Here is a 461373-nt window from a genome sequence, read left to right as displayed (position 1 = left end):
AGAAGAAAGGCCTTAAGCTTGCACCTAAGGCCAAAATATAAACCGACGATTATTTTAAATTCTGCAAAGCAGCTATACGCTGCTCCATAGGAGGATGGGTAGAAAACAGCGCGCCCCAGCCCGGCTTATCATTGATACCGGCAGCAGCCATAGACTTAGGTAATTCGCCCGGCGCCATACCACCCAAACGCGCTAGGGCATGTATCATAGGGAGCTGGTTACCGAGCAATTTAGCCGAACCTGCATCAGCACGAAACTCACGCTGACGCGAGAACCAAGCCACGATCATAGAAGCGGCGATGCCGAAAATCATCTCACAAACAAACACGGTAACCATGTAGCCAATCCCTGGCCTGTCGTTATCGCCATTGCGGAACACGGCTTTATCGATCGCATAGCCAACCACGCGCGCTAAAAACACCACGAAGGTATTCACTACACCCTGTATCAAGGCCATGGTCACCATATCACCATTGGCGATATGCGCAATTTCATGGCCTAACACGGCTTCGATTTCTTCCTTATTCATGCTTTCAAGCAGGCCAGTAGAAACTGCCACCAGAGCAGAATTTTTAAATGCGCCAGTCGCAAAGGCGTTCGCCTCACCCTGATACACAGCCACCTCAGGCGTCGCTATTCCAGCGCGTTCAGCCAAGGTTTTGACAGTGCTCACCAACCACAATTCGGTACTCGAGGACGGCGCATCGATGACCCGGGCACCAGTCGACCACTTCGCCATAGGCTTACTGATCAACAAAGAGAAAAACGCGCCCACGAAACCAACCACCAGCGAAAAACCCATCAGACTAGTCAGATTGAGTCCATTGGCGGTGAGATAGCGATTCACGCCAAACAAAGACAAGACCAGCGACATCACCAACATGACGGCCAGATTGGTTGCTAAAAATAAGAAAATACGTTTCATGCGTACACCCTTCAAAAAAAATTATTCAGCACAAACTCATATGAGCAATGTTTATACAGCGAATCTTAGTGCAAACAAGACTGCTAGATGAGGCTTAAGCTAGAAAAATCAAGCTTGCAGGCTTACACCCAATCATTCCAGACTGGAGTGAGCTCTTTAGCCAGCGGCGGCAAACACCCTAAATCCGGCAACATCTCATCAGGCGCATGAAAATCAGAGCCACGCGAGGCCATAAAGCCGTAACGTTTGGCCACCTTGGTATATTCGTGATACTGAGCCACGCTATGACTACCTGTCACGACTTCAATCGCCGCACCGCCGTAGACCTTAAACTCGCGAAAAAAGGCGTCGAAAGCGATAGAACTTAAATCATAGCGACCTGGATGCGCAACCACGGCCACCCCGCCAGCACGACGTATCCAGCCCACCGCTTCCGCTAAAGTTGCCCAGCGATGCGGAACAAAACCGGGCTTACCTTCGGTTAAATATTTCTTAAATACTGCTGAGACGTTTTCACAGACACCAATCTCGACCAGATAACGGGCAAAATGCGAACGTGAAATTAAATCTGGATTGCCGACATACTTCAAGGCACCTTGATACACATTCGGGATACCCACGCGCGCCAAATCTGCTGCCATGTCTTCAGCGCGTCGTTGCCGCCCAGAGCGTGTCATGACCAAACCAGCCAATAGATCTTCATTGGTTTCGTCAATATTCAAACCGACGATATGGATGGTGCGCCCCGCCCAGGTTACTGAAATTTCTAGCCCTGTGATAAAGCGCATACCAAGATCAGAAGCCGCCGCACGAGCCTTAGGAATGCCGCGTACTTCATCGTGATCGGTTAAAGCCCACACATCAACACCGTTTGCCGCCGCTCTTGCTGCGACTAAGTCAGGCGCGAATACCCCATCCGAAATAGTGGAGTGGCAATGAAGATCAACATTGAGCAGTGGCGACAGCATGATTTGGCCAACAAAAATACAGGTACCCCATTGTACTCCGCCCGGCGCGAACGCGCTGCATCGCAGCATGAGGCGCCATGCAAAAAGCCCTGGGAAAGCGCGCTGGCACTTATATTTTCATTTCTAGCTTGAGTGTCCAGGTGGTATAAGTCTTGGATGTGCTGCTGCCCTCATGATAAACGCCGCCGGTGGTGACGACACTACCGCTCCGATAATCATCCGCCTGAAAATTATTTGCCGACAAACGTAACTGCAGGTTAGGACTGAACTTCCACAGACCGTACACATCGATCTGACGCTTTATGCCTGCGCTGCTAAGTTGCGTATCACTGTTCTGAGTCTCATAGGCGGGCGTCCAATTCAGGCTCCCACCCAGCGTTAAAGGCAGGCCTGCTGCGCGATAATCCAAACCCAGGTTCGCTGTTTGCACTGGCTGCTGGTCTAAGCGATTATTCGGACCTGCGATATCGTCGACCCTGGACCAAAAATGGCTATAGTTGCTGCGAAAATCAATTGCCGGCGCACTAGGGAAAAATTCCTGAAATTGAAACTTCGCCTCTAGCTCTATGCCGCTGGCAAGTGCATGCCCGACATTTACTGGAGCAGATACCCAGCGTGGACCAGTGAGCGTATTGACCAACTCAGTACGTCGCCGTATCAAATCGTCGATACTACGCACAAACAGATTGGCACTCATGATACCGGCGCGTGTCAAATATTGTTCATAAGCGAGATCGACACCCGTCGACAACTCCGGCTTGAGATTAGGATTACCGCTACGATCCGGTTTAGTCGGACTATTTACCGAAGAAATACTAGGGATAGCAATCAAATCACTCAAACTAGGCGCACGATAACTACGCGTTAAGCTCATGCGTATCTGATTTTTGCTGGCACCAGAAAGCCGCCACACTGAATGCAGAACCGGACTCCAAACACTACTGGTGTTTTCTACCGCAGCAGCGGATAGAGCCACAGCGCTACTACTAGTGCGGATACCCTCCCAGCGCAAGCCCGCATAGGCAGACCATTGCGGACTCAGATCGAATTCATCTTGCGCAAATAAGGCAACCCGGCGCGTGCTGGCATCGAGATCATCACCGGAATCAGCAAACTGCGGCAGCCCATTCTGCAGAGAAATACGGGTTTGACTGCGTTTGCCCGCCTCCAGATCCAAACCCATGGCCAGGCTATGACTTTCGCCCAAAGCACGGTTGTATTTAGCACCAAGATTAAGGCTACTATCGTGCGTATTATTCACATCCGAAATCGTATTCAATAACAGTCCGCCTGCATCGTACTCCTTACGCAAAGAATTGCTCTCCTGACGCCCGGCACCACCACCCAGTTTCACCATCAACTTGGAATTATCGGAAAATTTGTGCTGCCAGTTACTAAAACCGCGGCCAAAACTATGCTCTGACTGTCCGCTGGATAGCGCGCTCGCATATTGCGCGGTGCTTTGCGGCGTCTGGATCAACTCACTCAGACTCTCGGTTTGACTACGCGAATTCATAATGAAGGGCTGCAACATCAGGCTGTCACCATTCTCGAAACGGTAACTCAGGCGCGGTGCGAACTGCAGGCCTTGCGAATGGCGAGTGCTCTGATCAAGGATATCTTGTGTCAAAGTGACTTGCCCTTGCCCATCCTTTTCCAGGTTATGAGTTTGCGCTTCGTCCAACTGCTGATTCCGAAAGATAGAGCCGTTCAAGGCATACGATAAGCTGCCGACTTGCCCCGGATACGTGAGGGAAATATTCGGAGCATGCCTATCTTGCTCAAGGCTGTCAGAAATTTTAAGCTCTATATCTTTTTGCTTATATTCTTCACGTAAAACTATATTGATGGTTCCGGCGATCGCCTGGGTACTGTATTCCGCCACTGGCCCGCGAATCACCTCGATGCGCTCGACCTGATCAGGCGACAAACTATCCATGGAAAAGCCGCGTGGTGCGGCTTCACCATTGAGCAAAATCTGCGTATAGCCGCTGCCCATACCGCGCATGCGAATATCGCCGCCCCGCCCCGGCTTGCCGCCTATCGTCACTCCTGGCAGGCGTTTTAGAATCTCGCCTATGCTGGCATCGCCATTTCTGTCCAACTCTTCACGACCAAAAATCAATTTAGCAGCGGTAGAACTACGGCGCACCTCTAAATCCGTTTGACGTGCGGCATTCACATTCACACTTTGTATGACCTCGACTGGCTCGACATTCTTCGCCTTAGGTTTATTTTTATTTTGCGCTGAGGACTCCGTCTGATCGGTTTTCTCCAGCCTATTTGAAGTGAGATCAAGCTCATCACCCTTGGGCGCAGGCGTGGGCGTAGCGGTTACTGGCAGTGATTGAGCATTACTGAAGACAGGGAAAGAAAAGGCTGCACTGAAAGCCAGTGCAGTGGCGCGTATACGGAAATTCGGAGGCATAAAATAGTTTTCATCTCTACATTGGGACTGGCGAGCCCGAATAAATATATTCACGCATGGCTGGTCCAACAAGACACATTGTATTTTTAAAAGCCTAGTCTACGCGAGCGTTTGAGCATGAAATTTTGTATAGAATTGAAACAAACACATGGCGACTGTTACTTTAGGATACGCGCCAGCAAAATATTTACGCAACCACCCTGCCCGACACGCATATCCCATGCGCCTTCCCAGCCTACCTGCCCGCAAAGGCGCATGGAATATGGGCGCTGGCAGTGTCACTAAAAAAACACCCAAATAAAAAAGCCTGTCGCCAAACAGGCGACAGGCTTTTATTCAAGGCACACTTCACAAGAAGTGCGCAGCAAACAGAAAATTAATCCGTACCAGCCAGATTCAAATTCAATTGCGAGCGCAAAATATCTTCTGTATCAGGACGCGGACTATTTCTTGCTGCTTCCAATCTATCGAGGTAGGCAGAAGTGACGTCGCCGGTAATGTAGTGACCATCAAAGCAGGACGCCTCTATGCTACGCAAAGCCGGATTCACATCCGAGATCGAGCGCTTCATGGCATCGACATCTTGATACACCAAGGCATCGGCAGTGATCTCACGGCACACTTCATCAATACTACGGCCGTAAGCGATCAACTCGCTACGGGTAGGCATATCGATACCGTAGACATTCGGAAACTGCACCGGAGGCGCCGCCGACGCGAAGATCACACGACGCGCGCCAGATTCGCGTGCCATCTGCACGATCTCACGACTAGTGGTGCCACGCACGATGGAATCATCGACCAGCAAGACACTTTTTCCTTTGAATTCTGAACCAATCGCATTGAGCTTTTGACGTACCGATTTTTTACGTATGGCTTGACCAGGCATCATGAAAGTGCGACCGATATAGCGGTTTTTGATAAACCCTTCGCGGTAATTCAAGTTTAATTTCAGTGCCAATTCCATCGCCGATGGACGCGATGAATCAGGAATAGGCATGACGACATCGATCTCACCATCACTGATCTGGCTGCGTACTTTTTCAGCCAGGTACTCACCCATTTTCAAGCGTGTCAAATACACCGATGCGCCATCGATAATTGAATCAGGGCGCGCCAGATACACGTACTCAAACGCGCATGGATTGAGGGTCGGGTTCTCGGCACACTGTTCGTTAAACATCTGACCGTCGACATCGATAAAGATAGCCTCACCTGGTTCGACATCACGTACAAATTTAAAGCCCAGACCTTCCAGCGCTACCGACTCGCTGGCCAACATGTACTCTGTGCCTTTTTCGCTGCGCGAAATACCCAGACACAAAGGACGGATACCGTAAGGATCGCGAAATGCCAGCAAACCGTAGCCGGCAATATGCGCCACTACCGCGTAAGAGCCGCGTACGCGTCTATGCAGCATAGCCACAGCGCGGAACAAGGCAGCTGGATCGAGCGAATAACCGCTAGTAACTTCCTGTATCTGATGCGCCAGAATATTGAGCAAGACTTCAGAGTCAGAATCAGTGTTCAGATGACGCATGTCATTCTTAAACAACTCTATCTTGAGTTCTGCGGCATTGGTTAAATTGCCGTTATGTGCCAGCACGATACCGAAAGGTGCGTTGACATAAAACGGTTGCGCTTCTTCTTCGCTGGTAGAACCGGCGGTTGGATAACGCACCTGACCGATACCAACATTACCTGGCAGAGAACGCATATTCCGGGTACGAAACACGTCTTTGACCAGACCATTAGCCTTATGCATGGCAAATTTATTACCATGACTAGTGGCGATACCAGCTGCATCCTGACCACGATGCTGCAACAGCAGCAAGGCATCATAAAGCAATTGATTAACGGGATTATTTGAAACTACGCCAACGATGCCACACATGCTGGACTCCTAAAAAACAAATTAAAAACGAATTGGAAAACGAATACGGTAGCAATGATCAGAATTTCACATGATCCGTCACAGAGCCAGGCAAAAATGGCATCGCGGTTTGCACCGCAGTCTCTGCCATAGGGCTAAACAAGGCATTCTTCCAGAAGGCTTGCTGCGGGATCGCGGTCATACCGCAAATCAAAACCACTGCCATGACGATCACGCAGCCACGCGCCAAACCAAACAAGCCACCCAGACCACGGTCCGCCAGTGTCAAACCACTCGCCTTGATCAGCGCATCAACAGCCAACATTAACAAATACATTAGCAAACGCACGCCAATAAACAAGATTAAAAAAGAAACAATTAATCGCAACATTTGCCCTGGCACTACGGACGGTAGCAGTTCAGCTAGTGTCGCCCCATAGGCATTGGCCAATACCAGTGAGACTATCCAGCTGATTAAGGAAAGAATTTCTTTAATCAAGCCGCGCATGGTGCTGATGATGACGGAACAGACCAAAATAAACAGTAGGAGGTAATCAAATAAGGTCATTGCGGCCTAGCCTAAGTCTTACATCAATTGGGTATCAGAGTACCGCCCAAACCGAGCTTACTCAATTTCGTGCGTGCTTTTTCGGCTTCTTCTTTCGAAGCAAACGGCCCCACCCTTACCCGTATTTTTTCACCAGAAGTGGTCGCCACTTTTTGCGTATACGATTTAATCCCACCGGCATTTAACTTAGCCTGTAACTCTGCCACTTTTTCAGTGGTCGCCAAAGCGGCTACCTGCACCACATAATGTGCGTCTGCCTTGTCGGTAGCCTCGGTTTTGACAGCAGACTTATTCGCCGGCTTAGCCTCAAGTATCGCCAGTGCGCGCGCAGCTTCATCAACGCTATTAGTTTTTACTTCCGCTTTATTCGTGCTGACAGCAACTTCAGAATAATTTGGCTTAGACGCTGTTTTTGCTGGACTTGCAGTGGTTTGCGCTGCATTTTGCTTTGCTGCTGCCGAGTTATCCGACTTAGTTTCGACCTTAGTTTCCGCTTTAGTATCGGCTTTAGTTTCAGGACGTACAGCGACGGTTTTTGCTTCAGAACCGCTGCTACCGCCCTGCTCTTTTTTGGTGGCTGCCAGCGCTGCAACTGCACTCGTATTTTTTACTGCAGTAGTGCTAGTTAGCTCGCTGCTCTTAGGCTTATTTTTACTCTCACTGCTACTAGGAGTAGGACTAGGCGCGGGGATGATTTCTTCACCACCGTCGGTACTATCGAGCGCGCTCACTGAGCGCGGCTTGGCACGTTCACTAGGTGCGGGCAAAGGCTGGGATTTATCCTTCGACGGGATCTGAATATTTATATCGTCAGCCAAAGGCTTGGGCTCAGAATCGAGCAGCATAGGCAAACCTATGATGGCAGCCAGCACTAAGGCCAAGGCACCAATCAGACGCCGTCTGGCACGCTTTTTTTCAGGCAGGGCCGGATCTGCTGGTTTTTCCCTGCGTGCAGCTTTACTAGGTCGCGCACTACTTTTTTTATCACCGCGCGCAGAACTACTTTCTTCCTCGGAGCGCGAGCGAAACTCGCCGCTATCCCTATCCTCAGATGTTTCTTGCTTTTGCTTGAAGCGCGAGAGTAAACCCATGGGCAGATATAAGATTAGTTAAGGAATTTCAAAACCTGGCGATGTCGCTTTAGCATGAAATTCTCAGTGAGTTTGGGATTTTCTGGCTCTCATGACACCAGCAACGGTGAGAAAAGATCCAAAGACCGCTATTCTATCATTTTCACCGGCTTTGCTGAGTGCAAAGGCGTAGGCTTGCTCGGGCGAGCTAAATTCCTGGATACTATGTTCTACATCTTGCAGCACATTAGCCTGCAAAAGTTGCTCGCGCAGCTGGGCCGCAGTGGCAGCGCGTGGCAAGGGCAAATCACAAACACACCAATGGTCGATCTTGCCCTTCATTTGCGCGATCACCCCAGCAATATCTTTATCGAGCATGCTGCCGAACACCGCATAGGTGTAGGCATGAAAACCCATGTTGTCAAAGTTTTGCGCCAAGGTTGCGGCTGCATGCGGATTATGCGCAACATCGAGCACCACCGTAGGACGCCCCGGCATAACTTGAAAACGCCCCGGCAAATCAACCATAGCCAGACCATTTCTGACTTCCTGCGCACCAATTGGCAAGCGGTCACGCAAGGCTTCCAGCGCCGCCAACACTGCCGCTGCATTCAATAATTGATTGGCACCGCGCAAACTTGGATATCCCAGAGAGTTGCGACGCTGTTCACGCCCGGCAAAATTCCACTGTTGCTTATCGCCGTTGTAATTAAAATCGCGGCCAAACAACCACAAATCAGCACCGATCTCTAATGCATGATCGATCAGACTTTGCGGCGGCAAAGGATCGCTGCAAATCGCCGTCCTTCCGGTGCGGAAAATGCCGGCTTTCTCAAAGCCGATTTTTTCGCGGGTATCACCGAGGTAATCGACATGATCAATATCCACGCTGGTGACGATAGAAACGTCGGCATTGATCACATTGACCGCATCGAGCCGCCCACCAAGACCAACCTCCAGTATCACCACATCGAGTTTGGCCTCGGCCAGTAATTTGCAAATCGCCAGCGTGGTAAATTCAAAATACGTCATAGAGACGTCGCCACGCGCCGCCTCTACCTGATCAAAAGTATCGATAAAGACTTGATCACTGACCATTTCACCATTAATGCGGGCGCGCTCATTGAAATCTAAAAAATGCGGCTTACTATACAACCCGACCCGATAACCAGCCTGCAACAGTATGGCTTCCAGCATGGCGCAAGTGGAGCCCTTGCCATTGGTACCGGCCACCATAATCACCGGACAAGCGTACTCTATGCCGAGCTTTTCTTTGACTGCGCGCACGCGATCGAGACCCATGTCTATCTCTTTGAAATGACGCGTTTCGAGTAGCGACAACCAGGCGTTTAAGGTGTTTGGAGTAGTTTGCATAGGATGAAAAAAGCCCGAAAAACCTTATTCCATGTCTAAATCATCGGTGCACTTTGTCGGTTTCGCTTGCCGTACGTTTGTACTGTCTGCGCTTCACCTTCGGGTTCACGAATGATTTAGAAATGGAATTGACAGGCAATTCGGGCTAATTGGAAAAAGAGAAAATTTAAGCGACAGCGTCGGCTGGTTGGTTTTGCAGCAACGCCAGCAGACGGGCGATTTCTTCACGCAGATTGCGTCTATCGACGATCATGTCTACCGCACCTTTTTGCACCAAAAACTCGGCGCGCTGAAAGCCTTCCGGCAATTTTTCACGCACAGTGTTTTCGATCACGCGTGGGCCGGCAAAGCCGATCAGCGCCTTAGGTTCTGCGATGACCACGTCACCCATGAAGGCAAACGAGGCGGAAACACCACCCATGGTTGGATCGGTCAAGACTGAAATAAATGGCAGTTTTTTCTCTGACAATTTAGTCAGCATAGAAGTGGTCTTGGCCATCTGCATCAAAGACAATAAGCCTTCTTGCATACGGGCACCACCAGTGGCGGTAAAGCACACAAACGGTACTTTTTGCTCCAGCGCTGCCTGCACGCCGCGCACAAAACGCTCACCGACTACCGAGCCCATGGAGCCGCCCATGAAACCAAATTCAAAGCAAGCCATCACCAAAGGCACGCTCATCACCGAGCCACCCATGACCACCATGGCATCGGTTTCACCAGTCGTTTCCAGCGCGTCTTTCAGACGATCTGGATATTTTTTACTATCTTTAAATTTCAGTGTATCGACCGGCAAGACTTCCTGACCGATTTCATAGCGACCACCGGCATCGAGCAAAGCATCGAGGCGCTCACGTGCGCTGATCCGCAAGTGATGGCTGCATTTAGGGCAAACATGAACATTGGCCTCCAGATCAGAACGATAAAGCACTGCCTCGCAGGACGGGCATTTAACCCACAGTCCTTCTGGCATGGACTTACGGTTTGAAGATACCGAGCGTTGTATGCGCGGTGGAAGTAGTTTTTCTAGCCAACTCATAAATTTCTCCTAAATTCGACTTACGGGCAGATCTTACCCGCAAATAGCATTTTTTTCTTTATTACCGTGCTGCCTTAGTCTTACGAAGGCAGACAATAAACCGGTTCGGCGCGTATTTTACTCGTCCAAAGCCTGTCTGACACCAGAAATAAATGATTTCACTGCAGCAACTGCATTTTCAGGCGGAGTATTTTCTAGTTCTTGTATGATGCGCGAGCCTATCACCACCGCATCGCAGACCGTAGAAATCGCCCTGGCGGTGGCCCCGTCACGGATACCAAAACCCACGCCCACCGGCACTTTCACGTGTTTTTTGATGCGCGGCATCATCGCCGCCACCGACTCCAGATCCAAGCTTCCCGACCCCGTCACGCCTTTGAGTGAGACATAATACACGTAACCACTGGCAACTTTACCCACTTGCGCGATACGTTCATCGGTCGAGGTTGGTGCCAGCAAAAAGATGGTATCCATCTCATTTTGCTGCATTTTCGCGGTAAATTCTTCGCATTCTTCGGGCGGATAATCCACCACCAGCACGCCGTCCACGCCCACTTGCGCCGCTTGCGCGATGAAGCGATCTTGCCCCATACGCTCGATAGGATTGGCGTAGCCCATCAAGACCACCGGTGTCAATTGATTGGTTTCGCGAAATTCACGCACAAATTCCAAAACATTACGCAAACCCACGCCGCGCAACAAGGCGCGCTCGGAGGCGCGCTGTATCACCGGGCCATCGGCCATAGGATCAGAAAACGGCACGCCTAATTCTATGATGTCCGCACCGCCCTCGACCATGGCATGCATTAGAGGCACGGTCAACTCGGGCGCTGGATCGCCGGCAGTGATGAAGGGTATCAGCGCTTTTTTATTTTTGGCTGCCAATGCAGCCAGACATGCTTGTATTCTTGACATAGCGATCTATCCAAAAGTGCAACTGCAAATGCAACCAGCAGATGCAAAAAAAACAATATGAATATACTCCCACTAGTATTTTTTAAGCGCGCAATGAATACGTGCGCAAATGGCCTAGTTTATTGTAAAAATAAGGGGAGTATATGATTCAGCGAGACTGGGAGCGCAACTCTCACACTCCCAGGCCCAGCCATCTCAATAAAAATTCAAGCCCGCTTTTTCTGCCACGGTATGCATATCCTTATCGCCGCGCCCAGAAAGATTAGCCAGAATAATCTTATCCTTGGGCCAGGTCGCCGCCAACTTCGCCGCATAGGCCAAGGCATGACTCGATTCCAGCGCCGGGATAATGCCTTCGATACGACAGCAATCGTGGAAAGCCTTGAGCGCCTCTTCATCGGTAATCGTGACGTATTGAGCACGACCCAGATCTTTTAACCAGGCATGCTCGGGCCCGACGCCCGGATAATCCAAGCCAGCCGAGACTGAATGAGTCTCTATCACCTGACCATTTTCATCCTGCAGCAAATAAGTGCGATTGCCGTGCAAGACACCAGGTGAACCGGCCGTCAGCGAAGCGGAATGCTTGCCGGACTCCATGCCCTCACCGGCCGCCTCTACACCGATCAGTTGCACATCTTTTTGATCGATATACGGATAAAAAATCCCCATCGCATTCGAGCCGCCACCAACACAAGCGACCACCGCATCGGGTTGACGTCCGCTCACTTCCGGCATCTGCCACAGGCATTCCTCACCGATCACAGATTGAAAATCGCGCACCATCATAGGATAAGGATGCGGACCGGCCACGGTACCGATGATGTAAAAAGTATTGTCTACGTTGGCAACCCAGTCGCGCATGGCTTCGTTCAAGGCGTCCTTGAGCGTCTTGGAGCCCGACTCTACCGGCACCACCGTTGCGCCCAAGAGCTTCATGCGATACACGTTTTGGGCCTGACGCTTAATGTCTTCTGAACCCATGTAAATCACGCATTCCAAACCAAAGCGGGCGCAGATGGTGGCGGTGGCGACGCCATGCTGACCAGCGCCAGTCTCAGCAATCACGCGTGGCTTGCCCATGCGTTTGGCCAGCAAAGCCTGACCGATGACATTATTGATCTTGTGCGCGCCGGTGTGATTAAGATCTTCACGCTTGAAATAAATCTGCGCGCCGCCCATGATTTCGGACCAACGCTTGGCGTGATACACGGGAGACGGACGACCGACGTAATGTTTTAGCTCATGGCGAAACTCGGCTAAAAATTCGGGATCATGTTGATATTTGGCGTAAGCGTCTTTCAACTCACTTAAAGCATGCGTCAAAGTTTCGGAAACAAAGCTGCCGCCATAGGTGCCGAAATGGCCGCGCGCATCGGGAAAATTATAAGTTGCCGCATGATAGATCGCTTGCGGCTGCAGTGCCTGACGCTCGAATTGAGTGTCAAGAGGAGATAATTCTTTCATACTAGTCCTTGCGATTTTTTTTGGGGAGGGTGCGCTTACGCGGCACTATCCTGATTGTCAGCCAATCTGACAGCGGCTACAAAAGCGCGCATTTTGGCTGCATCCTTGATACCTTTCGCTGCCTCGACACCACTACTGATGTCGACCGCAAAAGGTCGAACACGGCTGACCGCGTCAGTCGCGTTTAGTACGCTCAAGCCACCACTTAAAACGACCCGAGGCGCGAGTTCTTTTGGGATTAGAGACCAATCAAAAACCTTTCCACTACCACCGAAGCTATCGACAAAGGTATCGAGCAATAAACCACTAAATAAAGGGCTCGTTGCACGACACTGAGCTTCATATTCTAACAAATCCGCGCCACTTGTGTCGGCTTTCACTCGGAATACCCGCATAAAGGGACGATTCACGGCGCTGGCGAGCTGATGACACTGCTCCGCCGTTTCATCTCCATGAAATTGCAGCATCTGCAGCGGCGCTTGCGCTACCGCGGCCAGCACGTCTTCTACACTAGGATTCACAAACAAACCCACAGCCATCACAAAGGGCGGCAAAGCTACCAACAAATGTCCGGCCAGGGCTGGACTGACATAGCGTGGACTTGGCGGATAAAACACAAAACCCAAAGCATCCACCCCAGCGGCAACCGCAATCTGGATATCTTCGGCACGCGTAAAACCGCAAATTTTAATTCTCGTTCTAGGATTCATATTCACTTTTATCAAAGCCAATAGCGGCACAGCGCTTGTCACAGCAAAAAATTCTTCGTTTCTTCATCTATATAGGATTTACACAAAATTGGTCCAGCTAGGCGTGCAGCCGAAGACAGTACTTCAGTACGGCAAGGCGGACACAACAACGCTGGGGCGGTTTTGCGTAAGTCCGACTATATTAACTCATTGCCAGCCATCAGCAGCCACGCTCCAACTCAAAAGCGACTAGCCGAAAAAAAAACACGCCATCGAGATCGCGTGGTTTAGCTACTAGCCCAAGTCGCAATTTAATCAGGCCACTTTCTGCTCATCAAAAAATTGCGCATCTTCGGTAGAGCCATGCAAAGCGGTGGTCGACGACTGACCTTGCTGTATCGCCTGAGTCACCGCATCGAAGTAAGCAGTGCCGACTTCACGTTGATGCTTGACCGCGGTAAAGCCTCGCTCCGCCGCTGCGAATTCAGCCTCTTGCAACTCCACAAAGGCTGACATCTGGCGTCTGGCGTAAGCATGCGCCAAATTAAACATACTGTAGTTCAGGGCATGAAAACCTGCCAGGGTAATAAATTGGAATTTATACCCCATCTTACCCAATTCTTTTTGGAATTTGGCGATGGTCGAATCATCCAGATTTTTCTTCCAGTTAAACGAAGGCGAGCAGTTATACGCCAATAATTTACCCGGAAATTGAGCATGTATCGCCTTGGCGAAGGCCTTGGCAAATTCCAGATCCGGCTTAGCCGTTTCACACCAGATCATGTCAGCATACGGTGCATACGCCAGACCACGGGCGATCGCCTGCTGCAAGCCTGGTGTGGTTTTATAAAAACCTTCCACAGTGCGCTCACCGGTCAAAAATAGCTGGTCATTCGCATCAATGTCGGAGGTAAGCAAATCTGCGGCCTCCGCATCGGTGCGCGCCAGCAAAACGGTGGGCGTACCCATGACGTCAGCGGCCAGACGCGCAGCATTGAGCTTCTCTATCGCTTCGCGGGTCGGCACTAGCACTTTGCCACCCATGTGACCGCACTTTTTCACCGAGGCCAATTGATCTTCAAAATGCACTCCGGATGCGCCTGCTTCTATCATAGACTTCATGAGCTCGAAGGCATTTAAGACGCCACCAAACCCAGCTTCGGCATCGGCGATGATAGGCGCAAAAAAATCGGTATCCCCTTGCCCCTCCGACCATTGAATTTGGTCAGCGCGCGCCAAACAGTTATTGATACTCTTGACTACCGAGGGTACTGAATTAACCGGATACAGCGATTGATCCGGGTACATTTCTCCAGCAAGATTAGCATCGCCCGCCACCTGCCAACCAGACAGGTAAATCGCCTTCAAGCCCGCCTTTACTTGTTGCAAGGCTTGATTGCCAGTCATGGCACCGAGCGCATTCAAATAAGATGTGTTGTTGAGCAAACTCCATAATTTGATCGCGCCATTTTTCGCTAGAGTATGTTCAACCTGCAATGACCCACGCAAATTAACCACATCGGCGGCGGTGTAATTACGTTGGATACCGACCCAACGGGGGTTCGTATCCCAATCCTCCTGAACAGCCGCAATTTGTTGTTCACGTGTTGCCATGATTTATCTCTCTATAGAAAAATGCAATTACCTAAGCTCAAGAGAAATAATAGAATATTTACCGCACAGCAGCAATGTCTTATATAAGACATATAAATATTATTTATCACTTATAAATCAATAAGATAAATACAAAATCCCATGTTATGAAATTGATTTTCTTCAAATGATAAATATAATTTGTGCATTCCCAACGTCAATCCCACATTATGAAATTCATGTTTCACATTACAAAAGTTGGTACATGCGGCGCATTAAAAAATATAATTCTGTTTTTAAGGCATGAGGTCTGATAAAAATCGATGCGCAAGCCGCTGCTCGCGGCTTAAATACTATGAAGCTTGATACGCATGCTTTAGACAATTTTTGATTCCGCTCTATCCGGCATAAAAAAATGCATGCCATTTTCTAGCCTACGGTTAGAAGGCTAAAACCTGACATGCATCTTGATACTCTTGTGAGTCAACCCTGCGGCTAAATTCTGCTGCTATTACTCATAGGCAAACTACCCAAGCGTAAGTCTGCGACTACCTACGCCTACAAATGACACTATTTAGTACCTTGGAAATCGATAGGTTTTTGTGATTTAACCACCTGCATGGCACCAGCGATCAGGCCACTGATATCACTCAGATTGGCGGGGACGATAATAGAATTATTGGTTTTGGCGAGGTTACTAAAGGCCGCCACATATTGTTCCGCGACTTTTAAATTTACTGCATCGGCACCGCCGGGTTCACGGATCGCGCTCGCCGTTTTACGCAAGGCTTCCGCGCTGGCTTCGGCAATCGCCAAGATTGCTGCAGCCTGTCCTTGGGCGCGATTGATAGACGCCTGCATCTCACCTTCGGATTTAGCAATTGAGGCCTCACGCTCACCAGTCGCGATATTAATTTGCTCTTGCTTACGGCCTTCAGAGGCGGCAATCAAGGCGCGTTTTTCACGCTCGGCGGTAATCTGTGCCTGCATCGCATGCAAAATTTCTTTCGGTGGAGTCAGATCCTTAATCTCATAACGCAGCACCTTGACGCCCCAGTTGGCAGCGGACTCATCAATCGCATTGACGATACTGGTGTTGATATGATCGCGCTCCTCAAAGGTTTTATCCAATTCCATCTTACCGATCACCGAGCGCAAAGTGGTTTGCGCCAATTGCGTAATTGCGGCGATGTAATTGGATGAGCCATAAGAGGCGCGCATAGGATCAGTGATCTGAAAATACAAAATCCCATCTACTTGTAATTGCGTATTGTCGCGGGTAATACAAACTTGCGGCGGCACATCGAGCGGAATTTCTTTGAGTATATGTTTGTAGGCAATCCTGTCGATAAACGGCACCACGATATTTAAACCAGGGCCCAGAGTGGCATGATATTTACCCAAACGCTCGACCACCCAGGCGTGCTGTTGTGGCACCACATTAACAGTCTTAACCACGAAAACGATGGCTAAAATAAATAAAATAAAGGCGACGCCTCCAAAACTTTCCATAATATTTCCCTTTAATTTCTTACGACAATAAAAGCTACACTACAAAATTTTTACGCCTGATTACGACGGTCTTACCATTAAACGACTTCCAACAATTTCTACTATCACAAACACGCCGGCAGCCGGTGCCGAATGCTGTAACTCCACATCCCACATCGCACCGCGATACATGGCACGCGCAGTGAATTTACCGCCGCCCTGATCCTGCCATTGCTGCACCGTGATACTTTGACCTATGTCCATATTCACATCTGGATTGCGGCTAGCATCCTGACGTTCACGCCAGCCATATTTACTCTTATGTAGTAACACAGTCGCCAAGGCACCGACCAAGGCTGCACTCAAGGTTTGCATCTCTGTGCCGGCACCCAGTAGCGCGATCACGGCACCAGCCACCAGACCGATGGAAATCATCAGCAAATAAAAGGTACCGGTAAATAGCTCCAGTATCACGACCACAGCGGCTAGCGCCAACCAACTCATCCATGCATTCATAGTTTAGATTTCTCCTTGGCTATTAAGTTAACTCAACGCAATTTAACTTGGTTTAACTTCTACAGTTTCTATCATTAAAAATAATTAGTCATCGGTAATCTGCTCACAAAAAAACCCTCGCCATCTGAGAAGATGAACGAGGGTTTTTCTGTGAATTATTTTCGAAGTTTTTAATCTTTTTCTTATCACTATTGCTATGCGTTTAGTCTAGCGCATTTATATAAAAAAGCAAAGTTAGAAACTAAAAAACGCCTTCATGCAGTACATGAAGGCGTTTTTATTCAAGCATAACGCTAGAATTTTGACTTATTTATTTGCCAAAGCAGCCAATTGCTTCCAGGTGTCGATCACAGAATCAGGATTCAGAGAAATGGTTTCTATGCCCTCTTTCATCAACCATGCCGCAAAATCCGGATGATCCGATGGCCCCTGGCCGCAAATACCAACGTACTTACCGAGCTTACGGCAAGCGGCAATCGCTTGCGACAACAAGGCTAATACTGCAGGATCACGCTCGTCAAAGTCTGCTGCCAACAAAGGCATGCCAGAATCCCTGTCCAAGCCCAAAGTGAGTTGAGTTAGATCGTTAGAGCCGATAGAGAAGCCATCGAAATGCTCTAAGAATTGCTCAGCCAAAATAGCATTAGAAGGAACTTCGCACATCATGATCAGACGCAAGCCATTTTCACCGCGTTTCAATCCGTTCTGCCCCAGCAAATCGACCACTTTTTGCGCCTGGCCCAAGGTACGCACAAACGGCACCATGATCTCAACGTTAGTCAAACCCATGTCGTTGCGCACGCGCTTCATGGCCAGACATTCCATCTCAAAAGACTCGGCGAAATCGGATGCCAGATAACGCGCTGCGCCACGGAAACCGAGCATAGGATTCTCTTCATCCGGCTCGTAACGCGATCCGCCTATGAGTTTTTTATACTCATTGGATTTAAAGTCTGACAAACGCACGATGACTTTTTTCGGCCAGAATGCAGCAGCGATGGTTGCCACGCCTTCTGCCAATTTATCGACGTAAAACGCTTTTGGCGAGGCATGGCCACGCGCTACCGATTCAACCGCCTTTTTCAGGGCTGGATCGATATTCGGATATTCCAAAATCGCTTTTGGATGGACACCGATATTGTTGTTGATGATAAATTCTAAGCGGGCCAAACCAACGCCTTCATTAGGCACAGACTGGAAATCAAACGCCAGTTGTGGATTGCCAACGTTGAGCATGATCTTCAAAGGCAATTTCGGCAATTCACCGCGAATTTCCTCAGTCACTTCGGTCTCGATCAAACCGTCGTAAATTTTACCTTCGTCGCCCTCTGCACAAGATACGGTGACCAGCATGCCGTCTTTCAGCGTATCAGTCGCATCACCGCAACCAACCACCGCAGGCACACCCAGTTCACGCGCGATAATCGCAGCATGGCAAGTACGGCCACCACGATTCGTCACGATCGCGGCAGCGCGCTTCATGACTGGCTCCCAGTTAGGATCAGTCATATCCGCCACCAACACGTCGCCCGGTTGTACGCGCTCCATCTCAGACGGATCGTGAATCACACGCACACGACCAGCACCGATTTTTTGACCAATGGCACGACCCGAAGCGAGCACGATGCCGGTACCTTTGAGACGGAAACGCTGCTGGGCATCGGTCGATTTTTGTTGCGACTTTACGGTTTCAGGACGCGCTTGCAAAATATACAGCTTGCCGTCGCGACCATCTTTACCCCATTCGATATCCATAGGGCGACCATAATGCTTCTCGATGATCACGGCGTATTTTGCCAGTTCAACCACTTCAGCATCATCGAGAGAATAGCGGTTACGCATTTCTACCGGCACGTCGACCGTCTTTACCGAGCGACCAGCCTTGGCTTCACCAGTGAACTCCATCTTAATCAGTTTAGAACCGATATTGCGACGGATCACAGGCAACTTACCTAATTCCAGCATAGGCTTGTGGACATAGAATTCGTCCGGATTGACCGCACCCTGCACCACCGTTTCGCCCAGACCATAGCTAGATGTGATGAAAACCACATCCTTAAAGCCGGATTCGGTGTCTATCGTAAACATCACACCAGCCGCGCCCAAATCGGAACGCACCATACGCTGCACACCGGCCGACAAAGCGACCTCAGCATGGGTAAAACCTTTGTGTACGCGGTAGGAAATCGCTCTATCGTTGTACAGCGAGGCAAACACATGTTTCATTGCCTCCAGCACATTGTCGATACCGACGACGTTCAAGAAAGTCTCTTGTTGACCAGCGAAAGACGCGTCTGGCAAATCTTCGGCGGTGGCCGAAGAGCGCACTGCGAACGACATCTCGGCGCTCGAATCGGCCACCAGTTTGTTGTAGAACTCTTCGATTTCTTTCTGTAGACGTGGCTGAAACGGTGTTTCTATGATCCATTGACGGATCTCGGCACCGGCTTTGGCCAATTCGCGTACATCTTCGATGTCTAGCGTAACGAGACGGTCGGCAATGCGTTGCGCCAGTGGCGCGCCACCGTCTTGGCTATGCGATAAAAAGTCACGGAAGGCTTGCGCCGTAGTGGCAAAGCCACCCGGAACCCGCACTCCTGCGTTAGCCAATTGGCTAATCATTTCGCCTAATGAGGCATTTTTACCGCCGACGGATTCAACATCCGTCATGCGTAAATGCTCAAATAAAGCGACGTACGTAGTATCAATACTAGCCTCGGTATTTATTGCGTTGGACATAACAACCTCTTTTTGATGGTAAGAAATCTGTGAGCTGCAATTTTCTTGCTTCGCCTGTCCGGCTTTTTTTGTTATTCTAGATGCCAGAGTCCGCTGCTGTTGCGCCATTTTACATTGTGTAAAGCAAATTTATCGAGACTAGAAAAGGATTTACCCTCTTTTTCTTCGGTTTTGCGATAAATTCTTTTCATCTCACTTTCATCTCTCTCACTACACCTACACGACATTTCTCATGCCAGACATCAAACAAGCTCCACTTCCTTCTGCCAATCGCACCGTGTTTTTCGTCTCCGATGGTACCGGCATTACCGCTGAAACTTTCGGCCACTCGGTGCTGACCCAGTTTGATTTGAAATTTAAGCAAATTCGTCTGCCCTTCATCGACACCCTGGACAAGGCGCATGAAGCGGCACGCAAGATCAATGACGCCTTTAACGCCGAAGGCAGTCGCCCCATCGTTTTTTCCACCCTGGTGCAAGTCGAGTTGGCCGATGTGGTTTTTAAGTCAAAAGGCATGCACATGGATCTGATACAGACCTTCGTGGCGCCGCTGGAACAAGAGTTGGGCGTGAAATCGACGCACACGGTAGGACGTAGCCACAATATTACCGATAGTGAAGAGTATAAAAATCGCATCGAGGCGATTAACTTTTCTCTGGCACATGACGACGGACAATCGAATAAGAATCTGTCGACTGCCGATGTGATCCTGGTCGGCGTTTCGCGCTCGGGCAAGACACCGACCAGTCTGTATTTGGCGATGCAATACGGCATCAAGGCCGCCAATTATCCTTTAATCCCCGACGATTTCGAGCGCGGCCGCCTGCCTTCAGCACTGCCAGAATTTAGAGCGAAAATGTTTGGACTAAGCATCGCACCAGAGCGCCTGTCCGAAATCCGTAATGAACGTCGCCCCGGCAGTAAATATGCGGCGCTAGAGAATTGCCGCTACGAGGTCAACGAAGCCGAAGCAATGATGAAGCGTGAAGGAATACGTTGGTTATCGTCTACCACCAAGTCGATAGAAGAGATCGCCACCACCATCTTGCAAGAGATTAAATCGGATATAAAAATTTACTAAAGAGCTGGAGCTACACCCCTCTTTGCATGTCACACAAGAGATACTCCCCCAGTGTATTTCCTTACACCTAGCCGCTTGCGCATGATCTATGTGCGCAAGCAATTTAGGGAAACTTTTTTTTAGGGGAGTATGTCGCTTTAGTCCTATTTTTACTGCGTGTTTTACTGTTTTCTCTAAGCCGCTTATTGGCTTTGCCGCACTTGCTCAAAGAAGCAAATCGCCGCGCTGGCTGCCACGTTGAGCGACTCTATCTCGGGACGTTGCGGTATCGTCACCGTGTGTGTGGCCATCGCCATCAAATCGTCCGCCACACCTTGGCCTTCATGCCCAAACAACCAGACTACCGGTTGATTCAAATCGACCTGATAAATCGTTTGCGATGTATGCGAACTGGTTGCCAGCACCGGGATCGTGGCGGATGCGAGCAAGCTATGCAAGTTCACGTTTTCAAAAATATTCAACAGAAAATGCGCGCCCATGCCGGCCCGCATCACTTTCGGTGACCAGGCAAACGCGGTACCTATGCTGCAAAAGACATTCTTGATGCCAGCCGCTGCGGCGCTGCGCAAGATAGAACCGAGATTGCCCGGATCTTGCAAATTATCCAGCACCACCGAGCAATGCGAGAGTTGCGCCGGGAACTCAGGGCTAGGCGTAGCGACAATAAACATCAAACCTACCCCATGCTCGACCTGGCTCAAGGCGTGATACAGCGCATCGGGCATGCAAATCGTTTGCGTACCCGCCGCCAGGCAGCGTGCCACCATAGGTGCCACTTCATGATGCTGGGCGCTACTTTCGGAGACGATACACAATTGCGGCTCGCCTAAGTGCTGGCGATAGGCCTGACATAAATGCACCCCATCGAGTAAGGTGCGACCCGATTTGCGGCGTGCCTGCGAGCTAGTGGCAAGATGCTTGAGTTCTTTATACAGCGGGTTATCGCGTGAGCTAATTGTTTTCATCACTTCAGCAAGGCCTTTACCGGCGCATAAGATTTTCTGTGGATAGGAGAGACACCATGCTCGCGCAAACGCGCCAGATGCAAGGCGGTCGGATAGCCTTTATGCTGATCCAAAGCGTACTGCGGATAAACCAAGTGCAGCTCCGCCAATCTATGATCACGCGCCGTTTTGGCCAATATGGACGCGGCTGAAATTGCCGCCACCTTATCGTCGCCTTTGACGATCGCTTCTGCACGCAGCAGCATGACGGGGCAACGATTGCCATCGATTAAGGCCAAAGTCGGCGTCACCGCCAAGGCCTCGATGGCACGCCGCATGGCCAGCAGACTCGCTTGCAAGATATTAATCTCATCGATTTCTTGCTCTGAACATTCGGCCACGGCCCACGCCAAAGCATATTTTTTGATTTCTATCGCAAGCAGATCACGCTTGGCTTCGGACAATTTTTTAGAGTCGCGCAAACCAGCGATAGGATGCGCAGGATCGAGGATCACCGCTGCCGCCATCACCGGCCCCGCCAAGGGGCCACGTCCGGCTTCATCCACGCCGCAGATCAACTCGCCGGCGTAAGCATCCATAGAAAAAACTAATTCAGTCTTAGTCATCGTGCTTACTCACCAAAATTCGCATTCAAATTACTCATCAAAAAAAGCTTTCAGTTTTACTGCATCTAAAAAATAGTGGCAGATTTGTTGCGGCTCGGCACCCTCTTTTTGGCCCAGCAAGACCGGCACCAATTCATCGTAGATCGCCAACAATTCTGGGCTCGCCTCGGTATCGAGATCGATGACTTTAATCTCAAAGGCATACTGCGCCTGGTAAGGCAGCAATTGCTGCAGCATGTCATCGCACAGATGGCAATAACTGCGCGAATAAAGTGTGAACTGGTTCATCCTAAAAATACCTCGCCCCAAAAAAACATAAATGGGGATACTCCCCTAAAAATAAAATAAAACCATGACTTTGCGCATATAGATCGTGCGCATTGCAAATATACCCTACCGCAGTATGCCTAAAACACGGATTTACAGGCGCGCCAGTAAGGCGACATTATAAATCCTGCCTAGACTTTCCCAGAATAAAAAAAGCTGCCCGCATTTTTGGCGGGCAGCTTTTTCTCTACGAGGCAAATCTTTACTGTGCCTGTGGACGTATCGGCACAAATTGCGTTGCATCACCGCGCCGTACTAACAACACTGCCGCCTTCTTAGGGTCGAGCTTGGCCAGCATAGCGGCAAACTGCTTGGCATCTTTAACGTCGGCATTATTCATCGTCAAGATGATGTCACCCGCACGCAACCCCACCTGTGCCGCGGCACCATCAACCGTGTCTATCACCACGCCTTGCCCGCCTGGCACTTCTTTTCTTTGCGCATCGCTCAAGTCTGAAACATAAATACCCAGAACATTGGAGGCTTGCTCTTTCTTGGATTTTTTATCTGCTTTCTGCGCCGATTTATCTGCTTCGACTTCGGCGATAGTGACCGTCACTTCGCGCGCCGCGCCCTTACGCCAGACCGAAACGACGGCCTTACTACCGGGCTTAGTCACACCGACCATTCTCGGTAAATCACTCGATTTTTCGACTGCGACGCCATTAAATTTCAAGATCACGTCGCCGTCTTGCAAGCCAGCTTTTTCGGCAGGACCACCGGACTCTACCCGTGATACCAAGGCACCTTGTGCCTTAGGCAGACCGATAGACTCAGCGACGTCTTTAGAAACCTCGCCGATTTGCACGCCGATACGCCCACGCGTCACCTTGCCAGAAGACTTCAGTTGCTCGACCACGCGCATCGCTTCATCGATAGGAATCGCAAACGAAATCCCCATATAACCACCAGAGCGACTATAAATTTGCGAGTTAATCCCTATCACTTCACCGCGCATATTAATCAAAGGACCGCCGGAATTACCTGGATTGACCGCCACGTCTGTTTGTATCAGCGGCAAATAATCACCAGTGTCACGTGCCTTAGCAGAAACGATACCGGCAGTGACAGTATTATCTAAATCAAATGGTGAACCGATGGCAATGACCCACTCGCCAGCCTTAATTTTTTCAGAATCACCGATATTTAGACGCGGCAATTTACCGCCTTCTATCTTTAATACGGCAACGTCGGTACGCTTATCGGCACCGATGACCTTGGCCTTAAATTCGCGTTTATCGGTCAATTTAACGTAGACCTCAGAGGCGCCATCCACCACATGGGTGTTGGTCAACACATAGCCATCTTGCGAAATAATGAAACCAGAACCAACTCCCCGTGGCACTTCCTCTTCTTGCTGTTGCGGTGCTTTGCGGTTTTTTGGTGCCGGTGCCTGTTTAGGCATAGGCGCGCCAAAGAATCGCCGGAAAAACTCCTGCATCTGCTCGTCTTCCATGCCCGGCATGGCTTGCCCTTGCATGACTTTTTCGGTGGTGCGAATATTCACTACGGCCGGGCCTGTTTTTTCGACCAGCTCAGTAAAATCAGGTAAGCCGGCAACGCTGGCGGCCATTGCGGACGGCGTCAAACCTAGTACGCCAGGGGCAAGCACGACCATAGATGCGCTCAAGACTGCCGTCGTTAAGAGCGTAGAAAACAAAGTTGAAACACTTTTCGCATTCACAAAAAACTGAGATTTTTTCATCGTCTGACTCTTTCTCACTTAGATTTAAATTCTATCGAGTTAATCACTTGTTTAATCGCTGCCAAGGGTACTTCGCCTACCACCGTCAGCCAATGATCGGCCTGACGTTTACCCATGATCGTCATCGCGCCCTGCTGTAAATTGCCCTCGGTACGACTGCCCGTATCTGGCTCAATAAATACAGAGATGCTCGATATACCATCAGAAAAAATCATCTGCACCACCTGATGCGATTTGGTCGCGTCGGCTTTTGTCGAACCCGCGTTGGCGGCAATCGCGGCAGCCGAGAGCGGAATCAAGCGGCGCATTTCACGGGTTTTTTTAAAGCCTGCTGGCAGCGACTTCACCGTCCATCCAGAATTAATATTGGCCTGCACCGTGAGATTTTCAAGCTGCCATTGCGCAGTATTTGGAAAACTTGGTTTCAGATGGGTTTTGTCGACCTCACCGATCGCCACTTGCGTGAAGGCGATTTGTTCTATCACCTCTTGCTTGGCATTCACGGTCTGCGCTCTGAGCAGTAGGCCCGACGCTGCTTCTATGCAGAGTCGATAGCCATAGCGCAGCGCATCTTTAGGCTCTAAGCTGAGGGTCTGGCAAGCCAAACCGGCGACCCGACTGACTTCACTTTTTTTGATGTTATAAAAATCGGGCAGGCTGCTTAAATTATTCGTCAGCAAAGCAGGAAAAACCTCTTGCGTGACGTTCTTCTCTACTTGCACGGTTTTACTCTCAGGCAAATAGCAGCTTACTTCATCATTGCGGCGCAGATATTCGCGCGGCTTGCCATCGAGTATTTCCAGCTTTTCTAGCTCGCCATGCGCATCGACAATATGAAAAATACGCGAGGTGCGAATTTGATTGGCTTGCTGATAGATGAAGGTGCCGGAATAATTAAGTTTTTGCGCAGCAGTCTGCGCCTTACGCAAAGTCGCCTGGATTTCTTGAGTGTCCGCTGCTTGCGCCTGCAAAGCGGGCATGGCGCTCAGCATGGCGATTAAGGCGAGCAGACACCAACGCGATTTGAATGACGGTAAAGCCATAGTCACTTATTTCTCGCTGGCGGGCGCAGCCGCTGCAACTACATTGGCACGGCTCACATATTGCGGGCCATTAGCCATAGAAGGCGAAAATTTCTGATGCGCCAGTAAATAACTATCTAAGCGCGGATCACGCAGCATCTCGATTTGATTTTCACTCTGGGCGACAGGTTCAGAACTGAGCTGATTCGAAGCCAGCTGCACGCCAGAATTTTGCGTCCCGGCAGGCACATTCGTCGGCACGTTGAGCCTGGCCATTTGCATGCCCGTGGTCGAGGGAGCGCTGAATAAAGGAATAATTTGCGGCGCCATCAAAAACGCCACAGCGGCAGCCGCCGCCATACTCGTCATCGCCATATAACGGGCGATACTTTGCTTGATCGCTGAACTCGCAGCAACAGGCTTAATGCTGACATCGGCGCGTAATTGCGGTGCCAGCAAGACTGGCTCGGCATCGAGCAAAGCAGAAAATTTTGCGGAAAAATCTGGGCTCAATGGCATCGCCAGATCGTCCGAACGCAGCACATCGCCAATTTGTTGATACACATCCCATGCCTGGCGCGCATCGCGCTGGCGCGGATCGGCCAAGCTCGCCAAGGCCGCATCCAATTGCGCATCGCTGAGTTCGCCATCAAGCAAACTGGAAATGCTTTGATAATGGGTGTTTTCTGTTTTCATGATCTGGTCCAAATAAGGTCTTGCCATCACTTCAAATACTGCAAATAGTGCTAATTTTGTCAATGCCGCGCGGCTTTTTGTCTCGGCTTACCAACGCTGATCCAAGTTCGTCCCCAGCAAGGGGCGCAATTTTTGCGCAATTGCTTCGCGCGCTCTAAAAATGCGACTGCGTACCGTCCCTATCGGGCATAGCATGACTTCGGAAATTTCTTCATAACTCATTCCTTCTATCTCACGCAGCGATATGGCATTGCGCAACTCTTCCGGCAGCGACATCATCGCCGCATTGACCGTTTCTGCGATCTGCTTACTTGCCAGCAGAGACTCTGGCGTGTTCATATCTCTTAGTCCATCGGCGTCGACAAAAGTTTCCGCCTCTTCGATATCGGCATCGGTCGAAGTCGGCGCGCGCCGCCCTTGCGAGACCAAATGGTTCTTCGCCGTATTGATGCCGATGCGATACAACCAAGTATAAAACGCCGCATCACCGCGAAAATTGGCCAAAGCGCGATACGCCTTGATAAACGATTCTTGCACCACGTCTTCGGCCTCAGCCTGATCGTGGACGAGCCTAGACACGAGCCGCATTAATTTCCTTTGATACTTGGAAACTAGAAGCTCAAATGCCTTTTTATCGCCACGCTGGACCCGCTCGACTAGGAGTTGATCAATTTCGCGTTCTGTCGTCACTCACACTTTCCCATGTTGTTCATTCGCCGAAACGACAATCCAGCACATCGCAAATACGCTAAGTATTCAGTAGACACGGATGCCCGTTCAAAAGTTCCCAGTCGCATCCTCAAGAATGCGACTTTGTTCATCATTGGCATGTGCCGCCATCCAGCGCAGCACAATAGACAATTTTCTAAAGTCGTCCGCACTGAGGCTATCACGCAGCACCGGAATGACCATGATTGCAGCGCTTGTCAGGCGTAAATGCAAGATCAACACATACTCAGAGTAGCTACTCTGCACATCCGAACTCGCTGTCACTGAAGATCCCGGTTCACTCTGCGCATTGAGTTGGCGCACTATGATGCCGCCCGAGTCGGATATTTCCAGATACACACTGCGCCGCCCCCGAATAAATTTGAGCAAGGCCAGAGTACTAAGCCCCAACGCCAGAATCAGCAACAGGGTTTTCCACCACCAAAGCAAATTCAGATGATAGAGTGTAAAACCACACGCTGCATTAGCAAGCACGAACATCAGCAACACCAACCACAGCAAGACGCGTGATGGATGCAACGTCATCGCAAGGGCCATGGAAGTCGACTTAGAGCTCATCATAGTCCCTCACTTGAGTGCGCAGAATAAAAAACGGCACTTCGATTTACTTAAAAATGAAGTGCCGGATTGCGACCAAAACCCCGGTCAGCTTATTTGATTCTCAAACTAGTTCAAACTATGCCACTTTACCAAAAATCAAGGTGCCGTTAGTACCGCCGAAACCAAAATTGTTTTTCATCGCATAGGTAATCGGCATATCTCTTGCGGTGTTAGCGCAATAATCAAGATCACATTCAGGATCTTGATTAAAGATATTGATGGTAGGAGGAGAAACCTGATGATGCAGTGCCAGCACTGTCAAAATAGATTCCAAACCACCAGCACCACCCAATAAGTGTCCTGTCATCGACTTGGTCGAATTAACCGTCAACTTATATGCGTGATCAGCGAAAGCCGCTTTAATCGCGTCCGTTTCATTTTTATCACCCAAGGACGTGGACGTGCCATGTGCATTCAGGTAATTAATCTGATCAGGATTGAGACCTGCATTTTTCAATGCATTGAGCATACTGCGACGTGGGCCATCGATGGTAGGGGTGGTGATGTGATAAGCATCTCCACTCATACCAAAACCTAAAACTTCGGCATAAATTTTTGCGCCACGGGCTTTGGCGTGCTCATACTCTTCCAGCACCATCACACCAGCACCCTCACCCATCACAAAACCATCTCTATCTTTATCCCATGGTCGGGATGCAGTAGTCGGATCGTCATTGCGAGTAGATAAGGCGCGGGCAGAAGCGAAGCCACCCAAACCCAACGGTGAAATAGTAGATTCAGAGCCGCCAGCCAGCATCACATCAGCGTCGCCGTACTCAATCATACGAGCGGCCGAACCTATGCAATGCAAACCAGTTGAGCAAGCAGTAACAATCGCCAGATTAGGACCTTTCAGTCCAAATTTGATCGATAAATTACCGGAAACCATATTAATAATTGAAGCAGGAACAAAGAAAGGACTAATCCGGCGTGGACCACGCGCGGTCAGACTATCTTTATTATCTTCAATCAAAGGCAAGCCACCCATACCAGAGCCGACCACAACGCCAATACGCTCGGCATTTTCGTCGTTGACTACCAGTCCACTATCTTGAAAGGCCTGAATCCCAGCTGCAATGCCGAAATGGATAAAAGTATCCATGTTTCGAGCTTCTTTAGCGGGAATGTATTCTTCAATATTGAAGCCCTTGACTTCGCCAGCAATATGCGTGGTGAAGGGAGTGGCATCAAATTTGGTAATCGCTGCAATTCCGGACTTGCCTGCGGTGATTGCTCCCCATGTGTCGGCAATATTATTGCCGACTGGGGTCACGCAACCAAGACCAGTAACTACTACGCGACGTTTAAGCGTAAGGCTCAAGCGTTTCTCCTGGATTTAAACGATGCGTCTGAATTAGGCTTTGACGTGTGCTGTAGCGTAGTCGATCGCTTGTTTCACCGTAGTGATTTTTTCAGCTTGTTCGTCAGGGATTTCCATTTCGAATTCATCTTCGAGTGCCATCACGAGCTCTACTGTGTCGAGTGAGTCTGCACCAAGATCATCTACGAAAGATGATTCAATCTTGATGTCAGCATCAGCGACGCCCAGTTGCTCAGCGACGATTTTCCTAACGCGTTGTTCGATATCGGACATATGTGTCTCCAGTGGTGGTTACAGAAAGTGCGCGCATTTTAGCAGATCTGCGCGCGAAAAAAGCAAATTTGCATTTTCCAAGAATATCTTCGGCTAATTCCTTTGATTTTCTCAGAAAACGCGCTCAAAAAAACATTAACACAAATACATGCCGCCATTCACATGTAAGGTAATTCCCGTAATATACCCCGCTTCTGCCGAAGCAAGAAAAACAGTTGCAGCGGCAATATCCTCGGGCTTACCCAGTTTCGCCATAGGGATTTGTTGCAAAATAGCTGATTTTTGATCATCCGTCAGCGCTTGCGTCATATCCGTATCGATAAAACCAGGGGCTATGCAATTGACCGTGATATTGCGACTGCCGATCTCACGCGCCAAAGCGCGACTCATACCCGCCACACCAGCCTTGGCCGCTGCATAGTTCATCTGACCAGGGTTGCCGGAAGAACCGACTACCGACGTGATATTAATGATGCGACCATGCCTAGCTTTCATCATGCCGCGCAGCACAGCGCGCGACAGACGCCCGACCGAACTCAGATTGGTCGCTATCACGCTATCCCATTCCTCATCCTTCATGCGCATCGCCAATTGATCCTGAGTGATGCCAGCGTTATTAACCAGGATAGACAAGCTACCGTATTCTTTTTGAATTTCATCGATGAGGGAAGTGCAACGCGGCACGTCATTGACGTCGAAGGCGACCCCCTTACCCGCTTCAGGATTGATTTCCTTCAGATAGGCTGAAATTGCTTCTGCACCCGCCACCGAGGTGGCAGTACCAACCACAGTAGCGCCAGCCCGCGCCAGCGCCACCGCAATCGCTTTACCTATGCCGCGCGAGGCGCCTGTGACCAGTGCGACCTGATTACTCAGTTGATTTGTCATTACTTGTGTGATTGCTTGTGTCATTTAAGAAGTTCCATTACTTTATCCAGTGAAGCCTGATCAAACATAGCCTCCCCAACCAACTCTGCATTAATTCTTTTGGTCAAGCCAGCCAAAACCTTACCAGGACCACACTCGATGACGTGAGTCACACCGCTGGCACCAATTTTCTGCACCGTCTCAACCCAGCGTACGGGACTTGCCGCCTGACGCACCAAGGCATCCTTGATGGCCGCAGCATCACTGACCACCGCCACATCGACATTATTGATCAGAGTGATAGCAGGCGATGAAAATGTCAGCCCTTGCATATACTCACGCAATTTATCCGAGGCCGGCTTTAACAATGAGGAATGAAATGGTGCCGATACCGGTAAGATCAAGGCTCTTTTTGCCCCTTTTGACTTGGCGATCTCGCAAGCGCGCTCTACTGCAAGCTTACTACCGGCAATCACCACCTGGGCTGGCGCATTAAAATTAACCGCCTCAACCACACCTGCAGACTGATCAAGCATCGCCTCGGCACAAGCGGCAATCACATCTTCGTCGCTCAAACCTAAAATGGCAGCCATACCACCCTGCCCGACTGGCACAGCTTCTTGCATCGCTTGCGCACGAAAACGCACTAAGGGGAGCGCATCTTTAAAAGCGATGACGCCAGCGGCAACCAAGGCAGAATACTCACCCAAGCTATGCCCAGCGACAATAGCCGGAGGCATACCACCGGCACCCAACCAGGCGCGATAGCATGCAACTGCAGCAGTCAACATCACGGGCTGAGTGTTAGTTGTTAAATCCAGTGCTTCTTTAGGACCTTCAGCAATCATCTTGGCTATATCAAAGCCCAAAACATCCGAGGCCTCAAGCATAGTCTGGCGCACAATCACATTGTCGGCAAAGCCATTTAACATACCTATGGCCTGCGAGCCCTGACCAGGAAAAACAAAAGCAAATTGAGTCATATTAAGAGTTAACTAATGAGTTTAATGAATTTTAATGAAATTTAACTAAAGGAAACTGATAAATAGTTTAGCTTGCAGATTAATACTAAAATCAACACTGCGATCAATCTCTTCGCATCACAGCACAGTATTCAATAAGGATCAATCAGCAATATGAAGAATTAGTATTCTAAAATTAATTTGCGAGCAAAAAAAAAATTTACATTTTGACGATAGCAGCACCCCAGGTAAAGCCACCACCGACACCTTCTAACATCACGGTTTGCCCTTTTTGTATGCGGCCATCTCTAATTGCCACGTCCAATGCCAGCGGTATCGATGCCGCCGAGGTATTACCATGCTGATCAACAGTAACGACGACCTTATCCATAGGCATATCGAGTTTTTTTGCGGTGCTTTGCATGATGCGGATATTGGCCTGATGCGGCACCAGCCAATCGATTTGACTCGCATCCAAAACAGCAATTTCCAATACCTCGTTCGCCACTTTTTCCAGCGCACTAACCGCCAACTTAAACACCGCCTTGCCGTCCATATACAAAAATGCACTACCGCTGAGTACGCCCGCGTTGACATTGCCTGACACACATAAAACATGCGACTGACTACCGTCTGCGTGCAATTTTGTCGCCAATACACCGGGTTCGGCAGACTGCGACATGACGATTGCACCAGCGCCATCACCGAACAAGACGCAGGTCGTTCTATCTTCAAAATTAAGTATGCGCGAAAACACTTCAGCACCAACCACCAGTACATTCTTGTGCGCGCCGGTTTTAATCATGCTATCGGCCATCGCCATCGCATAGATAAAGCCGCTGCACACAGCCTGCACATCGACCGCAGCCGCACCATTATTGATACCCAACTTATGTTGGAGCACACAAGCCGTACTGGGAAAACCACCTAAAAAATCCGGAGTGGAAGTAGCCAGAATAATCAAGTCGATATCATTGGCCTGCAAATTAGCAGCCTCCAGCGCACGCTGTGCCGCCGCCAGCGCCAAGTCACTCGAGGTAACTGAAGGCTCGGCATAATGACGCGCAGAAATACCACTGCGAGAAAAAATCCATTCGTCCGAGGTCTCAATCCCATTGGCCGCTAATTGCACAGTCAAATCTTGATTTGTCACTCGCTTTGGTGGCAGATAACTGCCAGTCCCGATAATTTTACTAAAGAAAGTCATGCTGTCTTCTGTGAAATAGTTTCGTTGATTGAGGCGACATCATCCGCGACTGGAGATGCAGGCTCAGGAGCCGGCATTAACAAGGCCATAGAGGCGGAAATGCGCGATAACACATCATTTTTTGCAGCATCAAAGGCGCGCTGTATCGCCCACTCATAACTATATTTATCGGCACCGCCGTGACTCTTAAACACCAAGCCTCGCAGCCCCAACAAACTACCGCCGTTATAATTTGACGGATTCATGGTTGCAGAAATCGACTTCATGGCACCGCGCGCAATCAAAGCGCCCAGCATATTCAGAGGACTACTGCGAAAGGCATCAGTCAGTGTGCTTTTTACAAAACGCCCCATACCCTCGATCGCCTTAAGCGTGACATTGCCGACAAAACCATCACAAACCACAATATCCGTAGTCCCTTTAAAAATGTCATTGCCTTCGACATTTCCATAGAAATTCAATAAGCCGCGCGCATGATCGGCGCGCAATAACTCTGCCGTTTTTTTCACGACATCATTACCCTTGATATCTTCCACGCCAACATTGAGCAAACCTATACTAGGCTTAGGCTTATTCTCCAAAGCAGCGACCAGCGCAGAACCCATGATGGCAAACTGATGCAAATGCAAAGGCTCGCAATCAACGTTTGCACCCAAGTCAAGCATATAGGTAGGCTGATTTTTTTGATTCGGTAAGATACTGCAGATGGCAGGCCTATCAACGCCAGGCATGGTTTTGAGCACATAGCGCGACACCGCCATCAAAGCACCGGTATTTCCAGCAGAGACGCAGGCTTGCGCGCGCCCATCTTTAACCAGAGTGACCGCGACCCGCATCGAGGAATCTTTCTTCCTGCGCAGAGCCACTTCTATAGGATCGTCCATAGTCACCACCTCAGTGGCATTCACAATAGAGATCCTGGGATGATTGAGGCAGCGATTCTTTTTTAGCTCAGCCTGAATAATTGCTTCAGCACCTACCAGCAAAAATTCAGCATCTGGCTCGCGATTCACGAACGAGACTGCTGCTGCTACTGTAACTGAAGGGCCATGATCACCACCCATGCAGTCGATTGAGATTTTTATTGTCATGTAGTAATACTAAACTTCATCGAGAAGCCGCCATCTTAACAAGTTACGCAAGATAAAGGCCACTCGCTTTGCGCTTTTTCACTCTCAGACCAAAAAACCATAGACGCAAATGATTATTCAGATCAAGTTAACACCAACAGCGGGCACGCAAATTTTAAGATAAAAAAAAGCGGCGTCAAGTACGAGACTCGCTACGCCGCTTCATCACCAAGAACGATATTACTCGTCGTTCTTAGTCTTCAATACTTTACGACCACGGTAAAAGCCAGTTGGGCTGATATGGTGACGCATATGTGTTTCGCCAGTTGTAGGCTCGATACTCAGTTGCGGTGCAACCAAGAAATCGTGTGAACGGTGCATGCCACGCTTGGAAGGTGTCTTTTTGTTTTGCTGAACAGCCATGATAACTCCTAATACTTAAAAAATGTTTCTAAAATTTAACACATTTGAATGAACAATGAGCACATTGTTCATCAAAAATCCCTAACAATACTTCGACCTCAGTGTCTTTTCAGAATAATGCCACTAGGTACGCCCATTTATCTTCTTCAGCACAGCGAAAGGAGATGGCTTCTTACTCGCTCCTGCTTCAATCGCTGCCACTGGTGAGCTTGATGATACTGACGAATCAACTACGACATCAGGGCATACTGTATGCTTGGGCGATTGGGGTATTGCCAGCAGCGCCTCATCCTCAATCAAATCCATGATATTGAATGTTTTACTGCCTACTACTACATCAATCTCTTCATCTTCGATCAGCGCCTCAATTTCATCGGCATGCTCATCGTTTTTGGCGAGAATTAATTCTGAGACTGAGTCCACTTCAAACGCGTAGCTAGTGAGGCAACGTTGACACATCAACTGCACTTCACCGGTAACCGTCAAACGCAACAACGGATGCCCCATCTTTGCCATGCCGCCCTCAAGCGACCATGACAGCGCACCATCAGTAGCAGCACACTCGGCCGATAAGCGCGGCAAATCTGAGATTAAGATACTGCCATCGCGCCGCTCTTTGAGTTGGCTAAACGAGAAAGCGTCAATCACAAATGCTTGCATAGGATATTTGGACCCAGAAAACCTGCGATAATAACAGGGTTGCGGCTTATTAGTCAAAGACTTGCCGCAATAATCGACTCAACTTGCGCTTATTTGTAAAAAAATCACACAAAATGCAATCTACAACCAATAACACGCTACCGAACAAAGCTTTGAGTCAGCCGCTCATTTTAGCATCCAGCTCAACTTATCGAGCCGAATTACTGGCGCGCCTGCGCCTGCCTTTCGAGAGTATCGCGCCAGAAATCGACGAAACGGCCTGCCCGCATGAGGCGCCAGAGCAAACCGCACTGCGCCTGGCGCAAGAAAAAGCCGCCGCAATTGCGAAAATCCGTCCGGGAAGCATCATTATAGGCTCAGACCAGGTTGCAACACTAGAGGGCGAGCAAATTGGCAAGCCTGGCAATCATCAATTCGCCCTGCAACAATTGCAAAAAATGCGCGGCAAGCAAGTGGTCTTTCATACTGCACTGTGCGTATTCGACGGCAGATCCGAGCGCGACGCCAGTGCGCCTCAAGTACAAATACAGAATATACAAACCCTGGTGCATTTTCGCGACCTGAGCGATGCCGAACTCGATGCTTATTTGCACATAGAGCAGCCCTATGATTGCGCCGGCAGCGCCAAGAACGAAGCGCTGGGGATTGCCATCCTAGAAAAAATTGTCAGCGAGGATCCGACTGCGCTCACCGGTTTGCCGCTCATCGCGCTCACCGGCATGCTCAGAAAGCTAGCCGTAGCCTTCTTCAAATGAGGGAGTATCCGATAGCTAAGGCTGTTTGCGCGCATAGATAAAGCGCGAACGCTGCGCTCATCCCGATACCCCTACCCAGTATAATAACTCAGAACAATTTAAAAAATTAAAGAACACATTATGGCCGGCACACTTTACCTCATCCCTAACACCCTAGGACAAACTGAAGCCCAGCAAGCGCACTTACTGGCTCAAATCATTCCGAGCACCGTACAAAAGATGACGGCAGAACTGACGCACTTTGTCGCTGAAAATGCCAAAACCACGCGCGCCTATCTGAAATTGCTCAGTCAGAGTCATCCATTGGCCAAGCCCATGCAAGAACTCAGTATCACCGAACTCAATGTCAACACCCCGGCGGCAGCACTGGAAACCTTACTCAGTCCGCTCTTGCAAGGACATGACGTCGGCCTGATCTCTGAAGCCGGCGTTCCGGCAGTGGCAGACCCTGGCGCCAATCTGGTCAGGCTAGCGCATCAGCGGCACATTTGCGTGCGCCCCCTGGTTGGCCCCTCCTCCCTGTTACTTGCACTGATGGCCAGCGGTTTGAACGGCCAGAGTTTTGCTTTTCACGGCTACTTACCGACCGACACCGGCTTACGTGCCAAGCGTATCAAGGAACTGGAAGAGCGCTCCAAAAAAGAACTGCAAACCCAGCTTTTGATAGAAACCCCGTATCGCAATGCAGCCATGCTAGAAGCGCTGGCCAGCACTTGCCACGCCAGCAGTTTGATTTGCGTCGCCACCGATCTCACGCTGGAATCGGAAAGCATACAAACACTGAGTGCGGCCGACTGGAAGAAACGACTCAACGCCAATCAAGCACCAGATTTCCACAAAAAACCAACTGTCTTCTTGTTTTTGGCGTATCAATAACACTGCCAGCAAACGCAGCGGCACGCCCTGAGTATTCAACGAGAACCAACATCATCAGGCCAAAATACAGGCCACCCATACCGAAAGAATTATTATGCTCATCCTCACCATCAAACAAGGCAAGGAAAAAAGTTTGCTGGAACGCCATCCCTGGATTTATTTATCTGCAATCGACAAAGTCGATGGCAAATACGATGAAAAAATGAAGTCGGGCGCCACCGCACTGGTGCGTTCTTCTTCTGGCGAATTTTTGGCGCGTGCCGGCTGGAGCCCTAAATCGCAAATCCGCGCCAGAGTCTGGAGCTTTGACGAGAACGAAGCAATCGATCACGCCCTGTTTAAACGGCGCGTCAAAGCTGCACTGGCCAAACGAAAAAAACTTATTGCCAGCAACGCTAGGCCGCAACGCCTGATCAACGGGGAAGAAGACGATCTACCTGGTTTGATCGTCGATTACCACGCCGTCAAGCCGGGCTTTTTAAGTTGCAAGTTCGAGGCGGCTGGCGTAGACGCCTGGAAAGTGACGATCATTAAAGCCCTGATAGCTGAAACTGGCTGCCCCAATGTGTATGAGCACACCGACTACCTGGTTAGAAAAGGCGAAGGTCTGGCACTCAATAACGGCGTGTTGGCGGGTGAAGAACCACCGGGTGATCTCTCGTCTTTGTAATGGCATAGTCATTTTTGAACACTATAATTTGAATACGATTTTTAAGCACTTCCTGTTCCGCATCAAGACCGGGCCGCATCAAGGCAATCACAAGAAAAGCATCGTAGGGTAGAATTGCGCCTGCAATAGATTTACCCTCTGGCGAGAGGCATAAAAGTAGCAGAATTCGCCACAATGAGACACTCAATTTAACAAAGTAGCAGCACATAACACTAGCCAACACCAGCGCCCATTTTCGAATGGTAAAAATGCGACAGCATAGGCTTTAAAATACGATGTGCTTCAAGGATGACAATGAAACGTGTAGATGATTTTCGCCTGAAATTTGGCAAGCAAGAACTGGTTCCCATCATTATCGGCGGCATGGGCGTGGATATTTCCACTGCCGAGTTGGCGCTGGAAGCGGCACGTCTTGGCGGCATCGGCCACCTGTCCGATGCCATGATGGAAGACGTCTCGGATCGCCGTTTCGACACCAGTTTCGTCAAAGAGAAAACCAAGCAATACAAGTACAACATCAATAATTCGGACAAAACCGATATTAAATTTGATCTGGGTCGCCTGGCAGAAGCGACCAAGAATCACGTCGGCAAAACCATGGAAGCGAAACGCGGTGACGGTATGATTTTCGTCAACTGCATGGAAAAGCTGACCATGAATGGCCCGCGCGAAACCCTCAAGGTGCGCCTGGCCTCTTCACTCGACGCCGGTATCGATGGCATCACCCTGAGCGCTGGTTTGCACTTCGGCTCATTCGGCTTAATGGAAGATCACCCGCGCTTTCGCGATGCCAAGCTCGGCATCATTGTCTCTTCGGTGCGTGCGCTACAGATTTTCTTGCGCAAGAATGCCAAGCTCAATCGCCTGCCCGATTACATCGTGGTCGAAGGCCCCTTAGCTGGCGGCCACCTAGGTTTTGGTCTGGACTGGGCAAAATACGATCTGCAAACCATCATCGCCGAGATCGCACTGTATTTAAAAACCGAAAATCTGGACATCCCGCTCATTGCCGCCGGTGGTATTTTTACCGGTAGCGATGCCGTGTCTTTCCTGGAAAACGGTGCTGCCGCAGTTCAGGTCGCGACCCGCTTCACGGTCACCAATGAATGTGGTTTGCCAGAAGACGTTAAGCAAGAATATTTCAAGGCAACCGAGAGCAACATCGAAGTCAATACGATATCGCCGACTGGCTACCCTATGCGCATGCTGACCAACACACCGGCAATCGGCTCAGGCATACGCCCAGGTTGCGAATCGTATGGCTATCTGCTGGACGGCAATGGCGGTTGCGCCTACATCACTTCCTACAACCGTGAAGTGGCGGCACATCCCGATGAAAAAAATATCGTGGTGATGGATAAAACCTGCCTGTGTACCCACATGCGCAATTTTAAATGCTGGACTTGCGGTCACTACACCTACCGTTTAAAAGACACTACGCGCCAATTGCCTGACGGTAGCTATCAATTGCTGACGGCAGAACATGTGTTCCGCGATTATCAGTTTAGCGTCGATCACCAAATCGCCCTGCCTGCATAAGCTTGCTTGGTTCATCCTCACGATGGACTAAGCATAAAAAAAGCCCGCGCATCAATGACGATGCGCGGGCTTTTTATTTCAGGTGTTTACACACTCATTTAAACGCCCATTTTTTCCAACATACCGCCCAATTCGCGCAAGACCGGTTCTAGCTTAGGATGCTGCGCCGCGAAGCGTGCCGACAGCGCTTGCGAGCGCTCGCTCAAGGCCGAATAAATCGGATCATCCGGCACATCGTTGTTAAGCACCTCATGGATATCATTATTTAAATTGAGCAGTAAAGATTTCACATCATCATCGACGTGCTCGGTATTAAGTAAACCCTCATGCAATTGCTTGAGCAGGCTTTTCAGTTTTTCTTTTTCCATTTTCAACTCCTAAAACAACAATTAAGCCAATACAGCGAAACAAATCAGCTGCGCCTACGGAGCGCGAATCACAGCATCCAGTCTAGTCCGATTAGGCGCGAAACACCAGTACCACCGCTTCGGCAGCGATCCCTTCTTCGCGCCCCAAATAGCCGAGCTTTTCATTGGTCTTGGCTTTGATGTTGACGCACTCTTTAGCAACCTGCAGATCAGCGGCAATATTCGCGACCATGGCAGCGATATGCGGTGCCATCTTCGGTTGCTGGGCGATGATAGTAGCGTCCAGGTTACCCACCACAAAACCCGCCGCATGCAAGCGCACCACCGCCTCACGTAGCAGCACGCGCGAATCAGTCCCGGCAAACTGGGTATCGGTATCAGGAAAATGCCTGCCGATATCGCCCAAACCGGCAGCACCGAACAGCGCATCGGTAATTGCGTGTAATAAAACATCGGCATCAGAATGCCCGAGCAAGCCGGTTTTATGTGGAATATCGACCCCGCCTATGATCAGCTTGCGGCCCGTTACCAGCGCATGGCAATCGTAACCTTGGCCAATTCGAAAAGGCGGAAAAGTAGCAGAAGTTTGATTCATTTGAGGCTCGCTATGCAATTAAATATAATAGATTTTAGGGGAGTATAGGGAAGTAAGTGCGATTTGCGCAATCAACATGCGGGCAAACCACTGCATGAGAGTGATACTAGATAGGAGTATCCACTCTTCAACAAACACAACAATAAGCCCATCGTTTAGCCCATAGACCCACTCAGATAACGCTGCGCCAGCGCCAGATCGGCTGGCAAGGTCACTTTCAAATTACAGGCATGGCCCTCGACCAATAGCGGTATCAAGCCGGCCGCCTCGATCGCGCTGGCCTCATCGGTCACTTCACTGGCAGCAGCTAAGGCATCCGACAAAATTAGATAGCGAAACATTTGCGGCGTCTGCGCCAGCCACAGGCCATCGCGCGCGATGGTCTCAACCCGTCCCGCCACCACCCGTTTAACGGTATCAACTACTGGCAAGGCCAACAAACCACCGACCGCATGCTCGCCCACTTGTTGTATCAAGTGCGTGATCAGCGCTGGCGTTAAACCGGGCCGTGCCGCATCGTGCACCAAGACCCAATCATCCACCGACAATTGCGCTGCCAGCGCTGCCAGGCCATTGCTGACCGTGTCACGTCGGGTGGCACCGCCGAAACGCAAGATACTGACATTCTCCATGCCGCTCAGGGCGGCATCGACATAGCCATCCTCGGCACTCACAACCACATAAGTATGGGCGATCTGTTTTGCCAGTAAAAATGCCTGCACCGTATGGCGCAAGATGGGCTGATCATCAATCTGCAGATATTGCTTGGGGGTGCCGCCGCCCATACGGGCACCGACGCCTGCAGCGGGGATTAAGGCCACATAACGCACTGCGGGAAGAGAAGTAGGATTACTGGAAAGAGTCTGATTCACGCGGATTTAATTTTAATTAAGGTGATTAAGGTGATTAAGGTGATTTAATTCGGTTTATCGGCTGACAGCAGGGACAGAAACTTCAAAATACTTCAAAAAACTTCACGATCAAGCCTGAATCGGCCAACTCACTAGCCAGAAGCGGCCACTCTAAAAAACAGCGCCACTCGCTTCGTTTATAATTGAGCCTCATTTTAAAGCCAAATCCTTGTCAGGTGCGCGTTCCCAGCAATTGCGCCGACTTAGATCTCAGTGTTTCGCTTCCAACCCAAGTTTTGCAGTCTATGTCATTTGATCTCGTCAAAGCTCTTCCCAAGCCCGGCAATCGTTTTGCTCTCCCTAATTTACACGGATCGGCCGACGCCTATGCGCTAGCAGTGAGCGCGCTCGCACTCAAAGCGCAAAAACGCATGCTGACTGTGTTTGTGGCCAATCCGGCCGATGCGCAACGCCTGCTCGCTGAAATCCCCTGGTTTGATCAGAATCTGCGCTGCCATCTGCTGCCAGACTGGGAAACCCTGCCCTACGATGCCTTTTCACCGCATCAGGATTTGGTCTCTGAGCGTCTGGCCACTTTGCATGAAATCAGTGCCGGCAATTGCGATGTGCTGCTGGTGCCCGCCACCACCGCCTTGGTGCGGATGGCACCGCCTTCGTTTCTCGCTGCCTACACTTTTTTCTTCAAGCAAGGCGAAGTGCTGAATGAAGCGCGTTTAAAGTCACAATTGACGCTAGCTGGTTACGCGCATGTTTCACAAGTGATGTCACCCGGCGAATACTCGGTGCGCGGCGGCCTGATCGATATTTTCCCTATGGGTTCGGTACTGCCATATCGCCTCGATCTATTTGGCGACAGCATAGAAACCATACGCACCTTTGATGCCGACACTCAGCGCTCACTTTACCCGGTACGCGAAGTGCGCTTATTGCCGGGGCGCGAGTTTCCTATGGACGAGGCGGCACGCACTGGTTTCCGCAGCCGCTGGCGCGAGCAGTTTGAGGGCGATCCTTCACGCTCCATGATCTACAAAGACATCAGCGGCGGCATCCCCTCGGCCGGCATAGAATATTACCTGCCGCTGTTTTTTGACAGCACCGCGACTCTGTTCGACTACCTACCCGAGCACAGCCATTTTGCCTTGCTCGGCGACATTGATGAAGCGATACAGCGCTTTTGGGTCGATACCCGTTCGCGCTATCAATTTTTAAAATCGGACCGGCAGCGTCCGGTGCTGGCACCAGAAACGCTGTTCTTGCGCGATGAAGATTTTTTCGGCGCACTCAAATCGCAGGCGCGCTGGGTCTTAAATAGTGGCGGCGCAGCTTCTGAGATCTCCAGTTTCTTGCCAGATCTGGCAGTGAACCGACGCGCCGATGATCCACTCAGCAATTTGCGCGCGTTTTTACTGCAGAGCAAACAGCGCGTCTTAATCTGCGCCGAATCGCTAGGCCGGCGCGAAACCCTGCAACAGTATTTCAACGAATACGCGATCCCGCTCACATTGTGTGAAGGCTATACCGACTTTATCACCTCGGACGCCAAACTGATGCTCGGTGTAGCACCACTGCATAGCGGCTTCGTGCTCGACGAAATTGCATTCGTGACCGAGACTGAGTTGTATGCTGGTTCCGGTAAACGTATAGGTCGCAAAAAACAAGAAGGCGTGACCCAGGTCGAGCACATGGTGCGCGATCTCTCCGAGCTAAAAATCGGTGACCCGGTGGTGCACAGCAATCATGGCATAGGCCGCTACATGGGCTTGATCAGCATGGATCTGGGCGAAGGCGAAACCGAGTTCCTGCATCTGGAATACGCTAAAGAAACCAAGCTCTACGTGCCGGTCGCACAGTTACACGTGATCTCACGCTATTCCGGCGCATCTCCTGATGACGCGCCCTTGCATGCGCTAGGTTCAGGGCACTGGGAAAAAGCCAAACGCAAGGCAGCGCAGCAGATCCGTGACACCGCTGCCGAATTACTTAATCTGTATGCGCGCCGCGCCTTACGCCAGGGCCATGCCTTTGAATTTTCACACAAAGACTACGAGGCCTTTGCCGACAGTTTTGGCTTTGAAGAAACCGCCGATCAGGCCGCCGCAATTACAGCAGTAATTGAAGACATGACCTCCGGCAAACCTATGGACAGGCTGATCTGCGGCGATGTCGGCTTTGGCAAGACCGAGGTCGCCTTACGCGCCGCTTTTGTCGCCGTGATGGGTGGCAAACAGGTGGCAATCCTCGCGCCCACGACCTTGCTGGCCGAGCAGCACGCCCAGACCTTTGCCGACCGTTTTGCCAATTGGCCGGTGCGGATCGCCGAGCTGTCACGTTTTCGCAGCGGCAAAGAAATCACGCAAGCTCTCAAAGGCATGCAAGACGGCACTTTGGACATCATCATCGGCACGCATAAATTACTGTCTGACGATATTAAATTTTCGCGCCTAGGTTTGGTCATCATCGATGAAGAGCACCGCTTCGGGGTGCGCCAGAAAGAAGCCTTAAAATCTTTGCGCGCCGAGGTCGATGTCTTGACCCTGACCGCAACGCCGATACCGCGCACCCTGGGCATGGCACTGGAAGGTCTGCGCGATTTCTCCATCATCGCCACCGCCCCGCAAAAACGTCTGGCGATCAAAACCTTTGTGCGCAGCGAAGATAATTCGGTGATCCGCGAAGCCTGCCTGCGCGAGCTAAAACGCGGCGGTCAGGTGTACTTCCTGCACAACGAGGTCGAGACCATAGAAAACCGCAAGGCCATGCTGGAAGCCTTGATCCCCGAAGCGCGCATTGCGGTCGGCCACGGCCAATTACACGAACGCGATCTGGAAAAAGTCATGCGCGATTTTGTCGCGCAACGCTACAATATTTTGCTGTGTACCACGATTATCGAAACCGGTATCGACGTCCCTACCGCTAACACCATCATCATGCACAGGGCTGATAAATTTGGCCTGGCGCAATTACACCAACTGCGCGGCCGCGTCGGCCGCTCGCATCATCAAGCCTATGCGTATTTGCTGGTGGCCGATGTGCAAAGTTTGACTAAGCAAGCGAGTCGCCGTCTCGATGCGATTCAGCAAATGGAAGAACTCGGTAGCGGCTTTTACCTGGCAATGCACGATCTGGAAATACGCGGTGCCGGTGAAGTGCTAGGCGACAATCAATCGGGCGAAATGCACGAGATCGGTTTCCAGATGTATTCAGACATGCTCAGTGAAGCGGTGCGCTCGCTGAAAAACGGTAAAGAACCCGATCTGGCGGCACCACTGTCAACCATGACTGAGATTAATCTGCACATCCCTGCCCTATTGCCGAATGATTTCTGCGGCGATGTGCATGAACGTCTGTCCATCTATAAGCGCTTGGCCAATTGCAGCAAGGCGGACGCCATCGACGACATACAGGAAGAGATGATAGACCGCTTCGGCAAACTGCCCGATCCAGTCAAATCGCTCCTAGAGACGCATAGATTGCGGGTCGCCGCCAAACCTCTGGGCATCATCAAGATCGATGCCCACAGCGAAGCGGTCAGTCTGCAGTTCGAGCCGCAACCGCCTATCGACGCGATGCGCATCATAGAACTGGTGCAAAAAAATAAGCACATCAAACTCAATGGCCAGGACAAATTGCGCATCACCGCCAACATGCCCGATCTGGCGGCCCGCGTGGCGCAAATCAAGAGCACCATGAAGGCCCTGCAATAGCCGCTGCCGCTGCCCACAGACGCTATCATTCCTAACAATTAAACGACCACAGAGCATGAACCTGATCAACATTACCCTGCAAGCCTTGCGCACCTTCGACCAGAATGACATGGCATTGATACAGCGCATCGCTGACCAGAGCCAGGCTAGCGACATTCTGAAAATTTCACCACAGGCGGTGCGCTTACAGCAAGCCACCTGCACAGCAGAATTGCAGCAGCAAATCAGCGCCGAATGTTTTGCCACGCAGATAGACAGCAACTTCGCCACTAGCGCAAGAAAACTCAGCGACTTTAAACTGGTGGCGATGGATATGGACTCCACCCTGATCACCATAGAATGCATAGACGAAATCGCTGACATGCAAGGTTTAAAAGCGCAGGTCTCAGAAATCACCGAAGCGGCGATGCGCGGCGAGCTCGAGTTTCAAGAAAGCCTGACGCGCCGTGTCGCCCTGCTGAAAGGCCTGGATGCGTCGGCCCTGCAAAAAGTTTACGACGAACGTCTGCAATTGTCACTGGGCGCAGACAAAATGCTTAAGGCAATCCAGCAAGCCGGATTAAAAACCCTGTTGGTATCAGGCGGTTTCACCTTCTTCACCGACCGCATGAAAACCCGTCTAAAGCTTGACTACACGCATGCCAATGTACTGGAAATCGCCGACGGCAAGCTCACCGGCAAAGTGGTCGGCGGCATCGTCGATGCCGACGAAAAACAGCGCACGGTAGAACGCGTCTGCGCCGAAATGGGGATAGCCACTAGCCAGGCCATCGTCATGGGCGACGGTGCTAACGATTTGAAAATGATGAAAATCGCTGGTATGTCGGTGGCCTTCCGCGCCAAACCGGTAGTGCGCGCGCAAGCCGATGTGGCACTCAATTTTGTCGGTCTGGATGGGGTATTGAATTTACTCAACTAGGCCATGCTCTAGCGATACTCCCCTTTATTTTTCAAAAAATACCCTAGTTGCGCATACAGTTAGGCCGCGCTAAAAACATACTAGGCGGGAGTATGATATAAATACCAAATCTACAACGCCCATAAAAGGCCAGCATGACACAAGAACTTGTTTTAGACGAAAAGCTGCAAACTCTTAAAAATCTGGCCTGGATGCTGTATCTATTTCATGCCGCCAGTCTGGTGTTTTCCATGGGTACCCTCTCCTGGATCCCGCTCGTCATTAGTTACGTCAAACGTGGCGACGCTGCCGGCACCTTCGTCTACAGCCATCACACCTGGCAGATACGCTCATTCTTTTGGTATTTATTCTGGCTGATCTTAGGCGTTGTACTATTCTTCAGCATCATAGGCATCCCTTTGGCATGGCTAATCTTCGTAGGCGCGTGGATATGGAAAGCCTACCGTCTGATTAAGGGTTTTTCCGATCTCAATGCAAATAAGCCGATGGATGTGTAAGCCTGCTTGATTGTTTCTATTTTATTCGCGACATCGCTGGCCGCTCATGGAATCACCCAAAGTATCAAACCCGACGTCTATCCCGCAGTCATTGCACGGCTCAAGAATTTTGCTGCGGCCTCTACGCATGTCAGACGCCGCCGCCTTGCTGCTGGCCGCTGGCGATGGCGAACTCTGGGATTTGCCGTTTACCGTGATACCGTCCGCCACCACCGTGCACGCGTATATCCAAACAGCATTGGATGGGCAGCAGGCTGGCAGCGTCAGCCCCTATGTGATCGTGCTATTAAGCACAGGGCAAATCATAGGCTCTACCCGTTTTTGGAAAATCGACAGGCAACATCGCAAACTGGAAATTGGCAGCACCTGGATCGCCGCTTCGTGGCAAAAAACCTTCGTCAATACTGAGGCCAAGTTTCTGATGTTAAGTCATGCCTTCGAACAGATGGCATACGTAAGGGTGCAACTGAGCACCGATGAAATCAACCAAAAATCACGCAAGGCCATACTACGCCTGGGTGCAAAGCAAGAAGGTATAGTCAGAAATGAACGCATCATGCCAGACGGCCGCAAACGCAACTCGGTACGCTTTAGCATTATCGACGATGAGTGGCCAGAAGTACGCCGGCAGCTACAGCAAAAACTCTTGAATGATCCGGCCTGAAATCGCCCTCGACATGGCCAACAGCAAACTTTGAACTCACACTATTGTGTCGAAAAAATTTACATCGATCCTGCAATCGAGTTCGCCAACAATCCGAATACCTTGATTATATTGAATAAAAATTTCCGGCACATATTTTGCTTAGGGAAATGTTAGCTATAAATTTCCGCCGGCATTAACAAAACGACGGCAAAAAATCTTTGTAGCTGATCGTTCAATAATAAACAGGAGAAGCACCATGAAAAAATTATGTAAGTTGCTCGCAGGGTTTGCGCTGGCATTGTCAGCCGCTACGTCAAATGCCAACGTAGTCCTCAACAATTTATCGGCAACGTCTTCAAATATATCATTTGATATCGTGGGTACCATAACGACCCTAGGATCAGGCTTCCAACATCAATTCGGCTTCGGACACGTATCCAACCCGGCTTTGGATTGGATTACCTCATTTAACGGTGGGGCCTCTTCCGTTAGTGTCAGCGCCCCTACCAAACAGGCAATTAACACGGTTTATGATTTAACAGGAAGTTACGGCGAGAGCGTCTGGACGTCATCAAGTGCCAATTGGCTGATCGGCGACCAAATCGACTTGCATTACAACTTGGTCGGTGCCTTTAATTTGCTGAATTTCGATCCTAATGGTTTAGGATTTCAAGTCGGGTACAGCGTTGGTCCTGCCATCGAAAAAAGTAACAATATTTTGACGCAACAAACAAGCGCAGTCCCAGAACCATTCACGCTTGCGCTTTTTGGCCTTGGCCTGGCTGGCTTGGCAATTTCCCGTCGCAAAAAAGCCTGATATCAAGCCAAACTCAAATGGCCCGCCAAGTGCGGGTTATTTTTTGCCTATTAGGTTTTCAATACTCTTACTCGCTAAATTATGGCGGCAGACTTGCGCGCTTAAAAAAGCGCATGGAATATGCGCGTGGACCTGCCTAAATTTTAATTATTACCGCAACGACGAGCTCGCACGACTCAGACCGCTAGTAAGTTGAAAGGAAAAGCAGCGTTTTCAAATACAAGTTTTAATGCCCTAAGCCCCATCTTCACGCTATGATGACGACGCTAGGAACTGCTTTTATGTGGCATACCTTGTAGAGGCTAAACTTGCCATCGCATCCTAGATTCCGACACGCTAAAACGCACTTCCCTATTTCAATAAAAGGATACATCATGCAAAATTTTGAAGGTAATAAAGTACCGCAAGTCGATTTCAAACTCCATGAAAACAACCAATGGGTAGCGACCAATAGCGCCGAATTGTTTGACAATAAAACTGTTGTGGTGTTCTCCTTACCCGGCGCCTTCACACCCACCTGTTCATCCACTCATTTACCGCGTTACGAAGAACTTGCCCCGGTATTTAAAGCCAATGGCGTAGACAGTATTTTGTGCGTATCAGTTAATGATGGTTTTGTGATGGAATCATGGGGCAAAGACCAAGGCTTAAAAGCGGTGCGCCCTATCGCTGACGGCAATGGCACGTTCACCGATGGCATGGGCATGTTGGTAGATAAATCAGCGATAGGTTTTGGCAAACGCTCATGGCGTTATTCCATGCTGGTCAAAAACGGCGTGGTCAGCAAAATGTTCATAGAGCCAGATGTCGAAGGCGACCCGTTTCTGGTCTCCGACGCAGACAGCATGCTCAAGCACATTGCACCGAACGCTGCCAAACCTGAGCAAGTCGCGCTATTCACCAAAGAGGGTTGCCCATTTTGCGAGACTGCCAAAGAGCAACTCAAAGCCGCAGGTGTCAGCTATTTTGAAATGCCTTTGGCCGACAATGTACGCCAACGTTTATTGTCAGCCGTCGCGGGCAAAGCCACTTCGCCGCAAATGTTTGTCAACGGCAGCTTGATCGGTGACGGTGCGGCGATCAATGCATGGATTAAGGCGCGCGCTTAATCATTTTCTCGCCAGGTTCGCTTTTTCCCTCTTTGGAAATGACGAGCCTGGTTCAATTTCCAGCTTTAATTCAAGCAAACATCTGGCATAGATTAGCGCAGTGCATTGCGCTAATCAAATCATTCGCCGTTTAGCCCTTAGCCCTGAACCATGATCTTACGCAAGGCTTCCTCAAACACCTCGGCAGGCTGGCCACCTGAGATCAAGTGGCGCTCATTGATGATGATAGCTGGCACTGAACTAATGCCTTGCTGCTGATAAAAACGCTCGCGCTCGCGCACCTCGGCCGCATAGGCGTCGGACTCCAGAATACGCGCTGCCTCGACCGTATCTAAACCAACTTCGCCCGCCACCCTCAGCAGTACCTCATGTGCGGCTGGGCTTTCACCTTGACTAAAATAGACTTCAAACAAGGCTAGCTTCAAAGCATGCTGGCGCCCTTGCAGTTCGGCCCAATGCAGCAAACGGTGCGCATCGAAAGTATTGTAGATGCGGCTGCGCGTGGCCATATCGAACTTGAACCCGACTTCGGCACCGCGCGCTCTGATCATCTCACGAGTCTGGGCGATCTGGGCCGGCGTGGTGCCGTATTTCTCGGTCAGATGTTCGGCGATATCCTGCCCCTCCGGCCGCATTGCCGGGTTAATTTCAAAAGGTTGAAAATGTATTTGCACGCTAGCGGCATCGCCGATATTTTGTATTGCTGCTTCTAATGACTTCAGACCTATGATGCACCACGGGCACGACACGTCCGATACGAAATCGATCTTGATCTCTTGCTTCATTTTGTATTGCCCTTCCGCTGCCAGCGCTTACGCTGCAGCTATCAAATGTACGGTGCAATGGGCACCGAACTGCTAAAGCATATGCGTACATTCAGCGCCAATTCAAGAGCAAGGGGTGGCACTTAGCAAAGCCTGGCAATGCCTTGAGATGTGAAAAATTTACAGGATACGACATTGCACTTATTGTTACGATGTTAGGAATAAAATCAATCTCCATGAGCAGCACTGGCAAGCGCTCATGCTAATTAAAACCTAGAAAACCCCTAGAATAAAATAGTACGATCGTACTGTTTTATAAGTTAGAATAGACTAACAAGAAAATCGTAGCAGCTTGCCAGCTTTAGTCCCTTAGCCCTAACCTGATTGCCGGAGACCACATGTTTGAAGAATTTATGGGCACCATGCCCGTTAGCGAACGTCAACAATTTAATGTAGGCGCATTGGCCGAATATATGCGCCAGCATGTGGCGGGCTTTAATGCCAGTGCAATGGACCAGCTGACGGTGCAGCAATTTAAAGGTGGCCAATCTAATCCCACTTTTAAACTTAGTGCTGGTGATCAGCATTATGTGATGCGAGCAAAACCTGGGCCAGCGGCTAAACTCTTGCCTTCGGCACATGCGATAGAACGTGAATTTAAAGTGATGGATGCCTTGAACAAAGCGGGCTTTCCGGCCGCCAAACAATACGCCTTGTGCAGCGATGAAGAGGTCATTGGTCGCGCCTTTTTTATTATGGAATTTGTCGATGGCCGCGTCTTATGGGATCAATCCCTGCCCGGCATGACGCCTGCGCAAAGAGCCGAAATCTACGATGAAATGAACCGCGTGATTGCGCAACTCCATACCATCGATTACGCCGCCATTGGACTGGCCGATTACGGCAAACCTGGCAATTATTTCGCGCGTCAGATCGATCGCTGGACCAAACAATACCGCGCCTCCGAAACCGAAAAAATCGAGGCCATGGATCAGTTAATTGCCTGGCTGCCCGATCATATCCCGGCCGGTGAAGACACCAGCATCGTGCATGGCGACTATCGCATGGACAATATGATGTTCCACCCTACCGAGCCACGCGTACTGGCCTTGCTCGATTGGGAACTCTCTACCCTGGGCCATCCGCTGGCCGATTTTTCTTATCATTGCATGAGCTGGCATGTGCAGCCAGGGCAATTCCGCGGCATTGCGGGCCTCGATCACCAGGCATTAGGCATTCCTAGCGAGCAAGAATACATAGCCAAATATTGCCAGCGCACTGGTAAAACCATACGTCCGGAAGATTTCAATTTCTATCTGGCCTACAACCTGTTTCGCATGGCCGGCATCTTGCAAGGCATCATGAAGCGTTATGTGGACGGTACCGCATCGAGTACGCAGGCGAAAAAATCTGGTGAGGCGGCACGCCCTATGGCGGAGTTGGGCTGGAGTTATGCCAACAAATAGTTAAGACTGACGCAAAACCGCCCCAGCGTCGTTGCGCTCGCCTAGCTGGAACAATTTTGCGTACATCCTAATAGTGCCAACAAGCATTAATGGGTATCAAGCGCAAGAGCACTTACGGTCCCGCTAGGCCTACTTAAAATTCAAGCAAAAAATCGCTAGCGTCTGCATAATGACGTTAGCGATTTTTTTTATGACTTTTCAAGGAAGAATTCTATGATAGATGCTTACTCCTGGCCTACGCCTAACGGGCACAAAATTCATATCATGCTGGAAGAATGCGGCCTGCCGTATCGCGCCATAGGCGTCGACATTGGCGCTGGCGATCAGTTTAAGCCCGAGTTTCTGGCGATCTCACCGAATAATAAAATCCCCGCCATCGTCGATGCCGACGGCCCCGATGGCAAACCGATCTCACTGTTTGAGTCGGGCGCGATTCTAGTGTATCTGGCCGGCAAGACCGGTAAATTCCTGGGTGAAACTGATCGCGAGAAATATAATGCCTTGCAGTGGCTGATGTTCCAGGTCGGCGGCTTTGGACCTATGCTGGGTCAGGCGCATCATTTCCGTATCTATGCACCGAAAAAAATAGACTATGCCTTTGACCGCTACACCAATGAGGCCAAACGTCTGTATGGCGTGATTGAAAAACAGCTCTCGCAAACGCCGTATCTGGCCGGGAATAGTTACAGCATCGCCGATATCGCAGTCTATCCTTGGGCGCGTTCGGCCGATAATCAGGGCATAGACTGGGCTGATTATCCGCATGCCAAACGCTGGTTCGATGCCATCAGCAAACGTCCGGCAGTGCAACGCGGCGTCAAAGTTTTGAGCGATTTACGCAAGCCCCTGAACGACGCTAAAGCCAAAGATGTCTTGTTTGGCAAAACTCAATATTCAAAAAAGTAAACATGCGACGATCACCAGAAAAAAAATCAAATAAATTAGTTGCAGATGGTATGCGACTGGCCAATCTGTCGCTAGCAGTAGCGCAATCGGCCAGTCGTATCGAAGATATCGCCTGGCAAGCGCAACTCGATACCCTGGTTGCCAAAAATCTCCAGCAAAAACATCAAAGCGTGCTCGATGCTGCCGCCGAACATTTATTCAAAAACCATCCGAATGCCTATGAGGTATTACTCGAAACCATGGAGTCTATCTGCACCTCCAGCCGCATCGAGTACAAAAATGAGCAATACGACGTATTACTGATGGTGGCACCGGTATTGGCCTGGAGCCGTTTCGAGATCGCCTCTGGCGCTATCCCTGCCGCCAAGACCGAAGCCATCACTAGCTTGTGGCAACAACTGCTACTCTCGGAGCAAGCTCGTTTGCGGATATTGCCGCACCTGTTCGCCATCGATCAGTTGCCGCCTACTCACTGCGACGCTTATGCTTTGATGGAGAAAACTGTTTTTAATCTCTTGAAGCAAGAAGCCCCATTGGCACCGCAAGAGTTACCGCAAACCGTGCCATTTTTGGCCGATAGCCGCTATTTACTAGGCGTGGTGGTAGTGCCCGCGGGCCAGCCCCTATTTCGCTGGCAAAGTATCGCCTCACCATTTGATTGCGCCCTGGCCAAGAGCGAAATTCTCGCCAGGTGGCAAGAGCAGGCGGCACCTATCGTGATGCGCCTATTGCCCGGCTGCAGCGTAGAGTTATTGCTGCCCGAGGCGTATTACACCGCTTGCCGCGAGGCCGATATCCGGATACGCCCTATCTCCATCCGTTCTGCGGTGTTTTACCTGACCCAAACCCTAGAGGTGGAAGCGAGTGAACTCAATGCCATTGTGGCTGGTTTTGGAACACAAGAGGTGCCTGGGCAAATCGATGAGTATCGCGTCAGTTTTACCCTGAGCAATGCGCCAGAAGTCATTTATGGTGTGGTGTGGCCGCTGTATCAGCAAGATGATGAGATCAACGCCATGGGCAATGCCGATGACGACAATTTACCGGGTGAAATCCCTGCCATCTTGCTTGAATGCGGCGTGAATAACTTACTACGCATCCCGGACATTTTTGCCATGGAATTTTGCGACGATTGCAGCGCGCCCTTGTTCTCGGATAAAGAAGGCGATTTGGTCCATACCGAAATGCCAGAGAGCACACCACCGCAAGGTTCTGAACATTTTCACTAGCCTAAGTACTGGGCATTGCCCCACCTTAGAAAACAAAGAGCTGGCGATACTGTTGTATCCCAGCTCTTTTTTTCATCCCTCTATTCAAGAATCTAGATTTGTACTGGCGTTGCGCTAAATATCTTGTACAATCGAATGCGAACGGTCGTGCTTTTATTTATTGTTATTATACCTATTCAACGACCGCAATCCTAGTGGAGACGAAATGGATTTAAATTACAACACCGAGGATCTGAGTTTTCGCGATCAGGTGCGCAGCTACCTAGAAACCAACCTACCGGCCGACCTCAAACACAAAGTACTCCAGCATAAACGCCTGCACAAAGAAGATTATGTGCGCTGGCACAAGATCCTTGCCAAGCAAGGCTGGGTGGCCACTGGCTGGCCAACAGAGTTCGGCGGCACAGGCTGGAGCGCCACGCGCCGCCACATCTTTGAAGAAGAATGCGCACGCGCCGGCACCCCGCCCATCCTGCCCTTCGGCGTAGCGATGGTGGCGCCGGTGATCATGGCCTTCGGCAATCAAGCGCAAAAAGATTATTTTTTACCGCGCATATTAAATTGCGATGACTGGTGGTGTCAGGGTTACTCAGAACCCGGCTCCGGCTCGGATCTGGCCTCAATCAAAACCCGCGCCGAGCGCGTCAACAGTCTTGAAGGCGATCACTATGTGGTGAACGGACAAAAGACCTGGACCACGCTAGCGCAACACGCCGACATGATCTTTTGCCTGGTGCGCACGGACACCGGCGTGCGCAAACAAGAAGGTATTTCCTTCCTGCTGATAGACATGAAAACCCCGGGCATCACGGTGCGCCCCATCATCATGCTGGACGAAGACCACGAAGTGAATGAAGTGTTCTTCGACAACGTCAAAGTACCAGTACAAAACCTGATCGGCGACGAGAACAAGGGCTGGACTTACGCTAAATATTTGCTAGGCCATGAGCGCACCAATATCGCAGCGGTCGGTCGCGCCAAACGCGAGTTGCAATTTCTGAAGCGCTACGCCAGCGAACAGCAAAAAAATGCTGCGAGCTTACTGAGCGATCCGATTTACGCCAGCAAAGTGGCAGTCCTGGAAATCGAATTGATGGCCTTAGAAATCACCGTCTTGCGCGTGATTTCACAAGACAGCGGCCGCCCCGGGCCAGAGGCGTCTTTACTCAAAATCAAAGGCACCGAGATTCAGCAAAGACTGACCGAGCTGATGATGGAAGCAGCCGGGCCGTATAGCCTGCCGTTTGATGCGGCCTTTTTAGACGGCGAGAGCGAACACAGCATTGTTGGCGATGATGATGCCGCGCCGCTGGCGTCTTACTATTTCAACTACCGTAAGACCTCGATCTACGGCGGCTCGAATGAAATACAAAAAAATATCATCACCCAAATGATTTTGGGCTTATGACCGGCCTGCGCACTGCAAGCGTCATGAGCACAATAAGCCACATCAGGAGATAAAAATGGATTTCAATCTAACACAAGAACAAAGCCAATTTGCCGATGCATTGCGGCGCTGGGTAGAGAAAGACTACAACTTCGAACAGCGCAAGCACATCATCGCTTCCGATGCGGGCGTGTCGCCATCAGCCTGGACCGCACTGGCCGAACTAGGCGCACTGGCCTTGCCTATACCGGAAGCACAAGGCGGCTTTAGCGGCACGGCCATCGACATGCTGGTGATCATGCAAGAGTTGGGGCGCGGCCTGGTGATAGAGCCCTATTTCGCTACCGTATTGGCTGCCGAGTTCTTAAAACTCGCGGGCCAGCACGATCATTTACTTGAGCAAGTCGCTAGCGGGGAACTACAAATGGCAGCGGCGCTTAACGAGAAACAAGCGCGCCACGAGCTGTTTAATATCGCCACCAGCGCCAGCCAGAATGCCGATGGTTTTGTGATTAATGGCGTCAAAACCGTGGTGCTACACGGTGCACAAGCTGGGCAATTAATCGTCTCGGCACGCAGCAGCGGCGCACAGCGCGACAGCGACGGCATTAGCCTATTCGTGCTCGATGCAAACGCCGCCGGCATTAGCCGGCGCGAGTATCGCAGCATCGATGGCTATCGCGCTGCCGACATTACGTTTAACCAAGTTCAGCTGCCTTCATCGGCCTTACTGGTTACCCAAGGTGCAGGCTGGCCGCTGTTAGAGGCTGGCTGTGATTATGGCGTTACCCTGCTGTGCGCCGAAGCGATAGGCGTGATGGAAGCGATTTTTGCCGCCACGCTGGATTACTTAAAAACCCGCCAGCAATTTGGCGTGCCTATCGGTAAATTTCAGGTGCTGCAGCATCGTATGGCAGAAATGTTTATGGAGCTGGAACAGGCGCGCTCGATGGCGACCTTAGCTGCCGTCAAGCTCAGCTCAGAAGACGCCGAAGAGCGCCGTCGCACGGTATCGGCCGCCAAGGCACGCATAGGGCAAGCCGCGCGCTATATCGGCCAGCAAGCGGTACAACTGCATGGCGGCATGGGCGTCACTAACGAACTGCCGGCAGCACACATGTTTAAACGCCTGACCATGATAGAGTTGTCTTTGGGCGACACCGATCATCATCTGGCACGTTTTATCGCTCAGCCGGGCTTTAAGGCGGCCGCCTAATTTTGCTACGCTTGTGTCTGGCGTGCTCTATTGCAGAGCCTGCGCCAGACTATTTTTAGTTTCGCTTTTTGTTTCAGGAGTAAGGCATGGCTACCCATCCAGCAGTTTCAGAAAATCTCGCAAAACCGGTAAAACCAGCAAAACCAGCAAAACCCGCAAAAATCTATAAGTGGTACTTTGAAGACTTCATCCCCGGCCATGTCATAGAACTAGGTCAGCGCCAAGTGAGCGAAGCTGAGATCATCACTTTCGCCACCGCGTTTGATCCGCAGCCCTTCCACATCGATACAGAAGCCGCCTCTGACTCCATCTTTGGCGGCGTCATCGCCAGCGGCTGGCACACCTGCAGCATGATCATGCGCATGGTGGTCGATGGCTTCTTAAACGAATCAACTAGCATGGGTTCACCCGGCGTCGACGAGGTACGCTGGATCTTACCGGTGCGCCCGGGCGACACTTTAAGCATCAGCGCCGAGACGCTAGACAGCCGCCCCTCCAGCTCCAAGCTCGATAGAGGCGTGGTGTTTACCATGTGGCGCGCAGTCAATCAGGATGGCAAGCTGGTCTGCACCATCAAAGGCATGGGCATGTTTGGCCGTCGTCCAGCATAAATCCAACATTGAGGAGTGCAGCATGCGTGAAATACATAGCCTGGCAGAACTCACATCCTTGGTAGGGCAAGAGGTGGCGGTATCGGACTGGATAGAAATATCCCAGCAACGTATCAACACCTTCGCCGAGGCCACTGGTGACATGCAATGGATACACATAGACGTGGAGCGCGCCAAGCGTGAATCGCCTTTTGGCACACCGATCGCGCACGGTTTTTTGACTTTATCACTGCTGCCTATGCTGATGCAAAATGCCATCCACATCAGCTACATCAAGATGGGCGTCAATTACGGGCTCAACAAAGTACGCTTCCCAGCCCCGGTACCGGTGGGTAGCAAGTTGCGCGGACACTTGAAATTACTCTCGGTGGAGGAAATCACTGATGGTGCGCAAATGAGCTGGGAAATCAGCGTCGAGCGCGAAGGCGGCGACAAACCGGTCTGCGTGGCAGTATCGATCGCTAGAATTTATGAGTGATTTTTTTGAGCAGGCACGCCAGCGCGCATATCCCATGCGGGCTGCAGGCCAGGCAGGCCGGAGAGCCGCATGGAATATGCGCTACCGGCCTATCGATATTTGAATAGTGCTGCGCCGCTTACGCTTTATCCCAGCGACAGTAAGGATGCTTGAACAAATTGGCATTGGCGTAGCGTCTATCGTGGCTTACTTCTGCCCCAACCCAGTCTGGCTTAGTGAACTCTTGCGACTCCGAGGCAAGCTCAATCTCCGCCACGACCAGCCCCGCATTCTCACCAAAAAACTCATCAACTTCCCAGACAAAACCGCCAAAGTCTATCCGTCTGCGCGTCTTTTCTATCAAAGGTTTTTCGCACATAGTCTCTAGCAATTGCTGCGCGTCCGGCACAGGGATGGGATACTCCCATTCGCTGCGCGAGATACCCTCGGTTTCACCTTTGATGGTGAGCATGGCGCGCTCGCCCTCGATGCGCACACGGACGACGCGACCCGCATCAGAACAAATATAGCCCTGGCGCATACGCACGCCCTGCCCTTGTTCTTTCCACTCATCGCCCAAGACCAAAAACTTACGCTCTATTTCTACGCCCATGCTCACCCTTACTTAATAACTCAATTTCGGTAACTATTGAGCCTCTTATAGACCCGCCACAAATACCCCGCATCGTCATGCCGGACTTGATCCGGCATCCGGAATTAAGCACCATGCATCTCAATTCTAGATTCCCGCCTTCACGGGAATGACGATTTTCAGCTTTGGCTGTGCGCTAAAAAACTTTGCTTACAGGGGGCTGAACATTTACCAATTCCCTACTTATTCAAAGCAGTCAAAATTGGCTGCAACATTGCCTCGCCCAATTTCATACTACGCGCACCGTCCCAACCGACTTCCAGATCTGGCAAGTTAGCATTATCCTTGAATGGCAACTCCAGTGTCAGCGATACACACTTGTAATGATGACCTACGTATTTCGATGCCAGGGTCAGCACATCGTCATTGTACTTGCTGGCCTCATAGCCAAATTTAGTCTGAAAATCTGGGCTAGCGGCGACAAAACTATCGACAAACGCTTGCTGCTCTTGCATCTGCGTGTCGCTAAAGCCTTTCAACATCTCGCTACCGGCCACAAACACATACGGCAAAGCCTCATCGCCATGAATATCTAAAAACAGATCGCAACCGGTTTCTTCGATTTTTTTCTTCACGTAATACACTTCAGGGCTAGTCGCAATTGAAGGGGTCATCCATTCGCGATTGAGGTTGGCACCAGCCGCGTTGGTGCGCAAATTACCGCGCACAGAACCATCGGGATTCATATTCGGCACGATGTACAGCACCGCTTTATCCAGAATACTGCGGGCAAGCGGATTGGCCGGATCGAGCAAGGCGTTCAACGTGCCCTCAACCAACCATTCAGCCATGGTCTCACCGGGATGCTGACGGGCGATAATCCAGACTTTTTTCTCAGCTTCAGGATTACCGACCACCACCACATTGAGATCACGACCGTCGACGGTGCTACCCAAATCCAACACACGCGCCAAGCCGGTTTGCTCTACGCTACCGAGCAAAGACAGATGGCGTTCCCAGCTATACGGCTCAAAATAGGCGTAATACACGCTATCAAATTCAGGCTCGTGATGGATAGTCATCACCTTACCGTCAAACTCGGTATCGACTCTAAACCAGGTCTCGCGGTCATAACTGGCAACCGCGCTATAGCCTTCCCAGCCTTTGGCATAAGTCGCCTCACCGGCATTTAAGATACTGATCACCGTGGCCTGGTCACGCGCGCCTTGCAAGCGAAAATAAAACCATTGCGCGATATCGGCGTGACTATCTTTACGCAAATTTAAACTGATCTCCGCCGCATGCTCAGCACGCACGACCTCGATCGCACCAGCGTCGAAGTTCTGACTAATTTTGATACTCATATCTTGCCCCTAAATAGCCAACCTATAGAAAAATGCCGACAACCCAGATGCCAGCATAGCCCGCACATTGTCACAGTAATCGGCAAAATATGAAAATATTTTATTCAAAATACGCACAATAAAAGCGCAAATGTTTTCATATTTATTTTGAGCAAGTCCCAAAACGCAATTTTTATGGATAAATTACAACTTATAGTCTATAATTTTTGGCTCAGAGTCGGGGCGTAGCGCAGCCTGGTAGCGTACGTGCATGGGGTGCACGGGGTCGAAGGTTCGAATCCTTCCGTCCCGACCAATTAAATCAAGGACTTACAGTTTTTACGCTGTGAGTCCTTTTTTATTTTCGGACTCCGTGCCCGGCATGTGCCCGGATTTTCCTAAACTCGCATCAATTACGTCCACAGAAGTTACTATTCAGCCCTCTCCCGCCAGTGGGCGAGGGCGTTTTCATTGCTGACAGAACAGTTACGAAACATCCTCAATTTTAACAGCACGCACTGCACACTAGCGATGCGCTGGCGCGTGCTGCAATAAGGCGGCATCGGCATTGAGCGACAAGCTCAAGTGCCTTTCATACTGTTTTAAAATATCCGCCAGCATTTCGTTTTCAGTGAGATATTGCACGTCATATCCTCTACGGCCATCGGTGAAATAGGTGGTCGGTTCAAAGGTTTTGGCTTGCTCTGAGCTTGGCAATACCGAATTCGCCAAAGCAAAATCAGGCACGGCTTTCTGTTGGCAGGCGACACCATACACAAAACCACGCAGTTGATTTTGTAGCACTTCGAGCTGGATTTTATCCTCACTAAGCCTGACTACTTTTGCGGCAACACCGCGGTTCAACAGCTCCTGGCTAATTTTTTCCATCGCAGGCTGCACCGTGTCGGCAATAAAAGCATGCACGTCGAGTTGGCTGGGCTGGCAAAGAATTTGCGCTAAGCGCCGCTGCCACAGTTGGCCGGTCCAGAAATTACTGGCGTGCGACAGCTTTTGTCGCGCATGCAGCTCATCGGCGCGCAAGCCTTTCAGTAACCCCACACAGAGCAGCAACATCACCACCGCAAACGGCAATGCTGCCACGATCGTCATCGCCTGCAAGGCTTTGAGGCCACCCGCGGTCAGCAAGCACCCAGCCACCACTCCCAGCACTAGCGCCCAAAATAGACGTTGCCACACCGGTGAATTGGGCTTGCCACGGCTGGCGATATTATCAATCACCATCGCCCCCGAATCGGCCGAAGTGACGAAGAAAATCGTAATCAAGCTCAGCGCCAGGGCCGAACTTAAACCCGCAAACGGTAGATAATCTAAGAAAGTAAACAGCAAGGCATCGACATTGCCAGCAGCTGCGCTGAGCGCCCCCATTGCCACATGGGTGTCGATCCAAATTGCGGCATTACCAAACACTGTCATCCATAAAAAATTAAACGTCGCTGGTATCAAGAGCACGCCAATAATAAATTCACGGATGCTACGTCCGCGCGAAATACGCGCAATAAACATCCCGACAAACGGTGCCCAAGAAATCCACCAAGCCCAGTACAGTATCGTCCACGCCTGGTACCACCCCGCAGAATTAGCCGGCTCGTAAGTAAAATTACGAAAACTCAATTGGACAATATGGGCGAGATAATTACCGATATTTTCATTGAACGCGCCAAGCAAATACAAAGTGGGGCCGGCAATCAAGACAAACGCCATCAGCAGTATCGCTAGCAGTAAATTTACTTCGCTCAGTATCCGTACGCCCTTGCCCACCCCGGATGCCGCCGATACGCCGGCCAGTATCACCACGCCGGCAATCAGACCCAAATGCGTCTGTATGCCAGAAAAATCCCAGCCACTGACATGGCTTAAACCGGCCGACAATTGCATCACGCCATACCCCAAGGTGGTGGCTATTCCGAATATGGTGCCGCATAGCGCAAACACATCCACCGCATGCCCCCACGGGCCATTGATTTTATTTTTTAAAATCGGATACAAACCTGAACGTATCGTCAGCGGCAAGTTATAGCGAAAACCAAAATACGCCAGCGCCAAGCCGACTACGCCATAAATCGCCCAAGCATGTATGCCCCAATGAAAGAAGGTCACTAGCATCGCCTCGCGCGCAGCGGCTGGCGTATTCACAGCCGCGGTGGGTGGCGCAATCAAGTGCTGTATCGGCTCACCAACCGCGAAATACATCAGCCCTACCCCCATACCTGCCGCAAACAACATAGCGATCCAGGAAGAAAACTTAAACTCTGGCTCAGCATCATCAGGGCCGAGCCGAATTGCCCCATAACGACTGAGTGCAATGCCCAGCAAAAAAATCACGAACACGGCGACCACCAAGCTATAAAACCAGGAAAAATACTGCGTGATCCAGGCTTTACTGATGCTAAAAAACTGCTCGGTGTCGTTAGGAAAAAAAATTGAAAATAGTAGTAAGGCCAGCACCAGCGCCATACTCGGCAAGACAACTGGCCAACAAAAAGTAGTTTGCCTGGATAGAGTGGACAGCGTCATCCGCAGCTCCTTTTGAAATCAGAAGCAACACCTTAACACCTGGACCTAGCTTGACCAAGCCCAAATTGGCATTGATGTCAGCAACTGATAGCGACTTGCCTAAGCTGGCTCTCGCGCTGCACTGCCAACTCCGGCGAGCTAGAACTCCACTCTCACCCTTCAGCATACTCCCCTCCAGTGTTTTTTAACGCCCATATGCTATATGCGCGGATGCCGTGTTTTATTTAAAAAATGGGGGAGTATATGATTTTTGCCGTGTTTTGATAGGCTTACGTCGAATATACGCTGGGCTAAATTTTGGCGCCTATCGATTACTCACTGAGGCCTGATTTAGAAACCAGATCCGCGTACCGGACACGTTAAAAAATTGCGCATTCGGCTGGGAACTAGCGCACAAATCGCTTAGGCACTGATTGCCTTCATCCGGCGATTAGACAGCATCGAGCGCGCAGCATACTGAAGCAAGCAAAAGCGCGTGCCGCTAGTTCCATGCACCGCTCCAGCCTGCCTGCCCGCAGAGCCGCGTAGCATATGCCTGTGCAGCCTGCCTGGCCTGCAGCCCGCATGGAATATGCGCACTGGCGGCATTGCCCTGTACAATGCCTGCGCTTCTGGCTTACACACTTTTTCGTGGGCTATCACCATTTACTATTTTTATGAATACACTTGCGCAACTTCGCAGCGGTCAGTTACATGGCCTACAGCGGCTAGATTTAGCTTGCGACCTGACTGAGTTTCCGCTCGAAATTTACCAGCTGGCCGACACGCTGGAAGTTTTAAACCTGTCTGGTAATGCCTTGACTAACTTGCCGCCGGATTTCTCCAGACTGCATCAGCTGCGCGTGCTGTTTTGCTCAGAGAATCGATTTACTCATGTGCCGGAAGTGCTGGGCGAGTGTCCACGTTTGAGCATGATAGGGTTTAAGGCCAATCAAATTATCGAGCTGCCGCCTGCGGCATTGACGCCTGCGCTGCGCTGGTTAATCTTGACTGACAACGCCTTGCGTAGCCTACCGGCCGAGTTAGGCGATTGCAGACAAATGCAAAAACTCATGCTATCCGGTAATCAGCTGCAGCAGCTGCCGGAGCAGTTGGCAAACTGCAGCGCACTCGAATTACTGCGCATCGCCTCAAATCGTTTTAGCACTTTGCCCGATTGGTTACTGCGCCTGCCAAAACTAGCATGGCTGGCGTATGCCGATAATCCGGTCTGCGATGTGGCTGAGGCGATAGTCTTGCAACGTGAGGCGGGGCAATTCAAGCAGATAGACTGGGATAGTCTGAGTCTGCATCAAGAACTGGGGCAAGGTGCTTCAGGCGTGATCCATCAGGCGACCTGGCGTCAGCAAAATAGTCAAACGAATTCAGACCCCGCGCTGGAGCAGCAAGTGGCGGTCAAATTATTCAAGAGCGCGGTGACCAGTGATGGCTTGCCAGAGTGCGAGATGGCAGCCTGCATGAGCGCCGGTAGCCATCCGAATCTGATCGCTGTCGCCGGTCAGGTAGCTGGACATCCGGAGCGCAGCGCTGGCTTGGTGATGCAGTTGATAGATCCTAGTTACCAAAATCTGGCCGGGCCGCCTAGCCTGGCCTCGTGTACGCGCGACGTCTATGCCAGCGACACCCAATTCACACTAGAGACTGCCTTGCGCATTGCAACCGGCATTGCTGCGGCGGTTAGCCATCTGCATGCCCGCGGGATACTGCATGGGGATTTGTACGGTCACAATATTTTGCGTAATCCGCAAGGCGACTCTCTGTTGGGGGATTTTGGCGCGGCCTCGTTCTTCGCACTGGACGAAGTCGTCAATGCGCAGGCATTGCAGCGCCTGGAAGTGCGCGCCTTCGCCTGCTTGCTGGAGGAATTAATAGATCGCTGCGTGCATGGACCGACACAACAAGACTGCCTGCTCAGCTTGCGTACACTGCAGGCGCGCTGCGCGCTTGAAGATTGCGGGCAGCGTCCCTTGTTCGCAGAGATAGCGCTAACCTTATCGGACTTACGCGCTTAAACGTGTATTTGGTTTGCATTTGGTTTGCATTTGGCTTGCACGGACCTCAGCCCATAAAAAAGCCCGAAGCTAGCTTCGGGCTTTTTTTAAAGTAAAAATAGACTCAAATTCAGACTCAAACTCAAATTTATTCCACTTCAACTACTTCTTGTGAAGCTTCGGGCGGAACTGCATCCCCTTCCGAGAACTCTAGCTTCACCTGATCTTTTTCATCCAGATCGACCACGACCCGACCGCCACTGACTAATTTACCGAACAAGAGTTCGTCCGCCAAGGCCTTGCGTATCATGTCCTGGATCAGGCGTGCCATCGGTCTGGCACCCATCAATGGATCAAAGCCTTTTTTACCGAGGAACTTACGCAGATTATCGGTAAAGGTTGCTTCGACTTTTTTCTCATGCAGCTGCTCTTCTAGCTGCATCAGGAACTTGTCGACTACCCGCAGAATAATCTCTTCATCCAAGGCACGGAAACTGATAATGGCATCGAGACGATTGCGGAATTCAGGCGTAAACATGCGCTTGATATCGATCATCTCATCGCCAGCTTCTTTATTGCTATTGAAACCGATAGAACGTTTTTGCAGACTTTCAGCACCGGCGTTGGTGGTCATAATGATGATGACGTTGCGGAAATCCGCCTTGCGACCATTATTATCGGTCAGAGTGCCGTGATCCATCACTTGCAACAAGATATTGAAGACATCTGGATGCGCTTTTTCTATCTCATCGAGTAACAGAACCGCATGCGGTTTCTTGTTAATTGCCTCGGTCAATAAACCACCCTGATCAAAGCCAACATAGCCTGGTGGCGCACCGATCAGCCGACTGACCGCATGACGTTCCATGTATTCCGACATATCGAAGCGTATCAGCTCTATTCCTAAGGTAAAGGCCAATTGCTTGGCGACCTCGGTTTTGCCGACGCCGGTAGGACCGGAGAACAAGAAGGAACCGATTGGCTTATCGGTTTTACCCAAACCGGCACGCGCCATCTTGATCGAGGAAGCCAGCGCTTCAATCGCAGGCTCTTGTCCAAATACGACGTTCTTGAGATCTCTATCGATGGTCTGCAACTTGCTGCGATCATCCTGATTCACCGTTTGTGGCGGGATACGGGCGATCTTAGCGATGATGTCTTCAATATCTGCTTTACCGATCGTTTTCTTTTGCTTGGACTTAGGCAAAATCCGCTGAGCAGCACCAGCCTCATCGATCACATCAATCGCTTTATCTGGCAAATGCCGGTCATTAATAAAGCGCGCCGACAATTCAGCAGCGGTAGTCAAAGCCGAAGCCGTGTATTTGACGTTGTGATGCTCTTCGAACTTAGACTTCAAGCCACGCAAAATCTGCACGGTTTGCTCTATGGTCGGCTCATTGACATCAATTTTTTGGAAACGACGTGCCAAAGCGTGATCTTTTTCAAACACACCGCGGTATTCGGTGTAAGTCGTCGCTCCTATGCATTTGAGCTGACCATTCGACAGTGCCGGCTTCAAGAGATTGGAGGCATCCAGGGTGCCGCCAGAAGCCGAACCCGCGCCAATGATGGTATGGATCTCATCGATAAACAAAATGCCGTTAGGCGTGTCTTTAAGCTGCTTCAAGACACCTTTTAAGCGCAACTCAAAATCACCGCGATATTTGGTGCCAGCTAACAAGGCACCCATGTCGAGAGAATACACGATCGATTCTTGCAAAATATCGGGCACTGCATTTTGCGTAATTCTCCACGCCAAGCCTTCGGCAATGGCAGTCTTACCAACGCCAGCCTCGCCGACCAGCAAAGGATTATTTTTACGGCGCCGGCACAGTATCTGTATCACGCGCTCAACTTCGCTGTCGCGACCAATTAATGGATCGATACGCCCTTCGGCCGCCGCTTTATTTAAGTTTTGCGTAAATTGATCGAGCGGGCTTTCTTTGGCCTGCGTTTCAGCTTGCGCGTCATCGACACCATCGACCGATTTTTGCGGCTCGTTCAAATTATCTTTGCGCACGCCGTGCGAGATGAAGTTCACCACATCCAGGCGCGTCACGCCTTGCTGATGCAAGTAATACACCGCATGCGAGTCTTTTTCGCCAAAGATGGCGACCAGCACGTTGGCGCCTGTCACTTCTTTTTTACCGTTTGAGGCCGACTGCACGTGCATGATGGCGCGCTGAATGACACGCTGGAAGCCCAAGGTTGGCTGGGTATCAACCTCGCCAGTACCTTGCACCGTCGGCGTGTTATCGCTAATAAAATTACCCAGCAATTTGCGCAGATCTTCAATATTCACCGCGCAAGCGCGCATGACTTCAGCGGCAGAAGGATTATCCAGTAGAGCCAGTAATAAATGCTCAACCGTGATAAATTCATACCGTGCCTGCCTGGCCTCAACAAAGGCCATATGCAGACTCACTTCTAATTCTTGCGCAATCATACTTCCTCCATCACACATTGCAGGGGGTGCCCTGCTTTACGGGCGTGCGTTAAAACCAACTCGACTTTAGTCAAGGCAATATCTTTGGAATAGGTCCCACAGACGCCCTTGCCATCTCTATGTACTTTGAGCATGATTTGCATCGCGGTTTCTCTATCTTTGTTAAAGTACTCCTGAATGATGGCCACCACAAACTCCATAGGTGTGTAGTCATCATTGAGCAGTGCCACCAGAAACATGGAAGGCGGCTTAAGCTTCTGTGCCTGCCGTTCCAGTATCGTACTGTTTTCGTGCTTGTTTCCCATACGTCTATTCTAGTACGTTGATTCAATCGAGAGGCAAATATTAAACGAATAAAAGAAGCATAATTTGATCTCTTTTCAAATGTTACGCGTTTTCTTCATTTTCCGCAGATGGAGCCTAAAACCCAGAGATCAAGTCTTATCATTAAGTAAAAATACAACAGTAATAGATGTCCCAGCAAATACCCGCAAACTAAACTTGACTTTAGTTTTCATTCCGCCAAGAATGATATTTATTGACAAGTTTCCGTAATTTATTGTCAATATGAAGTGAGCAATGAAGGGAGAGGTAGCAATTTGCTAGGTTTCTTGCTTTTACGGCTCGTGTGATTAGTTTATATTCGAAAGATGCATTATGGCAACAGGTACCGTAAAGTGGTTCAATGACTCCAAAGGCTTCGGCTTTATTACTCCGGATGACGGCGGCGAAGATTTATTCGCACATTTTTCCGCAATCCAGATGAACGGCTTTAAGACGCTCAAAGAAGGTCAAAAAGTTCAGTTCGAAGTAACGCAAGGCCCTAAAGGCAAGCAAGCTTCTAACATCCAAAATCCTTAATCTCATCGATCAGGTTTTGTTATAAAAAGCCCCGCTATCGCGGGGCTTTTTTTCGTTAAATTTAAGCAAAATTTCGCTTTGCAGATATCTTAAGTGTACTTACAATTCGGCTAAGCTTTTTTTGCAGCACACCAAAATTAATGAAATTACGCTCTAAAATTATCCTGTTTGCGATTACGCCCCTGCTACTGTCTTTCACAGGCATTGCAATCGCGGTATTTTATCAAGCAACACTTCTGGCGCAGCAGCAGCGCGACACGATAGAGCAGGCTTATCTAGCAAGTAAAGAAGCCGAATTAATGCATTATGTTTCCATGGGTAGCGCCTCTATCGCCCATTTATACAATGCAAAGCAACAAAATGCAGCACTACAAGTGGAGGCAAAAAAAATCCTCGCTACCCTCGCCTTTGGTGATGATGGCTACTTTTACGTCTATGATTTGCAGGGAAAAAACCTGATGCACCCGCGTCGACCCGATCTGGTTGAAAAAAACCTATGGGACATGGTCGACCCTAACGGCAACTTCACGATACAGGAATTAATCGGCAGGGCCCACGCTGGCGGCGGTGCGATCCGCTATTTATGGGAAAAACCATCGACAAAGAAAGTCGTCCCCAAATTAGGCTACGTGATTAAACTAGAACGCTGGGGTTGGGTGCTGGGTACCGGTATTTATTTAGACGATGTAGATACAGCGTTAAATCTAATAGACGTGCAAGTTGCCAGCAACATCCACCGCACTATGTTCTGGATAGCCGGCATCACCATCGCCAGCGCGATCTTGATTGCACTGTCCGGCCTAGCCTTGAACATCAGCGAATCTAGACTAGCGGAAGCCAAGCTAAAAGTGCTGGCACAGAGTGTAGTGCGCTCGCAAGAAGATGAACGAGCCCGTTTATCGAGAGACTTACACGATGGATTGAGCCAGTTACTGGTCTCGATAAAACTACAGATAGAGTCTGGCTTAGCCAAATTAGGAGCAAAAATATCGACTCCCGATCCGGCGCACCTGGCATTTACTCGTGCCACGCTGCAAATTAACGATGCGCTCGGCGAAGTACGCAGAATCTCGCACGACTTGCGCCCTGCCTTATTAGACGATCTTGGCTTGGTGGCTGCGTTTAAGCATCTCGCCCAAGAATTTGAAAGCATCAGCAAAATTGCCATGCAATTTGAATCGCTTGGTGATTTCACTTTTTTGAGTGAAGCGAGCAATACGGCACTGTATAGGGTGGCACAAGAAGCACTGACGAATATTCACAAGCACGCCAAAAATGCCAGTCTGGTAAGGATCAGCTTAAGCTGCGATCAACGCCAAGCGACGCTCAGCATCACCGACAACGGCGGCGGCTTCGATCTTGCCAGTATCATCAAACATCCTAAGCGCGGCATAGGTTTAAGCAATATGCGCGAGCGTTTAGCCGCAATCAACGGCCAACTCGTAGTACAGTCTAGCGCTGACGGCACTCAGGTCAACGCAAACATTTATTTCAAAGAAGTCTTATGAAGCTCCCTAGCAAAATCAAACTATTACTGGTAGACGACCACCCACTAGTGCGCGATGGACTCAAGGCCAGACTAGAAAGCATAGAGCACTTCGAGGTTGTAGGCGAAGCCGGTAACCAAGAGGATGCCTTGCAACTGGCATTATCAATGCCTATAGATTTGATATTAATGGATATTAATTTAGGTCGTTCCAGCGGGATTCAATTAACCGCCGAACTACTTAAGCAGCATCCGCAGATATCCGTGGTAATTTTATCCATGCACGACAGAGCCGAATATGTAACTCAGGCCATCGAAGCTGGCGCCAAGGGCTATGTCTTAAAAGACGCACCGGCCGAGGAGATCATTAAGGCCATCAATAGCGTGGCGGCCGGCGTCAGCTACTTTAGTTCAGGATTAAAACCCGAAGAAAGCTCATTCAAGTCTAGCTCCCCCCTCACAATGAGAGAGCAATGTATCTTAGAAAGTATTGCCACCGGAAAGTCGAACAAGCACATCGCCAGAGAGTTGGACCTAAGCGTGAGGACAGTAGAAACACACAGGCTCAATATCAAGCGAAAACTAAATATTGACGGCCAGGCAGACCTGATACGCTATGCGCTCAGTCAAGTGCGACTGTAAACCCGAAAAATTAAGACGAGATAAAAAAAGCCGATTCCATTTGACTGAAATCGGCTTTTTTAATTCCAAAGGAAGCCAAGCTTCCCATAAAATTAATTACATGTTTTCTATCATGACATCGCCGAAACCCGAGCAAGAAACCTGAGTAGCGCCTTCCATCAAGCGTGCGAAATCGTAAGTCACTTTTTTAACTGTGATGGCTTTTTCTGTCGATGAAATCAACAAGTCAGCCGCTTCCAACCAGCCCATGTGACGCAACATCATTTCAGCAGACAAGATCAATGAACCTGGGTTCACGTAATCCTTACCAGCGTATTTAGGTGCAGTACCATGCGTTGCTTCGAACATCGCGATAGAATCAGACAAATTCGCACCAGGCGCAATACCGATACCACCAACTTGCGCTGCCAAAGCATCAGAGATGTAATCGCCATTCAAATTCAGAGTCGCGATGACGCTGTATTCATTTGGACGCAACAAGATTTGCTGCAAGAACGCATCAGCAATAGAATCCTTAACGATAATATCTTTACCAGTCTTAGGATTCTTAAATTTGCACCATGGGCCGCCATCAATCAATTCAGCACCAAATTCTTTTTGTGCCAAAGCGTAGGCCCAATCACGGAAGCCACCTTCGGTGTACTTCATGATGTTACCTTTGTGAACGATAGTCACCGAAGGCTTATCATTGTCGATCGCGTATTGAATCGCCTTGCGTACCAGACGCTCGGTACCTTCGATAGAAACTGGCTTGATACCGATACCCGAAGTTTCAGGGAAGCGTATCTTAGTAACGCCCATTTCTGTCTTCAGGAAAGCGATCAGTTTTTTAACTTGCTCTGACCCTTGAGCAAATTCGATACCTGCATAGATATCTTCTGAGTTTTCACGGAAGATCACCATGTCTGTTTTATGCGGCTCACGTACTGGCGATGGAACGCCTTTAAAGTAACGGACTGGGCGCAAGCAAACATACAAATCGAGTTCTTGACGCAATGCAACGTTCAAGGAACGTATGCCGCCGCCAACTGGCGTCGTCAATGGGCCCTTGATAGAAACAACGTAGTCTTTCAAGACACGCAGAGTTTCTTCTGGCAACCATACATCTGGGCCATAAACCTTAGTCGATTTTTCACCAGCGTAGATTTCCATCCAGCTAATTTTACGTTTACCGGCATAAGCTTTGGCAACCGCAGCATCAACCACCTTCATCATAACTGGGCTAATATCAACACCAGTACCATCACCTTCGATAAAAGGGATGATAGGATTATCTGGAACATTCAGGGAATAATCAGCATTGACGGTAATTTTTTTACCTTCAGCGGGAACTTTAATATGTTGGTACATCGTTTTCTCCGTAGATTCGGGTGATCAAGCGGGTCGCGCTTTTCTCAAAATATATCTAGTCTGGACTTTTTAGAGTAAACTCTTTAAAAATAAACTCTTATATAAGACAGAAGACTACCATTTCGCATTATGCACTAGTATTTTACTAGATGCCATAATTTTGCGACACTAGCGTTTTATGCAAGTCTCATACAATACACCAATGAAATTGATCTTACTCAATAAACCATACAATGTGATGTGCCAATTTTCGGACCATCCCAGTCGCCCAACACTCGCCGACTACGTCAAGATCCCCGGAGTCTATCCCGCCGGTCGACTCGATGCAGATAGTGAAGGCCTAGTATTACTGACCGATGACGGCCAACTACAGCATAGCATCAGCCATCCAGATCACAAGCAGGCAAAAACCTATTTAGTACAAGTTGAGGGCAAACCTACAGCGCAGCAACTCAAGCTATTATCCCAACCCATAGATTTGGGCGATTTCGTCACAAAAACCTGCATCGTTAAACATATCAATGCGCCAGAGTGGCTATGGTTACGCGATCCCCCAATACGACAAAGAGCCGACATACCTACTAGCTGGCTTTGTATTATTCTATCGGAAGGAAAAAACCGTCAGGTAAGACGCATGACGGCCGCCGCGGGCCTGCCTACACTTAGATTGATACGCAGTGCCATAGGGAATTTTTCTTTAGAAAGCCACCCCCTACTCCCAGGCGAATGGATGGAAGTACAGATGCAGCAGAAGTAACACAATTGCTGCGTTAGCTTAAAGCCCATGCATTTAATGGCGCGTAGTACACTAGCGAGCGAACGCCCTCTTTAAACTATTAATTACATCAATAATGATCATGCACAGTATTTTCACCCGACTCATTGCGCTAAGCGCAATCGCCCTGAGCAGCACATCAGTTTCTTATGCCCAAACCAAATCGGCGAGCGTGCAATTATCTGCCGGCATTTATGTGATTCATGCAGAAGTTGCGGCAACTGATGCCGAGCGCCAACAAGGTCTCATGATGCGTACCAAGCTAGCTAGCAATGAGGGTATGGTGTTTGATTTTGGCGCACCTGCTGGCGTCTGCATGTGGATGAAAAATACTCTGATACCTTTATCTGTAGCTTTTATCGACACCGAGGGGAAAATTGTCAACATCGAAGATATGCAACCTGAAACCACCGACTCACATTGCGCAAAAAAAGTGGTTCGCTATGCTTTGGAGATGAATCAGGGTTGGTTCAAGCAGAAAAATATTAAATCTGGCAGCAAAATCGAAGGATTACCGCTACGCCCATAATCGCAAGCTGCGGGCAATGCAATCAGCGCCCGCACTTTCACATTACATGTCTTAGCAAACAAAAAAAAAGCCGCGAAAAATCGCGGCTTTTTTACATCTTAAAGATTAAACTCAAGCGTTTAACAGGCGCAGTGCCTATCTAATTCGCTTAAAAATCTATTAAGCTGCCAATGCTTTAATCGCAGCAGACAAACGGCTCTTATGACGAGCAGCTTTGTTCTTGTGGATGATTTTTTTATCAGCAATACGATCTACAGTAGAGATCGAATTTTGATAGATAACAGCTGCAGCAGCTTTGTCACCGGCTTCGATTGCCTTACGAACAGCTTTAATTGCTGTACGCAGAGTCGAACGCTGGCTAGAGTTGTGCGCGTTTTGTTTTACTGCTTGACGAGCACGCTTGCGTGCTTGTGCGGTATTTGCCATGAGATTTCCTAAACGTGGTCAAAGCGACGGGTTCAAAGTGACCTCACAAGATTGCCACGCCGCATAATTTCTTTACAGCTTTGCAGTATAACTTCTTTTATTTACATTAGCAAGCGACTGAGAACTTTTGTAAAAATGCACGCTCTTAGCACCGCTAAACTGTTGTATAAGACACAGATACAATCATCAAGTTTATGCCATAACACTATAAATAAGGCCGCTAACTTAATTACTTAATCCTTACGCTTTCTTTTTGGAGATTTAAATGTCACCTTCTTCAGTCACGTTATCAGGGGCGCACGTGCGGCTGGAACCATTGGTAAATGATCACTTAAGCGCCATTCAAGCTGCCGCAAATGACGGGCAACTGTGGAAACTATTCTTTACTACGGTTCCCTCGTTTGAGAAAACCCAGCAATGGCTGGACACCGCGCTCGAAATGCAAAAACAAGAAAAGGCGATTCCATTTGCGGTACGTAGCCTGCTTAGCGGAGAAATTATAGGCTCCACACGCTACTGTAATATCGACCAGAATAATAAGCGCTTGGAAATTGGCTACACTTGGTATGCAAAACGGGCGCAAAGAAGCGCGGTCAATACCGAGTGCAAGCTGCTCTTATTAAGTCACGCCTTTGAGGTGCTATCCTGTAACGCGGTAGAATTTCGCACCGACTGGTTTAATCGCGCCTCCCAGGCTGCGATCGAGCGACTAGGTGCAAAACGCGACGGAGTGCTACGCAATCACACCATTTTGCCAGACGGGCGGGTGCGCGACACGGTGGTGTATAGCATCCTGCAAAATGAATGGCCGGGCGTTAAGAAAAATTTGCAATTTATGCTCAACCAATATCCTTAATTCGAAGGACCTTAAGTGCTAATCGATTTCTTCTTCACCCTGAAAGATGCAAAAATTCCTGTTTCCATCAAGGAGTTTCTGACCTTGCTAGAGGCCATGGAAAAAGGCCTGATCAGCATGTCTATGGACAATTTCTATTTCCTCTCCAGAACCATCATGATCAAGGATGAAGCGCATTACGATAAGTTTGATCGCGCTTTCGGATTGTATTTCAAAGGCATAGAAACTATCTTTGAAAAAAACCCCGAAATACCGCTCGAATGGCTTAGCCAACGCATGCTGCGTGAACTCAGTGACGAGCAGCGCGCCGCCTTGGAAAAATTCGGTTACGACAAATTAATGGGCAGGTTGCAAGAACTACTCAAGGAGCAAAAAGAGCGACATGAAGGCGGTAGCAAGTGGATAGGCACGGGCGGCACCTCCCCTTTTGGCAACGGCGGCACCAATCCCGAGGGAGTGCGCATAGGCGGCAAGGGCGGCAATCGCACCGCGGTCAAAGTGTGGGAAGCGAGGGCATATAAAGATTACGATGCCGAGCGCGAACTGGGTACACGCAACATCAAGGTAGCACTGCGGCGTTTGCGCAAATTTGCGCGCCTTGGCGCACAAGAAGAGTTAGCCCTCGACGCCACGATCAAGGCGACCGCAAATAATGCCGGCTACCTGGATATCAAAATGCAGGCCGAGCGCAAAAACAATATCAAGGTCCTCATGCTGCTTGATGTCGGCGGCACCATGGACGACCATATTGCGCGTACCGAAGAGTTGTTTTCGGCCGCGAAAACAGAATTTAAGAATATGGAATTTTTCTACTTCCATAATTGTGTTTACGATTATTTGTGGAAGAACAACCAGCGCCGCCATGCGGAAAAATCTCCGACCTGGGATGTCTTGCGCAAATACCCGCCCGACACCAAGGTGATCTTTGTCGGCGACGCCACCATGAGTCCCTATGAAATTTTGCAACCAGGCGGCTCGGTTGAGTACAATAATGAAGAAGCTGGCGCCACCTGGCTGCAACGCTTCACCTCTAGCTTTCCCAAATTCATCTGGCTCAATCCTGAGCCAGAAGGCTTATGGCAATACCGGCAATCGGTTTCGGTGATACGACAAATTATGAATAACCGTATGTTTCCAGTGACAATCGAGGGTTTGGAACGCGGCATGCGTCTATTAAGCAAATAAAGCGCTCGCTCAAATGCGCATACACTGTATATAAAATCAGCTAAAGCCAACTAAAGCTAACAATTACGGCTACAATAGGCAAATTTTACCGACTGCGCTATGCCGGACTGAACATACTGAGTAAATATTTTTTGGATTTTTCAGTTTGCATTTGTTAGCAGTCGCTAAGCCCTATAATTTAAAAAAATATTTTTGCCAATTCTTTTAGACTCATCGCATGGCCACTAAAAAAACTTCTCTCCCATCCGACTATAGCGAATCATCCATCCGTGTCCTCAAGGGACTGGAACCGGTCAAACAAAGACCTGGCATGTACACCCGCACCGAAAATCCCCTGCACATTATTCAAGAGGTGATCGACAATGCCTCGGATGAGGCTCTGGGTGGGCATTGCAAGAATATGCACATCACCGTCAATGCCGATGGCAGTATTACTGTCGAAGATGACGGCCGCGGTATTCCGGTTGGTCTGCATCCGGAGGAACAAGTTCCAACCGTAGAGATAGTCTTCACACGCTTACATGCGGGCGGAAAATTCGACAAGGGTTCAGGCGGCGCCTATGCGTTTTCGGGCGGCTTGCATGGCGTCGGCGTATCGGTCACCAATGCCCTCTCCAAGCGCTTAGAAATCACAGTATGGCGCGAAGCCGGCATCCATAAGCTTACTTTCGCCGACGGTGATGTGATCGAGCCTTTAACTAGCGTGCCGCAGACCCGTGGCGACAAAAAGAATGGCACCCGCGTTAGCATCTGGCCTGACCCCAAGTATTTTGATTCGCCGAATATTTCACAACTAGAGCTGCAGCGTTTATTGCGCTCCAAGGCGGTCTTACTACCGGGCGTCAAAGTCACGCTGACTATAGAAAAAACCGGCGAGAGCCAGACCTGGCAATACGATCAGGGTCTGCGAGGCTATCTGACCGAGTCGCTGGCGCAATCTTCGCACGGTGAACCCCTGATACCTTTGTTTGAAGGCGAGCAATTCTCAAATGGCGACACCGATGGTTTTGCCGAAGGCGAAGGCGCCAGCTGGGTCGTGGCATGGACAGAAGAAGGCGCGGTAGTGCGCGAATCCTTCGTCAACCTGATTCCCACCACAGCCGGCGGCACGCACGAGTCCGGTTTGCGCGAAGGTCTGTATGGCGCGGTCAAAGGCTTCGTCGAGATGCATTCACTGCTACCAAAAGGCGTTAAGCTATTACCCGAAGACGTGTTTGCACGGGTTTCTTTTGTGCTCTCTGCTAAGGTATTGGATCCGCAATTTCAGGGCCAGATCAAAGAGCGCCTGAACTCGCGCGACGCCGTCAAATTGGTATCGAGCTTCACTAAACCACCGCTAGAACTGTGGCTCAACTCGCATGTTGATTACGGCAAAAAACTTGCTGAGCTAGTCATCAAACAAGCGCAATCCCGCCTTCGCTCACTACAAAAAGTCGAGAAGAAAAAATCTTCCGGAGTTGCCGTATTGCCGGGCAAACTGACCGATTGCGAATCTAGCGATATCACCCGCAACGAATTATTTCTGGTCGAAGGTGACTCAGCCGGCGGATCGGCCAAGATGGGGCGTGATAAGGAATTTCAGGCGATACTGCCGCTGCGCGGAAAAGTGTTAAATTCCTGGGAATCTGAGCGCGATCGCCTGTTCGCCAACAACGAAATCCATGACATCGCAGTCGCGATCGGCGTCGATCCGCACAACATGAAAGACAATCCGGACATCTCCAATCTGCGCTACGGGAAAATCTGCATACTGTCGGATGCGGACGTCGATGGCTCGCACATTCAAGTGTTGTTGCTGACGCTGTTTTTCAAACATTTTCCGCAGTTGATAGCGCGCGGTCATATCTGTGTGGCGCGCCCTCCCCTGTTCCGTGTCGATGCGCCAGCGCGCGGCAAAAAGCCGGCGCAAAAAATCTACGCGCTAGACCAGGGTGAACTGACCGCGATAGAAGACAAATTGCGTAAAGATGGCGTCAAAGAAGGCGCTTGGGCGATCTCGCGCTTTAAAGGTCTGGGTGAAATGAATGCGGTGCAATTGTGGGACACCACCATGAATCCGGATACCCGTCGTCTCCTGCCAGTGGCGCTGGGCGAGTTTGATCAAGAGTTTTCTGAAGCACGCTTCAATATGTTGATGGGCAAAGGCGAAGCGGCAGCCCGCCGTGCCTGGCTGGAAGAACACGGCAACGAAGTGGAAGCCGACATCTAATTCCATATCTAAATCATCCGTGCACTTTGTCGGCTTCGCTGGCCGTACGTTTGTACTGTCTGCGCCCTTCGCGTTCACGAATGATTTAGAAATGGAATAGAATTTCAAAAGCACTTGCGCAATATCCATGCGCTTTCCAGAGCAAAAGTGCCTGGAAACCCGCATGAATACTGCGCAATTGAAATTAGAAACTATAATTTTCTTATTCTAAAGAACAAGCATTATGAGCGAACAAGCAAATTTATTTGAAGAAGCCGCAGGCGGCGGTGGCGAAGGCGGCGAAACTCTGACGCTGGCCAGCTTTGCCGAGCGTGCCTATCTCGACTATGCGATCTCGGTAGTCAAAGGACGTGCGCTACCGGATGTCTGCGACGGCCAAAAACCGGTGCAGAGACGCATCCTGTATTCAATGAACGAACTCGGTTTAAACTCCGCTGCCAAGCCACGTAAATCAGCCACAGTAGTCGGTGACGTTTTGGGTAAGCTCCATCCGCATGGCGACCAGTCTGTGTACGACGCGATGGTGCGCATGGCGCAAAATTTCTCACTGCGCTATCCGTTGATTGATGGTCAGGGTAACTTCGGTTCGCGCGATGGCGATGGTGCGGCGGCGATGCGATACACCGAAGCACGCCTGACCCCGATCTCTAAATTACTGCTCGATGAAATCGATCTTGGCACAGTCGATTTTCAGCCTAACTATGATGGCTCGTACGAAGAGCCGACGCTGCTACCAAGCCGCCTACCCTTCGTTTTACTCAATGGCGCGTCCGGTATTGCGGTGGGTATGGCGACCGAAATCCCCTCCCATAATTTAACTGAAGTGGCGAAAGCGGCGGTTGCCTTAATTCGCAACCCAGCCATGCAGCACAGCGAATTGATGAGCTTCATCCCCGGCCCTGATTTTCCGGGCGGTGGACAAATCATCACGCCAAGTGCAGCGATTGCCGACATTTACGCCAATGGCCGTGGCAGCATGAAGGTCAGAGCGTGCTGGAAGATAGAAGAGTTAGCGCGTGGCCAATGGCAGGCGGTGATTACCGAACTGCCGCCAGGTACTTCTTCACAAAAAGTACTGGAAGAGATAGAAGAGATCACCAATCCAAAAATTCGGATGGGGAAAAAATCTCTGTCGCCGGAGCAGATCAGTCTCAAGCAAGTCGTGTTATCGGTACTCGATAGAGTGCGCGACGAATCGGGTAAAGATTTCCCGGTTCGTCTGGTGTTAGAGCCCAAGTCGAAGAATCAGGACCAGGGCGAATTTATGCAGATGTTGCTGGCGCATACCTCGCTGGAAACCTCTGCCTCCATGAATCTGGTGATGATAGGTGGCGACGGTCGCCCGCGTCAAAAAGGTTTGCTCGAAATACTCAGCGAGTGGATCGCGTTCCGCTTCACCACGGTAACCCGCCGCACCATTTACAAACTAAAAAAAGTCGATGACCGCATCCATATTTTAGAAGGACGTGAAGCGGTTTTACTCAATATCGATAAGGTGATTAAGATTATCCGTGAAGCGGATGAACCTAAGCCCGCCTTGATGCAAGCCTTCAAACTCTCCGACCGCCAGGCCGAAGACATCCTTGAGATTCGCCTGCGCCAATTGGCCAGACTAGAGGCGATCAAGATACAGCAAGAGTTAGCTGAGTTACGCGCAGAAAAAACCGGGTTACAGGCTTTACTCGATGACCCAGGTGCAATGAAAAAATGCATCATCAAAGAAATCGAAGCTGACGCCAAGCAATATGGCGACGCACGCCGCACCTTGATCGAAGAAGCGCAACGCGCATCGACCGAGCAAAAAGTAATCGATGAAGCGGTCACGGTAGTGATTTCAGAAAAAGGCTGGGTACGCGCCCGCACCGGGCACGAGCACGATGCCGCGCAATTTACGTTTAAGGCTGGCGATGCTTTGTATGGCACATTTGAATGCCGCACCGTTGACACCATGCTGGTATTCGGATCGAATGGTCGGGTCTACTCAGTGGCCGTGTCGGCACTACCCGGAGCACGCGGTGACGGCATACCGATTACCACTTTAATCGACCTGGCTAGCGGCACCCGCATCTTACATTACTTCGCGGGCAATACCGAATCCAACCTACTGCTGGCATCGAGTGCAGGCTACGGCTTTACCGCCAAAGTTGCCGACATGATGGGTCGCATGAAAGCGGGCAAAGCCTTTATGACGCTGGATGCGGAAGACTTGCCACTGCCACCGGCCTTGATACAGGCAGACGCCAGCGCGGTTGCCTGCCTCTCAGAAAAAGGCCGACTGCTGGTGTTTGGCTTGAATGAAATCAAACAACTTTCTAGCGGCGGTCGCGGCGTGATCTTGATGGAGTTAGAAGCCGGCGAGAAACTCTTAGGCGTCAAGGCGATTAGCCAAAAAGGCGTCAAAATATCAGGCATAGGACGCGCCAGCAAGCCGCAGGAACTACTCTTAAGCGCCAGCAGTTTGGCGCTACATATAGGTAAGCGCGCACGCAAAGGCAAATTGCTCGAATCTAAAATAAAAGCTTTAGAGATACAAGGCGTTTAGTTTTAGTTTTAGTTTTATTCTGGGGTGCTGGCTAAGCCTGGCACCCCAGAAACGCAATACCTAACTTAGCTAGCTTGGCTTAGCCAAACCAAGCACCACACGATTTTTCCCCGTTTTCTTTGCCTCGTACAGTGCCGCATCGGCACACGCAATCAAGGCATCGACATCCTGAGCAAGGCTCAAATCCGATACTCCAGCCGAAAACGTCACGGAAAACTCACCTTGCTCGGAATGCTGCTGCAGCGCCATAAAGGCCAGCCTGACCTCATCCAAAACGATCTGTGCACTCAGCGCTGAAGTCGCAGGAAAGATCACTAGAAACTCTTCACCACCGTAACGACCAAGTACATCACTTCTGCGCAAACGCTGCCTCAGCAGTCGTGACAGAGTACGCAAGACCTGGTCGCCAATAGGATGCCCATAAGTGTCATTGACATGCTTGAAATTATCCAGATCCAGCATCGCCACCGCCAATGCGGCCTGATTACGATTGCTGATTGCCACCTCAGAAATTAACTCTTCCTTGATCGCGGTATGGTTATACAAACCAGTTAATCCATCGCGCAAGATCAGGGTACGCAGCGAGCGATAACGCTCAGCGCGCGTAGAGATGGCAGAGACTAAAAATTCGGCGGGAATAGGCTTACTTAAAAAATCATCGGCGCCAGCTTTAACCGCATCCAATTGCTTGGCGAAGTCACGCTCAGTCGACAAAAACACGATAGGGATATCGAGAAAAGTATCATCTTGCCTGACCATTTTCGCCAGTTCGACGCCGTCACACTTAGGCATATACACGTCTAACAAAATCAATTCAGGACGAAACTCCGACATCACTTCAAATAATTGTAGAGGGTTATTTAAAACCTGCACGCTCATGTGCGCGCTCTCTAAAATACTAGCGTGATATTTCGAGGTAGCGACATCATCATCAATGATCAGGATGCGATAACCCTTGTTGTAAGCATTTTTCATCAAGCCGTCTACGCGCTCGATTAATAAAGACATGTCGACCGGTTTAGTGACGTAAGCAGATCCGCCCGAGCGTACTGCCCGCAAGCGATTTTGAAAACTGTTGGTGTCGGCAAAAAACAATACCTGCGCTGAGGAAATTCCTGAGGCTCGGATCCGTTCAATTTCGCTGGCCCCCGCATAGGCGTCATCGCCCGCCCCTAGATTCATCAAGATCAATTCAGGATCAATGGCGGCCAGCTTGCCAGCCAATGCCTTGAGATCTGGAATGATCTCGAAGCTATACCCAAAGTGCTGCAATTGCACGCCTATCGAAGTGCACATTGCTGCGTCTTGGTCGAGGATATAAATCAGCCTGCTCGACGCATCGTCTTGTGTCTTATTGGCCAACATCACGGGTGCGAGGGCAAGCGCTGCATCCTTAGTCGGCAACAGTGCGCCAGCTAAATAATCGCGGACATCGGCGTTAAATTGAGCACGCTCAAGATCGATCCAGACTGCTCCCGTCAGCAAAGCCTTAATGCGCACCTCCAGCTGACGTGAGCGTCGCCCCAAGTCATCAAAGCCAAAAGTACCAGCCGACCCCGACATCGTGTGTAATAGTCGGTGTAATAAAGTTAAAGCATCAACATCTTGCGGATGCTCCATGAACTGTGCCAAAGCCGCTTCGATTTCCGCCAGCTTAGAGGGCAGTTTTTCAGCAAACAGTAGATTTAGAGCCGCCAAGGCATCTTGCAAACTATCTTCTTTTGCATCCATTTAAGCAGCCTTATTCCATAAAGCACGCACCTGGGAAGATAGCTCCATGGGGTCGAAAGGTTTGGCAATAACCCCTATCGCACCTAAAGAAGTATAAAAATCCAGTTCTGCCGACTGCACCTTGGCCGTCATAAAAATAACTGGGGTGTTTGCCGTAGCGGGTAACTTTCGCAATTCTGCCAAAGTAGTTGGACCATCCATATTCGGCATCATCACATCTAACAACAAGAGATCGGGGACGAATCCAGCATTAGCGGTAGCCAGGGCTTCCGCGCCTGAGCTGCAGGTTTTTAGACTAAGTCCACCAACGATCTCTAAAGCGATTTGCGCCACAGCTTGAATATCGAGATCATCTTCCACATACAAGATGTGCGTTAGTGTTTCTTCTGACATGATTATCCTTTAAGTAAAACGAAACTATGTTCAAAAAAAACTTCAGGGAAATATTACCCTACTGAATGTCCAGAAACAAAAGCAAGAATGCCAATTAGTTAAAGAAACTATAGCAATAAATATGCAGACTTGCATCAAAATTAATGCTTTAAATTACTCTTATAGGAATAGCATAAGATTGTTCTGTCCATATTTTTTACTTCAGCGAAAAGTCTACCCGACTCACTGCCGCTTTATCCGTGATGCCTTCGCTATTGAGGCGCGGAGCGATCAAAAACAAGCGCTCTTTACTCACGCCGGCTCTCTGCTCTAGATACTCAAATACCAGATCGGCACGTTTTTGCGCCAGCGCTCTGAGGGCATCGGCAGCGATCGGGGTATTTGCTAAGACGGCGGCGATCGCTTCCTCTGGCGGCAGGGTCTTAGCTATTCCTATCATATTTCTTGGCTTAGAGAATTTTTCTGCGCTATACACGTCCTCAATGTATTTTTTACGATCAGCTTCATCGACTTGAACTTGCTTGGTATCAATAGAAGAATCATTTTTTTGTAATTCACGCCCTTTAATAGCGAGTATCTTATTGTCCAAACTCTGCATTTTCAATCCAGCCTTATCGGTTTCCGGGTCCACCCGACCTGCAATATCCAGACGCAGTTTGCTTCTTTCTTTGAGTGCCTTGGCCAAACCATCCAGCTTTGTGATTGCTGTCGTACTCAGTGCCGCGCTACCTGGTGCAAATTCAACATAGGCCAGTTCATCACCGCCACCAAAAGCCGCCCCTAACAAGGCAAAGGGCGAAGTAATTGCTTTGGTAAGAATATTTCCCAATACCTTAAAAATAATTCCGCCTATAGAAAACTGCGGGTCAGACAAAGATCCGGAAACTGGCAAATTAATCGCGATGACACCATCGTTATCGCGCAACAAAGCCAATGCTAAATTGACAGGTAATTTAGTCGCATCCGGACTATCACTCTTTTCACCAAACGTGAGTTGATCGAGGCGCACTTCATTCTCGGCCTGGAGTTGATTATTTTCAATTCTATACGCGACCTTTACAGACAAACTTCCCTTGGAAATCGAGTAACCGGCATATTTAGCGGCATATTGACTCAAACGTGTCAGTTGTATGCCATTTGCACTGGCTTTAATATCCAGAAAAATCGGCGAACTCAAAGGATTGAGCGTGCCGGAAATAAGGAGAGCGGCATCATTATCAATTTTCCCAGATAAGGCAACAGTGGCAGGCTCGGCATTATCCGATGAAATACTTCCTACACTGCCAGCGAGTCCCGTTAAATTGGCGGTGTAATTAGGTTTGATAAAATTATCTGTAAAATTAACATTCCCGCCGCGCAACACTGTTTGTGCGATCGTTATTTTTACCGGATTAGTCGCCACTTTGGGCGGCTGCGGTTTTTCAAGCGCGACGACAGGCTTACTCGCTGCTGAACTGCTTGCACCAGCAACATCCACGTTCGGAGTGGCGACTTCCTTAGTATCATGAACCACAATATTACGTAAATTCAGTTTTCCTTTGGACGATAAAACGAGTTTGGTAAAAAAATCATTGAGTCCTAATTTACGCACGCTGACAAATTGTTTACTGCCACCTATGCTTGCATTAATTCCTTCAAGATTAACGCTCTTCCATTCGAGAAAATCGTCGGTTTCACCGTTCTCAAAAATTTGAAAATCATTGAGACTCACGCCCCCCTCAAATTTACTCACTAAGCTCTGTCCAGGCTCGTTAAGCAAGCTAATCTTAGCCTTACTCGTGAGAGTCCCACGCGATAACTGTACATTTAAGAGATTAGAAACATAGGGAAATACCGAAGATAAGGGAAGCGCTTGGGCATCTAAGTTCAATGCTATTTGTTTCAATTTTGGACTTAGCGTGCCACTGACGCTCAGCTTCGCTTTACGATTGATGTTGGAAGCGAATTTCAGATTAATGCTCTGGCCTAAATCACTACTCACATTATCGGCATTAAATGTCAGCCCATCGAGTTTAAGATTGACATTCGGGCTTACCGTTTGATCAAGAAAGGCCAGACTACTGGCATCGAGAGAAAATTTCTCCATCTCAATTTTCCAGTCTGGCGACTTGGCATTGGTCTCACCCGTCTTGGCGACAGCGGCACTGGCTTTGACTGGCACTAGCCATTTTTGCAGGTTTATTTTTCCATTCGCATCGCGTCGAATATCTGCATCCAAGCCATCTATGCGCAAACCGCCAAGTTTAATCGCGCGCGTCTCTGTGCTCAGTGCGAGTTTATCGAGTTGCACAGTTTTGATTGCGATCTGGCCTTCGTTTTTTGTTTGGGGGATTAGTTTTAGATCAGCCAGGCTAAGGCCCAGTTCGGATACGCTTACCTGCCCTTGCTGCATATCAATTTGCGATTTTAAGGATACGCGACCGCTCAGATTTGCCGCTAGAAAACGATTCAGATAGGCTTGATAGCTCTCTAAACGTAGTTCATCCAAACTTGCACTACCGTGTAACACCGCAGTCATAGGGTGAAACTCTCCGTCAAACTGAAGTTTTTGATCAAGCCCTAAGTTTGCGCTCAAAGAGAGTGGCGCCAATTTCGCATCGGCCACGCTAGAGAGCTGCTTGACGCTGAGTTTAATACCAGAAATTTCCATGCTCTGCGCTGGCGTCGCATTCAGCGCGTCGCTGAAATGAAGCATGCCCTTATCGAGCAAAAATTCGTTCAGCACCAGCACAGGTTTGTGAGCATCCTTAGACGGGCTAACATCAGCTTTTGCGGCGACGCCTGAGCTGGCTGGCTGTTTGTTTGCCACCACTGGTGTATTTTTTTGCGCCAATTGATTCCAGTTCAAACCACCTTTTTCATCCAAAGCAGCCCAGACTTCAGGCGTATCAATGAGGAGTTTATCGAGGGTCAGCGTACTAGTCGACAAGTTGGCGCTCTTGATCTGGGTCTTGACGCTCGCTAGCTTCAACAAAGGCGCATTTTGTGTATCTTGCAGCGCGACTTTATCGAGCTCTAGCACGCCCGCCAGTAAAATTTCTGATTGAAGATTCTTACGAGAGAAAATCAGATCCAGTTTGGTCGTCAATTGCGCACTCTGAATTTTCACAGGCAAGGCAACTGGTGAGTAAGCCAAAAAATTTGCCAGTTCCAAATGATCAAGGTCGATTGCCAGCGAAGTCTCTAGGCTGGTGTCAAAAGGTTTGCTACGTCCAGTGAGCGCAAAAGCCGTGCCGTTAATCTTTGCCGACAGCATAGGCTGAACGAAGGTCTGAATAGATTTAGGAAAATTCGACATGAAAGGCAGGCCGAGATTAAGTGCGGTCACTGCGATCTTCTGGTCCAGCACTTTGTCATCAAACTGCAAGGACGAATTTTTGACTTGCACATTGGCCAGCGAGAAGCGAAATGGGCTTTCGCTTTTAGGCATGGCGGCAATCTTGTCCAAAATATCGGAAAAATTATAGCGTCCATGGTCATCGGCCGAAGTTCTGATTAGATGTAGCGCGAGCTGATCCAGCAGAATTTCGTCCATCACCAAAGCACGATGGTAAATCGACGCGCCAGATAGGCTAAACACCGCTGTTTTCAGCGTTACTGCAGGGGTCTTATTATCCGGTTCAAACAGGCTGATGCCGTTGGCAGTGAGCGTCAAGCTCAGTGGTGAAAAACTGAGGTCGCTAATTTCTAGTTTGCGGCCAATTTGCTGCTGCACTTGCTGTGTCGCTACTTGCTTGACGTAGGATGGTAAAGCTAGCCAACTCACGAACATCAGCAACACGATGACAGCAAAAACCCCGAGAAGAATAGTTTTTATTCTTCCTTGCCAGATTCTCTTAAAAAACTGCTTAGCAAGTAAAGTCACGGGATTTCCTTCTTGTGGCTAAAACGACAGTTTAACCAAGCGCAGGCCAGCTTGCCATTAGTTTCTATGCATTAATTCAATATTTTGCCTTAAGACACAAAAATTTTAGATCTTTGGCCGCAAACGCCCGGCAAAGACACTTGCGACGCAGGGATTTGCGCCTATCGCATAGGCCAGATCAGCGGGGCGCTGTATCGCCCACAATGCGAAATCGGCACATTTGCCAATTTCCAAAGTCCCAACTTGATCCTGCAAACCCAAAGCCTGTGCCGCATGCCGCGTCACCCCTTGCAGCGCCTCTAAAGGCGTCAAGCGAAACAAGGTGCAAGCCATATTCATTGCCAGCAATAAAGAAGTCATAGGCGAGGTACCGGGATTACTATCGGTCGCCACCGCCATAGGCACCCCGGCCTCACGTAAAGCGGCGATCGGTGGCAACTTGGTCTCGCGTAAAAAATAGTAAGCGCCCGGTAGCAAGACCGCCACCGTAGCGCTCGCTTGCATGGCATGCACGCCATCTTGCGACAGATATTCCAGATGATCTGCCGACCAACCCTGGTAACGCGCCGTCAACGCTGCCCCGCCTTGGTCGGATAATTGCTCAGCATGCAGTTTGACTGGCAAGCCATGCCTGTGCGCCGCCTGAAACACACGCTCGGTTTGTGCCGCCGAGAAGCCAATTTTTTCGCAAAAGGCGTCGACCGCATCGACTAAACCTTCCGCCACCAGGGCTGGCAGCATATGTTCGATGAGATTCGTCAGATAGTCATCGGCACGCCCTGCGTACTCGGGCGGCAGGGCATGCGCACCTAGAAAAGTAGTACTTACCCGCAAGGGAAAATCACGTGCGATCTGGCGCGCCACCCTTAACATCTTGGCTTCATTTTCCAGATCTAAGCCGTAACCAGATTTAATCTCTAAGGTAGTGACGCCTTCGCGCAGCAGATACTGTAAGCGCGTCACACTGGCTTGCATTAACTCCGCCTGGCTCGCTGCTCGGGTCGCACGCACGGTCGATAAGATGCCGCCACCCTGGCGCGCGATCTCTTCATAGCTCACACCATTGAGGCGGGCTTCAAACTCATCGCTGCGATTGCCGGCATACACGATGTGGCTATGGCAATCAATTAAACCCGGCGTCATCCAAGCGCCATCGCCATCGTGTTGCTGATCCGCCTGGTAATTGAGCGGTAAGGCATCGCGTGCGCCTAGCCAGGCAATCTTGCCATCTTTAACGGCAATCGCGGCATCGCGTATTTCGCCGTAGCCCTCTTGCATGGTGGCCAGGTGTAAATTGGTCCACAGACTATCCCAATGTTGCATGTGCGCCCTCAGCTTGATTTAAAAAACTAATCCGCATCAAATACAAGACTGCCCCCTCTTGCGCGCTGATAGACAGGCGTATCCCGGCATGCTCATGCTGCTCATCGATCAAAATCAAGTCGCCAGGCAAAACAGCCGCTTGCTCAGTTTCAGTTTCAGTTTCAGTTTCAGTTTCAGTTTCAGTTTCAGCCGCCCCCTCAGCAAGCACGGTAGCAGCACCAGCGGCGCAGTACAGCAATAACTGCTGTGCATCAGGTGCCATCACATAATGTTCGCCCTCGCCCAGCCTTTGCATGAAATGCTGGCAGACATCGCGACGCGTCATCAGATTGAGATCAAGTACCGCGCCGCCCAGCAAGTCGGCAAAGATTGGCAGCTCGCCGGCGAACTGGTAAGGCAGGCTGGTTTGCGTCAAGCTCACGCTGTCTGCTGTGCGTTGTTCGCTATCACTTTGCAGCGACAAACCTTGGCCGGACAAAATTGCCAGGCTACGGTCTATCTGCGCAAAATGCGAAAATGCGCCAGCCTGATTTACCTCGGCCCGACTCAAGCGCCAGACGAAATCGTCCAAGCTTGCCCCGGGCGGAAAAACCGCCAGCTCTGTCGTGCTGCCAGCGCCATTTTTCCAAGGCATGCTGTGATAGTCTTGATTGCTCCACTTGCGCATAGGCTGAACTCTTATTTCAAATACAGATGTTGATATAGTGATTGACATTGTGCACTCAAACTACCCTGCAATACCATTTCTTTAGCGGCGGCGATATCCGGTGCCAAGAAGCGATCCTTGTCATAAAAAGCGACTTGTGTGCGCAAAGCCTGATGCACGCTTGTCAGTTTGGACGAAGTCTGCAAGGGTTGATGGAAATCGATACCCTGACCAGCTGCCAGCAATTCTATGCCAACGATGGTGGCGGTATTGTGCGCCATCTCGTGCAAGCGGCGTCCGGCAAAAGTAGCCATACTGACGTGATCTTCTTGATTCGCCGAAGTTGGGATCGTATCGACACTGGCTGGGTGCGCATGCGATTTATTTTCCGACGCCAGCGCGGCAGCAGTCACATGGGCGATCATAAAACCAGAATTCAAGCCCGATGAAGGCACTAAAAATGGCGGCAGGCCAGAGATAGAAGCGTCGATCAGCAAGGCAATACGGCGCTCGGAAATAGAACCGATTTCGGCAATCGCCAGCGCCAGCGTATCAGCGGCAAACGCCACTGGCTCGGCATGAAAATTACCGCCGGACAGCACTTCACCGGTATCGACAAACACCAGCGGATTATCGGTCACGGCATTGGCCTCGATCAACAAAGTGCGTGCTGCGTTATTGATGATATCCAGACAGGCCCCCATCACTTGCGGCTGGCAGCGCAGGCAATACGGATCTTGTACGCGCTCATCGTTGATCAGATGCGATTTGCGGATTTCACTACCCTGCAATAAATCGCGATAAATGCTGGCGGTAGCGATCTGCCCAGGCTGACCGCGCACGTCATGGATGCGCGCATCAAACGGCGCATCGCTACCCTTGGCGGCATCCACCGACATGGCACCGGTGATGGTCGCCGCTTCCAGCAAGCGCTCGGCCAAAAACAAGCCATTTAAGGCCAGTGCGGTTGATACCTGGGTACCATTGATCAATGCCAGACCTTCTTTGGCTGCCAGCACTACCGGCGCAATACCGGCTGCCTTTAAAGCCGCTTTGGCGTCGACCAGCTTGCCATTGACACGCACTTCGCCCTCGCCCATCAGCGCCAGCGTCATGTGCGACAAAGGTGCCAGATCGCCGGAAGCGCCGACTGAACCTTTGACCGGTATCGCTGGCATGATGCCCGCATTGTAAAGTGCGATCATGCTGTCGATCACCGAGGCGCGGATACCGGAAAAACCACGCGCCAGACTGGCGATCTTCATGAGTAAAATCAGGCGTACGATTTCATCCGAGATCAATTCACCGGAGCCAACCGAGTGTGACAAAATCAGATTGCGCTGTAATAGTTCTAATTGCTCATCCGGAATGCGGGTCTTGGCCAACTTACCGAAGCCTGTATTGATGCCGTAAGCGGCATCGCCCTTGGCCACGATTTTATCGATCGTGGCAGAGGCCTCATTGATGGCGGCATACGCGCTGGCAGCCAACTTCAGGGGACGTGCGGCGCGCCAGATAGAGCGTAAATCGGACAAACTAAATTGGCCGGGCTGGATTTCGAATAATGCTGTCATGGTGATTTCCTGTCATATTTAAAACCGATTGCGCAACATCCATGCGGGTTTCCGGGCATTTTGCCTCTGGAAGGCGCATGGATACTGCGCATTAGGTATTGAAATTTTGCGTAATATACTTAATTGAAGCTAAGCGGCTCACTTGATCATAGGTAGATTTAAGCCATTCTTCTTGGCGCACGCCACCGCAGTTTCATAGCCTGCATCGGCATGCCGCATTACGCCAGATCCACTGTCATTGACCAGCACGCGTGCCAAACGTCTGGCCGCCGCCTCCGTTCCATCGGCGACGATTACCATGCCGGAATGCTGCGAATAACCCATGCCGACACCACCGCCGTGATGCAAAGAGACCCAACTAGCACCGCCTGCAGTATTTAACAAAGCATTGAGCAAAGGCCAATCCGACACCGCATCGGTGCCGTCCAGCATACCTTCGGTCTCGCGATTCGGGCTGGCCACCGAGCCGGTATCAAGATGATCGCGACCGATCACGATAGGCGCTTTGAGTTCGCCATTCTTAACCATTTCATTGAACGCCAGACCTGCCAGATGACGCTCGCCCAAACCTAGCCAGCAAATCCGCGCTGGCAAGCCCTGGAAGGCGATGCGTTCTTTCGCCATATCCAGCCAATTATGCACAGCCGTATGATGCGGGAATAATTCTTTAATTTTGGCATCCGTTTTATAGATGTCTTCGGGGTCGCCCGACAAGGCCACCCAACGAAACGGCCCTTTGCCATCACAAAACAAAGGACGGATATAGGCCGGCACAAAACCAGGGAAGTCAAAAGCATTTTTGACGCCAGTATCAAACGCGACTTGGCGGATGTTATTGCCATAGTCAACCGTGGCGATTCCCATCGCATGAAAATCAAGCATAGCTTGCACATGCACGGCGCAGGACTGAGCCGCATCGGCAGTTAATTTGGCATGCTGACTGACGTCATGCTGGGCAGTCTTCCATTGCTCCACGCTCCAACCTAGCGGCAGATAGCCATTGATCAGATCATGTGCCGAAGTCTGGTCGGTCACCAAATCCGGCACGATGCCGCCAGCTTTGGCGCGCCTGACCAGTTCCGGCAAGATCTCAGCGGCATTCCCCAGCAAGGCAATAGAGACCGCCTCTTTACGCTCGCAGTGATATTTAATCAGCGCCAAGGCATCATCTATGTCTTTGGCTTGTTTGTCGACGTAACGGGTACGCAGGCGGAAATCGATACTGCTTTGCTGACATTCTATATTCAGCGATACCGCACCAGCCAGCGTGGCTGCCAGCGGCTGCGCACCGCCCATACCGCCCAGACCGGCCGTCAAGATCCAGCGCCCGCCCCACTCGCCGCCGAAATGCTGCTTGCCGGCCTCGACAAAGGTTTCGTAAGTACCCTGGACTATTCCCTGGCTACCAATGTAAATCCAGCTACCGGCCGTCATCTGGCCATACATGAACAGGCCCTTGCGGTCTAGTTCATTGAAATGTTCCCAGTTGGCCCATTTCGGCACCAGATTCGAATTGGCGATCAGCACGCGTGGCGCATCTTCATGAGTCTTAAACACACCTACCGGTTTGCCAGATTGAATCAACAGGGTTTCATCTTCGCCCAAGGCTTTCAAAGAGGCAAGAATCTGGTCGTAGCACTCCCAATTGCGGGCGGCGCGGCCTATGCCACCGTACACCACTAAATGCTTAGGATTTTCTGCTACTTCAGGATCGAGATTATTCTGGATCATGCGGTAAGCGGCTTCCGCCACCCAGGTCTTACAGACTTTTTCGGCACCGCGTGGCGCCCGGATTTCGCGACTTGCGTCCCAACGTGGATCGTTTTTCATGATGCATTACCCCTAAAATTGACGGAATCATTGAAATCGAGCTGACCAAAGACGCTCCGGGCTCGAATTAAAACTAGTGTAAGTTGTATATACAACTTTTGCAAGAGGATTTTTTTGTGCGACAATGCAATAAATTCATTCATAGGACTTACGCAAAATTGTTCCAGCTAGGCATGCCGCCGAAGACAGTACGCTAGTACTCCTTGTACGATTGGGCGGATACAACGACGCTGGGGCGGTTTTGCGTAAGTCCTAACTTCAGCAGGAATCACGTGCCACCTAAAACCTCTGCCAGTCCCGCCTTCCAGATCATCAAGGACTATTTACTCAAAGAAATTCAATCCGGCACCTGGAAGGAAGGCGATGCCATCCCTTCGGAAGCCATGCTTGCCGAACAGTTTAGCGTCTCGCGCATGACAGTCAACCGCGCCGTAAGAGAACTTACTACCGAGCAAATTTTGACGCGCATCCAAGGCTCAGGCACCTATGTAGCACAACAAAAATACCAAGCCACTCTGGTAGAAATTAAAAGCATAGCTGAAGAAATACGCTCACGTGGTCACGCCCACCGCAGCGAGTTGCATACGCTAGTGGCCGCCAAGGCGACGCCGCAATTGGCACTGGAGTTTCAGGTAAAGCCAGGTCATCCGCTGTTTCACTCGCTGATCGTGCATTTTGAAAATAATACGCCGATACAGTTGGAGGATAGATGGGTGAATGCTGCATTGGCGCCGCTGTATTTGCAGCAAAATTTCGCCTTGATTACGCCTAACGAATATTTGGTTGCAGTCGCTCCGCTAGAGGGTGTTGATTACCGCATAGAAGCGGTATTAGCGCCCAAGTTGATCGCCGAGATGCTACACATCGCAGCTAAAGAAGCTTGCCTGGTGCTGCATAGAAAAACCCGATCACAGGCACAAATTGCCACCATAGTCACCATGTGGCACCCCGGCAATTGCTATCAATTTACCGGTAGTTTTTAATCTGCGTCAAAAGTCTATGCAGCCATAGGCGGGAATATTAGCTAGGCATATTGAACTTTTTGACAAAAAAACACACTACTCAATTCTAAATTAATTATCTTTAAAGCTTAGTCTCCATGTCGCCCTTTCATGCATTAACCCTCATTTTTGCTTTCAGCACCACGCTGTTGCCACTTGCTAGCTCAGCCCAGCAACTCGACAGCGAGTTGGGAGTCACACCAGAACAAAAAAAACGTCCCAAAATTGCCTTGGTTCTTTCTGGTGGCGGTGCGCGAGGCTTCGCCCACATCGGCGTGCTAAAAGTACTCAAAGACTTGCGTATTCCCGTCGACATGGTAGTCGGCACCAGTATGGGTGCCGTGGTGGGCGGCGCCTATGCAGCCGGTCGTAGCGTAGAAGAACTGGAAGAAATCGTCAAAAACACCTCGTGGGAAAGCGTACTCGCCGATAGACCGGCGCGTGATCAACTCGATTTCCGGCGGCGTGAAGAGGATGTCATATTACCGTCAAGAATAGAATTTTCCATTACCAAATCAGGGGTTTCCTTGCCCCCTGCGGCAGCAGGTAACGCAGCACTGGAACAAGCGCTGACACGCTTACTACCTAGCGGCACCCGTGATGATGCGATCGATCAATTGCCGATACCATTTCGTTCGGTGGTCTCCGATTTAGTCAGCGGCGAGTTGATGGAGCTCAGCACCACGCCGCTATTTCAGACTTTACGCGCCTCCTTAGCTGTACCTGGCGTATTTGCACCGGTACACATCAATCAAAGACTGGTGGTGGATGGTGGACTGGTACGCAATCTGCCTATCGATATGGCGCACAAGATGGGGGCGGACATCGTCATTGCAGTCAATGTCGGCACCCCGCTGGCGCAGGAACGTGAACTTGGCAGCGCCATCAGCGTAGCGCAACAAATGCTGCAAATTTTGACTGAACAAAACGTACAACGTTCATTGAAAGAATTAAGACCGCAAGATATTTTGATCGCACCCGACTTGAACGGCATCAGTTTTCTGGATTTCAGCCAGTCACATAAATCGATACAAGCCGGCGACAATGCTGCAAAGCTATTAAGAGAAAAACTGAGCCAATTTGCCGTTACTGAAGAAGAATATGCGGTCTTGGAAAGAAATCGCTTCGCTGCGTTCACCGCTCCCGACGTGCCACTGCCGCTCGCCACGATTGAAGTCAAAGGCACGCGCTATATCAACCCAGCCGCCCTGATAGTACAAACCGGCTTGACGCCAGGCGAGGCTGTCAGCGAAGAGCAGGTCAGACAGGCCGCGGCTAAATTATATGGACGCGGTGACCTTGATCACGTAGAAACGCAAGTCCACGACAGCATTGATCAACGTAGCGTCAGTATCACCGCCAGCGAAGCGAGTTGGAGTAGAAACCGTCTGCGGGTAGGAATAGAATTGACCAGTGACTTCAGCGACAAAAACAGTTTTTCGCTGGGCGCTATGCATATTGCCTCCTCACTCAATCCTTGGGGTGGAGAATTACGTACAGTGGCGAGAATCGGCTCAATTCGCGCCTTAGGCTCGCAATTATTTCAGCCCTTAGGCGCAGGCTCGCAATGGTATCTAGCACCGTCGGTGCAGTACGGCGCATCTTCCTTTGATTTGTATGAAGAGGGAAAGAAAAACTACAGGGTGGGCTATCAACAAACCAGTGCCACCCTGGTGCTAGGCAAGCAACTAGGCAACTGGGGCGACCTGCAGTTCGGACTGACTCGCCAACTTAGCCAGGCACACGTAGAACTGCCCGAGGACTCAGAGCAGGCACCGAGTAAAGTTTTTGGAACCGCACCATTTTTCCAATTTCGGCTAGACACACTGGACTCCTTAGCCTTCCCTACCCGCGGGCAATTGTTAACCGCGCTATGGCAACGTCCGCAAATTAACGACGATGAAAACGATGGAAAAAAATCACTGGCGCAATCCTCCATCATCGCCATGTCAGCCTTTCAGACCGGTGAATGGGCTGGCCACCTGTATGGAGAATGGGCCAAGTCACAAAGAGGCGCGAGCGCGCCGGCCTCATTGGGTGGTTTTCTGAGGCTATCAGGCACACCGACCGATTCACTGTCAAATAATACGGTGGCTTTAGGACGACTAGTCTTAGCCCATCGCATAGGCAGAATGCCGACCACCCTGGGTGGTGCGATACGGGCCGGTTTTTCTCTGGAGCTAGGGGGCGGTTTTGGCGCCGATGATGTCGTGAAGTTCAGCAATTTAAAGCAAAGTGCCAGCGCCTTTATTTCCCTAGACACGCGCTTTGGCCCACTGTATTTCGGTAGTGGCACCACGCGCGGTGCTGGCTCTACGCTTTATCTCTTTTTAGGTCCGATCTGGTGAAGCACACTGCTCTTTGCGCCTGCCATCGTCACAGGTCGGCGCAAGGCAGTAAAGGCAGCGTATTCCCAAGAGCGGAAACCCAGTAACAAAGTAAATCCATCGCGCTCGCTGGCCGGCAAGCGTCTATCCTCTTGCTGCAGACGGGCCAGTTCAGCCGCCAATTGTCGAATTTTCTGCAACAGTTCTTGCGCACTATTGAGCGATAAGCGCGCCGGCACACACATCAAGGTTTCGCCTACACCATCGAAGCGTCCATTAAAATAATCGGCGACCACAAACTCGCGGAAATAGGTTTGTACCGGGCCATCGGCGCGCCAATGGAAGGCCGTTGAGACCCGCAGCCGATATCGATTTAAAGGCTTTAACTCGATGAACTCCAGCTTATCGAGCGCCACCAGGCCAAGTATGCACTCGGCATCACTTAGCTCATAGGTCTCTACCATTTGTTCCATGGTCCAGTGACCAAGACAGCAAATCGCTAACAGCAGCAATTTAGGATTGGCCATCAAAGACTGCTCTTGCGCCAGGCTCAAGGTATCCGCATGCGGAGTCACATCAGCGGCCTGCCGCAGCACATCCTCCATCGCTACACCGGCCGCCTTACAAATTTGAGCCAGACGCGACAAGGACATATCCTTTTGCCCGAACATGCGCTTGACACTGGACTCACTCATTTGTATGCGTTCGGCCAGGGCTTTATAGGTAACTCCGGCGCGTCTTAATTCTGTACGCAGCACTTGCAACACCAATTCAGGTGAACTCATTTCTGTCCCTTAAAATTGACACGTAGCTCCTCGTCTGAGTGTAGCTGCGCGCTTTCATCATGATTTTAGAGGGGGAGTGTAAACCAAATAGCGAGAGATGACGAAAAAATACTGATGCGCGTCTAGTCCGTGTCGGACTAACTATTTTCGAGCTAAGTCTGGATTTAGTGAATGTTCGCGCGAAACCGTCCCAGCGCCTGTGCATCCGCTTTGTCGTACTCAAGCTAAGTCTTAGTCTTAATCTAAGTCTTAATCTTAATCTTAATCTTAATCTTAGGCAGTAAACCTAGCCTGAGCATTTTTTGCGCATGCCTTCTTAGTTATTCAGCAGCCACAGTCCATCTTGACGCAAGGATTTTTTTTCAAGCACAGTATCGGGCAACGAGACATGCAGTGCAGCCACCCTTTCTGGGTCTATCAAGACGATAGGTTTTTGTTGCTTCAGGATAGATAAGACATCTGGTTTTTTATGCGCCTTGAGAATTTTGATTGCTTGCACGCCCGATAGATTTCCGACCACACCGAAATCGGCGCCTATATACAAGACAGCGCCTGGAACACGCACCATGGCGAAGCTGACGATAGGCAGATTATATTCTGCACCGAAATCGCTTAAATCCAGGGTAGGCTCATATTTTCGCAGACCATAATACGTATCTAAAGGCACCGCATACATTTGCGCGCCCTTTCCATGGTCGAGTAACTCTTTGACAGAAGGGATAATACTGTCCGCTTTATCGACTAGCTTAGACGATACTTGTATTCCTAGGTTTTGCGCATTGGCTCTGGCGTTTTCTACATGGGCCACACCGTTCACGTCATCGCTATGCACCATGCCGATTTTTTTCACGTCAGGAAATAGTTGATGCACCACCCGCATCGACTCTGCCATATCCATATACAAGGTAGCGCCAGTCACTCCGACTCCAGCATCCTGCAAAGAAGGACAACCGGCGTCCATAGGGTTCGCCACCGCAGTAAAAACCACCGGAATATGAGCATCACTTAGGATAGAACGCGTATATTTTGTGGCGGTCGAGCCTATGGTCAACACCAAATCTGGTTTTGCCATAGTAATGCGTTCGGCTTCTTGCCGAAGCCTGAGCAAGACCCCAAATTTATCCCAAAAACCACCGTTTTCTATATTGAAATCTAACTTCACGCGGTTAATCTGCAAATTCTCCCCAACTACCAGACCATTATCTTTGAGCGTCGTTAAGAAGCCATCCAAGGACTGTTGATACGGTTCGATATCGGTCACTTGCAAGATCTCGATCTTATAAGTCTGTACGACGTCCATACTGGCAGACGGCAACAACTCCATCGCTTGAGCTGGCAAACAAGCGGTCAATCCAAGATACGCCAACGCTGTCACAATTTTCTTCATTTCATTTTCCCTAGAATAAAAAATTTTCACATTTCGTCAATATCATCGACCTTAGCCGAGCTACTACACTCCCTGCAAAAACCTAGACTAGCGATATGCTTGCTGTCATTCGACTCACAGGAACAAAACTTAGGCGTGACAAAGCCGGCGCGTACTTCAAGTCGCGCTCGGATTGTCCTAACAAAAAATACAGGGTTAAGGGGCGATAGCGGCGCGCATGCTCAGACCTATGCGCTGCTTTAGATTTTGAATTTTTGGATCAATCGCAGGCCCAGTGTCAGTCGCAATTTTCTTTCCTAATGCACTTTGCATTTCAGGTATCAGCGATTCAAATTTTTTCTTCACTGGTGATTCCAACAAGGCCACGATTTGTTTTAATTCTTCTTCGCTAAATTTTTCTGCCATGATAGGTACGACTGTAGAGGGGATCAATTTTTGGGCGCTAGTGCGCACTAAGGGCGTGGTTTCCGCATAAAATTCTTTAGCAAACTCAGCAATCTCCTTCATAGTTGCCTCTTGTTTCTCTGCCGAAGTACGCCCTTGCAATAAGGAACGCGACTGTCGCAGAGACTCGTTCACAGGATCTTGCAACATGGTGATGCCGATATTTTCCACATGCCAGGACAGCAAAATACGATTAATAAGCTGCTCTTTTGCCGGCGAAATTGTGGCTTGTGCATTTGCGCTGGCCGCCAGGCTCATGACAAACATGGCTATGACTGATCTAAACATGAGAACGACTCCATAAATAAAAATTAAAATCTTTGTCTTCAGCGGAAACACAAAGAGCGATACAGACGACTACTTACTAAAATGGATGGGTATAGCTCATCCCAAAATAACGCACAATCAGATCCCCTTTCACATCCATGCCTGCATAAGGGTTATAGATCAGATTAAAAAAGTCATCACAATTGAGATTGCAATTGGTTCTGGCAGGCACGTTATAAGTTCCCTTCAGATAGCTAGCGGCGACGTTCATCACAGCGCCACTATCGAATTTATATTGAAACCCGACGCTCTTTAGTTTGGTGTCCGGCATAGGTGAAAACAAAGAAAGTTTATTGGCAGGAATCGAGCTTTTGCGCGGTTCATATCCTAGACGCAGCGCCAGCTTATCGGTCGCCTGTATCTGCATGCCGAAGCCATAACTGATCACATTTTGCATACCCATGTTTAAGGTCAACTCGCGCGGATTGGCAACGCCAAACAAACGACCCATTTGCAGTAAAGCGATGTCCTTGTCGAATTTCAAGGTCACAGTTTTCCACTTAGACCAATCGGCATAACCGATGTCCATATTAAGCTGCACAAAATCGAGCGGTTTAACTTTAATTCCCATCTGCACACGCGCTGGATGGTTGATCGAGGAAATCACATTGCCGGCCTGAATCTCGGGAATTTCCTGCGGAAATCCAACGATGGCCCCGACGATAGGACCTAACAAACTTGAGTTCATGCCTTTGACAAACTGCCGCAACATGGGATCTGTATGAAACTCGTACTCACCTTTGTAAGTCGTGCTACTCCCACCTTGATACACGATTCCCATACCAAACCACTTCTTCGGCTCCCACAACACACCAAGATTAATGGTGGGTTCAAATGGTGCCGTCATATCGACCTTAAAGCTCGCTGCTTTTTTAAATGGATCGAGCATGCCTTCTTTACCACCCGCACATAGTCCGAAAAAGAAACTATCGATGACATTCGAATTACCTTCAGGGCAAACACCTTTCTGTAATTGCCCGGTAATCCCCAAAAGCTTATTGGGGAAACGCATATCAGTGTCAATTGCGAAGTTGGCATAGGCTATAGGTACCGACACCCCCACTCTCAAAGTATCCGAAACCTTGTATCCCACCGAGGGCGACAAATACACCAGGCGCTGAATATCCATCAGCTTGCCCTGATAACGACCGGGATCATCTTTATCCTGAGTACGGTCTATGGTAAATGCCATAGACAGATAAGTGAGCGTACCAAAAGTAAACGGAGAACCCGCTTCGTTCCAGGTGTAGCCCATACCAGGCACCACCACCGCAGGCAAACGCCAGTGCGGCACACCGACCACAGGAATATACATAGCCTGACGCACCGGTCCGGTGTGCGTGCCATTTAAAGGATCGTCTTTAAAACCACCAATATCGAAATCGGGAGCCGATTTGAAAGATGCCTTAGTACGTATTGATGCGATAAACACGCTATCGGTTTTGGTATTGCCTTCCATACGCGCCAATCCGGCCGGATTCATATGAATAGACTCGACACCTGGAGGGTCGGCAGTAACCGCATTCCCCAAGGACATCGCGGTAGGACTGGCAACCAAGTTATCCGTTAAATCGGCGCGCGCCAAGGGCAACACACCGAGGCCCAACAAATAAGTGGCGACCAAGCGTTGCCTTAGCAAGCCCGATACTCGTAAAGTAGTCATGACATTCGCGCCTTTTTAGAACGACAAAGGCAAGGTCATATCCAAAGTAAAATTAGGCGAATTGGCAGTCAAGCCTATGCCTACCGAGGTATTGAGCGTGGTTTTTGGCGATAGACGATAACCCAATCCCAAACTCAAGACACCAGAAGTCTGCGGTGTAGTGCGCACCTGAACGGTATTAATACCATCCGTGAAGCGCAGCTTAGAACCGGCCGCAATAGACTCTTGAAATGACACTGAAGTAGTGATCGCATACGAAAGCGCATAAGCGAAACCGGCACCAAAACCAAAAGTGAGACCAGGTCTGACTTCGGTGAGAATTTTGGACCCCATTACCTGGCTCAATTTTTTTGCTGGCAAACTGTAGGTCAGATTTAAGGAGCCAAAAATCGCCACCGGATCAACAATTTTATTCACGTTGACACCGCCGCTAAAAGCCGTCACACCAGAGCCAGTCGCAATACCACTCCCCGCCACGACTTTAAATGGGCTAGTGCCAGTAGGCAGGCGCAGACCAGCATTTGCGGTGATCGAGGCGGAGTCGCGTTTCGCTTCAAACGGCTGAAAACGCGCACCAAAACTCATATCACCAAATGAGTTCGAGGTGCCATCCAGCACTTGCGATTGCGTGTATTTACTCACGATAGGCAAAGTAAAGTTACCCGTCAAATTATTTAACAAACCGTAATCGAGAGAAAATGTATTCGTCAAAGTATGCGAATTAACATTCTCAATATTAAACAAGGTGACACTACCTGAAGCCAAATCTGTATTGATTTTATCTTGACCTATGTAAGCGTAATTGAGATCGTAAATCAGTTGAAACGCGCCCTTTTTAATCAAGGTGTAATCCTTGTCAACCGAGGTCAATGTTTGCTTCAGTAGACTCGCCTGATCGCCATCACCTTCTTTTTTTGCCAGAGCTTCGCGTGCCGCCGCATCCCCGGCTTTGGCAACGTCGGTAGTAGGACTCTTGACTGCGGATGTCTCTTGAGACTGAACTGGCATGGCAACCGCAACAGCAAGCAAACCCAACATAGTATGAAACTTCATGAAAACTCCTGGTGACCGAATAAATAAATTTGTTTGCTTAAGGATAGAATTTGTGTGCTTGCATCAACGATGAATAATTGAGATGCCGCCGTAGCCGTTAATCACCCGCTCCATCGGCAGCACTGTGCTCATCATTTGTAGTTGGCCCTTATCCTTGACTCTATCCATGTCAGTGACACCGAGCTCCATGTCGGACAGGGCGAGCTGCCCCAAGATAGGGCGATTTTTAGGGGGGTAAACGATGAAGAGAGTATTGCGATCCCAAAGAGTGGCGAACTCTTTGAGCGAGAAGACGATATTACCGGCGGAGGGATCTGCGATATACACGATGCCATCGCGCACTCCACGCAAGACCACAAAATGTTTGGCACCGGCGTAATCGATAGGAACAATAGCCGGATGTTCCAGGCTCAATAAGTCTTTTACTTCACCACGAAAGCCTGCGCTCTCGATATTTAAGCCTGCCACATAACGCTTCATATCCAATAAAGAAAACCCTCTGCGCGCAATGATTTTTTCTTTCTCGCCGCGCTCCAGCATGCCCTCCATCGCCTCCTGCTCAGTCACACTTAAACCCAGATGAAAATTGAGGATAGTGACCAGGGCCGCAGAGCCGCAACTGTAGTCAAAAGCCTGACGCGCAATATGTTTATACTTAAGCTCAGAGAACGGCTCCATCACAACCGATTGCGTAATCGGGCCACCACCGACGCCAGTCTGCTGCAGTTCAAATTGATTTTTAGGGCGATCTAAAGGTTCATGCTTGGACCAAATCGCAGATCCGCCGACTAAGACGGCGACCAAACTAGCCAACAGCATCAGCATAGCGTCACACCAACCACTAGCGCGTTCGCTACCGAAAAATTCAACGAGAACAAGCTGTGCGCGTGCTCCTTGGATATTTGTATCCTAACGATGCTCTTCATACTGTCTCTTTAATCTTATATTTGTTCAACATCACCAACTGAACTCATTCAATGGCATCAATTATTGCATTTGCGTAGCGCCTGATTTCTCCGGTCAAGTCGCAGCAAAAAAATATCCTCGGCTACTTCATTTACTAAAATGACACTCAACACTAACGTGCCAATCAAACAATTCGCAAGCTAGATTTTAGAGGTGAGCCTCAGAGATGCACACTTTTAAAATCTGCTAGCATTCACGGATTAAACTAGAATAAATCTGGACAAATTTCCGCTGATTTCACGCTCATTTAAACTTCACATTCAGGTATTGGATCTGCATAGACCCTATGCTGCTAGCGCCGAGATCGACCTTACCCGTGGGCGTCGTGAAGCTAATATTATCGACATGCAGGCTACCGGCCGATGCATCTTTCTGCACATCTGGCCAGGCGATTCCAAATTGAAAATTGGAATTTCCATTGGCATCATTAATGACCCTAAACGAACCTGGTTGATTGACCACGTCGGCAATTACCCATGGTGTAGCTGTGCCGTCAGCATTCGCAACTTTCAAACCATTCACATTCATCTGGCCATTCGCAATGCCACGACCATTGGGTTGAAAAAATATATTTTCCGTTGACATTTTTAAACCCAGGCCAAATGTCAGACCGCCAGAACCTGAAGTCGTCCATTGCATATGACTGCCCACATAGGACATGTTTTGATGAGCGACACTGGTACCTAAACTACGCCCGTTGGCGGCAATTTCCAGGTCATAGGCATATTGCAAGGGATAGTTGCTCGTGATATCTGGCAAAGATAAATTGATGATATCCGGCATGCCAGGAACATTTTGAAAAATATTTAACTGAACTCCTAGGGTCCCAGTCAAGGCCAATTTCTTGTAGATGATAGAGGCGGCATTATTATCTGTGTCATAGGTGCCAACATGAACGGAACCTATATTGGCGTTCAAACCAAGTAAAAACGAAACGCCATCACGCCCCTGCACACCAGACAAGGCCTCATCGTTCAATGCCTGCAGATCCGCAGCCAAAGCCGCGCTACTCAGTGCCAGCAATGGGCACAACAAGCGGAGCCTGAGGGCGCGCAAGAAGTTCATGGATACAGGCTTCAGCGACCGAGCGCCAGATTCGGTGGCAGCGCACCGACAATTGCAGTAAGACGATCACGGAAATTCATCCAGGCGCCGCTTTGTGCCAAAGCTGGCTGAGCCATGCCAGCTGCGCCTTGAAACTGCACCGGCGCACTTAACATAGAAATCCAAAAATCCCGACTAGGCCCTGCTGCATTGCCAGCAGTGACGCCACCAAGTTGCGACATTGCCAGACAACCAGAACCACCGGTCGGGCAACTACCATCCCAGCGTTTACCACTCCCCGCATTTGAATCAAGTATGCCTGCAGCACCACCATCAACCAACATAGAACCGCTCAGCGAAGCCAGGCGCATGCCGATGTCGCCAGAAATACCATCGAAGCCGACTCTTAATCCAAGCATCTTATTATTTCCAGCACCAGCGGTATTGTCGTAGACAAATTCTAAATAAGGATTAGAAATTTGCACCAATCTTTGCGCGGCAGTGCCATCGCTACGACCAAACTGTAGTGCAGGCATATTGATATCAGCACCCAGGCCATTATTCGGCGCATAGTTGTACTGACCCAAAACTATATTCTTAAAATTTACGTTTAAAGTCAGGTCGGCATTGAGCGTAATGCGCGAAAAATCTAGACCGTTATAACTACTGTTACTTAAAATCGTCAGACCCTGACCACTCACATCAGCCAATTCTTGCTCAGACAATTCTAATGACTCGGCTCTGGCCGCCGCGCAAAGCGTCAGTGCAGCACTGAGACAAGCCAGGATCAAAGTTCTGATTTTTGGTAAACGTTTGATTTTCACGGAGCCAACCCATCGAGCAAAATGGAACATCACAAAGTCAAAAACACTAGGAGTAAAAAAAATCCCCTAGAAAAAGAGACGGATTTCGATTCACATCGATCCTCGTCTCTTGTCTTTAGCTAACTCTAAAAAGAGCTTAACTAGCTAGCTTAGTGAGCCCAGATATAAACGGTAGTGCCTTGCAATTTGATGTCATTCATAGCGAATGAACCATAAGATGCTGTGCTGTTACCCATTTTGATAGCCGCAACAGACATGTTCAACTCATGACCAGGCGCCACTGTGATTTGTGGAATAGCGATTTTGACGACATCGCCAACTGGCATGAAAGCAGCTAAGCCAGTACCACCAGTAACGCCCAAGACAGATGCAGGGCCGCTTGCAGCGCTGGCGTCAGCTTTAAAAGAAGCATTGTCGATGATGTCGATAGTGGCAGCGAATGAACCTGTGATCGCGATGTTATTAAAGCTTACCGAACCACCTGCAGCATCAGTATCTTTGTAGACAAAAGAACCGACATTGATGTTCAGGTTAGCAGCGATAGATACACCGTCTTGACCGCTGACTTGGCTCAGATCGGAATCTTCGATAGCCGTCATGGCAGATGCTGCCATTGCGAAAGAAGACAAAGCTGCTGCGAGTGCGAGTTTTTTGATCAGTTTCATGGTAAATCTCCAGTTATTTTTAAATTGTTTTAATAAATTTTTTTAAGTATCTCTAAATTTTTATCTCAACGAACACACTGCTCAATGCGACTTTTGGAAACATTTTGCGATGTCTGACCATGTGCTCCACAGTCATTGATGCTCGGTTACGCAACGGGTTTTGAATTAACTCAACAGCGCTGCATCACCTAATAAAGACTAATGGAATTGTTTTTGCGATCACAGATTTTATTTAGAGTCTTTACTCAAAAACATCTTAATCACGATAAATCAGTCCCCACATCAGAAAAAAACAGAGTTGCCGCTAAGCGCTCAATTTCATCGATTTTCATCTATGAAATTCTCAAGTAAAAATGAAGATTATTAAACCGCGATGACACCAAAAAAGAGGCTAAGCAAAAAAACAACATGCAGAAAAAGAGCGTGTGCGAAAGTTTCCGGACGGAATATTTACGAGAAAAATCACTGCTCAGTGAGTTAAAAATAAAAGTGAAAATCTGTTTTAAAAGCAGGCGCAGAGCACTAGCGCGAAAACGGAAAATTTTTTGTGTTTTCCTATGAATCTACATGCCGCAGTGTTCAATGGACTTTACTTTTTTCATAGCAGCTTCAACGCTGACAAAAAATTGATCTCTTCGTGAATGCAACCTAGCTTGGCACTCGCAAAAGCTGCGCATTTCTAGTCACGATCCATCAAGATCACGAACCCATACTGCACATGAATGTGCATCTCAATAGCATTTTCGCGACGAATACATTTCTGCAGGCGGGGTTCGCCTGGTGCAAAATTTGACGCATTTTTTTTAGACTTTTTCTGTTGTTGTTTTTTTCTCGCAAAACGAACGCTGCGTGCTTTTTTCTATTTTTTACACATTCTAAAAACAGCAAAATTTCAGTGTCGTCATAGGAAAAAAACAGCGGGCTATTGGAGTCAATATTTTCTGAATTTGTTATGAAAATAAAACGCTAGCATTGCCAAGTGGAAATTCTGAATAAATATTCTAAATAAGCTCTGTGAGCGTAAAAGCAATTCACTTAATCTTAATTACGTGAGGCAGCGACATGGCGTGAAAACAAAATTCCCTGCAGCACCTAGCAACACTGACGCTAATAGCCAGCGCCTTGTGTAGCGAGATGTCTTTCGAAGCGACATAGAACATCATGTTTGCTTGAGTAAAAAAACCTAGAAAACTAAATTAAATAACTGGAGATTTACTATGAAACTGATCAAAAAACTCGCACTCGCAGCAGCTTTGTCTTCTTTCGCAATGGCCGCATCTGCCATGACGACAATAGAAGATTCCGATCTGAGCCAAGTCAGCGGTCAAGACGGTGTATCTATCGCCGCTAACCTGAACATCAATGTCGGCTCTTTTGTCTACACAGATACTGATACTGCCGGTGGTTCGGTAAGCTTCAACAACATCGCGATCACAGGTTCATTTGCGGCCACTATCGACATCATCGACAATGCATCTTTTAAAGCTGACGCTAGCGCCGCAAGCGGCCCTAACTCAGTATTGGGCGTTACTGGTGGTGCTGGTTTAGCTGCTTTCATGCCAGTTGGCGATGTCGTCAAAATCGCTATTCCACAAATCACAGTGGCGCCTGGTCATGAGTTGAACATGTCTGTTGCGGCTATCAAAATGGGTAACAGCACAGCATCTTATGGTTCATTCGCTATGAATGACATCAAATTGCAAGGCACTACAGTGTATATCTGGGCTCACTAATCTTTAGTTTCGACTAAAGCGTAGCCAGAAGGTGGCGGACATCGAGCTAGCTTGATGTCCGCCATTTTCTGTTGCTAGCAGCCAGCGCTGGCTGCTAGCAACAGAATAAAAATCACGCAGATCATGACGGGTGGATAGCATGGAATGGCTTAAACAAAATCAAAAAAAATCACTGCTTGGTCAATTATTGGTCAGTAAAAAACTGATCTCTGAACAGCAACTGACCGAGGCGATCAAGTTACAAAAAGAAACCGGGCAACGCTTAGGTGATATTTTCGCCGAGTGGAATCTGATTACCCAGCGCCAGATCCAGGGCATCTTGCGCAAGCAGCGCACCCTGCGCTTAACCGCCACCATCGCCAGCTCTTTACTTGCACCGATTCAGGCCTATGCCGCCGTGGTGCCTGCGCCGGTGACGCAATTAACGCAAACCTCTAACAGCCAGGGTCAAAATAATTGGCGCACGCTGACCGAACAAGAGCTCTCAGAAATATCCGGACAAGGTATTCTCGATGACACGCTTAATGACGCCCTCAATTTGAATCTGCAAAACAATAATAACAATCTGCACAACAGGCAAAACCAACAAGTCGATCTGCAACAGCGTAAAGACCCAGGTCTACAAGTCTTGGGCAGTGTCGCCAAATTAATGAATCCCTTGTTGATGATGCTGGACGCCAAAACCACGATCAAGGATGTGGTCTACGACTCAGCCAATGCGGCGGCGGTGATCAATAAGGACGGCTCTATCACGCTTAATCTGCCAAGTTCTATCGGTGAAATGAAGTTTGAAAACATACGCATCAAAGGCAGTACCGGGCCCAGCTTTGGCAGTATAGACATCAAGGGTATCGATCTACGCGGCACCACACTGACCATCAAAGCACATTAATTTTTTCGCTTATAGATATGTAGACACAGAGACGCAGAGAAAATAATCAACATTATCTGCGTCTATTCCTAGCCTAGCATTACCCCCCTTAGCTTACTTCTGCCGCATTCCTGCAGCCAAACAAAGCCCTGAACCTGGCAAACAACGAGCGCCAGTCCAGGCGTTATCCTGATAATTAAATTGAACTATTCCCCTGCCCTCCCGCCTAACAGGCAAATGCCGTAAAATTCGGGCTTGGATAGAAACAAGTTAAACCAGTTGATTTAGATTTTTGCAGGAAATTTTGTATGTTTTCACTTTTAGCACATGGCAGCCGTGGCATGGCGATGGCCGCCATCAGCGTTGCCCTACTCTCAGGCTGCGCGGGGAATAAGCAAGTCACCCAACAACAAGAAGAATTTGGCGCCAGCAATGTCTTCTCTAACACCTTTGCCGGATCAGAAACCGAGGCCTGCGAAGCGGCCAGGCGTGCGCTCTTGAGCCAGGGCTATGTAATTTACGATGGCAAGTCTTCCTACATCAAAGGACGCAGAAAATTTCAACGCGACAGCGATGTCCATGTAGAAATCGAATTTACTGTGGTCTGCGCTAAAGATGGCAAAGGCAGTAATAGCAGCAGCGTGTTTGCCAATGCGGTGCTGGATCGCTACACCCTCAAGAAAAGTAGTAATGCCAGTTTAGGTGTCGGTGGTTTTGGCTCGGTCTCTTTGCCTTTCGGCGCTAGCGATGATGCCTTGGTCAAGGTATCGAGCGAAACAGTCGCTACTGGCAAGTTTTACCAGAGGTTTTTTGAGCTACTAGAGCGTTACATGGATGACTCTTCGGTCGATAGCGATGAAAGCGAAGCGATGAAAAAAGACTTAGCTACCAGCGCCAGCCCAACTGAGAAAAAGTCCGAGCCTAAAGGGAAGACAAATTAAGCTGAGCGCCAACAGCCAGCCAAAATAGCAAACCCAAATAAAAAAGCTAGCCTAGGCTAGCTTTTTGCATCAGCAGGCGCGCTAAATTAGCGCTTACCTGCCGCCGTTGCCGGTAAATAGTTCAGAGGATCATTCATGCCCGCCACATACGCAGTTTGCACCGAGCGTGGGCGTAAGCAAGTGGCACTCAGCACTTTGACGTCAGCTGAGATTTCATTCACGCACACTTGCAAGTCTTCTACCTTGTTTTGCGGGATACCGGCTGCCGCAGCGATAGACACCACCGTACGCAAGTTGGCACCGTGCGCGATCAGAGTATCAACTGTGTACTGCAAATCATTGCTAGAAGTGAGGGCAGTAAAAATGCCATCCATAGAAATATCCACCGCAGCCTTAGGCGCTTGCGCCTGAGCCAGCGACAAAGTTACCAGCAAAGCCGCACCAACTACCGAATTTTTTATCATTTTCTTCATCGCATATCTCCTCGTTAAGACAAACCACTTTGTCTGACCAAGCTGATTCTAAATAAGATCAGGCTAAAATCAAAGTAAAAATTGCTCACTATCAAAAAAACCATCAGCAGAGCAAAATCAATAGTGAAATTATGCCAATAAAGACCTGAAAACCTGGCCGTTTTAGCGCTTTGTACGCCGATTTCAAAAGCCACCTGCCCGCTCGCGCATAGCCCATGCGGCTTGCAGGCCAGGCAGGCTGGAAACCCGCATGGGCTATGCGCGAGCGGCCTATGCTATTTTCAAAACTAAGCAGCGTCGGCTAATGGCGCTATCGTCGTGGCCTTGAGTAAATCGACGATCTCCTGGTCGATCTGCAAGGTGTAGGCTGGTGGGATCACCAGTGTGGTGATTTGCTGCAAGCGCGCCTGCGGCAAATCTTTCAGCATCAGCCTGTCGATACGGGTCGCCTCTAGTGGATGGGTGGCTGCCTCGTACAAGATCACCTCATGCTCTAGCGGATAATCGCGTGCCAGCTTATCGACCAAAATCTGCAAACGGGCCTGATTGGTGTCGAAGCGTTTTAAGCTCAGCTCGCCCGCCAGACCCGGCTGCCACAAGATCAGCAAAGAGCTAGGGTCGAGCTTGCGCTGATAAATCATGTACTGGGTGGTTTCCATAGACTGCATGCCAAACTTACCCGGATCGATACCGATATCGGCCACCAGACAATCTTCGGCCGAAATCCCCGGCTCCATCACGGCGCTAAAGCCTTCGGCGCGTGCATCGGCAATCGCCATATGCGAGATACAGGCAAAAATACCGGGGTGACCATAAAAGGCAGCGCACACCGTTTTACCGGCACGCAGATGCTCAAGTATGGTGTCGGCCATGCGCCTATAGGTATCGCGACGATTTTTACCTTCTACTTCGCAATCACTGTAATAGCCGAGCAGGCAGATGTACTCTTTCGCCACGCCTTGCAGCCATTTGCGCGCAAATGGATTAGGCACAGCGGCGATCACCACATCGGCTGTTTCTATATGGCTCAGAGCGATAGGCGTCATCTGCCCCGCCATGCGCATGCCTGTGCCTACGCAAATTAATTTGCCGATTTTTTGTGTGTTCATGAGATTAAATTGTGATGAATGGATGACTAAAAAATGCTCGATGGCAGCTCTAGGCTGCCAACTATTATTGATACAGCGAGACCCGGTTGCGGCCTTCTGTTTTGGAGAAATACAGGGCTTTATCGGCGGCGGCCAGGGTGTCTTCAAATTCTTTTAGCTCGCGCATGCCGCGGCTGGCGACCCCAAAACTGGCGGTAATCGGGAAGGCAAAACCGCTGGGCAAACTGTCGATGGCGGCAATCGCGGCGCGGCAGCTTTCGGCCAGCGCCAGCGCCTGATGCGTATCGAACTTAGGCAGGCAGATGGCAAATTCTTCTCCGCCTAGCCGCCCCAGCATCTCGGCCTTGGGCAGCAAGGCTGTAACACGGGCACTGACCGCTTTGAGTACCCAATCGCCACTGGCGTGACCGAAGCCATCGTTGATGTTTTTAAAGTGATCCATATCAAACAAGATCACACTGATATCGCCCTGCGTTTTCTCAAACTGCTGCATGCCACAGGCAACGAAATGACCGCGATTACTCAGCTGCGTCAAAGCATCTAATTGCGAAGAAAGGCGAAATAGATTTTTCTGACGGATGATTTTTAAAGTCCAGGCCAACAGCACCACCATCAGAATGGCACCGAGCGCAATCAACATCAGTAGATTTTGGTTATTCTTTTGTTCCAGCTGTTTCTCGGTACTTAGAATTTTGTTTTTTTGTTCCAGCAAACTCAGTTGATTGGCCTTGTCCTGAGTATCGAATTTAACCCTTTGATAGGCCAGATTCTTATGCAGTTGATCGTCCAAGACCTTCTTTTTCAGCGCCAGATTGATGTCGTAATAATCCAGAGCACTTGCCATATCACCTTGGGCACGTTTGATCTTGGCCATGGTTTCGCTGGACTTCTCCATCATCTGCAGAACTTTGGAGTTTTGCGCGTGTTGGTAGGCTTGTAGACCATAACGCTCAGCTAGTTGCAGATCAGCGTTTTTTAAATATGCGCGCGCGATGGCCTCTTCCAATTGAGTTACATAATCTGAGGTTTGGTTTGTTTTTGAGAATTCAAGCAATATAGACAAACCTTCCTTTATGCCCGCCTCATTCAATCCTATATCAATCATATCAACTACGGCTAAGCTTCTGGCAATCTGACCTATTACTTGCCGATTACTGGCATCACAAATTTGAGATGTTTCAGCAACCAAGGATCGCGCTTTTTTGCGATCCCCACGTAAGAAGCCCGTCTCAATACGATTAGCTAAGCCATAACATTTTGAGAGATTATTTATTGAATTATTTTCTAACTCATACATACGATCCGCATAAACCATAGCCTCATCATATGCATGCAATGAATTTAGCAAAGTCACCGCGGCCTGTAATGCCATGATTTGATTTTCTGGCGAAGAGGTCTTTGACAATAATATAATGCTCTGATTTATCGTCTTTAATGCGTTCTCATAGTCGCCGAGATTGGCATATCCATCAGACAATTGATATAAAAACTTAATCCTTAATTCAGGCTCTTTAACTCTTTCAATAAATGACTGAACCCATTCCACTCGTTCTTTATGTTTACCTCTAAAGCCCAGTGAAATCGCAGAAATAAAATAATATCTTTCTGTTTGTTTTTTATTAAAGGTTAACTTGAAAGCACTTAATTTGTCTAATGTTTCAATTGATTTTTCCGGTGCTGTATTTAGATATTGTGAAGATAAATCAAGTAGTGCATCGACGGATAGCGATTCGTCAGCAATTGCAGATAAGGGAAGTATTACGACAAAAAGACGTAGGATAAGTAAGAGAAATTTCTGAAGATTCCTAATCATCACCATTATCGCTACGTTTAATTAAGCTTAAAAGGAGGATATATTTACTTGTATAGAGGATAGTGCAGCCTCATCCACACCCGCCAAATCCGCAATCTTTTTCTTATCACCCGACATCACCGCCGCTTTTTCTTCTGGCGTTAATCCGAATTTTTTCATCGCGGCTTTTGGGTCTTTGGCGTGCGCTTCACGTGCTGCGGCGTCTTTGTCCAGGGTATTGAGGTAATCGAGTAATTTTGACATTGTTAAGCTTAATGTTTATGTGTGGAAATAATTTGTAATAAATTGCAACAGAGAATTCTAGTGCATTTTTGTAGTCATGAGAGAAATATTATTCGAAGATCACTTGACTTGTCTCTAAAGCAGCGCTGTTTGCCACTGCGGCGCTGGCAAAAGCGCAGAAAACCCAGAAAACCCTTAGAACCTATGCCCATTCTGACAGGCGCGGCGTAATGCAGTCGCGAGTTCAGACGGGCCTATCGTCTGAACTCGCGACTGGCAAGCCCAGATCTATGCCGTCCAGATCACGCAGTTCGCATAGATTGCTGGTGCGCCCGACAAAGGGGCTGCGCTCGCTCCAGCCATCGTCGCGCGCAGGCACTAGCCAATAACCGTCTTCGTCACGGGCTATCCAAAATCGCGGTTGCTGCATGTATTCGTAGAGCGTGATCACGGTCTTGTGCTCCACTTAAATGTCAAACAGTGCGTACACCGGATAGCGCAGCCATTCTGGTTCGTGATGGCGCTGGCCGTTGGCAAAGATAAAACCCAGCACCGCATCTTGGTCACTGAGCAGCTCTGGGTTCTGGATTTTCCAGAGTTCAAACTTGGCTTTTAAGGCCGGTTCTTGCGCCAGCATTTCTAGTGCACTGTCTTCAAACACGTAATCTGAATAAGCCTCTTTTTTCTCTAACACGCTATTAAAAAAGCCCCATCTAAAAAAGCTGTCGTGCGCTTGCGGCTCTAGGGTCTCGACTGCGTAGCGGGCATTGGGCTGATCTAGATACAGCATTACATCGCCGGCACGCGCCAGAATAGTGTCAGTCTGGTTTGTGATTTCTAGCTCGTCATGAAACATGTGGCCCTCATAAGGCGTGCTGCGCGAGCCTATATGTTTAAAATGCGTGCCTTGCACTTGCATGCTCTGGTCGGCAGTGAGGGTTTGCAGCTGGACGCCGTTCCAGCGCAGGCGCTCCAGTACTTCGCGCCAGGCTTGCGGTATCAAATAAGCCTTGGGGGTAGCGACGACAGTGGCGGCGACAAAATGATCGTAGTAGGCGATGTCTTTTTCCCAGGGCTGGCTACGGTCGTACGAAAGCCGCGTGTAATTGCCCAGTTTGCTGGGGCTATACACAGCTTGATAGCCCTTGAAGCGAAAACTCGATGGCTGGCTGTGATCGGCCTTCCATTGCACAGGCCATTGCCTTCTTTGGCTGGCAGCTAGCTTGGCGGCGGCGCGCAAAGTCTGGATCTGCGCGGCGTTAGTCACGGTAAATTCCAACACCACCTCGACCAGCGTGCGCATGGAGGCATAGCGATCGGCATAGGGTTTGAGCATGTGGGTCTCAGGCATGAAACCTATGGTGTGATGCAGAGCGGCGTAACCGGTAGAAAAGCGCGGCACTTCTAAAAAATCTTCTATGCCGTCATCCGGCGTGACTTTAACCGGATTGACGTAGGGGCAAGTGGGCCAGCCGCGGGCCTGCATGTCTTGATAAATTTTCGGCAGCATCGTGCTGCGCAAAAACGGGCCGAGACCATCGCCCAGTTTATCGGCCTGAGTCTGGATTAAGGTCATGGTGTAGCTGTAATCGGCACCGTTGGAGGTATGGGTATCGACCATCACATCTGGGTCCCAGCTAGTGAAAAACTGATTAAATACCTGCGCTGCCAGGCTGTCGCATTTAATAAAATCGCGATTCAAATCGAGATTGCGGCCGTTGGCGCGAAAGCCAAATAATTCGGGGCCATCTTGATTGACGCGTGAGGTATTTTGCCGGTTTAAGCAGCCATCGACGTTGTAAATCGGGATGAATAAAAACACGGTAGAGCCTAGCGCCGCCAGACGTTCTGGCTGGGTGCAAAAATCTCTGACTAAGGCCATGCAGGCGTCGATACCTTCAGGCTCCCCCGGATGTATGCCGTTATTATTAAAAAACACGGGTCGCGCTGCGGCCTTGATCTGCTCGCGCGCGAATACGCCGTCGCTGCTGATCACGCCGGCATGCATGGGGATACCATTGTCGGAGACACCGATCTGGCCAAACTGCAAAATTTGCGGGAAAGCGGCAGCCAGTTGTTGGTAAAACGGGATACATTGCTCCCAACTGCTGGTTTGATTCTGATTGCCTAGCTCATACGGGGTCGGATAGACGCTGGCAGAGTTGGCTGATTTGGCGGAGTGATTGAAGATGGCGGACATAGCGGCACTTTCTTTTTGCGGTAGTATCGGGTAGAGAGCGGGTAAATATCGGGTAGAAAATCGTGGCGCAGATTGTAGCATTTGGTAGAGAAATGCTAGGCTTTTCTGTGACGCAAGCAGCATAAATCGGGTACATTGGTGCTCCTGCCCTAAGCACTGTTGGAATTACCATGCAAGCCGAAGATCTCTTACTACTCGTCAGCCGTGAAATGCCTTACGGTAAATATCAGGGGCGTTTGATTGCCGATTTGCCCGGGCATTATCTGGGCTGGTTCGCGCGCGAGGGTTTCCCTAAGGGCGAGATCGGCAGATTATTGGCCTTGATGTATGAGATCGATCACAATAATCTGGGTGCATTGCTGCTGCCCTTGCGCGGCAAAACAGCGCCACGCAGCAAATAAGACCATCAGCTTAACTAAGTATTAAGTAAGCTCTGTACCCGCTTGCGGACAAAGTTGATATGACTGCGCAGGCCGTACAACTCTTCGGCATACGAGAGCGGTATCGAGATGCGATTGACCTTCTCTTCTATCTCATCAAGATTTTTCAATTGCTGTTGCGCTACTTGCTGACGCCGCTCTGGCGCCACCTCGTCCAAGGCCTGCTCGACCAGTCGTAATTTGCCATACCACTGATACACGCGTGAACGTATCCGCCACACGTACAGCGGCGGGATGATTTTAGACAGCGGCAGAAACAGCGCACCGGCCGCTAAAAACACCACCCACATGCGCTCGACAAAATTGGCCAGCCAAAAGCTCAGGTAACGCTGAAAAAATGGCGGGCCATTCTTATAAAATTTCTCAGCCTGCGCCGCTACCGGGATTTCGGTGTAACGGTCAGACGGAAACTCGCCCTGCTTACTGAACCAACCAGCGCCGCCATGTATTTTTTGCGCAGCCTGTAGCAATTGCCCTATCAGCGCCGGATGCAGACTCTCATGCGCCACCAGGGTGGCGGTGGGCGAAATCAAATGAACATCACGCGCGGGGATGTTTTTGCCAAAATCGACGATGCCACGCGGCAGCACTACATGCGATAAAAATGGGAAACGACGGCTATACGCCTCGGCCTGAGTAAAATCAAACAGCTGTATGCCGGGGGTCTGCAACAGCATTTGCAGTATCAGAGAATCGGGTGCCGAACTCATGATGAGGGCGTCGATTTTGCCCTCTAGCAGCGCCACCGTGGCTGGGGTGGTGGCGAGTCGCGAGAGCCGCACATCTACTTCTTGCATGCCATTGACATCAAGAATTTGTTTAAACAGCCTGGCTCCACCCATGCCCTCTGTGCCTACATTGATACGCTTGTTTTTAAATTGCGTGATGCTAGTGAGTTCTTTTTTATCGCGGTAAAAAATCCAGATCGGTTCATAAAACAAACTCCCCAGCGAGACTAAGCCCTTGCTGCGCGCCTCAGCCTCATCGGTAGAGCCGCTCTGCACGAAACCGATTTCTATCACCGAATCGGGGTCGCTGATTTTCTCTAGATTTTCTTGTGATCCTTGCGAGGCCTGCAAGTTGAGGCTGATCTGGTTCTTCGCCAATTCGGCCGCGTAGCGCTTGGCGTAAGCTTCATAGGCACTATTGTCTTGCCCGGTAATAAAATCGATATCGCTAGGCGGTGCCGGATCGACCAATTTATACGCCAAACCACCTACCACCAAGATCATCAACAACATAGGACCGAACGCGACCAGTAGATCGCGCAGGGAGAATAGTGTGAATTTAATTTTCGACATGGGGCTAAGCTAATGGCTAATGGTGAGGAACAGCTTATCAGGCGGGCCGATACTCGGCATGAAAACCATCCAAGCCCGCCAGCATGTCGGCAAACGCGGCCGCCACCTGAGTCGGCTCGCCTTTGACGCCCAACTCTATGTGGCGACGGGTATTGGCGTCGCCAACGCTGGGTAGGCTAAATACTTTAATCTGCGGGTACTTGGCTTCTAGCGCTTCCATCATCGGCGTCAGGGTTGCCTCCATCGCTTCAAACACCAGCACGGCTTGTTCTGCAAATGGGGTTTGATGAAACAGATGGCTGTAATGAGTATCGAGCACCCACTCCAGCATAGGCCAGGCCATCACCGGAAAACCTGGCACGAAATAATGATTATTAATCGCGAAACCAGGGATTTTATTATACGGATTAGGGATCAATGCGGCGCCCTGCGGGAACTCGCCCATCTTCAGTCTATGCAAATTATCGGGGCTGTCCAGATCGACCGCCTGGCCGGTATCCGGCGCGGTTTCGACTATCCTTTGCTGTATCAATTTCTTCGCTTCGGGATGCAATGCCAAAGACAATTGCAGCGCTAAGGCGGCGCATTGACGGGTGTGATCATCCGGAGTGGCACCTATGCCACCGGTACAAAACACGATATCGTCACTGGCAAAACTACGTTGCAAGGTGGCGATAATGCGCGCCCTATCGTCACCGATATACTCGGCCCAATCGAGCTGCAGGCCACGCGCCGCCAGCATCTGTATGACTTGCGGCAAATGCTTGTCGCTACGCTTGCCGGATAAAATTTCGTCACCGATGATGATGAGACCAATTGCCATTTTCACTCCCTTGATGCATCACAAAAAAAACCGGCACAGGCGGCTAGTCTATCAATTCAAAAGCAGGCAAGCCCAGGGCCCATATTCCATGCGCCCTACAAGCCAGATGCCGCCAACAAGCGCATGGAATATGCGCCTCCAGCCTAGGGAACTTCTAAAAACCCCATACTCGGGCGCATCGCGGCGTTGATTGTTCAATGCGATCCTCGCAATACCGACGTATTGCTCCGGTTTGCGCCTTGCGCTGCATCCCGATTAACGGGTTTTTAGAAGTTCCCCCTGCCCCTGTTTCATTCTATAGCGGGGCTGCTTTTAGTTTGCTCGATTTACTTCGCTTCGGTGTTGCTGTAAGGCGGCCATGCAATAGTATTGAAACCATAGGCCGGTAAAGATAAACACCAGCACGTACAACCAGATCGCCAGTCCCGCCAGAAACGGGAAGAACACGAAGGACATTACGCCGCCCACCCACAACAACATCGGGGCGCCACCGATGATGCCAGAGATGGTGCCCATGATCAGAAACGGCGTGCGGTGCTGGCGCGTCAAACTAAGTCGCTCGGCAGCATCGGCATGCTCAGCCAAAGCGTCGTAAGCCATCACGCGATAGGTGAGCCAGCCCAATAACAAGCCTTGCACCACAAAATGCAAGGGTGGCAGCAGTAACAAGGGCAGCGTCACTAGCCAGAGCAGCAGAAAAATAAAAAACGAGCTCGCCGAATGCCATACACTGCCGATTAAAGAGCCGCCCTGACGCTGCTCCAGATCAGGATAAGTAGCACGACTGACGTGCCGGCTAATCACCGGCATCGCCATCAAGGCGGTCGCCAGTAAGGAGGTGAGCACCATAAAGGGTAGCAACAACCACATCGCAATGAAAGGCACGATCACGGTTTTAAATGCCAACATGCCGGTCCATTCCAGGATCGCGCCGCTGGTTTTAAATCCTTCGTGTTTCACGAAAAACGCCTGAATAAAATCGACCAGATCCTGCATGCCCCACCACAAAGCCAGCCCCCACAAGGCCAGCGACAAGAAAAACGGCAGCAGGCTCAAGAACAAAATACGCCAATGAAATTGCGCCAGCAGCGCCCTGCCCCATGCGTGGGCGATCGCAGTTAAATTCATGGCGTTTCCTTGCTCGCGACGACCTGCTGCTCCGGTCCATCGCGTCCAAATAAGCGCTTGATGCCCAGCCATTGTTGCGAGAAAAAGCCGCGCCCATAATCGCGTGAGCGGCCCTCTGGCGCGACTAATTGATCGCGAATGCCGGTCATGGAATATTCCTGAATAAATAGAGCGCTGCCAAACAGCACATCCCAGATCGGGAACAAGACCGCAAAATTATGCCCGCCTATACTGCCCTTGCCATGGGTTTCGTGACCGACCCCGATCGCGTGGTGAGTACGATGGTAGCGCGGTGAGACCAGCAAATACTCGCCGATGCGGCCAAAATGGATGCGTACATTGGCGTGTTGCAGACTCTGCAGCATGCGCGACAACACCACCAGTGTCAGATATTGGCCCGGCTGTACACCGATCGCAATCGCGATCAAACCCATGTAGATGTCGCGCAAAATATCGTCGAATAAGTGATTGCGATTATCGCTCCACAGATTCATATTGCGCTGGCTGTGGTGCAGACTATGCAGCGCCCACCACCAGTTAAATTGATGTTCGGCTCTGTGATACCAGTAGTCAAAAAAATCCAGCACCAGCAAATAAATACAGAACACCAGCACCGGATATTCCAACATTGTTGGCCAGAGGTTTTCCAGATTAAACGGGTTCATGCCCTGCAGATGCAACTCGGCCGTCAGGCTGTCGAGCAAGGGGTCGAGCAACAAAAAAATCGCCACTGAAAAAATACCCAAGCGATGCAAGGCGGTATAGATAAAATCATTCCAGCGCGCACTGCGATCGGTGATTTTATGCACGGGTATCAGCGCTTCCAAGGGACGCAGTAGCATGTACAGCACTAGCAATTCGCAAACCCCCATCAAAAACCATTCGACCCCGTGAAAAGCATCTTCAACGAACTCACCTAGGCCGATTTGAAACACAAGTGGCTGCACGATGGTTTCAAAAATCCAAGCCTGCGCATTAGCAAAAAGATCTAAAAAATTCATGGATGTTTTTTTACAGAATAAAGAGGATGTTCACGCAAGGTGGCAAAGCAAAAACCTTTTTGCTCCAGTCCTTGGATTAAGGGTTCCAGGTTTTCGGGTGCCCAGGCGGTCTTGCGCGACCAGATGCCCAGATGCGCCATGAAGATGTCGCCGTCTTTTAGGCCATCCAGCGCGCGCTTGAGTAAAGCCGGATTACTCCAGCTCTCACTAGGCAATTCATCGCCAGAAAAACCGGCCGGCGACCAGCCGACGTGACGATAGCCACAACTGAGCACGGCTTTCTCAAGCTGAGGGCTGAGTTTGCCACCGGGGGCGCGCCACAAGGGATCAAGCTGAACGCCAGTTAATTGCTTAAAACGCTGATCGACGCGCGCCAACTCGGCGCAATATTGCTGCGTGCTCCAAACCAGTTTTTTACCGGCTTGCGCACCGAACTGCGGTTTGACCTCGACCCGTCCTTCGGGCAAATCACGCAAAAAATACACGTGATCAAAAGTATGACTACCAAAGGCATGGCCGTCTTGCTGCAATTGTTTCCAGTAAGTTGCCCAGGCTGGGTCTAGTGAATAATCGCCGTTGAAGGTTTTTTCATTCGCCAGAAAAAACGTCGCCTTAATACGGTGACGAGCTAAAGTCTGGGCGATGAGTTCGGCTTGCGATTGGCTGCCGGTATCGAAACTGAGGTAGATAGTGCCTTGGCAGGCGCGACCTGTGGCCGTCGTACTTACGGTCATGGCCGCGTCGGCAGTAGCGACAACGCCCAGCGCTGCTGCGCACAGCAGTGCAAGCTTAAGCGCAGGACGGGCAGGTTTCTTCATTACATATTCGGCGCACGGTCATAGAAGTACACGCCATGCGGTGAACGACCGACAGGAATGAGCTTGATGACTTTTTTGCTGGCGACATCGATTACTGCAACTTTTTTAATCCAGCGCAGCGTGGCCCACAGGGTTTTACCGTCGGCGCTCAACTCCATACAATCAGGGCCGCCCGGCACTGGTATGGTGCCTACGTTTTCCAGCGTCACTTGATCGATGATATTGATGGTATTGGAAGTACGGTTAGATACGAACACGTGGCGCTTATCGCCCATGGATCGGAAATTATGCGTGCCTTCGCCTGCGGTAATGCGCTTGACGGTTTTTTGAGTACGCCAGTCTATGACCTCGACATAATTCTTACCCATGATACCGACTAGCAAATGCTTATCGTCCGGCGTCATGACGATACCGGCTGGCAGTTTGCCGACGGGGATAGTCCATTTTACTTTTTGCGTTGCCAGATCGATCGCCGAGACTTGATCACTGCCCTGCTGGGTGATGAAGACCGTGGTGCTGGCGGCATCAAAGGCCATATGACTAGGCAGTTTAGCTAAAGGGGTGCGATTGACTAGCGTAAAATCCTTGCCGTCGTATTTATAAAAATCAACGCGGTCGAGTCTGAGCGAATTAGAGATAAACCATTTTTGATTCGGCGAAAAACCGATCTGATACGGATCGGCCACATCTTTGATGCGTCTTTGTATCTGCCCGGTCTTAGGATCGAGAAACACCAACTCATCACCAACTGCGTTGGCCACGATCAGGGATTTATTATCCGGTGTGGCCATTAAATGATGTGGCTCTTTACCGATAGGAAAGCTGCTTAGCTCTTTCTGAGTTTCCTGATCGAGTAAAGTCACGGTGGCATCGCGAGAATTAAGTACCACCACCACATCAGCCTTAGCGTCTTGAAACAGTGCGGACAACAGCGAAGATAACACCAAAGATAAAGCTATAAAACGAAGCTGCATGTAGTTTACCGCTTTAAAAAAATGAACAAAATTGATAAGGCGTATTTTACCGCGCCTAGGCAGGGCAAGCTCAGCTATCCATAAAAAGCCTGCTTCTTTTTACACTATTTTGCGAAAAATCAAGCACGCTTACTCAATTTTACGCATTTTTTACGAAAGCAAGCCGCGCCGCGCGCTGAGCCTGACGCGATTTTGGTCTACAATTGCGCCAGTTTTTTCATCAAACAAAGGGCTTAGGCAAAATTATTCCAGCCAGGCGTAGCGCCGAACATAGTACGCTAGCACCACGCTGGGGCGGTTTTGTTTAAGCCCTAAAACACATCTAAGGACATCATCATGACTAGCATCACTACCGTATCCGGTTTGCAATACGAAGATAAAGTTGTCGGCACCGGTGCCGAAGCGCAAGCGGGCAATAACGTAGACGTACATTACACTGGCTGGTTGCAAAATGCCGATGGCAGCGCCGGTAAAAAATTCGATTCCAGCAAAGACCGTGGCACTCCATTTTCTTTCGCGCTGGGCGCAGGCCAAGTCATCAAGGGTTGGGATGAAGGCGTGCAAGGCATGAAAATCGGCGGCACCCGTGTCTTGACTATCCCTTCGGCACTCGGTTACGGCCCTCGCGGCGCGGGCGGCGTAATCCCAGCGAACGCGACTTTGATTTTTGAAGTTGAATTGCTGGGCGTTTAATACGAATTCCGGTTTTTAGGGGAGTATGCTTATCTGCACCGCGTTCGCGCATATAGTATATGCGCGAGCCAGTCACTTAGGTAGATACCCCTGGCTAGTATATGAATCCTCCGGAACCCCGGAGGATTTTTTTAGCCGTCAAAATGCAGGACTCAGGGCGCGCCACTGGCGTTGTAAAATTTGACTCAAAATCGGGGCAAAATGTTAAACTGCCACGCCGCTGATGGTCAAAAGCCGAGCTTTCAGCATGCGCTAATGCAGCACTAATGCCGCACAATTATGCGTCCCTAACACCTAAAAGTCTGCCTTGTTTTTATGCCTCACACTAGCGCCACTGCCATACCGACTCAATCCGAAAGCAAGTCCGGAATCCTTAAGCATCCAGATATTTTGTACGGTGCGACCCAGCCTGAACTGATACGCAAGGAGATCTTGGCCGATCTACTCGAAGCCAGTGCCACGCAATTCGCCGAGCAACCAGCCCTGATCTTGGGCGAGCAGACGCTAAGTTATGCGCAACTCAATGAGCAAGCCGACCGCGCTGCATCGCAGCTGATCGCGGCTGGCGTCAGGCCGGGGCAGATTATTGGTCTGTGGCTGCCACGCGGTATCGATTTATTAGTCATGCAGGCCGCCATCGCCAAGAGCGGTGCGGCCTGGTTGCCGTTTGATGCAGATACACCAGTTGAGCGTATCGCAGTCTGCCTGGAAGATGCGCAAGCCTTTGGCATTCTTAGTTGCCAGGCGCTAGCGCCACAACTGAGCAGCCTGCCCTGCCAAGTCTGGTGCGCCGAAGATCTGTTGCAGGCATCAGATTCGCCTTTATTGCGCCGTCAAGGCAGCTCGCCCAGCGACCCTGCGTATGTAATTTACACCTCAGGATCGACCGGCAAACCCAAGGGTATAGTGATTACTCAGGGTAGTATCTGCCATTTTTTGCGCAGCGAAAACAGCGTGCTGGGGGTGCGCAGCACAGACCGTGTGTATCAGGGTTTTTCGGTTGCCTTTGATATGTCGTTTGAAGAAATCTGGATCAGTTATCTGGTCGGCGCCTGTCTGTGGATAGCCCCGCGCGAGGTAGCCTTAGATCCCGATGCGCTGCCACAAGCACTGAACCAAAACCAAGTCACGGTACTGCATGCAGTACCGACCTTACTGGCCTTGTTTAGCCGCGACGTGCCTAGTTTGCGCATTATTAATCTGGGCGGCGAGATGTGCCCAGAGACACTGGTGACACGCTGGGTCAAACCGGGACGGCAATTATTTAACACCTATGGCCCGACCGAGGCGACGGTCTCGGCCAGCCTGGCCGAACTGCAGTTAAACCAGCCTGTGACTATCGGCAAGCCTTTGCCCAATTATGGTTTGCTGGTAATCGATACCGCCCTGGAAAATGGCCTGGTTTTATTGCCACGCGGCGCCACGGGTGAGTTGTGCATCACCGGCCCCGGTGTCGCTCAAGGCTACCTAGGTCGCCCTGATTTAACAGTAGAAAAATTTATCACCAACCCTTGGGCCAGCGGCGACTATGATCAGCGCCTGTACCGCACTGGCGATCTGGCGCGTATCGATGAGGATGGTAGTGTGCAATGTCTGGGACGCTCCGATGATCAGGTAAAAATCCGCGGTTTTCGGGTAGAACTGGGTGAAATTGAAGCAGTATTGGCCAAGCAAGCTGGGGTAGGCACGGTGGCGGTGATCTTGCGCCAGGAAGAAGGCATAGATCACTTGATCGCCTTCATCGTAGCGGAAGCCGATCAGACACTTTCTAGCGCCCTACTCCGGGCAAACCTGGCAGCGGTGTTGCCACCGTATATGGTGCCGGGACGGTTTGAGAGTCTATTGGAAATGCCACGTCTCACCTCGGGCAAGATAGATCGCAAAGAACTCAAAAATCGCCCGCTGACCGTACTGAGTAGTTCGGCAGAATCGGACCGCGCCAGCAATGCAGCTGAGGAAGTTTTATTTAGCGCCTTGCACAAATTATTTCCTGGTCAGCCAGTGCGCAGAGAACTCGATTTTTTCGCCGATCTGGGTGGTCACTCTTTACTGGCCGCGCGTCTGGTGTCGGCCTTGCGCGCCGATGCACGCTTTGCCTATTTCAAGATCAGCGATATTTATCAGCATAGACACCTAGGCCAGATCGCCATGGTCTTGGCGCAATCGCAAATAGAAATTGGGGCCGAGACCGAAGCGGATCGCTGGACTCCGCCGTCTGACTTTAAGCGCTGGGTGTGCGGCGCGGCGCAGGCAATCGCTATCCCCTGCCTGGTGGCGATGCGCATGATGCAATGGTTGGCACCTTTTTTTGCCTATCATTTTCTAACTGGCGATGCCGACGACTCGATACCGAGAGCGATCGCTTTGTCGGTAGGAGTATTTTTATTGCTGACGATAATGGAGTTTGCGCTTGCCATCCTCGGTAAATGGCTGATCGTCGGCCGATTAAAGGCGGGTTCATATCCACTGTGGGGTTGGACCTATTATCGCTGGTGGCTGGCGGATCGCTTGATCGAGGCCGCCCCAGTGTATATGTTAAGCGGCTCATCGCTATACGTTTGGTGGTTGCGCGCACTGGGCGCAAAAATCGGCAAAGACGTGAATATTGGCTCTATGACTTTACGCGCCCCGGATCTGCTAGAGATTGGCGACCTGGCCAGCATAGGCAATGCGAGTAATTTTGAAAATGCCCGCATCGAACGTGGTCAATTGCGACTCGGGCATATCAAGATAGGCCAAAATGCCTGCGTAGGCTCGTACGCGATACTCGAAGGTGGTGTCACAATAGGCGAATATGGCCATCTGGAAGGGCAATCGGCACTCAGCGAAGGGCAAAGCATTCCTGCCAGACGGATCTGGCGTGGCTCGCCAGCGCATGATATCGGAGCCTTTGAGCCTAGCTCGCTTCCAGCGCGCCCACCAGTATCAAACTTACGCCTGGCGGCCGAAGCGATCTTCTTCATCTTTGGCAGTGCCTTGATTGCCGCCCTATTTTTTCTGCCGGTCTTCCCTAGTTTTGTCGCGATCGACATGCTCGATAACGTCGAGACTTTTCCTTGGTTACAAGGAAATTCGATTGCTTTTCAATTGACTAAATATTTTATTCTGGCCTTCCCTGCCACCGCGATCTTAATACTCTGCACCGCCCTGCTATCGGCCGGAATACGCTGGAGCGTTTTACCAAAGCTCAAACCTGGCAGTTACTCTGTGCATGGCAATACTTATTGCGCCAAATGGCTGGTGAATCAAATTCAGGAAGCTAGTCTGAATGTCTTGCATGGGGTATATGCCACCGTGTATGCGCCGTTTTGGTATCGTTTACTGGGTGCAAAAGTAGGCAAAGGTGCGGAGATCTCGACCGCACTAGGCGTGGTCCCAGACATGCTGACGCTGGGCGATGAAACCTTTATCGCCGATGCAGTTTTACTCGGTGACGAACAGATCGATGGCGGCTGGATGAGCATGCAGCCCACCGTGATTTCACGCCGCAGCTTTGTCGGTAACGGCGCGTATATTCCGGATGGCACCATCCTGCCTGAGAATGTATTAATCGGCGTGCACAGTAGCGCCCCGGCCAATGAAACCATGCGCAACGGTGACACTTGGCTAGGCTCACCGGCCATCCATTTACCGGCGCGCGAAGAAGTCAAAGGCTTCCCTGAAGAGCTGACCTTTCATCCCTCAGTATGGCGTCGCATAGGTCGCACTCTGGTAGAGACTTTCCGTATCGTGGCACCGCATGCGATGGTGATTTCGGTCGGCTACACCATCGTGCTCGATCTGATGCCACTGGCAGATGAAGACTTGTGGGGCGAAGTTCTGTATTACCTGCTGTTAGCAGGTTTAGCGTATGGACTAGGCTGCTTCGCCTTTGTTTTGGCTTTAAAATGGATCTTCATGGGACGCTACCAAAAAAGTAGTACGCCTATGTGGACCAAATTTGTCTGGCTCTCGGAAGCCATCACCAATTTATACGAGGGCATTGCAGTACCAAATTTCATGCGTTATCTGCGCGGCACACCTTGGCTGCCGCTGGTGTTCAATTTACTCGGCAGTAAAATCGGCAAAGGCGTGTACCTGGACACCACCGACATTACGGAATTTGATTGCGTCAGCATCGGTGCATATAGCGAAATCAATGCCCTAGCCTGCCCGCAAACCCATTTATTTGAAGACCGCGTCATGAAGATCGACCATGTAAAAATCGGTGAACGCGTCTACATGGGGCCGCGCAGCGCGGTGCTATACAGCGCCGTAGTGGGTGATGACGCCAAATTAGGTGCTCTCACGCTGGTGATGAAGGGCGAGTTTATCCCGGCAAAATCGAGCTGGCGCGGCTGCCCGGCATCGATTGCACAGGCAATTCCACAACTTTAAGAGCAGACCAAAAAACCATGTCGGTGCTGACCGTGTATAGCTGGCCAGAGCAAAGCGCAGCCGCACTGACTGCCTTGGCCGAGCATGCCTTAGTGGTAGTCAGTATCGCAAGCCCAGCTGCTGCCAGTCGCGAGTGGGCTAGGCAGCAGCTGCGTCTGGCCGTACGCGACTTGCTCAGTTGCGCCTATGCCTGCACTAGCGAACAGCTCGTATTGGAGCGCCAGCCCGGCCAAGTACCGGGACTTAAATTATCTATCCCCGGGCATCAGATCGCCCTCTCCATTAGCCATGAAAGCGGTTTATCGATTGCAGCGATACGGACTCGTCAGCGCAATGAAGCACTTGAGCATGGAGAGCATAGTGAGCAGCAGCCAAATGAGGCTGAAGTTGGCGCTGAAAATAACGCTGAAGATAGCTCGAAAAATGAGTATGCGAATGGCACAGACTTAGACTGGAAAATAGGCGTAGATTTGCTCAAACTAGCCCATCTACCCGACTGGCAAGCGGTTGCGACGCTGTATTTAGGGCCGGAGGTGAGCGCCGCCATCGCCGCCACAGACCCAGCACAACAAATGGCCTGCTTCGCCCTACACTGGGCACAACTGGAAGCCAGATGTAAATGCCAGGGGCTAGGCTTAAGTGAATGGTCAGTATCAAGCAACGCGGATACGGCCGCCTATCGCTATCAGCAACTAGACCTACCAACAGGCTATGTCGGCGCTCTCGCTATAAAAATCTAGAGTTTTGCCGGGCCAGTTTCAGACTAAATCAAATATGGCAGCAATGCTCAATTAACTGACAAGCCAACTGCAATTGAGGCTTGATTCGGCCAAGATTCAGTGCAAATTCAGTACAAACTAAGCGCGCCATTCTACGCCCCCACAGTCTGGCTCAATGCGCTCGCAATGCCGCCACTGAACTACTTCAGGTCTGCCAAGATCACCAATTGGCTTTAGACAAAATCACTAGCCACTTACGCAAGACTAAAATTTCCAGATGCCCGGCTTGTACTCCGGTGGAGCAATCCATGATGGGATTAACCCGATATGGACGTCGTCTGAAATCGAGACACACAAAAATCTCTCGACTACCCACGCGCATTAAAAATGAGCTAGGTGCAAATTGCAGGCTAAAACGCGCATCAAAAGTTTGTTCGAGGTTAGTCATTTGAGGTGATCTCCATTTCGTAAATTAGGTGAACTAGGTGAATTAAGGAATTCTATGAACTCTATAAAACCTGTAAGTGCATAAATTTCTATCGGATTGCATGTTGATCACTTTAGCACAAAGTACTGTATATGCAATCAGTATTTATATTTTCCGTGGTTTTTCTGCTTTTTTCGCGCGCCTTTTACAACAAGCGACAACAAGTTTGAATTTATCTGAATAAGCGATTATACTGATTTTATATACAGTAGTTTTTTTATTTGGCATACCATGAAATCGAGCCCCCATCCCGCGCCAGAAAGCATCCATCCTTCGCTATGGCGCGCCTCACAACTGGCGCGTGCTCATGGTGATTATGTGGCTTGCGGCTACTCAGACTTAGCCGCCGAGCTACCCGGTGCAGGCTGGCCCATGGGCGCTTTGAGTGAAATCCTGATACAGCATCCTGGCACGGCAGAGCTAGCGCTATTGCAACCAGCCCTGGCGGGTTTGCAGCGCGGCCACATCATTTTGCTAGAGCCGCCGTATCAACCGCAGGCGCTGGGTTTAGCGGAACTTGGTCTGGATATCTCACGCATTCTTTGGCTGCGCTGCAAGACCCATAGCGATGCGCTGTGGAGCGCCGAACAAATTTTACGTAGTGCTAGTTGTGCCGCGCTGCTGTTTTGGCCTAGCCAAATCAGAAGCGAGAATCTGCGTCGCCTGCATCTGGCGGCACAAAGCGGCAACACGCTGTTTACCGTGATCCGTGCGCAGCAGCAAGCGCTTAATCCTTCACCCGCGCCCTTACGCCTGAAGCTGCAGCGCGTCGCACTTGGCCTCCAGGTAGAGATTATCAAGCGACGCGGTACGCAAGCGCATGCACCTTTGATTATTCCTCAGGCACGCCTGGCCGCTATGTATCGCGCCCGCCCTGACACCACTATTTATGAGCATGAGCATGTTGAGCACCCACTCATTAGCGAAAGCAACAGCAACATCGCCAACCGTGCCCAAGCCACCCGTACTGTGGCTGGCCGTGCATTTACCACTGCTCAGCATAGAAACTTTCCAGCCGAACTGGCTGGCTGATCATGGCACGGTGGTGCTGGATAAAAATCGCGTGGTAGCGCTATCAAACTATGCGCGCGCGGCCGGTGTGCAACTGGGCATGCGCAGTGGCAGTGTGGCGATGCTGCTACCCGAGGCGAAACTGAGGCAATATGATGCTGCGCAAGAGCAAGCGACACTGCAACGTGTCGCGCTCGCGCTACTTATCTACTCGCCACAGGTGGCCAGCGCCGAGCAGGCTAGCTTACTGATGAATATCGGTGCCAGCTTGCGCCTGTTTGGCGGGGTGCGGCAATTGCGGCAGCGCGTGCTGGCCAGCATGGCGCTACTGGGCGTCAGCGTCACGCTGGGCTATGCCCCTAGCGCAGGCGCAGCCTGGCTCATGGCGCATGCAGCCAGCGCAACAGGCCGACGCGGGCGCTACTGCCTGACAGCGCGCCGCCTCAGTGCGCGGCTAGATCCTCTTCCGGTGCGCTTATTAGCTGCCGCCGCGCCCTGGCGCGACTGGCTGCAGGGCATAGACTGTCATGATTTAAAAAGTCTGCGCCAACTACCACGCGCCGGGATACAGCGACGCTGTGGCAAGGCCTTACTCGCCAGCCTGGACTACGCTTACGGCCAAGCCGCAGAACTACATCAGTGGCTGCAAGTGCCGGCAGAATTTATCGCCTACGTCGAACTACCTGAGCGCATAGAACAGGCCGAGGCCTTGCTCAATTATGCGCAAGTCTTACTGCAACAACTGAGTGGCTGGCTCAGAGCCAAACAGTTGGCGCTGAGCCAATTACAACTAGAGTTGGAGCACGAGCGCGGACGCCTGGCAGTCGCGCCTAGCCAGGTCATGATCAGCTTAGCCGAACCCACCTGGCAAGCCGAGCATCTGGCGCGCTTATTAAAAGAAAGACTGGCGCAACTAAGCCTTGCCACGCCGGTGATAGGCTTGCGTCTGCACGCCGCACAGCTGGTCGCCATGCAAGCCCCCAGCGCCAGCCTGTTTCCCGACCCAAGCGGCAGCCCGCAACAGCAGCACCGCTTATTAGAGCTACTAGTGGCACGCTTGGGCAGCGAGAATATCCTGCAAACGCAGCCGCTCGCCGACTACAGACCGGAAGTAGCGAATCACTGGATAGCCGCGCTGCAGTCGCAGTCCAAGGCGCATAGCACAACGCACAACGCGGCGCAATTAGCGCCCGCACCGGCAGCCATGATGAACCGCCCGAGCTGGTTGCTGGCCACACCCATCGCTCTGGAACTAAGACAACATAGGCCGTATTATCGCGGCGCACTGAGCATACTCTCGCCGCCCGAACGCATCGAAGCCGGTTGGTGGAATGGGCAATTAATCACCCGCGATTACTTCATCGCCGAAACCAGCGAACATCTGCGCTGCTGGATCTACCACGAGAGAATCAGCGCGGCACAACAGGCCGAGCAGGCGAATGAAGCTGCAGTCTGGTATCTGCATGGCTGGTTCGGATAAGGTCGCAAACATGCAAAAGCTTTTTCAAACAGTGGTAAGCCCAGCGCGCATATCCCATGCGCCTTGCAGGCCGACATGACTGGAAACCCGCATGGAATATGCGCGTCCGGCCAGGCCACTTTTAAATTTCAAACACGTCCGAGCGCCACAGCTAGCGCTCATCTGCTCGCCAACACTGAGCTTGAATCAGCATGGATCAGCATAAATAAGCATGAATAAGCCTAAACCCGGGCCCGGCCAGATGCCGCTGCCTAGCGCCACCTCCCTTCCAGATTACGCAGAATTATTTTGTCTGTCTAACTTCACGTTTCTGCAAGGCGCATCCCATGCAGAAGAATTGGTGGCACGCGCCGTCAAGCTCGGCTATCGCGCGCTGGCGATCACCGACGAATGCTCTCTGGCAGGCGTAGTGCGGGCCCATGAAGAGGCGAAAAAACATAGCCTACCGCTACTGATAGGTGCGCATTTCAAACTCAGCGCCAGCGATGAGCAAGATGGCTGCACCCTGATCGCGCTGGCGCAAAATCGTGAAGGCTATGGCAATCTGTCTGAACTGATCACACTGGCACGCACCCGCGCCACCAAAGGGACCTACTTCATTACCGCACAAGATTTTAGCGCGCCACCCACCGAGTATGCCCATCTGCGCGGCTTACCCGATTGCCTGCTGATCCTGGTGCCTGACTATCCGGCCAGTATCGAAGCGCTCTCCAGACAAGCGGCATGGATCAAGAACAATTTCCCGCAACGCGCCTGGCTGGGGCTTAATTTACTCACCCGTGGCATGGATGAATTGCATCAAGGCCGGGTCACGGCGATTGCCCAACACCAGCGCCTGCCGCTGGTGGCGATAGGCCAGGTCTGCATGCATGTGCGTTCGCGCAAACCCTTGCAAGATACGCTCACGGCGATACGCCTGAGTAAAAGCATCGCCGATTGCGGTTACCAACTGGCACCGAATGCCGAGCAACATCTGCGCTCGCGCTTGCGCCTGGCCTCGCTGTATCCGGCAGCAGCGCTGGCAGAAAGCATCAAGATTGCCAGCCTGTGTGATTTTTCACTGGATGAATTGCGCTATGAGTACCCGGATGAACTGGTGCCGGCAGGACAAACGCCCGCCAGTTATTTAAAACAGGAGGTGTATAGAGGCGCACAGCTACGCTACCCGCTCGGCATCAGCGCCAACGTCATACAAAAAATAGAGTACGAGCTGCACCTGATCAACGATCTCGCTTACGAGCCCTACTTCTTAACCGTGTACGACATCGTCAGATTCGCCCGCTCACAAGGCATCTTGTGCCAGGGGCGTGGTTCAGCGGCTAATTCGGTGGTCTGCTATTGCCTGCACATCACTGAAGTCAGTCCAGATAGCGACACTCTGCTATTCGAGCGTTTCTTATCCAAAGAGCGCGGCGAACCACCCGATATCGATGTCGATTTTGAGCACCAGCGGCGCGAAGAGGTGATCCAGTATCTGTATAAAAAATACGGCAGAAATCGTACCGCGCTGGCGGCAGCAGTCCACACTTACCGCCCCAAAGGCGCTTTGCGCGAAGCCGGCAAGGCGCTCGGCGTCGATCTGGCACTGGTCGATGCTGTCGCCAAAGCACATCACTGGTTTGATAGTAAGCACGATTTACTCCAGCGCTTTAGCGAAAGCGGACTAGACCCGGATTCTGCGCTGGCGCAGCAATGGGCTAGCCTGGCGAGCCAGTTACTCGGCTTTCCTCGCCATTTATCGCAACACAGCGGCGGTTTCGTAATCGCCAAAGGCAAACTATCGCGCCTGGTGCCGATAGAAAATGCGGCGATGAAACAGCGCAGCGTGATTGAGTGGGATAAAGATGATCTTGAGTCGCTAGGCCTACTCAAGGTCGATGTGTTGGCACTGGGCATGCTCTCGGCACTCAAGCGCGCCTTTGATCTGATGGCCACCCTACCCGGCCGGCCGCGCACTATGCAGCAGATACCACGCGAAGATGCCGCCACCTATCAGATGATATGCCGGGCCGATACCATAGGCGTATTTCAAATTGAATCGCGCGCCCAAATGAGTATGTTGCCACGCCTGCGTCCGCAAACCTTTTACGATCTGGTGGTACAGGTGGCGATCGTCAGGCCCGGCCCGATACAGGGCGGCATGGTGCATCCGTATTTACGCAGAAGACAGGGTTTGGAAGCCATCAGCTACCCGAAACCCGAGATAGAAAAAATCCTCGCACGTACCCTGGGTGTGCCTATCTTCCAGGAGCAAGTAATGCGCATCGCCATGGTGGCGGCCGATTTTAGCCCGGGCGAAGCCGATGAGTTACGGCGTGCCATGGCGGCCTGGAAACGCAAAGGCGGACTGGCACATTACAAAGAGCGCATCATCAACAGCATGCAAAAAAATGGCTACGACGAGCCATTTGCGACGGCTATTTTCAATCAGATGTTAGGCTTTGGCGAATACGGTTTTCCCGAAAGCCACGCCGCCAGTTTTGCCATTCTGACTTACGCCAGCAGCTGGATCAAATGCCACGAACCTGCCGTTTTTTTATGTGCGCTGCTCAACTCACAACCGCTGGGATTTTATTCGCCATCGCAACTGGTGCAGGATGCTCGCCGTCATGGCGTCGTCGTCAGACCGGTCACGATAGAGGCGAGCAACTGGGAATCCTGTCTGGAGCACGATGATCGAAGCAATGATCGAAGCAATGATCGAAGCAATGATCGAAGCAAAACATCCCCGAGCGCGGTACGCTTAGGAATGTCACTTTTGCGCGGCATGTCTTTTGAGGCGGCACAGCGCATACAGGCGGCACGCACGCAGCGCGCCTTTAGCGACATGACGGATCTGGCGCGGCGCGCACAACTAAACCGCCGCGACATCGAAGCCTTAGCCGCTGGCAATGCGCTGGTCTCACTGGCCGGACATCGCCGCCTCGCCTTGTGGCAGGCCGTGGCGGCAATACCGGATAAAGACTTACTCCATAGCGTCACGCTGGAAGAGCAGACTCCAGTGTTGGCCGCGCCGAGCGAAGCGCAAGAGATCGTCAGTGATTACCACAGTGCCGGCTTGACACTAGGACGGCACCCGCTCGCCTTATTGCGCCAGCGCCTGCTCAAGCTGCGCTTCTTACCGGCAGAGTTATTGAACACTTTCCAGAATCGCCAATTTGCACGCGGCTGCGGCATGGTTACGGTACGCCAGCGCCCCGGCACCGCCAATGGCGTGCTATTCATCACGATAGAAGATGAGACTGGACCGGTGAATGTGATTATCTGGCCTTCGCTGGTAGAGCAACAGCGCAAAGAGGTGCTCAGCGCCAGACTGCTAGGGGTGTACGGCATCTGGCAGCGCGAAGGCGAAGTCTGCCATCTGGTGGCAAAGCGCCTGGTGGATCTGTCGCATTTACTCGGACAATTAGAAAGCACCAGCCGGGATTTTTGTTAACCCTAGCCGGTACCAGCGTTAGCGTCAGCACATTGTATATTCGTGATTATTCAGCCAGCTACGAAAACCATTTAAAAAAAGAACCCTGTCACAGGAGACACAGAGGCACAGAGAAAAAACGAAGAACTTCCCGACTTTTCTCTCTGAGTCTCTGTGCCTCAGTGTTGAGAGGTTTTGACTTCCTTCATAGGCGGCTGAAAAGTTACGTTTATTCGCTCATTTGCGGCTGGGCGATGGTTCTTAATTGAAAACGGCCATCGTCATTAAACAACCAGGTCTCGGTGATCTCTAATTTACCGTTTTTTACCAGCAGCGAACTAGGCTTAGGAAAAGGCGCGGCATTGCTGATACTCGCCAGGGCAATGTTTTCTGTGACTTTATCGTGGTTGCTGCGCAGCACCTCGCTGCGCAGTAATTTACCCTCGCCATTCATGCTGTATTTTAAGACGATCACCGAGCGCAGCAAGGCCTGCGGTCTCTCCGCATACACCTTGCTGGCATTACGCCCACAAAGATGCTGCGCCAATTCACGCTTATAGCCATTGAGCGTCAAAGAGTTCGATGAACCTACTCTCTCATCGGATTTTTTTCCGACTTCATCGCCTTTTTTTCCACCTGGTGTAGGTGTGGAACAAGCGGCTACGGCACAACAGGCAAGCAACACTATGCGTCTTATTTTCATGTCCAACACTTTCAATTCAGCTGCTAGCAGCGTCATTCAAGCCATCGCCATTAACCACTATCAATCGTCATCATCGTCCGGCAAACTCAGGCGTCCGGTATGGTAATCATACTCGTAGACCTCGCCGTAACGCCCCCATTCAATCGCTATTTCAAGCACCCGCTTGGCTTCATCGGCTTTCAAAAACTCTTCCAGCAATTCAATGAAAGGCTGCTCAGGCAAACTGCCGCTGCTCTCTTGCTCAAGATTGCGCCGTATATGCGCGGCCAGTGGCACATGCGTCAGCAATTGCTGACCGAACAATTCTTGTCTTAAAGTCTGATCGGCATCGGCATAATGCTGACCAAGCGGACTAAGAATAATATCGCCCTTCTCTAGTATAGCCAATCCTAATAAACTCAAGGCTTCATAGGTAGGGAATAACTCTTCATCGTTGAGATCAACTTCCTCGGCCAGTTGTGGCAAATCGGCACGCCCATTAAACGGAGCCTGCGCCAACAAATCCAACACACCCTCGATGCGACTGACATCGGTCTCCGGCAAACGATAACCCAAATGGCGGGTATGTGTACCACCACCGGCAGTCTCTTGCGCGGTGCGCATGGTCATCAGGCCGTACACTTCATCAATCAAGGCCCGCACTTCGAGCGCATCCACATCGCGCGGACGCGGCAAATCTATCTTCACTTCCGAACGTATGCAGCCAGGGTTGCTGGACATGATGATGATACGGTCCGCCATCATGACCGCCTCTTCAATATTATGCGAAACGATCAGGATACCCTTGGTCGGAATACGGTTTTCATCCCACAACTCCAACATATCGTTACGCAGCGTCTCGCCCGTCAACACATCGAGCGCGGAAAACGCTTCATCCATCAAGAGCACATCGGGATTGGTCACCAATGCACGTGCTATCCCCACGCGCTGCTTCATGCCGCCCGACAATTCCCGCGGCAAGGCACCACCAAAACCGGCCAGACCGATCAATTCCAAGACGGCATCGGTACGGCTCTTGCGCTCATCGCTGGCGACGCCCTGCGCCTCTAAACCCAGCTCTACATTTTGCTGCACCGTCAGCCACGGAAACAAGGCGAAAGACTGAAACACCATAGCAATCCCGGCTACCGGCCCATAAATAGCCTTACCGCGATAGGATAATTGCCCGGTATCGGCAGGTATCAAGCCGGCCATGATGCGTAATAAGGTGGACTTGCCTGAGCCCGACTTACCCAGCAAAGCGACGATCTCGCCCTCTGCCAATTGGAAATCAAGTTTTTCCAATACGCTACGGTCATGCCCATCGGCCGCTTTAAAAGATTTGGCAACCTGATTGAGTTCGATTAAATTTTGTTTCATGGTTTCTCTCCTGCTGATGCTCGCATATTTTTACTTAGCCGCTTTGTCACAGATCTTAGCTACTACGGTCTTCCGCCAGCGAATACAATCTGCGCCAGAAAAAACGATTGAGTAACATGACGAAGACGCACATCACCGCGATACCGAGTGCGATCCGATGAAAATCCCCTAGCTCGGTCATCTGCTTGATATAACTGCCTAAGCCATCGGCCACCAGAGTGGTTTTACCCCAGGTCACGTATTCGGCCACGATACTGGCATTCCAGGAGCCGCCGCTGGCGGTAATGGCACCCGTCACGTAACTAGGGAACACCGCTGGCAGATACACGCGCTTCCATTTCAACCAGCCTTTCAAACCCAGATTGTCGGCAGCCAGACGCAATTCATTCGGGATGGTTGCGGCACCGGCGACGACGTTAAACAAGATGTACCACTGGGTACCAAACACCATCAAAGGACTAAGCCAGATATTGGCATTAAGTTTTAGCGAGAGCATAAAAAACACCACCACCGGGAACATCAGGTTGACCGGGAAAGCGGCTAAAAACTGCGCCACTGCCTGCACCCGCTGCGAGTATTGCGGCCGCAGCCCCACCCACACAGCAATCGGCACCCACACCAGAGAGGCCAGGCCTATCAGCAGAATCACCCGCAACAGGGTAATCAAACCCAGACCGACTACATGCGCCACCTCAGCCCAGCCGACATCGATATGCACAAAACTGACCAAGCTATACACGCCCCACAAACACGCCAGCGTCAGCGTCACATCCCAAGCGCGCCCCCACAGCGGACTATGGCTAGACGCTAAAGATAGACTAGAAGTGCCATCATGTTTCAGACTAAACCAGCCCAAGGCTCGGCTTAACCAGGCCCACATGCGCTCAGAGCCTGAGCGCAACCAATAACTGCTGCGCATCCAGTCGAGTAACCATGATTGCTGCGCGGTGTCACCTTGCGACTCTTCAAACCGAAACTTATCGGCCCATGCCAGCAAAGGACGGAAAAACAATTGGTCGTACAGCAAAATCCCCGCTAACATGGCGGTAATCGCCCATGCGATCGCAATGCCATTTTCGGCTTCGATCGCCACCGCAATATACGAACCTATACCGGGCAATTTAATATCCTGGCCAGCCACCGAGATCGCCTCAGCCGCCACCAGAAAAAACCAGCCGCCCGACATCGACATCATCATATTCCACAGCAAGCCCGGCATGGCAAAAGGCAATTCCAGTCGCCAGAAGCGCTGCCAACCGGACAGTCGGAAGATACGTGCCGCCTCATTGAGCTCAGGCGGCACCGTGCGCATCGATTGATACAGGCTAAACGCCATATTCCAGGCTTGCGAAGTAAAGATCGCAAACACCGCAGCGCACTCTACGCCGAGCAAATTGCCGGGGAACAAGGCAATAAACGGCGCAATCGCAATTGCCTGAAATCCCAAGATAGGTACCGACTGCAAAATATCCAGCGCCGGTATCATCACTTTTTCGGCGGCGGCATATTTCACCGCAATAGCGGCGAATAGCAGACTGAACAGCAGCGAGAACGCCAAAGCCGTAAACATCCGTAAAATCGTGCGTAGCAAATAATACGGAAGATAAGCGGGATCTAGCGATATCTGCAAAGTCTCGCCAACCGCAAACGGATGACTCATCTGCATGGCGGCAAACGCAAACAAAACGATCAATGCCAACACCAAGGGCAACAAGGCCCAATCCCAACGATTCGGACCGCTAGTAGTGGCGCTATCTGTGCGCTTTTGCATATTGAAAAGCTCAAACATCAGCACGCTCCCAATTGCAGCCACGGCCAAGCATAGCCTGAGTAAAAAATAGTAAGGACAAAATGTTCTCCTCAATCAAACCTGCCCTGTGTATGCATGCACCACAGAACAAGATGAATAAGTTATACGCGCGAACAGAATTCGACACCCGTTGCGGGGTTCAGAGATCGTGTTAAACACGCGCTTAAAATGTGGGGAAGAAGGAAGTAGCAGTTTGAACAAACTGCTAGATGCAACTACCCGCCGGTGACGGCAAGGTAGCGACAGAAATCTGCGTTTACTTTGCCAGGATGTGATCGATCAAAGATCGACAACTATAACTGTCCACAGATCGTGCTCCATTAATTAGAAGCGCGTACTGTAACACAGAGATAGTTTCGCTAGCAACACGCATTACTATACTGAGGGGGGTATATTTTTACTGCGCAATAGATATACGCGCTATCTACCGTGTTTTTGGCCATACTCCCCTATAAATATGAGAGGGAGGATAGCTACGCAGCGCAAAAATTAATCAGATTTAGCGGGCGCGCTGCCTGGCCGACTGGCGTGCGCTTGCTGGCGTGCTCTTAATTCGCTGGCGATTTCTTTTTGCTCCAGCTGTATCGCAAAATCGAGGGCCGACAAGTTCATACTATTGATCAGGCCTATATCCGCGCCCTCGTCGAGTAATAATTGAACCGCAGCCAATTTACCTGAGCGCACTGCCATCATCAGTGGCGTGGTTTTATTGGGGGAGATAGCATCGATGTAAGCGGCATGCTCCAGCAGTAAGGCAATAATTTTGAGGTCGCCATTGATTGCAGCATAGTGCAAAGCGGCCCAGCCAGGCTGATTCACTTCAGCCCCTGCATCGAGTAACTGCGTGACTGCGGCACGATTGCCCAGATAGGAAGCCAGCATCAGGGCCGTATCACCGTTATGCGCGCGCGCTTCCAGCTTAATCTCAGGATGCTTAAGCAAGAGCTCCACCACTTTCATGGATTTTTCGCGCAGTGCGATCATCAGCACCGTCTCACCCCGTTCCGCCTCCAGAGTATTAGCATCCATGCCCTTGGCTAACAAATTTTGCACGGTGCGCACATCGTTAAATTTGACCGCAAATAAAAAGTCGTCGTAGGCGGCGGCATGCGCCGAGCCACTGAGTCCAGCGACTAGCACGCATAAGCCGCAGAGCAGCAGCGCGGGCAGAGAAAAGGGGAACTTAGGCAATTTCATTTAGGAAAAGTCATCGCAGACTTAAGGCGTAATTTTAAACAGATCAAAAAAGTTTTTGCTGGTAACTTCCTGCACCTGCTTGACTGGCAAGCCCTTCAAGTCAGCCAGATATTCACCCACGTGCCGCACAAAACCTGGTTCATTCATCTTGCCGCGATGTGGCATCGGCGCCAGATAAGGCGAATCGGTTTCTATCAAAATACGCTCTAGTGGCAGCGCCTTGGCGACCGCTTGCAAGTCTTTGGCACTCTTAAATGTCAGTATGCCCGAGAAGGAAATATAAAACCCCATCTCTATCGCCGCCAAGGCCACTTCTAAGGATTCGGTAAAGCAATGCATGACACCGGCCGCGCCGCCCTTATCCGTACCTGCGCGCTCTTCGCGCATGATGCGAATGGTGTCTTCCGAGGCCGCACGGGTATGAATAATTAAGGGTTTGCCGCAGATGCGTGAGGCACGGATATGCTGGCGAAAGCGTTCGCGCTGCCACTCCAGATCTCCTTTGAGGCGAAAATAATCCAAGCCGGTTTCACCGATCGCAATAATTTTTGGGTGTTGCGACAGTTTGACTAATTGCTCGGCGCTCGGCTCTTCGGTGTCTTCGTAATCCGGATGCACCCCGACCGAGGCATAGATGTGCGGATATTGCTCGGCCAGCGCCAACACTTGCGGAAAATCAGGCAAATCCACCGACACGCACAGCGCATGCGTAACACCGTTATCCTGCATTTTCTGCAAAATTTCGGGCATCCTCACCGCGAGTTCAGGGAAATTTATATGGCAATGTGAATCTATATACATGGGATAGTGAAGAGCAAAATAAGGATGTCGGAGCAGCGCCTACAGAAACCAAAAAGGCAATGAGCTTAACGTTTACTTGGAACTGGCGATCACATTCAAAACCGCTTGTGCCGAGATGCTGGCGGTGTCACGCAATAAGGCATGATGCATATCGGTAAACCTTTGCTTGAGTCTAGTCTGCAAGGGTAGATCCGTCAATTGCTGCCACAAGGCTTGCGCCATCGCCTCAGGAGTGGCGGCAGATTGTAAAAATTCCGGCACCAGAAATTCTTCGGCAAGAATATTCGGCAGACCTATCCAGGGTTGATAGCCCATATGCTTTAAGATTTGCCACGAGGCTTCCATCATCTTGTAGGCGATCACCATAGGCTTCTTAAACAAAGCCACCTCTAGCGAAGCGGTACCGGAAGCGACCAAGACCACATTGGCAGCTGCAATCACCGTATGCGATTGCCCATTGACCAGCAATACCGGCACCCCATCCAGCTTTGCCGCCACCACCAGATTGATGTAGTAACTACGCTGCTTTTCGCCCACCATAGGCACCACGATCTGCAACTGAGGATCGCGCGCACAAAGGATTTTGGCGGTCGCGATGAAAGCCTCGGTATTATATTTAATTTCAGAAATACGGCTACCCGGCAGCATGGCAACCACGGTCGCATCCTGCGCGATACCAAGCGCATCGCGTGCCGCCGCCATATCAGGTTCCATCTCTATCACTTGCGCCAAGGGATGACCGACGTAGGTGGCAGGAATGCCGGCCTTGCGATAAATTTCTTCTTCAAAAGGAAATACCACCAGCATGTGCGAGACCGCTTGTGCAATTTTTTTGATACGCCCACCGCGCCAGGCCCAAATGGAAGGGCTGATGTAGTGCATAGTCGGAATACCGGCCTGCTTGAGCTGTATCTCCAGATCCAGATTAAAATCCGGCGCATCGACACCGATGAAGACATCCGGCCTTTCAGCGAGCAAACTCTGACTAAGTTGCTTGCGTATCCCGGAAATTTCGCGGTAATGCATCAGCACTTCAAAGATGCCACGCACCGACAACTTTTCCATAGGATAGTCGCTGACGAAGCCATGCTCCATCATATGTGGACCGCCGATGCCATGCATTAGCGCATCAGGTAATTGCGGCCTGAGCCCGGACAATAAGCGCCCAGCCAAAAGATCACCGGAAGTTTCACCGGCGACCATGGCGATACGAGTTTGATTTGTCACGATTTACGCTTACTTTCTAGCTTAGCGAACGATGCCGCGCGTGGAGCCATCCAGAAATTTGCGCATCGCCTTGACGTGTAAGGCTTGTTCAGGCGGCAAATCAGCAACTTGCTGGTCCAAGGCAAGCTTCGCCTCTTCGAGCGTCAAGCCAGACTTGTACAATAATTTATACGATTGGCGTATCGCTGCGATTTGCTCGCGACTAAAACCACGGCGCTTGAGTCCCTCGACATTGATACCATGGGCCGCTGCCGGATTACCATTGAGCATGACGAATGGCGGCACATCCTGGGTTAAGCTGGTACTCATACCGACCATCGCATGCGCACCAATTTTGCAAAACTGATGGGTGTTTGAAAACCCGCCCAAAATCACCCAATCGCCTATGTGGACATGGCCAGCCAGGGCTGCATTATTCGCAAAAATCGTATGATTGCCGACCTGGCAATCATGCGCGATATGCACATAGGCCATGATCCAGTTATCATTGCCCAGACGCGTAACACCCAGGTCCTGCGAAGTACCGAGATTAAAGGTGCAAAATTCGCGTATTACATTGCGGTCACCGATCTCCAAGCGAGTCGGCTCGCCCGCATATTTTTTATCTTGCGGCGCTGCGCCTATCGATGAAAACTGAAACAGGGTATTCTCGCGCCCTATCGTAGTGTGTCCTTCTATCACCACATGCGGTCCGATTTTTGTCCCAGCGTCTATGCGCACATTCGGACCGATAATGGTGTAGGCACCCACCTCGACCGAACTATCGAGGCTGGCTTTAGGATCAATCAAGGCACTAGGATGGATCGCCATTTTTACTCCGCAGCAGCTGCTGTAGTTACCCCCACTGCCGCATCATCGGCAGTACGGAGCGTACACATCAAATCACCTTCCAAAGCCAATTGACCATCGACCGACGCTTTTGCCTTGTATTTCCAGATGCCGCGGCTTACCCGGGTAATCTCGATTTCCATTTTCAATTGATCGCCTGGCTCTACCGGACGCTTGAAACGCACGTTATCAATCCCGACAAAATACACGATGGTGTTTTCATCTGGTTTTTTACCCATAGTCAGAAACGACAAAATGGCGGCAGTCTGCGCCATCGCTTCGACCATTAGCACGCCTGGCATGACTGGCTTATTTGGGAAGTGTCCGTTGAAGAATTCTTCATTCGCCGTCACATTTTTGATGGCGGTAATGCTCTTGCCACTTTCCCATTCCAAAACGCGATCGACCAGCAACATAGGATAACGGTGCGGCAAATATTGTTTGATTTGATTAATGTCTAGAGTCTTCATAATTATTTTTCTGCTTTTTCTGTTAGTAACTTAATTGTTTTTTCAAGCGTGCGAATTTTTTCCCGCATGCTAGTGAGATTACGTACGATAGCCGCCGACTTTTCCCATTCGGCATTTTTCGCCAGGGGATAAAAGCCAGTATATTGGCCCGCTTCGTGTATCGATCTGGACACCATGCTGGCAGAAGAAATGTGCACATGGTCGGCGATGCTCAGATGCCCGAGCACCATAGCCGCACCGCCAAAAGTACAGTGTTTGCCGATCTTGGCACTACCGGCGACCCCAACACAACCCGCCATGGCGGTATGAGCACCGATCTGACAGTTGTGCCCAATCTGAATTTGATTGTCGAGCTTAACGCCCTCTTCTATGATGGTATCGGCCAAAGCACCGCGGTCTATGCTGGTGTTGGCACCAATATCGACATCGTCGCCTATCAATACGCGCCCGGTTTGCGGTATCTTGATCCATTTACCGGCGTCGTTGGCGAAGCCAAAACCGTCCGCACCGATCACCGCACCGGAATGGATATTGCAGCGTTTGCCGATCACGCAATAGTCGTAGATAGTGACATTGGCATGTAACTGGGTATCGGCATCAATACTGACACCACGACCGATCACCGAGCCAGCACCGATCACCACGTTCTCGCCTATCACCGCTTCCGCCTCTATCACCACCTGGGCAGCGATACTCGCGCTAGCAGCGACTAGCGCATGCGGACTAACGCTAGCACTAGGATGGATACCCAAAGGGGGAACTATCGCCGTCAGAGACGCAAAATACTGCGCCGCGCGGGCAAAATACACATAAGGCTGAGCACTGATGATGCGCGCACCAGAAAACGCTGCACCTAGCTGCAGATGATCTGATTCAGTTAGTATCAATACCGCGGCAAGGGTAGATTCGGCCTGCGCGCGCAGTTTAGAATTAGAGAGAAAAGTCGCGTGGCGCTCATCGGCATCGCTCAAAGGGGCAATGCCTATCACCAATCTGTCTGGGTCACCAATTAATTGACCACCGAAGCGATCGACTAACTCACCCAGTCGCGTTCCGGAATGAGTCATGACTTACTTCGCCAGCGCTTTAATCACTTTATCGGTGATATCTATGCGTGGATTGAAATACACAGCATCTTGCAAAACGATGTCATATTTTTCTAGTTCGGCGATTTGCTTGACTACTTTTTGCGCACGCTCGACCAAAGAAGCAATCTCTTCGTTTCTACGCTGATTCAAATCTTCATTGTAAATACGTTGCTTGCGCTTAAAATCCTGATCCATATCGGTCAGATCACGTTGACGCTTGACTCTGTCAGCGTCGGTAATCACCGCCGACTCTTTGTCCAATTTTTCGGCCAAGCCCTTAATTTTTGTCACAGTATCGAATAGCTCTTTACTGCGCTTGGAAAATTCTTGTTCAATTTTTGCTTCAGCCGCCTTGGAAGGGCTAGATTCACGCATCACGCGCTGCGAATCAAAATAGGCGACCTTAGAATCCTGAGCTGACACAGGCGCAACGCTGACACAACAAGCTGCAAAAACCATCAGGCCTTGCAACAACTTGGACGGGGTAGTAAGTTGACTCAAAATAATCTCCATAATACAAACTAAGGCAAACCACACAAACGCAGAAAACACCGATTATATAAGTATTTTATAAGTATTTTTTTAAAATCCAGTACCCATTTGGAACTGGAAGGTTTGCGTCTTATCGCCCACTTTAGCATTCAAGGCTTTACCGAAACTTAATTTCAAAGGTCCGACTGGTGAAATCCAGCTGATACCTATACCTGCTGAAGCGCGTAACTCTTTGATCTGAATTTTTTGACCTTCATCAAATACGTTACCGGCATCCAGAAAGGTGAACCAACGCAGCGATTTATCCGCCCCAGGGAAAGGCACTTGTAACTCTGCATTCGCCAGCAACCTAGTCGCACCACCCAGAGAATCGCCATTCGGATCTTTACTTCCCAAAGAAGAAGAGTCATAGCCGCGTACCGAACCTATACCACCTGCGTAAAAGTTTTTAAACAAAGGATAAGGTTTGCCGCCCAAACCATGTCCGTAATCAAGCTCACCATTGAGAGCCAGAATCACAGAACGATACACAGGAGTGAAATACTGATGATTATAAATTCCGCGATAATATTTAAAATCGCCAAACGCCGACAATTCCAGATTAGCGCGCTGATAGCGACCTATGCTAGGGGTTAAAGGACTATCGCGACTATCTCGCTGCCAGGCAGCAGTCAAAGGGAAAGTCGTATTCACCGCAGTACCAGCGCCGTAGAAAATGGAGGTAGGATCTTTTTCCCCATCGCCAAAATCCGCCACATATTTTCTATAACGGAATGGGCTACCAGTATTGGTCTGCACCTGAGTACGCTCTACACCAAGACCGAAAAACACCGTATCCAACTCAGAGAAAGGCACGCCAAATCGAATATTGCCACCGGTAGAGAGAATTTTATAATAACCGACACTGCCAGCGATAGGCGTTGTGGTTCTGTGGAACAAGTCAAAACTACGGCTAACACCATCATCCGTAAAGTATGGATCGGTATGCGAGACCGCTATCGTCCGGTTTTGTCTGCTGGTATTGATATCCAAACCTACCGTATCACCACTACCAAATACATTCGACTGCTGAATCGAACCGGTTAAGGTCAGTTTTTCTGTTTGCGAATAACCGGCGCCAAACGTGATATTGCCGGTTGGGCGCTCGGTTACCGCCAGATTGACATCTACCTGATCGGTACTGGTGGAGACTTCTGGCGTTTCTATCGTCACTTCTTTAAAGAAACCCAGTCGCTCGACTCTATCTCTGGAAACTTTGATTTTTTCACCGTCGTACCAAGAACCTTCAAACTGCCGGAACTCTCTACGGATGACTTCATCTCTGGTTTTGGTGTTACCCGCCAAATTGATACGGCGCACATAAACCCGTTTACCCGGATCGACAAACACCGTAAACGCGACTTCTTTTTTCTCTTTATCCAGCAAAGGATTGGCGTTCACATTGGCAAAAGCGTAGCCAAAATTGCCCATACGCTCAGAGATGCGCCGGGTACTCTCGGTCAATCGAGCCGCATTGTAGACATCGTTTTTATTCAATAGCAACAAGGAGGAAAGTTCGGCTTCACGTCCGAACATCTCGCCTTCCAGCTTAATATCGGAGACCGTATATTTATCGCCCTCGATAATATTCACGGTGATGTAAATTTCTTTTTTATCTGGTGTAATTGAAATCTGAGTCGATTCAACCTGCATCTCCAGAAAACCGCGATTTTGATAAAAGGATTTGAGATTTTCTATATCGCCAGCGAGTTTTTGCTTGGAATACTGATCCGCTTTGGTGTACCAACTAAACCAGGTCGGCGTACTCAAGGCCATTAATTCAAACAATTCGCTATCGGTAAAATATTTATTTCCGATCACGTTGATACGCGCGATTTTGGCGATCTCACCTTCTTCTACCGCAAAGGTCACATTCACACGATTACGCTCTATCGGCGTAATGGTGGTGGTGATCTGCATACCGTACAAGCCACGCGAAAGATATTGACGTTTCAGTTCTTGCTCGGCCCTATCCACGGTGGCCTTATCAAAAATTTTGGTCTCGCCGACGCCAACATCTTTAAGTGCCTTTACCAAAGCGTCTTTTTCAAATTCTTTGGTGCCGGTAAAATCAACCCCAGCGATGGTAGGACGCTCTTCCAGCAAGACGATCAAAACGCCATCTTGCGCCTCAATTTGTACGTCTTTAAAAAAGCCAGTGGCATACAAAGATTTGATGGCAGAGACACTCTTGGCGTCATCAAAGGTTTCACCGACACGTACCGGCAAATAGCTAAAAACTGTTCCCGCTTCGGTCCTTTGCAAACCTTCGACGCGGATATCCTTAACCTTAAATGGTTCGACTGCCAGGGCTTGCCCTGAGCATAGTGCAAACGCTGCTAGCGCTAAGGCGCGACGACGTAAATTTGGCAAAGTATAGTTCTCGATATGTGATTTCATTAGGTATTATCTAATCTCAATATTTCTACTGGGTATTTCCAAGGGAGCGACGCTGCATCAAGCCGATCAAACGAGCAAGGATTATGACATGAGTCTGACGATGTCATTAAAGAAAGCAACTGCCATTAAACTCATCAACAAAACTACGCCTGCACGTTGCGCGATCTCGCCGAAGCGTTCTGACACTGGTTTTCCTGTTAAAACTTCCAGCGAATAATACAACAAATGTCCACCGTCCAACACAGGGATAGGAAGCAAATTCATAACGCCCAGACTGATACTGATGAGCGCAATAAAGCTGAGGTAACTAATCAAGCCTGTCCTGGAGGTTTGCCCTGCGTAATCGGCGATCGTAATCGGGCCAGTCAAGTTTTTCCAGGACACATCACCCGCCAGCATTTTGCCTAGCATTTTAAAGGTCAACATACTGGCTTCCCAGGTTTTTACCGAGCCCTTGATGAGCGCATTGAGCGGAGAGTTTGCTAACGTCAGCATCTCAGGAGCAAGCATCAACTGCACCTTGATACGCCCGATTTTTTCACCGCGCACCGTAGCTGCCTCGGGTGTGACGTTCAGAGCGACTTCACTCGAACCGCGTTTGACCAGCAGTTGCAGAGTTTTATCGGAAGAGGCATTAATGATCTCCATAAATTCGAGCCCATCCAGTACCGCCCTGCCGTCGATTTCCAGAATTTGATCACCTGATAGCAAACCAGCGCGACTGGCCGGACCGCCCAATTCCACGCCCTGCAATATTGCGGCAGGTCTGGCCACAGAAAATCCCAACTTAGTCAAAAAATCGGTTTCAAGTTCGGCGCTGCTGAGACGACTCAATCCCAGATCTAGTTGTAGCGACTCCGGTTTAGCTGTCTCATTTTGCATATTGCGCTGCACAGCCAAGGTCGCATCAGACTTATTCAATCCCAGTTGCAGCAACTCCCATTGCAAGCCCGTCCAAGTTTGCACAGCATGGCCATTCACAGCGGTCACCAGATCACCATGACGCAAACCGGCTTGGTAGGCCACAGAAGTTTCTGAAGGCACCCGTATTTTTGCCACAGGCTCGGGAATACCATGTAGATACAGGCCAGTGAATAGCAAAATAGCCAGTAGGAAATTGGCGACAGGTCCGGCAGCAACGATCGCGATACGTCTCCAAACCGATTGTCGTGAAAACTCACGTAGTAAATCCTGTTCCGAGATTTCAGAAACATCCTGCTCTCTGGCGTCTAGCATTTTTACGTAACCGCCCAGAGGCAAAATAGAAATTGCCCATTCAGTCTGATCTGGCCCCAACTTACGTGAGTAAACAACTTTTCCCATGCCAACAGAAAAGCGTAAAATTTTCACGCCGCACCAACGTGCCACAAGATAGTGGCCAAGCTCATGTATCGTCACTAAGCTACCTAGCGCGACCACAAAAGCGAGGATGGTTTGCAACAGCATCATGTGCGTATGATCTCTAGGCTCAAAGCACGCGCTTCTTGATCGCACTCAAAAATAGCATCGATATCGCTGAGTTCGCGTATCGACAACTTATCCATAACCCGGGCAATGACTTGATCTATCATTCTGAAACCTATTTTTCCATCCAAAAACGCTTGGACAGCGATCTCATTACTTGCGTTCAATATAGTTGGCGCCGATCGTCCAGTTTTTAGTGCTGCGTACGCCAATTCTAAGCAGGGGAAACGCTTAAAGTCGGGAGCAATAAAATTTAACTGCATGACTTTAGCCAGATCGAGTGGCGCAACTCCTGAATTGATACGTTTGGGGTAGGCCAAACCATAGGCGATCGGCGTGCGCATATCTGGATTTCCCATTTGCGCCAAGACCGAACCATCCAGATAGGAAACCATGGAGTGGATCACACTTTGAGGATGTATCAGCACCTCAATTTGCTCTGCCGGAGCGTTAAACAACCAATGCGCCTCGATCACCTCCAAACCCTTATTCATCATCGTGGCGGAGTCCACCGAAATCTTGCGCCCCATGACCCAGTTAGGGTGTGCCACCGCCTCGTTAGGCGTCACGTTATCCAGCGAATCTAAAGTGCGATTAAGAAAAGGGCCACCGGAAGCGGTCAGGATAATTTTATGCACACCGTGCTGTTGCGGCCGCCTGTCATAGGCTTGCGGCAGACACTGAAAAATCGCATTATGCTCACTGTCAATTGGCAGCAATGTCGCGCCACTGGCCTGTATTGCATCAATAAACAACTGACCGGACATCACTAAGGCTTCTTTGTTTGCGAGCAAAACCTTTTTGCCAGCATGTGCGGCTGCCAATGAAGCGGGCAAACCAGCCGCACCAACAATCGCAGCCATGACTGCATCACACTCAGTAGCGCTAGCAACCTCACATAAAGCCTGAGGACCGTATAAAACTTCTGTCGTTATATTTTTTTCGCGCAACAACAATTGCAGCTCGGTCGCAGCGAGCGCAGTCCCAACTACCGCAAAAGACGGATTAAATTGCGCGCACTGTTCAGCCAATTTCCGCACTTGGGTATGCGCTGTTAAGGCGAAAACGGCATACAACTCCGGATGCCTAGCGATCACATCTAAGGTCGATACACCGATCGATCCGGTCGAACCCAAGACACAAATTTTCTGCATATTCTTATTCACCGAACGGCCCATCATCGCAACCAAAGATCCAACAGTGCAGCCATAGGCAGCACTGGAATCAAGGCATCTATCCTATCTAAAACCCCGCCATGCCCGGGCAACAAAGCACTACTGTCTTTCATGTCAGCGCGGCGCTTCAAGGATGACTCAAATAAATCACCAACGACACTGGCGATCGCCAGCGCAGTAAACACCAGCAGAAAGCCAAACGCACCCAATTTCATAAATATCTTGGTAGGGAAAATATCTGCAGCAGCGCCAAGGTAAACCGCCAACCCTGCAATCAACAATACCCCAAGCCAACCACCTATCGCCCCTTCCCATGATTTCCCTGGTGAAATTGAGGGTGCCAGCTTGCGTTTTCCAAATGCCTTACCTGAGAAATATGCAACTACATCGGCCACCCAAACCACGGCCATAACTGACAGGAAAAACAGTGGGGAATGCGCGAACAAAACACACATAGCGACAAAACACCCAAAGATGCTTAAGCCATAAATCCCATTTAAGGTACTGCTAGAAATGCTGTGCAAGACTGGCAAGCCAAAGGCAAGAGAAGGGATTAACCTTAACAACCAAAACAAGACGCACATGGCGAACAAGAGTGGCGTAGTCGGGCTAGAGAGCAAGAATCCGTTAAAACTGAGATAAAAAAACAGAGCGGACCAAATCAAAGCGATCACGAGAGGCGCAGGTTTTTTAAACAAACGCTGACTTTCCCACATCGCGGCACCAAAGAAAAGCGTAGCGACGAGAGAAAAAATTTGAATTGACCCGAAGTACAGAATGGGAACTAGCAATGCCAACAACAGCAAAGCTGTAATAACACGAGTTTTAAGCATGGTTTACCTTATCTCGAGTGGGATTTTATTCGTCGACCTGCGCAAGGACTTGCGCACTGGTACGTCCAAAGCGGCGCTCTCTTGCCTGATACGATTTAATCGCCTCATCTAAAGCATGCGCATTGAAATCAGGCCAAAACGTATCCGTAAAATACAATTCACTGTATGCCAGTTGCCATAACAAAAAATTGGAAATTCTGGTTTCACCACCGGTACGAATAAACAAATCTGGCTCAGGCGCATACGCCATAGACAGATACGGCGCCAGTTGCTCCTCTGTGACCGTAGCATCGGATTTGAGATCTTGTTTAAGGCGATTGAACGCCTGCACGATATCCCAACGACCACCGTAATTTGCGCAAATGGTGACAGTCAGACCTAGATTGCTTGCTGTGAGCGCTTCGGCTGCCTGTATCGTTTTTTGCAATTGCGCGTCAAACCGAGACAAATCGCCAACCACCTTAAGACGAATGCCGTTCGCGTGCATTTTTACGACTTCTTTTTCTAGCGCTGTGACAAAAAGGCGCATCAGCAAAGAAACTTCCTCTGCTGGTCTGCGCCAATTCTCAGAACTAAATGCAAATAACGTCAAATACTTCACCTCACGCTTGACGCAAGCCTTAACCATGACGCGTACCGCATCCACACCCTTGGCATGTCCAGCAACACGAGGTAAAAACCGCTTGGTCGCCCAACGCCCATTACCATCCATGATGATCGCGATATGTTGTGGAACCTTACCCACAAGCGGCACTTCTTTAGTCGAACTAATGTGAACCATGTATATCCAGAATGAGTGAAAAAAATACTCTCGGCGTCAAGCTATACCGTCAATACTTCCTTTTCCTTATCCGCCAGGGATTTATCCACATCAGCCACAAACTTGTCGGTTAATTTTTGTATCTCATCCGAGGCACGGCGCTCGTCATCCTCGGAACACTCCTTATCTTTTACCAACTTCTTCAAAGACTCATTCGCGTCACGACGAATATTGCGAATAGCGATTTTCGCATCTTCCCCTTCGGTCTTGACCAACTTCACCATTTCTTTACGGCGCTCTTCGGTTAATGCCGGCGTAGGAACACGTATCAGTTCGCCTTGCGTGGATGGGTTTAGACCAAGATCTGCATCACGAATTGCTTTCTCGATGGCCGACATCATCTTCTTTTCCCAAGGCTGAACGCCGATGGTGCGTGCATCGATCAAGGTTACGTTTGCCACTTGAGTGATATTGGTCGGAGCACCGTAGTAATCGACCATCACATGGTCCAAGATCCCCGTATGCGCACGACCAGTACGTACCTTAGAAAGATCAACTTTGAGAGTCTCTAGCGACTTTTGCATCCGCAATTGCGTATTATTTTTTACTTCTATGATGGACATACCATCCTCCTGTACAAATTAATGCAGATAAATACTCACTATTTATCTTATTTATTTCAGTATAAAAAACAAGCGCAGGCCTCGCCCAACGCCCTTACCCATATGCAAAAAAACAAATTATACGTGGACTAGAGTGCCTTCGTCGCCACCCATAATCAGATTTTTCAAGGCACCTGGTTTGACGATAGAAAATACTTTGATCGGCAACTTCTGATCACGACAAAGCGCAAACGCGGTTGCATCCATCACTTGCAAATGACGCGAAATAGCTTCGTCAAAAGAAATGGTGGAATAACGCGTAGCGCTAGCATCCTTCTTAGGATCTGCGGTATACACACCATCAACCTTGGTGGCTTTCAATACAATTTCTGCGCCAATTTCAGATCCGCGCAACGCGGCTGCTGTATCGGTAGTAAAGAAAGGATTTCCTGTACCAGCAGCGAAGATAACAACTTTACCTTCTTCCAGATACTGCAAAGCCTTAGGCCGTACATAAGGCTCGACAACTTGTTCAATCGCAATTGCCGACATCACCCGCGCTACGACGCCAGCCTGACGCATCGCATCACCTAAGGCAAGAGCATTCATGACGGTTGCCAGCATACCCATGTAATCGGCGGTTGCCCTATCCATCCCCTGCGCACCAGGTGCAACCCCGCGAAAGATATTCCCACCACCAATAACGATTGCGAGCTCCACGCCCATTCTTGATATTTCAGCGACATCTGCCACCATACGCTCAATGGTGGCTCGATTAATACCGTAGGCATCGTCGCCCATCAAGGCTTCGCCAGAGAGCTTCAAAAGCACACGCTTATAAGCAGGTTTGATCACGGTCCGGGCTCCTTAAAAATTAAATGAAGATATTATTGTGAACACGCTAAATAACAAACACGATTTACATCTAACGCACTAGCAAAAATAACCTAGTAAAATAACTTAGTAAAAAACGTCTCAAAATCGAAGCTTAAAAAAACGGGCCTTTCGGCCCGTTTTTTTGCCTAATTACGCTTGCTTGGCGGCGGCGACTTGCGCCGCCACTTCTGCAGCGAAATCATCCTGTTTCTTTTCTATGCCTTCACCAACAACATACATAGTGAACGACTTGATTGAAGCATCAACTGACTTCAACATTTGCTCAACAGTCTGCTTGTCATTCTTGACAAAAGTTTGATTCAACAAAGAAACTTCTTTCAAGAACTTCTGAACCGAACCCTCAACCATCTTGGTGACGATGTCGGCTGGCTTACCAGACTCAGCTGCTTTCAAAGATGCGACCGAACGCTCTTTTTCGATCAATTCTGCAGGAACCTGATCAGCAGACAAAGAAACCGGCTTCATTGCAGCGATATGCATAGCAACGTCTTTACCAACTTGCTCATCAGCCGCAGAGAATTCAACCATGACACCGATACGTGTGCCATGCAAATAGGAAGTCAGCTTAGCAGCTGTGTCGAAGCGCTGAAAGCGACGAATCGACATATTTTCGCCGATACGACCAATCAAAGCAGCGCGAACTGTTTCAACGGTAGAACCATCCAAAGGCAGCGCAGCCAAAGCAGCCACATCCGCTGGATTATGCTCTGCAACCAATTTTACGCATGCGTTTGCAAAAGCAATAAAATCGTCATTCTTGGTAACAAAATCAGTTTCGCAATTAACTTCGATCAAAGCACCGACGCCACCGACAACAACAGAAGCAACTACACCTTCTGCGGTTACGCGTGAAGCCGCTTTAGAAGCCTTACCGCCCAACTTAACGCGCAAGATTTCCTCTGCGCGCTCCATATCGCCTTCAGCTTCAACCAATGCTTTTTTGCATTCCATCATAGGCGCATCTGTCTTTGCGCGCAATTCACCTACCATCGCTGCTGTAATCGCCGCCATGTTTTTCTCCTAGTTACGTTGCATCACAAAGATGCCATCAATAAATTCTGTTTAAAAAAAGGGGCTAACGATAGTTTGCCCCTTTTACTTTGATTTTACCGAATCAAAATTCGGCAAAAATCATGAGATATTACGCTTGCTCTACTTCAACGAACTCATCAGCACTTGGCTTAACCGCTTCCAACACTTCATTAACGGCATTCGCACGACCTTCCAAGATTGCATCTGCAACGCCACGAGCGTACAGAGCAATTGCCTTAGATGAATCATCATTACCAGGGATAATGTAAGTCACGCCGTCTGGGGAGTGGTTAGTATCAACGATACCGATTACTGGGATACCCAATTTAGCGGCCTCAGTAATAGTACCTTTGTGGAAACCAACGTCCACAACGAAAATTGCGTCAGGAACACCAGCCATATCCTTGATACCACCGATAGACTTTTGCAACTTAATCATTTCACGCTGAAACATCAAAGCTTCTTTTTTCGACAACTTCTCTACTGAACCATCTTCAACAATCGCTTCCATGTCCTTCAAGCGCTTGATCGAAGTTTTTACAGTTTTGAAGTTAGTCAACATACCACCCAACCAACGCTGATCAACGTAAGGCATACCAGCACGTTGCGCTTCAACAGCGATCAACTCACGCGCTTGACGCTTAGTACCAACCATCAGCACAGTACCGCGATTGGAAGACAATTGACGAATGTACTTGATTGCTTCCTGGTACATGCCCAGAGTTTTTTCAAGATTGATAATATGGATTTTATTGCGGTGACCAAAAATGTACGGAGCCATTTTTGGATTCCAGAAACGGGTTTGATGACCAAAATGGACACCAGCTTCTAACATCTCACGCATTGATACAGACATAATAACTCCAGGGTTAGGTCTTGAATCCGAGTCAGTGATCCCAGATGGGACACCCTTTTTGACCAGATTCGTGTTTAAAAAATTACAGTATTTAATTCATCAACCAGAGAAACACTCTAGCCAACCATCTATTGTACTACGATAAGCAGACTTACTTCAAGCTCGTTGATCGCGATCAGCTTCACTCACTCGCTATTGACTGAACGCTTGGCCTAAGCGAATCGCGCAGTCCTAGACTATAATCACGTATTACTGATTTCTCAATTTACATGGCGAAGCATGACATCTATTTCTATTAAAACCCCGGAAGACATCGCAGGAATGCGCATCGCAGGCCGACTCGGATCTGAAGTTCTCGATTACATCACCCCCTTCGTCAAAGTCGGGGTGACCACGGGTGAAATTGATAGGCTCTGCCACGAATACATGCTGAATGTACAAGGCAGCATACCCGCTCCTCTAAATTACTGCCCTCCTGGCTACACGCCTTACCCGAAAGCCATTTGCACTTCGGTCAACGACGTTATTTGCCATGGCATTCCAGGCGACAAAGTATTGAAAAGCGGCGATGTCGTTAATTTGGATATCACCGTCATCAAAGATGGCTACCACGGCGACAATAGCCGCATGTTTTTGGTCGGCGAACCGTCCATCCTGGCAAAAAGACTCAGCGAAATCACCTACGAATGTATGTGGCTGGGCATCTCCAAAGTAAAGCCAGGCAATCATCTGGGTGACATTGGCCACATTATTCAACAGCATGCAGAAAAAGCAGGCTATAGCGTAGTCCGAGAATTTTGCGGACATGGCATAGGTAAGGTTTTTCATGAAGAGCCCCAAGTTCTGCATTACGGACGCCCAGGCACTTTAGAAAAACTCGCGCCAGGTATGATTTTCACGATAGAGCCTATGATTAATGCCGGTCGCCGCGAAATCAAAGAAATGGGCGACGGCTGGACTATCAAAACCAAGGACCGCAGCCTGTCAGCGCAGTGGGAACACACCATTTTAGTCACAGAAACCGGCTATGAAGTGTTAACCCTGTCAGCCGGATCACCGCCACCACCTGCATTTATTACCACGGCCAAATGACCACGCTAGCTCCCGCGCTGATCTTCAAACAAGAATTGAAGGCAGCGCAACAACTTGCAATCAGCGCATTTAAAGAAAACACCAAAGCCGAAGCACTACTGCAAAACCTATGTCGCTGCGTAGACGGTATTTTAGGAAAAATCTGGAAGAGTTTTGATTTTCCAAAATCGGCGGCGCTGGTAGCCGTCGGCGGCTATGGTCGTGGCGAGTTATTTCCCCACTCTGACGTGGATGTACTGGTCTTACTGGCAGCGTCGCCCGACTCTGCCTTGCGCGAAAAACTAGAAAGTTTAGTGCAAATTTTATGGGATATTGGTCTAGACATAGGGCATAGCATACGCACCGTCGACGAATGCATAATTGAAAGCAATGCCGACATCACCGTCCAAACCAGCCTGCTAGAAGCGCGACTCCTGACTGGCAGTCGAAATCTGTTTCGCAAATTACAAACTCGTTTCGATGAAAACATGCATCCTCAGCAGTTTTTCCAAGGAAAACTCCTGGAATTGCAGCAGCGCCATGTCAAATATGAAGACACCCCGTATAGCCTGGAACCGAACTGCAAAGAAAGTCCGGGCGGATTAAGGGACTTACAAGTCATACTATGGGTCGCCAAAGCGGCCAAGTTAGGCAATTCTTGGAAAGAATTAGCCGAACATGGTTTAATCACCGCCACTGAAGCGCATCAATTAAAACGCAATGAACGCGCCTTCAAAGATATTCGCATACGTCTGCACATACACGCAGGCCGACGCGAGGACAGACTTATTTTTGATGTGCAAACCGCGATTGCCGAGACTTTTGGATTTAAGACCACGGAATCGCGCCGCGCCAGTGAATATTTAATGCAACGCTATTACTGGGCCGCGAAAGCGGTAACCCAGCTTAACAGCATACTGCTGCAAAATATTGAGGCTACCCTCTTTCCGCAGCCCTCAGTGCCACAGGTCGTCAATGAGCGCTTCAATGACGTCAATGGCTTCATTGATATCGCTAACGATGAGGTCTTTAAAACCTCGCCATCGGCAATGCTAGAAGTGTTTTTACTACTTGCTCAACACAACGAGCTCAAAGGAATGACGGCGCGTACACTGCGTGCCTTATGGCATGCGCGCTTCTTAATTGACGCTGGTTTTAGGCACGACATCTTTAATCGCGCCCTGTTTTTACAGATACTGCAGTCACCCCAAGGGATTACTCACGCCTTGCGGCACATGAACCAAATGAGCGTGCTCGGCCGCTATTTGCCAAATTTCCGTCGCATCATAGGGCAGATGCAACACGATCTATTCCACGCTTACACGGTGGATCAGCATATTTTGATGGTGGTGCGCAATCTGCGTCGCTTTACCATGACCGAGCATGCCCACGAGTACCCATTTTGCAGCCAGTTAATGGCCAATTTTACGCAACCTTGGGTGCTTTACATCGCGGCTTTATTTCACGACATCGCCAAAGGGCGCAATGGCGACCATTCTATCTTGGGTATGAGTGACGCCAAGAAATTTTGTCATGAGCACGGTATCTCGAAAGCCAATTCTGAGCTGATCGTGTTCTTGGTGCAGAACCACCTCACCATGTCTCACGTGGCGCAAAAACAAGATTTATCCGATCCCGAGGTCATACAAAATTTTGTCAGCTTAGTCAAAGATGAACGTCATTTAACCGCACTGTACTTGCTAACTGTTTCTGATATTCGCGGCACCAGTCCCAAGGTTTGGAATGCCTGGAAAGGCAAGCTGCTAGAGGACTTGTATCGCATCAGCTTGCGGGTACTGGGCGGCGAAGCACCATCCAAAGATCGCGAGTTAAAAAACCGCCAGCAAGATGCCTTAAAATCTTTACGCCTACATGGACTAGCGATCGAAGCCCATGAAAAACTTTGGCAGCAGCTAGATATCGCCTATTTTTTGCGGCATGATGCAGCCGATATCGCCTGGCAAACACGCGCCTTGCATGACCGCACAGAAAGCCTGACGCCAGTAGTCAAATGCCGCATATCCCCCATAGGCGAGGGATTGCAAGTGGTGGTCTACGTCAAGGATCAGGCAGATTTATTCGCGCGCATTTGCAATTACTTCGACGGCAAAAATTTTAGCATTTTAGATGCCAAAATTCACACCACCAAAAGCGGTTACGCACTCGATACCTTCCTAGTCACCGAGCCTGCGTTTGCCAATAACTATCGCGACATTATCAGCTTGATAGAACACGAGTTAGCAGAAATTCTTAAGCAACAGACGCCCCTTTCGCCGCCTAATCGTGGTCGCTTATCACGCCTATCCAGAACTTTCCCACTCACTCCTATCGTCGACTTGCGCCCAGACGAAAAAGGTCAGTTCTATTTACTTTCGATCTCGGCCAATGATAGAAATGGCTTGCTGTATGCGATTGCCAATGTGCTCACCAAGTACAAAATCAATCTACATACCGCAAAGATCATGACACTAGGCGAACGCGTAGAAGACGTTTTCCTGATAGACGGCGCCGCCTTACAACACGCCAGAACCCAGATACAATTGGAAACCGAACTACTCGATACTTTACGTATTTAAGCAAATAATCTTAGCAATCACGACTTTACCCAAGTCAGCAATCGCATTAAACCATTTACTCAATAAAAACCATGACCGAACTATTACGCCTTTCAAAAAGAATGTCCGAACTAGGACTTTGCTCGCGCCGCGAAGCAGATGAATGGATAGAACGCGGCTGGGTGCGCGTGGACGGCAAGATCGTCTCAGAACTTGGCAGCAAAGTGTTCCCACATCAACGCGTCTCGGTAGAGCGCCAGGCCGCAGCCGAACAATCCAAACGCGTCACCATCCTCATCAACAAACCAGTAGGATTAGTTAGTGGACAAGCCGAAGACGGCCATCAACCCGCAATCTCTTTGGTGAAGGCAGAAAATCGCTGGAGCGAATGCCCGGTGGATAATCAGTTCCACCCGACCCAACTGATGAGCCTGGTTGCCGCCGGCCGCCTCGATATCGACTCGGTAGGTCTGTTAGTACTAACCCAAGATGGTCGCATTGCCAAACACTTGATCGGTCAGGACACCACGGTTGAAAAAGAATATTTAGTCCGGGTTGAATACAGCCGACCTGGTCGACTACCAGAAAAAGATTTACGCCTGCTGAACCACGGCCTCAGTCTAGACGGCAAGAAATTAATCCCTGCGAAAGTACGCTGGCAAAATGATGACCAACTCAATTTCATCCTAAAAGAAGGAAAAAAACGCCAGATTCGCCGCATGTGCGAAATGGTCGGCTTAACGGTCCTAGGCCTCAAACGCGTCAGAATTGGCAAAGTAAAATTAGGCAAGCTACCGGAAGGCCAGTGGCGTTATCTGCAAGAAGATGAACAATTCTAATTTACGCTCATCTCACATACCCCCCTAAAAATAGTCAAAAATCGCCTCATTGCGCACGTAGTACGTGCGCAATCGAAATATACTACCTGGGGTATTATCTTAGCAGCGCTTTAATAACGTTTTAATAGCGCTTTAGCCATCGAATCTCCACCCTATCCTGCCACGCAGTGCATCTGAAACCGCAAGTAACGCGCAGCTTCAAATAAAAAGTGCACATCCCGAGCGCCCCCCCATAAAACTTTCCGCAGAAGCATTTGCGCACTCAGTTAGAATTCGGAAAAAATATGCGTGCTGTAAGTCGGGCCTAGCCAACTGCAAACCACAGCCCCGCCCCCTTCGCACACATACTCCCCCAAATTTTTAAGTAGATCAGCCGCTTGCCCGCGCAGTGTTTGTGGGTTTTAAATATACAGAGGGGAGTATTTTTGAGGTGTGGCAGGTTGGTGAGTGCGTTTCAGGCGAAGCCTTGGGTTTAAAGAACTCTCGGGACATGCCTGAGGCCTAGAAGAAGGTGGTGCATGCGTCGCGTCCTCGCAGGGTGTCGGAACATGCAAGGTCAGTGCAGTGCGCTATGGGAGTTGTCTTCGAACGGATTGCGCAAAGCAAAAACCCCTCAACAGGTAGCTGTTGAGGGGTTTTCTAATAAAAGCCTGACGATGACCTACTTTCACACTGGTTGCAGCACTATCATTGGCGCGGAGTCGTTTCACGGTCCTGTTCGGGATGGGAAGGGGTGGTACCGACTTGCTATGGTCATCAGGCATAACTTGTTGACTGATTGTGGTTCACGTTATTCTGTGAATCGCAAACAATCCAATTGGGAAGAAGTGTCGTAGGGCGGTTTGCACCACCAAGGCAAGCGAACATGGTTCACTTGTCCATCAATAATCTTTGTGCTGAGCGATTGACCATCGCTGCAGCGTGCCTGCATGTTGAGTGCAGGACTTAGGCGGTTGTGATTTGTACCAAACTTCGTCGATTTCTCGACTACATAAGGCAAACACACAAACAATACTTGTCGTAAATCTATAACACTAAAGTTATAGGGACAAGCCTTACGGGCAATTAGTACTGGTTAGCTTAATGCATTACTGCACTTCCACACCCAGCCTATCAACGTCCTGGTCTCGAACGACCCTTTAAAGAGATCTAGTCTCTGGGAAGTCTCATCTTAAGGCTAGTTTCCCGCTTAGATGCTTTCAGCGGTTATCTATTCCGAACATAGCTACTCGGCAATGCCACTGGCGTGACAACCGATACACCAGAGGTTCGTCCACTCCGGTCCTCTCGTACTAGGAGCAGCCCCCTTCAAACTTCCAACGCCCACGGCAGATAGGGACCAAACTGTCTCACGACGTTTTAAACCCAGCTCACGTACCACTTTAAATGGCGAACAGCCATACCCTTGGGACCGGCTACAGCCCCAGGATGTGATGAGCCGACATCGAGGTGCCAAACTCCCCCGTCGATATGAACTCTTGGGAGGAATCAGCCTGTTATCCCCAGAGTACCTTTTATCCGTTGAGCGATGGCCCTTCCATACAGAACCACCGGATCACTATGTCCTACTTTCGTACCTGCTCGACTTGTCAGTCTCGCAGTTAAGCACGCTTATGCCATTGCACTATCGTCACGATGTCCGACCGTAACTAGCGTACCTTCGAACTCCTCCGTTACACTTTGGGAGGAGACCGCCCCAGTCAAACTGCCTACCATGCACTGTCCCCGATCCGGATAACGGACCAAGGTTAGAACCTCAAACAAACCAGGGTGGTATTTCAAGGATGGCTCCACGCAGACTGGCGTCCACGCTTCAAAGCCTCCCACCTATCCTACACAGATTGGTTCAAAGTCCAATGCAAAGCTACAGTAAAGGTTCATGGGGTCTTTCCGTCTAGCCGCGGGTAGATTGCATCATCACAAACATTTCAACTTCGCTGAGTCTCGGGAGGAGACAGTGTGGCCATCATTACTCCATTCGTGCAGGTCGGAACTTACCCGACAAGGAATTTCGCTACCTTAGGACCGTTATAGTTACGGCCGCCGTTTACTGGGACTTCAATCAAGAGCTTGCACCCCATCATTTAATCTTCCAGCACCGGGCAGGAGTCACACCATATACGTCCACTTTCGTGTTTGCATAGTGCTGTGTTTTTATTAAACAGTTGCAGCCACCAGTTTATTGCAACCCTTTCATCCTTCCCCCGCAGGGGGGTCAAACTACAAGGGCGTACCTTATCCCGAAGTTACGGTACCAATTTGCCGAGTTCCTTCTCCCGAGTTCTCTCAAGCGCCTTAGAATACTCATCTCGCCCACCTGTGTCGGTTTGCGGTACGGTCTCGTATGACTGAAGCTTAGAGGCTTTTCTTGGAACCACTTCCGATTGCTTCGTGAACAAGTTCACTCGTCTCAACCCCTTGAATTACGCACCCGGATTTGCCTAAGTGCCTTCTACAAGTCAAGAACAGGCTCATCCAACCGCCTGACAACCTTCCGCGATCCGTCCCCCCATCGCATCATACGACGGTGCAGGAATATTAACCTGCTTCCCATCAGCTACGCATCTCTGCCTCGCCTTAGGGGCCGACTCACCCTGCTCCGATGAACGTTGAACAGGAAACCTTGGGCTTACGGCGTGGAGGCTTTTCACCCCCATTATCGCTACTCATGTCAGCATTCGCACTTCTGATACCTCCAGCATCCTTTACAAGACACCTTCGCAGGCTTACAGAACGCTCTCCTACCATATGTCCTAAAACATATCCGCAGCTTCGGTGTATCGCTTAGCCCCGTTACATCTTCCGCGCAGGACGACTCGATCAGTGAGCTATTACGCTTTCTTTAAAGGGTGGCTGCTTCTAAGCCAACCTCCTGACTGTTTTAGCCTTCCCACTTCGTTTTCCACTTAGCGATACTTTGGGACCTTAGCTGGCGGTCTGGGTTGTTTCCCTCTTGACGCCGGACGTTAGCACCCGACGTCTGTCTCCCAAGCTCGCACTCATCGGTATTCGGAGTTTGCAATGGGTTGGTAAGTCGCGATGACCCCCTAGCCATAACAGTGCTCTACCCCCGATGGTGATACTTGAGGCACTACCTAAATAGTTTTCGGAGAGAACCAGCTATTTCCAAGTTTGTTTAGCCTTTCACCCCTACCCACAGCTCATCCCCTAATTTTTCAACATTAGTGGGTTCGGACCTCCAGTACCTGTTACGGCACCTTCATCCTGGCCATGAGTAGATCACTTGGTTTCGGGTCTACACCCAGCGACTAATTTCGCCCTATTCGGACTCGATTTCTCTACGGCTTCCCTATGCGGTTAACCTTGCCACTGAATGTAAGTCGCTGACCCATTATACAAAAGGTACGCAGTCACGGAACAAGTCCGCTCCTACTGTTTGTATGCACACGGTTTCAGGATCTATTTCACTCCCCTTCCGGGGTTCTTTTCGCCTTTCCCTCACGGTACTGGTTCACTATCGGTCGATTACGAGTATTTAGCCTTGGAGGATGGTCCCCCCATGTTCAGACAGGATTTCACGTGTCCCGCCCTACTTGTCGCAAACTTAGTTCCACACCGATGATTTCATATAAGGGGCTATCACCCTCTATGGCTGGACTTTCCATTCCATTCTATTATCAAAGATGCTAAATCTTGCAGGCTGTTCCCATTTCGCTCGCCACTACTTTGGGAATCTCGGTTGATTTCTTTTCCTGCAGCTACTTAGATGTTTCAGTTCGCCGCGTTCGCCTTGCATACCTATGTATTGAGTATGCAATACCCCTAAGGGTGGGTTTCCCCATTCGGAAATCTGCGGATCAAAGTGTGTTTGCTCACTCCCCGCAGCTTATCGCAAGCTACTACGTCCTTCATCGCCTGTAATCGCCAAGGCATCCACCATGTGCACTTAGTCACTTGTCCCTATAACTTTAGATTCTGGCGTCTGATTGTTCACATCAAAGTAAAAATCTACTTTGATGTGGTGCTAGTTCAAAATCACTGGCAGAGCCAGATGATTTTTCCAGTAACACCTACGCTCAGGTTCATCACCAAAAAATCGCTATAGTTCTTATTACTATGAGTATTACTTTAGCGTTTGCCGTATCTCAAGATATTTGATTTTCTAAAACCCTGTATTGCTACAGTGCTTTTCAAACTCTTTTTAATACATTTTATGTTTGTTTGATACAATCACAACCCTTCCATGAATTATCGTTAATAACTGTCGTTATTAATTTCCTTCACAGAAATAATTTTGATTATTTCTACTTTACTTCTTCTCAATTGTTAAAGAACGGTCTTACTTGATACTTTGCTTTCGTTTCGAAAGAACAAATCTCAATAGCGCGCGCGCTACTCACATTTGTTTTTTCTTCCCACTCCATTTTACTGGTAGGGCTGGTTGGACTCGAACCAACGACCCCCGCGTTATCAACACGGTGCTCTAACCAGCTGAGCTACAGCCCCACTTATTTACGACTTCTTTACTACGTAAATGGTGGAGGTTAACGGGATCGAACCGTTCACCCCCTGCTTGCAAAGCAGGTGCTCTACCAGATGAGCTAAACCCCCAATTCGGGAACTCGGTACCGATGAATCGCTCCATCGCTACGTTCTTTATCATTAACAGTCAATAAGTGTGGACACTTAACTTGTAGCGCACTCTAGAAAGGAGGTGATCCAGCCGCACCTTCCGATACGGCTACCTTGTTACGACTTCACCCCAGTCACGAATCCCGCCGTGGTAAGCGCCCTCCTTACGGTTAAGCTACCTACTTCTGGCGAAACCCGCTCCCATGGTGTGACGGGCGGTGTGTACAAGACCCGGGAACGTATTCACCGCGACATGCTGATCCGCGATTACTAGCGATTCCAACTTCATGTAGTCGAGTTGCAGACTACAATCCGGACTACGATACACTTTCTGGGATTAGCTCCCCCTCGCGGGTTGGCGGCCCTCTGTATGTACCATTGTATGACGTGTGAAGCCCTACCCATAAGGGCCATGAGGACTTGACGTCATCCCCACCTTCCTCCGGTTTGTCACCGGCAGTCTCATTAGAGTGCTCAACTTAATGTAGCAACTAATGACAAGGGTTGCGCTCGTTGCGGGACTTAACCCAACATCTCACGACACGAGCTGACGACAGCCATGCAGCACCTGTGTTACAGTTCTCTTGCGAGCACCGCCAAATCTCTTCGGCATTCTGTACATGTCAAGGGTAGGTAAGGTTTTTCGCGTTGCATCGAATTAATCCACATCATCCACCGCTTGTGCGGGTCCCCGTCAATTCCTTTGAGTTTTAATCTTGCGACCGTACTCCCCAGGCGGTCTACTTCACGCGTTAGCTGCGTTACTAAGTCAATTAAGACCCAACAACTAGTAGACATCGTTTAGGGCGTGGACTACCAGGGTATCTAATCCTGTTTGCTCCCCACGCTTTCGTGCATGAGCGTCAGTGTTATCCCAGGGGGCTGCCTTCGCCATCGGTATTCCTCCACATATCTACGCATTTCACTGCTACACGTGGAATTCTACCCCCCTCTGACACACTCTAGCCATACAGTCTCAAATGCAGTTCCTAGGTTGAGCCCAGGGATTTCACATCTGACTTATATAACCGCCTGCGCACGCTTTACGCCCAGTAATTCCGATTAACGCTTGCACCCTACGTATTACCGCGGCTGCTGGCACGTAGTTAGCCGGTGCTTATTCTTCAGGTACCGTCATGAGCAGTCTGTATTAGAGACTACCTTTTCTTCCCTGACAAAAGAGCTTTACAACCCGAAGGCCTTCTTCACTCACGCGGCATTGCTGGATCAGGGTTGCCCCCATTGTCCAAAATTCCCCACTGCTGCCTCCCGTAGGAGTCTGGACCGTGTCTCAGTTCCAGTGTGGCTGGTCGTTCTCTCAAACCAGCTACTGATCGTCGCCTTGGTAGGCTTTTACCCTACCAACTAGCTAATCAGATATCGGCCACTCCATGAGCATGAGGTCTTGCGATCCCCCACTTTCATCCTCAGATCGTATGCGGTATTAGCGTAACTTTCGCTACGTTATCCCCCACTCTAGGGTATGTTCCGATATATTACTCACCCGTTCGCCACTCGTCGCCAGATTGCTCCGCGTTACCGTTCGACTTGCATGTGTAAGGCATGCCGCCAGCGTTCAATCTGAGCCAGGATCAAACTCTTCAGTTTAATCTCTGTTTTGTGTTCATTTCTGAACTCCGTTCTTGCGAACGGTGTCGCTCACTCAAATAACTGACAGGCTACTTTTGAACTTGCGTTCTCAAGCATCCTATTTATTACTTTTGCGAACATTTGATATTTTTTAAGTTGAACTAACTACCGAAGTAATTAGCCGCGCTCTTTATCAAGTGCCCACATTTATTGACTGTTAATTGTTAAAGATCTGTCTTCTGTTTTTTGGCGCGTCACTATCGATTCTCACCGACTGCAAAGCGTTTCTGCCAGATTGCTACAAAGCGTTTTGTTTGTAAGCAGCAGAGAGATGAGATTATGCGGCATTTACTTGAACTCGTCAACCCCTTGTTTTACGAGCGCTTGAATTTGATTTACATCTTCATTCAAACCTAAGGTTAATTCGTTAGCCTTACTTTCTTCATTTCGCCCCGCTCTTCAGCGGGAGGAGCACTATAGCAAAGCTTGACTAGGATTGGCAAGCTTATTTAAAAATTAGATTGCAATCCCTTATCTTGTTCTATTTCTCACCACAGGAACTCTAGGAGCAACAGCTGGCTTGCCGCGCCCCTTACCTATAGTTTGCGTCTCGCCCGACTCGATATTAAAAGTGGCAGTAACATCCCTGCCGAGCACACTAACTAAATATGGCATGACCTCTCTTAAGGTAGCTTCCAGTGTCCAAGGGGGATTTAAAATAAACATGCCACTACTATGCAAGCCAAAACCATCAGGAGTAGATCCACCAATAGAAAGACTGACATTTAGCCAGCCATTGGCCGGAATGCGCTTAAGTCGCTCTGGTAACTGCTTGGACTCCATCCTTTGGAGAATTGGATACCAAACTGCATACATACCCGTAGGAAACCGCAGCAATGCGTCTTGTACAGTTTCCTTGACGCGGCGATAGTCATCCTTCACTTCATACGGTGGATCAATTAAGACAAGGCCGCGACGCGATGGTGGCGGCAACAAAGCCTTCAATCCTTCGAACCCGTCACCCGCTGCGATAATTACACGCTTACCGCGCGTAGTTGGCCTATGTCCTTGCGCGGCAGCATGCGCATCGAGCTTGCGGAAATTTTCGCTCAGTATTTTGATTTCACTAGGATGTAACTCAAATAAACGCAGCCTATCCTGTTCGCGCATAATTTTATCGGCGCAATAAGGAGAGCCTGGGTAATAGCGCATTTTGCCACTAGGATTCAAGTCTTTTACTAAGGCCACATACTCCGCCAAGGCGGGCGGCAGATCGGTGCGATCCCACAGTGGGGCGATGCCAGTTTCGTACTCTGCATTTTTACTCGCATATCCAGCATCGAGGGAGTAAAGACCGGCGCCCGAATGGGTATCGATATAAGTGTAAGCAGCCTCTTTTTGCCCGAGGTAATTGAGCAACTGTATGGTAATGAAATGCTTAAGGACGTCGGCGTGATTGCCAGCGTGGAAGCCGTGGCGATAACTCAGCATAATGGGAATTCCTATGAAAATGACCGCTATATCCCAAAATATTTGAATATAGCCAAGTGAAGAGATGCGGGATTTTACTCTCTTTGGCTAGTAATTACACTCAGTCTATACGCTTACCGAAGATAATCAGGTCGCGCTCAATGCCATCGAGGGTCGCGACGCGTGGCATATTCGCCCAAATTTGAAAATTAAATGATGCAAACAAATTCATACTAGGCGTGTTGTGACCGAAAATAAAACCCAGTAAAGTATGTACAGCAATTTGAGGTGCGTGCTCTATGGCGGCCTGCAGAAAATAACGACCGATACCGCGGCCTCTGGCGTCTTCATGCAAATAAATCGAGAGCTCTGCGGTGCCAGCGTAAGCAGGCCGACCATAAAAATCAGAAAATGACAGCCAACCGATGATTCCCGCCTCACCATCGACCACCCACAAAGGACGCTTATCGGGTGAGTGTGCATAAAACCAAGGCAAACGAGAATCTACACTGATAGGTTCGGTATCGGCAGTTACCTTTCTTGATGCAATCGTAGAATTATAGATCGCGACGATTTCAGGTAAATCCTCCAGCGCGGCGATTCTGTGTGACAGTTGGGTCGAAGACATATTTATAAAGTGTGCGTGGCGCGTGATGAGCGTATCGCCGCGCCGAGCAATTCCTCAACGCGTAACTTGATACGAGTACCGCTTTCGTCATCTGGAAAATGCACACCTATCCCTTGAGATTTATTGTTACCGGCGCCGGCAGGTGTAATCCAAGACACTTTACCGGCAATCGGATATTTACTCGGATCATCGAGCAAAGTCAAAATCAGATAAATCTCTTCGCCGAGGCGATAAGATTTGTTCGTGGGTACAAAAATGCCCCCATTTTTTAAAAATGGCATGTACGCCGAATATAAGGCTGCCTTTTCCTTGATTGCCAATGACAAAACAGAGGGACGCGCAGGAGCAGACACATTCAAATTAGCAGGTAGTTCAGCCATAAAACGCTCTCAACGGAAAAGTGCAGAATAATCCAACAACATATCTTCTATAAATAATTTAGCAGATAAAGGGTGACTGGCAATCGCCTGTCGTTCTCTCACGGACGCCACTACAGCCAACAAGGCATGAACATCTACGCGCATAGCCAGCGCTGCTAATTCTTTGTGATACCTTGGATAATACCGGATTATGCTACTTTGTTTATAAGAAAAAATATCGTACAGCCAACGTTGCAACCAAGACACCGTGGTCGGGACATCCATTTTTTGCATTTTCTCCGCGATTTTCAAGCTTGCTTCGACGCTAGGCTTACTTAATTGACGCAAAAACTCGTCTAAATCGGTACGCACATCCGACTGCCCCATCGCTAGCGCCGCCAGCGGGGCGCCACCTTGCTGCGCCAACCACATATCCGCATCACTGAGTTTTTGCGTTGCCAACCACGCAAGGGATTGCTCACGTGATGGCATCCCTAGCGGAAATTTGTGGCAGCGAGATAAGATAGTCGGCAATAGCCTATCTAAACTATTTGAAACCAAAACAAACACGGTGTTGGCATTTGGCTCTTCCAGTGATTTAAGTAAGGCATTCGCCGCCGGTACGTTCAAAGCTTCCGCAGGGTACAGCAGCACAACCCGTCGCCCTTGTCTGTGGGTAGAAATATTCATAAAATCAGCCAAGGCACGCACTTGATTGATGACGATTTCCTTGGATGGCGCCTTGCTTGCCTTGGCGGTTTTTTTATCCGATTCGGAAGCATCGGCTTCACTGGCCGCGCCCTCTTCCTCGTCGAGCAGTTCAGGTCGCACGCGTCGATAGTCAGGGTGACTATATTGAGAAAACCAGCCACACGAGGCGCACTCCATGCATGCGCGCCCATCCGGCTTAGGCGTCTCGCACAACAGCGATTGCGCAAATTGTTCGGCGAAAAGTGTTTTTCCCGTACCTTCAGCACCATGCAACAAAATGGCATGCGGCATGCGCTCTCGCAGCGACTGCAATTGCGTCCAGGCCGACTGATGCCAGGAAAAAAGTGAACTACTCATCTTGCTCGCCGACCAACAACTCAGCGATCAATCCATCCAGATCTTTGCGGATTTCAGGAATAGCTCGACTCGAATCGATAATGCGGAAGCGTTGCGGGAATTGCGCCGCCCTGCGCAAATACTCGGCGCGCGTACCCGCAAAAAAATCAGTCTGCTCCTGCTCAAATTTATCCAGAGTGCGGGTAGCATCCAGACGTTCGCGCGCGACCGCTAAGGGCACATCAAACAACAAGGTCAGATCTGGTTGTAGATGTGGATGGACCCATTGTTCCAGGGCTTCAAGTTTTGCCAATGGCAATTTACGTCCGCCGCCCTGATAAGCAAAACTGGCATCGCTGAAGCGATCCGAAATCACCCAATCGCCGCGTTGCAACGCAGGCTCTATCACTTGCGCGATATGCTCTCTGCGCACTGCAAACATCAATAAGGCCTCAGTCTCCAAGTGCATTTTTTCTTGCAAGAGAATTTGCCGCAAAGACTCTCCCAGCGGCGTACCGCCCGGTTCCCGACTGCTAATGACGGTGATGCCACGTTGCTGCAAAGCTTGCGCCACATAGGCGATGTGAGTAGACTTACCAGCACCATCAATGCCCTCGAATGTAATAAATTTACCTGCTTTTTGCATAGGTCTAGCTAGAAACTCTAAAATGAATGATGCGTATTATCCTTGATATCAGACAAACACCGCTACTAAATTACTTAAGCAATCTGCGCGGCTTCATGATTACTCTCAGCAGGATTTTTTAACGCTGATATTTATTCACAGCGCGATTATGCTCGGTTAAATTGTCAGAAAATTGGCTAGTGCCATCGCCTCTCGCGACAAAATACAAGGCCGCACTTTTTTCTGGATTCAGGGCCGCCGACAAGGAGGCTATCCCAGGTAAAGCGATAGGCGTGGGCGGCAAGCCAGCGCGGGTATAGGTGTTGTAAGGCGTATCGGTCAATAAATCGACTTTCCTGATTTTCCCCTTGTAACTCTCTCCCATGCCGTAGATCACAGTGGGGTCGGTTTGCAACAACATACCGATCTTGAGTCGATTAATAAACACAGAGGCAATCAAACTACGCTCGGAAGAACGGCCGGTTTCCTTCTCGATAATGGACGCCATGATCAGTGCTTCATAGGCTGTTTTATACGGCAGATTGGCGGCCTTGGCTTGCCAGGCATCATCGAGATGCTTCAACATAGACTGGTGGGCTTGCTGATAAATGAGTAAGTCACTACTCCCTTTGGCAAACAAATAGGTGTCAGGGAAAAATAGGCCTTCGGGCGATTGATAATCAGGATTGATTTTTTTGATTAACTCTTTACCGCTAAGACTGAGGCTGTCATGTTTAATTCCTGGATGCGCATCGATGGCATTGCGCATTTGCTGAAAACTCCAGCCCTCGATAATCGCAAGACTGGCATGGGAAAATTCACCATTGACAATTTTCACCAGCAAAATCATAGGTGTATCGCTAATTTCGAACTCAAATGTGCCCGCTTTTAATTTATTCGCCTTGCCATTTACGCGCGCTAAAATTTCAAACATGAAAGGCTCTATCGGCACCCCGCTATCGCGCATCTGGCGCGATGCGCTACGCACCGCACTGCCGGCCTTGATGCTGAAGTCGATAGATTTGAACTCGCTGTCGGCCTGCACCAGCGGTTGGAAGGCCCAATAGGCAAATGCAGTAGCGAGCGCGATTAGCGCAATAAACAGCAAAGAAATTATTTTTTTTATGAAACTCATGTAGTGGTGGTCAACGTGTTTTCTAAGAGCCTACTATAATCTACGAAACTTAGCCCTGTTGTAAATGGCTAATTGCAAAATCGCCAGGCCTAGCGATGCAACTAGCAGGCGAGTACCAAGCTAACCTAAAGAGAAGATAAAGAGTAAACCCATGATGACCTTGCCGCAATTTCTTGAAATGACAGCCGCCAGCAGTACGCCCGAGTTGCAAAGTACCGCTGCCCAACAGGGCTTTGTTACTGCGTTGACCGACTTGGGCTTAATACAGGTGAGCGGTGACGATGCGGCCAGCTATTTGCACAATTTACTCAGCAACGACATCGAGCACCTGAGCAACACATCGGCACGCTACGCGGCATTGTGCACTCCCAAAGGACGCATGCTGGCGAGTTTTTTTGTTTGGAAAACCAGTACCGGTATTTTTCTGCAACTATCAACCTCGATACAAGCCGCAGTCCAAAAACGTTTGCAGATGTTTGTGATGCGCGCCAAGGCAAAATTGACCGATGTGAGTACTGAATATACGACACTAGGCTTGGGCGGCGCGGCCGCGACTCTAAGTCTGCAAGAATGGTTCCCGCAATTGCCTGGCGCGGTGAATGACAAAGTGGACACTGAAGCGGGTAGTTTAATACGCGTCAGCGATGCCTATGGACATGCACGCTATTTATGGATCATACAATCAGCGCTACTGGCCGACTACTGGCCGACCCTGCAAAAAAATCTGCTAGCTAGCGATGCAGCGATCTGGCGTCGTGCCGACATCCATGCAGGAATTGCCCGCATCATAGATAAAACCCAAGAGCAGTTCGTACCGCAAATGGTGAATTTCGAGTTGATCGGTGGTGTAAATTTCAAGAAAGGCTGCTACCCGGGCCAAGAAATCGTGGCGCGCAGCCAGTATCTGGGAAAACTCAAGCGCCGCATGGCTATCGCCAGCGTTCCGAGTAGCGCGGTGATGGCGGGTATGGAAGTTTTTTCAGAAGATGACCCAGATCAACCTTGCGGCATGATCGTCAATGCCGAAGCAGAAAGCTCAGACAGCAGCATCTGCCTGGTCGAACTCAAAGTGGCAGATCAACAGGCGGACAAGGTACATCTAGCTAGCGCGGATGGTGCTCGCTTGCGCTTTCTGCCACTGCCTTACTCCATGCTTGATATCACGCAGTAGTTGGATAAGGCTCAGCGACTAAACACATACTCCCGCTCAGTATGAGAAAAAATACCTAAAACCCCGCTCTGCTACTGCGCGAATAAAACAATTTAATGGATACTCCCCATTATTGGCTTAAAAAGTAGAGCGCGAAATAGCAGTATGGAGAAGACACAAGAATCATGGATTGCTACATCTACTACAAAACTGCCGCAGTGCACGAAGCGCAAGTCATCGCTGCAGTGGCACTACTGCAAAATAAGCTTTTCACGACACTAGGGCTAAAGATGCGCTTACAACGTCGCCCGGAAATTACTGACGACTGCTTAACTTGGATGGAAGTCTACCGCGACATCCCTGCCGATTTTCATGGGCAACTGGCGCCCTTGCTGCACGCAAACCCGCTGCAAGCCTTGCTGCAAGGTGAACGCCATGCTGAATATTTTGAAGATGCCCAACTATGTGTCTGATCGTTTTTGCCTGGAAGCTCATCCCCGCCACGCCCCTCATCGCAGCGAGCAATCGTGATGAGTATTACGAGCGACCATCTGCCGCTGCCGCGGTCTGGGAAAATTCCCCACAGATTTTTGCCGGGCGCGATTTGCGATCCGGCGGCACCTGGATGGGGCTGACAAATGGCAACTCCAGCGATACGAGTCAGCGCAAATTTGCCGCGATCACAAATATCCGGGCACCCTCTGAGACCCGTGCCGAGGCGGCTAGCCGTGGTGAACTGGTGGCCAACTATCTTGGCGGCAATTTATCGGCACGTGCCTATGTAGATACAATTCGGCCCCAGGCACATCTCTATAATGGCTTCAATTTGCTGCTGGCGGATCAAGATGACTTAATCTGGTTTTCGAATCGCAATCAGGACGATGTGCGTAACGGTCAGCCGCTGGCAGCCGGAATTTACGGCCTATCCAACGCCTCTTTGGATACACCCTGGTCTAAAGTAGTGAAAACCAAGGCTGAATTTGCCAGCCTGATTTGCCAGCAAGCGCCAGATCAAGCGTATTTTGAGATGCTATCGAATACCACACCCGCCCCCGATTGCCGCCTGCCCGATACCGGCATTAGCTTAGCAATGGAGCGCCTGCTGTCTGCGGCCTGCATAGAGTCGCCCAACTACGGCACCCGCGTTTCTACTCTGGTAAAAATGCATGCAGAGCAGCCAGCCCAGTTGATAGAAAAATTTCTACGCTAAAATTTAACGCAAAAAAAACGAGCGGCTTTTTAAGGCCGCTCGTTTTTTGAATCTATTTTGATTCTATTTTGAATCTAGCTAAATCGCTTAGCTTAATAAGCGATTTAGCTTAGTTCTTCCAATCGCAATTTGGTCACACTACCAAATACCGAAGACAGCGCTTCGATTTGCGCGATCGCTGCGAGTATATTTTTCTCCTGGGTCTGATGCGTCAGCATCACGATATCGGTACGTTGCTCGCCCTCTGCCGGTTCTTTTTGCAGCATGGCATCGATAGAAATCGAGGACTCCGCCAGAATTTTCGTCACATCCGCTAACACCCCCGCCTTATCCGCCACATGCAAACGCAAGTAATAACTCGTGACAATCTCAGACATAGGCAAGATTACCAGGTCACTTAAAGAATTGGGCTGGAATGCCAGATGCGGCACGCGATGCTCAGGATCTGCCGTTGCCAAACGCGTGATGTCAACCAGATCTGCGATCACAGCCGAAGCCGTCGGCTCAGCACCAGCGCCTTTGCCGTAATACAAAGTGGCACCAACCGCGTCACCTTGCACCAAGACTGCATTCATTGCACCCTCGACGTTGGCGATCAGACGCTTCTCGGGTATCAAGGTTGGATGGACGCGCAACTCCACGCCCTTATCGCTACGCTTGGTGATTCCCAACAGCTTGATGCGATAACCCAATTGCTCGGCATAACGAATATCAATCGCCTCAAGCTTGGTGATCCCTTCCACATGCGCCTTATTAAACTGCATAGGAATGCCGAAGGCGATCGAAGCCATAATCGTCGCCTTGTGCGCGGCATCCACCCCTTCGATATCAAAAGTAGGATCAGCCTCGGCATAGCCCAGTGCCTGCGCGTCTTTCAGTGCGGTGGCGAAATCTATGCCCTTGTCGCGCATTTCGGACAAGATGAAATTGGTGGTGCCATTGATGATGCCAGCGATCCATTCGATACGGTTGGCAGTCAAACCCTCACGCAAGGCCTTGATGATAGGAATACCACCAGCAACGGCTGCCTCAAACGCCACCATCACACCTTTGTCTTGCGCGGCCTTAAAAATCTCATTGCCGTGGGTTGCCAGCAGCGCCTTATTTGCGGTGACCACATGCTTACCGTTGGCAATCGCTTTCAAGACCAAATCTTTGGCGATGCCATAACCGCCTATCAATTCAATCACGATATCGATATCCGGATGATTCACGACCAGATTGGCATCATTGACGATTTCACATTCACCATTGGTCAATTCGCGCGCGCGCTCCACATTGAGGTCTGCCACCATGGTAATTTCAATAGCACGGCCGGCTCTGCGCATAATCTCTTCCTGATTACGCTTTAAAACATTGAATGTGCCGGAACCGACAGTGCCTATACCTAACAGACCTACTTTGATGGGTTTCATATTGTTTTCGCTAAGTGCTGATTAAAATAAATACACGGATAGTAATAAACTTAGGCAAAATTTTCCGCTTAGCCGTGCTGCCAAGCGATTTTACCCAAGTCCTGAGTATAACAAATAGATAGAAAAAAACTAATTGGTGCCGTGACGCTTGCGATAGTTCTCGAGAAAAGTCGCAATCCGGCCGAAAGCTTCAGTAAGATCGTCGGTGTTCGGCAAAAACACCACGCGGAAGTGATCCGGTTTGATCCAGTTAAAGCCACTGCCCTGCACCAGCAAGACCTTTTGCTCGGTCAGTAATTCATGAATAAATTCCTGATCGTCCTCAATCGGATACATTTTCGGATCTAACTTTGGAAACATATACAAGGCCGCTTTGGGCTTGACGCAAGTGACGCCGGGAATCGCCGTCAGCAGCTTATGCGCCAGATCACGCTGCTTAAGTAAGCGTCCGCCAGGTCCAACCAGCTCATTAATACTCTGATGACCGCCTAAGGCAGTCTGAATCGCAAATTGGCCAGGCGCGTTTGAACACAGCCGCATCGATGCCAGCATGTTCAAGCCTTCTATGTAATCCTTAGCATGCTTCTTCTCACCCGACACCACCATCCAACCAGCACGGTAGCCGCAGGATCGGTAATTTTTCGATAGGCCGTTGAGTGTCAGAAATAACACATCGTCCGCTAATGAAGCGATAGAAGTGTGTGTGGCTTCGTCATACAAAGTTTTATCGTAAATCTCGTCCGCGAACACGATTAATTGATGTTGGCGTGCCACATCGACGATCTGTTGCAAAATCTCCACCGGATACAAAGCCCCGGTAGGATTATTCGGATTAATAACGACGATGGCCTTGGTATTGGGGGTGATTTTGCGCTTGATATCTTCGATATCGGGCATCCAGTCTGCGCTTTCATCGCAGACATAATGCACAGGCGTACCGCCCGATAGGCTGACTGCGGCCGTCCACAAAGGGTAATCGGGGGCTGGCACCAAGACCTCATCGCCGTTATTGAGTAAAGCGTTCATGCCCATCACGATCAGTTCAGAAGCACCATTGCCGATGTAAATATCGTCTATGGTCACACCACGGATGAACTTCTCCTGGGTGTAATGCATGATGGATTTGCGCGGTGCAAACATGCCCTTAGAGTCGGTATAGCCGGCCGAATTGTGCATGTTTAAAATCATATCTTGCACGATTTCGTCGGGTGGGCCGAAGTTGAAGACTGCCAAATTACCGATATTGAGTTTGATGATTTTATGGCCTTCGTCTTCCATCTGCTTGGCTTTTTCCATGACTGGACCGCGGATGTCGTAGCAGACGTTGGCAAGTTTTTGGGATTTCTGTATAGGTCGCACTGAGCAATCTTTCAACTATTTCAAAAGCAAGGAGGGACTAGCGAGGCGCAAAATGCTGCACTGCCGAATACACTCATTCTGCCCAATGCTCTCCTTTTTATCAATCCGTTTTGTGAAATTGTCTAATAATATTTGCTTTTGAGTCGCTATTTCCGTCAATCACAAGCTTTCCTACGGAACGCACGGCAGATAGCTAGATGGCACAGCCTAATTTACTGAGGCCAAGCGCAAATAAAAAATAGCAAAACTTTAGCGGCATTTTTGTTCGCTTTCGAGGAAAAACGCTACAATGCCGCAATTCGAATACGCTGTCCGCGTCCTGTTTTTTGTGAAAGATCTCAGAATAGCCCTATGAAGCTACACGCCACCAATACCCAGCACTACCAAACCGTCACAGCCTACGATGCCAGCGGCGTAGAACTGAATGCGCAACGCTACGAGCGCAGTTTAATTGTGCTTCCCGAAACTGCACCCATGCCTTGGGAGGTTGCAGATTTCGAGCAATTGACGGCTGCGCACTTCGAACAAATTGCCGCCACCGCGCCCGATGTCGTGATCTTAGGCACAGGAAATAAACAACGCTTCGTTCATCCAAAACTGATTACGGCGCTGACCTCGCAACACAAGGGCGTCGAGTGCATGGATAACCAGGCGGCCTGCCGCACCTATAACATTTTGATGGCCGAAGGCCGCAAAGTAGCGCTCGCCTTAATTATGGAAGCCGCATGAGAACCAAATCTACGCCAAGCTCAGCCCACCCGTCGCCCTACGACTCGCCCATTTTTTTGGCGGCAGTCGCCCTGGTCTTTCTGTTTATCTGGTTCTACATGTTAGGTGCACGTGCATTGGTGCCCACCGATGAAGGCCGTTATGCAGAAATGGCGCGAGAAATGGTGGCTAGCGGTGACTGGATTACCCAGCGCCTGAACGGCATTAAATATTTTGAGAAGCCCCCGCTACAAAACTGGATGAATGCGCTCAGCTTCGAATTATTTGGTCAGGGTGAATGGCAGGCGCGTCTATGGACTGGTCTATGCGGCTTACTCGGCATCGCCGCCAGCGCTTACACCGGCGCCAAAGTATTTAGCCGACGGGTCGGCATCAGCACCGCACTGGTGTTGGGTTCTAGTTTTTACTGGGCAGGCTTGGGGCACATCAATACTCTGGATATGGGTTTATCCGGCATGATGACCTTAGCTCTGTGCGGCTTACTACTCTCGCAAAGAGCTGATGCTACCAGTACAGAGCAACGCAATGGTATGTTGCTATGCTGGGCAGGCATGGCCTTAGCCACCATGTCCAAGGGTTTGATAGGCTTTGTCTTACCCGGTGCTGTGCTCGTTCTCTACACCATGATCACGCGTGACTGGGCACTTTGGACCCGTCTGCATATGGGCAAAGGTCTGATCTTGTTTTTCGCGATCACCACACCTTGGTTTATTTTGGTCTGGCAAAAAAATCCTGAACACCCACATTTTTTCTTTATTCACGAACATTTTCAACGCTTTACCAGTACGGTGCATAAACGCGGTGGTGCCTGGTATTATTTTTTCCCTCTGCTGGTTTTGGGCATCGTGCCTTGGCTGGGTTTATTGCTGCAGTCGCTGTGGCATGCAGCTCGCAATTTCAGCTTTAGTAAGCAAGCCGGTTTCCAGCCGCAAACCATGCTGCTGATCTGGACCGTGTTCATCTTCTTTTTCTTTAGCATTTCTGGCTCTAAGCTACCTTCTTACATTTTGCCGATATTTCCTTCTATCGCCTTGTTGATCGCCTGCCAGCTAGAAAAAACTTCGACACTCTCACTCAGAATATGCGCAGCATTGTTCGCCGCCATGGGTTTGGCGGGAGTCTTAACGGCCAACAAGATAGGTGAGATTAGTGATATCGCTTATGAGATTCCGCTGTATCAGGCCATGGTGCCATGGACCTTTGCTGCGGCCGGCATTACCCTGGTCGGTGGCATCATCGCTGGCCTACTTGCGAAACAGCGCAAAGACATGAGTGTGATCATCCTGGCGATGGCGGGCTTTGTGGCTGGCCAGGCTTTGTTTCTGGGGCATGACACCTGGGGCCGCTACAATGCAGGTTTGCCGCATGTAGCGGCAATTCAGGCGGAACTTAAGCCGGAAACACCGCTCTACGGAGTGGGTCTGTATGAACAATCGCTGCCGTTTTATCTGGCCCGCACCATGATTTTGGTGGAAGCCAGCGACGAACTCGGTTTTGGATTAGAACAACAACCCGAACTATGGATACCCCAGCGTAGCGATTTCGAACAAAAATGGCGAGCCGATCACTTGGCTGGCAAAGCAGCGATCGCCATCGTTCGTCCGAATGTCTATGAAGAATTAGTTCAGTTACAACTACCGATGCGGGTGATCGCGCAAGATCCAAAACGTATCATTGTGTCCAACCTGCTGAACAAGCCAACGCCACAGTAATATACTAGGAACAGCACTAGCCGCACCGCAGCACTTCCAGATATTGGGGGAGTATGATTAAAAACCTAGGTCATTGCGCAATATCTATGCGGGTGTTTAAATATACTCTACCTCAGTATAATAAGTTCGACGCAACCCCACGCTGGCCGCACGCGCGCCAGCAGCCGGTTGCAGCAAGCAGACCAAGAATAGGATAAGCCATGAGCAATGCACTGCCCTTTTTACCTTTCACCAAACCTAGCGTGGACGAAGCCACCATCGCCGCCGTAGCGGACGTCTTGCGCTCAGGCTGGCTCACTAGCGGCCCCAACGTACAGGCGCTGGAAGCCCAATTATCCGAGTATTTTGGCGGCCGTCCGGTGCGCAGCTTTAACTCCGGCACCTGCACCATGGAAATTGCCTTGCGCATTGCCGGCATAGGCGCAGGCGATGAAGTTATTACGACGCCGAATTCTTGGGTAGCCACCGCCAATGTGATTATCGAAGTCGGTGCGACCCCGGTATTTGTCGACATCGATCCGCGCAGCCACAATATCGACCTCGATAAACTTGAAGCTGCCATCACGCCACGCACCAAGGCCATCATCCCGGTGCACATGTGCGGCCTGCCTTGCGATATGGATAAACTGTACGCACTGGCCGAAAAATACCAACTACGCGTGGTCGAAGACGCGGCACAAGCCATAGGCTCGACCTGGAAAGGCAAACGCATCGGCGCTTTCGGCGATTTCGCCTCGTTCAGTTTTCAAGTCAACAAAAACATCATGACCGGCGAAGGCGGTTGCCTGGTCTTGAACAATGCGGCAGAAGCCAAACTAGCTGAGAAGTATCGCTTACAAGGCGTTAGCCGAACCGGTCTCGATGGTATCGATGTCGATGTACTGGGTGGCAAATACAATATGACCGATATCGCCGCGGCCATAGGTCTGGGTCAGATGAAGCATTTGGCTGAATTTAACGCCAAACGCATGGCACTGGCAAAACACTACTTCAGCCTGTTCGGCGGCGATTTTGAAACGCAGACCGGGGCGGAACTGCCGATCGCTGATTTCGAAAATAGTAACTGGCACATGTTTCACATCGTGCTACCAGAACGCATCAATCGCGCCGAGTTCATGCAGCAGATGATGGATCTCGGCATCGGTCTGGGCTACCATTATCGCGCCATCCATCTGTTTAGTTTTTACCGTGCGCGTGGCTTTACTGATGGCATGTTCCCTATCGCAGAACGCATAGGCAAACAGATCGTTACCCTGCCTTTGTTTCCGGCAATGAACGAAAATGATGTAGCCAGAGTCGTCTCTGCTGTAAAATCCTGCCTTTCTTGAATTTGAGCATAGCTTGATGAAACCAGAACTCACCGTCGTCATCCCGGTATATAACGAACAAGCCGGCCTGGCACAACTGTACGCGCGCCTGTATCCGGCCTTGGACGCCCTAGCCTTGCGTGGCGTTAGCTATGAAGTGGTGTTCGTCAACGACGGTAGTCGCGACAATACCGCACTACTGCTGGCCGACCAATATCGCTTACGCCCGGATGTGACGCGCGTGGTTTTATTTAACGGCAATTACGGCCAGCACATGGCCATTTTGGCGGGCTTCGAAGCGAGTCGTGGTGAGATCGTCGTCACGCTGGACGCCGACTTACAAAATCCGCCGGAAGAAATCGGTGCGCTGGTCGACAAAATGCGCGAAGGCTATGATTATGTAGGCTCGATACGCCGCAAACGTCAGGACTCAGCATGGCGCACCTATGCTTCCAAGATGATGAATCGGATACGCGAAAAAATTACCAGCATCAAGATTACCGATCAAGGCAATATGTTGCGCGCCTATGGTCGCAACGTCATTAACCTGATCAATCAATGTCAGGAAGTGAGCACTTATGTGCCTGCTCTGGCTTACACCTTCGCCCGTAATCCGACTGAAATTATGGTCGAGCATGAAGAGCGTGCCGCGGGCGAATCCAAATATTCGTTCTATAGCCTGATACGTCTGAACTTTGATTTAATGACGGGTTTTTCTATCGTGCCGCTGCAGTTGTTCTCCATGATGGGCATGGTCTTGTCGGCGGCATCTGGTGCCCTGGTGGTCTTCCTGTTGATACGCCGATTTATTCTGGGCGCTGAGGCGGAAGGCCTGTTCACCCTGTTTGCAATTGCCTTCTTCTTAATGGCCGTGATCCTGTTTGGCATAGGCTTACTGGGCGAGTATGTAGGCCGGATTTACCAACAAGTGCGCGGGCGTCCGCGTTTTGTGGTGCAAACCATACTTGAGCTCAACACTAACGAAAGCAACGAGGGCAACAAGGGCATTGCGGCTAAAGCGGGCAAGCAAGTTGAAACTACAGCCGGGACCAACTGAAATGACAACACAAAACCCTAGGGCTGTCGTGTTCGCCTACCACAGCGTTGGTGTGCGTTGCATTAAAACCTTGTTGGCGCGTGGCGTACAGATAGATCTGGTGGTTAGTCATGAAGATAACCCGACCGAGACAATTTGGTTTGAATCGGTCGCTGATCTCTGTAGAGAGCATGGCATTAGCCGCATCACGCCAGAAAATCCGGCAAGCCCAGAGCTCTTCGAGCAAATCAAGGCGCTGGCCCCTGATTTTATTTTCAGTTTTTATTATCGCCACATGTTGCCCACGAATATTTTGGCACTGGCCAAGCGCGGCGCTTACAACTTACACGGTTCTTTGTTGCCGAAATACCGTGGCCGGGTCCCGGTAAATTGGGCAGTCTTGCACGGCGAAACCGAAACCGGTGCAACTCTGCACGAAATGGCTGCCAAGCCCGATGCCGGTGGCATCATCGCCCAAACTGCTGTGCCCATCCTGCCTGACGACACCGCCTTTGAAGTATTTGGCAAACTGACGGTCGCAGCCGAGCAAATCTTATGGTTTGCCCTGCCGTCTCTAATCGATGGCAGCGCCAAGCTGCTCGCCAATGATCTGAGCAAGGGTAGCTATTTTGGCGGCCGCAAAGCGGAAGATGGCCGTATCAACTGGAGTCTGCCGGCGCAGCAAGTGTACAACCTGCACCGAGCTGTAGCTCCACCTTATCCAGGGGCGTTTACCGAGGTGGACGGCAACATTTACGTTATCGGAAAAGCACGATTACTAGCATCGACCACATCTAACAACACCGCAAATTTGCCGCAAGGCTTGTCTGTAGTGGATAATGCTATATTCGGTGGGTGTGGCGATGGCCGTGCTCTCCATATAATTGAACTATTAATGAATGGCAAAGTGGTTACAGCCTCAAGCCTACAGCAACAACTGGCCGCCCAATAATTCGCTGATTAGCTCAGCAGCAGCATTTTTAAATAAAGAAATTATCATGAAAAAAGTCCTTATCCTCGGCGTGAACGGTTTTATCGGTCACCATCTGTCCAAGCGCATTCTGGAAACTACAGACTGGCACGTCTACGGCATGGACATGCAAACAGATAGACTCGGCGACTTGCTCAGTCACGAGCGCATGCACTTTTTTGAAGGCGATATCACCATCAATAAAGAATGGGTCGAGTATCACGTCAAGAAATGTGATGTCATCCTGCCTTTGGTCGCCATCGCTACGCCATCAACTTATGTAAAACAGCCTTTGCGCGTATTTGAGCTCGATTTTGAAGCCAATCTGCCTATCGTTCGCTCCGCGGCCAAATACGGCAAGCATCTGGTGTTCCCATCGACCTCAGAAGTGTATGGCATGTGCCATGACGAAGAGTTCGATCCTGAGCAATCTGAACTCATTTGCGGTCCTATCAATAAACCACGCTGGATTTATTCCTGCGCCAAGCAATTGATGGATAGAGTGATCTGGGGCTATGGCATGGAAGGTTTGAACTTCACCCTGTTCCGTCCATTTAACTGGATCGGTGCTGGTTTGGATTCCATCCACACACCAAAAGAAGGTAGCTCACGCGTAGTGACTCAGTTCTTCGGCCACATCGTGCGCGGTGAAAACATTTCCTTAGTCGATGGCGGCGCGCAAAAACGTGCTTTCACTTACATCGACGACGGTATCGATGCCTTGATGCGGATTATCGACAACAAGAATGGCGTCGCCAGCGGCAAGATCTACAACATCGGCAATCCCGTGAATAACCACTCGATTCGCGATCTGGCACACATGATGCTGACCCTGGCTGCAGAATACCCGGAATACGCAGAGACCGCGAAAAAAGTCGAATTGATAGAAACCACTTCCGGTGCTTACTATGGCACTGGCTATCAAGACGTACAAAATCGTGTGCCGAAAATCACCAATACCTGCGAAGAACTCGGTTGGGCACCGACCACCACGATGGCCGACAGCATGCGCAATATTTTCGACGCCTACCGCGGTCAGGTAGCCGAAGCTCGCGCCCTCATGGATTAAGTCAGGACTGCATGCCTACTATTGTTTTAAAGATCGATGTCGACACTTACCGTGGCACTCGCGAAGGCGTACCTAATCTGGTACGCCTGTTAAAGCACCATCACGCTGGTGCCACCTTCTTGTTTTCTCTGGGTAAAGATCATACCGGCTGGGCCTTGCGGCGCGCTTTTCGACCTGGTTTTTTCCAAAAAGTATCGCGCACCTCGGTGGTCGAACACTATGGCGTCAAAACGCTGATGTACGGCGTTTTTTTACCCGCACCCGATATAGGCAAAGACTGCGTAGAAGAAATGCGTGCAGTACGCAGGGCTGGCTTTGAATGTGGCATACACACCTGGGACCATGTGGTCTGGCAAGACAATGTCAGAAAACGCGGCGAAAGCTGGACTCAGCAACAAATGCAACAGGCGTATTCACGCTTTCAAGAAATTTTCGGCACTGTCCCCAAGACCCACGGCGCGGCTGGCTGGCAAATGAATGAACACGCCTTCAGCCAGCTGGCCAGCTTTGGCATGAAATACGCCTCAGATGGTCGCGCCATGCTCAATGATAACGGCTCTCTCGCCAATCCAGCGGCTGGACCGTATCGCCTGCAAATCGATGGCAAGGTGTCGTCCTGTATACAAATGCCGACCACGCTACCAACCTTAGATGAGTTACTAGGGCGCGAGATTGATGGCACTGTCATCAACGAGTCAAATATTGCAGCTAACATCCTTAAGTTGACGGCCGAACCAAGAAATCATGTATTTACCCTGCATGCTGAACTTGAAGGGCAAAAACTTGCCCCCATATTCGATCAGTTGCTCAGGGGATGGCAAGAACAGGGCTACCAGTGCATCTCGATGGCGGATTATTACACCAGTCTGCAAGATCAGGCGCTACCAGAACATCCTTTAAGTTGGGCAGAGTTACCTGGCCGCTCAGGGGAATTGGTTGCACTACACGCCTAAGCTGACGGTCGTGCTGAGCAAAGCTTTATCGCGGCATGACCTGTTAATCCATACAACAGCATTTAAATAAACGCAACAGATCAGGAGATCACTTTGGCCGAAAGCCCATCTGCACTCAATTGCTTGGTTCCAGATTTCTCTGCTGTCATGACTGGCGAGCAGCCATTTCAGTTAAGCCAATATAGCGGTAAGACTGTACTGTTTTATTTCTACCCGAAAGACAATACTCCGGGTTGCACCACAGAGAGCATCGCATTCCGCGATCTTTATCCGCAATTTCAAGCTGCCAATACCTGCATTTTTGGGATTAGCCGCGACAGTCTGCGTTCACATATAGGCTTTAAGGCCAAACTCGACCTGCCTTTTGAACTCATCTCTGACCCCGATGAAACTCTGTGTACGCTATTTAACGTCATGAAACTCAAGAACATGTACGGTAAACAAGCACGCGGCATAGAACGTAGTACATTTATCATTGACGGCAATGGTAAATTAGTGAAAGAATGGCGTGGAGTAAAGGTTGCCGGACACGTCGATGAAGTGTTGGAATTTGTGAGTACACACGCATAATTGAAATCCTTATTTTTACCTGCCGAAGCCGTTGCTGGAGATGATACAAAAATCTTCCACAGCGGCTTTTTCGCTTTTAACAGCACCACCAGACCAAATCTTCGCATCGATTTGCCAAGTTTAAGTTCTCACACTTTTTATAAGAGGTTCTGATGCCCCTGCCAAAAATGCCGACTAAACCAGCGGCTCTGCTGTCCCCAAAAGACTATCCAAAAGCAGAAAACAAAACCCCGATAAAAGCCAGCCAAGCAGCAACAAAACCGGCTGTCACCAAAACACCAACTAGCAGCACCCGAGCGCCTGCGGCTACACAGAAAGCGATCCCTAGCGTCGCACCAGTTTCTCGTCCGGTCGCGCCACCAGCTCCAGCTTCTGCTCCAAGTAAGGCGAAGCTCGAAGCTAGCAAAGCCACACCGAAGGCGCTGAGCCCGGCCACAGCCAAAGCACATGTTAATCCAGTGAAATCCGTGGCTAGTCGTGCCGCAGATAAGTCTGGCATTACCAAATTATTCGTACTCGACACCAATGTCTTGATGCACGACCCATCATCCCTGTTCCGCTTTGAAGAGCACGATGTCTACTTGCCTATGATCACCTTGGAAGAATTAGACGATCATAAAAAAGGCATGACAGAAGTGGCGCGCAACGCCCGTCAAATCTCACGCTCGCTCGACGCCTTGGTGGGAGATATCGACCATCACGACATAGACAAGGGTGCACTACTGTCTAAACTCGGGAATAAAGACGCCAAAGGACGCTTGTTTTTTCAAACCAAGTTGCAAGGCGGTAGTTTGCCAGCAGGCTTGCCTCAGGGTAAGGCCGACAATCAGATACTAGGCGTAGTCCGAGCCCTGGAAACTGAGTTCCCGGGGCGCCCTATCGTATTGGTATCGAAAGATATCAATATGCGTATCAAGGCGCGTGCCTTAGGCTTGCCAGCGGAAGATTACTTCAACGATCATGTACTGGAAGATTCTGATCTGCTCTACACCGGCATCGTGCAATTGCCAGAAGACTTCTGGAATAAGCATGGCAAAGGTATAGAGTCTTGGCAAGAAAGTAAAAATGGTACTAGCACTACCTACTACCGTATCACTGGCCCGGTCATCCCTTCGCTGTTGGTAAATCAATTTGTCTATCTGGAGCCAAAGAACGGTGAAGCTTCGTTCTACGGACAAGTACGCCAGATCATGGGTAAGACAGCGGTATTGCAAACGCTACGCGATTACGGTCATCCTAAACACAGCGTATGGGGTGTCACTTCACGCAATCGTGAGCAAAACTTTGCGCTCAATTTGTTGATGGATCCAGAGTGCGATTTCGTCACTTTACTTGGTCAGGCCGGCACCGGTAAAACCTTGCTGGCGTTGGCTGCAGGCCTGGCACAGGTACTGGAGACAAAAACCTACAATGAAATCATTGTTACCCGCGTGACGGTGCCTGTCGGTGAAGATATCGGCTTCTTACCAGGCACCGAAGAAGAGAAAATGTCACCGTGGATGGGGGCGTTTGATGACAATCTCGAAGTATTGAATAAGTCTGACAATGATGCCGGTGACTGGGGCCGTGCTGCCACCCAAGACCTGATACGTTCCAAGATCAAGATCAAATCGCTCAACTTCATGCGCGGCCGCACTTTCGTGAATAAGTTTTTAATTATTGATGAAGCGCAGAATTTGACCCCGAAACAAGTCAAGACTCTGGTCACCCGCGCCGGCCCTGGTACCAAGATCATCTGCCTGGGAAATATCGCTCAGATTGATACCCCTTACCTGACTGAAGGCTCCAGTGGTTTAACCTATGTAGTGGATCGTTTTAAAGGCTGGGCGCATAGTGGTCACGTCACTCTGGCGCGTGGTGAGCGTTCACGACTGGCAGATCACGCTAGCGAAATTTTGTAAAAGCAACAGACAGATTCAAAATCCAAGATCCCAGTTTCAACAAAAAACGGTGCCCCTCACAAGGCACCGTTTTTTTATTCTAGTGACATCACTATCATCTGGCCAGCGTACGCAAATAAAAAAACAGCTAGCTGAACTTACCAATCGGAAACAATCAATCAAAAAGAAAAAATACTTTCATTTATATTTCACGTTTCAGAGATTTTCAATCAGAATATCACTTGACTCGATGTCACTCGTATTGCCAGCAAGGGATAGTAGAAAACAGCTAGTCCATGTTAAAAAAACAGAAAATATCATTATTCATCGCTAAGCCAAACTTAGACTTAAAAAATGAACTCCCCCTCACCAATTGGAAGAGATGCCATGCATAAATATGTAATTCGCAGTCTATTCACAGTCGCGATGACGCTACCGCTCGCGATCTCGCTAAGCTTGCCGCAAGTAGCGAGCGCCGCAGACACAGAAGAATATCGCTGGAACCTAAAAGATCTGTATGCCAGCGACTTAGAATTTGATAAGGATGTCGCTAAATTGCAAACTCAGATCAAAGAAATTTCTGGCTGCAGCGGTCATTTGGGCGATTCACTGGCGCGCTTCAAGACATGCATGGATTTGAACGCGGATATGCTTAAGCGCTATGCGCGTATCGCCAGCTATGCCTCGCAGACTCATGACCAGGACACCGGCGCAACGGCTGGACTAGATTTAAATCAACGCTCAGATATCCTCGGTAGCCAACTTGAAGAAGCCACCTCCTTCGCGCGCCCAGAAATTTTGAAGATGGGTGAAAAGAAAGTTAAAGCCTATCTCGCCAAAGACAAGACACTGTCTATCTATGCCCACGGCTTAGAGGACATTCTACGTAGCGCCAGCCATACCCTCGACAAAAAGGGCGAGGAGCTGATCGCCACTTTCGGCATGGCCACCAACACTGCCAGCGCAGTGTATAGCACTTTATCCAATTCAGATATGCCTTGGCCCAAGGTCAAACTGTCCGACGGTCAGGAAGTGGTGATTGATCAATCCGCCTACACCAAGTATCGCTCATCGAGCAACCGACAAGATCGCAAATTGATATTCGATGCCTTCTGGGGTAAGTGGAAAGAATTTGAGCGCAGCTACGGTGTGACTTTTTATGAGATGCTTAAAAAAGACGCGGTCTATGCCAAGGTCAGAAATTATCCAGACTCACTGACGCAAGCCCTGGACGGCAATAAGCTGCCACGCGCCGTCTACGATACCTTGATAGAGCAAACCCAAGCCAATCTGCCGACGCTGCACCGTTACTTTAGTTTGCGCGCCAAGATGCTGGGAATCAAGGATATGGGTTACCACGATATGTATCCGGCCTTGGTCAGCAGTAATCTGAAATTCTCGATTGCCGAGGGCAATCAACTAATGCTGGCCTCGGTTAAACCCCTGGGTGAAGACTACGTCAAGGCCATGACCAAAGCCACCACCGAGCGCTGGATTGACGTCTATCCAAGGCCAAAGAAACGCTCCGGTGCGTATATGAATGGCGCCGCTTACGATGTCCATCCTTATCTGTTGATGAACTTTAACGATGACTATGAATCAGTCTCGACCCTTGCGCACGAATGGGGTCATGCCATGCATTCTTATTTATCGAATAAAACCCAAGCGTTTGTGACTGCCGATTATCCGACCTTCACGGCCGAAATCGCCTCCACCACCAACGAGGTTTTCTTGCTCGACCACATGCTCAAGATCGCCAAATCGGACGATGAGCGTTTATTGTATTTGGGTTCGGCATTAGAAAATCTACGCGGTACTTTCTTCCGCCAGGCCATGTTTGCGGACTTTGAACGCACAGTACATGCCAAGGTCGACAAGGGCGAATCGGTAACAGGTGAAGCGCTGACCAAGATCTACGGTGACATCTTAAAACGCTATCACGGCGACAAAGATGGCGTGATGAAAATCGATGACCTGTACGCCACAGAATGGGCCTTCATTCCACATTTCTACAACCGTTTTTACGTATTCCAGTATGCCACCTCAATCGCAGCAGGCTCTATGTTTGCCGACGAAATTCTCAAGGGAAAACCTGGCGCCAAAGACAAATATCTGCACATTTTGAAAGCCGGCGGATCAGCTTACCCGTATGAACTGGTCAAATCAGCTGGGGTCGACATGGCCACTGCAGCGCCCTACCAGGCGGTATTTGTGCGTATGAATAAAATCATGGATGAAATAGAAGCGATACAAAAAAAACGCCAATAAGCCATTCCAATAAAAGACGATTTCAAATCATCTTCTAGGGACAAAGGAGCGTAGCTAAACAAAATAGCTGCGCTCTTTTTTTGTGCCACGCAAAACCAACACGGCTCCTACGAAAGCGAAATCCAGTATCGCCCCCCCATAAAACGAGAAAATGCAAAACAAGCTTGATCCTCATCAAAAGGAAAAATTGAACACCGGAGTAAAGTGGCAAAAAACACTAGAAAGAGACGATCATGCCGGCACGTATCAGCACTCCCATTTCCATTCTTATCATTCAGGAAGAGCACCAGCACCTCGCCAGCATCATGGAGCGCATGCTGAGTTTTGTGCGCAGTCTGCAAGAAGTTAATTCAAATGTGGATCTGAGTGTATTTCGCGCCATGCTTTACTACATAGGCCAATATCCAGAACGGGTTCACCACCCCAAAGAAGATCAGTATTTGTTTGCAAAAATTAAGGATAGAACCCATCAACTCGATGTCGAGCTCGATACCTTGACGGAGCAACATGCCAAAGGCGAATTACTCGCGCACCGCCTGCTGGACGCCTTGCACGCCTATGAATTCGGTGGGATTGATGCCCTGCCGCACTTTCGCACTCTGGTCGAGCAATACGCACATTTTTATTTCGCCCATATGCGCATGGAAGAAGAGCGCATACTGCCAGTGGCGCTGCAGGTACTGAATGACGCGGATTGGAACATCATAGACACGGCCTTTCTTGAGAACCGAAAAATGATGGACGATGAAGGCCAGCGCTATCATTACGACCAATTGTACTCACGCATCATGGGCGCGACACCAGGACCGCAATAAGTGTTGAATAAAAGTGCTCGAATAAAGTGCCGGGATAAATGAGAGACTAGCCGGTACGCGTTTATTTTTTTTGACGCAATACTGAAAGCGTTGCAACCCGCTTGAGTAGCTCTCTATCGTTCCAGGGTTTTTTAAAAATACCAAACAAACCCTGGTAATCATGTACCCGTGCCTGCAACTCATCATGCCCGGTGATGGCGATGATAGGGATGTCTTCGGTGTCCATGCTCCCCTGCACTGCGGCGATTAATTCCAGCCCGTTCATATTCGGCATTTCCAGATCGGTAAGTAACACCGAGAAAAACTCTAGATTGAGCTTTTCCATCGCTTCCAGGCCATCTTTGGCAAGCCCCACGCGATAACCTGCGTTTTCCAAGAGCTTCGCCAATTTGGCTCTGGCCACGGCCGAGTCATCCACCACCAAGATCGCCACGCGTTGATCAAGCGCGGCAAGCCCTGCCGTATCGATGCCCTTAGTTTGAGCAGATTCAGGGGCGAGTAAGTCTAAGGCTTCAGAATTTTTTGAGCGCCCGATAAAAAATATAAACAGCGCCGCGCCCAGCAGTATGCAAAGTGAAATGGCAAACAGATATAGACTCAAAAATTCTTGAATCTGCACGCCTAAATTAGTCAGAAAAGAGAGATTTGTATTCATTCCCGCTGTTTCAAAGTTTCTCTCGCTTAAACACGCAGAGCGTGCTGCTGCAGAGCTACAAAAAATGACGCATCGCCAGTTGAGCAGGCCGAAGTGTCATTGCAGAGTCTAGCTTAAATGCTAAGCGCAGCCATGTCCAACTATCACGTCGTCTCGGTAACACTCTGTTGCAAAATTGTTTAGTGCTAGTGCACTAAGCTCGCCTAGCCATTGTTACACTTGCTAGATAATTCTAACAATGGCATGCCCGCTCGCGCAGTATCCATGCGCCTTTCCAGCCTATCTGCCCTGAAAGGCGCATGGATACTGCGTACTGGCGCTATGCCTTTTTCGTTTTAAGAGTAAATGAGCTGCCCAGTGTAAGAGCAACAAGGGCAAGGAGTATTTTTTTAAGACGTCGCTGATACAGACATATTCAGGTAAACTAGGGATGCTGCTGTGCAATACTTAAGTGAATATTTATATGGCAACTTCATGCAAGCTAGCCATATGCTTATTTACCTGATTGTTACATGCTATTACATGCTATTACATGCTATTACATGCTATTACATGCTATTACATGCAAAAAACACCCGCATTATTTACCCGATTTGGTCTTAGTACTTGAAATTGAGCAGGCATCAGCGATGCAGCTATTTCCCGACCAACCGCCGATCGCATCAGGAGTAAAACGATGATTAAAATTGCCGTCGTTTCGTATAACAACGAAACCCCAACAGCCCCACTAGCAGCCGTGTTTGGCGCAGAAGCAAAAACCCTAGGTCGCAGTGAGGATAATTTTTTAGTCCTGCCCGACGCTACGCACAATGTGTCGCGCGCGCAAGCTAAAGTCTGGAGCGATGCTGGCAAGCACTGCTTAATTAATTTAAGTCAGGCCAATCCTATCTTCATCAACGGCCAGGAGATACAAGCTGAGCGCGAATACTCGATCCAAGTCGATGATCAAATACAGATAGGTCTATACCAGTTGCGCGTAGAAGCAGACATCGCCACCCCTGAGCTGGCTAGCGCCACCGTCAGGCCGACTGCAGCGACTACGACATCGGCAGTTGAACAAAATGTAGTTAGCGAAACGCCAGCTAGCGCCGTTACTGCAGTCAGCAGTGCCACGCCAGAAGTAGAAAAAACAGCCGACGCTAGCGAACTCTTGCAAGCTTTTTTAAAAGGTGCAGGCTTGCCAGGCTTAAACCTGAATGCTGGACTTACCCCAGAACTGATGGAAACGCTGGGGAAACTGGTTGCCACCTCAGTTCAGGGAACCATGGATTTAATTTCCCAAAGAGCACTGGTAAAACGTGAAGTGAATGCTGACGTGACGCTGGTGGTCTTAAGAAAAAATAATCCGCTTAAATTTTTCCCGGATAGCCAGACCGTCTTGACGCAGATGTTACGCAAAAAAATGCCTGGCTTTATGGCACCAGATGAAGCCATGGAAGACTCTTTCCTCGACTTGCGCGCGCATCAATTTGCGGTGGTCGCCGGCATGAAGGCGGCGATGGACGCGTTATTAAAGAAGATACAACCATCTAGCTTCGAGAAGCGTCTGAACCCACCTAGCCTGCTCGATCAGCTCAATCCGGCGCGTCGTAAAGCCGCCATGTGGGAGCATTTTTCTCAATTATTCGACAGCCTGAGTTTGGAAGCCAAGGACGAATTTCAATCTCTGTTCGGCAAAGATTTTCTCATTGCCTATGAAAAAGAAATTGAGCGTGTCAAGCACACGCAATATGTTCAGCAGCGCCAGCCAACACTCTAAAAGTCCACGTTAGCATGTTTTTAGACACGGCACAGCTTAGCGCGATAGGCGATAGAAGCTCCAATCAGGATGCGCTGGCGCAGGCCTGCGAAGATGGGCTCAGCTGTTTCGTGTTGGCCGACGGCACCGGCGGACACGCTGGCGGCGAAGTCGCTGCAGCAGTCGTAACCAGCGCCATCCTGGAGAAATTCTTACTGGAAGCCTCATTTAGCACACGGGCCTTAGGCTCTTATGTCGCATGGGCAAGTGCTGAAGTCGCGCTAAAAAAACACGCGGATGCCAGATACAGCGACATGAGCACCACCGTCGCCTGTGTCTTGATCGACCAAAGCAACCGCTGCGCCTTGTGCGCACATTTAGGCGACACCAGGATTTACATGTTCCGCCTGGCCAAGATCATCAGCATCTCGAAAGATCACAGCATGGCACAGCGTTTAGTCGATGCTGGCTACGCCAACTATGCACAGATCCGACGCCACCCACAACGCAGCCAACTATTCGCAGCGATCGGTGCTGAAGGCGACAGTGCGCCAGAAGTAAGCCCAGCACCTATCGCACTGCTAGATGGCGATGCCTTCCTGCTTTGTAGCGATGGTTTCTGGGAATGGATCAGTGAGGCAGAAATGGAGCAGAGTTTGAGCACTGCCACTAGCAGTGAGGACTGGCTCAATGCCATGCATAGCATCGCTGAGAAAAACAATGCGGCACAAAATGGCCGACGGGATAATTTTTCAGCGTTTACAATTTGCGTGCACGATGACATAGCCAGTAGCTAATTTGGCGAGCATGCGACATCCGAATATCGAAAATCCCCTTTCTAGCTCGAGTACCACTTGAAAACAGAAGAAACACTTAGTTCCAGCTCAGCACCAGTCGCAGAGATCGGGAATGAAAATAGTCTCGCAATCGGTACCAGGCTGTCCGACTTTGAAATCACCGGCGTGCTGGGTGAAGGCGGCTTCGGCATTGTCTATCTGGCTTTTGATCACTCCCTGCAGCGCACCGTTGCCATCAAGGAATATATTCCAGGCACACTGGCTGGACGCGCCCGCGATGCCAGCGTAGCCGTGCGTGCCGAGCGCCACCGAACAACTTTTGACGCGGGGCTGAAAAGCTTCATTAACGAAGCGCGTTTGCTGGCGCAGTTCGACCACCCAGCCCTGGTTAAGGTGTATCGTTTTTGGGAAGAAAATAAGACCGCCTATATGGCGATGCGTTACTACGAGGGGCATACCCTCAAAGAGATCATCAGCAAGCGTCCCGAATTGGTCAATGAAGCCTGGATGAAATTTATTTTCAAACAAATTCTCGATGCCCTAGAGACGCTCTATCTGTCGAAGATTTTGCACAGAGATATTTCGCCTGACAACATCATAGTCCAAAAAAACGGTGACGCAGTATTACTCGACTTTGGCTCCGCCCGCAAAATTATCGGTGACCTGACACAAGGACTCACCGTGATCTTAAAACCAGGTTTCGCCCCGATCGAGCAATACGCTGACGATGGCTCCTTGCAGCAAGGCCCCTGGACTGACATTTACGCGCTAGCAGCGGTGATGTACTTTACCCTACTCAAAGCGCCGCCTCCTATGTCCATCGTGCGCGTCGTCAAGGACTCTTTATTGCCGCTACAGGTAGAAAACCACCCAGGTTTTACTAAAAAATTTCTGATGGCGATAGACATGGGGCTGGCGATACAGCCAGAAGACCGCCCCCAAAGCGTGGACGAATTTCGCCGTTTGCTAGGGATTACCGCCTTCGACTCGGCGCGCAATGCCAGCAACAGCAAAGCCACCCGCAGTATCCGTCACGCTGAAGTCACACTGGATGAAGAAGCGAGCGTGAGCCCTATGCCAGAGGCGCTGCCAGCGGCTAAGACTTGGCCAGCTAACAAAAAGTCTATACCAGTAGCGGCTACCCTTATTCTGTTGCTGATACTTGGCTCCGCCTATTTTTTACGCGGTCAGAATAAAGCGACGCCCCTGTTGAGTGAGGCCGGCACCGAGACATCTGCGGCCGCCAGAGGTGAGATAAAACTCGCCATCAAACCCTGGGGTATGGTTTATGTCGATGGTGAACAAAGTGGAGTTAGTCCGCCACTCAAAAAACTGAGTCTGAGCGATGGTAAACATCAAATACGCATTAGCAATCCCGGCTTTCCTGATTTCAGCACAGAGCTAGAAGTCGGCAAGGATAAGCGGGCTATCATAGAACATGAATTCACTTCGAAATAAATCTATCCTGAGATGAAATACTTTTACTTCAGTCGCCTTGCAAAGACCTGCATTTTTGCCTTAGCCAGTGTATTGCTGCTAGGCTGCGACACAGCTCCAAAATCCACCGCAACAAAAACACCGGCAAAAGCCAAAGAGAGCAAAACCGCTACTAGCTCATCGGAAACGACCGCACCTGTAAGCGCCACAGCTAATCCGACTAGTGCCTCGGCCGCTGCGAGTACCGTCACCGCAAGTAATAGCGCGGCCGATGCTCAAGCACTTAAAGACGGAGTGCTTTTGTACAATAACGGTGATTACAATGGCGCTATAAAATTACTGGGATCACCAGCGATTGTGACTAGCAAGAATAAGGCAATCAAGCTAGATGCCCTGAAGTATTCGGCATTTAGTTATTGTGTCACGGCCAAAGCACAACTATGCCGTCAACAATTTGATAGAGCATTTAAACTAGATCCAAACTTTAAGCTCAGTACTGCAGAAATTGGCCATCCAATCTGGGGCCCAGAGTTTTCACGATCCAAAACCGCGCAAACAAAATAGACTTTCATTGCAAAGCAAAAATTGTGGCCTTTGAAGCACATCCGCTTGCTCCGCTTACAATCTTTGGCGCTCCAAACTTCTTGAACTTAGACGTATTTAATCAAAGCGAGCAAGGCCAATACTGTGATGGCAATGCCGAATAATATAGGCCGAGATAAAGTGCGCCGTTCACGCTTACTCGTTAAGCCGCCTTCTTTCTGGGTAGTTTCTTTCGGGATTAAGGCCAACAAGGGAACCGCATCTAGTTTGAGCAATTTTGCATAGGCCCGAAAAAAACCACGAGTCGTTGCAAGTCCAGGCAAGGCCGCATAATCGTCCGCTTCTATTGCCCTAATTTGGCGCGCCGCCAAATTAAGCTGTGCGGCGATCGCCTCTACAGTCAAACCCATTGCGGTACGTGCCTCCATCAACTGCAACCCAGGAGGCAGGGCTTTTTTTTCAATATCAGCCTGACCTAACTTAGAAGAAATCGGTTCGCCTAAACGCGAACCAATTAAATCAGTGTAGGCCGTGGAAGCAGCTACTTCCGGGACAATTGTGTCGTTCAAACCAGTCTCACCCATCAAAAACCTCTCTTGCAAAATTCAATTCCGCAACTTTAAACTTCAATGCACACCAGGCGCAACATGCGCGACCAAGCAGCAGCGTGTTTACTAGGCCTAGTTTTCCTAATTTACCCATGCTGTCGACGACCCCATGCGCCACCCTTTTTATCCTGTGACAGTCAGAACTAGGCTTTTTACTGTTGCATTCATAGACAACTGATAGACAGATGATAGAAATTTCCAGCAAGGCTAAAGCTTAATGGAGTTCAATTTCAACATATCTGCTTATTTGTAATAATTTTGTAATTTTCGTAAAAGTTTGCAGCCTCCCACGCGCATAGAGAATAAGCCAATTATGATATTAGCTGGAACAGCACAGCGAGTTCAGGTTTATTCATCACATTAAAACTTGCTTGCATCGATCACTGGAACATTGTTTGCAAAGTAATTTGATGATTAAGATAGTCGCAATATCGTATAACAATGCACCTTTACTCCCTGCTCCTAAGGCGATTTTCGACGCTAAGCCTAGGGGCATAGGTCGCAATGAAGAAAATTTTTTGGTGCTAGCAGATCCCAGGCACTATGTGTCGCGCTTTCAGGCATCAGTCAAAAGTGAGGGCGGCCGCCACACTCTGATCAACTTAAGTCTCGCCAATCCAATTCTAATCAACGAGCAAGAAATAACTCCGGAGCGCGAGTACGCGATAGCACCCGGCGACCAAATTCAAATTGGCTTGTATCGATTACGGGTTGATGCGCTTAGCGCCAGCAACTCACTGCCGTCATCAAATCAAATACGAAAATCAGTATTGCCTGCAAAAAAACAAATGACGAAGATGGAGGCCTCGCTCGCAACCGACCTGACAGCGCGGCTCACTCCACCCAATTTTCTGCTACGTAGAGAAAGCGACTTCATGGCGCTCAATGAAATTGGGCGATCAAGCGAGCCAGCACGCACGAGTACCATTTCGAATACAGCATCAAAGTCAGCTGCAAGTTCAGCTGCAAAGACAGCTTCCATTCCGCGAGCAATTACAAAAACCGAGCTAACGATAAAAGCTGAAGATGCTCCCGAACCATCCGATGAATTATTTTTAGCTTTACTCAAGGGGGCGGGACTATCGAAGGAGAACATTGAGTCTGGCCTGACCCCGCAACTCATGCAGACCATAGGAGAACTACTGAAGGGATTAATCGATGGTAGTGTGGATTTGATCTCTCAACGAGCGCTACTGAAACGCGAGGTCTGCAGCGATTTGACGGTAGTCGTATTAGAGAAAAACAATCCTATGAAATTTTTCCCAGACAGTCAGAGTATCTTGACGCAAATGTTGGGAAAAAAAATCCCTGGCTTTATGACGCCAAAAGAAGCCATCGCAGACACGTTCTTAGATTTAAACAGCCATCAACTAGGATTGATGGCTGGCATGAAGGCCGAACTCAACGCGCAGCTTGAGCAATTACAACCGGCCAATTTCTCAGAAAATAGTCAGGCAGCAAACCTGATGGATCGATTTAATCCCAGTCGAAAAAAAGCCAAGATGTGGGATGATTTCTCTGCTTACCATGAACGACTGTCCAAGCAAGCAAAAGCCGACTTCGATAGTCAGAACAAGTATGGGGCAAATTTTCAAAGTGCTTACGAAAAAGAAGTAGCGAAAGCAAATCAATCTCAAGATAGCTAGATAGCTAGACAGCTAGCGGTATAGCGCAAATCTGCGCGAGCTAGCCTTGCATGCGCTCCTACTCCTGGCGCACTTTGAACTTTAGACCGCCCCTGGCATAGGCCGCTTGCGCATATTCCATGCGGGTTTCCAGCCTGCCTGGCTTGAAAGGCGCATGGAATATGCGCGTCCAGCCACCCTGCCGTACAAGCCGCATGGCTATTGCGCACTGGCGATGCACGGTAGGGCAAACTACCTTTGCATACTCTCCCACACTTTTTGCAAACGCTTGGCAGAAACCGGCATCGGGGTTCTAAGCTCTTGCGCGTAGAGCGACACTCGCAACTCTTCCAACAACCAACGAAACTCTTGCAACTTAGGATCAGCATCTGGCCCGGTCTTGCGCGGGGTGCGTTGCCAGGGCTGCGCGACCGAATTCCACTCTAGCATCAGCTTGGCGTCGCGCGCAGGATCGGCACGCAACTTATCCATCCTCACCGTCATGGCTTTCAGGTAACGCGGAAATTGCGCTAGCTGAGTAAAGTCATTGTCGGCAATAAAGCGCTTGCTGACCAGCATCTGCAATTGGCTTTGCATATCGGCTGCGGCTTGCGGATGGGCTTTGAGTGCCTGCAGCTTTTTCGGTAGACCATGATATTCAGCCAAAATCTGGGCGGCGAGTCTGGCGATTTCATTGGCTAACAAATTCAGCCTGCCTTTGCCGGCATCGCGACGTTGATTAAATTCACCAGAGTTACTTGGCAAAGGCTGCTGCAAAAAGGCACTTTCCAGTGCCACTTGCACGATCTGCTCACGCAATTCTTCTTGCGAACCCAAAGCCATAAATTGCATCCCCATTTGTTGTAAGCCAGGGATATTTTTTTCAAGAAATTTGACTTGTTCTTTGATCTGCAAGGCAAACAAACGGCGCAAGCCTATACGATGAATGCGCGCTGCTTCGTCAGGATCATCGAAGACTTCGATATGGCAATGCGTGATTTTATCGACCAGGGCCGGGTAACCGATCAAGGTTTGTTTACCTTGCTGTACTTCGAGTAATTCTGGCAGGCTGTCAAAGGTCCAGCCACTCAGGTTTTCTTGCGTGATGGTGACTGCTGGCTTGGCGCTTGCACCTAACTGGGCTGGCTTGCCGCCGGCGCGGGCAGGATTGCTCTCTGGCATTGCAGAGCTGGTTTTACCAGTATCGAGCAAACTGAGTTTTTCGGCGCTGGCGATGCGTTGAAAACTTTCGCGCGCTTGCCCGCCGAATTCAGCGCGCAAGTTAGCCAGATTACGCCCCATCTCTAATTGACGCGCATGTTCATCAACAATTTTAAAATTCATGGTCAGATGCACAGGCACCGTCTCAAATTTAAAATCGGTGCTCATACAGATCAGGCCAGTCTGTTCGCGTATATCGGCGATCACAGCATCAAGGAAGTTTCCTGAACCGAACTCCTTGCGCTCGCAAAATCCTGCTGCATAATTCGGCAAAGGGACGCAATGACGACGAATCTTTTGTGGCAGTGACTTAATCAGCAGATGCACTTTTTCTTTGAGCATGCCGGGCACCAGCCATTCACAGCGATCGCTGGAAACCTGATTCAGCGAAAACAAAGGGATGCTCAGAGTCACGCCATCGCGTGGGCTACCCGGTTCAAAATGGTAACTCAGCTGCAGCGCAACGCCGGACACTTGCATGGTCTTGGGAAACAGGTCGGTGGTAATACCCGCCGCCTCGTGCCGCATCAACTCATCTTTATTCAAATACAGCAGCTTGGGATTTTCTTTGACTGCCTCTTTATACCATTGCTCCAACAAGACGGCGTTATACACGCCAGACGGTATCAATTTATCGTAGAAAGCGATGATCAGTGCATCGTCGACCAGCACATCGATGCGACGTGACTTGTGCTCCAGATTTTCTATCTCGCGCACCAATTTTTGATTATGCGCAAAAAAAGACAAGCGGGTATCGAGCTCATCGGCGACCAGGGCATCACGAATGAAAATCTCCCGCGCCTCAGCCGGATGCGTCAAACCATACTGTATGCGGCGTTGGCTATACACCACCAGACCGTACAGAGTGGCACGCTCAAAAGCCGATACTTGGCCCGCACGCTTCTCCCAGCGCGGCTCTCCGTATGATTTTTTGAGTAAATGCCCCCCGATTTTCTCCAGCCATTCCGGTTGTATCTGCGCAATACAACGCCCATACAGACGCGTGGTGTCGACCAGCTCTGCTGCCATCACCCATCGCCCGGCTTTTTTTGCCAGACTAGAGCCTGGCCAGATGAAGAACTTGATACCGCGCGCGCCCAGGTAATGCGCCTCTTCGTCGGACTTGTAGCCTATATTGCCGAGTAAGCCAGTCAGCAAAGAGAGATGTAATTGCTCATACGTGGCGGGGCTTTCGTTCAGGCGCCAGCCCTGTTCTTTGACGATAGTCAGTAATTGGCTATGCACCTCACGCCACTCGCGTAAACGCATCTGACTGAGGAAGTTGGCACGGCAATTGTCTTGTAATTGTCGGTTAGTTTTTTTGTGCTCTATGGCTTCTTCAAACCATTTCCAAATTTTCAGATAAGACTGAAACTCGGACTTCTCATCGGCGAATTTTTTATGTGCGGCATCGGCCGCCGCTTGCGCTTCCATAGGGCGGTCACGCGGATCTTGTACCGATAAAGCGGCAGCAATAATCAATACTTCACTCAGCGCTTGATTGTCGCGTGCCGCCAATATCATGCGACCGACCCGCGGATCCAACGGCAATTTTGCGAGTTGCCTACCGACGGCAGTGAGATGATTACCCTCATCCATAGCACCCAACTCTTGCAGCAACTGGTAACCGTCTGCAATCGCCCGGCCCGGTGGTGGCTCTATGAAGGGGAAGCTCTCAACATCGGTCAGGTGCAAGGACTTCATGCGCAAGATAACAGCGGCCAAAGACGAGCGCATGATTTCTGGCTCGGTAAATTTAGGCCGATTATTATAATCTTGCTCTTCGTATAGGCGGATGCAGACACCGGCCGCGACACGGCCGCAACGACCAGCTCTTTGATTGGCGGCAGATTGGGCGACCGCCTCCACCTGCAATTGCTCGACCTTATTCCGATAGCTGTAACGCTTGACACGCGCCAGCCCAGCATCGACCACGTAGCGTATCCCTGGCACCGTCAAAGAAGTCTCTGCGACGTTAGTCGCTAGCACAATACGGCGCGCGTTAGAAACCTTGAAGACACGCTCCTGCTCTTGGGCCGACAAGCGCGCAAACAGCGGCAAAATCTCTACGTGCGCTGGATGATGCTTGCGCAAGGCTTCCGCTGTGTCGCGAATCTCGCGCTCTCCTGGCAGAAACACCAATACATCGCCAGAACCCACGCGACATAACTCATCAACCGCATCGGTGATGGCGGTCATCAGATCGCGTTCTTTATCCTTCTCATCATTTTGCACTGGGCGGTAACGTATCTCTACCGGATACAAGCGCCCCGAGACCTCGATGACTGGCGCTGGTTTATCACTGGCATCGGCAAAATGAGTGGCAAACCGCTGAGCATCGATAGTGGCCGAGGTAATGATGAGTTTGAGATCGCGTCGCTTAGGCAAAATTTGCTTCAGATAGCCAAGCAGAAAATCAATGTTTAAGCTGCGCTCATGCGCCTCATCAATGATGATGGTGTCGTATTGTTTGAGTAGCGGATCGGTTTGCGTTTCGGCCAGCAAGATACCATCGGTCATCAGCTTGACAGATGCGCCCTTGGTCAAGGTGTCATTAAAGCGCACCTTAAAACCTACATGTTCACCTAAAGGAGAATTGAGCTCTTGTGCGATGCGCTTGGCAGTCGACGATGCAGCGATACGACGTGGCTGAGTATGCCCTATCATTCCGGCTTGCCCGCGCCCTAGTTCCAGACAAATTTTTGGTAATTGCGTGGTTTTACCAGAGCCGGTTTCACCACAAACAATGATGACCTGATGTTTTTTCAGGGCTTCGGCTATTTCAGCACGCCGACCTGAAACCGGCAATTCTTCCGGGTAGGTGATAACAGGGGGCGGATTACGAAATGGTAGGACCGGCAGGCCCGGCAGCACCGCTGGTATCGATGTAGTTTTGCTGGTCGCTTTTTCTATGGCGTTTCTGCCAGGAGCTCCAGATGCAGATTCTTTTTTCTCTGCAAGGCTCACATCCTTAGAACGAGTTGGAGCGGCCTGCGGCGATTTCGCTTTTCCCGACAAGCCAGTGCTCTCTTTAAGAGGGGCTCGACTATCTCTAAGTTGATCGCGCAACTGACGTAAGTCAGACATCCCGGTTAGCGCTAAGGATTCAGATTTCGGGACGATTTTTTTAGGTGGAGTATTGGCTGGCATATCGCTGCGCATTATCCCAGATTTTAAGGCGGGACAGTGCATTGAGAGACAATTCTAAGTAGTTTGACAGAGGCATTGCGCACGAGGATACTGGCATAAAGGGTTTAAATGAAGTGCGCAAAATGCGGAGAGTTTAAATGCGCTATCTAATCGTCACGATATTCTCACTTCTCATGCTCGGCTGCGCTAGCCCAAAAGCAGCGCTGGACACGCGTCGCTTACTCAATGACCATCTTTTTACGGCATCACAAACAAAGATAGATGCAGAGAGCATCTTCAGTTTGAGCGATGAAATGCGCCTGTATTTAGAGACGACAGTCCCCAAGCAAGCGCTCAATAAAAATACTCAACAAGCGCTATTTGAGGCGCTGCGCGATCAATCGCGTTTGCGCATTGAATATGATTCAATAATGACAAAAAAGGCGACCCAGACTTTTGAGACTAGATCTGGAAATTGCCTATCGCTGGTCATAATGACTGCTGCGTTTGCTAAACAACTCAATCTGACAGTGCAATATCAAAGTGTCGATACCGAACAAGCATGGAGTAGTAATGGCGATTTTCATTTCGCTTCAGGTCATGTCAATATCGTTCTCGGTAAAAAATCGAATATTTGGCGTGCGGGTTACGATAGTAGCGAATCCTTAACGATAGATTTTCTCCCTCCGGCTGACCTACTCGGTCAGAAGACCAGGCCAATTGAGGAAAAAGCTATTCTAGCCATGTATATGAACAACCGTGCCGCTGAGCTATTGGCTGAAAATTTAGTCGAGGAGGCTTACTGGTTTGCCCGCGACGCGATGTTGAGAGATCCTGATTTTTTAAGTGCTTACAACACCATGGGTGTGATCTATATGCGGCACGACAATCTTTTACAAGCTGAACAAAATTTTTTATCTGTCTTGTCACGCGACTCAAAAAACACGACTGCCATGCATAATTTAGCCAGCGTTTTAGAGCAACAAGGGCGCGTCGCTGAGGCGAATGCATGGCGCATTCAGCTAAAGGAGTTACAACCTTCACCGCCGTTTTATTACTTTAAATTAGGCAAAACAGCCATGAGTCAGGGTGATTACCTCGATGCAAAAAAACATTTTATGAAAGAATTGCAACGAGATCCTTATTATCACGAACTGCATTTCTGGCTGGCATTAGCGCATCTCAATTTAGGCGAATTTAAGCTTGCTACAGAACAGTTAAACTTTGCAAAAGATAACAGCACCAATAGCGACAGTTACAAACTGTATAGCGCCAAGTTAGACAAAATTAGAGTCCGTGGCGGACATTAATCAGTCATTTCGTATGCGTCTCATCGGACCAACTTGAGCAAGTTAGTGGCTTTGATTCCATCCGTTTTAAAATCCCGACAAAAATTCTGTGTTAGCTCCAAGTAAATCGGTATTCGCGCACCGTATTGCCTTTCTCTCTGGCTATCTCAGTTTATAATTCGTCCATGGAAAATTCTGTTCAATTCGTTCATTGGTTGCGCTCAGTCGCGCCCTATATTCATGCATTCCGGGGCAAGACCTTCGTCGTCGCATTTCCTGGTGAACTGGTGATGGCAGGTGCTCTTCCTGTCCTTGCACAAGATTTATCTCTATTGCATGCACTAGGAATACGTATCGTGATCGTACACGGCTCACGACCACAAGTGGCGGAGCAACTGGCGCTGCGTAACGTCGAAGGTCATTTCCATAACGGGATACGAATTACCGATATTGCAGGCCTAGAATGCTCAAAAGAAGCTGCTGGTGAACTACGCCTCGATATCGAAGCCGCATTTAGTCAGGGCTTGCCGAATACACCGATGGCACATTCGGCCATACGCATTATTTCCGGCAATTTCGTCACTGCCAAACCCATAGGCATAGTCAACGGCGTTGATTTTCAATTGACGGGCGTTGCCCGCAAGGTTGCCTACGATACGATTCACACCATTTTGGAGGCTGGCAACCTGGTATTACTTTCGCCATTGGGCTTCTCACCGACTGGTGAAGCATTCAATTTGACCATGGAAGATGTGGCCGTTTCGGCAGCCACTGCTTTGCGCGCTGATAAATTAATTTTCATCTCTGAGACACCGATGATGGTTGATCAGGATGGCGATGAGATACGCGAGCTTTCCTTTATTCAGGCTGAGCAAGAATTAAAACACTCTTATCTACCTGCAGACTCCGCTTTCTATTTAGAGCACGCGATTAAAGCCTCGCGTGGAGGCGTCCCGAGGATACATATAGTCCCTTACCAAACCGATGGATCGGCTTTACTAGAGCTATTCACCCATGACGGCGTCGGAACCATGGTGTCATCAGAAAACCTGGAAAGCCTCAGAGAAGCGACGATAGAAGATGTAGGCGGGATCATTAAACTGATAGAACCATTGGAAGCCGATGGCACCCTGGTGAAACGGGGACGTGAGCTACTGGAGCGCGAAATCAATTATTTCTCGGTCATAGAACATGACGGCGTAATCTTTGGATGTGCCGCGCTATATCCCTTCCCCTTTGAAAAAATGGGAGAAATGGCTTGCCTGACGGTCAATCCAGAAGTACAGAGCCAAGGTGACGGAGAGCGCATTTTAAAACACATGGAAAAACGTGCGCGCCGTGCCGGTTTTCACTCACTTTTCGTGCTCACCACACGCACTGCGCATTGGTTCCTCAAACGTGGGTTTGTGAGCGCAACAGTCGACGATCTACCAAAAGATAGACAACAAATGTATAACTGGCAGCGTAAATCCTTGGTACTGATCAAGCAGCTATAATTTGACTCGTCTACATCAACAAATACCAATAACGGATACACCGTATAATTCTCACCATCGCAAGATTAATTCATAGGAGTTACCATTATGGCCCGCACGGTCCACTGCATTAAATTAGATAAAGACGCTGAAGGCTTAGACTTCCCTACGTATCCAGGCGAACTCGGCAAACGGATCTACGAAAACGTTTCAAAAGAAGCCTGGGCTGGCTGGCTCAAGCATCAGACCATGCTGGTCAATGAAAATCGCCTGAATCTGGCAGACACGCGTGCCCGTAAATACCTGGCAACACAAATGGAAAAGCATTTCTTTGGAGAAGGCGCGGATGCCGCCATGGGTTACATACCACCAGCAGAATAAGCAAGAATTTCTGCAAAAAAAAGCGACCTGCAGTTCTGAACTGGCGGGTCGCTTTTTTATTGCCCGGCGAACCGGGCAAACATTTTTACCAGAAACCTTAATTAGATTTCTTCGTACAGCGGCAAAGTCAGGAATTCGGCGAAATCTTCTGAGGTCGACATTTCTTCAAAAATCTGCGCAGCGCGGTCATAAGTTGCACCGCTACCTACGGATTCTTTTACCTTAAGCAATTCTTCCGAAATCATTGCGCGCACCATATCGGCAGTGATCTTGCGACCATCTTCCAGATTGCCTTTATCGGAACGTATCCACTGCCAAACTTGTGAACGGCTGATCTCTGCGGTCGCAGCATCTTCCATCAGATTGTGGATAGGTACGCAACCGTTACCCGCCAACCAGGCACCTAGGTAATGAATACCGACGTTGATGTTATAACGTAGGCCAGCTTCAGTAATCGGAGTTTCAGGTTGGAAACTCAACAAATCCTTCGCAGTCACTTCAATATCCGGACGCTGTTTGGAGATCTGGTTAGGTGCATCGCCCAAGACTTTCTTGAACTCAGTCATCGCCAATTCAACCAGACCTGGATGTGCTACCCAACCGCCATCGTAACCGTCAGTTGCATCACGCGCTTTATCGTTACGCACACCGCCCATGGCGATTTCATTTTTTTCAGCATCGTTCTTGATAGGAATCAGTGCTGCCATACCACCAATAGCAGGGGCATTACGCTTGTGACAGGTTTTCAGCAACAACAAGGCATACGAGCGCATGAATGGTGCGGTCATAGTTACCTTGGCGCGATCAGCCAGGCAGAAGTCTTTGTCATTCTTGAATTTCTTGATGCAGGAGAAAATATAATCCCAGCGTCCGGCATTCAAACCTGAGCTATGCTCACGCAATTCGTACAGGATCTCATCCATTTCAAAGGCCGCCAGAATAGTCTCGATCAAGACTGTCGCCTTGATAGTGCCTTGTGCCAGACCGATTTCATTTTGCGCCATAACAAAAATATCATTCCACAAACGCGCTTCCTGATGCGATTCCATCTTAGGCAGATAGAAGTAAGGGCCGGCGCCGCGTGCCAATTGTTCTTTAGCGTTATGAAACAGGAATAGGGCAAAATCAAAGATACCGCCGGAGATGCGCTTACCGTCCACCAGCACATGCTTCTCATCCAGATGCCAGCCACGTGGACGCACTACCAGAGTTGCGATCTTGTCGTTCAGTTTGTAGCTCTTGCCATTTTGTTCCATGCTGATGGTACGGCGTACCGCATCACGCATATTGATCTGACCTGTGATCTGGTTGTCCCAGTTCGGCGTATTTGAATCTTCAAAGTCCGTCATGTAACTATCAGCGCCAGAGTTAAAGGCGTTGATAACCATCTTGCGCTCGACTGGACCTGTGATCTCTACACGGCGACATTCCAGTGCTGCAGGAATCGGAGCGATTTTCCAGTCACCGTCACGAATGTGCTTAGTTTCAGGCAGAAAATCTGGCAACTCACCCGCGTCCAAACGCGCAGTGCGCGCCACACGTGCAGCCAGCAATTGCTGACGGCGCGGTTCAAACGCGCGACTCAGTTTGGCGACCAGCGCCAGCGCCTCGGGTGTCAATATTTGTTCAAAGCCAGCTTTAATTTCACCGGTAATTTGCATGCCTGCTGGCAATGTCAATTGAGTCATCGTGCTCTCCATAAGTTTAAAAAAATAAAACGTGAAATAAAAAATATTCTGTAAGCGCGCCTACGCAGGGTTAAGTTTCTCGACGAAGGCGATGACATCAGCCAATGTGCGCCCCTCACCGTGCGGCGCCACCCCCAATTCCTCCAGAGGTGCCGCAGTGCGATTTACCCAAAACGTGGTGTAGCCAAACCAAGTGGCACAACAGGCATCCCAACAATTACTAGAAACAAACAGTATGTTTTTTGCAGGCATGCCAAAAACATCCGGACCCAACTGATACGCTTCCGGCGATGTTTTAAATTTTTTCACAACATCGACCGACAATAAATGATGAAACACGCCCTGCATTAACGAGGCATCAACGGCTGATTGCAACATTTGCAAATTGCCATTCGACAAAATCGCTAGTTTTAACCCTCTCGCTCGCAATTGTTGCAACACAGATAAATTTTCTGGAAAAGCATGTAATCGCGCATATTGCCCCATCAAGGCATTCTGCCCAGCCAAATCCAAACGTAAGCCCAAACGACGACATGAGAATATCAAGGCATCCTGAGTAATTTCCCAAAAAGGTTTATACATACTGCACATGCTGCGCAAATGCGTGTATTCAATCTGTTTATCGCGCCACATTTCCGCCAAACTGGCACCACTACCAGGAAAAATTTTCTCACTCAACTCACTGATGGAGTACACGTCAAACAGTGTGCCGTAAGCATCAAATGTAATTGCTTGAATAGTCATAAAGAAAACCTTGGCATGTGAACAAAGTATTAAAACGGCGGAGAAAACTATCCTTTAAAACCGACAGTGCCAGTATATTCATTTAATTTAGTAAAAACCGCCTAGATTTATCACTTTATCTTTGCGTTTTAGTTAAAGATGAAGCGATTTATTGATTAAACCCTCTATTTTTGTAACAATAGAGTGCTCACTTTCAAATACTATCCACACAAACGCGCTATGGACCAATTCAAACAAATATCAACATTTGCCGAAGTTGCCACACGTGGCAGCCTATCAGCTGCAGCTCGCGCTGAAGGAGTTGCACCAGCCATGATAGGCCGCCGACTAGACGCATTAGAGGAAAGATTAGGAGTTAAATTACTGCAAAGAACGACTAGAAAAATAGCTTTGACGAACGAGGGTGCCGCGTTTCTTGAAGATTGCCAGCGCATCTTGACAGAATTGGAAGAGGCGGAAACCTCGGTCTCGGAACGCAGTGCTCGCGCCAGTGGACAACTAACGATCTCTGCACCAGCAGGCTTTGGCCGCCAACACATCGCGCCACTTGTTCCTTCTTTTTTGAGCGAACACAGAGAAGTTAAACTAACATTAAGTCTCAACGATAGAGTGGTCGACTTAATCGGTGAAGGAGTCGATGTGGCGATACGTATCGCCTCTTTGACAGACTCCAATCTTATCGGGGTCAAATTAGCTGATAACAAACGCGTGGTAGTGGCCTCACCCGGTTATCTTAAACGGCATGGAACACCGCTTAGTTTAGATGAATTAAGCACTCACAATTGCCTGGCTTTTAGCGGTGACGGCAGCCAACGCGGCTGGACTTTCAGGCAAAATGGCAAAAATATGATCATCAAAGTCGATGGCAATATGGTGTGCAATGATGGCGAGGTATTGCATGACTGGGCGCTCTCAGGCAAAGGCTTGGCCTGGCGCTCGATGTGGGAAGTTGGTAGTGAAATCGAGGCGGGAAAACTCGTCACCGTGTTAGATGAATTTAATGCCCCTGGCAACGACATCTACGCCATATTTGCACAGCGCCGCCATCTGCCATTAAGAATTCGTGCGTTTGTCGATTTTTTACGACACGCTTATAGTGACCCACACTACTGGCAGAAAAAAACATAAGACCCATAAAAAAAGCAGGTGCAATATTCACCTGCTTTTTTTATGGGCATTTACTTAGAAAAATTTCACAAGTTAAAATTCTTCCCAGTCATCTTCTTTAGGTTTAGCAGTAGCGCGTTTAACTTGCGGTTCCGCATTATTACTGATGGATTTCAAATTGTTTTTTACGGCAGCAGGTCTCACTGGAGATGCCGGCTTACTAAGCGGCTTCAATGAAGACGATGACTTCGAGTCAGAAGCATCTAGCTTAAAAATACTGACTGCCGTATTCAAGTTATTCGCCTGCTCTTCCATACTACCGGCAGCTGCAGCCGCTTGCTCTACCAAGGCAGCGTTTTGCTGAGTCGCCTCATCCATTTTGGTAATTGCTATATTTACCTGCGAGATGCCATCGCTTTGCTCGGCGCTGGCGGCAGTGATTTCAGCCATGATGTCAGCGACACCTTTGATAGACATCACAATTTCATCCATGGTTTTACCAGCATCATCAACCAGACGAGTACCAACTTCGACCTTATTGACTGAGTCATCAATTAAAGCCTTGATTTCTTTGGCAGCACTAGCAGAACGTTGCGCCAAATTACGCACTTCGCTAGCAACAACCGCAAAACCACGCCCCTGCTCACCCGCACGCGCAGCCTCAACTGCAGCATTCAATGCAAGAATATTGGTTTGAAACGCAATACCATCAATAACACCGATAATATCGACAATTTTTTTCGAGCTATCTTTGATCGATGACATCGTATGAACTACGTCACCAACAACCTGACCACCTTTTCTAGCCACTTCGGATGCAGTCTGAGCCAAAGCATTCCCTTGCCTGGCATTATCTGCATTTTGCTGCACAGTCGAGGTCAACTCCTCCATTGAGGATGCGGTTTCTTCCAGACTAGCCGCTTGTTGCTCAGTTCTTCCGGACAAATCCATATTCCCAGTCGCAATCTCCGCCGACGAGAGCGCAATTGAAGCACTGCCCTGACGCACCACTGTGACAGTTTGCACTAGACTTTGTCGCATATTTTCCAAGCCAGACAGCAACTGCCCCATTTCATCGGTAGAAGTGACGACAACTCGATTGGATAAATCTCCCTTACCTATTTCATCAAACCGCAACAACATTTCTTTTAAAGGATTTGAAATCGCACGCAATAAGAAAAAGGCCGAAACAAACACCGCCACCAAGCCGCCTAGAACCCCGATGACATCGACCCATAAAAATAGCTTGAAGGCATCTTGACTAGTTTTGAATTGTTTTTCTGCATTAAAAATTTGAAATTCACTGAGCTTCGCAGCCTGTTCAGAGTAAGCAGAATACATGGATGGAACCACCTCCATATTCAACCTATCGGCCTCGCCCATATTAACGGCCTTAACTGCGGCAAGCATAGGCAAAAAGGCTTCTTTCAAATATTTTTCTCTTGAGGCAGCCACGGTATCGGAGAGTTTTTTCTCGTCGGCCTCCTGTGGCAAAGCCAAATACTTTTTCCAATGTTCTTCCGACTTAGCTAAAAACCCTTCAACCCGTTTAATAGTATCCGCAGCACCCGGATCTTCTGGATGCGCAATCACCCGATTAATTGCCGTACGTGCGCGCAACTGTAGAATTCCCGAGTCGCCTAAATTTTGCACACCAGGAAGTTGATTGGTGAAAATTTCTCGAATAACAGCATTACTATTGCTAACACCATATACGCCCATCGCCCCACCTATGGTCAGCATAATCCCCATAAAAAACATGGTTGCGATTAGCCGCAATTTAATCGTCACATTGAACATAAAATTTCTCTCGTGTTATAGGTCTTATTTAGATAAAAACAGGATACAAGAAAATCCAATTCAAATATTGATATTCAGCAATAATATAAAAAATACCCTTCCAGTATAGTTAATTTCTATTTATCCGAATACAAATTTTTGCGCAAAAAAAATCCCCGACATGTCGGGGATTTTCAATTTGAGCAACTTTAACAAGTTACATCTTTGGGATCTATTAGATACCTTGGATGTTAGAAGCTTGTTTGCCTTTAGGGCCTGTTGTCACGTCGAAAGAAACGCGTTGGTTTTCTTTCAAAGATTTGAAACCTGCGGATACGATCGCGGAGAAATGAGCGAACAGATCTTCGCCGCCTTCATCTGGAGTAATGAAACCAAAACCTTTAGAATCATTGAACCATTTAACAATACCTGTTGCCATTACAATTTCCTATTATTCAGTTAATGTGGGCATTTGCCCGATAGATCGTTTCAACCAAGTAAGGAATGACAGACTGATACTGCACTACTACCTAGAATCTCAACGATGTTCTGATTATACTCATAAATTCACAATAAAGTAAATTTAAATGAAAACAATCTCATTTTACTTCTTTTTATTACTTTCTTAGCTTTCTAATGCGCTGATTTCGACACAAAACCCGCGCATTAGAAGTCAGATCAGTCAATACACCCGCGACGAACTTGCGTGAAAGCTGCCAGCACTGCAAATCCGGCTAGCAGCAACAACCACTCTGCCGGCTCAGGCACTGCGCTGACACTGAGCATTGCATTATCAAATACCAGCGGTGTCACTTTGCCGAATTGTCCGGCATTAGCAGCAGGCATTAACTCAAATGTTAATAGACTTCCACTTACAGGATCTGGATTACCAAGTAGGCTCTGCTGATCTGCGCCATACAAAGAGAGCCCGAAGCTGGTTCCGAAAGAACCTGGGGTATTCAAAAATGCGCCGCTAAAGCGCAGATCAAAGCTGATGACCTGCCCGAAGTTCAAAGCCTGAAACAAATCGTTATACGCACTTTGATTTGAAAATACTGCCTTATTGCTCAAATCACCAGTGACTAAGCCCGTCAATATAGGGCTATCGCCGAATGGATACTTACTCGATAAATGAGTCAGATCTGCAAAGGCAGAGGTGGCGCCGGCTTGACCTGGGTTAAATTGCAGATCCAACCAACCGCTACCGATCAGCTTAGTCGTATCGAGCACTACATGGTATTGACTATCTGCACTTGCGTTGAGCATCAAACCCATAGTAGCCAGCGCACAAATCAGATGGCGAATTTGTTTTAAGTTGAAAAAAGATTTCATGAATTATCCTTGAATTAGAAGTTGCCAGAAAAAACGCTGGTTTGATATGTGATGCCGACTTTATTTGGATTGCGGAAAACCAAGGGAAGACTAATCGACTGCCCCGGAGCCAAGCTGTTAATCGCCGAGCTCAGGTAGGCTGAGCCATTGTGATTGCCACTTGCATTGAGCAGAGTGACACCGGCGGTCAAACCATTCAATTCGACCTGGAAAGGTCCCTTTAAAATAACGCCGCCGATATTCGTGATCGTCAAAGTGCCGTTGAAGCTCTGTGTGCTGCGATTAAAGCTTAAGCCAGAACTAAGGCTAGTGATCTGCGCACTCACATCGACAAACTGTGGCTGCAAATTTAAGGCGATCACGACAGGATCATGATCAGATGAACGGAAAGGCGTCGCAGTATATAAGTCTTGCACTTTGAACTCAGTGTTGTAATCAATCAGCAAAGGTTCATCGGCATTGATATGCCACTCAGCGACCCCAATCACTTTTTCGCTGAGAGATTTGCTGGTCAAAGCATGGTCGATATAACCGGACTCGCCATCAAAAACATAGGAGTACGGAGCACTATGCGGGCGTATGAAGCGCTCGATCTCACTCACCAGGCCGGCATTTTGCAAACTTAAGATAGGATCTTCAGCACCGTAGGAATTGAGATCACCAATCACCAACACATCATTATCATTCGCCGCTGCCTGTACCTGTGGAATGAAGCTGTTCGCCAACCGTTCGGCCTGCTGCACCCGCAAGGCATTCCAACAGCCCTGCCCGTCCGCTTGATCCTGATTCAAACTACCATCGCTCGGGCAACTCCCTTTCGATTTCATATGATTGACGATCACGGAAAAACGCTTGCCGTTGGCCAGCGCAAAAGTTTGCGCCAGAGGTGGCCGATTATTAATCGCATCAGCATCGGTTAAGGCGGCACCAACCAACTTCAATTTTTCGGTTTTATAAATCATGGCAACCCGAATTGCATCGCTGCCGGTACTCGCCGTGACAGGCACATACGCGTATGCGGCACTGCCAATCTCAGCATTCAAACCATTCACCAGATGGGAAAGCGCGATGTTGCCGTTGTTTTGCACTTCCATCAACCCGAATACATCGGCATCTATCGCCTTCATGGCGGCTACGATTTTTGCGCGTTGGCGATTAAATTCATTCAGATTATCGGCACCGCGACAGTTACTAGCAGCGATACTCGTACCAAGTTTGCAGCCTTGGCCAGTTTCACCATCGACGGTTGCACCATTGGTAAAAGTACTGAAAAAATTCAAGACATTAAAACTCGCCACTTTCAGATTGCCACTCAAAATCTCAGGCGCATCACTACGTGTGTTGTCGCGTGAAAAAACCGGCACACCAAGCGGTTGCAGCTTGTAGCCTGTAGGGCCAGGGTTACCCGAAGTGATCAGGCCGAAATCAACGACACCCACCAAGTCCGATACCGTATCACCAGCACGTATCGTATTGTCAGCGCCCAGATAGGGTGCGGGGTTAGGATTCTGTGCTGATGAAGCATCATCGAGCACGATCAAATTAGCCAGATTGGCTGCGGCAGCGGCTTGCGCCTCAGGCGAGCGCGCCGGGTAACGATTGGTAGGTTTTTCCAGACGAGTGCCAGATAAACTTAATTGTCCATAACGGCCCAAAAAGTAGTTTTGCGACACCACCAGAGGTCGCACGAAGCGCACCAACATCCCCTCATAACGCTCCCATTCGTCAGCACTCGCCAAGGGCAGGCTGATATTGGTCGGAGTAAGGCTATTACCACTACTGAGCGTAATGATGGCACTAGGCGCAGTCAATTGGGTAATCGTGCGCTTGGCGTCACCAGCAACAAACTCTTGCACTTTCGCGCTCACGCGTAATTTATCGCCGACAGCAACTGCTGGCGCGGTACTAGTAAAAACAAAAATACCGTCCGAAGTAGTCGGATCACCATCACCTTGAGGATCTTGCATGTAAAAACCATTCGCCATACGCAGGGTGACTACACCTTCGGTGGTTTGCGTGCTTCCGACATAAGGGCTAGTAGCGGCACTTCCTTGAATTTGCGGAATAGTATGGGTAATGCCGCTTGCCGCTTGAACCACAACGCTCACAGTACAAGTAGCCGTTTGGCCCTGATCATTGGCAAAATTGATCACTACTGGGTAACTACCAAGGCCAAGCGTATTTGCAACGTTTAAATTAACACTCGCAATCGCGCCCACGGTAGTGGCTGGCACCAGACCGGCCAAACTAAATGCCGCTAGACTCCCATTGGCCAAAGTGATCGCTTTGACTTGTCCATCGAGATCACTGGCACTTAGATTAATACTGCCACCGACATTCGCTGCTAGCATCAGACTGGCAGGACAATTGGTAACGATCGCCGTATTTGAAGCCGTGCCACAGGCATGCAAGGGACTGGCGCTATTGCGCGGGGCCGCCACCAGTGCCGAGAAATCCGTCGCATTTTGATTCTCGTCGGTACAGCCATCGTTAGCGCGTAGTAGCGCATTGGTATTCGAGCTTAAGGCTGCCGGGGCACTGCCCTCAAAGGCAGTGGCAGTCGGACCGAAGCCGATTAGGTCGAGTACCGCGGGCGAACTTGCGCTGGTAATCGCAGTGATGCTATTGACTAGCGCGACCTTGCCGGTAGTACCCGACATAGCGATCGTTCCGAGCTTATCGGGCGTCGGCAAGTTGGCACTACCAGCACTACCCGCTGCTTCCTGAACCAGTAAATATTGGCCAGCTTGCAGGGTCAAATTGGGCAGTGTCGTCACCTGCCACGAAGTGCCAGTGGCCGAAGCATATTGCACGCTCCAGCCATTCATGCTGACCGCATTGGCGCCGCGATTAAACAATTCGATAAAATCATTTTTGTACACGGCTCCGGAATTACCACCGCCACCGTAGACCTGGCTAATTACCACATCTGAAGCAGCAGAGGCGGCAGATGCAGCAACTGTCAAACCAGCCAATAAAGCGGCCAGCACTGTGAGGCGATGATCATTACGCTGACGGGGTAATTGCTGTCCGCAATCGATTGCGCGCACTCTCGCAGTTTGATTGAATAATAAATTTTGTGGCATTTGATTTCCTAATTACGCAATTGTTGGAGCTAGGGTGGCTGGAAACGCGTAGGCATGCGTTCCAACCGTCTAAAGAACAAACTGGTGTTAGCGGCAAATGCCACCATGGAATTGAAACTAAAATTGAAACTGAGCTTACGTTGCTGCGAATGGAACGGGCTTACAGGGTGCTTCTACTATTGAATATCGACGACAAAAAACTGATTTTCATTGCATCCTCGCCATGAAAATGTTTTTTGCTCAATTATTATCGAAACAATTTATGACCTCTTGATTACTTTGGCAATTTCGCAACATAGCGGAACTGAGGTTTAATCGGGGAAAGCTAAATTAAGTGCCTAAACTAGGCGCCGTGATGAAGTGGCATGGACGTACCCTATGTGTTTTGTAACCAATCTTGATTAAGCAATCATTGACCAGGATCAATCGGCTCCAGACTAGCTAGCCTAGGATGAGAGTACGCCCTTCACTCTAAGGAGACGCAGGTGATCAAGCTCCACTTCCTCGGTGCCGCTGGCACCGTCACAGGCTCACGCTATCTCATCGAAACCGATGAAATGCGACTCATGGTCGATTGCGGTCTATTTCAAGGCTACAAACAATTACGCCTACGTAATTGGGAAGACCCACCCTTCGCGCCAGCCAGCATCGACGCCATCCTGCTGACCCACGCCCATCTTGATCACTCTGGCTACATCCCCTTAATGGTCAAGCGCGGCTTTCGTGGCAAAATTTACTGCACCCAAGCCACCTATGAATTGTGCAAATTATTGCTGCGCGATTCGGCACGCCTGCAAGAGGAAGAGGCAGGTTATCTGAACCGCCATCATCTCTCCAAACACCCCCAGGCGATGCCACTGTATGAGCTAGACGACGCCAATTTGGCACTCAAGCAGTTTGCTGTGATCAAGCCAAACGAAGCGCTAGATTTGGGCCCGAATATCAGCGCAAAATGGCTGCCGAATGGGCATATTTTAGGATCTTGCAGCATAGACTGCCATGTCGAGGGCCGGCATTTCTTATTTTCCGGTGACATCGGCAGACCGCATGACAGCATCATGCAAACTCCGGGGATTCCAAGCCAGCCCGATTACCTGATCGTCGAATCGACCTATGGCAACCGTGTGCACGAGAAAATCCAGCCAGACCAGCAATTAAAAGAAATCATCAACGCCACCGTACATCGTGGCGGTTCGGTATTGATACCTTCATTTGCCGTAGGACGGGCGCAGACACTCTTATATTTACTGTATCAACTGCGTCAGAGCGGGCAAATTTCCGACTTCCCCATCTACCTCGACAGCCCTATGTCAGACAGCGCCACCAGCATTTACCAACACTTTGCGGGGGGCTTAAAATTGCGGCAAGACGAAGTCGATGGCATGATCGCCATGACAAAATGCATCAAAACGCCAGAAGAGTCGAAGCGCCTCAACAATGAACGCTGGCCTAAGGTGATCATTTCTGCCAGTGGCATGGCGACCGGCGGCAGGGTCTTGCATCACATGAAAAACATGGCGCCCGACGATAAAAATGCGATTCTTTTTTGCGGCCATCAAGCCGGTGGCACGCGCGGTGAAAGCATGGTCAACGGCGCGCAATTCGTGCGCATTCACGGGCAAGACATACGCATCAGAGCCAAGGTGGTGAAGATAGACGGTCTCTCCGCGCATGCCGATAGCGAAGAAATCATCGCCTGGCTAAAACACATCAAAAACCCACCACTGCGCAGTTTCATCACGCACGGCGAACCGGCTGCGGCAGACGCTTTGCGCATCAAAATAGAACGAGAGCTAAACTGGGCTTGCGAGGTACCTGAGCATTTAAGCTGCTACCAAATAGAAAGTAAAAAGATAGTCTCATGCAAGACCGACCGCCCGCCCTTAAAGCGCAGCTAACTGAGCTTACTGGCATGGATTACCATTCGTGTTTTTTTAACAACATCCCCGCCGCGCATATCCCATGCGGGTTTGCCGGCAAGCATGCTGGAAAGGCGCATGGATAATGGGGCTGCGGGATGGCTGGTCGAAAACCCGCATGGAATATGCGCAGCAGGCGGCAGGACTTTTGAAAAACAGCAGTGCTAATAAAAAATGCCCGCAGTGCAAATGCGGGCATCCGAGCTAAGCTAAGCTAACAATCTTGAGTTGATCAACTCAACTCAACTCAATTTAGATCAAATCAAATCAAACACCGCCATCGATTCAACATGAGAGGTATGTGGGAACATGTTCACCACGCCCGCCTTGGTCATGCGATAACCGCCAAGATTCACCAACATGCCAGCATCTCTGGCCAGCGTTCCCGGGCTACACGAAACGTAGACGATACGCTTAGGTTTCAAGTGCGGCGCAAACTTACCCAGATCGATCAAGGCCTGGCACAGTGCCATCGCGCCATCGCGCGGAGGATCGACCAGATAACGATCAAACTTCCCTAGTGCGACCAGATCTTCGGCAGTCACTTCAAATAAATTGCGGGTGCTAAATGAGGTCTTGTCCTGCAAACCATTGGCGATGGCGTTTTCAAGCGCACGTTCAGTCAGACTGGTACTACCCTCTATCCCCACCACCTCTTTGGCAAGGGTGGCGATAGGCAAGGTAAAGTTACCCAGGCCACAAAACAAATCGGCGATACGCTCGTCTTTTTGCACGTCCAATAAACGCAGTGCTCTATCCACCAAGACTCGATTGATGTGATGATTTACCTGGGTAAAGTCGGTAGGCTTAAACGGCATTTTGACGCCAAATTCCGGCAGCAGATAATGCAAATCACTGGTCGCCGGATAAAATGGCTCTGCAGTTTCCGGGCCCTTGGTTTGCAACCACCATTGCACTTTATATTCATCGGCGAAGGCTTTTAGCTTGAGTTCGTCTTCCGCACTTAAGGCCGCCATGATGCGCAGTACCAAGGCGGTGACGCCCTCACCGATCGCCAATTCAATTTGTGGCACTTCTTCCAGGATAGAAAGCGAGGCAATCAAGCCACGCAAAGGCAGCAGCATGGCCGAAACATGCGGCGGCAAAATTTCGCAGCGCTCCATATTCGCCACAAAACGGGATTTCTTCTCATGAAAACCCACCAGCACCGTGCCTTTTTTGACGACATTGCGCACCGACAAACGGGCGCGATAACGGTAACCCCAGGTCGGTCCGTAGATAGGGCGCATCATCATATCTGGCTTGACTTTGCCGATGTGTCCAAGATTATCTTCCAGCACGCGCTGCTTCATGGCGACCTGGGCATTAGCATCCAGATGTTGCATAGAACAACCGCCGCACACCCCAAAATACTCGCATTTAGGCGTCACTCTTTGGGATGACTCTTTGAACAGGGTGCCCATATTGGCGGCTTCCCAGCTGGCTTTTTTCTTGAAAGTGTTAAAACTCACCACTTCCCCAGGCAATGCGCCTTCAACAAAAATCACCTTACCCGGAGTGCCGTCTTCGTTCTCGAGATGACCAACGCCACGCGCATCCATATCAAAGGAGCGGATATTAATTTTATTCATGATGTATGCAGAATGAGCCTAGCTCATGCTCGAAGAGGGATTTAATTCAAAGGCGAGATTATAAGAGAAACGAGGAACTCAATCGCGCTTTTTCTTTCAGCCCTTGAAATAGCGGACTGAAAATACCGGCGCGTTTGGGACAAAGCGCAGATTAGAGCAGTGAGTCGCGGTCGACGCCACGTGAGGCAAAGGTGCGTTTTAATTTGATCAGCGCCTCTTGCTGGATTTGCCTTACCCGCTCGCGGGTTATCCCCATTTCATCGGCCAAAGTTTCCAGCGTAGCCGGATCATCATTATCTAAGCCAAATCGACGCATGATCACGATGCGTTGCTTATCGGGCAATTTTGACAGCCAATCACGGACTAAGATGGTCATCTCATGATGCTCGGCCAATAGGTCGGGCGTATCGTCGCTATTGCCCGGTAGCATATCCATGAGGCTGGACTGAGGATCATTATCGAGTGGGGTATCGAGTGAAGTGGCGTGCTCGGACAGCGCCAAGATATCTTGCACTTCATCGATAGGTCGCCCCACCAGGTGGGCAATGTCTTCGATCGCGGCATCTCTACCGTCGCGTCTTTGCGATTCCAGATGATACTTGGCACGTAAAATTTGATTTAACTCGCGCACCATGTGCACCGGCAAACGTATGGTGCGAGCCTGATTCATGATGGCACGTTCTATACTCTGACGTATCCACCAGGTCGCATAGGTAGAGAAACGAAAACCACGCTCGGGCTCAAATTTTTCTATCGCGTGCATCAAGCCTAGGTTGCCCTCTTCTATCATATCGAGCAAGGCGACGCCGCGATTAATATAGTGTTTGGCGATAGAGACCACCAGGCGCAAATTATGCTCTATCATTTTTTGCCGGGCTTCGAAGTCGCCCTGCTTGGCCAAGGTTGCATAATGCAATTCTTCAGCCATGCCAAATAAAGGGCGAGTTCCTATTTGATTGAGGTAATGTTGAGTCGTATCAGTCGATAACTCGGCCGCCAAGACGGTCTTAATCTCATCAATCGGTGCCACACTTTGCGCGATAGGATTATCGCTCTCATCATCAGTCGCATCCTCTGCCGCATCCTCATCACTATCTTCTGAAAAGTCCGACAATTGCGCATGCTGTTCGATCAGGGAATCTGAACCAGTTTCGGACATAAGCTCAGCAATAACATCCTGGCCATCGTCCGAATCGGCGCTTTGCAACTGACAATTGACTGAAGATTTGGGCATTTTTTAAGCTAAAAAGATAATAGGTTTTATCGGAGCTTACCCAGTGCAATGACGCTCGATTGTACTATCGACCAGGTAAAAATTTTGCTGGGTCAACCGGTTTACCCTGTTGACGTATTTCAAAATGCAACTTAACCGCATCGCTATCAGAATTACCCATTTCTGCAATTTTCTGACCCCGACTAATCACTTGTCCTTCTTTTACCAAATTCGTTTTATTGTGCGCGTAAGCGGATAAAAGCGTACTGGAATGCTTAATAATGACTAGATTACCATAACCACGGATTCCACTCCCCTCATACATCACTTTTCCAGCGGCTGCCGCAAGTACATCCTGCCCTAACTTGCCACCGATATCCAGACCTTTATTCTTTACATCGTCAAAACTGGCGATGACTTTACCCTCAACTGGCCACATCCAATCAACTGCATCTGATTCAGCAGGCGTCGTCGCCACTTTATCAACTGACTTTTCGGCTGACTTTACAGCCGGCACTTCTGATTTGGCGGCTGCCACCGCAACGACAGCAAGGTTGGAAGCCGTATCCGGCTTTTGCAACTCAGCCAAAGCGGCCTCTGAATAGGCTTTTTTATCGCCTCTAGGATAGTTCTTATTGGTAGCTACGTTGGTCGCTGCGTTGGCCGCTCCGCTAGCAGCCGTCAAGCTTCTAATCTCACTGCCACTGCCAGATGAAATACTCGAGGTCTGCACCCCAGCAGTCGAGACTGCATCCGGCGGAGCCACCCGCAATACTTGATCGACTTTAATATCGTTAGGATTTTTTAAACTATTCCAAGCGACGATGTCACTATAACTTTGTCCGTGATCAAGTGCTATGCGAAATAAAGTATCGCCCTTTTTTACAACATAATTGAGCTTGCCATCGAACGGTGCTTTTACCGGCGCAGCAGTCACATTGGCGACAGATTTATTTATCTCGGTATTGCCGCGATCAGCCCTATCAATCACCGGCGCATTATTCGGGGTACTAGTACAAGCGGATATAGCGGATATGCCAATGAGGACGGCACTAGTCAAAACGATCTGTGCAACTACGCTTAATTTCTTCTTATTCATTAACAATTTCCATTTGATCGACTGTTTCATATAGGACTTACGCAAAATTGTTCCAGCTAGACGTACCGCCGAAGACTTACTCCAGTACGGCAAGGCAGATACAACGACGCTGGGGCGCTTTTGCGTAAGTCCTATCATATTACGCCCTGTCGCAGTGGGACAAAATGACACTGCTCCAAGATAGAACTTTTCCATTCCAATGGTGCGACTCTCTCGATTAATTGCAGCACCTGATTACCGGCACCGACCGGAGCGATCAGTCGGCCACCGATAGTCAGTTGCTCCAACAATGCCTGCGGCACTTGCAAACCGGCCGCAGCCAATATGATACCGTCAAACGGTGCCACCTGAGGCAATCCCAGCATGCCATCGCCATAATGCAGGCGAATATTTGGAATGCGCATGGGTCGCAAGTTATTTTTTGCCAGTTCGTGCAAAGCCTTAATACGCTCTATCGAATACACCTCTTTCGCGACCAGAGAAAGCACCGCCGCCTGGTAGCCGCACCCGGTACCAATTTCAAGTACATTTTTTAATTCAGCACCGTTGCGCATAATTTCTATCATGCGCGCCACGATGTAAGGCTTAGAGATGGTTTGATGATGACCGATAGGTAAAGAGGCATCAATATAGGCTTGGCCGGACAGGCCAGACTCTATAAATAAGTGCCGGGGAATTGCTTCAAGCGCGCCCAACACCAGGCTATCAATCACTCCTTGCTGGGCGACTTTAGCCACCATGGCTTTACGAATATTCGCCGAGACCAAGGGCACAGAAGAGTGACTCGAGGTATTTGGACTTGGACTTGGCGTCGTCTTCGTTGCCCGAGTGGTGTTCAGGCCTGGAATGGAGTGCGCGCCAATTTTAGGCGCTGCATGCCTGACCGCATTGCGCATGGCGGTCTGAGGCATCTCGGTTTTAATGGCTGGTTTGCTTCTATCATCACTGCGCTTGCCCTGCCCTACCACAGACGAGAGCAGCAAGGGAAAACGTTTATCTTTTGCCGTCATGCCAAATCCGCCCCGACTTGCTGCATCTGCGTGGCATTGGTCAAATCCACCTGCAGCGGGGTCACCGACACATAATCATGCGCTGTCACATAAAAATCAGTGCCCTCTCCGGCATCTTTAACTGCGCCTGGCGGACCTATCCAATAAATATCCCGCCCTTGCGGATCGAGTGCTTTAATGACCGGCTCCGAAGTATGGCGCTTCCCAAGGCGCGCACTGCGGATGCCCTTGATGTCCTGGTAGGCTAAATTAGGAATATTCACGTTCAACAAATAAGGCAAGGGCAAAGAGGGGAAGCCGCGCATGATCATTTCTCGGGCAATCCGCGCTGCCGCATCCAGATGAGCCCAGCCCTTGTCTAGCTGCGAAAAAGCAATGGCCGGAACGCCAAACAAATAGCCTTCGGTCGCCGCTGCCACCGTACCGGAATACAGCGTGTCATCGCCCATATTCTGACCTTGATTGATGCCAGAGATGATCAGATCTGGTCGTTCCTGCATAATCGAGGTCAAGGCGATATGCACGCAATCGGTAGGTGTGCCATTCACGACATAAAAACCATTGGCGGCGCGATGTAGCGAAAGTGGCCTATCCAGAGTAAGTGCATTTGAGGTGCCAGAGCGATTACCATCAGGCGCCACCACCACAATCTCGGCAATAGCCGCTAAGGCATCGGCCAAAGCAATGATGCCAGGTGCGAGGTAACCATCGTCGTTACTGATCAGAATTTTCATGTCAAGCATTCTACCTGATGCCTGAATATAAATTTCTACACAGATCATTATTTTGCGGCATAATCACAAAATCAAACGGTCGTACTATTTTATTTTGGGGATCTGAATATGAAAGCTGTACTGTGTAAAACCTGGGGTCTGCCCGACACTTTGGTGATAGAAGAACTGCCTGATCTTTTGCCAGGGCCGGGACAGGTCACGATCGACGTCAAAGCTGCCGGAGTCAACTTCCCTGACGTTTTGATCATACAAAATAAATATCAATTTAAACCAGAACTTCCTTTCACACCGGGCAGTGAACTCTCCGGCGTGGTACGCGCTGTTGGTGCAGGCGTCAGCAACACCAAACCCGGAGACCGCGTGATTGCCTTTGTTGGTCATGGCGCTTTTGCACAACAAGTGGTGGTGCCAGCGCAAGCGATTATGCCCATGCCAGCCGAAATGGATTTCGATACCGCTGCCGCCATCACCCTCACCTACGGCACCTCGCATCATGCGGTGCTCGACAGAGCGCAGTTAAAAGCAGGTGAAACCATGCTGGTGTTGGGTGCCGCTGGTGGGGTTGGTCTAGCCGCGATAGAAATCGGCAAGGCGATCGGCGCCCGCGTCATCGCAGCGGCATCGACCGATGAGAAACTCGCCATCTGCAAAGCCCATGGCGCCGATGTTTGCATCAATTACAGCAACGAAGACTTGCGGGAAGCCATCAAACTGGCGACCGATGGCAAAGGTCCCGATGTAATTTACGACCCAGTCGGTGGAATCTATACCGAGCCCGCCTTTCGCTCCATCGGATGGCGTGGCCGCTATCTGGTGGTAGGCTTCGCCAACGGAGAGATTCCTAAACTGCCCTTAAATCTGACGCTATTAAAAGGCGCGTCCTTAATCGGCGTCTTTTGGGGCGAATTTGCGAAACGCGAACCACTGAAAAATCTCGCCGCAATGCGTGAACTACTGGAATGGTTAAGGCAAGGGAAAATAAAACCGCATATTTCAGGCAGATATGCACTAGCGGATACCGCGCAAGCCTTAAATGATTTAGCGGCTAGAAAAGTGACGGGGAAAGTGATCATTCAGCCGGAACTATAAGCCTGCTTTACAAATAAGGCTTACGCAAAATACTACCAGCAAGGAAAGTGCTGATGCGCCTGGCGCACATCAGCACAATTTAAGATGGCTTGGCCGCATCGCCCAGCCAATAGCGATCGATATCTTTTAAATCCCATTTTTTGGCGTCTTCACGCGCGACGATTCTGTCTTGTAAACCGGGGCCGGCCAAATCAAGCAACTCTGGCGTGATGTACGCTAAAGATTTACTAGAAAAAAACACCCGCACTTTCGGCAGCATCAGGGATTTACCTATCTGCTGCTCCACCACTACCCCCAAGCGCCCAGATTGCAGACGCACCAGGGTGCCGACCGGATAGATACCAATACTCATCACAAAAGCCTGGAACACTTTTTCATCAAAGTGCCCCTTGCTCCATTCAGACATTTTGCTCAAAGATTCAGCCGGGCACCATCCCGCTTTATACGGCCGATTCGAAGTGATCGCGTCATATACATCACAGACCGCCCCCATCTTTGCGTACAAGCTAATCTGATCGCCAACCAGTCCCTCGGGGTAACCACTACCATCCATTTTCTCATGATGATGCAGGCACACATCGAGGGAAATAGCGCTCACCCCTTCGGCCTCTAATAACATCTTATGACCTGCCGCCGGATGCTCTTTGACCGAGACAAATTCAGCATCGGTCAACTTACCGGGTTTATTTAAAATAGTCGAATCCACCGCCATCTTGCCGATGTCATGCAATAAGCCGGCCAAACCGGCCTCCCGCGTTTGCTCATCATCCAGACCGAGCTGGCGCGACAAGGCGATCATCAAGGCACATACCGCGACCGAATGCATATAGGTATAGTCATCGGCGGTCTTTAAGCGCGCCAGACCTATCAATGCGCCAGGATTACGCATGACTGAAGAGGCAATGTCCTCCACCAGCGACATCGCTTTTTCCGCATTGATGGCATTTCCCATTCTCGCTTCATTAAACATGGAAAAAACTGCTTTTTTGGAGTTACCCACGATGCTCGCAGCGCGTCCCATTTCATCGTCCATAGACACGGCAACGATATCTTTATAGGGGATAGCGGCTTCAACAACCGGTTCCGGTTCCGGCTCTAGCTCTGCAATGGCAGCTTCGACGATAGGCTCGACTGGTGCTTTGGCAACCACAACCGCTACCAATACATCGACACCCTTGGCGGTATCGATCACCACCTCAGTAATCGAGGTTTTTAATATTTTGTCTAATGCGGCCTGGCTATCGAGCATAAAAGACTTTTGCCAGAAAGGCGAAGCCATCCAAGAACCACATAGTTCCTGAATGAACATACCTAGTCTTAATTGCTTGACCTTGATTTTTTTCAACATAATATTGCGTGCTCACGATTAAAACTCTGGGGATTTTCGGTCTAGATTATCGTTTAAATATCTTTAGCCGACTTGAGCTGCGACATCATTTATTCTACAGCAGAGCTGACAGACTGGGCTAAATTAAGCGGGCAAAAAACTGCCACAATTAACTATTTGCAACAAAAGCAAAAACCACTTTAATCTCGAATTTACCCAAAACTGATACGCTTAGGGCCACCGCCCAAGACAGTTTGAGTAGGGCGAGACGAACGCAAGGATGCGGTGACCTTGTTGCCAAAGTTCTCAATGAAATAATTGAGCAGCAGGCCCCACACCCATATCCCATGCGGGCTGCAGACTAGGCAGGCTGGAAAGGCGCATGGAATATGCGCGCTGGGCTTGGCACTTTAGACAGCACTGTGCGGAGACAGGCTGTTACGTCCCACTGAAGGAAAACGGAAGCAGACTAATAGCGCGCTTAGGTCTAGAGAGTTGCGAGAGCATATAGAGATAAACCAGCTTAACTGAGCTCTTCCACCTCGCAGGCGACCGGTACCTCAGCGCCACTCAAGGTTTGCCCCAGGGCCACCATCTCTTCGATCGATAGCACTCTATCGAGGTTGAGTACGATGATGAAGCGCCCGGCTTGCTTGGCCATGCCGCTGATAAAGTCGGGCCGGATTTTTGCGCCGAAAGACGGTGGTGGTTCGATCTCGGCCGCCGCGATATCCACCACTTCGTTGACCGCATCGACCATCACGCCTATGCTCTGACCTTCGTTTTCTTCGCTTTGCGCCATTTCTATGATGACGATACTGGTGCGGCGTGAGACGCTGGTGACACCGCGCCCAAAGCGGGCCGCCAAGTCAACTACCGGCACTACCCGTCCGCGTAAATTAATCACGCCACGGATGAAGGTGGGCATCATAGGCACTTCGGTTAAATCACCGTATTGAATGATTTCCTTGATGTTTAAAATGCCCAGCGCGTACACCTCACCGCCCAAGACGAAGGTTAGATATTGGCCAGAATTTTGCGCCGCTTCCAGTTGCGCTCTGGCCGCCAGCTCTGACGCTGTTTCGGTTTTCTTTGCTGCCATTGATCCTGAGTTGCTAGCCATGGTCGCTCCTAGAATCGTTCAAATTTGGCGTCGTCGAAACCGGTGTTGGCGACTGTTTTACTGTGTTTAGGCGCGCTTTGACGTTTGCTAGACTTGGCTTCGTGCCCACCCTGGCGGCTAGATTTGCCTTGCTGCCCGAGATTAAAGAAGCCTACCAATTCCATCAATTGTTCGGCCTGACTAGTCATTTCTTCTGCGGTGGCGGCCAGCTCTTCACTCGATGAGGCATTTTGCTGGGTGATTTGATTCATCTGGTTCATGGCGGTATTGATTTGCCCGACCCCGGCCGATTGCTCTTGTGATGCCGCAGCAATCTCTTGCACCAGATCCGAGGTGCGGCCTATGCCTGGCACGATCTCATCGATCAGTTCACCGGCACGTTCCGCTGTTTTGACGCTGCCGCCAGCTAAGTCGCCAATTTCTTTGGCGGCAATCTGGCTACGTTCCGCCAGTTTGCGCACTTCTGCAGCCACCACCGCAAAGCCTTTGCCGTGCTCACCGGCGCGTGCCGCTTCGATTGCCGCATTCAAAGCCAGCATATTGGTCTGGTAGGCGATGTCGTCGATGATGCCAATTTTAGAGGCGATCTCTTTCATGGCCGAGACCGTGCGTTTGACGGCGTCGCCGCCTTCTATCGCTTCTTTGGAGGCCTTGCCGGCGATGCCATCGGTGACTTTGGCATTCTCGGCATTCTGGTTAATCCCCGCTGCCATTTGCTCTATGCTGGCACTGGTTTCTTCTACGCTGGCGGCTTGTTCGCTGGCCGCTTGCGATAAGGCTTGCGAGGTGGCCGAGACTTGCTCGGATGCGTTCGATAAGGCATCGGTGGCGTTGATGACGTCGGTGACGATTTGCGAGAGCTTGTCGACGGTTTCGTTACTGGCTTCTTTTAAGGCGCCGAAGGTGCCCTGGTAATCCTTCTCTATGGTTTCGGTCAGATCACCCTTGGCTAGGGCGCCGAGCACGCGCAAGACTTCATTGAGACCCTGATCACTGGTTTCCATCAGACGGTTGATGTCGCCGCTGAGTTTGGCAAAGAAGCCCGTTTTACCTTGTTCTACCAAACGGGTGGTGAAGTTGCCATTGACCGCTTGTTCGACGATATTCGCGACTTCTTTTTCGACTGCGACTTCGGCCGAGCGATCCAGCCATTCCACCACGCTCCCTAAACGTTCGCCACTGCCATTGATGACAGGATTGGCCGACAAAGCGAAGGTGCGCGCACCCACCACGATTTGCGCTTTGTAATTGCTGGTAAAAGTGGCCAGCAGATTTTTTTGATGCGCAGGGTTTTTGTGGAATTGATCGATATTCGTACCGAGTAAGCGTGAGGCGCTGAAATTCGGCAGTACCTTGCGTAGGTCGGCTTCGGCATTACTCAGCATATTGACCACGGATTTATTCGCGTAGATGATGTTGCGCTCGTTATCGGCAATCATGACATTGGTGGCGCAGCCATCGAGCGCGATCTTGATGCGGGTGTTTTCACTGGCGAGTTGCTCGGCCGCTTGCTCTGCCACTAACTGATCGGTGACATCGGCCCATTCGACCACACTACCGAGGCGGGTGCCGGCAGTGTCGAGCACAGGATTGGCCGAGAGTCTGAAGGTGCGCACCCCAACCACGATTTGTGCTTTATGATTGGTGGTGAAGGTTGCCAGCAAATGCTGTTGATGCGCTGGGTTTTTATGGAATTGATCGATGTTCGATCCCAGCAGTTTATTCACGCTAAAGTTAGGCAGCGCCTTACGCACATCGGATTCGGCCTTGGTCAGCATCTCGACGATGGATTTGTTCATGTAAATGATATTGCGATCGGTGTCGGCGATCATGACATTGGTGGCGACATTGTCGAGGGCGATTTTAACGCGGGTGTTTTCTGAAGCCAATGCAGCCGCTGTTTCCTGGGCGATTAATTGCTCGGTAATATCGCCCCACTCGACCACGCTACCCAGACGCACACCAGCATCGTTCATGACCGGATTGGCAGACAAAGTAAAGGTACGTACGCCCACTTTGATTTGCGCTTTATGATTATTGCTAAAAGAGGCCAGCAAGCTTTTTTGATGGGCCGGATTTTTATGAAATTGATCGATGTTAGCGCCCATCAATTTAGACACTGAAAAATTTGGCAGGGCTTTACGGACATCCGCTTCTGCATTGCTCAACATCTCGACGATGGATTTATTCATGTAGATGATATTGCGATCGGTGTCGGCGATCATGACATTGGTGCCGACATTATCCAAGGCGATTTTGATGCGCAGGGTCTCGGCGGCGGTTTTTTCCGAGGCATCGATGCGGCTACGAATATTATCAACCATAACTTGCAAATTTGCCGCGATACTAGTCGTATCGTTACGCTGCAAGGCAATGCTTGCAGCGTAATTGCCGCCAGCAACTTGGGCGGCAAAATCGACCACATCAGCTGGCTCTTGCCCCACCTGCCGAATTACCGATTTAATCATATACCAGGACAAGAAGGTCACCAGCAGTAACAAAAACAGGCAAATCCCCACCGTGAACATACGGTCAAACTTCTTTTGATGAAAACGCAGCTCGGTGGTCTTGAGCAAGCTATCCGTCAGCATTTTTTCAAATTCATAATAGCCGTCGATGCTGACACTGAGTTTTTGAAAAAAACTTTGCGCGTCATAGTCTAGCTTTTCGTTATCAAGAATTTTTTCCTGAATCAGCTTAACCGCCTCCAAGCCTAGCAAATCTTGCTTTTGCAAGCTCGCCCCAAGTGTTTCTCGATATTCCGGCGCGACTTTCAACAGCCGGGAAAACATCAATTTATTCTTTTCTATCTTGGTACGTATCTTAAATTGCAAAGCAATGATGCTGGCTTGCTCATTGGTTGATAACTGCTTTTTAGTCAGGGCAAGGGCACCGGCTGCACGCGATTGGCCCAAGTCTTCATTCAGGCCCAATACGGTATTGCTCGCCATACTCATCAAGAAAAACGACGCACCATCCGGGCTCAAGGTGAGTCCGCTGACATCCATCAAGTCATCCAAAAACTCTAGCATTTGCTTGATCAGCGCCGTGTGACGCAGATTGCTTTCGACCCCAGTTACGCTATCTTTATCGACGTACAGCGTGCTCCATTGTTGTTTAATCTGAATTAATTTATCTCCCAAATTCAAAGCCGGGAAAGATTTTTCCGAACTAAGCACGCTCTCAAACGCCGCATTCACACTCTGAGCTGCGGTCTCACGCGCGGGCTTAAAACTAGCATTTCCACCCAACACCGCCCCGCTCAAACCCCTATGTTGTTGCAGCGTCTGTATCAGCTTGACCGCATTAGGCAATACAGCCGCCCCCATTTGCTCAGTCTTTGCCGAATCCACATCACTATTGATACTAATAAGATAAAAATAGAAAGGTAGGCTAAACAGAGCCACAACAAACACGCCTATCAGCGAGAATTTTTGCCACATCTTCACGGAGTTGAGTAGCGATTTCATTTATTCTTCCTTAGGTTTGAGAAGCTAAATTACTTTGACTGACAGCAGGCTGAGCACCGCTGCGGTAAATGCGCTGTTTTGAGATGGAAAATTACAATTTGAAGCTTGAAACGCATAAAAGCGCCAGACTATGCGACAGAACAGTGAGAACCGAAATTTAATGATGCAATTATTAATATACTTAATGAATAGTTAATTCAAGTACATATTGATATGTATTTGCGATTTTTGCAAGTGTCGTTTAGAAATTTATCGCTTGCTAAGCAGCCACGATTGAGTAGTGCAGAGATGAAATAAAACCAGCGCATAAAAAAAGGAGAAACACCTGCGTTTCTCCTTTTTTTGAACTGACACTTGCATGCGACCCGCCATGCCAAGCTGTAACGCCGCTTAAATGCTCGTCTTGCGGAAATCCCTGATCCGAAACCCCATCGCAAACAAAGCAAGGAAATAGCTCAGCATGCACGCCAGAATAATCCCGCCTAACAGCCCTGCCCGCATCCACTTCTGACTCTTCAAACCGATCCAATCAACTTGCCCGGATAGCGCCAGCGCCACGCCTGCCATCAAGGTCAAAGCCGCCGCCAGTTTCAGTAAGAATGGCAGCCAACCCGCTTGCGGTGCATAGATACCACGCTGACGCAAACCGCGGTACAACATGCTGGCATTCAGGCACGCCCCCAGACCGACCGACAAGGCCAAACCAGCATGCTGGATAAACGGCACAAACATCAGATTCATGACTTGGGTCGCCAGCAGCACCAGGATGGCAATCTTCACCGGGGTACGGATATCCTGCTTGGCATAAAAGCCCGGCGCCAGAATTTTAACAAAGATCAGGCCGATCAAACCTACCCCATACGAGGTCACCGCCTGCGCCGTCATGGCCACTGCATGCGCATCGAATTTACCGTTATGAAACAGGGTCGCCGTCAAGGCTTCGGGCAAAGTCGCCAAAGCCACCGCGGCCGGCATCGCCAGCAAACACGTTAAGCGTAGACCCCAATCGAGCAAAGAGGAATATTCGGCGGTATCAGCCTCAGCATTGGCTTTCGACAAACTAGGCAAGAGCACCGTACCCAACGCCACGCCCAGCAAGGCGGTAGGAAACTCCATCAACCTATCGGCCGACGCCAGCCACGACATACTGCCGTCCGGCATATGCGAAGCCCAGGTCGAGTTAATTAAGATACTGATCTGTGTCGCCGACACCGCCAGCACCGCCGGCCCCATCTGGCGCAAGACCCGCAGCACACCAGGGTCGCGTAAGGCAAACATGGGATTGAGACTAAGGTGTGGCAACATGCCTATCTTGATCAGCGCCGGCACCTGTATCAGCATCTGCAGCATGCCGCCGACAAACACCGCAATCGCCAGCGCATAAATCGGTTGCGCCATATGCGGTGCCAAAAACAGCGAAGCCGCGATCGACGAGAGATTTAGCAACACCGGCGTAAATGCCGGCACCCTAAACTCGCGCCAGGTATTGAGAATACCGCTGGCCAAGGCCACCAGCGAGATAAAACCTATATACGGAAACATGATGCGCGTCATCACCACGGTGATCTCAAACTTGGCCGGATTCACCGCAAAACCCGAGGCGAACATATACACAAAAATCGGCGCACCGGCCACCCCGATCAGGCAGGTAAACAGCAGCGCCCACACCAGCACGGTAGCGACATGATCGACCAGCTCCCTGGTGGCCTGATCGCCTTTTTTATTCTTGTATTCCGCCAGTATCGGCACGAAGGCTTGCGAAAACGCGCCCTCGGCAAACAGGCGACGGAAAAAATTCGGTATCCGCATCGCCGCAAAATAGGCATCGGTCCAGCCGCTGGCACCGAAGTAACTATTAATTAAGACATCGCGCATCAAACCGGTGATGCGCGAGAGCATGGTCATGCCACTAATGGTAGCGAGTGTTTTCAATAAGTTCATGGAGCGGCATTATAACGGGTGTAGCCAAGCTTGCTTCTCTGGCAGGCCAGCGATCTTGCTGTTTTAGCTAATTTATTTACAAAGCTAGTGTGCAGAGTGAGGCTAACAAGGATGGCAAGAGACCTGGCAAAACCAAAAATTTGTCAGGAAAAACAGATTTTTGCGATGGCAAGCCAACAAGTGGCTTTCAATCAAAGAAATTTCTGCTACAATAGCGAGCTTCGCATGTAGAGAACTAGTTCATTACATGCAAAGCAGTAGGAGAGATGGATGAGTGGTTTAAGTCACACGCCTGGAAAGCGTGCGTAGGTTCATAGCCTACCCGGGGTTCGAATCCCCGTTTCTCCGCCACAGATACTGTCAAGCTTAAGCAGCTTGAAGAAAAAGCCCCTAAGAATTTAAACACTTAGGGGCTTTTTTTATGCGTGTTTTCCTTGAGCATTTTCTTGCTTCTTTTGAGTGCTACTTTTGAGTGCTTCTTTTGAGTACTACTTTTGAGCACTTCTTCGCTTGGCCTTGGCACTCTCTTGTGCATCAAGCTGGGCAAGCACGAAGCCTGCCATCAAAGCAAACAGCAGCAAGCCCAGCGCGCATATTCCATGCGGCTCGCAGGCCTATGTGCTCGAGGAAGCGCATAGAATATACGTGTTGGCGCTGCCTGTTTTGAACTTCCATAAAGACCAATACCCCAGCAAGGATTAATGCCTACTCAAAGCTTACGCCCTGCCAGACTGATGTTTAAATTACTAGCAATACAATTAGCCCATCGCTTACAATCGTAATTAGTGTGCCAAAGTGGCGATTCATTCCAGACCGCTACGCTGCAAGCAGTTCTCAAATTCTATTTTTACGATTTGACGTGCAGGATCAACACGAAGCTTAATTTTCAACACCCTAGTCGATGGGACGACCCGTCTACTCTATTTTACATTCGGGGACGACCCCAATATTTTTGGAGCATCCTATGACACGAGCACTTCGCGTCTGGCCATTACTTACTGGTACTCACCGATATGAAAAGCTAGTCTCAACTCGCAATAGAGGACACGGACAATACATTGACGCCCCAATTCTTGCCTATCTAATCGAAACACCAAATGGGCGTATTCTTTATGACGTAGGCTGCGACTATCAAAAGATAGCCAGTCCAGAATTACGTTCAAAGTTTTTCGATCCTATGCGCCCATTGTTTGAACCACCGAAAATGAGCGAAGAGCAAAGAATACCTAACTACTTGGCCAAATTAGGTCTCACAGCCAAAGACATCGACATCGCTTTTCTCGGCCACCTCCATTTTGATCATTCGGGGGGCTTGTGCGATCTCCCTGGTTGCGAAGTTCACGTACATGCCAATGAAATTACAGCAGCAAAAACTAAGCTTGACGATGGAGTTTTCGATGATGAGGTAGCAGCCTCAGACCAGTGGCATCTACAAAATGGCGAGTATCAGGTGGCAAGCGGCGTACAGGCATTATTTACCCCAGGGCATACCGCAGGTCATATGTCGCTATTCATCGAGCTACCTAAGGGCAGACCCGTGATTATCTGTGGCGATGCTGCCGACCTAAGCGAAAACCTTATCGATGAAGTTGCACCTGGCTACTGCTGGGAGGATAACGAAGCGTTAGCCTTAGACAGCATCCGTCGGCTAAACGCTCTTGCCAAGAGCGAAAATGCCGAATTATGGCCAAACCATGATTTCGATTTTTTTAATCGCTTACCCGCATTTCCCGCATGGCGAGACTAAACTAAATTAAAGACCTTAAGCCCGCCGACTCTCGATAACTGAGCGTATATTCCCTGGACTTCTTCAAGCAATATCGGTCTGCGAGCCGCATGTAATATGCGAATTGGAGCGGCAACTGTAAAAACCTCTGAACGCTGTAACTCGTTAAGGCGTAATCGTAGGGCGCAATGGGCTACATTTATTGCGCCGCATGAAATTTCATAAGCATCCTGCCACTGCCCATATTCCATGCGCTTCTTCAAGCACATAGGCTGGAGACCCGCATGGAATATGCGCGCTGGCGCGGGTGCTGTAAAAATCTCAAAGTGAACTAATTAGGCGTATGCGCTCAGCACCCTTACAAATAATCCGACTTGGCGCACCGCCGCTTAGCGCATCTTACAGATGACTCGATTTTTGAAACCGACCTCAGTTATCATCTTGCCTGCCTAAACAGAAAAGTGAGAACTGATCAGCATGCTTGAGAATACCGACATCGCCGTCAACCCGATTTGCCGCCTGCGCACAACTGCCGGCTATAGTTTATTGACTTTCGTCCGACCGATGACGGCCTTAAGCTGCTGCGTACTTAATGGTGGCCTGCAGTCTGTCCGGCATGTGCTAAACCTCAAGGTGACTGAAGATGACACTATTCTTACCGAGCCGGCCGATACCTTAAGCGCGGCGTGTGCCGAAATGGGTTTGCAAGAACCAGCTCTGGGCATGATGACGGCGGCTTCGATGAATAGCTTGCGTCAGCATACCTGTCGTTTTGGCGATCTGTATTTTTCTGCCATCGTTACCGCAGGGATGGCCAATGCGCGCCGTGCGGGTGATCCGGCCGATGTGATTGAGAACGACGCAGTGCTGCCGGCTGGCACCATCAATCTTGTAGTGTGCACCAACGCCAGCCTGACGCCGGCCGCAATGGCCGAGGCTTTGATGATCGCGACCGAAGCCAAGGTGGCCGCCTTAGGCACGCTGCAAATACGCAGCGCGAAAAGCGGCGAGATCGCCACGGGCACCGGCACCGATGCGATTGCCATCATCTCCGCCCCTGATGGCATCCTGCTGCGCTATGTCGGCAAGCATGTGCCGGCCGGAGAAATGCTGGCGCAAGCCGTTATCCTCGCACTGACGCAGTCGCTGCAGCGGGCTAAGTAAGCGAATCTGAAGTCAACTCGGTAAGGCGCAATCGTAGGGCGCAATGGGCTTCATCTATTGCGCCGCATGAAATTTCATATGCATCCTGCCACTGCGCATATTCCATGCGGTTCTTCAAGCACATAGACCTGCGAGCCGCATGGGATATGCGCGTTGGCGGCATGCTGTTTTTGGTTTGCTGTGGCCTGGTCTTGTTTATATTTTTGTCGTAGCTGTGCGATTGCTGGCCGGTGGTAGACCGGCAGCTACTCCCTTTTCTTGCTTCGCCAAGAAAAGGAAGCAAAAGAAGGCGACGCAAAGTCGCTGCCCTTCGGGTTCCCGCCTGTGCAGGTCAAAAAATGGGAAATGAAGCAAACTCGCCTGCGGCTCAAACAGCTTCATTTCTAATCCATTTTCTGCCATGCACAAGCGGCAGCGCCACATGCGAAAGGCGAAGGTCAACACATCCGTAGTGCGAGGCTCGTCTCTCCACGCACGCTATGCTCAAGCACATCAAGCTACAGCAATCCGCTGTTTTTGACTCGGCTTTTGACCTTGGTTTTGAATCGGCTTTTGACCTGGGTTTTGAATCGGCTTTTGACTTGGATTTTGACCTGGCTTTTGACTCTGCTTTTGACGTGGCTTTTGAATCGAATTCGCATGTGGCGCTGCCAATTGTGCGGGGCGGAAAATGGATTAGAAAGGTTCGTGTCTGAGCGTAGCGAGTTTCGAACTTTTCCCATTTTACGACTTGCACAATTGGGTATCCCGCAGGGACAGCGACTTTGCGTCGCCTTCTTTTGCTTCCGTTTCTTGGCGAAGCAAGAAAAGGAAGTAGCCGCCGGTCTACCACCGGCCAGCAATCGCACAACAACCACAGAAAACAATAAAACGCAGAACAACAGCAAACAAAAACACCAGCAAGCCACCGCGCATATCCCATGCGGCTCACAGACCAGCAAGCATGCTTGGAGACGCGCATGAAATATGCGTAATGGCAGGGGCGTTTTTTAATGTGCTACGGCACAGTGAGGTGCGTGCGATTCCGCTACGCTAATCGCAGCTACCGAGCTACGGCATAGCAAGCAACGCCCGATTGCGCCAAAGCAATCACGCCTAGCTGCCATGCGTTCAATAAAATAGAGGGAGTATTTTTAAAAGCGCTTATCTGCTATGCGCCAATGACCATAAATTCAAGGGTACTGGCAGGAGTATGGGTAATTGGGCCAGGCCAGCACGCGCGCTCAATCGCAACTCATCAAGCGGCATCGCTGAGCGCGCCCACAACAAAAAAGCCGCTTTACTCATAATGAGTAAAGCGGCTTTCTCGGCTACACGGCACTGCCGGCAGCATATTAATGGGAGAGAGGAAGCCGAATAATGCCTCAAAACCCGCATAAACAAAGGCTTTATGATTTTCACAATTGACTCATGGATGCACCCATGGATGCAAAAGAATTTCCTTACCCTTTTTAACAGGTTTGTAACTATAGATTTTTAAAGAGGCGGAATGTAAGAAGGGTTTCAGTGGAGCTTGCACTCTAGGAATTAAATTGTTGATAGAATTACTTTGCCTCACTATTTTCACTATTTGAACATGTAGCTATAAGTATTTTCAGCGCACCGAAAAAATGCTATCAAGTTTTTTCGTTGGTAAATCAAAATGACGGTTTAAACACCTTGAGGAATTCCTTATGCTGCGCATTGAACACGTCACTCAGCGACTTCTTCCCGCACTCGCCTTGACGTTTGGGCTAATTACTGGTTGTTCGCAACATTTCTCCACAGATCCATGGGATACAATCAAGCGTGCGAACATCCAGAAGAATCGTGCTGAGCTATTTACCGCGCTTCAGCAACTGCCTGCAGAGATCTACGCTGTAAAGTTATCTATGGACTGCCAGTCCAATTTTACAAAGTGTGTGGATGCTTTACAGATTCTTGAATTCGCTTACATAGCCACCGAAGGAGAAGATAGTGCTAAAGCGCATGTTATGTGCGACTTGAAAAAGATATTTGCACTTGGCTATCTTAATGATATCCAAACTAACCTTCAATTGAAGCTTTCCGACAATTTATCTGACGCAACTGTTAGGAAACGCATAGTTGAAGTTGAGAAAATTCAAGAACGCTACATCAAACAATGTGAGCGTCATAAATGACACATTACTTTCGCACAACGGTCAAGACGACCTGCGCAAAAAGCAGTGCCAGCATCTCAATTTCAAATTAAAGTCATTGATGCATTAATGCAAGATGATCATCTGCAGTCTATCGCATGAAATTGAAAAATTTTCGATCTACAGGTTCACTTACCCTTCAGTTATCACCAGCGCCAATAACATGTAAGGAAGCATAATCATTCAGGCGAAGTGTAAGGAATTTCAAAAGTGCTCCCGCTAGAATTTTGACGGGGTTAGAATTACCCTTGTCAGGGTAGTCGCTGGAAGTACCTTTATAGGGGGGGCTCCCCTCCCCTTATGTTGGTCGCTGATCACCGACCACCTAAGTGACCACCCCAAAAAAAATCAGTGACGGCGAAAACCACGAGCACGAATTACCCACGTAGGCCAAATGCAAGGGAAGGAACCGCCAGACTAAAGGGAATCAATAGGTGTGCATCAGCACAATCATCACCAGCACAACCTTGTAAGGCATTTAATGGTGGAACGTTCACGATAAAGCGCGCATCAAAAGCACACCAGAAAACCGCTTGCTTAACTGCGTTTAAAAACTCGCCAGCCCTACTTTTCCGGTGTTACAGTGTTACACAGTGCGCGATTTTACACATTATCTTTTAAAATCAATATGTTAGGCGTAACACTTTAAGGTGTTACAAATACAAAATTTGTGTTTCAGGTGTTACCGCCAAATTTTATTCTTGAACTAGCGACCTCGATTTAACTTCATCAAGGTGAAGCCAATAGAAAAACGGCCACTTATCGCACGAATATCCCTTTTTATTGGTATCAATGCAATAAATGACCGTTTTTTGTCGCGCAAAGGAAATTCACCCTCAGCCCCACCCACAGGCCGCGCCGCCGATGCGCAAGCGAATTAATGACCTATTTAACAATTAAGTATTACGTTGCGCATCAACTACCAGATCAACATATTTTTCGTACGATATATGACCTTTTATTTTTTCTGAGTTGGTCAACTCCGCCCCTTTTGTTGCTAGCAAATGTTTGTACGTGCGTATTTTGTTTCTATATCCTTTTGTAAGTCTAATATTTTCACCATGAACTAACAGGCCGTGAACTTTCAATCTTTTAGGGAGTGATACCAACTCTGTCTTCTCTGGCGCCAGTACCCAAGTACTGCCGATAAAAAGGGACTCTAATTCGTCTCTTAAAGTATCCGGACATTGGCCTTTCCCAGAGAAAACAATATCATCAGCATATCGCGAAAGCCTTAAGTTATATTTATCAGCAAGGTAAGAAAGTTGTTGATCTACATGAATAAAACATACATTTGAAAGTAATGGACTAGTTGGAGCGCCCTGTGCGAGATTATCACGCAAGCAACATAATGATGCGATAAGTTCTGCACCCTTCTCTAAGAAACCCAACTCGAGAAGCCTAGTTTTAACGAGCGATTTTGGTGTAGTTTGAAAAAAATCACGTATATCCACTGACAACACCCAAACCGCCTGTGCATGTACAGAAGCAGCATCAATATGAGAGCGTCCAGCAACAAAACCAAAGACATGATCCGGCACTTTATACGCGCCTTGTAGCTGAGTTGCCAACCATTTCTGAATAGCTTTTAGACCGACACAAGGCGCATCAATACGTCTCTGACGGTTCCCTTTAGGAATATTAAATGTTCGGTAGTAGCGATGCGTGCGGCTTTGAAATGACCAAATTAAGCCAGAATTCAACCCGAACATTAATCCCAGTATTTGCCTTGAACTTACAGGTGGTAAATTAAGAGCATCTAAGCGTCTTATTTCCATGACTTCTGCTGAATCAGGATCCCCTGCGGCCTTACAAAGTTCGTTAACTGTACTAAATTGGAAGTAAGGTGAGTCGAGGAGGGGTTGTGGGAGCCTCATTTAGCAAAGTCTAACTTTCATATAGGAGCCGTAAAAATATTCGGGGCTTCGAAGGAGCACCGAATCTTTTTACGGCACCCTTCTAAAGCATAATCTTGGCAAATTGAGCATGATACACACTCTCGCCGAGACCCCCACGTTGCTATCGTATCATCGCCCCCCTCCCAAGCGCAAGTATGCGTTTGATATCGGGACTGCCCCTTCCGCGTTCAGACCCTAGTTTCTCTAAGCTTATCAAGGATAAAACATAAGTGCCGTCTTCTTTTCGAATAATTTTCCCGTCTTTTCGCATTACATCAAGACGGCGGTTCAACCAATCAAGTGATGGAATCGAAAAGCCTCCATTCACAAGCTCGGTAAGTAAAGCGTGATTCATAATTGGTGCCAGTGTCCGAATAGTCCGAAGACAAACTAATATGCTCGGTAGTTTCTCACCCGTAGTCACTGCAACACCAACATTCTCAATATCAAAAGTAAAAAGAAACTGCTCTGCTCTATTCTTGATTTCTGCCAATTTTTCAGGCTCTAGCGCCACTTTGGGGTCAATCCAAACAGATGCAACCCCCTCAGAAATTGACAAAAAAATATTTCGCACAGAATCACCAAAAGTATGCAAAATCGTTGCTCGCAAGCCACCTTCGACATCAAGCCCAAAATCATCATGCAACAGAAAATCAATGGAAATACCTTCTTTCGCAAAAAGTTCTTTTGCGAAATTTAATTTTTTATTAGGTGGTATTTGTTTGTTCTCAGCACTTCTCAATATTGGCACATGTACAAAAAAGTGTTTTTCTCCTAGGTCACCTCGCACAATCGCGCCAGTACATGGTATTTCGAGATCATGTAAGCGAGACTGTATTTCAACGTTATTACTCATCAACTTGCCTCCACGCTTGCGAAATTATATTTACCCACGTTCTGGCTTTAACTGGCCAAGACCTTGCTTCATGGACTCCTACAGTATTGAGTCTAAAATTTGTATCAGGTCTGAATTCCACTTTAATCTCAGGGTTGTAATCTGCCGTCACCCGCGCACTTCGACCGTTATCCATTAATTGTGCAAGTTCTCTAGCTGCAGTAATACCGCCACTGCATAATGAAGCAACTTCATTATCACTATTTCTCTCCGCTGCCCGAAGTCCAGTTTTTAACGTTCTTAAAACTTGTCCTCTTAGTATTTCTGGAATCTTCGCATGTGCCATATCCCCTTTCCACTCAGGCCTCCACCCACTTAAGCCAAATCGAACTTCCAGATACGCAGCGTAATAATATCGGTTAAACGCGGAACGCCCAAAAAGATCCCCCTCATGGGAGGGAGCCTTAGACTCGGCTTGCTCCTGCAAATGCCGAGCCACAATTTCCATACCCATTTCGCCAATTGGATGCATTTGTCTATCGATATTAGTAAAAATCTAGCAAGGATTGCATGTAAGTTAATCAAAATCAATCAAATAATAGGCTCTTGTATTTAAACGAAGAATTTTGATCTATATTTCAAACGTAACAACAACTGAAATGCTTTAACAAAACTACTCGCCTCATTGTTCTATTATTGAAATTTAAATCAAATATGTAACTCACTCAGCTTTTCACTGGATACTTTGTAGTAACGGTTATTGGCTCCAGCATAGCGTGCCTGTACGCTGCTTTTGCCATCTTTGCCGACTTCAAACACGCCCGCCGCTACCAGCTTTGCAGTCACAGCCCTAGCGTCATAACCACGACAAATCTCGGTAGAGAAAACCTTCGGGTCAATGAAGTATTCAATCGTTGCGCCGCTGGCTTCGTCCGGATGCACCTTGTCGCCATACTCCTTGCCGTGGGCGGTGTTACTGTCTATCGCTGTCCCACTCTTACTTACCATGCGCCTAAAGCCCGCTTGGTTGATGATCTTCGGTGCGTGATCATCCAATTCCCTGTGCTTCCAGCCAAAACGGGCATCGCCATTTACTCGAATAAAATCGGGCAATAATGACAGCATGCGGTCATGTTCGATATTGCCCGCGCCGCCACGGCTAGCCAGCCAATCATTAAAACAAGTTGCCGCCGCCTCGGTCGCTTCGCCTTCCGCCCAGCCGGTAATTCCTGCGATGGTTGCCATTTCACCGGCCAGCCCCACTAAAGCAAAGCGGGTCGCCACACGGGACACTTGGCCGTGTGCGTCTTTCGGGCAAATCTCTTGCAGTTTATTGTTGAGTTCTTTCGCCATCAATGAACGTAAGGCGCTAGATTGCGACACTGCCCATTCAATGAAGGCCAAGCCCGCCGTGCCGTAATACTGGTGCGCGGCTTTGGTTAAATGGTCGGACAAGGCCGCGCCACCTTCGAAGTCGTGCACGGTCTCATAGACGCCCAAACCTTTGCCTGCATCGGCGCTGATATGTGCCATGCGTACATCATGGCCGCCTTTAGTCGCCTTACCCACTTCGGCCATGTGGCCAGATAAACTGATCTCACCATCACTGATAAACAATAAGCGCCAAGTGGCAATTCTCTTGGCCGTGGCGTTTTGGGTTGCCCGACCTTTACCGGCTTCATTGCCCAGCATGTACACCACATTGCCCACCGTCTTCGGGTCAGCTTGCGCCAGTTCATCCAAGATCAGCAAGGCATCCGAATATTGCTGTGCCGTTGGTTCCAAGGCGTTATCGGTTGCCCGCCAGCTCTTCTTGTAATCTGCCCCGCCAAACACCGAACCGGCCACGATCACGGCGGTACTTTTTCCGGTTGAGCTATCGCCCCAGATATGAAAGCCGCCGCTGGGTACACCTGCATGATGTAGTAGCGTCGAAGCAAAGGCGGTAGAGATAAAAAACTGCATGCGTGAATTGCCGCGACAATGTGCCGCCACATGGGTTTGCCACTCTTCCAAAGTGCCGCGCTGCTTAAATGCGGAATTTGCCCCGCCCATGGTCTGAAACAAGACTTGTTCCTCTCCCGTTCCTATGGTGCGATCTGGCAGCACGTACACATCATCATGCCAGCCGGTACGGTCAACGCATCGCACCCGATCCGGAACATCGGCGGTTTGAATGTAGGTCGTCAGATAATTTTTAGCCTTTAGGCCAGCCTCGATCATCAAACCCATAGACAGCAAATCAGAGCGGTATTGTGTGCCGTCACCGGCCAGCATTTTGGCGGGCATAGACCAGCGTTTTTGGTGGCCGTCAGGGTCGGTGAATTCCAGAAGGTAGCCCCATTCCCCATTTGCCGCATCACGGGTTTTTGCCACCACATGAAGGGGCGAGCAAATCTTCATGGCGGGCAACGGCTCCCCCTCATGGAAGGCATGGAAGAATACGCCGCCGTCATTGGAAGTAAAAAACGGTTTGGAAGACTGGCCGTCACCGGCGCTTTTGCGGTTGCTCGTTTGGCGTGGTTTAGCCGGTGGCTTTTCAGTCGGCTTTTCAGGCGTTTTTTCTGCGTTGACCTTGTTCGCCTTCAACGGTTCTTCATTTATCGCTTGTGCGCTGTTTTGGTTTACTGGCGAGGCTTTGGCGCTTGTCTGGCTGGGCACTGTTTGCATGGTTACAGCAATTTGCCTTGTCACTTCCTCGTTGCCCATGGCGTGTGCCAGATCATTAAAATCGTTGCCCTCTTTTGGCAAATTCAAGGGCTTGCACCATAAGGCTTGAATGGCTTTGGCCGCTTCGGTGGCCGCTACTATGCCAGGATTTTTTCCGGTCTTTTGTTCGGTCTGGCTGTCATCATCGGCACAAATCAGAATGCGCTTTTCTGGATAACGCGCCCGCATGATGGCCGCTACATGCTTCACATTGGTCTCACTAAAAGCAATTACAACGGCATGGCCAGTGGCTTCAAAAAGAGTCGCGCCGGTGGCGTAACCTTCGGCAATCAATAACCACTCTGAGGCGGTAATTTCCCCGATACAGTGAAAGCAGCCAGACACCCGCCCGCCGGTATAAAACCGTTTATCGCCGCTGGCAAAGATGCGCTGAATATTCCACAGCTTGCCGTGCTCATCCCACACCGGCACTAACAGCACCGCGCCCGCTTTGTGGGCTGCAAAACGTAGACCATGGGCGGCGACACGCTTCTTTTCCAGATAAGCAGATTCGCCGCTGTCTTTCGCAGTACCCCATGTGGTCGCCGCGATACTGGCCGCTGCCGCCTGATTCTGTTCTATCTCGGCCTGATCAGCGGCAAGGCGTTGCTCACGTTCTTGTTTGATTCGTGCCGTTTCTTCGGCGCTTAATGCTGCGGCAGGTGCGTGGTCTTTGGGATTAAAACCCCTTTGCTTGGCTTCAAAGAACAGTGTCCCTATGCCGATCTTGCCACCGGCTTTAAAGCCCTTCCAGACCGATTTACTGGCGGCCATGTCGTAATTTTCTGCGTTCTGGCTCCAGCTATCAAACTGATCAAAACCTGTGTCGCCCAATTCTGCTTTTAAGGCCATACCAACCTTGAGCCATAAGGCGCGATCATTCGGAGGTATGAAAGTAAGTGCAGCTTGTATCGCCTCTATGCTGGGGCGGTCGTTATGAAACTGTGTCATGTGCGCCCCTTTTAATGTACGGCGTTACGATTGAACGAATAGCTAGTTGCTTGCTGCTGGCTTGGTCGCATCAGTCGAAGTTCTTGCTGTATGCGTCCCAGATAACCGGCGACAAAGGCATTACTGCATTCTTTGGCGGTCTCTGAGAAATCAATCCCCAAAGCCTCAGCACCTAAGCGAGACTGGCGCATAAAATAGGCCAAAGAAGCAGGCAAATGCACATGCAGAGTAATGGCCTGATCCTCCTCAAAAAAGACCATAGCCGATTGCGCGCCGCAATTGACCGCGAACTGATAACGGGCATCGATAGAGAGCGCAACAGGTGGCAGGTGCGCACCGGATAAGTTAGGCAAGGTGGCGATCATTTCAGCACCTCCACACGGCGCACGCTGGCAAAAACGGCTTCGGGAATTTGCTCCATCATTTGGTTGGCAAATTTGAAGGCATCTTCTTTTGATTCCATCGGTTCGCCATTGCGTGAAACGCCGATAGTGAAGCCGCCTTCTTCGTTATATCCAACGCATACGCTGACGTAGGGTTGCCAAAGGATAGTAAGATTTATTGCTGGGGGCGTGTTTGGGGCGTGGGTAGTGCTAGCCATGATGTGATGCTCCTTGTACGGTTAAACCGTTCCCTACTCTCAAATAGGGGGGACGGCAAATGGCAGGGTTGAGAGACCGGCGTACAAGGCAACCGGCACGCCTTGCGGCGTCCCTACCACTGCCGTCCATTGAAGGCGCAACAAGGGTATACACGAACAAAATAATAGCCGCAGGGCGGCTTGTTCGCCTTGTACATTTCGAGCTCTCATACTCGATCACTTCTTTTTCAGTGACAAACGAAGAGTAAACCTTGTCCGGTCGAATTGCAAGTGACGCTGTCATTTTGCGTTTCTCCCTTGTGTTTCCATGGCCTTCCGTTTTTCAAACGCCAGCCATTCATCAAGATTATCCCAGTCGCAATCATGAGGAACTTCAATAAACCCGCATGGTAATAAAACGGGCAGATTATCAAGCACCATGCCTTCCAAGGTCACAGGAATAGTGCTGGTACATCCTTGTGATTCTTCGAGCCCCCACGCGATAATGCAGCGTTTATGCACGTGCATTTTTCCGTCTTCTTCTAAGTACGCTTTCAATAGAAAGTAGCCTGTCTGTGCTTCGATGTATTGCTTGATGTTTGGCTCTTGGTAGTGTGTACGGTTCATTGCGCGCCCCCTTCGATCACCAAATAACCCTGTTCATCAATCACCGCCAGCTTGCGATCTCGCACCTTAAAGAAGAATGTTTTCCCTTGGTGCGGAAATGCGATTCCAGAATCAGGGACTTGGCTCACGGCCAATTGCTGATGCAGGTGTGATGCGTGTTGGAGTAAATCTTGATTGCTAATTGCCGCTGAAGGTGCCGTAAGTGCAGACACTGAGCAGCCCGCTTGCCGATCAGTCAGGGCAATCATCTTGTTTGCATTTTCTTTGATGGCATTCATTGGGCTGCACCTGTCGTCAGCTTTTGAATGTATTGGTCGATGTCTGACTCTAGCCATGCCACGGCGCGAATGCCGATAGTGATAGGCTTAGGGAATTCGCCAGCGCGTACACGCCGGTAAATTTCCGTTTTCGAGAATGGGACTCTGTCGAGTACGCTGGGGAGCCGTAAGAGTCTTGCGGGTGATGTTTTTTGATTGTAAGCGTCCAACGCAACCATCTGGAAATCGATAACGATATAAGTGACACTCGACTCTTTCAATGATCTGGAGTTAGCATGAATTTCAATCCTCTCAAAGTGGCGTTTTGGACTAAGCATCAGCAGCACTGGGCTGAGAGCGGCTTATCACTGAGCGCGTATTGTCGACGTGAAGCCATCGGCTATTCAACGTTTTATACCTGGCGCAAACGCCTCGCTTCCATCGTTATTGATCAGAGTGTCACACTTGCCACACCCGCTGTAAAATCGCCAGTAGTTTCTCAAGCTAAGCACACCTCCCTCACGACAATCGCATCGACATCGCCGCGGCCAGCCATGAAGCCTTGCAAGTTGGTGCCGGTGTCGATCAGGGCATCACTTCCCGAGATTGTCTTGTGCAGCCCGGCCGGTTGGCAGGTGACTATTTCTAACCATGTTGACTTACCCGTGTTGGCGCAATTGCTGCGGCAACTACCATGAGCCTGCCACTGACTCCGGCACAGGTGTATCTCGCTGTCGAACCGATCGATATGCGCAGCGGTGTTGACGGACTTTCCCTGCATGTACAAGAAAGTTTGGGTAAGCCACCTTGCGATGGCAGTGCCTATGCATTTCGTAACAAGAATAGCACCCGCATCAAGCTATTGATCTGGGATGGCACCGGTGTTTGGTTATGTATGCGACGCTTGCACAAAGGTCGCTTCGTCTGGCCGCAGAGCCATGATGCGGCGTGTGTCTTGTCGAACGAAGAATGGCAATGGCTCACCACGGGCGTTGACTGGCCCCGACTTAACGCGCCGCCACAATCGAATTGGCGCGTATAAAAAGGGATGCCTCCCCCTGTTAACTTTCGGTCGGGCGAGGTATACTTTCGTGCATGGATATCGCCACCAAACTCGCCCAATTCAACGCTGACCCCGCACTGACTCAATGGGTGATGGCGCAGTTGAATGGGGCCGGACTGGCACAGGCGGAGAAGGCTGCTTTGCAGGATCAATTACGTCGCAAGGAGCACGATCTTCACGTCAAAGAATGCAAAATTCAAGCCTTGACTTTAGAACTGGCGTATCACAAACGTCTCAAATTCAGCGCAAAAGCCGAAGCGTTTACGGTACAACAACGCGACCTGTTTTTAGAGTGCGAACAAAGCGACCTGGCTGCGATGCAGGCCGAGCTTGCCCAATTATCTTCAGCGACAACACCACGTAAGCCAAGCCCTACCGGACGTAGGCCACTGCCAGCGGAACTGCCGCGCATTGAACATCGTCATGAGCCAGAAAGCTGCACCTGCGCTCAATGCGGCAAAGACCTGATCAAGATCGGTGAAGACATCAGTGAACAACTCGACGTCGAACCAGCACGCTTCTTTGTGCATCGGCATATTCGCCCTCAATACGCCTGTCGCGCTTGTGAGACAGTCACCGCAGCAGCCATTCCCCCGGCAGTGATCGATCGTAGTCTGGCGGCACCAGGATTATTGGCATGGGTGGTAATTCAAAAATATCTCGATCACTTACCACTGTATCGGATTGAGCAAATCAGCAGTCGACACGGTGTTGGCATTGCCCGCTCCACACTGGCCGAGTGGGTAGGACGTATTGGCGTCGCCCTGCAACCGCTCAGTGACCGGTTGGCAGAAATACTCAAGCAAGGACGAGTGCTGCATGCCGACGAAACCCCGGTGCCGCTGCTCGACCCCGGCAATGGTAAGACCAAGCGTGCCTATCTATGGGCATATCGCAGCAATGCCTTAGAAGACCAGCCTGCCATCATCGTGTTCGATTTCCAAACCGGACGCAGTGGCAGTCATGCGCGCGCGTTTCTGCGGCATTGGCAAGGCCATCTTATGGTGGATGATTATGCCGGCTACAAAGCCCTGTTCGCGCTGGGCATCACCGAACTGGCCTGCCTGGCGCACGCCCGTCGCAAATTCTTCGACCTGCACGCCGCCAATGGGCATCCGATTGCCAATGAGGCACTTACACGCATTGCAAAGCTGTATCACATTGAGGCCGAGGGTAAAGGCGACAGTATCGAACAACGACAACAACGACGTGCTACACAGGCGCTGCCAGAACTCAAAGCGATGCATGCCTGGCTGATTCACACACGCCAACAGAGCGCCGATGGCAGCAGTCTCGCCAAAGCCATCGACTACAGCCTCAAACGCTGGAGCGCGATTGAACGCTACGCCAATAGCGGTCATCTGCCAATCGACAATAATCCGATTGAAAACGCCATTCGCCCTATTGCCATTGGCAAAAAGAACTGGCTCTTCGCCGGTTCTGAACGAGCAGGCCGACAAGCTGCCGCCATTCAAAGCCTGCTCGCCACCGCGAAAGCCAATGGCATAGAACCTTTGGCATGGCTTAAAGGCACACTCGAAAAATTACCGACGCATCCAAACAGCCGGATTGATGAACTGCTACCGCTGCCTTGTTAATGCGCTTTAGGAATAAATGCTAGACGGATCTGTTGGACGCTTACTTTTGATTCGTCATATTCGCACCTGTTAGGTTGAGAAGAGTGCCGTCCGGTATTGGGCGGGAACAGGTGGAATTATGGGAATTTTAGCGATTTAAAGATAAGCCAAAATGCTTACCTATTTTGAATAAAACAAAATAGCTTATTTTTTTGTTTTTAACTGTGTTAAGGCTTCTTGAATCGCATTTTTATAGGTGGCAGCACTTAAGGCACCACCGGCAGCTTCATAGCATGCGCCAAGTAAGCCTACGGCCAAACCTTGCAGGTATGCGGTCGGTTTTTGATCGAACTGGAGCAGTAGCGTGCAAACCTCCAACGCGGTACCAGACAAAGCGGTTTTTTCCCATGCAAAAGGAAGGTTAGTTTTGATGTGCTCTTGCGCATTTTGCACACCGCGAACGAGGCCACAGAGGTGCTCGTATGCGGCGTCAAAACCAAAACTGTTTAGACCAACGTCGGGCACAACCACACGAAATTCTAATTCAAATGCCTTAGATAACTCGCCACCTGTCGGCAAATCATCATGCGATAGATATTCCATTAATTGTTTGCACTCGATCAACTTAGCGTTTAGTTCTTCGATCTTGTTTAAAACTCTGGGTTTGTTTGTTTTACGGTCACCGTTATCTATCGGTAAACGCTCCTTTGCATGACGAACGATTCTATTCAAACGAGTTACCACAGAAGCTTCGGAGTCATATTTCATTAAATCGGCAGCCAATGTTCTATTTATATCTAAATCACGCTCACGAAGCACCGCCGTGAACTTAGGAAAATTTTTTAAAATTGGGCTGCCATAGTCAATTTTTGCTTCGTGTCTGCGGGCTGTCTCCGCTGAGTTACGCTGCATTACACACCTGCGCACCGAGTACAAGTGTCAGTGTTCGTAACGTACACCTCTAAATATGGAGCGAAAGTTATATTTAAGAGCGCAGCTCTAAGCTGAGATTTCCAGTCAAATTCCATTGTTATTGATTGCTGACAAATAAGGATGAGGAGACATTGAGTTCCATTGCGGTAAGCCGAGATTTTTCTTTTAATTGCAGTCTTAACCTCCTCTATCATTTCTTCCGTGTTCGCCTTCTTTGTAGTCAAAGCTCTGCCACTCATTAAGATTTTCTTTGAAGGAAGGATTCTGAGGGCATCTTGATTTCGGAAAATAGACTCGCCTCGGCTGAGAACCTCTCGCTGAAGTGCTGTCTTCTGGGTTTCACCGGCAGTGGTAATTTGGATGGCAATTTGACTTTGATCGTTCAGTTGAATGATTGCGTCCGGTCCAGGAAAGGATTCTTTAGTCAATCTAGCCCACATAAAACCTTCCAGATTGTTCGCTAGGCTATACAGCGGCGCGTACTCCTCAATGATGTCCTTGAACACTCCGCGACGGAGATGCACGAGTTGGTCTGGAAAAGCTATGTGGTCAGCAGAGAATCTGTCGAGCAAGTTTCGCATCTCGTCAAGCGTATGAGGCTGCTCAAGTTTTTCGCGTTGAAGCACCATAATATTTATGGTGAGAGGCGCGGAGAAGGCGACGTTGTTGTTCGCGGAGCTCCCATCTCAGCAGCAGGACTAGTGCTCGTGCTCGTGCTCGTGCTCGTGCTAGGCCAAACTCGGTCAGCTATCTTTGTTGCACCAACGCCTCCGACGGCGCCAACCATTGCAGAAATAAGTGCAATGACTAAAGAATCCTTGTTTCTGCGAAAAAAATTAAGTCTCGCTTCTCTATACATTGGGTGAATTACTGAAAAACGCCAAAGCTGAATGAATGCAACGTACGAAAGCCATAAAATTATTAGGCTCCCACTCCAGTAAGAAAGGTAGCGATATGATTTCAGTTGTGACAAGTAGAAAATATTCGGAAGAATCAAAGAGCAACCGAATACCCAGCCATATCGATAGAAAAATTTAGGTTTTCTCTCGCAGCGACTCAAAATGGAATCAATCTTGTGGAACAAACCGGATGCTAACAACTCACTTGATGAAACATATAGTTGAGCCCAACGATGGTATAGGTCGATTGTCAGATAGGGCTCGCTTGTTTTTATCTTTACTACCTTTGGATTGCGGCCCTTACTTGCCTTAACGAACTCCTCTACAGATTCGAATTTCACATGATCCGCAACAAATTCTATTTTTGTACAATTATTTAGCACGGAGAAAATCTCTTCAAGATCACAAGCCCACATTACCAGAGGGTCGTAATCTTTCGTTTGAGGCTTATCGAGTTTTTCCATTAGGGTTAAAGTCCTAGATGTGTCCGTCACCATCTCGGCTAATCGGACTCGTTTTTCATAATATTTTGAAAGAAAACAATCAAAACCCTGTTACTGCTTTTGCTTTCACTAATGAACATTAAAATTAATTAGTACTAAAAGCATGAAAAGAATCATTACATTTTATTTTCGTTGTATCAACTAAATTAACAAATTTCGAATTTATTATAACCATGCAACTTCGCATCAACCGACCACTTAAATGACTAGCTGGATACGAGTAATTTATATTGGGGTAATCCGCCGAAGGGTCTGCGCCAGAAAATCCACCCGCGCTTAGTTTTTACAAGTGCCAGTAACTAATCCAAGCGAAAAACTGTCCGAATAGACAAGAACCCGTTAGTCAGTAACACTAACGTAACACCTATGTAACACTAGTTTATATATAAAGTGTTACAGCAAGAACTAGAGCCAGCCTAACTTTCTAGCCTGCTCTTTCTCATGTAACACTGTAACACCTGCATTTTTCGATTTCTAAGTTTTTTCTAACCTAGCAACGTCAAAAAAGCCGCTAGCTGGCGGCTTTTGCTGTGCGTTCTTTGGCACTTAGGCTTGTTTGAAGCCTCCTTGTATGACGTTGCCGCCAGCCTTTATTCCATCGAGGTAGTCTGCCCAATGCTGCATCATCTTTTTACGTTCGTCGATAAACTGGGCGCGGTCGTAGGCGCTGGCGATCTTATCTTTTTGGGCGTGGGCAAGTTGCCTGTCCACGGTCTCGTGCCGGTAGCCTAGTTTTTCTTTGAGTGTCGTCATGGCTAAGGCTCGGAACCCGTGCGTGGTCATCTTGCCTTCGTAACCCATGCGGTTTAGTGCCATACGGATTGCATCGCCACTCATAGGTTTTTCATGGTCGCGCTGGTTCGGGAACAGGTACTTGCTGCCGCCAGTGTACTGGTGCAGCTCACGCAATAACTCTAGCCCTTGGCGCGACAGACAAACGTGGTGATCCGTGGTATCTGGGTTCATGGTCAGCTTGCCACGCTTCATGCGCTGCCATGGAATTACCCACTCGCCTGTTTCTAAGTTGATTTCGCTCCACGGTGTCGTGCGTAGTTCGCTACTACGCACAAAAATTAAGAGCATCAAGCGTAAAGCAATGCGGGTCGGGGCGTATAACCTTGCATTATTTGCCCTTATCGCCTCCAGAAAAGCGGGCAGCTCGTCAGGTGCAATAGCTGCAAAGTGGCCGATCTTGACGGGCTTCAGCACATCTTTTAAATCAGCGGCGGGATTTTTATTTTCTATGTCGTGCTGGTTAGCATAACTAAACACTCGCGCACAGGTGGCCTTGAGCCGGTGCGCGACTTCACCTGCGCCGCGTTCCTCGATTTTGCGTAAGGCTGCAATGACCTGTTGATTGGTAATTGATGCAATCGGCAAATGACCAATCTCAGGAAAAATATCTTTCTCTAGCCGGTTGATCGTCTCTTTGGCGGTCGATGGGCTCCACTTCGAGAGAAGGGTGTTATGCCATTGACGCGCTAGCTTTTCAAAGGTGTTGGCGGCTTCCAGAGCCGCGAGCTGTTTCTTTTCTTCTCTTTGGACAGCGGGGTCTATCCCGTCCAGAAGTAGTTTATTCGCGGCTAAGCATTTGGTGCGCGCTTCAGCCAAGCTAACCAAGGGGTAATCACCAAAGCTTAGGCGGTTATTGGTTTTGGTAATTGGACGGCGGTAGGCCATGCGCCAGCTCTTCTTGCCGGTCTTGGTAATTTCCAGATAAAGGCCATTACCATCGGCTAGGGTTCTGGTCTTGTCGGTAGGCTTGCTATTTCTGACCTGTATGTCAGTTAGCGGAGTAGCGAGTTTCGGCATTTTGCATCCATGACTTCTTGATGGGTTCATCCATGGATGCAAGCATGGATGCAAAAAGTTGGGATGTCAAGAAACTGCTTGGCACTTCCTGAAACAAAAAAGCCGCATTCTCATAGTGAGTAATGCGGCTTTTGGTGTTTCTTGGCACTGCCTGAAACGTAATATTGGAGGAGAGAGAGGGATTCGAACCCTCGGTACGTTCGCACGCACGCCTGATTTCGAGTCAGGTACATTCGACCACTCTGCCACCTCTCCAGGTGCTAACTTTTACAAAAAAACTCTAGCAGGTCGACGCTAGAATTTTCTACAAATTGATGCTTGGCTGTGACGCTGGCATTTTGCGAAAAGCTGGCTTTTAACTTACAACACCTTAAGCTTTTTACAATTTAACGGTAGATGCTTTTTTCAAACAATCTAATTGTTAGCACAGCAGTTGCCCTTAACGACTAGCAACTTAAGCAAGCCCGCAATTATAGCAAGAATTTTTCTTTTCATTGCAGGATTTTTTGCGCGACTCATCTCGCCCTGCAGCGAACTAGTTAAAACGGCTGCGGACATACTGCTGTCATATATCAACATTACCATAGCGAAATATTCACGCTGACCAACAATTGATATATTCACTCCATATCCAGCTCGGCGTCGATAGCCGCACATTAGTACTTAGAATTAAGCTTAAACGCAAAGCGCGAGCGAGCAAAGACGCGCGCTTTTGCTACGTTTCTAAGATTTATAGGACTTACGCAAAATCGTTCCAGATAGGCGTACCGCCGAAGACAGTCAGTACGATGAGGCGGATACAAGGACGCTGGGGCGGTTTTGCGTAACTCCTAAACTTTAATATTTACAAGGCACCTTCAATGGATTGCGCAATGACTGACGACCCCCTTGAATATGCTTTTTATGAAGCAGTTTCAGATTCATTAACTAGCGAACAGCTCAGCCAGCAAAAAAGCAGCGCGGTGCTGACGCAACTGCATCGCATCATCCGCCATCAATTGCTCAGCGCGCGCTTTCAACCTATCATCCACATGCACAGCGGTGAGATTTTGGGTTACGAAGGTTTAATACGCGGGCCTTCGGATAGCCCCTTGCACTCGCCGCTCAATCTGTTTAGTGCGGCCGCAGAACACAATCTCACGGTGACGGTCGAGCATCTGTGTCGCCGTATCGTGCTGGAGCAATTTGCCGCACTCAACTTACCCGGCAAATTATTTCTCAATGTCAGCCCAGAATGCCTGCTGCAGCGCGATGCCAAGCATGGCGAGACGCTAGACTATATTCATGAGCTAGGCATCAACCCTGAGCGCGTCATCATCGAGCTCACCGAATATCAACCTACGCATGACTACAGTCTTTTAAGAGAAGCGGTTCTGCACTACCGGAATATGGGTTTTGAGATTGCGATCGACGATCTTGGCGAGGGATTTTCCAGTCTGCGCCTGTGGTCGGAGCTGAAACCGGAATACGTCAAAATTGATATGCATTTTATTCAGGGTATCGATCTTGATCCCGTGAAAATGCAATTTGTACGCTCGATACAAAGCATCGCCGAGCAATGCGGCACCCACGTCGTGGCCGAAGGCATAGAAACGCAAGCCGAACTAATCGCGATTCGCGATTTAGGCGTCAGCTGTGGCCAGGGCTATCACATTGCCAGGCCAGATGCTAGCCCAGCCAAGGCGATTTCCGCCAACGTCGCCAAGCTCTTGAGCGGACCTCAAAGCAATGGCAAGCTACGCCAAAATGCGCGCTTTGAGCCTGAGTCAACCATAGAAAAAATACTCAAGACACCGATCACAGTGAGCTCTAGCATGCGCAACAATGAGGTCGATGCGCTGTTTTTGCGTGACCCAAAACTGCAAATCATCCCCATCGTTGACGATGGCATCCCTATCGGCCTGATCAACCGTTATCACATGATCGACTGTTTTGCGCGGCCGTTTCAGCGTGAGTTGTATGGCAAAAAGGCCTGCACGGTGTTTATGGATGTCGCACCGATTATTGTAGACAAAAACACCAGCATGCAGGCAGTCAGCCACATCATCGTCGAAGCCAATCCAGACCAATTAATTAACGGCATTATCATTACTGACCAAGGCAAGTATTTAGGTCTAGGCACAGGCCCAGATTTGATGCGTGAAATCACACAAATGCAAATTAAGGCGGCGCGCTATGCCAATCCGCTGACTCAACTGCCGGGCAATGTCCCCATCAATGAGCATATCGATGAATTATTGCAAAAGCACACGCCCTTTGTTGCCTGCTATTGCGACCTCGATCACTTTAAACCGTTTAACGATATGTATGGCTATCGGCGCGGTGACGACATCATACAGATGACCGGTGAACTGCTGCTACAGCATTGCGACGTGCAGCATGATTTTATTGGGCATATCGGCGGTGACGACTTCATTATCCTATTTCAGAGCGAGGATTGGGAGGCGCGTTGCCTGGCGCTATTGGAAAATTTTTCCAATACAATACTCGACTTCTACAGCAATGAAGATAAACAACAAGGCGGCTATCTGAGCGAGGATAGGCAAGGAAAAAAAGTGTTTCATCCCCTCGTGAGTCTCTCGCTAGGCGTGATTAAATCGCGGCCACAACAATATTATTCTCATCACCAAATATCGATCGCCGCTTCGGATGCAAAAAAACAGGCGAAGAAAATCCATGGAAATAGCCTGTTTGTAGATCGGCGCGGTGAGCTAGAGACCAGCAGCCAACTCTAGGGACTTAGGCGTAGATTCAATTACGCAATTTCTCACTGAACTACGGAAAAAATAGTAATAAAAAAAACCGGCATTGCCGGTTTTTTCACACTTGTTTAGCCTTGCTTAGCTTTAGTTAGGGCTTATAGCGCTGCTGGCGATAATTTCTCTATTCCCGCCATGTAAGGCCTTAGCGCCTCAGGAATCACCACACTGCCATCAGCTTGCTGATAATTTTCTAAAACCGCGACCAAAGTACGCCCGACCGCCAAGGCAGAACCATTTAAGGTATGCAGATATTCAGTCTTGCCTGCCGTATTGCGGAAACGCGCTTGCATACGGCGCGCCTGGAAGTCACCCATATTCGAAATCGATGAAATTTCACGGTAAGTATTTTGGGCTGGCAACCAGACTTCCAGATCATAAGTTTTGCAAGAACCTGGGCCTATGTCACCGGTACACAAACTCAACACACGGTAAGGCAAGCCTAATTTCTTCAGTATCAGTTCAGCATGGCCAACCATTTCTTCCAGAGTTTCAAAAGATTTTTCTGGATGCACCACTTGCACCAACTCTACTTTATCAAACTGATGCTGGCGTATCAGGCCACGCGTATCTCTACCGTAACTGCCCGCCTCAGAGCGAAAACATGCGGTATGTGCGGTCATCTTAATAGGCAAAGCATCCAGTGCCACGATTTCATCACGCACGGTATTGGTTAAGGTGACTTCTGCCGTCGGTATCAAATACAGGGTTTCGCCATCGCCTTCTTGTCCGCCTTTTTTAACCGCAAATAAATCTTCTTCGAACTTAGGCAACTGGCCGGTGCCGCGCATAGAATCTGCGTTCACCATATACGGCGTGTAGTATTCGGTATAGCCGTTTTCCAAGGTTTGGGTATCAAGCATGAACTGCGCTAGCGCACGATGCAAACGCGCTACACCACCTTTTAAAACCGAGAAACGTGAACCGGTTAATTTCACGGCCAGCTCAAACTCCAGACCCAATGCTGCGCCCAAATCAACGTGATCTTTTACTTCAAAATCATATACGCCTGGGCTTCCAACTTTACGCACTTCTACGTTACTGGTTTCATCGACGCCAACTGGCACTGAGGCATCCGGCAAATTAGGTATCGCCAGCATGAAGTTATTCATCAACACTTGCACTTCACCCAGACGCAGCTCCGAGGCTTTCAACTCATCACCGATACCACCCACTTCGGCCATCACAGCAGAGGCGTCTTCGCCCTTGCCTTTTAACATGCCGATCTGCTTGGACAAGGTATTGCGTTTGCCCTGCAATTCTTCGGTACGGGTTTGAATTTGCTTGCGTTCGGCTTCTAAAGCATTAAAGCTGGCGACATCGAGCTTAAATTTACGGGTGGCCAAGCGCGCAGCGACGCTGTCTATATCTTTACGGAGTAGTTGAATATCGATCATGATGGACAGAGACTAAATTATTAGTGGGTACGTGAATCGAGTATTGTAACAAGTGCCGCGAAATTTCCGTATAAAATCTACGCAATTCGATTTATTCGAGCGAGGCAGACTTCTAAAATTGACCATTTTCACGCCTAGCGAGAACACTCAAGCCAAAAGCGAGCACAAAAATGAAAGCTGAAATTCCGCGTGAGCAAATTCAAAGATTAGAACAATTGCCGAACATCGCCAAGGCTGGTGCCGCTGATCTGCGACTTATTGGCATAGAGCACCCCCAACAATTGATAGGGCGCGATCCCTATGCCATGTATGAAGAACTCTGTTTAGCCACTGCGCAAAGACACGATCCCTGTGTCTACGACGTGTTTATTGCTGCAGTACGATATATGGAGGGTGGCCCGGCACTGCCCTGGTGGGCGCACACAGAAGAGCGCAAAGCCCACTTGCGGGGCAAAGGCACATAATTTTGCCAGCTCAGGTAAAATGTGCGCGCTAGCAGAGTTGCCGCAAATCATAATCTCTGCCAACGCCCTCCTTCCCGCAGAAATCCCCTATGCCTGACAAAATTACTCAAGTTTGCTATACTTGAGTAAATAGCTCGGGATTAAAGATTAATTTACTCCCTTCGCACTTGGAATTTACTGTAGGAGTTCTACACTCATGCGCCTGACAACCAAAGGCCGTTTTGCTGTAACGGCAATGATAGACCTGGCTCTGCGCCAGGATAAGGGACCTGTGACGCTGGCCGGTATCAGCCAGCGCCAGGATATTTCCCTTTCCTATTTAGAGCAATTATTCGGAAAATTGCGCCGCCACGAGATAGTAGAATCGGTACGTGGACCTGGCGGCGGCTACCATCTGGCCCGCAAGGCACAAAACGTCACGGTGGCAGACATCATCATTGCGGTCGACGAACCGCTCGATGCAACCCAATGCGGCAGCAAAGGCAATTGCCATGGCAGCGATCACGACAATGGCATCCACTGCATGACGCATGACCTGTGGTCCACGCTAAACGCAAAAATGGTTGACTATCTCGATTCAGTGTCATTACAGGATCTGGTCAACCAGCAAAGACAAAAAACCTTGGATAAAAACGTTGTTGTCATGCGCCCTGTGCATGTTGTCCACACCGCAACTTGATAATTTGGAGTATTTAATGAACGCACCCTTAGAAAAAAGCCTGCTCGACACACTCAAGTCACCGCATTTCCCTATTTACATGGATTACTCGGCGACGACGCCTGTTGATCCGCGCGTGGCCGACAAGATGATCCCGTTTTTGCGCGCCCAATTTGGCAATCCAGCCTCCCGTAGCCACATGTATGGCTGGGATGCGGAAGCTGCGGTAGAAGAAGCACGCGGCCAAGTGGCGGCGCTGGTGAATGCCGATCCGCGCGAAATCATCTGGACTTCGGGCGCGACCGAAAGCAACAACCTGGCATTGAAAGGCGCAGCGCAATTTTACAAAGCCAAGGGCAAGCACATCATTACCGTCAAGACTGAGCATAAAGCCGTCTTAGATACAGTGCGTGAATTAGAGCGCCAGGGTTTTGAAGCCACATATTTGCAACCGCAAGATAATGGTCTGATCACCCTAGAACAACTCAAAGCGGCAATCCGTCCAGATACAATTCTCGTATCCGTGATGTGGGTGAATAACGAAATCGGCGTGATTCAGCCTATCGCGGAGATCGGCGAGCTATGCCGCGAAAAAGGCATCGTTTTCCATTCTGACGCAGCGCAAGCAACAGGCAAAGTCGTGATCGACCTGGAAAACACCAAAGTCGATTTAGTCTCTTTCTCAGCGCATAAATCCTACGGACCTAAAGGCATAGGTGCTTTGTATATACGCCGCAAGCCGCGCGTACGTATCGAGGCGCAAATGCATGGTGGCGGTCACGAGCGTGGTTTGCGCTCTGGCACCTTGCCACCGCACCAGATCGCCGGTATGGGCGAAGCCTTCCGCATCGCCAAGGAAGAAATGGACAGCGAATTGGCGCACGTGCGTAGTATGCGTGATCGCCTCGCCAAAGGTTTGCAAGAGATTGAAGAAACCTATGTCAACGGTGACATGGAACATCGCGTACCGCATAATTTAAACGTCAGTTTCAATTATGTAGAAGGCGAATCGCTGATCATGGCGATTAAAGATATCGCCGTCTCTTCAGGCTCGGCCTGCACCTCGGCCAGTCTTGAGCCTTCGTATGTATTGCGCGCCTTGGGTCGCAGCGACGAGCTGGCACATAGCTCTATCCGCTTTACCATAGGACGCTTCACTACCGAAGAAGATATCGACTTCACCATCAACCTACTGAAAACCAAGGTAGCGAAACTGCGCGAGCTGTCACCGCTATGGGACATGTTTAAAGATGGGATAGATATTGCGTCTATCCAATGGGCTGCGCACTAAATTTCGCGCACAGACTAATTTCAACTTATTAGAGGCTACAAAATGGCATATTCAGAAAAAGTATTGGATCACTACGAGAATCCACGTAACGTCGGCGCCTTCGAAAAAGGCGATGAGACAGTAGGCACCGGCATGGTAGGCGCTCCTGCTTGCGGCGACGTCATGAAACTGCAGATCAAGGTCGGCGCAGATGGCATCATTGAAGACGCAAAATTCAAGACCTACGGTTGCGGTTCTGCGATTGCCTCGTCTTCGCTGGTAACGGAATGGGTCAAGGGTAAAACTCTGGATCAGGCTTTGTCTATCAAAAATACCCAGATCGCCGAAGAACTGGCTTTGCCGCCAGTAAAAATTCATTGCTCAATTTTGGCGGAAGATGCGATCAAGGCAGCGGTTTTGGACTATAAGACCAAACACGCAGCTGAACAAAATACCTGATTTCGCTATTTGATTTTAAATATTGCGTTTGAGTCGTGAATTAAAGCGGCTCAAAGCAATACGCATTGGAACGATCATGACTATCACACTGACAGAAAAAGCCGCAAAACACGTCACCCGCTATATGGAAAGACGCGGCAAAGGCATAGGCCTGCGCTTTGGCGTACGCACCACCGGTTGCTCAGGCATGGCGTATAAACTGGAATATGTGGATGAAGTCGGCAGCGATGATCAAGTCTTCGAATCACATGGTGTGAAGGTCTTCGTCGACCCTAAGAGCTTACCGTACATCGATGGGACCGAGCTAGACTTTGCCCGTGAAGGCTTGAATGAAGGCTTTAAATTCTACAACCCCAACGTCAAAGACGAGTGCGGTTGCGGCGAGAGCTTCCGGATTTCATAGGCATTAGCAGATGCAGAATCATTTTGAGCTATTTCAGCTACCGCAGCAATTCGCCCTAGATGCAGCAGGTCTGGATGCGGCCTTTAGAGAAGTACAAAGCAAGGTGCATCCAGATAAATTCGTACAGGCTAGCGATGCTGAAAAACGGGTTGCCATGCAATGGTCTACCCGCGCCAATGAAGCTTATCAGACTCTGAAAAAGCCCTTGAAGCGCGCCACCTATTTGTGTGAATTGCAGGGTGTCGATTTGCAGACTGAATCGAATACCAGCATGCCGGCCGCTTTCCTGATGCAACAAATCGAATGGCGCGAAGCCTTTGATGATGCGCGCATGGCCAAGAATCAAAAAGCCTTATTTGCACTTGAGACTGAGCTGAGAATGGCACTCAAATTGCAATTGGAAAAGGTAGCACTGGCTCTGGATGCAAAAGATTTTCCTTTGGCGGCACAACAGATACGTGCTTGCATGTTCTTAGAGAAATTCATGAACGACATCGCTGCCTTAGACGAATAAAACACGAATACCCGAATAACCCGGCAAAACAATTCCTTCGTTTTGCGCTTGAGCGATGGCTAGCCATCCACCTACATTCATCATGGCCTTACTGCAGATTTCTGAACCCGGCATGTCCACCGCACCGCATCAGCACAGGCTGGCGGTAGGCATAGACTTGGGCACCACCAATTCACTGATAGCAACGGTACGCAATAGCATCCCGGAAGTCCTCAACGATGAAGAGGGCCGCTCTCTATTGCCGTCGGTGGTGCGCTATTTGGCCAACGGTCACGCCCACATAGGCTATAAGGCGCAAGCCGAACAAAGTAACGACCCTAAAAATACGATCATTTCGGTCAAGCGTTTTATGGGGCGCGGCTTAAAAGACATCGCCTATGCCGAGCATCTGCCCTACGATTTCCATGACGAACCTGGTATGGTACAACTCAAGACCATTGCCGGCATCAAGAGCCCGGTAGAAATTTCAGCGCAAATCCTGGCGACGCTGAGGCAGCAAGCCGAAGATGCGCTTGGCGACGATCTGGTAGGCGCGGTCATTACGGTTCCCGCGTATTTCGACGACGCACAGAGACAAGCCACCAAAGACGCAGCCAAACTGGCCGGTCTTAACGTCTTACGCTTACTCAACGAGCCAACCGCCGCCGCGATTGCCTACGGTCTGGATAATGCCTCCGAAGGCACTTATGCGGTGTTTGATCTGGGCGGTGGCACCTTTGATATTTCTATCCTCAAAATGAGCAAGGGCGTGTTTGAGGTGCTCTCCACCGGCGGCGACTCAGCCCTGGGCGGAGATGATTTTGATCATCGATTATTTTGCTGGATACTGCAAGAAGCCAAGTTAGCACCTTTATCTGATGAAGATACCCGTTTACTGATGACCAAGGCGCGTGAGGCCAAGGAAATCCTATCCAGCAAAACATCGACCTACATAGACGCAAAATTGCTCTCTGGTGAAAGCGTACATTTACAAATTCAGGCCAGCAACTTTGTTGAGATGACGCAAAATCTGGTCTTAAAAACCACCACACCTTGCCGCAAAGCGCTGCGTGATGCAGGCCTGTCGATTGATGATATCGATGGTGTCGTCTTGGTTGGTGGCGCCACCCGCATGCCGCACGTACGCAAGGCCGTCAGCGAATTATTTCAAACTACCCCACTGGCGAACATCGATCCAGATAAGGTAGTGGCACTGGGTGCCGCGATCCAAGCCAATCTACTGGCAGGCAACCGCGCCGCTGGTGACGATTGGTTATTGCTCGATGTGATACCACTCTCGCTGGGAATCGAAACCATGGGCGGTCTGGCTGAAAAAGTCATACCGCGCAATTCCACCATTCCTTGCGCACGCGCCCAAGAATTCACCACCTTCAAAGATGGCCAAACCGCGCTGGCGATACATGTGGTGCAAGGCGAGCGTGAATTAGTTAGCGATTGCCGCTCCCTGGCGCGCTTCGAACTGCGCGGCATTCCGCCGATGGCAGCCGGTGCTGCCCGCATACGCATCACTTACCAGGTCGATGCCGATGGCTTACTCTCGGTTTCTGCACGTGAACTGCGCTCCGGTGTCGAGACTTCGATTACCGTCAAACCGTCTTACGGCTTAGCGGATGGCGACGTAGCGCGCATGCTACAAGACTCGTTTACCTCGGCGGAAGGCGACATGAAAATACGTGCGCTAAAAGAAGAACAAGTGGAGGCCGAGCGCATTTTACTGGCAACCCAGTCGGCCCTGGCTAGCGATGCCAGCTTACTCTCTGTACAAGAACAAGCATCGATTGCCGTTTTAATGACGCAAGTCGCTCAACTCGCGCAGCAAGATGATCTTGATGCCCTACACGCCGCGATAGGCGCACTGGCAGACGGCACCGAAGAGTTCGCGGCGCGCCGCATGGACCAAAGTGTACGCAGCGCTTTAGCCGGTAAAAAATTAGATGAAATTTCCTAAATTTAGATAAAGAACAGATAGAGAACGCCATGCCCCAAATTATCGTATTACCTCACGCCGAACTCTGTCCTGAAGGCGCAGTGATCGAAGCCGCCGAAGGTCAATCCTTGTGCGAAGCCCTGGTCGAAAGCGATGTTGCGATCGAACACGCCTGCGAGATGTCTTGCGCCTGCACCACTTGCCATGTGGTGATACGCGAGGGCTTCAAATCCCTCAATGCGTCTAGCGATGACGAAGAAGACTTGCTCGATGCCGCCTGGGGCTTAGAAGCCTGCTCGCGTCTGTCTTGCCAAGTCAAATTAGGCACCCAAGACATCACCATAGAAATTCCAAAATACACCATCAACCACGCGCGTGAAAATCACTAAGGCGATTTTTCACAAGCAAGGCCGCTAGGCACAAGGGGATGCAGATGAAATGGATAGATAGCTGGCAAATCGCGCAGGCACTGTGTGACAAGTTCCCCGATCAAAATCCCCTTAGCATACGATTTACAGATCTGCACAACTGGGTCGTAGACTTAGAGGAATTTGATGACGATCCCAGTCATGGCGGCGAAAAAGTCTTAGAAGCGATACAAATGTGCTGGATAGAGGAAGCAAAGTAAGCAGGCTACTTGCTGAAATGCAAAAAACCTTTTACCATTAAAACAATTTACTATTGGTTCACTGTGGTCGCCGTTTTTGGCGGGCGGTGGTCGTGCGGTGGTCGTGCGTTCAGATCAATTTTAAACACAAAAGCAAATAGCCCTTAGACGACAAGCCAAAAGCCTGCAGCCCATAGCCTATTTTGCCAGCCCGACGACGCAGTCAGCAAAAGGACCTCTGCAATGCAGTTCCGACAATTTCTCTACGCGCTACGTAGTCGTATCACTTTAAGGCTAGCAATCATCCTGGCGGTTGTGTTTGGTCTTTTCGTCCCCGCTGCAATACTAATCCCCTATCATCTACGCACTATCGAAGATGCGGCGCGCGTGAAAGTCGCGGCAGATCATAAGCGCCTGACTGAAATTTTGTCGGTTATCCTGAGCGAACCACTTTGGCAAATCACCCCAGAAATTGCGAATATCTCTAGCGAAGTGGTGTATTCCGACCCCAGAGTGGCCAAGATAGAAGTCATCACCCTGCCCGACCGTAAAAATTTCATTACCAATGATGTCAGGATGCGCAGCCAAACCGGGCCGTTTACCAGTTTGAGTCGTGAAATCAAACATGGCGAACAATCCATAGGCGAGGTAAGACTCACCTTGGCGGAAGACTTGTTGCGAGCCGATCTGGAGGCTGATTTCCGTCGCTATGTCAGTACTGGCGTTTTATCACTACTGTTGGCGGTCGCCTTCATTCTCTTGGTGTTGCAATGGCGCATGGTGCAGCCCATCAAGCGTTTAATGAGTGAATCAGCACGCCTGGCCAATGGCCAACTGAGTGAGCCGATTGCCCTTAATCGTGGCGATGAGCTGGGGCAATTAGCCCTGAGCCTGGAAGCCACCCGACAAGCATTGCAGCGCAGCTTTCAAGAGCTTGAAGTCAAGAATCAACAATTGCTCGAATACTCGGGCGGGCTAGAATCCAAAGTCAAGCGCCGCACTCAGGAATTAGAGGATGCGAATATAAGTTTAGAGACGGCGCTTAACGACGTTAATTCAGTGCAAAACGAACTAGCCAGGGTCGAGCGCATGGCGGCCCTGGGCTCTATGGTGGCCGGCGTCGCGCATGAGCTCAACACCCCTTTAGGAAATTGCCTGCTGGTGTGCAGCACCTTAGAAGACGAAACCCGCTATCTAGTAAAACTGATCAACGAAGGTGGAATGCGCCGCTCTGACCTGGCTAAATATACAGAAGTCGCCACAGAGTCGACGAAATTATTACTGCGTGGGCTGCAACAGTCGGCCCGCTTGGTGGGTGATTTTAAACAGGTCGCGGTCGATCAATCGAGTGCGCAAAGACGCCAATTCAACCTATTGGTGATGTTGCAGGAACTGGTGGCTTTATTGGGTTCTAGCTTACGCAAGACCCCGTTCACACTAGAACTCGACATTCCCGACAACATTAGTCTCGATAGCTATCCTGGTCCCTTAGGTCAGGTATTTACCAATTTAGTCAATAATGCGGTGGCGCACGGTCTCGAAGGTCTGGAGCGCGGCCATATGCGTTGCAGTGCCAAGCTGCAAGACGATCATGTCGCGATCACGTTTGAAGACGATGGGGTCGGCATCCCGCCGGATATTATTAAACGTATTTTCGAGCCCTTCTTCACCACTAAATTTGGTCAGGGCGGCAGTGGCTTGGGCCTGAGCATTACCTTCAACATCATCAGCAATGTCTTGGGTGGTGAGATCAAAGTGAGCAGCGTGCCTGGTCAAGGCTCGCGCTTTGAAATCCGGATTCCCCTGGTCGCACCTGGCAATCCTGAGTTAGCCAACCCGCTACTGAATAATTAATCAACAACAAAGCCTTGCCCGCGCTGCAACTGGCAAAAGTAAAAGTTCCACCAAATTCGAGATACTCCACCCTAGTATAATTTCAACGCCCAATCACTACGTGCGCCAATGGCAGGGTTTAACTGTAAATAGTGGGGAGTATATTTCTTACACTTCTGGGTCTTACCAGAAAAGTGGTTAACAGTTACAATCGCACAAAACTTTTTCTGTCTGCTCCCTCATGCATCAATACCTAGACTTCATGCGCCATGTGCAAGAACATGGCACGATTAAAACCGACCGCACCGGTACCGGCACGCTGTCGGTGTTCGCGCATCAGATGCGTTTTGATTTGAGCCAGGGCTTTCCGCTGGTCACCACAAAAAAATTGCATTTAAAATCCATCGTGCATGAGCTGATCTGGTTTCTGGCCGGCTCCACCAATATCAAATACCTCAAAGACAATGGGGTTTCGATCTGGGATGACTGGGCCGATGAGAATGGTGACCTGGGTCCTGTGTATGGCTCGCAATGGCGTAGCTGGCCTTTGCCTGATGGCGGCCATGTCGACCAGATTAGTCAGCTTGTAGAGCAAATCAAAAACAATCCAGACTCACGCAGACTGATAGTCTCAGCATGGAATGTCGCTGACATTCCGAATATGAAATTACCGCCCTGCCATGCCCTGTTTCAGTTTTACGTGGCCGATGGCAAGCTCTCTTGCCAGCTGTATCAGCGCAGTGCCGACATCTTTTTGGGCGTGCCCTTCAATATCGCCTCGTACGCCCTACTGACCCACATGATGGCGCAGCAAACTGGCTTAGAAGTCGGTGAGTTCATCTGGACTGGTGGCGACTGCCACCTGTATGCCAACCATCTGGAGCAAGTCAAAGAGCAACTCTCACGCAGCACCCTGCCACTACCTAAGCTGATTATCAAACGCAAGCCCGAGTCGATTTTCGACTATCAATTCGAAGATTTTGAGTTCGCCGATTATCAGTTTCACCCGCATATCAAAGCGCCAGTCGCAGTCTAAGGGAGTATTTCATCATGATGTCATCGCTCACCATTATAGTTGCCACTGATAAGAAAAATGGCATAGGAATAAAGAACACGCTGCCATGGCGTCTGCCTGAGGATCTGGCGCATTTCAAGCGCACCACTAGCGGCCACGCCATTATCATGGGTAGAAAAACTTTTGAGTCTATCGGCAGAGTATTGCCGAACCGCCGCAATATCGTCATTACCCGCAACCCGGAGTGGCAGCATGCGGGCGTCGAAAGCGTTAGCTCATTGGCCGCGGCACAAGCTCTGGTGGAGCAAGAGCATGCTTACATTATCGGTGGTGCCGAGATTTATCAGCAGGCTTTGGGTTTGGCCGATCAACTGATCGTTACCGAGATAGAGCAAGAATTCGCCTGTGATGCTTTTTTTCCGGAAATCGCACCGCAAGTCTGGCAAGAAGTGAAGCGGGAACCGCAACACTCAGAGACTAATCAATTCAACTACGCATTTGTCACATATAAAAGAAGATAGGAAATAACATGTCAGCAGAAGGTTTTCACGTACACGGACCACACGATCATGAGCTAGAACACGCGGCCCATGGCAACGATCAATTCGCCAGCAAAATTGCCGTAATGACCGCCATCATGGCAACGGTAGGCGCGCTGTTTGGCTTCCAGGGTGGAGCGACGCAAAATGACGCCGCCATGTTTAAGAATGAGGCCGCAATTAAAAAAACCGAAGCCGCTAACCAATGGAACTTCTACCAATCCAAATCCAGCAAACAAAATCTGGCTGAATTGGCGATGATCTTGCCGGGCGCGGATGTCGAAAAATACAAGGCCAAAGTGGCACGCTACGACTCCGAAAAAGAAGCGATTAAACTGGTCGCAGAAAAATTTGAAGCCGAATCCACCGAGTGGGATAAAAAATCCGAAGCAGCATTGCACCAGCATCACCGTTGGGCGCAAGCAATGACGGCTTTACAAATCGCTATTTCACTGGCAGCGATCACCTTGCTGACCAAGAAAAAATGGCTGCAATTTACCTCGTACGGTGTTGCTGCAGCAGGCGTGGGCATCGCGGCTCTGGCCTGGTTACATATCTAAGAAAAAACCAAGAAGAAAATGAAAAAATATCTAAGCCTTGCCTTACTATTGGCAGCCTCGTTTACCGCCTCGACTGCCCAAGCGCAGGTTCTCGATTTCGCGCAACTCACACCTACACCGTATATCCAAGGGAACGTCAATTTTTCCTTAGGAGCCGTGGTCATCTCTGCACCTAAGTACTCAGGTTCGGATGAGCGCCGCATTGCCGCCTACCCAGCCTTTGATGCGCAATGGAAAAATGGCGTATTTTTCAGTGCGGTCTCCGGTCTTGGCTATAACTTTTCCAAAGACCCCTCCCTGCAATACGGCGTGCGCATGACCGCAGAACCCGGCCGCGACGAAACAAAATCAGCTAAATTAAAAGGCCTGGGTGATATCGATACCACGGTAGAACCTGGCGCTTTTTTCAACTACTACATCAACCCTACTTATGCGGTTCTATCCTCATTGCGCTACGGTTCAGGTTTAGATCACAACGGCGCGCAACTGAGTCTGGGTGGTCGTTATTTCCGCCCTATCAATGCGCAACATCGCTTCTCGGCCTTGTTCAGCGTGAATTGGGCGAATAGCACCTATATGCAATCTTATTACGGCGTCAACGCGCAGCAGGCGGCCGCTAGCGGTTATAGCCAATATAGCGCCGGTGCTGGCTTGACCGACATGAAGATAGGCGCCAACTGGCATTGGAGCATAGACACCAACTGGACTCTGATTACCGGCACCTCGGTAAAGCAAATCCTTGGTGATGCGGCAAATAGCCCTTTCGTAGTTCAAAAAACACCGGTCACAGTGTTTTCATCGGCCAGCTATCGATTTTAAAATATACCTGCTGGACAAAAAAAATCTGGATCACTTCGCAGTGATCCAGATTTTTTTTCATCTAGCGCTCACTTACCGCGCTAATTCTGAGCAATTTACTTCTTCAAATCTTTTTCCATCTTTTCTGTAGCTTCTGCTTTTTTCTCATTCATGGCAGATTTAGAGGCTTTTTTATTTGCGCCCAGCTTTTCATCAGCCGCTTTGATTTTTGCTTTGTAAGTTGCCGAAGAAGCGGCGTCTAACTCACGCTTAACCACCAGTGCATCTTTACCTTCAGCCGCAGCGGCTTTCGCTTTTGCCGCATTTTCTTTCTTCTCTGCAGCTAATTCTGCCTTAGCCTGAGATTTGCTTGCGCTGTATTCTTTGCGAGCCGCTTTAACTTCCGCTTTTTTGGCTTTTTCCGCATCACTCATCGCGACCCGGCCTTGCACGATAGGATCGGTCGATGTGGTCGCCGCTTGCACTGCGTAAGGGCTAGACAGCAAAGCCAAAGTCGCCAGGATGTTAACAATTTTATTCATTTTATTTCCTTTAAGTTTAAGAAGATGCGCTTTTTACCACAGCAAAAAGATAGCATTCAACAAACAATTATTCAAGCACTTGTTCAGGCATTTGCACTTTTTTCAGCGCAGATAAGGCCAACTTAGCCCAAAAAACCGACAAATCGCACTACACTCTTAGCGAGCAAGGCCGCCAGACTAAAAAGCCACACTCTCGCAAGACAAAATAGGCATCGATATTGATGTACAAACAGCATTTTTTTACAAAACGCCTAAGCTCTTTTTATTGCAGCATGACAGCAGTATGAAATCTTTGAAATTTGCCGCTATTTCAGCGTATTTTTTTACATCTAGGCCCACATATCTGAGAGAATTCGATTCTTTAAAATTTTTGGCGCGCAAGCGGTTGAGTTAACTTGCCCAGGCGTCTCCCTTGCAACAAGCTTTTTTGGAGACCTCCATGAAATTCCGCTTCCCCATCGTCATCATTGACGAAGATTTCCGTTCTGAAAATACCTCTGGTCTTGGTATTCGCGCGCTTGCCGATGCCATGGAAAAAGAAGGTATGGAAGTACTGGGCGTCACCAGTTATGGCGATTTATCCCAATTCGCGCAGCAACAATCACGCGCATCGGCCTTTATTCTCTCCATCGATGATGAAGAATTTGGTGCCGGTTCCGACGAGGAAAGCGACCACGCCTTAAAACCGCTGCGCGCCTTCGTCGAAGAAATTCGCTACAAGAACTCTGACATTCCTATTTATCTGTATGGCGAAACGCGCACCTCGCGCCATATCCCTAACGATATTCTGCGCGAACTGCATGGCTTCATTCATATGTTTGAAGATACCCCTGAATTCGTGGCGCGCCACATTATCCGCGAAGCCAAGTCCTATCTCGACAGTCTGGCGCCGCCGTTTTTCCGCGCGCTGGTGCATTACGCCAATGATGGCTCTTACTCTTGGCACTGCCCTGGCCACTCTGGCGGCGTGGCGTTTCTGAAGTCACCTATAGGCCAGATGTTTCACCAGTTTTTTGGTGAAAACATGTTGCGCGCCGACGTCTGCAATGCGGTAGAAGAACTTGGCCAATTATTGGACCACACCGGTCCGGTGGCAGCTTCTGAGCGCAATGCCGCACGTATTTTCAATGCCGACCATTGCTACTTCGTGACCAATGGCACCTCCACCTCGAATAAGATGGTGTGGCATTCTACGGTGGCGCCCGGCGACATCGTGGTGGTGGATCGTAACTGCCATAAATCGATTTTGCACTCCATCATCATGTGCGGCGCTATTCCGGTATTTTTGATGCCGACGCGTAACCATCTGGGCATCATAGGACCGATCCCGCTGGAAGAATTCACGATGGAAAGCATACAGCGCAAGATAGAGGCCAATCCTTTCGCACGTGAAGCCAAAAACAAGAAGCCGCGCATCCTGACCATTACGCAATCAACTTACGATGGCGTGCTCTACAACGTAGAAACTTTGCGAGAAATGCTAGACGGCGAGATCGATACCCTGCATTTTGATGAGGCTTGGTTGCCACACGCGACCTTCCATAATTTCTACCAGGATATGCATGCGATAGGCAAAGACAGACCACGGGCCAAGAAATCCATGATTTTCTCTACGCAGTCCACCCACAAATTGCTAGCCGGTATTTCACAGGCATCGCAGATTCTGGTACGCGAATCACAAACGGTCAAATTGGATAAAGACAGCTTCAATGAAGCCTATCTGATGCACACTTCGACCTCACCGCAATACGCGATTATTGCCTCTTGCGATGTGGCTGCAGCAATGATGGAAGCACCGGGCGGCACCGCACTGGTTGAAGAATCTATCGTTGAAGCGCTCGATTTCCGCCGTGCCATGCGCAAGGTCGATCAGGAATGGGGTAAGGACTGGTGGTTCCAGGTCTGGGGTCCGGAAACTCTGTCAGAAGACGGCATGGGATCGCAAGAAGACTGGATGATACGCGCCGAAGACGACTGGCATGGTTTTGGTAACTTAGCGCCTAACTTCAATATGCTCGATCCTATCAAGGCCACCATTGTTACCCCCGGCCTGTCGCTGGAAGGTAAATTTGGTGAGTCCGGCATCCCCGCCTCCATCGTCACCAAGTATCTGGCTGAGCATGGCGTGATCATAGAAAAATGCGGACTGTATTCATTCTTCATCATGTTCACTATCGGCATCACCAAGGGCCGCTGGAATACTTTGCTGACAGCTTTACAGCAATTTAAAGACGATTACGATAAAAACCAACCGATGTGGCGCATCTTGCCCGAGTTTGCGGCGGCCAATCCACGTTACGAAGGCTCAGGCTTAAAAGATCTGTGCCAGAGCATCCATGAGGTCTACAAATCGCATGATGTGGCGCGCCTGACGACAGAGATGTACCTGTCGGATATGCAACCGGCGATGAAACCGTCGGACGCCTTCTCCAAGATGGCGCACAGGGAACTCGATCGTGTTTCTATCGATGATCTGGAAGGCCGCGTCACGGCCATCTTATTGACGCCTTACCCACCGGGCATCCCTTTGCTGATACCGGGTGAGCGCTTCAATAAGACTATCGTCGATTACTTGAAATTTGTGCGTAGCTTTAACGAGCAATTCCCAGGTTTCGAGACCGATTGCCACGGCTTGGTCAAAGCAGAAGTCGACGGAAAACGCGGTTACTTTGTTGACTGCGTACGACTAGGTGCTGAGCTCGCAAGTTAAGACTGGATACGCTAGCGTTAAACAAAAAGGACCTCAAACTGAGGTCCTTTTTTTTCTACAGCGTTACGAATGCAAAGGTTGAACGTTTGAAGTTTAAAACCTAGGCCTTAGGCAAAGTCACACCGCGTTGTCCTTGATATTTGCCGCCACGGTCTTTGTACGAAGTTTCGCAAATTTCGTCGCTCTCAAAAAACAAGACCTGAGCGCAGCCTTCACCAGCGTAAATCTTGGCTGGCAAGGGGGTGGTGTTGGAAAATTCCAGCGTCACATAACCTTCCCACTCTGGCTCGAACGGGGTTACGTTGACGATGATGCCGCAACGCGCATAGGTTGATTTACCCAGACAGATCGTCAATACGCTACGTGGAATACGGAAATATTCTATGGTGCGTGCTAACGCAAATGAGTTAGGTGGGATGATGCAGACATCGCCCTTAAAATCGACGAAGGATTTTTCGTCAAAATTCTTAGGATCGACGATGGTGCTATTGATGTTGGTAAAAATCTTGAACTCATCGGCACAGCGTATATCGTAACCATACGATGAAGTGCCGTAGCTAACGATTTTCTGACCGTTTTCTTCGCGTACCTGGCCTGGCGAAAACGGCTCTATCATGCCCTGCTGCTCCGCCATGCGGCGTATCCACTTGTCTGACTTAATACTCATGCCTTACTCCTGCCAATTGATGTTGGGTGGAATTTTACGCGAATTCAGTGAGTAAATCTGCGTTTAGCCAGCTAAAAATCGGCAAAGCTTGCTTAAATTCGCGCTTTATCCAAATTGCAGAAGTTTTTACTCAAGATGCCAGCACGCTTTTGGCCTGCGCTATCGACAGTGCCGCCGCTAAAGGCACATGATTCTTGACTGCCGTCAATTGCGCCAAAATAGAAATAGCGATTTCTGCCGGAGTCTTGCTGCCTATGTACATACCGACCGGGCCATGTAGCCTGGCCAATTGATCTTCAGTCAGATCAAACTCTTTGAGTCGCTCACGCCGTTTTGCGTTATTTAACCTGGAACCTATCGCACCGACGTAAAATGCTGGCGACTTCAAAGCTTCCATCAAGGCCAGATCGTCGAGCTTAGGGTCGTGCGTGAGCGCCAGCACTGCGCTGCGGCTATCCAGGCGCATCTCTAGCACCAGATCGTCCGGCATGGCATGCAGCACTTGCACGCCCTCCACTTGCCAGCCATCACGATATTCTTCACGCGGATCGCAAACCGTCACCAGATAATCCATGGCCAGCGCAATACTGGCCAAAAAGCGCGACAATTGCCCGGCACCGATGATCAAGAGTCGCCAACGCGGACCATGGATGCTAGTGAGCGCCTGCTCAGACAAATTCAAATTATCTTCCGGCGCGGCTGGCAGTAAACTGACCAGACCGGAGTCTAAAGCGAGTCGGCGCGCCACTAATTCATGCTTACTCAGGCGTTGCAATAACTCTGGAATCCGGCTTTTTTCAGACAGCGGCTCTATCGCCAATTGTATGGTGCCGCCGCAAGGCAGACCGAAACGATGCGCTTCATCGGCCGTGATGCCATAGGTAAGCAGCTCAGGCCGCCCGAGATTGATACCTTCACGCTTGACTCTATCAATCAGATCATCCTCGATGCAACCACCGGAAACCGAGCCGACCACGCGTCCGTCCTCACAAATAGCCAGCGTTGCCCCTACTGGTCTGGGACTAGAGCCCCAGGTCTTGATCACCGTCACCAGCGCCACCTGCTGTCCGCCAGTAAGCCAGAGATCACAGGTTTTCAAGACTTCCAGATCGATACTATCCATTGCTCTACCTCAAAGCCAAAACGCTATGCGCAGTATCCATGCGCCTTGCAGACCTAAAATGGGCTGGAAGGCGCATGGATACTGGGCAATCGAAAACGGGAACTTCTAAAAACCCGTTAATCGGGATGCAGCGCAAGGCGCAAACCGGAGCAATACGTCGGTATTGCGAGGATTTGTAACGCCGCGATGCGCACGATTATGGGTTTTTAGAAGTTCCCAAATAAGTTACTTACTTGTACGCAGCTCAGCAGCTGCGCTCTTGATGGCAGCACGGATGCGCGGATAGGTGCCGCAGCGGCAGATATTGCCGCTCATGGCATTGTCGATATCGCTATCGCTAGGATTTTTATTCTCCGCCAAAAGCGCGGCAGCACTCATCAGCTGGCCCGATTGGCAGTAGCCACATTGCGGTACATCGTGGGCGATCCAGGCCTTTTGCAAGACATGCGAATTATCGCTCGATAATGATTCTATGCTCGCCACCTCTTTACCGGCCACGCTAGCGAGCGGCGTTTGGCAAGAGCGCACTGGCGCGCCGTCCAGATGCACGGTACAGGCACCACACAGCGCCGCACCGCAGCCAAATTTAGTGCCGGTCAATCCCAATTCATCGCGGATCACCCACAACAGCGGGGTATCGTCGGCAGAATTACAGGTTACAGGCTTACCATTCATCTTGAAACTGATCGTCATTTTTGTCTCCATCTGGTTTCAGTTTGAAACCCTCTTTATCAGCGTGCACATCAGGCTGAGGTTTTGCTTAGACTGGCATTGTGCATTATCGCCACCTCAGCGCGATGCTTATTTTTTATATGCAGCAAAAAACAACTGCTGAGCATCTACTCTAAAAGCATTGATGGCGGCCTGACCTGGTGCGGAAGTGAGCCAGTTTATCAGGCTATTGGCGCCCTCAATATTGATATCCTTGTACTTTGCAGGATTCACCGCGATGATGCCATACGGATTAAACATCTTAGCGTCCCCCTCAACCAGTACAGCCAGCCCAGTCTTAGCACGATAAGCACCGTAAGTAGCTCTATCGGTCAGGGTATAGGCCTGCATTTGCGCGGCCATGGTCAAGACCTCGCCCATGCCCAGGCCCGCCGACACGTAAGCGCCCGCCTGCGGTTTAGCGCCAACCTCTTTCCAGTAAGCTTGTTCCATTTGATCGGTGCCAGAATTATCTCCGCGCGACACAAACTTAACTTTCGCTGCGACGATTTTGCGCATCGCTGCAATCACATCACGACTGCCTTTGATGCCAGCGGCATCCTCAACTGGCCCGACAATGATGAAATCGTTGTACATGACATCGCGTCGATTGACGCCATGGCCTTCAGCCATAAATTTATCTTCGGCAGCGCGGGCATGCACCAGCGTTACATCGACGTCGCCATTCTTGGCCAGCTCCAGTGCCTTGCCAGTACCAACAGAAATCACATGAACCTTGATATGCGTCTGCGCCTCAAACTGCGGCAACAAGACTTTGAGCAAACCAGAATTTTCGGTGCTGGTCGTAGTCGACAAGCGCAGTACCGATTCGGCATGGGCAGTGAGACTGGCACCGTGACAGAATAAAACCAGGCTCAATAGCAGCGCCCGTTTCCGGTTCAGATAAGACATAGACTCTCCAATAGTTAGTCTGCAATTTTCGCATGCTTTTTCACTGAAACGCACAAAATATCCGGATTGCTTGTTTAGAGTGGACCAGACAGGCAGTTCGTTCATTTCCTAGACGAAAGATCCCTACAAAATTTTTAGACTCTTGATTTACAATGCCAGACCACTTAAGACTTATGCAAAATTATCCCAGCTAGGCGTACCCCCGAAGACAGTACTTTTGTACGATGGACGACTAGGGGCGAATACAACAAAGTTGGGGCGGTTTTGCGTAAGTCCTACAAATCAATAAAAATAACCCGGAGACCCGTGTGCTAACCCTCAAACAAAAAATTTCCGCCATCCCCGAAGGTGCTGGCGCTCTATTTTTTATACAAATTTTTGCCACCCTCGGGTTTGCCGTTCTGTACTCGACGCTGGTTCTGTACGCCACAAAGAAGCTCAATTTCAGTGCCAAGGATGCGACCGCCATCATGGGCGTGTTTGGTGCCTTTAACTATGGCCTACATTTATTCGGCGGCTATTTGGGCGGGCGCTTCATGAGTAACCGCAACCTGTTTGTTGGCGGCATGGTGGCGCAAGTCATAGGCTGTGCCTGCATTGCCGGTGGCTCGGTGTCGCAATTATATTGGGGACTGGCGTTTTTCCTGACCGGCAGCGGTCTCAATGTCACCTGCCTTAACCTGATGCTGACGCAAAGATTTAAGCCCGAAGATACGCGCCGCGAAAGTGCCTTCCTGTGGAATTACGCGGGTATGAATCTGGGTTTTTTTGTTGGCTTTACGGTAGCCGGTTACTTCCAATTGCAGGAAGACTACCCTAGCCTGTTCATCTTCGCCACCGTAGGAAATTTTCTCGCGATCGTGTTGGCCGGGTTTAACTGGAAAGTATTGGGCGATTTGAATACCCGTTTATTAGACGCCACCCCTCAGCAATTTAAGTGGCGCTTCCTGGTTGGCCTGGCGATCCTGGTCGGCTTGGTGCCCTTAGTACATGTGATGCTGCAACACGCAGAATTGAGCGGCAATCTGGTGATCAGCATAGGCATACTGATAGCGATCATCTTGACCGTGCTGACGCTCAAACATAAGGACCTCAGAGAACGCAATAATATGTGGGCCTATCTGATGCTGACCCTGGGCTCCTTAGTGTTTTGGACTTCTTACACCATGGCACCAGTCGGTCTGCAATTATTTGCGGTGAATAATGTCAATCGCATGGTGTGGGGTATAGAGATCGCACCGCAGTGGATACAAAACATCAATAGCTTCGCGATTATGGTCGGCGGCCCACTGGTAGCGATCTGGTTTGACAAGTTGCGCGCCAAAGGCTGGAACATTGATATTCCAAGACAGTTCGCCGCCTCCCTACTCTTGATCGGTGCTGGCTTTTTAGTGCTGCCGCTGGGCATTTCGCTGGCCGGTGCCGATGGCTTGAGTGCGTTTAAATGGATAGCCATCAGCTACCTGCTACAGAGTCTGGGAGAACTACTGATTTCACCAGTCGGCTACGCCATGATAGGTAAGCTGGCCCCACGTCAATACCAGGGTCTGATGATGGGGACGTTTATGCTGTGCACAGGTGTAGCATCGGTATTATCGAGCTACTTCTCGGGCTTTATTCCAGAAGCAACTGAAGGCCTGGCACATTCCACCAACCCGACCTATTACAGTATTTTTTCAAACTTGGGTTGGGGTAGCGTCGCCGTTGGTGTTTTGATGGTGATCCTGGTGCCGACCTTGCGCAGGCTGATTAAAGACAATCCGACTAGCGCAGCGCCCTCGCAGTCCTGAGCACCGCGCAGTCTATAACTACAACGGGGTGAAGCGTTGCAGCATCACTCCGTTGACTTCCACCATCTCAAAAAACACCTCTTTAGGCCGGGTCCAAACACTACCATTGTGTGAGCGATACACGATCACCGGCGTCAGATCGGACTCTTGGGTGGCTTCGCACACCAGCTCATAAATGCCGCCTTTATAATGGCGATACAGCTGCGGCTGACTGACTGTCTTTTTCGAGGCTCTAGCGGCTGCAGCTGGTTTGACGATGACAGTTGGAGGTGCGTTCAGTTTATCCAGATAGGCAGGCACCTTGGCAGCTGTCAGCTTATTGATTTGCTGTAGCAGTGACGGTGCCACACTACGCATGCCATAACGTTCGCTCAGATCTGCACCCACCTGCAACAGCAAAGCCGATGCCACTTCGGCATCCGCCTCGGCTCTGTGCGCATTGCCTTTAAAACGTATGCCCAGACTTGCGGCCAGAGCTCCTAGCGAATACGAGCTTAAACCTGGATACACACGGCGCGCCAGCTTCACCGAACAAATCAGACCATCGTGTTGCGAACGCAAGCCCAGTCGTGCACTCTCGGCTTGTAAAAATTTCTCATCAAAACTGGCGTTGTGAGCAGCCAAGGTATCTTTACCTATGAACTCAAGTAATTCAGGGATCACTTCGGTAGATGAAGGTGCGCGGTTCACCATGGACTGGGTAATGCCGGTCAATTGTGTGATGAAGGAAGAAATCCGCACATTGCAGTTAATCAGCGAGACATATCTATCCACCACGGCACCGCCCACAATTCGCAACGCTGCCACTTCGGTCACGCGATCGCCTTGATCCGGACTCATGCCCGAGGTCTCAAAGTCGATCATTACTATCGGTTTTTCAAACATTGTTTACCATCCTGCGGGAACTAAAATTAAAATAGGCACTCAATCTAGAATAATAAAAAACTCTGGTGCACATTTGCAGCATTGTAAACGCTGCTCGAATTAATTTACCCAAGAAAATACCTAGCCCTCGCTTATTTTCTTGAAATCTCATTGCAAGCCCCTCCTTCTGCTCTCTTGCCTCGTCCGGAACTACGTGCATAGAGGTGAGTGCAAAATGCTTAAATTTGCTTACTACTCATAAGGCGGCGAGCAAACAATATAGGTAAAAAATGTTTATCTCTCTCAGACAAAGTATCTCGTCCCGCTTTTCTTTGCCGAAACGCGATCTCTTGCGCGACCTCGTCTATCGGCGTCTCTGGACCTCGATCCTGATCAGCTCCTTCGGTGCGCAAATCACCATGCTGGCCCTGCCTTTGACGGCGGCCGTACTGCTAAAGGCCAGCCCAACCCAGATGGGTATCCTGATTTTTATGGAAACCCTGCCCTTTGTTTTACTTTCGCTGCCGTCCGGCGTCTGGTTAGACCGCGTCAAAAAGCTCCCTGTGTATATTGTCGGCGAGAGCATGATCGCTGTCGGTGTTGCAAGCGTGCCTTTGGCATGGTGGCTGGGTTACCTGGATATGCGCTGGCTGTATGTGGTCGGTTTTCTGATTGGTGCAGTCAATACCACCGCTGGTACCGCCGCGCAGATTGTACTGACGCAAATCGTACCGCGCGAAAGACTGGTAGAAGCCTATGCAAAAAATGCGCTAGCCACTTCCGGTGCCGAAGTAGCGGGGCCAGCTAGCGCTGGTGCTTTGATTAAATTGCTCGGTGCGCCCTTAGCTTTACTGGCCGATGCGCTGTTATTGCTAAGCTCGGCACTGATACTGCGTGGCATCAAAATTCTAGAGATACGCCCGGTACGCGAAGATGCCCACTTCTGGACCGATCTAAAAGCCGGTGTGCGCTTTGTCGCCCACAAACCACTACTAATTACTTTGGCCCTGATGGTCGGCACCTGGCAACTCTGCTACAACGCCGCGCTGGTGGTGCAAATTTTATTCGCCACCCGCATCCTGGGCTTATCTGAGCAGGCGGTAGGTCTCAGTTATATGGGCATGGGGGTGGGCACCATCATTGCCAGTGTCTACGGCAATCGCATCAGTCGCAGCCTGGGTCCTGGGCCCTGTATGGTACTGGGCGTCGCGGTCTGCAGCCTGGGTTGGTGTCTATTGGCGATCGCGCCGGCGAACGCCTGGGGCATCGCCGCATTTGCCGTAATGCTGGCGTGTTTTTCAGTCGGTGGTGTGCTAATTTTCATTAATTTTCTGGCGCTACGCCAGGCGGTCACGCCAGAACCCATGCTGGGTCGCATGACTAGTACCATGCGCTGGCTGATCCTGCTGCCGGCTGGCCCCGGAGCCCTGATCGGTGGCTGGCTGGGCGAACATCTAGGCTTACGCTATGCCCTGGGGTTCGCCGGCATCTTGGCACTATTGCTGACTGTACTGGCATGGAGAAATCCCCTGATTCGCAGTATTAAGGTCTTACCTAGTTTGAGCACGCAAGATAATAAGTAAAAAATGGGTAAAGACGCAGCAAAGCGAATACAACAGAGTCAGCACATTAGCTAATTTGCTAGTCACGGAGATTGCATAGGCAGAGTAAAAAGCGGGATAATGCCCAGACTCAGTATTTTGCTCTGAGTTTTTTAGGACTGACGCAAAATTGCTCCGGCTAGGCGTACCGCCGAAGACAGTACTTTAGTACGGCAAGGCGGATACAACGACGCAGGGGCGGTTTTTCGTAAGTCCTATTTTTGATGCGCCTTGGCGGAGACACTAAGGCACGATCAACGCAGCAGGCTGGCGTACACGATGCATCAGCCTAGATTTGACACCACAATAAGGTAGAAAAATGCCAAAAGAAATCGCCGCTCCCGAATTTAAACCGTATATCCCGGCCTCGGCCGTGCTTCCCGAATTCACCCTGCGCGCGCTCGTGATGGGCGTGGTACTGGGGATGATTTTTGGAGCATCCTCGCTGTATCTGGTACTCAAAGTCGGCCTCACGGTCAGCGCCTCCATTCCGGTCGCGGTGATCGCCATCACGTTTTTTCGACTGATCAATAAGCTAGGCGGAAAAGATTCAACCATCTTAGAAAACAGCATTACCCAGACTGCAGGATCAGCCGGCGAGTCGATCGCCTTTGGTCTGGGTGTCACCATGCCCGCGATTTTGATTTTAGGTTTCGATCTGGAAATCTCACGGGTCGCCTTGGTTGCGGTACTCGGCGGTTTATTGGGTATTTTATTAATGATCCCTATGCGCCGCGCCATGATCGTTGAAAACCACGGTGTACTGAAATACCCGGAAGGCACTGCCTGCGCCGAAGTCCTGAAAGCCGCAGCGACCGATTCATCGCGTGCTGCCGCCGGTGAAAGCAGCAATCCGCACGCACAAGATGAGGCGGGCAAACGCGCCGCCATCATCTTCGGCGGTTTCGCGGTCGGTATTTTGTACAAGGTCATCAACGTCGCTTTTAAAGGCTGGAAAGATACGCCTGAAGTCGCCTTTGGCGCGCCGCTCAAGGGTGGCTCGATGGGGATAGAAGTCTCGCCTGAACTACTCGGCGTCGGCTACATCATCGGCCCTAAGATTGCTTCTGTGATGGCCGCTGGCGGTGTCATGTCGTATCTGCTGTTAATCCCTATGATCAAATTTTTTGGCGACTCGCTCAGTGTGCCTTTGAGCCCGGGCGTCAAACTGATTAGCGAAATGAGTCCGCATGATGTGCGCAGCGCTTACGTGCTTTACATCGGTGCCGGTGCGGTTGCGGCAGGTGGCTTAATCAGTCTGGTACGCGCCATGCCTACTATCTGGCGCAGTTTATCGGCAGGACTATCTGGCTTGAAAAAAACCGATCAAAGCGGTGCACCACGTGCCGCCGAAGTACGTCTTCGTACCGACCAAGACATCCCTATGAAATGGGTATTGATAGGCGCACTGTCTATCATCGCGGTGATTACCTTCGCCACCCCGCTGCACATGAATTTACTGGGCGCTTTATTGATCCTGGTATTTGGCTTCCTGTTCGCCACCGTGTCGTCGCGCCTGACGGGTGAAATCGGCTCTTCGTCCAATCCTATCTCGGGCATGACGGTTGCCACCCTGTTGTTCACCTGTCTGATTTTCCTGATCATGGGCTGGACTGGTGGCCAATATTACGTCACCGCGCTGTCAGTAGGCGCCATCGTCTGTATCGCATCGAGTAACGCTGGCACTACCTCGCAAGATTTAAAAACCGGCTACATACTCGGCGCTACACCGCGCTTGCAGCAGTACGCGATTTTGGCTGGCGCGCTGTCTTCCGCACTGATCTTGGGCCCTATCCTGCTCAAACTCAATGATGCCGGCACGGTCTACGTCCCTGCTGCACAAGTGGCACCAAGCTTGATGACCGACGCGTCCAAACTGAGCGACACGGCCCAACTGCAAGGTCCGCAAGCCGAGCAAGACCAAGGCACGTATAAGGTCTGGCATAAGAGCGATACTGTCGGTGGCCCTGCCGGTAAATACCTGGTCGATAATGCAGGCAAAGCAGTGTATCTGGTCGACCCGGGCATCAACGGCGCATATAACAAACGTCCGGACGGCACCGAAGTGAAAAAGTACGATGCGCCTAAGGCGGTGCTGATGTCTTACATCATCAAAGGGATACTGGATAGACAGTTGCCGTGGACCCTGGTGCTGTTTGGCGTCATGATTGCACTGGTACTAGAGATGGCAGGTATTCCATCGCTGGCCTTCGCGGTCGGTGTGTATCTGCCGCTGTCGTCTTCCGCACCCTTGTTTGTCGGCGGCATAATACGTTATCTGGTTGACCGCAGAAATAACAAGCTGGAGCAAAACAAAAATCTCAGTGAGGAAGAACAACAAGCCGCTGGCGACAGTGGCTCTGGCACTTTGCTGGCATCGGGCTATATCGCAGGTGGCGCGCTAGGCGGCATTGTGATCGCGTTTACCGCCGGCATCCTGACCGATTTCGACAAGAAACTGGGCGACTGGGCAACTGCGAATAATCCTTTCTTTGAAGGTATCAACGCCAACGGTCTGTCTATGCTGCCGTATGCCCTGATCGTGCTTGGTTTGTTTTGGGTCGCGCGCGAGAAAAATAAACCAGCTGCGTAAGCTGACTAGCAAGTCATCCGCCGCCAAGGCTAGCTAAACAAAGAGGGGCTTAAACGCAGTACGGTTTAAGCCCCTGTTTTATTCAAAACAAAAAACCTAGGCGCAATAAACATGCGCCTCGCAGCCCGATTATCTGCCAGCAGCCGCATAGATAGTGCGCCATCGATTTGTGAATGCGCTTAAAATGCAGCAAACTCCACTGAAAGTCATTCCATGTCCGATCCCAAACTGCTAGACAGCAAAAACCAAGTCGTCGCCTTAGGCGATATCGTGCGCGTCGTCACCCTCAGCAAAAAATTCATCAAGAGCTTTCCCGAAGAAGAAAGAATTTTGATCGAATCGATGATAGGCAATTTTTTCAAAGTCATGGCGATAGACGAAGAAGGCCAACCATGCGTGATGCGCGAATGGCACGACGAGCACGGTCTATTGCAAACCCATGTGATTGCTCTTGATCCTGAAGAGATGGAAAAGATTTAAGATTTTGCAGTCAGTCGGGATACGTCTGGCACAGCGCCAGCTAGCTCCCGCGCCAGCGGTGTTGTGCAGAAAAACGTTTTTACCGACAGCAAGACCAAGTCGTCGAAGTCGTGCTATCGTTTTAAACTCTCGCCATCAGGCTGAGATAGTGCTACGCAGCTAGTCGAAAAAAATGAAAAAAGGAACTCCATGAGAAATACTCTGAGAAATTTCTTCAAGCAGTTTTCATCCTCGACTGCGCCTGAGCCCAAAGCCAGCACGCCACTAGCCGCAGCGCCGCCATCTGTATCCACAATACAACCAGCCCTTAATCCCGAAATTAATGCGCCGATAGTCCCGACGGCTATCCCAACGGCTATACCAACAACGGCACCGATGCTTGGCGATGCCAAGCAAGAGCTAACTGTTGCCGGCAGCCCCGAGCCATCCGTTTTTAGCCCGTGGAAGCCGCAATTACCGATAGACAGCCTATTTTTCGACTGGATCATGGCCTACCCAGGCGAAGGCTGCAATCTAGAGATAGAGCAAAAAGTACTGCAAGCGCTATTTGGCTTATTAAGCTCAGACCTGAACGACGCCATCGTAGTGCCACGTGTACCGACCATCATTCCGCAACTGCTGGCTAGCTTGCGCAGTCGCAGCATCTCGAATGGTGAGATTTCACGGCAGATTGTCAAAGACGTGGTGTTGGTGGGTGAAGTCATCAATGCGGTCAACAGCGCGCTTTACAATCCGGCCGACCGCATCAACAACCTTGAAAATGCGGTCATGATGTTAGGCGAAGATGGCCTGCGCCTGCTGATCGCAAAAGTCGCGTTCCGCCCCATCATCAATCTCAATTCTGGTCTGTACACCCGACGTGCTGCCCCGCATATCTGGGCGCAATCCGAAAAATGCGCGATCGCCTGCCGTGAGCTGGCGATTGTGCTTGATCCATTTGAGGCCTTTCTCACAGGCATGATCAAAAATGTAGGACTGATCATTGCCTTTCGCCTGCTCGACCAAGTGTGTGAGCAGCCAAAATTTTCTTATTCGCGCGCTTTCCAGCAAACATTTAGCTCAGTCGCCGCCACGCTCTCTTACCGGATCGCGCAACGCTGGGGCTTCCCGGCTGAAGTCTTAGTCGCCTTGCAGCAGCAAACGCCAGGCAGCAAGCCTATCGTCTGGAGCGAACTAGGCTGCCTGCTACACGACGCCGACTTGCTGGCTAAAATGCGCATTTTAGCCAATCAAAGACAAATCAAAATCATCGATGACACTGTCAAATCTGGGCTAAGCACGGCACAACTGGCCTGCTTCGAAAATTTGAATCAAGTGACACAATACTGAAAAAATCCGCACCTAGGCTAGAGCCATAATCAAATCACATTTTTTGATTCACACTTAAGATTGCCCTTTGAGGCAAGTGCAAAAGCAAACCAATCAAATACTCAAAAATACTAAGCTCGACCATAAAATTTAGCTAAAAAAAATCGCCTCATGTTGACACTTCATTGCACTAAAACTTTAATCACTTCAATAGGCCTGAAATCTCTGCTGCCACCTCCAGAGCTGATCGACGAGAGTTTACTAGGTGGCTGGTACGCCAATCTATTCTCAACCGGGCGCGATGACGCCCTCATCTTTGTCAATGAGAAGACTCATTTCAATTTCATAGTCACCAAAATTCGACGAGCACATATCGACGCGATTGGTCAAATTCTGATTAACGGTATTAAATATGCCTTAGAGCAGGAAAAATTCTCTCAGCCTGAAATCGCAAGCGCATTAACTGGCTACGATGCCATTTTACTGGCGAAGACAGTCAACAAAGGTACATTGGCGAGCATGAGCAGTTTAAGCAATCTATACCAGCGACGAATCGAGCATACTGGAGGAATAGGAAGTGCCGACATTAAAGAAATTGTCATTGACGTCAATAGCAGACCAGATAGCTCCTTAAATGGGGATAGTCCGATCGAGCGCTTAAGGGAATTAGTGAACGAGAAAAAACCAGATCTTTCCTAGCCAAGCTGAAGTCAAAACCAGCATAGACGCTTAGCAGAAGAAGCAGCTTTTCAAAGCAGCTAAGCGCTCGCAATGAGTCGAAAAAATTCCAACTAAAATAATATAAATACCCTCCATCTTTCCTTGCATTCATCTACCAGGGTAGCGCTGCTGCTCGACTGGGTCTATGGGAGCAAGACATGCGCATATCCGGACAGTAAAGCGACGCCACACACCATCGATCCACCGAAAACAAGAATAAGGGCAATCGGTATTCGTCTTGAGACGGCGGCAAATGAGACCTGCCAAAAAAAACTGCATACAGCAAGCCGAATAAAACGGTCATGATTAAACAGATAAACAAACCATGCAAAGCCTACATGGCTGAGCATTCCTTACCCTACAAAAACCGTTAATAAAATCCATAGTCCGTCAATATCACCGACAAAATTTGCGATGCGAGCAATCATAAAGTTCCAATGCTAACGCAATAAAGTTGGAGTCCACCAAGTAAATAGCATTCGAGTACTTCGGGTCCGCTTCGATCAAGCGTAGAGCTATACATTTCTCACTCGCTTGCTCAATTTTTCTTTTCTAAAACGAGTCTGTTCCGAGTTTAGCCATATAAGAAAAGCGAACATAGAAAAAGAAAAAATAAGGCTAAGAAACACGCCACTGCGAACTTCTCGCTCCGGCGTATTGATACCGAGATCACTAGCAAGATAGGTTATAAAAACTTGCTCACCAAGCTGAAACGTTTCACAAGTTTGATTTCCAACTCCTGGCGTCCCTTTCCCTAGGTATTCCTTATTCTCAACTTGAAATTTATAGGAAATTATTTGACTATTCCGGCCTTCACATTTCTTAGCCAGCAGAATGCCAGTCGTATGAATGCCTTTTTTCTCAAGTTGATAGTTCTTATAAATCGACGGCAAAAAAAGTAAATATATACCACCGACCAATACAGCAGCACTTAAATATCGCACCCACTTGAGCATCGGAATAAATATATAAAAAAGCAATAGCGTAGCAATTAAAAGACTGAAAATCATTTTTGATTGAGAAATTAAGAGCATGTGCTGAATAACATTAATCAACAATGCGGAAAAGAAGTAAATAAGATTTACGACCTGCTTGCAACGGATAAAGTTTGTTGGATTAATCCGCCAGTTTGGCGCACAAAGGTGATTGTAAGCGAAGAATCGACAACTTAAATGCTGTTTAATAGCAAATAAAGAATAACCAACCTAATCCGCCGAGAATGACGACATTCTAGTATTACGGAACACGCGGCTGATTCGCCTTGTCATGATCATTAATTAATAGCTGCAGCATATTAAGTTGTACGAAATTTTAGTACCTGCACCTGCCGCGCGCATATTCCATGCGGCTCTCCGGCCGATATACCAGAAGAAGCGCATGGACTATGCGCAGTGGCAGGCTTGCATTTTAGACTTGCTATTTGGCAAGCCCGTGCCTGTCTGCGATTTCGTCAGCGAACTTAACTACCCGGGCTTGGCTGGGCTCAGTTGGACTTAGTTGCGCTTAGTTAGGCCGCTACCCCACTCTTCACAAAGATCATCTTCTTGAGTTCTGGCACGCAAGAGCCGCAGTTGGTGCCGCATTTTAGGCGGGTTTGCAGGCCAGCCAGGATATCGGCAGGTGTGCCGTCGAGCGTATCGAGTGCAGCATTGATCTCGCTGTCAGCCACGTTCAGACAAGCGCAAACTACTTTACCGCGCGCTTTAAAACCTTGTGGAGCGCTAGTGCTAGGCATGAGTAATAAGCGACCTAGTTTGGCCACTGCCTGCTGATCTAGCAGATAGGGCCGCAACCAGCTTTCGGCCGCAATATCACCGGCTAAAGCGACGGCAGCCAGAGTGCCGTCTTTGACCATAATGTGCCTGGAATTGCCGCGTTTATTATCATCGTAGCGCAAGACACTCGCCCCGGCTATGCCGAACATTGCCTCGATTTTTTGCAATAACTCAGGTGTTGCCGGGTAGTCATCGGCGGCACGGAATAAGACCCCGACTTGATCGCGTCCAAACGGCACGCAACTGGCATAGGCAAATTCACGCATCAAGGGACGCAAGGCAAGTTGTAGACTAAATGCCTGCGCCGCATCGACCCAGGCAAAAGCGGCAAAACGCCATGGCAATTCAGCCTTGAGTATTTTTACCGCCGCGTGTTTGAGCTCGGGTTGTTTCGAACTCGGATCTAAGGCCGACGAGGTCAGGGCATTTACCCCAGTGCTGGCAGTACCGGCATGGCCGCGCCCCGAGACGTATTCTTCGCCCCAATGCATGGCGATAAAGCTTTGCCCGGGACGCAGCTCATCGCTCTCACTGACAGCAAAAATTTGCGAGCCGCGCTTATTCGTCACATGCACCAAGTCGCCATTTTTCAGGAAACGCCGCTGCATATCTTGCGCCGCCATATTGATACTCGGTTCAGCTACATGCGAAAACAATTGCGCCACGCTGCCAGTGCGACTCATACCATGCCATTGATCGCGCAGGCGGCCGGTATTCAGAGAAAAAGGATGGCGCGGATCAACCGTTTCAGCTACCGGCAGATACGGGGTATTGACAAATTTGGCGCGGCCATTAGCGGTGGCGAACACGCCATCCTGATACAGGCGTTGCTTGCCGCTGCTTGCGCCAGTCGGATACGGCCATTGCTGCGGCCCCTGCTGTTCTAATAATTGATACGACAGACCGGTGATATCCAGATCGCGCCCACGCGTGCTTTCTCTGTGCTCATTCCAGACTTGTTCGGGGCTTTCGTAAGGGAATATGGTCGATGGCTTATCTAAATATTTTTCTAGCTTGCGGGCAAAGGCAGTGGCGATCTGCCAATCGGCGCGCGCCTCACCCGGTGCCGCGATGGCAGCGTTGACGCGCGAGATACGCCGCTCCGAATTAGTCACAGTGCCGGATTTTTCGGCCCAGGTGCTGGCCGGTAACAAGATGTCGGCATAGGGCACGGTGGCGGTGCTGCTATAGGCTTCCTGCACGATCACCAGCTCGGCCTTATTCAAGGCTTCGCGTATCAGATTTTGCTCGGGCATGGATTGCGCCGGGTTGGTGCAGACTATCCAGAGTAGTTTAATCTGCCCTTGTCTGACCGCTTCAAATAACTCGACCGCGGTCTTACCGGGGAGCGCTGGCACAGCGTCCACACCCCACAGCGCGGCCACTTCAGCGCGATGTTCTGGATTTGCCAAATCCCTATGGCCAGACATCAGATTGGCCATGCCGCCGACTTCGCGCCCGCCCATGGCGTTCGGTTGGCCAGTCAATGAGAACGGCCCGGCGCCAGGTTTGGCTATCTGATGGGTGGCCAGATGCAGATTAATTAAAGCGGCGTTTTTTGCGGTGCCGGACGAGGATTGATTCAGACCCTGACAATACAAAGACAGCGTCGCCTTCGATTGCCCGAACCAGCGCGCCGCCAGTAGCAAGTCAGCTTCCTGGATGCCACAGGTTTGCGCCACGAAAGCCGGTGTATAGCTGCGCACGGTTTGTTTGAGCTCGGCAAAACCTTCGGTGTGCGCGGCGATATAGGCGGTGTCGACCAAGTCTTCCCACAAACACAGGTGCAGCATGCCGTTAAACAAAGCGACATCGGTGCCAGGCAAGATCGCCAAAAATAAATCGGCTTCACGCGCAGTATCGGTGCGGCGTGGGTCGACTACGATGACTTTTAATTCGGGATTATTTTTTCTGGCATCCTCGATGCGCCGGTACAAAATAGGATGGGCATACGCCGTGTTGGAGCCGACGATAAAAATCACCTGCGCCAGATCTATATCTTCGTAACAGGCAGGCGGCGCATCGGCACCCAAAGTTTGCTTGTAACCGGCCACCGCGCTCGACATGCACAGACGCGAATTGCTATCGATGTTATTCGTGCCGATGAGACCCTTGGCGAGTTTATTGAAGACATAATAATCCTCAGTCAGCAATTGGCCCGAGACGTAGAAGCCGACGCTATCGGGGCCGTGCTCGCGGATGGTATCGGCAAAACGGCGTGCCATGCTATCGAGGCAGCTGTCCCAGTCACTACGTTGGCGCGCTTGCCCACGGCTGCTGCGCATTTCGGGATACAGCGCCCGCACTTGCTGCTGTAGCAGCGGCTGCGCGGATAAATGCAGGGTGCTGCCCTTACTGCAGAGTCGACCAAAATTGGCCGGATGATCCGGATCGCCACGCACGCCCAACACTTGCTGGCCATCGCTTTGTATCAATACCCCACAGCCTACGCCGCAGTAACAACAGGTGGCTTTCGTTTCAGTCATTTTCTAGCCTTTTATCTATACTCCCCACGAGTATTTTTTATTCGCCCAATATCTATATGCGCGATTGGCTCAATTTTTTTAAATTTAGGGGGAGTATCTTGTTATTTACTGTGCTTACTCTATTTTAGGACTTACGCAAAATTGTTCCAGCTAGGCGTGCCGCCGAAGACTTACACTTGTACTCATCGTGAAACTGGGCGGATACAAGGACGCTGGGGCAGTTTTGCATAAGTTTTGGGGAAATGCGGCGATCAGCTGGCGTCCAGCGCCAGCGTACGCAACTCCGCCGCATCCAGATACACCAGCTCTAGTTCTACCTTGAGGCTAAATTTCTGGGTGCAACCCTCGTCCGGCGAGACCGCGCAACCGGTCGGCAATTCTATGTTCCAGTTATGCAGCGGGCAGGCCACTTTTTCACCGAACACGATACCTTGCGAGAGCGGCCCGCCTTTATGCGGACACTTATCTAACAAGGCAAAAATTTTGTTTTGACTATTTCTAAAAATCGCCACATCGGGTTTCGCGCTACGCACCACGACACGCGCGCCCAGCACTGGGATATCTTCGACTTTACAGATGGCTTGCCATTCTTGCGACATGGTATTTCCTTCAATTAGTTTGATTTTAATTCCCCTCTCCCGCTCGCGCGAGAGGGGTAGAGGTGAGGGCGACCGAGCAAGCCATGCGCTGGTATTTTCAATAAATTTAAATATCTAAGAAAACACAGATTTCGCTCGATTCAACCGCCCTCACCCTGCCCTCTCCCGCTCGCGGGAGAGGGTTAAAAAACTACACGCTCAGCATCTCAAACTGACGCGTATCGACTTGTGCTTTTTCTGGTTGGTGCCATGGATCGCTTTCACCTTCTAGCGCAAACAGCAAGTTCGCATACAGCTCTTTGCGGCGCTCAGCGTCATCGAGGACGATGCGCTTGACGTGATCCAGCCCTACCCGTTCCAGATAATGCACGGTGCGCTCCAGGTACCAGCCTTCCTGACGATATAGTTCCAGGAAAGCGCCGGTGTATTCCATCACTTCTTCATGGGTTTTGAGCTTGACGAAGAATTGCGCGACTTCGGTTTTGATGCCGCCATTACCGCCCACATACACTTCCCAGCCAGATTCAACACCGATAATCCCTACGTCTTTGATCCCGGATTCAGCGCAGTTTCGTGGGCAACCGGAGACTGCCAATTTGACTTTATGCGGCGCATACATGCGGGCTAATTCGCGCTCTAATTGCTGACCCATCAGGGTAGAGTTTTGAGTACCCATACGACACCACTCGCTCCCCACGCAAGTTTTTACGGTACGCAGGCCCTTGGCGTAGGCCAGTCCGGAAGGCATGCCCAGATCTTGCCAAACTGCGCGCAGATCTTCTTTCTTGACACCGAGTAAATCGATACGCTGACCGCCCGTCACTTTGACGGTAGGAATTTGGTATTTATCCACCACGTCGGCAATCCGGCGTAACTCTGAGGCATTGGTCTCACCACCCCACATACGCGGTATCACCGAGTAAGTGCCGTCTTTCTGGATATTCGCGTGCGAACGCTCATTGATGAAGCGTGATTGCGGATCGTCCTTGGCTTCGCGTGGCCAGGTTGAGATCAGGTAGTAATTGATCGCGGGGCGGCAGCTAGAACAGCCGTCAGGGGTACGCCAGTTCATGCCTTGCTGGGTGCTGGCGACAGTCAGATATTTTTGTGCCTTGATTGCATCACGCACTTCTTGATGGGTGTGATCGGTACAACTACACATGGCTTTAACTTTCGCCACATCGCTATAATCGCTACCGACCGTAAACATCAAGATTTGTTCGACTAAACCTGTGCAAGAACCGCAAGAAGCAGAAGCCTTGGTATGCTTGCGCACCTCGTCTAAAGTGAGCAGACCTTTTTCTTTAATCGTATTGACGATAGTGCCTTTACAAACCCCGTTGCAACCGCAGACTTCGGCGGTATCGGGCATGGCTGCAGCTTTGCTATAGCCTTCATGGCCAGTATCACCGGTACTCGATTCACCAAACATCAGAGTGTCACGGAACTCGGCGATGCTCTTGCCTTCGCGCAGCAATTTGAAATACCAGCTACCGTCCGAGGTATCGCCATACAGGCAGGCACCGACTAATTTATCGTCCTTAATCACCAGCTTTTTATACACGCCACCGATAGGGTCAGACAAGATGATGGCTTCGGTGTCAGCGCCACCCATGAATTCGCCAGCCGAAAACAAATCGATACCGGTGACCTTGAGTTTGGTCGACGTGACCGAACCCTGGTAGCGCGCGATGCCGAAATTGGCCAGATGATTGGCGCAGACTTTCGCCATTTCATACAAAGGCGCAACCAGACCGTAAGCGGTGCCGCGATGATTCACGCACTCACCGACCGAATAGATACGCGGGTCGAAAGTTTGCATGGTGTCATTCACCACGATGCCGCGGTTGCAATGCAGACCGGCCGATTCTGCCAGTGTGGTATTCGGGCGTATCCCGACCGCCATCACAATCAGTTGCGCCGGGATTTCTAAACCATCGGTGAAACGTATGCCTTTGACCTGACCTTGATCGTCACTCAGGATGGCTTCGGTATTTTTTTCCAGTAGGAAGTTCAGGCCGCGATCTTCCAGAGATTTTTGCAGCATCTTGGCGGCGACTGGATCGAGTTGACGCTCCATCAGCCAGCCCGGCAAATGCACCACCGACACTTGCATGCCGCGCATCATCAAGCCGTTAGCCGCTTCCAGACCGAGCAAACCACCACCGATAACCACCGCATGAGTATGCTTCTCGGCTGCCGCGATCATGGTATTGGTATCGTAAATATCGCGATAGGCAATCACGCCTCGCGCATCTTTGCCTGGCACTGGCAAGATAAACGGCGAAGAGCCGGTGGCCATCAGCAAGCGATCGTACTCAGCCTCGGTGCCATCTTCGGCAATGACGATGCGCTTCACTCTATCGATCTTGACGATCTTTTTGCCCAGATGCAGGGTGATATTGTTTTCTGCATACCAGGCTTCATCATTGAGCATGATGTCTTTGAAAGCTTGCTCACCGGAGAGCACTGGGGACAAAAGAATGCGATTGTAATTGGCGTGTGGCTCTGCACCAAAAACCGTAATATCGTACAGATCGGGGGCGATCTTCAACAACTCTTCTAAGGTACGCGCGCCTGCCATACCGTTCCCTACCATCACTAGCTTCAACTTCTTCATGGCCAACTCCTTTGCTTGTCTTAGCCTTGTATAAGCAAAAGCAATGCCAGCTCGCTAGTTTTCCAGACTTAGGCTATGCAGACAACAATACAAAAGTCGAAAAAAATAAAAAGAATCAAGCATTTAGCATAGACAAGTCAGACACTTTCCAAAGTTAATTTGGTGCAAGTGCCCAGGCCGCTGGCACCAAGATCCTACGCTCTGGCTCGCTTCGCACTCAAAAGTGGCATTAACGCTGTCCACTTGGTGCATCGCACAATTTCAGGGCGGCATTAATACTTATCTGCATCTATTTGTCGCTTCGCTGTTCGCAAAATGCGCCCAAACAGGTGGCACGGCAATTGCAATAGCACAGATTAGCATCGCCATTACCGCGTCAATCGACCTCAACTTTTAGCCTATAAGCTGGAGCAAATATGCAAAAAACCTCATTCTGGAAAGCCGGGCACACCCCGACTTTACTCGCCTCCTTCTTTTACTTTGACCTCAGCTTTATGGTCTGGGTCTTACTCGGCCCCCTAGGTATACAGATCGCGAAAGACCTTGGTTTAAGCGCGGCGCAAAAAGGCTTGATGGTGGCCACGCCCTTGCTGGCCGGAGCCTTGCTGCGCATCGTGATGGGTATGCTGGTGGATCACTTAAAACCAAAAAAAGCCGGCTTAATCGGCCAGGTGGTGGTGATCGCGGGTCTGAGCTGGGCCTGGTTGGGTAATTTGCACAGCTATGAGCAATTGCTGTTTCTGGGCATCATCTTGGGCGTGGCTGGTGCTGCTTTTGCAGTGGCATTGCCACTAGCCTCACGCTGGTATCCGCCTGAGCACCAGGGCACCGCCCTGGGTATCGCCGGTGCCGGTAATTCTGGTACTGCCTTCGCGGCCCTGTTTGCGCCTACTTTAGCAATTATGTTCGGCTGGCAGAACGTATTTGGCCTGGCCATCATCCCCTTGCTGGTCGCTCTGGCGGTGTACATGGTGTTTGCCAAGGATGCGCCGGGCGAAGTACCGAGCAAATCATTGGGTGAATATCTGGCGGTATTAAAAGACAAGGACGCCTGGTGGTTTATGTTCTTTTACAGCGTGACCTTTGGTGGCTTCTCGGGATTGGCGTCATCCCTGACGATTTATTTCAATACTCAATATGGATTATCGCCTATCACTGCTGGTTACTTCACCGCCGCCTGCGTGTTCGCCGGCTCTATGGTCAGACCTATGGGCGGGCGTATCGCCGACCGCATCGGTGGCATCAAAACGCTTTCTATCATGTATGTGATTGCGGCGGCCTTCTTGTTCGTCGCTTCTACCGGCTTACAATCAGCGATAGGCGCGGTGATTGTGTTTGTCGGTGCGATGCTGGCACTGGGTACCGGCAACGGTGCAGTGTTTCAATTGGTGCCGCAACGTTTCCGCAAAGAGATGGGCGTGATGACAGGATTAGTGGGTATGGCGGGCGGTATCGGTGGATTCTATTTAGCTTCCAGCCTCGGTTATTCACGCCAGCTCACCGGCAGCTACCAGATCGGTCTGACCATCTTCGCCAGTCTGGCTGTGATCGCCTTATTGGGTTTATCATTGGTCAAAAAACGCTGGCGCACTACCTGGGGCTCGGCTGCCATGACCACTGCTAAGATTTAAATCTAAAACCAAACCATCGCCTGGACGGAAAAACGTTTTCACCGAATGAGATGATCCACCTATGCCCCTGATCGTTAGCACTGGCCACCACTCGCTGGCGGGAGTTCGTCCACGCAATGAAGACTTCGTCGGCATGGTCACGCCGAACGAGCCCGAGCTTTCTAGTAAGGGCTTGATCGCCGCAATTGCCGATGGCGTCTCAGGTAACGAGGGTGGGCGCGAGGCTTCTGAATATGCGGTGCGTGGTTTGCTGACCGATTATTACGCCACTCCCGACACCTGGGAAATCACCACCTCACTAGAGAAAGTGCTGGTCGCCATCAATAGCTGGGTGCAGCAGCAAGGCACGGTAAGGCGCGAATTGGCTGGCATGGCCAGTACCCTGACGGCACTGGTGCTGCGCGGTCGTATGTATTACACCGCGCATGTGGGCGATACCCGCTGCTATTTGCTACGCGATGATGGCTTTGGCAAGCTACAAAAACTGACGCAAGACCATGTCTGGGATAGACCGGAAATGCAGCACGTACTGACCCGCGCAATCGGCATGGACACCCGTCTGGCGGTCGATCATGGCATGGGTGAAGTACGTCAGAACGATGTGTTTTTACTCGCCAGCGATGGGGTCTGGGCGGCCCTCAGCGAATACGATATTTGCGATACCTTAAAACAAGTCAGTCAGCACAGCCTAACACCCGAACTAGCCAGTCAAACTCTGTGCCAGGCAGCGTTAGCGGCGGGCTCGCAAGACAATTGCAGTGCCATCGTGCTGCAAGTGACGAGCCTGCCCGAAGGCGATTTGCGCGATGCCTTATCCGAACTACGCAGCCTGCCAGCGCCACCCAAGCTGAAACCCGGGCAGATGATAGACGGCTACCTGGTCGAAGAAATTTTGCACACCTCGATGACCACCCTGCTCTACCTGGTCAACGACAGCGTGCAGCACCGCAAGCTGGTGTTAAAAACCCTGCATCCTGATCGTGCCAACGACGCCCATGAGCGCTCTGCTTTTGCGCATGAAGCCTGGCTTGCCAAGCGGGTAGTGGCACGCTTCTTCCCGCAAGTGATCACGCCTGAACAAAGAAATTTTCTGTACTACCTGTCGACCTGGCATGCCGGTGATTCGCTGCAGAACCGGCTGCTCGCAGGCCAGCATTTTACCGTGCCCGATGTCATCACCTACGGCAGCAAATTAGTGCGTGCCATCGGTGCCTTGCATAGACGTAGTATTGTGCATAGAGACATTAAACCAGACAATGTGCATCTGGGCGAAGATGGCGAGATCCGCATTCTCGATCTAGGCGTTGCGCAATCTGGTCTGGATGCACAAGACCAGAATTTATCGGCCAGTTTTAACATGGCCGGCACCCCGTCCTTTCTCGCCCCCGAACAATTTCAGGGTGCCAAGGCCACCGCTCAGAGCGACATCTACGCCACCGGCGTCACCCTGTATTACCTGCTGACGCGGCACTATCCTTACGGTGAGATAGAACCGTTTCAAAGACCAAAATTTGGCGATGCTGTGGTGCCTAGCCGCTACCGCCCCGATCTGCCGATCTGGCTAGAAAACGTCTTGCTCAAAGCAGTTGCGCGCGAGCCGCAAGAGCGCTTCGAAACCGCCGAAGAATTTTTACTCGCACTGGAACGCGGTGCCGCCCGTCCACTGCCCGCCCCCAACGCCACCCCGCTGGTCAACAGCGACCCCGCCACCCTATGGCGCGCCATCGCAGTCGGCGCCATCGTGCTCAATCTACTCTTGCTGTATGTGTTGATCGTACGTTAAATTTTACTGTTCAGCCCGCTATGAAGAAAGTCAAAACCACTCAACACAGAGACACAGAGACACAGAGATTCACAGAGTAAAGCGAGGCAGTTCTCCGTTTTTCTCTGTGTCTCTGTGTCTCCTTTGAGAGGTTTTCGTTTTTTTTAATAATTTTAGTAGCAGGCTAAATAGCTACGTTAAATATACTTTGAAATTGCAGCTAGCCCAGCACGCATATTCCATGCGGGCTGCAGGCCAGATAGGCTGTAGACCCGCATGGAATATGCGCGTTGGCAGGGCATGCTGGCAAAATCGCTGATATTGAGTAAAGAGTAAGCGCTAGTCCAGGCAGCTCGCAAATTATTATCAAATTACTAGCAAAATCAGGGTTTCCTGATTTACAATTATGAGTGTGTAAAAGCGCTCGCTCGCCGCCTACAGCGTAGCACTTAGACTCAGTGCATCCTCAATTTCGTCTATGAAAAAAAACGCGCTAGCCGGCTAAAAGCCATGAGCGCCAAATCTACATATAAGGTAAGTACGATGACTCTAGAATTATTTATGGCTAGCTCTGACGAGGAAATCATGGGCTGCTTCCCGGCTTTCAAAGAACTCAGACCGCTGTTAGAACTTGAGAAATTTTTAGCGCAAATCAGACGACAAGAGAGTCAGGGCTATCAGATTCTGGCACTGCAACATGAAGGCCGCATAAAAAGTGTCGCTGGTTTTAGATATATGGAATTTTTAGGCCGAGGTAAAGTCCTTTTCATCGACGATCTAAGCACCCAGCAAAACGCCAGAGGCAATGGTTTTGCTGGCAAAATCTTAGACCGTTTAAATGCGCAGGCCAAAGAGGCTGGCTGCGCCGCCCTACACCTAGACTCAGGCTACGCACGCCACGCGGCACACCGTCTGTATCTGGAAAAAGGCTTTCAGTTTAATAGCCATCATCTGGCACTTGTGCTCGAATAAGAAAATGCAAAACCGCGCCACCGGCACCATGATTATTGATGCTGTACGGCTGCGCTGACCGGCGCGCTGAACCAGCGCCATTGAAACTGGTTTGGCGAATTCTAACTTTGTTGGTGATCGCCAGGAAACAGCTAAAATCAATTACTGGCCTAGCATGCCGTCTAAAAAAACCTGATAAGGGCTTATGATCGGTGTCTAGCGCAATCCAACCCTATCAAACTCTTTCAAACTCTTTCGAATTAAGCCAAGCTAAGCCGTCTATGAATTCCATCACCTTCGATACACTAGCAGCCTTCCCAGCGCAGTTGCAGGCGCACTACGATGCGATACCTGATGATTTTAAACACTGGGCGCCCGCCTCTTGGGACGGTGTTCCTAGTGAGGCATTTACCGCGATACAGCAGATTTGCCATATCCGGGACATAGAGATCGAGGGCTATCAGCTGCGCTTTAGTCGCACCCTGAACGAAGTGAATCCGCTTTTGCTCTCGATAGACAGTGAACCACTCGCCATCAGTCGCGCCTATGCAAAGCAAGATGCGGCTGAGGTATTTGCCTCATTTTGCACGGCGCGGGCGCAAACCATGCGCTTACTGCGCAGCGTCACTGAAGAACAATTTAAGCGCAAGGCGCAGTTTGAAGGCTATGGGCCGCTCAGCATGCGCAGTCTGGTGCATTATTTGTGCAGCCACGATCAACAACATCTGGCCGGCTTGCAATGGTTACTTGGAAAAATAGAAGCCGTGCGTGCTTAAGCCCTTGGCTAAATCCATGGCCAATCCCGTAGCTAAACCCATGACCAACAGCCGCACTAAAAATACCCCGAAAGCCAGCTCAAAACCGGCCGCACGCGGCCAGTCAAAAGGGCAATCGAGTTGGCTTGCGCTTAGCGTGATTCCACTCTTTATCTTGCTGTATTTATTGATCGATCTGCGCTGGCCAATGCCACATTGGTGGGCACTCAGTTATCTGCTGCTCAGTCTGCTCTGCTTGGTGGTCTATGCGATCGACAAAGCCGCGGCTAAAGCTGGACGCTGGCGCACCCCAGAAAACACTTTGCACTTGCTGGCTTTGTCGGGTGGCTGGCCGGGCGCGCTGCTGGCGCAACAGTGGCTGCGGCATAAATCGAGTAAGCTGGCATTTCGCATCGTATTTTGGATCACAGTCGTGCTCAATATCGCGCTGTTTCTACTGTTCACGACGCCCCTGTTGGCGCTGTTCAATTATTGAAGCTGGCAGCAAGCGGCTGGGCTTTGGGCCCCATACCAACCCAAATTTTTTGACAAATAGAGGGAGTATCGGTTTTCATAGCGATTTCGCACATATTGTATATGCGCGAATGCTCTAAAATCACTGATACCCCTGCCCAGTATCCTTTTTTTCAGCAGAAATTCTAGAGGCACAAAAAGTAAACATGATCAGCATAGAGCCCGCCAGCCACACCCACAAAGACGCCCTGATCGCGCTGATACTGCAGATACAGCGGCAAGAATTTGGGCTGGCTAGCAGCTTAGCGGATCTGCCCGATCTGGCAGATATTGCACACTATTACCGCAGCGCCGGTGGCGATTTTTGGGTGGCGCTATGCGGTGATGAAGTGGTCGGCACGCTAGGCTTACGCTGCATAGGCCAACAGCAAGGCGCGCTGCGCAAACTGTATGTCAAGGCCAGCTACCGCGGTGCTCAGCATGGTATCGCGACGCTATTGATGGCGCGTTTATTGACGGCGGCGCATGCCGCGCAGATACACACCCTGTACCTGGCGACCACAGAAAAATTCGCCGCGGCCTGTCGCTACTATGAAAAAACCGGTTTTAGCCAAGTCACGCTGGAGTCATTGCCAGCGGCGTTCCCGCGCATCCCGCAAGAAACGCGTTTCTACACCCGCAAGATCGACTGAAAGTTGTCTCGCAATACAACATCAGTTTGATGGCAATGCCGCTCTGCCATGCTGTACCGAAACGTCTACAAATAGATGTCTAAAATCATAGCGCTAAACATATAAATAGGTTAATTTATTAGCAGCGTTCTTGAACTAGGGGCTGGCAGCAGCTTGGACTCAGAAACTGGAGTGTTACATGAATGTGCACAACAGCGGGCTATGGATACTCAGATTGTTATTGCTAATCTGCAGCAACCTGCCGTCTCAGCTTGGGGCGATAGAGTTGCGCTTGGCAGACCAGACTACACTGCAACAGTCACTCGCTTTGACGCCTTATTTCGAGGTTTTCGAAGATGCCAGTGCGACTTTGAACTTAGAGCAGGTACTTAGCCCAGCAATCGCCAGCCGTTTTATCAGCAGCTCTTCGAGCGCCGAAGCCCTAAGTTTTGGGTATACCCGCTCTGCATTTTGGCTGCGCCTGCAACTACGCAATGACAGCGCGCACACGATACAGCGCATACTGGAACTGAGTGAACCGGGGCTGACCAAGGTAGAATTTCATCAAATAGCCACCGATACCGACAGCGCGACACCGACTCAAAATTACTCAATTCGCACCGGGCGCGAAACCGATTTCTCGGCGCGTCCCTACCCGAATCGCTTTTTTGTCTTCCCGCTAAGCCTGGCACCAAACTCGGTACAAAGTTTTTATCTCAGAGTGCAATCCTTGGGGCCGGTCTCGATTCCTGTCAAATTATGGCAGCCCGCCGCATTCCACGCGCACGAGCGCAGTGACTATGCCAATCAGGCCTGGTATTTCGGAGGGGCGACGGCGATGGCACTGTTTAACCTATTGCTGTTTCTTGCCTTACGAGATGTGATGTATCTGCTGTATGTGAATTTTGTAAGCTGCATGGCGCTGACCATGGCAATTCAAAATGGTTTAGATAAAGAATATTTTTGGCAAGCAGCGCCACTTTGGTCGAATATCGCCACCAATGTAGGCTATTCCTTGACGCTGGCTTGCTTGTTAATTTTTATGCGCAGAATGCTCAGCACAGCAGCGATCGTGCCTGGTTTGGATCGATTGCTACAAGCTTTGCTAGTGATCTTTTTCCTTACGCCGATCGCCTTTGTGATTTCGCTACAAAGCGTAATCAAACCCGCGGCGCTCTTGTATGGGTTTACCGCCGTGCTCATCCTCGTCACTAGCCTGGTGTGTGCCTTAAAGCGCCAGCGTAGTGCCTACTTTTTTTTAAGCGCGTTTAGCGTGTTGTGTTTTGCTGCGATTACCACGGTACTGCGTGCCTTAGGCCTGGTCAGCACCAATCAACTGACTACAAATATTTTGCAATTAGGCTCGATTTTTGAAATGCTGGTACTCGCCTTTGCCTTAGCCGATCGTTTTAATGCGATTCGTCGAGCCCATGAGTTAGCGCAAAATCTGGCACTTGATGCGCAACGTCAACTGGTTGAAACCCTAACTTCCTCAGAACGGATACTCGAAGAAAGGGTGATTCAGCGCACCCTAGAACTGGATAAGAAAAATGAAAAATTAGCCCGTGCCATGCGTTCACTGGAAGATGTAGAACGGATCGCCAGACACGATTTAAAAACTCCCTTAGCGAGCATCATTGCAGCACCTAAAGTCTTACGTGCTGGAAGAATTTTGGAGGATCAGGAAGAAAAAGTGCTGAATATGATAGAGCATGCGGCGCGCCGTGCGCTGAGTATGGTCAATCTGTCTTTGGATCTGTTTCAGATGGAAAGTGGCACTTATGTGCTGCGCCCTGTCAGCGTAAATTTAAGTGCCCTGGTAGCCGACGTGGCGCAAGACCTGTCGGCGCACGCGCAGTCAAAATCGGTCAATATCCTTATTTCCGAGCCAGCCTCGCCGACCTTGGTCGAGGCTGAAGATGCGCTCTGTTATTCGGTGATTGCCAACCTGCTTAAGAATGCGGTCGAAGCGGCACCGCCTGATAGTGATGTTCAGGTATTACTGCAACGCGGTGAAAAGGTCAGACTAAGCATACAAAACCAGGGTGCCATTCCTGAGGCTTTAAGGGAAAACTTCTTCGCTAAATATGCGACCAGCGGAAAAAGTGGCGGTATTGGGCTAGGCACTTACTCCGCACATTTGCTGGCCAAAATTCAGGGTGGCAACCTCAGCATGAGCTCCTCGATACAGGATGGCACCACTCTTTTATTAGAGTTAAAACCGGCTCATTCAGCGCCCATTATTGCGCTGGAAGAGCGGCCAGCCAAGCCGATTATCTCATTGACAAAGAGCACCGACCGGCAGCGTCGTATCTTATTAGTAGATGATGATGAATTCAATCTGATGATAATGAGTGAATTAATTCCACACTCTAGATTTGTGCTGGACACCGCCTTGAATGGCCGCCTGGCGCTTGAGGCGATCAAACAGCAGCGTCCGGATATCATCATTATGGATCTGGATATGCCTGTCATGGACGGCATAGAGGCCTTGGCGGGAATTCGCGCTTGGCAAGCGCAAGCTGGCCATAGCGCCAGCCTGATAGCAGCATACTCAGGCAACGATGATGCGCAGAGTCATGCCGACTATCTGGCGCTGGGCTTTGATCATTGTTTGAGTAAGCCTTGTAGCGAGCAAGAGTTACTCACCTTACTAAGCGCTGAAATCGCTACTCCTGTGACCCTCAATAGCGCTTTTTCTGGCGAGCCACAAAACCACTCGGGCTGCGCCACCCTAGCCTCATCCTGCTAGGCGAACCCGAGTGCCCTGGCAAAGTCTCTTTGTGTGTGGATTTTTCTCTATTCCTGCTTTCGTCTAGCCTCGCATTCGGTACAATGCCGCATGCTCTCAGAATTCGACCTCATCAAGCGCTATTTTGCGCAACATAGCTGCACCGACCCGCGCATCGCGCTGGGCATAGGCGACGATTGCGCCCTGCTCAATCCTAGCCCGGGCATGCAGCTGGCGGTCTCTACCGACATGCTGGTTTCAGGGCGCCATTTTTTTGCTGATGCCGATCCTTACCTGCTCGGACATAAATGCCTGGCGGTGAATCTCTCAGATCTGGCCGCGATGGGCGCCAGCCCGCTGGCGTTTACTTTGGCGCTGTCGCTGCCTGAAGCCAATCCGCTCTGGCTAGAAAAATTTTCGCAAGGCTTACTGGTCTTGGCCGATACCCATCGCTGCAGTCTGATCGGTGGCGACACCACCAAGGGCCCGCTCAACATCTGCATCACAGTGTTTGGAGAACTGCCGCCTGGCAGCGCTTTACGCCGCGATGCAGCGCAGTTAGGCGACGACATCTGGATCTCCGGCACCCTAGGTGACGCCCGTCTGGCCTTGGCCAGCTATCGCAAAGAGTTAAGTTTGGCGCCGCTAGAGCATCAGTTGGCAGCCACGCGCATGCATCAGCCTAGCCCACGGATCGCATTGGGCACGGCCTTGCGTGGCGTCGCGCATGCGGCACTGGATATTTCGGATGGATTGATCGGTGACCTGGGCCACATCCTGCAGCGCTCTGGACTCGGTGCCAGCTTGCACATCGATAGCTTGCCAGCCGGACCGGTACTCGCGCGCCAGCCACTGGCACTACAGCGAGCATTTACTTTGGCGGGTGGCGACGATTACGAATTATGTTTCACCGCGCCAGTAGCGCAACGTGCGGCGGTGCTGGCAGCCGGGGTCAGCAGCGCCACCACTGTGACCCGTGTCGGCAGCATAGAAGCGGCGCCGGGTCTGCGCTTACTCGATGATTTCGGCCAGCCTGTGACTTTGCAATTAACTTCTTTTGATCATTTCTCCAGCCCATGACTAGCTCCGAGCCAAGCGTAAAAAAAGTACGCCCCACCGCGCGTTTTATGTTTTCGCATTCTGCCCACATACTGGCGCAGGGTTTTGGCAGCGGGCTCTCCCCCATCATGCCGGGTACCGCCGGCACTTTGTTTGGGTGGCTCACTTTCAATCTATTTTCGGTGCGTTGGCCTGAGCTGTTTACCCCGCTCAATTGGGGCATTATCATCGTTCTCGGTTTTTTTATCGGCATCTGGGCTTGCGCCGTCACCGGCAAACATATGGGCGTAGCCGACCATGGCAGTATGGTGTGGGATGAGATCATCGCGTTTTGGTTGGTGCTGTTATTGGTGACACCGGCCGACTTTAAAACGCAGTGCTGGGCGTTTATCGCCTTCCGTTTTTTTGACATGGTCAAACCGCCGCCTATAGGCTATTTCGATAGGCGCTACAAAGGTGGCTTCGGCGTCATGTTTGATGACATCGTGGCGGCTTTTTTTACGCTGCTGGCATTTGCCTTGTGGCGCGTGCTGTAAGCGGCCATGACAAAACCCGCCCAACTTGCGCGCTTTATGCGCTCTACCAAGGCCGCAGAGCATACGCCCTGCGCCAATTGCAAAACCGTATTTAGCGGAAATTACTGTCCACAGTGCGGACAAGAGTCTTTGCTGGGCGCGCCTACCGCGCTCGATTTCATCTACGAATTTTTAACCCGCAATGTGCTAGAGCGGGGCAAGATGCCGCGCACACTTTGGCATCTGATCCGCTACCCGGGTGGTCTGACGGTGGATTTCCTGGAAGGTCGGCGACAAAGATTTATCCGCCCCGTGCGTTTGTATATTGGTTTATCTCTGCTGTATTTTTTGATGTTATCGCTGGTAAGCAAATTCGACTCTGAGGCTACTAAGCCGGTCGAGGGTCCAACAACAAGCAGTCAGTCTACGGCGCCAGAGCACGCAAAAAAGTCAAAAAAAATCACCGTGCCACTAGGAATTAGTTCGGGCATTAGCTCGGCTGGAGCGCATCCGGATCTGCCAGAAAATTCAATTCAGATCAATATCCCGGAAGATGAAGAGTTTCATATTTTGACAGGCGACAGCAAGATCGCCATGGATTTTTTAGGCAAAACCTTTGGTCAACGCACTGCCAAGGCAATTTCGGCAAAAATAGAACACTTCGAAAAACTGCCAGCCAAAGAGCGCATTGAGGCCATCGTGCAAGGCATGCTGGCACAGGCCCCGAAAGCCATGTTTTTCTTGATGCCAGTATTTGCCATGCTCTTGAAACTGCTATTTGTGCGGCGGCGCATCCCCTATGGTGCGCATTTACTGTTTGCCTTCCATTTCCATGCGTTTTTGTTTTTGAGTTTGCTGCTGTTATTGCTACCATTCTACGGAACAATCACTTTCTTCATCGTAGTCGGCAGCGCCGTGTATCTGCCCCTGGCACTACGCACCACCTATGCGATAAGCTGGTTTGGCGCGCTGTGGCGCTGCCTGATATTGGGGATGCTGTATCCGATCGCCATCGGTTTGGCCTTAGCCGGGGCACTGGCCGCCACGCTACTACTGTGAGCTAGCCATAAAAAAAGCGATGCCTTGCATCGCTTTTTTTATTTCTGAATCAACACCAAATTACAAAGCGGCGACCAACGACTGCACTGCTTCTTTCAACTTCACTTTAGCCAAGGCACTGCATTGTTCAGGTGTGGCACCGGCTTGGGTCGCCAGAGTAATCGAGGTTTTCTTAGGTTCGTAAATGAAGTTTTTACCGCTGACTGGCACTTGCATAGCACGCGCAACGACCACGCAATTTTTATGGTCATCAAAACCGCCATTGACTTCGCTCAGGTAACCGAGTTTTTTCACTGGATATTTAAGGGCCGTCGCTTCTGGCAAATTTTCTAGCCAAATTGCGCGCGCGCCGGCATCGTCGATCAAGGCCACTGGGGCATTATTTTTAACCGCAAATTTTGGCGCTGCGGCCATGGCGTTAGCGGAAACCAATAGGGCTGCGCCCAAAAATACAGAAGTCAGTGCTCGTTTCATCTTGTTAGTCTCATTCTTAATAGTTGAATTATTGGCGTGCTTACTCTGGGTTTGCTTGCGTGCTTACTTATTCAATTAAGTGATTGAATTAAGCAACTACGACACAGACAAGCTAGGGTTTCGATTATAGCAAGCACGGCCAGCACTTGGCAGCTTGATCAGTAAATTTACGCGAACTGAAAAACAAGCCGCACACAAAGCGAGCGCAAGCGCCAAACCGTGCGCGCAATATCCATGCGCCTTTGCGCGCCTTTTGGGCCTGGAAGGCCCATGGATATTGGGCAATCGGTTCTGGGAACTTCTCGATCTATTTTTTTACTCAGACCGTGTTGCTAATTTTACTTGTTTTTTTCTCTTCTCTCTATAGAAAAACCGCAAAATCCCAGTCACAAAGTGGTAAAGTATTTCTACACCCACCATCCGAGGAGAGCATGCCATGCAGAACGCTATACAACTGGCAGAAAAATTGGGCGAGGCACTAAAATCGCGTAAGTTATTGCTGACGATAGCCGAATCCTGCACGGGTGGCGGGGTCTGCCAAGCCGTCACCGAAGTGGCTGGATGTTCCGAATGGTTTGACTGTGGCTTTGTAACATACTCAAACGCTTCAAAAACCGAACTTCTGAATATCCCAGACGCCCTGATCGCCCAACATGGCGCGGTCAGTGAAGAGATTGCTGCCGCCATGGCCGAAGGCGCATTAGCACTCACCGAGGCGCATGTGGCCGTCTCCACCACCGGCATCGCCGGCCCCACCGGCGCAGTACCGGGCAAGCCAGTCGGCACCATCTGTTTTGGCTGGGTAGTCGGTGGCGTAACGCATACAGAAAGACGGGTATTCGCGGGCGACCGCCATGCGGTACGCGAACAAACCATAGTCTATGCGCTAGAGCGGCTGCAACGTTATCTGGATGAAATTTAAGTGGCACGAAAATAAAAAAGGAGCTTAGCGCTCCTTTTTTATTTCACCACTCACTAGCCTACAAGTTCGCTTACAAGCTCGCCTATAACTTAACGGCAAGCATTAATTGCATCGCGGGTTTCCAGCGCAACGCGGCGTGCCGCCTGAGTATAAGACTCATCCGCCAAAGGTTTTGCATACAAAATAGCGCGTGAAGAGTTGATCATCATGCCGGTGCCATCGGCCGTTTTACCGGCAGCCACGGTAGCGGCCACATCACCGCCTTGCGCGCCTATGCCAGGCACCAGCAAAGGCATATCACCGATGATGCTGCGTACCTGTGCCAATTCATTCGGGAAGGTGGCGCCAACGACCAAAGCACACTGTCCATTGGTATTCCATTTGTCGGCCACCAGTTGTGCCACGTGCTGATACAGCGGCTTACCATCGACATTTAAGAACTGCAGATCAGAACCGCCCGCGTTCGAGGTGCGGCACAGCACAATCGCGCCGCGGTCCGTCCATTCCATATACGGTGCCACCGAATCAAAGCCCATGTAAGGGTTGACCGTCACGGCATCGGCGTCATAACGCTCAAAGGCTTCACGCGCATATTGCTCAGCAGTGGCGCCGATATCGCCACGCTTGGCGTCTAGAATAATCGGAATGGTAGGATAAGTGCGCTTGATGTAGCGGCAGATATCTTCTAACTGGTCTTCAGCGCGCAGCGCCGCGAAATAGGCGATCTGTGGCTTGAACGAGCAAGCCAGATCGGCAGTGGCATCGATCATGGTTTTGCAGAACGCAAAAATAGCATCCGGCTGCTGCGCCAGTTCAGCTGGGAATTTATTCACGTCAGGATCAAGACCGACGCACAGCAGAGAATTATTGCTAGCCCAAGCGGCCGAAAGTTTTTGTATAAAAGTCATGATGTGGCTTTGCAAAGAGGTATGGCAAGGTCTAAAAAGCTGGTCCCGAGAATATTGCTCCGGACTGTAGCGCAAGGCGCACACTGCGGCAATACGGCCGAATAGTTTTTTAGACGATCCCGGATGTGCAACTGCACAAAACGGCATCATTATACCTGCAGCCTGTGGCACGACCAAGCATAGTGCACAGAGTAGCGCCACCCGTCGACTTTTGGTTTCCCCCTCATTCTCCGGACAGTTTTTATGAAAATTCGCATAAACAATCTAATTTATGTAGTTCTCTAGGCCTTGCCCATGTATGGCCGTAAAATAGACGACCTCAAAGGTCACGCAAAGTCTCAGCAATCGCTCCACTACAACATCCGACATATGACACCTGTAAAGACCCCCCCCTCCGCACAAAGGCTGACCAGAGATGCCTGGCTCGATGCAGCTTTCAGGGCTGTGGTGGAAGCGGGCTTTGACAATATCAGGGTGTTAGTGCTGGCAGATAAATTAGGGGTAACGCGGGGAAGTTTTTACTGGCACTTTGCTGATCATGCCGAACTGGTCAGCGCCTTACTGACTCGTTGGCGAGAGCACGAGCAAGAACAAAATCTACGCCTTAGAACCGATCTTCTGGCTGACCCACGGGCAGACCTGGAACATTTGCTGGAGGCTGCCTTATCGCAGGCAGGCGAGGATCTGGAAAATATGCGCTTTGAACTCGCCCTGCGCGGCCTGGGACGACGCGATACAGCCGTGGCCAGCATGCTGACCGAGGTAGATCAGACACGCATGCATTTATTTGAAAGTAAGTTCCAGAGATTGACCAATGACAGCAAGAAAGCAAGCGAACTGGCCTCCTTGTTTTACCTTGCCCTGGTCGGCAGCTTTCAGGCTCTTAGCCGCCCTGCAAATTCGCCGCAACTAAAAAACCACCTAAAAAATATCATCGCCACCTACCTGATCCAACAACAAGCCTTATAAACAAACATTAGCGTGTCGCGCAAATGAGCCGGCTCATTTAGCTGGCTCATTTAGCTGGCTCACTTAGCAGGTTCACTTAGCAGGTTCGACCTGGCCGACTACGGCAAACTGCGTCGCGTTCGCGATTAGCCATTGTTGCGACAAGCTCGATTCATGTTGACTGGGATGAAAATCGGGCGATAGATAATCACGCCATAGACCGATATTGCCCCGTATCAAACCATCTTTGGCAAACAAAAACTTAGCCGCACTGCGCCAGGTCGAAAATGAAAACAGACTGGAATCATGCCAAAGATTGCGCAAAGTCTGGCGTGTCAGGTCCATCATGAAAATCAGAGAAATATAATAAAAGGCTCTGATGCGCCAAGCATGCTCGCCGCCCATCGCCACATAGATATCGAAGGCGGCATTGCGATGCTCGGACTCTTCAGCGCAATGCCACTGCCATAAGGTTTGCAAACGCGGCTCGGTATCAGCCAAAGCTTCAGGATGCCTTAATATCCAATCCGCAAATAGGGCTGTGAAATGTTCAGTGGCGGCTGTGGCAGCGACGTGTGCACGCAAATTATAGGCAGCATTAGCCTTGATGCGTTTAATCGCGCGCGCTTCAATTTCATTCGTGTAGCCTAACTTATCGAGATGTCCGTTAAACAAAGTGTGAAGGCGACGGTGGGTCGCCTCCTGGCCGATAAAGCCCCGCACTTCCGCGTCAAAACGTTCTCGCTCTGGTTCCCGCAGACTTTTTAAACCGTTCCTTACCGAGTCTATAAAATATTGCTCGCCAACCGGAAAACTCATCGACAAGGCGTTGAAAAATGCCGAGCGAAACGCGTCGCCACCATTCCAGCGGCTGGCAATCGGGCTTTTCATATCGATCAAAAGACGTCTCACTATTAAATCGCTCATCAGTGCTCTCCTTGTTTATATTGAATCGCATCAACTTGCATGAAGCTCACGCAAATCACGCCGCAAAATTTTCCCTACATTGCTCTTGGGAAGATCATCGAGAAATACCACCTGGCGAGGCATTTTGTAGCCCGTCAAATTTTCCCGGCAATGCTTAAGCAGGCTTTCTTCAGTCAGCGTCGCATTCTTCTTGACTACGAAAATCTTGACCGCCTCACCACTACCGGCATCAAACTTGCCCACCGCCGCCACCTCCAATACGTCAGCATGCATCATCACCACTTCTTCAATTTCATTGGGGTAGACATTGAAGCCCGACACCAGGATCATGTCCTTGAGCCGGTCAACCAATTTCAAAAACCCTTTTTCATCCATTTGCGCCACGTCGCCGGTACGCAAAAAACCATCGTTAGTCATCACTGCAGCGGTTTCCTTCGGAAGATTCCAGTAACCAGCCATCACTTGTGGCCCTTTCACGCAGAGTTCGCCAGCGGCGCCCAACGGCAACTCCTCTCCTGCCTCATTACGTATCGACACCTCGGTCGATGGCAGCGGTAAGCCTATGCTGCCGTTGTATACACCCAGACACAGAGGGTTCATGCTGACTGCGGGCGAACACTCAGTTAAACCATAAGCCTCGATCAAAGGTGCGCCGGTAACGTTTTGCCAGCGTTCGGCAACTGATCGTTGCACGGCCGCACCACCGCCGAGTGCGAAACGCAGGCGGCTAAAATCGACCTTGGCAAAACCGGCATCATTGAGCAAGCCATTAAATAAGGTATTTACTGCAGGCAGAGAGGCGAACGGATACTTAGCCAGCACGCTGACAAAGCCAGGTATGTTGCGCGGATCTGCCACCAGAACATTACTGCCGCCCATGGCTATAAACCCGAGGCTCGCCGTTAAGGCAAAGATGTGATACAGCGGAATCGCGGTGATGCTGGTCAACTGCTCGTTTTTATCAATGAAGGGATCGCTCCAGACCTGGGTTTGCTTCACATTGGCCAAGATATTTAAATGACTCAACATTGCGCCTTTGGAGACGCCGGTTGTACCGCCGGTGTACTGTAAGAACGCGATATCCTGCCGCTGCATCTTGACCGGACTAAAGCTACTTGCGGCGCCAGCGCCCAGCATATCGAGAAAACTGATGCTACCCGGCAATGTGTAATCCGGTATCATTTTTTTGATTCTGCGGATAATGAAGTTGCCCATTACACGCTTGGGAAAAGGCATCATGTCGGCCAAGCCGGTAACGACGACCTTACTCAGACTGGTGTTGGCGATCACTTTTTCCAGGATATGCGCGAACAATTCAACCACGACCATGGCCTGAGCACCTGAGTCGCGCAACTGATGCTCTAGCTCACGTGCGGTGTACATAGGATTGACATTGACCACCACATAGCCGGCGCGCAACAGACCATACAGACAAATCGGATACTGCAAAATATTGGGCATCATCAGAGCAACCCGCGCACCTTTCGGCAAACCCAATACGCTCTGAAAATATGCCGCAAGATTACGGCTATATTGTTCCAGCTGACGATAAGTGATCGCCACACCGGTAGAGCCACTAATGAACGCCGTACGGTCGGCAAATTGAGCAACGGCATGATCAAAGTAATCACCCAAAGAGTCATACGCGCTCACATCAATCTCCGCCGGAACCCCGGAGGAATAACTGTTAATCCAAATTTTTTCCATAGCCGTGTTGGTATCAATCCAAAAATGTAACGAAAAAAAACAGCCGTCACCACATCAACGACGCTGCTCTATACCCATAAAAAAAACGAGATAAATTATCGATATTGCGTGCATTTATGACTACATACAGTAGTGTATTGAAAACGCAAAGTCAACGCCTATCCGAAGCCACTATGCGCACATACACGGCCAGAAAAAAATTAGATATACATCGTGCATAACGGTGTATTTTTAAGAGGATGGCAACAAGAAGAACGAAAATATCAGCAATTAGAGAAGTGATATGTTCGGAACAAAACCCTCAAGAGTAGCTTGCAACAGCTCAACTAGAAAAACCGAAGTTAAACTCTAATCGAAAACGCTGACATGTTTTGACAACAGTGCCGCATCGTCATCGCAGCCGTCAACCACGCTTGAGTAGTAAATGAAGAACCTCGGAATAAAGAACCCTGGAGTGAAGATTTCCGTGGTCAAGATACAAAGGGCTACGACATATACTGACCGCCATTGATATCAAAGGTGGCCCCGGTGATGTAACCGGCTTGTTCGTCAACCAAGAACGCCACCATGCGCGCGATGTCGGCGGGAGAACCTAGCCGTCCTACCGGTATCCCAGCAATAATTCCCTGCAAGACTTCGGGCGATACCGCTGCCACCATATCTGTCTCGCAATAGCCCGGTGCGATTGCATTAACCGTGATATTTTTACGCGCACTTTCCAGCGCCAGCGCCTTGGTAAATCCCAAGATCCCGGCTTTGGCAGCGGCATAATTACTCTGACCCAGCTGACCTTTTTCACCATTGATGGAACTGATATTGACGATGCGCCCATAGCCGCGCTCGCGCATACCTTCGATCACGTGGCGCGACATATTGAACATCGAGCCCAGATTGGTATTGATGACCTTCCACCATTGCTCGTGGCTCATGCGATGCAATACAGCGTCACTGGTAATGCCGGCGTTATTGACCAGGATATCAACCGCGCCGCCCAATTGCTGTTCGACGGCGGCAATACCGCTGCGACATGCCTCAAAATCGGCGACATCCCACTGAAACACAGGTATCTTGCTCACTTGCGAAAACGCCTGCGCCGCCTCGGTGTTATTGCGATACACGGCTGCGACCTGATGACCAGCCGCCTGCAGCGACAGCGAAATCGCTTTGCCCAGACCGCGGGTTCCACCTGTGACGATTGCGATACGAGACATAATCTTTCCTTTATTGGGCTAGCTGATGGTAAAGACTGCGTATTTACACAAAGGCAAAACCTTTTCCACAAAAAACACCAAAAACACCAAAGACTCAAACAAGCGAATACGCAATTACGCCCGGGAATCAAGCGCCGCGCCTTTGGACTTTTCGCGCGTTTCCTGCACTTCGTGGGCAAGAGTATATTTGTTCTAAATTCTATATCGCTGGATGCGCTTTGCCCTGCCCGCATCAGCAGACAGCTTGCGGAATCTCAAAAACGGGGAAAATTAATTTCAAGCAAGGCACCAGACGTTTGAGCGTGGAAAACCTCGCGGGCAACAAAAAACCCCTCGTTCGATAAAGAATCAAGGGGCTCTGTCAAACGCAACAACGTAGGCAAACCAGCATGTGCGTATTTTTTATGGCAATAAATCGCTGGTCCCTCCGACAAGAATCGAACTTGTATCCCACGCTTAGGAGGCATGTGCACTATCCATTGTGCTACGGAGAGACGCGGGGAAAATAGCGAAACGACACTTTTTTCTGCGAAGCCAGCAATAATACATGAGCTAACACGAACAATCAATTAAGAAGAATCGCTGGCTACGGTACAATACGCCTTTTATTTACCCCGCATCGGCTCTTTTCAGCCCTACAGAAGTATTTATGGCAGTCATTTCACTCAGTAACGCTCAGTTGGCATTTGGCCACGTCGCCCTGCTAGACCACGCAGAATTCTCTATCGAAACCTCAGAACGCGTCGGTTTGATCGGCCGCAATGGTACCGGCAAATCGTCTTTGCTGAAAATTATTGCCGGCACCTCCAAACTCGATGATGGTTTGCTGGTGATGCAACAAGGCATCAAGATTGCCTATGTAGAGCAAGAGCCGCAATTCGATCCTGATCAAACCGTGTTTGATGCAGTAGCCTCTGGTCTGGGTGAAATGCCAGCGCTGTTGCTGGAATATGAAGCGATCACCGGTCAGTTCGGCGGCGACAATGACGACGCCCTGATGGAGCGCATGCACGACATCCAGGTGCAAATCGATGCGGCCGATGCCTGGAACCTGAATAACACGGTAGAGACGACTTTAGACAAGCTGAACCTGTCCAAAGATGCGGTCATGAGCACCCTCTCTGGCGGTATGAAAAAGCGCGTGGCGCTGGCCTGCGCCTTAGTCAGCGCACCCGATGTTTTACTGCTCGATGAGCCGACCAACCATCTGGATTTCTCATCGATCTTGTGGTTAGAAGGTCTGTTGCGCGATTTCAAAGGCAGCGTCCTGTTCATCACCCATGATCGTAGCTTCCTCGATAACGTCACTACCCGCATCATAGAACTCGATCGCGGCAAGATCACTTCTTTCCCGGGCAACTTCAGCACTTACCAGATCCGCAAGGAAGAACAACTGGAAGTGGAAGAAGTCGAAGCGGCCAAGTTTGATAAATTCTTGGCACAAGAAGAAATCTGGATACGCAAAGGCGTGAAAGCGCGTCGCGTGCGTGATGAAGGCCGCGTTAAGCGCCTCGAGCATCTGCGCGTAGAGCGTAGCGCACGTCGCGAGCAACAAGGTCAGGTACGTCTGGATGTCACCACCGGCGAGCGTTCGGGCAAGATCGTGGCTGAGTTGGAAAATGTCTTCAAGAGCTTTGGCGAGAAGAAGATCATCAACGACTTCTCCAGCATCATCATGCGCGGCGACAAGATCGGTCTGATCGGTCACAACGGTGCCGGTAAAACCACCCTGCTCAAACTGATACTCGGTCAAGACCAGCCAGACAGCGGCACCATCAAGCAAGGTACCAAGCTGCAGATCGCTTACTTCGATCAGATGCGTAGTCAACTTAATGATGAAGACAGTTTGGCAGAAACCATTTCTCCGGGTAGTGACTGGGTAGAAGTCAATGGTCAGCGCAAGCACGTGATGTCTTATCTGGGCGACTTCCTGTTCGCACCGGAACGCGCCCGTTCACCAGTTAAATCATTGTCCGGTGGCGAGCGTAACCGCTTGTTGCTGGCGCGTCTTTTTGCCAAGCCAGCCAATGTTCTGGTACTCGATGAACCGACCAATGATCTGGATATCGAAACCCTGGAATTGCTGGAAGAATTACTGGAAAACTATGACGGCACCGTGTTCCTGGTCAGCCATGATAGAACTTTCCTCGACAACGTCGTCACGCAAGTGATCGCCTCGGAAGGCGAAGGCAACTGGAAAGAATACGTCGGTGGTTATTCCGATTGGGAAAAATACCGCACCAGCGCCCCGGCGCCGAGCAAATCAGCGATAGGCAAGACCGAGCAGAAAGCAGCAGCCACAGCGGCGGCGGCCGTGGCCGCTCCTGCCGTCGTTAAAGCGAAAAAACTCAGCTACAAAGAGCAAAGAGAGTTCGACGAATTGCCGGCCCTGATCGCCAGCTATGAAGCCGAGCAAAAAGATATTGCCGACCGTCTGGCAGATCAAGATCTGTACAAGAAAAGCAAAGCCGACGACATCAAGAAGATGAACGAACGCCACGCTGCGCTGGATGATCTGTTGCTGGGCGCGATGGAAAAAATGGAAATTCTGGGCGGCTAAACAGCAGCCGAAGAGTAGTCAAAAAGTAGCAAAAAACGCCTCGCCGCTTAAAACGGTGAGGCGTTTTATTTTCAACACTAGCAATAAGCCTAAGTGTCGCGACCGCCCACCAGCTACCCGCAGGCGCATATTCTATGCGGGCTGCAGGCCAGGCAGGCTGGAGAGCCGCATGGAATATGCGCGCCAGGCTATGCATAGTTTTATTTTGAAGCTAGCTGCGGCAAATAGTCAGCGCTCGATAGGATTTACCAAAACATGGTAAATTGCGGCTCTTGAGCTTGCCGTTCGCAGCGGCATACGCTGCGCACCGAGTAAATTATCTTCCACAACATCAATTGAATTCCCGTCTACCGCCCACCTGCCAGAACTTGGCGCTCCCCGAACAGCAAGAGCCTATCGATATCGTCTATCTGTGGGTGAATGGTGCTGATCCGGTGTGGCGGGATAAGCGCCAGCAGGCACTGCAGCGTTCCGGCGCCGCGCAGCCTAGAGACTTGGCAGTGCACGGTGATGTCGCCGGACGTTATCGCGACAATGATGAATTACGTTTTAATTTACGCGCGCTAGAAAAATTTTACCCTGAGCATGGTCACATCTATCTGGTGACCGATGGCCAGATCCCGGCTTGGCTGGAGACGCATCCGCGTCTGAGCCTGATCGACCATGCCGAATTAATACCGGCGGCAGCTTTACCGGTGTTTGATTCCGGTCATATCGAATCGTATCTGCACCATATCCCGGGGCTGGCTGAACGCTTTATCTACCTCAATGACGATGTCTTTTTCGGTGCCGAGGTCGACCCTGAGCTTTGGTTTGGTTCCGAAGGCTTGGCGGTGTTTACTGAAAAAACCAGGGTGCCCGATTACGATCAATTGCAGGCGCATGAGAGCGCACTGGTCAACGCCTCGGTCCTATCTAAACATTGGTTATCACAGCGCTATCCGCACTATTTGCATGCACAAAGAATTTTTGCGCACTCGCCCCGACCTATGCTGAAGAGCGTATTGCACGAGTTGGAATTGGCCGCGCCTGAGCTGTTTCAACAAGTCCGGCAAACCGTGTTTCGCTCATGGCAGGTGCCGCCCTTAATGCCCGACCTGGTGCCACGCTGGATGCTGCACACTGGACGTGCGGCCGAGCAAAATTTAGAGCCTTTGTATATCAGCAGCGGTGCTTGCGATGCAGAACAACAATTCCAGACTCTGGTCGATGAGTTTGGTCGCATTCCCTTCTTTTGCATTAACGACACCAGTGACGATGCCTTGGATGATGCCCCACAATTGCGGAAAATCTCACATACTTTGGCGAAATTACTACCCACGCCCTCTTCTTTTGAGCGCCACCGCGACTAGGTTTATTCCACAGCCAGTGCAGTATTTGTACGTAAAAAGACTGCAAAATCCTGAAAAATGCTGCGAGCTGCATGCCGCGCTTGAAATAATGTGCCATTTCAATAATATTTTCTTATACATAGATTCCCTATTTAAGTTAGTTTAGATTAGACTATTTAGGTATCTGTTAAGATTAGGATTTACGCAAAACCGCCCCATCGTCGTTGCACTCGCCTTGCCGTACTAAAGTACTGTCTTCGGCGGCACGCCTAGCTGGGACAATTTTGCGTAAGTCCAAATGATGAAATAGGCTGGCGTAAAGCACCGAAGATAAAAATTACTTTGCATCTTCGATAATAAAGCATGTTGCCGTTTGTTTCTATCCTGTCAGACCTCAGGTATTTGGCTTAAGCGAGCAAGTTTATACCTAGATTGAACCCGCCTAAAAGGCAGTGCTGGACGAGCATCTGTAAGATCACCTGGGGATCACAATGACTTTGCCATTCATGTTCTTGCTCAATGACGCCGACCGCGCTGTGTCCAACTATGCCAAACGCCTGCTTTCTCGCATCCTCATTCCCGCTCTGCTGGCTCAGAAATTTGCGCTACTGGCAGCCGCCAGCATACTTGCGCTAAGCCCGCCCACGGCACTCGCCGCCGAAGAGTATTTTGCAAACTACGCCAGCAGTAGTGACTCGACCAGAATCGATCTTGGAATACAACCTCTAGGCTACCCTGCCGGTGTGATCAGTGCACTGATGCGCCGTGATCAAATTCTAAAAAAAGCCTTAGAACAGAGTCAACAGAGTTTGAAGACCTATCCCTTCATGCGCGGTGCCGACATGCTGACGCTGTTTGCGAATAGTCGCCTAGAAGCGGGCATATTGGGTGACATGCCCACCATACTGAGCGCTGCCAGTGGACAGGTCTGGATAGTCGGATTAGTAAAGCAAAGCTTTACCGCTATCGTCGCCAAAGACAGCAGCCAAGTACGTGACCTGGTCGGCAAACGGATCGCCTATGTGGAGGCATCAAGTGCACACCATACCTTGCTGCAGGGACTGGCCTCGGCAGGTATCAGCGAGACTCAAGTGAGTCTGCGTCCCTTAACTGTGGACGCCATGCCAGAAGCCTTAGCGCGCGGCGAGATCGATGCCTTTGCTGCTTGGGAACCAGGCCCCACCCTGGCTTTAAGCCAGAGCGAAAAAAACCATATTGCTTTTCGTGGCATCAGTAGCGATTATTTTGTCATAGGAAAAGAATTTGTAAAACAATCGCCCCAGGCTGCTTTACATTTGGTGGCAGGATTATTACGCGCTATCGAATGGATGCGCCGTTCGCAACAACATCTTGAGATGGCCGCAACATGGGCGATGGCCGATGCGCAGGCTTTTTCTGGCAAATCCACGAGTCTGAGCGTGGCACAAATCAGCGGTATTACCAGACGTGAGATTCTCGACATTCCTTCCGCACCGAGCATACTAAAAAATCCTAGCGCACCGCCTCTCAATGCCGAATTTCTATTCTTAGCCAATTTAGGAAAAATTCCAAAATCGGCAAACCAACAGAATTTAGCGGAGGCCTTCAATTATGATGGTCTCATCACGGTGATGAGTGATCGAAAGAAGTTTCAAGTTAATCGCTACGATTACCGCGAGTAAGCGCGACACGCTGATGAATACTTCTTTTTCAAGCAGAATTGCGGGATATTTTGGTATCTTATTTTTAGCCGCGATCTGGCTATTATTAATGCTCTGGTATTTTGGACTTCCTCAAATCGCCTGGGTAGGCGCACGCAATCAACGCTTAACTGAAGCTATCCACATCCTGGAAGTAAAGGCAGACTTACAAAGAGCCTGGATCTCCAACAGTCTCAGAGAACGCAGAGGAAGTATCTTAGTCGTCTCTGAAAGTCGCTCACTCGCGAGCCAACTCGAAACTCAAGATAGTAATCTGCAAAATAATTTCGAACGTTTGGTTGACCGCATAGAAAGAGCCCACCCTGATCATTATAATCATTTACTTTTAGTCGATCCTGAGAGTGGAACCATACGCGCCAGCGACAAGGCTATCGATATCGGTCGGCAGTTTTACGATCTTTCTTTGATCAAACGCGCCGCGCAAATCGGTGCATCCGAGATGGTGGAACAATTACTCGGACCCGAGAATAAACCAGCGATAGGTATAGTCCGGCAGGTCCGACTGGAAGACAATAATGGTGAGCATAACGGCAAATTGGTAGGACTGCTGATTGCGTTTCTTGATTTACAAAATTTCATAGGTGAAAGTTTTCGGGAAGAAAGCAAGGACTACGCAAATCAAGAGACCAGTTTATTATTTGATCCAGATCGCAAACTGCTGGCGCGCTTTCCCGCCTATACGGGGCCAGAAAAATTCGTCTTTAACCCACAAATAGCTGCAGGTTTTGAAGGTACCTTGACCGGCAAAGATGGCAGCGATAAAGATCTGGTGGAAGTCTATCGCAGCTTGCAATTAAACGGTTCGCAAGTCTGGACCTTAGTCCACTATGCCAGCAAGGAAGCTGCGCTCGGGGCATTAAAAGAGAACCTCAATGCGCTTGCCATCAGCGCACTACTCCTCACTTTACTGTCCTTGCTATTGATACGCTGGGTGGCGCATAGACTAACGCGACCATTGCTACTCTTATCCGACACTGCCAAGCAACTTGGCGTAGGGGATCTAAACGCCAGGGCGATCAGCCAAGCCAGTGATAGCCGTGAATTACTCACTCTATCTGACGCCTTTAATAGCATGGCAGACAGCATACAACGCGACCACAGCACGCTGGCCGATCGCATTGCCGCGGGTACTGCGGAACTACAAAAATCCGAAAAACGTAATCTGATCTTCTTTGACGCCACCGCCGACGCCGTAATCTTATTGGAAAACGGCGCGATCATCGATTGCAACCCCGCGGCCTTAAGGCTATTCGGCGCACACCACCGCAACGAAATTATAGCCAGACACATCTCCGATCTTTCGCCTGCCAAACAGACCGACGGAACAGACTCGATCAGCCTAGCAAATCAAAGAGTGGCGCAGGCGATGTCAGAGGGCATGATCGTGTTTGAATGCTTACATCTGCGCCTGGACAGCAAGAAGAGCTTCATCGCCGAGGTTTTACTCAGTCGCATGGAAGTCAATGGACACCTCATCATACAAGGAACAATTCGTGACATCAGTGAACGCAAACGCATCCAACAGGCACAACAAAGGAGCGAGGCCAAACTACAAGCGACGCTAGACGCAATTCCCGATTTGCTGTTCGAGCTTGGACTTGACGGTCGCTATCAATCCTATCATTCGCCACGCGTCGATTTATTGGCAGCACCGCCACAAGACTTAATCGGACATTTAATCAGCGAAGTACTTCCCGAACCTGCTGCATCAACCGTCATGGCGGCGCTACAGCAAGCGCATGAAATCGGCTTTTCAACTGGAAAGCAAATTGCATTAAATTTACAACACGGTGAAAAATGGTTCGAACTCTCGGTCGCGCGAAAAACCCGCATCGAGAACGAAGAGCCAAGCTTTATTGTGCTGTCACGTGATATTACTGAACGTAAGCGTATAGAGAGTGCTTTGCAAGAGAGCGAAGAGCGCCATCGTGCGCTGGTGGAATGGACACCCGAAGCGATTATCATACATAGTGATAACAAACTAAAATACGCGAATCCGGCGGCAATTCACTTATTCGGTGCTGATAGCGAACAGGCGTTGCTAAGCAGATCTGTGCTCGATCTACTGCACCCCGACTTTCATGAAATGGCTTATGTGCGCGCTCAAAGCATCTCCAAGCATGGCAGCAGCACAGCAATGACGGAGGAAGTATTGTTAAAACTGGACGGTACGCCTTTGATCGCAGAAGTGCAAAGTACCTCCATCACTTACGATGGCAAACTCGCCTTCCACACCTTCATTCATGACATTACCAAGCGAAAACGTACTTTAGCCGCACTGCAAGAGAGTGAGGAACGGCATCGCGTACTGGTTGAATGGTCACCGGAAGGCATTAATGTGCATAGAGATGGGCGCCTGATTTATGTGAATCCAGCTGCCATCAAAATGCTAGGCGCAACCCGCGCCGAAGAGTTGGTCGGCAGGCCTATTTTGGACATCATTCATCCTGACTTCCATCATATCGTGCTTTCTAGAATCAAAAACATCAAGGAAAATCATACAGTAGCGAACATGATGGAAATGAAGTTTTTACAGTTAGATGGCCAAGCGATCGACGTCGAGGCGCAAGGAACGTCTATCATCTTCGATGGTGCTGAGGCGGTCTATGTTGCATGGAATGATATCAGTGAGCGCAAAAAAAATGAGCAGGCTTTGCGCATCGCAGCCACCGCATTTGAATCCCAAGAAGGCATGTTTGTCACGGATGCAGAGCGGACTATCCTGCGCATTAATCGGGCATTTACTGAGATTACCGGCTACCCGGCAGACGAAATCGTTGGGAAAACTCCGCGCTTGCTCAAATCAGGCGTACATGATGACGCTTTTTATGAAGCGATGTCGGACAGCATGCTGCGTACTGGAACCTGGCAAGGGGAAATTTGGAATCGCCGTAAGAGCGGCGAGCTATTTCCTGAATGGCTGACCATCTCAGGTGTCAAAGATAGCGCCGGTATTACCACCCATTATGTGGGAAGTTTTATCGACATCACCACCCGCAAAATCGCAGAGAATGAAATAAAAAATCTGGCGTTTTATGATCCGCTCACTGCCCTACCGAACCGCAGGCTCTTACTCGACAGACTAGAGCAAGCCTTGGCGGCAGGCACACGACATCAACGCAAGGGAGCCTTACTATTTGTTGATCTGGATAATTTCAAGACGCTTAACGACACCATGGGGCATGACAAGGGCGATCTTTTACTCAAACAGGTGGCTAGCCGTTTAGCGGATTGCACACGCGAGGGCGACACCGTGGCACGTTTGGGTGGTGATGAGTTTGTTGTCATGCTGGAGAATTTAAGTGAAAGTGCTTTGGATGCGGCAAGCCAAGCAGAAGCGGTAGGCGAGAAAATTTTGTACGCACTCAATCAGATTTATTATCTCGGTAATTGCGAGCACCGCAGCACCCCGAGTATAGGGATTACTTTATTTGGCGAGCGCGCTGAGAGCATAGACGAGCCGCTCAAGCGGGCCGACCTTGCCATGTATGAAGCCAAAGCATCCGGTCGCAACACCCTACGTTTTTTCGACCCTCAGATGCAGTCTGCGGTCGCCACCCGCGCCTCGCTGGAAACCGACTTGCGTGAAGCTATACTAAAAAATCAATTCCTTCTTTACTATCAAGCTCAGGTCACTAGCGATGGCAGCATTAGCGGAGTGGAAGCCTTAATGCGTTGGCAGCATCCCTTACGCGGCATCGTTGCTCCCGCCGATTTCATCCCCTTGGCCGAACAAACTGGTTTAATTTTGAATTTGGGGACATGGGCGCTAGATATGGCTTGCGAGCAATTAGCACGCTGGAATATGCAAGCAAACATGGCGCAATTGACGATTGCCGTCAATGTGAGTCCAAAGCAATTTCATCAAGCTGATTTCGTCGCTATAGTACAAGGCGCCTTACAGCGTAGTGGTGCAAATCCTGGCTTGCTCAAGCTTGAACTGACTGAGAATTTACTGATAAAAAATGTCGAGGAACTTATCGTAAAAATGCGTCTATTAAAGCAGATTGGCGTAGGCTTTTCTTTAGACGATTTTGGAACCGGTTATTCTTCCCTCGCTTATCTAAAGCAATTACCCTTAGACCAATTAAAAATAGATCAAACTTTCGTCAGAGATATTTTATTTGACTCAAATGACGCTGCAATTGCAAAAATGATTATTGCTCTATCTGAAAGTTTAGGTTTGACGGTGATCGCCGAAGGTGTGGAAACAGAGGAACAAAGAAGTTATCTGGCGAACCAAGGTTGTCACGCCTATCAGGGATATTTATTCAGTCGCCCCTTACCACTGGCTGATTTTGAAAACCTTATGGAAACCCAAACTAGCTTATCGATATAGTCCCCTTTTATTCAGAGCAGAATCAGCAAAATTTGCGATAAGTATGCATAAGGGGAAAGCCAAGCCACTCGTCAGCGTCCTACCTATGTTATATTCCGGTCAAATTCTTCGCTGCGAGCCTTACTTCCAATATTGATTGGACACCGAAAAAACCTCAATACAGATACCTACCATTTTTGAAAGCAGTAATGAACCATAAATTAAGCATAGACGAATACGACGCATTGGAACAAGTCAGCAAACTGCCAAGAAATGCCCGGCCGAGCGCTTGCGTAGCAAGAAACACCAAGCGTTTAACTGGCATCAAACTGCTGACTCATCGTAAAGACGGTGGTTTGGAGTTGACCGATACTGGCAAGCAAATTCTGTTTATCAAACAATGTATAGACGGCCTACGCGCCATCGCCAATGACCCTAGCGTCGTAATATCTGCCACAGTGGCTAGTTTTCTCGGAAAAAAAGGCCATATCACCGTCAATCCAGATTCCGGTTTAAACGAGATCAGTGAACGCGGCCGTGAATGCCTGCTTGATATCGATACAAATACGACCAAACAAAAATAGAATTTTCCGTGCTTGCCACCTTTAGCCGTTGGCAAGCCAATCGACTCTATTGATTTAGTTTTTTCGATCTGATGTAGCGCGATCACGCAATAGAAATGCCAGCAAGATGGAGAATGAAGCGAGACCAAGGATGCTGGTGTTTCCATATGAAATATAGGGTGTAATCCCTCCCATACCCTGCACTTGAGCACTCAAGGTGGTTTTAGACTGCGAGGCGATTTGAGCAACAATCGTCCCCTTTGCATTGATTACCGCAGTAGCCCCCGTATTGGTCGCTTGCAGCATAGGTCGCCCAGTCTCTAAGCTGCGCATCTGAGATATTTGCAAATGCTGCGGTATCGCGATGCTGTCACCATACCAAGCCAGGTTCGACAGGTTCAGCAAGATGCTGGCGACAGGTTTTTTATCGACTAACTGCATGCGTAATTGTTGAGCAATTTCTTCACCGAACAAGCTTTCATAACAGATGTTCGGTAACACATATTGATCTTTAATTTGCATCGCTTGCGGCAACTCAGCTCTGGTAGATAATTCGCCGAAAGGAATTTTCATCATATTGATAAACCAGCGAAATCCAAAAGGAATAAACTCGCCAAAAGGAACCAGATGATGTTTGTCGTAGCGAAATGCCTGTGCCTGATATTCACTACCAAACCCGAGCACGCTATTTGAATATTGATTCGGACCATCATGCGTCACTAAACCTAGTAACAAACCACTATGACTGACTTGTGTAAATGCCTGCAAACTAGGTAGGTAGTCAATAGGTAGTTGTGATGACGGCAGAGGCAATGCCGTTTCTGGCGTCGCGATCAAATCAGCAGGCGCTGCGACGATCATATCGTGATATAGGCGCAACGATTCGTTGACATGCTGCATGTCAAATTTCAGGTTTTGATCAACATTACCTTGCAGTAAACGTACACTGATAGTCTGGCCCTGCGGCTGAGTCCATACATACTGGAGCATGCCAGCACCAGCAAGCAGCAAGAGTAGGATCAGTGCAAACATTTTCTTCCATATTTTGGGCTGCAACGCGACCAAAGCCAATGCGGCAGCCAGCATGGCGCTGATCCAGCCGACTCCATACACGCCTAAAACAGCCGCATAACCCGCCAGCGGGCTTGAGGTATGCGCATAGCCGGAAGCGAGCCAAGGAAAGCCCGACAAGACCCAGCCACGCAGCCACTCGCTGATTGCCCATGTAGCAGGAAAAACCAATATCGCAGCGAGTACAATAGTGAGCTTCCAGCGCCTCTGCAGATAGCTAGCAAGGAACATCCCCAGTGCAGCAAAAATTGCAAGGTAACTAGCCAGTAAAGCCAAACCTATGAGCGACAGCCAAACCGGCAAATCGTTATATCGCGTCATCAGGATAAGCAGCCAACTGATGCCGCAAAACATGGCACCAAAGCCGTAACTCCAACCCAATAAGGCTATCCGCAGCGAAGTATCTTCACTGCGTCGCAAGGCTAAATAGAAAAGCAGGGCCAGGCTCAGGCACTCCAGTGGCCAGAGCTTAAAAGGCGCGAAAGAAAGAACCTTAAGGCATCCGGCCAAGAATGCCATCAGCATAGCGGAACGCCAGCCAATAAAACGCGAGAAATTTGGCCTTAGCTGAACAAGAAAATTCACTAGACGACCGACCTAGACTTCGGACGAATAAGCGAGACTGCGCTTCTCAACCAACAACATTTGCACCTGTCTTGCGTCCGCACGCAAGACTTCAAAATGCAGTTGACCGATATCAAATGCATCGCCTTTATGCGGTACACGTTGCAGAAAATTGCTCACTAAACCACCGATAGTATCGACATCTTCATCGGCTAAATCGGTAGCCAGCACTTGATTGAATTGGTCAATCTCGGTCAGACCCTTGATGCGCCATCGTTTGCCGTTACCATTATTGTCTAGCGCAAGAATATTATCTTCTTCCTCATCGAAGTCGTACTCGTCTTCGATGTCGCCAACGATCTGCTCCAAGACATCTTCTATCGTAATCAAACCAGCGATACCGCCGTACTCATCGACTACCATCGCCATATGATTACGGTTGGCGCGAAAATCGCGTAGCAAAATATTCAAACGCTTAGATTCGGGAATATAGATCACGGTACGCAACATATCGCGTACATCAAAACTGTCTTCAGCATAATAGCGTAGCAAATCTTTCGCCAATAAAATACCGATGACTTTATCTCTATCACCATCGACCGCAGGAAAACGCGAATGCGCAGTGCTCAATACTTCCGGCATCCATTCAGAGATAGGCTTGGAAATATCGATCACATCCATTTGCGAACGCGGGATCATGATGTCACGGGCGGATAAGTCAGACACCTGAAATACGCCCTCTATCATTGCCAAAGCGTCGGCATCGATCAGATTACGTTCTTGCGCGTCATGCAGGACTTCCAGCAATTCAGCGCGGTTCTCAGGTTCGGGAGAAATAAAGGCGGTCAGTCGTTCAAACAATGACCTGTGTGGTTTAAGGTCAGATGTACTGACCTTAGGAGAGTGCTCTTGCATAATAGGCTTAACGCCGTTGTTTCAATGCTATAGGATACAACAAATTAGCTTTTTATATCTGGAATTTACTGCTTTTAAAACGTTTACTAGAACATGCAATCTAGAAAACGATGCAGTTTGCACTGACTTGTTTTGAGTAAATCAGGAAACGCTGGCGGTTAAGGCTTCAATAACGACAAGATAGACATTAGCTCTTCTTTAATCTGAATTAAACTCACATGTTCTTTAACGCTAAGATCCGCCGGCGCGTTGCTATTTGGCATGCTTAATTTATTTCTTGCGCCATTGATGGTAAAACCTTGCGCATACAAAAGTTCGCGGATACGTCGTATCAACAAGACCTCATGATGTTGATAGTAACGTCGGTTACCGCGTCGTTTTACCGGCTTTAGTTGAGTGAATTCCTGCTCCCAGTAACGCAAAACATGCGGCTTAACGCCGCACAAATCGCTTACTTCTCCGATAGTGAAGTAGCGCTTTGCCGGTATCGGTGGCAAGGCCGCAGTGTCTAGATTGAGTTCGCTCATACGGAAAGTCAGGCAGATTGTGAGATAGGACGACTACTAACATCATCAACCATACCTTTTAATTTTTGACTGGCATGGAAGGTCACCACCCGACGTGCCGTAATGGCAATCTCTTCGCCGGTTTTCGGATTGCGGCCCGGACGCTGTGTCTTGTCGCGCAACTGAAAATTTCCGAAGCCGGATAATTTTACGGCCTCACCACGTTCTAGTGCATCGCGTATTTCGCAAAAAAACGTTTCCACCATATCTTTGGCTTCACGTTTATTTAAGCCAACTTGCTCAAAAAGGAGCTCAGCCAACTCTGCCTTAGTCAGCGTTGGCAATTCTTTCTCGGCCTGCGAGCGCACTTTCGCTTCACGCATTGCTCGATTTAAATCTGCATCCAGCACCGACTGAAGTTCAGCGGAAGTCACATCATTCATTGTTTTATTCCTGCTAGCTAAAATAATTAAGGCAATGACCTACAGATGTGGGTGCAGATCATTGCATGCTGACTTTTGATTGATTAACGCAATCTGGCGCCTATTTTATTATTGGCGGCAAGTATCAGCGCGGCCATGGCGGCATCAATTTTATCATCCTGAAGCGTACTCTGAGTATCTTGTAAGCTAAAACGGAAAGCAAGACTTTTTTCATCCGACTCCAAGCCCTTGCCACGATATTCATCAAACAAAACAATAGCTTGCACAATTTTGCACACCTCGTTTTGCAGCAACTCCGCAGCAAATATATCCTGCAATTCCTGCGCGGCGACGGTCTGTTTCACCACCAATGCAAGATCGCGACTAACAGCTTGAAACTTAGACGTTTCCTGATAAACCGGAACTACTACATTCTGCAAAGATGCAACATCAACTTCAAATACCACGGGTGCTAAAGGTAAATCATATTTTTGCTGTAAGCGAGGATGTAACTCACCTATCAGACCAACGATTTGTCCATCGCATTCAATCTGAGCGGAACGACCTGGATGCAAGGCGACGTGCGGAGTCTTCACGAACCTCAGTATTTTCGGCGCAAACAGTGCCTCTAAGTCGGCTTTGACATCGAAGAAATCGACGTTACGACTAGGCTGGCCCCATTGCTCTTCAGCATAAGGACCATACGATAAAGACGCGAGTCGCTTCGGCTGATCGTATCCGGCAACAGTCAAAGGACCGTCTGGGATATTTGCGTTTTTCAAATAAACGGCAGCAATTTCAAAAATTCTTACGCGTCCAATTTTACGATTTAAATTATATCGAGCATTAGCCACCAAACTTCCAATCAAACTCGTGCGCATGACACACATCTGACTGGAAATAGGGTTCTGTAGTTTTATTGGCGCTTCATTTGCACAAAAATCTTTTTCCCAAGACTCTTCCACGAAGCTGTAATTAATCACTTCTTGGTAATCAAGATCAGCAATTTGTCTACGCAGTGTAAATAAAGAACGACGATTTTCCGGCTCAATCAGCATTGCATTCGCGGCGACTGGCGGCAAAGATGGGATATTTTCAAAGCCATACACACGCACTACCTCCTCGATCAAATCTTCTTCAATTTCTATATCGAAGCGATAAGATGGCGGAGTCACCGAGAACAGCCCTGGTTCTTGAGTAAATTGCAGCCCCAACCGAGTAAAGATGTCTGCAATTTGGCTGTCGCTCAGAGCAACCCCGATGACTTTAACCGCGCGTGCCGTTCTCATATTTACAGCAGGGCGTAATGGCAAATTCACGATGTGATCATCGATAGGCCCGACTTTTACATGTGCAGCACCGCCACAGATTTCCACGATAAGGCTAGTGATACGTTCCAAATGCTCTACCGTAGTCGCGAAATCAACCCCGCGTTCGAAGCGATGCGCGGCATCAGTTGAGAAATTCAAACGTCGTGCGCGCCCTTGTATTGCTTGCGGCCACCAGAAAGCGGCTTCCAAATAAATATTCTGAGTATCAAGGCTCACCGCAGTCGAGTCGCCGCCCATGATACCAGCCAGTGATTCGATTTCCTTATCATCCGAAATCACGCCTATCCACTCATCAACGGCAACCGCATTTCCATTGAGCAGCTTCAAAGACTCACCGCTTTTACCCCAGCGCACTTCCAGTCCTCCATGTATTTTGTCCAGATCAAAAACATGGCTAGGACGGCCCATTTCCAACATCACATAATTGGAGATATCGACCAATGCAGAGATTGGACGCTGGCCACTACGCTCCAAGCGCCGTTTCATCCAGTCCGGAGTCGGGGCTTTCGCATTGACTCCGCGAATAATGCGTCCGCTAAAGCGGCCGCACAAGTCAGGTGCAGATATTTTCACAGGCAATTTATCTTGCAAGCTGACGGCAACGATGTGCGCTTCCGGCAACGTCATCGGCGTCCCTGTTAGGGCCGACACTTCACGCGCCACGCCTAGAACAGACAGGCAATCAGCCTTATTCGGAGTAAGTTTAATCGTGAACTTAAGGTCATTTAACTGATAGTAATCTCGGAAATTTTGCCCCACCTGAGCATCTTCGGGAAGATCCATCAGTCCGGCATTTTCTTCCGACAATTTCAGCTCACGCGCCGAGCACAACATACCTTGCGATTCAACACCACGCAGTTTTCCGACCTTAATCTCAAATGGTTTGCCATCTGCACCCGGCGGCAAAATAGCGCCCGCCATGGCACAAGGAACCTTCATGCCGACCCGTACATTCGGAGCTCCGCAAACGATGTTCAACAAAGTGCCGGTGCCGACATCAACCTGGCAAACATTGAGTCGGTCGGCATCGGGGTGTTTCACTATTTCGCGAATTTCTGCGACCACCACATTATTAAAGGGAGGCGCAACTTCTTCGACCTCCTCAACTTCCAATCCAGACATCGTTAAAAGATGTGCCAATTCATCCGAAGTCATCTTCGGATCAACCATGGTGCGTAGCCAGTTTTCAGAGAATTGCATAATTCAGCCGTGAGTAAGTACTTAAGGTACGAGGTAAGCGTTGGAGGGAGAAGCAAAGCATCTCCGCACTATTAAAAATTTTTAGTTAAATTGCTTCAAGAAACGCAAATCACCTTCGTAGAACAGACGTAAATCGCTGATCCCGTAACGCAACATAGCGAGCCGCTCTAAGCCGGATCCAAAAGCAAAGCCTATATATTTTTCAGGGTCTAGCCCCATATTTTTTATCACTGAAGGATGTACTTGCCCAGAGCCTGACACCTCCAACCAGCGGCCTTTTAGCGGACCGCTGCCGAAAGCGATATCGATCTCGGCGGATGGTTCCGTGAAGGGAAAGTAGGACGGACGGAAGCGCACTTGCAAATCATCTGTTTCAAAAAAAGCTTTTACGAAATTAAGGTAAACGCCCTTCAAATCAGCGAAGCTAATATTTTCATCTATCCATAAGCCCTCAACCTGATGAAACATTGGTGAGTGCGTGGCATCGCTATCGACGCGATAAGTGCGTCCGGGTGCGATTACCTTGATTGGAGGTTGATGCATACGCGCATAACGTACCTGCATAGGGCTGGTATGGGTACGCAATAGCAAAGGCTTACCGAAGCTATCATTGCCCTCTATATAAAAAGTATCTTGCATGGAACGAGCGGGATGATTCTCCGGGCTGTTCAAAGCAGTAAAATTGGTCCAGTCATTTTCGATTTCAGGGCCATCCGCCACTGCAAAACCGATAGATCGGAAAATCTCTTCCACCCGCTGCCAAGTACGCATTACCGGATGCACGCCGCCCATGCCACGTCCACGTCCAGGCAAACTAACATCGATCGCTTCGGCATTGAGTCGCGTCTGCATTTGGGCATTTGCCAAAGCATCGCGGCATTCGTTGAGAGCATTTTCAATTTGCTCTTTAACGACATTGATGATCGCTCCCTGTGCTTTACGTTCATCTGGAGCAAGCTTACCCAGGAGCTTCATTTGCTCGGTAATTTGTCCAGTTTTCCCAAGGTAAAGTGCTTTGGCATTTTCCAAAGCGGCGGCGTCTTGGGCAGCAGAAAAGTCTGCTCGCGCTTGAATTACGAGATGATCTAAGGGATTCATGCGATTTTTCCCATTGAAGGGTAAGGGATTACGGGAAGCTAGAAATGACATACCAAAAACAAAACGGGGCACAGGAATCAACCTCTGCCCCGCTCATCTTACGGATTCGCAACTTGCGAATCCGTAACTAACACGTGCTTAAGCAGCCAGTGTAGCTTTGACTTGATTTACAATCGCAGTAAATGCTGGTTTGTCCATCACAGCCATATCAGCCAAGACCTTACGATCGAGTTCGATAGAAGCTTTTTTCAGACCATTCATGAATACGCTGTATGTCAGGCCATGCTGACGTGACGCTGCATTGATACGGGTAATCCACAATGCGCGGAATACACGCTTTTTGTTACGACGGTCACGGTATGCATATTGACCAGCGCGCATAACTGCTTGCTTGGCAATACGGTATACTTTACTGCGACGACCACGATAGCCTTTGGCTAAGTCGAGAACTTTCTTATGACGGGCACGAGCTGTAACCCCACGTTTTACTCTAGGCATAATAACTCCTTAATAGATGAGTATGAGGTTAAGCGTTTGGCATCATGCGCATGACGGATACTGTGTCAGCTGCATTAACGTTCGTGATACCGCGCAATTGGCGTTTATTTTTAGTGGTCTTTTTTGTCAAAATGTGACGCTTGAAAGCGTGACCACATTTGATCGTTCCACCTGGACGTACACGAAAGCGCTTCTTAGCAGAGCTCTTTGTTTTCATTTTTGGCATAGCACATCTGTCTTAACGACAGCTCCAATTTTATATGATGGTAGGTGGCAACAATGACGATGCACTTGGATGCCTACTTCTCACTTAGTGAGGGTGTGAAATCTAGTTCATCACCCATTAAGAAAACTTTATTTTTTACAACGAAGTTTTCTCAAATTCTGAATTTACTTCTGAATTATTTCTTCTTCTTAGGAGAGAGAATCATCACCATCTGACGACCCTCCATCTTAGGAAATTGCTCTACCTGACCGTAAGGCTCAAGATCAGCCTTCAAACGTTCTAGCATACGCATACCGATATCTTGATGGGCCATTTCACGTCCACGGAAACGCAGGGTAATTTTAGTCTTATCGCCGTCATCCAGGAATTTGGTGAGATTACGCAACTTAATGTTGTAATCGCCATCATCAGTGCCGGGACGGAATTTCACTTCCTTCACCAGAATAACTTTTTGCTTCAACTTGGCTTCATGCGCCTTTTTTTGCTCTTGGTATTTAAACTTACCGTAATCCATCAAACGACAGACAGGCGGCTGCGCAGTCGGCGCGATCTCCACCAAATCGACATTCGATTCTTCTGATAGACGAAGAGCTTCACTCAGTTTAACGATGCCCAAAGGCTCGTTCTCAACGCCAGATAAGCGCACTTCTAGCGCTGTAATTTCACCGTTGATGCGATGTGACTTGTCGGTAGCTATTGCAGTTTCCTTCGAAAAATAAATAAATTGGCCGTGCTATTTCGCTGACTTATCTGATTAAACTTTGTTTGCCACGTCGTTATTCAGACGTTCCAACAAGGCTTCGTGGGTCATTACACCCAAATCTAGATTGCCACGCGTACGCACAGCCACTGTGTTTGCATCTCTTTCCTTATCGCCAATAACTAGGATATAAGGGAGTTTTTGTATTGAATGCTCGCGTATTTTATAGGTTATTTTCTCATTACGCAAATCTATGTGCACTCTAAACCCTTGTTTTCTCAGGTTTTCTGCAACAAGTGCTGTGTATTCAGCCTGAGATTCCGAGATATTCAAGACCGCAATTTGCACTGGCGCCAACCATAAAGGCAGGGCTCCCGCATAATTTTCTATCAAAATACCTATGAAACGCTCCATGGAGCCGACGATAGCCCTATGCAACATGACTGGAGTTTTTCTGCTGCTATCTTCGCCGATATAGGTACCATCAAGACGCTCGGCAGTATTCCAGTCTACCTGCATAGTGCCGACCTGCCACTGACGACCCAGACTATCTTTCAGATGATATTCAATCTTCGGACCATAAAACGCACCCTCGCCCGGCAACTCTTCCCAAGCCACGCCGCATAGACGCAAAGACGAACGCAAGGCATCCTCAGACTTATCCCAAACCTCATCAGAGCCAATCCGGTTATCCGGACGCAAGGCAAGCTTAATCGCAATATTTTCAAAACCAAAATCGGCATAAACCTTCATTGCCTGAAGATGAAAGGAAGTTACCTCATCAGCAATTTGCTCATCCGTACAGAATATATGTCCATCATCCTGGGTAAAGCCGCGCACCCGCATGATGCCATGCAAGGCTCCCGAGGTCTCATTGCGGTGGCATTGGCCGAATTCACCGAAGCGCAAAGGCAATTCGCGGTAACTGCGCAAACCGGTATTAAAAATCTGCACGTGACCAGGGCAATTCATCGGCTTCAGCGCGTAGACGCGGGTTTCTGACTCGGTCACAAACATATTTTCGCGGTAATTACCCCAATGCCCGGTCTTTTCCCACAAACTACGATCCAGAATCTGCGGCGTTTTCACTTCCTGATAACCGCCAGCCTGATACACCTTACGCATGTATTGCTCAACCTGCTGCCAGATAGTCCAGCCTTTTGGGTGCCAAAACACCAAACCAGGCGCCTCCTCCTGCATATGAAACAGGTCCAAGGCTTTACCTAATTTACGGTGATCGCGCTTCTCCGCCTCTTCCAGCATATGCAAATAATTTTCTTGCTCTTCTTTTTTCGCAAACGCAGTGCCGTAAATGCGTTGCAGCATTTCATTCTTGGAGTCGCCGCGCCAGTAGGCACCAGCCAACTTCATTAACTTGAAGACTTTTAGTTTGCCAGTCGATGGCACATGCGGACCGCGGCACAAGTCAGTAAATGATCCCTCGGTATATAAAGAGACATCCTGATCCGCAGGTATGGATTCAATAATCTCAGCCTTATACGCTTCACCTATCGATTTAAAATAGGCAACCGCCTCATCGCGCGGCAAGACCTTGCGGGTAACTTGCTCATCTTTTTTCGCCAACTCGGTCATTTTCTTTTCGATGATGACCAAATCTTCAGGGGTAAACGGACGTTTATACGAGAAGTCATAGAAAAACCCATTCTCGATGACTGGCCCTATCGTCACTTGCGCCTCAGGGAACAGCTCTTTCACCGCATGCGCTAACAAATGTGCAGTGGAGTGGCGTATAACCTCCAGGCCATCCGCATCTTTTTCAGTGATAATCGCCAAATCGGCATCCGCCGCGATAAGGTACGAGGTATCAACCAATTTACCATCAACTTTTCCAGCTAAAGCAGCTTTCGCCAAACCAGCACCAATACTAGCGGCAACCTGCGCCACCGTCACAGGCTCATCAAACTGACGTTGAGAACCATCGGGCAATCTTACTGAAATCATCTTAATCTCCATGCCGGCAAGGATTGCCGAATTATGTAATGGTGTATCGGTGAGTGATTAAATCTAAACAAATACAAAAAACGCGGACGAAAAAAAACGCGGGCTAGCCGCGTTTTTCACAATACCAACAAACGAAAAAACACCTCGACTAGCGTCGCTCACAAAGGAATGTGATCGTAGTTCGCGGTGTCATAACCATGATGCCTTTCTCGCTCTTATATAACTAAGGTACTGCCTAAATTCTGGTGGGCGGTGCAGAATTCGAATCTGCGACCCCTTGGATGTCGACCAAGTATTCTAACCAGCTGAACTAACCGCCCGAAGAGCCAACACTATAGCAAACCAAGCCCAGATAGTAAAGTCGTTTCTAATTTTTTTGTTTCCGTCTGATTTTTCAGCATTTAGAATACGTCTTCCTGCGCCCCGCTATTTAGGCCAGAAACGCCCAGAGTATTCCACAAACTTCGCAGCTATCATTTACACTCCCATCCATCGCAATTTGCAAAGCCACCAATTTTAAAGAAACGCCCTCATGCCAACAAAAACACAAGCCGAAAAAAGCACTCACCTGCACGCCCACGGCCAAGGTGATGCCGTGCATCAGCACTATTTTGAGAATCGTAGTCAAAGCATACTCGCTTGGGCACTCATACTGACACTGGGCTTTGCCGTAGTTGAAGTCGTTTTTGGATTTTGGTCAAATTCTCTGGCGCTGATTTCAGATGCCGGCCACATGGTGACCGACGCCGCCGCATTGGGCTTAGCCCTGCTGGCACAGACCATCGCAAAGCGACCACCCACAGCAAAAAACTCTTTTGGCTTCGGTCGCGCGGAAGCTTTGGCCGCTTTCGTCAACGGCATAATTATGCTGGGTGTGATTGCCTGGATCTCTTACGAAGCCGTACAGCGCTTAGCGCACCCACAGGCGGTACAAGGTGGCACCGTCATGCTAGTCGCCAGCATAGGTCTGGCGATCAACATCGTAGTAGCCTGGGTACTTTCACACGATAAAGATAGCCTCAACACCAAAGCCGCCCTAATCCATGTGATGGGCGACCTACTCGGTTCACTTGCCGCGATCATTTCCGGCGCAGTGATTTACTTCAGTGGTTGGATGCAAGTCGACCCCATCCTGTCTATCTTCGTCTCATTATTGATTTTAAAGTCCACCTTTGGGGTGCTGGCAGACTCCTATCATTTCTTGATGGAAGGCGTTCCACAACATATAGACTATGTCAAAATTGGCGAGGATCTCGAGGCCATACCAGGCGTACTGTCGGTACATGATTTACACATATGGGAGATGTCGCCCGGCCATCCTGCCTTGATCGGGCATCTGGAAATCAACGACATCAGCGCATGGCCGCGCATCATGGAAAGCGTGAAATCTATGCTACTCGTGACCCATAATATTGATCACATCACGCTACAGCCAGAAGTTGGCGGCGAAAATTAATTCGACGTAAAAAGAGAACCTCTAAAAACGCATACACAGTATCCATGCGCCTTTCCGGACCATTTCAAGCCAGAAGGCGCATGTATATTACGCGCTTTAATAAATAGGCTTCACCATTAAAGCCTTGCACTCAGTGCCGCCAGATTATCCTTACCATCCGCACCAAACAACTGCTGCTTCAGATGCGCAAGTTGATCCCTGACCATACCCGCCTTTTCAAACTCCAGATTCTTGGCGTGATCCATCATCAGTTTTTCCAACTTCTTAATTTCGCGACTGATTTGCTTCTCACTCATCATTTCGTACTTAGCCTGCTCTTGCGCTACCGCTAATTCTTCGCGCGCCTCTTGCGGATTGTAGACACCATCAATAATGTCCTTGATCTTTTTCTTGATACCGGTAGGCGTGATATTGTTTTCCAGATTAAACGCGATCTGTTTATTCCGCCTTCGCTCGGTTTCGTCGATGGCACGTCGCATGGAATCGGTAATCCGGTCGGCATATAAAATCGCGGTTCCGTTGAGATTACGCGCAGCCCGGCCTATGGTTTGAATCAGGCTGCGCTCGGAGCGTAAAAACCCCTCTTTATCGGCATCAAGGATCGCCACTAACGAGACCTCTGGAATATCCAAACCCTCACGCAACAGATTAATCCCGACCAGCACGTCGAAGGTGCCGAGGCGTAAATCGCGCAAAATTTCTACCCGCTCTACGGTATCGATATCACTATGCAGATAGCGCACTTTAATGCCGTTATCACTTAAAAATTCTGTGAGCTGCTCCGACATGCGCTTGGTCAAGGTAGTCACCAAGACCCGCTCATGCAACTTCACTCTAGCAGTAATTTCCTGCATCAGATCATCCACCTGCGTCAACGCTGGCCGCACCTCGATGCGCGGATCCACCAGGCCGGTCGGCCTGACCACCTGCTCGACTACCTGATCGGCGTGAGTTCGTTCATATTCAGCCGGAGTGGCCGAGACAAACACAGTCTGACGCATCTTGCTCTCGAACTCTTCAAACTTAAGCGGACGATTATCCAGCGCCGACGGCAGGCGAAAGCCGTAATCCACCAAATTGGTTTTGCGCGAGCGGTCGCCGTTGTACATGGCATTCAATTGCCCAGTCAAGACATGCGACTCATCGAGAAACATCAAGGCGTCGGCCGGCAAATAATCGACCAGGGTTGGCGGCGGCTCACCCGGCAAAGCACCACTCAAATGACGCGAATAGTTTTCTATGCCCTTAGTAAAGCCAATCTCCGCCATCATTTCCAGATCGAAACGGGTGCGCTGCTCTATGCGCTGCTCTTCGATTAACTTATTCTCGCGCCTGAAAAACTCCAGTCGTTCACGCAACTCTATTTTGATAGTCTCCACTGCCCGCAATACCGTCTCACGCGGAGTCACATAATGTGAGCTTGGATAAACCGTAAAGCGGGGGATTTTTTGCTTAACCCGCCCGGTGAGCGGATCAAACAGCTGCAAGTTTTCGATCTCATCATCAAACATCTCCACCCGTAGTGCCAGTTCAGCATGTTCGGCCGGGAAAATATCGATGGTATCGCCACGTACACGGAAAGTACCGCGGCTAAAATCAATTTCATTGCGCGTGTATTGCATCTGTATCAAGCGTGCGATCAAATCACGCTGACTGACCTTATCCTTGGCGCGCAAGGTCAGTATCATCTTGTGATACTCCTTGGGATTACCAATACCGTAAATCGCCGATACCGTCGCCACGATGATCACATCACGTCGCTCCATCAGTGATTTTGTACAAGACAGACGCATTTGCTCGATATGCTCATTGATCGCAGAGTCTTTCTCAATGAACAAATCACGCTGCGGCACATACGCTTCCGGCTGGTAGTAATCGTAGTAACTGACGAAATACTCGACTGCGTTGCGCGGAAAAAACTCACGAAATTCACTATATAACTGCGCCGCCAAAGTCTTATTTGGAGCGAAAATGATTGCCGGTCGACCGGTACGGGCGATTACATTGGCCATCGTATAGGTTTTACCAGAGCCCGTCACACCCAGCAAAGTCTGGAAAAATAAGCCGTCATTAATCCCCTCAACCAGTTGCGCAATCGCCGCCGGCTGATCTCCTGCAGGGGGAAATAATTGACATAATTGATAAGGTGAATCCGGGAAAGTAACGAACTTCGGCTCATCTGCCGCACCCGATATCTGTGTTAAATCAGCCATTTACCGCTTACCTTTGTTAAAATAGTAGACTGAAAAAAGCTTTTGACTCTTCTTCCAACCATAAGTTTGTGGCTTGCCTAGCAATTTGCAGACAATTTTTCAGTTTATCACGATGACCACTCCCGCTACCCCCCCCCTGTTTTCCGCCATCACCATGGCACCTCGCGACCCTATTCTTGGCATTACGGAAGGCTTTAATGCCGACCAGAATCCTGCCAAAGTCAACCTGGGCGTTGGCGTTTATTATGACGACAACGGCAAAGTACCTTTACTGGAATGCGTCAAGAAGGCCGAAGCCATCCTGATGGAAAAATTTGCTCCGCGTACCTATCTGCCTATCGAAGGCTTAGCCGCTTACGACAAAGCGGTACAAGAACTGGTATTTGGTGCCGATAGCGCCGTAGTACAAGAGAAGCGTGCAATTACTGCACAAGCCATCGGCGGTACTGGAGCATTAAAACTGGGCGCGGACTTTTTGAAGCGCTTCGCACCAGATGCGCAAGTGTGGATCAGCGACCCTAGCTGGGAAAATCACCGCGCCCTGTTTGAATCGGCCGGTTTCACGGTCAACAACTACCCTTACTATGATGCGTCGACACGTGGTGTGAATTTTAGCGGCATGCTCAATGCCTTGAATACCATGCCAGCCGGCTCCATCGTTTTATTGCACGCCTGCTGCCACAATCCTACAGGTGCCGATCTGACTGACGATCAATGGACGCAAGTCATAGCAGTCGTGACGACGCGTGGTCTGGTGCCTTTCCTCGATATGGCCTACCAGGGTTTTGGCGACGGTATCGAAGCCGATGGTAAAGTAGTCCGTCGCTTTGCCGAAGCGGGAGGCGCGCTATTCGTTTCCAACTCATTCTCAAAATCGTTCTCCCTGTATGGCGAGCGTGTCGGTGCGCTCAGCATTGCAGCCTCCAGCGCAGAAGAAGCAGCCCGCATCATGTCGCAACTCAAACGCGTGATCCGCACTAACTACTCAAATCCACCTATCCACGGTGGCCAGGTAGTGGCTACCGTGCTGTCCACACCAGAACTACGCCAATTATGGGAAGAAGAATTGGCTGGCATGCGCATACGAATACGCGAGATGCGCGCGGCCTTCGTCAGCAAACTCAAAGAAAAAGCGCCTGCGCATAATTTTGATTTCGTAACCCAGCAACGCGGCATGTTCTCTTACTCCGGCCTCACAAAAGAACAAGTTGAAAAGCTGCGCGATAACAACTCTATTTATGCCGTGGACACTGGCCGTATCTGTGTCGCAGCCTTGAACAAGCGCAATATCGATGTCGTGATTGACGCGATTACAGCGGTTCTGTAAGCGGGTAAAACCAAAAAGCTTTTGACAAGACGGGCAAGGACGCATATAATCTTTGTCTCTGTTCCCTGATAGCTCAGTTGGTAGAGCGACGGACTGTTAATCCGCAGGTCCCTGGTTCGAGTCCAGGTCGGGGAGCCACAGAATTTGAAGTAGCCAGTGAACTTGCAACAAAATCACTGGAAAATAGTTTAACGAAGAGGTGTATTTCTTCTATTCCCTGATAGCTCAGTTGGTAGAGCGACGGACTGTTAATCCGCAGGTCCCTGGTTCGAGTCCAGGTCGGGGAGCCAAAATAAAAAGCCTTGCAGAAATGCGAGGCTTTTTTGTTTTCCGCTAATACAGTTTGACGAAAAGCGGCAAAGGATAAGCGCATGGCTCAGCTAGAGCATCAACTCACCCAAGTAATGCCATTGCAGGGCTTCCCTGCCGTCATCAACTTAGCAACGCATACCTTGCTACTGGGCAGTTTCCCGGGCGAGGCTTCATTGCGCGCCCAGCAGTATTACGCATTTAAACAAAATCAGTTCTGGCGCCTGATGTCTGGCGTACTAGCGGAAAATCTAGTCGATCTAACTTACCAGGAGCGCCTGCAAAGCCTGCTGACTCACGGCATAGGTTTATGGGATGTATTTGGTGCCTGCCAGCGCCAAGGCAGCCTAGACTCAGCTATCAGGCAAGGCCAGCCAAATGATTTTCGCGCCCTACAACTGGCCTACCCTCAACTCAGAAAACTCTGCTTTAATGGCAACACGGCGGGCAAAATGCGTACCGAGTTTGAGCAAATGGCCTACACCACGCTACAACTACCCTCCTCGTCTCCCGCCTATGCCCAGATGCGCTTTGAAGACAAACTGCAACACTGGAAACGTATCCTTGAAAACCCCGCCAACTAAGGCAACTAAGTAAATACTGTAATCCTGCTTAATTCTCTTTTAGTCGGGCCTGATGCTGGTTAAAATGACGCTATGCTTATCAAACGAAAATCCATAGAGGCCGAGGGTAATTTCCGGTCTGGCCCCAAAGCGGCGGCAATCACTAAAAATCGCAAAATTAAATTTGCCCCCATCACTCTGTCTGAACTAGATGGCGTGCGCTTCCTGCATTTTGGTACGGAATGGGTACAAGGCGCAATGCGTCTGCGTAAACCTGACTGGCTGGAACTCGAATACGCGCAACAGATGATGGCATGGATGTTGTTTATCACTGAGCCTAAACAGCTCCTGCAATTGGGATTAGGCACCGGCGCCATGACCAAATTTTGCTACCGCCAGTTTGAACAGGCGCATGTCACGGCAGTTGACCTCAATCCGGCGGTGATCATGATCTGCGAAAGCATGTTTAAGTTGCCAGCCAATGATGAACGTCTGAATGTCATAGAAATGGATGCGCAGGCATTTGTCGAAAATCCAGACAATCACGACAAATTCGACTCCATACAAGTTGACCTGTACGACGCCACCGCGCGCGGTCCGGTGCTCGACAGCGCCGAGTTCTATCAGGCTTGCGCCGATTGCCTCAATGACGACGGCATCTTGACTGTCAATCTATTTGGCGATCATCCTAGTTTCGCCAAAAACATCAAGGCCATGCGTTTTGTCTTTGGCAGCGTTTTTTGCCTGCCTAAAGTACACGATGGTAATGTGGTGGCGATCGCCTTCAAAGCCAGAGTCAAGCTGGATTTCCCCAGTTTATTCGAACGCGCAAAAGCCATCAAAGAAAGCACTAAGCTACCGGCAAAATCATGGGTAGATGGATTAAAGAGCGCTAACGAGCCAGGCTAATGCCCAGTCGCAGCAAGCACCAAGTGTAGTCCAACCGGCATCGAGCAAGCATGACAAAATCTCTGCAAAAACAACTGAGCATACAACAGATATTTACCTGGTTGATGAGCGATGGCATCATCAAAAAAGAAAACGCCAAACTTGAATTTACCAATGCCCAGGTGATTTTAAGAAATGGTCCGGCCACCATGCATGTACTGACTGCTGTAGCACAAACCAAGCTGCACTCGGAATTAGCGCCACATCAATTGCTCAGTCTGGACTGGTTGACTGAATGGACTGCCAAAAAATGCGATCTGCCTTTTTACCGCATCGATCCGCTCAAGATTGATTTCGCAAAAGTAGCCGATGTGATGTCATCGACCTATGCCACACGCTTCAATATTCTACCGGTAGAGACCGGCGCCACTAGCGTCACCGTGGCCACCACTGACCCCTACAATAATACCTGGGTAGAAGAAATTGCCCGCCTCAGCCGCAAAGAAATCAAACTGGTGCTGGCCAATCCGCTCGAAATTGCCCAATACATTACCCAGTTTTTTTCACTGGCAAAATCGATCAAAGACGCCAAGCGCGCCGGCAATAAAGATCTGGCACTGCGCAATAACTTCGAGCAATTGGTGGAACTCGGGAAGGCCAATAAGCAACTCGACGCCAACGATCAGCACATCATCAACATCGTCGACTGGCTATGGCAATTCGCCTTCGATCAACGCGCCTCGGACATCCATCTGGAGCCTAAGCGCGATCTTGCCACCATACGCTTCCGTATCGATGGCGTGCTGCATCAGGTGTATCAAGTGCCCGCTACTGTGATGATCGCCATGACGGCCAGGATCAAGCTACTCGGACGCATGGACGTCATCGAAAAACGTCGCCCCCAGGATGGCCGCATCAAAACCGTCACTCAGGACGGGGTAGAAGTCGAATTACGCCTATCGACCTTACCTACCGCCTTCGGCGAAAAAATGGTGATGCGTATCTTTGATCCGGAAGTGGTAGTCAAAACTTTGCCGGAACTAGGTTTCCCGATTGAGGACGCGGTGCGCTGGGATCATCTGACCAGCAAACCGCATGGCATTATCCTGGTCACCGGGCCGACCGGCTCTGGCAAAACCACCACGCTGTACACCACACTGAAGGCATTGGCGACCCCCGAAGTGAATGTCTGCACCGTCGAAGACCCGATAGAAATGGTGGAAGCCTCATTTAACCAAATGCAGGTACAGCACAATATTGGACTGAGCTTTGCCGATGGGGTGCGCGCCCTGATGCGGCAAGATCCCGACATCATCATGGTCGGTGAGATCCGCGACTTGCAAACCGCTGAAATGGCGATACAAGCGGCGCTGACCGGGCATCTGGTACTGTCCACTTTGCACACCAACGATGCGCCGTCCGCCATCATGCGCCTGCTGGAACTAGGCGTCCCGTATTACCTACTGGAAGCGACCATCATAGGCATCCTGGCGCAGCGCCTGGTGCGTACCCTTTGCCCGATGTGTAAATCCGACGATGGCGAAATGCTCGACACCGTGTGGTATAGCCTGACCGAAGAATGGGGCATAGCGAAACCGGCCAAAGTTTATAGACCTGTAGGCTGCCCGGATTGTCGTCAAACTGGCTTTAAAGGCCGGGTTGGTCTGTATGAATTACTCACCGTGACACAACCCTTTAGCAAACTAATTAAACAAGAATCCGACATCAATGCACTCAGAGAGCAAAGCATCAAGGATCAGATGAAGCCCTTAAGGATCGCTGGCGCGTATAAAATTTTGGAGGGTGTCACCACCGCCGATGAAGTTTTAAAAGTGACTTCGGCCTTGGTGTAAAGCGACACACAGAAAAAAACAGGTGCAGGCCGGACGCGCATATTCCATGCGCCTTGCCAGCCGGCCTGCCCTGCAAGCCGCATGGGATATGCGCCTTGGGCCATGCCATCAAAAAATTCTATTCAATGTTCATCCTGAAAGCGTTCACGGATATGCAGCACCTCATCCCAGTGATCGAAAAAGGTGGAAACACAGTCAGGGTCAAAGTGTGAGCCGCTATTGGCTTTGAGATAGTCGGCCGCGGCTTCCAGCGGCCAGGCTTTTTTATACGGACGTTCCGAAGTTAAGGCATCAAACACATCGGCCACCGCGACGATGCGGCTAAAAATTGGTATCTGCTGGCCCTTTAAACCGTACGGATAACCGCTGCCATCATATTTCTCATGATGTCCGCGAGCGATCGCAGCGCCGGCCTGCAGCACTTTCGATGAGCTTTCTTTCAAAATTTCGTAGCCATACAGGGCGTGCTGCTTCATCACCTCAAACTCTTCGCCATCGAGTCTTCTTGGCTTGAGCAAAATATGATCGGCGATTCCCACCTTGCCTATATCATGCATGGGCGCAGCCTCTAACAATAACTCGCGATCTGCCACCGACAAGCCCAAGCCTTTGGCAATAATTTCTGAGTAATGCGCCATGCGCAAAATATGCGCACCGGTCTCACGGTCACGATACTCGGCTGCCTTGGATAAGCGATACACCGTTTCGCGCTCACGCTGGGTGATCTCGCCGGTCGCCTTGCTCACTTCTTCAGCCAGCCATTCGGCATGATCCGCCAACTTCTCTCTGGCCTTACCTAATTCTTGTAACGCAGCATTCGCTTGCAACTGGGCGCTATCGACCATTGCATACGCCGCGGCATTTTCGAGTGCGATCGCCGCGTAGGAGCACAGGGTACGAAAGATCGCGCTTTCGCGCTCGGCATAGGCATGCGTATGTATCGATTGTATCGACATTACCCCCAGCAAACGCTCGCCTGCTAGCAAGGGGGCGAACAATAGGCTGCGGGTATCGAGACTACCTTCTATCCAGCTAGACGTAATCAAATCCTCATCAGGCCGGATATTGATTAAGATCTCTTGTCTTTCGCGCGCACAGCGCGCGGTATAGATGCTCTCATCATGCACAGAAAAATCCGACAAAAGCAGAGCGCGCTCGTGCTCCATGCAAAAACTGCCTTTGAGCGTGACGCCATCCTCATCGAGTAAGGAAATCGAAAATGAAGCGACGTCCAGCAATTGCCTGACATGTCGATAAAAAGTGGCGAACACCGCCTCTTTATTCAGATTGGCGGTCATCTCGCGGCCAATCAGACCTAAGGTTTCCAAGGTGGTATTGGTTTCCTGCAGATAGCTGGCACGACTCGCCTCATTGATAGCGAGCTGCTGGTGATATCTGGCCGAGGCGTAGGCACGCTCGGTTTCCTGGCGCACCTGCATCGCCACCGCACGGATGCCGGCATCGGCCAGGCGTTTATTATCGCGCGCCGCTGCGGCTGACTGAGAATAGCTGTAGGCCAGCCGATAATTGCCGATCAGGGCATAGGCATTGGCGACTTCATCAAGCAATTCACTCGGTAGGATGTAGCCATTAATCGTTGCAGCAACTGCCAAAGCCTGATTTAAAAAATGCAGACTGGGGCTGGCACTGGCCATGCCTTCTGGCGCTGGCAAAGGGTGCAAATGGTAGAGCTCGGCATAAATCCGCAATGCCTTAATTTGTTCGTCGGCACTACCTTCACGACTGGCTAATACGAACGCGGCGGCGACCTTGGCGCTAGCCTCTTGCGGTTGCGCCAAACGGCACAGGGCATTGGCTTGACCGCGCCAACAACGCAGTAAAAAATATGGCTCGCCCAGACTAGTGATGCGCTCTTCGACTTGGCGAAAATACTCTAGCGCGGCCTGCGGCTCGCCGGAATCGAGCGCCAGATCGCCCAGATACTGCAAAGTCATGGTGTAGGATTTAGAACTACTCAACTCACGCATAGAGGACTGCGCCTCCAACAAGATCGCCTTAGCCTCTTCGCGTCGCCCCAATAGCCTTAGCACATTACCAGTTTGCATCAGGGTGTTGCCGACCATAGAGGGCCAGCCGGTGCCGCGTGCCAAGGCCAACGCATGTTCATCCCATTCTAATGCTGCATCCAGATCGCCCAAAGTGGCGAAGGCATCCGCACCATTACTGGCATTGAGTATGGCCTGTCTGAGTTGGCCGCTGTCGCGCGCTGCCAGGTGAGCCTGTGAATACGCCCGGATAGCGGTGACCTGATCGCCGCTTAAACTAGGCACCAGCGCCAGCGCACTGGCCAACCAGGCCATCACTGCAGCTGGTTGTTCCTGCTGCAGATCAAACAATTCAGCAATCCGCGCACTGGTACCAGGCGCATCCAGAAACGCGGCAAAATGCAAAGCCCGCGCATGGGCGATGGCTACCCGCTGAGTATCAACGGCCTGAGCATAATCGTTCGTGGCCAGCTCCAGCCACTTGGCATGATGCTGCACATCGCCGCGATCTAACCACACCGATGCCAGCAGCCACTTAGCATCACCAGCACCGATATGATTGCCTAAGCGCTCGAAAATACTGATAGCTAACATGGCCTGCTGTTCGGCCTGAGCCAGATCGGCAAATAACCAATTGACTTCGCCTTTAATTAACAACAGACGCGCTAAATCGCCTTGGAGCTTGGCATCTTCAATCAGGTAATCATTCAACAGGGCCTCGGCCTGCTCCACTAAACGCAAGGCTGCCTCACAATCGCGTTGACGCAAAGCCCAGGCCAAAGCAATCAGGGTATCGAGTCGCGCACTCCCCTCTATTAGGGCGAGTCTGGACTCCAGAGCGAGGACATCTTGATTAAGTGCGAACAATTCCATGGGTAAGCCTGGGTTTTGTACTGTTATATTTTCCGGCCTTGAGCCGTAATTTTTTCAGATCAGCATGCTGCCGCAGCAATTTAACATGAAGAGTTCTTTTTAGTAACATTTTATTACATTGAATTTTTATATCGAAACCCAGATCGACATAAAAGAGACATTTGCGCAAAGAAACAAAAAACCTCAGTCGATTTTCAAAATCGCTGCTGCGGTTTCGTGGTCTTTCGTGCGCCACGCCAAGACCCAATCTGGGCGTGGCTTAGCGAGCAAGCTAGCCGCACACCCGCATGGAATATGCGTGGTGGCCGGGTGCATTCGGAGGTCTTATGTTGGATTTTTGCTCAGCGCCGCCTGCACGCCTTGCGACACACTAGGGTAAGTAAGTCGGGCACCCAATTCTTGCTTGATGCGACGGTTCAGCATGCGCCGAGATTCAGACATAAACGACAGCAACATAGGAGAAATCTGCTGCGCCAGTTCCGTGCGCGTTAAGCGTGGCGGGCGTGGCAACTGAAAATGATCCGCCACCAAATCAAAATATGCCGCCATCTTCAGATCGCTATCGTCAACTGCGTGGTAAACCCGATTCGGTGCCGCGCGAAACAAGGCCAGCTTGATCAGCATCGCCAAATCATCGGCATGGATATGATTGGTATACACATCCTCGGCAGCTAACAATGCTGGCGTGCCTTTACGCAGACGCTCCAGTGGTAAGCGGTCGGCGGCGTAAATACCTGGCACCCGCAAGATAGACAAGCTCGATAGACTGCGCACCGCCCATGCGCGCAATAAGCACTCGGCAGCCACCCGGCGCTTAGCGCGCGGATTATTTGCCGCGACCGGACGACACTCATCAAATGGCTGCGCACCGCAGTTTCCATACACACCGGTGGTGCTGATATAAACAAGGCGGCTCTTGTCAGGTAAAATGGCGATCAAATTTCGGGTGCGCTGGTCCGAGTCACCAGTTGCTGGCGGTGGTGCCAGATGCACGACATAGTTTGCTAAACCAGCTAGACGCGCCAAACTATGCGGCTGATCCAGATTTGCGGTGATAGGCACAGCGCCAGCGGCGCGTAATTCAGCATGCCGCTCGGGCTGACTAGTCAGGGCAAAGATACGAAACTGCTGTTTCAGTAGGGGTAACAGGCGCATGCCTACGTCGCCACAGCCGATGATCAGCAAACGTGGTTTTCCCAAGCGCTGAGATGGTTTGATGCAAGATAGCTTCATTTTATTTTTATCTGATTTTTTATTTCAGGAATTGTATGACTTTTCAAGTAACTGTGGCGCCTAGCGGCCGACAATTTAGCTGCGATGCAGACGAAACCATCCTCGCTGCCGCCCTGCGCGCCGGGGTCGGCCTGCCTTACGGCTGCAAAAACGGCGCTTGCGGCTCCTGCAAAGGCAAAGTAATAGCCGGTCAGGTAACACATGGCAGCCACCAGCAAAAAGCCTTATCCGATACCGAAGAAGCGCAAGGAGCGGCCTTGTTTTGCTGCGCCGTTCCGCATTCAGACGTCAACATAGAAATACGTGAAATCCAGGGCAGTGAGGAATTCCCACTCAAAAAAATGCCGAGTCGCATCGCCAAGATGGAAAAACTCTCAGAAGACGTGATGCTGATCGCCCTGCAATTACCCGCCAACGAGCGCCTGCAATACCGCGCCGGACAGTACATAGAATTCATGTTGAAAGACGGCAAGCGGCGTAGCTACAGCATGGCCAATGCACCGCATATCGATGGGCAAATTACGCTGCATCTGCGTCACATGCCGGGTGGCGTGTTTACCGATCAGGTATTTTCCAGCATGAAAGAACGCGACATTTTGCGCTTTGAAGGTCCGCAGGGTAGCTTCTTTCTACGTGAAGATACGGAAAAGCCCATCATCCTGCTGGCATCCGGTACCGGATTCGCACCTATCAAAGCGCTCATGGAACATCTGATCGATCTACAATCGACCCGCCCGGTGACACTGTACTGGGGTGGCCGCAGACCGCAGGACTTGTACATGCATGTCTTGTGTCAGGAATGGGCCAGCAGCCTCAGCAATTTTAACTACGTGCCGGTCATTTCCGACGCTTTGCCAGAAGATCTGTGGAGTGGTCGCAGCGGTTTCGTACATCAGGCGGTGATGGCGGATTATGCCGATTTATCGGGCTATCAGGTGTACGCCTGCGGCGCGCCTATCGTAGTCGACTCGGCCAAACGCGACTTTATCGCACAATGCCAATTGCCGGCAGATGAGTTTTACGCTGATTCGTTTACCTCAGAAGCAGATTTACAAGGCGCGTAAATTTTTTTGCAAAATTTTATACTGCAGTGCGCAAAATACCCAAAACTGATTTACACTATGCTTATGAATTCTTTTACCGACATGTTTTCCCCAAATAGTGCCCGACGCCGTAGCTTGCAGATCGAGCCTGGGAAGTCTTACGCGTAAAAAAGCAGTCTTAAGTAAATTAAGCTTAACGCAAATAGAAGCCACAGGACAAAAACCTGTGGCTTTTTTTACATCCAAGTTTGTATTCATTTTTTATTCAACCTCACCCCCCGCTTTTTCAGGAGCCAACAAATGGAATTCAGTCAGTACAACGTGAACGCACTCATGTACATCACACCGCGCCCGGAGCTGGTGTTTACCGAAGGCAGCGGCATGTGGATGAGCGATCACAATGGCAAACGCTATCTCGATTTCCTGCAAGGCTGGGCGGTCAACTGCCTGGGCCATTCGCCGCAATGCATACAAGATGCCCTAATTGCGCAATCGAAAAAATTACTCAATCCCTCCCCTGCTTTTTATAACGCGCCTGCCATAGAATTGGCGAGCATGCTCACTGCCAACTCTTGCTTTGACCGCGTGTTTTTTACCAATAGCGGCGCCGAAGCAAATGAAGGCGCGATTAAACTGGCGCGTAAATGGGGCCAGCTAAATAAAGCCGGTGCTTACGAAATCATCACCTTTGATCATGGCTTCCATGGCCGCACTTTGGCTACTATGTCAGCCTCTGGCAAGCCGGGCTGGGATACTATTTTTGCACCGCAAGTCACAGGCTTCCCGAAAGCCGACCTGAACGACATCGCCTCAGTAGAACAACTGATCACGGATAAAACTGTTGCGGTAATGCTCGAACCGGTACAAGGCGAAGGCGGCGTATTGCCGGCCAGCCGCGAATTCATGCAAGCCCTGCGCGCCCTGACCAAAAAACATAATATCCTCTTGATCGTCGACGAAGTGCAAACCGGCATGGGCCGTACCGGCGAATTGTTTGCCTATCAGTTATCAGACATCGAACCGGACATCATGACGTTGGGTAAAGGCATAGGCGGTGGTGTACCTTTAGCTGCCCTGTTATGCCGCGAAGCGGTCGCTTGTTTTGTGCCTGGCGACCAAGGCGGTACCTACAACGGCAATCCTTTAATTACGGCCGTCGGTATTGCAGTACTAAAAGAATTACTGGCACCCGGTTTCATGGCGTCGGTCAAAGAAAAATCTGACTATCTGAGTAAAGCCTTGCTCAAACTATCGGAAAAACACGGCTTGCAGGGCGAGCGCGGCGAAGGCTTATTGCGCGCCCTCAAATTAGGCTCAGACATAGGCGCTAAGCTGGTCGAGGCCGGACGTGACATGCAGCCATTTGGCGTACTGCTAAACTCGCCACGGCCAGATTTATTGCGTTTCATGCCAGCCTTGAATGTCAGTATAGAAGAACTTGATCTGATGCTGGGCATGTTAGACAGCTTACTGACACAGATCATGACACAGATTAAAAAATAAGCACGGCACTCTTTTAGATGCGAAAAAGCAAGCTTTCAGAATTTATGCAGCTTGCTCTATTAAATCCCTTATAATTCAGCAGTTATAACAGGCGCTGACAGAATTTCCTCTTGTCAGCGATTTTATTTATGGCTATCAGACACTTTTTACAATTCTCCGATTTATCGCTTCCCGAATTCGAGTACGTGATGGAACGCGCGCGCATCATCAAGCGCAAATTTAAAAATTACGAGCCCTACCATCCGCTGCTGGATCGCACGCTGGTGATGATTTTTGAAAAAAATTCTACCCGTACCCGTCTCTCGTTTGAGGCTGGCATGCACCAACTCGGCGGCGCAGCGATCTACCTCAACACCCGCGACAGCCAACTAGGGCGCGGCGAGCCGGTAGAAGATGCGGGCCAAGTCATCTCGCGCATGTGCGACATCATCATGATCCGCACCTTCGAACAAGAAATGATAGAGCGCTTCGCTGCCAATTCGCGTGTGCCTGTTATTAATGGTCTGACCAATCAACATCACCCATGTCAGGTGTTTGCCGATGTCTTCACCTATATCGAGCACCGCGGCTCTATCGCTGGCAAGAAAGTAGCCTGGATCGGTGACGCCAACAATATGCTGTATTCGTGGTTGCAGGCGGCCGTTATCTTTGGCTTCCATCTGCATATTTCTACGCCCAAAGGCTATGACATAGCCATGGAGCTAGTGACTGCCGAGGCCAGCCATTACACGGTCTTTGAAAATCCATCGGATGCTTGTGAAGGCGTAGATGTCGTGAATACCGATGTCTGGACCAGCATGGGCTACGAGGCCGAGAATCAGGCTCGTTTAGCCGCCTTCGACGGCTGGATCGTGGATGAAGCCAAGATGGCGCGTGCCAATCCGGATGCCTTGTTCATGCACTGTCTGCCGGCACATCGCGGCGAAGAAGTTTCGGCCGGCGTCATCGACGGACCGCAATCGGTAGTCTGGGATGAAGCGGAAAACCGTCTGCATATACAAAAAGCCCTGCTGGAATTTTTAGTAGTCGGCAAGATCACCGAATAAAGGCTTGCGTTTGAACGCAACAAAAACGCAATAAAAATACTCAAACAACGTAGAACCAACAGAAAGCGAATTATGAGCGACGTCAAAAAAGTAGTGCTAGCCTATTCCGGCGGCTTAGATACCTCAGTCATTTTGAAATGGCTGCAAGATAATTACAACTGTGAAATCATCACCTTTACCGCCGATCTCGGCCAGGGCGAAGAGCTCGAACCGGCGCGCGCCAAAGCACTGAAATTCGGTATCAAGCCTGAGAATATTTTCATCGATGATGTACGTGAAGAATTCGTACGTGACTTCGTCTTTCCTATGTTCCGCGCTAACACCGTGTATGAAGGCGAATACCTGTTAGGTACATCAATCGCCCGTCCTTTGATCGCCAAGCGCCTGATCGAAATCGCCAAGGCCACCGGTGCCGATACCATCTCGCACGGTGCGACTGGCAAAGGCAATGATCAGGTCCGTTTTGAACTCGGTGCCTATGCCTTGATGCCTAATGTTAAAGTCATCGCGCCATGGCGTGAGTGGGATTTATTGTCACGCGAAAAACTGATGAAATACGCAGAAGACGCCGGCATAGAAATCGACCAGAAGCATAAAAATGGCGGCGCGCCTTACTCGATGGACGCCAATCTGCTGCACATCAGCTTTGAAGGCCGTCACCTAGAAAACCCAAGTAACGAAGCCGAAGAAAGCATGTGGCGCTGGACGGTCAGCCCTGAGCAAGCTCCGGATACACCAGAGTACCTCGATATCGAATACGAAAAAGGCGATATCGTTGCGCTGAACGGCGTGCGTATGTCACCCGCCACGGTGCTCACGGAACTGAATCGACTGGGTGGCAAGCATGGCATCGGCCGTCTGGATCTAGTGGAAAACCGTTACGTCGGCATGAAGTCACGCGGTTGCTACGAAACCCCGGGCGGCACCATCATGCTGCGCGCGCACCGTGCGATAGAATCGATTACCTTAGACCGTGAAGTGGCCCATCTGAAAGACGATCTGATGCCACGTTACGCCAGCCTGATCTATAACGGCTACTGGTGGGCACCAGAGCGCGTCGCTCTGCAAACCCTGATCGACCATACCCAACTGAACGTCAACGGCTGGGTTCGCCTGAAGCTCTACAAAGGCAATGTCATTACCGTCTCGCGCGACTCAAAAACGGATTCGCTGTTCGACATGACGATCGCCACTTTCGACGAAGATGGCGGCGCTTACAACCAGGCCGACGCCGGCGGCTTTATCAAGTTAAATGCCCTGCGCATGCGCATTGCAGCCAACGCCAAAGCTAAACGCGGCTAAGGCTATTTAGCAATTTATTCGTATTCACTTAAAACGGCTCGATCTCGCAAGACATCGGGCTGTTTTTTTGCCTTTTTCCCTCCACCACACTGACTCATCATGACTACACAATTCGACCAGGTTAGCGTCATCAAGCAAGCCAATATCTACTTCGACGGCAAATGCGTTTCGCATACCGTCTTGTTTGCCGATGGCAGCAAAAAGACCATAGGCGTGATCTTCCCGTCTAGCCTGGTATTTAATACCGGCGCCGCAGAAATTATGGAATTAAATGCAGGTAAATGCCGCATCCGCATCAAGGGCGAACAGGCCTGGGCGAACTATGAAGGCGGCCAGCAATTTAATGTGCCAGCCAATTCCAGCTTCGATATCGAGACACTGGAAACCTTGGATTACGTTTGCCATTTTATTTAAAGGGAACTTCTAAAAAACCCATACTCGGGCGCATCGCGGCGTTGCAAATCCTCGCAATACCGACGTATTGCTCCGGTTTGCGCCTTGCGCTGCATTTCGATTAACGGGTTTTTAGAAGTTCCCTAAACTGGCATCCGCAGCATCCATGCGTCTTCTGGCATGAAAATGGCCTGTAAGGCGCATGGATACTGCGCACTCTGCTTTGGAAAATTCTCAAAACAGAGTCGCGGTTTACTCGGCTTACATTCCAAACGCACGCAATAACTGTATCCCGGCACCCTGCCACTTTGGTACGGCGTAACGCAGACGGGGATGCTTCGCTTCGACTACCTTGACCAGCGTCTGTATCACTGTTTCTATTTTGACGCTTTGCAGCCCAAGTACCGTCTTTTCGTTTTTCTTTATAAATGCCTGTTGATCGCGGTAAATCGACTCCGGCCCCATCCAACTATATTTGGTGGCGATCTGCGCTTCGTTAAAGCCGGTAGCAAAAGCACCCGGCTCCACCATCGAAACCGCAATGTTAAAAGGTTTTAACTCGACTGCCAGATCGGCACCGGCCACTTCCAGCGCATACTTGCTCATGCCGTACGGCGCCAGAAAAGGGATAGGCATACGCCCTGCCAGCGAGGTCACAAAAACGATAGTGCCGCCGCCACGCTTAATCAGCTCAGGCACTGCCAGTTGCACCATGCCAAGACTACCGATCACATTGGTTTCAAAGGTGCGGCGGATCCGCTCTAAAGGCACTTCCGCCAGTGGCCCGGACTCACCGACACCGGCGTTATTGACCAGCACGTCAATACCGCTGCCGATCAGTTGACGCCGGTCTTCTTCACGAGTGATATCGAGCTTGATGATGTTGAGCGTAATGCCCGCTTCGCTTGCCTCGATTTGTAAGGCTTCTGCCTGCGCCTGATCGTAGGTAGCGGCGATGACACAGTGGCCGCGTTGTGCCAAGGCGAATGCCGCCAATTTCCCAAAGCCGCTGCCGGCACCAGTGATCAAAATGGTCTTGCCCATGAAATTGCCCTTTGACGGATTGATAGGATAAAACACATGCTACCCGGAAGTGACGCGCTAGGGCAGGATAAAAATCAAACTATCGCTTGCGCACTGACCTTGCTTAATTGCGTATTCGAGAATACACGCGAATCAGATCAGGCAAAAACCGGTTCCACTTCCAGTCGCACACCAAATTTTGCCTTCACATCGGCTTGTATCTGCTGCGCCAACTGACGTACTTCTGCGCCTGTTGCGCCACCGAGATTGACTAGCACCAGCGCCTGCTTGTGATACACGCCGACCTTCCCCAGGGCTTTCCCCTTCCAGCCGGTTTGCTCTATCAGCCAGCCTGCCGCCAGCTTATAGCCACCGTCGGTTTGCGCATAGCTGACCATGGCTGGATACTGCGTCAGTAAGGAGTCGCGCAGCTCGGCGCTAACGATAGGGTTCTTGAAAAAACTCCCGGCATTGCCGATCTCCGCAGGATCCGGCAATTTGCTACGGCGGATAGCGATGATAGCCTCGCTGATGTCTTTTGGAGCTGGGGCAGAAATGCCTTGCGCCACTAGGCTTTGCGCCACATCGCCATAGTTCAAACGCGGCTGCCATATTTTGGGCAAGGCAAAAACCACGTTCAAAATCACCATTCTGTCACGGTAGTCATGCTTGAAAATACTGTCGCGGTAACTGAACTGGCAGGCCTGTTTATCCAGCGTGACGACCTCCCCGGTGAGAAAATCAAACGCCGTCAGGTGATGGAAATAATCCTGCATCTCAACACCATAAGCGCCGATATTTTGTATAGGCGCGGCACCAACTGTTCCTGGTATCAATGAAAGATTTTCCATTCCGCCCAAGCCCTCTTGCAGAGTCCACAAGACAAACTCATGCCACGTCTCGCCCGCTGCCGCAGAAACAAACACAAACTCATTATCCTCAGCCACGATCTGCTTGCCCATCATGGCAATCTGCAGCACCAACGCATCGAGCTTGTCAGAGAGCACCAGATTGCTGCCACCGCCAAGTATTAATCTGGGCATGGCGGCCAGTTGTGCGTCTGCTCTGATCTGTGTCAATTGCTGTTCGTTCTCAATGCGCAAAAATGCCAAAGCTTGCGCCGCGATGCCAAAGCTATTGAGTTTGAGCAGGGAAATATTTTTTTGTAGGGAAAGTGGCGTATTCATAGTGGCAGAATTATAGACGCGAATAGACGCGAAGTTAGTGCTGGCTTTTGTTAAAATACGTCCATAGTCGTCAATTCAATTAATTTAGATTTAATTACCAAGGAATAAACATGCCCTCTTTTGATACCGTCTCTGAAGCGAATATGGACGAAGTTAAAAATGCGATTGTGCAGACCAACAAAGTGGTCACCAATCGCTTTGACTTAAAAGGTACCAGCGCCAAAGTTGAACTGAAGGAAAAAGAACGCGAAGTCACAATTTTTGGCGATTCCGAGTTTCACCTCGAACAGATCATGATAGAAGTAACCCAAACCATGGGCAAGCGCGGCGTTGATGTACGTTTTCTCGACAAAGGCAAGGTAGAGAAAATCGGCGGCGACAAGGTCAAGCAAGTCATCAAGATCAAGAACGGGATAGAAAGTGACGATGCAAAAAAAATCGTCAAGACCATCAAGGACAGTAAGCTCAAGGTACAAGCGAGCATACAAGGCGATGCGGTGCGTGTGACTGGTGCCAAGCGCGATGATTTGCAAGAGGCGATGGCGATGCTGCGCAAAGAAATCAAAGATTTGCCACTGGAATTTAACAACTTCCGCGACTAAGCTAAAGTCTGCCATGAGAATACTTTGCAGCTTGCTGTGCCTGTCCGGACTGGTATTCTCGGCCCATGCCGCTACCATCGATGTGGTGGGATTATTCCCTGGCAAAGCGGTGCTGGTGGTCAATGGCAGTTCACCCAAGACCTACGCGGTCGGCAATGTGATCGCTGACGGCGCTAAATTAATCGCCGCCGACAATACCAATGCCACCATAGAAGTCAATGGTAAGCGTCAGGTCTTGGCGATCGGTCAGTATGTGCACCGTTCTGCGCCTAGTGCGAATACCAGCGTCACTTTGCAAGCCGATACGCGCGGTCACTTTATGGCAAAAGGACTCATCAACGGCGGCAGCGTGAGTATGCTAGTCGATACCGGTGCGAGTGTAATCGCGATGCCAGCATCCGAAGCGCTACGCTTAGGTATCAATTATAAAACTGGGAAAATGGGGCGCGCCAACACTGCCAACGGCCAAGTGGTGGTGTATATCGTCCAACTAGATTCGGTCAAGATCGGCGACGTCGAACTCAATCAAGTCGAAGCCATGGTGCAAGAACAAGGGCTAACAAGTATTTTGTTGGGAATGTCATTTTTAAACCGCATGGAAATGAACCGCAACGGTGAGCAAATGGTACTGACCAAACGTTTTTAACGCGCACTAAACAGCACGCTAGGCAGTACACTCAACAACACATTAAAGAGCCGCTAGGAATTTTCTACTCCTAGGGGCTCTTTAATTTTATTCTACCGCCACTTATCCAGACTATTCTGTCTGTTTAAGTCTGCGCTGTTTAACCGCATCGGCCAAACCTTCCAGCACCGCGATACTCTCATCCCAGGCGATGCAGCCATCCGTCACCGACATGCCGTAGACCAGGTCCTTGCCAGGCACCAGATCTTGACGTCCCGCTACCAGATTCGACTCTATCATCACGCCCACAATGCGGTTGTCGCCGCCCGCAATTTGCGCTGCGATATCGGCACACACTGGAATTTGATTGGCTGGATTTTTAGAGCTATTCGCATGCGATGCATCTATCATCAGGCGCGAAGCAAGGCCATTGGAGGCAATGTCTTTACACGCTGCATCAACACTGACAGCATCATAATTAGGCGTCTTACCGCCACGCAAAATGATGTGGCAATCTTCATTGCCATTGGTAGAAACAATCGCCGAATGCCCGCCCTTGGTCACTGATAAAAAGTGATGCGGTTGCGATGCGGCCTTGATCGCGTCCACTGCGATCTTGACGTTACCATCGGTGCCGTTCTTAAAACCAACCGGGCAGGACAGCCCGGAAGCGAGCTCTCTATGCACTTGCGATTCAGTGGTTCGGGCCCCGATGGCACCCCAGCTAATCAGATCGGCAATGTATTGCGGGCTGATCACGTCTAGGTACTCAGTGCCGGCAGGTAGACCCAACTCATTGATATTGAGTAGCAATTCACGCGCTATCCTTAAGCCGTCATTGATGCGAAAGCTATTGTCCATATACGGATCATTGATCAAGCCCTTCCAACCCACGGTAGTGCGTGGTTTTTCAAAATACACACGCATGACGATTTCCAATTCACCGGAAAAACGTTCACGCTGCTCTACCAGTTTGTGCGCATATTCCATGGCTGCCTTGGTATCGTGTATCGAGCAAGGTCCGATCACCACCATGACCCTGTCGTCTTGTGCATGCAAAATACGGTGTAGCGCGGTTCTGGCACCGGACGCCGTTTCAGATGCCTTTTCAGAACAGGCAAATTCGCGTATCAGATGCGATGGCGGCAGCAGTTCCTTCATTTCCCGTATGCGTAAATCGTCGGTGCGTTGCATGTTTTTCCCGCTTTATGGTTAAAATTCTTGATTAAGGTTGAATAAAAATTTACAAAAATAAATACTGAAATCTAAATTAATAAGGCAAAAAAAAATCCGCCAGTGCTGGCGGATTTTTTAGATTTGATATGTTCGGATCTTGCTTTTACGTGAACTTACCGCTTCTCCACCGCCTTGGGGTTGGAATAGCTAAAATAAAAATAAAAGTAAAATCGTGCGTGTGTCATGGCGAACTTTTCAAATCAGATGCATTGACTATAACAATATTTTACGTGGCTTGGCAAGGCTTTTGTTTTATTTTATTCTGTTTCCTGACGAAAATCATGATCTTGCCAATGTTGCTATGCGGTTCCGCCAACCACCAAACCGTCAATACGCAAGGTAGGTTGGCCCACACCTACCGGCACACTCTGTCCTTCCTTACCGCAGACACCGACACCAGGATCGAGACGCATATCGTTACCTATCATAGAGACACGATTCAAGACGTCCGGACCATTGCCAATCAAGGTCGCGCCTTTGACCGGATACGTCACTTTACCGTCTTCTATCATATACGCTTCGCTGGCTGAGAAAACGAATTTCCCATTCGTGATATCGACCTGACCACCGCCAAAATTAACCGCGTAAAGACCATTTTTTACCGAGGCCAAAATCTCCTGAGGATCTTTATCGCCCGCCAGCATATAGGTATTGGTCATACGCGGCATAGGCAGATGGGCGAAAGATTCACGTCGTGCATTGCCAGTCACCGGCATTTTCATCAGACGGGCATTCATCGTATCCTGAATATAGCCCTTCAAAATACCGTCCTCGATCAAGGTGGTGCATTGAGTAGGATTGCCCTCATCGTCGATATTCAGAGATCCGCGACGATTAGCGAGTGTGCCATCATCCACCACAGTAACGCCTTTGGCGGCAACGCGGTCACCGATGCGTCCGGAAAAAGTACTTGATCCTTTACGATTAAAATCGCCTTCCAGACCATGACCGATCGCTTCATGTAAAAGAATGCCAGGCCAACCGGAACCTAGCACCACCGTCATCGGACCAGCCGGTGCCGGCCTTGCATCGAGATTGACTAAAGCCGACTTCACAGCCTCATCAGCATATTGCGCCAATAAAGCATCGGAAAAATAAGAGTAGTCGTAGCGTCCACCGCCACCGCTAGAACCCATTTCACGACGACCGTCTTGCTCTACAATGACAGTGACGGAAACCCGAACCAGCGGGCGGATATCGGCCGCCATTATGCCGTCGCTACGAGCTACCAGAATAACGTCATACTCACCCGCCAAACCGGCCATGACTTGCACTACACGCGGATCTTTAGCTCTGGCTATTTTTTCCAGCCGCTCTAACAAACTCACTTTTTCGGTCGCATCAAGTGAAGCTAAAGGATCGTTTTTCAGAAACAGCGCCTGACTGGCACGTGCTTGCATTTGCGATGCTACTTTTACCTTGCCAGAGCCTTGACGGGCGATGGTGCGAGTGGCTTTGGCGGCCTCCAGCAAGGCAATTTCAGAAATTTCATCAGAATAGGAAAAAGCAGTTTTATCACCAGAGATAGCGCGCACGCCTACCCCTTGATCTATCGAAAAACTTCCGGTTTTTACTATGCCCTCTTCTAAACTCCAACCCTCATTTTTGGTAAACTGAAAATACAGATCCGCATAATCAATCCTATGCGTAAACATCGAGCCCAAGGCTTTTTGTAATTTAGCCTCGTCCAAGCCAAATGGGGTAAGTAATATATCTCGGGCGATCGCGAGATGCTGCAGATTTGAGTCAAATAGTTTCATATGCTATCTATAGAAATGGGGCGGAACATCGCGCAAGAGGCGCAAAAGCTAAATTATTAGCCTCAATTTATGTCGGTATCTTCGAATTGTAGATCATCTGGCCGCCACGTAGGGATCAAACAAGTTTTCGGTGTTTTAAGGCCGGTAGATTTTCGCGTATCCCCTGCAACAGAGCCATATCAAGCTCACCGCTGACGACGCCCTCACCATCGGACAATACATCGACGATTTTACCCCAGGGGTCGATCAACATACTATGCCCCCATGTGCGTCGACCATTGGTATGCAAGCCACCTTGTGCCGCAGCCAACACGTAACACTGGTTTTCTATGGCTCGGGCGCGCAATAATATTTCCCAGTGCGCCTGTCCCGTGGTGTGAGTAAAAGCCGCAGGTACGACGATCAAAGTACATACACCCATGTGCCGAAACAGTTCCGGGAAGCGCAAATCGTAGCAGATTGACAGGCCAACCTTGCCTAGATCAGTCTCAAAAGTAGCCACCTCATCGCCAGCCACGATGGTTCTGGACTCCTCATACGACTCGCTGCCTTTACTAAATCCAAACAGATGGATTTTGTCATAGTGCGCGACCGCCTCCCCCTGAGGGTTGTAGACCAAGCTGGTATTGAGCACCTTATTTTCTTCTGATGAGATCAAAGGAAGCGTACCGCCTATGATCCAAGCACCCAAACGGCGCGCCGTGCCAGACAAAAAACCCTGAATCACACCGTGACCAAGAGGCTCGGCGATAGTCAGTTTATCGGTCTCTTGCAAGCCCATTTGCGGCCAATATTCAGGCAGTAGTAATAATTGAGCTCCTGTGTCGCGCGCTTTTTGCAATAAGGAAGCGGCCGTCACCATATTCTGAGCCAGGCTTTCTGTTGAAACCATTTGTATCGCTGCTACTCGCATAGTTCACCTGTCTAAAAATTCATCCACTATTTAATTAACTACTTCACGCAATTTAGGGTTTGGTCGCTGGACTTTGATTTTCCCGGCCACCTATCTTACTCACATGGGGATCTTTCCATGGCCCTGTAATCTGATATTCGTAGGTAAAGGCGCGCGCTAAGGGTTCGCGTAAAAATAGCTGGGCGAGAAAAGTCCCAAGACCGATCACAGGATTGACCGCCAAGGCATACACGACCGAAGCAGCGCCTGCGTTAATCTCTGGTATGACTGCAACATGCATGTCCTGGGTCTCTTTCGCGATATCCGCACTGCCATCGAGTAACACTGTCGCGTTAACGCTACGCATCTTGAGGTTATCGGTGCGGGCGACGCCCTGGCCAATTTTTGCCATGCCGGTAATGCCATCAAAAGCGAAGCCCTCGGAAAAAACATCTCTAAAATCCAAACTAAAACGGCGCGATAAAGATTGCATACTCAAGACACCCAACAGTTTAGCAGCGCCAGGATCGACTTTCAAAAACTGTCCACTGGCAAGATCGAGCCGAATCTGACCATTCATGCTGGGTACATCCATGGCGTACGGTAAGCCATTCCAACGGATATCGCCCTCCAATTTACCGCGACCACCGCGCATGACACTAACAAAACCAAACCTATCGAGTAATTTCCCAGCGTCTTCGATCTCCAACACATAGTTCAGGTCGCTAATGCTGTCACCGCTGCGATTCGACCACTTACCTGAAGCTTTCAATTCTGCATCCGCGTTTTTCAAAGCGAGCTTTTTGATGCGCCATTCACGACCGCTTGGTGTCGGCGCATTGCTTGCAACCAATTCTAACTGTCCGAGTTTTCTATTTAATAGCTCAAAATTTTCGGCAAAGATATCCAGTGAGGGTAATGGTGCAGTCGACTTTTTACCCTCGATCAACTCAGTCACCTCAGAAGCTGCAGAAGCCGGAATAGTCAAACGACTCAACCTGGCGCTTAGCGCCCCCCCCGTTGCGGCATTGCTTGCCTCAATAAAGCTAAGAAATCCTGATATTTGACTAGAGTCGATATTCGCCTGCCAGACACCGCCCTGATGCGAAGCGCCAAGCACGACTGTATCGAGAGTTTTCCCCATGATGTGCAGCTCAGCGGTTCTCACCGCCAGCACATTGGGTACGACATAGGGTGAAAAATCTTGCTCGGCAGCGCCACTAAGATTAGTGTTGGCTTGCCCGGCGTTACTCGAGACCACATTCCGCCACTCGTCTACATTCAAAGACTTAAAGTCGACGTTCACACTTAAACCACTCTCCGGCTCTGGCAGCGCGGCATTCACCGCTACCCCGCCGCGTAGCACCTGCCATGTCGCATTTCTCTCGTCTGCTTTTTGTCTTTGATAACGAGCGGCGATTGCCGATCCCAGACTCAGACGCAGTTCATCACGTAAGACTGCCGCATTGCTAGCCTGTAGCGGGCTCATAGAGAAATGCAAAGGCAGCAGCTCGCCCTGGTTTTTTCTTAAGGGCGCAGGGAAATTCAGACTCAGACCTTGCAATGTAGAGTCTATGATCAATTCAGGCTGGTGTTTTTTGACATTTACTTGTGCAGTATACCGGGCTGCCCCACCAACTCGGCTTAACAACCTTTCGGCGAACGGCTCTGGAAAATTTTTACGCAAACCCTCGGCAGTCGCCAGGCCATCTAGCTTAATCCGAATATTTCCATCTTTTTGAGTGCCACCGTTAGCGATGACGTTACCACCAAGGAGACTGCCCTTTAAGCTATTGAGTGTCAGTCCTTTTTCATTAAAATCGAGTCTGCCGTTCACTCCTGAAATGAGCGGTATGCTCGCTTGCAAGAGGGCTTCGTTATTTGAAAATTGCAAAGCACCTTGCACTTTCGACTCAATCAAATGGTTCAGAGGTAATTGCAAACCAAGTTTCAACTGCGCGTTGCCACTGGCCTTACTTTCCTGTAAAAAATGTCCCAACCAGCCATCAACCGGGCTGGCATTCACATACTGCAGCATGGTCTGTAAAGCCGAACTGACATTGCCTTCGATATTCAAAATCGCGTTATGGCTTAACAAATCAGGAATAACGGCCTTTACTTTAAGCAGCTCAGCTGTCAATGTTTTTGCCGTGTCGCCGCGAATTTCCATGCGCGCACGATCGAAAACAAAGCTCCCATCTATCTTCTCGATAATCGGCCACAGCGGCGCTTTTCCGTCGTCAGAAAGATGCGCTGGAGCAAAATTGAGTGTGCCATCGAGCAGCTTACCTTTCACCAAAAATTCTGTCTTTTCTGGCACTTTTCCGGCCATAGCATTAAAAGGAAAAGCCGCGGCATCGCCCTTAATTCTGACACTGACATCATCGGCCCGGCCATCCAAGATCGCCGTCGTTAGCCAATGCCGCAGATCGTCCGGTGTTTGAATAGGGATATAGCGATCTAACTGTTTCAAATCAAAACCACTAAACTTCCCGGAAATATCGATCTCGTGCTTGGCTTCTACCTGTCCTTTTGGCGTGCTCATACTGTGCTTAGCTGAAAATGTGGCCTTCATTCCCGCCTGCTGAAAGTCCATTTTACTCACTTGAAAACGGAACTTGTCCGTGCCTTCGAATTGCCACATCGCCTGCATGGACAATTTATCAAAGATCATGAGTGGATTTACAAACACACCGGGCAACTGCAAAACGACGTCGCTAGAATTAAGCGTAAAATCGCCGCCCTTTTCATTTGCATCGAGCCTGCCGGAGATATTTTCAAACCCGGGTATTGCAGGCGTCGCGGCTTTTTCCGGGCTAGTTGCTGACTTGGCACGTGCCGCTTGTGCCGCTTGCGGCTGCAGCGCCAAATTAAGAAATTGCCCCTTCAGCTGGTAGGACGAAATATTTGGATAGACGCCCTGCCAACGCGCGCTAAAGTCTTTAAGCTGACCGCGCGGGGCCAGATCGGCCAACAGTTGGCGTTGATCGCGTGGCAGCGGTAAGTGCTCGGCAAATTGCGCCAGTGCGGCCAAATCTAAATGTGTCGCATGCAGTTCAATTTTTTCTGCCTGGTCTTTTTGCGCAGGGATAAAACTCTCGCTAATGGTCGTGGCGGGGAAGCGCAAACCTGCTCGGGTCAGCATAGAAAAATTGACTAGCGAAATACTATGCCCGGCTTGCCCGAACAGAGCAGGTAAATATTTTCTACCGAGCGCAGATTTTTCCAATGCCACTAGGCGACCGCTCACCTGAGCCATATCCAGCGCCGGCAAATCCTTACCAAGTCGACCGAATACATCAGTCAGGCTAAGATCGGCAGTAAAGTCAGTGACGCGCCCGGTTTCAAAACGCGCCCAGGAACGCAGCTCGCCGCGCCCGGTTTGCAGGTCGACAGGCATACTCAGATAAGTTTTCAAGCCAGACAAATCAGCCTGTTGCAAATCAGCATAGAGTTCCCCTGACCAGGCCAATACATCGGTTTTTTTGCGGGTAAACGCCGGATGCTTAAAGTCACCCCGAAGATCCAGTGCGGCCGCTAAACTTAAACCCGAGCGTGCCTTCAAGGCGAATTTATGATGCCCCCATTGATTATTTAAAAGAAAATTCACGCCCCTTAAATTTAACTCTGGCGCAGCGCGCGCTTGATCGTTCCAATTGAGCGCACCCTGACGTATCACAATTTCGCGTTGTGCTAACAGCCAATCGAGACCGGTTCCATCACTCTCTTTTTGGCTATCGACTAAAAACCCCGCAACAAAAATCTGCCCGGCTGTATCCCGGCGCAAGTCTATACTAGGCTGAATAATTTCAATTTTTCGAAAGCGTAAATCCGCTACCGCCAGCGACCACCAAGACAGCGTGGCGTTGACACTTGGCAGCACTAAGGCGCTACGTCCTTGCTGATCGAGAATCACCACGTTATTGAGGATAAACCGGGGATTTAAGCCTTGCCAGGACGCGGTTAAATTAGAGATACTGAGTTTTCGTCCAATTGCTTTACTTGCCATGAGTTCTATATCAGACTTATAGCTGGCAACATTAGGCAAGACCGCATAGCGTAAAGTGAGAAAAAGCGTGCAAAACAGGAAATACGCGAGCACCAGCAGTTTCAGCAGGATGCGCAATAGGCGAAAGCAAGCGCCACTCAGAGAGCGGCACGAAAGATGGAAGAAGCGTAGCACTTTGTGTCTAGGCTTAGATTTCCGAGATGGATCTGGCTCAGACATCAAGCGTAAAAGTAGGGAGGAAAATCGGCCATGCGATTAAAATTTTTTCCATCAAAACAGGCAAAAACAACATACTCTCCTAATTCCCAACAAAAAATCACGATATGCGCACATTCTATATGCGCTTTCAAAATATACTCCACCCGAGTATATAAAAACTACAGATAATAGAGCGATCGCTATGAACCGCGTACCTGGTTCAGAAAACATCGCAAACCGCAGAGACTCACACCATGACCACGCCTAGCACCAGCACGCCCCCCCGCCCTCATTTGTCGCGCTTTCTTGAGCGATGGCTGCAAGCCGATCCGTCTCGAATTTCTGAGCTGGAAGATATATCACGATTATCCTTGAGCGCTGAGCTTTTCGCGCAGATTTTACAAAATAAAATCCTGGCCGGAGCCTCGCTCAATAGCACGATGCGACGCTTGCGTAATTTATTGATGGCCAGCCTGATTAGCCGCGATCTGAACGGACAACTCGATCTCAATGAAGTCATCAGCGCGATCAGTGACTTCGCCGATTTTGCAGTGCAAACCCATTTACAAGCGCTGATGCAAGAAATGATCGCCTTACACGGACAGCCGATAGGCGAAGAGTCGGGCGAGTTGCAGGAATTGATCGTACTCGGGATGGGAAAATTAGGCGGACGAGAACTCAATGTATCCTCGGATATCGATTTGATTTTTTGTTACTCCGAAGACGGCGAGACGCGCACCAGCACTGAGCAACAGCGCCCCTTATCCAACCATGAATTTTTTAGCCGCTTAGGCAAGAAGCTGATCGCCGCGATCGCCGAAATAACCGAAGACGGTTTCAGCTTTAGGGTTGATATGGCATTGCGTCCAAATGGCGCATCCGGTCCCTTGGTTGCCAGCTTCGCGATGGTAGAAGAATATTTTTTGATCCAAGGCCGAGAATGGGAGCGCTATGCCTGGGTAAAGGCTAGGGCCTTGACTGGCAAGCCAGAACAGATCGCTGCCCTGGAAAAAATCGTCCATCCCTTCATCTACCGCCGCTATCTCGATTACGGCGTGATCGATTCCCTGCGCACCATGCACGGACAAATTCGCGCTGAAGTGGTACGCCAGGAAACGCGTCATCCCGAACGCGGAAATAACGTCAAACTGGGGCGCGGCGGGATACGTGAAATTGAATTTCTGAGTCAGGTATTTCAACTGATACGCGGTGGCAGAGAGCTTGAACTACGCGATAGATCGACCCGAATTACGCTACAAACACTGGCAAAAAAAAGCATACTTGAGCCGGGCATAGTCCAGCAATTGCTAGAGGCATATACGTTTTTACGCAATGTAGAACATCGCCTGCAGTATCTTGATGATGCGCAAACCCACACCTTTCCAGTCAAGGAAGAGGACCAGGAAATTATTGCTCAGATGATGAATTGCGCATCGACAGCTGAACTACTGGCGCAATTAAACCTCATTAGACAATTCGTCGCAGAGCAATTTGATGCAATTTTCAAAGATAAAAAAGAACAGGCAGTCGACGGCGCGGTAACGCCCACCCTGAACGAACAAGATGATAGTGAAAGCATAGAGGCCCATCTACTTGCGCTGGGGTTTACTGAGTCCAAAGAAGCCGCGCAGAGATTGCTGATCACTTGGCAATCCCCCAGATTGCAATCGCTGTCTGAGACTAGTCGCAACAAAATGATGGCTCTCATTAACAGTGCGTTAACGATGATAGCGCGCCAGGCCGATGGACAATTAGCCACGCTGCTACGCCTGCTAGACTTTATGGAGGCAATTGCCAGACGTACTGCCTATCTGTCGCTATTGACCGAATACCCGCATGCCTTGCAAAGGGTGATTCGGATGTTCGCGGCTAGCGATTGGGCGGCAAAATTCCTAAGTCGCCACCCTATTTTGCTCGATGAATTACTGGATGAATCGGCGCTACATCAATTGCCAGACTGGGAACTGTTTACTAGAAATTTACAACAGCAATTAGAGCAGCAACAAGGCGATACTGAGCGCCAAATGGAAACACTTAGAGAGATGCATCATGCGCAGCTATTTCGTTTGCTGGCGCAAGATCTAGAAGGCGAGCTAAGCGTAGAACATTTGGCCGATGCCTTATCGAAATTGGCTGACATCGTGGTTGCAGCAACGCTGACTGCTGCGTGGCAGACCATCGCCAGCAGGCATCGCGAGATACCGCAATTCGCGGTGATTGCCTACGGAAAACTGGGCGGCAAAGAACTCAGTTACGCCTCGGATCTGGACGTCATTTTTTTGTACGATGATGATCATCAAGACGCACCAGCATCGTATGCGAAATTAGCCCAGCGCTTTATTACCTGGATGACTTCGCATACGCCGGCAGGCATATTATTTGATATCGATATCGCGCTTAGACCCGATGGCGCCAGCGGCCTGATGGTCTCAACGGTGAGTTCATTTAATCGCTATCAAGAAAAATCAGCTTGGCTATGGGAGCACCAGGCGCTGACCCGCGCCCGCTACTGTGCCGGGTATGCACCGATAGAGGCACAATTTGATGCCACGCGGGCGCAAGTGCTGACACAAAAAAGAGAGGCGATAAAGTTAAAAGAAGAAGTGCTGAACATGCGCAAAAAAATGCGTGACGCGAATCTTAATCGCAGTGATTTATTTGATTTAAAACATGATATAGGCGGCATGATAGATATCGAATTCATGGTGCAATATCTGGTGCTACTGCATGCCCATCAATATCCTGAATTGACGGCGAATATCGGTAACATCGCGTTGTTAAAACGCTGTGGAGACTTAGGCTTAATTAATCCGGATATGGCACTGGCAAGCGCCAACGCCTATCGGGTGTTTCGCAAGTTACAGCACAACATACGCTTGCAAGGTGAAGAAAAAGCGAGGGTAGCCAAAGAGATTATCGCCGGCGAAGTGCTGGCCACTAGCAGCTTATGGGCAAGCCTATTTATATCGCATACAGCCTAAGAAAAAGATAGCTGCAAGAGCATCCGAATCAGGCCTGAGGCTTCAAGGTCTCGAGCCACTTTCGGATGCGGCCGGCATCCGCCAAACGTGAATATTTTCCTTTGGAATCTAGAAAGACCATCACGATAGCGCGCCCCTCTATCATCGCCTGCATCACCAGGCAACGTCCCGCTTCCGAAATATAGCCCGTTTTTTGTAAACCGATATCCCAGTCTGGGCTGGCAATCAGGCGATTGGTAGTCGAGTACTGCATAGGCCTACCACCAGGATTGACTACATATTTGGCATCAGTGGAATATTCACGGATCAGTGGATGTTGATATGCCGCATTGATAAGCTTCACCAAATCACGGGCACTAGCCACATTTTGGCTAGACAAGCCTGATGAATCTACATAGTGCGTGTCATTCATACCTAGTTGTTTTGCTTTGGCATTCATGGCAAGCACAAAAGCCGGCAGGCCACCGGCGTAACTACGCCCTAAAGCAGAAGCTGCACGATTTTCCGAACTCATCAAGGCGATATGCAGCATATCAGCGCGAGATAGCTTTGCCCCCATCTTCAGGCGCGAACCGGTACCCTTTTCCTTATCCAAGTCATCAGTGGTGACTTCAATGATCTCATTCATGTCCTGATTCGACTCGACCACCACCAAACTGGTCATTAGCTTGGTAATTGAGGCTATTGGTAAAGAAACATTCGAGTTTTTTTCGAACAATACTTTGGAACTGGACTGATCGACCACAAAAGCAACATTTGATTGCAAAGCCAGCGGGTCTTGTGACGATTTCAATCCAGCAATATCACCCGCCGATGGATGCTCTGCGACTGGGCGCACCACCGCTAAACGTTCATACACGACCCGACGTTTTCCATGGACGACAATAGTACGTTTCACCAAGCGACCGCTCTCCGCTTTGACGCTCTTGTGGGTCACGTGTTTTTTTTGTGACGGTTTATGAGAGTCGGTGGTCGCGGCAACAGCCAAGGCCGCGGGCAAAATTGCAGTCGCAATGATAAGTAATACCCGACGGAAAACTTTCGTCATCAATTGCTCCCTGTACAAAAATATATTTAATTAATTCAGTGTAGCAAAACCACAAAATTTCGCAAGAGAATTAAAGACTTAGCGCATAAACCTCATTAAGATTCTTTATCTTTTTCTTAAGTTTTTCTTATCTGTGAGCTTAGAGCAAACAAACCAGTATCAAAATATTATTTTTAATTTTGCGAATGACAGTGAAAACAATAAAGCTCTAAATTTTAACGCCCGTCTGCTGCAAACCAATAATTTAATACCATTGTCATATTGCATAGACATAATTACCAAATTAAGGAGAAAGGGGTGCGGGCTTTGCCCATATATCCTTAATAAATTACCATGCTGCAACGCACAAATTTTACCTTGACTTATCCAATATCCAAGATAAAATAATTAGTATTGCAATGCACAATTTCCTCTGCACTACCGTCTCTACTCACTTCAACATCTTTTAGGAGAATTCCATGTTTTCAGTACCTGAACAGTTTTCCAACGCAACGAAAGCAAACATCGATGCTCAACTTGCCTTGCTCACAACCCTGACCGGAAAAACCTTTGAGGGCATAGAGAAATTTGTAGAATTAAATATGACAGTAGGAAAAACCTCTATGGAAGAATCTGCCAACTTTACTAAGCAATTGATGGCGGCAAAAGACAGTCAAGAATTTTTTCAATTGTCATCTACTTACGCCCAACCTGCGGCCGAAAAAGCCTTGTCGTATGTTCGTCATTTAGCAAGCATCGTAACGAGCACTCAGGCCGAGCTAACACGCACAGCCGAAACTCAAATAACGGAAACAAGTAGCAAGGTCATGTCGCTATTTGAAGATGTCACAAAAAATGCCCCTGCTGGCTCACAAAATGTCGTTGCCATGCTAAAAACAGTGATAGGTAATGCAAACGCTAGTTATGACCAACTCACCAAGACGACCAAGCAAGCAGTAGAATCCTTGGAAGAAAATCTGAGTTCTGTGGCTAGTCAAATGTCACAAGCCGGCTCGAAAGAAGTCGCTCGTCTCCCAGCTAAGAAATAATAGTATTGATTTTTATATATAAAAAATAAAAAAAGCCTCGATGTTTCGAGGCTTTTTTCTGGTCAGACTTAATACTCAGGCTTCACCCAAATATGCCGCTTGTACTTTCGGATCATTGAGCATGTCTTTTGCGTCACCACTCATGGTAATGAGACCGGAATCCATCACATAAGCCCGATTTGCAGCTTGCAAAGCCAGCTTAGCATTTTGCTCGACCAACAGGATCGTTACGCCTTCTGCTGAAACAGTGCGCACCACTTCAAAAATCTTCTCGACCATGATAGGAGACAAACCCATAGACGGCTCATCGAGCAGGAGTAATTTGGGGTGGCTCATTAAAGCCCTGGCCATTGCCAGCATTTGCTGCTCACCACCGGACAAAGTTCCAGCCAATTGCGCAGCACGTTCTTTCAGACGAGGAAAAACAGAGAACCATTTTTCGATGTCGGCATTAATGCCGGCCTTATCGTTGCGAGTAAACGCACCCATCATCAAGTTTTCTTGAATCGTCATACGGGTAAATACCCCACGCCCCTCTGGAACCATGGCTAGCTGATCATTTACCAGATTAAAGGAGTTGCTGCCCTTAATAGATTTACCGTTGTAAATAATATCGCCTTCGACTTTACAGTCAGGCAAAGTACCGGTAATCGCTTTCAGCGTCGTCGTTTTTCCTGCGCCGTTGGCGCCAATCAAGGTAATTAATTCACCTTTATTAACTTCGAGATCAATGCCTTTAACAGCTTTGATACCACCATAAGCAACTTTGAGATTGCTCACTCTCAATACATTTTCAACCATTAGTGGCCACCTCCCAAATATGCCTCAATAACCGCTGGATTTTTTTGAATCTCGGCTGGTACGCCCTCCGCGATTGGCTTACCATAATCAAGCACGGTTATACGATCACACAAGCCCATCATCAATTTGACATCATGCTCAATAAGTAAAATTGTTTTCCCTTCGGCCTTAATTTTCACAAGTAACTCACGCAAGGCCAATTTTTCGGTTGCATTCATCCCTGCGGCAGGCTCATCGAGCGCCAGTAATTTCGGGTCGGTTGCCAATGCGCGAGCAATTTCTAGTCTACGCTGATCGCCATAAGACAAAAACTTAGAGGTGCGGTCAGCAAATTGTCCGATTCCTACGAAATCCAACAATTCCTGAGCGCGAATCCGAATTTCGGCCTCTTCTTTACGCGCTGCAGCGCTTCTAAAAACGGCACCGAATACACCTTGATGAGTGCGAATATGCCGCCCAACCATGACATTTTCCAAGGCCGTCATTTCACCAAAAAGTCTGATATTTTGAAATGTCCTGGCGATCCCCGCTTTCGCTACTTCATGCGGCGCAGATGGCGAATAAGGTTTACCTGCCAGCTCGAAAGTGCCGGTATCCGGTTGATATAAGCCAGTGATGACGTTGAAAAACGTCGTTTTACCAGCGCCATTAGGTCCGATCAAGCCGTAAATTTGACCTTGCTTAATATTGATGCCCACATTGGACAAAGCCTGGAGGCCGCCAAATCGTTTATTGGCGCCCTCAATTTTTAAAATAGTTTGTTGAGTCATATCCCTATTCCTTATGCCGCGGCATCATTGGTAGTGGTCATTCTGTCTTCATGTTTTGGTGCCGGCCATAAACCTGCTGGGCGATTCAACATAATTGCGACCATTGCAAATCCGTACAGTAACTGGCGCAATACTTCCGCCTCTACCCAAATTTTTCCGAATATGAGCATTTGCACCGGTTCCACGACATGCCGCAATACTTCCGGCAACGCAGCTAATAATACTGCCCCGAGTATGACTCCCGGTATATGACCGATACCTCCAAGTACCACCATCGCCAAAATAACGATTGATTCCATTAGCGAGAACGACTCAGGGGATACAAATCCTTGAAATGAGGCAAACATTGCCCCTGAAATACCACCAAAGGATGCGCCCATAGAAAACGCCAACAATTTCATATTGCGCGTATTAATACCCATCGCCTTAGCTGCAATTTCGTCTTCGCGAATAGCCACCCATGCGCGCCCAAGTCGAGAGTCTTGCAATCGCAGCGAAATAATCACGATTGCGATACACAGAGCTAAGAACAAAAAGTAATAGGCATTGACAGAAGGCATACTAAAACCGCCTAAAACCACAGTCGCATTTGATCCAGGCTCACCGCCCAAAGAGACACCAAAAATACGAATAGGGTCGATCATGTTGATACCCTGAGGACCATTTGTAAAGTTGATTGGTGAGTTTAAGTTATTCATAAAAATGCGAATAATTTCACCAAAACCCAAAGTGACAATTGCTAGGTAATCGCCACGCAGCTTTAAGGTTGGAGCACCTAAGAGAGCACCGAACAACCCGGCCAAAGCCGCCGCTAAAGGAACGATGAACCAAACCGACAAATGAATACCATTTTGTGTTATTTCTGGACCAAGAAGCACAATCAGGAAATTTCCTACGGCAGGATAATTATTCACAAGCGACTCAAGTACCACCGCAAATTGCTGTGAACCAAGTAACGCAGCCAAATAAGCACCGACAGCATAAAACGCGATATACCCAAGATCGAGCAAGCCTGCGAAGCCGACGACGATATTAAGCCCGAGTGCCAACATAATATAGAGCAAGGCAAAATCAATGATCCGGACCCAAGAATTTCCGAAATTTGCAGCTACGAAAGGGAATAAGACCAGCAAAATACCCATTACTGCAAAACTGGTATAGGCCTTCGTCGGATTATTTTTTACATCAAACATAGTAGACATTGTTTTCCCCTTACGCACGATCAGCCACACGTTCACCCATAATTCCAGATGGACGTAGCGTCAATACAATAATCAATACAACGAAGGCAAAAATATCTTGATAATGACTACCAAGAACACCTCCAGTTAATTCGCCTATATATCCAGCCCCCAGGCTTTCAATAAGCCCAAGAAGAATACCTCCGACCATAGCACCATAAATATTCCCTATGCCTCCCAATACTGCGGCGGAGAACGCTTTTAATCCAGGTAAAAAACCCATAGCAAATTGTGCTGAAGAATAATTCGCAGCCCACATAACACCTGCTATCGCAGCAAGCGCAGCACCGATCGCAAAGGTAGCGACGATTACCTTATTCGAATCGACCCCCATCAAACCTGCAACTCTAGGGTTTTCTGCGGTAGCACGCATGGCTCGTCCCATTTTTGTTTTCTCGACCAACAATACCAAACCTACCATCGCCAAAGTCGCCAGTGCTAACAACAAGATTTGCGTTTGTGAAATCACAGCACCGCCAATACCGACGGGCACCGAAGGCATAATCGCGGGGAAGGGAATCGGACTACGACCCCAGATCATCATCGCGAAAGTCTGCACCAAGGTAGAGACGCCAATTGCTGTGATTAAAGGTGCCAGTCGTGGCGCATTACGCAACTTCCGATATGCCAACCGTTCTATCAGTACATTCACGGCAATACAAACAGGGATTGCACCGAGAATTGCGATAATTAGTTTAACGATACCAGGCAGGTCGGGAGCGATGACTTGTAATACTTTAAGAATACTTAAGCCAGCCATCGCGCCTACCATTAACACATCACCATGGGCAAAGTTAATCAGATTCAAAACGCCGTACACCATTGTGTACCCTAAAGCAACTAAGGCATACATACTCCCCAGTACCAAACCATTAATTATTTGTTGGATAAATGTATCCATGTCGTGTCTCTTTCTATGAACGAATTAATATTTCTTTGAAGCCTAAGGCATACGACTGCAGAGGTAATTCAAAAAATCATTTTAGATAAGGAAAACGGTGCTAGCCCACTTTATTATCAGACTAAGGACGCGTGTGCCATTTATCCTATTTGATATGACGTGCTATTTGTAACATTGACGCCGCAATGAAAACTCATGATAGAACTCCCCCCTCAACAACGTTGAATGTTTTTTTTATAATATTTATTGCTACACCTGACAGTCAAGCTAGTGATAAAAATGGAAACTCTGCGCCAATTCCACAGAGCTAATCTGCATATGCGCCTAGCTATTCCTATACTACTATAGTCACCGTTGATAACACAAAAGAAACTGAATTTATGCAAAATCAACTGCAACGCAATACTAACGATGAATAAACGAAATAAAATATTGAATAAACAAAAACCACAAACTTTTATTTTAATGGAATAGGTGTGTTTTCCAACGACTTCATGCCGCTCAAACCCTTAGGCATAGGGAATGTGACGTTCTCCTCAGTGCCAGTTAAAGTGCGCACACTTCTCACACCCAAGGTTTTAAGTCTGTTTATGACCTCCAGCACCAACAACTCTGGTGCAGAGGCTCCTGCAGTAACGCCAATACGATCGCATCCTACTAGCCACTCTGGATCGATCTGTTCAGCCTTATCTACCATAAAAGAATTCACGCCCATCTTTTGCCCCACCTCTTTTAGACGATTCGAGTTTGAACTATTGACACTACCGACTACGATAAGCAAGTCCACCTGTGGGGCCATAAATTTAACCGCCTCCTGACGGTTCGTTGTTGCATAACAAATGTCGCCTTTTTTGGGCTCAATAATATCGGGAAATTTACTTTTCAACGCAGATATAATTCCTAAAGTATCATCGACCGACAATGTAGTCTGGGTCACATAAGCTAACTGCTTAGGATTTTTCACTTTCAGCGTCGCTACATCTTCAACCGTCTCGACCAGGTACATGCCCCCCTCACTTTGCCCCATGGTTCCCTCTACCTCGGGATGTCCCTGATGGCCAATCATGATAATTTCTCTATTTTCACGTCGCATTTTTGCGACCTCAATATGAACTTTAGTTACCAAAGGGCAAGTGGCATCAAATATGGTCAGCCCTCTTTTTTCCGCCTCGTTCCGGACGGATTGCGAAACACCATGTGCCGAGAATATCAAAGTATTCCCAGTTGGAACATCATCCAAATTTTCGATAAAAATCGCGCCTTTTTGTTTCAAATCGTTGACTACGTAAGCATTGTGAACAATTTCATGCCTTACATAAATAGGAGCGCCAAATTGCTGCAGCGCGCGCTCAACGATTTCTATTGCTCTATCCACTCCGGCGCAAAAACCTCTAGGCTGGGCTAACAAAATTTCCTTATTCATAACGATCCTATAATATGCCTATAATTTTGACTTCAAAGGTAATTGCTTGGCCTGCCAATGGATGATTGAAATCAAACAAAGCACCACTCTCATTGAATGCCCTTAATATGCCTGCAAATTGCCCCCCACCAGGCGCGGAAAACTCAACCAAATCACCGACAACATATTTTTCGCCGTAGACAGAATTTTCTTGCAATGTTTCCAAGGAAACTTGTTGTACTAAGTCAGGGTTTCTGGGTCCAAAAGCATTTCCTGCAGCCAGTTCAAGTATGGTATGTGAACCCTCCTCCAAACCAAGTAAAGCAGACTCAAGTTCGGGAGCTAATTGTCCCGAGCCCAACTGCAAGGTGGCTGGGCTATTACTAAAAGTGCTAATAATTTCATTGCCATCATTGCTAACTAAGCGATAATGCAAAGTCAGGTAGGCATCGGAAGTAACTACGGGCGTGGTTGAATGAGGCATAATTTGGAGTGAGTTCGATTAAGTCGCCATTGTAAATCAGCTAGGCCCTGAAGATCATTGCATCTTGTATTTCTTGTTGATTTGGAGACTATCAAATGAGTATAAGCGACTGGCCTTCAGATCAACGCCCAAGAGAACGGCTCATTAAATACGGTGCCAGTGCTCTATCGGACGCAGAATTACTCGCAGTATTTTTAAGAGTTGGCGTCAAAGGAAAAAGCGCAGTCGATTTAGGGCGAGATATGCTCGCCCAATTTGGTTCGCTCAATGCATTATTCGCAGCGAGCATGACTGACTTTTCGAAAATACACGGACTGGGCAACGCAAAATATGCGCAAATACATGCGGTCTTAGAATTGGCGAAACGTGCTATATCAGAAGACTTGCAGGTTTGTGAGAATTTATCGTCGCCAAACAACGTAAAAAATTATCTCCAGCTACTCATAGGAAGCAAGCCTCATGAATCCTTCGCTGTACTATTTTTAGATGTAAAAAACAGACTGATTAGAACAGAAGAACTATTCCGCGGCACACTCAACCATGCAAGCGTCTATCCAAGAGAGGTCGTCAAAGCCGCACTCTCACATAACGCTGCAAGCATCATACTCGCTCACAATCACCCCTCTGGCTCTTGCGAACCTAGCCAAGCCGATCTATCGCTAACCAACACATTAAAACAAGCATTAGCCTTGGTTGATATTCGAGTTCTTGATCATTTTATTATTGCGAACCCAAACGTTTACTCATTCGCAGAGCATGGGCAAATTTAACAATTAAATTGTTAAATTTTAAAAATACAAATGACACAATTGTTTTTCGCAAGTCATTGATAATTCATAGAATTTTAGTTATACTTTCATTTTTCCAATTTCGGAAACCATTAAGGAGTAGAACATGGCGCGTGTCTGCCAAGTTACTGGGAAGGGGCCAATGGTTGGCAACAACGTTTCCCATGCGAACAACAAAACAAAACGTCGGTTTTTGCCAAATCTGCAAAATCGTCGCTTTTTCGTCGAATCAGAGAACCGTTGGGTAGCCCTTCGTTTATCTAACGCAGGCTTGCGTATCGTGGACAAAATCGGTATTGATGCCGTTTTAGTCGACATGCGTGCTCGCGGCGAAAAAGTTTAAGCAGAAACTATTTTTAGGAAAATATCATGGCTAAATCTGGTCGCGACAAAATCAAATTAGAATCGACTGCTGGTACAGGTCACTTCTACACTACATCAAAAAACAAGCGCACTATGCCTGAAAAAATGGAGATCATGAAGTTTGATCCTAAGGCTCGTAAGCATGTTATCTACAAAGAAACCAAGATTAAATAAATCTTAGCTCCCCCCAAAAAACCCGCTAGATTAGCGGGTTTTTTTATATTTATTCAGTGCCTCTTTATTTCAGCATACATTGAAATACTTATCATTGTTTTGCATACTCATGTAGACCAGCCAGTAAAAAAATGGCGCCAGAAAGGCGCCATTACTGATACAAAATTTTAATTCACTATGCGTAACTTCGTAATCTACGCGAAAAATCGTGCAAGGTTTGAATACCTGATGCTTCTGCCCTAACACACCAGTCTTGCAATTGCTGAACCAATTGCTCGCGACTAACCGTGGAGCGCTCCCAAATAAAGCCCAACTCAACGCGCATCTCATGCATAGTTTTTAGCGCATTGCTATGGGCAAGCAATTCAGACAATTGCTGTTTTTGTGGAGCCTCTAACTTGCTCGGTTCACGCTGCAATAACTTTTTTGCTGACTTTAAAAAACCGGCTTCAAAAAGCGCTTTTTCTCTTAACTGATCCAATTCATCGCGCCATGCTCTGCGCAACGACTTTGTATATTTGGCCATTACATCATAGCGATTTGTGATAACCGCCTGCAAAGTTTCCATATCTATAACCGCTTTGATTTCCGCAAATTTTGGTTCAGGGGCCAATTTTCTAACTTTTGCTAAACCAATTATTTCCATGCAACGAATATACATCCAACCGATATCAAATTCATACCACTTCGAAGATAACTTAGCGGAGGTTCCAAATGTATGATGATTATTATGTAGCTCCTCGCCACCAATCAATATCCCAAATGGAACAATATTTGTTGATGCGTCAACACAATCATAATTGCGATAGCCCCAATAGTGCCCGATACCATTAATAATCCCGGCAGCGGTTACTGGAATCCACAACATCTGAACTGCCCAAACGCTTACTCCAAGCACTCCAAATAAAAGAATATCGATGAAAAGCATAAGAACGATTCCCATCCAGCTACGCCCCGTGTAGAGTTTTCGCTCGATCCAGTCATCGGGAGTACCATGACCATATTTTTGCATGGTTTCAAGATTTTTCGACTCGGCACGATATAACTCAGCGCCTTCCAACAATACTTTTTTAATACCGCGCGTTACAGGGCTATGAGGATCCTCCTCAGTCTCGCATTTTGCATGATGTTTGCGATGTATGGCAGCCCACTCCTTGGTAACTTGCCCGGTAGTCAGCCATAGCCAAAATCTAAAAAAATGACTTGGAATTGCATGCAACTCCAGGGCACGATGGGCTTGGCAGCGATGCAAAAAAATTGTTACACTCGCAATAGTAATATGGGTGACCAGCATAGTAAAAGCGAACACCTGCCAACCAGTCGCTCTTGTGACGCCATTAGATAAAAAATCAATTACAGTATCAATAATAGTACTCAAAATAACATATGCTCCATAGTTAATCACTGGCTTACAATCTCATCCTCTGCAAATAGCATGCTGAAAATTAGAATATTTCCCCTAGCATTGTACGCTTTTTTTCAAACGACCTTTAAATTTTACCTACAGCATCACTCATAGTAAGGACTCGTTGTGGATACGGCAATTCGATTTTATGACTTTGCAACATTTTCCAAATTGCACGATTAACGTCCGAAAGTACGTTGGTACGACCATTTTCTGGGTCTGCTATCCAAAAACCCACTCTTAATTCCAAACCATCGGCACCAAATTTGACGAGATATGCAGATGGTCCATTTTCAGTCAGAACCCTACTGACACTGGCGGCAGCTTCGGCCAACAAAGGAAGGAGAGCTTCTAAATCAGTTTTATACGCAACAGTAAGATCAGTTGTCATCACGACAGAACGATCTGTCAGTGAAAAATTCTGCACCGGATTCGACACCAACATTTCATTTGGGATAATAGACTCACCGCCATCCATTCCTTTGAGTACGGTGTAGCGCGTCTTAATATCAGTAATTTCTCCGTTGAATTTATCAACCGAAACTAGGTCGCCTATAGAAACGCTACGGTCAAGCAAAATTATAAATCCAGAGATATAACTACTGGTTATCTTCTGCAAACCTAGCCCTAGACCAACCCCTAAAGCGCCACCAAAAACAGACAATACGGTCAAATCAATTCCGACCATAGTAAGACTGGCCAATATCGCCACGAGTATCAGAACACCACGCCCAAGTCTGGAAAAAACCACTTTGAGAGAGATGTGCATACGTGGCAGCAACATCAAACGAGCTTCTAAGGCTGCACTCGCCCACATCGCGACGACCAAGGTAACGATCACTGAGGCAATTGCCTGCAAAATCTCCAAAATAGAAATTTTATTACGGCCTATGGGGAGCACGATATCATCAAGTGCAGAAGAGAGCTCCTGCCATAAACCAGTAAAATAGAGGGTAACGCCTAGGACAACTAAGCCAATGAATACTTTTTCAAATAGCGCGAGAACCCGTCCTATCGTGCCATCTTTTGCGAATGTACGTCTGACCACATATAGGACGAAGCGAACTAATGCAAAGGAGCCAATAATTGGGAAAAGCAAGCTCAACAAATTGGTATGCTGCCATTTCCCAAGTATCGCCTTTGCGATTAAGATAAATATCAAACAAAAACCAGGGAACAGGACAGGAGAGAAGCTCTCCACCCCTAGTTTTATGACGTCAGAGGATGAGCTGACCGAAGAAAATAACTGCCTCACTTGCCGAGAAACAAGCAAAGCTAATACGCAACAAATGATAACGGTCCCAACTTGCCATAGGATAGTTGGGCTTTGTAGATCATCCACCAAATCAGAAAGTAGCTTTGCTAGCAAAGGTGTACTCATAAAAAAAATATTTAAATTAGCTTATTCATCAAGTGGGGCGGCTGCGACAGCTGCTACCAAGCTATCTCTTTGCATGATTGCAGCGAAAAAACCATCTGTTTGATGACGGTGTGGGAGGAGTTTTAGGTAATCACCCATTTCAAGAGTGATCTTTTGCTCGGACAGTACTTGTGAAGCAGGAACTAACTTAAAGTCTGGATGTGCTAACAAAAACGCCTGCACAATATCATCGTTCTCTTCATCTAAAACGCTGCAAGTAGCATAGACCAAGCGACCGCCCGCCTTTACCAGACGTGCCGCACTATCAAGTATTGCGGCCTGCTTCACGTTGAGCTCAACGACACCAGCTTGAGTTTGGCGCCACTTGACATCGGGATTGCGTCTAAGCGTACCTAAACCACTACAAGGAGCATCTACCAATACTCGATCAAGCTTACCAGCCAATCGCTTCACCTTAGCATCGCGCTCATGCGCAATGAGTACAGGATGTACATTTGATAGGCCACTGCGCGCCAGGCGTGGCTTTAATCTGGCTAAACGCTTCTCAGAAATATCGAACGCATATAAGCGTCCTGTATTGCGCATAAACGCTCCAAGCGCCAATGTTTTCCCACCAGCGCCAGCACAAAAATCGGCAACCATTTCACCACGCTTAGCGCCTAACAATTGCGCAAGAAGTTGACTACCCTCATCTTGAACCTCTATCGTGCCATCCTTGAACAAGGGAAGATTTTGTATTGACGGTTTTTTGATGACACGTAAACCCGTTGATGAATACGGCGTAGGTTCCGCCACAATCGGCGCCTGCGCCAAAACACTAACTACCTCATCACGATTACCTTTTAGAGTATTTACCCTTAAATCGAGAGCTGCTGGCGTATTGAGAGACTCTGCCAATTGCAAGGCTTCGAGCTCACCATATTTTCCTACCAGTTTTTGCCACAGCCAGTCCGGCATATTCGATTTCATTGCAACCGGTAGATGGCTGCGATCGATTAGCATTACGCGCTCTAACCAAGCGATCTCATCGTCACTTAAACCGCCCAAAGCATCTACACCAGCGGCATCAGCCAAGCCCAACAAAGTAAGGCGGCGCATGGGAGAGCCGTAACCAGACTCGGAAAAACTGGTGAATACGCTTTTATTACGCAATAAGCCGTAGATTGCTTCGGCGATCACGCCGCGCTCCCGTCCACCGAGGCGTGGGTGTTCGCGGAAATAGCGCGATAAGGTTCCATCAGCAGGACCGGTGAATCGCAAAATTTCGCGCAAAACTTCTTCGGTATGACCGACAATTGCTGGAGGTAATCTCATTCTATTTCTTTCTTAGTTAGTACTTTAGTTCGTTCTTTAGTTTGTTAAATCAGCATCTACATCGACGCGATTGCCATTCACTTTTAATTTCCCCTCAACGAACCAACGAACGGCTCTCGGGTAAACTATATGCTCCTGTATCAATAATCGTTGCGACAAACTCTCTTCATCGTCAGTGCTTAATATTCTGACCGCCAGCTGATCAATTATTGGACCATGGTCTAACTCAGGCGTGACGAAATGTACAGTTACGCCATGAACTTTGACACCCGCATCAAGTGCCTGCTTATGCGTCTTTACGCCAACAAAACTAGGTAGTAATGAGGGGTGAATATTCATCATGCGATTCGTGTAATGCTCTACGAAACCTGCACTCAAGATGCGCATAAAACCAGCTAATACGACAAGATCGGGGGAGTAACGGTCTATTTCGGTTTGAAGCACTGCATCAAATGCTTCGCGGGTGGGGAAGTTTTTACTAATCACTACTGAAGTAGGGATGCCCATACTGGCGGCATATTCCAATCCAGCGGCATCACTACGATTGCTAATCACGGCGACGATTTCTGCCGACCAATGTTCTTTTTTTGCAGTCTGGACGATAGCTTGCATATTGCTGCCTCGACCAGAAATTAATATGACTATCCTTTTCATTGCCGCATTGTACCTGTGTAGCGACCCAAGTCCCAAATAAAAATGCCTGCATTTAAGTTATTAGCAACTAATCATCTAAGGATTTGAAGTCTACTGAAAAGAATAAAATACTCTAAAAGCAATTTTTTTATCTGCCCAAAATTCCGCCGCATCCCGAAAAACATCGAGCAAGGTCTCACGTGCTTCCTTGTCAAACTTCGGCGTATTCGGCAACTGCTCCAAGACGACGACAAATCCCGCCTGTGCACCTGCTTTGTAAATGAGATCAGTCAGGCAGTCCGACAGGGCGTCGAAATTTTTCCCTACATATTTTGGAAATCCAAACGATGTTGCGATCCGCCCTAAAACCTGCTGCTTGGTCTCAGCATCTAGGCAATAGGCATACAAAAAATGTTGTCCTAATTTACTCGCCTCAGCTTGCAACTCGGGTATCCGGAATGCGCGTATCGACTGTACGAGATTCGGAGTAAGCGCCTCCAGTAAACTTACCTCACCCTCATTTGGCGAATTTATAACCATGAAAGCTCTATCCACATAAAATTGAAAAAATGCCACTTACTCATATATTTTTCGAAAACTCTCATAGTGATCATCCGTGTAATAATATTCACTATCGAATTTTGCGTTCCCGCCAGCAATAATGCGCCGTGCACCTCGATTTTTCGCCCGCGGTGTTTTGACGGTATATTCATGATAATAACCACGCTTCTGCTTGGGCAGATTTGACTCATAATTTCCGAAAACTTTTCCGTCTTGTGAATAAGGAAACGGGCCATCGCTTTTTATCAGCATTAGCGTTGTTCGTGCCTCCGGTGGCAAATCATGAACAGAGATAGCATCAAAACTAAGTAACTGTTTAGAAAAAACCGCTGCCGAAAACAGTAACAACAATAAAAATGCAGTCCATTTTCTTAAAACCATAGGTTTAGTCATAGTTAAATTCAATTGCAAAAGTTACGAAAAGCCGCATAGGGTAACGTTTTGACAGCGAGGAATCAAGTTCCGGCCGAGAAAAGCATTTTTTTAAGGCCACTTTTATCTATTCTCGAAAAAAATCGCAGACGTCCTGTCGATTAGCCCAGGTATCTTTTTCACCCAAGGCTATTAATTCGCGGGTGTAACTAGCTTCAAAAAGCAAATACGACGCCAATCCAGCGCCGCGTACCTCAGTGGCGCCTATCCCACCCAGCATTGCCCTTACCGGCAATGGCAAACTATTAATGTGACGACTGGCGATCTCATCCAACCGCTCGGAAGGCGCGATCACTAGTAATTTAACTGGTTTTAAAGGGGTTTTCTCTAGGTACTCGGGCGGTAACATGGATAAAGTTTTATTTATACGAGTAAGTCTTTCAATATCGACAGCAAGACTATCGAGAAAAATACTGGCCATAGCGTGGCCGGCAATTTGCGCGAAACTTGGATACTGTGCGCTTTCTGTTTGCTGCCTTGGCGGTTCGCTTAAGCGCCCGGCTCCGATAATTAAAACATTCTCAGCACCCAAATGGATGGCAGGTGAAATAGGCGCTAACTGGCGCATAGAGCCATCGCCACAATATTCTAAACGCCCGCCCCAGTTGAGCGGCACCGAGGGGAAAATAAACGGTATTGCCGAAGACGCCATTAGATGTTGCACGCCAATAAAATCTCTTTGCGACAGTCTTTGCGATCTAACCCAGGGGGCTATGTCAGCGAGGGTCTGGTAGAAGGTTAAATGATGACCAGCGGTATACGAAGAAGCCGTCACGGCGAGAGCATGCAGCGCGCCTTTGGCCAGCGTTTGATCTAACCTATCCAAATCTAACAAGCGGGTCAACAACTCGGACAGCGGTGCATTATTCAAGAGTGAAGTCGGTGGGGTTTTTCTCCATTTATTGAGCAACCAACCAAAAGACATTAGCGACAACCATCTGGCACCGGAACGAATGACTCCTATTGAGTCGGCACGATACACCTGGGCTGCCTCAAAATTTTCCCAGACGTGAACTATGCTAGAGACCGCTTCTTTAAAATGATCACAACGACAAGCCAGCGCGGTGGCATTGATTGCCCCTGCCGAGGTGCCGCAAATAATACCGAAAGGATTATCTTGTTCGTTCCATCCTTCTTCCAGCAAAATCGCGGAGATCGCTTTCAATACCCCCACTTGGTAGGCGGCTCTGGCGCCACCACCAGTCAGTATCAATCCAGTTTTAGTATTATTTCTCATCTAGCCTACAAATAAAAAAGGGCAAACATGCTGTCTGCCCTAGTGTATAAGCACGCTATAAAAATGTCATGTTACAAGATGTGATTTTCCCGCTTACATGACAAATTACAACATAATTTATTTTGCCTGCATGCGTATAGCACCATCAAGACGTATGGTCTCACCATTGAGCATAACGTTTTCTATTATGGCTTTGGCGAGATGCGCATACTCATCCGGCTTACCTAGGCGCGATGGGAACGGCACCATCTTACCTAAAGCATCTTGTACTTCCTGTGGCATACCCAACAACATAGGGGTTTCAAAGATACCCGGAGCAATGGTCATCACGCGAATACCGTTGCGAGAGAGGTCGCGTGCCATAGGCAAGGTCAAACCAACCACCGCTGCCTTGGATGAGGCATAAGCAGCCTGTCCCATTTGTCCGTCATACGCAGCTACCGAAGCGGTGTTAATAATGATGCCGCGTTCGTTATCGCTGCTCGCCTCGGTTTTACCCATAGCTTCAGCGGCCAGTCGCGCCATATTGAAGGTGCCAACCAGGTTGATATTCACGGTACGCTGGAAAATTTCTAAAGGATGTGCTCCATCTTTGCCGACTGTTTTAATCGCAGGTGCAACTCCAGCGCAATTAATCAAGCCACGCAGAGTTCCCATAGAGATCGCGGCGTCGACTGCCGCTTTGCCATCAGTTTCTGAAGTGACATCGCATTTGATAAATTGTGCGCCTAGTTCGGCTGCCAACTTCTCACCTTGTTCAACTTGCACATCGGCCAATACCACTTTACCGCCATTGGCAACGATCATGCGCGCGGTTGCTGCGCCCAGGCCCGAAGCGCCACCAGTAATGATGAAAACATTATTTTGAATTTGCATTTTGCCATCTCTTTCAAGATTAGATTGATCGCCAGTGACGAGCATGCATCTCAAGATGTAAGCTCGAACTGATCCTTACTGTAAAGGCACTCCAACAAATTTACGAGTATCCCAACATTGACACTTACGCTTAAGTTTAAACTTACGTTTATCTTTACGTTTACGTAAACGTCACTCAACGCGTATTGTAACCAATTTCTAGCGACAAACATCAAAAAAGGCAGCACGCAGCTGCCTTTTTTGATCGATTAAATCGCCTACTTCGATGTGGCTGTTGCGGCTGATGAGGCCGCAGCGGGAACAAATACCGCCGCAGAACTTGATTCTACTTGCTGTACGGCAGCGTGTGGCGCAACTGCTGGTGCATCGGCCCAAGGCAACAGTGGAAACAAGGGCACCAATAACAATGCCACGATATTAATAATTTTGATCAGAGGATTGACTGCCGGACCTGCCGTATCCTTGTATGGATCACCGACGGTGTCACCAGTCACCGCTGCCTTGTGAGCCTCAGATCCCTTGCCACCAAAATGACCATCCTCAATATATTTTTTCGCATTATCCCAGGCACCACCGCCAGTTGTCATCGAGATGGCGACGAACAAGCCAGTGACGATAGTCCCCATTAACATCCCTCCTAAAGCCGCCGGCCCAAGTACTAAGCCAACCACAATCGGCACCACCACAGGCAATAGAGAAGGCAAAATCATCTCTTTAATCGCCGAAGCGGTTAGCATATCCACCGCTTTATCGTATTCCGGCTTACCGCTACCATCCATGATGCCCTTGATTTCACGAAATTGCCGGCGCACCTCCACTACCACGGCACCAGCCGCACGTCCTACCGCTTCCATCGCCATCGCACCAAACAGGTAGGGAATCAGACCACCGATAAATAAGCCGACGATCACTCTAGGATCCGATAAATCGAACGAGACCTGCAGCCCAACTGAGGACAAAGCATGCGTGTAATCTGCGAACAAAACCAAGGCGGCCAGACCGGCCGAACCTATCGCATAACCTTTGGTCACTGCTTTGGTGGTGTTGCCGACTGCATCGAGTGGATCGGTAATAGCACGTACAGATTCTGGCATACCCGACATTTCAGCAATACCGCCTGCGTTATCGGTAATCGGTCCGTAAGCGTCTAGTGCAACAATAATGCCGGCCATAGACAACATCGAGGTGGCGGCAATTGCGATGCCATACAAACCGGCATCGCACATTTGCCCCAGTTTATACGAGACTAAAATCGCAGCGCACACCGCCAATACAGGATACGCGGTTGATTTCATGGAGACGCCCAAGCCGGCAATAATATTTGTGCCATGGCCAGTGGTCGATGCCTCGGCGATATGGCGTACCGGTTTGAAGTCGGTACCGGTGTAGTATTCAGTTATGTAGACCATTAGCCCAGTCAATACAATGCCAACGATGGCAGACCCCATCATAGGCACGCGCATATTTTCAGGCAACAGCATCCAAGTCACCACCGCAAAACCGATCAAAGAAAGGCCAGCCGCCCACCAGAGCCCCGTATAGAGCGCCGACATGATTTTTTTACCGGGAGTATGTTTCACCATAGAGCAGCCGACGATAGAGGCAGGAATCGAGACCGCACCCAACAACAGCGGATACATAATCGCCGCCGTGGTCGCCTTGGTGATCATCAAAGCGCCTAACAACATAGTCGCGATCAATGTCACGACATAGGTCTCAAATAAATCGGCCGCCATACCGGCGCAATCACCGACATTGTCACCGACGTTATCGGCAATCACGGCAGGGTTACGCGGATCGTCCTCCGGAATACCTGCTTCCACTTTACCGACCAGATCGGCACCGACGTCAGCACCTTTGGTAAAGATACCCCCCCCAAACGAGCGAAGATAGAAATCAGGGATGCGCCAAACGCCAAGCCTATCAGCGGTTTGATGACATCGTGTTCAGTGACCGTATGTCCGAGACCGTGCGGCGCAGATGCCATCAGCACCCAATAGAAGCCCGTGACACCCAATAACCCGAGGCCAACTACCAGCATGCCGGTAATCGCCCCGCCCTTGAACGCGACGTCGAGCGCCTGATTCATGCCTTGAGTGGCGGCTTGCGCGGTTCTGACGTTGGCCCGTACCGAGACATTCATGCCTATGAAACCACAAGCACCTGACAATACGGCACCAATTAAAAATCCCATCGCCGGTAAAGCACCCAAGCCAGGCAAGGCCCAGATCAAAATAAACAAAACGGTGCCAACAATGGCAATAGTTCGGTACTGCCTGGCAAGATAGGCGGCCGCACCCTCTTGTATCGCTTTGGCAATTTCTTGCATACGCGCGTTGCCGGCATCTTGCTTCAAGATCCAGCTACGTGAGATTAAACCGTAAAGCACCGCGATTACACCGCATGCGACGACGAACCAAAGACTAGCTACCATGTTGACTCCTCCAATTGTTATGGGCTTGGTCTTGGCCTTGCATGGGTAATGCAAGACCAAGCCTTATGAAACACAGCGACAAAGCAAAACAACGACGATACTTCACTGCCTCAAGCAAACTGCTCTAACGCAATAAAAACTGCACACTGCAACACTTTTATGCCACCTTGCTAGCTAGCAGTCTGCATGCATGCAAACTGAGCCTGGGCTGGCGTATCATTTTTTCATATAACAACTAAAAGAAGTTCTGACAATTCTTGGTGCAAAAAAAAGCGGACACTCAGGTCCGCTTTACTTTTATTCAGACAGTGCCGCGAACGCACTGTCGCGAATTGCCTCAACCGGGCCTACGCCGGCGATTTTGCGATATTTAGGCGCGCCTGGTTTGCCAGATTTTGCCCAATCACCATAGTAGCCAACCAAGACTTCAGTTTGCTCATGGTAGACAGCCAAGCGCTTGGTGACGGTTTCTACTTTATCGTCATCACGTTGGATTAACTCTTCACCAGTCTCATCATCGCGGCCTTCAACTTTTGGCGGATTGAATTTGACATGATAGGTACGCCCCGAACCGGAATGAACACGACGACCGCTCATGCGTTCGACAATTGCGCTGTCTGGTACATCAATTTCCAATACGTAATCGATACTCACTCCAGCATCTTTCATCGCATCGGCTTGTGGCGTGGTGCGTGGAAAACCATCGAACAAATAACCGTTAGCGCAATCCGCCTGAGTCAATCTGTCTTTGACCAAGCCTATGATGATGTCATCAGAGACCAAGCCACCGGCATCCATGACTTTTTTGGCTTCGATACCGAGAGCTGTACCGGCCTTGACTGCAGCGCGTAACATGTCTCCGGTAGAAATTTGAGGAATATTGTATTTTTCCTTGATATAAGTGGCTTGTGTACCCTTACCTGCTCCTGGTGCTCCCAACAAAATAAGACGCATTTTATTTCCTAAGACGAGTTTGAATTATTTAAGTTTTTGCTTGTTTTTGCTTGTATTTGCCGCATTCAGCTAAACCATCAGCTGAGTATATGCGTCATCTACGATTTACTTGATTTGATATTACTAGTTTAAGTTGCTGTATTTATTTTATTTTGCACTAGTAATATCACAGATTCTTTTCACGAAACTTACCACAGATTTTTAGTTAATTGATGCTTTGCCACCATATTGCATCGATATGCAACGTTATCCCACAATCTCGCCGGAATTTCGCTGTAATTTCGCTGCAATTTCCATCCCTAACACTCAATAAAACTGCCTGACCCGCTCTAAATCTTCCGGCGTATCCACACCAGGTGCAGGGCTCGCTGCACTCACGTGTACAGCGATCGCATGTCCATTCCACAACACCCGCAATTGCTCTAGCGCCTCTATCTGTTCCAGTGGCGATATTTCCAGCAAGGGATAGGCTTGCAAGAAATCGTTGCGGTAGGCATACAAACCTATATGGCGTAAAGGCGCATAACCAGCGGGCAAGGCATCGCGATTCAAGGCAAAAGCATCCCTATCCCAGGGGATAGTCGCACGCGAAAAATACATGGCACGCCCCTGCTTATCCAGCACCACTTTCACCACATTCGGATTAAACACATCTTGCACGCCGTCTAAAGCATGCGCGGCGGTTGCCATAGGCACACTCTGACTCACCAAATTAGCGGTAGCACGGATCAGATCCGGGTCTATCAGAGGTTCATCGCCCTGCACATTGACCACCACAGCATCGGCCGCCAAGCCCATGTTGGCGGCAACTTCGGCAATTCTATCGGTGCCGGAAGGGTGATCGGCACGCGTCATGCAGGCGGCAATGCCGTGCGCTTTACAGGCCGCGAGAATATCAAGATGGTCAGTCGCCACCATAATCTGGCTGGCACCGGATAATAAGGCGCGCTCAGCAGTGCGCACTACCATAGGCTTGCCGCCCAGATCGGCCAGCGGCTTATTCGGCAGGCGGCTAGAGGCCATGCGGGCTGGAATAATGACAGTAAAACCCATGTCTTACTTGGCCCGTTCAGTCGCGGCCAAGCTACGCGCCTGATCGCTCCACATGATAGGAATCCCATCTCGGATAGGAAAAGCCAGCGCATCTGCATTGCAGACTAATTCTTGCGCGGCCTTGTCGTAGACCAAGGGGCCTTTACACAAAGGGCAAACCAAAACATCGAGCAAACGTGCGTCCATCTTATTTCTCCGCAATCATAGTGAGTATTTGCGCCGCAAATTTTGCATCCAGTTGTGCGCTCACAGGCACCACCCAGATGCGCGCATCGTCGCGCAATTCGGCTATCTGACGACATTTTACTGCATCCTTTTCAGTGATCAGGATGATATCTGCCTCAATCGCACGAAAAGTTTCATTGGTAAACGCATGGTGATCCTGCAGCGCCAGCTGATCGAACTGCAAACCCGCAGCGCGCAACATTGCAAAATAACGCTCAGGATGACCTATCCCGGCTGCCGCAGTAATCCGGCGGCCGCGCATCTGCTGCAAACTGCTTTTTTGCTCGGGTAGCGCAAGACAAAATAAAGTATCAGGAATCAGTTGCATACGTTGCACCTGCTCGCCAATTCCCGCCACGCTCAGCCCCAGCGGAGCATTGAGAACAGTAAAGTCGCGCCGCCGCGTGCCTGGCTCGCGCAAGGGTCCAGCTGGTAATAAAAAGCCATTGCCAAGACCGCGTTGATCAAACATCAGGATTTCGACATCGCGCACCAAGGCATAATGCTGCAAACCGTCATCCGAAATAATCACATCGGTCTCTGGATAGGCGGCTAATAAAGCGCGTCCGGCAGCCACTCGGTCGCGCCCCACCATCACTGGGCAAGCCGCACGCAGCGCTATCAATAAGGGCTCATCGCCGACCTCGCTGGCCAAGGAATCAGCCCGCACTTCCGAGATCGTTTCGGCACTGGCACCATAACCGCGCGAAATCACACCCGGATGTTTGCCAGCCAATTTTAATTGCTGCGCCAGCCAGATCACCAATGGCGTCTTGCCGGTACCACCGATAAAGATATTCCCAACCATGATCACCGGCACCGCTAAGCGCGTTTGCGAGGTATAGCCGAGCATGATCAAGCCCAGTCTAAACTGTATGATTAGTTGAAACAGCTTGGAGACTGGCCAGAACAAGCAGGCCAGCACGCCGCGCCGCAACCAAGCACGTAATAAAGCTGCTTCGAGTAGCGCACGCAAGGGGATAAACTCCGCATAAAAGCACTAGGGCCGGTTAACATACTCCCACCCAGTACCAGATAAAATTTTAAAATGCCCACATAGAATATGCGCAATAGGGGAGTAAACACCGATACTCCCCTATAAGGGTCAATTACTTAGATTTGGCCGAGGCCTGCGCAGCAAAGGTGACTTTGGCTAAACCAGCTAGTCGCGCCGCTTCCAAGACATCGATCACCGACTGATGCGTGGCTGCTCTATCGGCATTGATGATGACGATAGGATCATGTTGCGCACCATCCTTGGCCGTATCCATAGCGCTGGCAGCTTGCTTCAGATCTTGTGCCAGCGTGGCAGTATCTAAGAACGATACGGCTTGGCTATTGATTTTATAGCGCCCTTGCGCATCGATGCCGATCTCGATCTGGTTTGGTTTATCCTGCGCCTTTTCAGCATCCGCGGTCGGCAGCGTGATTTGCAATTCAGTAAAACGACTATAGGTCGTTGTCACCATCAGGAAAATCAAAATCACCAGCAAGACGTCGATAAAAGGAATCAGGTTAATCTCGGGGTCTTCCCTGCCCTTGCCTTTGCGAAAATTCATCTTATTTTCTCGCGCTATGAACAGTATCGACAAACTTCACCGCTTGCTGCTCCATATCGACTACTAAGCTATCGACCAGAGCGCGGAAATGACGGTAAAAAATCAAAGCAGGCATGGCGATTAGCAGACCAAAACCGGTGTTATACAATGCCACCGAAATTCCATGCGCCAGTTGCGCAGGATTGGCACCGGCCGAAGTTTGGGATCCAAAAATCTCTATCATACCAACAACGGTACCGAACAAGCCCATCAAAGGCGCCAGCGACGCAATCGTTCCCAAAGTCGTCAAAAAGCGCTCCAGATCATGGGCCACGCCGCGACCAGCTTCTTCAATCGACTCCTTCATGACTTCTCTAGGCGCATTCACATTGCGCAAACCCGCTGCAAGGACTTTGCCCAAAGGCGAATTGCTTGCCAATTGATCGATCACTTCTTGCTTGATCTTGCCAGAGTGGTAGACACGGATCACCTCATCGAGCAAGGTCTTAGGCAAGATGCGTTGACGTCGCAAGGACAGCGCGCGCTCCAGAATCAGCGCCAGAGCGATAATCGAGGAAATGAGTAAAAGATAAATAGGCCAACCAGCAGCTTGAATAATGGCAAACAAATGAAACTCCTCAGGGTATGAATCCAACCCCGCAATGTAGCTTAGTGTGTCTCTATGAGCAAGTAGATGCAGAGGAAATTTCAGAATATTTCTCCACGCTTGCTAATAGGCAGGTCAAACTAGGTGCAAGTAGAACTCTTAGTTTTACACATATTTTGTGTGAAAGCCTGTGGATATCTAGAGCAACGCACGCTAAGTGATTGATTTACATATAAATTAATGGTCTGCAACAAAAATAATCACGCTCACAAAAGGAAAAATTCGCAAACGTACCAGCAACTAGCGGATGAATCTCAGCCCTGGTTTTACACAGTTTATGTGGACAAAATTGTGAACAAGCCAAGAGCACATTGCTAAGTTGATGATTTCAATAAGTATTTACTCTCTGCTCAAGAATGTAGCAACACCCCGATTTGCGCCAATATAGTGAGCAAATGTCGCTTTTAAGTCACGCATGCATGACTGAGGCAAAGTTTTTCACATTTATTGTGGATAAGTGTGTGCAGCAATCTTGGGAATAAAGATAAAGCCATGATTTAACAGCTGATTTTATCATCGCTTAGAAAACAGGCAAGCCTACAATTACTGCCTTTAATTACCTAAAACGCAAAGTTTTCCCGGTAAAAAGTCTTTGACATCAGTCGCACACCAGATTCTGCACATTTTTTGTGGACAAGATTGTGCAAAAGCATGGGCACAAACACTAAGCCATTGATTTTATTCTTTATTTTCATAGTGCCTTAGATTTAGGCACGGCTCAAAGTACATGTTCCAAGACATCGCGCTCGATTCCAGGAAAATCGAAAAATATAATTTATTCATATTTCTGCACATATTTTGTGGATAAGATTGTGTGCAAAAGAAATTTACGAGGCTAAGAGCATGATTTCAAACAGTATTTAATGACTGCTAGGAATTTAAGCAGCCTCAGGTTTTTTCCGTGAAAAATTATATCCGTAAAGAAACTTGGCCTGGCACTCTATGCCTGTACATTTCCACACATATTTTGTGGACAAGATTGTGTACAAAGCGAACATTAGTAGCTAAGCAATTGATTTTAATCATTATTTGTCGCCTGCTCAAGAATCATGCAGTAGCGCACTTTCTTCAAATAAAAATATTAAATAAATAATATAACTGGATTTACGACTTTAGCGGAAAAGTTCTTCACATTTTCTGTGGATAAATCCGCTATAAAAACTAAAAAACAATTATAAGCACATGATTTAAATCACTATTTATAAACTGCTCTAAAATTAAACAATCCCGAAAAACAGGTATTTATCCACAGAAAAATTATTTGAATATACATAGTTTGATTTTCAAGATCTTATTTCCACACATATTTTGTGGACAAGATTGTGTACAAAGCTTGCGTAGGGAATTAAGTCTTTGATTTTATTAAAGATTCTTCCACTGCAACTAAATGAGGCAGGCATTTATCCAAGTTTTTCGTGAAATTTAATCCGACTATTTCCCGTATTTCTGTGGATAAGTTTGTGCACAAGCGCGCTTACGAATAGGCAAGTCCTTGATACATAAGCTTTTTATGATACTGCTCAAAGGATAGGCAAAATTACTTTATCTATAAAAATCAAGCGCTTAGTATATTTTTCCAAGTTTTTTTTGACATCAGCTGGGCTTGATGACATCCTAGCGAGCATTTCACGCAACTGTGGACAGCTTTTACCCTGCCGCCCTTATGAATCCTGAATCACCCACCTCAAATCCGCTCGCCAATAACGCAGTCATCACCGTCTCGGCGCTCAACCAGGCGGTGGCGCAATTGCTAGAACGCAATTTCCCGCTGAGCTGGATCTCTGGCGAGATCTCAAATTTCACCCGCGCCGCCTCAGGTCATTGGTACTTCAGCCTAAAAGACAGTGCGGCACAGGTCAAAGCGGTGATGTTTCGTGGCCGCGCACAATACGCCGACTTCATCCCGCGCGAAGGCGACAAGGTCGAAGTAAGAGCTTTAGTCAGTCTGTATGCGCCGCGTGGTGACTACCAAATTAATGTAGAGGCAATACGCCGTGCCGGAGTTGGCAATCTGTATGAGGCGTTTTTGCAACTAAAAGCTAAGCTGGCTAGCGAAGGCCTGTTCGATACCGCGAATAAGCGTGCCATTCCAACATTTGTACGCTGCGTAGGCATAGTCACCAGTCTACAAGCGGCGGCCTTACGCGACGTCCTCGCAGCCCTTAAGAGGCGCGCACCCCACGTGCAAGTGATACTGTATCCAAGCCCAGTACAGGGCGAAGGCGCTGCTGAAAAAATTGCCCAGGCCATTGCCACCGCTTCTGCTCGCGAAGAATGTGATGTATTGCTGGTCTGTCGTGGCGGCGGCAGCATAGAGGATCTTTGGTCATTTAACGCTGAAATCGTGGCACGTACGATTGCCCATTGCAGCATGCCAGTCATTAGTGGAGTGGGACACGAGACCGATTTCACCATCGCCGATTTTGCCGCTGACCTGCGCGCAGCCACTCCCACTGCCGCAGCCGAGCTTGCCGCTGGCGCACGCAGCGATTTTTTAGCAGAACTCAGGCTAAACCAAATTTCTTTACAGCGCGCGATGCAAAGAAGCCTAGCGACACAAGCACAAACCCTGGACTGGACTGCTCGTCGCTTGCTCAGCCCTGGGGCCGCGATCGCCAGTAAACGACTGCAATTACAAAACTGCGCGCAACGCTTACGCTACGCCAGCCATATGCCCTTGCAACAAGCGCAAACAGTACTTGGCCAATGGCGCGCACGCCTAAGCGCACAGCGCCCCGATAGCGCTACCGCAAACTTACACCTGCAAGCACTACAACGCCGACTCACGGATGCCAGCCTACGCCGTGTACAGCAGCAGCAGAGCACCCTCGCGCACCTGCAAGCACAATTAGAATTACTCAATCCGCAACGCACCCTAGAACGTGGCTACGTGATCTTGAGCGACCACAAGGGCAAGCTGATACGTTCCAGCGCAGAGATCAAGCCAAATAGTCTGTTGCATCTGCGCACCGCCATCGACCACGCAGAGTTGGGCATCAGTTCGGTCCAGCGCACGTTGGCCATCATGGGCGATCAAAGCTAGCGAAGTCGTTCGGGCGTAACCAAGCGCTGCCATAAAATCAAGCGATTGCTGCAAGCATTTGCACAAACGCTTACAATGCTGTTTTTACCGTTTCAGTTAATGAAACGACAGCCCACCGCAATCAAAACAAGGATGCACTATGGAACATACCCTCCCGGCACTGCCCTATGCAATGGACGCTCTGGCGCCACATATCTCCAAAGAAACTCTGGAATATCACTACGGTAAGCATCACCAGACCTATGTGACGAATCTGAACAACCTGATCAAGGGTACAGAATTCGAAAACGCCACTTTAGAAGAAATCGTTAAAAAATCTTCTGCCGGCGTTTTCAATAATTCGGCCCAAATCTGGAATCACACTTTCTACTGGAACGGTCTCAAGCCTAACGGCGGCGGCGCAGCAACTGGCGCGATCGCTGATGCGATCAATGCCAAGTGGGGCTCGTTTGATGCATTCAAAGATGCATTCACTAAGTCTTGTGTAGGTAATTTCGGTTCTAGCTGGACTTGGTTGGTGAAAAAAGCAGATGGCACTTTGGACATCGTTAACACCTCCAACGCAGCGACACCGTTGACAACAACAGACACACCATTGTTGACTTGCGATCTGTGGGAGCACGCTTATTACATCGACTATCGCAATGCGCGTCCAAAATATCTGGAAGCATTCTGGTCTTTGGTTAACTGGGATTTTGCCAACGCAAACCTGGCATAAGCAAGCCTAATCTCCCCGCTATGCATAGCGGGGACAATAAAAAAACTGCGTTGATTTATATCAAAGCAGTTTTTTTCGTTTTGAACTGACCATGGTTTGGCAAAGCAGATGCCAGCGAAAAACTAGTGCGCTGACAGCGCTAGCCTCCAAGAAGATTGCCATACTGGGCTTAATTGAGCTTAATTGGGCTTAATTGAGCTTAACTGGAAGCAACTTTACCTTGCCGTGTCACGGCAGTGATGGAAGTTCTGATCGCCTTGGCGTGTGCATCCATGATTGCCAAGAAAAATAGAGCAAAATACCACTAGTCAGGCCCGCCATACCCAATGAGCACCTTACATCGTCGAAGTAAGGCCGCACCCGGACATGTGCGGCAAAGTCTGAGGTAAGGAAGAAAAATACAGTTTATTTACGATAAATTTCTGGTCTAGATTTATTTCTTTGTTCGAAAACCAATTTTGCATCGTGCATGGCGCGGGAAGGATTGCGCATTTCCACATGTTCATCATGCAAAACAAAGAAGTTGGCTGCTTGCGCGCGCATTACGTATTTGATAGCGGCATCATCGGTTAAATCGTACATTTCCGTTAACAAAGTAGTCACTTCATCCAGATACTCTTCATACGTCATTTGTTTTTCTGCGGCAGTCATTTTTCATCCTCAATCAGTTGGTATTTTTAATAAGCCCGATATGGTACATCACATGCTTGCTCTGGGGATTGGTAACGGCATGTAATTGCATCAGCAATAAGCGCATTTCCGTTCTAAAATGAAGCCTGTGTGGCTAAGTGTTTTATTATTGACACTAAGATAGAATGCCGCAAGTAATTTTTCTCGCGAGGTGTAGCATGAAATGGATAAATACAGTAAGTCGTAGTGCGCTAATTTTATTGGCCCTAGCCAGCGCCGCACCGGCATCTGCGCATGGATATGGGCGTGGCTATGGAAATGGATATTATGGCCCCAGGCTAAGTTTTGGAGTAGGTTTAGGAGTTGGAATTGCACTGAGCCCCTATCCTTCGTATTACAGCCCTTACTATGGCAACAGCTATTACGGCAGCCCTTATTACAGCAATCCTTACTACGCACGCCCTTACTATCCCTACACTCGTGAAGTGGTGGTGAATACCATCTATACTTCGGCGCCCATCACGGTTTACCCAGAGCGTAGCTATACCGTAAGCTCAGGACCTTCACAACCAGTAACAAGCACGTCAGGACCTGAATCGGGAGATACATCAAGTTGGTATTATTGCCACAATCCAGACGGGTTTTATCCTTCGATTAAAGCCTGCTCCTCCGGTTGGCAGCGAGTAGCAAAGTAAGCGCCTAGTAAGCGTTAAAAAAAAGGACGCTAACGCGTCCTTTTTTCATTCTATTAAGATCTCAATTCCCAACCACTTTACGAATTGTTGTCGCCAATTCTTCAGCGACAAATTTTGCAACATAGGCATCTGCGCCTACGCTCTTGACATGCTCTTCATTGGTCGAACCTGACAAGGACGAATGTATAACCACAGGTAAATCTTTAAAGCGCTCATCTTGCTTGATATTCCGGGTCAAAGTAAAACCATCCATTTCCGGCATTTCTAAGTCAGTTAAGACCATGGCAACTTTGTCGCGTATCGTCTTACCCTCGGCTTGTGCCGCAACATGCATGGATTGCAATTTATCCCATGCTTCCTTACCTGTTTTTGTCATTATGTAATGCGCACCGATCGCATCAAGAGCCTGACCGATCAAACCACGCGCCACCGCAGAATCATCCGCTGCCAAGATTACCGAACCTGGTTTGATGATCAATTTGGCGCCTATCGTCTCACTATCTACATCTTTTGTATCTCTCGGTGTCATCTGACGTAAGATCTGCTCTACGTCTAGCACCTGGGCCAATCGAGTATCTTCGGCATCACCGTCTAAGCGAGCGATACTAGTGACCATGCCACCTGCTGTGCTTGCCTCCGCAGACAAAACCTGACTCCACTCCAACCGCACAATTTCTTCCACCGACTCAACCGCGAAACCTTGCGTAGAGCGAGCGAATTCGGTCACCAGCATAATATTCAAACCTGTTTTGGGCGTGCAACCAACGACTGATGGCAAATCAATCACCGGAATAATCTGCCCACGTAAATTCACCACACCTAAATTATGCGGAAGCGCCCCAGCTACCGTTGTAATGATAGGCATCGCAACAATTTCGCGCACTTTGAAAACATTAATACCAAACAATTCAGAACGACCATGCAAACCACTTTCCCCCAAACGAAAGAGTAAAAGCTCAAATTTATTGGAACTGATTAAATTGGTACGTTCATCGACATCGTGCTGTACGGTACTCATATCTATCATCCTCATGGGTTGGTGCGGCGATCTTGGAAGCAAAGCATAGGCTACTCTGCAGTAATTTTTTATTATCCTACTTTTTTTGAAAAAACACTAAATAATTGTCAGTCTGAAATCATTAATAAGCTAATTATTCGCTTATTTTATAACTCTATAACAAGGTGTATAGGTTTTTCCAGGCAATTTCATACGATTATGCGCCACAAATGAACTTAATAAAGCATCCATGGCTTCCATGATGGCAATGTCACCAGTAATTTCAAAGTGCCCAAATTTTTCTATGGCGCGTATACCTTGATCCTTGACATTTCCCGCTACCACGCCAGAAAAAGCGCGCCGCAAATTAGCAGCGAGTAGATGCGCCTCTTGATTTTTGTGCAATTCAAGATTGCGCATGTTTTCATGAGTAGGGTCAAACGGCTTTTGAAACTCAGGGTCTATCTTGAGTAACCAATTGAAGTAATAGGCATCGCCCTTCAGCTTACGGAAATCTCTGACTTTTTTTATCCCTGCGAGTATTTCTTGCGCGACTAAAGCGGGGTTATTGACGATGATCTGATAGCGTTGCTGCGCCAGAGGTCCCAGAGTTTCGCCAATAAATTGATCGATTTTCTGGAAATAATCTTTGGCACTCTCTGGCCCTGTAAAAATCAATGGAAAAGGCAAATCCTGATTATCAGGATGCAGCAATATGCCTAGCAAATATAAAATTTCCTCAGCAGTTCCCGCCCCCCGGGAAACACCACGATCGCGTGGCCGATCCGAACAAAGGCCTCCAGGCGCTTCTCTATGTCCGGCAAGATAACCAGATCATTGACGATAGGATTCGGGGCCTCTGCTGCAATAATGCCAGGCTCAGTAATTCCCAGGTAACGACCGCGAGCAAGCCTTTGTTTTGCATGCCCTATGGTTGCCCCTTTCATCGGTCCTTTCATCGCACCAGGACCGCATCCCGTGCAAATATCCATGCCGCGCAAACCCAGGTGGTAACCGACTTGCTTGGTGTAATCGTACTCGATGCCAGAAATGGAATGCCCGCCCCAACAGACGACCAGATTAGGATTAACCTGAGGCTGGAGCAAATTAGCATTGCGTAGGATATGGAAAACCGCGTCACTGACACCTTCGGTCGTATCTAGATCGAATTTAGGATTATCTTCAATCTCGCCATGCAAAAATAGGATATCCCTTAACACCGCAAATAAATGCTCTTGTATCCCTTTAATCATGACCCCGTCAACAAAGGCGTTAGCTGGTGCTGCCTTGACGTCTAGCTTAATGCCGCGTTCGCGCTGAACAATACTGATATCAAAACTCTTATACCGCTCCAATAATTCTTTGCCATCATCTAAGCCGCTGCCACAATTAAGTACCGCCAAAGAACAACTGCGGAACAATTGATATAGACCGCCATGACTAGTATCGAGCAACTTCGCGATTTCAGCCTTAGATAAAACCTCTAAGCGCCCGTCCGGTGCAATTTGGGTATCGATAACTTGATATTTCATTTTATTCGCCTCTTTTGTTGGCATTATTAGATTGCACTATTCGTCAATTTATTGATTGTTTTTTTGTTAGTGCATCTATTACCAATTGGGGTGTTTTATTCGTAGCCAGCTTTAGTTCATTGTTAAGTATCGCGCCTTTCGGATCGTTCTTCAAGGTACAGAGTAATAATTCTGGCCATGCATGTTCTTCCGCAGACAATCCCACCCATCCGTTTCTTCCGGAATGCTTAACTGCATACAGGGCAATATCTGCAATATCTATCACCTCTTGCCAACTAACCGCACGTGGATGCGCCGTCACGAAAGGAAAACACGCATATCCTACCGAGCAAGTCTGCCGAATCAGCAAATCACCGTCTAGCAGAAAATTTTTGTCAGCCACCACCAAACGCACACGTTCGGCTAAGTCTGCAGCAATCTCTCTCGATGTTGCGCGCGCCACGATTAAAAATTCCTCACCGCCCCAGCGTATCAGATAATCGGTGTCACGAAACACCTGCTGCAGGCGTTCGCGAATTTGCACCAACACCGCATCGCCCGCAGCATGTCCATACTTATCGTTAATCTGTTTAAAATGATCCAAATCCACCAAAAACATAAGCAGATCGGCATCCTTGGGGATTCTATTTTTATCGTTGGGATTAAGTTGATAATGGCGAATACACAGCGCCACATCATTTTCTATATTTTGAATCAGAAATCTTCGATTCTTAAGTCCAGTCAACGGATCAGTTAAGCTGGTTTCTTCCAGTTCTTTTAAGGCCAGCTCCAATTGATCCTGAGTCTTTTGTAGCTGGTCATGCGCATACGCATTATCAAGTGCGATCGCGCCATATGCGCACAAGCTTCTAAAGATAAGTCGCTCCCGCTCGCCATATGCACCTGCATTTGTCGATTGTATGGCAATCACTCCCAACGCTCTATCTGCAATGATCAAGGGGCCAAACAAATTCGCTTGCGAACTCGTTGCGGATACATCGGACTCACAGACCAATTCGTCCCTTTGACCTATGCATAAAACCGCATTGCGCAATTTGTTTTCGTTTGGCGATAAGGTCGGCGAGATTGCGACGCCACCTTCCACACAATACGACAACTCAAGTTCACCACTTTTTGCAGTTATTAACCAGATGCATATATCCGCAGCCCCAAGTAAGCTTCCTAAATGACGCTGCAAACTTTGACAGACATTTTTGAAGTTCAAGTCCGCAGTAATCTCTTGTCCAACTTTAGCCAACAGCTTTAAAGTCTGCGAGGTTTCCAGTGATGCACTCGCCATTTGCTGATGATGGATAGCATCGGCCTTGGCGCGTTCGGTCTCATGCCTCACTTGCATTAACGTCGCCCAATTTTCGGCTTGCTTATTGCGTTCGCGACGGTCAGCTGCAATCGCTTTTTTTGCGTATTCAAACGCCTTCTTCCCTTGTTGCACGGCGGACCAAGCTTCTGCCAGCGACAACAATAATGTTGCTGGCGCTTGCCATCCCTGCAAGCCATTGCCAACAATGAGTGCCTCCTCCAAAAAATGTAAAACCAAATTCGGTGCGGCGATCTCAAACGAATATGGCAACTCATGACGAGCATAAATTTCTGCGAGTGCGACGCGTAAATCAATATGTAAAGTATCGCTAGACAACTCAATGATCAGCTGGCGTGCTTCATCGATCGCCATCAGTGCGGCCATCGGTTCGCCCGCTGCTGACAAAGCACGTGCCTGGCTAATCAAATGCTCAGCCAGATTCCCCCTGGAACCAGCGGCCCGATACAGTGCTATCGCCGTATCAAAATAAGCCGCGGCCTGTTTCGGCAGCCCTCGCAATAACAAGGTGGTTCCCAATTCAGCTTGGGCGATCGCAGTATGTATTCCATGATTACTTGCAATCAAGCCTTGCAGCGATTCCTCCAACACTTGCTGACTTTGCTCGAGTCGATTTAAGTGGCGTAATAGTTCACCAAAGCGCATCAAACTAAAGGCGATCATCAAAGGCCATTCAGTTTTACGCGCGCGCGTGACAGCCCAGTCATAAGAAGTGGCTGCAGCATCAAAATCGCCGAGCTTTTGCAGCGCCACTCCCGCATTACAGGCAGCCATAATCGCCAATCGTATTAAGCCTGCTTTTTGCGCTAACTCACTCGCTTGCGAATACAGCACTGCAGATCTAGCCACTTCGGTAGTAAATAGCAATTCAGCTTGCGTAGCCGCAATCAGCGCAGCCAGGGCCGGATGTTTCAGCTCATTTGTACTGACTAACAACATCAAATCTTTACGCGCCCGTTCAGGCTCAGAAAAAGCTAAGAGATAAATATGCCATGCCTGCGCCAGCAATATACGTAAAAGCTCACAGCCTTGTTCAAAGCGGCTCAATGCAGATTGGCTCGCACTGAGCGCGCGCTTCATATCACCTTGCTCCAGCGCGAGCACACTCTCCACCAAATAACTATCGCCTTCACCTGTCACATCAGCTTGCAATACAAAACCCGCCCTGGCAGCTAACAGCAATTGTTCAGCGAGCTCAAAGTCTCTAGTTAAGGCGGCAATTTCGGCTTGCGTTAATAGCAGACGACTTCGTACGACACGAGATTGATCTTCCGGCAAACTGCCACTAGTGATTAAGTACTCAGCTTCTTCTATTAAAGCTAGCGAAGCTTGACTATCTAATTGACGCAAATACCATGCGAGTGAGGCTAACACCTCGACCTGAGGAGCCCCAACCAAAGCACTGGCCTCGGGATGAAGACGACTTATCTCATCACTCAGTGCATATAAATTCATGGTGTTGCCATTCGAGATATTAATAATAGGATTTGAGATAAATAAAAGATGATTATTATGCACTCAAACTAGTAAGTTCCCTAACACTTCGCGTGATAGATTACTGCGCCCGCTCAAGGAAAACATAGATCAATTCAGCACCAGAATTTTCTTGTTCATATCTTTAGAAAAATATATTGAGCTATTACTTGTGGCAATCAACAATTCTCTATATACTTCGGTTCCTCAGACGCGGGGTGGAGCAGTCTGGCAGCTCGTCGGGCTCATAACCCGAAGGTCATAGGTTCAAATCCTGTCCCCGCAACCAAACATTTAAAGCCGTTGATTTTTCAAAAAATCAACGGCTTTATCGTTTCTAGCGATCAGCTATTTTCATTCACAAAGCCAATTTATTCGAACATGAGAGATGTTAAGGATTACACCACCTTAGAATTACCGGGTTTCGATCTTTCTGCCCTGCCAGCTCCACCACAAGTAGAAAAAAAACCTGGTTTAGTGCGCAATGCTAAAGTGAAAACTGCAATATATAGTCAGCTCGATTTGCTTGAGCCTTTAGGCGAGAGTGACCAGACAGGTTTACCTGTCTGGTGCAATGATCCCCAACTAGATCAATCCGGACTACCGGTCTGGCAGTCGACCTAACAAACAATTTAGTCCTCGATTACTTTTAGAAAATTTCTATTCCTAATCAAAAAACCTGCTGCGTGCCAAATACCTTCAACAACAAGCGCTGGTGCAGGCCTACGGTAGCTGCTAGACTTCGCTGCTGAAGTATTCATGTTTTACCTCTATACAGAATGTCCGTCATGACCTCAACTTTTTCCACTCTAGCGCTGGCTCCCGAGCTGATCCGCAATCTCGACAGTCTAGGCTACACCCAGATGACGCCGATACAGGCAGCGAGTCTGCCCATCATATTGGAGCAACGTGACCTGATCGCGCAGGCGAAAACTGGCAGCGGAAAAACCGCAGCGTTTGGAATTGGCATATTGGCCAAACTCAATCCCAGCTATTTTGCCATTCAGGCACTGGTAATCTGCCCAACCCGCGAACTGGCGGATCAGGTTTCCAATGAGATACGCAGACTCGCTCGTTTTGCTGAGAATATCAAAGTCTTGACTTTGTGCGGAGGAACTCCGATGCGTCCACAAATGGCATCTTTAGAGCATGGCGCGCACATCGTGGTGGGCACACCTGGTCGCCTGCTCGATCACATAGGTCGCGGCAGCATCAAACTATCTACCGTCCAAACCTTGGTGCTCGATGAAGCCGATCGTATGGTCGATATGGGTTTTTATGAGGATATCGTGGGCATAGTTGCCGCCTGCTCACCACGTCGCCAGACGCTATTATTTTCAGCCACCTACCCGGATAATATTAGAAAAGCCAGTGAGCAATTTCTACGCGAACCAGCCGAAATCAAGGTTGAAAGTCAACACGCAACGAGCCAGATCGAGCAAATTTTTTATGCCGTAACGCCTGACAATCGAAATGCCGCAGTTGCTCAATTACTCAAACACTATAGACCCGTCTCTACCCTCGCATTTTGCAATACCAAAATTCATTGCCGCGAACTAGCCGAAGAACTGCAACAACAAGGCATTAACGCGCTAGCCCTGTATGGCGATCTGGAACAGCGGGAACGCGATGAGATTTTGGTTTTATTTTCCAACCAAAGCTGTTCGGTACTAGTTGCCACGGATGTCGCCGCACGTGGGCTCGATATACAAACCTTGGGTGCGGTAATCAACGTCGATGTCTCTAAAGACACCGAGGTCCACATCCATCGCATAGGTCGTACCGGCCGTGCCGGAGAAAAAGGCTTAGCACTCAGCTTGGCCGCAGCGAATGAAAAAAAATGGGTGAAACTGATAGAGGAATATCAGAATGCGCCTGTGCAATGGCAAGACCTGGAGCAACTGAGCGTCAACTCTGAAGAAGCATTGCAAGCCCCAATGACCACCATTTGCATTATGGGAGGTAAAAAAGACAAGCTGCGCCCAGGTGATTTATTAGGTGCATTAACCGGAGATGTGGGTTTAAGCAAAGAGCAGGTAGGAAAAATCAATGTCTTTGAATTTATGACCTATGTTGCAATTGATAGACGAGTGGCCGATGACACCCTAGATAAGCTTAGTCGTAGCAATATTAAGGGTCGCCAATTTCGCATGCGCATCGTCTGGTAATTCGCATACCGCAATTTAGTGCAAACTCATTGAACGCCAGCATAGCGTTCTTTGTACGTTACAATTGCGCTCTGATCCTAGCGACACCGCGATAGACCAACCTCCCCCGCAACTGAAAACACCCACATGATTCGAATTTTAATCGCCGACGACCACACTATCATGCGAGAAGGCTTAAAACGCATACTTGAGGGTGTAGAGGACATACAGGTCGTCGGAGAAGCGATAGACGGACACGACACCTTAGAAAAGGCCAGGTTGGGCAATTTTGATGTCTTGCTAATGGATCTTTCCATGCCGGGTCGCAGCGGTGTAGATTTGATCCGCCAAATCAAAGACGAGATGCCGAAGCTGCCAATACTTGTGCTCACCATGCACGAAGAAGAACAATACGCGGTGCGCACTATACGCGCCGGGGCCCGTGGCTACCTGACTAAAGAGAGCGCAGGAACCCAATTGGTCACCGCGCTGCGCAAAGTGGCATCTGGCCGCCCTTACATCAGTATAGAGGTCGCCGAACAATTAGCCATGTCGGCCATGCCGGCCGATAATGAGCATCCACACTCGCTCTTATCGGATCGAGAGTTCGAGGTATTTGGGTATTTGGTCAAAGGAAAATCGATTACGGAAATCGCAGAGCTTTTGCATTTGAGCGTCAAAACTGTCAGCACCCACAAAACACGTATCATGCAGAAAATGGACAGAAACACCCTGTCCGATTTAGTCCAATACGCGGTGGCGCACAATCTGATTTAAACGCGCTGCGATTGCAATGATCGCCGCTTCCATGCGCGCAGTGTAGGAAAACTCCTACACCCCCATCTCAAACTCCCACACTTTAAATCAGCAAACCCTGATTTAAATCAAAGCATGCATTGACGATAATGTCGGTACGCAAGAAGTCTATTGCACCACATTATTGAAAATCGCCCACATGAACTTGTTTATCGTTGAAGACTCACCGTATATACAAAACCGTTTGATACGGTTTGTTGAGGAACTGCCAGATATTCACGTGGTAGGGGTTTCCGGAGAAGTTCAGGCAGCCTATGCGGCGATTCTCGCCAGCGATACCGAAGCCATGATACTTGACGTGCAATTAAGCGACGGAAATGGCCTGCAACTACTCAAAAACATCAAACTCAGTAACCCTGAAATTAAAGTTGTGGTCTTAACGAATCACTCAACGGAAGCCAATCGAGTGCAAGCGCTACGCGCTGGTGCGGATGGTTTTTTGGATAAATCTACAGATTTTGAACAAATACCAGGCATTTTGCACGATTGGCAACAGCCGCAACTCTCACCGAATTTAAATTAATCATTTACCCTAAGGTCGATACCATGTCCGCTATTTCTACACCAGCAAGAACGACAGATTTGCCAGCAGCCGCGCTCAACTTCCCTGTGCTATCTAACGATGCGGGATGGCGTTGCCAGGGTAGTTTATGGTCAACTTTACATGAGGTATGTGAATTACTTCACATACCAACACCGACCAACTCCCACAACGAAGATGCCCTATTTCAGCATGTGCGTTACAAGGCTGGACAAAGAATTCATACCATAGGGCAGCAATTCGAGAACCTTTACATAGTCAACTCTGGTTTTCTTAAGACCGTCTTGATCGACGAATACGGCAATGAACAAGTTCTCAGTTTCCCCATGAAAGCCGACCTCTTGGGTATCGATGCGATCTACACTCAACGTCACGCCTCTGAGGCGGTGGCGCTTTCAGATTGCGATGTTATTTTAATTCCTTACAAAACATTTTCAGCTCTGGGTCGTACTTACGCAGAACTAGAACAAGCCATGTTTAGTGCAATGAGTCGCGAACTGGTGCGCGAACAAGCGATGATTAGTATGCTTAGCAGCTTGAGCGCGGAAGCCAAAGTTGCGCGCTTCCTTACCAATCTTGGTGAGCGCTTCGGTCAATTGGGCTATTCAAACAAGGTATTTAATCTGCGTATGACACGCCACGAAATCGGAAGTTATCTGGGTTTGACGCTAGAGACCGTCAGCCGCACACTTTCAGCATTCAATGAATTAGGATTGATCACAGTCGACCAAAGACAGATCGGCATCATAGACCCAGTTTCATTAAAAGCCTTACGCCGACTGCCACCGAGCAAATCACGGATTAAAGTGAGTAAAATAGTCAGTGAAAAGATGAGCGAAAAGGTGTCCGCGCTGGTCTCTAAAAATCTTTTACCTCAATGGTCACCAGAACTAGCCGGTGCTTTAAATTAATGATTAATGACTAATAATTAAGAATTAAGAATTAAGCTAACATATCCTAGATAATTTGCCTTATTCACAAGGGGGAAACATGTCATACAAGACCATACTAGTACACGTGGATGAATCTAGTCGTTCCGATCTGAGGGTACGCATAGCATCCGAGTTAGCCAAGAATGAAGACGCCCATTTGATCGGTACTGCAGTGACAGGTGTCTCACGCTTTATCTACCAAGACGGCAACATCAGCGCAAGCGATCCAAATCTGGCGATACACTTAAAATTTCTGCGCGAGCGCGCGGAAAAAGCCATACTTGGATTTAAAACCGTCGCCACAGAGTCGGGGGTTAACTCTTACGAAAGTATGATTTCCAATGATGAAGCTGGCGGTGGCATAGGCTTACTGGCGCGATATAGTGATCTAGTCGTGTTAGGTCAGACTAATCGCGATGAACCCTCGCCCTCAGTACTGTCTGATTTTCCAGAGTATATCGTCATGAATTCTGGTCGACCAGCTCTGATTATTCCTTATGCGGGTGACTTTACCAGTATCGCGAAGCGCCCTCTGATCTCATGGGATGCCAGTCGCGAGTCGACCCGAGCGGTGACCGATGCAATTCCTTTGCTGAAGCGGGCTGATCTGGTGCAGGTGGCACTATTTAATCCTAGCGCAAAGCCTGACGCTCATGGCGAGCAGCCTGGGGCTGATATCGCCTTATTTCTGGCGCGTCACGGCATTAAAGTAGAAGTTTCAGTGCATAAGACCTCAACCGACATCGGTAACGCGATTTTGTCTTTATCACACGACTTAGATAGTGATATGTTGGTAATGGGCGGCTATGGTCACTCGCGCTTCCGAGAAATGATCATGGGTGGCGTCACCAGAACTATTTTAGAGAGTATGACGATACCGGTATTCATGTCCCATTAAAAATGGGCTAGGACACTACTTAGACAGGCGCCAAATAGGGCGCCTTTTTTAATCGCGACATGGCTTAGCCTCGTATGGATTTCCCACCTACTCTGCGCGCCAAGAAAATATCCAGACAAGCCACGAAAAGCGCCCTAAAATACCCACCCCGTCACCAGCAACATCGGCACTATATTACGCTTATCTATGATCACATCAACACCCAAAGAACTACAACGCGCCGGCTGGATTATCTTTGTACTCTTGTTAGTATCTGTATTCTTGTGGGCCAACACCGCAGCCATCAGTAACTTCCAAGTGCCCGCCGCTTTGCCACTGCATACGGCGCTGGAAACTGCGACGATAGTACTATTTTCATCGGTGTTTATTGTCTGCTGGAACGCTTTCGACGAGATAAGAAAAAAAAATAGCGTGATACTGGCAGTGGCTTTTTTATGCACCGCCATCTTTGGCTTCTTTCATGCCATTAGTTTTCAAGGCATGCCCGGATTTCTGGCTGCCAATGACATGCATAAGTCGCTCAGCTTTTGGCTACTATCACGCGCCATCGTGACCGCCACTTTGCTTGGACTCGCAATCAATTTCGGTGATGCCGCGGTTTCCCCAAAAACATCGCGACGCTTCCTGACGGCAGGAGTATTCCTGACACTAGCGACTTCCCTGCTTATTTTCATACGACCTGATTATTTACCGTCCAGCTATGTAGAGGGCAGTGGCCAAACGGCTTTTAAAATTAACTGCGAAATCCTGATTATTTGCATCAACATTATTACCGCGTCGCTTCTATTCAAGCAAGCGCGCGCCTTCCCGAAAGCACTACCGGGTGAGCATTTACAGATCAATCGAGCACATTTATTTTTAGCCAGTGCCATGATGGCGATGTCCGAAGTTTATTTTTCGCTGTACATTAATGCGAATGAAATATTTGTCGTTATTGGCCATGTTTTTCAAGTCATTTCAGCACTGGCAATCTACCGCAGCATGGTCGCAATCAACATTCACGGACCATACGCGACGCTCTCCGAGGCAAGTAAAAATTTAGTGGCAACAACAGAAGAATTGCAGCGTCATAAAAGGCGTCTGGCCGGCATCATAGAAACCGCAATCGATGGCATCATCACCATTGATGAAGAGCACAAAATGATCTTAGTCAATCCAGCTGCTGCCGCCCTTTTTGGCAATACCGTGGAAGAATTGATCGGTAGTTCGCTCAATCAGGTCATCCCCAGCAGGCATCGCGCTGCACATGACACGCATGTCAAAAAATTTGGTGAAACAGGCGTTACCAGACGCAAAATGGGAACCGATTTTGACGACTTTTATGTGACGGGCCTACGCTCGGATGGTAGCGAGTTTCCGATTGAGGCATCGATTTCTAGCTTAATAGAAAATGGGCAACGCTATTACACCGTGATTTTTCGCGATATTACGGAACGCAAACTGGCAAAAGAAAAAATTGCGCAAAACCACACGCAATTGAGTCAACTCTCCTCCGCTTTGCAGTCAATACGGGAAGAAGAGCGCAAACATATAGCCAGAGAATTGCATGACGACTTAGGGCAATTACTTGCCGCCTTAAGGATGGATTTATCACTACTGCAAAGAGATAGCCTGATTAGTGAGAAATCACAAAAGAACATCGCCAGCATGGATCAATTAATCCTCACCTCGATTACCACGCTGCGTCGCATTGCTACCGATTTACGTCCACGCGCATTGGATGAGGGCGGTCTATTTTTTGCGCTGCAGACCCTGAGGAAAGATTTTTCAGCTCGCCACGGTATCGACTGCGAATTACGAGCCAATGAGGAGCAACTGATGCTGGACGATGCACACAGTACGGCAATCTTTAGAATCATTCAAGAATCCTTAACCAATGTGGTGCGCCATTCGAAAGCCAGTGAAGTACAAATAGAATTTAATCGCACGCCTGAGTCTCTTGAATTTAGCATAAATGACAATGGCCAAGGGATAGAGGAAACCGATATGCATAAGGTCAGCTCTTTCGGTCTGGTAGGGATGCGCGAGCGGGTCAAGGCCATGCATGGCCGATTTGAGCTTAGCAGCGTGCTCGGTGAGGGCACGAGCCTAAAAATTAGCATTCCGCTATCCGAAGACCTAGACGCACAAAACAATTTTCGCTAAGAAATATAATTGACTGGCAGTTGTCTATATTTCGATGTACTCTTGTGTTACCTGCTAACTAGGACTGTATTATGTCTATCACCGCCCTCAACACGGGTCTCTCCGGATTAAAAGCCTATCAAGGCGCACTCGACAGTAGTGCGCACAATATTGCCAATGCCAACACCGCTGGCTTTGTGCCGCAGCAGACTCAATTTCAAGAATCAAAGACCGGTGGCGTGCTCGTGACTATCAGCAAAGAAGGTAGTTTAGCGGCACAAACGGCCACAGCAGAGACTCTCGACACCAGCACTGCGGCAAGCGGCACGGAGCTTGCCGATGAATTGGTCAGTGCTATACAGTCTCAATTCGGATTTGATTTTTCTGCAAAAATCGTTAAGACCGCTGATGAATTACTCGGCACAGTGATCAACATTAGCGCCTGAATTTGTTCCTATCTAAGTCCCAAGTTTAAAGCCCCATCGCCTTTAAACAATTTTTAGCCCCCCTCCGCTTACGCAATACCCACGCGCCCGGTAGACCAGGATGGCTGGAAACCCGCATGGATACTGGGCGCTGGGCCTATGCCTAAAAAATATTCCTATTTCAACCGCCAGATTGCGGCGAGGAGTACTGGCTAAAACAAGAACAGCCTATCGTGCTGGGGTGATGCATAAAAATCCTGGCATATCCTGCATATCGAAATGCCATAATCCAAACAGTGCAATCAGTATGAGTAGCGTTGCGCTGATCGCTCGAACTGAGCCGAAATAGCCGCCCTGTCGCGTCCACTTTTGCATGCTTTGCACCAGTAAGAGGTGCGGTAACGCCGCCAGTCCAAACAAGAGCATCAACAAGGCGCCGGAGTAGGCATCGCCCGATAAAAATGCAAACGGCGCGATCCCTAAGAGTAAGCCACAAGGCAAACAGCCCCAACTCATTCCTAGCAAAAATGGATAAGGTGAGCCGCTCAGCATGCTAGGCATCAAGGCGTGCGCGATACGCAGCACAAAATTACCCACGGTATCAAAAAATATCAGCGCAGGTCTAAACCCCAGTAAGCGCAAACCCAGTAACAACAATGCCAGGTTACCCATGACATAAAAAATCTGCTGCACCGGTAGATAGGGTTTGATGATGACACCGGCAGCGCCCATCGCACCGAAGACTGCACCTATCAACATATAAGTCAGCAGCCGCCCACTGTGCAGTAAAAATTGATAGCGCCGAGTATTCGGAGTGGGCTTACTACTGCAAGCGCTAGAATTAATTCGCGCAGTGGTGTCGACAATCGGAATTACCTTTGTGCCGGTAGGTGCTTTTTGAGACAGCAGAGTAGCGATACCGCCACACATACCCACGCAATGCACGCCACCGACAGCACCCGCACTGAGTGCGGCAAGGGCTAAGGGTAAGGTAATCATATTAACGGCTCGATATGCGGTGAAGTGAAGCTGGCAACCTGCGCTTAGCTTACGCACTTAAGCAACAACGCAGCACAGCCGCGCGTCGCTGATAGGGCAAAGTATACAGCGCTGAAGCGATAGTCGGAGGGGAAAGAGAGTTTGGTACCAAGCTCTCAGAGTAAGGACAGAACTGCCTAAAAACTCCTAAAACTGGTCTGAGTAAAGTCGCATCACCCTTCATTTTTTCTTTAGTAAGAGGCGTGCTTACCGCGATTTTTGCACTAGCAAAGCAGTCAATCCACTGGACAGAATTCCTAACATCCAAAAAGCAAAAAAACCTATGGTGTAGGCGCCCAGAGCATGCACCTTGATACGCTCATCCAGAACGATCAACTCCATAGGATCAACCAAGCTAAAAAACAGACCGGTTGCCACACAGGCCATCAAAAAAGCGGGCCACAAAACGATCATCAACAGCGAGCGTAGCTGTGGGCTGGTATAAGTAGAATTGCTGTGGTTCAAATTCTGTCTCCTTCTAATGGCTATTTATTTCAAAAACCAAGGAGATGGCTTTATTTCGCAGCAGCTAATTGCACTTGCCTTTGCACCGGCTCAAACCAATCGCCAGTTAAACGCCACTCCGTGGTCTCTACTTTGACATGCAACAATTTTACCGCAGCTATCGATAAATTCGATGATGAATTCAAATCGCCTTCGTAACTACCTGGCTGTATTTGCTGCATAGGCAAACGATGTATCACCTCGTTCACAGCAGAGGTCTTGTTATCGGCGCTGGCCAGACTCACCTGTACCAGGTCTGGCATAGCCTGATTTGCGCTCAGTCGCATCTTCAACTTACCAGCCGCCAGATCAAGCGTGAGGTTCGCGGAAAGTGCCAGCGCACGCGCCTTGGCGTCGCGTTGTATATCTTTATTGATCATTAAACCTTGCTTGTAATAATCCTCAGAAACGACCTTATCAGCGCCTCGGAATGCGATAAAACCAGTAATCAAGCTGGCGCAAACTACGATCAAAGGACCGCCGACGACCAAGAGCAGCCACGGCTCCTTGTACCAAATATCTTTTTTTATTTTTTGCTGCAGCAATATTGAATTCATATTTATTCCTATTTGGGTACCAAAAATACAGCTTTTTCGGTCACATTAATCTTCGGCACATTTATATCTTGGATCACAAAACGTATTCTGTTGGAACCGATCTCGGCCGCTCCAGCAGGTATCCGTACCCTTACCGGGAAAGGGATCACCGATGCCGCCGCCACTTCAATTTCGGTCTGATTTACAATCTCAATACCAGCCGCACCTTTCACTGAGATCACATATTTATGCGCTTCTTCATGCGAATTGGTAATTTGCAAGCGATACACGTTCTCGATCGCCCCCGTATCCGTCACTTTAGGCATGCTACGGTCGCGCATCACATCAACCTTTAGTGGCACATGGTAGGCCAGGGATAAGGCGGCGACTAAAATAATCAGGCCTAATATGCTGCCGTAAATTAGAGTGCGCAGACGGAACACCCGCCTCCACATAGACTTATTGTCGAGTTTGCGCTCCAGCGCATGCTCGGTGGTATAGCGTATCAAACCGCGCGGATAAGCCATTTTATCCATGACTTGATCGCAGCCGTCAATGCACAGGCCGCAGGCGATACACTCATATTGCAAGCCATTACGGATATCGATGCCAGTCGGGCAGACTTGTACACAGATACCACAATCGACACAAGAACCTAAGCCCTCAGCCTTAAAATCAACTTTCTTATTGCGCGAGCCGCGCGGCTCTCCGCGGGCAGTATCGTAAGTAACGATTAAGGTATCTTTATCAAACATCGCACTTTGAAAGCGCGCATACGGGCACATATATTTACAGACTTGCTCACGCATGAAGCCGGCATTGCCATAGGTTGCAAAGCCATAAAACAAGATCCAAAAATATTCCCAAGGCCCGAGTGTGAAGGCAAACACTTCTTGTGCCAAAACATGGATGGGTGTGAAATAGCCAACAAAGGTAAATCCAGTCCAGAGCGAAAGCGCCAGCCAAGCCAGATGCTTAGACGACTTCAGAGAAAATTTACGCACAGACATGGGTGCGTCATCGAGTTTGATACGCGCATTTCTATCGCCCTCTATCTTCTTTTCTATCCACATGAAGATTTCGGTATATACCGTTTGCGGACAAGCATAGCCGCAAAATAGACGCCCTGCTATGGCAGTAAATAGAAACAGGGATAAAGCAGAAATAACTAATAGCACAGCAAGATAGATGAAATCTTGCGGCCATAAAACCAAGCCGAAAATATAAAATTTGCGCGTGGTCAGATCAAACAGAACGGCTTGCCTATCATTCCAATGTAGCCAAGCCCCTCCATAAAATAAAATTTGAGTGAAAAATACCAATACCCAGCGCCACGAGGAGAACCAGCCTTTTTGTGAGCGAGGATAGATCTTCCTACGCTCCTCAAACAACGCCAATTCAACTTCTGTCATGGGCGCCGGGACTATCGGTATAATTTTCATTTTTATATCAAACTGTTTTAAAATTACTTCTAAATCACTACTAGCTTACTTCTCTACAGCGGCATTGGCAATTTGCTTGATAGCGCCAGCTTCTGCTTGAGTAACAGCGACCGCAGAATTATTCGACAAGCCCCAGACATAAGCGGCCAACAAATGTACCTTCGCCTCACCTAACAAAGCTTTGTGAGCAGGCATTTGATTGCTGCGTCCCTTGTTGATGGTTTCCATTACATTGTCGACTCCACCGCCATACAGCCAAATTTTATCGGTCAGATTCGGTGCACCCAATGCCTGGGTGCCCTTACCTTCCGCGCCATGACATGCGGCGCAAGCCATAAATTTAGATTTACCCAACGAAGCCTTAATCGGATCATGCGCAGAATTCGATAAACTCATGACGTAGTTCGCCAAATTACGCACATCATCTTCTGAGCCTACTGCAGCCGCCATTGGTGGCATCTGTCCGTGACGGCCATTTAAGATACTCGTCTTAATAGTTTCAGGATCGCCGCCATACAACCAGTCGTTATCTGCTAAGTTAGGGTAACCCTTGCCACCTTGGGCATCCGAACCATGACATTGGGCGCAATTATTTAAAAATAGGCGCTGACCAATTTCTCTTGCCTGTTCATCTTTTGCGACAGCTGGTATATCCATATTCATAAATTTATTGAATATGGGACCGTACTGCTGCTCACCATCTTTAATTTCTTTCTCGTAGGCCCCCGCTTGGCTCCAGCCAAAGCTACCTTGCATACTACCCAAGCCTGGATACACGATTAGATAGCCTACTGCATAGATGATGGTGAGATAGAACAACCACATCCACCAACGTGGCAGTGGATTATTTTGCTCCATCAAATCAACGTCCCATACGTGGCCAGTTGTTCCGGCTGGTAATGGCTTGCCATCATTACCCAGCTTCACCTTCACTTTTGATTGCGACCACAACAATAAACCGCAGGCCGCAATACTGATGAGCACCACGACCGCAATCGCAATACTCCATCCTTCATTAAAAAAATCTGCCATGACTATTTCCCGTTATCGTTATCAATTGGCATGCGCCCTATTTCTTCAAAGCGCGCCTTATTCTTTGAGCTAAAGGCCCAATAAATAATGCCAAGAAAAACCACCATGCTAACCACTGTCACTATGCTGCTGAGTATCGTGAAATTCATATTTACTCCCTAAAAAGTGATCAATGCGCTTTAATTTTTGTTTTTGATTGCAGTACCCAAAATCTGCAAGTAAGCAACAACCGCATCCATCTCAGTTTTATCCACCAATTCAGATGCTGCGTCTTTCACTTGTTGATCCGTGTACGGCACACCCAAGGTCTTCATAGCCTTAAATTTCGGGGTAATTTCGGCGGGATCCAACTTAGTTTTTTCCAACCATGAGTACGCCGGCATATTTGATTCTGGCACCACGGCACGTGGATTATTCAAATGATCGCGGTGCCAGGTATCGCTGTAGCGACCACCAACACGTGCCAAATCAGGACCGGTACGCTTACTTCCCCATTGAAACGGGTGATCGTAAACGGATTCACCGGCAACCGAATAATGACCATAACGTTCAGTCTCTGCGCGGAATGGACGTATCATTTGCGAGTGACAAGCGTAACAACCCTCACGCAGATAAATGTCGCGGCCAGTCAATTGCAGGGCCGAATACGGCTTCATACCTTCGACCGCTTCGGTGGTTGATTTTTGAAAAAACAAAGGAACGATTTCAACCAAGCCACCGACGCTGATGGTTAAAATCACCAGCACCAGTAACAAGCCGACATTACGTTCAATTAAATCGTGTGTAAAATTTCGCATCAGTATTCTCCTGTTGATTTGGCTGACTCAAGCATGTGCTGACACATGAGGCAAGGCAGGAATCGCATTATTTACAGGCTTGGCAGCCATGATAGTTTTTGCGACGTTATACGCCATGATGATCATGCCACTCAGATACATCAAGCCACCAACCATACGAATCACGTAGTAAGGGAATGTCGCCTTGACACTCTCAATAAATGTGTAAGTCAGAGTGCCATCTTCATTAACTGCGCGCCACATCAAGCCTTGCATCACGCCAGCAATCCACATGGATGCGATATACAGAACCACACCGATGGTAGCGATCCAGAAATGAATCTCGATCAAACGCTTGCTATACATTTGCGTCAAGCCAAACAAACGGGGAATCAAATAATACAAACTACCCATAGTGATGAACCCTACCCAACCCAAAGCACCGGAGTGAACGTGACCGACAGTCCAATCAGTATAGTGAGACAAGGCATTGACAGTTTTGATCGCCATCATCGGACCTTCAAACGTGGACATACCGTAGAACGACAAGGACACGATCAAGAAGCGCAGGATTGGATCGGAACGCAATTTACTCCATGCGCCAGACAAGGTCATGATACCGTTGACCATACCGCCCCAGGAAGGTGCCAGCAAAATCAAGGAAAATACCATACCAATAGATTGCGCCCAATCAGGCAAAGCGGTGTAGTGCAAATGATGCGGTCCCGCCCACATGTAAGTAAAAATCAGGGCCCAGAAGTGGACAATAGAGAGGCGATACGAATACACAGGGCGCTCGATTTGTTTAGGAATAAAGTAGTACATCATTCCTAAAAAGCCAGCTGTTAAAAAGAAACCTACCGCATTGTGGCCATACCACCACTGCACCATTGCATCCTGCACCCCGGCATACGCGGAGTAGGATTTCATGAAGGAGACAGGGATCGCTGCGCTATTAACGATATGCAGCACAGCTACGGCCACGATAAAGGCGCCATAAAACCAATTGGCAACGTAGATGTGTTCAACTTTTCGTTTGGCCAAGGTGCCGAAAAACACAACCGCATACGCAACCCAAACCAAGGCGATCAAAATATCGATAGGCCATTCAAGTTCTGCGTATTCTTTACCTTGGGTATAACCTAAAGGCAGGGAGATTGCGGCCGCCAAGATCACTAACTGCCAACCCCAAAACGTAAACTCAGCCAACCAGCCAGCGAACAGACGCACGTTCGAGGTACGCTGCACTACGTAATAGGAAGTACCCATCAAAGCACAGCCACCGAAGGCAAAAATAACGGCGTTGGTATGCAAGGGTCGCAAGCGGCCATAACTCAGCCATGGAATGCCTCCTAAGAATTCTGGCCAGGCAAGTTGTGAAGCAATCAGCACACCAACCAGCATGCCAACAACGCCCCAAACAACTGCCATGACAGAAAATTGTCGTACAACACGGTAGTTGTAAGTATTTTCTTTAATTAAAGTCATGATCTCACTCAGTTGATAAAAGTATAGTTGAAGAATAGCAATTCAATGCTCAAGCTGTCTTGATACAAATCAAATACCAACAGCATAGCCCTAGCAATTAATGACTTTAGCAAGATATTGAAAAATAATCACATTTTTCGACGAAAAAAAACGACACATCGCTGTGTCGTCTTTTTTACGCTAAAAACTTAGCAAAAATAATGTTGTAGAATTTTTATTACTGCGCCGTACTAGGAATCGCCAACGCAGATTTATTGATCGACACCTTAGACTTATCTTTCAAGGCTTCGACATAAGTATAAATATCCTGCTGCGCCACCGCATTTGCAATTTGCTGCTGCTCAGAGCTGCGGCGCGTTGCATCTACCGCGCCGGCATTTACTTTAGAGATACGATAAACCGCATAACCAACACCCGGTACATCGACACCTACAAAGGCAGGTAATTTCTGCGCATCGGCCTTCATCACAGCAGAAAAGGCCTCACCGCTCGTACCCTGATTTTTTAAACGTGAAATCACGCTAGCCTCGGCAAAGCCGCTCGTACTATCAGTCGCCTTTAATGCTGCCAATTTCGATTCCCCAGCCTTCTTGGCCAACGCGGCAGCTTCGATCTGTATGACTTTAGCCTCGATTAAATTCCTAACTTCTTCCAAAGGACGCTTACTTGCCGCCTTATATTCCAAAACACGACCCGCAATCAAGGTTCTCGGTGCGACCTCAACGGCCTCGGTGTTGTGCTTTTTCTTTAATGAATCTTCAGAAAATATCGCTTTCAAAAACTTAGGATTATTGACTGGTACGGTCGCCGGAATTGCAGCACTAGGAAGGCGATTTAAAGAGGCAACGGTCTCAATTTTCAATTTCAACTTATCTGCGACCGCTTTCAAACTATCCGATTGTTCGTAGACCATATTTGTGAAAACCTCAGCCGATTCAGCATACAACTTGGCAGCCTTCTGTTTCTTAATATCGGCGAAAATTTGCCCTTTGACTTCATCCAAAGTCTTGGTAGCGGCTGGCTTAATCGCGGTCAGTTGAATAATATGAAAACCATAATCAGATTGCACCAGATCACTGATTTCAGATTGTTTTAGTTTATAAGCAGCATCTTCAAACGATTTAACCATCGCGCCTTTTGTAAAGAAGTCGACATCGCCACCACGCTCTGCGGATCCGGAATCTTGTGAATTTTCCTTGGCTAATTTTGCAAACAATTCAGGATTTTTACGCACTTGCGCCAACAAACTTTCGGCCTTAGCCTTGGCAGCTTTTTGATCCGCCTCACTACTGTCTTTTTTAACCGTAATCAAAATATGGCTAGCACGACGCGACTCTTCAGTTGCATATGATTTTTTGTTTTGCTCATAGTGAGCCAGAATATCAGCGTCAGAAACACTTACTTGCGCGCCTACTGCGTCATCGTTAAACACCACATATTCGGCCTTGATCAACTCTGGAATCTCAAACTGACTCGAGTTTTTTTCGTAATACGCTTTCAGCATGGCATCAGTAACTTTGACTTGCGCCAGATAGTCGCTACTCTTAAAGTCCATTTTTTGAACTTCACGCTCTTGCTCGTAAATGGCAGAAATACGATCAGCGACAGTCTTAGATGAAAATGCAGTTCCCTGCACCGCACTCAACAACTGCTGCAGGGCTAAATCCTGGCGCAAACGCTGCTCATACATCGCAGGGTTCATGCCTTGCGCCGCCAATAAACTCTTATAGCGATCAGTATCAAAACCACCATCCGGCTTAGTCAAGCCTGGCGTGGCCAAAATATTTTTCTGCAAGCTTTGATCGCTGACCGACAAATGATTTTTTACGACTTCAACTGCGATCACTTTACGCGACACCAACTCATCCAAAAGCCCTTGTTTCGCTTCTGGAGAACTGAGCATTTTAGAGTCGAACTGCTGACCATAAGTCTGGCGCAATCTATCCAATTGCTCGCGCTGAGCCGAGTCAAACTCTTGCTGAGTAATCGTTTGGCCCGCAACCGTCGCGACCGCAGTAGCGGCGCCGTTGGAACGAGTAAAACTCTCGATACCAAAAAAAGCAAATGACGGGAAAATAATTAGCAGCAATAGAAGCTGCATAATGCGTTGGTGGGTGCGAATATATTCAAACATGCTCAACCGATCACTATGACAAACTGATTCCGAATATGAAAAAAGGCGAACTCTCGTTCGCCTTTTAGATTTTGGCGGAGTGGACGGGACTCGAACCCGCGACCCCCGGCGTGACAGGCCGGTATTCTAACCAGCTGAACTACCACTCCTAATTTACTACTCTATGTTATCAGTGTTATGGTGGGCGCTGAGAGGCTCGAACTCCCGACCTAAGCCTTGTAAGGGCTCCGCTCTACCAACTGAGCTAAGCGCCCCATCACACACACGAACAACATTGCAGCGCTTGTCACCGCGCCACGAAGTCCATTAGTTTACAGCATCTTTCAAAGCTTTGCCAGGTTTAAATTTAGGAACCTTGGCTGCTTTGATTTTAATTGCTTCACCGGTACGTGGATTACGACCAGTTCTAGCGGCACGCTTGCCGACGGAGAAGGTCCCGAATCCAACCAGAGTTACCGTGTTACCTTTTTTCAAAGTTACTTTTACTGCACCGATCAAAGCATCCAAAGCGCGCGCTGACGCAGCCTTAGAAATGTCGGCTGTTTTCGCAATATGATCGATTAATTCTGTTTTATTCACTTACGCCCCCTCACAAAAGTTTAACGTCGCAACGATGTCTTCGTATGCCTTGTTGGTCGTCCATCTATCACGGTCCGCAGAAAATCTGCATGCGGCATTAGATCAAGCAGTAAAGCACCGTGTCAAGTGTTTTACATAGTTTCTTTGCACTTCAAGGACATTATCGGCGATAAATCGAAAGTATAATTTGAATTAATTAGATCACCTCAGCGCGCCAAAAAGTTCACTGCCTTATTTCGGCTGGCGGCGGATCAGCGCATTTTAAGATATCCCTTTATTTTCACTTCGCATCACACAATGAATACAATTAAACGACTTGGCACACCTCTCTCCCCAACCGCCACCAAGGTAATGCTACTTGGGTCCGGTGAACTCGGCAAAGAAGTGATCATTTCTCTACAGCGACTCGGTGTCGAAGTGATCGCCGTTGATCGCTACCCAAATGCGCCCGGCCATCAAGTGGCGCATCGCGCGCACGTGATAGACATGACCGATGGTGCAGCACTGGCGCAACTAATCGCGCTGGAAAAACCTGATCTGGTGGTACCTGAAATTGAAGCAATCGCCACCGCCACCTTAGTTGAACTAGAAACTGCGGGCAAAGTTCGCGTCATTCCAACCGCGCGCGCAGCCTGGCTGACAATGAACCGGGAAGGCATACGCAGACTGGCGGCAGAAACTTTGAGCCTGCCAACCTCGGCTTACCGCTTTGCCGATAATCTGCAAGAGTTGCAAGAGGCCTGCGCTGAAATAGGCTTCCCGTGCATCATTAAGCCTGTCATGTCTTCGTCCGGCAAAGGGCAATCCAAGATCGATCATGCAGGCGAAGTTCAAGCCGCCTGGGATTACGCAGCTTCCGGCGGACGCGTCAATGCCGGTCGCGTTATCGTTGAGGGCTTCGTCGATTTCGACTATGAAATCACACAACTGACGGTGCGCGCCATAGGAAAAAATGGTCAGGTCGAAACTCATTTTTGCGAACCTATCGGACATGTGCAAGTACAGGGGGATTACGTCGAATCATGGCAACCGCAAGTGATGCATGCACGCGCCTTGGAGCGCGCCCGTGAGATTTCTAAAAAAGTCACCGATGATTTGGGTGGATTAGGATTGTTCGGCGTTGAGCTATTCGTCAAAGACGAAATGGTTTGGTTTTCCGAAGTAAGCCCGCGCCCTCACGACACTGGCATGGTCACCATGGCTAGCCAATATCAAAGCGAATTTGAACTGCACGCAAAAGCTATTTTAGGTTTGCCTGTCGATGTCTCACTGCATACGCCAGCAGCATCGGCGGTGATTTATGGTCAGCACGAACACGCGGGGATAGCATTTGAAGGTGTAGCCGAAGCCTTGCAAACACCGGGAGTGGATATCCGCCTGTTTGGAAAACCTGAGTCTTTCACTCGTCGCCGCATGGGGGTCGCATTGGCCCGAGCCAAAGACACCGATACCGCACGAAATTTGGCGAAACAGGCTGCCGCCAAAGTAAAGCCAGTGATCGTGACTGAATAAGCCTGAGTCTATGTAAGTCGATATTGCGGCGAGAAAATCGGTCAATAACAAACGCGCGCCTCAATATCACCTATAGTTCAGCTTCCGACGCGGAATTAACGATTAATTTTTACGGCCTGTTTTATGATGAAATTTGATGTAGCAATTGTGGGTAGTGGCTTAGCCGGTTTATCAGTGGCACTGCATTTAGCAAAGACCCGCAAAGTTGCGGTGATTTCAAAGCGTACTTTATTAGATGGTGCCAGTGACTGGGCACAAGGCGGAATCGCTGCAGTACTGGACTCGGGAGATAGTCACGAACAGCATATTTCCGACACCCTGATCGCAGGCGGTGGCTTGTGCGATGAAACCGCCACCCGCTACATCATAGAACATGGTCGTGAAGCGATCGATTGGCTGATAGATCAAGGCGTACCGTTTACGCGTGACGACGAGGCTGAACTTGGTTTTCATTTGACGCGAGAGGGTGGGCACAGCCAGCGTCGCATCATCCATGCGGCCGACGCCACCGGCCACGCGGTGCAAACCACCTTAGAGCAGCAAGTACGCAATCACCCCAACATCAGTTTATTTGAGCACCACTACGCAATCGACGTCATCACCTCGACAAAAATCGGTGACAACAGCCTGCCACCGCGCTGCTTAGGTTTGTACGTACAAGATGTTAAAAGTGGTGAAGTTCACACCTTCAGCGCGCAGCACACGGTGATGGCAACGGGTGGTGCCGGTAAAGTCTATCTGTACACCACCAATCCTGACACAGCCACCGGCGACGGCATCGCGATGGCGTGGCGCGCTGGATGCCGCGTTGCGAATATGGAGTTCATGCAATTCCACCCGACTTGCCTGTATCACCCTTACGCCAAATCCTTCTTAATTACCGAGGCGGTGCGCGGTGAAGGCGGCCATTTAAAATTACCACCAGAAGCAGGCCATGCAGCGGGTTCACGCTTCATGCTGGAACACGATGAACGGGTCGAGTTAGCACCGCGCGATGTGGTCGCCAGAGCCATCGATTTCGAGATGAAGAAACGCGGTCTGGATTATGTAGAACTAGACATCAGCCACAAGAGCCCCGAATTTTTAAAAGAACACTTCCCCACCATCTATGCGCGCTGCCTGGAATTGGGCATAGACATTACCAAGCAGCCGATACCCGTGGTACCAGCGGTACATTTCACCTGTGGTGGTATCGTTACCGACACCGCCGGTCGTACCGATTTGCCTGGTTTGTACGCGGTCGGTGAAACCGCCTACACCGGGCTGCACGGCGCTAACCGCCTAGCCAGTAACTCTCTGCTTGAATGTCTGGTAATTGGTAAGGCTGCCGCCTTGCACATCGCCGAGCAAGAACTGGTGGCCCTGCCCTACTTGCCCGACTGGGATGAAAGCCGCGTTTCGGATGCCGATGAAGAAGTGGTGATTGCCCATAATTGGGACGAGTTGCGCCGCTTCATGTGGAATTACGTAGGCATAGTGCGCACCACCAAACGCCTGGAGCGCGCCAAGCACCGCATTAAATTGCTCAAGGAGGAGATCGACGAGTATTACGCTAATTTCCGCATCAGCAATAATCTATTAGAGCTGCGTAATCTGGTCGAAGTCGCTTCGCTGATCGTCAATAGCGCGTTGTCACGGCGCGAAAGCCGAGGCTTACATTTTAGCCGCGACTATCCCGATACCATGCCAAAAGCACTGGCGACGGTGCTATCACCTAAGCGCAAGAAATAATTTAGACTTTTTGAAGGTGGCAACGCCAGCGCCCAGTATCCATGCGGGTTACCAGCCTATCTGGCTCGCAACCCGCATGGATACTGCGCAAGCGGCCTATGCCCTATTTAATTTCTAGCGTGAATAAGGCGGAAGCAATCACTGCATCAAACTCAGATAATCCGCAAAGAGTAATCAATCGCTCGAATATCCTTGGTCAGACTGCCGATAGAAATGCGATCAACACCAGTTTGCGCTATCACTGCAACGCTGCTCATATCGACTCCGCCGGAAGCCTCCAGCAAGGCGCGGCCGGCATTTAAATCGACCGCAGCGCGCATCATATCGGTACTGAAATTATCTAATAAAATCGAAACAGCCCCGGCATGCAAAGCTTGCTGCAACTGCTCTATAGTCTCTACTTCTATCTGTATCGTCACGCCAGCATTAAGAGACTTAGCTGCGCGCAAAGCCAGTTCTATACCGCCAGCGGCTGCAATATGATTTTCTTTAATCAAAATACCGTCGTACAGAGCCAGCCTTTGATTCTTGCCGCCACCTACCCGCACCGCATATTTTTGCGCCAATCGCAGACCCGGCAAAGTTTTACGTGTATCGAGTATCGCGGCAGAGCTACCCTTAGTAATCTCCACGTAACGATGGGTGGCCGTTGCCACGGCTGACAACATCTGTAAAAAATTCAAGGCACTGCGCTCAGCCGTAAGTAAGGCGCGCGCCGGCGCGACGATTTTGCACACCACCGTATCGGCGCGCATCAAATCACCTTCGGCATACTGCCAATCCACGCTAATAGACGCATCCAAAGTCGCCATGACGGCATCAAACCAGGGCGCACCACAGAGAATGGCAGACTCTCTGACAATTACCTGTGCCTGCACACGCTGCGCATCAGGAACCAACAAGCCAGTCAAATCGGCAGCGCCAATATCTTCGTCCAAAGCGATGGCCACGTTGCGCTGAAAAGCCGTGTGCAGATCAAGGTCGAAGGGTGCGAAATTATTCTTTAAATTACTACTCATTGATTGACTCATTGATTGACTCATTTCTCTATTCGTTTCTTTACGCATAGCGTGGCCACGCTATGCGTCACCCGCATTATGCCGGGCCTATTCCTGAAAAAAGTTTTTGCTCCTGCGCCAGGTCAGAACTTGGGCGCACATTGGCTTTTTTTGCCGCTGCAAAATCGAGCATACGATCGATGCACAATTTGGCTTTTTTCCCGACGCTAGGATCGACAATGATTTCGCCACTACCTGTTTCCAATGCATACAATAGATTCGCCAAGCCATTCATTGCCATCCATGGGCAATGCGCGCAACTCTTACAAGTGGCACTATTGCCTGCCGTAGGGGCGACGATGAAGCGCTTGTCTGGTGCTGCCATCTGCATTTTGTGCAAGATGCCGTTATCGGTGGCGACAATAAATTCTTGTGCATCCATCGTCATGGCCGCATGTATCATTTGCGAAGTCGATCCCACCATATCGGCCAACGCCACCACTGCGGCGGGCGACTCTGGATGCACCAAAATTTTTGCATGCGGATACTCGGCCTTGAGTAGATCCAACTCCACACCCTTAAATTCATCATGCACCAGACATGAGCCCTGCCACAACAACATATCGGCGCCGGTTTTTTGCTGAATATAGCCGCCCAGATGCTTATCCGGCGCCCACAGGATTTTTTTACCTTGCGCATGTAAGTGCGCCACGATGTCGAGACCGATACTAGAGGTCACCATCCAATCGGCACGTGCTTTCACAGCCGCGCTGGTATTGGCATACACCACCACAGTGCGATCAGGGTGGGCATCGCAGAATGCAGCAAACTCATCCGAGGGGCAACCCAGATCGAGCGAGCACGTAGCATCCAGATCGGGCATCAAGATGGTTTTTTCAGGGCTGAGTATCTTGGCAGTTTCCCCCATAAACTTCACACCCGCCACGATCAAAGTCTGGGCGGCGTGATCACGCCCGAATCTGGCCATCTCTAAAGAATCGGAAACGCAGCCTCCGGTTTCTTCTGCCAAATCCTGCAACTCTGCATCCACATAATAATGCGCTACCAGGACGGCTTTTTTTTCATGCAGTAATTGCTTGATGCGCGTTTTTAATCGCAGCTTTTCGGCCGCACTGGGCGCATCAGGCACACGCGCCCAGGCAGCCGCGGTGCAACTACTGCCCACATCCATCTGCGGCAGCTCGAATTCTATAACTTTGGTCGCTTCCATCTGCATTCTCAAAGGGGAAAAACGTCAGTTTATCAGTAAACAAAAAAACTGCACCTAGGTAGGTGCAGAATAGCTGCAGAACGGCAGGGTTTTTCGCTGAATTGCTAGCGCCAGTCAAGGCTAATTCCGCTATCAATCAATTTGGGAACAACTAGGCATGAAGTTATTTTAATACGCCCAATATGGGCCTTTGCCATAAGCCGTGTTGGCATCTTTTATGGCGACAAAAACCCTTCGGCCAAAAAAGAATGGCAAGCCCCAATCGAAGCTATTACTATTAAAACTCCCGGAAAACCCACTGCCTGCACCACCGATGTGCGCGGCTATCGTACCCGAGTTCAAACCATCAGTTGCCTCTAGCCGAAAGTTAACGATTCCAGAAGTACGCGAATCAAATGACTTATTCACGGCACTCAGGTTTAACGCCGCCGCTGGGCAATAAAAACTGGTCGACAAAGTGCAGACCTTAATCGCTTTATCGTCAAAATAATAGCCGTTAGAGCCACTATCAATAAAACTGGAGCTGAGCGCCTTGTTGTTATAGATGGTGATGAAGTTGCCGCGACTATCCGTTGCATAAATCGATTCGGCGCTAAGCAGATTATTAGTCTGAGTGCCGATGCCAAAAATCAGTGAACCATTTAATTGCGTGACGCCACCCAGACCGACGCTTGGCATCAGAACCAGTACGCCGTTATTGTTCTGCGCAAACGATGACACTGGGTTAGCGACTTGCTGCAGCAAGGGTACGCTGATACTTCGGCAGCTTATTGCATCACATGCATAGTAAGCCCCGGGTATCACCGAACTCACGCAGGCCTCACCACAATCCTCTTTAAATAAGCCCACGCCCAGTACACCATTTGCCCCTAAGGCCGCGACCGAACCTATATCCAAACCGCTGCTTTGACAGCTCAACGGCTGCTTGGCAAATTCGGACGACGCATCAGCAACTATGTGTACAGGTAAGGTAGCGATCGATTCGCCGCCAATTTTTACGCTGGCCTGACGCACCGCGCCCCATTGATAACCACTGGCAAATTGTACGCACTCGGCGAGCAGCGCTCCATTACCGAGCTTCACCGCGGGCAACTGTAATTGAGCATCCAGAATATTTGGTGCGATCAAACGTAAACCGATCGATGCAGTATCTAGCAAAATATGATCTATGGTCTGACAAACCGTAGTAGCTGGCCTACATATGGTGACGCTGACATAAGCTTGATTGATCGTGCTCTTACTCGCAGATGGCCCCTTGTCGACAATGATAGCCACCTCATTACTTGCCAAAACAGGGGGAGGATTGACCACAGGCGGATTGACCACGCTCAAGGCCGAATCAGACGAACCACCACCACAGGAGATGAGTAGCAGGCAAAGTAAACTCTGGCAGCACAAATTCAGCATGCCACTCAACAGACAACTCAGCGAGCGCGCGGGACAAAGGCTTAACAGCACATTCGAAAAATAATTCAGATTGCCCATGTTTGCCTCGATTTATTGAATATCTTCTTGTTTAAAATCTGCAGGAAACTCGCTAAGAATCCAGGCGCGACCAGTAAAGGCACGCATATGTCCACCAGAATAAATACTCACCTCAGGTCTGATTATCTGCAATTGCGAATTGCCAGCTCTGGGAACTCGCGCAGCTTCAGTGCGCATAGTGTCGAAGTGTTTGCCGAGGAGGTTTTGTAGATCTGGCAAAAACGGCCCTTGCCAAGTTACCGCAAACACGATGCCATTGCCGCCTATGTACTCTCGCACCACAGTGCCAGTATTCAGTACCGATTCAGAGACGCGATAAGTATGCGGAGCTTGATCAGCGCTGACAGACAAAGACTGCGCCTTGCGTACTTCAACTTTATTACTAAAGGTACTGGGAGCTGCGCCCAATTCCGCTTTAGCCGAATTACAGCTTAGAACAAGGAAGGCTAAAAATAAGCGTAAGCCGCACATAAAATCACCTCATATAATTCATAACATACAGCTGAGTTAGCTTTAGCGCACTCGTTTTACTGGGGCAAATGCAGCGGCCTCAGATTTACCAACGCTAACGACATGATCTCAGCACCATTATGGACATCAAAGCGAGTCTTAGCTAGCGCGCCCATGTATTTAAATTTACAAGCAAGTTTCAACAGAAGAACGGAACCAAATAATTCGATGTAAAAAACAAAAAACCCGCATTCTCATAGTGAGTGATGCGGGTCTAAGTTCTTGCCGGTACTGCTTGAAACCTCTGCTTGGTGCCCGGAGCCGGAATTGAACCGGCACGACCTTACGATCGAGAGATTTTAAGTCTCTTGTGTCTACCAATTTCACCATCCGGGCATTTAATCTAGAAAACGCGCTGCAATTACAATTACAAGCGAGTGCCTTTTCTAAAGCAGGCATTATTCTATCATAACGATCACAGTTTTTGAAAATCTAAAATCACGTAATTTTTACGGCGTGATTTTTGCAGGGGAATTTCCATTACCCAAGCAAAAGCGCCATGCCTATTATTAACGACAGCCTATTCGCATTCGAAAAAGACGCGCTTGCCTGCGGCTAAATATCGCGGCATATAAAAAATGTCATTTTAATGAAAAAACCACACAAAATAGCTTTGCGAAAAATTTTTTCTGTTGTACCTTCTTGCTGTTCAGTTATCTGAATAAGTCAGAGATGCAGTAACGTAGTCCTACACATTAAAACCTTAGGAGTATCTTCATGTCGTTCAAAACTAAAATGATTCCACTGGCTGGCGCAATCGCTTTCGCATTTGCAGGTTCCGCAGCAGCTCAAGAGATGGTCGTAAAAATCGGTCACGTTGGTCCAGTTTCAGGCGCTATCGCCCACTTGGGTAAAGACAATGAAAATGGCGCCAAAATGGCGATCGAAGAACTGAACGCCAAAGGCGTCATGATCGGTGGCAAAAAAGTTAAATTCGAATTGCAAGCTGAAGATGACGGCGGCGATCCAAAACAAGGTACAACCGTAGCTCAAAAACTGGTTGATGCCAAAGTAAATGGCGTTATTGGTCATTTGAATTCTGGCACTACAATTCCAGCATCGAAAATTTACAACGATGCAGGTATCGTACAAATTTCACCTTCAGCAACCAATCCTAAGTACACCCAACAAGGTTACAAAGGCGCGTTCCGCGTGGTAGCGAATGACGGTCAATTAGGCGGCACTTTGGGTCGTTACGCAGTTCAAATCAATAAAGCAAAGAAAATTGCTGTAATTGATGATAAAACAGCCTACGGTGAAGGCGTTGCGGCTGAATTTATCAAAGGCGCAAAAGCTAAGGGTGCGGAAGTTGTGGTGCAAGAGCATACCACTGACAAATCAACCGATTTCAGCGCCATCTTGACCACAATTAAAGCTAAAAATCCTGACGTTATTTTCTTTGGCGGTATGGATGCTGTTGCTGGTCCTATGTTGCGTCAAATGAAAGCCTTGGGAATTACTGCTAAGTTCATGGGCGGCGATGGTATCTGCACCACGGATTTGGTTAAATTGGCTGGTGACGGCATAGGCGAAGGCCAAGTGGTCTGTGCTGAAGCAGGTGGTGTTGTTGATGCACAGAAAAAAGGCATGGATGACTTCAAAGTTGCTTACAAGAAGAAATTCGGTGTTGAAGTTCAGATCTACGCACCCTATGTCTATGATTCAGTCATGGTCATGGTAGAAGCGATGAAACAAGCTAATTCTGCAGAGTCTGCAAAATACTTGCCTATGCTGAAGAAAATGAAATACAAAGGCGTTACTGGTGATATCGCGTTTGATGACAAAGGTGATATCAAAGACGGTACATTGACTTTGTTCACTTACAAAGCTGGCAAACGTGAACTGGTTCAGGTTGTAAAATAATTTCAGACTAATTCTGAAAATTAAAAATGCTGTGAGTTGTAAGACTCACAGCATTTTTTATGTCTGAAAAAATCTCAGAGTTGTCTGAGATTTTTCAATACCTACTTAATTCAAACTGCCTAGGCTACCCAAGCTCTCAGCCTATCACTTTGTCGCTAAAATCCATTTTACCAAGGTACGCGCTTCAGCATCGCTCACTTGTGGATTGGCTGGCATAGGAATAGCACCCCATACGCCAGTGCCGCCTTTCATTACTTTGGTGACCAATTTATCTTCGGCTGTTTTATCGCCAGCATATTTTTTCGCGACATCCACGTATCCTGGACCAACCACTTTATTTGCAACTGCATGACAGGCCATGCAGTTTTTTGACTTTGCCAAATCCGCATTTGCCATCGCAGAGCCTGAGGTAAAAACCACCAAAGCTGCGACTACTGATAAAGAAAATTTCATTGATTTCTCCAAGTTAAAAAACGACAAGTTTTATTTTACTACTTTCTCACGCGCTAAAGATAAAACGTATATCAAGCCGCAACAGTTGACCTTCTTTGAATTTACTTCTATCCTTTACCAAAAGGAAACTAAACATGCCACTTATCATCACTATCGCCGTACTTAGCCTCTTAAAATACTTAGAGGTCGGATTTCTCGATGCCTTATCTTGGTGGTGGATAATTGGGCTAGCTGGCTTTGCCTTTATTTACTTTGAATTTCTCGAAAGAATGCTAGGTTTAGACAAACGTAAAGACCACGCTCATTTTGAAAAAATGAAAAAAGATAGGCTCAAGCGCTCGTTCGACAAAAGTAAATAGTCGCTTGTTTGCCATACATCACTTGTTTCACGATCTTGATCAGGACTGCGCTTGCAGATCGAGCTTGGTCGATCTGCGCATACAAGCATCGCTGACCTAAACAACACCTACACTCCACGATGAATATAGAGTTGCGCCAACTTCGGTATTTTTTAGCCGTTGCCGAAGAAATGCACTTTGGACGCGCCGCCACTAAACTACATATGACTCAACCGCCACTATCGCAAGCGATACAGGCCTTAGAGCTAACTATTGGAGCGCAGCTATTCATACGCACAACTCGCAGTATCGCCTTGACGGCCGCAGGATCAGCATTAATTCCTGAGGCAAAAAAAATCTTGCAGCAAACCAAGGCACTGCCGCAACTCGTGCAGCGTGCCGCTTCCGGGGAAGTTGGAAATCTGTCTCTGGCCTTTATTTCCATCGCCGATTACAGCATATTGCCGCCTTTTTTACGCCAGTTTCGACATCATCACAAAGAGGTAAGGATAGAGTTACGCGAGGCCACCAGTAATGTGCAGCTCGAATTACTCGAAAAATCAGAAGTTGACGCTGGCCTCTTAATTCCGCCTATTCCACCCAAGTTAAGCGCAATTCTGAACTATCAAAAAGTATTATCTGAACCTCTGATACTGGCAGTTCCAGAGGCTTACTCGACGCGGAAAAATGCGCAAGTGCTCTCCACCTACGCCGATTTAGCTTTGATTATTTTCCCGCGCAAGATTGCACCGTCTTTACACGACAGTATTTTGGCTTGTTTTCGGGCAGCAGGGCTGACGCCCGCAATTGCACAAGAGGCGATACAAATGCAAACCATCATCGGTCTTGTCTCCGCTGGCATGGGTATCGCTCTTGTGCCACAATCGGTGTCGAATTTAATCCGTCCCGGAGTGGTCTACTACACTATGCCATCGTTAAAGGTCAGGGTAGAAATTGGCATAGCCTGGCGTAAAGAAAACAGCTCGCCGGTACTCAAATCATTTTTAGATTTACTGAAAAATTAAGAAAGACCTACTGATGTTGATACACCCCAACCCCGATCCAGTCGCCATCAAAATCGGCTTTTTATCGATACATTGGTATGGCTTGATGTATCTACTCGCCTTCGCACAGTTTGTAGCTCTTGGTCGAATTAGAATCCGTCAGGCGCATATTGCGGCACTGGGATGGACTAAGGAAGACATCGACGACATGCTTTTTTACGGTGTGCTTGGCGTTATCTTAGGTGGCAGATTGGGCGAAGTCGTGTTTTATCAACTGCCACACTTTATGGCCAATCCTCTTGAAATTTTTGCGGTATGGAAAGGTGGCATGTCTTTCCATGGAGGCTTGATAGGCGTCATGATCGCCATGTATTTATGGGCGCGCAAAGCCAAACGCAATTTAGCCGATGTCTATGACTTTATCGCTCCCTTAGTCCCACTCGGCTACGCTGCGGGGCGCATAGGTAATTTCATCAATCACGAATTACCTGGTCGAGTCGCATCGGCAGATTTGCCATGGGCCATGATCTGGCCGGGGCTAGATCACCCGGTACATCCTTCGCCAATTTATCAAGCACTGGTCGATGGTGTTTTACTCTTCATCATACTCTGGCTATTTTCCAGAAAACAGCGCCCGCGCCTTGCCGTTGGCGCAATGTTCGTTACCCTGTATGGCTGCGCGAGGTTTTTCACCGAATACTTTCGCACGCCTGATTATGAAGTCAGCTTCTTCGGTTTAACTATTTCGGCCGGCCAAATGCTTTCTCTACCTATGATCGCAGTCGGTGCTGCGCTACTTGTTTGGGCATACAGTAAAACACCTGAAAACAAAGCGGTGGAAATCGCATTTAAAAATACAGCTACTGCCAAACAAAAATCAAAGAAACAAAAAGCTAGAAAGTAAATACTGATGTCAGCGATAGTGTGCAAAATATTATCTACGGCATCCGCAACTACAAGTCATTAATAAGCCTGCAGCAGGCTCATCACGACTGCCCATTCATCGGCAGTCACTGGTGTAATCGAAAGACGACTGCCTTTTTTTAGAACCTGCATCTGCTCCAATTCGGCGCAGTTGCGCAACTCTGACAAAGCCAGCAGTCGGGTCTTGCGCAAGGCTTTGACATCAAGCAGCATCCAACGCGGATTTTCCCGGCTGGCCTTAGGGTCGAAATACTTACTTGAGGCATCAAACTGCGTCTCATCTGGATAAGCCGTACTGGCGACTTCCGCGATGCCCGCAATGCCGGGTTCCGCGCAACTTGAGTGATAAAACAAGACCCCATCTCCGACGCGCATGACATCACGCATGAAATTTCTCGCTTGATAATTGCGCACGCCAAACCAGGCGACGGAGGGCAAGGCCAAAGCATCGTCGATACTGACCTCTTCCGGCTCCGATTTCATTAACCAATAGGACATATGTAAAGAGATATAAATAAAGTGGAGCAGCGGCTAAATGTAAAGCCGTGACGAAAAACTCAACGAAGACATGCCCGAACGCGCAATATCCATGCGCCTTTCCGGCCAGCATGGCCCAAGAGGCGCATGGATATTGGGCCTTGAGGGCATACTGTTTTTTTTCGAAAAACTTACAATCAATAGCACAGATAGGCCAGTTTGACAGCAACATGCGAGCCACATTTTCGATACTAAATCTAAACTCAATTTAGCGCGAAAAAATACACTTGCAATAAAAAAAGCACTTACGAAAAAAATCGCAAGTGCTTAAGAATAAGTCCCCACCAATGCCGCTATGCCGGCATCCTGAACCAGACGGTTCAAGTTGGCCGCAGTCGTTTCAACTTCGGGTTCATCGAACTAGCGACGCTCACACCTGTCGAACAATTCCCGCAGCCTGTGCACATAAATGGTTCAAGGAATATATGGCACTGGCGAACACGGTAGGGAATTTAAGTTTACTCTCAACTGCGAATTCCCTCTACATTTTTTTCAATTAAATTAAGCAATAAAGAGTTAATTTAAAATAGATTTTCTTGCGGAGTCAATGCCAGATCCAAAGTATCGTGCATGCTGAGAATTTTTTGTTTCACTTCCGCCATACTCAAACCCGACAATGGTCCCTCGGGAGACTTGGTCGCCAACAACTCGGTCGCTAAACTAAGCGCAGCCATGACAGCAATTCTATCGGTGCCTTTGATTTTCGCGCTATCGCGTATCACACACATTTTTTCATTCAAATATGCAACGGCATTGAGTAAGGCCTTATCTTCGCCTTCTCTACAAGCGAGGGTATACGACTGTCCCATAATGTGGACGTCCAACTGTATCAAATTACTCTCTTTCATGCGAGATCCTCTTCTGCATCTTCATCACTAGGTAATTGCGCCAACAATGCAGCGACGCGCTCATGCGCCTGCGCCATGCGCAGCTGCAGATCCTTATTTTCGGCAGTCAGCATGGCCGCTGCGCGGCGTAGCTCAACATTCTCAAGTCGTAAGGCGTGCACCAACTCGGCCAGACTCTCAACTTTATTTGCAAGTAATTCAAATTCAGAAATCATTTTTATCGCTTATTCTAGCGTCCTGTCGGACCCGTCAACCTTCAGATTTTATCTCTTTCGAGCGGCACGTTATGACCAGCAGTCCACGCGCTTATCGACAAGCTACTCTACATTATAAGTGTAAAAATTAATTACTACACTACTATGATTAAGAGCGTGATTGAGGCCCATCCATAAAGCATCAATACGTAGACACGGCCAACATTTAGACGTGAATCTGCTCTCTTCATTATGGCTAGCGAGCTTACTCAGTAAGCCAACATATCCAGTCGTAGCTTGATAAAGTGTGGCGTTTTCCAAACTTTAGGAAAAATAGGTTACTATTTGAGTATAGTTTGCCACTTGACACAGATTCCTGCTCATTTGTTCCAGTCAATACCATTGAATTGGGATAAAACGTCTCCAACTTAAGTTTATTGCTTGCTACCATCAAGGAGCTAGGTAATTGGAAGCGTTGAATGCAGCCTGACATCAACAATTCAGCTTAACATTCTTGTGGCGCTACCAACTTTTAATTTGCCAACTCAACGAGTAATCCATGAGCGAAAACATCATCTATGTAAGCGATGCTTCTTTTGAAGCCGACGTTTTAAAATCCGACAAACCTGTCCTGGTAGATTTCTGGGCTGAGTGGTGCGGTCCATGTAAAATGATTGCCCCTATTCTTGAAGAAGTTGCCAAGGATGCTGGCGGGAAATTTATTATTGCCAAAATGGATGTAGACGCTAATCAAGCGATCCCTGCTCAATTTGGCATTCGCGGCATCCCCACTCTGATTTTGTTTAAAAACGGTGTGGTAGCAGCACAAAAAGTAGGCGCGCTTTCAAAAGGACAATTAACATCCTTTATCGATAGTAATATTTAAGGTAATATGCTGAAATAAATTTTCAAGCGATGCGTATGCCTCGCTTGAAAATCGGTAACAATATAAAAAAACACTCTATTTTTTAGACAACTGCCCTGACTACACGGTTGGCGCAGTTAAAAATATCACACTGTAGTTCACTTCTTCTCACTCCCCCACCTACATATCCCATCTCGGGACACTCACCATGCACTTATCAGAATTAAAGGCGTTACACGTCTCAGCCTTGCTAGAAATGGCCGTAGGCTTAGACATCGACAATGCCGCACGGATGCGCAAACAAGAACTGATGTTCGCAATCCTTAAGAAGCGCGCCAAATCAGGCGAGCAAATTTTCGGCGATGGCGCACTCGAAGTTTTACCGGATGGCTTTGGCTTTCTGCGCTCGCCAGATGCGAGCTATATGGCGTCAACCGACGACATCTATATTTCGCCTTCGCAAATTCGTCGTTTCAATCTGCATACTGGTGACTCTATCGAGGGCGAAGTACGCACACCTAAAGATGGTGAGCGTTATTTTGCTCTGGTAAAGGTAGACAAGGTCAACGGTGAATCACCGGAAGCATCGAAACACAGAATACTGTTTGAGAATCTGACGCCTCTGCATCCTAGCGTACCATTGCGCTTAGAACGTGAAATGAACGGGCAAGAGAACATTACCGGTCGTATTATCGATTTGATCGCGCCAATAGGTAAAGGTCAGCGCGGCTTGTTGGTGGCGTCACCAAAATCTGGTAAATCAGTTATTTTGCAACATATCGCTCACGCGATCACAGCAAACCATCCTGACATTACACTGATCGTTTTACTGATCGACGAACGTCCAGAAGAAGTAACCGAAATGCAGCGCTCTGTGCGCGGCGAAGTGGTTGCATCGACCTTCGATGAACCAGCAACTCGACACGTGCAAGTGGCTGAGATGGTATTGGAAAAAGCCAAACGCCTGGTCGAAATGAAGAAAGACGTGGTGATTTTGCTGGACTCGATCACACGTCTGGCACGCGCTTACAATACCGTCATTCCTGCTTCCGGCAAGGTATTAACCGGTGGTGTTGACGCCAATGCGCTGCAACGTCCGAAGCGCTTCTTCGGCGCTGCCCGTAACATCGAAGAAGGTGGTTCACTGACGATTATCGCGACTGCCCTGATCGAAACCGGTAGCCGCATGGATGACGTTATTTTTGAAGAATTCAAGGGTACCGGCAACATGGAAGTACACCTTGAGCGTCGCCTTGCAGAGAAGCGTGTTTACCCAGCGATCAACTTAAACAAGTCGGGCACTCGTCGCGAAGAATTACTGATCAAGCCTGATCAATTGCAAAAAATCTGGATCTTGCGCAAGCTGCTGTATAGCATGGATGAGATAGAAGCGATGGAGTTCATCCTCGACAAGATGAAAGCGACTAAAAACAATGCAGAATTTTTTGAAATGATGCGTCGCGGAGGCTAAACACCTTCAAAGTTTATGCCGATCGCGATACTTTGCGGTCGGTATTAAAAAACCCGCTAGATTTTGCTATCTAGCGGGTTTTTTTATACATCCATTTTTGCGAAAAACCGCATCTGCTTATTTGCTTGCAAGACTAGATTTATCCCAACCACCCCCGACCGCCTTATACAAACTGACCAATGCCGACAAATGAGCGCGCTGAGTCTCGACCAGTGCAGCCTCGGTTTGCTGCAAATCACGCTGGGCATTGAGCACTTCCAGATAACTGCTGTAGCCATTTTTGTAGCGCAATTCTGCCAGTCGTAAAGAGTCTTTCAAGGCGGTCACTCGACGATTCCCGGCCAAGTAAACCTGCTGGTTGGCAGAGACATTATTGAGCGCATCATGCACGTCACGAAAAGCGCCCTGCACCGCTTGCAGGTATTGCGCCATCGCCTGATCCTTACGCGCCTCGGCACCCGAGACTAGCGCACCGATCGCACCGGCTCTGAAGATGGGCTGCACCAGATTCGCACCGACATTCCACAACAAAGACGCAGGATCAAGCAAATCACGGAAGACGCGCGACTCATATCCGATACCAGTGGTCAACTTAACGCTAGGAAAATACAGCGCCTTAGCCTGACCTACGTCGGCATTCGCAGCGACCAGTGCTTGCTCGGCGGCGATAATATCAGGCCGACGATTCAGTAAGTCAGAGGACAAATCCGTAGGCAAATTCAATTGCTGATACAAGGCGCCGATACTGCTGCCACGAAGCAAGTCCGGATTGGCTATCGCAGTAGGCGAGCGCCCCAGCAACACAGTCAAGGCCGACTCGGCATTGGCAAGCGCCTGCCTTGCCTGCGCCACCGTGATTTCGGCAGCCGCCGTTTCGGACTCTGCCACATGTAAATCGAGTTCACCAACCGATCCGGCGGCGTAGCGTTTCTGCTGCAAACGCAGGTTTTCCTGCCTGGTTCCCAGACTAGATTGAGCCAGTTCCAGCTGAGCATCGTAAGCCCTCAAGGCAAAATAACTCTGCGTAAGACTCGCGTATAAAGTGCTTTGCACCAAACCACGGTTGGCTTGCTGCGCTAGCAAGCGCGCTTTGGCCGCCTCATCGGCGCGCGACAGCTTGCCCCAGAAATCGACTTCATACGAGGCATTCAAACCAAGTTGAAAATCTTTAGCAACAGGATTAGCCCCCAAGCCCAACTTACCGGCATTTTCACTGGTACGGTTTTTGGTGCCACTGAGCGTAGCATCGAGCACCGGGTAGCGATTTGAATTAGTTCCGGTAGCGGTAGCGCGGGCCTCTTGTATGCGCGCCGCTGCCAAGGCAAGATCCTGATTATTTGCATTAGCTTCATCGAGCAAGCTATTCAATACCGGATCTTGGAAACTTCTCCACCATGCCAGCAAATCTACCGCGCTGGCCGCATTACCCTGACTAGCTAAGGGCGCTGCGTTAAAGCTGCCGGGAGTTTCCAAGTTCGGTCGTTGATAATCTGGGCCAACAGAGCTGCAGCCCGCCAGCGCCAGGCTGGCGGCCAGAATACTCATTGTGAATGTTGATCTGAGCATGTTTATTCCTTTGCAGCGACAACAGGGGCGTTGTGCAAAATATGTACGGGATGGTCGAAATCCTGCGCGGTAGTTTTAAAACGCTTGTCGTTAATTAATTTAAAGAACAAGGGCACAAAGAAAATCGCCAGGAAAGTAGCCGCCAACATGCCACCCAGTACACCCGTACCGAGTGACTGCCGCGCCGCAGCGCCAGCACCGTGTGAGAAGGCCAGTGGCACTACACCCAGGATGAAGGCCAGCGAAGTCATCAAAATTGGCCGGAAGCGCAGACGTGCCGCCTCCAACACGGCCGCCACCGGAGCGTAACCTTCGTTCACTTTCATGACCGCAAACTCGACGATCAAAATCGCATTTTTTGCTGACAATCCAAGTAAGGTCACCAAGCCGATCTGGAAATACACATCATTATTGAAATGCCGTAAGTACACTGCAACCAAGGCACCAAAGATACCGAAAGGCATCGCCAACAACACCGAAAACGGCAATGACCATTTTTCATATTGCGCAGCGAGTATCAGGAAAATCATCAGTACACCAGCGCCCAAAGCCAAGCCCGCGGCATTGCTACTGCGTTTCTCCTGAAAAGATGCGCCGCCCCAGTCATACACGACATCGGCTGGCAAGACGTTTTTCGCAGCACGCTCCATCGCAGCGATCGCCTGCCCTGAACTAAAACCAGGCTTAGCATCTCCCAACAACTTGATCGAAGGCAGTGCATTGAAGCGCTGCACCGAGTCCGGGCCGGAAATATACTTGACCGTGGTAAAGGCGCGCATAGAGATCATTTGCCCCGCCGCCGAACGTACATACATACCGCCAATATCGTCCGGCTTGGCGCGATACTGCCCATCAGCCTGCAACTGCACGGTGTAAATACGGCCGTTCTTGTTGAAATCATTGACGTAATAACTGCCCATGGTGGCCGCCAGCGTATTGTAAATATCGGACAAGCCAACTCCCATGGCACGGGCTTTTTCATTATCCACATCGACATAGATTTGTGGCGAGTTAGCTTGCCACAGTGTTTTCACACCGGCCAATTCTGGCTGCTTATTTGCTTCTGCGATTAACTGCGGCAGCAATTCTGCCAGGCGTTTGACGCCCCCCTCACCCATGTTTTGCAAATAAAACTCAAAGCCGCCGGTCTGACCCAGACCTTGTATCGCCGGTGGGCTAAAAAACAGTGGCAGGCCTTCCTTGATGCGCCCGGTTTTCATATAACTTTCACCCACCATTTGCTGTGCCGATTGAGTACGCTCTTCCCACGGTTTCAGCGGAAAGAACATGGTCGCGGCGGATGATTTCAAACCGCCGCCGCCCAGAAAATCGAGCCCGACCAAAGCAAACGTAGTGTCGATATTTTTATTGGTTTTCATCACATCTTCGACTTGCATCACCATTTTATTGGTGCGATCTAGCGAAGCGCCTTCAGGCATGATGGCAGCACCAATAAAATAACCTTGATCTTCATCCGGTACCAAACCACCAGGCACGTTCTTCCACAGCAGACCAGTGACGACGATCATGCCGGCAAAGACCACTATACCCAGCACCGCTCGCTTCAAAAAGAAAGTAACGCCATTGGTGTAGTGCTTGGTCAGGCGCAGGAAGGCGCCATTAAACCAGGTGAAAAAACGATTATGATTTTCCGCACCGGGTTTGAGCAACAAGGCGCACAAGGCCGGAGTCAGGGTCAAGGCAACAAGACCGGACAACACCACCGCAATCGAAATAGTCACGGCGAACTGGCGATACAACTCTCCCGCTAAACCACCTAGGAAGGCGATAGGACCAAAGGCCGCCACCAACACCAGCACAATCGCGATCACTGGACCGGTCACTTCATGCATCGCTTCTATTGCCGCGTCTTTCGGCGTCATGCCTTCTTCGTTCATCAAACGCTCTACGTTTTCTAGGACCACGATAGCGTCATCAACCACGATACCGATAGCCAACACCATGCCGAATAGCGTTAATGTGTTAATGCTGTAACCGAGCAAATGCAAACCGGCCATGGTACCGATCAGAGAGACCGGAACCGCCAGGGTAGGAATAATCGTAGCGCGCCAGCTCTGCAGAAACAGGTACACCACAATGAACACCAGCACCATGGCCTCGCCCAAGGTTTTGAGTACTTCGGCTATCGATTCGGTGACAAACGGGGTGGTATCGTAAGGTGTCGAATACTCCATCCCTTCGGGGAACTTCGCCTTCAAAGTCTGCAATGTTTTCTCTACGGCTTTACGGGTATCGAGTGCATTGGCCCCGGTTTGCAAGAACACACCGATGTTGGCAGAAGGATGGCCATTGACGCGACCGTACAAGTTATAGTCTTTAGAACCTAGCTCTACCCTCGCCACATCTTTAATTCGTATGGTCGCGCCGCCCTTAGCGGTTCTGACAACGATATTGGCAAACTCAGCCGGTTCCAGCAAACGTCCCTTGGCGGTCACCGTCATGGTCAGCTCTTCCGTATTATTCGGTGGAGCGCCGACCTTACCGGCCGCATATTGAGCATTTTGTTCGGTAATTGCATTCGAAATGTCAGCGACGGTGACGCCTAGTTGCGCCATCCTATCCGGACGCATCCAGATGCGCATGGCGTAATCCTTGGCACCGAATATCTGCACGTTGGTGGTGCCCGGTACGCGCTTTAATGCATCGAGCACATTTTGAGTTGCATAATTAGACAGGAACAGTGCGTCGTAGCGATTGTCAGGCGAGTACAAAGCCGCAACTACCAAAAAGTTGGACGAGCTTTTTGAGACTGTTACGCCCTGACGCCTTACTTCTTGCGGCAACTTGGCATCGGCCTGACGTACCCGGTTATTCACGTTAACGGCAGCGATATCGAGATTGGTGCCGACCTCAAAGGTGACATTAATCGAGACGCGGCCATCCGCTGAGGAGACCGAATCCATGTACAACATGTGTTCGACGCCATTGATTTGCTCTTCGATAGGCGCGGCAACGGTACGCTCCACCACTTCGGCCGAAGCGCCCGGATAAATCGCGGTGACGTTGACCACCGGCGGCGCGATTTCCGGGTAACGTGAAATTGGCAAGGCGCGCAAGGCGGCCAAGCCGGCCAGCACTATAATCAAGGACAAAACTGTCGCGAAGATAGGCCGGTTAATGAAAAATTTTGAAAACATAATCGATTCCTTAAGGCCTTAGCTTAGTGTGCGGCGGGAGTGCTAGCGGCGGCTGGTTTGGCTGATGCCTGGCTGGCGGCATCTTTGGCTGCATCTTTAGCTGCAAGGGCAATTGGGGTCACCGTCATGCCCGGGGTGTGCGCCTTGATCACGCCATCGACCAGCACGCGGTCGCCATTTTGCAAGCCCTTGGTGACGATCCACTCACCATTACTCCAGCCATCCAACTCTACCGGCCTAGGTGCGAGCTTATTGTCCGGTGTCACCATGAACACCATCTTGCCCATAGGCCCGTCAATGACTGCGCGTTGCGGCACCGCAGTTGCCGCGGTACGGGTAGCGCCATTGAGTGAGACACGAACAAATTGTCCTGGACGCAAACTCCCTTCTGGATTAGCAATTTCTGCGCGCGCGTCAAAACCGCCAGTGGCTGGATTCACTTTCTCGCTGACGAAATTCATCTTACCGCCAGTCGGAAACACACTGCCGTCAGCCAGCTTGACTTTAATATCAAAGCCCAAGCTGCCGTTGCTGGCTCGCTTGCCCGGCAGAGCTATTTTTCCGCTACCCAGTTCACTGCTCACTTTCAAGAAGTCCGCTTCAGGAATACTGAAGTTGACATACACAGGATCCGTCTGGACGATGGTGGTCAGCAGACTATCGCTAGGCGTCAGTAAATTACCGTTGGATTTAACTGCAATCCCAGTAACGCCCGAAATTGGCGCGACTACCTTGGTGTATCCAAGATTGAGCCTGGCTTCGTTGACTTGGGCGCGCACTTGACGCAAGGCGGCATCGGCAGCTTCAAAGCTGGATTTGGCATCATCAAATTCTTTCTGACTGATCGCCTTATCGGCTGCCAATGGCGTCAGGCGCGCCAGTTCGCGCTTAGCTTGATTCAGCTTGGCTTCGCTCACGCCAGCCGCCGCTTCTGCCGAGGCAAGCTGGGTCTGATAGGTGCCCGGGTCGATCTGAAACAACACAGCCCCAGCCTTCACGCGTGAACCCTCTTCGTACAGGCGATTTTCCAAAATGCCGGAAATACGCGCCCTCACCTCGGTCTCACGCGAGCCCGCTGTTTGTCCGGCATATTCAAAATTGACCGCCAGGTTCCTCGCTTGCACGGTCACTACATTCACTTCAGGCGGTGGCATTTTGCCAGCAGCATTGGCGGCACCATCTTGTTTGCCACATGCCGCGAGTGCCAACAAAGGCAGGCTGATGGCGGCCAAACGTAAGGCTTTAACTGTCGATGACTCCAGGCCGAAAGCATGCTGACTGAAATGATGGCGAAGTCGCGTGGAGAGAGTTTTATTAGATGGGTTCATAAGAGATATGTTCAGTAGGTAGAAGCGGCTTATAACGATTATGCTACAATATACATTCACGAATGTTTGTAAAGAAAGCGAGTATAACCTCTTTTTGAAAAACTTTTTGAAAACGAAGAAAAATGTACTTTAAGCATGTCATCTCAGAAAAATTATAGCAATAGGCCGCTCACGCAATACCCGTGCGGCTTTCAAGCCAGGCAGGCTGGGAAGCCGCATGGGTATTGGGCTCTACAACTAGGTCTTTACCAAATATGAATAAGCTTCTACCATGCACGCGCTGCCACGGCCATTTAAAAAAAGCGCGCAGAGACAGAATTTTCAGACTCGCTAAAGGAAACATATGATGGTCAGGAAAACCAAAGAAGAAGCGCAGGAGACCTACACTGCCCTTCTCGATGCAGCTGAACAAGTCTTCAGCGAAAAAGGCGTTACACGCACCACGCTCAATGAGGTCGCCTGCGCCGCGGGCATGACACGCGGTGCCATTTATTGGCATTTCAAAGATAAGGCAGCCTTGTTTCAGGCCATGTGCGACCGCGCCTTCTTGCCCATGGATGCCTTGCTCAATGAAATTGCTAACGCACCGGATAAAGATCCGATAGCTGCGTTACGCCAAATGATGGTGCACTTACTCAAGCAAATCGCTACCGATAAAAGACAGCGTAGAGTATTCGATATCATTTTTCATCGTTGCGAAAAAACCGAGGAAATGGCTTTTTTTGTACTTGAGCAAGAAAAACGTGCGGAATGTCTGTCACAGATGGAAGTCATCTTGCAGCTTGCGGTCACCCATGGCGTTTTGCCTGCGACGACCAACACGCTGATCGCCATGCAAGCAATTCACGCCTATCTGATCGGCCTGATTCATGAATGGCTGGTTGACACCAATGCTTATGACTTAGAGCAACACGCAGAAGAAATGATGGATATATTTTTAGCTGGCTTAGTTGCACGCCCGCCCTTAAAGCGCTAACCCGGTAAGCGCCAGTGAAAACGCAGTGCCAAGGCGCGCAAAGAAAAACAGACTGCAATCCCGGCCAGCAAAGCGGCCGACTCTGAGGCTTGCATTTTTTCCATCAACAAATAGGTCCAACAACCAGCAAATGAGCAGGTTGCATACAATTGCCCGCGTTTAAATACCAAGGGAATCTCGTTGCAAATGATGTCACGCAAGACGCCACCAAAAATGCCGGTAATCACGCCCATCATGACGCAGACAAACATAGGCATCTGTGCATCGGCCGCCAACGAAGCACCGGTTACGCTAAACAAACCCAAGCCCAAAGCATCGGCGTAATTAATCGCTTTTTCCGCCACTGCATGCTGCAAATGACGCGAAAAAGGAATGGCGATCAGCGCCATCACAAAAATCAAAATCGGATACTGTTGATGCTCTACCCAAAACAATGGTCGCCTATCCAGCAACAAATCCCTTAAAGTCCCGCCACCAAAGGCTGTGATAAAAGCGACAGTAAATACCCCCACCGCATCCATTTTTTTTTGACGCGCCTCGATAAATCCGGAACAGGCAAAAGCGATCACTCCCGCTACTTCTACCGCCTGCAAAACCGTACTCATCTCCAAATGCAAAGCTTTCATTTCTAATCCATAGTCCAGGTTAACTGCAATTTCCAGCGGGATTTTAAAGCTTAAAGTACAAAATATGTAAAATAGAATAAGTAATTATTTACCCCAAACCAGCCAGGTACGCTGATTAAGCCAGCGGTTTTATAAAAAATTTCATTGCGTCAGAGTGCTGCGACTGATGGCACAAAGAAAATGCCTAACATGGCCGCAACTGAAGCTAGATCAAATAGATGTTTTCATTGTATAATCAGCAGCTTGGCATCAAGTTGATACCAATTTTAACCTAGGCAAGTGATACTCAATCGGGTCAAGAAGCAAGGCGACCGACGAAGTGCGTATTGGCTACCCATATTTTTCAGAGGCAAGCATGAAAGACGGCATACACCCAAATTATCGTGAAGTTTTGTTCCACGATGTTTCCAACGATTTCAAATTCGTCACACGTTCGACTATCAACACACGTGACAAAATGGAATTCGAAGGTAAAGAATATCCACTAGTGAAGATTGAGGTTTCTGCAGAATCCCATCCTTTCTACACTGGTAAGCATAAAATTGTTGATACCGCTGGTCGCGTTGACAAATTCCGCAAAAAATTCGGTACTGTTGGTTCTAAAACTTCAGTTGTTGAATAAGCGATATTGCAATTGTTGTAAAGAAAAGGCAGCCCTAGCTGCCTTTTTTTTAATCTAATCAGCCACTACGCCATCGAGAAATATGAAGCCTGTCCGCCTTCCTGCTGCTGCGACCAACGCCCTACCACGTTGGGTAATTTTCTCACTGTGCCTACTCTATATTCTGCCTGGCTTAATCGGTCGCGACCCATGGAAGGGCGACGACGCCACCAGCTTTGGGATTATGTGGACGATGGCCAACGGTGGCCTCCAAGATTGGCTATGGCCACATATCGTTGGCTTACCTATGCCAGAAAAAGGCCCACTGGTTTTTTGGCTAGGCGCAGTTTGTATTAAATTATTTGGCTGGATTTTCGGTGCGCCTATGGCCGCACGTCTATCGACCGGACTGTTTTTTATGCTCGGTGCGCTGTCCGTCTGGTACACCACATATTTACTCGGTAGAAGGAGTGAGGCGCAGCCCCTTAAGCTGGCCTTTGGCGGTCAACCTGAGCCTAAAGATTTTGGCCGAACTCTGGCTGATGGTGCTTTGCTAATTTATTTAGGTAGTCTCGGTCTGTTGGTGCGTAGTCATGAGACTAGCGCAGAGACCTTGCAAATTTCACTGGTCGCCTATGCGCTCTATCTCAGTGCAAGATTATTTGACGCCGCATCAAAAAAGACCGCACTTAAATTGGGCTTGATCTTAGGTCTGATGGTGCTAACGCGTGGCTGGGTGCTCCCAGTCGCCTTATTTATCAGTTTGCTGGCGATGAGTTTATATCATCAGCAAAAACAATATCGCCTGCTCATCGCTATTGTGGCGCCAATAGGCATACTGATCGCTGCCACCTGGTTGCTCGCTATCCTGGCAGTACATCCCTATGACAGCTCGCCTTACCCGGCATGGATGGTGTGGAACTACCGTCAAATTGGTTTGCCGACCATCGCGAGTGTGAGCTATTTTTTCAAATACAGCATCTGGTTTGCCTGGCCAGCTTGGCCATTTGCCGCATGGGCAATCTACGCATGGCGCAAACAAGAGCGCGCCCTGCATATATTATTGCCGGTTACATTTTTATTCTGTTTCATACTGCTGGCACTCATCAACAATCATTCTGAAGAAGGCTTATTATTGCCTATGCTGCCACCGCTGGCCATACTTGCAGCGTTCGGGTTACCAACCATGAAACGGAGTGCAATCAATGCCGTCGATTGGTTCGCAGTCATGATAATGACAGGCGTCGCCAGCACGGTGTGGCTATATTGGATTGCACAACAAAGCGGATCGCCCTTGGGGATGGCTAAAAAAGTCATCAGTTGGGCACCCGACTATCATTCTCAATTTAACTTAATCAGCTTCTTGATTGCGCTGCTTGCCAGCATTGCCTGGTGTCGCCTGGTGTATTGGCGGATTTCACGACAGCCTTCCGTTTTGTGGCGCGCAGTCGTGCTTTCTGGTGGCGGTGCGATTTTATGCTGGCTGTTACCGATGACGCTATTTCTTCCTTTAATCAATCAGAGAATTAGCTACCATGACGTAGCACGACAAATTTCCGAGAAATTGAACACACCTTACAAATGTATAGAGAGCGACGTGGGCCCTTCGCAACGCGCTTCCTTCGCCTATTTCGGAGAACTAAAATTTGCGGGATTCTCAGATCAGGCCTGCGATGTTCTCTTATTGCAAAACAATACCCCCTCGCAACTCAAAGCTTTGGTTGCCACCGATGGTAATCTGCAAGAGGCCTGGCAATTGCTGTGGTCGGGTCGCCGCACCGCCGACAAAGACGAACTATTTTTACTTTATCGAAAAAAATGAATTTCTTGATTTTGCTTAATTTCAAGCAGCCACGATTGACGATTAAAATAATTGCTGTATTATTTGTCAATATTGACATATTTTAAACTTTTTACCTTTATCTGTGCATCCGAATCCGCAACATGAACCCGATTAGGGCAACTCCCTTTTTCAATATGAAAGCGGTTCCGGCTGCAGTACTTACTGCAGCCGTGTTTCTATCGATCACTCTCTGGCTGTGCTGGCTCTCCTTGCAAGTCTCGAAAGAAGATTCGCAACGTCGCCAGCAACAAACCATCTTAGAACACCACGCAACGATACAAAATGAGCTAGACCACGAAATTGCGCAGCTCGATTCTTTTGTCAGCTTGTATCACCTATCTCCCAACTTCAATCGTTATGCATTTCACTCATTTGCAAAAATAGAAAATAAACCATGGCTAATTGCCAAGTTGTTTTCGAAACGAGTTAAGTTCGACGATATGAAGGAATTTGAAAATACTGTGAAGACAGATACCACAGTAGATGTACGGGGTTATCCCGACTTCGTGATTCAAGACAAGCTAGAACATCAAGATGCCTTAGTCGCACTTTACCTCGAGCCTAGACAGCTATTACAAAAAACCCAGGGGCTAAATCTAGAGAAGTGGTTTCCACTCGGCAGTAAGCGCATGAAAGAAAGCGCTCAGACGCTTTCATTTTTAATTAAGGACTCTCATCCTATATTGAAAGGAAATAATATCATCCTCTCAACACCTGTATATGAAACGCATCTGCCGATACGCAACGTCATACAAAGGCAAATCGCTTTCGAAGGCACTTTTTCGACCGTAATATCTATAGATAAGCTGATTCATGACTCACTCGCCTCTTCAAATCTAGCATTCAATCAAGTCGTGCTCATAGGTAGCGGTGTTGAAGATGAAAATCTGTACGTTCCTGTAAAATTTTTAGCGGAAAAACAACCAGTCCTTGGATTATTGTTTGAGCCCTTACAGCTAGAACTACCCTTATCACTACCTGGCAAAAAATGGTCGGTGCGGTATGAAATGCAAATGACAAATGGCATTAACGATAACCGTGTGATTTGGTTAATCGCATTAATAGGCGTATTGATGACTATGTTCGCCTCCGGTTTTGTCTATGTGACGATACACACAAAAAAAATTGCCCTTGGTATAGCCAAAGATATGACCAAGGCCTTGCACACGAGTGAGGAGTCCTTGCAGGAAACGCAAAGGCTAGCAAAAATGGGAAGTTTCCAAATTAGTCCAATAGGAGAAATTAGTGCACTATCTGGAAATATTCACGCTCTTTTTGACATCCCTGCGACTACGCAAGTCTTCGAGCTCACCCAGATACTCGAGCATATAGATCAACAGTATCGCCTCATTTTCAAGGAACTCATCGCACAGGCGAGTGCCACATCCCTACATACCCACCTAATTATAAAAGTTCAAAAAGACACTCCCACCTGGTTAAATCTAATTGTCGACTCCAACGTCACTGAAACAAGTTTTACCTTGCGCGTGATAGCAATGGATATCACTGAAAAATATCAGGCAGAGCAAAAAATTAAGCATTTGGCGTATCAGGATTCACTCACAGGGCTGGCCAACCGCGCAAGTCTTAGGATAGCCACAGAGCAAGCACTACTAAGCTCGCGCCAAGACGGCAATCAACTCGCACTCATATTCTTGGATCTCGACAGATTTAAATTTATCAATGACTCGGTAGGACACCATATTGGTGATCAGGTCTTGACTGAAATAGGAAATCGTCTGCGCAGTGCGGTAAAAAGTCGGGATTTCATAGCCCGTCTGGGTGGCGATGAATTCGTCATCCTCGTCGAAGCATTAACCTCAGAAATCGATCTTAAACTAATCGCAGATAGAATACTTGCGCTAGTGAGTGCGCCTATGTCCATCGGTGTTCACACTTATTACTTAACTACGAGTATCGGTATCGCACTGGCAGAAAACGGCAGCCCCAACGCCGATGTCCTCATGAAACAAGCAGACATCGCGATGTACCACAGCAAAGAAAAAGGTAAAAACAAATACACGCTGTTTTCCAGTGCAATAGCCGAAGTCTTGGAAAATAAAACAAAATTAGAAATAGAGTTGCGCAGCGCTATAGAAAACGCTCTCTTTATCCCCCATTATCAACCGCAATACCGAGTCGATACTGGCCTACTGTGCGGGGTCGAGAGCCTAATACGCTGGAATCATCCTTGTCGCGGCATGCTGTCGGCAAAAGAGTTTATTGATACGGCCGAAGAGTCGGGGCTAATCATACAAATCGGCAATCAAGTCCTGATCGACGTCTGTAGCACCATCGCGCAATGGAATATGCCTGAGGATTTTATCGTTGGCGTCAATGTCTCTAGCCTGCAATTTTTTCAAGTTGGATTCGTTGATTTCGTCATTAATACCATACGCCGAGCAGGCATATCTCCGCAGCGAATAGAAATCGAAGTGACGGAAACGATGATCATGCACGATACCGAGATTGCCAAGACTAGCCTGGAGCAGTTGCACGCTTTTGGCGTTGGTGTCAGCATCGATGATTTTGGCACTGGCTACGCTTCGCTTACCTATCTAAGAGATTTTCCGGTTCAAAGGATAAAGATTGACCAGCGTTTCGTACAAGGACATACCGAGAATCATAAAGATATGGCGATCGTCAAAGCAATTTCCACGCTTGGTCATGATTTTGGTATGCAAGTGATTGCCGAGGGCGTAGAAACTCAGGAGCAATTACGATCGCTAGAGATGGTCGGCTGCGATTTGTATCAGGGCTGGCTGCGCTCCAATGCACTTCCCGCGGCAAGTATAGAAAAGCTACTGGCCGGCGCCATCGTCAGCCACGATACACTCGCGCTTCCAATTATTGGGTAAGTCGATGAAACAAAGCAAACGTCGCCAACTATTGCTAGGAGTTCCAACACTGGCTGGCCTCCCTTTGATCACTAGCCTAGCCGCATTCGCCAACACTACCCCGAAAAAACAGGTGATCAGGGTAATGCTACCCGCAAACCCCTACTTTGAATTAATCAAACAATTTCTCATCAAGCTAAGTGCCAACGCTGGTATTTCCTTAGAAATAGATACCCTTCCCTATTTGGAAATGCGAAATACCCAGCTGATAGAATTGCAAAAAAAACAGGGTAAATACGATCTTATTTTTATACTTACTTCGTGGAAAGCTGAATACGTTGCATTGAATTTATTAAGCAACCTCGATGCAGCACAGAAAAATGGTAGCTTAAAGATAGACGCTATCAGTGATTTTATTCCCGCCTACCTGACAGTCGCTGGCAAGGTAGGCGGTGAGCGAGGTTACTTAGATGGGCCGCAGGCAAATTTATACGCACTACCGCTAGGTACCGACACCAGTATATTGGGATATCGCAGCGATATTTTCCAAAAACACAATTGGAAAGCACCTCTCAATTACGATGAACTGCTCGCCTTATTGCCGCTCATACGTCTGCACGAACCTGGACTTATCCCCTTGGCTAGCCGAGGCGCTCGTGGCCATCAAATAACCCACGCCTGGTTACTGCATTTCAATGCCTATGGCGGTGAGGTCTTCGACAAGAACTGGCAAGTGAAGGTAAATAGCTCGGCTGGAGTTAAAGCAATCGAAGTGTTGAAGGCAATTCATCTCAACACCGCAGGTGGCATACTCAAAAACACTTTCCCCGACGTAGGCAATGCCTTTATTAGTGGGAATGCCGCGATGTATCTCGATTCTTCGTTTATTTTCAATATTGTTAACGACACCGTCAAATCGGTAGTGCAAGACAAGGTCGCGTACGCACTTCACCCCAAAGGAACGATCTACTCCTCAGAGACCGGAGGCTTTGCGGTTGCCGTACCAAAAAATGCGCCATCCCTAAAACGTTCTTTAGAGTTACTGTCAGTACTAACCAGCCGCGCTCAAGAAAAAGCTTTTGCAAGAATTGGCGGCATTCCTGTCCGTAGCAGCACTCTACATGACCCTGAACTGCAAAAAATATTCCCCGAATACGCAATCCTAGCCAAGCAGTTAGACTACGCCAACCCGAATTGGCGCCCTGTCATTCCAGAGTGGCCGATTATCAATGAAGATATTCTGGGAAACTTACTACACGACGCAGTCGCGGGAAAAATCACGGCAACACAAGCTTTAGAGCAAGCACAAGAAAAAATTCGGCTAGTAATGCAAGCTTCAGCTCGTTATAAGAAGCGCGTTTGAGCTATGTAGAAGGGTGACTATTGCAATAATTCGTCAGCCCTGTCATAATACTCGTATGCGTTGCCGAGATGGCGGAATAGGTAGACGCACGGGACTCAAAATCCCGCGCTGAAAGGCGTGCCGGTTCGATTCCGGCTCTCGGCACCAAAAGAATTATAAGGCTCTCCTCGTGAGGGCCTTTTTTCTTTTTGAGAAGTTTTTTAATCGCGCAATTTAAGCTCTCATCTTTAGCTACGCTACCGCCTCAGACTAAGGAAACATTTCTAACCCTGCCCTTCATATTTTCAGCCGACGATACTTTCAGCATTTAAATCCCCGTCCGCTTACATTTTGAAGCCGTAATGAAAGGACAAATTTATTTGCTGGTACTTTTGCTGGTACTTTTGCTGGTACTTTTGCTGGTACTTTTGCTGGTACTTTTGTTGGTACTTCCGTTTACCTCATAATAAAAACCAACACTGACTTCGGCATATTGCCTTTACCTTCTGCCAACTTCAATTTCATGGTTTATCGATAAGGGGCCGCCAGTGGCTCTCCGATAAACACCCCTTGACTGGGCCAGGCGACACTTTTCCAATAGGCTTCGATCGCGCTCGCGCCTGACAAATAATGTTGAAGTAAAACACTCGCCTGAGGAAATTTTTGCCAATGATTACAAGGCTCGGATACCGTTCCATAACTTGCAGTCGCACCATTTTCCAGCCAACGCAAACTACTCATTTGACTCTTACCTAATAAGTCCCCGCCGCTGGAGGTTAAATGATCGGCTAAGGCCCCAGGCATAAAATGTAAGCCTTCCAAATTTTGTACGTGCGTCAAGCCCGTCAAATAAAACATGACATCTTGCGCACCTTCAATGCTATCGCGCTGCAGATTTTGTATCTGAAGTTTTTTCTGCGGTATTAGTCCAGAAGAGGGGGAAAATTTTGCCCGTGAATTTCGATTCACATCCGAGGTCGTCAAAAAATAAGCGCTCGCCGGGCGCACTGCAAAACTACTCATCACGCCGCGATCAATCAGGGCCTTGGCCTGTATCACCGAATCAGTCGGCAACAGCATCGCCAATCGCAGGCCCAATTCAGTAAATGGCAGCGAAGTAGGAGAATTGTAGTAGCGACTGGGCTTACCTGCCGCACAGGTTTTTTTGCATTGCTCAGCATCGTAACCCAAGCTCAAGGCCGAGGTAATCGAATTGCATTCGACCGCATAGGGTGCCGTCCACAGCATGAGTATCGCCTGTATTTCCGGATGCAACTGCGCCTCTATCTGCTGCCTTAGCTGCTCAAATGCCAGCGCAGTCAGGCGATGCGGACTATTTGGGATATGCACATGGACTATATTTTTTTCCGGGATGCTTCTGGCCTGCTTGTAATACTCCCCTATCACAACACTATTTGGCTCGTCATCATTAATGACAATCGCTAATTGCTGTGCGCTCAAGCCAGCTTGCTTCGCGAACCTAAGCGCGCCAACAGCGGTCATTTGAGCGAAGAGTTGGCTATGGAAAAAGCAAATAAAGAGCGTAAGCGCGAGGTGGCGCGAAGTTATTTTTTTCATTTTTGAAGAAAGGACAGACCAGCATGAAACCTAAGACTACCTCAGAACAGGTACAGAGACGCAGAGAATGAAGTTCCGCTGGTGCAAACTATGGCGCCTGAAGGGTGAAATATGAAATATTCGTATTTTACAAGCTAGGCAAAAAAAATAAACCTTGGGCAGCTCAAAACAAACCCTCTTGTACATACAGCACATCATCAATCTGCAGCACATCATCGTGTTTGGCAATCAATACTTGAAGCGTGCCAAGTACATCCCTACGTTTAATTTTGATATTCCGCTCAGTACCTCGCGCCCCCACACCGCCACCAACTGCCAGCGCCTGGAGCACCGTCATATTGCGTTCCAGTCGAAAAGTTCCTGGGCGCTGAACCTCTCCATAAATATAAAACCGCGACGCACGCTCTACATATAAAACATCATTATTGAGTAGATCAACATTGTCTCGCATATCACCGTTGAGCATCATTGCATTCACATCTATCGATTGTTTGCTACTGACACCGTTGCGACGTCGAATTAAATTTACACTATCAGCGCCATCGACATTAACACCGCCAGCAGCGGCCAAGAGATCAATAAGCGTTCGCTTCCCTTCTATAGGGTAGCGCCCTGGTCGATTTACCTGCCCCAATACGGAGACCTGCTGGCTCTGCATTAATGAAACTATTAAATTAACTTGCGCCTTACGAAGAAACCCACCGCTTTCAAGCAAATTTGAAATTTTTTGCTCTGCATTGTAAGTCGACATACCCGCCACGCTGACTTCACCGATCAATGGGAAACTAATTTTGCCAGCTTCACTCACTCGCGTTTCTAAGCCAAGATCTGGATTGCCATAAACCGCAATTTTGACTATATCTCCAGCGCCCAATTGTAGATTTTCAGCCGCGCCCGCTTCGACAAAAAGCACACTAAAGATGCAGAGTATCGCGCCTATGATTTGACTCATTGTTTCAACCCAGTCGTACAATAAAAAAAACAAACCAAGAAAAATCGAAGGCGTTTTTCATTTGCGAGATATTTTTTTATAAGCCGGCAATGCCACGTTTAAGCGCATCATCATTATTTTTTTTACTTGAACTCGGCGCGACACTTGCTGCCGCAGACTTGGTTTCAGGCGTTGGTGCAGTCGTATCCTTTAATGGTGTTAAGTATTCGATTTTTGCATCGGCACGAAGTCGTGCCAACTCGGCCTGTGATGCGAGCTTATTACTTTGATCGAATAAGAATTGCCCGATCTGCGGCTCGGCAATTTCTAAAGTAACAGGAACTTCTTTCACCTCATTAATCGCAACGATGACATTACGATCGCCTTCTTGAACCACCATCAATTGTCCCTTCTTCATACTTTGTAATTTGCTGACCAACTCTAAGGGCATCTCCAAAGTACTCTTCACCATTTTGCTGCGTACAAATTCCATTTTATGCAAAGTGAGCCAGCTAGCGACCTCTTCCAGCGATTTTGATTCGCCAATGAGCACTTTAAGTTCGCTACTAAAATCTTTTTTTGCAAAAATCAGCTGACTCATATCAAATATTTTTCTTTGCGAAAAAATTTCTGGATGCTGATTAAAATACACTTTAATTTCATCCTTAGTCGGCTTTGCGTTTGCAGCCAAACGTTTCTCCAGATAGGCCTGCGCCACAATTTGAGATTTGGCACGTTCAATTGCTTGCATTACAGCAGGATCACGATCGACTTTATCTTTCACCGCCTGCCCTTGTAGTAATTGTCTATCGATCAGCGACTCTAACAATTGTTTACTCGCGAGTTCTTTCTGCTCGGCAGGAATCTGCACGTTGCTACGCATCAGTTCATCATTCATTTGATGAACGGTAATTTCTTGACCATTCACGACGGCTAAAGATTGACTCGCTACTTTTTCTTTCGAACCGCAAGCCGTTAAACAAGTCACCGATGCCAACAATGCCATTGCAGCGAGTCTATTGGCCTTCTCAGCCAAAATATTTTTCATGGACCACGAGGAGATATCAGCATGCATAAACAACTTTCTTATTACGACAAAATAGACTTCAATAGAGAAAACGAAATGCTCCTTCGATTGAAAAGACGGCGACACTTTGGCCTAAGGCTTTAGTGCAAATCCCATGTTGGCCCCATCCGCTTGCGGCGCCTTAACTGATACACGGCGAAGCCCGCGCCTAGTATGCCTATCGCCCATGTTTGAGGTTCATCACCGCGCCTATCATCCTCACGCTGAGAGCGTTGTGAAAATCCAAACTTTAAATAGTCCCCCTCTTCTGTGACAATTTTATTTAAAGCGGAAGAGAACTCCAGAACTTGATTCCATTCCGGTTTGATAGAGGAGACTTGAGCTTTCTCGAAAAGCTTAATGGGCGCGCTAGCATGCACTTGGCTTAAAACGCACAGACTGAGAACAATACTTATCAATCGCAACTTTTTCATCTTAGCACCCAGCATAAAGATACCGCAAAATCGTAAGCATCAGCGCCAATTGCACGCTGTCGAATGAAGCTGATTCCTCTCCAATAGGCGCAAGTGTAGTGTGTGAATATGACAAGAGAATGACCGTTAGCGGCCATCAAAGGCGTTCAAAAAAATTAGCTTTTTAGTCAGCGCCAACAAGCAAATGGCTCGATAGAGGCGAAGAATTTTGTACGTATTTGAACAAAGGCAGGCCCGGCACGCATATCCCATGCGGGTTTGCAGGCATGTAGTCGGGAGAGGCGCATGCCCATTGCGTCTTGCGGCAGGCTATTTTTAGATGGGACAGTACGAGAGAACATGAAGCGGATGGCGCAAGTAAGCGCCATCCTAAAACTACTTTGAAAAAAGGGACGACACTAAGCCGCTGGCAACACCAACTCTAAGCGTGCCGCAATTTTTTGGATATTTGGCAGTGAAATTAAGTGCGCATAAATACAGGCTAAATGGCCATTGCGTGCCAATGCCAAGAGTTCAGCATCGGTCAGAGCATTCATACGCTCTTCGTTAATCACGCTAAAGCCGTCCAAAGTGAAGGTCTCACCTTTTTGTGTATTGACGCTAACCATTCTAGGAATTAACAGATCCAATTCTACGAAATGTTTCACCATATTGGTGGTCTGCGCGGTATGGGTACGGAAATTATTTAAGAGTTCAAGTATCCCATTGAGCATCTCTGACTCGGTGCCATCTTCCGCAAACAAACGCTCGCCATCTTGAGCAGCGTAGCCATCTGCCTCTTCATCGATCATGACACCGAAGCGTTCCGAATCCTCGTCGCCTTGCAGAACGAAAGGATAACGGCGCACAAATGCAGGAACATAAGTATTGTCCCAATGACCTTCGGCATTCACAAACAGATTTTCACTATCGCGCAAACCTGTGAGAACTAAAGGCACACCGCCACCGTGTTGATCGGTAACAAATACGATAGGGTATTCACGACAAACATCGACAAACTCGGCTGCAACCACGGGAATAGAATTGGTTTTAGCTGCATACGAATAACCTTTAGCCAAAGGTTTAAAACGCAGATCGCGATGGGTAACGCGGTCTATCGTCACTGGTTTTTTATAAAACATTAATGTCGACATGGATTTCATTCAATAAAGTGAGGGATCAGCGATCAATTGGACAAGACTTGCACGCCCTTATGCGGCGCAGGTATTTTAGTAGAAATACGCTAGTTTGTGTGTCTACTATAAGAGCGAGTTTTCATATAAAGCTAAAGATGTCACGGTGCTCAAGAAAAAAATCAAACAAAACACGCTCCACCAGCTCAATTGCGTTTTGCTGGCACTATTGGGCGCAGCGTTGGGGTAGGCGTGGCGGCTTGATTATTCGGTTTTACTGGCTTTGTTGGCGCGGGCGTTGTTGGGATGGCGACCTGTCCGGCAATTTGAGATGCTGCCGGCATAAATTGCCACTCCGTGTAAGAAGTTTTTCCTTCAAAGCTTTGAAATGGCGCATCAAAGTTTCCTAACTTAACGGGAGTCAGTGTCGATAAACTATATATGCCAACAATACCCGCGCCTAGCACTCGGCTCTCGGATGCGAGGGGCGATGCCACGGTAACAGTGCCCCATTCATCCTTGCCAGTAATCGGATCGGTATACAATTTGCGCAAATGCCGCCGCACATTTGGGAAGCGCGGATCTTTAAGCAAATCTTGCAAGGATTGTGGCGCACTAGGCTGACCATCCGGAGTTGCCGCAGCATAACTACTGAGGGCATCGCGAAACTCTTGGCCTATCGCCAACAACTCTTGTTCTGCGCTGCGGCGCGTCATGATAGCGCCTAATTGTAGAGACGCTGCGGTTGTTATCGATAGAATGACCAATAGTATCAACAATCCTAAATAGCTAAATCCCCGGCTATTAATTTTTAAATTAATTTTTAAATTAGCGTTAAATTTAGCTTTTAATTTAGCGTCTAAATTAACGCCCAAATGAGCGGCCATCATAGGCGATGCTAAGGCCCTCTTGTTCTGTCTTGTATTCGCTTTCATTTCTATTAAAAATCGGCAAATAGTTTGCCATTTCTATCGGCCCCTGGTGCACTACTCTTGATGCTATAAATCGAGCCTTTGTCACTAGCTTCCGGGGCTTCTAGCACCCAATTAATTGCGCTATCCACAATTGGATCAAAAGGTAGGGAGCGTAAATATTTTTTTTCGACCAACTCATTCAAAGTCTCAGGATAGCGTCCTGTATCAGCATAGAACTTATCAATGGTCTCACGCGTCATACGCAAGTTATCGGCCAAAACGGTCTCCTTTGCAGTGTCTATACTTTGAAAATAGCGCGGCATCGCCAAACTCGCCAAGAGCGCGACGATCGCTAATACCACTAATAATTCAATTAAGGTGAACCCCGAAGAGTGTCGCTTACCGGAGTCAGAGCTGCTCAAACCGATAGCGACATAATCACAAGCATCCCTAGAATTTATTCGACAAGTTTCAAGCATGATAGGTCTCACCATTTTTTATACGGAACACTGTTCAAACCAATCTTGAGTGAATTGGAATACACGTCGAAGATATCCTCCCCCTCCTGAGGGTCAGTCGCTTCACTGGCATAACTGCGCTTGCCCCAAGTTTGATCCTCAGATAAGTTCATATCCGTATTTAAAGGGTCGCGTGGCATACGCCGTAAAAAATAGATTTTGCTATGTTTTGGATCGCTTTGATCGACCACGCCATCGACCAAAATTCGAAGACTAGCTGGATAACCGCTGGCTCCCACAACTTTCTGTATGCGTCCTTCGTCGCCAGCCCGTTTGTAGGCGTCAATAGCCACACGAATTTCTCGTAAAGAGCGACGTAACTCTTGCTCCTGCGTGCGCTGCAAGGCAACTTGCGCCACTGGCAAAGTCAAATTGGCTAGCGCCCCCAAAATCGCCAAGCTTACTAGCAACTCGATTAAAGTAAATCCCGGCGATCTTGAGCATCGTCGGACGCTTGCTACACCGCGGGCTGAAATCAAAAACATCGTGGTCACAATTAAGGTAATACACGCATAGTTTGAGGTGCAGGCAAACTCACATTGATGGCGCGTCCGGAACTGCCGATTGGCGCACTAGCCAGTACTTGCAATGGCGAGGCATCACTTGCGACTAAAGAACGAAAAGTGATGGTGGCGACGGTTCCACTCGTGCTATTTGAACTAGTTCCAGTCGCCAAGCTATTCGCAGTCAGCAAAATTTCGCCCTTAGGATCAACCTGATTGGAGAAATCACTCGGTGCGCCAAATCGCCTCATAAAATCACCTTCGACCACTCGGACAACTTGAAAAATCTGGCTATCGAAACCAATAGTAAGCGGTAAGCTACTCAGCGCTTCTTCCGACTTCATACTCAGTTGCAGTGAAAAATTACTTCCCACTTTAGACTGATTAGCGCCCTTCCAGCTCAAACTGGCGGCACTAACCGGGGCTTCCTTTACATCCTCGTCAGCATTCACTGCAGTGGGAAGAGGTGCTAGCGGAGTTGCAGCGTCAGTCTCTATCCCATCTTTAAGCTTGGCAGAGGGTAGCGCTGCGGGGGCAGGAACAACACCTACTTCTTTCTGGCTGCTCACTTTCGGGCTAGCGGCTTTACTCGGGTTGACCGCAGGCTTAGTCTCAAGCACCGTAGAGCGCGCTGTCGACTCCGGCCGCAAACGCAGACTGGTTTCCGTCCCTCCCCTAAACTGCGCCATGGAAGCATCCGGACGTTGAATATTTCGAATTAGACGCGGGGTAATCGATAGAACGATTTCTGTTTTCTCATTATTGTTTTCTGTCGACCCAAACAAACGGCCCAATAAAGGTATGTCACCCATCGCTGGCACCTTGCTGGCTTTACTACGATCCTCATCATTGATCAAGCCAGCCAATACTTGCGTCTCACCGTCTTTTAAGCGCAATACAGTACTGGCGGTGCGCGTGCCGATTTGAAATGCTTTGCCTCCAGATTTCGTGGTGATTTCCGCAACAATATTGCTGACCTCCAAAGCCACTTTGATCGCAACATCGTTGTCCAGGTAAATGGTCGGCTCCACATCGAGCTTCAAACCTACATCGACATAATTAATCGATTCCGCGACGAAGCCAGTTGCAGTTGCGGTTGTTGTTATATTTGGCACCCTATCACCTATCAATATTTTCGCCTTTTCATGATTTCTAGCGCGAATTCTTGGATTAGCTAAGAGATTCGCATCTGAATCATTTTTACGCGCATTGAGTGTCACAGTCGGCGTCGGGCTTACGCCTATTGTTTTAGAGTTTAAATTACGCAAATCATTTAAAGTCACACCACCTGAGGCCATGGTGGTCAAAGGTGTCAGACTCATGCTATCTGGCCATTTAATTCCTAGCTCCAGCAAGCGCGTGCGCTTTACTTCGAGAATTTCCACTTCCAACATCACTTCCGGCTCGGCCACATCATGCAAGGCAACCAGTTTTTCGGCCAATTTAATCGCATCTGGGGTATCACGTACTATCAGCATGTTCAACTTTTCGTCGATCACCACATCGCGCGATTTAAGTATGGTTTTAAGCGTACTGGCGACCGCCTTGGCTTCCGCATTGGTCAGAAAGAAGGTCCTGATCAACATTTCCTGATAGTCTTTTTGCTTGGCTACCGTATTTGGATAAATCAAAATAGTATTTCCATCCAGGACTTGCTGATCCAATTGATTGCTTAATAAGGTATAAAAAACAGCGGATTCTATCGTGCTGTTTTTCAAAAAAACCGAGGTTTTCTGATCGGTTTTGACATCTTTATCAAATACAAAATTCAGTCCGGAACTACGAGAAATAACTTCAAAGACCTGTTTGATGCTGACATCCTTAAACTCTAAAGTAATCGCTTTTTTAAAGCTGTTTGCCAATTGTGATTCTGCCGATGGTCGAGCGTTTTGCTCGGCCATAGTCCGTTGCAAAAAATTTGCCGCTTGATTATTTGGATTTTCGGTAAGAACGATGGCAATTTTCCGTTTTGCCAATTCCACATTGTTACTATCGAGCGCATTTTCAGCCTCAGTCATCAATTGACTATGACGCATCTCCATATCTAACTTACGCAAACCATCGCGCGCCCTGTCATTCACGGCGTCCATATTTAATACACGTCGATATTGCGCTTCTGCTTCGACTTGATTTGCTGCCGCCGCATAGCGATCGCCTTGCTCTAGGAAATTTGAAATTGCTCTATCTCTAGTCTGATAATACGCGGTCTTAAACTCTATACTTTGCGGATCGAGCTTGCTGGCCTCTCTGAATTTTGACAAGCCATCTTCAATTTGGTCTTTTTCAACCAATTCTTTACCGGCCTGAAAGGCTTTTTGCCCGGCACAGGCGACCAAAGAAAATGCGATTACTACGCCAGTCGAAACCAGTAGCCATTTTTTTGCGATAGCTCGAAATTCAATATTCATAGATGCTTAAAAGTGCGTAAAACTACAGGATGTATAGTGGATTTGGATATGTCTGAGCGAATTAGAGCAGAACAAAGTGGCATCAATAGTTGCCCCCGATACTGAGTTGCTGCATCTGCTTCAAAGGCAAATAATTCAGTGTCAAGGTAGGCGGCAAGATAGAAGTGACTTGATAAACGCCTTCGATGACGCTGTCGGCATGCACGATAAAAACCTTTTCACCGCGCGCTAAATAGACTTCCCAAGCACCATCTTGTTTCATCTTTCCCAAATAGGTAAATGCTAAAGGCGGAGCCGATGGACGCGGCAACTCGGATGCTTTGGGCGCTGGCGGTGGAGGAGGATTCCAGCTTTGGCTATTAAATATGCTCTCTTCAGAACTCGCTTTACGGCCATCAGAAATCAAAGCAGCGCGTTCTTGTAGCGCATAGATAGTCTGCGTCTTGCCATTTTTAGCGACTGGCTTCGGGCTTACCGGGGGTGTCGTTGGCGTTTGTTGCTGTGCATTTATTTTGGGCACGTCCGCTCGCTCGTTAGGACGCGCCAGATTTGTGGTTTGTATGCCGCGTGGCACAGCATCTGCCACCTCAGTTTCTGGCGTTTTATCTGCAAAAAAAGCCAGATACGTCGCCACCACAACAGCGACTAGCATCAGAATATGTCTGAACTTCATTCTGGCACCGCTCCTTTCTCATGCCCGCTTTGCTTAGGTACGAGGTCCCCCAAATACAGACTAAAACGTAATTTAGCTTCCAGGATATTGCTACCTATAGCCTCGCGTTTAAAGCTCATTTCATCCAAGGAGGCAAAAGGTATTGCCAACAAGGTTTTTTCGCAAAACTGACGTATCACCAAATAAGGGCCTTTTACAGGCAGCTGAATTTGGTACACATAAGTATTGCTATTTTTATCGAAGTTAGATTTGTACTCGCCTTGATTCAGACTAAGTCCAAGCGACTCGGCAATTGTGAATAAGGTTTTCACCTGTTGCTCCGCGTAAGCTGTCTCTCCTAAAACATCAAAAAATTTCGCTCTATTTTGTTCTGAGACCGACAATACCGGAACGATAGGCCTTGCTAATGCAGTCTTCTGCAAATCAGATTTGGCAACTTGTTGCTCGATATTGAGCTTTACTAATTGCTGTTTTAGGTGAGGAATAAAGCCCACTAAAATTAAAACTGCGAGCAGACAAACGAGTAAGGCGACAATCAAACTCCAGCTTAAGCGTCTGAACAAAAAACGTGTTCGCAAAAGATAGAAATTGAATTTCGACAGCATTAGTGTATTCATTCAGCGAGCCCCGTCCACTGGGCTTCGAATTGAAAACGCACAGGGCGATTTGCATCTTGCTCATTGGTCTCGTGCTTACTCAGTGCCACGCGTGCAAAGAAATTCTGACGTTTGAGTCGTTCTATGTAAGCGATCATCTCACTGGCATTTTTCGCTTCTGCAGTGCCTTTGATCAGGTGTTTTTTTGCATCCGGCTCAACTGCTAATACCGCTATCGACGCTGGAGTTGCCGCCTCCATGGCGTCAAACAAATCACTCCAGGGTAAATTTAGCTGTAACACTGCGGCATTGATCGCATTTACCTGCGCTTCTGGGATGATGGTTTGTACAGCTTGAGGCTTAATCGAACGCCCCACTAGTAATTGCTGCTGCAGCTTATACAAGCTCAGTGTTAGTTTTTCGTTTTCCTGCATTTGTGAGGCGGCCATCAGTAACGCGGCTGCGCAAGAAATCAATCCCAGCACACCCAGTAGCCAGGTAATCGGGGCTATCTGCAGGAAGCTGCGATGCCAACTACGTGGTGCAAAATTTATTTGCGAACTCTTCATCCCTGCTTCCTTCGCAAACTTGTTTCTGATGTGGCGGGTAAAACTCGGTAGACCTCTTTTGAAGCTTGAATCTGGGTCTCCACCAGCTCAACTTTAGTCCTGATTAAATCCACGCTATCGAGTCGGCTGCATAACACGCTGCCATCGGTCGCCACTAGCCAGGCATCCGGCACCGCGCCACATACTTGCAACTGCGTCGGCTGTGGCAAGTTCAAACGTAAGGACTCGCGTTTTAGGTACTGGCACAACCAGGTTTTATTCTCATGACTAGCGGCCGTCAAATTGATAGAGCGCAGCGTCAGTATGCGATTTTGCGCGATGATCGCGAGTGTCAATTCCTGCTGATTAAGTACCGCGAACCAAGCGCCTGCAGCAATTTGTTTGCGCCAACGATTCCAGTGCCAGGTGAACTGTGGCAAAACATCGAGTAAAGTAAGCTGAAATTCCTGAGCGACCTCGCGCACCGCCTGCAGCAGCGAGCGCTGCAACGCACAGGCAAGAAACGGCAAGGCAGCATCCCAATCGGCAGCGATTTCCCAATCGTTCGTGGTCTCACCATACAAGGAAAGAAAGCGCAAAGACGCGGCGGCCTGACAATCTGAAAAACTAGAGACATTTTGCGGCGGAGTGACCATCCACATACGAAAACAAGCATCGGAAAAAACCACGGTAAGCGGCATTTTTTTACATTCAGTCTCAAGCAAAATCTGAGGTAAGCGTGTAGCAATCAGATTTGTAACTGACACCATAGAGTTTTCAAGCGCGCTGTCCCGCCACGCATGATCTGCCAAAACTTCGCTACGTCTAGGCCACCAGCCGCGCTCACGTGTCAGCTTTACACCTTGCTGCGAGATCTGTATTGTCAGGCTAGCCTTGCCCTCCTTAAAAAAATTACGCATGCAAAGTGACCCGTTTAATTTCGTCCAGAGTTGTCTCACCCATTTTTACCAAATCGAGTGCAGCCTCACGCAAGCTGCGCGTGCCATTTAAGCGAGCGGCCTCCTTAATATGCCGGATAGGGCTTTTTTCTATCACCAGTTCGCGGATCTCATCGTTCAAAGTAAGAATCTCGGCAATTGCGCGACGTCCTTTATAGCCAGTTCCACGACAATCTCCACAGCCAACGCCACGCTTAAACAGATAATCGCCAACGTTCTGGCGTTGTAGATTGACGCGCGCCAGATCGTAATCGCTAGGCAGATAGGCTGTTGCACAATGCGGGCAATTTAAACGCACCAGACGTTGCGCCCAGATCCCATTCAAGGCTGAAACGAAGGCATACGGATCGATGCCCATATGGGTGAATCGACCAAACACGTCGAACACGTTATTCGCATGCACAGTAGTTAGCACCAAGTGGCCGGTAAGCGCCGATTGCACGGCTATTTCGGCCGTTTCTTTATCCCGTATCTCGCCCACCATGATTTTATCCGGATCGTGACGTAGGATGGAGCGCAGGCCTTTGGCGAAAGTCAGTCCTTTTTTTTCGTTCACAGGAATCTGCAAAATACCGGGAAGCTGATACTCCACCGGATCCTCGATGGTGATGATCTTATCGCGGCCATTGTGAATCTCAGTCAGGGCGGCATACAGCGTGGTAGTTTTGCCAGAACCGGTCGGCCCTGTCACCAACAGCATGCCATAGGCCTCCTCCGCCAAACCGCGCAGTGTCAGCAAAGATGCAGTATCAAAACCTAACGCTTCTAGCGTCAATGCGCCATACGCCTCTATCATGGCGCGCTTATCCAAGATACGGATCACCGCATCTTCACCGTGAATACTCGGCATGATAGAAACTCGCAAATCGATTTCACGGCCGCCCGCCTCGACCCGAAAACTGCCGTCCTGTGGCACCCTGCGCTCAGCAATATCTAATTCAGCCAACACTTTTATGCGCGACACAATTTGTTCTGCGACCTCGATCCCGTTGACGGAGGTGGCATGATCAAGTACCCCATCGACTCTATACTTCACTGCCAAACCGGTCGCAGTGCTCTCCAGATGGATGTCTGAAGCGCCGGCTTTTAAAGCATCGTACAGAGTGGAGTTAACCACCTTAACCGCGGGACTGGCGGCCTCAGAGACTGAGGCAAACGAGAGGATCGCAGCGGTCTTGCCATCGCGCCGGGTTTCAGCTGCGCTATTGACCAAATTATCGACTGCGCGTGCTGATTCCTCTTGCTTAGACAGATAAGCGTGGATATCCGATTGCAAAGCCAGACAATAGCGCAAGGGACACTTGGCAAAAGTATCTAAGCTCGTTTGCAGGTCGCTATCGAAAGGGTCGGACAGAACCCCGATCAATCTCCCATCAGCTTCGCGCAGCAAGACACAATGACGTTGTAAGGCGCGCGACAAGGGAAACAGATCGAAGGCTGGTACTAAGCCCAACATATCGACAGTCTCCATGGCATCGAGATTAAATATTTGTGCCAATGAACGGACCAACTGACGTGGATCAATACCAGTCAAGATTTGCAATTCTGTGATGATAGGGCGTTGCGATTTAAGCGCCAATTCGTGCGCCGGCTGTAGTACCGACTCATCCAGCGCAAAGCCAACAGCAGACAGCGGATCAGCGATGCTGGCAGCACCAGAGTTAAGCGTCGCGCTCATGACATACTCCCGGCCAGATCGAAGATAGGCATGTATAACAACACCACGATCGCGCCCACCACCAAACCAATCGCAGCCATCAGCAAGGGCTCGAAGGTGCGGGTAAACCTATCTATCCAACGACTAATTTCGCCATCGTAAAAGGCCGCAGATTGTGTCAGCATCGCGCCCATCTCGCCGGAACGCTCTCCCACCCGCAGCATGCGCAAGGAGATAGGCGTGGTCAGGTGATGCTCTTCAAATGCAGTCGATAAAGGAATCCCTGACTGTATCGACTCCTTGGCCAGTTGCAGATCATGCTTGATATTGAGTGACACCATGCCCTGCACAGTCTCTAAGGCCGGCACGATGGAAATACCACCTTCGAGCAACATACCCATGGTCAAATACAGGCGCGACAACTCATAAATGCGGATACGCTCACCGATACCCGGTAGTTTAGTCAGCACGCGGCCAAGACTTCCACTCGCTATGACTTGTCGTATCGTTAGAAAGCCGAGCACAATTATCACGCCCAGAGCCGATAACAACAGGCTGGTATGGGCACCCGAAAACTGCCCCCAACTGAGCAACATCTTGGACATCCAGGGCAGATCGCGGCCTGCGCCCTTATAGACTTCGGCAAATTTAGGAACCACATAGCCAATCAGGAAAAAACTCACGCCGCCGCCTACCAGCATCAAGATCATAGGGTAGATCATGGCACTGACAATTTTGCCGCGCACGGTGTCTATGCGTTGCTGATAATCGATGTAACGAGTCAGTGAACGCGGCAGATCGCTGGTCCCCTCAGCAGCTTTGACTATGCCTATATACAAAGCTGGAAACAATTCGGGCTGTTCCGCCAACACGCCAGAAAAACGCTTACCCTCACCCAAACCAGTGAGCAAGCGCCCCAAAATGGAACGCGTACCCTGGTTACTTTCTTTCTCAAGCAAAGCCTCCAGCGCCTCAACAATACTTAGGCCAGCATTGAGCAAAGCCAGTAATTCCTGACTAAAAAGTACCACGGATAAGTTACTGCTAGCGGATCCTTGTTTGCCAAGCGATAGACCTCTAGACATACCACCAGCAAGGCTAACTTTTGCCGCAAACAATCCACGCGCCTCTACCTGCCTACGCGCGTCGACCTCATCTTGCGCGTCTATCGTGAGTTGAGAAATTAAGTGATCGGGCGAAAGAGCACGTACATTAAACTGCATAGCGATAAGCTCAATTCAAAAATAGAAAAATAGTCCTCAACACAGACATCAATTTGTAATGTCCGCATCTTCACCAACACCGCCTGGCTGTCCATCTTTGCCATACGAGACAATTTCATACTCCCCCTTACTGCCTGGCGAGCGATACACGTATGCGTGTCCCCAAGGGTCGAGAGGCACGTTTTTTTTCAAATACGGACCATTCCATTTTTCTGAACTCGCTGGCTTGAGCAGCAATGATCCCAAGCCCTCTTCACTACTAGGATAACGTCCAACATCCAGACGCAAAGTATCCAGTGCCTTTTCAAAAGATTCAATTTGCGACTTGGCCACCGTGACTTCAGACTTACCTAATTGCGCAAAATATTTAGGCCCGACATACGCAGCAAGCAAGCCGATGATGACAATTACCACCAGTAACTCCAGCAAAGTAAAGCCGGAGACACTGGTGCGAGGATCACGCTGCGTTTGCGACAAATGCTTAGCCTTATCAATGAATGGCATAGGATTTTTATCTTTACTGAAAATGGTTAAGCAAGACTGCACAAATATTAATTTGTTAGTCGGTTGCCAATATAGTGACGTAGATTTATGACGCGCTCATGACGTTTTTTTCATCTGAGGCTGAGCTATTACGGTTCTGCAAAATCAAAATGAGGCGAATCAAATGAGCACCCCGCCAAGGCCCATATCCCATGCGGGCTGCAGGCCTATGTGCTTGAAGAAGCGCATGGAATATGGGCCGTAGAATATGCGCCGTAAGGGTGCCATCTTTGAAATTTATAGCGAGCACATCGCAGCTAAGTCGATGTGCTCATTTGGGCTAAAGTGTGGCTAAAGTGCGGGGGAAGTTAACACCAATTTTTGCTGGTCCAACTTTTCTCTATAAAGCTCCAGCATGTTTTCTATTTGCACTTGCTTAAGTCCGGTGAAGGGCTCTTTTTGCAACAGTGCACTAGTACAGCCTTTATTCTGGTACTTCTCCAACAATTCCATACCATATCGATGTTGGGCCTGATTTTTGGACTCACAATTTGCTAAGGATTCTGACCTCAGGTTCAAATTACTATCAAGCTGTGTTTTGGCGATCTCCATTTTTTGGATAAGGCTATTTGCATCGGCAAGTTTTTTCTCTGCAGCATTGAGGCTTTGCTCGGTTTCCGCGATTTTTGTAATGAGCGCAGCCTTACTCGCATTGGCAGCCTCTAACTCTTTACTGAGACTGGCACGTTGACGACTGGCCGCATCGGCACTGCGCTTGCTGTCATCGAGTTTTAGCTTACTCTCCTTGAGTTCAACATCGAGTGCAGTTTTCTCCTGGACTAACTGGGCTTTTTCTTGCTCCAATTTACGCTGATTTTGTTGCAATTGCCTGACTTGCTCTTTACCGGCTTTTTTATCGTCAGCGGCACTCGCAGGCAAACAAAACGCCAAGAAAAGTAGCAGCAAAGTAGCGGCCTTTACTGAAAATATTTTATCCATGACTATCCTCATCAGAAACGCGCATTTAGCTCAAACTGGAAAATATCCACAGCGAGCTTGGTCTTTGGAAAGCTTGAGGCGGAAGTACGCGGCACCATAGAATCGATCACATCCGAAGACATCCATTTTGCGCTCAACCAGGTGTTCTTATCGATTGCATAGCTTGCGCCCAGACTGACGCCCTTGTTATTGGTGCCACCCAAACCGAAATCAGAATTAGTAAAAGCATCAAGTACCGCATCGCTGCCCAGATTGCGGTAGGCTAGCGACACATTCCAATTACCACGTGCATTCATGCTTGGATGTCCGAACTGAATCTTGCCCTGATAGCCGGAATCTCTACCGTCGTCGATCGCAGTACCGGTACGCGCAAAGATATCTGCGCGGCTAAAACCACGGTTTTTGACGTAATCGCCGGTCACCGTTACATGCAGCGGGCTGAACTGCGCAAAATCTATACTAGCAGTGAGGTTAAACTCTTTGAATTTGGATGCCAATCCCCAGTTAAGATTGGGATCATCTTTGGAGTTTATGTAGAACAAAGTATTCCCGCGCTGCCTGAATCCTTCGGGATATTCGTAGCGCACCAGGTATTCGCTGTTGGTGGCGTGACTCTCGTCGGTTTCACCCGTCGCTTCAACATTGCGGAACTGGTACAAGCCCGCGGCCAACTTCATCTTGGTTTGCGCATTGATAGTCCAGGCCAGGCCGCCTTGCAAGCCAATTAGCTCACGCCCCGGTGCCTTACCGGGGCTATTTTCGCGCAATGGAAACCAGCCAGCGGTAAAGAAAGTATCCAATTGCTCAGAGACTTTTGGTTTGAGCGTCATCGCGACACCCTCAAAATTGAGATCATCTGCCCACACCAAATCGGTACTAAAAAACGGATTGGCGATCCGACCGGCACTCGCAGTAAGCCAAGGCGCCGGATCCAATTTAACGAAAGCGCGGTCCACTACGACGCTATATTTATTGAAATTTTGTCCCAAGGTTTGATTTGTCGAGGTTCTGTCTGTCGTGTTGCCTGTGGTCAGAGTAATGCCGGTGCTGACCATTTCGCTAATCTGTGCATCGATACCCAAGCGTGCTCTGAGGCGCATGCGACTGCGGTCATGTTGCGTATTAAAAGTCGACTTACCGCCAGTCAGAGTATTGCCGACGATATCAGCTGCCCGGGTGTATAGACCATCGGTATAGGCCAAACCTGGTGGCGTATTATTCTCGTCCAGGCGAGTGGACTCAAAACGCGCTCTGACGTCGCCCGAAATTTTGACGCGGTTCATCCATTCAGGCAAAGCTCCTGGCTCGCCCCAACGTTCAGTTTTCGACTGAAGCAAAACTTCTTGTTTGATTTGCTCGCGCATATCGCTCTTTACCGCCTCCGACACATAGGCAACCCGCACCACTTTCTTGCCATCGGCTCCGACCACAGGTAGCGGAGCCAGCACTATCTTGTCGGTAGCGTTCGCTTCCGCCACTTTTATTTTGGCTTTTGCTTCAGCATCACGGATCAACTTGTCGGCCCTTTGGCGCGACAAGACACCGCTGTCGACCAGTGCATCAATCAAGCTCATGGTGGTGGCGCGCAATTGCTCCAAATCGGCGTGCTCGTCTGCCTTCGCTCCGCTAGAGAGAGTAAACAAAGTGGTCGTCAGCAGAACCAACAAGCTATTTTTATGTATTAATTTGAATTGAGTTTTGCGCGCAGTGGCGGCATCAAACAGCTGAGTCATGAGCATCTATTTCTTTCGTAAAAATATTTAAATAATCAATCAATAAAAATTAGCGGCCATTTGCGGACATTAGCGTCCGCTACTGAGCAAACGCAAACGTATAGGCTGCGGCATATTCGGCGGTGGCAAATCAGTAAACTGCGGCAAACTACTCAGAGTTTTGCGTAGTTCTTCGTCGGTTTCATCCTCACCGGTGCCGCCGATTAATTCCGCGCGTTTGACGCTACCATCAGGATTTACCCAAATCTGCACCTCGGTACGATACTGGCGTTTGCGTAACAAATTGTTCTTGCTCAAATACCGCTGCACATCACCCTTAAGCAAATTGGCATAATTACTGTAAGGGTTAAACATGCCGGCTTTACCAGTGCCATTGCCGAGCTTACTCAGGTCTTCGCTGGTCACCGCGCCTTTGGCAAACATACTAGGGCCATCACCTGCCGCCCCCTCCATCTTCAATTGCGGATCGGCAGGCGCTTGTTCTTGCTTGGCGAGCGGCTGATCGATCTTGATTTCTTTTTGGTCTTTCGGTGGCTCTGGCGGTTTTTTTTCAAATTTAGGGGGTGGTGGTGGCGGTGGTGGCGGCGGGGCCATCAAAGAAATTTTCGGTGGCTTAGGCTTAGCCCCAGACTTCCCGCTCAATAGACTCTTCAAGCCCCAGCCGATTAAACCAAAAACCAGCAACACCACCGTCACCATCAGAAGAATTTTTTTTCCTCCGCTCTTTTTTTCTTGCTGCTGATCCACCTCAGACTCCTATTTTGGCTGTCACCAAGCCAACGTTGCTAATATTTAAACGTCCTGCCATATCGATAATATCGACCACTTTCGCGTAATTAACTTGTGGGTCTCCGGCGATCGCCATCGACATTTCAGGGTCACGGGCACGCGCCGCAGTCAGGCGAGATTCCAGCTCCGCCATACTTAAACCGGCACCATTCAAGGTCAGGCTTCCGTCCTGCAATATTTTGACGACCCTGACTTCTTTTTTCTCCATGCTTGGTTTATTACTCGGTTTGGGCAAATTAATCTTTAAACCCTGCACCGAAGCGGTCGTCATCACAATAAAGATCACCAACAAAACGTAGGCCAGATCCAACATAGGCGTGACGTTGATGGTGTCAAAAGGTTTTGCTTCGTTTTGAACTTTCATGGCTTCTCGTGACTTCTCGTGACTGAATAAATTTAGCTTGCGGCGCGACTGGTAACCAGGCCAATTTCGGTAATATCAACTTTCTTTAAGACCTCCAGCACCTGCATCACCTTCACATACTGGGCACGCGCATCGCCCTTCACCACCACGGCTTGGCCGGGATTGCCACGCTTAAGTTGTAGCAAACGTTCTTCCAATTGCTCAGGGGTGACTGGATAGGCATCGAGGAACATGTCACCGCGCTCAGAGATAGTGATCGCCTTAATGTGTGCCTTCGCCAAGCTTGCGGTCATCTTTGATTTTGGCAATGCCACCTTGACCCCCTGTACCGAGGCGGTAGTCATGATGATAAAAATCACCAGTAAGACATAGGCCAAATCGAGCATGGGGGTGACATTGATGTCATCAAAAGGCTGATTATCTTCTTGGATATGCACGGCGCATCACCCCTTAAGCCGAATGCATTTCAGCAGATTTGGTCAAGAACTCATCGGCAAATACCTGGGTATCGGCAGACACGTTCTTGATCTGTATCGACAACCAGTTATAGCCAAACAAGGCCGGGATTGCCACGATCAAACCAGCCACGGTCGCAACCAGAGCGGCAGCGATACCAGGTGCAATCGCGTTTACGTTGACGTCACCAGCAGCAGCGATCGCTGCAAAGGTAATCATCACGCCAACCACAGTACCTAGCAAACCAAGGAAAGGTCCACCGGAGATGGCGATCGTCAACAACACCATACCGCTATTGAGTTTTTGATTCTCACGCACCATGGCGGCATCCAAAGAAGCACGAGTGGCATCGAGTGCCGCATGCGACAAACTATTGTTTTTACCGGCAGCGGTTTGCATATCAAAACGGTGCTTAACTTCACGCAAACCAATTGCGTACAAATGGTAAATCGAGGATTGTTTCATCTCGGGATCGGCCGCCAAATTCGCGATTTCTACATGCCCCGGCGACAGCAATTCATCCGATTTATTTGCAAAGCTGGTGATAAACGCTGTATTGGCTTTATTGATCTTAGCGATGGAAATGGTTTTGGTGATCATCACCCAGAAACTGATGATGGCCATCACGATCAAGAGACCAATTACCACCCAACCGTCGATAGTGACGGCACCCAAGAGTATGGCGGCGTAAGAGATCTCTGCAGTTTCTTCTTTTTCGTCAAAACTGCTGATTGCGGAATCAGCGATCTGACTCGTCGCCAAGGCCTTCATGTAACTAGGGCTGCGCTCGATAGCAGATAAATTAATCTCATCCAATTCGCCAACAAATTTCTCGCCTATGCTGGCACTACCGGCGATATCCGACAAGGCAAATGCGCCACTACCTTGTTCTTGTCCATCGACATAGAAGCTCAGTTTTCCGGCACCGGCAACTACCGCCACATGCTGCCAGACTGCCGGTTTCAGTGCGCCAGTTGCAATTACTTTGGCCGCGTCCAAGGTGGCCGCCAGTTTGCCATCAACCAAGCTGATCGCTAAGGACTTAGCGCCATCCTTTTGTAGATATAGCGTGGCGTTGTCATTGCCTGCGGGCTTGACCCAGGCGCTAAAGCTAAAGCCAGTGGCGGCACTCAACTTTAGCGAGGCGGAAGGCGCGATCGTCATTTTTGTGTTGCCATCAAAACCAGCAGCATTGCCGATAGGGCCGGCTGCTACTTGCTTGGCATTAGATTCTTTGGCGTCGTTGGCATTGCCTGTGGCATCCTTCACCGCACCAGCTTCCGAGAAATGCAAGACCAAGACCTGTGCCGCATCATAACTGGCCTTGGAATTACTCTCAGAGCTAGCCTTAGGATTGCCCCAATGCAGCCAAATCGCATCGCTTTTGGCATTCGCTGCTAACTTTGGCATCTGCACCCAGACGATGGCCAATTCATTGGCTGCGTCAAATTGCTCGATATGAAACTTCAACGGCGTCTTACCATCTGCGGCGAAAAAACGTAAATCCGAGCCGTCTGGTTTGGCATCAGCAAAAGTGAAATTACCACTATGCAAGCGCACTAACATCGGCAACTGACTCACTGCCTCCTTAATTTCTACGCCAGTGCTCGTAGTATCAAAACCTAGCTTTTTTTTATGCGCCCATTCATCACTAGCCTGCGCCATCAGGGGCAGGCAAAGTACCAAGGTAGTCAGTGCCGACCACAGGCTTTTTTTCACATCCATGAAGTTCTTCCTAATCAAATAAATACAAAATAAATACAAAAAATCGCGGTTAAGCAAGCAGACAAATCAATTAATTTTTCTTGTTCTTATCTTCGTTAATGGCGCAGTTAGGCTCACTACAATCAGAGCCATAACCCAATACGTCTACCGATAAAGTCGTGCTCTTGCCCGCTGAGGTAGGCGGTAAGCGATTCAATCGTTCCGTCAATTCCTCAGCCTTAACCGCGGCTGTGCTAGGAGCTGCGACGACGCTCAGAGCACTGGTGTCGACCGCTGGCGCACCGCTGATAGGGCCCTTGGCACTGATATTATCGCCATTGACCACCCGATCTGCGACGAGGTAGACCCCCCCGGTAGAACGCACCCCTGCATCGCCGGCATCAAAAGTGCCGCGCGGCGCGATAAAAGTTAAATTGCTGTCGGCTTGATCATCACGTGTCTTCAAGGCAGCAATCCCAGAACCCGAGATCGATCCGGAAATATCGAGTACGGTATTGCCTTTGGCATCGGTGGTCAGTTGTGGTTCTGGCGCCGACGAGGCGGTCTTACTGCCCTTACCAGCATTTAAATCGCCATATTGAGAGGCCAAAGTAATATCGCCACCGCCCAAGGTAAATACCCGCCCCTGATTCACCAGAAAGTCGGTTTTCACCAAGGCGTGGATATCACCGCCCTGTATGCTAAACACACCTAGGCTAGCGGGTTTTTTCATCAGATAAGCAGGGGTATTGGCTAAACCTGCATACACAGAACCACCCGGTGCAAACATGTCAATGGCACCGCCCTGTTCGGTTTTTAGCTGACTACCAAACAGATTGATATTGCCGCCTTTAGGATTAATGTTTGGATACATTTTAGCGATCTGCGCATCAAAAATCGCCAGACCCTTAAGCTTGCTAGACTCGACTAACTTCGCACTAAAAATCTTATTCAATGCGGCGGTATGGGTATCAAAAAACCCCTGCTGTTGCGCCGGACTAAGCGCATTAAAACTGAGCCAGGCATCCACTACCGAGAGATTCAGCGCCGTGCCCGATCCCGACTTAAGCTCTTGCACATAGGCCAGCATGGTGTTTTGATCGGCAGCAGTCAGATCACTGACTTTGACATAGTCACGGACAAAGCTGGCATAGTCGGCAGCAGCGCTACCAGCCAGCAGATTGATACTGGCACCGCCTTTAGGCAAATACGGATTCTCTAAATTGCCACGTGTTTGTATACCAGAGCTATCACCCAGATCAATATTGCGGCCAGCTCTTAGATCAAACGCACCGGCACCTGTAATCACATGCTTTACTTTATTGGGCTCGTCCACATCAGAAATAATCGTACTGTCGATAAAGTCACGGCCAGCCACCACACGTGTTACATCCCTGGCATCCAGATGCTGAACAGAAAAACCAAAATCAAGAATATCGCGACCGGCGGCAATTTCCATTTTTTTAGACGAAACTAGATCTATAGGAGATAGATCACCATTGATATCGCCAGTCAGGGCGATGACACGGTTAGGCTGGGTGTCGCCCTGATGTAAACCGCCACTGGTATGCGCGATCAAACCAGTCATACCGCCATTCAAAAGCCCAGCATCACCTTTAGTAAAATCAAACATTCTTGGTGCAAAATAGGCTGAGAATTTTTCCGCAGCGATATCGAGCATGATGATAGGTTGATCTTTATCTTTAGTTAGAAAGTCGATCTTGCCAGCGGCTAGTAAATCGAGTTGCCCGCTAACGCTGCCAGCCATAGTAAAACCGGATGTAGACAGATCTCCACTCAAACTGGCGGCACTAAAATGTGCTGGTTGCAAACCATATAGTTTTTCAGAAGAGCCCTTCCCCATTAAAATGAGATCAATCTCCTTACCAGCGGCGCTTGCCAGTGCCGTAACATTTTCAGACAGCAATACATCGCCAGCGATAGAAGTCAGATGCACCGCACTATCATCACGGTAAGTAGAAAAATTACTGATCTGTGGAAGTTTGTCGAACTCTACTTTAGTAAGAGTATCGAAATTTTTCGTCAAGCCAGAATTTTGTTTACTCTGCATAGTGAGCGTGGGATTAAATGCGCTCTCCAGTTCGAGAGCACGCCCTGCCACCACATCAAAGCGGGCATCACCCAGCGCCAGCACGGTTCTTAAGGCTGTGCCGTTTGCTTCGCGGGAACCGGCAAGAATAGCGCCATCAGCGGTCAAACTGGCAAGCCCTTTTTGTACGTAAAAAGCACCACCCAAAATATCCGCTCCCGCCTTGACCACCAGGTCGCCGCCCCCCTGCTCTATCAATTTACCTGGGGCCGTTCCTGGCATATAGGCATTACTGGCGACGCTGACCGAAAGATCTTTGACGCTGCCGCTGGCCGCGATTACTTTAATATCACCGCCGCCGAAAGTGGCAATGCCTTGATTAAAATAATCAAAACGTGACCACCAGGCGGTATTTAAACTCGTGGCTATCAATTGATTTTTGCTATTCTTTACCAGTCCTGTTGAGAACACCGTGTTCCCAGAGGCATCGAGTTCAGTGCGACCCTGACGGAACAACCAGTTATTAAACATTTGCGCAACCGGTGTGCCCACCACATCAT

Annotated in this window: 389 protein-coding genes, 14 tRNA genes, 3 rRNA genes, 1 other RNA gene and 4 pseudogenes (1 of these 411 only partly in view); 161 read left to right on the top strand and 250 right to left on the bottom strand. The window is 49.3% G+C overall.

Annotation, left to right across the window (positions count from 1 at the left end):
• Nucleotides 1-49: 49 nt before the first annotated feature.
• The 15 genes from htpX to ppsA all read right to left on the bottom strand — a co-directional run bounded on the left by htpX (nt 50) and on the right by ppsA (nt 19655).
• Nucleotides 50-925, bottom strand: a complete 876-nt coding sequence (gene htpX, locus EJN92_RS18130) for a protease HtpX (protein WP_126129105.1) — start codon at nt 923-925, stop codon at nt 50-52.
• Nucleotides 926-1047: 122 nt separating this feature from the next.
• Nucleotides 1048-1881 (bottom strand): 3',5'-nucleoside bisphosphate phosphatase, encoded by an 834-nt coding sequence (locus tag EJN92_RS18125; RefSeq protein ID WP_126130009.1) that lies wholly within the window; start codon nt 1879-1881, stop codon nt 1048-1050.
• A 121-nt stretch (nt 1882-2002) separates the two neighbouring features.
• Entirely contained in the window at nt 2003-4321 is a 2319-nt protein-coding gene (locus EJN92_RS18120) for a TonB-dependent receptor plug domain-containing protein (protein ID WP_126129104.1), read from the bottom strand.
• A 376-nt stretch (nt 4322-4697) separates the two neighbouring features.
• Nucleotides 4698-6215 carry an amidophosphoribosyltransferase gene (gene purF, locus EJN92_RS18115; protein WP_126129103.1) on the bottom strand — a complete coding sequence of 506 codons (1518 nt, stop codon included), beginning with the start codon at nt 6213-6215 and terminating at the stop codon, nt 4698-4700.
• Between the two features lie 58 nt (nt 6216-6273).
• The gene (locus EJN92_RS18110; RefSeq protein WP_126129102.1) at nt 6274-6762 is read right to left on the bottom strand and encodes a CvpA family protein; all 489 of its coding nucleotides are present in this window, start codon (nt 6760-6762) and stop codon (nt 6274-6276) included.
• Between the two features lie 23 nt (nt 6763-6785).
• Nucleotides 6786-7853 carry an SPOR domain-containing protein gene (locus EJN92_RS18105; protein ID WP_126129101.1) on the bottom strand — a complete coding sequence of 356 codons (1068 nt, stop codon included), beginning with the start codon at nt 7851-7853 and terminating at the stop codon, nt 6786-6788.
• 63 nt (nt 7854-7916) lie between these two features.
• Complete coding sequence (gene folC, locus EJN92_RS18100; protein ID WP_126129100.1) at nt 7917-9206, bottom strand: bifunctional tetrahydrofolate synthase/dihydrofolate synthase; 1290 nt, start codon at nt 9204-9206, stop codon at nt 7917-7919.
• Nucleotides 9207-9372: 166 nt separating this feature from the next.
• Nucleotides 9373-10245 (bottom strand): acetyl-CoA carboxylase, carboxyltransferase subunit beta, encoded by an 873-nt coding sequence (accD, locus tag EJN92_RS18095; RefSeq protein ID WP_126129099.1) that lies wholly within the window; start codon nt 10243-10245, stop codon nt 9373-9375.
• A 117-nt stretch (nt 10246-10362) separates the two neighbouring features.
• A complete protein-coding gene (gene trpA / locus EJN92_RS18090) occupies nt 10363-11160 on the bottom strand; it encodes a tryptophan synthase subunit alpha (protein ID WP_126129098.1) in 798 nt (265 codons plus the stop codon).
• Nucleotides 11161-11355: 195 nt separating this feature from the next.
• On the bottom strand, nt 11356-12627 hold the full coding sequence (trpB, locus tag EJN92_RS18085; protein WP_126129097.1) for a tryptophan synthase subunit beta: 1272 nt from the start codon (nt 12625-12627) through the stop codon (nt 11356-11358).
• Between the two features lie 35 nt (nt 12628-12662).
• Nucleotides 12663-13337, bottom strand: coding sequence for a phosphoribosylanthranilate isomerase (locus tag EJN92_RS18080; protein WP_126129096.1), 675 nt, complete (start codon nt 13335-13337; stop codon nt 12663-12665).
• A 294-nt stretch (nt 13338-13631) separates the two neighbouring features.
• Nucleotides 13632-14930: an isocitrate lyase gene (aceA, locus tag EJN92_RS18075; protein WP_126129095.1), complete on the bottom strand. Its 1299-nt coding sequence runs from the start codon at nt 14928-14930 to the stop codon at nt 13632-13634.
• A 549-nt stretch (nt 14931-15479) separates the two neighbouring features.
• Nucleotides 15480-16421, bottom strand: a complete 942-nt coding sequence (locus EJN92_RS18070; RefSeq protein WP_126129094.1) for an SPFH domain-containing protein — start codon at nt 16419-16421, stop codon at nt 15480-15482.
• Nucleotides 16422-16481: 60 nt separating this feature from the next.
• Nucleotides 16482-16916 (bottom strand): NfeD family protein, encoded by a 435-nt coding sequence (locus EJN92_RS18065; RefSeq protein ID WP_126129093.1) that lies wholly within the window; start codon nt 16914-16916, stop codon nt 16482-16484.
• A gap of 306 nt (nt 16917-17222) precedes the next feature.
• Nucleotides 17223-19655, bottom strand: coding sequence for a phosphoenolpyruvate synthase (gene ppsA, locus EJN92_RS18060; RefSeq protein ID WP_126129092.1), 2433 nt, complete (start codon nt 19653-19655; stop codon nt 17223-17225).
• A 232-nt stretch (nt 19656-19887) separates the two neighbouring features.
• Here ppsA and ppsR point away from each other — a divergent pair, with 232 nt between their 5' ends.
• Nucleotides 19888-20736, top strand: coding sequence for a posphoenolpyruvate synthetase regulatory kinase/phosphorylase PpsR (gene ppsR, locus EJN92_RS18055; RefSeq protein ID WP_126129091.1), 849 nt, complete (start codon nt 19888-19890; stop codon nt 20734-20736).
• 182 nt (nt 20737-20918) lie between these two features.
• Here ppsR and EJN92_RS18050 read toward each other — a convergent pair whose 3' ends face one another.
• The 16 genes from EJN92_RS18050 to EJN92_RS17975 all read right to left on the bottom strand — a co-directional run bounded on the left by EJN92_RS18050 (nt 20919) and on the right by EJN92_RS17975 (nt 34168).
• Nucleotides 20919-21701, bottom strand: coding sequence for a TrmH family RNA methyltransferase (locus tag EJN92_RS18050; protein ID WP_126129090.1), 783 nt, complete (start codon nt 21699-21701; stop codon nt 20919-20921).
• Nucleotides 21701-22306: a ribonuclease HII gene (rnhB, locus tag EJN92_RS18045; RefSeq protein ID WP_126129089.1), complete on the bottom strand. Its 606-nt coding sequence runs from the start codon at nt 22304-22306 to the stop codon at nt 21701-21703. The genes EJN92_RS18050 and rnhB overlap by 1 nt, the downstream gene beginning before the upstream one ends.
• 30 nt (nt 22307-22336) lie before the next feature.
• Complete coding sequence (locus EJN92_RS18040) at nt 22337-22594, bottom strand: glutaredoxin family protein (protein WP_126129088.1); 258 nt, start codon at nt 22592-22594, stop codon at nt 22337-22339.
• A 241-nt stretch (nt 22595-22835) separates the two neighbouring features.
• Nucleotides 22836-24338, bottom strand: a complete 1503-nt coding sequence (locus EJN92_RS18035; protein WP_126129087.1) for a DegQ family serine endoprotease — start codon at nt 24336-24338, stop codon at nt 22836-22838.
• A 14-nt stretch (nt 24339-24352) separates the two neighbouring features.
• A complete protein-coding gene (locus EJN92_RS18030; RefSeq protein ID WP_126129086.1) occupies nt 24353-25381 on the bottom strand; it encodes a MucB/RseB C-terminal domain-containing protein in 1029 nt (342 codons plus the stop codon).
• Between the two features lie 6 nt (nt 25382-25387).
• Nucleotides 25388-26056, bottom strand: a complete 669-nt coding sequence (locus EJN92_RS18025) for a sigma-E factor negative regulatory protein (RefSeq protein WP_157984389.1) — start codon at nt 26054-26056, stop codon at nt 25388-25390.
• 87 nt (nt 26057-26143) lie between these two features.
• The gene (gene rpoE / locus EJN92_RS18020) at nt 26144-26746 is read right to left on the bottom strand and encodes an RNA polymerase sigma factor RpoE (RefSeq protein ID WP_126129084.1); all 603 of its coding nucleotides are present in this window, start codon (nt 26744-26746) and stop codon (nt 26144-26146) included.
• Between the two features lie 87 nt (nt 26747-26833).
• A complete protein-coding gene (locus EJN92_RS18015) occupies nt 26834-27343 on the bottom strand; it encodes a protein YgfX (protein WP_170174915.1) in 510 nt (169 codons plus the stop codon).
• A gap of 118 nt (nt 27344-27461) precedes the next feature.
• Nucleotides 27462-28706, bottom strand: coding sequence for a beta-ketoacyl-ACP synthase II (fabF, locus tag EJN92_RS18010; RefSeq protein WP_126129082.1), 1245 nt, complete (start codon nt 28704-28706; stop codon nt 27462-27464).
• 33 nt (nt 28707-28739) lie between these two features.
• Complete coding sequence (gene acpP / locus EJN92_RS18005) at nt 28740-28979, bottom strand: acyl carrier protein (protein WP_126129081.1); 240 nt, start codon at nt 28977-28979, stop codon at nt 28740-28742.
• A 135-nt stretch (nt 28980-29114) separates the two neighbouring features.
• Nucleotides 29115-29891, bottom strand: coding sequence for a 3-oxoacyl-ACP reductase FabG (gene fabG, locus EJN92_RS18000; protein ID WP_126129080.1), 777 nt, complete (start codon nt 29889-29891; stop codon nt 29115-29117).
• Nucleotides 29888-30829, bottom strand: coding sequence for an ACP S-malonyltransferase (gene fabD, locus EJN92_RS17995; protein WP_126129079.1), 942 nt, complete (start codon nt 30827-30829; stop codon nt 29888-29890). The genes fabG and fabD overlap by 4 nt, the downstream gene beginning before the upstream one ends.
• Before the next feature lie 199 nt (nt 30830-31028).
• The gene (locus EJN92_RS17990; protein ID WP_126129078.1) at nt 31029-32015 is read right to left on the bottom strand and encodes a beta-ketoacyl-ACP synthase III; all 987 of its coding nucleotides are present in this window, start codon (nt 32013-32015) and stop codon (nt 31029-31031) included.
• Nucleotides 32012-33106, bottom strand: coding sequence for a phosphate acyltransferase PlsX (gene plsX, locus EJN92_RS17985; protein ID WP_126129077.1), 1095 nt, complete (start codon nt 33104-33106; stop codon nt 32012-32014). Before plsX ends, EJN92_RS17990 begins: the two co-directional genes overlap by 4 nt.
• Nucleotides 33107-33325: 219 nt before the next feature.
• Nucleotides 33326-33508, bottom strand: a complete 183-nt coding sequence (gene rpmF / locus EJN92_RS17980; protein ID WP_126129076.1) for a 50S ribosomal protein L32 — start codon at nt 33506-33508, stop codon at nt 33326-33328.
• 123 nt (nt 33509-33631) lie between these two features.
• Nucleotides 33632-34168: a YceD family protein gene (locus EJN92_RS17975; protein WP_126129075.1), complete on the bottom strand. Its 537-nt coding sequence runs from the start codon at nt 34166-34168 to the stop codon at nt 33632-33634.
• 113 nt (nt 34169-34281) lie between these two features.
• On the opposite strand from EJN92_RS17975, the gene EJN92_RS17970 reads away from it, so the two are divergent.
• The 4 genes from EJN92_RS17970 (at nt 34282) to EJN92_RS17955 (ending at nt 38008) form a co-directional block, all read left to right on the top strand.
• On the top strand, nt 34282-34923 hold the full coding sequence (locus EJN92_RS17970; RefSeq protein WP_126129074.1) for a Maf family nucleotide pyrophosphatase: 642 nt from the start codon (nt 34282-34284) through the stop codon (nt 34921-34923).
• 120 nt (nt 34924-35043) lie between these two features.
• Nucleotides 35044-35799: an SAM-dependent methyltransferase gene (locus EJN92_RS17965; RefSeq protein ID WP_126129073.1), complete on the top strand. Its 756-nt coding sequence runs from the start codon at nt 35044-35046 to the stop codon at nt 35797-35799.
• 94 nt (nt 35800-35893) lie between these two features.
• On the top strand, nt 35894-36469 hold the full coding sequence (locus tag EJN92_RS17960; RefSeq protein ID WP_126129072.1) for an SAM-dependent methyltransferase: 576 nt from the start codon (nt 35894-35896) through the stop codon (nt 36467-36469).
• Nucleotides 36470-36763: 294 nt separating this feature from the next.
• Entirely contained in the window at nt 36764-38008 is a 1245-nt protein-coding gene (locus tag EJN92_RS17955) for a nitronate monooxygenase (protein ID WP_126129071.1), read from the top strand.
• A 98-nt stretch (nt 38009-38106) separates the two neighbouring features.
• On the opposite strand, the gene EJN92_RS17950 is transcribed toward EJN92_RS17955, so the two are convergent.
• From EJN92_RS17950 to ispD, 3 genes are all read right to left on the bottom strand, one after another.
• On the bottom strand, nt 38107-38376 hold the full coding sequence (locus tag EJN92_RS17950) for a DUF4404 family protein (protein ID WP_126129070.1): 270 nt from the start codon (nt 38374-38376) through the stop codon (nt 38107-38109).
• A 91-nt stretch (nt 38377-38467) separates the two neighbouring features.
• A complete protein-coding gene (ispF, locus tag EJN92_RS17945; protein WP_126129069.1) occupies nt 38468-38971 on the bottom strand; it encodes a 2-C-methyl-D-erythritol 2,4-cyclodiphosphate synthase in 504 nt (167 codons plus the stop codon).
• A 155-nt stretch (nt 38972-39126) separates the two neighbouring features.
• Complete coding sequence (gene ispD, locus EJN92_RS17940) at nt 39127-39843, bottom strand: 2-C-methyl-D-erythritol 4-phosphate cytidylyltransferase (RefSeq protein WP_227869598.1); 717 nt, start codon at nt 39841-39843, stop codon at nt 39127-39129.
• A 284-nt stretch (nt 39844-40127) separates the two neighbouring features.
• Between ispD and mfd the strand changes: the two genes are divergently transcribed.
• The 6 genes from mfd to EJN92_RS17910 all read left to right on the top strand — a co-directional run bounded on the left by mfd (nt 40128) and on the right by EJN92_RS17910 (nt 47535).
• Nucleotides 40128-43547 carry a transcription-repair coupling factor gene (gene mfd, locus EJN92_RS17935; RefSeq protein WP_126129068.1) on the top strand — a complete coding sequence of 1140 codons (3420 nt, stop codon included), beginning with the start codon at nt 40128-40130 and terminating at the stop codon, nt 43545-43547.
• Between the two features lie 64 nt (nt 43548-43611).
• Nucleotides 43612-44466: a phosphoserine phosphatase SerB gene (gene serB, locus EJN92_RS17930; protein WP_407701561.1), complete on the top strand. Its 855-nt coding sequence runs from the start codon at nt 43612-43614 to the stop codon at nt 44464-44466.
• 134 nt (nt 44467-44600) lie between these two features.
• Complete coding sequence (locus tag EJN92_RS17925) at nt 44601-44963, top strand: DUF4870 family protein (protein ID WP_126129067.1); 363 nt, start codon at nt 44601-44603, stop codon at nt 44961-44963.
• Between the two features lie 46 nt (nt 44964-45009).
• Nucleotides 45010-45627 carry a GNAT family N-acetyltransferase gene (locus EJN92_RS17920; protein WP_126129066.1) on the top strand — a complete coding sequence of 206 codons (618 nt, stop codon included), beginning with the start codon at nt 45010-45012 and terminating at the stop codon, nt 45625-45627.
• A 238-nt stretch (nt 45628-45865) separates the two neighbouring features.
• Nucleotides 45866-46426, top strand: a complete 561-nt coding sequence (locus EJN92_RS17915) for a PEP-CTERM sorting domain-containing protein (protein WP_126129065.1) — start codon at nt 45866-45868, stop codon at nt 46424-46426.
• 371 nt (nt 46427-46797) lie between these two features.
• The gene (locus EJN92_RS17910; RefSeq protein ID WP_126130006.1) at nt 46798-47535 is read left to right on the top strand and encodes a glutathione peroxidase; all 738 of its coding nucleotides are present in this window, start codon (nt 46798-46800) and stop codon (nt 47533-47535) included.
• A gap of 137 nt (nt 47536-47672) precedes the next feature.
• Here the strand turns inward: EJN92_RS17910 and EJN92_RS17905 are convergent, their stop codons facing one another.
• Nucleotides 47673-48320: a DsbA family oxidoreductase gene (locus EJN92_RS17905; protein ID WP_126129064.1), complete on the bottom strand. Its 648-nt coding sequence runs from the start codon at nt 48318-48320 to the stop codon at nt 47673-47675.
• A 377-nt stretch (nt 48321-48697) separates the two neighbouring features.
• On the opposite strand from EJN92_RS17905, the gene EJN92_RS17900 reads away from it, so the two are divergent.
• From EJN92_RS17900 to EJN92_RS17870, 7 genes are all read left to right on the top strand, one after another.
• The gene (locus EJN92_RS17900; protein ID WP_126129063.1) at nt 48698-49765 is read left to right on the top strand and encodes a phosphotransferase family protein; all 1068 of its coding nucleotides are present in this window, start codon (nt 48698-48700) and stop codon (nt 49763-49765) included.
• 213 nt (nt 49766-49978) lie between these two features.
• Nucleotides 49979-50671 (top strand): glutathione binding-like protein, encoded by a 693-nt coding sequence (locus tag EJN92_RS17895; protein ID WP_126129062.1) that lies wholly within the window; start codon nt 49979-49981, stop codon nt 50669-50671.
• A gap of 2 nt (nt 50672-50673) precedes the next feature.
• Complete coding sequence (locus tag EJN92_RS17890; protein WP_126129061.1) at nt 50674-51900, top strand: DUF2863 family protein; 1227 nt, start codon at nt 50674-50676, stop codon at nt 51898-51900.
• A 205-nt stretch (nt 51901-52105) separates the two neighbouring features.
• Entirely contained in the window at nt 52106-53308 is a 1203-nt protein-coding gene (locus EJN92_RS17885) for an acyl-CoA dehydrogenase family protein (RefSeq protein WP_126129060.1), read from the top strand.
• A 55-nt stretch (nt 53309-53363) separates the two neighbouring features.
• Nucleotides 53364-54503 carry an acyl-CoA dehydrogenase family protein gene (locus EJN92_RS17880; RefSeq protein ID WP_126129059.1) on the top strand — a complete coding sequence of 380 codons (1140 nt, stop codon included), beginning with the start codon at nt 53364-53366 and terminating at the stop codon, nt 54501-54503.
• An 86-nt stretch (nt 54504-54589) separates the two neighbouring features.
• A complete protein-coding gene (locus EJN92_RS17875; RefSeq protein WP_126129058.1) occupies nt 54590-55114 on the top strand; it encodes a MaoC family dehydratase in 525 nt (174 codons plus the stop codon).
• Nucleotides 55115-55136: 22 nt separating this feature from the next.
• Nucleotides 55137-55592, top strand: a complete 456-nt coding sequence (locus EJN92_RS17870) for a MaoC family dehydratase (protein ID WP_126129057.1) — start codon at nt 55137-55139, stop codon at nt 55590-55592.
• A 118-nt stretch (nt 55593-55710) separates the two neighbouring features.
• On the opposite strand, the gene EJN92_RS17865 is transcribed toward EJN92_RS17870, so the two are convergent.
• Both EJN92_RS17865 and EJN92_RS17860 read right to left on the bottom strand, forming a co-directional pair.
• Entirely contained in the window at nt 55711-56184 is a 474-nt protein-coding gene (locus tag EJN92_RS17865; RefSeq protein ID WP_126129056.1) for a CYTH domain-containing protein, read from the bottom strand.
• A 218-nt stretch (nt 56185-56402) separates the two neighbouring features.
• Nucleotides 56403-57527, bottom strand: a complete 1125-nt coding sequence (locus EJN92_RS17860; protein ID WP_126129055.1) for a M14 family metallopeptidase — start codon at nt 57525-57527, stop codon at nt 56403-56405.
• Nucleotides 57528-57745: 218 nt separating this feature from the next.
• On the opposite strand from EJN92_RS17860, the gene EJN92_RS17855 reads away from it, so the two are divergent.
• Nucleotides 57746-57822, top strand: a tRNA-Pro gene (locus EJN92_RS17855).
• Nucleotides 57823-58031: 209 nt separating this feature from the next.
• Here EJN92_RS17855 and EJN92_RS17850 read toward each other — a convergent pair.
• The gene (locus EJN92_RS17850) at nt 58032-60041 is read right to left on the bottom strand and encodes a BCCT family transporter (protein WP_126129054.1); all 2010 of its coding nucleotides are present in this window, start codon (nt 60039-60041) and stop codon (nt 58032-58034) included.
• A 656-nt stretch (nt 60042-60697) separates the two neighbouring features.
• Here EJN92_RS17850 and EJN92_RS17845 point away from each other — a divergent pair.
• Nucleotides 60698-62053 carry a leucine-rich repeat-containing protein kinase family protein gene (locus EJN92_RS17845; RefSeq protein ID WP_126129053.1) on the top strand — a complete coding sequence of 452 codons (1356 nt, stop codon included), beginning with the start codon at nt 60698-60700 and terminating at the stop codon, nt 62051-62053.
• Between the two features lie 127 nt (nt 62054-62180).
• Here the strand turns inward: EJN92_RS17845 and clpA are convergent, their stop codons facing one another.
• Together clpA and clpS are read right to left on the bottom strand one after the other, a co-directional pair.
• Nucleotides 62181-64481, bottom strand: coding sequence for an ATP-dependent Clp protease ATP-binding subunit ClpA (clpA, locus tag EJN92_RS17840; protein ID WP_126129052.1), 2301 nt, complete (start codon nt 64479-64481; stop codon nt 62181-62183).
• Nucleotides 64478-64786, bottom strand: coding sequence for an ATP-dependent Clp protease adapter ClpS (gene clpS, locus EJN92_RS17835; protein WP_126129051.1), 309 nt, complete (start codon nt 64784-64786; stop codon nt 64478-64480). The genes clpA and clpS overlap by 4 nt, the downstream gene beginning before the upstream one ends.
• A gap of 352 nt (nt 64787-65138) precedes the next feature.
• Here clpS and cspE point away from each other — a divergent pair, with 352 nt between their 5' ends.
• The 3 genes from cspE to EJN92_RS17820 all read left to right on the top strand — a co-directional run bounded on the left by cspE (nt 65139) and on the right by EJN92_RS17820 (nt 67470).
• Nucleotides 65139-65342, top strand: coding sequence for a transcription antiterminator/RNA stability regulator CspE (gene cspE, locus EJN92_RS17830; protein WP_126129050.1), 204 nt, complete (start codon nt 65139-65141; stop codon nt 65340-65342).
• A 140-nt stretch (nt 65343-65482) separates the two neighbouring features.
• Nucleotides 65483-66850 carry a cache domain-containing protein gene (locus EJN92_RS17825; protein WP_126129049.1) on the top strand — a complete coding sequence of 456 codons (1368 nt, stop codon included), beginning with the start codon at nt 65483-65485 and terminating at the stop codon, nt 66848-66850.
• Nucleotides 66847-67470 carry a response regulator transcription factor gene (locus tag EJN92_RS17820; RefSeq protein ID WP_126129048.1) on the top strand — a complete coding sequence of 208 codons (624 nt, stop codon included), beginning with the start codon at nt 66847-66849 and terminating at the stop codon, nt 67468-67470. Before EJN92_RS17825 ends, EJN92_RS17820 begins: the two co-directional genes overlap by 4 nt.
• 96 nt (nt 67471-67566) lie before the next feature.
• Here the strand turns inward: EJN92_RS17820 and icd are convergent, their stop codons facing one another.
• The gene (gene icd / locus EJN92_RS17815) at nt 67567-68820 is read right to left on the bottom strand and encodes an NADP-dependent isocitrate dehydrogenase (protein WP_126129047.1); all 1254 of its coding nucleotides are present in this window, start codon (nt 68818-68820) and stop codon (nt 67567-67569) included.
• A gap of 202 nt (nt 68821-69022) precedes the next feature.
• Between icd and EJN92_RS17810 the strand changes: the two genes are divergently transcribed.
• Both EJN92_RS17810 and EJN92_RS17805 read left to right on the top strand, forming a co-directional pair.
• Nucleotides 69023-69577 carry a pseudouridine synthase gene (locus EJN92_RS17810; RefSeq protein ID WP_126129046.1) on the top strand — a complete coding sequence of 185 codons (555 nt, stop codon included), beginning with the start codon at nt 69023-69025 and terminating at the stop codon, nt 69575-69577.
• 94 nt (nt 69578-69671) lie between these two features.
• Nucleotides 69672-70124: a DUF192 domain-containing protein gene (locus tag EJN92_RS17805; protein ID WP_407701525.1), complete on the top strand. Its 453-nt coding sequence runs from the start codon at nt 69672-69674 to the stop codon at nt 70122-70124.
• Nucleotides 70125-70283: 159 nt separating this feature from the next.
• Here the strand turns inward: EJN92_RS17805 and rpsT are convergent, their stop codons facing one another.
• On the bottom strand, nt 70284-70550 hold the full coding sequence (gene rpsT / locus EJN92_RS17800) for a 30S ribosomal protein S20 (protein WP_126129044.1): 267 nt from the start codon (nt 70548-70550) through the stop codon (nt 70284-70286).
• Between the two features lie 265 nt (nt 70551-70815).
• Between rpsT and EJN92_RS17795 the strand changes: the two genes are divergently transcribed.
• From EJN92_RS17795 to parC, 4 genes are all read left to right on the top strand, one after another.
• Nucleotides 70816-71406, top strand: a complete 591-nt coding sequence (locus EJN92_RS17795; protein ID WP_126129043.1) for a GNAT family N-acetyltransferase — start codon at nt 70816-70818, stop codon at nt 71404-71406.
• Nucleotides 71407-71421: 15 nt separating this feature from the next.
• A complete protein-coding gene (locus EJN92_RS17790) occupies nt 71422-72591 on the top strand; it encodes a vWA domain-containing protein (RefSeq protein ID WP_126129042.1) in 1170 nt (389 codons plus the stop codon).
• Nucleotides 72592-72808: 217 nt separating this feature from the next.
• Entirely contained in the window at nt 72809-74800 is a 1992-nt protein-coding gene (locus EJN92_RS17785; RefSeq protein WP_126129041.1) for a DNA topoisomerase IV subunit B, read from the top strand.
• A 223-nt stretch (nt 74801-75023) separates the two neighbouring features.
• Nucleotides 75024-77342, top strand: coding sequence for a DNA topoisomerase IV subunit A (gene parC / locus EJN92_RS17780; RefSeq protein WP_126129040.1), 2319 nt, complete (start codon nt 75024-75026; stop codon nt 77340-77342).
• A 69-nt stretch (nt 77343-77411) separates the two neighbouring features.
• Here parC and EJN92_RS17775 read toward each other — a convergent pair whose 3' ends face one another.
• The 7 genes from EJN92_RS17775 to hutU all read right to left on the bottom strand — a co-directional run bounded on the left by EJN92_RS17775 (nt 77412) and on the right by hutU (nt 88704).
• Nucleotides 77412-79073: a diguanylate cyclase gene (locus tag EJN92_RS17775; RefSeq protein WP_126129039.1), complete on the bottom strand. Its 1662-nt coding sequence runs from the start codon at nt 79071-79073 to the stop codon at nt 77412-77414.
• Nucleotides 79074-79466, bottom strand: coding sequence for a response regulator (locus tag EJN92_RS17770; protein WP_126129038.1), 393 nt, complete (start codon nt 79464-79466; stop codon nt 79074-79076). It lies immediately after the preceding gene.
• A 196-nt stretch (nt 79467-79662) separates the two neighbouring features.
• Nucleotides 79663-83331, bottom strand: coding sequence for a DUF748 domain-containing protein (locus tag EJN92_RS17765; protein ID WP_126129037.1), 3669 nt, complete (start codon nt 83329-83331; stop codon nt 79663-79665).
• Nucleotides 83332-83436: 105 nt separating this feature from the next.
• A complete protein-coding gene (gene hutI, locus EJN92_RS17760; protein ID WP_126129036.1) occupies nt 83437-84654 on the bottom strand; it encodes an imidazolonepropionase in 1218 nt (405 codons plus the stop codon).
• The gene (locus EJN92_RS17755) at nt 84638-85321 is read right to left on the bottom strand and encodes a HutD/Ves family protein (protein WP_157984388.1); all 684 of its coding nucleotides are present in this window, start codon (nt 85319-85321) and stop codon (nt 84638-84640) included. Before EJN92_RS17755 ends, hutI begins: the two co-directional genes overlap by 17 nt.
• A gap of 11 nt (nt 85322-85332) precedes the next feature.
• On the bottom strand, nt 85333-86874 hold the full coding sequence (gene hutH, locus EJN92_RS17750) for a histidine ammonia-lyase (protein ID WP_126129034.1): 1542 nt from the start codon (nt 86872-86874) through the stop codon (nt 85333-85335).
• A gap of 138 nt (nt 86875-87012) precedes the next feature.
• A complete protein-coding gene (gene hutU / locus EJN92_RS17745) occupies nt 87013-88704 on the bottom strand; it encodes a urocanate hydratase (protein WP_126129033.1) in 1692 nt (563 codons plus the stop codon).
• A gap of 272 nt (nt 88705-88976) precedes the next feature.
• Here hutU and hutC point away from each other — a divergent pair, with 272 nt between their 5' ends.
• Together hutC and EJN92_RS17735 are read left to right on the top strand one after the other, a co-directional pair.
• On the top strand, nt 88977-89687 hold the full coding sequence (gene hutC / locus EJN92_RS17740; protein WP_126129032.1) for a histidine utilization repressor: 711 nt from the start codon (nt 88977-88979) through the stop codon (nt 89685-89687).
• Nucleotides 89688-89803: 116 nt separating this feature from the next.
• The gene (locus EJN92_RS17735; RefSeq protein WP_126129031.1) at nt 89804-92053 is read left to right on the top strand and encodes a patatin-like phospholipase family protein; all 2250 of its coding nucleotides are present in this window, start codon (nt 89804-89806) and stop codon (nt 92051-92053) included.
• Here the strand turns inward: EJN92_RS17735 and EJN92_RS17730 are convergent.
• The 9 genes from EJN92_RS17730 to EJN92_RS17690 form a co-directional block, all read right to left on the bottom strand.
• Entirely contained in the window at nt 92026-92817 is a 792-nt protein-coding gene (locus EJN92_RS17730) for a helix-turn-helix domain-containing protein (RefSeq protein ID WP_126129030.1), read from the bottom strand. The genes EJN92_RS17735 and EJN92_RS17730 overlap by 28 nt on opposite strands.
• A gap of 316 nt (nt 92818-93133) precedes the next feature.
• Complete coding sequence (locus EJN92_RS17725) at nt 93134-94204, bottom strand: ABC transporter substrate-binding protein (RefSeq protein WP_126129029.1); 1071 nt, start codon at nt 94202-94204, stop codon at nt 93134-93136.
• A 195-nt stretch (nt 94205-94399) separates the two neighbouring features.
• Complete coding sequence (locus EJN92_RS17720) at nt 94400-94936, bottom strand: DUF2059 domain-containing protein (RefSeq protein WP_126129028.1); 537 nt, start codon at nt 94934-94936, stop codon at nt 94400-94402.
• Nucleotides 94937-95012: 76 nt separating this feature from the next.
• Complete coding sequence (locus tag EJN92_RS17715) at nt 95013-96638, bottom strand: OmpP1/FadL family transporter (protein ID WP_126129027.1); 1626 nt, start codon at nt 96636-96638, stop codon at nt 95013-95015.
• A gap of 15 nt (nt 96639-96653) precedes the next feature.
• Nucleotides 96654-97691 carry a transporter gene (locus tag EJN92_RS17710; RefSeq protein WP_126129026.1) on the bottom strand — a complete coding sequence of 346 codons (1038 nt, stop codon included), beginning with the start codon at nt 97689-97691 and terminating at the stop codon, nt 96654-96656.
• Between the two features lie 63 nt (nt 97692-97754).
• Nucleotides 97755-98516 (bottom strand): C39 family peptidase, encoded by a 762-nt coding sequence (locus EJN92_RS17705; RefSeq protein ID WP_126129025.1) that lies wholly within the window; start codon nt 98514-98516, stop codon nt 97755-97757.
• 384 nt (nt 98517-98900) lie between these two features.
• Entirely contained in the window at nt 98901-99722 is an 822-nt protein-coding gene (locus EJN92_RS17700) for a DUF6160 family protein (RefSeq protein ID WP_126129024.1), read from the bottom strand.
• 11 nt (nt 99723-99733) lie between these two features.
• Complete coding sequence (locus EJN92_RS17695; protein WP_227869596.1) at nt 99734-100525, bottom strand: hypothetical protein; 792 nt, start codon at nt 100523-100525, stop codon at nt 99734-99736.
• 149 nt (nt 100526-100674) lie between these two features.
• Nucleotides 100675-101190 carry a DUF6160 family protein gene (locus tag EJN92_RS17690; RefSeq protein ID WP_126129023.1) on the bottom strand — a complete coding sequence of 172 codons (516 nt, stop codon included), beginning with the start codon at nt 101188-101190 and terminating at the stop codon, nt 100675-100677.
• A gap of 1217 nt (nt 101191-102407) precedes the next feature.
• On the opposite strand from EJN92_RS17690, the gene EJN92_RS17685 reads away from it, so the two are divergent.
• A complete protein-coding gene (locus tag EJN92_RS17685; protein WP_126129022.1) occupies nt 102408-102923 on the top strand; it encodes a DUF6160 family protein in 516 nt (171 codons plus the stop codon).
• 3 nt (nt 102924-102926) lie between these two features.
• Here the strand turns inward: EJN92_RS17685 and EJN92_RS21475 are convergent, their stop codons facing one another.
• Nucleotides 102927-103064 (bottom strand): hypothetical protein, encoded by a 138-nt coding sequence (locus EJN92_RS21475; RefSeq protein ID WP_157984387.1) that lies wholly within the window; start codon nt 103062-103064, stop codon nt 102927-102929.
• Between EJN92_RS21475 and EJN92_RS17680 the strand changes: the two genes are divergently transcribed.
• Nucleotides 103063-103815 carry a hypothetical protein gene (locus tag EJN92_RS17680; RefSeq protein ID WP_126129021.1) on the top strand — a complete coding sequence of 251 codons (753 nt, stop codon included), beginning with the start codon at nt 103063-103065 and terminating at the stop codon, nt 103813-103815. The two genes, EJN92_RS21475 and EJN92_RS17680, sit on opposite strands and share 2 nt — an antisense overlap.
• A gap of 287 nt (nt 103816-104102) precedes the next feature.
• Nucleotides 104103-104735: a DUF2242 domain-containing protein gene (locus EJN92_RS17675; protein ID WP_126129020.1), complete on the top strand. Its 633-nt coding sequence runs from the start codon at nt 104103-104105 to the stop codon at nt 104733-104735.
• Nucleotides 104736-104821: 86 nt separating this feature from the next.
• On the opposite strand, the gene EJN92_RS17670 is transcribed toward EJN92_RS17675, so the two are convergent.
• From EJN92_RS17670 to EJN92_RS17645, 6 genes are all read right to left on the bottom strand, one after another.
• Nucleotides 104822-105208, bottom strand: coding sequence for a hypothetical protein (locus tag EJN92_RS17670; RefSeq protein WP_126129019.1), 387 nt, complete (start codon nt 105206-105208; stop codon nt 104822-104824).
• Nucleotides 105209-105495: 287 nt separating this feature from the next.
• Nucleotides 105496-106317: an SAM-dependent methyltransferase gene (locus EJN92_RS17665; RefSeq protein WP_126129018.1), complete on the bottom strand. Its 822-nt coding sequence runs from the start codon at nt 106315-106317 to the stop codon at nt 105496-105498.
• Between the two features lie 64 nt (nt 106318-106381).
• A complete protein-coding gene (locus EJN92_RS17660) occupies nt 106382-107689 on the bottom strand; it encodes a GGDEF domain-containing protein (protein WP_157984386.1) in 1308 nt (435 codons plus the stop codon).
• Nucleotides 107690-108157: 468 nt separating this feature from the next.
• A complete protein-coding gene (locus tag EJN92_RS17655; protein ID WP_126129016.1) occupies nt 108158-108373 on the bottom strand; it encodes a hypothetical protein in 216 nt (71 codons plus the stop codon).
• 223 nt (nt 108374-108596) lie between these two features.
• Nucleotides 108597-108803, bottom strand: coding sequence for a hypothetical protein (locus EJN92_RS17650; RefSeq protein WP_126129015.1), 207 nt, complete (start codon nt 108801-108803; stop codon nt 108597-108599).
• A 15-nt stretch (nt 108804-108818) separates the two neighbouring features.
• Nucleotides 108819-110552: a M14 family zinc carboxypeptidase gene (locus tag EJN92_RS17645; RefSeq protein WP_126129014.1), complete on the bottom strand. Its 1734-nt coding sequence runs from the start codon at nt 110550-110552 to the stop codon at nt 108819-108821.
• A gap of 170 nt (nt 110553-110722) precedes the next feature.
• Here EJN92_RS17645 and EJN92_RS17640 point away from each other — a divergent pair, with 170 nt between their 5' ends.
• Nucleotides 110723-110953: a DUF3820 family protein gene (locus EJN92_RS17640; RefSeq protein ID WP_126129013.1), complete on the top strand. Its 231-nt coding sequence runs from the start codon at nt 110723-110725 to the stop codon at nt 110951-110953.
• A 14-nt stretch (nt 110954-110967) separates the two neighbouring features.
• Here EJN92_RS17640 and EJN92_RS17635 read toward each other — a convergent pair whose 3' ends face one another.
• The 6 genes from EJN92_RS17635 to EJN92_RS17610 form a co-directional block, all read right to left on the bottom strand.
• Nucleotides 110968-112293, bottom strand: coding sequence for a TAXI family TRAP transporter solute-binding subunit (locus tag EJN92_RS17635; RefSeq protein WP_126129012.1), 1326 nt, complete (start codon nt 112291-112293; stop codon nt 110968-110970).
• A 37-nt stretch (nt 112294-112330) separates the two neighbouring features.
• Nucleotides 112331-113116 carry a competence/damage-inducible protein A gene (locus tag EJN92_RS17630; RefSeq protein ID WP_126129011.1) on the bottom strand — a complete coding sequence of 262 codons (786 nt, stop codon included), beginning with the start codon at nt 113114-113116 and terminating at the stop codon, nt 112331-112333.
• Between the two features lie 312 nt (nt 113117-113428).
• Nucleotides 113429-114244, bottom strand: coding sequence for an EI24 domain-containing protein (locus EJN92_RS17625; RefSeq protein ID WP_126129010.1), 816 nt, complete (start codon nt 114242-114244; stop codon nt 113429-113431).
• Nucleotides 114241-115245: a sterol desaturase family protein gene (locus tag EJN92_RS17620; RefSeq protein ID WP_126129009.1), complete on the bottom strand. Its 1005-nt coding sequence runs from the start codon at nt 115243-115245 to the stop codon at nt 114241-114243. Before EJN92_RS17620 ends, EJN92_RS17625 begins: the two co-directional genes overlap by 4 nt.
• Complete coding sequence (locus tag EJN92_RS17615) at nt 115242-116063, bottom strand: polysaccharide deacetylase family protein (RefSeq protein WP_194074946.1); 822 nt, start codon at nt 116061-116063, stop codon at nt 115242-115244. The genes EJN92_RS17620 and EJN92_RS17615 overlap by 4 nt, the downstream gene beginning before the upstream one ends.
• Entirely contained in the window at nt 116063-117037 is a 975-nt protein-coding gene (locus tag EJN92_RS17610) for a YVTN family beta-propeller repeat protein (protein WP_126129008.1), read from the bottom strand. The genes EJN92_RS17615 and EJN92_RS17610 overlap by 1 nt, the downstream gene beginning before the upstream one ends.
• A 336-nt stretch (nt 117038-117373) precedes the next feature.
• On the opposite strand from EJN92_RS17610, the gene EJN92_RS17605 reads away from it, so the two are divergent.
• The 3 genes from EJN92_RS17605 to EJN92_RS17595 all read left to right on the top strand — a co-directional run bounded on the left by EJN92_RS17605 (nt 117374) and on the right by EJN92_RS17595 (nt 122847).
• A complete protein-coding gene (locus EJN92_RS17605) occupies nt 117374-117730 on the top strand; it encodes an FKBP-type peptidyl-prolyl cis-trans isomerase (RefSeq protein WP_126129007.1) in 357 nt (118 codons plus the stop codon).
• A 315-nt stretch (nt 117731-118045) separates the two neighbouring features.
• On the top strand, nt 118046-122107 hold the full coding sequence (locus tag EJN92_RS17600; RefSeq protein WP_126129006.1) for a Pls/PosA family non-ribosomal peptide synthetase: 4062 nt from the start codon (nt 118046-118048) through the stop codon (nt 122105-122107).
• A 17-nt stretch (nt 122108-122124) separates the two neighbouring features.
• On the top strand, nt 122125-122847 hold the full coding sequence (locus tag EJN92_RS17595; RefSeq protein ID WP_126129005.1) for a 4'-phosphopantetheinyl transferase family protein: 723 nt from the start codon (nt 122125-122127) through the stop codon (nt 122845-122847).
• A gap of 199 nt (nt 122848-123046) precedes the next feature.
• Here EJN92_RS17595 and EJN92_RS17590 read toward each other — a convergent pair whose 3' ends face one another.
• Entirely contained in the window at nt 123047-123274 is a 228-nt protein-coding gene (locus EJN92_RS17590; protein ID WP_126129004.1) for a hypothetical protein, read from the bottom strand.
• A gap of 270 nt (nt 123275-123544) precedes the next feature.
• On the opposite strand from EJN92_RS17590, the gene imuA reads away from it, so the two are divergent.
• From imuA to EJN92_RS17575, 3 genes are all read left to right on the top strand, one after another.
• A complete protein-coding gene (gene imuA, locus EJN92_RS21940) occupies nt 123545-124345 on the top strand; it encodes a translesion DNA synthesis-associated protein ImuA (RefSeq protein ID WP_126129003.1) in 801 nt (266 codons plus the stop codon).
• Nucleotides 124263-125804, top strand: coding sequence for a Y-family DNA polymerase (locus EJN92_RS17580; RefSeq protein ID WP_322348681.1), 1542 nt, complete (start codon nt 124263-124265; stop codon nt 125802-125804). The genes imuA and EJN92_RS17580 overlap by 83 nt, the downstream gene beginning before the upstream one ends.
• A 211-nt stretch (nt 125805-126015) precedes the next feature.
• A complete protein-coding gene (locus EJN92_RS17575) occupies nt 126016-129240 on the top strand; it encodes an error-prone DNA polymerase (RefSeq protein ID WP_322348666.1) in 3225 nt (1074 codons plus the stop codon).
• A 208-nt stretch (nt 129241-129448) separates the two neighbouring features.
• On the opposite strand, the gene EJN92_RS17570 is transcribed toward EJN92_RS17575, so the two are convergent.
• From EJN92_RS17570 to rpsB, 19 genes are all read right to left on the bottom strand, one after another.
• Complete coding sequence (locus EJN92_RS17570; RefSeq protein ID WP_227869595.1) at nt 129449-129958, bottom strand: energy transducer TonB; 510 nt, start codon at nt 129956-129958, stop codon at nt 129449-129451.
• Between the two features lie 24 nt (nt 129959-129982).
• Nucleotides 129983-131281, bottom strand: coding sequence for an ABC transporter ATP-binding protein (locus EJN92_RS17565; protein WP_126129001.1), 1299 nt, complete (start codon nt 131279-131281; stop codon nt 129983-129985).
• Between the two features lie 55 nt (nt 131282-131336).
• A complete protein-coding gene (locus tag EJN92_RS17560) occupies nt 131337-133070 on the bottom strand; it encodes an ABC transporter permease (RefSeq protein ID WP_126129000.1) in 1734 nt (577 codons plus the stop codon).
• Nucleotides 133071-133580: 510 nt separating this feature from the next.
• Nucleotides 133581-134288 (bottom strand): ankyrin repeat domain-containing protein, encoded by a 708-nt coding sequence (locus EJN92_RS17555; RefSeq protein WP_126128999.1) that lies wholly within the window; start codon nt 134286-134288, stop codon nt 133581-133583.
• A gap of 21 nt (nt 134289-134309) precedes the next feature.
• On the bottom strand, nt 134310-135089 hold the full coding sequence (locus EJN92_RS17550) for a TatD family hydrolase (RefSeq protein ID WP_126128998.1): 780 nt from the start codon (nt 135087-135089) through the stop codon (nt 134310-134312).
• A 72-nt stretch (nt 135090-135161) separates the two neighbouring features.
• The gene (lpxB, locus tag EJN92_RS17545; protein WP_227869594.1) at nt 135162-136316 is read right to left on the bottom strand and encodes a lipid-A-disaccharide synthase; all 1155 of its coding nucleotides are present in this window, start codon (nt 136314-136316) and stop codon (nt 135162-135164) included.
• Between the two features lie 21 nt (nt 136317-136337).
• Nucleotides 136338-137126 carry an acyl-ACP--UDP-N-acetylglucosamine O-acyltransferase gene (gene lpxA, locus EJN92_RS17540; protein WP_126128997.1) on the bottom strand — a complete coding sequence of 263 codons (789 nt, stop codon included), beginning with the start codon at nt 137124-137126 and terminating at the stop codon, nt 136338-136340.
• Between the two features lie 2 nt (nt 137127-137128).
• Complete coding sequence (fabZ, locus tag EJN92_RS17535; RefSeq protein WP_126128996.1) at nt 137129-137614, bottom strand: 3-hydroxyacyl-ACP dehydratase FabZ; 486 nt, start codon at nt 137612-137614, stop codon at nt 137129-137131.
• Between the two features lie 2 nt (nt 137615-137616).
• Nucleotides 137617-138681 (bottom strand): UDP-3-O-(3-hydroxymyristoyl)glucosamine N-acyltransferase, encoded by a 1065-nt coding sequence (gene lpxD / locus EJN92_RS17530; RefSeq protein WP_126128995.1) that lies wholly within the window; start codon nt 138679-138681, stop codon nt 137617-137619.
• A gap of 3 nt (nt 138682-138684) precedes the next feature.
• A complete protein-coding gene (locus tag EJN92_RS17525) occupies nt 138685-139215 on the bottom strand; it encodes an OmpH/Skp family outer membrane protein (RefSeq protein ID WP_194074945.1) in 531 nt (176 codons plus the stop codon).
• A gap of 69 nt (nt 139216-139284) precedes the next feature.
• Nucleotides 139285-141633, bottom strand: coding sequence for an outer membrane protein assembly factor BamA (gene bamA / locus EJN92_RS17520; protein WP_126128994.1), 2349 nt, complete (start codon nt 141631-141633; stop codon nt 139285-139287).
• A gap of 81 nt (nt 141634-141714) precedes the next feature.
• On the bottom strand, nt 141715-143082 hold the full coding sequence (rseP, locus tag EJN92_RS17515; protein ID WP_126128993.1) for an RIP metalloprotease RseP: 1368 nt from the start codon (nt 143080-143082) through the stop codon (nt 141715-141717).
• Nucleotides 143079-144251, bottom strand: a complete 1173-nt coding sequence (ispC, locus tag EJN92_RS17510) for a 1-deoxy-D-xylulose-5-phosphate reductoisomerase (RefSeq protein WP_126128992.1) — start codon at nt 144249-144251, stop codon at nt 143079-143081. Before ispC ends, rseP begins: the two co-directional genes overlap by 4 nt.
• Nucleotides 144252-144274: 23 nt before the next feature.
• Nucleotides 144275-145105, bottom strand: a complete 831-nt coding sequence (locus EJN92_RS17505) for a phosphatidate cytidylyltransferase (protein ID WP_126128991.1) — start codon at nt 145103-145105, stop codon at nt 144275-144277.
• Between the two features lie 25 nt (nt 145106-145130).
• On the bottom strand, nt 145131-145886 hold the full coding sequence (uppS, locus tag EJN92_RS17500) for a polyprenyl diphosphate synthase (protein ID WP_126128990.1): 756 nt from the start codon (nt 145884-145886) through the stop codon (nt 145131-145133).
• 41 nt (nt 145887-145927) lie between these two features.
• Nucleotides 145928-146488, bottom strand: coding sequence for a ribosome recycling factor (gene frr, locus EJN92_RS17495; protein ID WP_126128989.1), 561 nt, complete (start codon nt 146486-146488; stop codon nt 145928-145930).
• Nucleotides 146489-146605: 117 nt separating this feature from the next.
• On the bottom strand, nt 146606-147322 hold the full coding sequence (gene pyrH / locus EJN92_RS17490; RefSeq protein ID WP_126128988.1) for a UMP kinase: 717 nt from the start codon (nt 147320-147322) through the stop codon (nt 146606-146608).
• A gap of 171 nt (nt 147323-147493) precedes the next feature.
• Entirely contained in the window at nt 147494-148375 is an 882-nt protein-coding gene (gene tsf / locus EJN92_RS17485; protein WP_126128987.1) for a translation elongation factor Ts, read from the bottom strand.
• 130 nt (nt 148376-148505) lie between these two features.
• A complete protein-coding gene (gene rpsB, locus EJN92_RS17480; RefSeq protein WP_126128986.1) occupies nt 148506-149252 on the bottom strand; it encodes a 30S ribosomal protein S2 in 747 nt (248 codons plus the stop codon).
• 279 nt (nt 149253-149531) lie between these two features.
• Here rpsB and map point away from each other — a divergent pair, with 279 nt between their 5' ends.
• The 3 genes from map to EJN92_RS17465 all read left to right on the top strand — a co-directional run bounded on the left by map (nt 149532) and on the right by EJN92_RS17465 (nt 153717).
• The gene (map, locus tag EJN92_RS17475; RefSeq protein ID WP_126128985.1) at nt 149532-150344 is read left to right on the top strand and encodes a type I methionyl aminopeptidase; all 813 of its coding nucleotides are present in this window, start codon (nt 149532-149534) and stop codon (nt 150342-150344) included.
• A complete protein-coding gene (locus EJN92_RS17470) occupies nt 150341-152899 on the top strand; it encodes a [protein-PII] uridylyltransferase (protein WP_126128984.1) in 2559 nt (852 codons plus the stop codon). Before map ends, EJN92_RS17470 begins: the two co-directional genes overlap by 4 nt.
• A 71-nt stretch (nt 152900-152970) precedes the next feature.
• Nucleotides 152971-153717: a pseudouridine synthase gene (locus EJN92_RS17465; RefSeq protein ID WP_126128983.1), complete on the top strand. Its 747-nt coding sequence runs from the start codon at nt 152971-152973 to the stop codon at nt 153715-153717.
• A 648-nt stretch (nt 153718-154365) separates the two neighbouring features.
• Here EJN92_RS17465 and rrf read toward each other — a convergent pair.
• From rrf to mltG, 11 genes are all read right to left on the bottom strand, one after another.
• Nucleotides 154366-154478, bottom strand: a 5S ribosomal RNA gene (gene rrf, locus EJN92_RS17460).
• Between the two features lie 283 nt (nt 154479-154761).
• Nucleotides 154762-157638: ribosomal RNA gene (locus EJN92_RS17455) — 23S ribosomal RNA — on the bottom strand.
• A 469-nt stretch (nt 157639-158107) separates the two neighbouring features.
• A tRNA-Ile gene (locus EJN92_RS17450) sits at nt 158108-158184 on the bottom strand.
• A 29-nt stretch (nt 158185-158213) separates the two neighbouring features.
• Nucleotides 158214-158289: transfer RNA gene (locus tag EJN92_RS17445), tRNA-Ala, on the bottom strand.
• A gap of 96 nt (nt 158290-158385) precedes the next feature.
• Nucleotides 158386-159918, bottom strand: a 16S ribosomal RNA gene (locus tag EJN92_RS17440).
• Together the 16S, 23S and 5S rRNA genes with 2 tRNA genes alongside form the textbook arrangement of a ribosomal RNA operon.
• Before the next feature lie 513 nt (nt 159919-160431).
• On the bottom strand, nt 160432-161391 hold the full coding sequence (locus EJN92_RS17435) for a 23S rRNA (adenine(2030)-N(6))-methyltransferase RlmJ (protein ID WP_126128982.1): 960 nt from the start codon (nt 161389-161391) through the stop codon (nt 160432-160434).
• A 100-nt stretch (nt 161392-161491) separates the two neighbouring features.
• On the bottom strand, nt 161492-161998 hold the full coding sequence (locus EJN92_RS17430; protein WP_126128981.1) for a GNAT family N-acetyltransferase: 507 nt from the start codon (nt 161996-161998) through the stop codon (nt 161492-161494).
• 2 nt (nt 161999-162000) lie between these two features.
• A complete protein-coding gene (locus EJN92_RS17425; protein ID WP_126128980.1) occupies nt 162001-162378 on the bottom strand; it encodes a PilZ domain-containing protein in 378 nt (125 codons plus the stop codon).
• A gap of 9 nt (nt 162379-162387) precedes the next feature.
• Complete coding sequence (locus tag EJN92_RS17420; protein WP_126128979.1) at nt 162388-163425, bottom strand: DNA polymerase III subunit delta'; 1038 nt, start codon at nt 163423-163425, stop codon at nt 162388-162390.
• Nucleotides 163418-164050 carry a dTMP kinase gene (gene tmk, locus EJN92_RS17415; RefSeq protein ID WP_126128978.1) on the bottom strand — a complete coding sequence of 211 codons (633 nt, stop codon included), beginning with the start codon at nt 164048-164050 and terminating at the stop codon, nt 163418-163420. The genes EJN92_RS17420 and tmk overlap by 8 nt, the downstream gene beginning before the upstream one ends.
• A gap of 118 nt (nt 164051-164168) precedes the next feature.
• On the bottom strand, nt 164169-165164 hold the full coding sequence (mltG, locus tag EJN92_RS17410) for an endolytic transglycosylase MltG (protein WP_126128977.1): 996 nt from the start codon (nt 165162-165164) through the stop codon (nt 164169-164171).
• Nucleotides 165165-165315: 151 nt separating this feature from the next.
• Between mltG and ygfZ the strand changes: the two genes are divergently transcribed.
• The 3 genes from ygfZ to EJN92_RS17395 all read left to right on the top strand — a co-directional run bounded on the left by ygfZ (nt 165316) and on the right by EJN92_RS17395 (nt 167524).
• The gene (gene ygfZ / locus EJN92_RS17405) at nt 165316-166335 is read left to right on the top strand and encodes a CAF17-like 4Fe-4S cluster assembly/insertion protein YgfZ (RefSeq protein WP_126128976.1); all 1020 of its coding nucleotides are present in this window, start codon (nt 165316-165318) and stop codon (nt 166333-166335) included.
• 164 nt (nt 166336-166499) lie between these two features.
• Nucleotides 166500-166787: a DUF4936 family protein gene (locus tag EJN92_RS17400; RefSeq protein WP_126128975.1), complete on the top strand. Its 288-nt coding sequence runs from the start codon at nt 166500-166502 to the stop codon at nt 166785-166787.
• On the top strand, nt 166778-167524 hold the full coding sequence (locus EJN92_RS17395) for an NRDE family protein (protein ID WP_126128974.1): 747 nt from the start codon (nt 166778-166780) through the stop codon (nt 167522-167524). The genes EJN92_RS17400 and EJN92_RS17395 overlap by 10 nt, the downstream gene beginning before the upstream one ends.
• A 104-nt stretch (nt 167525-167628) precedes the next feature.
• Here EJN92_RS17395 and EJN92_RS17390 read toward each other — a convergent pair whose 3' ends face one another.
• Nucleotides 167629-168939 (bottom strand): homoserine dehydrogenase, encoded by a 1311-nt coding sequence (locus EJN92_RS17390; protein ID WP_126128973.1) that lies wholly within the window; start codon nt 168937-168939, stop codon nt 167629-167631.
• 129 nt (nt 168940-169068) lie between these two features.
• Nucleotides 169069-170298 (bottom strand): pyridoxal phosphate-dependent aminotransferase, encoded by a 1230-nt coding sequence (locus tag EJN92_RS17385; protein WP_126128972.1) that lies wholly within the window; start codon nt 170296-170298, stop codon nt 169069-169071.
• Between the two features lie 351 nt (nt 170299-170649).
• Between EJN92_RS17385 and EJN92_RS17380 the strand changes: the two genes are divergently transcribed.
• The 11 genes from EJN92_RS17380 to EJN92_RS17330 all read left to right on the top strand — a co-directional run bounded on the left by EJN92_RS17380 (nt 170650) and on the right by EJN92_RS17330 (nt 183607).
• The gene (locus tag EJN92_RS17380) at nt 170650-171027 is read left to right on the top strand and encodes an Mth938-like domain-containing protein (RefSeq protein ID WP_126128971.1); all 378 of its coding nucleotides are present in this window, start codon (nt 170650-170652) and stop codon (nt 171025-171027) included.
• Nucleotides 171024-172739, top strand: coding sequence for a glycosyltransferase family 39 protein (locus tag EJN92_RS17375; protein WP_126128970.1), 1716 nt, complete (start codon nt 171024-171026; stop codon nt 172737-172739). Before EJN92_RS17380 ends, EJN92_RS17375 begins: the two co-directional genes overlap by 4 nt.
• A gap of 200 nt (nt 172740-172939) precedes the next feature.
• Nucleotides 172940-174067, top strand: coding sequence for a DegT/DnrJ/EryC1/StrS family aminotransferase (locus EJN92_RS17370; protein WP_126128969.1), 1128 nt, complete (start codon nt 172940-172942; stop codon nt 174065-174067).
• A gap of 16 nt (nt 174068-174083) precedes the next feature.
• Nucleotides 174084-175103: a glycosyltransferase gene (locus EJN92_RS17365; protein WP_126128968.1), complete on the top strand. Its 1020-nt coding sequence runs from the start codon at nt 174084-174086 to the stop codon at nt 175101-175103.
• A 1-nt stretch (nt 175104) separates the two neighbouring features.
• The gene (locus EJN92_RS17360) at nt 175105-176034 is read left to right on the top strand and encodes a formyltransferase (RefSeq protein WP_126128967.1); all 930 of its coding nucleotides are present in this window, start codon (nt 175105-175107) and stop codon (nt 176032-176034) included.
• Nucleotides 176035-176080: 46 nt separating this feature from the next.
• Nucleotides 176081-177121 carry a bifunctional UDP-4-keto-pentose/UDP-xylose synthase gene (locus tag EJN92_RS17355; RefSeq protein WP_126128966.1) on the top strand — a complete coding sequence of 347 codons (1041 nt, stop codon included), beginning with the start codon at nt 176081-176083 and terminating at the stop codon, nt 177119-177121.
• Nucleotides 177122-177132: 11 nt separating this feature from the next.
• The gene (locus EJN92_RS17350; RefSeq protein ID WP_126128965.1) at nt 177133-178074 is read left to right on the top strand and encodes a polysaccharide deacetylase family protein; all 942 of its coding nucleotides are present in this window, start codon (nt 177133-177135) and stop codon (nt 178072-178074) included.
• Nucleotides 178075-178167: 93 nt separating this feature from the next.
• On the top strand, nt 178168-178644 hold the full coding sequence (locus tag EJN92_RS17345; RefSeq protein ID WP_126128964.1) for a peroxiredoxin: 477 nt from the start codon (nt 178168-178170) through the stop codon (nt 178642-178644).
• A gap of 152 nt (nt 178645-178796) precedes the next feature.
• A complete protein-coding gene (locus tag EJN92_RS17340) occupies nt 178797-180545 on the top strand; it encodes a PhoH family protein (RefSeq protein ID WP_126128963.1) in 1749 nt (582 codons plus the stop codon).
• Between the two features lie 366 nt (nt 180546-180911).
• Nucleotides 180912-182792, top strand: a complete 1881-nt coding sequence (gene pepF, locus EJN92_RS17335) for an oligoendopeptidase F (protein ID WP_227869593.1) — start codon at nt 180912-180914, stop codon at nt 182790-182792.
• Between the two features lie 233 nt (nt 182793-183025).
• Complete coding sequence (locus EJN92_RS17330; protein ID WP_126128962.1) at nt 183026-183607, top strand: hemerythrin domain-containing protein; 582 nt, start codon at nt 183026-183028, stop codon at nt 183605-183607.
• A gap of 61 nt (nt 183608-183668) precedes the next feature.
• On the opposite strand, the gene EJN92_RS17325 is transcribed toward EJN92_RS17330, so the two are convergent.
• Nucleotides 183669-184262, bottom strand: a complete 594-nt coding sequence (locus EJN92_RS17325; protein ID WP_126128961.1) for a response regulator — start codon at nt 184260-184262, stop codon at nt 183669-183671.
• Between the two features lie 676 nt (nt 184263-184938).
• Between EJN92_RS17325 and tagH (EJN92_RS17320) the strand changes: the two genes are divergently transcribed.
• The 4 genes from tagH (EJN92_RS17320) to EJN92_RS17305 are packed head-to-tail and all read left to right on the top strand — an operon-like array spanning nt 184939 to nt 188798.
• Nucleotides 184939-186021, top strand: a complete 1083-nt coding sequence (gene tagH / locus EJN92_RS17320; protein ID WP_126128960.1) for a type VI secretion system-associated FHA domain protein TagH — start codon at nt 184939-184941, stop codon at nt 186019-186021.
• 14 nt (nt 186022-186035) lie between these two features.
• Entirely contained in the window at nt 186036-186797 is a 762-nt protein-coding gene (locus EJN92_RS17315) for a PP2C family protein-serine/threonine phosphatase (protein WP_126128959.1), read from the top strand.
• A 57-nt stretch (nt 186798-186854) separates the two neighbouring features.
• Nucleotides 186855-188255, top strand: a complete 1401-nt coding sequence (locus EJN92_RS17310; RefSeq protein WP_126128958.1) for a serine/threonine-protein kinase — start codon at nt 186855-186857, stop codon at nt 188253-188255.
• Between the two features lie 12 nt (nt 188256-188267).
• Nucleotides 188268-188798, top strand: a complete 531-nt coding sequence (locus tag EJN92_RS17305; protein WP_126128957.1) for a TssQ family T6SS-associated lipoprotein — start codon at nt 188268-188270, stop codon at nt 188796-188798.
• Between the two features lie 86 nt (nt 188799-188884).
• Here the strand turns inward: EJN92_RS17305 and EJN92_RS22105 are convergent, their stop codons facing one another.
• The gene (locus tag EJN92_RS22105; protein ID WP_322348665.1) at nt 188885-189346 is read right to left on the bottom strand and encodes a helix-turn-helix domain-containing protein; all 462 of its coding nucleotides are present in this window, start codon (nt 189344-189346) and stop codon (nt 188885-188887) included.
• Nucleotides 189347-189780: 434 nt separating this feature from the next.
• Between EJN92_RS22105 and tagH (EJN92_RS17295) the strand changes: the two genes are divergently transcribed.
• The gene (gene tagH, locus EJN92_RS17295) at nt 189781-191031 is read left to right on the top strand and encodes a type VI secretion system-associated FHA domain protein TagH (protein ID WP_126128956.1); all 1251 of its coding nucleotides are present in this window, start codon (nt 189781-189783) and stop codon (nt 191029-191031) included.
• 231 nt (nt 191032-191262) lie between these two features.
• Here the strand turns inward: tagH (EJN92_RS17295) and hrpA are convergent, their stop codons facing one another.
• On the bottom strand, nt 191263-195381 hold the full coding sequence (gene hrpA, locus EJN92_RS17290) for an ATP-dependent RNA helicase HrpA (RefSeq protein WP_227869592.1): 4119 nt from the start codon (nt 195379-195381) through the stop codon (nt 191263-191265).
• Nucleotides 195382-195518: 137 nt separating this feature from the next.
• Here hrpA and EJN92_RS17285 point away from each other — a divergent pair, with 137 nt between their 5' ends.
• The 3 genes from EJN92_RS17285 to EJN92_RS17275 all read left to right on the top strand — a co-directional run bounded on the left by EJN92_RS17285 (nt 195519) and on the right by EJN92_RS17275 (nt 198505).
• On the top strand, nt 195519-196670 hold the full coding sequence (locus EJN92_RS17285; protein ID WP_126128955.1) for a tetratricopeptide repeat protein: 1152 nt from the start codon (nt 195519-195521) through the stop codon (nt 196668-196670).
• Between the two features lie 164 nt (nt 196671-196834).
• A complete protein-coding gene (gene argA / locus EJN92_RS17280) occupies nt 196835-198145 on the top strand; it encodes an amino-acid N-acetyltransferase (protein WP_126128954.1) in 1311 nt (436 codons plus the stop codon).
• An 87-nt stretch (nt 198146-198232) separates the two neighbouring features.
• Nucleotides 198233-198505 carry an oxidative damage protection protein gene (locus EJN92_RS17275; protein ID WP_126128953.1) on the top strand — a complete coding sequence of 91 codons (273 nt, stop codon included), beginning with the start codon at nt 198233-198235 and terminating at the stop codon, nt 198503-198505.
• A gap of 101 nt (nt 198506-198606) precedes the next feature.
• Here the strand turns inward: EJN92_RS17275 and aceB are convergent, their stop codons facing one another.
• Together aceB and EJN92_RS17265 are read right to left on the bottom strand one after the other, a co-directional pair.
• Entirely contained in the window at nt 198607-200193 is a 1587-nt protein-coding gene (aceB, locus tag EJN92_RS17270; protein ID WP_126128952.1) for a malate synthase A, read from the bottom strand.
• 60 nt (nt 200194-200253) lie between these two features.
• The gene (locus EJN92_RS17265) at nt 200254-200937 is read right to left on the bottom strand and encodes a haloacid dehalogenase type II (RefSeq protein WP_126128951.1); all 684 of its coding nucleotides are present in this window, start codon (nt 200935-200937) and stop codon (nt 200254-200256) included.
• Between the two features lie 219 nt (nt 200938-201156).
• Between EJN92_RS17265 and EJN92_RS17260 the strand changes: the two genes are divergently transcribed.
• Complete coding sequence (locus EJN92_RS17260; protein WP_126128950.1) at nt 201157-202065, top strand: LysR family transcriptional regulator; 909 nt, start codon at nt 201157-201159, stop codon at nt 202063-202065.
• A 72-nt stretch (nt 202066-202137) separates the two neighbouring features.
• On the opposite strand, the gene EJN92_RS22100 is transcribed toward EJN92_RS17260, so the two are convergent.
• From EJN92_RS22100 to EJN92_RS17240, 4 genes are all read right to left on the bottom strand, one after another.
• Nucleotides 202138-203844 carry a methyl-accepting chemotaxis protein gene (locus EJN92_RS22100; RefSeq protein WP_126128949.1) on the bottom strand — a complete coding sequence of 569 codons (1707 nt, stop codon included), beginning with the start codon at nt 203842-203844 and terminating at the stop codon, nt 202138-202140.
• A 214-nt stretch (nt 203845-204058) separates the two neighbouring features.
• A complete protein-coding gene (locus EJN92_RS17250) occupies nt 204059-204262 on the bottom strand; it encodes a cold-shock protein (RefSeq protein ID WP_126128948.1) in 204 nt (67 codons plus the stop codon).
• Nucleotides 204263-204501: 239 nt separating this feature from the next.
• Nucleotides 204502-205155: an NF038129 family PEP-CTERM protein gene (locus EJN92_RS17245; protein ID WP_126128947.1), complete on the bottom strand. Its 654-nt coding sequence runs from the start codon at nt 205153-205155 to the stop codon at nt 204502-204504.
• 14 nt (nt 205156-205169) lie between these two features.
• Nucleotides 205170-208241 carry an ExeM/NucH family extracellular endonuclease gene (locus tag EJN92_RS17240; protein ID WP_126128946.1) on the bottom strand — a complete coding sequence of 1024 codons (3072 nt, stop codon included), beginning with the start codon at nt 208239-208241 and terminating at the stop codon, nt 205170-205172.
• 488 nt (nt 208242-208729) lie between these two features.
• Here EJN92_RS17240 and EJN92_RS17235 point away from each other — a divergent pair, with 488 nt between their 5' ends.
• Entirely contained in the window at nt 208730-210139 is a 1410-nt protein-coding gene (locus tag EJN92_RS17235) for an MBL fold metallo-hydrolase RNA specificity domain-containing protein (protein ID WP_126129996.1), read from the top strand.
• A 278-nt stretch (nt 210140-210417) separates the two neighbouring features.
• On the opposite strand, the gene rlmD is transcribed toward EJN92_RS17235, so the two are convergent.
• The 5 genes from rlmD to surE all read right to left on the bottom strand — a co-directional run bounded on the left by rlmD (nt 210418) and on the right by surE (nt 215808).
• The gene (gene rlmD, locus EJN92_RS17230; protein ID WP_126128945.1) at nt 210418-211752 is read right to left on the bottom strand and encodes a 23S rRNA (uracil(1939)-C(5))-methyltransferase RlmD; all 1335 of its coding nucleotides are present in this window, start codon (nt 211750-211752) and stop codon (nt 210418-210420) included.
• Nucleotides 211753-211903: 151 nt separating this feature from the next.
• The gene (gene rpoS / locus EJN92_RS17225; protein ID WP_227869591.1) at nt 211904-212986 is read right to left on the bottom strand and encodes an RNA polymerase sigma factor RpoS; all 1083 of its coding nucleotides are present in this window, start codon (nt 212984-212986) and stop codon (nt 211904-211906) included.
• Between the two features lie 64 nt (nt 212987-213050).
• Complete coding sequence (locus EJN92_RS17220; RefSeq protein WP_126128944.1) at nt 213051-214064, bottom strand: peptidoglycan DD-metalloendopeptidase family protein; 1014 nt, start codon at nt 214062-214064, stop codon at nt 213051-213053.
• Nucleotides 214065-214198: 134 nt separating this feature from the next.
• Nucleotides 214199-215074, bottom strand: a complete 876-nt coding sequence (locus tag EJN92_RS17215; protein WP_126128943.1) for a protein-L-isoaspartate(D-aspartate) O-methyltransferase — start codon at nt 215072-215074, stop codon at nt 214199-214201.
• The gene (surE, locus tag EJN92_RS17210; protein ID WP_126128942.1) at nt 215071-215808 is read right to left on the bottom strand and encodes a 5'/3'-nucleotidase SurE; all 738 of its coding nucleotides are present in this window, start codon (nt 215806-215808) and stop codon (nt 215071-215073) included. Before surE ends, EJN92_RS17215 begins: the two co-directional genes overlap by 4 nt.
• Before the next feature lie 108 nt (nt 215809-215916).
• On the opposite strand from surE, the gene EJN92_RS17205 reads away from it, so the two are divergent.
• Complete coding sequence (locus EJN92_RS17205; protein ID WP_126128941.1) at nt 215917-216897, top strand: NADPH:quinone oxidoreductase family protein; 981 nt, start codon at nt 215917-215919, stop codon at nt 216895-216897.
• 79 nt (nt 216898-216976) lie between these two features.
• Here EJN92_RS17205 and EJN92_RS17200 read toward each other — a convergent pair whose 3' ends face one another.
• The 5 genes and pseudogenes from EJN92_RS17200 to murJ form a co-directional block, all read right to left on the bottom strand.
• Nucleotides 216977-218245 (bottom strand): HD-GYP domain-containing protein, encoded by a 1269-nt coding sequence (locus EJN92_RS17200; protein ID WP_126128940.1) that lies wholly within the window; start codon nt 218243-218245, stop codon nt 216977-216979.
• Between the two features lie 502 nt (nt 218246-218747).
• Nucleotides 218748-219347: a chemotaxis protein CheW gene (locus EJN92_RS17195; RefSeq protein WP_227869590.1), complete on the bottom strand. Its 600-nt coding sequence runs from the start codon at nt 219345-219347 to the stop codon at nt 218748-218750.
• 8 nt (nt 219348-219355) lie between these two features.
• Nucleotides 219356-220390 (bottom strand): annotated as a pseudogene (locus EJN92_RS21920) (methyl-accepting chemotaxis protein); the annotation flags it as partial.
• 291 nt (nt 220391-220681) lie between these two features.
• A pseudogene (locus EJN92_RS22140) lies at nt 220682-222676 on the bottom strand (PAS domain-containing protein); the annotation flags it as partial.
• 531 nt (nt 222677-223207) lie between these two features.
• Nucleotides 223208-224758 (bottom strand): murein biosynthesis integral membrane protein MurJ, encoded by a 1551-nt coding sequence (gene murJ, locus EJN92_RS17185; RefSeq protein ID WP_126128938.1) that lies wholly within the window; start codon nt 224756-224758, stop codon nt 223208-223210.
• A 260-nt stretch (nt 224759-225018) separates the two neighbouring features.
• On the opposite strand from murJ, the gene EJN92_RS17180 reads away from it, so the two are divergent.
• The 5 genes from EJN92_RS17180 to EJN92_RS17155 all read left to right on the top strand — a co-directional run bounded on the left by EJN92_RS17180 (nt 225019) and on the right by EJN92_RS17155 (nt 229789).
• Nucleotides 225019-225109: transfer RNA gene (locus EJN92_RS17180), tRNA-Ser, on the top strand.
• A 613-nt stretch (nt 225110-225722) separates the two neighbouring features.
• On the top strand, nt 225723-226505 hold the full coding sequence (locus EJN92_RS17175; protein WP_126128937.1) for an N-acyl homoserine lactonase family protein: 783 nt from the start codon (nt 225723-225725) through the stop codon (nt 226503-226505).
• A 456-nt stretch (nt 226506-226961) separates the two neighbouring features.
• A complete protein-coding gene (locus EJN92_RS17170) occupies nt 226962-227648 on the top strand; it encodes an adenosylcobinamide amidohydrolase (RefSeq protein WP_126128936.1) in 687 nt (228 codons plus the stop codon).
• Between the two features lie 479 nt (nt 227649-228127).
• Nucleotides 228128-228343 (top strand): hypothetical protein, encoded by a 216-nt coding sequence (locus tag EJN92_RS17160; RefSeq protein ID WP_126128934.1) that lies wholly within the window; start codon nt 228128-228130, stop codon nt 228341-228343.
• Nucleotides 228344-229321: 978 nt separating this feature from the next.
• Nucleotides 229322-229789 carry a hypothetical protein gene (locus EJN92_RS17155; protein WP_126128933.1) on the top strand — a complete coding sequence of 156 codons (468 nt, stop codon included), beginning with the start codon at nt 229322-229324 and terminating at the stop codon, nt 229787-229789.
• 914 nt (nt 229790-230703) lie between these two features.
• Here EJN92_RS17155 and EJN92_RS17150 read toward each other — a convergent pair.
• The 9 genes from EJN92_RS17150 to EJN92_RS17110 all read right to left on the bottom strand — a co-directional run bounded on the left by EJN92_RS17150 (nt 230704) and on the right by EJN92_RS17110 (nt 237903).
• A complete protein-coding gene (locus EJN92_RS17150) occupies nt 230704-231585 on the bottom strand; it encodes a reverse transcriptase family protein (protein WP_157984384.1) in 882 nt (293 codons plus the stop codon).
• 241 nt (nt 231586-231826) lie between these two features.
• Nucleotides 231827-232561, bottom strand: coding sequence for a hypothetical protein (locus EJN92_RS17145; protein ID WP_126128931.1), 735 nt, complete (start codon nt 232559-232561; stop codon nt 231827-231829).
• Nucleotides 232554-233072 carry a hypothetical protein gene (locus EJN92_RS17140; RefSeq protein WP_126128930.1) on the bottom strand — a complete coding sequence of 173 codons (519 nt, stop codon included), beginning with the start codon at nt 233070-233072 and terminating at the stop codon, nt 232554-232556. The genes EJN92_RS17145 and EJN92_RS17140 overlap by 8 nt, the downstream gene beginning before the upstream one ends.
• Before the next feature lie 176 nt (nt 233073-233248).
• Entirely contained in the window at nt 233249-236200 is a 2952-nt protein-coding gene (locus EJN92_RS17135; protein ID WP_126128929.1) for a DUF927 domain-containing protein, read from the bottom strand.
• 11 nt (nt 236201-236211) lie between these two features.
• On the bottom strand, nt 236212-236565 hold the full coding sequence (locus EJN92_RS17130; protein ID WP_126128928.1) for a hypothetical protein: 354 nt from the start codon (nt 236563-236565) through the stop codon (nt 236212-236214).
• Entirely contained in the window at nt 236562-236801 is a 240-nt protein-coding gene (locus tag EJN92_RS17125; RefSeq protein WP_126128927.1) for a hypothetical protein, read from the bottom strand. Before EJN92_RS17125 ends, EJN92_RS17130 begins: the two co-directional genes overlap by 4 nt.
• 279 nt (nt 236802-237080) lie before the next feature.
• Entirely contained in the window at nt 237081-237407 is a 327-nt protein-coding gene (locus EJN92_RS17120) for a hypothetical protein (RefSeq protein WP_126128926.1), read from the bottom strand.
• On the bottom strand, nt 237404-237685 hold the full coding sequence (locus EJN92_RS17115) for a hypothetical protein (protein WP_126128925.1): 282 nt from the start codon (nt 237683-237685) through the stop codon (nt 237404-237406). Before EJN92_RS17115 ends, EJN92_RS17120 begins: the two co-directional genes overlap by 4 nt.
• Nucleotides 237682-237903: a helix-turn-helix transcriptional regulator gene (locus tag EJN92_RS17110; RefSeq protein WP_126129993.1), complete on the bottom strand. Its 222-nt coding sequence runs from the start codon at nt 237901-237903 to the stop codon at nt 237682-237684. The genes EJN92_RS17115 and EJN92_RS17110 overlap by 4 nt, the downstream gene beginning before the upstream one ends.
• A gap of 57 nt (nt 237904-237960) precedes the next feature.
• On the opposite strand from EJN92_RS17110, the gene tnpA reads away from it, so the two are divergent.
• The 3 genes from tnpA to tnpC are packed head-to-tail and all read left to right on the top strand — an operon-like array spanning nt 237961 to nt 240325.
• A complete protein-coding gene (gene tnpA / locus EJN92_RS17105; protein ID WP_126126596.1) occupies nt 237961-238362 on the top strand; it encodes an IS66 family insertion sequence element accessory protein TnpA in 402 nt (133 codons plus the stop codon).
• Entirely contained in the window at nt 238359-238706 is a 348-nt protein-coding gene (gene tnpB / locus EJN92_RS17100) for an IS66 family insertion sequence element accessory protein TnpB (protein WP_126126595.1), read from the top strand. Before tnpA ends, tnpB begins: the two co-directional genes overlap by 4 nt.
• A 53-nt stretch (nt 238707-238759) precedes the next feature.
• On the top strand, nt 238760-240325 hold the full coding sequence (tnpC, locus tag EJN92_RS17095) for an IS66 family transposase (RefSeq protein WP_126126216.1): 1566 nt from the start codon (nt 238760-238762) through the stop codon (nt 240323-240325).
• Between the two features lie 183 nt (nt 240326-240508).
• On the opposite strand, the gene EJN92_RS17090 is transcribed toward tnpC, so the two are convergent.
• From EJN92_RS17090 to EJN92_RS17070, 5 genes are all read right to left on the bottom strand, one after another.
• Nucleotides 240509-241216 carry a hypothetical protein gene (locus EJN92_RS17090; protein WP_126128924.1) on the bottom strand — a complete coding sequence of 236 codons (708 nt, stop codon included), beginning with the start codon at nt 241214-241216 and terminating at the stop codon, nt 240509-240511.
• A complete protein-coding gene (locus EJN92_RS17085) occupies nt 241216-241866 on the bottom strand; it encodes a hypothetical protein (protein ID WP_126128923.1) in 651 nt (216 codons plus the stop codon). Before EJN92_RS17085 ends, EJN92_RS17090 begins: the two co-directional genes overlap by 1 nt.
• Nucleotides 241867-241871: 5 nt before the next feature.
• Nucleotides 241872-242600 carry a hypothetical protein gene (locus EJN92_RS17080; RefSeq protein ID WP_126128922.1) on the bottom strand — a complete coding sequence of 243 codons (729 nt, stop codon included), beginning with the start codon at nt 242598-242600 and terminating at the stop codon, nt 241872-241874.
• A gap of 585 nt (nt 242601-243185) precedes the next feature.
• Nucleotides 243186-244451: a tyrosine-type recombinase/integrase gene (locus tag EJN92_RS17075; protein ID WP_126128921.1), complete on the bottom strand. Its 1266-nt coding sequence runs from the start codon at nt 244449-244451 to the stop codon at nt 243186-243188.
• A gap of 165 nt (nt 244452-244616) precedes the next feature.
• Nucleotides 244617-244706, bottom strand: a tRNA-Ser gene (locus EJN92_RS17070).
• Nucleotides 244707-245323: 617 nt separating this feature from the next.
• Between EJN92_RS17070 and EJN92_RS17065 the strand changes: the two genes are divergently transcribed.
• The gene (locus EJN92_RS17065) at nt 245324-247186 is read left to right on the top strand and encodes a GGDEF domain-containing protein (RefSeq protein ID WP_126128920.1); all 1863 of its coding nucleotides are present in this window, start codon (nt 245324-245326) and stop codon (nt 247184-247186) included.
• Nucleotides 247187-247308: 122 nt separating this feature from the next.
• On the opposite strand, the gene serS is transcribed toward EJN92_RS17065, so the two are convergent.
• Nucleotides 247309-248607 (bottom strand): serine--tRNA ligase, encoded by a 1299-nt coding sequence (gene serS / locus EJN92_RS17060; protein ID WP_126128919.1) that lies wholly within the window; start codon nt 248605-248607, stop codon nt 247309-247311.
• Nucleotides 248608-248777: 170 nt separating this feature from the next.
• On the opposite strand from serS, the gene EJN92_RS17055 reads away from it, so the two are divergent.
• The 14 genes from EJN92_RS17055 (at nt 248778) to EJN92_RS16990 (ending at nt 259675) form a co-directional block, all read left to right on the top strand.
• Nucleotides 248778-249071 carry a helix-hairpin-helix domain-containing protein gene (locus tag EJN92_RS17055; protein ID WP_126128918.1) on the top strand — a complete coding sequence of 98 codons (294 nt, stop codon included), beginning with the start codon at nt 248778-248780 and terminating at the stop codon, nt 249069-249071.
• A 196-nt stretch (nt 249072-249267) separates the two neighbouring features.
• On the top strand, nt 249268-249750 hold the full coding sequence (gene iscR, locus EJN92_RS17050; protein WP_126128917.1) for a Fe-S cluster assembly transcriptional regulator IscR: 483 nt from the start codon (nt 249268-249270) through the stop codon (nt 249748-249750).
• 16 nt (nt 249751-249766) lie between these two features.
• Nucleotides 249767-251020 (top strand): IscS subfamily cysteine desulfurase, encoded by a 1254-nt coding sequence (locus tag EJN92_RS17045; protein WP_126128916.1) that lies wholly within the window; start codon nt 249767-249769, stop codon nt 251018-251020.
• Between the two features lie 42 nt (nt 251021-251062).
• On the top strand, nt 251063-251458 hold the full coding sequence (gene iscU, locus EJN92_RS17040; protein ID WP_126128915.1) for a Fe-S cluster assembly scaffold IscU: 396 nt from the start codon (nt 251063-251065) through the stop codon (nt 251456-251458).
• 76 nt (nt 251459-251534) lie between these two features.
• Nucleotides 251535-251861, top strand: a complete 327-nt coding sequence (gene iscA, locus EJN92_RS17035) for an iron-sulfur cluster assembly protein IscA (protein ID WP_126128914.1) — start codon at nt 251535-251537, stop codon at nt 251859-251861.
• Between the two features lie 10 nt (nt 251862-251871).
• A complete protein-coding gene (gene hscB / locus EJN92_RS17030; protein WP_126128913.1) occupies nt 251872-252375 on the top strand; it encodes a Fe-S protein assembly co-chaperone HscB in 504 nt (167 codons plus the stop codon).
• 82 nt (nt 252376-252457) lie between these two features.
• Complete coding sequence (gene hscA / locus EJN92_RS17025) at nt 252458-254323, top strand: Fe-S protein assembly chaperone HscA (protein WP_126128912.1); 1866 nt, start codon at nt 252458-252460, stop codon at nt 254321-254323.
• A gap of 29 nt (nt 254324-254352) precedes the next feature.
• Nucleotides 254353-254691 carry an ISC system 2Fe-2S type ferredoxin gene (gene fdx, locus EJN92_RS17020; RefSeq protein WP_126128911.1) on the top strand — a complete coding sequence of 113 codons (339 nt, stop codon included), beginning with the start codon at nt 254353-254355 and terminating at the stop codon, nt 254689-254691.
• A 44-nt stretch (nt 254692-254735) separates the two neighbouring features.
• On the top strand, nt 254736-254930 hold the full coding sequence (gene iscX, locus EJN92_RS17015; protein WP_126128910.1) for a Fe-S cluster assembly protein IscX: 195 nt from the start codon (nt 254736-254738) through the stop codon (nt 254928-254930).
• A 222-nt stretch (nt 254931-255152) separates the two neighbouring features.
• Complete coding sequence (locus EJN92_RS17010) at nt 255153-256763, top strand: sensor histidine kinase (RefSeq protein ID WP_126128909.1); 1611 nt, start codon at nt 255153-255155, stop codon at nt 256761-256763.
• A gap of 220 nt (nt 256764-256983) precedes the next feature.
• Nucleotides 256984-257778: a thymidylate synthase gene (locus EJN92_RS17005; RefSeq protein WP_126128908.1), complete on the top strand. Its 795-nt coding sequence runs from the start codon at nt 256984-256986 to the stop codon at nt 257776-257778.
• Nucleotides 257779-257792: 14 nt separating this feature from the next.
• A complete protein-coding gene (locus EJN92_RS17000) occupies nt 257793-258278 on the top strand; it encodes a dihydrofolate reductase (RefSeq protein ID WP_126128907.1) in 486 nt (161 codons plus the stop codon).
• 8 nt (nt 258279-258286) lie between these two features.
• Complete coding sequence (locus EJN92_RS16995; RefSeq protein ID WP_126128906.1) at nt 258287-258856, top strand: DUF4337 domain-containing protein; 570 nt, start codon at nt 258287-258289, stop codon at nt 258854-258856.
• Nucleotides 258857-258874: 18 nt separating this feature from the next.
• Nucleotides 258875-259675, top strand: coding sequence for a MipA/OmpV family protein (locus EJN92_RS16990; RefSeq protein WP_126128905.1), 801 nt, complete (start codon nt 258875-258877; stop codon nt 259673-259675).
• Between the two features lie 95 nt (nt 259676-259770).
• Here the strand turns inward: EJN92_RS16990 and EJN92_RS16985 are convergent, their stop codons facing one another.
• Nucleotides 259771-260196, bottom strand: coding sequence for a hypothetical protein (locus EJN92_RS16985; RefSeq protein WP_126128904.1), 426 nt, complete (start codon nt 260194-260196; stop codon nt 259771-259773).
• A 439-nt stretch (nt 260197-260635) separates the two neighbouring features.
• Between EJN92_RS16985 and EJN92_RS16980 the strand changes: the two genes are divergently transcribed.
• The gene (locus EJN92_RS16980) at nt 260636-262906 is read left to right on the top strand and encodes an arginine/lysine/ornithine decarboxylase (protein ID WP_126128903.1); all 2271 of its coding nucleotides are present in this window, start codon (nt 260636-260638) and stop codon (nt 262904-262906) included.
• 100 nt (nt 262907-263006) lie between these two features.
• On the opposite strand, the gene dcd is transcribed toward EJN92_RS16980, so the two are convergent.
• The 4 genes from dcd to EJN92_RS16960 form a co-directional block, all read right to left on the bottom strand.
• Nucleotides 263007-263573 (bottom strand): dCTP deaminase, encoded by a 567-nt coding sequence (dcd, locus tag EJN92_RS16975; RefSeq protein ID WP_126128902.1) that lies wholly within the window; start codon nt 263571-263573, stop codon nt 263007-263009.
• 130 nt (nt 263574-263703) lie between these two features.
• Nucleotides 263704-264696, bottom strand: coding sequence for an XdhC family protein (locus tag EJN92_RS16970; RefSeq protein WP_126128901.1), 993 nt, complete (start codon nt 264694-264696; stop codon nt 263704-263706).
• Between the two features lie 225 nt (nt 264697-264921).
• Nucleotides 264922-265389: a (2Fe-2S)-binding protein gene (locus EJN92_RS16965; protein WP_126128900.1), complete on the bottom strand. Its 468-nt coding sequence runs from the start codon at nt 265387-265389 to the stop codon at nt 264922-264924.
• Nucleotides 265390-265497: 108 nt separating this feature from the next.
• On the bottom strand, nt 265498-266319 hold the full coding sequence (locus tag EJN92_RS16960; protein ID WP_126128899.1) for an ABC transporter substrate-binding protein: 822 nt from the start codon (nt 266317-266319) through the stop codon (nt 265498-265500).
• Between the two features lie 308 nt (nt 266320-266627).
• Between EJN92_RS16960 and EJN92_RS16955 the strand changes: the two genes are divergently transcribed.
• On the top strand, nt 266628-268109 hold the full coding sequence (locus EJN92_RS16955) for a peptide MFS transporter (RefSeq protein WP_126128898.1): 1482 nt from the start codon (nt 266628-266630) through the stop codon (nt 268107-268109).
• Nucleotides 268110-268127: 18 nt separating this feature from the next.
• On the opposite strand, the gene EJN92_RS16950 is transcribed toward EJN92_RS16955, so the two are convergent.
• On the bottom strand, nt 268128-268994 hold the full coding sequence (locus tag EJN92_RS16950) for a DUF1653 domain-containing protein (protein WP_157984383.1): 867 nt from the start codon (nt 268992-268994) through the stop codon (nt 268128-268130).
• A gap of 269 nt (nt 268995-269263) precedes the next feature.
• Here EJN92_RS16950 and EJN92_RS16945 point away from each other — a divergent pair, with 269 nt between their 5' ends.
• The 5 genes from EJN92_RS16945 to EJN92_RS16925 all read left to right on the top strand — a co-directional run bounded on the left by EJN92_RS16945 (nt 269264) and on the right by EJN92_RS16925 (nt 275654).
• Entirely contained in the window at nt 269264-270556 is a 1293-nt protein-coding gene (locus EJN92_RS16945; protein WP_126128897.1) for an MFS transporter, read from the top strand.
• A gap of 337 nt (nt 270557-270893) precedes the next feature.
• Entirely contained in the window at nt 270894-273167 is a 2274-nt protein-coding gene (locus tag EJN92_RS16940; protein ID WP_126128896.1) for an OPT family oligopeptide transporter, read from the top strand.
• A gap of 213 nt (nt 273168-273380) precedes the next feature.
• A complete protein-coding gene (locus EJN92_RS16935) occupies nt 273381-273647 on the top strand; it encodes a hypothetical protein (RefSeq protein WP_126128895.1) in 267 nt (88 codons plus the stop codon).
• Between the two features lie 189 nt (nt 273648-273836).
• A complete protein-coding gene (locus EJN92_RS16930; protein ID WP_126128894.1) occupies nt 273837-274976 on the top strand; it encodes an HDOD domain-containing protein in 1140 nt (379 codons plus the stop codon).
• Between the two features lie 150 nt (nt 274977-275126).
• The gene (locus EJN92_RS16925) at nt 275127-275654 is read left to right on the top strand and encodes a DUF6933 domain-containing protein (RefSeq protein WP_126128893.1); all 528 of its coding nucleotides are present in this window, start codon (nt 275127-275129) and stop codon (nt 275652-275654) included.
• A 536-nt stretch (nt 275655-276190) separates the two neighbouring features.
• Here the strand turns inward: EJN92_RS16925 and EJN92_RS16920 are convergent.
• The 4 genes from EJN92_RS16920 to nirB form a co-directional block, all read right to left on the bottom strand.
• Nucleotides 276191-276685: a hypothetical protein gene (locus EJN92_RS16920; protein WP_227869589.1), complete on the bottom strand. Its 495-nt coding sequence runs from the start codon at nt 276683-276685 to the stop codon at nt 276191-276193.
• A 497-nt stretch (nt 276686-277182) separates the two neighbouring features.
• Nucleotides 277183-279936: a nitrate reductase gene (locus tag EJN92_RS16915; RefSeq protein ID WP_126128891.1), complete on the bottom strand. Its 2754-nt coding sequence runs from the start codon at nt 279934-279936 to the stop codon at nt 277183-277185.
• Nucleotides 279937-280187: 251 nt separating this feature from the next.
• The gene (gene nirD, locus EJN92_RS16910; RefSeq protein WP_126128890.1) at nt 280188-280535 is read right to left on the bottom strand and encodes a nitrite reductase small subunit NirD; all 348 of its coding nucleotides are present in this window, start codon (nt 280533-280535) and stop codon (nt 280188-280190) included.
• 190 nt (nt 280536-280725) lie between these two features.
• Nucleotides 280726-283155 (bottom strand): nitrite reductase large subunit NirB, encoded by a 2430-nt coding sequence (gene nirB / locus EJN92_RS16905; RefSeq protein ID WP_126128889.1) that lies wholly within the window; start codon nt 283153-283155, stop codon nt 280726-280728.
• Nucleotides 283156-283571: 416 nt separating this feature from the next.
• Between nirB and EJN92_RS16900 the strand changes: the two genes are divergently transcribed.
• The 10 genes from EJN92_RS16900 to EJN92_RS16855 all read left to right on the top strand — a co-directional run bounded on the left by EJN92_RS16900 (nt 283572) and on the right by EJN92_RS16855 (nt 294763).
• Nucleotides 283572-284786 carry a nitrate/nitrite transporter gene (locus EJN92_RS16900; RefSeq protein ID WP_126128888.1) on the top strand — a complete coding sequence of 405 codons (1215 nt, stop codon included), beginning with the start codon at nt 283572-283574 and terminating at the stop codon, nt 284784-284786.
• A 61-nt stretch (nt 284787-284847) separates the two neighbouring features.
• Nucleotides 284848-286569 (top strand): bifunctional protein-serine/threonine kinase/phosphatase, encoded by a 1722-nt coding sequence (locus EJN92_RS16895; RefSeq protein ID WP_126128887.1) that lies wholly within the window; start codon nt 284848-284850, stop codon nt 286567-286569.
• Nucleotides 286570-287091: 522 nt separating this feature from the next.
• Complete coding sequence (locus tag EJN92_RS16890; protein WP_126128886.1) at nt 287092-287520, top strand: GNAT family N-acetyltransferase; 429 nt, start codon at nt 287092-287094, stop codon at nt 287518-287520.
• Nucleotides 287521-287780: 260 nt separating this feature from the next.
• The gene (locus tag EJN92_RS16885) at nt 287781-288275 is read left to right on the top strand and encodes a DinB family protein (RefSeq protein WP_126128885.1); all 495 of its coding nucleotides are present in this window, start codon (nt 287781-287783) and stop codon (nt 288273-288275) included.
• A 16-nt stretch (nt 288276-288291) separates the two neighbouring features.
• On the top strand, nt 288292-288750 hold the full coding sequence (locus tag EJN92_RS16880) for a DUF1294 domain-containing protein (protein ID WP_126128884.1): 459 nt from the start codon (nt 288292-288294) through the stop codon (nt 288748-288750).
• A 184-nt stretch (nt 288751-288934) separates the two neighbouring features.
• Nucleotides 288935-289420, top strand: coding sequence for a GNAT family N-acetyltransferase (locus EJN92_RS16875; RefSeq protein ID WP_126128883.1), 486 nt, complete (start codon nt 288935-288937; stop codon nt 289418-289420).
• A 178-nt stretch (nt 289421-289598) separates the two neighbouring features.
• Complete coding sequence (locus tag EJN92_RS16870) at nt 289599-292151, top strand: hybrid sensor histidine kinase/response regulator (RefSeq protein WP_126128882.1); 2553 nt, start codon at nt 289599-289601, stop codon at nt 292149-292151.
• A gap of 90 nt (nt 292152-292241) precedes the next feature.
• Nucleotides 292242-293210 carry a thiamine-phosphate kinase gene (gene thiL, locus EJN92_RS16865; protein WP_126128881.1) on the top strand — a complete coding sequence of 323 codons (969 nt, stop codon included), beginning with the start codon at nt 292242-292244 and terminating at the stop codon, nt 293208-293210.
• Nucleotides 293211-293257: 47 nt separating this feature from the next.
• Nucleotides 293258-293725 (top strand): phosphatidylglycerophosphatase A family protein, encoded by a 468-nt coding sequence (locus EJN92_RS16860; RefSeq protein ID WP_126128880.1) that lies wholly within the window; start codon nt 293258-293260, stop codon nt 293723-293725.
• Between the two features lie 6 nt (nt 293726-293731).
• Entirely contained in the window at nt 293732-294763 is a 1032-nt protein-coding gene (locus tag EJN92_RS16855) for a DUF3667 domain-containing protein (RefSeq protein ID WP_126128879.1), read from the top strand.
• A 60-nt stretch (nt 294764-294823) separates the two neighbouring features.
• Here the strand turns inward: EJN92_RS16855 and EJN92_RS16850 are convergent, their stop codons facing one another.
• Nucleotides 294824-295237: a hypothetical protein gene (locus tag EJN92_RS16850; RefSeq protein ID WP_126128878.1), complete on the bottom strand. Its 414-nt coding sequence runs from the start codon at nt 295235-295237 to the stop codon at nt 294824-294826.
• A gap of 436 nt (nt 295238-295673) precedes the next feature.
• On the opposite strand from EJN92_RS16850, the gene EJN92_RS16845 reads away from it, so the two are divergent.
• On the top strand, nt 295674-296159 hold the full coding sequence (locus EJN92_RS16845; RefSeq protein ID WP_126128877.1) for a CinA family protein: 486 nt from the start codon (nt 295674-295676) through the stop codon (nt 296157-296159).
• An 89-nt stretch (nt 296160-296248) separates the two neighbouring features.
• Here EJN92_RS16845 and pyrF read toward each other — a convergent pair whose 3' ends face one another.
• Nucleotides 296249-297067: an orotidine-5'-phosphate decarboxylase gene (gene pyrF / locus EJN92_RS16840; protein ID WP_126128876.1), complete on the bottom strand. Its 819-nt coding sequence runs from the start codon at nt 297065-297067 to the stop codon at nt 296249-296251.
• 294 nt (nt 297068-297361) lie between these two features.
• Between pyrF and EJN92_RS16835 the strand changes: the two genes are divergently transcribed.
• Nucleotides 297362-298036: a TetR/AcrR family transcriptional regulator gene (locus EJN92_RS16835; RefSeq protein WP_126128875.1), complete on the top strand. Its 675-nt coding sequence runs from the start codon at nt 297362-297364 to the stop codon at nt 298034-298036.
• Between the two features lie 72 nt (nt 298037-298108).
• Here the strand turns inward: EJN92_RS16835 and EJN92_RS16830 are convergent, their stop codons facing one another.
• From EJN92_RS16830 to EJN92_RS16815, 4 genes are all read right to left on the bottom strand, one after another.
• Nucleotides 298109-298942: a metal-dependent hydrolase gene (locus EJN92_RS16830; protein ID WP_126128874.1), complete on the bottom strand. Its 834-nt coding sequence runs from the start codon at nt 298940-298942 to the stop codon at nt 298109-298111.
• A gap of 30 nt (nt 298943-298972) precedes the next feature.
• Nucleotides 298973-300649: an AMP-binding protein gene (locus tag EJN92_RS16825; RefSeq protein ID WP_126128873.1), complete on the bottom strand. Its 1677-nt coding sequence runs from the start codon at nt 300647-300649 to the stop codon at nt 298973-298975.
• A 485-nt stretch (nt 300650-301134) separates the two neighbouring features.
• On the bottom strand, nt 301135-301860 hold the full coding sequence (gene phbB / locus EJN92_RS16820; protein WP_126128872.1) for an acetoacetyl-CoA reductase: 726 nt from the start codon (nt 301858-301860) through the stop codon (nt 301135-301137).
• A 419-nt stretch (nt 301861-302279) separates the two neighbouring features.
• A tRNA-Arg gene (locus tag EJN92_RS16815) sits at nt 302280-302354 on the bottom strand.
• Nucleotides 302355-302509: 155 nt separating this feature from the next.
• Between EJN92_RS16815 and EJN92_RS16810 the strand changes: the two genes are divergently transcribed.
• From EJN92_RS16810 to EJN92_RS16790, 5 genes are all read left to right on the top strand, one after another.
• Complete coding sequence (locus tag EJN92_RS16810; protein ID WP_126128871.1) at nt 302510-304420, top strand: ATP-binding cassette domain-containing protein; 1911 nt, start codon at nt 302510-302512, stop codon at nt 304418-304420.
• A gap of 335 nt (nt 304421-304755) precedes the next feature.
• Nucleotides 304756-305772: a Stealth CR1 domain-containing protein gene (locus tag EJN92_RS16805; RefSeq protein WP_126128870.1), complete on the top strand. Its 1017-nt coding sequence runs from the start codon at nt 304756-304758 to the stop codon at nt 305770-305772.
• 470 nt (nt 305773-306242) lie between these two features.
• Nucleotides 306243-307412, top strand: a complete 1170-nt coding sequence (locus EJN92_RS16800; RefSeq protein WP_126128869.1) for an ABC transporter substrate-binding protein — start codon at nt 306243-306245, stop codon at nt 307410-307412.
• Between the two features lie 13 nt (nt 307413-307425).
• Nucleotides 307426-311790 (top strand): PAS domain S-box protein, encoded by a 4365-nt coding sequence (locus EJN92_RS22095; protein ID WP_126128868.1) that lies wholly within the window; start codon nt 307426-307428, stop codon nt 311788-311790.
• A 188-nt stretch (nt 311791-311978) separates the two neighbouring features.
• Entirely contained in the window at nt 311979-312353 is a 375-nt protein-coding gene (locus EJN92_RS16790) for a hypothetical protein (protein WP_126128867.1), read from the top strand.
• 54 nt (nt 312354-312407) lie between these two features.
• On the opposite strand, the gene lnt is transcribed toward EJN92_RS16790, so the two are convergent.
• The 11 genes from lnt to EJN92_RS16735 all read right to left on the bottom strand — a co-directional run bounded on the left by lnt (nt 312408) and on the right by EJN92_RS16735 (nt 323145).
• Nucleotides 312408-313928, bottom strand: a complete 1521-nt coding sequence (gene lnt, locus EJN92_RS16785) for an apolipoprotein N-acyltransferase (RefSeq protein ID WP_126128866.1) — start codon at nt 313926-313928, stop codon at nt 312408-312410.
• 72 nt (nt 313929-314000) lie between these two features.
• On the bottom strand, nt 314001-314882 hold the full coding sequence (locus EJN92_RS16780; RefSeq protein WP_126128865.1) for an HlyC/CorC family transporter: 882 nt from the start codon (nt 314880-314882) through the stop codon (nt 314001-314003).
• Nucleotides 314883-315040: 158 nt separating this feature from the next.
• Entirely contained in the window at nt 315041-315409 is a 369-nt protein-coding gene (locus EJN92_RS16775) for a MerR family transcriptional regulator (RefSeq protein ID WP_126128864.1), read from the bottom strand.
• An 8-nt stretch (nt 315410-315417) separates the two neighbouring features.
• Nucleotides 315418-315771 carry an integration host factor subunit alpha gene (locus EJN92_RS16770; protein WP_456119782.1) on the bottom strand — a complete coding sequence of 118 codons (354 nt, stop codon included), beginning with the start codon at nt 315769-315771 and terminating at the stop codon, nt 315418-315420.
• Between the two features lie 143 nt (nt 315772-315914).
• Complete coding sequence (pheT, locus tag EJN92_RS16765) at nt 315915-318341, bottom strand: phenylalanine--tRNA ligase subunit beta (RefSeq protein WP_126128862.1); 2427 nt, start codon at nt 318339-318341, stop codon at nt 315915-315917.
• An 81-nt stretch (nt 318342-318422) separates the two neighbouring features.
• Nucleotides 318423-319439 carry a phenylalanine--tRNA ligase subunit alpha gene (pheS, locus tag EJN92_RS16760; protein WP_126128861.1) on the bottom strand — a complete coding sequence of 339 codons (1017 nt, stop codon included), beginning with the start codon at nt 319437-319439 and terminating at the stop codon, nt 318423-318425.
• Between the two features lie 138 nt (nt 319440-319577).
• Nucleotides 319578-319937, bottom strand: coding sequence for a 50S ribosomal protein L20 (rplT, locus tag EJN92_RS16755; RefSeq protein ID WP_126128860.1), 360 nt, complete (start codon nt 319935-319937; stop codon nt 319578-319580).
• Between the two features lie 28 nt (nt 319938-319965).
• Complete coding sequence (gene rpmI, locus EJN92_RS16750) at nt 319966-320163, bottom strand: 50S ribosomal protein L35 (RefSeq protein WP_126128859.1); 198 nt, start codon at nt 320161-320163, stop codon at nt 319966-319968.
• A gap of 175 nt (nt 320164-320338) precedes the next feature.
• Nucleotides 320339-320860: a translation initiation factor IF-3 gene (gene infC / locus EJN92_RS16745; protein WP_126128858.1), complete on the bottom strand. Its 522-nt coding sequence runs from the start codon at nt 320858-320860 to the stop codon at nt 320339-320341.
• 57 nt (nt 320861-320917) lie between these two features.
• Nucleotides 320918-322825 carry a threonine--tRNA ligase gene (gene thrS / locus EJN92_RS16740; RefSeq protein ID WP_126128857.1) on the bottom strand — a complete coding sequence of 636 codons (1908 nt, stop codon included), beginning with the start codon at nt 322823-322825 and terminating at the stop codon, nt 320918-320920.
• A gap of 243 nt (nt 322826-323068) precedes the next feature.
• Nucleotides 323069-323145: transfer RNA gene (locus tag EJN92_RS16735), tRNA-Val, on the bottom strand.
• 212 nt (nt 323146-323357) lie between these two features.
• Between EJN92_RS16735 and EJN92_RS16730 the strand changes: the two genes are divergently transcribed.
• The gene (locus tag EJN92_RS16730; RefSeq protein WP_126128856.1) at nt 323358-324281 is read left to right on the top strand and encodes a cation diffusion facilitator family transporter; all 924 of its coding nucleotides are present in this window, start codon (nt 323358-323360) and stop codon (nt 324279-324281) included.
• Between the two features lie 116 nt (nt 324282-324397).
• Here the strand turns inward: EJN92_RS16730 and uvrB are convergent, their stop codons facing one another.
• Entirely contained in the window at nt 324398-326494 is a 2097-nt protein-coding gene (gene uvrB, locus EJN92_RS16725) for an excinuclease ABC subunit UvrB (protein WP_126128855.1), read from the bottom strand.
• 112 nt (nt 326495-326606) lie between these two features.
• On the opposite strand from uvrB, the gene EJN92_RS16720 reads away from it, so the two are divergent.
• The 6 genes from EJN92_RS16720 (at nt 326607) to tfpB (ending at nt 331434) form a co-directional block, all read left to right on the top strand.
• Nucleotides 326607-327821, top strand: a complete 1215-nt coding sequence (locus EJN92_RS16720) for an amino acid aminotransferase (protein ID WP_126128854.1) — start codon at nt 326607-326609, stop codon at nt 327819-327821.
• Nucleotides 327822-327883: 62 nt separating this feature from the next.
• Nucleotides 327884-327959 (top strand) — tRNA-Asn (locus EJN92_RS16715).
• 76 nt (nt 327960-328035) lie between these two features.
• Nucleotides 328036-328111 (top strand) — tRNA-Asn (locus EJN92_RS16710).
• An 81-nt stretch (nt 328112-328192) separates the two neighbouring features.
• On the top strand, nt 328193-328714 hold the full coding sequence (locus EJN92_RS16705) for a DNA-deoxyinosine glycosylase (RefSeq protein ID WP_227869588.1): 522 nt from the start codon (nt 328193-328195) through the stop codon (nt 328712-328714).
• A 72-nt stretch (nt 328715-328786) separates the two neighbouring features.
• Nucleotides 328787-329602 (top strand): spermine/spermidine synthase domain-containing protein, encoded by an 816-nt coding sequence (locus tag EJN92_RS16700; protein WP_126128853.1) that lies wholly within the window; start codon nt 328787-328789, stop codon nt 329600-329602.
• A 50-nt stretch (nt 329603-329652) separates the two neighbouring features.
• Nucleotides 329653-331434: a type IV pilus assembly ATPase TfpB gene (gene tfpB / locus EJN92_RS16695; RefSeq protein ID WP_126128852.1), complete on the top strand. Its 1782-nt coding sequence runs from the start codon at nt 329653-329655 to the stop codon at nt 331432-331434.
• Nucleotides 331435-331556: 122 nt separating this feature from the next.
• On the opposite strand, the gene EJN92_RS16690 is transcribed toward tfpB, so the two are convergent.
• Together EJN92_RS16690 and EJN92_RS16685 are read right to left on the bottom strand one after the other, a co-directional pair.
• Complete coding sequence (locus EJN92_RS16690; protein ID WP_126128851.1) at nt 331557-334313, bottom strand: HD domain-containing phosphohydrolase; 2757 nt, start codon at nt 334311-334313, stop codon at nt 331557-331559.
• A gap of 324 nt (nt 334314-334637) precedes the next feature.
• A complete protein-coding gene (locus tag EJN92_RS16685; protein ID WP_126128850.1) occupies nt 334638-335546 on the bottom strand; it encodes an SDR family oxidoreductase in 909 nt (302 codons plus the stop codon).
• Nucleotides 335547-335581: 35 nt separating this feature from the next.
• Here EJN92_RS16685 and EJN92_RS16680 point away from each other — a divergent pair, with 35 nt between their 5' ends.
• Nucleotides 335582-336610: a CDP-6-deoxy-delta-3,4-glucoseen reductase gene (locus tag EJN92_RS16680; protein ID WP_126128849.1), complete on the top strand. Its 1029-nt coding sequence runs from the start codon at nt 335582-335584 to the stop codon at nt 336608-336610.
• Here EJN92_RS16680 and EJN92_RS21610 read toward each other — a convergent pair.
• Entirely contained in the window at nt 336596-336847 is a 252-nt protein-coding gene (locus tag EJN92_RS21610) for a hypothetical protein (RefSeq protein ID WP_126128848.1), read from the bottom strand. The two genes, EJN92_RS16680 and EJN92_RS21610, sit on opposite strands and share 15 nt — an antisense overlap.
• Nucleotides 336848-336889: 42 nt before the next feature.
• On the opposite strand from EJN92_RS21610, the gene EJN92_RS16670 reads away from it, so the two are divergent.
• The 4 genes from EJN92_RS16670 to ppnP all read left to right on the top strand — a co-directional run bounded on the left by EJN92_RS16670 (nt 336890) and on the right by ppnP (nt 340854).
• Nucleotides 336890-338092, top strand: a complete 1203-nt coding sequence (locus EJN92_RS16670; protein ID WP_126128847.1) for an acetylornithine transaminase — start codon at nt 336890-336892, stop codon at nt 338090-338092.
• Nucleotides 338093-338220: 128 nt separating this feature from the next.
• Nucleotides 338221-339138: an ornithine carbamoyltransferase gene (gene argF / locus EJN92_RS16665; protein WP_126128846.1), complete on the top strand. Its 918-nt coding sequence runs from the start codon at nt 338221-338223 to the stop codon at nt 339136-339138.
• A 72-nt stretch (nt 339139-339210) separates the two neighbouring features.
• Nucleotides 339211-340440 (top strand): argininosuccinate synthase, encoded by a 1230-nt coding sequence (locus tag EJN92_RS16660; protein WP_126128845.1) that lies wholly within the window; start codon nt 339211-339213, stop codon nt 340438-340440.
• Between the two features lie 99 nt (nt 340441-340539).
• The gene (gene ppnP / locus EJN92_RS16655) at nt 340540-340854 is read left to right on the top strand and encodes a pyrimidine/purine nucleoside phosphorylase (RefSeq protein ID WP_126128844.1); all 315 of its coding nucleotides are present in this window, start codon (nt 340540-340542) and stop codon (nt 340852-340854) included.
• 240 nt (nt 340855-341094) lie between these two features.
• Here the strand turns inward: ppnP and EJN92_RS16650 are convergent, their stop codons facing one another.
• Both EJN92_RS16650 and murB read right to left on the bottom strand, forming a co-directional pair.
• Nucleotides 341095-341877 carry an SDR family NAD(P)-dependent oxidoreductase gene (locus EJN92_RS16650; protein ID WP_126128843.1) on the bottom strand — a complete coding sequence of 261 codons (783 nt, stop codon included), beginning with the start codon at nt 341875-341877 and terminating at the stop codon, nt 341095-341097.
• Nucleotides 341878-342014: 137 nt separating this feature from the next.
• Nucleotides 342015-343043 carry a UDP-N-acetylmuramate dehydrogenase gene (gene murB, locus EJN92_RS16645; protein WP_126128842.1) on the bottom strand — a complete coding sequence of 343 codons (1029 nt, stop codon included), beginning with the start codon at nt 343041-343043 and terminating at the stop codon, nt 342015-342017.
• 110 nt (nt 343044-343153) lie between these two features.
• On the opposite strand from murB, the gene EJN92_RS16640 reads away from it, so the two are divergent.
• Together EJN92_RS16640 and EJN92_RS16635 are read left to right on the top strand one after the other, a co-directional pair.
• Nucleotides 343154-343645 carry a YajQ family cyclic di-GMP-binding protein gene (locus EJN92_RS16640; RefSeq protein WP_126128841.1) on the top strand — a complete coding sequence of 164 codons (492 nt, stop codon included), beginning with the start codon at nt 343154-343156 and terminating at the stop codon, nt 343643-343645.
• Between the two features lie 13 nt (nt 343646-343658).
• A complete protein-coding gene (locus EJN92_RS16635; RefSeq protein ID WP_126128840.1) occupies nt 343659-344291 on the top strand; it encodes a retropepsin-like aspartic protease family protein in 633 nt (210 codons plus the stop codon).
• A gap of 111 nt (nt 344292-344402) precedes the next feature.
• Here the strand turns inward: EJN92_RS16635 and aroG are convergent, their stop codons facing one another.
• The 4 genes from aroG to EJN92_RS16615 form a co-directional block, all read right to left on the bottom strand.
• Nucleotides 344403-345464 (bottom strand): 3-deoxy-7-phosphoheptulonate synthase AroG, encoded by a 1062-nt coding sequence (gene aroG, locus EJN92_RS16630; RefSeq protein ID WP_126128839.1) that lies wholly within the window; start codon nt 345462-345464, stop codon nt 344403-344405.
• Nucleotides 345465-345805: 341 nt separating this feature from the next.
• Nucleotides 345806-347266, bottom strand: coding sequence for a metalloprotease TldD (tldD, locus tag EJN92_RS16625; protein WP_126128838.1), 1461 nt, complete (start codon nt 347264-347266; stop codon nt 345806-345808).
• A gap of 115 nt (nt 347267-347381) precedes the next feature.
• Nucleotides 347382-348179 (bottom strand): carbon-nitrogen hydrolase family protein, encoded by a 798-nt coding sequence (locus EJN92_RS16620; protein WP_126128837.1) that lies wholly within the window; start codon nt 348177-348179, stop codon nt 347382-347384.
• A gap of 52 nt (nt 348180-348231) precedes the next feature.
• Nucleotides 348232-352386: a YhdP family protein gene (locus EJN92_RS16615; protein WP_126128836.1), complete on the bottom strand. Its 4155-nt coding sequence runs from the start codon at nt 352384-352386 to the stop codon at nt 348232-348234.
• A gap of 233 nt (nt 352387-352619) precedes the next feature.
• On the opposite strand from EJN92_RS16615, the gene glnE reads away from it, so the two are divergent.
• The gene (gene glnE, locus EJN92_RS16610; protein WP_126128835.1) at nt 352620-355346 is read left to right on the top strand and encodes a bifunctional [glutamate--ammonia ligase]-adenylyl-L-tyrosine phosphorylase/[glutamate--ammonia-ligase] adenylyltransferase; all 2727 of its coding nucleotides are present in this window, start codon (nt 352620-352622) and stop codon (nt 355344-355346) included.
• Nucleotides 355347-355374: 28 nt separating this feature from the next.
• Here the strand turns inward: glnE and pbpG are convergent, their stop codons facing one another.
• Complete coding sequence (gene pbpG, locus EJN92_RS16605) at nt 355375-356394, bottom strand: D-alanyl-D-alanine endopeptidase (protein WP_126128834.1); 1020 nt, start codon at nt 356392-356394, stop codon at nt 355375-355377.
• A 458-nt stretch (nt 356395-356852) separates the two neighbouring features.
• On the opposite strand from pbpG, the gene EJN92_RS16600 reads away from it, so the two are divergent.
• Nucleotides 356853-357422: a phasin family protein gene (locus EJN92_RS16600; RefSeq protein WP_126128833.1), complete on the top strand. Its 570-nt coding sequence runs from the start codon at nt 356853-356855 to the stop codon at nt 357420-357422.
• A 75-nt stretch (nt 357423-357497) separates the two neighbouring features.
• Here EJN92_RS16600 and EJN92_RS16595 read toward each other — a convergent pair whose 3' ends face one another.
• The 6 genes from EJN92_RS16595 to EJN92_RS16570 form a co-directional block, all read right to left on the bottom strand.
• Entirely contained in the window at nt 357498-358223 is a 726-nt protein-coding gene (locus EJN92_RS16595; RefSeq protein ID WP_126128832.1) for an ABC transporter ATP-binding protein, read from the bottom strand.
• Complete coding sequence (locus tag EJN92_RS16590; RefSeq protein ID WP_126128831.1) at nt 358223-358993, bottom strand: ABC transporter ATP-binding protein; 771 nt, start codon at nt 358991-358993, stop codon at nt 358223-358225. Before EJN92_RS16590 ends, EJN92_RS16595 begins: the two co-directional genes overlap by 1 nt.
• An 11-nt stretch (nt 358994-359004) precedes the next feature.
• The gene (locus EJN92_RS16585; RefSeq protein ID WP_126128830.1) at nt 359005-360195 is read right to left on the bottom strand and encodes an ABC transporter permease subunit; all 1191 of its coding nucleotides are present in this window, start codon (nt 360193-360195) and stop codon (nt 359005-359007) included.
• 10 nt (nt 360196-360205) lie between these two features.
• Nucleotides 360206-361135: a branched-chain amino acid ABC transporter permease gene (locus tag EJN92_RS16580; RefSeq protein WP_126128829.1), complete on the bottom strand. Its 930-nt coding sequence runs from the start codon at nt 361133-361135 to the stop codon at nt 360206-360208.
• A gap of 457 nt (nt 361136-361592) precedes the next feature.
• Nucleotides 361593-362558, bottom strand: a complete 966-nt coding sequence (gene ispH / locus EJN92_RS16575) for a 4-hydroxy-3-methylbut-2-enyl diphosphate reductase (protein WP_126128828.1) — start codon at nt 362556-362558, stop codon at nt 361593-361595.
• 7 nt (nt 362559-362565) lie between these two features.
• Nucleotides 362566-363021, bottom strand: a complete 456-nt coding sequence (locus EJN92_RS16570) for an FKBP-type peptidyl-prolyl cis-trans isomerase (RefSeq protein WP_126128827.1) — start codon at nt 363019-363021, stop codon at nt 362566-362568.
• 95 nt (nt 363022-363116) lie between these two features.
• Here EJN92_RS16570 and radC point away from each other — a divergent pair, with 95 nt between their 5' ends.
• The 3 genes from radC (at nt 363117) to rpmG (ending at nt 364346) form a co-directional block, all read left to right on the top strand.
• Entirely contained in the window at nt 363117-363791 is a 675-nt protein-coding gene (gene radC, locus EJN92_RS16565; protein ID WP_126128826.1) for a RadC family protein, read from the top strand.
• 124 nt (nt 363792-363915) lie between these two features.
• Nucleotides 363916-364152, top strand: coding sequence for a 50S ribosomal protein L28 (rpmB, locus tag EJN92_RS16560; protein ID WP_126128825.1), 237 nt, complete (start codon nt 363916-363918; stop codon nt 364150-364152).
• 26 nt (nt 364153-364178) lie between these two features.
• Nucleotides 364179-364346: a 50S ribosomal protein L33 gene (gene rpmG, locus EJN92_RS16555; RefSeq protein WP_110257750.1), complete on the top strand. Its 168-nt coding sequence runs from the start codon at nt 364179-364181 to the stop codon at nt 364344-364346.
• Between the two features lie 175 nt (nt 364347-364521).
• Here rpmG and EJN92_RS16550 read toward each other — a convergent pair whose 3' ends face one another.
• The 15 genes and pseudogenes from EJN92_RS16550 to EJN92_RS16480 form a co-directional block, all read right to left on the bottom strand.
• Entirely contained in the window at nt 364522-365715 is a 1194-nt protein-coding gene (locus tag EJN92_RS16550) for a DesA family fatty acid desaturase (RefSeq protein ID WP_126129991.1), read from the bottom strand.
• A gap of 121 nt (nt 365716-365836) precedes the next feature.
• The gene (locus EJN92_RS16545) at nt 365837-367132 is read right to left on the bottom strand and encodes a mechanosensitive ion channel family protein (RefSeq protein ID WP_126128824.1); all 1296 of its coding nucleotides are present in this window, start codon (nt 367130-367132) and stop codon (nt 365837-365839) included.
• 21 nt (nt 367133-367153) lie between these two features.
• Nucleotides 367154-368446, bottom strand: coding sequence for an RsmB/NOP family class I SAM-dependent RNA methyltransferase (locus EJN92_RS16540; RefSeq protein ID WP_126128823.1), 1293 nt, complete (start codon nt 368444-368446; stop codon nt 367154-367156).
• Between the two features lie 36 nt (nt 368447-368482).
• Nucleotides 368483-369100: a phosphoribosylglycinamide formyltransferase gene (purN, locus tag EJN92_RS16535; protein ID WP_126128822.1), complete on the bottom strand. Its 618-nt coding sequence runs from the start codon at nt 369098-369100 to the stop codon at nt 368483-368485.
• Nucleotides 369101-369190: 90 nt separating this feature from the next.
• Nucleotides 369191-369619: a barstar family protein gene (locus tag EJN92_RS16530; RefSeq protein WP_126128821.1), complete on the bottom strand. Its 429-nt coding sequence runs from the start codon at nt 369617-369619 to the stop codon at nt 369191-369193.
• Between the two features lie 36 nt (nt 369620-369655).
• Nucleotides 369656-370033, bottom strand: coding sequence for a guanyl-specific ribonuclease (locus EJN92_RS16525; RefSeq protein WP_227869587.1), 378 nt, complete (start codon nt 370031-370033; stop codon nt 369656-369658).
• Between the two features lie 106 nt (nt 370034-370139).
• Nucleotides 370140-371309: a patatin-like phospholipase family protein gene (locus EJN92_RS16520; protein ID WP_126128820.1), complete on the bottom strand. Its 1170-nt coding sequence runs from the start codon at nt 371307-371309 to the stop codon at nt 370140-370142.
• Between the two features lie 117 nt (nt 371310-371426).
• Nucleotides 371427-372185 carry a 3-hydroxyacyl-CoA dehydrogenase gene (locus EJN92_RS16515; RefSeq protein ID WP_126128819.1) on the bottom strand — a complete coding sequence of 253 codons (759 nt, stop codon included), beginning with the start codon at nt 372183-372185 and terminating at the stop codon, nt 371427-371429.
• A 257-nt stretch (nt 372186-372442) separates the two neighbouring features.
• Nucleotides 372443-374619, bottom strand: a pseudogene (locus tag EJN92_RS16510) (sodium-translocating pyrophosphatase).
• 297 nt (nt 374620-374916) lie between these two features.
• Nucleotides 374917-375573, bottom strand: a complete 657-nt coding sequence (gene adk / locus EJN92_RS16505; RefSeq protein WP_126128818.1) for an adenylate kinase — start codon at nt 375571-375573, stop codon at nt 374917-374919.
• A 306-nt stretch (nt 375574-375879) separates the two neighbouring features.
• Nucleotides 375880-376626, bottom strand: a complete 747-nt coding sequence (kdsB, locus tag EJN92_RS16500) for a 3-deoxy-manno-octulosonate cytidylyltransferase (RefSeq protein ID WP_126128817.1) — start codon at nt 376624-376626, stop codon at nt 375880-375882.
• Between the two features lie 3 nt (nt 376627-376629).
• On the bottom strand, nt 376630-376812 hold the full coding sequence (locus EJN92_RS16495; RefSeq protein ID WP_126128816.1) for a Trm112 family protein: 183 nt from the start codon (nt 376810-376812) through the stop codon (nt 376630-376632).
• Nucleotide 376813: 1 nt separating this feature from the next.
• The gene (gene lpxK / locus EJN92_RS16490; RefSeq protein ID WP_126128815.1) at nt 376814-377827 is read right to left on the bottom strand and encodes a tetraacyldisaccharide 4'-kinase; all 1014 of its coding nucleotides are present in this window, start codon (nt 377825-377827) and stop codon (nt 376814-376816) included.
• 133 nt (nt 377828-377960) lie between these two features.
• The gene (locus EJN92_RS16485; RefSeq protein WP_126128814.1) at nt 377961-378410 is read right to left on the bottom strand and encodes an ExbD/TolR family protein; all 450 of its coding nucleotides are present in this window, start codon (nt 378408-378410) and stop codon (nt 377961-377963) included.
• Nucleotide 378411: 1 nt separating this feature from the next.
• A complete protein-coding gene (locus tag EJN92_RS16480) occupies nt 378412-379017 on the bottom strand; it encodes a MotA/TolQ/ExbB proton channel family protein (protein WP_126128813.1) in 606 nt (201 codons plus the stop codon).
• Nucleotides 379018-380719: 1702 nt separating this feature from the next.
• Between EJN92_RS16480 and xseA the strand changes: the two genes are divergently transcribed.
• Together xseA and sodB are read left to right on the top strand one after the other, a co-directional pair.
• On the top strand, nt 380720-382099 hold the full coding sequence (gene xseA / locus EJN92_RS16475) for an exodeoxyribonuclease VII large subunit (RefSeq protein ID WP_126128812.1): 1380 nt from the start codon (nt 380720-380722) through the stop codon (nt 382097-382099).
• 139 nt (nt 382100-382238) lie between these two features.
• On the top strand, nt 382239-382817 hold the full coding sequence (gene sodB, locus EJN92_RS16470) for a superoxide dismutase [Fe] (RefSeq protein ID WP_126128811.1): 579 nt from the start codon (nt 382239-382241) through the stop codon (nt 382815-382817).
• Nucleotides 382818-383222: 405 nt separating this feature from the next.
• Here sodB and EJN92_RS16465 read toward each other — a convergent pair whose 3' ends face one another.
• The gene (locus EJN92_RS16465; RefSeq protein WP_322348664.1) at nt 383223-383468 is read right to left on the bottom strand and encodes a hypothetical protein; all 246 of its coding nucleotides are present in this window, start codon (nt 383466-383468) and stop codon (nt 383223-383225) included.
• Between the two features lie 197 nt (nt 383469-383665).
• Between EJN92_RS16465 and EJN92_RS16460 the strand changes: the two genes are divergently transcribed.
• Entirely contained in the window at nt 383666-384142 is a 477-nt protein-coding gene (locus EJN92_RS16460) for a hypothetical protein (RefSeq protein ID WP_126128810.1), read from the top strand.
• 61 nt (nt 384143-384203) lie between these two features.
• Here EJN92_RS16460 and EJN92_RS16455 read toward each other — a convergent pair whose 3' ends face one another.
• From EJN92_RS16455 to EJN92_RS16445, 3 genes and pseudogenes are all read right to left on the bottom strand, one after another.
• Nucleotides 384204-385160: a chemotaxis protein gene (locus EJN92_RS16455; RefSeq protein ID WP_126128809.1), complete on the bottom strand. Its 957-nt coding sequence runs from the start codon at nt 385158-385160 to the stop codon at nt 384204-384206.
• 141 nt (nt 385161-385301) lie between these two features.
• Nucleotides 385302-386671 (bottom strand): annotated as a pseudogene (gene ppnN, locus EJN92_RS16450) (nucleotide 5'-monophosphate nucleosidase PpnN).
• A gap of 43 nt (nt 386672-386714) precedes the next feature.
• Nucleotides 386715-389444, bottom strand: coding sequence for a GGDEF domain-containing protein (locus EJN92_RS16445; protein WP_126128808.1), 2730 nt, complete (start codon nt 389442-389444; stop codon nt 386715-386717).
• A 230-nt stretch (nt 389445-389674) separates the two neighbouring features.
• Between EJN92_RS16445 and EJN92_RS16440 the strand changes: the two genes are divergently transcribed.
• From EJN92_RS16440 to EJN92_RS16400, 9 genes are all read left to right on the top strand, one after another.
• A tRNA-Met gene (locus tag EJN92_RS16440) sits at nt 389675-389751 on the top strand.
• A gap of 92 nt (nt 389752-389843) precedes the next feature.
• Nucleotides 389844-390086 (top strand): hypothetical protein, encoded by a 243-nt coding sequence (locus EJN92_RS16435; protein WP_126128807.1) that lies wholly within the window; start codon nt 389844-389846, stop codon nt 390084-390086.
• A 164-nt stretch (nt 390087-390250) separates the two neighbouring features.
• Nucleotides 390251-391630, top strand: a complete 1380-nt coding sequence (gene dbpA / locus EJN92_RS16430; protein WP_407701524.1) for an ATP-dependent RNA helicase DbpA — start codon at nt 390251-390253, stop codon at nt 391628-391630.
• A gap of 126 nt (nt 391631-391756) precedes the next feature.
• On the top strand, nt 391757-392386 hold the full coding sequence (locus EJN92_RS16425; protein WP_126128805.1) for a response regulator: 630 nt from the start codon (nt 391757-391759) through the stop codon (nt 392384-392386).
• Nucleotides 392387-392564: 178 nt separating this feature from the next.
• Nucleotides 392565-392948 (top strand): response regulator, encoded by a 384-nt coding sequence (locus EJN92_RS16420; RefSeq protein WP_126128804.1) that lies wholly within the window; start codon nt 392565-392567, stop codon nt 392946-392948.
• Nucleotides 392949-392971: 23 nt separating this feature from the next.
• On the top strand, nt 392972-393877 hold the full coding sequence (locus EJN92_RS16415; RefSeq protein ID WP_126128803.1) for a helix-turn-helix domain-containing protein: 906 nt from the start codon (nt 392972-392974) through the stop codon (nt 393875-393877).
• A gap of 79 nt (nt 393878-393956) precedes the next feature.
• Nucleotides 393957-394796 carry a universal stress protein gene (locus EJN92_RS16410; RefSeq protein ID WP_126128802.1) on the top strand — a complete coding sequence of 280 codons (840 nt, stop codon included), beginning with the start codon at nt 393957-393959 and terminating at the stop codon, nt 394794-394796.
• 186 nt (nt 394797-394982) lie between these two features.
• Nucleotides 394983-396941, top strand: coding sequence for an MASE3 domain-containing protein (locus EJN92_RS16405; protein WP_126128801.1), 1959 nt, complete (start codon nt 394983-394985; stop codon nt 396939-396941).
• Between the two features lie 71 nt (nt 396942-397012).
• Nucleotides 397013-397366, top strand: a complete 354-nt coding sequence (locus EJN92_RS16400; RefSeq protein ID WP_126128800.1) for a flagellar basal body rod C-terminal domain-containing protein — start codon at nt 397013-397015, stop codon at nt 397364-397366.
• Between the two features lie 207 nt (nt 397367-397573).
• Here EJN92_RS16400 and EJN92_RS16395 read toward each other — a convergent pair whose 3' ends face one another.
• The 12 genes from EJN92_RS16395 to EJN92_RS16340 form a co-directional block, all read right to left on the bottom strand.
• Nucleotides 397574-398344: a sulfite exporter TauE/SafE family protein gene (locus tag EJN92_RS16395; protein WP_126128799.1), complete on the bottom strand. Its 771-nt coding sequence runs from the start codon at nt 398342-398344 to the stop codon at nt 397574-397576.
• A 246-nt stretch (nt 398345-398590) separates the two neighbouring features.
• Entirely contained in the window at nt 398591-398848 is a 258-nt protein-coding gene (locus EJN92_RS16390) for a hypothetical protein (RefSeq protein WP_227869586.1), read from the bottom strand.
• Between the two features lie 50 nt (nt 398849-398898).
• Nucleotides 398899-399444, bottom strand: coding sequence for a FixH family protein (locus EJN92_RS16385; protein WP_126128798.1), 546 nt, complete (start codon nt 399442-399444; stop codon nt 398899-398901).
• Nucleotides 399445-399452: 8 nt separating this feature from the next.
• Nucleotides 399453-400865, bottom strand: a complete 1413-nt coding sequence (ccoG, locus tag EJN92_RS16380; protein WP_126128797.1) for a cytochrome c oxidase accessory protein CcoG — start codon at nt 400863-400865, stop codon at nt 399453-399455.
• Nucleotides 400866-400910: 45 nt separating this feature from the next.
• Nucleotides 400911-401897 carry a cytochrome-c oxidase, cbb3-type subunit III gene (ccoP, locus tag EJN92_RS16375; RefSeq protein ID WP_126128796.1) on the bottom strand — a complete coding sequence of 329 codons (987 nt, stop codon included), beginning with the start codon at nt 401895-401897 and terminating at the stop codon, nt 400911-400913.
• Nucleotides 401898-401899: 2 nt separating this feature from the next.
• Nucleotides 401900-402046 (bottom strand): cbb3-type cytochrome oxidase subunit 3, encoded by a 147-nt coding sequence (locus EJN92_RS16370; RefSeq protein WP_126128795.1) that lies wholly within the window; start codon nt 402044-402046, stop codon nt 401900-401902.
• A gap of 30 nt (nt 402047-402076) precedes the next feature.
• Entirely contained in the window at nt 402077-402694 is a 618-nt protein-coding gene (gene ccoO, locus EJN92_RS16365) for a cytochrome-c oxidase, cbb3-type subunit II (protein WP_126128794.1), read from the bottom strand.
• Nucleotides 402695-402721: 27 nt separating this feature from the next.
• On the bottom strand, nt 402722-404161 hold the full coding sequence (ccoN, locus tag EJN92_RS16360; protein ID WP_126128793.1) for a cytochrome-c oxidase, cbb3-type subunit I: 1440 nt from the start codon (nt 404159-404161) through the stop codon (nt 402722-402724).
• Nucleotides 404162-404378: 217 nt separating this feature from the next.
• Entirely contained in the window at nt 404379-406295 is a 1917-nt protein-coding gene (locus EJN92_RS16355; RefSeq protein ID WP_126128792.1) for a SurA N-terminal domain-containing protein, read from the bottom strand.
• Between the two features lie 72 nt (nt 406296-406367).
• Nucleotides 406368-406444 (bottom strand) — tRNA-Asp (locus EJN92_RS16350).
• Nucleotides 406445-406473: 29 nt separating this feature from the next.
• Nucleotides 406474-406549: transfer RNA gene (locus EJN92_RS16345), tRNA-Val, on the bottom strand.
• Nucleotides 406550-406601: 52 nt separating this feature from the next.
• Nucleotides 406602-406874 carry an HU family DNA-binding protein gene (locus EJN92_RS16340; RefSeq protein WP_126128791.1) on the bottom strand — a complete coding sequence of 91 codons (273 nt, stop codon included), beginning with the start codon at nt 406872-406874 and terminating at the stop codon, nt 406602-406604.
• A gap of 297 nt (nt 406875-407171) precedes the next feature.
• On the opposite strand from EJN92_RS16340, the gene purT reads away from it, so the two are divergent.
• Both purT and nadB read left to right on the top strand, forming a co-directional pair.
• Nucleotides 407172-408386 carry a formate-dependent phosphoribosylglycinamide formyltransferase gene (gene purT, locus EJN92_RS16335; protein ID WP_126128790.1) on the top strand — a complete coding sequence of 405 codons (1215 nt, stop codon included), beginning with the start codon at nt 407172-407174 and terminating at the stop codon, nt 408384-408386.
• Nucleotides 408387-408512: 126 nt separating this feature from the next.
• On the top strand, nt 408513-410117 hold the full coding sequence (nadB, locus tag EJN92_RS16330; RefSeq protein WP_126129987.1) for an L-aspartate oxidase: 1605 nt from the start codon (nt 408513-408515) through the stop codon (nt 410115-410117).
• 152 nt (nt 410118-410269) lie between these two features.
• Here the strand turns inward: nadB and nadC are convergent, their stop codons facing one another.
• The 5 genes from nadC to EJN92_RS16305 all read right to left on the bottom strand — a co-directional run bounded on the left by nadC (nt 410270) and on the right by EJN92_RS16305 (nt 414677).
• Nucleotides 410270-411136 carry a carboxylating nicotinate-nucleotide diphosphorylase gene (gene nadC / locus EJN92_RS16325; protein WP_227869585.1) on the bottom strand — a complete coding sequence of 289 codons (867 nt, stop codon included), beginning with the start codon at nt 411134-411136 and terminating at the stop codon, nt 410270-410272.
• 76 nt (nt 411137-411212) lie between these two features.
• Nucleotides 411213-412352: a quinolinate synthase NadA gene (nadA, locus tag EJN92_RS16320; protein WP_126129986.1), complete on the bottom strand. Its 1140-nt coding sequence runs from the start codon at nt 412350-412352 to the stop codon at nt 411213-411215.
• A gap of 162 nt (nt 412353-412514) precedes the next feature.
• On the bottom strand, nt 412515-413831 hold the full coding sequence (locus EJN92_RS16315) for a DUF3443 domain-containing protein (protein ID WP_126128788.1): 1317 nt from the start codon (nt 413829-413831) through the stop codon (nt 412515-412517).
• A 12-nt stretch (nt 413832-413843) separates the two neighbouring features.
• Nucleotides 413844-414302: a DUF2844 domain-containing protein gene (locus EJN92_RS16310; protein WP_126128787.1), complete on the bottom strand. Its 459-nt coding sequence runs from the start codon at nt 414300-414302 to the stop codon at nt 413844-413846.
• A gap of 288 nt (nt 414303-414590) precedes the next feature.
• Nucleotides 414591-414677, bottom strand: a tRNA-Leu gene (locus tag EJN92_RS16305).
• Nucleotides 414678-415058: 381 nt separating this feature from the next.
• Between EJN92_RS16305 and EJN92_RS16300 the strand changes: the two genes are divergently transcribed.
• Nucleotides 415059-416204, top strand: a complete 1146-nt coding sequence (locus EJN92_RS16300) for a branched-chain amino acid ABC transporter substrate-binding protein (protein ID WP_126128786.1) — start codon at nt 415059-415061, stop codon at nt 416202-416204.
• A 144-nt stretch (nt 416205-416348) separates the two neighbouring features.
• Here EJN92_RS16300 and EJN92_RS16295 read toward each other — a convergent pair whose 3' ends face one another.
• Nucleotides 416349-416657, bottom strand: a complete 309-nt coding sequence (locus EJN92_RS16295; protein WP_126128785.1) for a c-type cytochrome — start codon at nt 416655-416657, stop codon at nt 416349-416351.
• Between the two features lie 134 nt (nt 416658-416791).
• Here EJN92_RS16295 and EJN92_RS16290 point away from each other — a divergent pair, with 134 nt between their 5' ends.
• The 3 genes from EJN92_RS16290 to lgt all read left to right on the top strand — a co-directional run bounded on the left by EJN92_RS16290 (nt 416792) and on the right by lgt (nt 418903).
• Entirely contained in the window at nt 416792-417016 is a 225-nt protein-coding gene (locus tag EJN92_RS16290) for a TIGR04438 family Trp-rich protein (RefSeq protein ID WP_126128784.1), read from the top strand.
• A gap of 119 nt (nt 417017-417135) precedes the next feature.
• Nucleotides 417136-418020 (top strand): LysR family transcriptional regulator, encoded by an 885-nt coding sequence (locus EJN92_RS16285; protein WP_126128783.1) that lies wholly within the window; start codon nt 417136-417138, stop codon nt 418018-418020.
• Nucleotides 418021-418033: 13 nt separating this feature from the next.
• A complete protein-coding gene (gene lgt / locus EJN92_RS16280) occupies nt 418034-418903 on the top strand; it encodes a prolipoprotein diacylglyceryl transferase (RefSeq protein WP_126128782.1) in 870 nt (289 codons plus the stop codon).
• A gap of 59 nt (nt 418904-418962) precedes the next feature.
• Here lgt and EJN92_RS16275 read toward each other — a convergent pair whose 3' ends face one another.
• The 4 genes from EJN92_RS16275 to EJN92_RS16260 all read right to left on the bottom strand — a co-directional run bounded on the left by EJN92_RS16275 (nt 418963) and on the right by EJN92_RS16260 (nt 420523).
• Nucleotides 418963-419421: an EVE domain-containing protein gene (locus EJN92_RS16275; RefSeq protein WP_126128781.1), complete on the bottom strand. Its 459-nt coding sequence runs from the start codon at nt 419419-419421 to the stop codon at nt 418963-418965.
• Between the two features lie 313 nt (nt 419422-419734).
• Nucleotides 419735-419913: non-coding RNA, 6S RNA (gene ssrS, locus EJN92_RS16270), on the bottom strand.
• A gap of 68 nt (nt 419914-419981) precedes the next feature.
• Complete coding sequence (locus EJN92_RS16265) at nt 419982-420293, bottom strand: cell division protein ZapA (protein ID WP_126129985.1); 312 nt, start codon at nt 420291-420293, stop codon at nt 419982-419984.
• Nucleotides 420294-420304: 11 nt separating this feature from the next.
• The gene (locus EJN92_RS16260; protein ID WP_126128780.1) at nt 420305-420523 is read right to left on the bottom strand and encodes a DUF904 domain-containing protein; all 219 of its coding nucleotides are present in this window, start codon (nt 420521-420523) and stop codon (nt 420305-420307) included.
• A gap of 538 nt (nt 420524-421061) precedes the next feature.
• Between EJN92_RS16260 and trxA the strand changes: the two genes are divergently transcribed.
• Nucleotides 421062-421388 (top strand): thioredoxin TrxA, encoded by a 327-nt coding sequence (gene trxA / locus EJN92_RS16255; RefSeq protein WP_126128779.1) that lies wholly within the window; start codon nt 421062-421064, stop codon nt 421386-421388.
• A 187-nt stretch (nt 421389-421575) separates the two neighbouring features.
• Nucleotides 421576-422838: a transcription termination factor Rho gene (gene rho, locus EJN92_RS16250; protein ID WP_126128778.1), complete on the top strand. Its 1263-nt coding sequence runs from the start codon at nt 421576-421578 to the stop codon at nt 422836-422838.
• A 117-nt stretch (nt 422839-422955) separates the two neighbouring features.
• Here the strand turns inward: rho and EJN92_RS16245 are convergent, their stop codons facing one another.
• Genes EJN92_RS16245 through EJN92_RS16235 form a run of 3 tightly spaced genes read right to left on the bottom strand, consistent with a single transcriptional unit; the run spans nt 422956 to nt 428890 of the window.
• Nucleotides 422956-424404, bottom strand: a complete 1449-nt coding sequence (locus tag EJN92_RS16245; RefSeq protein ID WP_126128777.1) for an efflux transporter outer membrane subunit — start codon at nt 424402-424404, stop codon at nt 422956-422958.
• 2 nt (nt 424405-424406) lie between these two features.
• Nucleotides 424407-427562, bottom strand: coding sequence for an efflux RND transporter permease subunit (locus EJN92_RS16240; RefSeq protein WP_126128776.1), 3156 nt, complete (start codon nt 427560-427562; stop codon nt 424407-424409).
• Nucleotides 427563-427585: 23 nt separating this feature from the next.
• Complete coding sequence (locus EJN92_RS16235) at nt 427586-428890, bottom strand: efflux RND transporter periplasmic adaptor subunit (RefSeq protein WP_126128775.1); 1305 nt, start codon at nt 428888-428890, stop codon at nt 427586-427588.
• Nucleotides 428891-429233: 343 nt separating this feature from the next.
• Between EJN92_RS16235 and EJN92_RS16230 the strand changes: the two genes are divergently transcribed.
• Complete coding sequence (locus EJN92_RS16230; protein ID WP_126128774.1) at nt 429234-429866, top strand: TetR family transcriptional regulator; 633 nt, start codon at nt 429234-429236, stop codon at nt 429864-429866.
• Here EJN92_RS16230 and EJN92_RS16225 read toward each other — a convergent pair.
• Nucleotides 429863-430492, bottom strand: coding sequence for a trimeric intracellular cation channel family protein (locus tag EJN92_RS16225; protein ID WP_227869584.1), 630 nt, complete (start codon nt 430490-430492; stop codon nt 429863-429865). The genes EJN92_RS16230 and EJN92_RS16225 overlap by 4 nt on opposite strands.
• A gap of 355 nt (nt 430493-430847) precedes the next feature.
• Between EJN92_RS16225 and EJN92_RS16220 the strand changes: the two genes are divergently transcribed.
• The 5 genes from EJN92_RS16220 (at nt 430848) to EJN92_RS16200 (ending at nt 437283) form a co-directional block, all read left to right on the top strand.
• Nucleotides 430848-431114 (top strand): type B 50S ribosomal protein L31, encoded by a 267-nt coding sequence (locus tag EJN92_RS16220; RefSeq protein ID WP_126128773.1) that lies wholly within the window; start codon nt 430848-430850, stop codon nt 431112-431114.
• An 82-nt stretch (nt 431115-431196) separates the two neighbouring features.
• Nucleotides 431197-432915, top strand: coding sequence for an ArnT family glycosyltransferase (locus EJN92_RS16215; RefSeq protein ID WP_126128772.1), 1719 nt, complete (start codon nt 431197-431199; stop codon nt 432913-432915).
• A gap of 122 nt (nt 432916-433037) precedes the next feature.
• Nucleotides 433038-435794 carry a putative bifunctional diguanylate cyclase/phosphodiesterase gene (locus tag EJN92_RS16210; protein ID WP_126128771.1) on the top strand — a complete coding sequence of 919 codons (2757 nt, stop codon included), beginning with the start codon at nt 433038-433040 and terminating at the stop codon, nt 435792-435794.
• A gap of 4 nt (nt 435795-435798) precedes the next feature.
• Entirely contained in the window at nt 435799-437136 is a 1338-nt protein-coding gene (locus EJN92_RS16205) for an extracellular solute-binding protein (protein WP_126128770.1), read from the top strand.
• A 62-nt stretch (nt 437137-437198) separates the two neighbouring features.
• Nucleotides 437199-437283 (top strand) — tRNA-Leu (locus EJN92_RS16200).
• 360 nt (nt 437284-437643) lie between these two features.
• Here EJN92_RS16200 and EJN92_RS16195 read toward each other — a convergent pair.
• From EJN92_RS16195 to EJN92_RS16085, 23 genes are all read right to left on the bottom strand, one after another.
• Nucleotides 437644-438618 carry a TIGR03790 family protein gene (locus EJN92_RS16195; RefSeq protein ID WP_126128769.1) on the bottom strand — a complete coding sequence of 325 codons (975 nt, stop codon included), beginning with the start codon at nt 438616-438618 and terminating at the stop codon, nt 437644-437646.
• A 238-nt stretch (nt 438619-438856) separates the two neighbouring features.
• On the bottom strand, nt 438857-439645 hold the full coding sequence (epsE, locus tag EJN92_RS16190; protein WP_126129983.1) for a polysaccharide export protein EpsE: 789 nt from the start codon (nt 439643-439645) through the stop codon (nt 438857-438859).
• Between the two features lie 76 nt (nt 439646-439721).
• Entirely contained in the window at nt 439722-440777 is a 1056-nt protein-coding gene (locus EJN92_RS16185; protein WP_227869582.1) for an EpsD family peptidyl-prolyl cis-trans isomerase, read from the bottom strand.
• 14 nt (nt 440778-440791) lie between these two features.
• Entirely contained in the window at nt 440792-441124 is a 333-nt protein-coding gene (locus EJN92_RS16180; RefSeq protein WP_126128768.1) for a hypothetical protein, read from the bottom strand.
• A 398-nt stretch (nt 441125-441522) separates the two neighbouring features.
• Nucleotides 441523-442257: a SapC family protein gene (locus EJN92_RS16175; RefSeq protein ID WP_157984382.1), complete on the bottom strand. Its 735-nt coding sequence runs from the start codon at nt 442255-442257 to the stop codon at nt 441523-441525.
• Nucleotides 442258-442442: 185 nt separating this feature from the next.
• Complete coding sequence (locus EJN92_RS16170) at nt 442443-442952, bottom strand: type II secretion system protein (RefSeq protein WP_227869581.1); 510 nt, start codon at nt 442950-442952, stop codon at nt 442443-442445.
• Between the two features lie 224 nt (nt 442953-443176).
• A complete protein-coding gene (locus EJN92_RS16165; RefSeq protein ID WP_227869580.1) occupies nt 443177-443629 on the bottom strand; it encodes a type II secretion system protein in 453 nt (150 codons plus the stop codon).
• Between the two features lie 8 nt (nt 443630-443637).
• Nucleotides 443638-444153, bottom strand: a complete 516-nt coding sequence (locus EJN92_RS16160; protein WP_126128765.1) for a type II secretion system protein — start codon at nt 444151-444153, stop codon at nt 443638-443640.
• Between the two features lie 11 nt (nt 444154-444164).
• The gene (locus EJN92_RS16155) at nt 444165-446579 is read right to left on the bottom strand and encodes a secretin N-terminal domain-containing protein (RefSeq protein ID WP_126128764.1); all 2415 of its coding nucleotides are present in this window, start codon (nt 446577-446579) and stop codon (nt 444165-444167) included.
• An 82-nt stretch (nt 446580-446661) separates the two neighbouring features.
• On the bottom strand, nt 446662-447252 hold the full coding sequence (locus EJN92_RS16150; protein ID WP_126128763.1) for a hypothetical protein: 591 nt from the start codon (nt 447250-447252) through the stop codon (nt 446662-446664).
• On the bottom strand, nt 447249-447791 hold the full coding sequence (locus EJN92_RS16145; RefSeq protein WP_126128762.1) for a hypothetical protein: 543 nt from the start codon (nt 447789-447791) through the stop codon (nt 447249-447251). Before EJN92_RS16145 ends, EJN92_RS16150 begins: the two co-directional genes overlap by 4 nt.
• Nucleotides 447792-447865: 74 nt before the next feature.
• Entirely contained in the window at nt 447866-448417 is a 552-nt protein-coding gene (locus EJN92_RS16140; RefSeq protein ID WP_227869579.1) for a PilN domain-containing protein, read from the bottom strand.
• Nucleotides 448414-449316: a hypothetical protein gene (locus EJN92_RS16135; RefSeq protein ID WP_126128761.1), complete on the bottom strand. Its 903-nt coding sequence runs from the start codon at nt 449314-449316 to the stop codon at nt 448414-448416. Before EJN92_RS16135 ends, EJN92_RS16140 begins: the two co-directional genes overlap by 4 nt.
• Nucleotides 449309-451033: a GspE/PulE family protein gene (locus EJN92_RS16130; RefSeq protein WP_126128760.1), complete on the bottom strand. Its 1725-nt coding sequence runs from the start codon at nt 451031-451033 to the stop codon at nt 449309-449311. Before EJN92_RS16130 ends, EJN92_RS16135 begins: the two co-directional genes overlap by 8 nt.
• On the bottom strand, nt 451030-452235 hold the full coding sequence (locus tag EJN92_RS16125; RefSeq protein ID WP_126128759.1) for a type II secretion system F family protein: 1206 nt from the start codon (nt 452233-452235) through the stop codon (nt 451030-451032). The genes EJN92_RS16130 and EJN92_RS16125 overlap by 4 nt, the downstream gene beginning before the upstream one ends.
• Nucleotides 452236-452283: 48 nt before the next feature.
• Complete coding sequence (gspG, locus tag EJN92_RS16120) at nt 452284-452739, bottom strand: type II secretion system major pseudopilin GspG (RefSeq protein ID WP_126128758.1); 456 nt, start codon at nt 452737-452739, stop codon at nt 452284-452286.
• A gap of 330 nt (nt 452740-453069) precedes the next feature.
• Nucleotides 453070-453717, bottom strand: a complete 648-nt coding sequence (locus tag EJN92_RS16115) for a hypothetical protein (protein ID WP_126128757.1) — start codon at nt 453715-453717, stop codon at nt 453070-453072.
• An 11-nt stretch (nt 453718-453728) separates the two neighbouring features.
• Nucleotides 453729-455450 (bottom strand): putative porin, encoded by a 1722-nt coding sequence (locus tag EJN92_RS16110; RefSeq protein ID WP_157984381.1) that lies wholly within the window; start codon nt 455448-455450, stop codon nt 453729-453731.
• 69 nt (nt 455451-455519) lie between these two features.
• Nucleotides 455520-456197: an energy transducer TonB family protein gene (locus tag EJN92_RS16105; RefSeq protein ID WP_126128755.1), complete on the bottom strand. Its 678-nt coding sequence runs from the start codon at nt 456195-456197 to the stop codon at nt 455520-455522.
• A 1-nt stretch (nt 456198) separates the two neighbouring features.
• Entirely contained in the window at nt 456199-456603 is a 405-nt protein-coding gene (locus EJN92_RS16100; protein WP_126128754.1) for an ExbD/TolR family protein, read from the bottom strand.
• A gap of 32 nt (nt 456604-456635) precedes the next feature.
• Nucleotides 456636-457040, bottom strand: a complete 405-nt coding sequence (locus tag EJN92_RS16095) for an ExbD/TolR family protein (protein WP_126128753.1) — start codon at nt 457038-457040, stop codon at nt 456636-456638.
• Nucleotides 457041-457053: 13 nt separating this feature from the next.
• Nucleotides 457054-458784: a DUF2341 domain-containing protein gene (locus EJN92_RS16090; protein ID WP_126128752.1), complete on the bottom strand. Its 1731-nt coding sequence runs from the start codon at nt 458782-458784 to the stop codon at nt 457054-457056.
• 70 nt (nt 458785-458854) lie between these two features.
• Nucleotides 458855-461373, bottom strand: partial view of a filamentous haemagglutinin family protein gene (locus EJN92_RS16085; RefSeq protein WP_126128751.1) — the 3' portion only. 8548 nt of this gene lie beyond the right edge of the window; the window shows 2519 of its 11067 coding nt (coding positions 8549-11067); its start codon lies beyond the right edge, outside the window — the gene reads right to left on this strand; its stop codon occupies nt 458855-458857.

This window comes from Undibacterium parvum (assembly GCF_003955735.1).
Taxonomy (GTDB): Bacteria; Pseudomonadota; Gammaproteobacteria; order Burkholderiales; family Burkholderiaceae_D; genus Undibacterium; species Undibacterium parvum.
The sequence above is the reverse complement of the archived record's forward strand: the minus strand, read 5'-3'. Positions and strand labels throughout refer to the sequence as shown.

What these genes read in the sequence shown, in the direction of transcription:
- htpX (WP_126129105.1), bottom strand. Translation starts at nt 925, where the DNA reads ATGAAACGTATTTTCTTATTTTTAGCAACCAATCTGGCCGTCATGTTG.
- EJN92_RS18120 (WP_126129104.1), bottom strand. Translation starts at nt 4,321, where the DNA reads ATGCCTCCGAATTTCCGTATACGCGCCACTGCACTGGCTTTCAGTGCA.
- purF (WP_126129103.1), bottom strand. Translation starts at nt 6,215, where the DNA reads ATGTGTGGCATCGTTGGCGTAGTTTCAAATAATCCCGTTAATCAATTG.
- EJN92_RS18110 (WP_126129102.1), bottom strand. Translation starts at nt 6,762, where the DNA reads ATGACCTTATTTGATTACCTCCTACTGTTTATTTTGGTCTGTTCCGTC.
- EJN92_RS18105 (WP_126129101.1), bottom strand. Translation starts at nt 7,853, where the DNA reads ATGGGTTTACTCTCGCGCTTCAAGCAAAAGCAAGAAACATCTGAGGAT.
- folC (WP_126129100.1), bottom strand. Translation starts at nt 9,206, where the DNA reads ATGCAAACTACTCCAAACACCTTAAACGCCTGGTTGTCGCTACTCGAA.
- accD (WP_126129099.1), bottom strand. Translation starts at nt 10,245, where the DNA reads ATGAGTTGGCTAGAAAAACTACTTCCACCGCGCATACAACGCTCGGTA.
- trpA (WP_126129098.1), bottom strand. Translation starts at nt 11,160, where the DNA reads ATGTCAAGAATACAAGCATGTCTGGCTGCATTGGCAGCCAAAAATAAA.
- trpB (WP_126129097.1), bottom strand. Translation starts at nt 12,627, where the DNA reads ATGAAAGAATTATCTCCTCTTGACACTCAATTCGAGCGTCAGGCACTG.
- EJN92_RS18080 (WP_126129096.1), bottom strand. Translation starts at nt 13,337, where the DNA reads ATGAATCCTAGAACGAGAATTAAAATTTGCGGTTTTACGCGTGCCGAA.
- aceA (WP_126129095.1), bottom strand. Translation starts at nt 14,930, where the DNA reads ATGGCAACACGTGAACAACAAATTGCGGCTGTTCAGGAGGATTGGGAT.
- EJN92_RS18070 (WP_126129094.1), bottom strand. Translation starts at nt 16,421, where the DNA reads ATGGAAAGTTTTGGAGGCGTCGCCTTTATTTTATTTATTTTAGCCATC.
- EJN92_RS18065 (WP_126129093.1), bottom strand. Translation starts at nt 16,916, where the DNA reads ATGAATGCATGGATGAGTTGGTTGGCGCTAGCCGCTGTGGTCGTGATA.
- ppsA (WP_126129092.1), bottom strand. Translation starts at nt 19,655, where the DNA reads ATGTCCAACGCAATAAATACCGAGGCTAGTATTGATACTACGTACGTC.
- ppsR (WP_126129091.1), top strand. Translation starts at nt 19,888, where the DNA reads ATGCCAGACATCAAACAAGCTCCACTTCCTTCTGCCAATCGCACCGTG.
- EJN92_RS18050 (WP_126129090.1), bottom strand. Translation starts at nt 21,701, where the DNA reads ATGAAAACAATTAGCTCACGCGATAACCCGCTGTATAAAGAACTCAAG.
- rnhB (WP_126129089.1), bottom strand. Translation starts at nt 22,306, where the DNA reads ATGACTAAGACTGAATTAGTTTTTTCTATGGATGCTTACGCCGGCGAG.
- EJN92_RS18040 (WP_126129088.1), bottom strand. Translation starts at nt 22,594, where the DNA reads ATGAACCAGTTCACACTTTATTCGCGCAGTTATTGCCATCTGTGCGAT.
- EJN92_RS18035 (WP_126129087.1), bottom strand. Translation starts at nt 24,338, where the DNA reads ATGAAAAAATCTCAGTTTTTTGTGAATGCGAAAAGTGTTTCAACTTTG.
- EJN92_RS18030 (WP_126129086.1), bottom strand. Translation starts at nt 25,381, where the DNA reads ATGGCTTTACCGTCATTCAAATCGCGTTGGTGTCTGCTCGCCTTAATC.
- EJN92_RS18025 (WP_157984389.1), bottom strand. Translation starts at nt 26,056, where the DNA reads ATGAAAACAGAAAACACCCATTATCAAAGCATTTCCAGTTTGCTTGAT.
- EJN92_RS18015 (WP_170174915.1), bottom strand. Translation starts at nt 27,343, where the DNA reads ATGAGCTCTAAGTCGACTTCCATGGCCCTTGCGATGACGTTGCATCCA.
- acpP (WP_126129081.1), bottom strand. Translation starts at nt 28,979, where the DNA reads ATGTCCGATATCGAACAACGCGTTAGGAAAATCGTCGCTGAGCAACTG.
- fabG (WP_126129080.1), bottom strand. Translation starts at nt 29,891, where the DNA reads ATGACACAAGCAATCACACAAGTAATGACAAATCAACTGAGTAATCAG.
- fabD (WP_126129079.1), bottom strand. Translation starts at nt 30,829, where the DNA reads ATGACTCAATTTGCTTTTGTTTTTCCTGGTCAGGGCTCGCAGGCCATA.
- EJN92_RS17990 (WP_126129078.1), bottom strand. Translation starts at nt 32,015, where the DNA reads ATGACTTTCTTTAGTAAAATTATCGGGACTGGCAGTTATCTGCCACCA.
- plsX (WP_126129077.1), bottom strand. Translation starts at nt 33,106, where the DNA reads ATGACAATAAAAATCTCAATCGACTGCATGGGTGGTGATCATGGCCCT.
- rpmF (WP_126129076.1), bottom strand. Translation starts at nt 33,508, where the DNA reads ATGGCTGTTCAGCAAAACAAAAAGACACCTTCCAAGCGTGGCATGCAC.
- EJN92_RS17975 (WP_126129075.1), bottom strand. Translation starts at nt 34,168, where the DNA reads ATGCAAGCATTTGTGATTGACGCTTTCTCGTTTAGCCAACTCAAAGAG.
- EJN92_RS17970 (WP_126129074.1), top strand. Translation starts at nt 34,282, where the DNA reads ATGCAATCTACAACCAATAACACGCTACCGAACAAAGCTTTGAGTCAG.
- EJN92_RS17965 (WP_126129073.1), top strand. Translation starts at nt 35,044, where the DNA reads ATGGCCGGCACACTTTACCTCATCCCTAACACCCTAGGACAAACTGAA.
- EJN92_RS17960 (WP_126129072.1), top strand. Translation starts at nt 35,894, where the DNA reads ATGCTCATCCTCACCATCAAACAAGGCAAGGAAAAAAGTTTGCTGGAA.
- EJN92_RS17955 (WP_126129071.1), top strand. Translation starts at nt 36,764, where the DNA reads ATGAAACGTGTAGATGATTTTCGCCTGAAATTTGGCAAGCAAGAACTG.
- EJN92_RS17950 (WP_126129070.1), bottom strand. Translation starts at nt 38,376, where the DNA reads ATGGAAAAAGAAAAACTGAAAAGCCTGCTCAAGCAATTGCATGAGGGT.
- ispF (WP_126129069.1), bottom strand. Translation starts at nt 38,971, where the DNA reads ATGAATCAAACTTCTGCTACTTTTCCGCCTTTTCGAATTGGCCAAGGT.
- mfd (WP_126129068.1), top strand. Translation starts at nt 40,128, where the DNA reads ATGTCATTTGATCTCGTCAAAGCTCTTCCCAAGCCCGGCAATCGTTTT.
- EJN92_RS17925 (WP_126129067.1), top strand. Translation starts at nt 44,601, where the DNA reads ATGACACAAGAACTTGTTTTAGACGAAAAGCTGCAAACTCTTAAAAAT.
- EJN92_RS17920 (WP_126129066.1), top strand. Translation starts at nt 45,010, where the DNA reads ATGGAATCACCCAAAGTATCAAACCCGACGTCTATCCCGCAGTCATTG.
- EJN92_RS17915 (WP_126129065.1), top strand. Translation starts at nt 45,866, where the DNA reads ATGAAAAAATTATGTAAGTTGCTCGCAGGGTTTGCGCTGGCATTGTCA.
- EJN92_RS17905 (WP_126129064.1), bottom strand. Translation starts at nt 48,320, where the DNA reads ATGAAGCAAGAGATCAAGATCGATTTCGTATCGGACGTGTCGTGCCCG.
- EJN92_RS17900 (WP_126129063.1), top strand. Translation starts at nt 48,698, where the DNA reads ATGTTTGAAGAATTTATGGGCACCATGCCCGTTAGCGAACGTCAACAA.
- EJN92_RS17895 (WP_126129062.1), top strand. Translation starts at nt 49,979, where the DNA reads ATGATAGATGCTTACTCCTGGCCTACGCCTAACGGGCACAAAATTCAT.
- EJN92_RS17890 (WP_126129061.1), top strand. Translation starts at nt 50,674, where the DNA reads ATGCGACGATCACCAGAAAAAAAATCAAATAAATTAGTTGCAGATGGT.
- EJN92_RS17885 (WP_126129060.1), top strand. Translation starts at nt 52,106, where the DNA reads ATGGATTTAAATTACAACACCGAGGATCTGAGTTTTCGCGATCAGGTG.
- EJN92_RS17880 (WP_126129059.1), top strand. Translation starts at nt 53,364, where the DNA reads ATGGATTTCAATCTAACACAAGAACAAAGCCAATTTGCCGATGCATTG.
- EJN92_RS17875 (WP_126129058.1), top strand. Translation starts at nt 54,590, where the DNA reads ATGGCTACCCATCCAGCAGTTTCAGAAAATCTCGCAAAACCGGTAAAA.
- EJN92_RS17870 (WP_126129057.1), top strand. Translation starts at nt 55,137, where the DNA reads ATGCGTGAAATACATAGCCTGGCAGAACTCACATCCTTGGTAGGGCAA.
- EJN92_RS17865 (WP_126129056.1), bottom strand. Translation starts at nt 56,184, where the DNA reads ATGGGCGTAGAAATAGAGCGTAAGTTTTTGGTCTTGGGCGATGAGTGG.
- EJN92_RS17860 (WP_126129055.1), bottom strand. Translation starts at nt 57,527, where the DNA reads ATGAGTATCAAAATTAGTCAGAACTTCGACGCTGGTGCGATCGAGGTC.
- EJN92_RS17850 (WP_126129054.1), bottom strand. Translation starts at nt 60,041, where the DNA reads ATGACGCTGTCCACTCTATCCAGGCAAACTACTTTTTGTTGGCCAGTT.
- EJN92_RS17845 (WP_126129053.1), top strand. Translation starts at nt 60,698, where the DNA reads ATGAATACACTTGCGCAACTTCGCAGCGGTCAGTTACATGGCCTACAG.
- clpA (WP_126129052.1), bottom strand. Translation starts at nt 64,481, where the DNA reads ATGATTGCGCAAGAATTAGAAGTGAGTCTGCATATGGCCTTTGTTGAG.
- clpS (WP_126129051.1), bottom strand. Translation starts at nt 64,786, where the DNA reads ATGGGAAACAAGCACGAAAACAGTACGATACTGGAACGGCAGGCACAG.
- cspE (WP_126129050.1), top strand. Translation starts at nt 65,139, where the DNA reads ATGGCAACAGGTACCGTAAAGTGGTTCAATGACTCCAAAGGCTTCGGC.
- EJN92_RS17825 (WP_126129049.1), top strand. Translation starts at nt 65,483, where the DNA reads ATGAAATTACGCTCTAAAATTATCCTGTTTGCGATTACGCCCCTGCTA.
- EJN92_RS17820 (WP_126129048.1), top strand. Translation starts at nt 66,847, where the DNA reads ATGAAGCTCCCTAGCAAAATCAAACTATTACTGGTAGACGACCACCCA.
- icd (WP_126129047.1), bottom strand. Translation starts at nt 68,820, where the DNA reads ATGTACCAACATATTAAAGTTCCCGCTGAAGGTAAAAAAATTACCGTC.
- EJN92_RS17810 (WP_126129046.1), top strand. Translation starts at nt 69,023, where the DNA reads ATGAAATTGATCTTACTCAATAAACCATACAATGTGATGTGCCAATTT.
- EJN92_RS17805 (WP_407701525.1), top strand. Translation starts at nt 69,672, where the DNA reads ATGATCATGCACAGTATTTTCACCCGACTCATTGCGCTAAGCGCAATC.
- rpsT (WP_126129044.1), bottom strand. Translation starts at nt 70,550, where the DNA reads ATGGCAAATACCGCACAAGCACGCAAGCGTGCTCGTCAAGCAGTAAAA.
- EJN92_RS17795 (WP_126129043.1), top strand. Translation starts at nt 70,816, where the DNA reads ATGTCACCTTCTTCAGTCACGTTATCAGGGGCGCACGTGCGGCTGGAA.
- EJN92_RS17785 (WP_126129041.1), top strand. Translation starts at nt 72,809, where the DNA reads ATGGCCACTAAAAAAACTTCTCTCCCATCCGACTATAGCGAATCATCC.
- parC (WP_126129040.1), top strand. Translation starts at nt 75,024, where the DNA reads ATGAGCGAACAAGCAAATTTATTTGAAGAAGCCGCAGGCGGCGGTGGC.
- EJN92_RS17775 (WP_126129039.1), bottom strand. Translation starts at nt 79,073, where the DNA reads ATGGATGCAAAAGAAGATAGTTTGCAAGATGCCTTGGCGGCTCTAAAT.
- EJN92_RS17770 (WP_126129038.1), bottom strand. Translation starts at nt 79,466, where the DNA reads ATGTCAGAAGAAACACTAACGCACATCTTGTATGTGGAAGATGATCTC.
- hutI (WP_126129036.1), bottom strand. Translation starts at nt 84,654, where the DNA reads ATGCAACATTGGGATAGTCTGTGGACCAATTTACACCTGGCCACCATG.
- EJN92_RS17755 (WP_157984388.1), bottom strand. Translation starts at nt 85,321, where the DNA reads ATGCGCAAGTGGAGCAATCAAGACTATCACAGCATGCCTTGGAAAAAT.
- hutH (WP_126129034.1), bottom strand. Translation starts at nt 86,874, where the DNA reads ATGACAGCATTATTCGAAATCCAGCCCGGCCAATTTAGTTTGTCCGAT.
- hutU (WP_126129033.1), bottom strand. Translation starts at nt 88,704, where the DNA reads ATGAAAAACGATCCACGTTGGGACGCAAGTCGCGAAATCCGGGCGCCA.
- EJN92_RS17735 (WP_126129031.1), top strand. Translation starts at nt 89,804, where the DNA reads ATGTCGCCCTTTCATGCATTAACCCTCATTTTTGCTTTCAGCACCACG.
- EJN92_RS17730 (WP_126129030.1), bottom strand. Translation starts at nt 92,817, where the DNA reads ATGAGTTCACCTGAATTGGTGTTGCAAGTGCTGCGTACAGAATTAAGA.
- EJN92_RS17725 (WP_126129029.1), bottom strand. Translation starts at nt 94,204, where the DNA reads ATGAAGAAAATTGTGACAGCGTTGGCGTATCTTGGATTGACCGCTTGT.
- EJN92_RS17720 (WP_126129028.1), bottom strand. Translation starts at nt 94,936, where the DNA reads ATGTTTAGATCAGTCATAGCCATGTTTGTCATGAGCCTGGCGGCCAGC.
- EJN92_RS17715 (WP_126129027.1), bottom strand. Translation starts at nt 96,638, where the DNA reads ATGACTACTTTACGAGTATCGGGCTTGCTAAGGCAACGCTTGGTCGCC.
- EJN92_RS17710 (WP_126129026.1), bottom strand. Translation starts at nt 97,691, where the DNA reads ATGAAGTTTCATACTATGTTGGGTTTGCTTGCTGTTGCGGTTGCCATG.
- EJN92_RS17705 (WP_126129025.1), bottom strand. Translation starts at nt 98,516, where the DNA reads ATGCTGATGCTGTTGGCTAGTTTGGTCGCCGTCTTAGTCGGCGGATCT.
- EJN92_RS17700 (WP_126129024.1), bottom strand. Translation starts at nt 99,722, where the DNA reads ATGAACTTCTTGCGCGCCCTCAGGCTCCGCTTGTTGTGCCCATTGCTG.
- EJN92_RS17690 (WP_126129023.1), bottom strand. Translation starts at nt 101,190, where the DNA reads ATGAAACTGATCAAAAAACTCGCACTCGCAGCAGCTTTGTCTTCTTTC.
- EJN92_RS17685 (WP_126129022.1), top strand. Translation starts at nt 102,408, where the DNA reads ATGAAACTGATCAAAAAACTCGCACTCGCAGCAGCTTTGTCTTCTTTC.
- EJN92_RS17680 (WP_126129021.1), top strand. Translation starts at nt 103,063, where the DNA reads ATGGAATGGCTTAAACAAAATCAAAAAAAATCACTGCTTGGTCAATTA.
- EJN92_RS21475 (WP_157984387.1), bottom strand. Translation starts at nt 103,064, where the DNA reads ATGCTATCCACCCGTCATGATCTGCGTGATTTTTATTCTGTTGCTAGC.
- EJN92_RS17675 (WP_126129020.1), top strand. Translation starts at nt 104,103, where the DNA reads ATGTTTTCACTTTTAGCACATGGCAGCCGTGGCATGGCGATGGCCGCC.
- EJN92_RS17670 (WP_126129019.1), bottom strand. Translation starts at nt 105,208, where the DNA reads ATGAAGAAAATGATAAAAAATTCGGTAGTTGGTGCGGCTTTGCTGGTA.
- EJN92_RS17665 (WP_126129018.1), bottom strand. Translation starts at nt 106,317, where the DNA reads ATGAACACACAAAAAATCGGCAAATTAATTTGCGTAGGCACAGGCATG.
- EJN92_RS17660 (WP_157984386.1), bottom strand. Translation starts at nt 107,689, where the DNA reads ATGGCATTACAGGCCGCGGTGACTTTGCTAAATTCATTGCATGCATAT.
- EJN92_RS17655 (WP_126129016.1), bottom strand. Translation starts at nt 108,373, where the DNA reads ATGTCAAAATTACTCGATTACCTCAATACCCTGGACAAAGACGCCGCA.
- EJN92_RS17645 (WP_126129014.1), bottom strand. Translation starts at nt 110,552, where the DNA reads ATGTCCGCCATCTTCAATCACTCCGCCAAATCAGCCAACTCTGCCAGC.
- EJN92_RS17640 (WP_126129013.1), top strand. Translation starts at nt 110,723, where the DNA reads ATGCAAGCCGAAGATCTCTTACTACTCGTCAGCCGTGAAATGCCTTAC.
- EJN92_RS17635 (WP_126129012.1), bottom strand. Translation starts at nt 112,293, where the DNA reads ATGTCGAAAATTAAATTCACACTATTCTCCCTGCGCGATCTACTGGTC.
- EJN92_RS17630 (WP_126129011.1), bottom strand. Translation starts at nt 113,116, where the DNA reads ATGGCAATTGGTCTCATCATCATCGGTGACGAAATTTTATCCGGCAAG.
- EJN92_RS17625 (WP_126129010.1), bottom strand. Translation starts at nt 114,244, where the DNA reads ATGAATTTAACTGCGATCGCCCACGCATGGGGCAGGGCGCTGCTGGCG.
- EJN92_RS17620 (WP_126129009.1), bottom strand. Translation starts at nt 115,245, where the DNA reads ATGAATTTTTTAGATCTTTTTGCTAATGCGCAGGCTTGGATTTTTGAA.
- EJN92_RS17615 (WP_194074946.1), bottom strand. Translation starts at nt 116,063, where the DNA reads ATGAAGAAACCTGCCCGTCCTGCGCTTAAGCTTGCACTGCTGTGCGCA.
- EJN92_RS17610 (WP_126129008.1), bottom strand. Translation starts at nt 117,037, where the DNA reads ATGCAGCTTCGTTTTATAGCTTTATCTTTGGTGTTATCTTCGCTGTTG.
- EJN92_RS17605 (WP_126129007.1), top strand. Translation starts at nt 117,374, where the DNA reads ATGACTAGCATCACTACCGTATCCGGTTTGCAATACGAAGATAAAGTT.
- EJN92_RS17600 (WP_126129006.1), top strand. Translation starts at nt 118,046, where the DNA reads ATGCCTCACACTAGCGCCACTGCCATACCGACTCAATCCGAAAGCAAG.
- EJN92_RS17595 (WP_126129005.1), top strand. Translation starts at nt 122,125, where the DNA reads ATGTCGGTGCTGACCGTGTATAGCTGGCCAGAGCAAAGCGCAGCCGCA.
- EJN92_RS17590 (WP_126129004.1), bottom strand. Translation starts at nt 123,274, where the DNA reads ATGACTAACCTCGAACAAACTTTTGATGCGCGTTTTAGCCTGCAATTT.
- imuA (WP_126129003.1), top strand. Translation starts at nt 123,545, where the DNA reads ATGAAATCGAGCCCCCATCCCGCGCCAGAAAGCATCCATCCTTCGCTA.
- EJN92_RS17575 (WP_322348666.1), top strand. Translation starts at nt 126,016, where the DNA reads ATGAATAAGCCTAAACCCGGGCCCGGCCAGATGCCGCTGCCTAGCGCC.
- EJN92_RS17570 (WP_227869595.1), bottom strand. Translation starts at nt 129,958, where the DNA reads ATGACGCTGCTAGCAGCTGAATTGAAAGTGTTGGACATGAAAATAAGA.
- EJN92_RS17565 (WP_126129001.1), bottom strand. Translation starts at nt 131,281, where the DNA reads ATGAAACAAAATTTAATCGAACTCAATCAGGTTGCCAAATCTTTTAAA.
- EJN92_RS17560 (WP_126129000.1), bottom strand. Translation starts at nt 133,070, where the DNA reads ATGTTTGAGCTTTTCAATATGCAAAAGCGCACAGATAGCGCCACTACT.
- EJN92_RS17555 (WP_126128999.1), bottom strand. Translation starts at nt 134,288, where the DNA reads ATGAAATTGCCTAAGTTCCCCTTTTCTCTGCCCGCGCTGCTGCTCTGC.
- EJN92_RS17550 (WP_126128998.1), bottom strand. Translation starts at nt 135,089, where the DNA reads ATGTATATAGATTCACATTGCCATATAAATTTCCCTGAACTCGCGGTG.
- lpxA (WP_126128997.1), bottom strand. Translation starts at nt 137,126, where the DNA reads ATGGCGATCCATCCTAGTGCCTTGATTGATCCTAAAGCCAGCCTCGAT.
- fabZ (WP_126128996.1), bottom strand. Translation starts at nt 137,614, where the DNA reads ATGAAGACTCTAGACATTAATCAAATCAAACAATATTTGCCGCACCGT.
- lpxD (WP_126128995.1), bottom strand. Translation starts at nt 138,681, where the DNA reads ATGACTCATTCCGGAACGCGACTGGGTGAGTTAGTCGATCGCTTCGGT.
- EJN92_RS17525 (WP_194074945.1), bottom strand. Translation starts at nt 139,215, where the DNA reads ATGGAGATTATTTTGAGTCAACTTACTACCCCGTCCAAGTTGTTGCAA.
- bamA (WP_126128994.1), bottom strand. Translation starts at nt 141,633, where the DNA reads ATGAAATCACATATCGAGAACTATACTTTGCCAAATTTACGTCGTCGC.
- rseP (WP_126128993.1), bottom strand. Translation starts at nt 143,082, where the DNA reads ATGATGCTGTTGCAAACCATCCTCGCTTTTGTGGTCGCGCTAGGTAGC.
- ispC (WP_126128992.1), bottom strand. Translation starts at nt 144,251, where the DNA reads ATGCAGAAAATTTGTGTCTTGGGTTCGACCGGATCGATCGGTGTATCG.
- EJN92_RS17505 (WP_126128991.1), bottom strand. Translation starts at nt 145,105, where the DNA reads ATGCTTAAAACTCGTGTTATTACAGCTTTGCTGTTGTTGGCATTGCTA.
- uppS (WP_126128990.1), bottom strand. Translation starts at nt 145,886, where the DNA reads ATGGTTCACATTAGTTCGACTAAAGAAGTGCCGCTTGTGGGTAAGGTT.
- frr (WP_126128989.1), bottom strand. Translation starts at nt 146,488, where the DNA reads ATGTCCATCATAGAAGTAAAAAATAATACGCAATTGCGGATGCAAAAG.
- tsf (WP_126128987.1), bottom strand. Translation starts at nt 148,375, where the DNA reads ATGGCGGCGATTACAGCAGCGATGGTAGGTGAATTGCGCGCAAAGACA.
- rpsB (WP_126128986.1), bottom strand. Translation starts at nt 149,252, where the DNA reads ATGTCTGTATCAATGCGTGAGATGTTAGAAGCTGGTGTCCATTTTGGT.
- map (WP_126128985.1), top strand. Translation starts at nt 149,532, where the DNA reads ATGACATCTATTTCTATTAAAACCCCGGAAGACATCGCAGGAATGCGC.
- EJN92_RS17470 (WP_126128984.1), top strand. Translation starts at nt 150,341, where the DNA reads ATGACCACGCTAGCTCCCGCGCTGATCTTCAAACAAGAATTGAAGGCA.
- EJN92_RS17465 (WP_126128983.1), top strand. Translation starts at nt 152,971, where the DNA reads ATGACCGAACTATTACGCCTTTCAAAAAGAATGTCCGAACTAGGACTT.
- EJN92_RS17435 (WP_126128982.1), bottom strand. Translation starts at nt 161,391, where the DNA reads ATGCTGAGTTATCGCCACGGCTTCCACGCTGGCAATCACGCCGACGTC.
- EJN92_RS17430 (WP_126128981.1), bottom strand. Translation starts at nt 161,998, where the DNA reads ATGTCTTCGACCCAACTGTCACACAGAATCGCCGCGCTGGAGGATTTA.
- EJN92_RS17425 (WP_126128980.1), bottom strand. Translation starts at nt 162,378, where the DNA reads ATGGCTGAACTACCTGCTAATTTGAATGTGTCTGCTCCTGCGCGTCCC.
- EJN92_RS17420 (WP_126128979.1), bottom strand. Translation starts at nt 163,425, where the DNA reads ATGAGTAGTTCACTTTTTTCCTGGCATCAGTCGGCCTGGACGCAATTG.
- tmk (WP_126128978.1), bottom strand. Translation starts at nt 164,050, where the DNA reads ATGCAAAAAGCAGGTAAATTTATTACATTCGAGGGCATTGATGGTGCT.
- mltG (WP_126128977.1), bottom strand. Translation starts at nt 165,164, where the DNA reads ATGAGTTTCATAAAAAAAATAATTTCTTTGCTGTTTATTGCGCTAATC.
- ygfZ (WP_126128976.1), top strand. Translation starts at nt 165,316, where the DNA reads ATGATGACCTTGCCGCAATTTCTTGAAATGACAGCCGCCAGCAGTACG.
- EJN92_RS17400 (WP_126128975.1), top strand. Translation starts at nt 166,500, where the DNA reads ATGGATTGCTACATCTACTACAAAACTGCCGCAGTGCACGAAGCGCAA.
- EJN92_RS17395 (WP_126128974.1), top strand. Translation starts at nt 166,778, where the DNA reads ATGTGTCTGATCGTTTTTGCCTGGAAGCTCATCCCCGCCACGCCCCTC.
- EJN92_RS17390 (WP_126128973.1), bottom strand. Translation starts at nt 168,939, where the DNA reads ATGAAACCCATCAAAGTAGGTCTGTTAGGTATAGGCACTGTCGGTTCC.
- EJN92_RS17380 (WP_126128971.1), top strand. Translation starts at nt 170,650, where the DNA reads ATGAAGCTACACGCCACCAATACCCAGCACTACCAAACCGTCACAGCC.
- EJN92_RS17375 (WP_126128970.1), top strand. Translation starts at nt 171,024, where the DNA reads ATGAGAACCAAATCTACGCCAAGCTCAGCCCACCCGTCGCCCTACGAC.
- EJN92_RS17370 (WP_126128969.1), top strand. Translation starts at nt 172,940, where the DNA reads ATGAGCAATGCACTGCCCTTTTTACCTTTCACCAAACCTAGCGTGGAC.
- EJN92_RS17365 (WP_126128968.1), top strand. Translation starts at nt 174,084, where the DNA reads ATGAAACCAGAACTCACCGTCGTCATCCCGGTATATAACGAACAAGCC.
- EJN92_RS17360 (WP_126128967.1), top strand. Translation starts at nt 175,105, where the DNA reads ATGACAACACAAAACCCTAGGGCTGTCGTGTTCGCCTACCACAGCGTT.
- EJN92_RS17355 (WP_126128966.1), top strand. Translation starts at nt 176,081, where the DNA reads ATGAAAAAAGTCCTTATCCTCGGCGTGAACGGTTTTATCGGTCACCAT.
- EJN92_RS17350 (WP_126128965.1), top strand. Translation starts at nt 177,133, where the DNA reads ATGCCTACTATTGTTTTAAAGATCGATGTCGACACTTACCGTGGCACT.
- EJN92_RS17340 (WP_126128963.1), top strand. Translation starts at nt 178,797, where the DNA reads ATGCCCCTGCCAAAAATGCCGACTAAACCAGCGGCTCTGCTGTCCCCA.
- pepF (WP_227869593.1), top strand. Translation starts at nt 180,912, where the DNA reads ATGCATAAATATGTAATTCGCAGTCTATTCACAGTCGCGATGACGCTA.
- EJN92_RS17330 (WP_126128962.1), top strand. Translation starts at nt 183,026, where the DNA reads ATGCCGGCACGTATCAGCACTCCCATTTCCATTCTTATCATTCAGGAA.
- EJN92_RS17325 (WP_126128961.1), bottom strand. Translation starts at nt 184,262, where the DNA reads ATGAATACAAATCTCTCTTTTCTGACTAATTTAGGCGTGCAGATTCAA.
- tagH (WP_126128960.1), top strand. Translation starts at nt 184,939, where the DNA reads ATGATTAAAATTGCCGTCGTTTCGTATAACAACGAAACCCCAACAGCC.
- EJN92_RS17315 (WP_126128959.1), top strand. Translation starts at nt 186,036, where the DNA reads ATGTTTTTAGACACGGCACAGCTTAGCGCGATAGGCGATAGAAGCTCC.
- EJN92_RS17305 (WP_126128957.1), top strand. Translation starts at nt 188,268, where the DNA reads ATGAAATACTTTTACTTCAGTCGCCTTGCAAAGACCTGCATTTTTGCC.
- hrpA (WP_227869592.1), bottom strand. Translation starts at nt 195,381, where the DNA reads ATGCCAGCCAATACTCCACCTAAAAAAATCGTCCCGAAATCTGAATCC.
- EJN92_RS17285 (WP_126128955.1), top strand. Translation starts at nt 195,519, where the DNA reads ATGCGCTATCTAATCGTCACGATATTCTCACTTCTCATGCTCGGCTGC.
- argA (WP_126128954.1), top strand. Translation starts at nt 196,835, where the DNA reads ATGGAAAATTCTGTTCAATTCGTTCATTGGTTGCGCTCAGTCGCGCCC.
- EJN92_RS17275 (WP_126128953.1), top strand. Translation starts at nt 198,233, where the DNA reads ATGGCCCGCACGGTCCACTGCATTAAATTAGATAAAGACGCTGAAGGC.
- aceB (WP_126128952.1), bottom strand. Translation starts at nt 200,193, where the DNA reads ATGACTCAATTGACATTGCCAGCAGGCATGCAAATTACCGGTGAAATT.
- EJN92_RS17265 (WP_126128951.1), bottom strand. Translation starts at nt 200,937, where the DNA reads ATGACTATTCAAGCAATTACATTTGATGCTTACGGCACACTGTTTGAC.
- EJN92_RS17260 (WP_126128950.1), top strand. Translation starts at nt 201,157, where the DNA reads ATGGACCAATTCAAACAAATATCAACATTTGCCGAAGTTGCCACACGT.
- EJN92_RS22100 (WP_126128949.1), bottom strand. Translation starts at nt 203,844, where the DNA reads ATGTTCAATGTGACGATTAAATTGCGGCTAATCGCAACCATGTTTTTT.
- EJN92_RS17250 (WP_126128948.1), bottom strand. Translation starts at nt 204,262, where the DNA reads ATGGCAACAGGTATTGTTAAATGGTTCAATGATTCTAAAGGTTTTGGT.
- EJN92_RS17245 (WP_126128947.1), bottom strand. Translation starts at nt 205,155, where the DNA reads ATGAAATCTTTTTTCAACTTAAAACAAATTCGCCATCTGATTTGTGCG.
- EJN92_RS17240 (WP_126128946.1), bottom strand. Translation starts at nt 208,241, where the DNA reads ATGCCACAAAATTTATTATTCAATCAAACTGCGAGAGTGCGCGCAATC.
- rlmD (WP_126128945.1), bottom strand. Translation starts at nt 211,752, where the DNA reads ATGAATAAAATTAATATCCGCTCCTTTGATATGGATGCGCGTGGCGTT.
- rpoS (WP_227869591.1), bottom strand. Translation starts at nt 212,986, where the DNA reads ATGCCCAAATCTTCAGTCAATTGTCAGTTGCAAAGCGCCGATTCGGAC.
- EJN92_RS17220 (WP_126128944.1), bottom strand. Translation starts at nt 214,064, where the DNA reads ATGAATAAGAAGAAATTAAGCGTAGTTGCACAGATCGTTTTGACTAGT.
- EJN92_RS17215 (WP_126128943.1), bottom strand. Translation starts at nt 215,074, where the DNA reads ATGACGGCAAAAGATAAACGTTTTCCCTTGCTGCTCTCGTCTGTGGTA.
- surE (WP_126128942.1), bottom strand. Translation starts at nt 215,808, where the DNA reads ATGAAAATTCTGATCAGTAACGACGATGGTTACCTCGCACCTGGCATC.
- EJN92_RS17205 (WP_126128941.1), top strand. Translation starts at nt 215,917, where the DNA reads ATGAAAGCTGTACTGTGTAAAACCTGGGGTCTGCCCGACACTTTGGTG.
- EJN92_RS17200 (WP_126128940.1), bottom strand. Translation starts at nt 218,245, where the DNA reads ATGTTGAAAAAAATCAAGGTCAAGCAATTAAGACTAGGTATGTTCATT.
- EJN92_RS17195 (WP_227869590.1), bottom strand. Translation starts at nt 219,347, where the DNA reads ATGGCTAGCAACTCAGGATCAATGGCAGCAAAGAAAACCGAAACAGCG.
- murJ (WP_126128938.1), bottom strand. Translation starts at nt 224,758, where the DNA reads ATGAACTTATTGAAAACACTCGCTACCATTAGTGGCATGACCATGCTC.
- EJN92_RS17175 (WP_126128937.1), top strand. Translation starts at nt 225,723, where the DNA reads ATGACACGAGCACTTCGCGTCTGGCCATTACTTACTGGTACTCACCGA.
- EJN92_RS17170 (WP_126128936.1), top strand. Translation starts at nt 226,962, where the DNA reads ATGCTTGAGAATACCGACATCGCCGTCAACCCGATTTGCCGCCTGCGC.
- EJN92_RS17160 (WP_126128934.1), top strand. Translation starts at nt 228,128, where the DNA reads ATGCTCAAGCACATCAAGCTACAGCAATCCGCTGTTTTTGACTCGGCT.
- EJN92_RS17155 (WP_126128933.1), top strand. Translation starts at nt 229,322, where the DNA reads ATGCTGCGCATTGAACACGTCACTCAGCGACTTCTTCCCGCACTCGCC.
- EJN92_RS17150 (WP_157984384.1), bottom strand. Translation starts at nt 231,585, where the DNA reads ATGGAAATAAGACGCTTAGATGCTCTTAATTTACCACCTGTAAGTTCA.
- EJN92_RS17145 (WP_126128931.1), bottom strand. Translation starts at nt 232,561, where the DNA reads ATGAGTAATAACGTTGAAATACAGTCTCGCTTACATGATCTCGAAATA.
- EJN92_RS17140 (WP_126128930.1), bottom strand. Translation starts at nt 233,072, where the DNA reads ATGCATCCAATTGGCGAAATGGGTATGGAAATTGTGGCTCGGCATTTG.
- EJN92_RS17135 (WP_126128929.1), bottom strand. Translation starts at nt 236,200, where the DNA reads ATGACACAGTTTCATAACGACCGCCCCAGCATAGAGGCGATACAAGCT.
- EJN92_RS17130 (WP_126128928.1), bottom strand. Translation starts at nt 236,565, where the DNA reads ATGATCGCCACCTTGCCTAACTTATCCGGTGCGCACCTGCCACCTGTT.
- EJN92_RS17125 (WP_126128927.1), bottom strand. Translation starts at nt 236,801, where the DNA reads ATGGCTAGCACTACCCACGCCCCAAACACGCCCCCAGCAATAAATCTT.
- EJN92_RS17120 (WP_126128926.1), bottom strand. Translation starts at nt 237,407, where the DNA reads ATGAACCGTACACACTACCAAGAGCCAAACATCAAGCAATACATCGAA.
- EJN92_RS17115 (WP_126128925.1), bottom strand. Translation starts at nt 237,685, where the DNA reads ATGAATGCCATCAAAGAAAATGCAAACAAGATGATTGCCCTGACTGAT.
- EJN92_RS17110 (WP_126129993.1), bottom strand. Translation starts at nt 237,903, where the DNA reads ATGGTTGCGTTGGACGCTTACAATCAAAAAACATCACCCGCAAGACTC.
- tnpA (WP_126126596.1), top strand. Translation starts at nt 237,961, where the DNA reads ATGAATTTCAATCCTCTCAAAGTGGCGTTTTGGACTAAGCATCAGCAG.
- tnpB (WP_126126595.1), top strand. Translation starts at nt 238,359, where the DNA reads ATGAGCCTGCCACTGACTCCGGCACAGGTGTATCTCGCTGTCGAACCG.
- tnpC (WP_126126216.1), top strand. Translation starts at nt 238,760, where the DNA reads ATGGATATCGCCACCAAACTCGCCCAATTCAACGCTGACCCCGCACTG.
- EJN92_RS17090 (WP_126128924.1), bottom strand. Translation starts at nt 241,216, where the DNA reads ATGCAGCGTAACTCAGCGGAGACAGCCCGCAGACACGAAGCAAAAATT.
- EJN92_RS17085 (WP_126128923.1), bottom strand. Translation starts at nt 241,866, where the DNA reads ATGGTGCTTCAACGCGAAAAACTTGAGCAGCCTCATACGCTTGACGAG.
- EJN92_RS17080 (WP_126128922.1), bottom strand. Translation starts at nt 242,600, where the DNA reads ATGGAAAAACTCGATAAGCCTCAAACGAAAGATTACGACCCTCTGGTA.
- EJN92_RS17075 (WP_126128921.1), bottom strand. Translation starts at nt 244,451, where the DNA reads ATGCCGAAACTCGCTACTCCGCTAACTGACATACAGGTCAGAAATAGC.
- EJN92_RS17065 (WP_126128920.1), top strand. Translation starts at nt 245,324, where the DNA reads ATGACTGACGACCCCCTTGAATATGCTTTTTATGAAGCAGTTTCAGAT.
- serS (WP_126128919.1), bottom strand. Translation starts at nt 248,607, where the DNA reads ATGATCGATATTCAACTACTCCGTAAAGATATAGACAGCGTCGCTGCG.
- EJN92_RS17055 (WP_126128918.1), top strand. Translation starts at nt 248,778, where the DNA reads ATGAAAGCTGAAATTCCGCGTGAGCAAATTCAAAGATTAGAACAATTG.
- iscR (WP_126128917.1), top strand. Translation starts at nt 249,268, where the DNA reads ATGCGCCTGACAACCAAAGGCCGTTTTGCTGTAACGGCAATGATAGAC.
- EJN92_RS17045 (WP_126128916.1), top strand. Translation starts at nt 249,767, where the DNA reads ATGAACGCACCCTTAGAAAAAAGCCTGCTCGACACACTCAAGTCACCG.
- iscU (WP_126128915.1), top strand. Translation starts at nt 251,063, where the DNA reads ATGGCATATTCAGAAAAAGTATTGGATCACTACGAGAATCCACGTAAC.
- iscA (WP_126128914.1), top strand. Translation starts at nt 251,535, where the DNA reads ATGACTATCACACTGACAGAAAAAGCCGCAAAACACGTCACCCGCTAT.
- hscB (WP_126128913.1), top strand. Translation starts at nt 251,872, where the DNA reads ATGCAGAATCATTTTGAGCTATTTCAGCTACCGCAGCAATTCGCCCTA.
- hscA (WP_126128912.1), top strand. Translation starts at nt 252,458, where the DNA reads ATGGCCTTACTGCAGATTTCTGAACCCGGCATGTCCACCGCACCGCAT.
- fdx (WP_126128911.1), top strand. Translation starts at nt 254,353, where the DNA reads ATGCCCCAAATTATCGTATTACCTCACGCCGAACTCTGTCCTGAAGGC.
- iscX (WP_126128910.1), top strand. Translation starts at nt 254,736, where the DNA reads ATGAAATGGATAGATAGCTGGCAAATCGCGCAGGCACTGTGTGACAAG.
- EJN92_RS17010 (WP_126128909.1), top strand. Translation starts at nt 255,153, where the DNA reads ATGCAGTTCCGACAATTTCTCTACGCGCTACGTAGTCGTATCACTTTA.
- EJN92_RS17005 (WP_126128908.1), top strand. Translation starts at nt 256,984, where the DNA reads ATGCATCAATACCTAGACTTCATGCGCCATGTGCAAGAACATGGCACG.
- EJN92_RS17000 (WP_126128907.1), top strand. Translation starts at nt 257,793, where the DNA reads ATGATGTCATCGCTCACCATTATAGTTGCCACTGATAAGAAAAATGGC.
- EJN92_RS16995 (WP_126128906.1), top strand. Translation starts at nt 258,287, where the DNA reads ATGTCAGCAGAAGGTTTTCACGTACACGGACCACACGATCATGAGCTA.
- EJN92_RS16990 (WP_126128905.1), top strand. Translation starts at nt 258,875, where the DNA reads ATGAAAAAATATCTAAGCCTTGCCTTACTATTGGCAGCCTCGTTTACC.
- EJN92_RS16985 (WP_126128904.1), bottom strand. Translation starts at nt 260,196, where the DNA reads ATGAATAAAATTGTTAACATCCTGGCGACTTTGGCTTTGCTGTCTAGC.
- EJN92_RS16980 (WP_126128903.1), top strand. Translation starts at nt 260,636, where the DNA reads ATGAAATTCCGCTTCCCCATCGTCATCATTGACGAAGATTTCCGTTCT.
- dcd (WP_126128902.1), bottom strand. Translation starts at nt 263,573, where the DNA reads ATGAGTATTAAGTCAGACAAGTGGATACGCCGCATGGCGGAGCAGCAG.
- EJN92_RS16970 (WP_126128901.1), bottom strand. Translation starts at nt 264,696, where the DNA reads ATGGATAGTATCGATCTGGAAGTCTTGAAAACCTGTGATCTCTGGCTT.
- EJN92_RS16965 (WP_126128900.1), bottom strand. Translation starts at nt 265,389, where the DNA reads ATGACGATCAGTTTCAAGATGAATGGTAAGCCTGTAACCTGTAATTCT.
- EJN92_RS16960 (WP_126128899.1), bottom strand. Translation starts at nt 266,319, where the DNA reads ATGTCTTATCTGAACCGGAAACGGGCGCTGCTATTGAGCCTGGTTTTA.
- EJN92_RS16950 (WP_157984383.1), bottom strand. Translation starts at nt 268,994, where the DNA reads ATGTTTGAAAAACCGATAGTAATGATCGACTTTGAGACCTCGGGCATG.
- EJN92_RS16945 (WP_126128897.1), top strand. Translation starts at nt 269,264, where the DNA reads ATGTTTATCTCTCTCAGACAAAGTATCTCGTCCCGCTTTTCTTTGCCG.
- EJN92_RS16940 (WP_126128896.1), top strand. Translation starts at nt 270,894, where the DNA reads ATGCCAAAAGAAATCGCCGCTCCCGAATTTAAACCGTATATCCCGGCC.
- EJN92_RS16935 (WP_126128895.1), top strand. Translation starts at nt 273,381, where the DNA reads ATGTCCGATCCCAAACTGCTAGACAGCAAAAACCAAGTCGTCGCCTTA.
- EJN92_RS16930 (WP_126128894.1), top strand. Translation starts at nt 273,837, where the DNA reads ATGAGAAATACTCTGAGAAATTTCTTCAAGCAGTTTTCATCCTCGACT.
- EJN92_RS16925 (WP_126128893.1), top strand. Translation starts at nt 275,127, where the DNA reads ATGTTGACACTTCATTGCACTAAAACTTTAATCACTTCAATAGGCCTG.
- EJN92_RS16920 (WP_227869589.1), bottom strand. Translation starts at nt 276,685, where the DNA reads ATGATTTTCAGTCTTTTAATTGCTACGCTATTGCTTTTTTATATATTT.
- EJN92_RS16915 (WP_126128891.1), bottom strand. Translation starts at nt 279,936, where the DNA reads ATGACTGAAACGAAAGCCACCTGTTGTTACTGCGGCGTAGGCTGTGGG.
- nirD (WP_126128890.1), bottom strand. Translation starts at nt 280,535, where the DNA reads ATGTCGCAAGAATGGCAAGCCATCTGTAAAGTCGAAGATATCCCAGTG.
- nirB (WP_126128889.1), bottom strand. Translation starts at nt 283,155, where the DNA reads ATGAAGAAGTTGAAGCTAGTGATGGTAGGGAACGGTATGGCAGGCGCG.
- EJN92_RS16900 (WP_126128888.1), top strand. Translation starts at nt 283,572, where the DNA reads ATGCAAAAAACCTCATTCTGGAAAGCCGGGCACACCCCGACTTTACTC.
- EJN92_RS16895 (WP_126128887.1), top strand. Translation starts at nt 284,848, where the DNA reads ATGCCCCTGATCGTTAGCACTGGCCACCACTCGCTGGCGGGAGTTCGT.
- EJN92_RS16890 (WP_126128886.1), top strand. Translation starts at nt 287,092, where the DNA reads ATGACTCTAGAATTATTTATGGCTAGCTCTGACGAGGAAATCATGGGC.
- EJN92_RS16885 (WP_126128885.1), top strand. Translation starts at nt 287,781, where the DNA reads ATGAATTCCATCACCTTCGATACACTAGCAGCCTTCCCAGCGCAGTTG.
- EJN92_RS16880 (WP_126128884.1), top strand. Translation starts at nt 288,292, where the DNA reads ATGGCCAATCCCGTAGCTAAACCCATGACCAACAGCCGCACTAAAAAT.
- EJN92_RS16875 (WP_126128883.1), top strand. Translation starts at nt 288,935, where the DNA reads ATGATCAGCATAGAGCCCGCCAGCCACACCCACAAAGACGCCCTGATC.
- EJN92_RS16870 (WP_126128882.1), top strand. Translation starts at nt 289,599, where the DNA reads ATGAATGTGCACAACAGCGGGCTATGGATACTCAGATTGTTATTGCTA.
- thiL (WP_126128881.1), top strand. Translation starts at nt 292,242, where the DNA reads ATGCTCTCAGAATTCGACCTCATCAAGCGCTATTTTGCGCAACATAGC.
- EJN92_RS16860 (WP_126128880.1), top strand. Translation starts at nt 293,258, where the DNA reads ATGTTTTCGCATTCTGCCCACATACTGGCGCAGGGTTTTGGCAGCGGG.
- EJN92_RS16855 (WP_126128879.1), top strand. Translation starts at nt 293,732, where the DNA reads ATGACAAAACCCGCCCAACTTGCGCGCTTTATGCGCTCTACCAAGGCC.
- EJN92_RS16850 (WP_126128878.1), bottom strand. Translation starts at nt 295,237, where the DNA reads ATGAAACGAGCACTGACTTCTGTATTTTTGGGCGCAGCCCTATTGGTT.
- EJN92_RS16845 (WP_126128877.1), top strand. Translation starts at nt 295,674, where the DNA reads ATGCAGAACGCTATACAACTGGCAGAAAAATTGGGCGAGGCACTAAAA.
- pyrF (WP_126128876.1), bottom strand. Translation starts at nt 297,067, where the DNA reads ATGACTTTTATACAAAAACTTTCGGCCGCTTGGGCTAGCAATAATTCT.
- EJN92_RS16835 (WP_126128875.1), top strand. Translation starts at nt 297,362, where the DNA reads ATGTATGGCCGTAAAATAGACGACCTCAAAGGTCACGCAAAGTCTCAG.
- EJN92_RS16830 (WP_126128874.1), bottom strand. Translation starts at nt 298,942, where the DNA reads ATGAGCGATTTAATAGTGAGACGTCTTTTGATCGATATGAAAAGCCCG.
- EJN92_RS16825 (WP_126128873.1), bottom strand. Translation starts at nt 300,649, where the DNA reads ATGGAAAAAATTTGGATTAACAGTTATTCCTCCGGGGTTCCGGCGGAG.
- phbB (WP_126128872.1), bottom strand. Translation starts at nt 301,860, where the DNA reads ATGTCTCGTATCGCAATCGTCACAGGTGGAACCCGCGGTCTGGGCAAA.
- EJN92_RS16810 (WP_126128871.1), top strand. Translation starts at nt 302,510, where the DNA reads ATGGCAGTCATTTCACTCAGTAACGCTCAGTTGGCATTTGGCCACGTC.
- EJN92_RS16800 (WP_126128869.1), top strand. Translation starts at nt 306,243, where the DNA reads ATGACTTTGCCATTCATGTTCTTGCTCAATGACGCCGACCGCGCTGTG.
- EJN92_RS22095 (WP_126128868.1), top strand. Translation starts at nt 307,426, where the DNA reads ATGAATACTTCTTTTTCAAGCAGAATTGCGGGATATTTTGGTATCTTA.
- EJN92_RS16790 (WP_126128867.1), top strand. Translation starts at nt 311,979, where the DNA reads ATGAACCATAAATTAAGCATAGACGAATACGACGCATTGGAACAAGTC.
- lnt (WP_126128866.1), bottom strand. Translation starts at nt 313,928, where the DNA reads ATGCTGATGGCATTCTTGGCCGGATGCCTTAAGGTTCTTTCTTTCGCG.
- EJN92_RS16780 (WP_126128865.1), bottom strand. Translation starts at nt 314,882, where the DNA reads ATGCAAGAGCACTCTCCTAAGGTCAGTACATCTGACCTTAAACCACAC.
- EJN92_RS16775 (WP_126128864.1), bottom strand. Translation starts at nt 315,409, where the DNA reads ATGAGCGAACTCAATCTAGACACTGCGGCCTTGCCACCGATACCGGCA.
- EJN92_RS16770 (WP_456119782.1), bottom strand. Translation starts at nt 315,771, where the DNA reads ATGCGTGAAGCGAAAGTGCGCTCGCAGGCCGAGAAAGAATTGCCAACG.
- pheT (WP_126128862.1), bottom strand. Translation starts at nt 318,341, where the DNA reads ATGCAATTCTCTGAAAACTGGCTACGCACCATGGTTGATCCGAAGATG.
- pheS (WP_126128861.1), bottom strand. Translation starts at nt 319,439, where the DNA reads ATGAATCCCTTAGATCATCTCGTAATTCAAGCGCGAGCAGACTTTTCT.
- rplT (WP_126128860.1), bottom strand. Translation starts at nt 319,937, where the DNA reads ATGCCTAGAGTAAAACGTGGGGTTACAGCTCGTGCCCGTCATAAGAAA.
- rpmI (WP_126128859.1), bottom strand. Translation starts at nt 320,163, where the DNA reads ATGCCAAAAATGAAAACAAAGAGCTCTGCTAAGAAGCGCTTTCGTGTA.
- thrS (WP_126128857.1), bottom strand. Translation starts at nt 322,825, where the DNA reads ATGATTTCAGTAAGATTGCCCGATGGTTCTCAACGTCAGTTTGATGAG.
- EJN92_RS16730 (WP_126128856.1), top strand. Translation starts at nt 323,358, where the DNA reads ATGCCAACAAAAACACAAGCCGAAAAAAGCACTCACCTGCACGCCCAC.
- uvrB (WP_126128855.1), bottom strand. Translation starts at nt 326,494, where the DNA reads ATGGCTGATTTAACACAGATATCGGGTGCGGCAGATGAGCCGAAGTTC.
- EJN92_RS16720 (WP_126128854.1), top strand. Translation starts at nt 326,607, where the DNA reads ATGACCACTCCCGCTACCCCCCCCCTGTTTTCCGCCATCACCATGGCA.
- EJN92_RS16705 (WP_227869588.1), top strand. Translation starts at nt 328,193, where the DNA reads ATGGCTCAGCTAGAGCATCAACTCACCCAAGTAATGCCATTGCAGGGC.
- EJN92_RS16700 (WP_126128853.1), top strand. Translation starts at nt 328,787, where the DNA reads ATGCTTATCAAACGAAAATCCATAGAGGCCGAGGGTAATTTCCGGTCT.
- tfpB (WP_126128852.1), top strand. Translation starts at nt 329,653, where the DNA reads ATGACAAAATCTCTGCAAAAACAACTGAGCATACAACAGATATTTACC.
- EJN92_RS16690 (WP_126128851.1), bottom strand. Translation starts at nt 334,313, where the DNA reads ATGGAATTGTTCGCACTTAATCAAGATGTCCTCGCTCTGGAGTCCAGA.
- EJN92_RS16685 (WP_126128850.1), bottom strand. Translation starts at nt 335,546, where the DNA reads ATGAAGCTATCTTGCATCAAACCATCTCAGCGCTTGGGAAAACCACGT.
- EJN92_RS16680 (WP_126128849.1), top strand. Translation starts at nt 335,582, where the DNA reads ATGACTTTTCAAGTAACTGTGGCGCCTAGCGGCCGACAATTTAGCTGC.
- EJN92_RS21610 (WP_126128848.1), bottom strand. Translation starts at nt 336,847, where the DNA reads ATGAATACAAACTTGGATGTAAAAAAAGCCACAGGTTTTTGTCCTGTG.
- EJN92_RS16670 (WP_126128847.1), top strand. Translation starts at nt 336,890, where the DNA reads ATGGAATTCAGTCAGTACAACGTGAACGCACTCATGTACATCACACCG.
- argF (WP_126128846.1), top strand. Translation starts at nt 338,221, where the DNA reads ATGGCTATCAGACACTTTTTACAATTCTCCGATTTATCGCTTCCCGAA.
- EJN92_RS16660 (WP_126128845.1), top strand. Translation starts at nt 339,211, where the DNA reads ATGAGCGACGTCAAAAAAGTAGTGCTAGCCTATTCCGGCGGCTTAGAT.
- ppnP (WP_126128844.1), top strand. Translation starts at nt 340,540, where the DNA reads ATGACTACACAATTCGACCAGGTTAGCGTCATCAAGCAAGCCAATATC.
- EJN92_RS16650 (WP_126128843.1), bottom strand. Translation starts at nt 341,877, where the DNA reads ATGGGCAAGACCATTTTGATCACTGGTGCCGGCAGCGGCTTTGGGAAA.
- murB (WP_126128842.1), bottom strand. Translation starts at nt 343,043, where the DNA reads ATGAATACGCCACTTTCCCTACAAAAAAATATTTCCCTGCTCAAACTC.
- EJN92_RS16640 (WP_126128841.1), top strand. Translation starts at nt 343,154, where the DNA reads ATGCCCTCTTTTGATACCGTCTCTGAAGCGAATATGGACGAAGTTAAA.
- EJN92_RS16635 (WP_126128840.1), top strand. Translation starts at nt 343,659, where the DNA reads ATGAGAATACTTTGCAGCTTGCTGTGCCTGTCCGGACTGGTATTCTCG.
- aroG (WP_126128839.1), bottom strand. Translation starts at nt 345,464, where the DNA reads ATGCAACGCACCGACGATTTACGCATACGGGAAATGAAGGAACTGCTG.
- tldD (WP_126128838.1), bottom strand. Translation starts at nt 347,266, where the DNA reads ATGAAACTATTTGACTCAAATCTGCAGCATCTCGCGATCGCCCGAGAT.
- EJN92_RS16620 (WP_126128837.1), bottom strand. Translation starts at nt 348,179, where the DNA reads ATGCGAGTAGCAGCGATACAAATGGTTTCAACAGAAAGCCTGGCTCAG.
- EJN92_RS16615 (WP_126128836.1), bottom strand. Translation starts at nt 352,386, where the DNA reads ATGTCTGAGCCAGATCCATCTCGGAAATCTAAGCCTAGACACAAAGTG.
- glnE (WP_126128835.1), top strand. Translation starts at nt 352,620, where the DNA reads ATGACCACGCCTAGCACCAGCACGCCCCCCCGCCCTCATTTGTCGCGC.
- pbpG (WP_126128834.1), bottom strand. Translation starts at nt 356,394, where the DNA reads ATGACGAAAGTTTTCCGTCGGGTATTACTTATCATTGCGACTGCAATT.
- EJN92_RS16600 (WP_126128833.1), top strand. Translation starts at nt 356,853, where the DNA reads ATGTTTTCAGTACCTGAACAGTTTTCCAACGCAACGAAAGCAAACATC.
- EJN92_RS16595 (WP_126128832.1), bottom strand. Translation starts at nt 358,223, where the DNA reads ATGGTTGAAAATGTATTGAGAGTGAGCAATCTCAAAGTTGCTTATGGT.
- EJN92_RS16590 (WP_126128831.1), bottom strand. Translation starts at nt 358,993, where the DNA reads ATGACTCAACAAACTATTTTAAAAATTGAGGGCGCCAATAAACGATTT.
- EJN92_RS16585 (WP_126128830.1), bottom strand. Translation starts at nt 360,195, where the DNA reads ATGTCTACTATGTTTGATGTAAAAAATAATCCGACGAAGGCCTATACC.
- EJN92_RS16580 (WP_126128829.1), bottom strand. Translation starts at nt 361,135, where the DNA reads ATGGATACATTTATCCAACAAATAATTAATGGTTTGGTACTGGGGAGT.
- ispH (WP_126128828.1), bottom strand. Translation starts at nt 362,558, where the DNA reads ATGAATAAGGAAATTTTGTTAGCCCAGCCTAGAGGTTTTTGCGCCGGA.
- EJN92_RS16570 (WP_126128827.1), bottom strand. Translation starts at nt 363,021, where the DNA reads ATGCCTCATTCAACCACGCCCGTAGTTACTTCCGATGCCTACCTGACT.
- radC (WP_126128826.1), top strand. Translation starts at nt 363,117, where the DNA reads ATGAGTATAAGCGACTGGCCTTCAGATCAACGCCCAAGAGAACGGCTC.
- rpmB (WP_126128825.1), top strand. Translation starts at nt 363,916, where the DNA reads ATGGCGCGTGTCTGCCAAGTTACTGGGAAGGGGCCAATGGTTGGCAAC.
- rpmG (WP_110257750.1), top strand. Translation starts at nt 364,179, where the DNA reads ATGGCTAAATCTGGTCGCGACAAAATCAAATTAGAATCGACTGCTGGT.
- EJN92_RS16545 (WP_126128824.1), bottom strand. Translation starts at nt 367,132, where the DNA reads ATGAGTACACCTTTGCTAGCAAAGCTACTTTCTGATTTGGTGGATGAT.
- EJN92_RS16540 (WP_126128823.1), bottom strand. Translation starts at nt 368,446, where the DNA reads ATGAGATTACCTCCAGCAATTGTCGGTCATACCGAAGAAGTTTTGCGC.
- purN (WP_126128822.1), bottom strand. Translation starts at nt 369,100, where the DNA reads ATGAAAAGGATAGTCATATTAATTTCTGGTCGAGGCAGCAATATGCAA.
- EJN92_RS16530 (WP_126128821.1), bottom strand. Translation starts at nt 369,619, where the DNA reads ATGGTTATAAATTCGCCAAATGAGGGTGAGGTAAGTTTACTGGAGGCG.
- EJN92_RS16525 (WP_227869587.1), bottom strand. Translation starts at nt 370,033, where the DNA reads ATGACTAAACCTATGGTTTTAAGAAAATGGACTGCATTTTTATTGTTG.
- EJN92_RS16520 (WP_126128820.1), bottom strand. Translation starts at nt 371,309, where the DNA reads ATGAGAAATAATACTAAAACTGGATTGATACTGACTGGTGGTGGCGCC.
- EJN92_RS16515 (WP_126128819.1), bottom strand. Translation starts at nt 372,185, where the DNA reads ATGCAAATTCAAAATAATGTTTTCATCATTACTGGTGGCGCTTCGGGC.
- adk (WP_126128818.1), bottom strand. Translation starts at nt 375,573, where the DNA reads ATGCGTCTTATTTTGTTGGGAGCACCAGGAGCAGGTAAGGGTACACAA.
- kdsB (WP_126128817.1), bottom strand. Translation starts at nt 376,626, where the DNA reads ATGGGTTTTACTGTCATTATTCCAGCCCGCATGGCCTCTAGCCGCCTG.
- EJN92_RS16495 (WP_126128816.1), bottom strand. Translation starts at nt 376,812, where the DNA reads ATGGACGCACGTTTGCTCGATGTTTTGGTTTGCCCTTTGTGTAAAGGC.
- EJN92_RS16485 (WP_126128814.1), bottom strand. Translation starts at nt 378,410, where the DNA reads ATGAATTTTCGCAAAGGCAAGGGCAGGGAAGACCCCGAGATTAACCTG.
- xseA (WP_126128812.1), top strand. Translation starts at nt 380,720, where the DNA reads ATGAATCCTGAATCACCCACCTCAAATCCGCTCGCCAATAACGCAGTC.
- sodB (WP_126128811.1), top strand. Translation starts at nt 382,239, where the DNA reads ATGGAACATACCCTCCCGGCACTGCCCTATGCAATGGACGCTCTGGCG.
- EJN92_RS16465 (WP_322348664.1), bottom strand. Translation starts at nt 383,468, where the DNA reads ATGACTGCCGCAGAAAAACAAATGACGTATGAAGAGTATCTGGATGAA.
- EJN92_RS16460 (WP_126128810.1), top strand. Translation starts at nt 383,666, where the DNA reads ATGAAATGGATAAATACAGTAAGTCGTAGTGCGCTAATTTTATTGGCC.
- EJN92_RS16455 (WP_126128809.1), bottom strand. Translation starts at nt 385,160, where the DNA reads ATGAGTACCGTACAGCACGATGTCGATGAACGTACCAATTTAATCAGT.
- EJN92_RS16445 (WP_126128808.1), bottom strand. Translation starts at nt 389,444, where the DNA reads ATGAATTTATATGCACTGAGTGATGAGATAAGTCGTCTTCATCCCGAG.
- EJN92_RS16435 (WP_126128807.1), top strand. Translation starts at nt 389,844, where the DNA reads ATGAGAGATGTTAAGGATTACACCACCTTAGAATTACCGGGTTTCGAT.
- dbpA (WP_407701524.1), top strand. Translation starts at nt 390,251, where the DNA reads ATGACCTCAACTTTTTCCACTCTAGCGCTGGCTCCCGAGCTGATCCGC.
- EJN92_RS16425 (WP_126128805.1), top strand. Translation starts at nt 391,757, where the DNA reads ATGATTCGAATTTTAATCGCCGACGACCACACTATCATGCGAGAAGGC.
- EJN92_RS16420 (WP_126128804.1), top strand. Translation starts at nt 392,565, where the DNA reads ATGAACTTGTTTATCGTTGAAGACTCACCGTATATACAAAACCGTTTG.
- EJN92_RS16415 (WP_126128803.1), top strand. Translation starts at nt 392,972, where the DNA reads ATGTCCGCTATTTCTACACCAGCAAGAACGACAGATTTGCCAGCAGCC.
- EJN92_RS16410 (WP_126128802.1), top strand. Translation starts at nt 393,957, where the DNA reads ATGTCATACAAGACCATACTAGTACACGTGGATGAATCTAGTCGTTCC.
- EJN92_RS16405 (WP_126128801.1), top strand. Translation starts at nt 394,983, where the DNA reads ATGATCACATCAACACCCAAAGAACTACAACGCGCCGGCTGGATTATC.
- EJN92_RS16400 (WP_126128800.1), top strand. Translation starts at nt 397,013, where the DNA reads ATGTCTATCACCGCCCTCAACACGGGTCTCTCCGGATTAAAAGCCTAT.
- EJN92_RS16395 (WP_126128799.1), bottom strand. Translation starts at nt 398,344, where the DNA reads ATGATTACCTTACCCTTAGCCCTTGCCGCACTCAGTGCGGGTGCTGTC.
- EJN92_RS16385 (WP_126128798.1), bottom strand. Translation starts at nt 399,444, where the DNA reads ATGAATTCAATATTGCTGCAGCAAAAAATAAAAAAAGATATTTGGTAC.
- ccoG (WP_126128797.1), bottom strand. Translation starts at nt 400,865, where the DNA reads ATGAAAATTATACCGATAGTCCCGGCGCCCATGACAGAAGTTGAATTG.
- ccoP (WP_126128796.1), bottom strand. Translation starts at nt 401,897, where the DNA reads ATGGCAGATTTTTTTAATGAAGGATGGAGTATTGCGATTGCGGTCGTG.
- EJN92_RS16370 (WP_126128795.1), bottom strand. Translation starts at nt 402,046, where the DNA reads ATGAATTTCACGATACTCAGCAGCATAGTGACAGTGGTTAGCATGGTG.
- ccoO (WP_126128794.1), bottom strand. Translation starts at nt 402,694, where the DNA reads ATGCGAAATTTTACACACGATTTAATTGAACGTAATGTCGGCTTGTTA.
- ccoN (WP_126128793.1), bottom strand. Translation starts at nt 404,161, where the DNA reads ATGACTTTAATTAAAGAAAATACTTACAACTACCGTGTTGTACGACAA.
- EJN92_RS16355 (WP_126128792.1), bottom strand. Translation starts at nt 406,295, where the DNA reads ATGTTTGAATATATTCGCACCCACCAACGCATTATGCAGCTTCTATTG.
- purT (WP_126128790.1), top strand. Translation starts at nt 407,172, where the DNA reads ATGAATACAATTAAACGACTTGGCACACCTCTCTCCCCAACCGCCACC.
- nadB (WP_126129987.1), top strand. Translation starts at nt 408,513, where the DNA reads ATGAAATTTGATGTAGCAATTGTGGGTAGTGGCTTAGCCGGTTTATCA.
- nadC (WP_227869585.1), bottom strand. Translation starts at nt 411,136, where the DNA reads ATGAGTAGTAATTTAAAGAATAATTTCGCACCCTTCGACCTTGATCTG.
- nadA (WP_126129986.1), bottom strand. Translation starts at nt 412,352, where the DNA reads ATGCAGATGGAAGCGACCAAAGTTATAGAATTCGAGCTGCCGCAGATG.
- EJN92_RS16315 (WP_126128788.1), bottom strand. Translation starts at nt 413,831, where the DNA reads ATGGGCAATCTGAATTATTTTTCGAATGTGCTGTTAAGCCTTTGTCCC.
- EJN92_RS16310 (WP_126128787.1), bottom strand. Translation starts at nt 414,302, where the DNA reads ATGTGCGGCTTACGCTTATTTTTAGCCTTCCTTGTTCTAAGCTGTAAT.
- EJN92_RS16300 (WP_126128786.1), top strand. Translation starts at nt 415,059, where the DNA reads ATGTCGTTCAAAACTAAAATGATTCCACTGGCTGGCGCAATCGCTTTC.
- EJN92_RS16295 (WP_126128785.1), bottom strand. Translation starts at nt 416,657, where the DNA reads ATGAAATTTTCTTTATCAGTAGTCGCAGCTTTGGTGGTTTTTACCTCA.
- EJN92_RS16290 (WP_126128784.1), top strand. Translation starts at nt 416,792, where the DNA reads ATGCCACTTATCATCACTATCGCCGTACTTAGCCTCTTAAAATACTTA.
- EJN92_RS16285 (WP_126128783.1), top strand. Translation starts at nt 417,136, where the DNA reads ATGAATATAGAGTTGCGCCAACTTCGGTATTTTTTAGCCGTTGCCGAA.
- lgt (WP_126128782.1), top strand. Translation starts at nt 418,034, where the DNA reads ATGTTGATACACCCCAACCCCGATCCAGTCGCCATCAAAATCGGCTTT.
- EJN92_RS16275 (WP_126128781.1), bottom strand. Translation starts at nt 419,421, where the DNA reads ATGTCCTATTGGTTAATGAAATCGGAGCCGGAAGAGGTCAGTATCGAC.
- EJN92_RS16260 (WP_126128780.1), bottom strand. Translation starts at nt 420,523, where the DNA reads ATGATTTCTGAATTTGAATTACTTGCAAATAAAGTTGAGAGTCTGGCC.
- trxA (WP_126128779.1), top strand. Translation starts at nt 421,062, where the DNA reads ATGAGCGAAAACATCATCTATGTAAGCGATGCTTCTTTTGAAGCCGAC.
- rho (WP_126128778.1), top strand. Translation starts at nt 421,576, where the DNA reads ATGCACTTATCAGAATTAAAGGCGTTACACGTCTCAGCCTTGCTAGAA.
- EJN92_RS16245 (WP_126128777.1), bottom strand. Translation starts at nt 424,404, where the DNA reads ATGCTCAGATCAACATTCACAATGAGTATTCTGGCCGCCAGCCTGGCG.
- EJN92_RS16240 (WP_126128776.1), bottom strand. Translation starts at nt 427,562, where the DNA reads ATGTTTTCAAAATTTTTCATTAACCGGCCTATCTTCGCGACAGTTTTG.
- EJN92_RS16235 (WP_126128775.1), bottom strand. Translation starts at nt 428,890, where the DNA reads ATGAACCCATCTAATAAAACTCTCTCCACGCGACTTCGCCATCATTTC.
- EJN92_RS16230 (WP_126128774.1), top strand. Translation starts at nt 429,234, where the DNA reads ATGATGGTCAGGAAAACCAAAGAAGAAGCGCAGGAGACCTACACTGCC.
- EJN92_RS16225 (WP_227869584.1), bottom strand. Translation starts at nt 430,492, where the DNA reads ATGAAAGCTTTGCATTTGGAGATGAGTACGGTTTTGCAGGCGGTAGAA.
- EJN92_RS16220 (WP_126128773.1), top strand. Translation starts at nt 430,848, where the DNA reads ATGAAAGACGGCATACACCCAAATTATCGTGAAGTTTTGTTCCACGAT.
- EJN92_RS16215 (WP_126128772.1), top strand. Translation starts at nt 431,197, where the DNA reads ATGAAGCCTGTCCGCCTTCCTGCTGCTGCGACCAACGCCCTACCACGT.
- EJN92_RS16210 (WP_126128771.1), top strand. Translation starts at nt 433,038, where the DNA reads ATGAACCCGATTAGGGCAACTCCCTTTTTCAATATGAAAGCGGTTCCG.
- EJN92_RS16205 (WP_126128770.1), top strand. Translation starts at nt 435,799, where the DNA reads ATGAAACAAAGCAAACGTCGCCAACTATTGCTAGGAGTTCCAACACTG.
- EJN92_RS16195 (WP_126128769.1), bottom strand. Translation starts at nt 438,618, where the DNA reads ATGACCGCTGTTGGCGCGCTTAGGTTCGCGAAGCAAGCTGGCTTGAGC.
- epsE (WP_126129983.1), bottom strand. Translation starts at nt 439,645, where the DNA reads ATGAGTCAAATCATAGGCGCGATACTCTGCATCTTTAGTGTGCTTTTT.
- EJN92_RS16180 (WP_126128768.1), bottom strand. Translation starts at nt 441,124, where the DNA reads ATGAAAAAGTTGCGATTGATAAGTATTGTTCTCAGTCTGTGCGTTTTA.
- EJN92_RS16175 (WP_157984382.1), bottom strand. Translation starts at nt 442,257, where the DNA reads ATGTCGACATTAATGTTTTATAAAAAACCAGTGACGATAGACCGCGTT.
- EJN92_RS16170 (WP_227869581.1), bottom strand. Translation starts at nt 442,952, where the DNA reads ATGACGCGCCGCAGCGCAGAACAAGAGTTGTTGGCGATAGGCCAAGAG.
- EJN92_RS16165 (WP_227869580.1), bottom strand. Translation starts at nt 443,629, where the DNA reads ATGCTTGAAACTTGTCGAATAAATTCTAGGGATGCTTGTGATTATGTC.
- EJN92_RS16160 (WP_126128765.1), bottom strand. Translation starts at nt 444,153, where the DNA reads ATGTTTTTGATTTCAGCCCGCGGTGTAGCAAGCGTCCGACGATGCTCA.
- EJN92_RS16155 (WP_126128764.1), bottom strand. Translation starts at nt 446,579, where the DNA reads ATGAATATTGAATTTCGAGCTATCGCAAAAAAATGGCTACTGGTTTCG.
- EJN92_RS16150 (WP_126128763.1), bottom strand. Translation starts at nt 447,252, where the DNA reads ATGAAGTTCAGACATATTCTGATGCTAGTCGCTGTTGTGGTGGCGACG.
- EJN92_RS16140 (WP_227869579.1), bottom strand. Translation starts at nt 448,417, where the DNA reads ATGAAGAGTTCGCAAATAAATTTTGCACCACGTAGTTGGCATCGCAGC.
- EJN92_RS16135 (WP_126128761.1), bottom strand. Translation starts at nt 449,316, where the DNA reads ATGCGTAATTTTTTTAAGGAGGGCAAGGCTAGCCTGACAATACAGATC.
- EJN92_RS16130 (WP_126128760.1), bottom strand. Translation starts at nt 451,033, where the DNA reads ATGAGCGCGACGCTTAACTCTGGTGCTGCCAGCATCGCTGATCCGCTG.
- EJN92_RS16125 (WP_126128759.1), bottom strand. Translation starts at nt 452,235, where the DNA reads ATGCAGTTTAATGTACGTGCTCTTTCGCCCGATCACTTAATTTCTCAA.
- gspG (WP_126128758.1), bottom strand. Translation starts at nt 452,739, where the DNA reads ATGCCATTCATTGATAAGGCTAAGCATTTGTCGCAAACGCAGCGTGAT.
- EJN92_RS16115 (WP_126128757.1), bottom strand. Translation starts at nt 453,717, where the DNA reads ATGGATAAAATATTTTCAGTAAAGGCCGCTACTTTGCTGCTACTTTTC.
- EJN92_RS16110 (WP_157984381.1), bottom strand. Translation starts at nt 455,450, where the DNA reads ATGACTCAGCTGTTTGATGCCGCCACTGCGCGCAAAACTCAATTCAAA.
- EJN92_RS16100 (WP_126128754.1), bottom strand. Translation starts at nt 456,603, where the DNA reads ATGAAAGTTCAAAACGAAGCAAAACCTTTTGACACCATCAACGTCACG.
- EJN92_RS16090 (WP_126128752.1), bottom strand. Translation starts at nt 458,784, where the DNA reads ATGGATGTGAAAAAAAGCCTGTGGTCGGCACTGACTACCTTGGTACTT.